Origin of the sequence: Sphingobium sp. CECT 9361, from assembly GCF_918741285.1 — a bacterium.
In the GTDB taxonomy this organism is placed as follows: domain Bacteria; phylum Pseudomonadota; class Alphaproteobacteria; order Sphingomonadales; family Sphingomonadaceae; genus Sphingobium.
Genome location: NZ_CAKKNC010000001.1, coordinates 57,672 through 519,044, shown reverse-complemented (window position 1 = coordinate 519,044; position 461,373 = coordinate 57,672). Strand labels below are relative to the sequence as shown.

Below are 461,373 nucleotides of genomic sequence, written 5' to 3'. Positions count from 1 at the left end.
GGTTTCATCAAGCAGTCGCAAGGCCATGTGAAGATTTACTCCGAGCCCGGCGACGGGACGTCGATCAAACTCTATCTGCCGCGCCACTATGGCGAGAGCGAAGGCGTTGGATCGGGTCGCAGCGTCCCGACAACCACAGACTTACCCCGCGCACGCGATGGTGAGATCATTCTGGTGGTCGAGGACGAGGATCGTGTCCGGCACGTGTCCGTCGATAGCCTTCGCGAGCTTGGCTATACGGTTGTGCAGGCGTCGGATGCCAGCCAGGCGCTGGCCGTACTGGCTATTCAGCCGCGTATCGACCTGCTGTTCACCGATGTGGTGATGCCCGACATGAACGGGCGCAAGCTAGTGGACAAGGTGCTGATCGACCGTCCCACGCTCAAGATACTCTACACTACCGGCTACACGCGCAACGCCATCGTTCACAACGGAATGCTGGACGCCGGGGTCGCGCTGCTGTCCAAGCCGTTCACCATGAGCCAGTTGGCACATAAGATACGGCAGGTTCTGGATAGCGACCCGACCGACTGAACGGCTGGTCCTCCAGCGGCGGCAGGTCATCGAAAGAGCTGTATCGAAAGCCGTTCCGCGACGTTGTGTCGCCATGTCCGAAATCTCCCTAGCCGCGCGCCGTCATCGCCGCGACCGCCGCCACGTCAGCAGAGACCTGGCACGCGAAACGCGGCAAGAGCGGGAAGATGCGTGGGCTTCGCTCGTCGCTCTGCTCCACGATAGCCGAACCTGATACATCTTCTGCGGGCATGAAAAAGGGGCCGCTCGGTACTGCCGAACGACCCCCTTTTCAACGATTGCGGCGCAGGGCCGCAGCCGATCAGTCTTGCGTCAGAAAGTCAGGCAGACCGCCAGCGTCGCTGTCCTTCGACGCTTCGCTGCTTTCGCTGCGCGGACGGTCGCCACGACCGCCACGATCGCGACGATTGCGATCGCCACCGCCGCCATCGCGACGCGGACCACGGTCACCGCGATCCCCACGGTCGCCCCTGTCACCGCGCGGTTCGCGCGCTTCACGGGGCGGACGGGTGTCTTCCAGTTCGGCGCCGGTTTCCTGATCGACAACGCGCATCGACAGGCGAACCTTGCCACGCGGATCGATTTCGAGAACCTTGACCTTTACTTCCTGGCCTTCCTTCAGGACGTCAGCCACCTTCTCGACCCGCTCATTGCGGATTTCCGAAACGTGGACCAAGCCGTCCTTGCCGCCCATGAAGTTCACGAACGCGCCGAAATCGACCATGTTGACGACCTTGCCGTCATAGACCTTGCCGACTTCCGCTTCCTGCGTGATGCCCAGGATCCACTTACGTGCTGCTTCGATCTGGTTGATGTCGGAAGAGCTGATCTTGATCAGGCCTTCGTCGTCGATGTCGACCTTCGCGCCGGTTTCCGCGACGATTTCACGAATAACCTTGCCGCCGGTGCCGATGACTTCGCGGATCTTCGACTTGTCGATCTGCAGCGTTTCGATACGCGGAGCATGTGCGGACAGTTCGGTGCGGGTGCTGTCCAGCGCCTTGGCCATTTCGCCCAGAATGTGCGCACGGCCTTCCTTGGCCTGCTCCAGCGCCTTGCGCATGATCTCTTCGGTGATGCCGGCGATCTTGATGTCCATCTGCATCGTGGTGATGCCGTCGGATGTGCCTGCAACCTTGAAATCCATGTCGCCCAGATGATCTTCGTCACCCAGAATGTCAGAAAGAACGGCGAAGTCCTTGCCTTCCAGGATCAGACCCATCGCGATGCCCGATACCGGCCGCTTGAGCGGAACGCCCGCGTCCATCATCGAAAGCGAACCGCCGCATACCGTTGCCATCGACGAGGAGCCGTTGGACTCGGTAATGTCGGACAGAACGCGGATCGTGTAAGGGAACTCGTCCTTGCTGGGCAGTACGGGGTGCAGCGCACGCCATGCCAGCTTGCCATGGCCCACTTCACGACGACCCGGCGCACCGAAGCGACCGACTTCACCGACCGAATAGGGCGGGAAGTTATAGTGCAGCATGAAGTTTTCGTACGAAAGCCCGGTTAGGCCGTCGATCATCTGCTCGCTGTCCTTGGTGCCCAGCGTGGTGGTGCAGATCGACTGCGTTTCGCCGCGCGTGAACAGCGCCGAACCATGGGTGCGAGGCAGGAAGCCAACGATGGCTTCGATCGGACGGATCTGCGTGGTCGAACGACCGTCGATGCGGGTGCCATCCTTCAGGATTGCGCCGCGAACGATTTCCGCTTCCAGCTTCTTCATCAGCTTGGAGGCTGCCATCTGATCCTGCGGGGTTGCATCGGCAAAGGCTGCCTTGGCGGCTGCGCGGGCTTCGTTGAGCGCGCCCGAACGTGCCGACTTGTCGGTCAGCTTGTAAGCGGCGGCAATGTCCTTGCCGATCAGCTTCTTCAGCTTGTCCTTGGCAGCCGACAGGTCAGCCTGGGCGGCCATTTCCCACGGGTCCTTGGCAGCCTTCTCAGCCAGCTTGATGATTGCGCCGACGATCTTCTTGCAGGCGTCATGAGCAAAGCCAACGGCGCCGAGCATGACTTCTTCGGACAGCTCCTTCGCTTCCGATTCGACCATCATCACTGCGTCATGCGTGGCGGCGACGACCAGATCGAGTTCACCGGCCTTCACATCGTCCATCGACGGGTTGAGGCTGTATTCGCCATCCTTGTAACCGACGCGCGCCGCGCCGATCGGACCCATGAAAGGTACGCCCGAAATGGTGAGCGCAGCCGATGCTGCGATCATCGCAACGATATCGGGTTCGCTTTCGCCATCGAACGAGAGCACCTGGCAAATTACGTTGATTTCGTTGTAGAAACCTTCGGGGAACAGCGGACGGACCGGACGGTCGATCAGGCGGCTGGTCAGCGTTTCCTTTTCGGTTGCGCCGCGCTCACGCTTGAAGAAGCCGCCGGGAATGCGGCCTGCTGCGGAGAATTTTTCCTGATAGTGAACGGTGAGCGGGAAGAAGTCCTGCCCTTCCTTCACGGATTTGGCGGCGGTCACGGCGCACAGCACCACGGTTTCGCCATAGGTGGCCAGAACAGCGCCGTCAGCCTGACGCGCAATACGACCCGTTTCGAGCGTGAGGGTCTTGCCGCCCAGCTCGATTTCTACTTTTTTAACGTCGAACATGTTTCATTTCCTTCGCCCGCGATGCCCTATTGCATGGCGGGGCCTTTGGTGGGTCCAGTGACCCATGGGTGGAGAGCGTTGGGCTCTCCCTTGCCGTTCATATATCGAACGGGGCGGGGGACGTCCCCCGGATCATGCCGTCGCGCCGAATTGCCCGGCGACATGTGTCAGAATCGGAAACGGCCCCGATTGGGGCCGTCCCTTCGTTTCGGCTTACTTACGCAGGCCGAGCTTTCCGATCAGGTCGGTATACCGCGCCTGATCCTTCTTCTTCAGATAATCCAGCAGGCTGCGACGCTTATTAACCAGCATCAGCAGGCCACGACGGCTGTGATTGTCCTTGTGGTGCGACTTGAAATGCTCGGTCAGGTTCGTGATCCGCTCGGTCAGGATCGAAACCTGGACTTCGGGAGAACCCGTATCGCCTTCAGCGCGGGCATATTCCTTGATGAGCACTTCCTTGCGCTCTGCCGTGATCGTCATGTATTCTCTTCCTTCGACATCAGGTTAAAACCGCGAACCACCTTGATCTCCAGTCCTGTTTCCAAGGCCAGCGCCTCAACCAATGCGACCGGGATTTCTCCCAGTATCGCCAGATGGAGGCCGGTGGTTGCAGCTACCCCGGTCAGCGTTCGGCCCACTTGAAGGGCAGCGGCCTGATCGGGACTGACAGCCAGAGCCGGGATGTCGTCCAGCCCCGCTGTCAACGGCAGCATAAGCTGCGCGATGGTGCGCGCATTAGCAGCATCGGACAATTTGTCCAGCGAAATCGCGGTGTCGCGGGTGAACGGGCCTGCCTTCGTTCGCCGCAGCATGGTAACATGGCCGACCGTGCCCAGTGCCAGCGCAATGTCCCGCGCGAGGGAGCGGATGTAGGTGCCTTTGGAGACATGCGCAGTGAGAGTGATGTCATGCACCGCGCTTTCCTCGGTGTGTTTGCGCGGAGGCGCGGAGACGCGGAGAGAATGTACGGTGACGTGACGGGTCGCCAGAATGACTTCGGCCCCCGCTCTGGCGAGATCATAAGCGCGTTCGCCATCGACTTTCAGCGCGGAGTAGGCGGGCGGCACTTGATCTATCGGGCCGGTGAACTGGGGTAGCACGGCTTCGATCTGCGCCAACGTCGGATGCACGTCGCTTTGCGCAACCGATACGCCTTCCATATCCAGCGTGTCGGTCTGCACACCGAAACCGATGGTGAAGACATAGATCTTGTCGCTGTCGAGCATCCGCCCGGCCAGCTTGGTCGCTTCGCCAATGGCTATAGGCAGCACACCTTCGGCCAGAGGATCCAGCGTCCCGCCGTGTCCGACCTTCGTCTTGGGTTCTCCGGCTGTTCGCAGTGCGCGTTTGACGGCGGACACTGCCTGGGTCGATCCCATGCCGCGCGGCTTGTCGAGAATGATCCACCCGTGCAGCATCAGCGCGGCCATTCGTCATGAAGTATGGAAAACACCACCGTATCGCGGACGAAGCCCGTCCACGTTACCCGCTGCCGCCGCAACACCCCTTCGCGCACGGCGCCCAGCTTTTCCACGGCACGAAGCGAGCGCGCATTTCGTGCGTCGACGCGAAACTCTATCCGCTGAAAGCCGCTGTCGAAGGCGCGGGCGATCAGCAGGGGTTTCAGTCGCCCATTCAATCCGGAGCCACGGACAGCGGGCATCATATAGGTGCCGCCGATCTCCAGGACGCGGCTTACCAGATCGATATTGAGAAAGCCCGATATGCCGACGAGTGTGCCATCCTCATGGATGGCGAAGGGCCGTCGATCGGGATTACCGACGATCCCATCGAACGTGGTATCGAATTGCTCGCCCGAAAGCCGGACCGGATAGATTTCCCATACCGGATCGTCTGGCGGACAGATCGCCCGCAGCGCTTCGCGATGCTCCGCACCAAGCTGCACCAGATGCAGGTTTTCGTAGTCGATAGGTGCGATCAGGCGGTCGAGGCTGGCGGAACATGTCATAGCAACGGCCTTAGCGGCGCGATGCGTCGCTGTCAGCCTTCGCGGAGCCGCGCCATGAAATGCCGTCGACATAGCGCGATGTAGCTGTCGTTGCCGCCAATCTGCGTTTGCGCGCCGTCACGCACCGCGCGGCCAGCGCTATCGACGCGCAGATTCATCGTGGCCTTGCGTCCGCAATCGCACACGGCCTTGATCTCCGAAAGCGAGTCCGCGAGCCCAAGCAGATGCGCGCTGCCTTCGAACAAGGCACCGCGAAAATCGGTGCGCAGGCCGTAACAGAGCACAGGAATGTCGCTTTCATCGCATATCCGGGCAAGTTGCAGCACCTGGGCGGCGGTCAGGAATTGCGCTTCGTCGATCAGCACGCAAGCTATCGGCGCATTTCCATGTTGCGCGAGGATGGCGGTGCGCAGATCGGTATCCGGATCGAACACATGCGCCTTCGCCTCCAGCCCGATACGCGAGGTGATATGTCCGGCGTCATAGCGGTCGTCTATCGCGGCGGTCCACAGCATCGTCGCCATGCCCCGCTCGCGATAATTAAAGCTCGATTGGAGCAGGGTCGTCGATTTCCCTGCGTTCATCGAGGAATAATAGAAATAGAGTTTGGCCATCGACGGAGAGTGTCAGTCTTCTTCGTCGTCGCTCGCCAGATCCTGCGCGACTTTCGGCGCACGGAGCAGTTTGTCGATGTGGCTGCCTTCGTCGAAGCTGTCGTCGGCGAGGAATTTGAGCTTCGCGGCGTATTTGAGGCCCATGCGGCTGGCGACTTCGCGTTGCAGATAGGCAGTGTTGGTGCGCAGCGCCTTCAGCACAGCCTCCTCATCCTTGCCCAGCAAGGGTTTGATGAACGCCGTGGCATGGCGCAGGTCAGGCGACATGCGCACTTCAGTGACACTGACGACATGCTTCGCCAGCACTGCATCATGCACGTCGCCGCGCATTAGCACTTCGGAGAGAATGTGGCGCACCTGTTCCCCCACGCGCAATACGCGGACGGACGGGCCTTCGGATGGAGTCACAGCCATAAGCAATCCTCGTCACCCCAGCGACGGCTGGGGTCTGCGGCGACAGGCACGATCAAGCGGCACGAAACCCCAGCTTTCGCTGGGGTGACGCACCACTTGTTTTACTACAGCGTCCGTGCGCGTTCCTCGACTTCGAAGGTTTCGAGGTAATCGCCTGCCTTGATGTCGGTGAAGTTCTGCGTGAACGTCACACCGCATTCCAGACCGGCACGCACTTCCGAAACATCATCCTTGAAGCGACGCAGCGATGCGATTTCGCCCTGATAGGTGATGACATCGTCGCGCGTGATACGCGCCTTGAGCGCCTTGCGGATGACACCGTCGACCACGAGCAGACCGGCTGCCTTGCCGTGCTTGCCTGCGGAGAAGACGTCGCGGATTTCCGCACGACCGACGACCGTTTCGATGCGTTCCGGCGCAAGCTGCCCGGCCATTTCGTTCTTCACTTCCTCGATGAGGTCGTAAATCACGTCATAGTAGCGCAGCGACACCTTGTCCCGCACGGCCAGCGCGCGCGCCTTCGCATTGGGACGCACGTTGAAGCCGATAAGTGGCGCACCCGATGCGGCGGCAAGCGTGACATCGCTTTCGGTGATCGCACCCACACCGCTTTGCAGCACGCGGACCTTGATCTCCTCGGTCGAGGCACGGTTGAGCGCGCTGACGATCGCTTCGACGGAACCCTGCACGTCGCCCTTCACCACCACCGGATATTCGATGACGGTTGTGTTGAGCGCAGAGAACATATGTTCAAAGCTGGTCGGTGCCGACGTCGTCCGCTTGCGCGTCTTCTGTTCGGCGCGATAGGCCGCGACTTCGCGAGCACGGGCTTCGTTTTCGACGACCGAAAGCTGATCGCCAGCCATCGGCACACCGGAAAGGCCCAGCACTTCGACAGGTGTCGAAGGACCGGCTTCCTTCACATTCTGGCCCTTGTCGTTGACCATGGCGCGCACCTTGCCGCTCTCCGCACCGACGACGAAAGTGTCGCCGACCCTGAGCGTACCCTTGCGCACCAGCACGGTTGCGACCGGACCGCGACCCTTGTCGAGCTTGGCTTCGATCACATTGCCTTCTGCGGCACGATCCGGGTTTGCGCCCAGTTCGAGGATTTCGGCCTGCAACAGGATCTTTTCGACCAGTTCGTCGAGGCCAGTCTTCTTGAGCGCAGAGACGAGTACGTCCTGCACATCGCCGCCCATATCTTCGACGACAATGTCCTCGCTCAGCAGGCGCTCACGGACCTTCTGCGGATTGGCTTCGGGCTTGTCGACCTTGTTGATCGCAACGATCATCGGCACGCCAGCGGCCTTGGTATGATTGATCGCTTCGACCGTCTGCGGCATCAGGCCGTCGTCGGCGGCCACCACCAGGATGACGATGTCCGTGACGTTGGCACCGCGAGCACGCATTTCGCTGAACGCTTCATGGCCCGGCGTATCGAGGAAGGTGATGATATCGCCGCCCTTGGTCTTCACCTGATAGGCGCCGATATGCTGCGTGATCCCGCCGCTTTCGCCAGCGACCACGTCGGTCCCGCGCAACGCGTCGAGCAGCGAGGTCTTGCCGTGATCGACATGGCCCATGATGGTGACGACCGGCGCGCGGACTTTCAACGTTTCGGGCGCATCCTGATCGCCTTCGATACCGATTTCGACGTCCGATTCCGACACGCGCTGAATGCGATGGCCGAATTCTTCCACCAGCAGTTCGGCGGTATCCTGATCGATCACTTCATTGATCGTGACGGGCGTGCCCATCTTGAACAATGCCTTCACCAGATCCGCGCCCTTTTCGGCCATGCGGTTGGCGAGTTCCTGAATCGTGATGCTTTCCGGCACGACCACATCGCGCGTCTGCTTCTCGCGTGGCTGCTGACGGCCACCGCCATGCGTACGGCGTTCCTTTTCACGGGCGCGCTTCAGCGCGGCAAGGCTGCGCGCACGGGCGCTGTCGTCATCGGCCAGTGCCTTGGTTACGGTCAGCTTGCCCGATTGGCGACGATCGTCGACGCCACGCTTCGCCTTGTCGGGCTTGACGGGTTCGGGGCGCTTGATCGGCGAAACCGGCGTGAAACGACGCGGCGGCGGCACGACAGCGGCGGTTTCTGCAGGCGTCGCAGCTTCAGCAGCAGGCTTTGCAGGGGCCGCTTCGCTTGGCGCAGCAGGTGCAGGAGCCGCAGCTTCAGGAGCCGCAGGCACTTCAGCAGGCGGAGAAACAGCGGGTGCTTCTTCCTTGACTTCAGGCGGATTGGCGAGCTGTTCGGCCCGACGTTTTTCTTCTTCGATCGCAGCCTGACGCGCAGCCTCTTCACGACGACGCGCATCTTCCTGCGCCTGCATGCGGGCTTCTTCGGCTTCACGCAGCAGCTTGGCCTGCAATTCCTGACGCGACATCAGGCTATTGCCGGGGTTCTGACGCGGCGGCGGGGGCGGCGCAACCGGAGCGGGCGCAGGCCGGGGTGCCTGCGCAACCGGTGCAGGTGCGACTTCGGGTTCCGGCGCGGCTACAGGCGCTTCACCGGGTTTGCCAATAAGGCGGCGCCGCTTCACTTCGACCACGACCGTATTCTTGCGGCCGTGGCTGAAGCTCTGCTGCACCTGGCCGGACTCGACCGTGCGCTTGATACCAAGCGGCTTGCGGCCCAAAGTCGGCTTGTCTTCCTTGCTGTCACTCATTGACTAAACTTAACCCTTCACTTGCGTCATCTGGGCGCGCGAACCATCCGGTTCGCAGGCCAATTCCTCATTCTGATCGGCCGGAACGCCCAAAGCGGCGGCGACTCCATCCTCTTTGGACGGTGCCACGCGCGAAGGCGCCGCATTAGCGCATCCGAGATAGCTTTGCCAGCGGCCAAGGGCGGTGCCCAAACGGGCAGCGGCTTTCTTGTCGGTTACGGCGATATGGACGACGTTCTCACGCCCCATTGCTTTAGATAAGGCGTCGCGGCCCACAGGCAAGACAAGGCCTGCCATTTCAGTACCTTCCGCATCCTGCCCGACGCGCAGCGCCTGATCCAGTTTGCGGCTACCATCGGGGCGCGCATCGGCAGCGTGGAACAGTTGCACGACATTGCCACGCCGGCAGGCATCTTCGATCTTTGCCGATCCGGTGAGCAGCATGGACGCTTTCGCCTCGAGCCCCAACCGGTCGAGCAGCGCATCGCGCAGTGCAGCGTCGATCCGTTCGGCCAAGTCTTCGGGAATGGCGATATCGCTGGTCTTGAAGGCGCGGATCAGCGCACCTTTCAGCTTGCTGTTCGCCAGCGCCTTTTCCAGCACCGGACGGGGCACACCGATCCATGCGCCGCGACCGGGCGCCTTGGCGCGCGGATCGACGGCGACCTGACCGTCCGGCCCAAGCGCAAGGCGCACGAAACCATCGGGATCGGCACGTTCGCCCGACAGGATGCAACGGCGTTCGGTCATAAAACCCCTCCCATGTGGGAGGGGAAGCTATGCTCTAGCGTGTCATTGGGGAGTTTCCGCAACAGCGTCCTCCCCAGAATCGGCGGCTTCGTCTTCGAACCAGTGGGCGCGGGCGGCCATGATGATTTCATTGCCCTGCTCTTCGTTCAGACCAAATTCGGCCAGAACGCCACCCTTGTCCTCGACGCTTTCCTTGCCGCGACGGCGCGTGTCGACGCGCTTCTTGGCAATGAGTTCGTCAGTGGCGAGGTCGGCCAGATCGTCGAGCGTCTTGATCCCTGCCTTACCCAGCGTGACGAGCATCGCTTCGGTCAGATGCGGGATTTCGGCCAGCGCGTCCTCGACGCCCATGCCACGACGTTCTTCGCGTGCACCCGCTTCGCGACGCTCCAGCGCTTCAGCGGCACGGCTTTGCAGTTCCGCGGCCAGATCGTCGTCGAAGCCTTCGATGCTCGCCAGTTCGTCGATGGAAATATACGCAACTTCTTCCAGTTCGCCGAAGCCTTCGGCCACCAGAAGCTGCGAGAGCGTTTCATCGACGTCCAGTTCGCTCTGGAACAGTTCGGAGCGCTGGACGAATTCCTTCTGGCGCTTCTCGCTGGCGTCCGCTTCGGTCATGATGTCGATGGCCGAACCGGTAAGCTGGCTGGCGAGACGGACATTCTGGCCGCGACGACCGATGGCCAGCGACAACTGATCGTCGGGAACGACGACTTCGATGCGGCTTTCATCTTCGTCGATGACCACGCGGCTGACGGTAGCAGGCTGCAATGCGTTGACGACGAAGGTGGCCGTGTCTTCCGACCAGGGAATGATGTCGATCTTTTCGCCCTGCATTTCCTGCACGACGGCCTGCACGCGGCTGCCCTTCATACCGACGCACGCACCGACCGGATCGATGCCCGAATCGCGGCTGATAACGCCGATCTTTGCACGGCTGCCCGGATCGCGCGCTGCTGCCTTGATCTCGATAATGCCGTCGTAAATTTCGGGAACTTCCTGCGCGAACAGCTTCTTCATGAAGTCGGGGTGCGCGCGGCTCAGGAAAATCTGCGGTCCGCGATTTTCGCGACGGACGTTGAGGATGATCGAACGGATGCGGTCGCCGGTGCGAACCACTTCACGCGGGATCTGCTGATCGCGGCGGATGACGCCTTCGGCGCGACCCAGGTTCACGACGACATGGCCGAACTCGACCGACTTCACGACGCCAGTGATGATTTCGCCGACGCGATCCTTGAACTCTTCATGCTGGCGCTCGCGCTCTGCGTCGCGGACCTTCTGGAAGATGACCTGCTTGGCGGACTGCGCATCGATGCGGCCCAGATCGATCGGAGGCAGCGGATCGACGATGAAGTCGCCCACAGCGGCATCGGCCTTCAGCTTTTGCCCAGCCTTCAGATCGACTTGCTTGAAATAATCCTCGACCACTTCGACCACTTCGACCACGCGCCACAAACGCAGATCGCCGGTATCGGGGTCCAGCTTTGCGCGGATGTCGTTTTCAGCGCCATAACGTGCGCGGGCGGCACGCTGAATCGCGTCCTCCATCGCTTCGATCACGATCGCCTTGTCGATCATCTTTTCCGATGCCACAGAATTGGCAATGGCGATCAACTCGGCCCTGTTGGCGGAAATGGCGTTGGCCATGTCGGGACTTATCCTTCCGTTTCGATTTCGTCCGCTCCGTCCGAGGACAGCGGCATTGTAGCAGAAATGAGTGCGTCGGTCAGCACCAGCTTTGCGCTGGTGATATTGGCAAAGGAAACCTCGACCCGACCGACCTTTGCGTCGATCAGATGGATCGTTTCACCCTCATGCCCTTTAAGAATACCCTTGAGCGTCTTGCGACCCTCAACGGGTTCCTCGACAGTGATGCGGGTTTCGTGTCCCTTCCAGTCGTCGAAGTCATGCAGGCGCGTGAGCGGACGGTCGATACCTGGCGAGCTGACTTCCAGACGATAGGCGTCCTCGATAGGATCAGTCTCGTCGAGCAGATCGGACAAGCGGCGGGAGATGGCGGCGCAATCCTCGATCACCAACTGGCGCGTTTCGCGCCGCTCGGCCATGATCTGCAAGGTGCGCTCATCGCCTGCGCCGAACAGCTTTACGCGCACGAGGTCGAAGCCCAGGGCTTTTACCTCCGGCTCGATCAACTGGGTAAGGGCAGCGATATCCGCCATTAAAACTCCACATGAAACACATAAGCGCTTGTCGCCGCCGACCCCGTGGGAGCCGACCCTTGCATGTCTGACGATGTAAGGAAGCAACGGCGATATAGGCAGAACACCAGCGCAAGGCAACCTTATTTGCATGCAGGCATTTGCGTAGTATCCAATGTGTCCGAACACGCCCCCAGGAGAGGATCTTTTCATGCGCCATTCGCCGCTCGCCATCGCCCTGCCTCTTGCGCTGCTGGCCTGCACCGGCGGAGAGCCTGCCAATGGTCAGGCAGCCGTCAGCACCGAAAAGCCCTTCGACGTTGCCACTATTGCCGATTTCGATGCGCCCTGGGCGATGACGTTCCTGCCCGATGGCAGGATGCTGATTACCGAAAAAACCGGCAGCCTGCTGCTGTTCGATCCCAAGAACGGAACGAAGATTCCGGTGTCGGGGATTCCCTCCGTCGACAGCGCCGATCAGGGCGGATTGATGGACGTCGTACTGCACCCGCAATTTGCAACCAATAAGCAGGTCTATGTCAGCTTTTCGGAAAAAGGCGCTGGCGGCAAAGGCGTTGCGCTGATCACCGGGACTTTCGCGCAAGCCAGCGATGGCGCGGCCACGCTATCCAATGTGAAGACCATTTTCCGCGCGACTCCCTATGTCGATGGCGGCGGACATTATTCTGGCCGCATCGCATTTTCGCCGGATGGCAAATATCTGTTCTTCACCAATGGCGAGCGGCAGAAATTCGATCCGGCACAGGATCCCAAGGCGACATTGGGCAAGGTGCTACGCCTCAATCTCGACGGCACACCGGCCGCAGACAATCCGCTCGCAGCTAAGGGCTTCAATCCCGCCATATGGTCCTATGGCCACCGTAACCTGCTGGGCATCGCCTTCGACGATAAGGGGCAGCTTTGGGAACAGGAAATGGGTCCGATGGGCGGCGACGAGATCAACCTGATCAAACCGGGCCTCAATTATGGATGGCCCAAGGCGTCGAACGGCACCCATTATGATGGCCGCGACATTCCCGACCACAAGGCGGGCGACGGCTTCGAAGCGCCCGCCGCAAGCTGGAACCCGTCCATTTCTCCCGCGGGGCTCATCTTTTACACCGGCAATCTCTTCCCCGCGTGGAAAGGCTCGCTGTTCGTCGGCGGCCTGTCCAGCCAGGCGCTGATACGTCTCAAGGTGGATGGCTCGAAAGCGACCAAAGCCGATCAGTGGGACATGGGCGCGCGCATTCGCGAGGTCGAACAGGGGCCGGACGGTGCGTTGTGGGTGCTGGAAGACGGCGCTGATGGGTCGCAGGGACGTTTGCTGAAACTGACGCCCAAGAAATAAGGAAGCCGTCAGCGGCAGGCGCGCCAGCCCATTGCTCCCCGCTCCGCTTGATCGAGGTGGAGATGGTCGGCATGGGCAGCGTTATAGTCGGGTGACAGCACCGTCGAAAACAGGTCGCATGCTCCGTCACGGACATCGCGCAGGAATTGCGCGTCTTTGCCTTCGCCCGACCAATCCTTGAGTATCCGGATCTGCCGACCGTCGCTCAGGACGAAACCGGCGATATCGATGGCATCGGCTGTCGCATGCTCGCTGAAATCGCCGCTGGATCGCCCATACATGCGCCGGCAACTGAAACTGCCGAGGTGATTGATGCGCACGACCTTCAAGCCGAATGCTTTCTGGGCGGCGGGTTGTACCACATGCCATTCCCACAGTTTGAGCGCGGCGACGACCGGACAGGATGGCGCAACGGACGCGGGTGCAAGGCTGGCGGCACCTTTGCGGGCTTGCAAGCGCACGCCGTCGCTATGCACGCACTGCCCGCTGCCCTTCGCGCCCACTGCAACAACACCGATCCCCGCGCGATCCAGCAGATCCCGGCATTGCTGCGGGTCCTGCGTCAAACCGGCGAGCTTTCTCCCGGTGAACGCGCCAATCGGCTGGGCCAGGTCGAGCGGCGTCCACGGCATGTCCTGCGGGCGTCCCTTCAAGACCGCAAAAGCGACAAGCGCCAGCCCGGCGGCAATCAGCAGCCAGATCAGCCTGCGCGTCCAGCGATAGACCGTTCGCGCCGTCATCCCCGCGAAGCGGTGTCGACCCGCTCTTCGCATACCGGATAGCCCAGATGATTCGGGATGCAGAGGAACCGACCCTGAGGTCGATCCTCGATCCACGGCACGACCTTTTCTACCGGAGTGGCCTGTGCATGGCTTTCGAGATCGGTAATCGAATCGAATTGGGCAAGGCGTTCGAGATTACGGCGTGTCGGAAAGATGATACGGCCACCCCCCGCTTCGCACCGGGCCAATGTGTCTCTCGCGGATGCCCAGAACAGATCGACATGTTCGGTATTGTCCACGGTGGGTTCCGGGCCATCCCAATCATATCTGGCGAGAAAAAATCGCGTGTCGAATACGTGCCGAAGCTTTTCAGCCGGATTGGGATGCCAGCGGGAAAAGGGCGTCAACATGCCGATTTTCAACAACAGGTCATGGGACCGGATCAGTTCGGAGAACAGCATGCCCGACGCCAACGCGGTGCGCATTTCCGCCAGAAGGCCGGGATCGCGGACATTCAGGCCCGGCGCAATGCCGCTTTCCTCCAAAGTCTCGCGGATCGCCCCGATCCGTGCCGCTGCCTCGTCAACCGGCAATCCATCGGCGAATGTCTCGGCCAGTCGGTAGTCGTCTTCATCCAGAGCGCCGCCCGGAAAGACAAGCGCGCCAGCAGCGAAAGCCATCGTCGCTGCGCGCTGTACCATCAGTATCTCGGGCGCCATGGCCGGACCGTCGCGAAGCACGATCAATGTGGCGGCGGGCCTTGAAGTCGCAGATGCGGCGGGCTCAATCATGCAGCGGACTTAAAGGAGACCCGGCGGAATTGCCATGCCGGTGTTGGGCTGCGCAAGGTGTTCAGGCTTACCGCTCCCGCGTGGCGCTGAATTTCACGTCGGGATGGCGCTCCTGCTGGTAACCGACGTCCCACGCGCTTTTGGCCATGAAAACATTGTTGCCGTCACGGTCGGTGGCGAGGTTGGAGCGGTTGAATTCGACGAAGCCTTTCACCGCAGCGTCGCTGCCGGAAATCCAGCGCGCGGTATCGAAGGGCGAAGGTTCGAGGACGGCCTCGACCTTATACTCTGCTTCCAGCCGCGAGATGAGCACTTCAAGCTGAAGCTGGCCGACGACGCCGACGATCCACTGGCTGCCAAATTCAGGATAGAACACCTGAATCACGCCTTCTTCGGACAAGTCGTCCAGCGCCTTGCGCAATTGCTTGGTCTTCGTCGGGTCTTTAAGCTGCACGCGGCGCAGGATTTCCGGCGCGAAGTTGGGCAGGCCGGTAAAGCGTACATCGGCCTTCTCGCTCAGCGTATCGCCGACGCGCAACGTACCGTGATTGGGGATGCCGATGATGTCGCCGGGATAAGCTTCATCAGCCAGCTCGCGGTCCTGCGCGAAAAACAAGATCGGCGAATGGACCGCAATCGGTTTGCCGCTGCCCGAAGGCGTCAGCTTCATACCGCGGCGGAATTTGCCGGAACAGAGCCGCATGAAGGCGATGCGGTCGCGATGTTGCGGGTCCATATTGGCCTGCACCTTGAAGATAAAACCCGTCACGTCCGGTCGCTCCGGCTCCACCGCTTCCGGTTCGGCGGGCTGCGGGCGCGGCGGCGGGGCATAGGCGCTCAGCGCATCGATCAATTCGGTTACGCCGAATTTCTTGAGCGCCGACCCGAAATAGACCGGGGTGAGATCGCCATGCCGGTACGCCGCCAGATCGAAGGCGCTGTAGCCGCCCTGCGCCAGTTCCGCTTCCTCGCGCAGCCGTGCCAAAGCGCGAGGCGAGAGGAAATCGGCGAGCCGGGGATCGTCCAGTCCGGTGAACTGATGCCGCTCGCCTTCGAACTCCTTGCTGGGACCGGTCGGCTGCATAAGTCGATGCGTGGCAAAGTCGTAAACGCCCTCGAACTCGCCGCCCATGCCTGCGGGCCAGCTCATAGGCACGACGTCGAGCGCCAGTGCGTCGGCCACTTCGTCGATAATCTCGAAGGTGTCGCGCCCTTCGCGGTCCACCTTGTTGACGAAGGTGATGATGGGGACGTTCCGCATCCGGCACACTTCGAACAGTTTACGGGTCTGCGGCTCAATACCCTTGGCGGCGTCGATGACCATGACGGCGGAGTCCACGGCGGTCAGCGTGCGATAGGTGTCTTCGGAGAAATCCTCATGCCCCGGCGTGTCGAGCAGGTTGAAGGTGATCGTCTCGCCATCGCGCGTCCGCTCGAACGTCATGACCGAGGAGGTGACGGAAATGCCGCGCTGCTGCTCGATCTTCATCCAGTCCGACCGCGCGCGCCGGTTCGCCCCGCGCGCTTTGACTTCGCCCGCCAGATGGATGGCGCCGCCTTCCAGCAGCAGCTTTTCCGTGAGTGTGGTTTTGCCGGCGTCAGGGTGGGAAATGATCGCGAAGGTGCGGCGGGAAGGGATGGTCATCGGTTTTTTCTCTTCGTCATCCCTGTATTCGCAGGGATCCCGCTATTCTGGCGGGGTGCAAGGTCAAGCGGGACCCCTGCCTTCGCAGGGGTGACGAGGCAAGGCTAATTCTCGACGAGCGTCACGTCCATCCGAAACGCACGCGTATCGCCGGGAGCCAAGCGGATCATCCCCGGCTTGTCCCACACATCACCGGTGAAGCCGACCGGATCGGCCATTCCCGCCCAGGGTTCGACACACAGATAATGCGCGCCGGGAACTTGCCACAGGCCGAGCCAGGGTGTGTCGGGAAAATCGATCTTGAGATGCGGTGTGCCGGGAGCACCCCAGGTCAGGCTGCGGCTTTCCAGATGGTCCCAGATCAAAGCGTCGCCCCGAAACATGTCGTGCGTCGGGACCAGCACCTTGCCGTCGACCGGGGAGGCTACGCTTTCCAGCGCAATCAGACCCTTTTCGTGGCCAACCTTGCGGACAGGCGCGGGTTCGGGCTTTTCGAAAATAACCCGATGCGCGTTTACGTCTGCTCCGTAAGGCAGCGGCCAAGCGAAAGCAGGATGATAGCCGAAGCTGAACGGCATGTCGGTGTCGCCACAATTGCCAACGGTCGCGGTCATCGCCAGCGTCGCGCCGGTGAGTGCGAAGGCCATGTCGAGGCGGAAGTCGAAGGGGTAATTTTCGCGCGTGGCGTCGTCCGCTTCCAGTCGGAAGAGCGCGGATGTACCGTCGCTTTCGACCGGTGCAAAGTCGCGTTTGCGGGCGAAGCCATGCTGCGGCAGCGTGTATTCCGCGCCGTTCACGCGGTAGCGATCTTCCCGCAGCCGCCCAACGAAAGGGAAAAGCAAAGGCGCGTGGCCGGTCCAGAAGGCCGGATCGGCATCGGTCATCAGTTCGCGACCGTCCGCGTCGCGGAGCGACCAGAGTTCTGCGCCCAACGAGTTAACGGTAGCGGAGAGGGTGTCGGAATGCAGTTCGATCATAAGCCTAATCCCGTCACCCCAGCGATAGCCGGGGTCGCGTGCCTCTTGGTCGTGCGCCATTGCCTGAGACCCCAGCTTTCGCTGGGGTGACGGAACAGCGTATCACCCACGCAATGCCCCGCCCAGCTTTTCCGCAGCCTTAACCACTGCCGCGCTGATCGCGCCCAGTTCTTCATCGGTGAAGCTCTTCTCGCCCGGTTGAAGGGTAATCTCCACCGCCAGCGATGTGAAACCTTCATCGACGCCCGGGCCGACGAACACGTCGAACAGGCGCACATCGACGATGCTCTTCTTGTCCGCGCCTTTCACTGCGCGGACGAGGGCATCGGCTTCTACCGCTTCCGGCACAAGGAACGCAAAGTCGCGCTTCACGGCCTGCAAGGCGGGGGGCGTGAAGGGTGCGCGCATGAAGCCGCTCTTGCGCTTGAGCGGCACGGCATCGAGGAAGATTTCCGCAACGACTACGCTGCCCGACAAGCCGAACTGCTTGGCAAGGTTGGGGTGCAGCACGCCATATTCGGCAAGCACCGTCTTCGGCCCCAATCGCAACGTGCCGGACTGGCCGGGATGATAGGCGCCGCTGGCATCCCCGAAATTCTGGAGGTTGGCAACCGGCGCACCGGCTTCCGCCAGCAACGCCAGCACTTCGGCCTTTGCGTCATGGGCAGCGAAGGCCTGCGCCTTGCCCGTCTGCCAGCCACGCGCGGTCTTCTCACCCGCCAGCACGAAGCCGACGGTAGCGCGCTCGCCATCAGCAAAGTAGCGTCGCCCGACTTCGAACAAACGCACCGATGACGCACCGCGATCCACATTCCGTCGCGTCGCCGACAGCAAGCCGGGGAGCAGCGAGGGCCGCATGACCTTCATGTCCTCCGAAATCGGGTTGGCCAGCGTCCAGTCGCCACCGCCAACGGCGGCAGCTTCCTTCTCCGACAGGAAGGACCAGGTGATCGCTTCGTTCAGCCCGCGCGCGGCCGCGGCGCGACGCACCCGGCGCTCCAGCTTCTGCTCGGGCGTGGCAGTCGGCGTCGCGACGCCGGGGGTGCGGGGCAGCGGCACCGACGGGACATTGTCGATGCCCGCGATGCGGATCACTTCCTCGACGATGTCGGCGGGTCCGTCGATATCGCGGCGCCAACTGGGTGCGGTGACGCGGAACGCCTCGAAACCTTCGTCCATCTCCACCGGATCGCCATTGCCGTCCAGCGGCTGAACGGTGAAGCCCAGGCTCTTGAGGATATCGACTTGCTGCTCTTGAGGTACGGCAAGGCCGCCCAGCGTTTCGGCGAGCGCCGGATCGTAGCCGACAACCGGGCCGACCTTCGGCGGCGTACCGCTGCGAGTCACTTCGCTGGGCGTACCCCCGCACAGCGCCAGCACCAGCCTTGTGGCGATCGCCAGCCCCTCGTCGAGGAACTCGGGATCGACGCCGCGCTCAAAGCGGGTCCGCGCATCGCTGGTCAGCAGCAGCTTCTGGCCGGTGCGGGCAATATGCTCGGGATCGAAATAGGCGCATTCGATCAGCACGTCGGTGGTGTCGTCCGAACATCCCGAATGCTCGCCACCCATGATGCCGCCGATGTCGTGCACCGCCGCATCGTCGGCGATCACGGTCATGCCGTCGGTGAGCGTATAGGTCTTGCCGTTGAGCGCCACGACGCTTTCGCTGTCCTTCGCCTTGCGCGCGACCAGCCCGCCCGAAAGCTTCGTCATGTCATAGACGTGAAGCGGGCGTCCCAGCCCGAACATTACGAAGTTGGTGATGTCGACCAGCGCGGAGATCGGCTTTTGCCCCACGGCCTTCAGCCGATGCTGGAGCCACTCCGGCGAGGGGCCGTTCTTCACGCCGCGCACGGCCTGACCGTAAAAGGCCGGGCAGCCCGCTGCATCGTCGGTCCGCACATCCGGGCCTGCGCCCTGCGGCATGATCGGGGGAAGACCCGCAACGACTTCGTCGAGCGGCTTGAGCGTGCCCAGACCCGCCGCTGCCAGATCGCGCGCGATGCCGCGCACGCCCATGCAATCCTGCCGGTTGGGCGTGATGCTGACGTCGATCACCGGATCGTCGAGCTGTGCCCATTGCGCATAGACCTGACCCACCGGCGCGTCTTCGGCCAGTTCGATGATCCCGTCATGATCCTCACCCAGTTCCAGTTCGCGGAAGCTGCACATCATGCCGTTGGATTCGACGCCGCGAATGGCCGCGACTTTCAGGACCATGCCGTTGGACGGCACCGTCGCGCCGGGCGATCCGAACACGCCGACGAGGCCCGCCCGCGCATTGGGCGCGCCGCAGACCACCTGCAATGGGCCATTGCCTGCATCGACGCTCAGCACCTGCAGCTTGTCGGCCTGCGGATGCGGGGCGGCGCTCAGCACCTTGGCGATGCGGAACGCGCCCAGCTTGTCCGCGGGGTTCTCGACGCCTTCGACTTCGAGCCCGACATTGGTCAGCGCTTCGAGGATCGCCGTCAGGTTGGCGTCGGTGTCCAGATGCTCCTTGAGCCAGCTCAGGGTGAACTTCATGCGCCGACTCCTCCGCTCAAAGTGGGTACGTCGAGCGCCGAGAAGCCGTAATGCTTGAGCCAGCGCAGATCGCCATCGAAGAAGGCGCGCAAGTCGGTCATGCCATATTTCAGCATGGCAAGTCGGTCGACGCCGGTGCCGAAGGCAAAGCCCTGCCACTCTTCGGGGTCCAGTCCGCAGGCTTCGATGACCTTGCGATGGACCATGCCGCTGCCGAGCACCTCAAGCCAGCCGTCGCTGCCGCCGATAACGCGCTGGCCATTGACCATGGTGTAGCCGACATCGACTTCGACCGAAGGCTCAGTGAACGGGAAATAGCTGGGGCGCAGGCGCAGGACGATGTCGTCGCGCTCGAAAAAAGCCTTGAGGAAGGTTTCGAGCGTCCATTTGAGATGGCCAAGCGTGATGCCGCGATCGATCACCAGCCCCTCGATCTGATGGAACATCGGCGTGTGCGTCGCGTCACTGTCCGACCGATAGACACGGCCCGGCGCGATGATGCGGATCGGCGGCTTCTGGTTCATCATCGTGCGGATCTGCACCGGAGAGGTGTGGGTGCGTAGCAACATCCGCTGCGCAGCGCCGTCCACATCGGGGAAGTAGAAGGTGTCGTGCATCGCGCGCGCAGGATGCGTTTCGGGGATGTTGAGCGCGGTGAAATTGTGCCAGTCGTCCTCGATCTCCGGCCCGGTCGCGACCGAAAAACCCAGATCGGCGAAGATTTCGGCCAGTTCGTCCATCACCTGACTGACGGGATGCACGCTGCCGACCGGGCCGATGTCCGCAGGGAGCGTCATGTCCAGCTTTTCGGACGCGAGGCGCGCGTCGAGCGCGGCCTGCTCCAGCGTGGCTTTGCGCTCTGCGATTGCGGCGGTCACCGATTCGCGCAGATCCTGAATGGCCGGGCCTTTTTCCAGCCGCTCGTCCGCGGACATACCGCCCAGCGTCTTGAGCAGCGCGGTAATCACACCCTGCTTGCCCAGAGCGCCTACGCGCAGTTCCTCGACTGCGGCCAGATTATTGGCCGCCGCGATATCGGCCAGCAGGCCGGATTTCAGTGCTGTTGTTTCGGTCATGCCGCGTCCGCTATCCTAATTGCGGGCAAAGAAAAAGGGTGCCGGAAGCATCTGCCCCGGCACCCTTTGGATTCGTTTCTCGCCTTGGCTTACGCCGCTGCGGGAAGCGCTGCCTTCGCCTGGGCGATGATGGCGCTAAACGCTGCGCCTTCGTGCATCGCGATGTCGGCCAGGACCTTCCGGTCCAGATCGACGCCTGCGAGCTTCAGGCCGTGCATGAACTGGCCATAGGTCAGGCCTTCCATACGCACGGCGGCGTTGATGCGCTGAATCCACAGGGCGCGGAAGCTGCGCTTCTTTACCTTGCGATCGCGGTAAGCGTACTGGCCTGCCTTTTCGACGGCCTGACGGGCGATACGGATCGTATTCTTGCGACGGCCATAATAGCCCTTCGCCTGTTCCAGAATCCGCTTATGCTTTGCGCGGGTGGTTACACCCCGTTTTACGCGTGCCATAGTCCTCTACTCCTTACTTCAGGCCGTAGGGTGCCCAGAGGCGGACGTGCGCGACGTCGGCCTCGGACAGCACGGAAGTGCCACGGTTCTGGCGGATATATTTCGCGTTATGCGAGATCAAACGGTGGCGCTTGCCGGCAAAGCCGTGCTTGACCTTACCGGTGGCGGTGAACTTGAAGCGCTTCTTCACACCGCTCTTCGTCTTGAGCTTGGGCATTTTCGTCTCCTTGATTTGACGATTATGGACTGACGCGGCAGCCCTACTGGCCGGTCCGTCCCATCAATTCCCGCAGGCACGAGGCCCGTGGGAACGCGCGCCTATATGCGGGAAGCCGCGCAAACGCAAGGCTGGACCGAATCCCTTGCCTATGCGTTATGACCGCCATGCCCGATTCCGCACCCCCTGCCCAGCCCATGACGGGAAGCCGCAATATGGGTTACCACGCCCGTGCCACGCGGGAACGCTGGCGGCGGCTGCCTCTGGCGGCGCGGATCGTCCTGTGGATCGTGTTCGCGCTGTTCGCGGTCTGGCTCATTCTGTTCATCACCAAGGGGCGGTTCCTGAAAAGCCCGTTCCAGAGCATCCTGTCCTCCTCGCTGCAGCGGGACGTAAAGGTCGGGGGCGATTTCCAGCTTTATTTCGCGCCGATTCGCATCAAGTTTCTGGCCGACGATTTCAGCATTTCCAATCCGGCCTGGGCGAGCAAGCCGCATCTGTTCCGCGCCGACCGGATCGACGCGCGGATACAGCCACTCAGCCTGATCTTCGGGGACAAGCGCCGGGTCGTGTCGCTCCTTCTGCAAAAGGGTGACGCGGATTTCGAATGGGACCGCGCGCACAAGACCAACACATGGACGATGGGCGATCCTGACAAGCCGGGTAAGCCCCTGGAACTGCCGGTCATCGAGCGGGCTATGATCGCAGGGACGGCGTTGCGCTATCGCGATCCGCAGATGTTCTTTTCCGCCGATCTGGCCTTCGATACGGTGCAGGCGCGCGACACGCGCTTTGCGCAGGACGTGCGCTTTACTGGCGACGGCACGATGCGCGGTAAGCCTTTCACCATGCGCGGCGGGATGCTGTCCCCCAATGAAACCGTGGTCGGCGGGCGCAATCAATTGGTGATCGATGCGGCGGCAGGCGACACCAGGCTGAACGTCGTCGGCACTTTGCCGGGGCTGACCGAGCTGGAGGGGTCCGATCTCAAGTTACTGACCACCGGACCCAATGCTGCGATCCTGTTCGAATTTCTGGGCGCCACGCTGCCCGATACGCGGCGCTTCCGCTTTACGTCCGACCTTACCAAGGCAGGCGAGGAATGGCGCTTCACGCGAATCAAGGGACGCTTTGGCGATAGCGATCTGGCAGGGCGGATGACGGTCTCGCTGCCCAAAGGACGACTATATATAAAGGCCAATATAGCGACTGACGTTCTCCACATGATCGATGTGGCCCCGTTCATGGGCTACGATCCGGCAAAGCTGGAGGCGAAGGGCGCCGACGGGATGGTCGAAACCGTGGCGGGTCGGCCGCGTCTCCTGCCCGATGCGTCGCTGAAGATCGAATCCATCCGCGCGTTCGACGCTGACGTGGTGTATAAGATCCGCAGGGTCCGGGGCGACAATTTGCCGCTGCGGAACATCGACCTGACGGTCAAGCTCGACAAGAGCTTGCTGGCGCTATCCCCGCTGAACTTCGATATGGCGGGCGGCTTCGTGTCGTCCGACATCACCATCAATGCGCGCGGTACGCCGGTTAAGACGACTTACGATATTCGCCTGTCGCCGACGCCTATGGGGAAACTGCTGGGCGGCTGGGGCGTGGAGGAATCGGGGACCACCGGCACGATCAAAGGCCGCTTGCTGCTGACCGGCGCAGGCGATTCGGTGCACGAGTCGCTGGCCAATGCCGATGGACGCATCGCAGTCATTCTGCCCGCCGGTGCGATGTGGGCGCGCAACATCCAATTGTCGGAACTCGATATCGGCACGTTCGCGCAGAAGATGTTCGAGGATAAGCTGAAGGAACCCGTGCAGATCAATTGCGGGCTGATCGCTTTTACCGTCAGGAAAGGCGTTGCCGCAGCCGATCCCATACTGATCGACACGCGCAAGAATGTGATGACCGGGCGCGGCGGTTTCAGTTTCCGGAACGAGAATATCGATCTCGCCTTCCGCGCGGACAGCAAGAAATTCAGCCTGTTTGCGGGCCAGTCGCCTGTGGGCATTGGCGGCTATTTCGCCAAGCCGTCCTACGCCGCGATCAGTCCCGAATTGCTGAGCCGCGCAGGTGTAGGATTGGGGCTTAGCCTGATCGGCACGCCCGTCGCCGGGCTGCTGGCATTTGTCGATGTGGGAGACGCCAAAAGCACCGCTTGTGGCCCGGTCCTTGCTGGTGCCAATGCCCTGTCGCAGCGCACGACCAAGGGCGAACAGCGCGATGATGTGGGGCGTGGCACCACGGCCAAATCGGAAGACGGCACGTCGAATCGCGGCGAGCGCAAGGATCAGAAGAAGAAGTTTCTAGGTATCTTCTGAGCGTCAGTGGTCGGCGTGTCCGTGCGCCAGCGCTTCCAGCACATCGTCCACTCGTGCCGCATCGCCGACTGCGATGACACGTCCGTCGCCATCCGAATCGATGGGCTCGCCTGCCCAGTCGCACATGCGCCCGCCAGCGCCCTCGACCACCGGAACAAGCGCGGCAATGTCATGCAGCTTTAACCCGGCCTCAACGACGATATCGACATGGCCGGAGGCGACCAGTCCGTAGTTATAGCAGTCGCCGCCCCACACGGTGTCCCGACATTGCCCCGCCAGCACGGCGAAATGCTCCCCTGTGCAGCCGGAGAAATATTGCGGACCCGTTGTCGCAAGGATCGCTTCGTCCAGACTGCGGCAGGTCCGTGTGGTCACGGGCTTCCCGTTGAAGGTCGTCGGCTGACCGATCATGCCCGCCCAGCGTTCCTTGGCGATGGGCTGGTCGATGATGCCGATGGTGGGCCATCCCGCTTGCGTCAGTGCGATCAGCGTTCCGAAGATCGGGCGCCCGGCGATGAAGCTCTTCGTCCCGTCGATGGGATCGAGAATCCAGATGCGCTCGGCATTTTCGCGCGTTGCGCCATATTCCTCACCGATGATGCCATCGTTCGGGCGCTCTTTTTCCAGGATCGACCGGATCGCGGCTTCGGCGGCGCGGTCGGCCTCCGTAACGGGCGACTTGTCCGCCTTGAACTCCGTGTCGTAGCGCGCCCGGAAAAAGGGCCGGATCGCTTCGCCAGCCGCATCGGCCAGACGGTGAGCGAGGGTAAGATCGTCGCGTGTGGTCATCCCTGCTCCTTCGCGCGCCGGGCCAAGGATAGCAAGACAGTTGCGCGATCCCTAAGCTTGTGACGCGCCATACCGTTCTTACGCGTTGGAAGGGACGGGCATATGGCACTCATCGGATGGATCATCAGTGCAGCGGCGCTGCTGGGCGGGTTGGCCTTGCGGCAGGACATGCCCTTTAGTCATGCTTATGAAATCGCGAATGGCTTGCTGTTCGCAGCGTTTCTGACTTGCCCCGCCTTCTGGGCCGATGCGCCTTTCGGCATTACGGCCAAGCCGCGCATCATGGCCTGCCTTGCGATGGTTCTGGCGCTGCCGCTGGTCCTGCTCAGACCGTAAACAAGCGACTGACGGCTGACGCTTAGTCGAACAGGCTGGAAACGGAGCTTTCGTCCGCGATACGCTTGATCGCTTCGCCCAAGAGCGGCGCAATCGGCAACTGGCGGATGCGGCCCGATGTCTGGACGCCTTCGGTGCCCATGATCGAATCGGTAATCACCAGTTCCTTGAGGCTCGACGCATTGACGCGGGCAACGGCGCCGCCGGACAACACGCCGTGGGTAACATAAGCCACCACGTCTTCCGCCCCTGCTTCGAGCAGCGCCGCAGCAGCGTTGCAGAGCGTGCCGCCCGAATCGACGATGTCGTCGACGAGGACGCAGAAGCGGCCCTTCACATCGCCGATGATGTTCATCACTTCGGATTCGCCTGCACGCTCACGGCGCTTGTCGACGATGGCGAGGGGTGCGTTGTCCAATCGCTTGGCCAGCGCACGTGCGCGGACCACGCCGCCCACGTCCGGGGACACGACCATGATGTTGCGGTCGCCGAACCGCGCCTGAATATCGGCCGACATGACCGGCGCGCCGAACAGATTGTCCGTCGGAATATCGAAAAAGCCCTGAATCTGGCCTGCGTGCAAGTCGACCGAGAGGACGCGATTGGCGCCTGCCACGGTGATGAGGTTCGCAACCAGCTTGGCCGAGATCGGCGTGCGCGGACCGGGTTTGCGGTCCTGGCGGGCATATCCGAAATAGGGAAGGACCGCTGTGATTCGCTTGGCCGATGCGCGTTTCAGCGCGTCGATGCAGATCAGCAGCTCCATCAGATTGTCGTTCGCCGGATAGCTGGTCGACTGAATCACGAACACGTCTTCGCCGCGAACATTCTCATGGATTTCCACGAAAACTTCTTCATCGGCAAAGCGACGGACGCTTGCGTTGGTCAGCGGGATTTCAACATAGTCTGCAATGGCGCGCGCCAAAGGCAGATTGGAATTACCCGTCATCAATTTCATGGCCGTAGGAACCCCGTGACGTTTCTGTGACGCGCTTGCTCGGCGCCCCTTTAGCGAGGAGGGGTCCGGTAGGAAAGGCGCTTTTGCGCGTTACGCCAAAATGCTCTACGGGCGCGCCATGACGAACACGCTTACGATTGCCCTCGCCCAGCTTACCCAGTCCGTCGGCGACCTCGTCGCCAATGCCGACGCCATGCTGGAATGGCGCGACCGCGCGAAGGGTGCGGACCTTATCGTGTATCCTGAACTGCAACTGATCGGCTATCCGCCCGAAGATCTGGTGCTGAAGCCTGCGCTGGTGGAGCGCGCGGGGATCGAGTTGCAGCGGTTGGCCAAGGCGACGGCGGATGGCGGGCCTGCAATGCTGGTCGGCACAGTGGTGGCAGCGCATGGCGTATTGTTCAATGTCGTCGCGATGCTGGATGGCGGCGAGATCACCGCCATTCGGCAAAAGCGCGAGCTGCCCAATTACGGCACGTTCGACGAGAAGCGCCTGTTCGCCCCCGGCCCCCTGCCCGAGCCTGTCGAGTTTCGCGGCGTAAAGCTGGGCCTGCCGATCTGCGAAGATGTGTGGTTCCCGTTCGTGACCGCGCATCTGAAGGCGCAGGGCGCGGAAATTCTGATTACCCCCAATGGCAGCCCCTATGAAATCGGCAAGGACGACCGCCGCCTGCATCAGGTGTGCGCGGCGCGGGTGCAGGAAACCGGATTACCCATAGCCTATCTCAATCGCGTCGGCGGGCAGGACGAACTGGTGTTCGACGGAGCCTCCTTCGTCATGGGCGCGGACCTGACGACGCTGCACCAGATGCCCGATTGGGAAGAAGCGTTGCTGATCACCCATTGGGAAAAGCGCGATGGCACATGGCATTGCGCGCCGGGGGATATCCATGCGCTCGATCCGCATCCTGAGGACACGTATAACGCGATGGTGCTGGGCCTGCGCGATTATGTGAACCGCAACCGCTTTCCCGGCGTCGTGCTGGGCCTGTCGGGCGGGATCGACAGCGCACTGTCGGCGGCGGTCGCTGTCGATGCACTGGGCGCAGACCGGGTGTGGTGCGTGATGATGCCGTCGCGCTTCACCAGTCAGGACAGTCTGGACGATGCCGCCGAATGCGCGCGGTTGCTAGGTGTGCGGCTCGATTCGATACCCATCGAGCCGGCGGTCGCCGCGTTCGACACGATGCTGGCGGGCGTGTTCGAAGGACGCGACCGCGATCTGGCGGAGGAGAACATCCAGTCGCGCATTCGCGGCGTCACGCTGATGGGGATCAGCAACAAATTCGGCCCCATGCTGCTGACGACCGGCAACAAGAGCGAGATGTCGGTCGGCTATGCAACCATCTATGGCGATATGGCCGGTGGTTATTCGGTGTTGAAGGACGCCTACAAGACGACGGTATTCGATCTTTCGCGCTGGCGGAACGACGCTGTGCCGTCGCTGGGCCTTGGCCCCTCCGGCCCCGTCATGCCGGAGCGAGTGATTACCAAGCCGCCAACCGCCGAGCTGCGCGACAATCAGCGCGATGACGACAGCCTGCCGCCTTATGAAGTGCTCGACCCGATCCTGCACGGACTGGTCGAGGAGGAATTGTCCGTCGATCAACTGACGGCGCGCGGTTTCGAGCGGGATACGGTCGCGCGGATCGAACGGCTGCTCTATGTCGCGGAATATAAAAGGCGTCAGGCACCCCCCGGCGTGAAGCTGGGCACCCGCAATTTCGGGCGCGACCGGCGCTATCCCATTACGAATGCGTTCCGAACATTATGACCATCACCACCCGTTTCGCGCCGTCGCCCACCGGCCACCTCCATGTCGGCAATATCCGCGCGGCGCTGCACAACTGGATGTGGGCGCGGAAGAATGGCGGGCGCTTCCTGCTGCGCCTCGACGATACCGATGCGGAACGCTCACGGGCGGAATATGTCGAGTCGATCCATGCCGATCTGGCGTGGCTCGGGCTGCACCCCGATGCCGTGGAGCGCCAGTCGGACAGGTTTGCGTTGTACGAAACGCGGCTCGCAGAGTTACGCGCATCGGGCCGGGTCTATCCCTGCTACGAAACGTCCGAGGAACTCGACCTGCGGCGCAAGGTGCTGCTGGGGCGCGGCTTGCCGCCCGTCTATGAGCGCACCGCGCTGGCGCTGACGCCGGAGCAGATTGCCGCGCTGGAAGCGGAAGGCCGCCGCCCGCACTGGCGGTTCAAGCTGGATCATGACGTACCGATTGCGTGGACCGACCTTATTCGCGGCGACCAGCATTTCGATCCCAGGCTGCTGTCGGACCCGGTGATCCGGCGGGCAGACGGGTCGTGGCTGTATATGTTGCCCTCGGTGATCGACGATATCGACATGGGCATCACCCATGTCGTGCGCGGCGAGGACCATGTGTCGAACACCGCGACGCAGCTTCAGATGTTTTCGGCACTGGGCGCGACGCCGCCCGCATTTGCGCATGAAGCGTTGCTGACGGGCGCAGAGGGCAAGCTGTCCAAGCGGTTGGGATCGCTGGGCGTATCGGCGTTTCGCGAGTCGGGGATCGAGCCGGTTACGCTGGTCGCCCTGCTGGCGCGCCTTGGCACGAGCGATCCGGTTGAGCCAGTGGCCGATCCCGCGCCGCTGATCGCGACATTCGATTTTGCGCGTTTCGGGCGTGCACCGGCGCGCTTCGACGAAGGCGAACTGGCGACGCTGAACCAGAAGGTGCTGCATCTGCTGGATTTTGCCGATGTCGCGGCGCGTCTGCCCACGGGTATGACCGAAGCGGGATGGCTGGCGATTCGTCCCAATCTGGAAACGCTGTCGCAAGCTGCCGATTGGTGGGCGGTCGTGACGGGGCCGTTCGCGCCGCCAGCGGCAGAGGCAGATGACCGGGCGTTTCTGGCGGAAGCGGCAGACAGCCTGGCGGGACTGCCCGATGACGATGCGCTGTGGCGCGGGCTGACCAATGCCCTCAAAAGCAGCACCGGTCGCAAGGGTAAGGCGTTGTTCCTGCCGCTTCGACGGGCACTGACGGGGCAGGATCATGGGCCGGACATGGGCGCTTTGCTGCCGCTGATCGGCCGTGCGCAAGCCATCGAACGGCTGCGTCAGGCCGTTTGAGCCGATACTAGAGCCAATAAGTCGACACGTAAAATTAGTTCTGTACGCGCAAATCTGTACGTACAGCCTCCTATCGGCACGCATCTCACCGCCAAAATAAAACCGCTTGCCGCTTAAATGACATGTTGTAACATTGCATTGCGGTTCAGGCCGAAAGCGGTCGGATCGATAATCCACAGGATGGAGGATGAGAGGATGCTGCTTTCCCGTAAAAGCGCCTATGCCGCGCAAGGTTACACCGGTTCCGCCCCTTCGCGGGTCGGCATTGCCGGTACGATTGCCGTTCATGCGATATTGGTCGGTGGATATTTCCTGATCCCTGCGCAGATGATCAAAACAATTCTGCCAACGCCTATTTTCATCAAGAATATCCCTTTGCCTCAGGACCCGCCCGAAGTCGTGGTGGAGCAAAAGGCAGCCACCAAGCCCCAGCCGGCGCAAGCGGATAACCGCCCGTTCGTTCCCGACCCGACATTCGATTTCAAACCCGCGATCGACAATCCCGGCACGCCAATCAAGTTCGACTCCGTCGACATCAAACCGTTCGATCCCGGCATTATCGACTCGCCGCGCAATCCGGTGCTCACCGCCGTTTCCCCCGATCCGCGGTACATGCGCGATTTTCAGCCGGACTATCCCCCCGCCATGCAGCGCGCGCAGGAGGAAGGGAAAGTCACCGTGCGCGTCACTATCGGCGCCGATGGCCGGGTGACCGATATCGAGAAAATCTTCGCCACCACCGATGCCTTCTGGGAAGCCACCCGCGCTCAGGCGATGCGCAAATGGCGGTTCCGCGCCGCGACTCGCGATGGCGTTTCGGTCGCTTCGGAAAAGGTGATGACGGTGCATTTCCAGCTAAGCTGAAAGGCGGCTCCCATAAAAAGACCCGGCGGCTTTTGACAGCCGCCGGGTCAGGTAAGACGCGCCTAGAAGGCGCCTCTCGGGTCGCAAGGCCCTTCTACGCAGGTTGCGCCGCATTACCGTGACGCGGGTCACAGATCGGACGATTTTTATGTCAGCAGACCGCATCGACACCTGCGCTTTGCATCCGGCCCGGCGATCCCTTATATTGAACAGCATGTCGATCTTTCCCAAACCTGTTTCCCCCAAGAGCGCACTGGGCGACTTCTGGTCGTATTTCGCGCAACCGCGCGCGCATAAATGGCCGCTGCTGGGGGTGGCCGCTGCAGTGACATGGGTCATCATGTGGGCGTTCGTGCTGGATGCGAAGACCAATACCGGGCCCAAACGGTACAAGATCACTTATGTGCAGAGCTGGGACGCGAACCGGTCCGACGCCGTGATTATCGCCAAGCAGAAGGCCGATCTGGCGAAGGGCGAACTGATGCTGGCGAAAAAGCAGAAGGAAATGCAGGCGCTGGCCGACATGACCGGCATCGAATGGCGCGAGGAAGCGGCACGCAACGCCGTAAAGCGGGACAAGGCGCTGAAAGAGATCAACGCGCTGCTCGATGCCCGACTCGCCAAGGCCAAGGCGCTGGAAGCTACAATGGCACCCAAAACCGTCGCGCAAAAATCGGACGCCGGGAAATCAGGCGTACAGAAATCGGGCCAGCCATAAGCCCGTTGCATATGCCCACCCCTGCCGAAGATCGCCGGTTCATGGCGGCCGCGATTGCCCTGTCGCTGCGTGGCCGAGGCCTGTCCACCCCCAACCCCAATGTCGGCTGCCTGATCGTGCGCCATGGGCATGCCGTCGGGCGCGGCTGGACACAGTCCGGCGGGCGTCCCCATGCCGAAGCGCAGGCCTTGCAGCAAGCATCCGACCGGGCGCACGGCGCGACCGCCTATGTCACGCTGGAACCCTGTTTCCACCTGTCGCCGCGCGGCCCGCGTTGCGTTGACCTGTTGATCCGATCCGGCGTGGCGCGCGTAGTGGTGGCGGCGCGCGACCCCGATCCCCGCACCGACGGGCAAAGCATCGCCCTGTTGCAGGCGCGCGATATAACCGTCGAAACCGGCGTGATGGCGACCGAAGCGCGTGATGCCATGGCGGGATTTTTCCTGCGCCAGACGACGGCGCGCCCGCATGTCACCCTCAAACTGGCGCTGTCGCTGGATGGGCGCATTGCCTTGCCCGACGGCAGCAGCCGCTGGATCACCGGACCCGCTGCCCGCGCGCATACCCATATGGAACGCGCACGCCATGACGCCATATTGGTCGGCGCTGGCACGGTTCGTGCCGACACGCCCAGGCTGGACGTGCGCCTGCCCGGTCTTGAAGCGCGCTCCCCCCGCCCGATCATGCTGGGCAGCGGCGCACCGCCCGACGGGTGGACCGCGATTCGCGATCCGCAGGATATCGCCGACCTGCCCAATGTCGATCATCTGATGGTCGAAGGGGGAGCGGCAACGGCGGCGGCATTTCTACGTGCGGATCTGGTCGATCGCCTCCTGCTCTATCGTGCGCCAATCCTGATCGGCGAAGGCCGCGCGGCAATTGGCGACATCGGGCTGGAGCGGCTGGACGCGGCGCATGGCCGCTGGCGCCTGACCGACAGCCGGATGCTGGGGCCGGATCGGCTGGAGGTTTACGCGCGCCTCCGCAACGCTTAGGGGAAAGCCATGTTTACCGGCATCATCACCGACATCGGCCACATCCGTTCCATCGAGAATCGTGGCGACATGCACCTCACCATCGGCTGCGGCTATGAGATGGAAGGCGTGGCCATCGGCGCGTCGATTGCCTGTTCGGGCGTGTGCCTGACGGTTGTCGAGAAAGGCGCGGACTGGTTCGCAGTCGATGTATCTGCGGAAACCCTCTCGCGCACCGCACCGGGACAATGGGTCGAGGGGCAACGCCTCAACCTTGAGCGGGCGCTGAAGGTTGGCGATGAACTGGGCGGTCATATCGTGACCGGGCATGTCGATGGCATCGGCACGCTGGTATCGGCGCTTCGCGAAGGCGATTCCACACGGTTGACCATTGCCGCACCGGCGGCGCTGGCGGCCAGTCTGGCAGCGAAAGGGTCGATCACGGTCGATGGCATTTCCCTGACCGTCAACACGATAGAGGATCAGCCGGACGGCAGCGTGCATTTCGGCCTGAACATCATTCCGCACACGGCGCAGCAGACCACGTTGAACGACCTGCCCGACGGTCGTAGCTTCAATCTGGAGATCGATGTGCTTGCGCGCTATCTCGACCGGATGCTGGCCGTTCGCGCAATGTGATGATGGGGGGCTTGCAATCACATTATAATGTGATTACCTGACCTGAGCGCTCTGGTCGCGCCAGCAAAGGGTCTGTTCATGAATACGAATTTGGTCGATACGCTTCGTCATCTTGTGTCCGACGGCGGCGTATCGCGCTCCGGTCTTGCCCGTGCCGCTGGCCTGCACGCGAACAGCCTGCGCCGTTTGGGTGAAAGCGACTGGAACCCGACCGCCGACACGCTGGGCAAGCTGGAAGCCTATCTGTTGCAGCGCGAAGGCGGCACTGCGCTGGCCACCCCCGAAGAAATCATCAACGAAGCGCGCAACGGCCGCATGTTCATTCTGGTCGACGATGAAGACCGGGAGAATGAAGGCGATCTGGTCATCCCCGCACAGATGGCGACGCCCGACGCAATCAATTTCATGGCAACCCACGGTCGCGGCCTGATCTGCCTCGCGCTCACCAAGACGCGCGTCGATCAACTGGGCCTCGACCTGATGAGCCGCCACAACGGCACGCGGCATGAAACGGCGTTTACCGTCTCGATCGAAGCGCGCGAAGGCGTGACCACCGGGATCAGCGCCGCCGACCGCGCGCGCACCATCGCGGTGGCCATCGACGCGGGCAAAACCTCGGCAGACATCGTGACCCCCGGCCATGTCTTCCCGCTGGTGGCGCGTCCCGGCGGCGTGCTCGTCCGCACCGGCCATACCGAAGCGGCGGTGGACGTGTCGCGTCTTGCCGGGCTTAACCCCTCGGGCGTGATCTGTGAGATCATGAAGGACGATGGCACCATGGCCCGTCTCGACGATCTCATCCCCTTTGCGCAGAAGCATCGGTTGAAGATCGGCACCATTCGTGACCTGATCGCCTATCGCCGCCGCAACGATCACCTGGTCGAAAAGCTAACTGAAGTGAATTTTACCAGTCAGTGGGGCGGCGAATGGAAGGCGATGACCTTCTTTAACAAGGCGACCGAAACCGAACAGGTCGTGCTTCAGAAAGGCAGGGTCGATCCCGACCAGCCGACATTGGTGCGCATGCACCAGCTATCGCCATTTGTGGATGCCTTTGGCGAGAACAGCCCGCGTAGCGGCTTGCTCGCCCGGTCCATGAAGATAATTGGTGACGCCGGGTCAGGGATCGTCGTCGTTCTCAATCGCAATGCGCCCGATGCATTTACGCGCATGTTCCAGATGAAAGCGGCCAATCAGGCGACATCGGCCGACATGGACGAACTGCGCGATTATGGCGTAGGCGCGCAGATCCTGGCGGAGTTGGGGGTGCACGACATGATCCTGCTGACCAACAGCCGCCACAGCCTTATCGCTCTTGACGGTTATGACCTGGCCGTCGTCGGCGAACGTCCCATCGATTAAGGAATAGCGACATGGCCAAGTTTCTTATCGTGGAAGCCCGCTTCTACGACCATCTGAACGACATGCTGATCGAAGGGGCCGTCGCCGCCCTGAAGGAAGCGGGACACAAGCATGAAGTGCTGACCGTTCCCGGCGCGCTGGAAATTCCCGGCGCGATTGGCATGGCGGCGGAAAGCGGACGCTATGACGGTTTCATTGCCATCGGCGTCGTCATTCGCGGCGAAACATACCACTTCGAAGTCGTATCGAACGAAAGCGCGCGCGGCCTGATGGCCTTGTCGATGGACGGGATCGCCATCGGCAACGGCATCATCACGGTCGAGAACGAAGCGCAGGCTCTCGCGCGTGCGCGCATGACCGAGAAGGACAAGGGCGGCGAAGCGGCCAAGGCAGCGATGGCCATGCTCGCCATCCGCGAGCGCTTCGCCTGAAGAAAAAGGATCGGGACGCCGCGAGAGGCCTCCCGATCCGTTACTGACTTATGCGTCGGTTTTCGCCAGCGCAGGATAGTCGATATAGCCTTCCGGACCCTGGCTGTACCAGGTCGCCATCGGCGACTCGGCCAGCGGAGCGTCCAGAGACAGACGCTCCGGCAGATCCGGGTTCGCGATGAACGGGCGACCGAAGGCGATGGCATCGGCCAACCCGCTGTCCAGATCCGCCTGCGCGCGCGCCTTGTCATAATCGCTGTTGAGCACCAGCGGTCCCTTGAAATGCTGACGGATCAGCGGTGACTGGCGCGGCTGATCGGTGGCGCCGAATGTCCCGTCCGGCCCCGGTTCGCGCAGTTCGAGGAACGCGATGCCGAGGGCGTCGAGGGCCTGCGCAGCGACGCCAAAGACACTTGCCGGGTTGGAATCGATCACGCCCTGCGTTTCGCCATTGGGCGACAAGCGGACTGCGGTGCGATCCGCGCCTGCTTCACCGACCACCACCTGCGTGACTTCACGCAACAGGCGCACGCGGTTTTCCGGGCTGCCGCCATATTCGTCGGTACGCAGATTGCTGCTGTCGCGCAGAAACTCGTCGATCAGATAGCCGTTGGCGGCATGAATTTGCACACCGTCGAAACCGACACGCATCGCGTTGCGCGTCGCATGGGCATAATCTTCGAGCAGGCGGGGGATTTCCGACACTTCGAGCGGGCGCGCTTCGGCATAAGGCTTCTTGCCTTCATAGGTGTGCGCCATGTCGGGCGCCGTCGTCGCGCTGGCCGAGACCGGCGGCGCGCCATTGAGGAAATCGGGATGGACGATCCGCCCCATATGCCACAACTGGATCATGATCCGGCCGCCCTTGCCGTGAACGGCATCGGTTACGGGCTTCCACGCTTCGACCATCTCGTCGGTCCAGATGCCGGGCGCGAAGGGCCAGCCGAGACCTTCCTGACTGATCCCCGTCGCTTCGGTGATGATCAGGCCGGCACTGGCGCGCTGAGCATAATAATCGATCATCATCGGCGTAGGCACATGCTGCTGCGTACCTCGACCGCGAGTCAGCGGCGCCATCAGGATGCGGTTGGGCGCGTGGATCGCTCCCAATCGGATAGGATCGAACAGGCTAGGTGACGACATACAGCTAAACTCCAACTTGGTTGCAAATTGCAACGGGACTTCCGGTTGTCTGCCAGCTAGGGACTGCGGATGACCGTTTCAATAGCCACCCCCACCGATTCCATTGCGCCCGCAACGCCGCGATTTGCATTTCTGGCACTGCTGGCCGGCAATGTCGCGCTGGCCTTCGGGCCGCTGCTTGTGCGTTTTGCAGATACCGGGCCAGTAGCTGCGGGGTTCTGGCGGCTGTTCCTGGCCATCCCCGTACTGATCGTCCTGGCGCAATGGAAAGGCAAAGGGCTGACGCGGGTCGGGCGGCAATATTGGCTTATCATCGCGCTGGGCGGCCTGTTCTTCGCTGCGGATCTGGCGAGTTGGCATGCCGGAATTGTGCAGACGAAAGTGGCCAACGCCACGCTGTTCGGCAATGTCACCAGCCTGCTGCTGCCGATCTGGGGCATTATCGTCCTGCGGCAGCGCCCTGCCCTGGTGCAGGCCATTGCCATCGTGCTGGCGATTGCAGGCACCGCCCTGCTGATGGGCAACAGCTACGAACTGTCGCCGCGTTATCTGAGGGGCGACATGCTCTGCATTGCTGCGGGCATTCTCTACACCGGCTATATCCTTTCCATCCAAAGTGCGCGGCAGGCGCTGGATAGCTGGTCGCTGCTGGCGGCATCCACGATAGCCGGGGCCGTGCCGATCCTGATTTTCGCGCTGATGCTGGGGGAAACGATCCTGCCGACCGACTGGACCCCGATCATCGCGCTGGCGATGCTGAGCCAGGTCATCGGTCAGGGGCTGATCGTCTATGCGCTGGCATGGTTTCCGCCGCTGATCATCGGGCTGACGTTGCTGGTGCAGCCGATGATCGGCGCGCTTGCCGGGTGGATCGTCTTCAACGAGACGCTGACCGTCACCGACGCCATCGGCGCCATAGCGATCGCCATTGCCTTGGTCCTTGTCCGGCTCCCCCTGCGCGCCTAGATTGGCGCAATGATCGACATACCCAACGACCCGACTCTGGATGAACTGCGCAGTGCGCTCGCACCGCTGGTCGCGCGCAACGCCGCCTTTGACGGCTGGCGCGCCGCTGCGGTCGCCAACGCGGCGGCGCAGGCGCAGGTCGATCCGGCCATAGCGCAACTGGCTTTCGGCGATGGGCCGGTCGCAATGATCGACGCATGGTTCGCCTCCGTCGACGCGGAAATGACCGCACGTTTGCCCGCCGAGACGCTGGCAGCCATGAGAATCCGCGAACGCATCGCCGCGCTGGTCGAAGCGCGTCTGGACATCCTCGCGCCGGATCGCGAATCGCTGCGCCGTGCCCTCAATATTCTGGCGATGCCGCAGAATCTGCCGCGTTCGGTAAAGCTCGGCTGGCGCGCGGCGGATGCGATGTGGCGGCTCGCAGGCGATGTGGCGACCGATTACAATCATTACAGCAAGCGCACGATCCTGGGCGGCGTCTATGCCGCCACGCTGCTGGCGTTCATCGACGACGAAAGCGAAGGCCAGATGGAGACCCGCGCGTTCCTCGCCCGACGGATCGACGGCATCATGCGCTTTGAAAAGGCAAAGGCCGGGCTGATCCCCGACAAGGATCGTCGGCTTAGCCTGTCGCGATTCATCGGACGTTTGCGCTACCCGGCTGTTTAGGCCCATCTGACAAAGCCACTGGCGCAAGCGGTCAGTTATTGATAATCAGTCGCAACCAACCGATCCTTTAAGGTCCAATCCTTGCGACTTCACCTGTTCCCCCTGCGCCAGCCCGGCTATATCGACAGTGTCGACTGGAGCGTACTGTCCGCATCAGAAGGTCAGCGTCTACGCGAATTCGGCGTGTGCGAAGGCGCCAGCATCGAAGCGTTGCATCGCGGTGGCCTGATGGGTCGCGGTCCGCTGGCGTGCAAGGTCGGGCGCATGACGATTGCGATGCGGCGCAATCATGCCGAAGCGATAGACGTACGCAGCGGGCCGGAAACACCCGCGCAATGACCGCCATCCCGCTCGTTGCGCTGGTCGGCAATCCCAATGCCGGCAAGAGCGCCCTGTTCAACGCGCTGACCGGCGCGCGGCAAAAGCTGGGCAATTATCCCGGCGTGACGGTCGAGCGGAAATCGGGGCGTATATCGCTCGACGATGGCCGCCCGGTGGAGCTGGTCGATCTGCCCGGCACCTACAGCCTCGATCCCACAAGCCCGGACGAACAGGTGACGCGCGACGTGATCCTGGGGCGGCAGGAAGGCGAACGCCTGCCCGATGCGCTGGTGATCGTGGTCGATGCGTCCAATCTGGACAACCATTTGCGTTTTGCGCTGGAACTGATCGCGCTGGGCCTGCCGACCATCGTGGCGCTGAACATGGTCGATCTGGCGACGCGCGACGGTCTTGAACTGGATGCCAATACGCTTTCTGCCGATCTGGGCGTGCCGGTGATCGCGACCGTGGCAGTGCGCAAGCGCGGCCTCGATCATTTGCGCGGCGCACTGGAGGGAATGCTGGATGGCGGACCGCGCCAGTTGCGGCCCTCCGTGCCCGATATTGGATTCGACGCACGGCGCGCAGAAGCGCGACGCATCGCGCGGGCGGCCATCGTCACCGAAACGCCATCGCGGCGGTTGACGGCGGCGGTCGACCGGGTTGCATTGCATCCGGTGATGGGCCTCGTCGTTCTGCTTTCCCTTTTGTTCGTGATGTTTCAGGCTGTCTATGCCTGGTCGCAGCCACCGATTACGATGATCGAAGGCTGGGCCGCCGCCGCCGCCGATGCAGCTTCCGCTGCGTTGCCCGATGGCTTGCTCCGCTCCTTCCTTGTCGATGGGGTGATCAACGGCGTCGGATCGGTGATCGTCTTCCTGCCGCAGATCCTGATTCTCTTCTTCTTCATCCTGATGCTGGAAGCGACGGGATATATGACGCGCGCGGCTTTCATGATGGACGGGTTGATGGCGCGTGTCGGCTTGTCGGGCCGTGCATTCATTCCCCTGCTGTCCTCCTTCGCCTGCGCCGTGCCGGGCATCATGGCGACGCGCACGATCAGCGACCCCAAGGACCGGCTGACGACGATCCTGATCGCCCCGCTGATGACATGCTCCGCGCGGTTGCCGGTCTATGCCGTCATCATCGGCGCGTTCATTCCGGCGCAGACGGTCGGACCCGGCATCGGCCTGCAGGGGCTGGTACTATTCATACTCTACGTCGCCGGGATCATCGGCGCGCTGATCGTGGCGCTGATCCTGCGCGTGACAGTGACGAAGGGGAAAAGCAGCGGTTTCCTGATGGAAATGCCGAAATATCAATTCCCCCGGATACAGGACATCCTCATCGGCCTGTGGCAGCGCGCCGTCATCTTCCTCAAGCGCGCCGGCACGATCATCTTTGCGTCCACCGTGATCCTGTGGCTGCTGCTCAGCTTCCCCAAGCCGCCGGTCGGCAGCAATGTGTCGCCAGTCGATTACAGCATCGCCGGACGGATTGCGGGCGGTCTCAACGTCGTCATGGAGCCTATCGGGTTCAATCGCGACATTTCGCTGGCGCTGATCCCCGCAATGGCCGCGCGCGAAGTGGCGGTGTCGGCGCTGGCCACTGTCTATTCGCTCGAAGCCAATGACGATGAAGCGGCATTGGAACGCTCGCTGGGCGACCGGCTCAAGGGGCGCTGGTCGCTGCCGACTGCGCTGGCCTTCCTCGCCTGGTTCGTTTTCGCGCCGCAGTGCATATCGACGATTGCCGTCACGCGCCGCGAAACCAATGGCTGGCGCTGGCCTGCGTTCATGGTCGGCTATCTTTTTGCCCTCGCATATTGCGCGGCGGGCATTACCTTCTGGATTGCTACGGCTGCGGGGTTATAAGGCCCGCTTTACGCTTTCGGAGGCATCATGGCAGGCTCGGTTAACAAGGTCATTCTCGTCGGCAATCTGGGCGCCGATCCGGAAGTCAAATCCTTCCAGAACGGCGGCAAGGTGTGCAATCTGCGCATCGCGACCTCCGAAAGCTGGAAGGATCGCAACACCGGCGAGAAGAAGGAAAAGACCGAATGGCACACGGTCGCCATTTTTTCAGAAGGTCTTGTCGGCGTCGCCGAACGCTTCCTGCGCAAAGGCAGCAAGGTCTATATCGAAGGACAGCTTCGCACCCGCAAGTGGCAGGATCAGTCGGGCAATGACCGCTATTCCACCGAAGTCGTGCTGCAGGGTCTTGGCTCGGTCCTGACCATGCTGGACGGCGCACCCGGTGGCGGCGGCGGTCAGGGCGGCGGCGGTGGCGGACGCTCCAGCGGCAACGATAGCTGGGGCGGCGGCGCAAGCAGCGGCGGCTATGACGATGACTTCGGCGGTGGCGGCGGTCGCAGCAGCAGCAGCGGCGCGCGTGGCGGCAGCAGCGCACCCAGCTTCGGCAACGATCTGGACGACGAAGTCCCGTTCTGATCAAACGGGCTGCTTACCGGTCAGTTGGTGATCGCGTAAGCCTCCTTTAACGCGCGCTTGTCCACCTTCTCGGTGCCAAGCCGCGGCAGGGGGTCGGGCACGATCCATATACGGGCGGGCCGTTTGAACGCGGCCAGTCTGGTTATCAGAAAGTCGCCCAGCTCCTGCGCGGTCGCATGCGTGCCTTGGCGCAGATGGACCACGGCGACTGGCACTTCACCCAGCCGCGCATCGCTCTGCCCGAACACCGCGCACTCCTGCACGGAGGGATGCGCGTACAGCGCCGATTCGACTTCGGGACTGGCGATATTCTCGCCCCCACGAATGATGATGTCCTTGATCCGGTCGACGATGAAGACATAGCCATCGTCGTCCATATATCCCACGTCGCCGGTCCGCACGAAGCCGTCCGGCGTGAACAACGCCGCAGTGTCTTCCGGGCGGTTCCAGTATCCCTTTATATTCGCGACGCTGCGGATGGCGATTTCACCCGTCTGGCCAATGGGCAGATGGCCGCCCGCCGGATCGACGATGGCGACTTCGGTCAGCGGCTTGGTCGCGCGCCCCGTGCTGGCGGGCTTGGCGAGATAGGCGTCGCGGAAATTGCCGCATCCCACGGCATTGGTTTCGGTCAGGCCATATCCGATGACGGGATAGGCGCCCGTCAATTCTTCCGCGATCCGTCGCACCTGCTCGGGCGGACGGGGGGCGCCGCCTGAGGCTACGTCTTTCAGCGTAGAAAGATCGTAGCTCCCGCGTTTGGGATGGGTGGCGAGTTCATAGCTCATCAGCGGGACACCGATGAAATAGGTGATCTGCTCCCGCGCGATCAGTCGCATCGCGTCTTCGGCGTCCCATTTCGCCATCATCACCAGCTTTCGCCCGATAAAGAAGCTCTGCAGCAGGACCGAAATTTCCGCCGTTACGTGGAACAGCGGGACGCAGACCAATGTCGCGGGCAGATGGGTGGGCGGGGCACCGCGCCGGGTGAAGGTGTCGAGCACGCTCACCGTCGCGCTCACGAAATTGAGCGTGCCTTGCACCACCGCGCAATGATCCGACAGCGCGCCTTTGCTGCGCCCCGTCGAACCGGAAGTGAACAAGATCGTGGCATCGTCCTGCGGCGTCACATCGGGCAAAGGCGTCGTTTCATCGCCACCGAATTCGGTGAGTTCGGCAAGGCCTTCGGACGTCGCCACGGTCTGCCGGATGCGGATCATTCGCGCGCCATGGGCGACCCCGCATTCGGCCAGCGCTGCATGGCGGCGACCGTCGGCGATAACGATGCTGCACCCCGTTTCGACCACCGCTTCGGCGAGTTCGTTGCCGCCCCACCAGCCGTTGAGCAACGTCGCGATACCGCCCGCCATGCAGATCGCCATATAGGCGATGACCCAGCCCGCACCGTTGCGCGCGGCAAGGCCAATGCGATCCCCCTTCTGCACGCCATAGCCCGCAACCAGCCCCCCGGCAGCCCGACGCGCCGCTGCGTAAGCCTGCACAAAGGTCAGCCGTTCATCGCCATCGACCAGAAATTCGCGGTCCCCATAATGCGCGCAATAGGTCGCGAACAATGCAGGCAAGGTCTGCGGCGCGGACACCACATAAGGGAGCATCACGCCGCGCTGCTCGATCGTACCGAGTTGCAACAGACCGTCGGGCGCGGCCGTCATCCGGGCAATCGCATCGTCCATTTCGCGGTCGAGCCGGGCAGAAATATCCTGCCTTTCGCTAATGTCCGCCATCCTGCTCTCTCCACTTGGTCTTGTGCTTATTCTCCTTTATGCAGGCGAAAATTTCCGGGGAAAAGCCTTGATCCACCTGATCGCCGCTAACGCTACGGCATACGTACAATTTGAAAATCTGGGGCTGGACCCCGTGGCGCTCAACCTGGGTTTCTTCACGCTCAAATGGTACAGCCTGGCCTATCTGGCCGGGATTCTGGTCGGTTACTGGTATCTGCTGAAGCTGATCGCACAGCCCGGTTCGCCGATGGCCCGCCGCCATGCCGACGACATGATTTTCTACGCAACGCTGGGCATCATCATCGGCGGGCGGTTGGCCTATGTCATCTTCTATCAGCCGGCGATCTTCGCGCATCCGCTCGATATCCTGAAATTATGGAATGGCGGCATGTCCTTCCATGGCGGGGTGCTGGGCGTGACCTGCGGGATCATCTACCTCTCGCGCAAGGAGGGGCTGAGCTGGCTGCGCGTCCATGATTTCGTGGCGTGCTGCGTTCCCTTCGGCCTGTTCTTCGGGCGGCTGGCGAATTTCGTGAACGGGGAATTGTGGGGCAAGGCAACCGATGTGCCCTGGGCAATCATCTTCCCCACCGGCGGATCCGATCCGCGCCATCCCAGCCAGTTGTACGAAGCGGTGCTGGAAGGGCCGGTGCTGTTCGCGGTCCTCGCCTATATGTTCTGGAAAACCGCTGCCCGCTATCAGCCGGGCAAGCTGGTCGGCACGTTCCTGCTGGGATACGGCCTCGCGCGTTTCTTCGTCGAATATTTCCGCGAAGCCGATGTGCAGCTTAGAGAATTTGCGCAGGAGACCGGGCTGCATATGGGCCAGTGGTTGACCTTGCCGATGATCGTCGGTGGCCTGTACCTGATCCTCACTGCCAAGGGCCGTCGCCAGCGGATCGAAGCGACGGCCGGAAGTGCCAGTGTCGCATGAGATCGCTTTCCCTGACCTGCCGCTTGCCCAAAGGCTAAAGGCGCAGATCGAGGCAGGCGGACCGATTTCGGTCGCGCACTATATGGCCGAAGCGAACGCGCATTATTATGGCACGCGCGACCCGCTGGGCGCGGCAGGCGACTTCATCACCGCGCCGGAAATCAGCCAGATGTTCGGCGAACTGGTCGGGCTGTGCCTCGCCGATGTGTGGCAGCGGTCGGGCCGGCGCGCAGCACCGCTCTATGTCGAACTGGGGCCGGGACGCGGGACGCTGGCGGTCGATGCCTTGCGCGCAATGGAAGCCGCCGCCCTCGCGCCCAAGCCGCATTTCGTCGAGACCAGTCCGGTGCTGCGCGACCGCCAGCGCGCGGTATTGCCGACGGTGGTGCATCATGACGATATCGAGACGTTGCCCGACACGGGGCCGTTGCTGATCGTCGCCAATGAATTTTTCGATGCGCTGCCGACGCGCCAGATCGTGCGGACGGACAAGGGCTGGCGGGAGCGCGTCGTTATTGCGGAGGATGGCGAGCAGTTCAGCGCGATAGCAGGCTATCGGGCAATGGATGGCGCGATATTGCCTGCGCTGGCCGACAGCCCTGTGGGTTCGATTGTCGAGATATCGCCCGCCGCCGCGACGGTTGCCTTGGCGCTCGCCAACCGCATCGCACGGCAAGGCGGAATCGCGCTGATTGTCGATTATGGCTATGTCGGACCGGCGGCGGGCGACACGCTGCAGGCGGTGCGCGACCATGAAAAGGTCGATCCCTTTGCCGACGTCGGCGAAAGCGACCTTACAACCCATGTCGATTTTAACATCATCGGCAATATGGCGCGGCAGGCAGGGTTGCAGGTATTCGGTCCGGTCGGGCAAGGCGATTTCCTGAAGGCGCTGGGCATCGATGCGCGCGCCGCACAACTGGCGCGGCAATCGCCGGAGCGCGCGGACGATGTCACCGCCGCCCGCATGCGTCTCGTCGCGCCGGAGCAGATGGGCGCTTTGTTCAAGGTGATGGCGTTCGTCCATCCTGACTGGGCCGTGCCGGAAGGATTTTTGCAATGACCGTGGACCGTTTGACTGCCGCCGCGCTGGATGGCGTGCCGCACGGGTTTCTGGGACGGCGCGGCGGCGTTTCGACCGGGCTGTATGCGGGGCTGAATGTCGGGCTGGGATCGGATGACGACCGCGCCGCGATCCTGCGCAATCGTGACATTGCCCGCGACGCAGTGCTACCGGACGCGGCGCTGGTGACGGTGCGGCAAGTCCATTCGCCCGACGTCGTCACCGTGACGCACGCCATTGCCGAAGAGGAGCGCCCGGAAGCGGACGCACTCGTCACCGATCGACCGGGCTTGCTGCTTGGAATACTGACCGCCGATTGCGTCCCCGTGCTGTTCGCAGACCGGGAGGCCGGTGTCGTCGGCGCAGCCCATGCCGGTTGGAAAGGCGCGCTTTATGGCGTGACCGACCGCACGATTGCAGCGATGGAGGCACTGGGCTCGGATCGCTCCCGCATCGCCTGCGCCATCGGACCGTGCATCGCCCGCCGCTCCTATGAAGTGGGCGACGATTTCGCGATCCGCTTCGAGGAAGCCGATGCCGCCAATGAGCGCTTTTTCGGCATGGGCAAGCCGGGGCATCGCATGTTCGACATCGAAGCCTATGTCGCCGCGCGGCTGGCGTCGGCAGGCGTCGGGCGAGTCGAAGCACTGGGTGAGGACACATGCAGCCAGCCGGATCGCTTCTTCAGCTACCGCCGCTCCTGCCTTCAGGGGGAAGGCGGCTATGGGCGGCAGATTTCGCTGATCGGCCTATCCGCCACAGCCTGATCGCGCCACGGCGCATCGCCCGGGGGATTGACTACAGGAAATAAGGTTTCAAGATAGGGTCATTAAATTACAGCGCGACAATCGCGCCGAGAGGATCGACATGACCGACGAAACCCCCAAAGCACCCACCACCGAAGCTGAAATGACCGGCGTCACCCAGCGCCGACGCCCCAAGGCCGACATCATGGAAATCGGCGGCCGCAAGCTGAAGCCTGCTACGCTGATGATGGGCCATGGCTATGACCCGGCGCTGTCCGAAGGTTCGCTCAAGCCGCCGATCTTCCTCACCTCCACCTTCGCTTTCGAAAGCGCGGCGGCGGGCAAGCGCCATTTCGAAGGCGTGACCGGCATCCGCCCCGGCGGGTCGGAAGGGCTGGTCTATTCCCGCTTCAACGGTCCCAATCAGGAAATCGCCGAAGATCGTCTGGCTGTCTGGGAAGATGCCGACGATGCGCTGCTGTTTTCCAGCGGCATGTCGGCCATCGCGACGACGATGCTGGCCCTCGTCCAGCCGGGTGACGTGATCGTCCATAGCGCGCCGCTATACGCCGCGACCGAAGGACTGATCGGGCGTATTCTCGGCAAATTCGGCGTCCATTGGCTCGATTTCCCGGCAGCAGCGACCGAGGAAGAAATCGGCGCAGTTATCGAAGCGGCCAAGGCGAAGGGCCGGGTCGCGATGATCTATCTGGAAAGCCCCGCTAACCCGACCAACGTGCTGGTCGATGTCGAAGCGGTCGTTGCACGCCGCAACGCCCTGTTCGCGGGCGACGATCATCAGCCGCCCATCGTCATCGACAACACGTTCCTGGGCCCGCTGTGGCACAAGCCGCTGGCGCATGGCGCGGATCTGGTCGTCTACAGCCTCACCAAATATGCAGGCGGGCATAGCGATCTGGTCGCGGGCGGCGCGCTGGGCAATCAGAAGCTGATCGACGCGATCCGCATGATGCGCAACACCATCGGCACCATCCTCGACCCGCACAGCGCATGGATGCTATTGCGCAGCCTCGAAACGCTCGAACTGCGTATGAGCCGCGCGGGCGAGAATGCGGCGAAGGTGTGCGCCTGGCTGCGCGATCAGCCGCAGGTGGAAAAGATCGTCTATCTCGGCTTCCCGTCCGACGCGCGGCAGCAGGATATTTACGACCGGCACTGCACCGGCGCGGGATCGACCTTCTCGCTGTATCTCAAAGGCGGCGAAGCGGAGAGCTTTGCGTTTCTCGACGCCCTCAAGATCGCCAAGCTGGCCGTCAGTCTGGGCGGCACCGAAACGCTCGCCAGCCATCCTGCAGCGATGACGCATCTGTCGGTCCCTGCCGAGCGCAAGAAGGCGCTGGATATCGGTGACAACATGGTCCGCATTTCCATCGGCTGCGAAGACGCCGACGATTTGATCGCCGACTTCAATCAGGCATTGGAAGCAATCGGTTAAACCCAGTCGACTCGCGGCCAACCCTTTTGCGCTGCCAGCACGGCCAGCGCCTTATGGGGGTTGGCCGCATGGGGTTCGTCGGCAAAGGCCAGCATCGGCGCATCGGACACATGATCGGAATAAGCGCGGATGTGCGTCTGGCTGCGCGCGATGCCCTGTGCGGCCATCCACGCTTCGATCATCCGCAGCTTGCCTTCGTCATAGCAATTCTCACCTGAAATCCGCGCCCGGACATAGTCGAGATCCTGGCTCAAATGGTCGGTCGCGATAACCGTGTCGAAGCCGAGCCGCTTGGCGATAGCCTCCACATAGAGCCGGTACGATGCCGTAGCGAGGACGAGGTGATAGCCATCCGCCCTGTCCTGCGCGACTTGCGCCAGCGCACCCCTGCGCATGTTGTGCGCCATCACCTTGTCGGCATAGCTTTCGATATGCGGCGTCAGTTTTTCCCGCCGGACCTTGTGGCCGATCATCAGCGTCTGGTTCCATTCCTTCAACCGCGAACGGTCGATCAGGCGCAGAACATAGGCCAGCATCACAAGGGGGATGAGCGGCAAAAAGATCAGCCGCCACGGCGAAATCGCCCACACAATATGCATCAGGAACCCGCTATAGGTGCCCGAAACCGTAACCGTGCGGTCCATGTCGTAAATGGCGATTTTGGAAATTGAGTGCATCGAAGATGAAACGCTGCATGTTTGCTGTGTTGCCATGTCGCTTCCGAAACTTTCATGGCTTGCCTTCGTTCTGTCTCAAAGATGGGCCATTTCGGCTTGCCGTGCAACCGATAATGGACCAGTAAACCAGCCACATGATGCAATCAGCCGACTTTCAGGAGGAAAGACGTGACGATGTCGCGATCGTCCGCCTGTCCGGTAATTTCGCAGTGGCGCATCTCGACACCTTGCCGGACCGGCTCGACGCGGTAAGCGGCCCTGTCGGACGGGTCGATATGGCCGGGGTGACGCATATCGACACTATCGGCGCGTGGATCATCCATCGGTTTGCCGCGCGCCACGGCGCACAATTGGAAGGCGCGAGCGACGACGCCGCCCGCCTGATCGCCGAAGTGGGCAAGGACGAGGATCCGGTATCGATCCGCCCCGATGCCAGTCCGCCGCTCCTGCGAGTACTGGGCGAAATCGGCGCCGCGACGCGGATTGCCGGTGAGACCATGTACGGGCTGCTGGGCTTTTTCGGCGCGACGCTGATTACCGCATGGTCGATGATCCGGCACCCCAGCCGGGTGCGGGTCCATGCGGTTGTCCAGCGGCTCGAAGTGGTGGGCGTGTCCGCGCTTGCCATCATCGGCCTGATGAGTTTCCTGATCGGTATCGTCATCGCACAGCAGGGATCGGTGCAGTTGCGCCAGTTCGGGCTGGAAGTGATGACGATCAACCTTGTCGGTCGCCTGACCTTCCGTGAGCTCGGCGTGCTGATGACCGCAATCATGGTTGCGGGACGCTCGGGTTCGGCCTTCGCGGCGCAGCTTGGCACGATGAAGCTGACCGAGGAAATCGACGCAATGCGCACAATTGGCGTCTCGCCGATGGAAGCATTGGTGATGCCGCGCGTCATTGCGGCGGTGGTGATGATGCCGCTGCTCGGCTTCTATGCCTCCATCGTGGCGATCATCGGCGGCGGCTTCCTGTGCGCCGTGGCGCTCGACATTCCGCCGGTCACCTTCGTTCAGCGTATCCGTGAAGTGGTGCCGATCACCGACGTGTATGTCGGCATGATCAAGGCACCCGTCTTCGGCCTGATCATCGCTATCACCGGCTGCTTCCAGGGATTGCAGGTCAAGGCCAACGCCGAGGAAGTGGGCAACCGCACCACCGCTGCTGTGGTGCAGGCGATCTTTATCGTCATCGTGCTCGACGCCTTTTTCGCAGTGTTCTTCACATGGGTAGGCTGGATATGACCAGCGAAGAAGAAGCGGCGCTGGAAACCGAAAAGCGGCTGGAAGAGGCCGTCAATTCGTCCGATATCGCGATCTCCGTGCGCGGGCTGCGCAACAGCTTCGGCGATCAGGTCGTGCACGAAGGGCTCGACCTCGACGTACGCAAGGGCGAGATCCTTGGCGTCGTTGGCGGATCGGGCACCGGCAAGTCGGTGCTGATGCGCTCCATCATCGGGCTGCAGATCCCTGACGAAGGCGAAGTACATGTGTTCGGCGAACCGATGATCGGTCGGCTGGACGATGAAGAAGCGCTGGCCATTCGCAAGCGCTGGGGCGTGCTGTTTCAGGGCGGCGCGCTGTTCTCGACGCTGACTGTGGCCGAAAATGTCGAAGTGCCCTTGCGCGAATATTATCCCAATATCGGCCCGCAATTGCGCGACGAAATCGCTGCGTTCAAGATCCGCATGACGGGATTGCCGTGCGAGGCGGGTCCGAAATATCCCTCCGAACTGTCGGGCGGGATGCGCAAGCGCGCCGGTCTGGCACGCGCCCTGGCGCTCGATCCCGACCTGCTGTTCCTTGACGAGCCGACAGCGGGGCTGGACCCCATCGGCGCGGCGGCGTTCGACGAACAGACGCGGCAGTTGCAGAAGACGCTGGGGCTGACGGTGTTCCTTATCACCCACGACCTCGACACGCTGTTTTCCATCTGCGACCGGGTCGCGGTGATCGCGGACAGGAAAATCATCGCGGTGGGTACGATTGACGAGTTGCTCGCGACCGATCACCCGTGGATTCAGGAATATTTCAACGGACCGCGTGGACGCGCAGCGGTCTCTGCCCAGCAGCGGCATTCAATATCGTCGGGCGGCGACGCACCGGCGGAAAGGCAGTAGGGATCATGGAAACACGTTCGAACAATGTGCTTGTCGGATCGGTGGTGCTGATATTGCTCGCCGCGATCATGATCGCTGCCTTCTGGTTCTCCCGCGTGTCGGGCGGCAACGATGTCGAATATGACATCTACTTCAAGCAATCCGTCAATGGGCTGGCCAAGGGATCGGCAGTTACCTTTGCTGGTGTGCCATCCGGCCAGATCAAGAATATCGAACTGTGGAAGCGCGATCCCGGCTTTGTGAAGGTGCGGATCACCGTGAAGGAAGGCACCCCCATCCTGCAGGGCACGACCGCGACCATTCAGGGCAGCTTTACCGGCCTCTCCGAAATCGTGCTGGACGGCGCGGTCAAGGGCGCACCGCCAATTGTCTGTCCTGAGACCAACGCGGCGTCGGCCTGCCCCGATGGCGTGCCGGTCATCCCGACCAAGCCCGGCGCATTCGGCGAATTGCTGAACAGCGCACCGCAATTGCTTCAGCGCCTGTCGACTCTCACCGAGCGTCTGACCGAAACGCTGAGCGACAAGAATCAGGAAAGCATCACCGGCATCCTGCGCAATGTCGATCGCCTGTCGGGCAACCTTGCGGACCGCGGGCCGGAGATCGCCGCAACATTGGCCGAGACCCGGTTGATGGTGCAGAAGGCAGGGCTTGCCGCCGATGAGATCGCCAAGCTGACGGCTTCGACCAACGCTCTGCTGAACGAGGAAGGGCGCCCCCTCACCGCCGACCTGCGCAAGACCGTACAATCGGCGACGAAGAGCCTTGATACGCTCGACAAGACACTAGCCGAAGCACAGCCGGGCGTCCGTGCCTTCTCGCAACAGACGATGCCCGAAGTCGGCGCGCTGGTGCACGACCTGCGCGAAATGACACGATCTTTTCGCGCGATTTCCGAAAAACTGGACCAGCAGGGGGCCGGATCGCTGATCGGATCGCCCAAGCTGCCGGACTATAAGCCATGAAGAGGATTCACCCCATGATCCGCAACGCGAAGATACTTGTTCCGGCCATTGCGGCGCTGTCGCTATCGGCCTGCGTGTCCTTCGGTGGCAATGCGCCTGCGCAGTTACTGACGCTCACGTCCGACGCGCGCGTGGCGACCGGGACAGTGCGCACCGGCGCTCCGGGGACGAGCATTACCGTGATGGACCCCGACACACCCAAGAAGCTGGATACGGTTCGTGTCCCGGTTCAGGTCGATGCCGTCTCCGTCGCCTACATCAAGGATGCGCAATGGGTGGATAGCCCGCGGCACCTCTTCCAGAAAATGCTGTCCGAGACCATCGCGGCAAGCGGCACCGCCATCGTGCTGGATTCGGGCCAGTACAGCGCCGATCCGGGCAAGCGCCTGCTGGGTGAGCTGATCGACTTTGGCGTGGATGCCCGCACCAGCATGGCGGTGGTCACTTATGATGCGACACTGGCGCCGGGCGGCGGCGCACCGGTCCTGCGCAAGCGCTTTTCGGCGAGCGTGCCGGTTAGCGCCATCCATGCAGCCAGCGTTGGAGCCCCGATCAATCAGGCCGCCAACAAGGTCGCAGCGGAAGTCGCGGCCTGGGTCAACGGCGTCTGACGGTTTAATCCAGGCTCTTCGTCACCTGCTCGGTCACGTCTTTCGACAGGCCGGGCGTACCCACGATACGCTTGAGTTGCGCGCGCATCTGTTGGCCGCGCACGCTGTCGAACCGCCGCCAGCGTCCCAGCGGCGGCACCAGCCGCGCTGCGGTTTGCGGGTTGAGCGGGTCGAGCGCGATGATTAGATCCGCGACCATTCGATAGCCTGCGCCATTGCCCTGATGGAAACCCCACTGGTTCGCCGCGAACGCACCATATAGCGACCGGACGCGGTTGGGATTGGACAAGGTGAAATCCTTGTGCCGCCCCAGTTCCTGCACGATGGCCAGCGTATCGGGATGGAACGCCAGAGCCTGCGTCTGGAACCATTTGTCCAGCACCAGCGCATCGGCGGCATAGCGATTGTAGAAGATATCGAGCGCCGCTTCGCGTTCGTCGCTGGTGCCGCTGGCAAGGACGGACAGTGCGCCTTGCCGTTCGGTCATGTTGTCCGCGCGGTCGAACTGGGAAAAGGCGATGGCGGACGCATCCGCTGCACCCGAAGCGGAAAGATAGAGCAAGGCCGTGTTGCGCAGCTTGCGCGCACCCATCGCCGCAGACGACAGCGAAAAACCGTTCGCTTCGGTGCGGGCATGAAGATCGCGCCAGACCGGTTCGAGCATCTTGCCGACCTTCGCTTGCAGCCGTTCGCGCGCGGTGTGGATCGCGTCGGGATCGACAACGGTCATCTGATCGCCGATGTAGCTTTCGCTGGGCAAGCGAATGGCCTCGGCGATGAACGCGGCGTCGAGCGCGGTATCCGTGGCCGTGTTACGGATTGCGGCAATCACCGGCGCGTCGTCCACCGCCTGACCCGACACCGTGCCAACCAGCACGTTCACCATCAACTGCTGCATTGCTTCATAGCGGGCGAAGGAATCGTCGTCATGCGCGGACAGGAACGCCAGTTCGCTTTGCGTGCGGTCGCTTTCGATGACGACCGGCGCGGAGAAACCCCGGTTGATCGACAGCACTGGCGGCGTGGCAAAGCCTTCGAACCGAAAACTCTGTTCGCTTTGCGTCAGCATCAGGACTTCGTCGCCGCGGTGCATATTGGTCGCGCGGTCGAACAGGGCAATGCGCAGCGGCATCGCCATGGGGGACTTCGTCGGCTGACCGGGAGTCGACGGCACCGTCTGCGTCAGCGTCAGTGTCGCCGTGCCAGATGCCGCATCATGCGCCAGCAGCGCGCGGATGCGGGGCGTTCCGGCCTGCTCATACCACAGGCGAAACTGGGTGAGGTCGATCTGCCCACCCTCTTCCATCGCCTTGACGAAATCCTCGCAAGTGGCGGCCTGCCCATCGTGCCGGTCGAAATAGAGGTCGCTGCCCGCGCGGAAACGATCCGCGCCCAGCATCGTGTGCATCATGCGAATGACTTCCGCGCCCTTGTTATAAATGGTCGCGGTGTAGAAATTGGCGATTTCCATATAGGATTCCGGGCGAACAGGATGCGCGAGCGGCCCGGAATCCTCCTGAAACTGTGCGGCGCGCAGGATGCGGACATCGTCGATCCGCTTGACGGCGGGCGATCCCATATCGGCGGAAAACGCCTGATCGCGGAAAACGGTGAAGCCTTCCTTCAGCGACAACTGGAACCAGTCGCGGCAGGTGACGCGATTGCCCGACCAGTTGTGGAAATATTCATGCGCGACGACCCCTTCGACGGCGTCGAAATCCATGTCGGTCGCCGTTTCCGGATCGGCCAGGATGTAGCGGGAGTTGAAGATGTTCAGCCCCTTATTCTCCATCGCGCCGAAATTGAAATCGGCGACGGCCACGATGTTGAACACGGCCAGATCATATTCGCGGCCATAGACACGCTCGTCCCACGCCATCGAGTCCTTGAGCGCCTTCATTGCGTGTGCGGTGCGCGGCAGGTCGGCTTCCTTTACCCAGATGCCGAGCGACACCTGCCGCCCCGACATCGTCGTGAAGCTGTCCGCATTGCAGGCCAGATCGCCCGCCACCAGCGCGAACAGATAGCAGGGCTTGAGAAACGGATCGTTCCACTGCGCCCAATACCTGCCCCCGTCCAGATCGCCCGAAGCAATCGGATCGCCATTGGCCAGCAGGATGGGATACAGCGCCTTGTCCGCTTCCATCCGCACGCTGTAGCGGGACAGCACATCGGGACGGTCGGGGAAGAAGGTGATCCGGCGGAACCCTTCCGCCTCGCACTGCGTGCAGAGCAGGCCGCCCGAAGCATAAAGTCCCATAAGCTGGGTATTGGCGGCCGGTGCGATCTCGACCACCGTTTCAACCTTATGCGCATTGCCCGAAAGCGGAATGACGAGCACGTCGCCCTCCATCGACCAACTGTCGGTTCCAGTCGCAACGCCGTCGATCGAGACGGACAAGGGCACAAGCCCGTCACCGTCGAGGCGCAGCGGCGTTTCGTGTTGCCCGTTGCGAACGACCGACAATGTCGCGCGCACCCGCGTAGCGGCTGCGTCGAGCGTGAAATCCAGAGCGACGTCCGGCACCAGCCACGCGGGCGGGCGGTAATCGGAACGGTGGATGATTGCGGGCGCCGCTGCGCCAGTCGTTTGAATGTCGGCCATTCCCCCTCCTATGCGGCTGCAGGGCATGGGGCAATGATCCGGCGTGACGAATGGACGTTTTTGCTCCAGCGTGTAGAAGGATGCCGATGCCACATATTCTAATTTTCGGGCTGGGTTACACGACCGCCCGCCTTGCGGCGCGCTTGCGGAACGACGGCTGGCGCGTAACGGCAACCCGCCGCAGCGCAACGGACGAAGCCATCGCATTTACCGATACGGACGCCGTCCGCGCCACCATCGCCACGGCCAGCCATATCCTGTCCTCGGTCCCGCCGGGGGACGATGGTGCCGATCCTGTCCTGGCGGCCTATGGCGCGGATATCGTAACCAGCCCGGCGCGCTGGATCGGCTATCTGTCCGCGACGGGCGTATATGGCGATACAGGCGGCGCGTGGGTGGATGAGACGGCCCCCATCGGTCATGGTCGCCGTGGCGCGCGCGCCGACGCGGACATGGCGTGGAGCAACCTGCGCGACGATGTGCGGATATTCCGGCTGCCCGGCATATACGGGCCGGGGCGCTCGGCGATCGACCGGCTGATCGACGGACGCGCGCGGCGCATCGACTTGCCCGGACAGGTGTTCAGCCGGGTGCATGTCGACGATATCGTCAGCGGCGTAATTGCCGGGTTCGATGGGCCTGCCGGTGCCTACAACCTGTCCGACGATCTGCCCTGCAGCCAGAACCGCGTGGTCGAAGCGGCCAGCGCCTTGAGTGGGCTTCCCCTGCCCCCCTTGCAATCGCTGGAAGAGGCCCAGCTCAGCCCGATGGGCCGCGCCTTTTACAGCGAGAACCGCCGGATCGCCAATGGCAAGGCCAAGCGCGTCCTGAAATGGACACCGCAGTTTCCGACTTATCGCGAGGGTTTGGCGCGCATCGCGATGACCATGCCCGCAACCGACAGCAACGCGCCGACCACCGCCAGCGTGGACCAGCGATAACCTTCGAACAGAGTCGACAGCAGCATGGCGATGACCGGCGTCAGCACCCCGGTATAGGCGGCACGTCCCGCGCCAATCTGTTGGATCAGTCGGAAATAGAGCGGGAAGGTCACGACCGATCCCGCCACCGCGAGATAGGCGATCCCCGCGATGTAACCGAGGCGCGTGTCGAACACCGGCGGCCCCGCAACGATCCACGCCAACGCCGAGTCCATCAGCCCGCCCAACAACATCGCCCAGGCGAGTACGCTGATGATCGGCAGGCGGCGCGCGATGGGCGTCCCCTGCATCACATTCGACACCGATGCCGCCATGAGGCCGCAAAAACACAGGGCGATCCCTTCCAGCACCGCGCCGGGCGCAACGTCGGCATAGCGATATTCGCGCAGGAACAGCAAAACGACGCCCGTCACTGCAATGACCGAACCGATGATGAAATTGCGGCTGACCGGCTGGCGGAAGGTCAACCACGCGAGCAAGCTGTTGGGGATCAGCAGCAGCGCATAGAACACCGCCACGACGCCCGACGTCAGCACCATTTCGGCGCGATAGACGAAGTTGAAGTTGAGCATGAACTGGCTCGCACCCAGGCAGGCGGCAAAGGCGATGCCCCGTCCCCCGATCCACAGCGACAGTCCTCGCGCTCGCGCCAGAATCGCCATCGCGACGCTGGCCAGCAGAAACCGATAGGCCACCGACCAGCTTGCCGGAACAGCGCTCACCTGATCGCGGATCACCAGCCAGGTCGATCCCCAGATCACCGTCACGATGATGAAGGGGACCAGCACCCCCGGCGTCAGCAGCGAAGGGCCATGATCCCGCGAGGTGGCCTGTGCTTCGGTCATAAGGCGGCGATGGCGTCGGCCAAAGGCTGAACGTCATCCGCTGTATGATGCCAGCTCGTGACAAGCCGCGCCGCGCCAGCACCCCAATCGTAAAAGTCGAACCCCTGCCCACGCAGGATCGCCGCTTCCTCCGCCGTTACGCGAATGAAAACTTCATTGGCTTCGACCGGATGCAGGCAGCGCCCGCCCGCCGCATTGCCGATGATCGTCGCGGCGGCATTGGCGGCGCGCGCGTTGGACAGCCACAGATCGCCTTCCAGCATCGCCAGCAACTGCGCAGCGAGATAGCGCCCCTTCGACAGCAGATGCCCCGCCCGCTTGCGACGGCGCAGCGTATCGGCGGCCAGCGTGGGATCGAAGAAGACCAGCGCCTCCGCCATCATCCCGCCATTCTTGACGAAGCCGAAGGACAAGGCATCGACACCGGCCCGCCAGGTCAGATCGGCGGGATGGCATCCCAGCGAGGCCACCGCATTGGCAAAGCGCGCGCCGTCCATGTGGAAGCCTAATTTATGCTCGCGGCACAAGGTGCCCAATGCCGCGACTTCGTCGGGCGTATAGACCCGGCCATATTCCGTCGCATTGGTGATCGTCAGCGCATGCGGCTGCACCTGATGCACATCGTTGCGAATGGTGGCGAGATGCGCGCGGAGCGCGTCCGGCGCAATCTTCGCCCCGTCGCCGGGCAACGTCATCAGCTTCGCGCCATGTGTATAGAATTCCGGCGCGCCGCCTTCATCGGTTTCGACATGCGCGTCTTGATGACACAGCACCCCGCCAAAGGGCGGGCATAAGGCCGCCAGCGCAAGGCAGTTGGCTGCCGTACCGGTCGTCACCCACAGGACCGAGACCGGCGTTTCGAACAGATCGGCAAACGCGCCGTCCAGCCGCGCACTCCACCTGTCGCCATCATAAGCGGCATCGACATGGTCGGCCTGCGCCAGTGCCGCAAGCAATTGCGGAGACACAGGGGCGGCATTGTCAGAGAAAAATCGCATGCCCGCATCCATGCGTTGTGCCGCAATCGCGGTCAACCGATTGGCGCGTCTCAGCCGCCTGCGCCGCGTCGGTCGTGGACCGATTTTTTGCCCGTTCGACCGCATCGCCGCCAAATCGTCATGAACATCGCATTAATGATGCAGCACAGCGAACACTTCACAGATTGGAGCTAATTATGGGGCATCCCCTGATTTTGGAATCCAAGCATTATGTATTATGCCGCCAATAATACCGAGTTGAAAATCAGTAATGGTGCAACCAACTGGATGCCGACTCATAAACCGGGAACAATTCTCGGCACCAAATATGCCGATGTGTTCTATGCACTGGCTGGCGACAAGATGTCAGGCGGTCTGGGCGATGACCATTATTACGTGTGGAACAGCTCCTATTCTATCACGGAATATGCAGGTCAGGGCATAGATACTGTCTACAGCTATGCCTACACCCCCATCACGTTGTCGGCGAATGTCGAAAATCTGGTGCTGGCGGGGCCAGGTTCCACCATGGGTTTCGGCAACAGCCTAAACAACATAATAACCGCGGGAACCGTCGGCGCCTATATCAATGGCGGCATCGGCAGCGATGTTCTGGTCGGCGGCAAGGGGCTCGACACCTTCGTCATCAACGCTGGCGAAGGCTCCGACGCCATCTATAGCTTCACGTCGGGCCAAGATCTAATCCGCCTGGACGGGTTCAAGATCGGCGGCTTTACCCAGCTGCTGTCCCACGCGACGCAAGAGGGCAATGCCGTCAAGTTCTCGCTGGGCAATGGCGAAACGCTCATTGTGAACGACGCCACCATCGCGTCATTCAAGGCGACGGACTTCTCTTTCCTCAACGATAGCGCGGTCGTCATCGATGCACCGAACGCCGCGCCATTGGCCGGGCAAAAGACGCTGTCGGGCACCCATGCGGGGCAAACCAACAACGGCTGGTACGCCATCAACAATGTGTGGAATGCCGACCATCTGAAATATGGCACCGATTACACCAACAGCGTTTCTTACACGAAGAACGACCTGTCGACCGGCACGACCTTCAACTGGTCGTTCCCGACGCTGGACCTGAAGCCCGGAACGGCTGGCAGCATATTGGCCTATCCCGACCTGCTCTTCGGCGCGTCGCCTTTCTCCGGCGGCACCAATCCCGGCGACACGGCGCAGGTCTTCCCGGTCCAGCTCAGCCAGTTGAACGGGCTGAAGGCGAATTTCGACGTGGGCTATGGCGGTGACACGGCAGGCTTCAACGTGGCCTTCGATATCTGGCTGACCAGCAAGCCGGGCGGCGACGCATCGACGGTCACCAACGAAATCATGGTCTGGCTGCATCAGGGCGATTTCGAAGCATTCGGCGAGCGGATCGGCACCTATGTGGATGGCAATTTCGCGGGCACCATCTACCGCGCCCCCGGAACGCACTATACCGCTATCGTCGCCAACAGCGACACGCCGGTCGGTACGCTCGATTTCGTCAAGCTGTTCGCTACGCTGACCGACCTGGGTATCGTCAATCAGAACGAATATCTCGCCATGTCTCAACTGGGTGCAGAGGTCGTGTCCGGCACGGGTTCGCTGACGATCAACCAACTGACCTATGATGTGCAGACCAAGAACGCCGACGGCACTATCGAAGTCCAGCATGTCACGGGCGCAGGCACCACGACGCAGATCATCGATCCGGTTGCGACGGTCGATGGCACCAACGGCGACGACACGCTCTATGCAACGGCGACAAAATCGGTGCTGCATGGACTGGACGGCAATGACACGCTGATCGCGATATCGGGCGACAACACACTACACGGCGGCAAGGGCCATGACAGCTATGTCCTCCATTCCGCGCAGGACAAGGTCGTCGAGCTGGCCGGTGAAGGCATGGACACCGTGAAGGCCGGGTTCAGCTACACCCTGACCGATCATGTCGAAAACCTCATGCTGACCGGCACGGCCGCCATCAACGGTATCGGCAATGCGCTCGACAACGCGATCACCGGCAACGGTGCGGCGAACGTTCTCAATGGCGGCGAGGGCGACGACCGGCTGACCGGTGGCGCAGGCGCGGACACGCTGATCGGCGGCGACGGGTTCGACTTCGCCGCTTATGGCACCGCCACGCAGGGCGTGAAGGTCGACATGATCGCCACCAGCCTGAACACTGGCGACGCCCGGGGTGACAGCTATAGCTCTGTCGAAGGCCTCATCGGTTCCGAGTTCGGCGACTGGATTGCGGCGGACCACAATGCCAACACGCTGATCGGCGGCGCGGGCGACGACTATTTGTCGGCACGCAGTGGCAACGACGTGCTGAACGGTGGCACGGGCAATGACAAGCTGAACGGCGGCTGGGGCCAGGACATCTTCCAGTTCGAGGTTGGCGGCGGTCGCGACGTGATCGAGGATTTCAACTGGGCCGGACAGCACGATACGATCAGCCTCGACAAGGCGCTGGGCGTATCCAGCTATGCCGATGTCATGGCGCACGCCAAGCAAGTCGCGCACAACACCGTCATCACCTTCGATACCGGGGATTCGCTGCTGCTCTACAACACGCAGTTGAAGACCCTTGCAGTGGACGATTTCGCCTTCTTCACCTGACCGACAGTCGTCGATGCGGCGGTAAAACGGGCTGATGCGTTGTTTTGCCGTCGCGTTGACAAGAAATATTTAGCGATTACCCTGCTATTAAGGATATTCGGTAGGCATGGGAGGACGGCCCAGCCTCATTGCGGATATACCGTTCCAGGGCACATCGTACATGTTTCAAGGACTGACAGTTGGGGCCAGTCTCGCCTCTGACCGGTTTTCGAACCTGCCTGCACTGACGGGTCTACACCCATGACGGCGCTGACGACAGCGTCGCCACCCACCGTCGAAGGCACCGGGTCGGACCTGATGACAGCCGTGCGGCGATACCGCGCCGCGTGGATCACCGTCGGTTTCTTAAGCGCCGTGCTAAGCGTCCTGCAACTGAGCGGCGCGCTCTACATGATGCTGGTCTATGACTCGGTCCTGCCCAGCCGCAGCATCCCCACCCTGATCGGCCTGCTGATCCTGTTGGTCGGCATGTATGCATTTCAGGGCGTGTTCGACACGATGCGCACCCGCATATTGGGCGACATCGCGTCGGCGATGGACCGCGAATGGTCGCCGCGCGTGCAACGGGCGATTTCCGACGCGGCGCTGCGTGGCCACGCTATGCCCGGCGACGGTCTGACGCCGATGCGCGACCTTGAAAACATCCGCACCTTCATGTCCGGTTCCGGCCCCGGCACGATCATGGACCTGCCGTGGATCCTGTTCTTCCTCGGAATCCTGTTCCTGCTGCACGTCTGGATCGGCGTCACGGCGCTGATCGGCGCGATCTTGCTGCTGGGCCTCACGGTCCTGACCGACCGCGCGATCAAGGCGCCCGCTGCCAAGCTCAGCCAGGTCGCGGCCTATCGCAATGGCATGGCCGAAACCAATCTGCGCCATGTCGAACTGCTGACAGCTCTTGGCATGCGCAGCCGGATGGAAGAACGGTGGCAGAATATCAACCGCATGTTCCTGTCCGCACAGAGCAGCCTTGCACGCTCGACCGGGGTGTTGGGCGGTCTCAGCCGTCTGGGTCGCCTGTTCCTGCAATCGGCGATCCTGACCGTTGGCGCGCTGCTGGTCATCGACGGCAAGGCCAGCGGCGGCGTGATTTTCGCGTCCTCCATCCTGTCCGCGCGCGCACTGGCGCCGATCGATCAGGCGATTGCCAACTGGCGCGCATTCGCTGCGGCAAAGATCGGCTGGCGACGGCTGTCCAGATTGCTGCACGACATCCCCGTCGAGCCGGAACGCCAGACATTGCTGCCCGCACCGACCATGCGGCTGGACGTGCAGAGCCTGTTCGTTGCCCCGCCGGGTACGCAGAAGCTGACGGTGCAGGGCGTCGATTTCACGCTGGAAGCCGGCCAGGCGCTGGCCGTCATCGGGCCAAGCGCGGCGGGAAAATCCTCGCTGGCACGCGCCCTCGTCGGCGCGTGGCGTCCTGCGCGCGGTGCCGTGCGGCTGGACGGCGCGACTCTCGATCAGTGGCCGTCCGACATATTGGGCCGGTCGATCGGCTATATGCCGCAGATGGTCGAGCTGTTCGAAGGCAGTATCGCCGACAACATCTCCCGCTTCATGCCCGGCCAGAATTCCGATGCCATCATCTCTGCGGCAAAAGCAGCGGGCGTGCATGACATGATCGTCGCCATGCCGCTGGGCTATCAGACGCCGGTGGGGCATGACGGCGCCAGCCTCTCCGCCGGACAGCGGCAACGCATTGGCCTTGCCCGTGCGCTGTACGGCGATCCGTTCCTCGTGCTGCTCGACGAACCCAATTCCAATCTGGATGGCGCAGGTGAGCGGGCGCTGAGCGCTGCCATCCTTTCCGTCCGCGCGCGGGGCGGCATCGCCATCGTCGTGGCGCATCGCCCCTCGGCGCTTGCCGCCGTCAATCTGGTGCTGGTGATGCGCGACGGTCGTGCCGACGGCTTCGGACCGCGCGACGAGATATTGGAGAAATTCGTGAAGCTGCCTTCGCCGCCCTCCCCGACCTCGCCCGATTCCTCCGCTCAGCAGCAGGCTGCCTGACATGACCGAACACGCCCTTGCCCTGTTGCCGCAGAGCGCGGCAGCCCCCTTCGAACCCGAAGCGCGCCTCAATGGCACGCTGAAAACCGCGGTCGGCCTGATGGCGGTGCTCGTCTTCGGGATCGGCGGCGCAGCGGCGCTCATTCCCATCGGCGGCGCCATTGTCGCCAGCGGGCAATTGGGCGTCGAATCGCACGTGAAGCAGATTACGCATCCGACCGGCGGCACCGTCGCGCAAATTCTGGTGCAAAATGGCCAGCATGTCCGCAAGGGCCAGTTGCTGATGCGCCTGGACGACAAGGTGCTGGGCACCGATGCGCAGCTTTCTGCGCTCTCCGTCGATCAGTTGACGGCGCAGCGCGCGCGGCTGGAGGCCGAACGGCTGGGCGATAGCGCCATTCGCTTTCCCGAAGCGCTGGCGAAACGCACCGACTTCAGCGCGAAGAGCGCCATGGCCGACGAGCAGAAGCTGTTCGCCATTCGCCGGTCGGAAGGCTCCGGCCTCTCCGCGCAACTGCAATCGCGCATCGGCCAATATGGTCAGGAAATCGCCGGATACCGCGCGCAAATCGCCGCGCTGCAAAAGCAGGCCGTGCTGATCAAGCCCGAGCTGGAGGGCGTCCGCGAACTCTATGGCAAGAAGCTGGTGACGCTCAATCGCGTCAATCAACTGGAGCGTACCTCGGTCGACCTGAGCGGCAGCGTCGGCGCGCTCAATGCGCAGATCGCCCAGACGATGGCGAAAATCGCCGAAACGCGGCAGCAGATCATCCAGATCTCAGAGACGCGCCGTTCCGACGCGGGCGTGCAGCTTGCCGAGATCAACTCCGCCCTCAATCAGCAGCAGTCGCGCAGCGTGTCGGCGATGGACGCACAAAGCCGCACGATGATCCGCGCGCCGTATTCGGGCGTAGTGGACAAGCTGTCCGCCGCCACCATCGGCGGCGTGATCCGCCCCGCCGACGTGATCATGGAAATCGTGCCCGATCAGGATCGCCTGCTGGTCGAAGGCGCCGTCAATCCTGCCGATATAGACCGCGTCCATGCCGGTCAGGTCGCGCGCATCCGCCTGACCTCGGCCAACGCCACGGCAACGCCCGAACTGCAGGGCAAGGTGGTGTTCGTCGCCGCCGAGCGGACCGTCGATCCGTCAGGACAGCGAAGCTATTTCCCGGTTCGCGTGGAAATCGACGCGCGTGAAGCCGCAAAGAACAATGGCGTGAAGATGAAGGCCGGGATGCCCGCCGAAATCTTCATGGAAAGCGGCAGCCGCACGATGCTGTCCTATCTGACCAAGCCGCTACGCGACCAGATCCAGCGCGCTTTCCGCGATAATTAATATACGGATTTAGACGTTCGCGGGATTGAAACGGCGGCCATGCTGAACGTGTTTGGCGCGTATAGCCTGTGAACCGTTCCCCCGCGAAAGCGGGGGTCCAGGGCACCAAGACGCTGCATGCCCCACACTGGACCCCTGCTTTCGCAGGGGAACGGTGGGGGGGGCATAGCTAATGGGCATAAGAGCGAAAGCCTTACTTCCCCTTCTTCATCGCCTGCACGGCGGCCAGCGTGTTCTTCACATGCGCGGCATAGCTCATTTCGCTGTGCACATAGGCAATGCGGCCCGTAGGGGCGATCACATAGGATGTCCGGTTGGACAACGTCGTGCGCTGCGGCAGGACGACGTCATAGCCTGAGATCACAGCCGGACCGGCAGACGCCACGGTGAACTTGTTACGGCATTCCTCGACCGAGAATTTGGCGAGCTTGTCGACCGGGTCCGCCGACATGCCGATCACCGTCGCCCCGGCTTTCTTGAACGCATCGGTCGCATCGGCAAATTCACGTGCTTCGGCAGTGCAGCCCGGCGTGAAGGCAGCAGGGAAGAAATAGAGTACGACCGGCCCCTTCTTCAGCTCGTCCGCCAGATGGATCTGCCGCACTTTCCCCGCCAGCGCACCGCGCGTCGTGAAGTCAGGCGCCTTGGCACCCACGGCCAGCGCGGCATTGGCGGCGGCAGGCGCGAAGGCCAGAGCAGTCGCAGCGATCAGGGATAGGCGTAGTTTCATCGGTACACTCCTACAGGGCGCGGGTCGGGGGTTCCCACAGTTCGATGGCATTGTCTTCAGGGTCATGAATACGGGCAAAACGCCCGACATCGGGATGATCCCAATCGGCATTGGTGATGATCGCAATTCCCGCCTCACGCAAGCGCGCGAGCATCCCGTCGAGGTCGGCAACACGGAAATTGATCATGAACGCCTTGTCCGCCGCGAAATAATCGGTGTCGGCCTTGAACGGCGCGAATATCATCGGTCCACCCTGAGTGATCCATGCCCATTCGTCGGCCGTCTGATCGGGATCGGTAACGCAGCCTGCACCGATGCCCAGATGCGCCTTGTACCAGGCCGACAGCGCATCGGGATCTTTCGCCCGAAAGAACAGCCCACCCATTCCCAGAACCGGCATCGTCCTTCTCCTATGGATGGCCGTAGGCGAGTCGCGCCGCCACAGCGCATGACAATCCAACCTTATCATACCCCACAAAGCCCGCTAGAGCACAGCGATGCTCAGCCGCCTCACCGTCAGCGACTTTCGCAACCATGAGGATGCCCTGATCGTCCCGGCGCATCCGTTCGTGGTGCTCACGGGGGAAAATGGCGCAGGCAAGACCAACATATTGGAGGCTATCTCGCTGCTCGCGCCGGGACGCGGCCTGCGCGGCGCGGCGTTGCGCGACATGGCGCGGCAAGGGGGCAGCGGCGGCTTCGGCATCGCGGCGCAGGTCGACGATGTCACCATCGGCACCGGAACCCTGCCCGACGCGCCCGACCGGCGCACCGTGCGGATCGGCGGCAGCCCCAGCGCTGCGACTGCGCTGGCCGAGCGTCTCTCCGTCCTATGGCTCACCCCCGCCATGGATCGCCTGTTCGCCGAAAGCCCCGGCGGACGGCGGCGGTTTCTCGACCGGCTGACGCTGGCCCTCCATCCCGGCCATGCGACGCACAGCACCCGCTACGAAGCGGCGATGCGCAGCCGCAACAGCCTGCTCGCCGACGCCCGCGCCCCCGATCCGGCATGGCTGTCCGCGCTGGAAAGCCAGATGGAGGTCCATGGCACTGCGTTGACCGAGGCCCGAAGCGACACCGTCGCGGCATTGGCGCAGACGCTGCTGACCCAGCCCGATGGCCCGTTCGCGCGGCCCCTACTCACGTTGGAAGGCTGGAGCGGAAACGACGTGCCGCTTTCCGACCAACTGCGCGAAGGACGCAGGCGCGACGCTGCCGCCGGACGCACCCTCACCGGCCCGCATCGCACCGACCTGCTCGTCATCCACGCGGCTAAGGATCAGCCCGCCGCGCTCTGCTCCACCGGCGAGCAAAAGGCGTTGCTTCTCTCGATCATATTGGCCCATGCCGCCCTGGTATCGGACCGCGCGGGTCATCCGCCGATCCTGCTGCTGGACGAAGTCGCCGCCCATCTCGACCCTTCACGCCGCCTTGCCCTGTTCGATCGGCTGGCCGCCACGGGCGGGCAAGTGTGGATGACCGGCACGGAATCCGCGCTGTTCGAAGGGCTGCCGGACGCCACCCGGCTGCATGTCGAAGCGGGCCACATAGCCCGCGTCTGAAATGTTCCCCTCAATTGAACGCAGGATGAACGGTGCACCCTGCCCTCGCAACGTTTTGCCGCAGTGCGGTAGCGGACGAACCGAGGATCGCCTTTAACCCCCTCAAGCCAAAGCGAGGGGTCGCAAAAGATAATGCAAGCTATAGTTCGGGCGCTCTTTGCGCTGGTCGTGTCGCTCGGCCTTATTTCAGCGAACACATCGGCCATGGCAGGCACCTTGCAGTGCGCACCCTATGCCCGTCAGATTTCCGGCATTCAGCTTTTCGGTCGCGCAGCAGACTGGTGGCAACAGGCAGAAGGTCAATATGATCGCGGCCAGCAGCCCCGCGTAGGCGCAGTCCTGTCCTTCTCGTCCAGCCGTTCGATGCCCGCCGGTCATGTCGCCATGGTCAGCCGCGTCGTATCCGGCCGCGAAGTCCTGCTCACCCACGCCAACTGGTCCTATCGCGGTGGCATCGAACATGATGTCCGCGCCGTCGACGTGTCGCCCAACAATGACTGGAGCGACGTGAAGGTCTGGTACGGCCCGATCGGCAACCTCGGCAAGCGGTCCAATGCCGCACGCGGTTTCATCTACCCGTCGAAATCGACGCTTTCCGAGAAGCCGGTGCAGATCGCCGCTCTCGACATCGCGCGCTCGCGCTAAGCCGCCAAACGTCCTTAACCCGTTGCTAGGCATTCGCTGCCTATACTCGTTCCCGTTCAAAGCGTTACGGATCGGGATCACAGGCATGGGACGATTTCAGGGCAAGATCGCGGCATGGCTGCTCGCTTCCGGCCTCGCCCTTTCCATAACGATGCCGCTACGCGCCGCCGACATTCTGCAATGCGTTCCCTATGCGCGTGTCGTTTCCGGCGTGTCGCTTTATGGCGACGCATGGACATGGTGGGATCAGGCCCCCGGACGCTATGATCGCGGCCACCGTCCGCGCAAGGGGGCGGTGCTGGCATTCCAGCCCTTCGGCCCGATGCAACTAGGCCATGTCGCCGTCGTCAGTGCGATCCTGTCATCCCGCGAAATTCTGATCCGCCACGCCAACTGGTCGTCCCCCGGCGCGATCGAGGAAGACGTCCGCGCCATCGACGTGTCCGAAGACGGCGACTGGAGCGAAGTCCGCGTATGGCACAGCCCGACCGGCCAGATGGGCGCGCGCATCAATCCCACCTTCGGATTCATTTATGGCGAAGGCGCGCGGCTGCATCCGTTCAACGGCATGAGCGGCACGCGTCTCACGCAAAACGTCGCTTACGATAAAGCCGATGGCGACGACATCGAAGAGGCCGCTCCCGCGCGCAAAAAGCCCCCGCGCCTCGCTTATGCCGATGTCACCCGCAGCGACGATGTCCGCACGCTGGCCGACATCATCCGCGACGTGAAACGCACCGCGAAAATCAGATAACGCTACAATCAGATAGGCGTTACTCGGCGGCGGCGTCCGCATTCTCTGCGGGATTTTCGTACCAAGCCTCGACGGGGCCGGACAGCTTGATGGTCAGCGGCTGGCCGTGGCGATCCTTGGTCTTGCCGGCGGCAACGCGAATCCAGCCTTCCGAAATGCTGTATTCTTCCACGTCATTGCGCACGCGGTCCTTGAAGCGGATGCCGATGCCGCGCTGAAGCACGTCCATGTCGAAATGCGGGCTGCGCGGATTGGTCGACAAGCGGTCGGGCGGCGTATCGCCAATCGGCGCGTCCGTTTCAGGAACTGGGGTTTCTGGCGTATCGGTCATTGTCATATCCTGCTGGAAAGCCGTGCGCCTAACCCCGGACGGGCCACGGCGTCAACCGTCACGCCCGCACTTCGCCCACCACACCGGCGCTGTTGTGCCGCAAAGCGGTCAGCACCGTATGCACGATGCCGTCCGCATCCAGCCCCGCGTCGGCATATTGCTTTTCCGGCTTGTCCTGATCCTGAAAGAGATCCGGCAGACGCAGCGTGCGGATTTTGAGGCCCGCATCGGTGAGACCCAGATCGCTCGCCAGCGTCAGCACATGCGCGCCGAGACCGCCGACCGAGCCCTCTTCCACCGTCACCGCCACATCATGCGTGGACAGCAGCTTGCGGATCATCTCCTGATCCAGCGGCTTGGCAAAGCGCAGATCGGCAACCGTGGTGGACAAGCCCTTGGCCTCCAGCGCATCCGCTGCCTTCAGCGCTTCCTCCAGCCGCGTACCGAGCGACAATATCGCAACCTTATGCCCCTGCCGCACGATCCGGCCCTTGCCGATTTCCAGCAGTTCGGGCGTTTGGGGCAGCGCAACGCCGGTGCCATTGCCGCGCGGATACCGCACTGCAATCGGCCCGCTGTCATGCTGCGCACAAGTGTGCACCATGTGCACCAGTTCGGCTTCGTCCGCCGCCGCCATCACCACGAAATTGGGGAGCGTCGCCAGATAGGTCACGTCGAAGCTGCCCGCATGGGTGCTACCGTCCGCGCCCACCAGACCGGCGCGGTCGATGGCGAAGCGCACCGGCAGATTCTGAATCGCCACATCATGCACGACCTGATCATAGGCGCGCTGCAGGAACGTCGAGTAAATCGCGCAGAAAGGCCGCATCCCCTGCGCCGCAAGACCCGCAGCAAATGTCACCGCATGTTGCTCGGCAATACCCACGTCGAATGTACGGTCGGGGAACAGTTCCTGAAACTTGTCCAGCCCCGTCCCAGCCGGCATCGCCGCCGTAATCGCGCACACCCGGCTGTCCTTCTGCGCTTCGGCAATCAGCGCCTTGGCAAATACGCCGGTATAGCTGGGCGGTCCCGGCGGGGCTTTCGCCTGCGCGCCGGTGACGACATCGAATTTCTGGACGCCGTGATATTTGTCGCTCGCCGCTTCGGCAGGGCCATAGCCTTTGCCCTTCTTGGTCACGACATGGACCAGAATCGGGCCCTCCTCGGCATCGCGGACATTTTCGAGGACGGGGATCAACTGGTCCAGATTATGCCCGTCGATGGGACCGACATAATAGAAACCCAATTCCTCGAACAGCGTACCGCCCATCGCCATGCCGCGCGCAAATTCGTCGGTCTTCTTCGCGGCTTTCTGCAGCGGCAGGGGCAATCTGCGCGCGACGCGCTTCAACGCATCGCGCACCGACAGGAATTCACGGCTCGACACGATGCGTGCCAGATAGGCCGACAGACCGCCCACCGGCGGCGCAATCGACATGTCGTTGTCGTTAAGGATCACGACCAGCCGGTTGCCTGCTTCGCGCGCGTTATTCATCGCTTCATAGGCCATGCCCGCCGACATCGCGCCGTCGCCGATCACGGCAATGCCCTTGCCCGGTGTGCCTTTCAGCTTGTTGGCAATGGCGAAGCCCAAAGCCGCGCTGATCGAAGTCGAACTGTGCGCCGCACCGAACGGATCATATTCGCTCTCTGCCCGCTTGGTGAAGCCCGACAGACCGCCGCCCGCACGCAATGTACGGATGCGATCGCGACGCCCCGTCAGCACCTTGTGCGGATAGCATTGATGCCCCACGTCCCACACCAGCCGGTCGTTGGGCGTGTCGAATACATAATGGATCGCCGTGGTCAGCTCGACCACGCCCAGTCCGGACCCCAGATGGCCACCGGTCACACCGACAGCCGAAATCACTTCCTGCCGCAACTCGTCGGCCAGTTGGGAAAGCTGTTCGGGTTCCAGTTTGCGCAGGTCGGCAGGCAGATTAACCTGATCGAGCAACGGGGTAGAGGGGCGTTCTGACATAATGAAGCGTATCTCCTGGCCCCAGCTTAGCCGGTTCCGCTTTTCCTGTCGAATGTCGTAATATTTCAGAAATACAGTTGGTCAGGCCGCACATTTGGCGCAGGTGCCCAGCACCTCGATCACCGGACGTTCGGCGATGAACCCTTCATTGGCCGCGCGTTTGCGCACATTGCCGGTCAGCGTGTCGTCATCGACATGCGTCGCTTCGCCACAGGTGCGGCACACCAGAAAGATGCAATCGTGCAGGCAGCCGGGATGCGCGTTGGCGATATAGGCATTCGCGCTTTCCACTCGCATGGCGAGGTTGGACGACACAAACAGGTCGAGAATGCGATACACGCTGTTCGGCGCCACGCGCTTGCCGCGCGCCTTCGATACGGTGTCGGCAATGTCATAGGCCGACGCCGGTTTTTCTTCCCCCGCCAGCGCCTCGAAAATGGCCGCGCGCATGGGCGTCCACTGTTCGCCGTTACGCTCCAGCGTCGCCTGCGCCTCGCTGGCCAGCGACATGCCGGTGGGTTCGTGGTGATGATGTTGCTGCGCCATCGCTCTTATCTAAGGCGGCGGCGGCATCGCGGCAATAGCCGAAGGCCGCACCCGTCAAGGATGCGGCCTTCGTCATTGTCTCGTCGATCAGGCCGAGGCGTCCGCCATCGCCTGATCGGTGGGTGCGGAGATCGAAGGATTGCGGTCCTTGATCGTGGCCCGCGCCTTGCGCACGCCCGCGCCGTAATCGGGATGCACCTGATCGAACAGCTTGCACTGACGTTCCTCGATGAAGTCCGGAATATCGCCCATCGCCGCGGCAATGTTGGCGAACAGCCGCTGCTTCTCCCCATCGTCGAACAGCTCGAACAAGGCGCGCGGCTGACCGAAATCGTCATTGCCGTCGCGATGATTGTACCGTGCCGCATCGCCCGAAATCTTGAGCGGCGGTTCGAGGAACTTGTTGTCCTCGACCGGACCGCCAAAGCTGTTCGGTTCGTAATAGGCGGCCGGATTGGGATTGTTCGGCGTGAACCGCATCGCCCCATCCTTATGGTAATGGTTCACCGGGCATTTTGGCGCATTGATCGGCAGGGCCTCATAATGCGTGCCGATGCGATGGCGATGCGCGTCGGCATAGCTGAAGATACGCGCCTGCAGCATCTTGTCGGGCGAAAAGCCGATGCCCGGCACGATGTTCGACGGGCTGAACGCTGCCTGCTCGATCTCCGAGAAATAATTGTCGGCGTTCCGGTTCAGCTCGAACTCACCGATGTCGATCGGCGGGTAATCGGCGTGCGGCCACACTTTGGTCAAGTCGAATGGGTTGTACGGCGTCTTGTCGGCATCCAGCTCGGGCATGATCTGGACCTGCATCTTCCACTTGGGGAAGTCGCCCTGCTCGATCGCTTCGAACAGATCTTCCTGAGTCGACTCGCGGGTCCGCCCGACGACGCCGGCAGCTTCCTCGTTCGTCCAGTGCTTGTGGCCCTGCATCGTCTTGAAGTGGAACTTGACCCAGAACCGCTCGCCCGCGTCGTTAAGCAGGCTGAACGTATGGCTGCCATAGCCATTGACGTTGCGGACACCCACCGGCAGGCCGCGGTCGGACATCAGGATCGTCACCTGATGCAGCGACTCCGGGGAGAGCGACCAGAAATCCCACATCGCCGTCGGCGAACGCAGATTGGTGCGCGGATGGCGCTTTTGCGTGTGGATGAAGTCGGGGAACTTCACCGGATCGCGCACGAAGAAGACCGGCGTATTGTTGCCGACCAGATCCCAGTTTCCTTCGGGCGTGTAGAATTTCAGCGAAAAGCCGCGCACGTCGCGTTCCGCGTCCGCTGCGCCCGCTTCGCCAGCCACTGTCGAAAAGCGCGCGATCATCGGCGTTTCCGCGCCGGGCTGCAGCACCTTCGCCTTGGTGTATTTGCTGATGTCGCCGGTAATCCGCAGCGTGCCATGCGCGCCCCAGCCCTTCGCATGGACGACACGCTCAGGGATACGCTCGCGGTTCTGATGCGCCAGCTTTTCGAGGAGCTGATAATCCTGCAGCAGCAGCGGACCGCGCGGACCGGCACTCAGAGAATTCTGGTTGTCGGCAATCGGCGCCCCGGCGCTCGTCGTCATCTGCGGCCCGCCGGATTTGGCTTGATCTGTCATCGCTCGTCTCCTTCAATATCTGAATCTGACCACCGGGATATACCAGCGCCATTCCATCAAAAAATTGATTAATGTGCCCATACTGATCGTTTTAGACGATATGCCTTCGCGGCTTGCACTTTTCACGTATCGGCTTATTACCCCAAACGTCATCTGGGGAGTAGCCAGCCACGGACATTCCGTGGGCCGCGCGTCAACATATTTGGTGGAGACATCATGGTGCGCGGGACAGGATCGATACGGTTCTGTCTGTCGAGACCAATGGCATCGGCTTTCCGTCCCGGTCGGGCGGGAGGGCCGGTGGCATTGCGTTTTCTTCTGCCCGACCCTGGATATTGACCCCATGGAAGCTTTTCTCACGTCCACCGCCGTGGTCGCGCTCGCCGAAATAGGCGACAAGACGCAATTGCTGGCGATCCTGCTCGCCACGCGCTTTCGCAAGCCGGTGCCCATCATCGCCGGTATATTGGCGGCCACCCTTGCCAACCACTTCCTCGCCGCACTGGTCGGCCACAGCATAGCGGGCCTGCTCGACAGCCCCGCCTTCCGCTATGCCATTGCCGCCGGGTTCATCGCCATGGCGCTGTGGACGCTCGTGCCGGACAAGATCGACGACGACATGAAGACGCCGACGCGCGCGGGCGTGTTCGTGACCACGCTGGTTGCTTTCTTCCTCGTCGAGATGGGGGACAAGACACAGATCGCGACCATCGGCCTTGGCGCGCAATTCGGCACGCATATGATCGACGTGCTCGCCGTTACGGCGGGCACCACCTTTGGCATGATGATCGCCAATGTCCCTGCGGTCTATCTGGGCGAAGCGCTCATCAAGCGTGTTCCGTTGGGCACCGTTCGCATCATCGCCGCATCGCTGTTCTTCGCGCTCGGCCTCTGGCTGCTCGCCTCGTTACAAGGATGGGTGTGACGCGCAGTTGCGATTCGCGCCCGCCCCTGTTACCGGCCCGCCAAACGTCCGCGCCTTTTCACGAAAGCCCGCATCATGTCCGATCAGATCAACCGTGTCGTCCTTGCCTTTTCCGGTGGCCTCGACACCAGCGTCATCCTGAAATGGCTGCAACAGACCTATAATTGCGAAGTCGTAACCTTCACGGCGGATCTGGGGCAAGGCGAGGAGCTGGAACCGGCACGCAAGAAGGCCGAGTTGATGGGCGTAAAGCCCGAGCATATCTTCATCGACGACCTGCGCGAAGAATTCGTGAAGGATTATGTTTTCCCGATGATGCGCGCCAATGCGCTGTATGAAGGGCTGTACCTGCTCGGCACTTCCATCGCGCGGCCGCTGATCGCCAAGCGCCAGATCGAAATCGCCAAGATGGTCAATGCCGACGCGGTCAGCCATGGCGCAACTGGTAAGGGCAACGATCAGGTCCGCTTCGAACTGGGCTATTACGCGCTCCAGCCGGACATCAAGGTCATCGCCCCGTGGCGCGAATGGGATCTGACCAGCCGTACCCGCCTGATCGCCTTTGCCGAAGAGCATCAGATTCCCATTGCGAAGGACAAGCGCGGCGAAAGCCCGTTCTCGACCGATGCGAACATGCTGCACACTTCGTCTGAAGGCAAAGTGCTGGAAGACCCGTGGGACGAAGTGCCCGACTATGTCTATTCGCGCACCGTCAATCCCGAAGACGCACCCGACCAGCCTGAAACCATCACCATCGACTTTGAACGCGGCGATGGCGTGGCGATCAACGGCGTCGGCATGTCACCCGCGACCTTGCTCGAAACGCTGAACGAATATGGCCGCAAGCATGGCATCGGTCGCCTCGATCTGGTGGAAAACCGCTTCGTCGGGATGAAGTCGCGCGGCATGTACGAAACGCCCGGCGGCACCATCTATCACCTCGCCCATCGCGGGATCGAGCAACTGACGCTGGATCGCGGCGCCGCGCATCTGAAGGACGAGCTGGCCCCGCGTTATGCCGAATTGCTTTACAACGGCTTCTGGTTCTCGCCGGAGCGCGAAATGCTTCAGGCTGCCATCGACCACAGCCAGGAAAAGGTCACCGGCACCGTCCGCCTGAAACTCTACAAGGGCAATGTCTCGGTCACCGGGCGCAAGTCGCCTTTCAGCCTCTACAGCGAAAAGGTCGTGACGTTCGAAGACGACGCCGGCGCCTACGACCAACGCGATGCTGCGGGCTTTATCAAGCTCAATGCCCTGCGTCTGCGCCTGCTGGGTCGCCGGGATATCTAATCTGGATCAGGGCGTTTCTAAACGCGCCTTTAAGGATGTTTTCAGGGTTGCGCGCATAGGCCCGTCTCATTGAGATGGAGAGACTTATGCACGGGATTCAGCCAAACATCGGCGCAGTTTGGCATGCGGTGAAGCGCAGTGCGACAGTCGCCACCTTCGACATGAAGGGGCATGTCACGGGCGCCAACGACAATTTTCTGGATCTCTTCGGCTATCGGTTCGACCAGATCGCCGGCAAGCATCATCGCATGTTCTGCACACCCGATTATGCGCAATCGGACGACTATGCCCAATTCTGGCGCAAGCTGGCCAGCGGCCGTTTCGACAGCCGCGAATATGCCCGGCTGGACAGCAAAGGTCGCGAAATCTGGATTCACGGCAGCTATAATCCCTTGCTGGACGATGACGGCCATCAGATCGGCATCGTCAAATTCGCGAACGACATCAGCAAGGAAAAGCGCGCCATCGCTGCGCAGGATGCGCTGCAACGCGACATACGCGATGCCATTGCGACGCGCGGCACCGAAGTGGAGCATGTCTTGCGTGAGGTCGCGCAGATCGTCGAATCCATCGATTCGATCGCGCGCCAGACCAATCTGCTGGCGCTGAACGCTTCGATCGAAGCGGCCCGCGCAGGCGACGCCGGTAGAGGCTTTTCCGTCGTCGCGACCGAAGTCAAGAAACTCGCTTACGATACGCAGGACGCGACGATGAAGGCGAAGCTGCTCATCGCACGCTGATCCGTCGCCCTCTTGCCTATTGACGGGAAATGCGTCTTAGCTCCGGCATGCGCAACGCTCCCTCAGCCTTCCGCCGACCGCCGATATTCCCGTGGCGGTACAGCATGTTTCTGGCGCTGCTGGTCATCGCCGGTCCGCTCCTGACGGTGATCCCCTGGCATGAGGCACTCATGGCCGCATTCGACATCGCGGCGGCGGCGTTCCTCGTCTCGGTCTACCCGCTGCTGAAGTCCGACGCAGACACCATGCGCCGCAACGCTGCGAACAACGATGCCAATCGCGAACTGATGCTGTTGCTGACCTTCATCGTCACGCTCGTCATCCTGATTGCCGTTGGCGTGGCGGTGACTGCGCACAATGCCCCCGCAGGCGGTGCCATCGTTCTGCTGCTCGTCACGCTGACGCTTGCCTGGATATTCTCCAACACCGTCTATGCCCTGCATTATGCGCATATCTGCTACATCGCGGACGGACAGGAACCGGAAAAGGGCGGCATAGACTTCCCCAATAGCGATCAGCCCAATTACTGGGATTTCATCTATTTCGCCTTCACGCTGGGCATGACCTTCCAGACGTCCGACGTCAGCATCACCAACACGGCGGTCCGCAAGACAGCGATATTCCATTGCCTCGCCGCATTCATATTCAATCTGGGCGTGATTGCGTTCACCATCAACATTCTTGGCGGCGGCTGACGGCATCATCTGCGCGAAGACAAGACGCCGCCGGGCATGTTATGATGGAACCATCGGAGGCGCTGCATGGGACTTGGGCCGACAGCCATTTGGGCGATAGACTTTGAGGACGGCATTCCCGTCCCTTGCGGGGACAGCGATCTGACGGTCATGCCGCAGGCCGGAACATTCCGCTGGTTGCACCTCAGTCTCGCCGATCAGATCAACCGCGAATGGATTCGTACCGCCGACAGCCTTCCTGCCGGGTTGCGGACCATGCTGCTCGGTGCCGAGGAGCATCAGCGCGCATTGGTGGAAGAGGGATATCTGGGATGCGTCCTGCATGACGTCGAGCGGGACTTCGATCGGCTGGATGCCGAACGCACCGGGGTGCTGCGCATGGCGCTCGGTCCGTCGCTTATGGTTACGGCACGCCACCATCCGCTGCGCTCGGCCGACATAGTCCGCCGCCATGTCGAACGGGACCGGATTCCGGTGCAATCCGCCGCCGATGCGCTGGATCTCGCGGTTTCGGCCATCGTCGAGAATATCGGCGGCGTCGCATCGGCGCAGGCGCGGCAGATCGAAGAATTCGAAGACGAACTGCTCGACCATGCCGAGCGCTTCGATCACCGCCGGTTGATAGGCATTCGGCGGCGCGTCGTGCAATTTCACCGGCTGCTTTCGGGGATGCGCAACGTGTTCAAACGCATGGAACAGGATGCGGACTTGCCTGCATTGCTTCTCCCGACCGTGGAAAAGCTGGCGCAGCAGTTGAGCGCCATCGACGATGAAATGCTTTCGATTCACAGCCAGCTTCGCCTCTTGCGCGAGGAAGCGGATTTGCAGGCTGCACAACGCACCAATCAAAATCTCTATGTGCTGTCCATCCTCTCTGCCTTGCTGCTGCCTGCCACGCTCGTCACCGGGTTTTTCGGCATGAATACAGGCGGCCTGCCCTTTGCCCACAGCGGCTACGGCACGGCATTGGCCGCATTGCTGGGCGTTGCCTCCTCGGGCGGCGTATATGCGATGCTGCGGGCGATGGGCCTGCACCGATCCTGATCGGCTCTGCTGCTCTTCACGCCTTGATTACCATTCTGCATTAGACGGGTCGGCATGCGCACGCAGTCCGATCCCTGCCCCCCTTCGGCGGTAAGCCATGGCGTCGGCATTGCCGGTCTGGTCGGCCTGATCGGCTGGACGCTGGTGGCATGGCATTACGGTATGGATGGCCCCTATGCGGGGATGGCGGCGGTGATCGCCTGCGGCATCCCGATGGTGCTCTGGTCGCTGCTCGTCGACCGCGTCCACCGCAATGCGTCCACCGGCATAGACTGGGACAACGCGCCCCGGCCTTTGCGCGACACGCTCGACATCAGCATCGTCAAGATCACTGGCCTCTGGGCGACATGGGGCGGCATTGCTGTCCTCTATTGCCTTGGACGCTGGTATTGGGACGGCGGCTATCGCTTCGCCATGGAGATATTCGGCACGGCGGCCCCGTTTCTGCTGGCGGCCTCCATCCCCTATGTCCTCTGGCTCGACCGTCGCCTGATCGAGCCGCGCGATGCGTCCTATGCCTTCGGCCAATGGGTGATCGGCGGCGCGGCAGGCAAGGCCGACCGCGCGCAAGTCGCGCATCACCTCCGCGCTTGGGCAGTGAAGGGCTTCTTCCTTGCCTTCATGCTCTCGGTCGTGCCGTCCAACTTCGCCAATCTGGTGCAGTGGAACCCGGCGGACGTGCTGGCCAACCCCATCGGTCTCGCCAATTTCCTGATCGTGCTGCTGTTCCTGATCGACGTAGCGTTCGCGACCGTGGGCTATATGCTCACCATGAAGCCGCTCGACGCGCATATCCGCACGGCCAATCCGTTATTCGCGGGATGGATCGCCGCGCTGATCTGCTATCCGCCATTCGTGCTGATGGGCAATGGCGGCCCACTCGACTATCATCACAACACCGCCGACTGGAGCCACTGGTTCGCCGGAGACACACCGATGGTCGTCGCGGTCCAGTGGCTCTACGGCAGCATCCTCGTGATCCTCACAGGCATCTACGCCTGGGCGACGGTCGCATTCGGCCTGCGCTTCTCGAACCTCACGCATCGCGGGATCGTCACGCACGGCCCCTATCGCTGGACGCGCCACCCCGCCTATCTATCGAAGAACCTGTTCTGGTGGCTGTCCAGCCTGCCCTTCCTCGTCACCACGCACAGTCTGGTCGACATGGTCCGCAACACAGCGACGATGGCGATTGTCAGCGCCATCTATTTCTGGCGCGCAAAGACCGAGGAAGCGCATCTGGGCACCGACCCCGCTTATGCGACCTATAGCGCCTGGATGCGCCGCAACGGCTGGATCGACCGGCTGGTAGCAAGGATCAAAGCGCCTCGGCCTGCACCCGCCGTTCAGCCTGCCGAGTAAGCCTTAAAAGCTTTCCTCGGCATATACGCGGCTGACATCGCCCTGCCATTCGCCATGATAGCGGTCGAGCAAACGCTCCGCCGGTGTCTTGCCGCTGGCCACGACATCCTGCAACGCGGCCAGATAGCCGGTTTCATTGTCGCCCACGCTGTTCAGACGCCCGCGCGCCGCCAGCCCGCTGCGCGAAATCTCCAGCACTTCGCCCGCGATATGCCGCAATGTCTTGCCGCCACCGATAGGCGCGTCGAGGCCGAGCCGCGGCACCGAGTCGCGCAGAGCCTGACGCTCGTCCATCGACCAGTCCTTCACCACGTCCCACGCCGCGTTCAGCGCCGTCTCGTCATACAGCAAGCCGACCCACAGCGCGGGCAGCGCACAGATCCGCCCCCACGGCCCGCCATCGGCACCGCGCATTTCAAGGAAGCTTTTCAGGCGCACTTCGGGGAAGGCGGTGGAAAGATGATCTTCCCAATCCTTTTCCGTGGGCTTTTCACCCGGCAGCACCGACAGCTTTCCTTCAAGGAAATCACGGAACGACAGGCCCGAAGCGTCGATATACTTCCCATCGCGGAACACGAAGTACATCGGCACATCGAGCGCATAGTCGGCATAGCGTTCATATCCGAAGCCATCCTCGAACACGAAGGGCAACATGCCCGTGCGGTGCGGATCGGTATCCGACCAGATATGGCTGCGATAGGACAGGAAACCGTTGGGCTTGCCTTCGGTAAAGGGCGAGTTGGCGAACAGCGCCGTCGCCAGCGGCTGCAAAGCCAGCGACGTGCGGAACATCTTCGCCATGCCTGCTTCGCTCTGATAATCCAGGTTCACCTGCACGGTGCAGGTGCGCAGCATCATGTCGAGGCCCATCGATCCCACGCGCGGCATATGGCGCAGCATGATCTCATAGCGGCCCTTGGGCATGATCGGCAGTTCGGCGCGTGTCTTGTCCGGCCACATGCCAAGGCCCAGAAAACCGACGCCCAGCATGTCGCCGACATATTTGACCTGTTCCAGATGCCGCCCGGTTTCCGCGCAGGTCTGATGCAGATTTTCCAGCGGCGCGCCGGACAGTTCAAGCTGTCCTGCCGGTTCCAGGCTGATCGTGCCATCGTCACCCGCCAGCGCGATGATGTTTTCGCCTTCGAACACCGGCTTCCAGCCATAGCGGGTCAGGCCGATGAGCAGCGTATGGATACCGCCCTTTTCCTCATAGGAGGGGGCGTGATGATCCTTCATCGAATAGACGAATTTCTCATGCTCGGTGCCGATGCGCCAGCGTTCGGGGGGCTTTTCCCCCTTGGCAAAAAGCGCAATGAGCTGATCGCGGCTTTCAATGACCGGATCGTTGCCGCCTGAATCTGTCCTTGTGCTCATGCGCCGCCCTTAGCTGTTACCCCGCACACGTCAAATAGAGCGGACGGATCGCAGATAAGCCCGACCTATCGGCGACGCAATCCCATTGCGGATCGAAACTGTTTTATTCTTTAGCCCAGTCGCCATTCAGCGTCATCCACGCTGCCGTAGCGGCAATGGCCGCTGTCTCCGCGCGCAGGATACGCGGCCCCAGCGATACTGGCACTGCAGCGGGGTGCGCCCGGATCGCCTCGCGTTCTGCCGGATCGAATCCCCCTTCCGGCCCGACCAGAAACGCCGCGGCCCCTTTATGCGCGCCCAAAGCCTCCGCAATCGGCGCGCCGCCCGTCTCATCGGCAAAGAACAGATGCCGTCCGTCGGGCCAGTCGCGCAGCAGCGCATCCAGCTTCATCATCTCGGAAAGCTCCGGCAACGCCGTTCGCCCACACTGTTCGGCAGCCTCCACCAGATGCGCACGCAACCGATCCAGATTGAGCTTGTCCACCACTGCGCGCCGGGTCAGCACCGGCTGCAACCGCGCGACGCCCAGTTCGCACGCCTTTTCCGCGATCAGGTCGATGCGTCCCTTCTTGATCGGCGCGGCGCACAGCCAGAAATCTGGCGTCGTTTCCAGCGGGCGGGTCTGTGCGACGCACTCCAGCACCAGATCGCGCTTGCGGATATCGCGCGCCTTCGCGGCCCACTCCCCCGACGCGCCATCGAACAGCAGCACGATCTCATCCGCCTTCACCCGCATCACACTGATCAGGTAATGCGCTGCATTGCCGTCCACCGCGACTGACACGCCCTCCCCCAATGCCGTTTCGACATACAAACGCGGTGCGCTTTGCGGCGGCCATGCAGGGGTTGCAGTCATCGAGAAATCCATCCATCCGTTCGGCCGAACATATCGACCCGCTTTCTTCTAAAGACCAAGAACCGCATTTCGACAAGCACAGGCGAACGGAACACAGGTGACCCAGAATATCGTCCCCGACAGCGAAGCCCGTGGCCTGATGGCGCGCCTCCCCGCCACATGGCGCAGCCTTGCCCTGCTCGCGCGCTTCGACCGGCCGATCGGATGGTGGCTGCTGTTCTGGCCCGGTGCCTGGGCGATAGCGTTGGCGGGCGGCGCAATTGCGCGGTGGGACATGATCGCATGGTTCCTGCTGGGCAGCATCGCGATGCGTGGCGCAGGCTGCGTCTATAACGACATCGTCGACCGCGATCTGGACCGGCAAGTCGCCCGCACGGCGGCACGGCCCTTGGCCAGCGGTGCCCTTTCGCTCAAAGTCGCGTGGATATGGCTGGTTGCGCTCAGCTTCTTCGGTCTCATCGTCCTGCTTCAGTTGCGCCTCTATGCGCAGGTCGTGGCCCTCGCCAGCCTTGCACTGGTCGCGGCCTACCCGTTCATGAAGCGCATCACCTGGTGGCCGCAGGCGTGGCTGGGGCTGGTCTTCAGTTGGGCCGCGCTGGTCGGGTGGAGCGAAATTGCCGGATCGCTGACCGCGCCGGGGCTGACGCTCTACGCCGGGAGCATCCTCTGGGTCATCGGTTACGACACCATCTACGCGCTGCAGGATCGGGAGGACGACTCGCTGATCGGCGTCCGGTCCAGCGCCTTGCGCATGGGAAAGCGCGTCCGTCCCGGTGTGGCGTTGTTCTACGCCGGAGCGCTGGCCTGCTGGGCCGCTGCCATCTGGCAGGTTCGCCCTGAACCGCTGGCCCTGCTGGCATTGCTCCCAATGGCCCTGCATCTTGGCTGGCAGGTCGCGACGCTGAAGGAAGACGGCGCGGACCCGCTGACCAAGTTCCGTTCCAACCGCTTCGCCGGGCTGCTGATGTTCCTCGCCTGCCTCGTGGTCGGCAGCGCGTAATCGCCCTGCCATCAAAAAGCCGTATGAAGCGGACATAAAGGATGTCGTCCTGCGTTCACGCACGACAACAGGAGCCAATCCCCGTGAAGAATGCATTTGGAATATGGGCGGATATGCTCTCGTCATGGAGCGCCGTGGCCCAATCGACTCAGCGCATGGGGACGATGGCGACCGATTCGGCTTATGTCGTCGATCACCGCACGAAGCTGATGGCCGATGCCCTGCGCAACCCGATGACCGGCGATTATGCCGAACTCTCGATGATGGTGCCGGAAAAAGTAACAGCCTTCTCGCAAGCTGGCATCGCCGGATGGAGCGCAATGGCCGCCATGCAATCCGACAGCTTCGCGATCTGGCAGCGGATGATGACGATGGCGCTGTCGGGAAAGCCGATGACCGCAGCGCAGGGCCGGGCGCTGGCCGTCCAGTCCAGCCGCGCCATCAAGCGTGCGAGCACCGCGTCCGACCGGATCATGGCCCCCGTGCAATCGGGCGCCAACGCCAATGCCAAACGCCTGAGAAGCAAGAAAGCCTGATCTATTCGGCGGCGAGCAACCGCTCAGCGCCGCCCAGATCGACCGAGACGAGGCGGCTGACGCCTTGCTCCACCATCGTCACGCCGAAAAGCCGATGCATCCGCGCCATCGTCACGGCGTTGTGGGTAACGATCAGATAGCGCGTCTTGGTATCCGCCACCATCCGGTCGAGCAGGTCGCAGAACCGCTCGACATTCGCGTCGTCCAGCGGCGCATCGACTTCATCGAGGACGCAGATCGGCGCGGGATTGGTCAGGAACAGGCCGAAGATCAGCGCCACCGCCGTCAACGCTTGCTCCCCGCCTGATAGCAATGTCAGCGCCGCCAGCTTCTTGCCCGGCGGCTGCGCCATGATTTCCAGCCCCGCCTCCAGCGGATCGTCGCTGTCGATCAGTTGCAGATGCGCTTGCCCACCATTGAACAAGGTCGTGAACAGCCGCCGGAAATGCCCGTCCACCGCCTCGAACGCTGCCAGCAACCGTTGCCGCCCCTCGCGATTGAGACTGCCGATGGAGCCGCGCAGCCGATGGATCGCCTGCGTCAGTTCCTCGCTCTCGGCACGGCTGCGCGCCTGATCGGCTTCCAGCTCGGCCAGTTCCTGCGCCGCTACCAGATTGACCGGCCCGATCCGCTCGCGCTCCGCCATCAGCCGGTCCTGCTCGGCCTGTTCGGTCTGCGCGATCCGGATCGTCGCGCTGTCGAAGCCCAGCTTTTCGGGCAGCACCGGCGGCGGACATTCGAACCGCTCGCCCGACAGCCGCCCCATTTCCCGACGCTTTTCCTGCGCCGATTCCGCCCGCGCGACCGCCCCCGCACGCGCTTCCCGCGCCTGACTGACCCCTTCGCCCATCGCCTGCGTATGCGCTTCGGCAGCGCGCAAGGTGGCTTCGGCATCGCGCTCCGCCTGTTGCGCCTGCGCCGCCGCACCGTTCAGCGCCGCCGTGTTCTGCGACAATGTCGCGATCTCGGCATCCAGCGCTTCGGGTTTCCCGATCAGCACTGCCCGATCCGCCGCAATCGCTTCTGCCCGTCCCGCCATCCCGGCAATCCGCTTGGCCGCTTCGCCTGCGCGCGAACGCCAGCTACGCGCTTCGGCGTCCGCTGCGGCCATGCGGTCTCGATCCGCTGCGATAGCACGCTCGGCCATCGCCCGATCCGCCTGCATCTGGCTGACCGACAGCCGTGCCCGGTCGCTTGCCTGCGAAAGCGCGGCCACCAGTTCGCGCATTTCCGATCCATCCGGAATATCTGCGCGCGCCGCCTGCGCCGCTTCGTGCTCAGCCTGTGCGGCGGCATAATCCCGGCCCATATCGGCAAACCGCGTTTCCAGCTCCGCCCGCCGCGCCGCCAGCCGTTCCAGCGTGCCGTTGGTCTCGTCGATGGTCCGCAGCGTAGCGCGCAACCGCTGATCCGCATCGGACAGCGCGGCCCGTCCCTGCGTCAGTGCCGCAGCAGCCCCCCGCGCCGCCTCTTCCGCCGAACCAAGCGCCCCCTGCGCCTCCCCGACAGCCTCCACCAGAGCCGGTCGTGCCGCCGCGATAGCATCCAGCCGATTGAGCCGGATCAACCGCTGCGCTGCTTCCGCCCCGCCTTCGCTCGCTACGAACCCGTCCCAACGCCGCATCTGCCCGTCCAGCGTCACCAGCCGCTGCCCAACGGCCAGCACCTGCCCGCTGTCGCCCTCCGCTACTGCAACCTGCGCGAGCCTGCGCGCCAGTTCGGGCGGGGCCGTCACATGTTCGGCCAGCGCCGCACAGCCAGCAGGCACAGCCGGATCGTCCGCCAGCGCAGCACCCCCCGCCCAGCGGCGCTTGCCGTCACCGCCAATACCCGCTTCCAGATCGTCGCCCAGCGCCGCCGCCAGCGCATGTTCATATCCCGGCGCAGCCTTCACCCGATCCAGCGCCCGCCCACTACCAGACCCCCGCTCGACTGCCTTGGTCAGCGCCGCCGCTTCGCTATCCAGCGCCGCCAGCGCCGCGCGGGCAGACGACAGCGCCGATTCCGCCGCACTGCGCGATACGCTGGCGCTCTCCCGCGCAGCCTCTGCCTCGACGATGTTCGCTTCCGCCGCCTGCCGATCCGCTTGCGCCACTGCCTGCGCCTCGGTCGCGTCCTGCCGCTTCTGCTCCAGCGGCGCAGCGTCCGGCAAGGTCCGCACTTCGCCCTCCAGCTTCCGCAGATCGCGCTCCGCCCGCTCCAACCGGCCCCGTGCCGCCACCAAAGCCGCCTCGGCCACGCGCAACTCGGCCTGCTCGCCCGCTTGCTTGGCCATCGCCCGCGCCAGTTCGACTTCAGCGTCACGCGCCGCCGTTTCCGCCTGCGCCACGCGCGCCGCCCGCTCCGGCTCCGCCGCCTGAGTCTCGGCGATCCGCACCTTCAGCGTCGCGATCTCGCCCGCCAGCCGCTCCAAGGCTTCGGCGGCATCATGCGCCAACGCCCCTTCGCGCCCGCGATCTTCCTCCAGCCGCTCGGCTTGCGCGGACAAGTCCGCCAGTCGCTGTGCCGCCGCGCTGCGTTCCGCCGTCAGCGCGGTCAGCCGATGTCCCGCTTCGTTCGCTGCATCGCGCGCCTGTTGCGCCACCGCGCGCGCCTCCGCCAGCGCATCCACTCCCGCCCGACCATGCGCCGCCGCGGCCATCTGCGCTTCCTGCGCCGCCGTCACAGCGGCTTCGGCAGCCTGCGCCTCTGCCTTCGCCGCGTCCGCCGATGCCGCCGCCTCCCGCCAGCGCGCAAAAATCGCCCGTGCCTCAGCGGTCCTTATCTGCACCGACAACAGCGTATAACGCTCCGCCGCGCGCGCCTGCCGCCGCAACGCATTGGCGCGATTGTCCATGTCGCCAAGAATATCGTCCAGCCGCGCCAGATTGGTCTCCGCCGCGCGCAGTTTCTGCTCCGCATCGCGCCGCCGCACATGCAGGCCCGCAATCCCTGCCGCTTCCTCCAGCATGGCGCGCCGTTCCTGCGGGCGCGCGGCGATCACGGCGGCGATCTTGCCCTGACTGACCAAAGCGGGACTATGCGCCCCCGTCGCCGCATCGGCGAAGATCAGCGACACGTCCTTGGCCCGCACGTCCCGGCCATTGGCGCGATAGGCGCTGCCCGCGCCGCGTTCGATCCGGCGAATGACTTCCAGCTCGCCGTCCGCGCCGACATCGACCGAGGGGAAAAGCTCGCCCTGCTCTTGAATGGTCATCAGCGAGACTTCGGCAAAGTCGCGCTGCGGGCGAGTGGCGGTGCCTGCGAAGATCACATCTTCCATGCCACCGCCGCGCATGGATTTGGCGCTCGATTCGCCCATCACCCACCGGATCGCTTCCAGCAGGTTGGACTTGCCGCAGCCATTGGGGCCAACGATGCCCGTCAGCCCCGGCTCGATCCGCAATTCGGCAGCATCGACGAAGCTTTTGAAACCGCTAAGTTTCAATCGCCTTATCTGCACGACACGCCCCAGTTACAGCAAAGGGCGCTTGTGCAGATACTCTTAAGGAAAGACCGCCCCCCGCGCGCCAATCAGACGCCTGCTTCCTTGAGCTTTTCGCGCAGCACTTCCCATGTCGTCGCATTTTCGACGACGGTGCCGTTCATGATGAAGGTCGGCGTGCCGGTAATGTTATACTTCGCCGTCGCGTCCTGCACGCCCTTGGCCAGCTTTTCCGCTTCGGCGGTGTTGGCCAGGCATTGCTTGCCCTGATCTTCGGCAATGCCGCGCTGCATCGCGAATTCCAGCAGGCCGGTGTCGTTCGCCAGCATGATGAAACGCTGCTGCGGCGGCGCGGCCATCGCGGTCTGATAGGGGCCATCGCCCATCTTCTGCACCTTTTCGAACATCGGCGCCTGATTGGCGAAAAACTGTTCGGACAGCGGGAAATAGGGGCCGGTGCCACCGCAGCGCGCCAGCAGCGCCATCGTCATGTCCAGCGGATCGCGCACATAATTGCGCGATTCAAAGCTCATCTTGCCGGTGTTCACTAGATTGCGGATTTCCTCCGACGACTTCTCGGAGAACTCCGCGCAATGGCTGCAGGTGTAGGATGCGAATTCGATGACCTTCACCTTCGCATTGGGATTGCCCATCACGAATCCGCCTTCGGGCGTGGTCGCAACCGTATCGGCCCATGTCGTTCCGGCAGGCGCAGCGACCGTGGCAACCGGCGCACCGGACGGTGCGGAAGCATTGCCCGCGTCCTTTTCGCTACAGGCGGCGAGGGAGAGGGCCAGGGCGGCAGTTGCGAGACCGGTCAGAAATTTCATGCGAAGCGTTTCCGTCATTTGGGGGCAATATCGGCGCGGGTTTAATTCACTTGGTCCCGGCGGGCAATGCAGCGCGCAGCGTGTCCCAGGTCGATGTGCTGGTGAGCAGCTTGCCGTTCACCGAAAAGCTGGGCGTGCCAGTGATCTTCAACGTTTTCCACGCTTCCTCGGTCATGCCCGTAACCTGCTTGAGCGCGGCCGGACTGGCGACGCAGGCGTCGAGCTGCTGCGGCGTAAAGCCGCGCTTGCCCATCAGCGTATACAGCCCTGTCTTCTTGCCGATCTCCTGCAGCACGGCGGCAGGCGACTGCTTCGCCGGCGGCTCCGTTTTGGCAGCGTCAAAGGCTTCCACTTCGGCTATCCACGCCCCCTGATTGGCAAACAGCGCTTCATGATTGCCATAGAAGCGCGCCGGTCCCCCGCACCGCGCCAGCAACGCCGCCGTCAGATCATAGCGGTCGCGCACCGCATTGCGCACTTCGACGCTCGCTTTGCCGGTCTTCACCCAACCGGCCTTCAGCGGCGCGGAAGCCTCCGCCACGAAATGCGCGCAATGGCTGCACGTATAGCTGATATATTCCACGATCTTGGTCGGCGCGGCGGGGTTGCCCATCATATAGCCCCCTGCCGGAGACAGCGTAACGCGCGTCGTCCAGTCCACGGCCTTCGCGGCAAAGGCGGTGGCGGGAATAAGGGCGAGCAGGCCAAGCACCGATGCGCGTTTTTTCATGAATCAATCTCGATAGGGAAGGATCAACTGATCTTGGGCAATCCGCTGGAATTGGCAAGCCCCTGCGCCAGCGATTCGAGCACTGCGCGCAATTCGGGATCGCCGATATCGCGCAGCGAGTCGCCCAGTTCGACCGGTATGGGCCGCAGATTTTTGGGCGGCGGCGTGCGCAGCGGCGTCTTCGGTTCGACATGCCCTTGCCGCATCGTCACCTTGGCAATCGCCGCGTAACCAAAGAAGCGGTTCACTCGCTCGATGATGTCGGGCAGCACATGCTGCAGCATCGTCGCATGGCCGCTGGAGACAGTCAGCGACAAGGTGCCGCCCGCTTTTTTCCCCACCGGAAACTTGATCGAGTCGGGCGCGCTGATGTCGGCATAATGCGCGCCGACGATATCGCCCCAGCGCGTCACGATGCTCGATTGCACAAAGCCGAACTTGCGGAACGCGGCGCGACCGATGTCCGGCATCAGGTCCGCAATCGCACGCGACCCGTTGATCCGCGGGCGTTCGTCCGCAGGTTTGGGTGCCGCTTTGGGGGCCGACTTCTTCGGCGCAGCTTTTTGTTTGGCCGCAGGAGGATCAGAGCGTTCCGTCATCGCGCGCTTAATGGCATAGCCCGCCCATGCCCGTCGAGAGTTCATCGGTCGCCAGCCGCCTGCTTGCCCATTATGACCGCCACGCCCGACGGTTGCCGTGGCGCGCCCCGCCCGGTGCGAACGCCGCCGATCCCTACCGCGTCTGGCTGTCCGAAGTGATGCTGCAGCAGACGACCGTCGCCGCCGTCATCCCCTATTTCGAAAAATTCACCGCGCGCTGGCCCACCGTGGCCGATCTGGCCGCTGCGCCCGATGCCGACCTGATGAGTGCATGGGCGGGCCTTGGCTATTATGCCCGCGCCCGCAACCTCCTCGCCTGCGCCCGCGCAGTGGTCAGCGATTGGGGCGGCGCTTTCCCGACAACCGAAGCCGATCTGCTGAAGCTCCCCGGCGTGGGCGCCTACACTGCCGCAGCCGTCGCCGCGATTGCCTTCGGCCAGCGCGCCGTGGTCGTGGACGCCAATGTCGAACGAGTCGTCGCGCGCCTGTTCGCGCTCGAAACCCCGCTCCCCGCCGCGCGCCCCGAAATCCGCGCCAAGGCCGACACACTCACCCCCACCACCCGCGCCGGAGACTTTGCGCAGGCGATGATGGACCTGGGTGCGACCGTCTGCACCTCCCGCAACCCCGCCTGTGGCATCTGCCCGCTGCGCGAGGATTGCGCGGCCTTTCGCACCGCCGATCCCGCCGCCTATCCCCGCAAAGCCGCGAAGAAGGCGAAACCGCAACGCAGCGGCCATGTCTGGTGGATCGTCCGCGACGATCATGTCTGGCTGGAACGGCGACCGGACAAAGGCTTGCTCGGCGGGATGCGTGGCCTGCCGACGTCGGACTGGTCCGCTGCCCCCGATCCCGCGCCGCCCGCCGACGCATGTTGGACGGCGTTGCCCGCGCCCGTCGCCCATGTCTTCACGCATTTCGCCCTGTCGCTCACCGTTCACATCGGCGCGATAGATAGCGATTGCATGGACCACCAAGACGGGGAATGGTGGCCCATAGCACGCATGGCCGATGCGGGCCTGCCGACGCTGTTCGCAAAGGTCGCCGACGCCGTATCGAAGAAAGAGGATGCCTTATGACCATGACGATTCTGGACCGCCGCAGCCTCCTGCGCGGCGCGGCCCTGCTGGGTGCGGGTGCGGCCTTCCCCTTTCCCGCCTGGGCGCGGACGCCGCAGTGGGAAGGGCTTCAGGTCCTGATCGACGGGTATATCGCGGAAAAGAAATTCCCCGGCAGCGTCATCGCCGTGGGCAAAGGCACCGCCGCCCCGGATTTCCTGACCGGCGGCACCATCGCCAGCGATTCGGCCACGCCTGCCGATGCCGATACGCTCTGGCGCATCTATTCCATGACCAAGCCGATCACCGGCATGGCCGCGATGATCCTGATCGGCGAAGGCAAGCTGAAACTGGATCAGCCGATATCCGATTTCATCCCCGGCTTCGCGTCGATGCAGGTATTGACCAGCCCTGACACCAGCCTCGACGCCGTTCCCGCAAAGACCGCGATCACCGTGCGCCATCTGATGACGCACACCGCAGGCCTTGGCTATTCGATCATCACCAAGGGGCCGTTGCTCGCCGAATATCAGCGCCTTGGCCTCTACGCCTTCATCGCGTCGCGCGCGCCGTTGCCCGGCCAGCCGCCGATGGTCCACGCGCCGTCGCTCAAGGATTTTGCCGACCGCCTCGCCACCTTGCCGCTGATCGCGGAGCCGGGCACCAAATGGAGCTATTCGGTCGGTCTCGACGTACTGGGCCGCGTGATCGAAGTTGCATCGGGCCAGCCCTTCGACCACTTTCTGCAGGACCGCCTTTTCACTCCGCTCAAAATGAACAGCACCGGATTTCAGGTCGCCCCGGAAAATGCCGGACGCCTCGCCACCAATTATTATCACGCCGGGCCGCTCACCCTGCCCGTGGACACCGGCGCGGCATCGGTATTCCTCGATCCTTCCCCCTTCCCCTTCGGCGGCGCGGGCCTGATTTCCAGCGCGCGCGATTATGACCGCTTCCTCGCCATGCTGGTGGGCGGCGGCACGCTGGACGGCGCACGGATCATGCCGCCGCAGATGGTGCAACTGGGCATGTCCAACCTCTTGCCCCCCGCCGTACCGACCAATGTACCGCTGCTGGACGGGCGCGGCTTTGGCGCGGGCGGGCGCGTGACGCTCACCGGCGTCGGTGCCGGCAGCTATGGCTGGGCAGGTGCGGCAGGCACGGTAGGCTTTGCCGATCCGGTGCGCAAAATTCGCGCAGGGGGCTTTGCCAATTACATGCCTGCCGAAACGATCCCGTGGCAGACCGGCGTTGCCGCCGCTGTATACAAGGCGATCCTGTGACGCTGCCCGGTTTCGTCGGCGGCACGCTGGACCGTGCCGACCGCGTCAGGAACGACCCGGCCTTGATCGCGGAAGCCTTCGCTGAACCCAGCGCGCGGGTGGTGGCGCTCGACGGACTCGATCCGCTGGTGGACGGTGCCAGCCTTGCGACCGGGCCGGTGCCGCCACACGCCGATGTCGAAGATTTCCTGCTGCTCGGCGTAGGTGACAATGGTCCGATGTTCGTCGCGCTCGACGCGGCGCAAGGCAATGGCGCAGCCTTCGCGCCAAAGGTCTGGAGCCTTGCCTCGCTCCTGACGCCCGACCAGTTGGCGCTCTATGGCACTGCGCGCAGCCTGATCGACTGGCACGCGCGCCACGGCTTCTGCGCCCGCTGCGGCACCCCTACTGCGCCGATCAAGGCAGGCTGGGCGCGCCGTTGCGGCGGGGCGGTCAGCGGCAGCGAAAGCGAACCGCGCGGCTGCGGCGCGGAACATTTCCCCCGCGTCGATCCGGTGACGATCATGCTCGCCGAACATGACGGCCGCGTGCTGGTGGGCCGCCAGCCCCGCTTCCCCGCCGGTCGCTACTCCGCGCTCGCCGGCTTCGTCGAACCGGGCGAAACCATCGAGGAAGCCGTCGCCCGCGAACTGTGGGAAGAAGCCGGGATCGTCGTGGACAATGTCCGCTACATCATGAGCCAGCCCTGGCCCTTCCCCTCCTCCCTCATGATCGCCTGCATCGCAGAGGCGCGGGACGACACGCTCACCATCGACGAAACCGAAATCGAACACGCCATGTGGGTGACCAAAGAAGAGGTCCGGGCAACGTTAGCCGGAGAAGCAGGCGCCCCCTTCGTCGCGCCGCCGGAAATGGCGGTGGCGCATCATCTGTTTCGGGCTTGGTTGGGGGAGTCTTGAAATGATACTAGTGTTCACCATTGCTAGTGGGATTGCATTAGCTACGCCTGCTACTCGCAGCGCGGATTGGATCAAAGACAGCGATTATCCTGTCACAGAGGTAATCCGAGACGTTCAAGGCAGCACCCGTACCATGCTAACTGTTGGACTCGACGGAACTATAAAAAATTGCTCCATAGCGATTACGAGCGGTTCGAAAATCCTTGATGATAAGGCCTGTTTAATCCTCAAAAAACGCGGACACTTTGTGCCCGCGAAAGATGAGGAGGGCAAACCGATATTTGGCAGCTTCAACTCATCGGTGAATTGGTTCATGGCTAAAGGAAGAAGCGCATATCGAAGCAATGACACAGACCTAATCTTGGTCGTGAAAAAACTACCGAAAGACGTAAAGATGCCGTCGCGCGTAATAGTCATGGCGCTTGTTGATGCAGACGGCAGGTTGGAGCGTTGCGAACCGATGGCCGAGCATCCGAATGCAAAGGTCCTTGGTCCCACAGCCTGCAGTCAGGTTCACGAACGTATTAAATTCCTTCCCCTTCTCGATAATGCAAAACCGGTTAAATCGGTTCAGGCTGTAACGGTCGGCATTAACGAAGAATTGTCCAGTCGATCTGATAAGTAAGATCACCCCCGCCCCAAAACACTCCGCTTCCGCCCATACGCAAAATACAGCGCCAGCCCGATCGCGTTCCAGATCGCACACGCCACCAGCGTCTTGGTCGGCAGGCTGGTGAATAGATACAGGCACCCCAATATCGCCCCCGGCCCGACCAGCCACGCCAGCGGCACCCGGAACGGGCGGCGTTGATCGGGCGCGCGGCGGCGCATCACCAGCATACAGGTGCCGACGGCAGCGAACGCAATCAGCGTCCCGGCATTGGCCAGCGCCGCGATCTCGTCGATGGGCAGCAACCCGGCCAGCACCGCCACCAACACGGCGGTCAATATCGTGATCCGCACCGGCGTCCCGCGCTTCGATATCCGTGCGAGACTGACGGGCAGAAACCCGTCCCGCGCCATCACCAGAAAGATGCGCGACTGCCCATAGAGAAACCCCAGCAACACCGTCGGCAACGCAATGACGGCAGCAATCGCCACGATCCGCGCCACCTGCCCCTGCCCCAGTTCGCGCAGGATCAGCGCCAGCGGCTCCGGGCTGTCGGCAAAGCGCGTGAACGGCAACGCCCCCACCGCCGCCGCCGCAACGAAGATATAGATCAGCGTACAGGCAATCATCGACCCGACGATCCCGATGGCCAGATCGCGCTCCGGCTTCTTCGTCTCCTCCGCTGCCGTCGAAATCGCGTCGAAGCCATAAAAGGCGAAGAAGATGATCGCCGCGGCCGCCATCACCCCGCGCTCGACGCCATCCGGCCCCATATGCTTGGCAAAGCCATAGGGCATGAACGGATGCAGATTGGCGGCATCGAACACCGGCAGCGTGTAGAACACGAACAGGCTAAGCGTCGCGATCTTGATGACCACCAATATCGTGTTCAGCCGCGCGCTCTCATGCGTGCCGATGCTCAGCAACAGCGCGACGACGCCAATGATGAAGATCGCAGGCAAGTTGATAATCCCGCCCAGCGCCGGACTGGCCGTCAGCGCCGCGGGGAAGCCCACCGATGTCAGCAACGGCGTCGCATAGCCTGACCAGCCCACCGCCACGGTCGACACCACCAGCGAATATTCCAGGATCAGGCACCACCCCACGATCCACGCCACCAGCTCGCCCAGCACCGCATAGCTATAGGTATAGGCGCTGCCCGCCGCGGGCATCATCGTCGCCATTTCGGCATAGGCCAGCGCCGCACAGGCACAGATCGCCCCGGCAATGGCGAAGGACAACAGCACCGATGGCCCCGCGCGATCCACGCCCACGCCGATCAGCGTCAATATCCCCGTGCCGACAATCGCGCCGATCCCCAGCGCCAACAGATGCGGCCAGGACAATGTCGGCACCAGCCGATGCCCATCTTCCTTGGCGACGAGCGTATCCAGCGGCTTGCGCCTGTTCCATGCGGCCATCGTTCACCCTTTGCGTAACGTCTTCTTTATGCCCGGCACGATAGCGCGCGATAACGGATTGGGCGAGAGCCAAGCCCAACAGTTTTCCCCCTCGCCCTATCCCGTCACCCCTGCGAAAGCAGGGGTCCCGCTTCCCCTTCTGCGCCATAGCTAACAGAAGCGGGGTGCCTGCTTTCGCACGCATGACGCAAGAGAGCGGCGCGGGGACCAGGCCATCAGCCCTTCACATCCACCCCCACCGCCACCACATTGCACCTGTCAGCCCATGTCGCTAAGGCGCAGGGCTTCCCCGAACCCCCGTGAGTCCTCCCTCGTTTATGCTCAGTCTTGAAGAAGCCCAGAAGCGCGCGGAAAATCTGGTCGATGCCGCCCGCAAGGCCGGCGCCGATGCCGCCGACGCGATCTATGTCTGCAACGCCAGCACCAATGTCTCGGTGCGGCTGGGTGCGCTGGAGGATGTCGAGCGGTCCGAAGGGGAAGAGATCGGCCTGCGCGTGTTCCTGGGTCAGCGCTCCGCGACCGTATCCGCGTCGGACATGAACCCCGCCAGCCTCGATACGCTGGTCGAACGCTGCATCGCGATGGCGGGGCAAGCGCCGGAAGACGCCTATGCCGGACTCGCCCCCGAAGACCGCCTGCTCCGCAAAAAGCCCACTGCGCTCGATTTGTGCGACAAGGGCGAGCCGGATCCCGCCACCCTCAAACTCCGCGCGATGGAAGCGGAAGATTCCGCCCGTGCCGTCCCCGGCATCACCAACAGCGAAGGCGGCGGCGCATCGTCGGGCCGCAGCCAGATCGCGCTCGCGACCAGCCACGGCTTTTCGGGCAGCTATGGCGCGACCAGCCATTCCACCTACGCCAGCGTCCTCGCGGGCGAAGGCGCAGGGATGCAGCGCGACTATGCCAGCCACACCGTCCGCCATCTCGATGACCTCGACGATGCCGAGGCCATCGGCAACAAGGCCGGGCAACGCGCCGTCGCTCGCCTCAATCCGATCAAGGTCGAAAGCGGGCAGATGCCCGTCATCTTCGATCCGCGCGTCGGCTCCAGCCTGATCGGCCATCTCGTCGGCGCCATCGTCGGCCCCTCGATTGCCCGCCGCTCCAGTTTCCTGCTCGAACGTCTGGGCGAAGCGATCTTCGATTCCAGCGTTACCATCGTCGACGATCCGCTGCGCCCACGCGGCCTGCGCTCCCGCCCCTTCGATGGCGAAGGCTTGCCGACGCAGCGCCGCGCGCTGATCGACGCAGGCGTGCTGACCGGCTGGCTGCTCGACAGCGCCTCGGCCCGCCAACTCGGCCTCGACCCCACTGGCCACGCCAGTCGCGGCACTGGCGGCGCGCCGGGCGCAGGACCGAGCAATCTCCACATGGAACCGGGCAATGCTACCCCCGGTGAGCTGATGGCGGACGTGAAGCGCGGCCTCTATATCACCGAACTGATCGGCATGGGCGTCAACGGCGTGACCGGCGATTACAGTCGCGGCGCATCGGGCTTCCTCATCGAAAACGGCGCAGTGGTTCAGGCAGTTGCGGAAATCACGATTGCCGGTAACCTGATCGACATGTTCCGCACGCTTGTCCCCGCCAACGACTTGCATTTCCGCTATGCCACCAATGTGCCTACGATCCGCGTCGACGGGATGATGGTGGCGGGCGGCTGAGCACGGGATGCACGACAGGCTCTTTCGACAGACGATAGACGCGGTCACGGAGGCCGCCGATCACGCGCTGACCCTGTGGGCAGGCGGCAAGACATTGGTGCAGCGCTGGGAAAAGACCCCCGGCGAAATCGTGTGCGATGCGGACATGGATGTGAACGCGATGCTGAAAAGCGCGCTGTTCGACCTTGCCCCCGATGCCGGCTGGCTATCGGAAGAAACTGCCGACAGCGCCCATCGCCTCGGTACCGACCGGGTCTGGGTGGTCGATCCCATCGACGGCACCCGCGATTATCTGCGCGGACGTCCCGGCTGGGCCGTATCGGTCGCGCTGATCGAAGCGGGCCTCCCCCGCTTCGGCATATTGGCCGCGCCCGCACGCAACGAACTATGGATCGCGCAGGCCGGGAAAGGCGCCACCCGCAATGGCAAAATGCTGATGGCCAGCACCCGCGACACGCTCCCCGGCGCCCGCGTCCCCGCCGATACCTTGCCCAAGGCAGATCGCGACCTGACCACCGTGGTCAAACCCAACAGCATCGCGCTGCGCATGGCGATGGTCGCGGCGGACGAAGCCGACCTCCTCGCCACCATACGCTGGGGCAATGAATGGGACATCGCCGCCGCCGCCCTGATCGCACAGGAAGCCGGCGCAGCCGTCAGCGACGCACTCGGCCGCCCCCTGGGCTTCAACCGCGCCAACCCCACCGCCTTCGGCATATTATGCTGCGCCCCGGGGATACATGGGGCGGCAGTGGAAAGGCTGGAACCGAGAGCAAGAGAGATATTGGGGCGGGAGTAAAAAACTCCCTCTCCCCTTCTGGGGTCGATGGGAGGCACGTGACTCCCATCGAGGCCGGGGAGCCACCACAACCCGTTCCCCTGCGAAGGCAGGGGTCCAGAGTCGCTTGGGATGCACCTAGAAGCCTGGACTCCTGCTTCCGCAGGAGAACATCACTTCCCCGCACTTTCCACAATAAATGCTGCAATCTCACCGATAGAAACGTCGCGGGAAATAATCGTCCCCTCCTGACCCCGTATTCTTTGAACAAGCATCGGCGGAAACCGATCCTCAGTATGAAGTAATTTGGCCAGATCGACCCTATACCGCTTTTCAATGTCCGGTAGGAAATCAAAGCACCAATCGTCATCATCGAGGCCCAAGCCTTTGACGATCGGTGCGGCATAATCCAACGGTTTACGCAGGCCATATTCAGCTAGCAGCGCTTCTATTTCGCGCGCAATCCTGTCCTGCTCTGTCAACTCCAGCGAGTACCGCTCCCTAGTCCACAACCCTTCCCTAGCCACATCCCCCGGCCACTTCCGCGCCCGCCCGCGCGCCTGCAGCGCCGCCTTCGCCACCCAGCCGACCTTCGCCGCCTTGGTCGTAAACACCCGCTCGCTCAGCGCACGCTCCCCGCGCAGCGCCACTTCCCGCGCGATGTCGCCATAGATCCCCGCTGCCGACAGCACCGCCCAGGCACTGCGATAGTCCAAAGCCCCGGTGCCATGCCGCGCGCTCGCCTCATAGGCGGCGGCCTTCACCGCCAGCCGATGCTGCAACGTCGCCAGCTTCGCGCGATCCGCCATCAAGGCACTCGGCGCGATGCCCGCTTCCGCCAGCCACTGCTGCGGCAGATAACAGCGCCCTGCCCCCGCATCCTCCGCCACATCGCGCGCGATATTGGCAAGCTGGAACGCCAGCCCCAGATCGCACGCCCGGTCCAGCGTCGCGTCATCCGCCGGATCGACACCCATCACCACCGCCATCATCAGGCCCACCGCACCCGCGACATGATAGCAATATTGCAGCAGATCGTTCTCGGTCTGCGGTCGCCAGTCCGCGGCGTCCAGCGCGAAGCCGTCGATCAGGTCATAGGCAAAGCGATGCGGGATGCGACATTCCGCCACCACCACGCCCAGCCCGTCGAACGCCGGATCGCCCGTCGGTTCGCCACGCAACGCTGCATCGGTCAGCGTGCGGATCGTCGCCAGCCGCGTCTGCGCATCCTCGACCGACGACATCGTCCCGCCATGATCCTGCCCGTCGGCAAGGTCATCGCACTTGCGGCACCACGCATAGAGCAGCCACGCTCGCTCCCGTGTCTCCGGCGCGAACAGCTTGGACGCCAGCGCAAAGGATTTCGACCCGCGCGCGATGCTCTGCGCAGCATGGGCGACGAGCATTCCCCTCCCGCTTGCGGGAGGGGTCAGGGGAGGGACTGTAAGGGCCATAGCGAGCACATGCCCTCCCCCAGCCCCTCCCGCAAGCGGGAGGGGAGATTAGAGTTGCGCTGCCTTCATCCGAAAGATCGTCTCATGCGGCTGATACGCCGCCATCGCGTCCAGCAATTCCGCGATCGTTTCGCCATGCACGATGATCCCGGCATGGGCAGGCCGGATGAAGCCCACGTCGATCATATGCCGGTTGAACGCGATCAGATGGTCGTAAAATCCCGCCGCGTTGAGCAACCCCACCGGCTTTTCATGATAGCCAAGCTGCGCCCAGCTTACCGCTTCCCACAATTCGTCCATCGTGCCGACGCCGCCGGGGATCGTCACGAACCCGTCCGACAGGTCGGTGAACAGTGCCTTGCGCTCATGCATGTTGGCGACGACGCGCAGATCGGTGCAGCCCAGATGCGCGACTTCCGCGCCAACCAGCGCCTCCGGGATCACGCCGATCACTTCGCCGCCTGCTTCCAGCGCCGCGTCGGCAACAGCGCCCATCAGGCCGAGCCGCCCGCCGCCATAGACGACACCAATGCCGCGCTCCGCCAATGCCCGCCCGACATGGCGCGCCGTTTCGATATAGACGGGGTCCGAAGGGGTGGCAGAACCGCAATAGACGGCAAGGCGTTTCATGATGATATCGTCCCAATATCCGGTTTGGTGGTGATACGCCCCCTAACCGTTCGTCCCGAGCGAAGTCGAGGGACATATTGCGATGCCGTCCGCAGGAGCACGCGCGCCTAAAGCAAATCCTCGATCATCAACGCCGCCGTCGCCTTCGCGCTCCCGACGACTCCCGGAATCCCCGCACCCGGATGCGTCCCTGCACCCACCAGATACAGGTTGGGGATCACATCGTCGCGATTATGCGCGCGGAACCATGCGCTTTGCGTCAACAACGGTTCCAGACTGAACGCACTCCCCAGATGCGCGTTCAAATCGCGCCCGAAATCGTTCGGCGCATAATGGAACTGCGTCACGATCCGCGAACGAATATCCGGGATCAGCCGCTTCTCGATCTCGCCCAATATGCGGTCGGCGTAGATCGGCCCCATCTTGTCCCAATCGATGGGCAGCTTACCCATGTGCGGCACCGGCGACAGCGCATAGAAGCTGGAGCAGCCTTCGGGTGCCATCGAGGGATCGGTGACGGTCGGATGATGCAGATAGAGCGAGAAATCCTGCGCCAGCACGCCATGCTGATAAATGTCGGTGAGCAGCCCCTCATAGCGCGGCCCGAACAGGATCATGTGGTGCGGAATGCCCGGCCACGTCCCCTTGATCCCGAAATGCACGACGAACAGCCCCGGCGACCATTTCTTGCGCTCCAGCTTTTCGCCTTGCTTCTTGCCGCGCGGATGATTGCTCAGCAGATCGCGATAGCTGTGCATCAGGTCCGCATTGCTCGCCACCGCATCGGCTTCGCCGCGCCAACCGCTCGCTGTGCGCACCGCCGTCGCCTTGTCGCCCACCGTTTCGATCTCGACCACCGGATCGCCGACCCGCATCGTTCCGCCGATCCGCTCGAAATGCGTCGCCATGCCCGCGACCAGCCGGTTGGTCCCGCCCTTGGCGAACCAGACGCCGCCGTCCTTCTCCAGCTTGTGGATCAGCGCATAGATCGCGCTGGTGTTCATCGGATTGCCGCCGACCAGCAGCGTGTGGAACGACAGCGCCTCACGCAGCTTCTCGTTCTTCACAAAGCTCGACACCATCGAATAGACCGACCGCCACGCCTGATATTTCGCCAGCGCCGGCGCCGCCTTTATCATCGACGCGAAGTCGAGGAACGCCACCGACCCCAGCTTCTCATAGCCTTCGTGAAACACGCCAGCGGCATAGTCCAGAAAGCGTTCGTACCCGGCCACATCCTCCGGGTTCAGCTTCCCGATTTCCTTGCGCAGCGACACTTCGTCATTGGAATAATCGAAATTGGTGCCGTCGGGCCAGTTGAGCCGATAGAAAGGCATCACCGGCATCAGCGTCACGTCCGCCGCCATGTCATGCCCCGACAGCCGCCACAGTTCCGCCAGGCAGTTGGGGTCGGTAATCACGGTCGGCCCCGCGTCGAAGGTGAAGCCGTCCTTCTCCCAATAATAAGCGCGCCCGCCCGGACGGTCGCGGCCTTCGATCAGCACGGTCTGAATACCCGCCGATTGCAAGCGAATGGCCAGAGCCAGCCCGCCAAAACCGGCGCCGATCACGATAGCTTTTCTGTCCATTACGATCCCCGGTTCAATAGCGTCTTTATGGCACTGCTTATGGGGACCGGCGGACGCCCGCACAAGATGCGGCCCTTGTCGTAAAGGGTCGACCGCCCCGCATAAAAGCGCTGGATCAGCGCAGGCGACAGGCCATAGAAACGCTGGAAAACCTTGTACTGCAAACCGGGTTTGGCGGCGAAGAACAGAAGACTGCCCAGCATCCGGTAATAGCCTGCCCCCGCCCAATGCGCCTTTGCCCAGCGGCGGCTTTCTGCCGCAAGGCTCGTGCCGTCCAAGGGCCAGCGATCCGCAACATGCAGCGCGAACGCTACGGCATCGGGCAGCGAATATCCGGTCAGCGGATGGAAAATCCCGCCGCGCACCCCCGCGCGCGCCACCGGGTCGCGCTCCGGCCACAGCGCGTCGAAGTCGCCTTCATGCACCACCGGCAGCACGCCGGTCTCCTCATGCGTCACCGCTTCGACTGTCCAGCCCTGCGCTGTGGCATAGTCCGCGATGCGCGCGCGGATCGCCTCGGCGGGCAAATCCGGCCCGTCGCTATAATATGTGTCTTCGACAAATATTTCCGTTTCGCCGGTCGGCAGCAGGTAGACGAAGCGATATCCGTCGATCTGTTCGACCGTGGTGTCCATGACGACGGGCCGTGTCAGCCCATGCGGCGCGGACAGGCGCAGCGACTGGCCGACGAATTTCTGCCACCCGCATTTCAGCACCGACAGGTCGCCGCCGCCGCGCGCGTCGATCACGCTCGCGGTCGCGATGTCCCGCCCGTCCTCCAGCGTCACCGAGTCGGGCGACAGGTGCGCGGCGGCCCCCTGCACGATCCGGTCGCCCAGCACGGCGCGCAGATGCGCGTCGAACTTGCCCGACGTTATGCTGTTATAGGGGGTAGAGAGCGTCCGCCGGTATTTGGGGAAGCGCACATCATACCCCCCGTCCCATCGATGCGCGATCATCGGATCGATCAGCCAGCGGTCGGCATCCGGCACGTCTCCGTCGAAAAACGACCAGACATGATTGCCGCCCACGGTCCGATCCCGCTCCAACAGCAGGATGCGCGCATCGGGATGCTTGTTCAGCACCGCCAGTGCAATCAGCCCTCCGGCCAGACCGCCGCCAACGATCGCCAGATCGCAGGACAAGCTGTTGGAGGGCGGCTGCGAGGACATGACACAGCCCTAGCGGGAGACGCAGGGCGGGGGAAGGGCCGGGGGAAAGCAGCAGTGAAAATGCCGCCTTTTGCAAAGCGCCAATATAGTATAGGGGGGTATCCTATGGGACATCATGTAGTCGATCGCGATAAGCTACTGGGGCGCATTCGCCGCATTGCCGGACAAATTGCCGCCGTTGAGAGACAATTGCTGGACGACGCCGATTGCTCGGCGACTCTGCAACTGGTCGCATCGGTGCGCGGAGCCGTTGGCGGGTTGATGGAGGAACTCATCGAAAGCCACGTTAGAGAGCATGTCGCGCAACCGGGCCTGTCCGATACAGCCCGTGCCGCTGCGGCTGAAGAACTGCTTGCCATCATCCGCCGCTACGGGAAGTGACATGACCGCCCATTCGCATAGCCATCCCGAAAAGCCCGGTCGCCTTCACGACGAAGACGAACATTATTTCGACCATATCTATCTGGCGGCGGGGCATGACAAAAACGCCCAGCGCACCCTCTGGGTCGTCTGGCTGACTGCCGTCACGATGGTGGTGGAGATTGCCGCGGGCTGGTTCACCGGATCGATGGCCTTGCTTGCCGATGGCTTCCACATGGCCACCCATGCCGGTGCGCTCGGCGTCGCGGCGCTCGCCTATCGCTACGCAAAGACCCACGCCCGTAACCCGCGCTTCACCTTCGGCACGGGCAAGGTCGGCGATCTCGCGGGATTTGCCTCCGCACTGTTCCTTGGCCTCGTCTCGCTCGGCATCGCGGTCGAATCGGCGATGCGCCTGTTTCAGCCGATCCATGTGGACTTCGGGCAGGCAACATTGGTCGCTTGCTTCGGCCTACTCATCAACATCGTCAGCGCTTTCATGCTGGCGGAGGATCACAGCCATCACGGGCACAGCCACGGGCATAGCCATGGACATACGCATGACGACCATGGCCACGACGATCACGATCACGACCATCCGGTCGAAACCCGCAAGCATCGCGACAACAATCTGCGCGCTGCCTATGTCCACGTCCTTGCCGACGCGCTGACATCGGTGCTGGCCATCGTCGCGCTGCTCGCGGGGCGCTATCTGGGCTGGCTGTGGCTCGATCCCGTGATCGGCATCATGGGCGCCATCGTCATCGCGAAATGGGCATGGGGCCTGATGGGCGACACCGCCTCGATCCTGCTCGACACCGCCGAACCGCAGCTCATGGATCGCATCCGCACGCTGGTCGAGACACAAGGCGCGACGCTGGGCGACCTCCACGTCTGGCGCATCGGCCCCCACGCCCACGCCGCGATCATCAGCCTCACCACCCCCACCGACACCACCGCCCTCCGCGCCAAGGCTTTGGCGCTACCGGGCATGGAGCATGTCACGGTGGAGTGTTTGGGTAACTAGTTTCTCCCTTTCCCCTTCAGGGGTCGATGGGAGGCACGTGACTCCCATCGAGGCTGGGGAGAGGGAGCTGTCCGGGGCATCCATACTCCAAGCCGGGTACGTTGCACTCCCCTCTCCCTAACCCTCTCCCCTGAAGGGGAGAGGGAATCCCGTTACCCCCAGAGTTTCCCCGCGTGACGCATCGCCCGCAACGCGCTATATCGCACTGCAATATGAGCGTCGCCGTCCCCATAGTCCTCTCCGCATTGGCGATGAGTGCCATCGTCGCGGTCCGCTATATGCTGGCCAGCGCAGGCTTCGCGTTCGCCACCCGGTTGAAACATCGCGATCTGTACGCTGGCCTGGATCCGCAGATACGCCTCGAAATCGGCTGGTCGCTGGTCTCGGCGCTGATCTACGGCATACCGGCAGGCGTCGTCGCCTGGGGCTGGCAGGAACGCGGCTGGACACAGATTTACACCGATGTTCACGCGTATCCGCTCTGGTATGTCCCGGTCTCGATCCTCGCCTATCTCTTCGCGCACGACACATGGTTCTACTGGTCGCACCGCTGGATGCATTGGCCGCGCATATTCCGCGCCGCGCACGCCGTCCATCACGCCAGCCGCCCGCCAACCGCATGGGCGGCGATGAGCTTCCACCCCTGGGAAGCACTGACCGGCGCCATCGTCATCCCCGCGCTCGTTTTCCTCATTCCCATTCATGTCGGGGCATTGGCAACGGTGCTAAGCATCATGACGATCATGGGTGTCAGCAATCATATGGGGTGGGAGATGTTTCCGCGCTGGATGGTGCGCGGCGGCGTGGGCCACTGGCTCATCACCGCGACGCATCATCAGCGGCACCACGATCAGTATAACTGTAATTACGGCCTCTACTTCCGGTTCTGGGACCGGCTCTGCGGTACGGATAAAGGCCTAGGCGACTTCAACAAAAACGCTCACTTCAATAAAAATGCGGCGGTGTAAAACCCTATGACTTCCTTGCAGAAAATCGGACAACTGGCGGCGCTGACTGCACTGTGGACGATGTCGGGCGCAGCCGCCTCGATCGCGACGCCGCAGAATCTCTCGGTCGATGTGGAGGCGCTGCGGTCGGCCAAGGGCTCGATCATCGTCTGCCTCACCCGCCTGCCCGATCATTTCCCCGATTGCACCGGCGATCCGGACCGGCGGCACTATATCGTCCCCGTGGCGCAGGCACGCGCGGGCGGCATCGCCATTCCCGATCTACCGCCCGGTGGCTATGCGCTCGCGCTGATCCACGATGAAAACAACAATCGCAAGCTGGATACCTTCGCCGGCATCCCGCGCGAAGGCGTGGCGTTCAGCCGCAATCCGCCGATCCGCTTCGGCGCCCCCAGCTTCAATTCCGCGCGCTTCACCATCGCGGGCGCGCCGGTGGAGCAGGACGTGAAGATGAAATATTTCCTCTGATCGGCCACTGGTCGGGCACTGTCACTTTTGGGCAACGCATTGATACAATAGACTTGCGGCGCATCTGAAACGGGAACTGTTGGCTGGCGCGATACATTCTCGCGCCAACACACCTTTTCAGGGATTTCCCGTTTCATGCCCGTTTCGCGCCTTTCGGCCTTCGTTGCCGCTGCCTTTCTGTCGACCGTCGCCACCCCGGTCATCGCGCAGCAGGCGGAGGAAAATCACAGCACACTCACCATCGGCGGCGGCGCAGCCATGATCCCCAGCTATGAAGGGTCGGACGATTATATCGTCACCCCCGTCGTGCAGGTGGTCGGCAAGGTACATGATTTCGCCTTCTGGTCGCGCGCGACGACGCTGTATCTCGATGCCATTCCGAACACCGATCCCAATGGTCTGGACTTCGAACTTGGCCCGGTCGTCAATTTCAACCGCAACCGCGTCAGCCGGATCAAGGACGATCAGGTCCGCGCGCTGGGCAAGCTCGACACCGCCATCGAACTGGGCGGCTTCGTCGGCATTGCCAAGACCGGCATCATCACCAGCGATTACGACAGCCTCACCTTCAACGTCGCCTATATGACCGACGTGAACAAGGCGCATGGCAGCTATGTCATCACCCCGCGCCTCGAATATTTCACGCCGCTGTCGGTCAAATCCTTCGTCGGCCTGTCCGCCTCGGCGGATTATGTCGGCAAAGGCTATGGCCGCTATTATTATGACGTGACGCCCACCGGCAGCATCGCCAGCGGCTTGCCCGCTTATGCCGGGGCCAGCGACGATTCAGGGTTCAAGAGCGCTACGTTCAACCTCACCGGCGGATACTCGCTGTCCGGCGATCTGCGGCGCGGCTGGGCGATCTTCGCGCTCGGTGCCTATTCCAAGCTGCTGGGCGACTACAAACGGTCGCCCATCGTCGCCTTAGCGGGCAGCAGCAACCAATGGACCGCCGCAATCGGCATCGGTTACACCTTCTGACCCGCTCCTAGCCGTGCCCGCCTCCATCGCCCGCGCAACACCCGCGCGGCGATCAGGAACGGGATCGACAACGCGACCGGCACCAGCCCCAGCACGCGCGGCGACCATCCGCCCACGTCATGCACCCCCGCCAGCGGCAACAGCATCGTGCCAATCCCGAAAGCGAGCAGGATCATGCCCGCGCGCCGGGGCCGCACCGCCACCATCCGCATGTCGTGTCGCCATGCCTTGCGGCCTGCCTTCGTCGTAAGATCGGGTGTTTCCATCGCGATACGCTTATTGCCGCTGGACCTTCGCGGCAATGCCCCTTATCCTCCTGCCATTCCCCGGGGAGCCATGAGGCTGAGAGGTGCGGTGCAAGTCCGTACGACCCGCTGAACCTGATCCAGTTGACACTGGCGTAGGGAGGGCATGGCGTTTCCATCGATCGGAACCCGCACTCTCCCCCGCCAACAGGAGAGCATGACGATGGCCGATGTCCCAACGAAGACCGAAATAGGCGTCACCACCGGGCCGATCCGGGGCAGCAAGAAGATCCACGTCGTCGCGCCCAGCGTGCAGGCCGGGGAAATCCGCGTCGCCATGCGCGAAATCCACCTCGAACCCTCCTGCGGCGAACCGCCCTTGCGCGTCTACGACACCTCCGGCGCCTATACCGATCCCAAAGCGCTGATCGACATCCGCGCAGGCCTCGCCCAGCTCCGTCGCGACTGGATCGTCGGGCGCGGCGATGTCGAGGAATATGACGGTCGCGGCCTCAAGCCTGAAGACAATGGCCAGCTCGGCCCGGATCGCAGCGGCGGCGTCGCCCCCTTCCCCCATGTCGTCCAGCGCCCGCTCCGCGCAAAGGCAGGCATGAACGTCAGCCAGATGCACTATGCCCGCCGCGGCATCATCACGCCGGAAATGGAATATGTCGCCGTCCGCGAAAATCTGGGCCGCGCGGAAATGAAGGAAAAGGCAAAGCGCGACGGGCAGGATTGGGGCGCATCCATCCCCGATTACGTCACGCCGGAGTTCGTCCGCGATGAAGTCGCCCGTGGCCGCGCGATCATCCCCAACAACATCAACCACCCCGAATCCGAACCGATGGCCATCGGCCGCAATTTCCTGGTGAAGATCAACGCCAATATCGGCAACAGCGCCGTCGCCTCCGACGTCGCCAACGAAGTCGACAAGATGGTGTGGTCGATCCGCTGGGGCGCGGACACCGTCATGGACCTGTCCACCGGCCGCAACATTCACGACACCCGCGAATGGATCATCCGCAATTCGCCCGTCCCCATCGGCACCGTCCCCATTTATCAGGCGCTGGAAAAGGTCGGCGGCATCGCCGAAGACCTGACATGGGAAATCTTCCGCGATACCCTGATCGAGCAAGCCGAGCAGGGCGTCGATTACTTCACCATCCACGCGGGCGTGCGCCTTGCCTACATCCCGATGACGGCCAAGCGCGTCACCGGCATTGTCTCGCGCGGCGGGTCGATCATGGCGAAATGGTGCCTCAGCCACCACAAGGAAAGCTTCCTCTACGAGCATTTCGACGAGATCACCGAGATCTGCAAAGCCTATGACATCGCCTATTCGCTGGGCGACGGCCTGCGCCCGGGCTCCATCGCCGACGCCAATGACGAAGCGCAGTTCAGCGAACTCTACACGCTGGGCGAACTCACCAAGCGCGCCTGGGCACAGGATGTGCAGGTGATGATCGAAGGCCCCGGCCATGTGCCGATGCACAAGATCAAGGAGAATATGGACAAGCAATTGCAGGCCTGTGGCGAAGCCCCCTTCTACACGCTCGGGCCGCTAACCACCGATATCGCGCCGGGATATGACCATATCACCAGCGGCATCGGCGCAGCGATGATCGGCTGGTACGGCACGGCGATGCTCTGCTACGTCACGCCCAAGGAGCATCTGGGCCTGCCCGACCGCGATGACGTGAAAGTCGGCGTGGTGACCTACAAACTCGCCGCCCACGCCGCCGATCTGGCCAAGGGCCACCCCGCGTCCAAGATGCGCGACGACGCCCTGTCCCGCGCCCGCTTCGAATTCCGCTGGCGCGACCAGTTCAACCTGAGCCTAGACCCCGACACCGCGGAGCAATATCACGACCAGACGTTGCCTGCTGAGGGCGCGAAAACCGCCCACTTCTGCAGCATGTGCGGCCCCAAATTCTGCTCGATGAAAATCACGCAGGAAGTGCGGGACTTCGCCGCCAAGCAGAACCAGGAAGCCGACGCCTTCATCGCCGCCACCGGCGACAAGGCCGACGCCGAAGCCGGCATGGCCGAAATGAGCGAAGTGTTTAAGGAAAAGGGCGGGGAGATTTATCTGCCGGCGGAGTGACGCCGAGGCCAACAGAAAACTGTTGGCCTCGGAATCTTGGACCGAATTTCAGCTATGGGCACTCGGGGAGGCTAAGGAGATTGTTGGGTTGATCTCCGTCGTTCTCGGTCTTTAGGTACTTATTACCCAAAGCCGACACCCCGACGATCACCCAAACCGACTTCCCGTTAACCGATACATAAAATCGCCACAGCCCAGCTTCGATGGATTGGATGGCCTCTTGCTGAGTCAACTTCCATCGAGAAGGAGAACTACCTCCCACATGTGAGATACGTTCATGCGCACTGAAGCGATTTGTTTTGTTTATACATTGAATTTGAGCATTTTGCGCCATGTCGGCCTCCATTAAAGTACGGTTTGCCCGATGTGCGAGTACATGCATCGGTTGACGTATTAGCGGAGGGCCACTAGATTCTCGTACGCTTGCTAAAGCACGAGGTGACATACTCGCCTCCGGTTAGGGTCGCTGGTGCAAACAGCGACCCTAATTTTGTATGGTCTGCTATTTCGAGCGATAGACCCCTTTTTTCCTTGGAACGCTAACGATCTGTCCGGCTTGCCCCATGCGGTATAGCTTATTGGCTAATTGCTGCCGTTGATGGATTTCGCCAGTCGCACGATACAGGCCGACCAGAACCTCATCCACATTTGCCACACCATCATATTCGTCACGGATCAGATCAACAATCCGCTGTTCGAACTCGCCGATTTTCCCGATTTGAAGTTGGGCGCGCAACTCTTCCGGCAACTCATCTAAGTTGCCTACTCGCTTGCCAAGATTTTCAGGTAGAGAATCGCTCATTACGGATGGTTAGCAAAGAATCTAAATCTTGGCAACAACCCGCGCACCACTCCACGGATTTATCCACAGTAAAACTATCTTGTTCTTGTTATGTTCTATTTGAACCTCAATCCGCGTTAAAACACAAGGAGAACAAATCGCCGTGTTTCAGAAGTTAGGCTCTTTGCAACGCGGGAGTTTTCTACAATGGCAAAGCAAGTTGTAGATTAGACACTTCGGCACTGGTCGGACATTCAAAAATGCCGCGCCGGGTCCATCGCCTTGTGCAGCACGCGCGCGATAAGAACGCAGTCGTCATCGATCCGGTAATAGATCGCATGTTCGCCTACCGTAATCAGGCGCAATCCAACCTTAAGGTCCGACCTCGCGACACCTAGTGCCGGGAATGTTTCGAGGCGCGCGAATGTCGCCTGTATCGTGCGAAGATAGCCTTCCGCTATTTCACGGCTGTGATGGGCAAGGCTGTAATCGAGTATGCTATCGAGGTCGCTATCTGCCGCCCGACTGACCTTCACCCGCATCAGGCAACGCCATCCCGCTTCCTGCGGTCGGCAATAATATCCTCAATAGTACGGTCACTGATTCCAGACGCCAGCCCTTCCTCGATCATCACCCGCAACCGCTGCACCTTCTCCTCCGCCTCCTGATCGCGCCGCACCAGATCGCGCACATAATCGCTGGTGCTGCTATAGCGACCTTCGGCCACGCGCGTTTCGGCCCAGGTCTTGAGGGCTTCTGGGAGGGAGACGTTCATCTGTGCCATGCGCAAATATATACAATTCTGCGCTAAGTTTGACAATGATTGAAATAACGCAAAAAGAAAGGGGCGGACACACGCGCGCCCGCCCCCGCCAAATATTCAGCCTTGCGTCCCGGCTCAATCGAGGCCGAGCGCCGCCTTATATGTTTCCAGCAGCGCTTCGGCTTCCTGCCGCACATGGTTTTCCATCTTGCGCAGGCGGACGATCGCGCGGATCGTCTTTACGTCGTAACCGGTCGACTTGGCTTCGCCGTACACATCCTTGATGTCGTCGGCGATGCCCTTCTTCTCTTCTTCCAGCCGCTCGATACGTTCGATCAGCAGGCGCAACTGGTCTGCTGCGACATTGGGTTCGCTCATGCTCTATTCTCCCTGGCATACCCCGCTGGCCGTGCCTCCCGACGGTATCGGAACGCTGGCGCAAGGGGGGTGATATGAATCGGTGACGAGCGCCTTAATGCCTGTCCGCGTTCTTCGCCACGCTTTCCTTCATGCGGGCGAGTTGTTCGGGCGTCGCTTCGCCCTGATGCTTGTCCTTCCACTCCGCAAAGGGCATCCCGTGGATGATTTCGCGGGCCTGATCGCGGGTCATGTCCCCGTCGGCCTCCGCGATCCAGTCGGCCAGGCAATTGCGGCAGAAGCCTGCCAGACCCATCAGGTCGATGTTCTGCACATCGGTGCGGTGCTGCAAATGTGCGACCAGACGGCGGAAGGCGGTTGCAGCCACGGCGTCATCCATTATGGTGCTCAAGATAAATCTCCATCAAGCAATATCCTTGTCGTGCAGCTGGGATAGCGGAAAACGGCACCGGATCAAACCGGCGCCACCCACAGCAACAAGCCACGATTCCTCCAGGAGTGCATGTGAAGAAAATCCCTCCCCGTCTCCGTAACGTCCGTATCCTTGCGACTCTGGGCCCGGCCAGCAGCACGCCGGACATGATCCGCAAACTCTATCTGGCGGGCGCAGACGCTTTCCGCATCAACATGAGCCATGGCACGCATGAGGATCACGCCGTCAACATTGCGTCGATCCGCGCGCTGGAAAAGGAATTCGGGCGCCCCACTACGATCCTCGCCGACCTTCAGGGACCGAAGCTGCGCGTGGGCACCTTCGCCAATGGCGTGGCCGTGCTGAAAGTCGGGGAGCCGTTCGTGCTGGACCGCGATCCCGCCCCCGGCGACATCGGCCGCGTCAACTTGCCGCACCCGGAAATCTATGCTGCGCTACTGCCCGGCACCCGCCTGCTGCTCGACGATGGCAAGCTTGTCCTGCGCGTGCAGAAGGTGTCGGAGGAGCGCATCGAAACGCTGGTGGAGGTCGGCGGTGCCCTCTCCAACCGCAAGGGCGTGAACGTCCCCGACGTCGTCGTGCCGATGGCCGCGATGACGGACAAGGATCGCCGCGACCTCTCCTTCGCGATGAAGGAAGGCGCGGACTGGATCGCCCTGAGCTTCGTGCAACGGCCCGAGGATCTGGCGGAGGCACGCAAGCTGATGGGCGGCTCCGGCGCGCTGATGGCGAAGATCGAGAAGCCTGCCGCCGTTCAGCGGCTCGACGAACTGCTCGAACTGTCCGACGCGGTGATGGTCGCGCGTGGCGATCTGGGCGTCGAATTGCCGCCTTACGCGGTTCCGCCGCTGCAGAAGCAGATCGTGGAAGCCGCCCGGCGAATGGGCAAGCCGGTGGTCGTCGCCACGCAGATGCTCGAATCGATGATCACCGCGCCGACGCCGACCCGCGCCGAAGTGTCCGACGTCGCCACAGCCGTCTATGACGGCGCCGACGCGATCATGCTGTCGGCCGAAACCGCAGCGGGCGCCTGGCCGGAAGAGGCCGTCGCGATGATGGACAACATCGCGCAGAGCGTGGAAAGCGACACCCGCTATCTCGACCGGCTGCACTTCACCGAGACGAAGCCCGATCTCACTACCGCCGACGCGCTTGCCGAAGCCTGCTCCAACATCGTGCCGACCGTGGGCGCCAGCGCCATCGTCTGCTTCACGCTGAGCGGCAGCACCGTCCGCCGCGTCTCCCGCGAACGTCCCGCCGTACGCATATTGGCGCTCACCCCGCGTCAGGACACCGCGCGCAAGATGGGGCTGCTCTGGGGCGTCCACGCCGTGCGGACAAAGGACATCGGCAGCTTCGAGGAAATGATCGGCAAGGCCCGCCGCATGGCCCTGCGCCACAGCCTCGCCGAAGCAGGGCGCAAGATCATCGTGCTGGCCGGCGTCCCCTTCGGCACGCCGGGATCGACCAACGTGATCCACGTGTCGAACGTGCGCGGCGACGAGCTGAAGGGCCGGGAGTAACGCCCCTTCCCCCCTGCGTCATTTTCGCGAAAGCGGGAACCCAACTCGCGTCAGGACGGCTTGCCCGCGGATAGCGAGACGGGTTCCCACTTTCGCGGGAATAGCGCCCGCCTTAAAGTACGCCTACGTCCATTAACGCTGCCCGCAATGTCACTGCATCCCGAAAATGATGCCCGATCATCCCGACGCCCCGCGCGCCTTCGATATTGTCGATTCGGTCGTCGATGAAGAACGCTTCCTCCGCCCGCACCCCGAATCGGTCGAGCGCGAGGCGATAGATGGCGGGGTCGGGCTTCGACAGCTTCTCGACGCCCGACACCACGATATCGCGAAAATGCCCGAAGATCGCGGGATGCGCGTCCAGAAAAGGCGGCCAGAATTCATGACTGAAGTTCGTGATCGCAAACAACGGAACGCCCCGCGCCGACAGGTCGTTCAGCAACGACTCCATCCCGGCAATCGGCGCACCCACGCTTTCGGCGAAGCGCGGCTTCCACAGCCGAATCAGGGCTTCATGCTGGGGATATTGCGCGATCAGTTCCGCGCTGGTGTCGGCAAAATCGCGCCCGGCATCATGCTGGAAATGCCATTGTTCGGACACGACATCGCGCACGAACACATCAAGCGCCTGATCGTCGGGGATCAGGCGCTTATAGAGAATACGCGGATGCCAGGGAAAGAGCACATTGCCGATGTCGAAAATGACAGCGGCGATGCTCCCCATCGGCAGGTTTTCAGCCCTGGCGGGCTTTGAACCGGCGATTCGTCTTGTTGATGACGTACGTGCGGCCGCGACGACGGATCACGCGGTTATCGCGGTGACGGTCCTTGAGCGACTTCAGCGAGTTGCGGATCTTCATGGGAACGCAGCTTTCAATTGATTCTGTTGTGTCGAAAAACGAAGCGTCGCCACTATTGGGCGGGGGCAGTAAAGTCAAGGCGCGGTCACCCTGTTTTTCTGCCATTCCATTGCACTTCGGCCATATCCCGTTCAGGCAGGATGCAGCAAAAGCCGCTATCGCGCGTTCCGCACCCCGGAGACAAGTCATGATGAAGTCGATTCTCGCCACCAGCCTGCTGGCACTTTCCCTGTCCGCCTGCGCGACGGCGGTGCCGCCGGTCGAGGTTACGCGCTTCCACACTGCCAACCCGCCGGTCAGCGGCACGGTGGCCATTGAGGAAATGATCGGCAACCCGGACATCAGCCTCGAATTCCGCACTTATGCCGCTGCCGTCGGCAATGAACTGCAGCGCGTGGGCTTCACGGAAATTCGCGAAGGCCGCAGCGACTATCAGGTGCTCGTCGGCCTGCAGCGCAGCTATCGGCCCTCCGGTCCCGATCGGTCGGGCAACCCCGTCAGCGTCGGCGTCGGCGGATCGACCGGCAGTTACGGCAGCGGGCTGGGCGTCGGTATCGGCATCAACCTCTCGGGCAAGCCCAAGGATTATATCACCACCGAGATGCGGGTGCAGATTCGCCGCCGTGGCGATTCGCAAGCCGTGTGGGAAGGCCGCGCGATCACCAGCGCCAAGGAAGGCACCCCCGCCGCGCAGCCTAACATGGCCGCAGCCAAACTCGCCGCCGCGCTGATCGGGGGCTATCCGGGCGAGTCCGGGCGCACTATAACGGTGAAATGACCTTATCCAACACCCTCCTCTCGATCACTGGCGCCTTCGATGGCGGCAACATCCGCGTCCTTTCCACCACAGACCTGACGGCCGATCTGGAGATCGTCACCGATCATCAGAGCGACTTTTATCAGTGGTTCCATTTCCGGGTGGCCGGGGGCGCGGGTGAAGACATCACCCTGCGGATCGTCAATTGCGCAGGGTCCGCCTATCCCGATGGCTGGGCAGGCTATCAGGCACGGTTTAGCGAAGATCGTGAGAACTGGCTGCAGGCGGATACCGACTATGCCGACGGCGTGCTGACCATCCACCTCTCGCCAGACAGCAACAGCGTCTGGGTCGCCTATTTTGCGCCCTATTCGATGGAGCGGCATCACGACCTGATAAGCTGGGCAGCGAACCAGCCCGGCGTCGAGACGCGCGAACTGGGCACCACGCTGGACGGGCAACCGCTCGACCTGCTGACGCTAGGCGAGGGACCGAAGCACGTCTGGCTCTATGCCCGCCAGCATCCCGGCGAAACGATGGCGGAGTGGTGGATGGAAGGCGCGCTGGAGCGTCTGTGCGACATGGAGGACAGCGTCGCGCGCCTGCTGCGGCAGCATGCGACGTTCCACATCGTCCCCAATATGAACCCGGACGGCAGCCGTCGGGGCCATCTGCGCACCAATGCGGCGGGGGTGAACCTCAACCGCGAATGGGCCGAGCCGAGCATGGAGCGCAGCCCCGAAGTGTTCCTCGTCCGTGCCGAGATGGACCGCACCGGCGTCGACTTCGCGATGGACGTGCATGGCGACGAAGCGATTCCCGCAGTGTTCGTCGCCGGGTTCGAAGGCATCCCGTCGCTGCAACAGGACCGGCTCGACCTCTACAACCGCTTCCGCGACACGCTGGCGATTCGGACGCCCGATTTCCAGACGAAGCTCGGCTATCCCCTTGGCGCGCCGGGTCGCGCGAATCTCACCATGTCGACGGCGCAACTGGCCGAGCGTTATGGCGCGGTCAGCATGACGCTCGAAATGCCGTTCAAGGACAATGACGACTTGCCCGATCCCGATTTCGGCTGGTCCCCGGCGCGGTCCGCGCAACTGGGCAAGGATTGTATGGCCGTGCTGGCGGAGATTATCGCCGACCTCTGAGTCGGCGCGCAATCGGGCGGCGCAATCAGAAGGCGTCGCCAATCGCCGTGATCTGCGCGTTTGACACAGCGTCTGCGTCGTTCGCGACATCGCCTCCCGCGGGCGGATCGCTGGCAAAGGACCAGGCAGAGAATAGCACCGCTGCCGCCCACAACAGCGCCGCCCAGCGACTTTTGAACAAACGGGAATAGCCGATGCCGAACATGGCACCGGCTATAGCCCAACAACCTTAATCATTAGTGCGTGTGATTATTCCGCTGCGTTGGCCGCTGGCGCTGCCGCATTGGCAGCGTTGTCGGCAGGCGCAGCAGCATTGTCACCCTCTGCAGCCGCAGGCGCCGCATCGGCAGCCGGCAGCGGCAGGTTGGAACCCTGCGCATTGAGATACGCGATCACATTGGCGCGATCGACGCCGTTACCCAGACCGGCAAAGGTCATCTTGGTGCCCTCGGCGAAAGCACGCGGGCTTTTCAGCCACGCATCCATGCTTTCGAAGGTCCAGTTGCCGCCCTTGCCCTTCAGCGCTTCGGAGAACGCAAAACCGCCCTTGCCCTGGCCGATAGGTTCGCCAAGCGTGGCGTACAGGTTGGGACCGATGCCGTTCGCCCCGCCTTGCGTGACGGTGTGACACGCGGCGCACTTGCCGAATACCTTCTCACCCGCCGCGACATCCGCCGTGGCCAGCAAAGTGGCGATGCTCGGGCCTTCCGCCGCGCCTGCGCCGCCTTCGGCTTCTACGCCTTCGATGGCATAGCCCATCTTCTCGGGACGTTCGTCATGGAACATCTTGCCGCTGACGATCGATCCGCCGAGTGCAACGATGCCTGCGAACAGCGCCCAGCCAGCAATAGTATTGAAACGATCGTCCATGCGTCCGATTTCCTCCGAATGATCCGCCCTGGCGCGATCTTCTATAGATTCCCGCGCTCCCTTATGCGGGCTGCCATAATGACGCAAGCGCGAACGCGCAAGCGCGGCTTGCGTCGGTCTGCACAACACCTTAAGCGCCGTCACGCCTATGGACGCTTATCCCCTTCCTGCGCAGCACCTCGTCGCCGAAATGGCGGAAAAGGCAGCCCGCGATCCCGCCAGAGCCATTGCGTATCAAGGTGCGCCGGGGGCCAACTCGCATCTCGCTGCGCTGAGCTATGCGCCCGATTGCATCCCCCTGCCCTGCTTCGCGTTCGAGGACGCGATCGACGCGGTGCGCGAAGGCAGGGCGGATCGCGCGATCATCCCCATCGAAAATTCGCTCTACGGGCGCGTCGCCGACATGCATTTCCTGCTGCCCGAATCGGGTCTGCACATCGTCGACGAATATTTCCTGCGCATCCGCCACTGCCTGATGGCTGCCACCGACGCGCCGGTGACCAGCGCAATCAGCCATCCGCAGGCCATCGGCCAGTGCCGCCATTATCTGCGCGCGCAGAATATCCAGCCGATCAACTATGCCGACACCGCCGGCGCCGCCGCTCTGGTCGCTGAAACGCAAGAGCCCGGCGCGGCCGCCATCGCGCCCTATCTGGCAGCGGAAATCTACGGCCTGCGCCTGATCGCGGAGAATATCGAGGATAGCGACGACAACATGACGCGCTTCGTGGTCCTGTCGCGTGACCCGCTCCTGCCCCATGGCAGCGGCCCGGTGATGACCACGATCCTCTTCGAAGTCCGGAACGTCGCAGCCTCGCTCTACAAGGCGCTGGGCGGCTTTGCGACCAACGGCGTGAACATGACCAAGCTGGAAAGCTATCAACGCGGCGCCAGCTTTGCGATGACCGAATTTTTCGCCGACATCGAAGGAATGCCCGGCACCCCCACCGTCGACCGCGCGCTGGAGGAACTGAAGTTCCACACCAAATGGGTGCGGGTGCTAGGAAGCTACCGACAGGCACGCCCGCGGAGCTGACCTGTTCTCAGGAATGTGGCGTAGCGGAAATCGGCTTGGAATAGATATCCGCACAGGTAGCGGTCAGCCGCTCCAGCGCCTCGAATAGATCGAGCTCGATCTTTTTGAAGTTGAAACAGCTTTTCCCCTGCATCCGCTTTTGCAGGTCCACTGGCACACTATCGAGCAACGCCGGGAGAGCGTAGAGCGGCATGAGATGATAGGAGACGTAGTTCTTCTTGATCTGCACGGCACCGAACCACGCTGGCTCTTTTTTTCCCGGTTCTGACCAGCACGCTTTCAGCACCACATTACCCGGTTCGTCCGTTGCAACGTCCATTACGCTTGCCGACCGCAGAATCGTTTCGCGCAGAACGGAAAACACCTGTTCGAGAGATTCTGCCACGGCTTACCCCTTCATCTAATGCGCCGCGCCCCAACTCGGCCCCGTCCCGATCTCCACGCCCAGCGGCACACTCAGCGTGACCATCGGTTCCGCCGCGCCTGCCATCACGTCGCGGATCACCGCGCTCGCCGCCTCGACATCGCCCTCTGGCAGTTCGAACACCAGTTCGTCGTGCACCTGCAGCAGCATCTTCACATCCGTCAGCCCCGCCGCCACCAGCGCTGGGCCCATGCGCACCATCGCCCGCTTGATGATGTCCGCACTCGTCCCCTGAATCGGCGCATTGATCGCGGCGCGCTCCGCGCCCTGCCGTTCGTGCTGGATCGACGCCTTGATCCGGGGGAACCATGTCTTCCGCCCGAACAATGTCTCGGTGTATCCCCGCGCGCGCACCTTCTCCAAAGTCTCGTTGATGTAGACGCTGATCCCGGGAAAGCGCTCGTAATAGCGGCTGATCATGTCCTGCGCTTCGTCCGCGCCGATTTCCAGCCGCGCGGCCAGCCCCCAGCGACTGATGCCGTAGAGGATCGCAAAGTTGATCGTCTTCGCCCGCCCGCGGGTGTCGCGGTTTACTTCGCCGAACAGTTCCTGCGCCGTGCGGTTGTGAATATCCTCGCCCGCTGCAAAGGCTTCCTTCAACGCGGGCACATCGGCCATATGCGCCGCCAGCCGCAATTCGATCTGGCTATAGTCGGCGGCCAGAATGACATTGCCTGCCTCCGCGACGAAGGCATGGCGGATCTGCCGCCCGGTCTCGGTACGGATCGGAATATTCTGTAAATTCGGATCGGTCGACGACAGCCGCCCGGTCTGCGCACCGGTCAGGCTATAGCTGGTATGGACCCGCCCCGTCTGCGGATTGATCTGCGCCTGCAGCGCGTCGGTATAGGTGGATTTGAGCTTCGAAAGCTGCCGCCAGTCCAGCACCTTGCCCGAAATTTCCGACCCTTCGGCTTTCAGCTTTTCAAGAATGGTGACATCGGTGGAATAGGCCCCCGACTTGCCTTTCTTACCCCCCTTCAGGCCCAGCTTGTCGAACAGGATCGCGCCAAGCTGCTGCGTGCTCCCAATGGCGAAGGGTTGCCCCGCAAGCGCGTGAATTTCCGTTTCCAGCGTCGCGATGCCCTCGGCAAACTCGCCCGACAAGCGCGAGAGATGCTCGCGATCCACCTTGATCCCGGTCCGCTCCATCCCCGCGATCACCGGCACCAGCGGACGGTCGACCAGTTCGTAGACGCGCGTCGCGCCTTCTTCATGCAAACGCGGCTTGAACACGTTCCACAGGCGCAGCGTCACATCGGCATCTTCGCCCGCATAGGCCGTCGCGCGATCCAGCGGTGCCTCGGCAAAGCTGATCTGCGCCTTCCCGCTGCCCACCACATCCTTGAAGCTGATGCACGTGTGGCCCAGATGCGTCCGCGCCGCTTCGTCCATGCCATGCCCGGACAGACTCTGCCCGGCATCCAGATCGAAGCTCATGACGATGGTATCGTCGAACGGTGCAATGGCGATTCCATGCCGCGCCAGTACCGTCATGTCGTATTTCAGGTTCTGCCCGACCTTCAGCACGCTGTCGTCGGCCAGCAGGGGCGCCAGCTTGCCAATCACCACGTCGAGCGGCAATTGCTCGGGCTTCTCCGCGAACATGTCGGTCCCGCCATGCCCGACCGGGATATAACACGCCTTGTTGGGACCGGTGGCGAGGCTCACCCCCACCAGCTTGGCGCTCACGCTGTTGAGGCTGTCAGTCTCAGTATCGATGGCGATGACCCCTTCGGCATGGGCCGCCGCGATCCAGCGGTCCAGCGCCTCTGCCGTCACCACCGTTTCATAGGCCGAGCAATCCACCGGCGGCGCATCTTCGCGGATCGGCGCAGGCGGCACGTCGCCCACGCTGGCGGCCACCGCAGCAACCGCCACCGCTGCTGCGCCGCCGCCCAGCCGATTGAGCAGCGCCTTGAACCCATGATGCTCCAGAAACACGCGCAGCGGTTCTTCCGGTATGCCCTTGAGCGACAAATCCTCCAGCGGCTCGGGCAGGGTCATCGCGCTGTGCAATTCCACCAGCCGCCGCGACAATCGCGCCATTTCCTGATGCTCGATCAGATTGTCGCGCATCTTCGACGGTTTCATCGAAGGCGCAGCGCTGAGAACGCTTTCCAGATCGCCATATTCGGTAATCAGCTTCGACGCAGTCTTTGGCCCGATCCCCGGCACTCCCGGCACATTGTCGACGCTGTCCCCCATCAGCGCCAGCACATCGCCCAGTTGCTCCGGCTTCACGCCGAACTTGCCCATCACATATTCCGGCCCGCGCCGCTCATTCTTCATCGTGTCGTACATGTCGACGCCGGGCTGAATGAGCTGCATCAGATCCTTGTCGGACGACACGATGGTGACGTGCCACCCCGCCGCAATCGCCTGCTTGGTGTAGGTCGCGATGATGTCGTCCGCCTCGAACCCCGCTTCCTCGATACACGGCAGCGAAAAGGCGCGCGTCGCGTCGCGGATCATCGGGAATTGCGGGATCAGGTCTTCGGGCGCAGGCGGACGGTTCGCCTTGTACTTGTCGTACATGTCATTGCGGAAGGTGTGCGATCCCTTGTCCAGAATCACCGCCATATGCGTCGGCCCTTCGGCTGCGCCCAACTCCGCCGCCAGCTTCCACAGCATCGACGTATACCCATAGACCGCCCCAACGGGCTGCCCATGCTTGTTGGTCAGCGGCGGAAGCTGATGATAGGCGCGAAAAATATAGCCGCTGCCATCGACGAGATAGAGGTGATTCTGCGTGGGTTGTTCGGTCATGACGGGGAGATAGCGGAAGCGGGGCGGGCGTGCCAGATCTTGTGGGGTTGGGGTATGAGGCAATATTGGCGAGCGAGAGTATTATAGGTGGGTAGCTGCCACAGTGTAGCTTCAGGGCAGAGGCGGCATCATCGGCCCGACAGATTGAAAGCTGCTGGGACGGGGGCTGCGCAGATAGCTGTCAATAATACCATCATACGATGGCATCCCTCGGCCATAGCTAACTATGGGTTGAACAAGTACCCAACCATGCTCGTCGCGATATAATAGAACTCGTACTCTCTGCCCATCTTCCGGCAAGTAGACGCCGCAACCATCGCCCTTAACAGCATATGCTTTCTGACGCTGACCCTTCCAAATCTTTATCGGCTTCAAAAACGGGTTGCCGCGAGTATCACGAAATACAATGGCATCGATAATCGCGTCGCTGTGCTCGAACTGCGCTTTCGTGGCTCGCAAAACCTCATCTTTGGAAAGCGACTCACCGGAGCGTGGAGCGGCGCATGCTAGTGCAATATCTGATGGTCCAATCATCAGCAAAGCAGCCAAGATCGCTCGTAGTAGCATCAATACGCTATATCAGAAGAATGAGAGGTCTGCCATTGCCGTTCGTCATTCCTGCGAAGGCAGGAATCCTGCTTCTTTATCGAAGAAGGTAGCGGGATCCCGGATCAAGTCCGGGATGACGGTGGTGGTGGTTGCAGCCTCACATCACCGCTTGTCGTGGTTCGCCGCGACTGCTTTCGCCACCGATTGCATCAGTTCCCAGCGCGTCGGGATCGGCACCGTCGTGCTGCCGATGAACACCGCCACAGCATAGCTCGTGCCGTCGGGTGCCGTCATGATGCCGATGTCGTTATACCCGGTCGAGCGCGGCGCGAGTTCCTGCCCTGTGCCGGTCTTGTGCACATAGCTCCACCCAGCAGGGACGCCGCCCTTGATCCGCTGCGGCCCGGTCTTCGCTTGCCCCATCGTCGTCAGCAGCAGCCGCGTCGACGCAGGTGAGAGCATTTCCCCGCGCTTCAGCTTCGCCAGCGCCATCACCACCGAAGAGGGTGCCGCCCCATCCATCGGATCGGCGAGATAGGCGTCGAGCGCTTTCTCCCGCACGCTCTTGGGCAAATTCGCCCGCGCGGTGTAGAAATTGCGCCCCTGCGAATAGCTGGGGTTCCAGCTCAAGCCTGCCGTCGTACTTTGCAGCAGCCGTTCGCCCGGCCCGAACCGGACATTGCTCACGAACCGCCGCGCCAGAAAGCCGCGCACCGCTTCCGGCCCGCCCGCGCGCCGCAGCAGCATGTCGTTGGCGGTATTGTCGCTTTGCGTCATTGCGCGCGTCATCAGGTCCGACAGCGTCGTTTTATACCCGCTTGCGCCGATCAGGCTGGCAAGCGGCTGATGAAACAGCGTCATGTCCTCCCGCCGGACGATGGCTGCTTCGCTCAGCGAAACCTTGCCCCGGTCCACGGCATCCAGCAATGTCATCGCGACCCACAGCTTCGACACACTTTGCTGCGGAAACAATTGCGTCCCGTTCCAGGCGACCGTCCAGTCCGCATCGACGCGGCGCACCGCGATCCCGACATGCCCCTTGAAATTGCGCCCCAGCGACTGAATGATGGTAACCAGTGCAGGCGACGGCGTACTGCGCGGATTATATTCCGGAATCGCCACAGGCGGATTGGCGACGGGGCGATGCGGTTGCGCGACGGTACGCGGCGTCACCGCTGCCACACGCGCAGGCGGCGGCGTCGCTCCCCCCACGCACGAACATAATGCGCCGAGCACAACGCCCAGCGACGCATAGCGCCGAAAGCGCGCCTTGCCGTCCCCCGGACCGCGTCGCTTGATCGTCATGTTCACCCCGATTGCTCTTTTGCCCGCATATTCAATAGCCTGACTTTCCCGCTCTGCCTGCCCCAAACGCAAGGATGATGCGGCGAATGATTCCATAGCTGCGATGTAAGGAGCATGAACGCCGCAACGCAAAGCGTCATTGTGCGTTCAGCCACCCTGTTTCAAAGGAGAGGACATGCCCGGAAAAATCCTCTTCGACCGCCGTACCGCCGTGATAACCGGCCTTGCCACATTGGCGTTCGGCGGTTCTCCTGCCGCCGCCGCGCCCTTCGCCTCGCGCCGCATCAGCGTCACCGTGCGCGGCAACGGACCCGACGTTCTGCTGATCCCCGGCCTTGCCAGCGGCCCCGGCATCTGGGGCGGCACCATCGCGGCCATTCCCGGCTATCGCTATCATCTGGTGCAGGTGCGCGGGTTTGCAGGCCTAGCGCCAGACGCGAACAAGAGCGGACCCTTGCTGACGCCGCTGGTCAACGATCTGGCCAGCTATATCACGCAGGCCAGGCTGATCCGTCCCGCCGTGGTCGGTCATTCGATGGGCGGCACGCTGGCCATGCTGCTGGCGATGCGCCCCTCCCCGGCGCTCAGCCGGGTGATGGTGGTCGATATGCTGCCGGATGGCGCAGGCATGGTCGGCGGCACATCCAGCGGCATGGGCTATCTCGCGCAGCAGCTTGGCGACTATTTCACCGGAACGAAGGCAGGCCGCCAGCTTTTCTCGCAAATGCTGCAGAATCAACCCGGCGCCAAGGGCAGCGACCCGGACGTCATCGCCAATGCCCTGCGCGAACTCGCCCAGACCGATCTGGGCCCCCGCCTCAAGACCCTGCGCGCGCCTTTGCAGGTCGTCTACGCCATCGGCGGCGACGCGCAACAGCGCCAGTCGCAGACGCAGCGCTACCGCACCGCCTACGCCCCCGCCAAAGCGCCGTTGCTGACCCCGATCGGGCCCAGCGGCCATGTCGTCATGGCAGACCAGCCCGCGAAATTCGCGACCATCCTGCAGGGCTTTTTGAAACGCTGAGCGCTGTTTGATTTCAATCAATGTGCCCCGCGCACTGGCGACCTAATTCTTCTTCATAGCCTGAAGGAGTAGCGATATGACCGCTCATATTTCCGCAGACAGCCATTCCCACGGAACGCCGTCGGCCAATGTCGTGATGTGCGAAAGCGGCCCGCTGGATCGCCGCGCTGCTGCCGTTCAAATGTACATATTGCCGGTCCTGATCCTGATCTGGACTATCGCCGTGATGGTCATCGTTGCGATGATCTGAGGAGCCCACCCCCTTTCTCCTCCCCCTTGGGCGTGTCCGGGCTTACCCGGCACGTCCTTTTTTTTGGGGGAGACGGCGTTTTGCGATCGCCCTACGGCACCAACACCGTATCCACTGCCTCGGGCAGCGTTTCGGGATAATCCAGAATATAGTGCAGCCCCCGGCTTTCCTTGCGATGCAAGGCGGATCGCACGATCAGCCGCGCCACTTCCAGCAGGTTGCGCAATTCGATCAGATCGGGCGTCACCCGGAAATTGCCATAATAGTCATCCACTTCCTGCGCGAGCAGGTCGATGCGATGCTTGGCGCGTTCCAGCCGCTTGGTGGTCCGCACGATGCCGACATAGTCCCACATGAACCGGCGGATTTCGCGCCAGTTATGCTGGACGATCACTTCCTCGTCCGAATCGGTCACGCGGCTTTCGTCCCACGCCCGGATCGGCGGTGGGCAGGGCAGGCTGTCCCAGTTCGCGCGGATGTGCTGCGCCGCCGCCTCGCCGAAGACGAAACATTCCAGCAGCGAATTGGACGCCAGCCGGTTGGCGCCATGCAACCCGCTCTCGGTCACTTCGCCTGCCGCATATAATCCCGGCAAGTCGGTGCGCCCGTCCAGATCGATCACTACCCCGCCGCAGGTATAATGCTGCGCTGGCACCACCGGGATCGGCTCCTTGGTGATGTCGATGTCGAGATCGAGCAGCCGCGCATAGATCGTCGGGAAATGCTCCTTAATGAACTCGGGCGGCTTGTGACTGATATCGAGGTGGACGTAATCGAGGCCCAGCCGCTTGATCTCATGGTCGATGGCCCGCGCCACCACGTCGCGCGGGGCCAGTTCGCCGCGCGAATCGTGCCGGTCCATAAACCGCTTTCCGCCACCCGGCACGCCCGGCGGCAGCTTCAGCTTCCCGCCTTCGCCGCGCATCGCTTCGGTAATCAGGAAATTCTTGACCTCCAGATTGTAGAGGCAGGTCGGATGGAACTGGTTCATTTCCATGTTGGACACCCGGCACCCCGCGCGCCACGCCATGGCGATCCCGTCGCCCGTCGCGCCGCGCGGCGCCGTGGAGAACAGGTACGTCCGCCCTGCCCCGCCCGTCGCCAATATCGTCGCCTTGCCCAGCAGCGCATCGATATGCTTGGTCGTCTTGTTGAAGGCATAGACTCCCCACACATGCCCATCGCCCGAATACCGTACGCCATGACGCGACGTGATAAGGTCGATGGCGACCATGTCGCTCATCAGCGTGATGTTGGGATTGGCCTGCGCTGCCTTCACCAGCGCCCGCTGCACCGCAGCGCCCGTCGCGTCGTCGACATGCACGATCCGGCGATGGCTGTGCCCGCCTTCGCGCGTCAGGTGCCAGCGCTCGCCAAAGCCCTCGCCTGCGTTGAACGGCACGCCCAGTTCGGCCAGCCGCTCGATGGCCGCCGGGGCGTTCTCGACGACGAACTCGACTGTCTCGCGATTGTTGAGGCCCGCGCCTGCCACCATCGTGTCCTCGACATGCTCGGCAAAGCTGTCGCCGCCATCCAGCACCGCCGCGATCCCGCCCTGCGCCCAGTTGGTCGACCCGCCGTCCAGTGCACCCTTGGCCAGCACTAGCACGCGCCTGTCCTGCGCCAGATTGATAGCCGCCGTAAGCCCCGCCGCGCCGGAACCGATGATGATGACGTCGTAATTTTGGGTGGGCATTATTCTCTCTTACACCGTTCGTCCCGAGCGAAGTCGAGGGACATTGTTCTTAAGGTTTGCGCGAGCGTGTCTCGACTTCGCTCGACACGAACGGAAATCAGGCGAGGGTTACGCAGCCGCCGCCGTCAGATTAAGGAACACATCCTCCAGATCCGGGTCGCGCGTCACCACGTCCACGATCTGCAGCCCCATGCCCTGCACCGCGCTCAGCACTTCGCCGGCATTGGCCTTGTCCTTGGCATAAGTGATCGTGAGCACCCGACCCGCCGTCAGTTCGACTTTCTCGAATCGTGCATGGGTGGGCGCGGCGTCCAGATCGCGGTCCACCGTCACCTGAACGACCTTTTCGGTCGCCATGCCGACCAGTTCGCGTGTCGGCTTATTCGCAATCAGCCGACCGTGGTTGATGATCGCGATCCGGTCGCACAACTGCTCGGCTTCCTCGAGATAATGCGTCGTCAGCACGATTGTCACGCCTTGCTCATTGAGCTGCTTCACATAGGCCCATAATTGCTGGCGCAGCAAAATATCCACGCCTGCGGTCGGCTCGTCCAGCACCAGGATCGGCGGCGAATGCACCATCGCCTTGGCCACCAGCAGCCGCCGCTTCATGCCGCCCGACAGCGTCCGCGCATAAGCGTTCGCCTTGTCCTCCAGATGCACCGCGCGCAGCAGCTCCATGGACTTCCGCGCACCCTTGGCCACGCCATAGAAGCCTGCCTGATTCTCCAGCGTCTCGAACGGCGTGAAGAACGGATCGAACACGATCTCCTGCGGCACGATGCCGATGGAGTTCTTCGCATTGCGCGGATTCTCGTCAATATCGAAGCCCCAGATGCGCGCCGACCCGCTTGTCTTGTTCACCATCCCCGACAGGATGTTGATCAGCGTCGACTTGCCTGCGCCGTTCGGCCCCAGCAGCCCGAATATCTGCCCGCGCGGCACTTCGAACGACACATGGTCGAGCGCTTGCTTCCCGCCCTTGTAGACCTTGGACAGATTATCGATGACGATGGCGGCTTGCGATGCGGTGCTCATGGGACATGCTCTTAGCGCGCACGAACCGGAAGGTCGAGTAACCGCGATATTGCGGCGCGGCATATTGCGGGGCATGGGCGGCGATGATACAGGCGTGGGCCATGATCCAGCCCCCCGAAATCCTCCGCACCGCCAAGACCCGCGTATCCTGCGACGGATCGGGCGACATCCCCGCAGCGCTCGGCCATCCGCGCGTCTATCTGGAGATCGACGAAAAGGGCTATGTCGATTGCGGCTATTGCGACCGACGCTTCATACTGGTGGGCGGCCCCGCCGACGGCGCGGACCAAAGCACACTCCCCGACATCGCTTCGGGCGCAAGCGTACAGTAGGCGCTGCCGCACTCCTGCTAAAGCAGGAGTCCAGACTGATCTCCTGCCGAATTAGAAGTTTGGCCTGCCCCAATCGGGACAGGCCAAGATAGATGCAGATCGCGGCGTCATTGCTATGCAGACGTCGCTTCCGGATTTGTCACCCTTCGTTTTCGTCAGGCGCATTCTGGCGCACGAGCACCATTGTTTGATTGAGCAATTGGTAAGCGATCTCACCGAAGGTGACAGGCCCCGCAATGCCTCCGATGGCCTTGCCCTCAAGCGACCCGTGGAGGAAGTTCAGAATACAATTGCAGGACCAGACAGCCCCTTCGAGCGAGTGGTTGGCGAGTTTTTCGCGGAAGGTCCCGGCGTAGTCGACAAGCGGAGCGGCGAAACGATAGTCCACGCCGGGAAACACCGGCGCGTAGAGCGTTGCCACCTGCGTGTCGCGATCGACCGATTTGATCGAGACATTGATGGGGGCACCCGCGAAATCGCCGATCAGCGGCAACATGCCACCCTCCATGCCGTGCTCGACAAGATAGGCGGCGAAGTTGGTAGGCTGACCGTTGACGATGCAATGCGTGGGCGCGAAATCCGTATTTTCGAAACGTAAGACGTCGCCATCGCCCGGTTTGAACGGATTGACGATTTCGATCGACGCAAGCACGTCCTCGGGTTGGGCGATATGGGCAACCACCGCACGGTCGGCATGCTTGGTTGGCCCGGTTCCGTCATAGACCTTGGCCGAGGCCGTGGGATCGGCAAGATCGACACCCGCGATCCAGCCCACGGTGGGGCTTAGAAACGCTTGGGGATAGTCAGCCGCTTCATTGGCGAATCGCTCGTGGCAGACCGAACCTGCTGGAATTATCGCAAGGGAGAAGCCGTGTTCGGGGCCGTTGCCCGAGATGTCGGCCAGGTGATCGGCATCATAGACTGCGACACTGACGCTTCCCATCCGGGAGAGGTCCGTTACGAAGACCTGACCTTCGGTAATCACCCGACCGCCTTCGACGGTCATGAAATAGGGGGTGGTGCCGCCGATCCAGTTGCCCGCAGGGAGCATGTCCATCGCCGATTCCGGACCCGCGATTGATAGCGGCAGTCCTGCCTCGATCAGCGCAACCGCCTCCGCGATTGCGAGCAGGCCGTTGGTCGGCTGAGATTTAGCCACGGTTGAATTGAACGATTTCATCAGCAAGGCTCCGCTCCCATTTCGCATAATATTCGTGAATTTCCGCCGCCTTCTGCGCGGCTGGAGCGGTGCTGCGCTCCATGCGCTTGATGAGCATCTGGGTCGCGACATTGTTGGTCCGCAGTGCCGCCAGTCCTCCGTTCGCCAGCTTTTGCCAGCAAGGGGATGTAGGTAACGGTATGGCCATCTATTGCTCCTCTGTTGCTGGTATCATAGTTGATTGACCGCAGTTGGTTGGAGCATTGCAGAATTAAATCTGGACTTCCTGGAGCGCGCGACCGTTTTAAGAGCGGCTGGGCAGTACTCACCTTGCAAAGCACGCTGCCCGGCATCGCTTCGGGCGCGAGCCTGTAATAACCAGCCTAACCGCAAGAACTACCCCACCCCCGTTCGGTTCGCGCTTGTCGAGAACGGGTCTTGGCGCCCCTCGCATACCCGACGGACGCTTCTCGACTGCGCTCCAAGCTGCTCGAACCGAACGGTGAGTAGCGTTGCGGCAAGGGTTATAACTGTCTGATGGGGGTTGGTGCAGGGAATACATACCCCTATATCCCCCCTATGACCGACATCACTTCGCACTTCACCGACGCCCGCGGCTTCCTCTATCGCGACGGCCTGCTCGATCCCGATGGCGCCCGCCGCCTCACTGCGCAGGCGCTGGGCAAGTGCGATGACGGCGAACTCTACCTCCAATATCGCGCGTCGGAGAGTTTCGGTTTCGACGACGGGCGCCTGAAAACCGCCGATTACTCCACCGACGCCGGCTTCGGCCTGCGCGGCGTGTCGGGCGAAATGACTGGTTTCGCCCACGCCAACGACATCAGCGAAGCTGCGATCCGCCGCGCCGCTGAGACGCTGACCCTGCTCGATCCCGCGACCGCACCTGCCGCCGCCCCGCCCCAGCACACCAACCGCCACCTCTACACCGATGCCAACCCGATGGAGATCGTCCCCTTCGCTGAGAAGGTGGCGCTCTGCGCAGAGATCGACGCCGCCGCCCGCGCCCGCGATCCGCGCGTCGCGCAGGTGTCGGTCAATCTCGCCGGAAGCTGGTCGGTCGTCGAAGTCGTCCGCGCCGACGGTTTCACCGCCAGCGACATCCGCCCGCTCGTCCGCCTCAACGTCTCGGTCATCCTCGAAGAAAACGGCCGCCGCGAAACCGGGGTGTTCGGCATCGGCGGACGCTATCTCTACGATCAGGTGATGTCGCCCGCCATCTGGAACCGCGCCATCGACGAAGCGCTGGCACAGGCGCGCGTCAACCTCTCTTCCGTCGCTGCGCCAGTGGGGGAGATGACCGTTCTCCTCGGCCCCGGCTGGCCGGGCATCGTCCTGCACGAAGCCATCGGCCACGGCCTCGAAGGCGATTTCAACCGCAAGGGCACATCGGCTTTCTCCGGTCGCGTGGGCCAGCGCGTCGCTGCGCCGGGCGTCACCGTGGTCGACGATGGCAGCATCGCCAACCGCCGCGGGTCGCTCAGCATCGACGACGAAGGCACGCCGACACAGGAAAACGTGCTAATCGAGGATGGCATTCTGCGCGGCTATATGCAGGATCGCCTGAACGCGCGCCTGATGGGCGTTCCCGCCACCGGCAACGGTCGCCGCGAAAGCTATGCGTACGCCCCCATGCCCCGCATGACCAACACCTTCATGCGCGGCGGCAATGACGATCCCGCCGAACTGCTCAGCCGCGTCAAAAACGGCATCTTCGCCAAGAGCTTCGGCGGCGGACAGGTCGACATCGTGTCGGGCAAGTTCGTCTTCTCCTGCACCGAAGCCTATCGCATCGTGGACGGGAAGATCGGCGACCCGATCAAGGGCGCGACCCTGATCGGCGACGGTCCCACTGCGCTTACCAAGGTCACGGGCATCGGCAACGACATGGCGCTCGACGAAGGCATCGGCATGTGCGGCAAGGGCGGGCAGAGCGTTCCTGCGGGCGTCGGCCAGCCGACCTTGCTGATGGAAGGCCTGACGGTCGGCGGCACCGCCGCCTGATCGTCCTTGGGCCCTAACAGTGCCCAAAATTTAAGCAGTTCTGCCGCGCTGCACAATTTTTTAGCGTCGCGACTCGGATCGTCTCGCCCTAACGCCGTGTTAACGCACGTTTAAGAAACTGGCACGGTCCTTGCTGACCTTTCTATCGCACACCAGAATAAGGGGGCGATATGAAACTTGTCATGGCTATCATAAAGCCGTTCAAGCTTGACGATGTACGAGAGGCACTTTCCACTCTTGGCATTGCGGGCATGACGGTCAGCGAAGTTAAAGGCTTCGGTCGCCAGAAGGGCCAGACCGAAATTTACCGCGGCGCCGAATATTCGACGAACATGGTTCCGAAGATCAAGATCGAAGTCGTTTGCGACGACGATCTGGCACCGCGTGTTGTCGAAGCGACGCAGCAGGCCGCCAACAGCGGCGCAATCGGCGATGGCAAGATTTTCGTTCTCGATGTGAGTCAGGCCGTGCGCATCCGCACGGGCGAGACCGGCGAAACCGCGCTGTAAGGAAGGGGGAATAATGACTGTTTCCAAGAAACTTTGCGGTGCGATGGGGGCGATTGCCGCTTCCCTGTTCGCCGCCGCGCCGGCCTTTGCCGGTCCGATCAAGGCTCCGACCGTCGAACAGATGGCCACCATGGTCAACAAGGGCGATGTCGCCTGGATGCTGGTATCCTCGGTCCTCGTGCTGATGATGTCCGTCCCTGCGCTTGCGCTGTTCTACGGTGGCCTCGTCCGTACCAAGAACATGCTCAGCGTCCTGATGCAGGTGTTCATGATCGTCTCGGTCGCGGCGCTGGTCTGGTGCTGCTGGGGCTATTCGATGGCCTTCACCAGCAACAACGTCTTCGTCGGCGGCTTCTCCAAGGCGTTCCTGATGGGCGTATCGGGCACCACTTATGCCGCGACGTTCAGCAACAACGTCTATCTGCCTGAATTCGTGTTCGTCATTTTCCAGATGACCTTCGCGTGCATCACGCCAGCCCTCATCGTCGGCGCCTTTGCCGAACGTGTGAAGTTCTCGGCGCTGATGGTGTTCGTGGTGGCATGGCTCACGGTCATCTACTTCCCGATCGCGCACATGGTCTGGTACTGGGCGGGTCCCGACTTCCTGCCTGATGCACCGACCGACTATGGCTTCCTGTGGGGCATGGGCGCGCTCGACTTCGCTGGCGGCACCGTTGTGCACATCAACGCCGGTATCGCGGGCCTCGTCGGCTGCATCATGATCGGCAAGCGCATCGGCTATCCCAAGGAACCGATGGCACCGCACTCGCTGACCATGACCATGATCGGCGCGAGCCTGCTGTGGGTCGGCTGGTTCGGTTTCAACGCCGGGTCCAACCTCGAAGCCAATGGCGTCACCGCTGTTGCCTTCATCAACACCTTCGTCGCTACTGCTGCGGCAGCCGTCTCCTGGGCGCTGATCGAACAGTTCCATCATGGCAAGCCTTCGCTGCTCGGTGCAGTGACCGGCGCCGTGGCCGGCCTGGTCGCCATCACCCCGGCTTCGGGTTACGCCGCGCCGATGACGTCCATCGTGCTTGGCTTCATCGTCTCGCCGATCTGCTACCTCTTCGTCGCTTCGGTGAAGCAGAAGTTCGGCTATGACGACAGCCTCGACGTTTTCGGCGTCCACTGCGTCGGCGGCATCGTCGGCGCAATCGGCACCGGCATCGTCGCTGACCCGGCCTTGGGCGGTCAGGGCTTCTTCGACTACACCGTCTTCCCGGCGGGCGTGGGCGTCTATGACATGGGCGCGCAGATCATCACCCAGATCAAGGCCGTTGTCCTGACGCTGGTCTGGTCGGGTGTCGGCAGCGCGATCCTGTTCTTCATCATCGACAAGACCATCGGTCTTCGTCCGACCGCAGACGCCGAACAGGAAGGCCTCGACCTCTCCAGCCACGGCGAACGCGCCTATAATTACTAAAAGAGTTCGGCAGGGCGGGCCACCATAACGGCCCGCCCGCCACCCGATGTTCCTCCTGCGAACAACCCTGGGCCGGTGCGCAAGCATCGGCCTTTTTTTGCGCGTCCCCCGTTGGAAAAAGGCTCAGACCAGGCGTTTGCCCGGATAGGCCGGACGCATTGTTGCAAAATTGTGACAGCAATGCTGCGATTGCTCAGTCCGACGCAGTTTGCGCATGCATCTGCACGCCCAGACCCCTAGGGGCAGCGCGTCACACCATAACGTGACCGAAACAAAGGAAAATGATTACAATGAAGCGCATTTTAGCCGTTGTTGCCGTGGCCACTGCTGTTGTCGCCACGCCGGCCCTCGCTCAGGAATTTCAGGGTGCCCGCGTTGGCGTGGAAATCGGTGCCGTTGACGATGATTTCGCAGGCACGGACAAGGCCAGCTACGGCATCAATGCTGGTTACGATTTCGATCTGGGCACCACCGTTGTTGGCGTAACCGGTTCGTACACCGGCCTGTTCGATGACGACAACACCGACCTTCGCGATCTGACCATTGCCGGTCGCTTCGGCTTCAAAGCTACGCCCCGCACGTTGGTTTACGGCACCGCTGGTTACTCCAACCTGGACGCAGACAACTTCCCCGGCTCGCTGGACGGCGTAAAGGTCGGCCTTGGCGTCGAACAGAAGTTCGGCAACCTCTTTGCCAATGTGGAAACACGGTACGGCAACTATGAATTCGGTGTGGAACTGTACCAGACCGTCATCGGTGTAGGCTACCGCTTCTAATTCAGCTTATTCCATGGGAAAGGCGGCGCCAGCGCGCCGCCTTTTTTTGTGCGCGATACGGTTACCTCAGCGACTGGTGTGACGGCACATTTTTCTTGACATTACGAACCATATAGGTTATATGCCACAGCACTTCCTATCTGTCTGGCCAGATATACGGGAAAGAAAGGTCCTGTTCGGCACAAGCGGCAACGCAACTGTCGGGCAGGAGCGGTCGGCGCGGAACCATCCGGATTTACAGGATATCCGCAACCGGCTTCGGTTCAGCAACACAGTCTGTAGGGGCGTTGCTGGGGCGTGCTACATATAGGGACAGGAGAACGGGGGACGGCCCTGTTTCGTCTGATCGTTCCGCGTAGCGCATACTCAGCGGCCAACCATAATTGCCTCCCCCCGAAAGGGAACAGCAGACTCAGCCGAAGCCACCCCTATAAAGCCTCGATGCTTTATAGATACTATCGTTACAAAGTCGTCGAGCACCGGGTGACCGAGGCAAGGACGCGTCGACCGTCAACTTTCTGCATGTGCACCGCACAAAGCGCCCCCGCGCGCCCGTTGGAGAAAATCCAACACAACCCCCTCACCATCGTCACCCCGGACTTGATCCGGGGTCCCGCTTCCCTTGAGGCGCGGACGAAGAAAGCGGGATTCCGGGTCAAGCCCGGGATGACGAAAGAGCGAATCGTCGGCACCTAAACCCAACCAGTGCCGATGCATATTGCCTGACCACGGCAATGTCCTCTACGCCTCGGAAATGGATGATCCCAATGATGCCGACCCAGCCACCCTGACACGCTGGGTGCGTGAACGCTTCGCGGTGCTGATGGGGGTCGTCGCCCTGTTCGCTTGGCTCGCCTTGCTGTGGTTCATGTTCGGCGACGTGCTGTAAGCGTTACCCGCCCCGCACAGCATCCATAATCTGCCGGATCGGCGACAGGTCATATCCCGCCGCCGCCGCTTGTCCCGCCAGCGCATCGGCGTCATCCCCCGCCCGCGCACGGGTCAGCGCCCACAGCAAAGTGCTCCGCGTACCGGATCGGCAGAAGGCGAGCACCTTGCCGTCTCCTGCCTGTTCCAGCGCTTCGGCCATCCCGTCCAGTTGCCACGGCGCAAAACCCGCGTGGGTGACCGGCACCGCAGCATAGCTCAGGCCCGCTGCCGTCGCCGCTGCTTCGATCTCCGCGCCGGTCGGCTGGCCGGGTTCCTCGCCTTCGGGGCGGTTGTTGACCACCATCGTCACGCCCAGCGCCTTCGCTTGCTTGATGTCCCCCACGCCGATCTGCGGCGCGACATAGAGCGTATCGGTGACCTGACGGAACATAAGCGGCGTGTCCTTCTGCAATGCTCCCCGCGCCATGCCCAATATGCCGCCCGCTTTCAAGGGATCAGCCGAAGCGGCGCAGCACCGTCAGGAACGCATCGCCATAGGCTTCCAGCTTGCGCGTCCCCACACCACTGACGGTGCCCAGCGCCGAAAGGCTGTCGGGCCGATACTGCGCCATTTCGCGCAGCGTCGAATCGTGGAAGATCACATAAGGCGGCACCCCGGCCTCCAGTGCCAGCTCGCGGCGGCAGGCGCGCAGCGCATCGAACAGTGGATCGTCGCTGGGGTTCGCGGCGCTGCCATCGCGGGCATTGCGCCGCCGCGCACGCTTGGGCGGCAGCACCAGCGGCACCGTCTCCTCGCCCCGCAGGATAGGCCGCGCATTCGGCCCCAGTATCAGCCCGCCATGCTCGTTCGTCTCCAGCGCATCGCGGATCAGCAGCGCGCGGGACACCGGGCGCAACAGCGCAACCTCATCCCCCGATACGATACCAGACACCGACAGCTTGTCATGCCCCCGCTGCCGCACCTTGTCATTCGCCGCGCCCGTCAGCACCGCTTCGATATGCTGCACGCCAAAGCTCTGCCCGGTGCGATAGACGGCGGAGAGGAACTTGCGCGCCGTCTCGGTCGCGTCGATGCTGGCGGGCGGCGTGATGCAATTGTCGCAATTGCCGCAGGTTGCAGGCGGATCTTCGCCAAAGTGCCGCAGCAGCACCGCACGGCGGCACCCCCCCGTTTCAACCAAGGCGCCCAGCGCCGATATCCGCACCCGCTCGCCTTGCTGGCGCGCCGCTTCCACTTCCATCACCCGCTGTCGAGCGCGCGCAAAATCCTCCGCGCCCCAGAACAGATGCGCTTCCGCCGGTTCGCCATCGCGCCCAGCACGGCCCGATTCCTGATAATAGCCTTCAATCGATTTCGGCAGCCCCGCATGGGCCACAAAGCGCACGTCCGGCTTGTCGATCCCCATGCCGAACGCAACCGTCGCCACCATCACCATATCCTCGCTGGCGATGAAGGCGGCTTGATTGGCGCTACGCACCTTGGGGTCCAGTCCGGCATGATAAGCGCGCACCTGCCGCCCGCCGACCGACAGGCTGGCCGCCATCTTCTCGGTCGCGGCGCGGGTCTGCGCATAGATAATCCCCGGCCCCGGCTGCACCGCCAGCAAGTCGGCGATCTGTTTGCTCAGGCCATCGCGCGGATGCACCGCATAGCGGATATTGGGCCGGTCGAAGCCCGATATGATCATCCCCTCAGCCGGGATACCAAGCTGCTTGAGGATATCCGCCCGCGTATGCGCATCCGCCGTCGCCGTCAGCGCAAGGCGCGGGACATCGGGAAACTCGTCCAGCAGCGGCCGCAGCAGGCGATAGTCCGGGCGGAAATCATGCCCCCATTCAGACACGCAATGCGCTTCGTCGATGGCGAACAGCGCGATGTTCGCAGAGCGCAGCAGCGACCGGAAACCCTCCCCGCTCGCCCGCTCCGGCGCGACATACAGCAGATCGAGATCGCCATTGCGCAACCGATCCTGCGTCTCCCGCCAGTCCGCGTCGACACTGGTGAGGCTGGCCGCCCGGATGCCCACTGCCTGCGCCGCCCGCAACTGATCGTGCATCAGCGCGATCAGCGGCGAGACCACCACGCAGCACCCATCGAACGCGACGGCGGGAAGCTGATAGCAAAGCGACTTGCCTGCCCCGGTCGGCATGATCGCCAGCGTCCGCTGCCCCGCCATGACCCGCGCAACGACATCCGCCTGCACCCCGCGAAAGGCAGGAAAGCCGAAAATGTCGTGCAGAAGCTGGCGGGGATCGCGGGGCATTAGGACAGGATGACTTTACTGTGAGGCATTAACTTGCCGCCGTTCGTGTCGAGCGTAGTCGAGACACCTTGCGCACCGCGCGCCACCTGCCCCTCGACTGCGCTCGGGACGAACGGATCGGTTAGTGGTGCCGCTTTAGATAGGGCAGGACGTAGGCGCAACCGTGGTCAAGCCTCCACCACCTCACCCGTCTCGCGCTCCTGCGCCTGCCGCGCCCACATCGACGCATACAGATCCCCCGCCCGTAGCAATTGCGCATGTGTCCCGCGTTCCCGCACGCTGCCGGCATCCAGCACGATAATCTCGTCCGCCTCGACCACCGTCGACAGCCGATGCGCGACAATGATCGTCGTGCGCCGCCTCGAAATCTCGCCCAGCACGCCCTGAATCGCTTCCTCGGTCCGGCTATCGAGCGCACTGGTCGCTTCGTCCAGCACCAGAATCGGCGGGTTCTTCACAAGCGTCCGGGCAATCGCCACACGCTGCTTCTCGCCGCCGGACAGCTTGAGCCCACGCTCACCGACCCGCGTGTCATATCCTTCCGGCAGCGACAGCACGAATTCATGGATCGACGCGCCCTTCGCCGCCGCCTCGATCTCCTCGCGGCTCGCCCCGGCACGCCCGTAGCCGATGTTGTATCCGACCGTGTCGTTGAACAGCACCATGTCCTGCGGCACGATACCGATGGCGGCACGCAGGCTGTCCTGCTGCACCTTGGCGATATCCTGCCCGTCGATCAGGATGCGGCCCGACTGAATGTCGTAAAAGCGGAACAGCAACCGCGCGATGGTCGATTTGCCCGCGCCCGACGGCCCCACAATGGCCAGCGTCTTGCCCGCCGGAATCGTAAAGCTGATACCGTGCAGGATCTCGCGTTCCTTGTCGTATCCGAACACCACATTGTCGAACCGCACTTCACCTTGCGCCACATTCAGCGGCGGGGCGGTGGGCACGTCGACAATCTCCTGCGGCGTATCGACCAACGCGAACATCGCTTCCATGTCGATCAGCCCCTGCCGGATCGTGCGATACACCATGCCCAGCAAATCGAGCGGCCGGAAAAGCTGCGTGAGCAGGCCATTGACCAGCACCACGTCGCCGGTGCTGAAAGTCCCCCGGCTCCACCCCCACACGGTATAGCCCATCGCGCCCGCCATCATCAGGTTGGTAATCAGCGACTGGCCAATGTTGAGCCACGCCAGGCTGTTCTCCGACTTGACTGCAGCCGCCGCATAGAGCCGCATGGCATTGCCATAGCGATCCGCCTCACGCCGCTCCGCTCCGAAATACTTCACCGTTTCAAAATTGAGCAAGCTATCGACGGCATGGGCCACGGCGCCGGTATCCAGGTCCACCATGTCGCGCCGCAACTGATTGCGCCATTCGGTCACGGTCCGCGTGAACCAGATATAGAGGCCGACCATCGCCAACGTAGCGGCGACCATGCCAAAGCCGAACTTGATCTGGAAATAGATGCACACCGCCGCCAGCTCCAGCACCGTGGGCGCGATATTGAACAGCAGGAAATACAGCATCGTGTCGATGCTCTTGGTCCCGCGCTCCACGATCTTGGTCACTGCGCCGGTCTTGCGGTCCAGATGGAAGCGCAGCGACAAGCGATGCAGATGGCCGAACACATGCTCGGCCAGCCGCCGGGTCGCTTCCTGCCCCACCCGCTCGAACACGACATTGCGGACATTGTCGAACACCACCGATACGAAGCGCGCAAACGCATAGGCACCGACCAGCGCAATGGCGAGGCCTGCTACCGGCTCCAGCCCCGGCGTCATCCGGTCGATAACGGCCTTGTACAGGAACGGCATTGCAAATGCGGTTGCCTTGGCCGCGACCACCAGCAGCATGGCCAACACGACCCGCACCCTCAGCGCACGCGAATCCTTTGGCCAGAGGTAGATGAAGAACCGGCGGAGCGTCGTCCAGGCGGGAGGCGCGTCGGCGCGGGGCACCAATGTGGCTGCATAATCGGGAGGCATGGCGTCCCTGTAGGCGAGATCGGGTCTGAAACCAACTGCGCCGCATAGAAACCTGCGGTGCGGGGCTCATCCATAAAAACAGCCCGGATCGAATATGGGGAGGGTGGGGATCCTCCATATTCGATCCGGGCGGCAGGTGCGTCGCCACCGGTTTTCCTCGCGGTCCACCGCTAACGGCATGCATCAACGATGTCGGTTTGCCGAGCTTGCCGAGGTGTGGGGACACAGCAAGACGATCAAAGCCGCGCATCGCCGCTGTACGTTGAAACGTACATCGCTGAACATGCAGACTTCGCTGTATCGCGCGCCCTTTGCTGAACAAGTCACATCAAATGATGTAACGGTAACATGTCCTAATCCGGATCAGCCTCAATCTTCTGGAAACACATGGTAATGTGGTGCTATGACAAGGGCATCCAGCCGAAATCGAAATTACCATATTGGGAAGAGCGTGGCACAGGTCGACGAGCCAACCAACGCGGATGCTGCCATTACATCGAGTGACGTAGTATACCATGCCGAAGTCGAACGCATCTGTGCGAGCGCGGCATTTCAGCGTGCGCCGGTCATGCGCCGGCTTTTGCGCTTTCTGGTAGCGGAAACTTTCGCAGGACGCGGCGACAATCTCAAGGCCTATGGCGTAGCTGTCGATGGGCTGGGAAAGGACAGCGGTTTCGATCCGCAGTCGGACAGCTATCCTCGTGTCCAGGTAGGACGCCTGCGTCGCATGATCGCGGAATTTTATGAGCATGCTGGCGATGGCCCCGATGGGATCCGCGTCGCCATCCCCAATGGCAGTTACAAGGTACATTGGCTGATCGGCACGCTCACTTCTCCCTGCCCAGACACGATATCGCCGGAGCTGCCCTCTCCCGTCCCGATACCCCTGTATCGCAGGCCGGCCGTCGCTTTCGCCACGGCGGCAGTCGCCATCCTCCTGCTCGTGACCGCCTGGGCGATCGTCGACAGATCGAAAGGCACGCCAGGTCGTCCGCCTGCCGTTGCCGTACAAACTGCTTCGCTTGCCCCTTCGCCTGTAATGGATATCGCGCCTGTCGATGCGGTCGATGGCGCCGACCCACTCCTCGCGGAGCGTATCGATCGTGTGTTGGGCGATGCCCTGCATCGCTCCTGGTCGCTTTCGGTACGACCGCTTGCGACGCGCGGGAAAGGAAGCACTCGACCCGCGAGCGATTATCGGCTGACAGGAACGCTGGTCGGTGCCGAGCGGAAACTGCTGTATCTCACCTTGTCGAACAGCCGCGACGGGACGCAATTTTGGTCCCAGCGCTTGGAAATGGCCGATGTCGGGTCGTTGCGCGAAGCACTCAGCCCCACCATTGCAACGATCATGTCGCCATTCGGCGTCATCGGCGCGCGTGAGCGGAACATCCTTTCAGGGGACTTCTCACCCGGTTTTCCGTGCATGATGCGCTACACCGAATACTACACTGCCAATGCCGTGGAACTGCAGGCACCGGTGCACCGGTGCCTGCAGGAGACATTGACGCGCGACCCTGGCTACAGCCCTGCCTTGTCCGCTGAAATCGTGATGCGGTTCAGGGATGCGACTCAGCAGCCGGAAAATAGCGAAACGATCCGGCGTGAGGCGTTGCCGCTGGCACGGCAGGCTATCGATGCCAACCCGCATTCCGCCGAGGCTGCGATGGCCATGGCCCTTGCGGCCTATGCCAACGGCATGTGCGAACTGGGCCGGGCAAATGCCCTCCGTGCACTGGAGCGCAACCCCTTCGACAGTCTCGCCTACGCCCAGACCGGGCTGTTCATGTATCAGTGCGGGGACAAGGATTATGAGGAGACGTTGAAGCGGGCATGGTTGCTCGACCCGTCCTTACCTGCGTTCATGGCCATGCCGATCCTGGTCAGCATGGGCAATCGAGGCGAAGGCGAAGCGGCGTTGCGCTTTGCGCTCAGCCTGCCGATGGGCCAGGAATATCGCAAGCCTGCCTATGATGTAACTCTGGCGGTCGCCTATGCCGCCGCAGGCGACCGCGCAATGGCACGAACGAAATGGCAGTCCGCAGCGCGCGCCGTCAACGCCGCCCCGGACGCCGCGCCCGACGCGGTACTGCAAAAGATCGTACTCACCCCGCAACTGGCCGACCGGATGGTGCGGTATTTGCGCGACCGCGGCGTGTTTGGCTGACTCGGACGGCCGTTAGTCGCGCAGCAGTTCGTTGATCGCCGTCTTCGACCGCGTCTGTGCGTCCACCCGCTTGACGATGACGCAGCAGGCCAGGTTCGGGCCGGGCGTCCCATCGGGCAGGGGCTTGCCGGGCAGCGAACCGGGAACGACCACGGAATAAGGCGGTACCTCGCCGATGAACACTTCGCCTGTGCTGCGGTCCACGATCTTGGTCGTCTTGGTAATGAACACACCCATAGACAGCACCGATCCCTTGCCGATCCGCACGCCCTCAACCACTTCGGACCGCGCACCGATGAAGCAATCGTCCTCGATGATGACCGGATCGGCCTGCAAAGGCTCCAGCACGCCGCCGATACCCACGCCGCCCGACAGATGCACGTTCTTGCCAATCTGCGCGCAGCTACCCACCGTTACCCAGGTGTCGACCATCGTACCCTCGTCCACAAACGCGCCGATGTTGACGAAGCTGGGCATCAGCACGACATTCTTGGCTACATAGGCCCCCGCCCGAACGATGGAGCCGGGAACGGCGCGGAAGCCCGCAGCGCGGAACCGCGCTTCGTCCCAGCCGTCGAACTTGCTCGGCACCTTGTCCCACCAGAAGCTGCCGCCCGGCCCGCCGGGGATCAGCGCATTGTCGTTCAGCCGGAACGAGAGCAACACGGCTTTCTTCAACCACTGATTGACCTGCCAGCCGCCTTCGACCGGTTCCGCCACCCGTGCTTCGCCTGCATCGACCATCCGCAGCGCGGTGGTGACAGCGTCGCGCACTTCGCCGGTGGTGGTCACACCGATGTCGGTGCGTGCCTCCCAGGCGGCATCAATCGTGGCAATCAGTGCGTCGTGCATGTCAGTCCCCATGGATATCCGCCAGAAACGGCGTCAAATGTTCGATTTCATAGTCGATATAATCGGTATGGGCATCGACATTGCCCGCTTCCGATCCGTTGTTCACCCACACCGTTGTCATCCCCAGCGCCTTGGCGGGAATCAGGTTGCGGGCCATATCCTCAAAGAAGATACTGCGTGCCGGATCGATTTGATGCACATCGCACAGCATGGCATAACCCGAAGGATCGGGCTTTGGCACATAGGCGCAAGCATGGATGTCATGGATCAGCTCGAATGCGTCGGTCAGGCCCAGCTTCGCCAGCACGCGTCCCGCATAGGCCGCGTCGCCATTGGTGAAGATCAGCCGCCGCCCCGGCAGCATCGCGATATGGTCGATCAGGTCATGGTCCGCGACGATTCGGTCCAGCGATATGTCGTGCACATAGTCCAGAAACTCATGCGGATCGGTGCCGTGGTCGCGCATCAACCCGGCCAGCGTCGTGCCATGCGCCATGAAGTAGCCCTTCTGCACCCGCCGCGCCTCTACCGGGTCGCATCCCAGCAGCGTCTGGATAAACTCGCCCATCTTTATGTCGATCAGGCCGAACAGGTCCGCCTTCGCCGGATACAGCGTGTTGTCCAGATCGAAGATCCAGCTGTCGATATGGGCGAAGTCCGCGCGCATGGCGGCTGATTAGGCGGGCAAAGCAATCCGGGCAAGCCGCGTTTAAATTAATGTTCATCGCTTGCGGTGCAGAGTAAAGATCGAGGCAGCAGGGGAACATGGAAATGACATTACTGCGTCAGCGTGCCGCGCTCTTCGCGTTGCTCCTTGCCGGAAGCGCCCTTTCGGCCTGCGGAGGCGGCGGTGGCGGGGGCGGAGGGATTGCATCCACTCCTGCACCTCCAGCCACACCGACGCCGACACCCGCGCCGGCTCCGGCTCCCGCCCCCACGCCCACGCCCACCAATTACGATACGACTGAATATCGCGGCTCGGATGGTCCGGCGCAGCATGGCGCGATAGTGGCGTACCAAGCAGGCGCCAGCGGCAAGGACGTGACCGTCGGCGTGATCGACAGCGGCATTGCCACCGCCAACGCTGAATTTTCCGGCCGGATCAGCCGCGCCTCGCGCGACTTTGCCGGCAATGGCTCCATCGAGGATACCGGCGGGCATGGCACAGCCGTCACCACCGTGCTGGCGGCGGCACGCAACAACAGCAAGACGCTGGGCATGGCATGGGACGCAACGATCCTTGCCTTGCGCACCGATACCCCCGGAAGCTGCGCGACCGAAAGCCCCAGCGACCCGAAAAGCGGATGCCAGCACAGTACCACCGCCATCACGCAAGCGCTCGATCATGCGCGCGTCAGCGGTGCGCGCGTGGTCAACATCTCGCTTGGCGGGGGCGCCGTGCCCTCCAACCTTGCCGCAGCGGTCGATCGCGCCACCGCCGCCGGGGTCATCATCGTCGTGGCATCGGGCAATGACGGCGTGGCCGCACCGGATTCCTTCGCGACCTCCATCGTCGATGCAGGAGGGGGACGCGGTCTCGTCATCATCGCCGGTTCGGTCGATGCGAGCGGCACGCACAGCAGCTTCTCGGACGGCGCCCTGGGCTATGAGCAATCGACACTGAACGCCTTGGGGGAGCGCGTACTGTCGCAGGACAATAAGGGTGTGCAGTATCTCTACACTGGGACGTCCTTTTCCGCGCCCCAGATTGCGGGCGCAGCGGCATTGCTGGCGCAGGCTTTCCCCAATCTTACGAGCCAGCAGATCGTCTCGCTCCTTCTCAGCAGCGCCAACGACGCAGGCGCTCCGGGCGCGGACGCGGTCTACGGACGCGGCGTGCTGAACATCGCGCGTGCCTTTGCGCCATCGGGATCGACCAACCTTGCGGGCAGCGCTCTTTCAGTTTCGCTCACCAGCAACGGCACATTGTCCCCCGCCATGGGTGACGCCACCGGCACTGGCACATCCCAGACGATAGCCCTCGACAGTCTGGGTCGCGCCTATAGTATCGACATCGCCCCGACCGTCGCCGCCGCAACGCCCAGCCTCAGCCTCGCCCCCGCGCTGCAAGGCCGCACCCGCAGCTTCGCCAGTTCCACCGGCCCGGTCAGCATCGCCTTGTCGATCGCACCTGGCCGGGATGGCGCCATCACCAGCCAGCGGCTCATGCTCTCGCAGCAGGACGCCGACCGCGCGCATGTGCTGTCCAGCGCGATCCTGACGCGCATCGGGCCGGACACGACGCTGGCGCTCGGCTTCGCACAAAGCGCCGCCAGCCTCACCGCACGGATGGGCGACATAGCGCAGCCGCCTTTCCTCATCGCCAACGGCGCGAACACCAGCACCGGCTTCGAGGGAGCGACCGGGACAAGCATGGCCCTGCAGCATCGCATCGGCGCACGCCTGACCCTGACCGCCTCCGCAGAAAACGGGCGCGTATGGCAGCAGTTCGACGATACGCTGGCTTTCGAGCGCCTGCGCAACGACCGTCAGCGTTATGCCAGTTTCAGCGTCGCCGCGACGCGCGACGCCGGACCTGTGCAACTTTCCACTGGTTTCACCCACCTGCGCGAGAACGGCACATTGCTGGGCGCGCGTTTTGCTCCCGTAATTGGCGCACTAGCCGGACGCAGCCTGTTCGTAGATGCTTCCGCACGCTTCGATGCTGGCGAAGGCTGGAATGTCGGCGCCTCATACCGGCAGGGCTGGACCCAAGCCGGGTCGCAAGCTCACCTCACCACCAACGCCTGGGCGCTGGATGCCGAACGGCGCAGCCTGTTTCGTCACGCCGATCGCTTCGCCCTGCGCCTTTCACAACCATTGCGCGTGGAAACGGGCGGCCTGAGGCTGTTGCTACCCACGGCTTATGACTATGCAACGCAGTCCGCGACGATGGGGCGTGTCGATCTCAATCTCGCGCCGACGGGGCGACAGATCGATCAGGAAATGGTCTATGCGCTACCGTTAGGTAGCGGCTGGCTGACATCGAACCTGTATCGTCGCCAGCAACGCGGCAACCTTGTCTGGTTCCCTGACGAGATCGGCGGCGCGATGCGGTTCAATATGGAATTTTAAATCGTAAAGCTCTCGCCGCAGCCGCAGCTTCCCTTGGCATTGGGGTTGGCGAACACGAACCCTGCCGTGAAATCGTCCTCCACCCAATCCATCGTCGATCCGATCAGGTACAGCACCGACCCACCGTCGATGTAGAAGGTGCCGCCCGGCGTTTCGATCTTCTCGTCGAATTTGGCTTCATCACTGACATAATCAACCGAGTAAGCCAGCCCCGAACAACCGCGCCGCGGCGTTGAAAGCTTGACGCCAATGGTGCCTTCCGGTGCCTTGGCCATCAGGTCAGCAATCCGCTTCTCCGCGCTTTGCGTCAGGATTACGGCAGCAGGGCGTACCCGTGTTTTAACTTCGGTGGACATTACAGCATCCCCAGTTCGAGCTTCGCTTCGTCGCTCATCTTGCCCGGATCCCATGGCGGGTCCCAGACCAGATTGACTTCGACATCGCCTACGCCGGGCACCGCACCGACGCGCAGTTCCACTTCGGCAGGCATCGTCTCGGCGACCGGGCAGTGCGGGGTCGTCAGCGTCATCGATACGACCGCATGGCCGTCGTCGGTCACTTCGACGCCGTAGATGAGGCCAAGATCGTAGATATTCACCGGAATTTCGGGATCGAATATGTCCTTCAACGCCTCGATGATCCCATCATACAGCGAGCTACCGGGTTCGCCGATTGCGGCCTCAGTCGGTTTCGCGTTCAGGAATCCGTCCAGATAATCGCGTTTCCGCTCCAGCTTCTCGCCCGGAGACTCGATATCCTCCACCCGCGCCTTGGGCGGTGCATCGACTGCCGAAACTTCCTCGACGGCTATTTTCGTTTCTTCGTTCATCCGAAGATTTTCCTCACTCGTTCGATCCCGCGCACCAGCGCCGCGACATCGCTTTCATCGTTGTAAATGCCAAAGCTGGCCCGCGCAGTCGCTTCGACGCCCAGATGACGCATCAGCGGTTGCGCGCAATGATGCCCGGCGCGGATCGCCACGCCTTCCTCGTCCAATATGGTGCCGACGTCGTGCGGATGCACCCCCTCGACTTCGAAACTAAGGATGCCTGCGCTGTTATCCGGCCCGAATACACGCACGGAATTCAACCCCTGCAACGCTTCCCGCGCCTGCGCGACTAACCCGCATTCATGCGCGTGGATCACATCCAGCCCGATGCCATGTACATAATCGATGGCCGCCGCCAGACCGACAACGCCGACGATATGCGGCGTCCCCGCTTCGAACCGGGTCGGTGCGGGGGCATAAGTGGTCTTTTCGAACGTCACCTTGTCGATCATCGACCCGCCGCCCTGCCACGGCGGCATCGCATCGAGGATATCCTGCCGCGCCCACAACGCCCCGATCCCGGTCGGGCCGTACAACTTGTGCGCAGACATCACATAGAAGTCACAATCGAGCGCGTGCACGTCCACCGCAAGCCGCGGCACGGCCTGACACCCGTCGAGCAACAGCTTCGCACCGACGCTATGCGCAATGTCGGCGGCGCGGCGCGCATCCAGCACCGATCCCAGCACATTCGACACATGCGCCAGCGCCACAATCTTGTGCGCGGGGGTGATCATCGCCGCCATCGCGTCCAGATCGATCTGTCCGTCATGGGTGAGCGAAACGACATCGATATGCGCGCCGACTTTCTCGGCAATCAACTGCCACGGCACGATATTGCTGTGATGTTCCAGCATCGACAGCAGAATGCGATCACCAGACTGAAGGCTCGCCCCGCCCCAGCTTTGCGCGACCAGATTGATCCCCTCGGTCGCGCCCCGCACGAACACGATCTCGCTGTCCGAAGCCGCGCCAAGGAACGCCGCAACCTTCCGCCGCGCTGCTTCATAGGCCAGCGTCATATTGGCGGATCGCGCATAAACACCGCGATGGACAGTGGCGTAATCCTCGCCATAGGCCCGCGCGATAGCATCGATCACAGCTTGCGGCTTCTGCGCAGTGGCAGCGGTATCAAGATAGTGCCAGTCGAGTACACCGGGGAAGTCGTGGCGATATCCTCCGTTCGTCCCGAGCGGGAGGGTTGTACCGATATTCAAGACAACGCCTCCAGCTTCGCCAACGCCGCCGTTTCCAGCATCGCCCGCACATCCTCGTCCGCCACGCTGTCGAACACACCCGCAATGAACGACTGCAACAACAATGTCCGCGCCGTCACCGGGTCCATGCCGCGCGAAGCCATGTAAAACAACGCCGCCTTGTCCAACTCACCCACCGTCGCGCCATGCGCGCACTTCACGTCGTCAGCATAGATTTCCAGCTCCGGCTTGGCGTTCGCGGTCGCTGTCCGGTCGAGCAACATGGCCTTTACCGACTGCGCCGCGTCGGTCTTTTGCGCGCCGCGCGCCACCGCGATCTTGCCCAGATAGCTGCCTGTCGAATGCCCCGCCAGAATCGACCGGATCGTCTGCTGGCTGGTCGCATTCGGCAGAGCGTGGTTCAGCGTCGTGACGATCTCCAGCGTCTGATGCCCGCCACCGATGATCGCCCCGCCCAGCTCAAAATGCGCGCCTTCACCCAGCGTCACGTCCAGCGTCACGCGGCCCAGCGCGCCACCGATGTTGAGCACATGGAAATGGCACGCGGCACCATCGGCAATGTCGATCACATAATCATGGATCGCCGTCGCGCCGTCGGCAGCATCCTGCACCAAATGCCGATGCGTCGTCTCACCCGAAGCAACGGTGACACGTGTCGGCGCTGCAACCGGCCAGACACGCGCCAGCGCATCGAAATCACTATACCGCCACGCTTCATCACGCCACGTAGGAAGGGCAAGCGCAATCATCGAAGCAACCCCTTCTCCGCGTCTCCGCGTCTCCGCGCGATAATATTGTGTTCGCGCGGAGACGCGGAGACGCGGAGGAAGAAGGTGCCTGCGGCGCTCATGCAGCCAACTCTGTGCCGACCACATCGGCATAGCCTTCGCGTTCCAGTTCCAGCGCCAGTTCCGGCCCGCCGGATTTCACGATCCGTCCACCGGCCAGCACATGCACGAAATCAGGCTGCACATAGTCGAGCAACCGCTGATAATGCGTAATCAGCAGTACCGCCTTGTCAGGCTTCCGCATGATCGCATTGATCCCCGCGCCCACGATCTTGAGCGCATCGATATCGAGGCCGCTGTCCGTCTCATCGAGGATAGCGACCTTGGGATCGAGGATGCCCATCTGCACCATCTCGTTGCGCTTCTTCTCGCCACCCGAAAAGCCGACATTCACCGGACGCTTCAACATTTCCATGTCGAGGCCCAGCAGCGCAGCCTTTTCCTTGGCCAGCTTGATGAACTCGCCGCCGGTCAGGTCTTTCTCCCCGCGTGCGCGCCGCTGACTGTTCAGGCTCTCGCGCAGGAATTGCAGGTTGGAAACACCGGGGATTTCGACCGGATACTGGAAGCCGAGGAACAGCCCTGCAGCGGCCCGCTCATGGGGGTCCATCGCGAACAGATTCGCCCCGTCGAAGGTCGCGGAGCCGCCCGTAACCTCATAACCGGGGCGCCCGCCCAGCGTATAGGCCAAGGTAGACTTCCCCGCCCCGTTCGGCCCCATGATCGCATGGATCTCGCCTGCGTTGAGGGTGAGCGACAGGCCCTTGAGGATAGCCTTGCCGTCGATGGCGTTAGTTAAGTTGTTTATCTGGAGCATTGTCATTCCGTTATCTCGGCCAAGAAGGCCCATCTCTGTTCGTCGCCCCGGACTTGATCCGGGGTCCCGCTGCCTTCACGCGCTAACGACGAAGAAGCGGGATGCCGGATCAGGTCCGGCATGACGGGGTGGGAGTGCGCCGAAATCACCCGACCGACCCCTCAAGGCTGATCCCCAGCAACTTCTGCGCCTCAACCGCGAACTCCATCGGCAGTTGCTGCAGCACTTCCTTCGCAAAGCCGTTGACGATCAGCGACACCGCGCTCTCGGTGTCCAGCCCGCGCTGCATCGCGTAAAACAACTGATCGTCCGAAATCTTCGACGTCGTCGCCTCATGCTCAATCTGCGCGCTCGGGTTCTTCACCTCAATATAGGGCACGGTATGCGCGCCGCACTGGTCGCCCAGCAGCAGGCTGTCGCACTGCGTGAAGTTGCGCACGCCCTCCGCGGTCGCCGCCACGCGCACCAACCCGCGATAGGTGTTGTTAGACCGCCCCGCGCTGATCCCCTTCGACACGATGGTCGATCGCGACCCTTTGCCCAGATGGATCATCTTGGTCCCGGTATCGGCCTGCTGCATATTGTTGGTCAGCGCGACGGAGTAGAATTCCCCGACGCTGTTCTCGCCCGCCAGCACGCAGCTTGGATATTTCCATGTGATCGCAGAGCCGGTTTCCACCTGCGTCCAGCTAATCTTGCTGTTCTTGCCCTGACACAGCCCGCGCTTGGTCACGAAATTGTAGATACCGCCCTTGCCGTCCGCATCGCCCGGATACCAGTTCTGCACCGTCGAATATTTAATCTCCGCGTCGTCCATCGCGACCAGTTCGACCACAGCGGCGTGCAACTGGTTCTCGTCACGCATCGGCGCGGTGCAGCCTTCGAGGTAGGAGACATAGCTGCCCTTCTCCGCGACGATCAGCGTCCGCTCGAACTGACCGGTATTCTCCGCGTTGATACGGAAATAGGTGGACAGCTCCATCGGGCAACGCACGCCCTCAGGAATGTAAACGAACGTACCGTCCGAAAAGACCGCGCAATTCAATGTCGCGAAGTAATTGTCATGCATCGGCACGATCTTGCCGAGCCACTTGCGCACCAGATCGGGATATTCTTTCACCGCTTCGCTGATCGAGCGGAAGATGACGCCTGCTTCCTCCAGCTCCTTGCGGAAGGTGGTGGCGACGCTCACGCTGTCGAAAACGGCGTCCACGGCGATCTTCCGACTGCCCTTCACCCCAGCGAGCATTTCCTGCTCAGCAATGGGAATACCCAGCTTTTCATAGGTGCGCAGGATTTCCGGATCGACCTCGTCCAGCGAGTCGATCTCCGCGCGCGGCTTGGGCGCGGCATAGTAATAAGCGTCCTGATAATCGATGGGCGGAACGTTCAGCTTCGCCCAGTCCGGCGCTTCCATCTTCTGCCACATGGCAAAGGCCTTGAGCCGCCAGTCGAGCATCCACTGCGGCTCATTCTTTTTGGCGCTGATGAAGCGGACAGTGTCTTCGCTCAGCCCCTTGGGCGCAAAGTCCTGCTCAATGTCGCTCGCCCAGCCAAATTCATAGGTGGAGGCGCGGTCGACCGCTTCCTGCGCTTCGGCATTGCGAACAGTGGTTTCAGTGTCGGTCATACGGCTTCTCTCGAAAGGCTGGTCAGCGACACACCGGCAAGCGCACCGCGAATGGCACCGTTGACGGCACTCCAATGCGGACGGACGCGGCATGTGGTTTCCAGCGCGCAATCATGGCGATCCGCACCTTCCTCGACACAGGCGGTCATGGCGATAGGGCCTTCGACCGCTTCGACGATATCCGCTAGGCTGATGGTTTCGGCTGTGCGAGCCAATGCAAATCCCCCGCCCGTGCCGCGTGCGGATTCGAGCAGTCCCGCCGCGGCGAGCCGCCCCAGTAATTTCTGGGCCGTCGGCAACGGCACCCCGGTTTGCACCGCAATGTCGGTTGCCGACAGGCGCACGTCGCCATCCGCACGCGCGGCGGCGGACATTACGACAATGGCATAGTCGGCAAGGCTGGACAGTCGCATGGCGAATCCCAATCGGAGTAAATCGTTCCGATTGGCATGTGGTCCCAAAAGGGCGCGAAATCAACCCTTGCGGGTCAACTGATCCGATTGATCTCCGCCATGGCCATGCCCATGTCGCGCCGCTGCAGGGTCAGGCGCGCGACTTCGGTAGGGTCGGTCATCAACTGATGCGGGGTCAGACCAACGAAATGTTTGATCTCACGAATGAAATGCGACTGATCGTAGAATGTCGAGGAATCGCACAGTTCCTGCCAAGGCGTATGATCGACCGCGATCCTCACGGCGCACCTTAACGCGCGATATTTACGGGCCAGCAGCTTTGGCGGACCGCCATACAGCCGGTTGGTGATCCGCGCGACCTGTCGATCGGAAAGCCCGGTCGCTGTGACCAGATCGGCGACGCGCGGCGAATGTTCGTCACTCAGCCACGCATCGACGCTTTCGATGACTCCCTGCATGGTCGAAGAGACTGGCTGCAACCGCGATCCCAAAAAGGCCCAGATGCGGGCAGCACTTTCGACATTATCCGTTCTGATATCGCGCAACTGCTCGAGCAATGTCGCATAGTCGGGACCATGCTCCACCGTCATGTCGGCCAAACCATCCACCATGCGGCTAACATCGCCGCCATCCAGCGCGAACCACCCAAGAGGCAATAGCGAAACGCCCCATACGTCCGAGGGGCTGTCCAGACAGAAACTCGTTGCCCCCATTGTCGGGCCCAGCAAGCACACCTCCGGCGTCGGCACATCGCGTCCGTCGTGAAAGGTGTAGTGGCCGTCACCCGACATCATGAAGCGCAACTGCCCGGCATCCGCCCGCGTAACATCGCGATAGGACGGCAAAGTTACGGTGAAACGGTACAAGGATCCGAAATAGCTGCGCAGCGCCACAGGAGGCGCAAAATAGTGGAGGTCGACAGGCGCAAGGTCCGGGGCAGGTACCGGGTTAGGATGCGTAGCCATGGGCTTCAAAGCCGAACAGGGGACAGGAGGAAAACGCAGGGCAGCAAAATTGGTCCTTCACGGACTGCTGCAATTGCCATGCTCCCACCCATGCGCATCTCTACCCCCCCATTTATGCAATACGCTCCGTTGCATCCTAAGCAATGTCTTTGTGATTGTCGGCAACATTCGAGCATCGATACTCGTTCCGTAGCCCCCCAGATAAATCCAGAAAACATACTAAAAAAGGCCCGGACGGTTTTCCGTCCGGGCCTAGGAAAAGGTCTCTTTGTCAATGACTAGAGTCCTTCGGGTCGCAGGAGCCCTGTAGGTTATTGTGGCTGCAATTTTATTGTATAGATTCGACATTGTAACGATCAAAACAAACCCGACACACCTCTTTACCTGTTCTGATGTTGCGCACTTGTCACAGTAACATGGCCATAGCGGCGCTTTGACGTGCAACCGGTCGGCTGGCATAGGGCAAGGATGATTTACCCCCTCCTTCGCCCATTTCTTTTTCGTATCGATTCAGAAACAGCGCATGGTCTGACCCTCAAGTTGTTGCATATGCTGCCCCTCGGGGCGCGCCAGAAGCCGGAACCGATGTTAATCAGCCAAGTCGCCGGCCTCACCTTTCCCGGCCCGGTGGGTCTGGCCGCTGGCTTCGACAAGGACGGCTTGGTCGCGCACAAGATGCACGGGCTAGGCTTCGGCTTCGCGGAACTTGGGACACTGACGCCTCTGCCCCAGGGTGGCAACCCTGCCCCGCGGCTTTTCCGACTGGTCGAGGATCGGGCAGTCATCAATCGCATGGGCTTCAACAATGGTGGGCAGGCCGCAGCGGCAGCGCGCATTTCCAGGCGCCCCAAGGGGCCAGGCATCGTCGGCATCAATATCGGCGCGAACAAGGACGCGACCGATCGCATCGCCGATTATGCGACGGGCGTGCGGGCAATGGCTCCGCTTGCCGATTATCTGACCGTCAACATATCCTCCCCCAATACACCGGGCCTGCGCGCCTTGCAGGATAAGGCTGCTCTGGACACCTTGCTGGCTGCGGTCATGGATGCCCGTGGCGCCGACAGAACGCCGATCTTCCTGAAGGTCGCGCCAGATCTCGAACCTGCCGACATCGCCGATATAGCGGATGCATGTATCACCCACCGGATCGACGCGCTCATTATATCCAACACAACGATATCGCGCCCATCTTTGACCTCTGCGCATGCTGCCGAGAGCGGCGGCTTGTCAGGCGCCCCGCTTCACGACCTGTCGCTGCAACGGCTGCGCGATTTTCGCCAGGTCGTCGGCACGACCCTTCCGCTGATCGGGGTCGGTGGCATATCGACCGCCGAGCAAGCCTATGCGCGCATCCGGGCAGGCGCGTCGCTTGTCCAGATATACAGTGCGATGGTGTATGAAGGGCCAATGCTGGCGCGTAGCATCCATAAAGGTCTCAAAAGCCTGATGGCACGCGATGGCTTCACCAACATCGCACAAGCGGTCGGGATCGACGCCTGATTGGCAAGTGCCACAAAAGACTTGCCGGACCACCGCCAGCCGATAGTCTGGCGCGCATGATCCAACGCCTCTTCGTTTCGCTCGCCCTTCTCATCCTCCCGGTGCCCGCCCTTGCCCAAGGGGTTGTTACATCTGCCGATCCGCGCGCCAGCGACGCGGGCATGGAAATTCTGCACAAAGGCGGCAGCGCCACCGACGCCGCTATGGCGATGATGCTCGCGCTTACCGTTGTGGAACCGCAATCCAGCGGCATCGGCGGCGGCGGGTTCCTCGTCCATCATCAGGCGTCCACTGGCCTGATCGACACTATTGACGGACGTGAGACGGCACCCGCCGCTGCGACGCCGACACGCTTTGTCGGCGCGGACGGCGCACCACTCTCTTTCATCGACGCCTGGCCGGGCGGTTATTCGGTCGGCGTACCGGGCAATGTCGCACTAATGGCGAAGGCCCATGCCAAATGGGGGAAGCTGCCCTGGGCGGACCTCTTCGGTCCCGCTATCAAGCTGGCGGAAGACGGATATGACGTAACGCCCCGACTGTTCAACTCGCTGACCTCCGTCCAGAAAATCCATGCCGATTTCCCCGAGGTGCAAAAGTTATACTGGAAGGACGGCGCGCCAGTTCCGGTCGGCACGCACATCCGCAATCCGGCGCTGGCCGCGATCCTGAAGGATGTTGCCGCGAAGGGGCCGGAGGCGTTCTACAGCGGCGCGAACGCAGAAGCGATCAGCGCAGCGGTTTCCGGCGCGCCAAAAAACCCCGTCCCGCTGACTGTTGCCGATCTTGCAGGCTATCAGGCGAAGGAGCGCGCCGCCGTATGCGGCCATTATCGCGTCTATACCATTTGCGGCATGGGTCCGCCGTCTTCCGGCGCTACCACTGTGCTGCAGATTCTGGGTATGGTCGAACGGTTCGACATGAAGGCACTCGGCAAGGACAATCCTGTCGCCTGGCACCTTATCGCCGAGGCCATGCAACTGGCCTATGCCGACCGTGAGACCTATCTGGCCGACCGCGACTTCGTGGACGTGCCGGTCGCGGGGCTGATCGATCCAGCCTATCTGACGTCCCGGTCGCGGCTGCTGTCCGAAAAGAAGAGCCTTACCGCTTATGAAGCCGGCACGCCTCCCGGCGCCAAACCCCGGACGGCTGCGATTTCTTCCGAAGTCCACGGAACGACTCATTTCATCGCCATCGACCGCGCAGGCGACATCGCCACCATGACCTCCACCGTCGAAAGCCCCTTCGGCAGCCAGTTGGTAGCCAACGGCTATATGCTGAACAACGAACTGACCGACTTTACCTTCGCCCCGGAAAAGAACGGCGCGCCAGTCGCCAATCGTGTCGAGGCCGGCAAACGTCCGCTTTCTTCGATGTCCCCTACAATCGTCTACGACGAAACGGGCAAGCCGATATTCACCGTAGGCGCGGCGGGCGGCAAGACGATCATCATGCAAGTCGCCAAGGCGCTTATCGCGCGGCTCGACTGGGGGTTGTCGGCAATGGATTCGATTGGGCTTGGCCTCGTCTACTTCAATAAGAACGGCATCATTCTGGAGCAAGGCACCACGCTGGAGCCGATGAAAACCGCGATGGAAGCGCTGGGCCACAAGGTGACGGTCGCGAAACTGGGCCTTAAGGCCAACTCCGCCGCCTTTGAAAACGGTCACTGGGTAGGTGCCGCCGATCCACGCGGTCCGGGCGAATCGCGAACCGAATAACAACCAAGCACAACTGGCTCTTACGACACGCCGACATTATACATCACCGGATCGGCAACCCTTCCGGCAGGATGGGCGTATAAGCCGCAGGAGATCAGATGCGCACGATTGAACGCTTTCCCAGCCTGACCGCCATGTTCTTTGCCCGCGCACAAGCAGGCGGCGACGCGCCGTTCCTATCGCGCAAACGTGATGGAATGTGGCAGTCGCTAAGCTGGCGGGATGTCGCGCAACAGGTCGCTTCCCTGGCGGCAGCGTTAAAAGCGGAAGGTTTGCGGCCCGGCGACCGTGTGATGCTGGTCAGCGAAAACCGACCGGAATTCTGCATCGCAGATCTGGCGATCATGGCGGCGGGCTGCGTCACCGTGCCGACCTACACCACAAACACCATACGCGATCATGCGCATATTCTGACCGACAGCGGCGCGACAGCCGTCATCGTGTCCACCGCCAAGCTCGCCAAGACCTTGCTCCCCGCTGTCCTGCGGTCGCAGGCGCGGCTGGTCATTGGCATGGAACCGATCCGGGGCATGCAGGGCGACAGCGTCCGTTGCGCACTGTGGGAAACGCTGATCGCGGCGCATCCCATCGATATCGCTGAATGCGCCGCCGCGCAGACGGCAACGCGCGACGACCTCGCCTGCATCATCTACACCAGCGGCACGGGCGGCGCCCCGCGCGGGGTGATGCAGCATCACGGGTCCATTCTGTGCAATGTCGAAGGCGCGCTCAAGCTGCTGATCGAGGATTTCGGCGGTTGGGAAGACGAGATTTTCTTATCGTTCCTCCCCTTAAGCCATGCTTATGAGCATAGCGGTGGTCAGTTCCTTCCGATCATTTCCGGCGCACAAATCTATTATGCCGAAAGCCTGGAGAAACTGGCCGGGAATATCGAGGAAGTTCGTCCGACCCTCATGGTTGTCGTCCCCCGCCTGTTCGAAGTGCTGCGCGCCCGCGTACTCAAGGGCATAGAGAAGCAGGGCAAGGTGCCGATGATGCTCCTCAACCAGGCGCTGCGCGTTGGTGAGAAGCGCCTGACCGGGCGATCCAGTCTGCTCGACTTACCCATGCGTCTTTTGGTCGATCGCACCATCCGGCCAAAGGTGCAGCAGCGCTTCGGCGGTCGAATCAAGGCGATGGTGTCAGGCGGCGCGCCGCTCAATCCCGATGTCGGCATATTCTTCCATTCGCTCGGTATCACCATGCTGCAAGGCTATGGCCAGACGGAGGCAGGTCCGGTCATCAGTTGCAACCGACCTAAAGTCGGCATCGCTATGGACACAGTCGGGCCACCACTCGACGGCGTAGAAGTCAGGATCGCCGAAGATGGCGAATTGCTGGTGCGCGGCGAACTGGTCATGCACGGATACTGGCGCAACCCAGCGGAAAGTGAGCGCGTACTGATCGACGGATGGCTTCATACCGGCGACATCGGCGAGATCGACGCCAAAGGTCGCATCAAGATCACAGACCGCAAGAAAGATCTGATCGTCAACGACAAGGGCGACAATGTCGCACCTCAGAAAATCGAAGGTATGCTGACGCTGCAACCGGAAATCGGGCAGGTGATGGTGTCGGGCGACAAGCGGCCCTACATCGTCGGCCTTATCGTGCCGGATGCCGAGTGGGTCCGCGACTGGGCCAAGGCAAAAGGCGTGGCAAGCGATCTGCCCTGCCTGAGCCAGAACACAGACTTCATCGCAGCCATACGCGAAGCCGTGGACAAGGTGAATGCCGACCTGTCCGTCACCGAGCGCGTGAGGCGCTTCGTTTTGGCCGACGAGCCGTTCAGCGTCGACAATGAAGAAATGACGCCGTCGATGAAAATCCGCCGCCACGTGATCCGCACGCGCTATCAGCAGCGAATGGACGCCTTGTATAAAGCGTAACGCTAGGAAGCGTCCTTCGCGGCGCGCAATTGCCCCAGATGCTCGGCATCCTTCGCGCGCAGAAACACGTTGGTCGCGCGTTCCAGGCCGATGGTGGTGGGCACCGTGGCCTCTCCTTGCGCACGGGCGGCATCGACATGCTCCATTCGCGTACGGATCGCCTCATTGTCAGGCTCAGCGACCAGCGCAAATCGCCCGTTCGACTGCGTATACTCATGCGCGCAATAAACCGTCGTCTCATCGGACAGCGTGGCGAGCCATTGCATGTTGGCAAACATCTGCGCCGCCGTCCCTTCGAACAGACGCCCGCAACCCATCGCAAACAAGGTATCGCCGATGAACAGGATGTCGTCGCCTTCCATGTGATAGGCAATATGACCCGTCGTATGCGCCGGCACCGCTTTCACCATCGCGCTATGCGCACCGATCCGAACGACATCGCCTTCGGTTACGGTGCGGTCCAGCGTCGCGATCTTGTCTGCCTCCGCCGCCGGCCCGGTTATGCGACAGCCCGTGGCATCCCTTATCGCCGCATTGCCGCCAACATGATCGCCGTGCCAATGGGTGTTCCAAATCTGGGTGATGGTCCAGCCGCGCTCCGCCGCTACGTTCAGGACCGGATCGGCGACAGCGGGGTCGACCACCACCGTCTCCCCGCTCACATCATCGTGCATCAGCCAGACATAGTTGTCCGACAGTACCGGTATCCGAACGACTTCCAGCGCCATGGTGCTCACCATATCCCGGTGTTGGGCATGGACGCCCAAGGTTCGGCAGGCTCCAGATGCCCGTCCTGCAGCAATTCTATCGAGATATTGTCCGGCGTGCGCACGAACGCCATATGTCCGTCGCGCGGCGGACGGTTGATCGTCACTCCTGCATCCATCAGCCGCTGGCACGTGTCGTAGATATTCTCGACTCGGTACGCCAAATGCCCGAAATTGCGCCCCCCATCATATTCCTGGGGATCCCAGTTATACGTCAACTCGACCTGCGCATCCTCGTCACCGGGCGCTGCAAGAAAGACGAGCGTAAAGCGCCCTTGTGCATTGTCGAAACGCTTTTGCTCATCCAAGCCAAGCAATTTGAAGAAACGCACGGTAGCTTCGATGTCCGTCACGCGGATCATGGTGTGCAGGTATTTGGGCATTAGAACTCCATTCGCCGTCATCAAGCAACGGTTCATCTCTCTGATGGCAGTAGCTGCCAAGGCTTACCGAGGACATAGGGTTCTCATGGCCCATGATGAAGAGCGGGAGAGAGATAAATGACCGGCGTACTGGAAAAGCGCAACCTGATGCTGCTGGCGAGCGCTGCAGTGCTTAGCGCAGGTGTTGTCGTAGGCGGATACTTGTTGGGTGACGGCCTGACCCGCGCCAAGGCGGCCGACCGCTCTGTCACCGTGCGCGGCCTCGCCGAAAAGGATGTGACCGCCGATCTTGCCACCTGGACCATCGCTTACTCTGCGACCGGGTTCGATCTGCCCACGGTCCGCGCGGAGATCGATGCGAACAGCAAGGCGCTGCAGGACTATTTCCGTGGCCTCGGATTCAAAGTCGAAGAGCTTCGCCCCAGTGGCGTCAACGTCAACCAGTTCTACAATAACGGCGTGAACACCATCACGATCAACCAGCGTATGCAACTGCGCACCAATGACATTGCCCGCGCGCAAAAGGCTGTTGCCGGACAGTTCGATCTCGTCCGTCGCGGCGTCGTGCTGCAGGAAGGATCGGGCATGGTATACAGCTTCACCAAGCTAAACGACGTCAAGCCAACCATGGTCGCCGAAGCCACCCGCGATGCCCGCAAGGCCGCCGAACAATTCGCCAAGGACAGCGGCACAGGCGTCGGCGGCATCAAGAGCGCCACGCAAGGCTATTTCTCCATCGACGCACGCGACGGCGAACAATCGGGCAGCGGCAGCGACACACCCTACAAAAAGGTACGCGTTGTCACGACCGTCGACTTCTATCTGGACTGAGGGGTCGTTTTCACCGGCGCGGCGGGGGCTGGCTTCGCATCAAGCCGCGTAAGGCTGTCTGCCGCCGCTTTGCCCGCAATGCTCTGCGGCGCTAGGCGGACGGCACGCTGCCATGCCGACCGGGCGACATCGGCATGATCGCTAAGCACAGCGATATTGCCTTCCTCCAGCGCGACGGAGGCATCGTCCGGCGACATTTGCACGGCGCGCGCAATATGCTGCTGCGCCAGACCTATCTGCCCTGCCCGGCGCGCCAGCGTTGCGGATAGCAGCCAGGCGAGCGGATCCTTGGGCGCCTGATCCAGCGCCACGTCCAGATCGGCCCGTGCCGGCCCCAGTTCGCCCAGCGCCACAAGCGTCCGCGCCCGATCGAGATAGGCTTCCCCCTTTTCCATGCCATCGGGCAGACCGCGTGCCAGCGCCGCATCGAAATAGGTGCGCGCCTTGGCGGCGTCGCCGCTGGCCAGCGCGGCATTGCCTGCCTGCGCCCACAACCGTGCACCACTGGGAATGTCGCCCGCGCGCTCGGCCTCGTCCGCCGACTGTTCGAACGCGACCATCGCAGGCGCCCATCGCTCCGCATTGGCATAGGCAAAACCCAGACATTGCCGCGCATGGAAGGTGCCGCCATCCAGACGCCACGCATTGGCAAAACGAATGCCTGCCTCAGGGTCGCCGGTGGCCGTATCGACGCAGGCTTGAAACTTCGCCGCCATTTCTGGCGTCATGGGCAATTTAGGCTGCGGCGCGACTGGCGCAGAATTGGAAGTGCGGGCGGCAGCCGCTTCGCGTTTTGATCGATCCATGACGGCATTGGTTTCAGGACTGAAGCCCTGGAGCAAAAGGAGAGTAGCGAGGATCATGAAGTCTCCGGCAGGCTGGCAACGGCGCGAATGAGGAGCGCAATATCGCTCTCACGCGACAGGCGATGGTCGCCGTCCTTAATCAGCAGCGTCTGCACATCCGATGAACGCAGTGCAGAGGCAATATCCAATGCTGTCGACCACGGCACATCGGGATCGACTTGCCCTTGCAACAGGCGCACCGGGCAATCGATCGCAATCGGCGCGCGCAGCAACAGGTTCGCCTGCCCCGATTCCCAAAAGGCGCGCGTAGTCACATAAGGCTGATCGCCATAAGGCGTTGGTTCGACGATCTGCCCTTCATCGCGCAACTGCGCCTTCTGTGCGTCGGTAAAACCCCAGTCGGTGAAGTCCGGCGCGGCGGCGATGCCGACTAGGCCGACCACGCGGTCGGGAATCGTCAGAGCGACCAGCAGTGCCAGCCATCCTCCCATGGACGATCCCACCAACACCACCGGCCCCTCGATCAGCCGATCGATCAACAACAGCACGTCGTCCCGCCAGATTGCCAGCGTACCATCGGTAAAGGCACCATCGCTCGCGCCATTGCCCGAATAATCGAGCCGCAGCATCGCCCGTCCGCACGCACCGGCCCACGCATCGAGCGCGATCGCCTTTCCGCCTTCCATGTCGGACATATAGCCAGGCAGGAACACGATCGTCGGTCCGGAACCTTGCCGATGACGATAGGCAAGACGCAAGCCATCGGGCCGGGCGAGAAAATGGAATGGCGCAAGATCGGTCATAGGGTCGCTATGCACCCACACGGATGTTTTTTCGACCCCCCCGATGCACTTAACCCATTGGCAAGGAAGCCGAACTAAGCCGGACATAGGGAGGATCACGATGTATAGCATTACTGTAGATACAACGAACAAACTTCTGCGCGTAAAGCTATCGGGCTTTTTGATGGCTGACGAGGTCAAAGCCTTCGGTAACGAAGTCCAGGTCATGGTGGCAAATCTTGGCTATCGCTCCGGCGAGCACAGCATGCTGGTCGACACCAGCGAATGCACATTGCAGGCGCAGGAGGTGGTTGCCTGCTTTCAGCATGTTATCGCAAGCGCCCCGATCAAGTCCCGCCGAATTGCCGTCGTCACCGGCAGCTCGCTCTCGCGCATGCAGACGCGGCGCATATTGGTCCGCGATCAGGCGATGATGTTCGACAGCGCTATCGACGCCGAACATTGGGTACTGACGGGCAACGCCGGAGAAATAGCCGCCTAACGCTGCCAGCCCCAACCCGATTTCACGGTCGGGTCGCTTTTACACATCGTCCTCAATGCCTGCCATTCGCTTGGCGAAAGCGCGGGCGCATATCGATGCCCTTTGACCGCGCTGCCCGCGAACAGCGCGCGCCGTTTGGTCGACAGGGGATGCGAAGAGAGCCAGGTCATCGCTTGCGCCATGCGCCCAGCTTCCGGTTCGCCTTTACTCATGCGCGCGAAAAATTGCGCGGTATCGGCGGGCGATATGTTCGCAGCCTTCATCGTCGCAATCGACGCCACATCGGCGCGCGCCTCGGCGTCGCGACCGTAGCTGAGCGACAGTAACCCGTTCACATATCCTCCGACATCGCCAGAAAACCCGCCCAGCACGACACTGAGCCCCAGTTGGCGCATCAATCCCGCCATCGTATCGCGATGCCGGACATGGCCCAGCTCATGGCCCAGTACGCCTGCGACTTCATCGCCCGATGCCGCCGCCTGGATCAGCCCGTCGAACAGGATGATGCGGCCACCAGGCAGCGCCACCGCGTTCACCATCGGCACATTGGCGATCTCGATTGCACGCGCGTCGGCATCGGGGTCCATCTTCGCGATCAGCGTATCCAGCGCCTTGACCCCCTGCGGCGTGCGGCAGAAGCGTCCGCCGAAATCGCCGACCATCGCTTCACCCAGCTTTTCTTCCCAACTGCGCGGCACCAGCGGGGCGATCCAGCCGGGTGCCTCCACGCCGATGTAGATCACCGCCGCCGCCACGACCGCGAATGCCGCTACAGCGCGTGTCAGGCCAACGCCATCGATCCACCCGCCATAACGGGCGGGCTTGGGCAAATGCGCAGCGAAGTCCGACGGCGGCGGCCCGTCGAAACCCAGCCGCCAGCCGCTTTCGTCCTTCAGACCGTAAATCGAACGTCCGCCCGTACCATCCAGCGCGATCAGATCGGCCCACAGATAGGGACCGCTCTCCCAATCCTCACCGATCAGTCGAAAGCTGTCGTCAGCGATTGCAATGCGCGGATGCCACCGGCACGCATTGCGCCCGTCATAATGCCAAGGCCGTATGTCGGGCGTGCCCTCTTCCATATCAGATCGCGCCGACATCGAATGCGTCGAGCAGCCCTTCGCCTTGACCCGGTGTGCGAGTGGTCGATTGCGTAAGGCGGTTCAAGTCGATTTCGCCGGTCGCTTCCATATGCCGGATAAAGAACGCCCAGTGGCGATAGGAAAGGAAGATGGCGCCGATGCCAAGGGTGCCGACCACTAACGCAATGTCACCGAAGATCAGTTTTAGCCATTCATCGGTGCCAGCCTCAAAAGTAAACGAAAGATCTTCTAGCGTCAGCTTGCTTATAGCTTCCCGAATGAACGCGGAATAATAGGCCAGTGCGATCATGCCCAGCAGCACATATACGCCTAGCACAATGACGAAAAAGACGACGATCTGTAGCACCGGCGGCAAGCTGGATTGTACGAAAACGCCGCCCATTGCGGCACCTGTCACGCTTGCAACTGCGATGCCCATTAGCAAAAACAATATCGGCGCAAGATAGAAAAGCAGGAATCGCTTGAATGTGACACGGGCACTACCGTCCGCCGCAAACGCGAAAGGGCCAAAGCTCATTGCGCGCCAGCGTTGATTCCACAGCGACATCATGGACCATGGAATGAGAAGGCCCAATGTCAGATAACTTACAAAAGTTTTCCACATATAGGACAGGCCAAAACCCCATCCCTGGTTATCGCTCCCGCCGCGAATACCGTGCCAGAAAGTACGGCTAAGGCGATAGCGCAACGCCCGGTATCGCGCGATTCCCGTTAGGTAAAAAATTGCGAGGAAAGCCACAAACCCCAGCGCCGCGGCAACGCCCGGATAACCCTGAAACACCAACGCCTGCGCGCCGAATTGCAAGAAGATGAACGGAATACCGAACAACAACAGCACCAGCAAAAAGCCGACGAACAGTTCCTTGCCTGTCCCCGTCCATTCCAGCCTATCGTCGATAAAGCGCGTCTGCGCCCACAGGTAACGCCGCGTCCGTGTCGTCGCCCAGAACCGGTAGATGCCCAGCGTCACGATGGTAAGCAGCAGATTGGTGAACGCAATCGGCGCATATTCCCGCCAGCTTCCGTGAAACGCAAAGGCGCTATGCTGTTCGTCCTGCAAAACTGTTCCCCCTGATCCGACCCCGCAGCTAGGAAGCCGGGACGCGCCATAGTGTCAAGCGAGAGTTGGCCTCGCCCTTGACTTCGTGGCCACTGCTGGACACATGCAACGCTCATAAAACCCCGCGAATAAAGGCAATGCCCTCCTCATGTCCCAGTTGCTCAAGATCAGCCTGCCCGATGGTTCCGTGCGCGAAGTCGCGCCCGGCACTACCCCGGCGGAGATTGCAGCGGCCATCGGGCCGGGGCTTGCCAAGGCAGCGCTGGCGGCCAAGGTCGACGGCGAGCTGCGCGACATCATGCGCCCGTTGGACGCCGATGCGCAGCTTTCGCTCGTCACCGCGCGCGACGAAGCCGACGCACTCGAACTGGTACGCCACGATTACGCGCATATCCTGGCCGAAGCGGTGCAGGCGGTGTTTCCGGGTACGCAGATCACCTTCGGCCCGTCCACCGACGACGGCTTCTATTACGACTTCGCGCCGAAGGATCGTCCGTTCACCGACGAAGATCTGCCCGCCATCGAAGAGGCGATGCGCAAGATCATCGCCGCCGACAAGCCCTTGCGCCGCGAAGTATGGTCACGCGAAGACCTTATCGCGCGCTGGACGGCCGAAGGCGAAAGCTTCAAGGCCGAGTGGGCAGCCGGTCTGCCCGATGGCGAGGAACTGACGGTCTACTGGTCCGGCAACGAATGGCTCGACATGTGCCGCGGGCCGCATCTGGCTTCCACCGGCAAAGTTGATCCGCAGGCATTCAAGCTGACGCGCGTATCGGGCGCCTATTGGCGTGGCGATCAGAACAACGCGATGCTCAGCCGCATCTACGGCACCGGCTGGCTGAGCAAGAAGCAGCTAGACGCGCATCTGATACGCCTCGAAGAAGCCGCCAAGCGCGACCATCGCAAGATCGCGCAGGAAATGGACCTGTTCCATTTGCAGAGCGAAGCGCAAGGCTCGGTCTTCTGGCATCCCAAGGGCTACATCGTCTGGCGTCAGCTAGAAGCGTATATGCGCCGCAAGCTCGACGACGCAGGCTATCGCGAAGTCAAAACCCCGCAATTGATGGACGCGCGCCAATGGGAGCAGTCCGGCCACTGGGGCAAATATCGCGAGAACATGTTCGTTGTGCCGGACGAAGTGCCGAACACGGAAGATGAAGGCCCGGTGCTGTCCGGCAAGTCCGACCTGATGGCGCTGAAGCCCATGAACTGCCCCGCGCACGTCCTGATCTTCCGTCAGGGTATCAAGAGCTACCGCGACTTGCCGCTGCGCCTCGCTGAATTCGGCTGCTGCCACCGCAATGAGCCGCATGGCGCGCTCCACGGCATCATGCGCGTGCGCCAGTTTACGCAGGACGACGCGCATATCTTCTGCCGCGAGGATCAGATCGTCGAGGAAGTGCGGCTGTTCTGCAACCTGCTCGACACGATCTACAAAGATCTGGGCTTCGAAAGCTATGCGATCAAGCTGGCGTTGCGCCCCGAAAAGCGCTTCGGCTCCGAGGAAATGTGGGACAAGGCTGAACAGAGCCTGCGCGACGCGGTAGCGCAGGCCGGTCGCGCCGGTCCCGAATATGGCTGGGAAGAGCTGCCCGGCGAAGGCGCGTTCTATTCGCCCAAGCTGGAATTCCACCTGACCGACGCGATCGGGCGGACGTGGCAGTGCGGCACGATCCAGCTCGACTACGTCCTGCCCGAACGACTCGACGCCAGCTATGTCGGCGAAGACGGCGAACGGCATCGTCCCGTCATGCTCCATCGCGCCATCCTTGGCACGTTCGAGCGGTTCATCGGCATATTGATCGAGCATCATGCCGGTCGTTTCCCCGTCTGGCTCGCGCCCGTACAGGCAGTCGTCGCGACCATCGTGTCCGACGCCGATGACTATGCCCGCGACGTAGTGGAGAAGCTGCGCGCCTCAGGCATCCGAGCCGAACTCGACCTGCGCAACGAGAAAATCAACTACAAGGTGCGCGAGCACAGCCTTGCAAAAGTCCCCAAACTGCTGGTCGTGGGCAAGCGGGAAGCAGACGAAGGCACGGTCGCGATGCGGACACTGGGCGAGCAGGCTCAGGCCGTGCTGTCGCTGGAAGACGCCATCGAAAGCCTTGCAAAATTGGCCACACCACCCGATATGCAGTGAGGCGCTGATGTCACAGGCCGCTGCTCTTCGAGTCTCGCAGAGCACGCGGCCCTTTTCGACATTCCTTAAACGCGCTATATGTCCTTTGTTTCAACGACCACAGGAGAGTCTGCTATACGTCCCCCGATGATGCGCCGCCCATTGGCGCCGATGCCGAAATCCGGCCCCCGCTACAATGAATTCATCAGCGTTCCCAAGGTGCGCGTGATCGATGAAGAGGGCGAAAATCTGGGCGTGATGTTTACGCAGGAAGCGATCGAGCAGGCCGCCGAAGTGGGCCTGGACCTGGTCGAAGTCTCCCCGAACGCCGATCCGCCAGTGTGCAAATTCCTGGACGTCGGCAAATTCAAATACGAAGCCCAGAAAAAGGCGAATATCGCCCGCAAGACTCAGAAGACGCAGGAGATCAAGGAGATCAAAATGCGTCCGAACATTGACGATCATGATTATGATACGAAGATGAAGAAGGTCCATGCGTTCATCGAGGAAGGCGACAAGGTAAAGATTACCCTGCGTTTCCGCGGTCGTGAGCTTTCGCATCAGCAACTCGGCATGGCCCTGTTGCAGCGTGTGGCGGAAAATGTAGTCGAAATCGCCAAGATCGAAGCCTATCCGCGCATGGAAGGCCGTCAGATGCTGATGGTGCTCTCGCCGAAATAAGCGATCACTGGCGGATGGCAGGGTTGCCGTCCGCCTTTATCGCGGCCCCATTCGTGGCGATGACGGAACGATTGGGTGGACTTGACGTTTCATTTCTAAGTCTCGGCAAGTGCCGACGGCAGGAAAGGAAACGCACATGATCTGGACGATCGCAATCATCTTGCTGATATTGTGGGCTTTGGGCTTTTTCGCCTTCCACATTGCAGGCGGACTCATCCACATTCTGCTGGTGCTGGCGCTAATCGTTGGCATTTATCAGCTCTTTACCGGGCGTCGCGGCGTTTAGGCTGAGATACAAGAAACCCTTCCCTGACAAAGGGAAGGGTTTCTCGCTATCGGCTAACTCAGCTTACCCAGTTCGGGCTGTAAATCTGCGGAAAAATCTGTTTGAACGCCGCCACTTTCGGCGCATCCCACCGCAGGATGTAGGGGTGGCGCGGATTGTTCTTCATGAAATCCTGATGATAGGCATCGGCTAGCTGAAAGCCGTTAAGCCGCTCCACCTTCGTCACGATCTTGCCTTTCCACACACGCCCCTGGCCAAGCTGCGCCAGATAGGCGCTGGCCGCTTTCGCTTGAGCGGGATTGGTGGGGAAAAGCGCACTGCGATATTGCGTCCCATGGTCGGGGCCTTGGTAATTCAGCGTCGTAGGGTCCGCGACGACCGAGAAGAACACGCGCATCAACGTGCCATAGCTCACTTGGCGAGGATCGTAGGTCACACGCACGGCCTCGGCAAAGCCGGTGTCGCCGTTGCTGACAATGTCATAGTTCACTTTGCGATTCGCGGGGCCGCCCGCAAATCCCGGCTCGACTCGGCGTACGCCTTTGACATGGCTGAAAACGCCTTCGACGCCCCAGTAGCACCCCCCGGCAAATACCGCCGTTTCCATCTTGCCCGATGGCGGTGCGTCTACACGCGGAACTGGAGCAGTAACGACCTTTTCGGCGGCCATTGCCGATGGGATCGCTCCCGGTGCATAGTGCCACACGGCACCCATCATGCCGCCACCGACGGCTATTGCGAGAACAAGGCTTTTATAGGTCTGCATAACTCCGCTCCTGAACGTGGGCAGCAGGTCGGTCATCCTGATGCGATTGTGCTCCGGCAGGATTAAGGGTCAAAAACCCCACCGTGCCAAGAACAAAACCGCCCATGAATTTCATGAACAGGTCCGATTTCAAGAATGCGACCATGTCGCGTACCTTTCTTGTCTGCTTCACTTCCAGTTACGGTGACTGGTTAGGAAAAGTTGCATTGCCCCTGCGTGAATGCGGTGATCGACATCACAACCGAGCGACAAAGCCGCCGGAAAAATCGATGAACTGCATTCCAACAAGGTTGCTGTTGGAAACGTATATAACGCTGCACCCGCACCAAACAAGGTGCGGGAATGAAACTGATCGTTTCGAATCGCCCTTATTTCAGGGCGGCGCAGGCTTCCTGAATGCGCGTGCAGGCCATTTTCAGGATTTCTTCGGACGTCGCATAGGAAATCCGGAACGCCGGGCTAAGGCCGAAGGCCCCGCCGTGGACTGCTGCGACCTTGGCTTCGTCGAGGAAATAAGCAATTAATTCCTCGTCTGTCGTGATCTTCACGCCCTTCGGCGTCGTCTTGCCAATCACGCCCGATGCATCGGGATAGACATAGAACGCGCCTTCGGGCGTCGGGCAATTGAGACCCGGCGCATCGTTCAACATGGCGACAACCATGTCGCGGCGACGCTTGAACGCTGCATTACGTTCTTCGAGGAAATCCTGCTCACCGGTCAGCGCTGCGACCGCTGCAGCCTGTGAGATCGAGCAGGGGTTGGACGTCGACTGCGACTGCAGCTTGCTCATCGCCTTTATGATCCACGCGGGTCCACCGGCAAAGCCGATGCGCCATCCGGTCATCGAGAACGCCTTCGAACAGCCATTCACCGTCAGGGTGCGATCGTACAATTCCGGGCAAACCTGCGCGATGGTCGCAAAGGGGGTCGGCGCGTACCAGACATGCTCGTACATATCGTCGGTCATCACCAGCACATGCGGGTGCCGCAGCAGCACTTCGCCCAGCGCCTTCAATTCGTCCGCCGAATAGGCGGCACCCGAAGGGTTGGACGGCGAGTTCAGCATGACCCAGCGCGTCTTTGGCGTGATCGCGCGCTCAAGCTGCTCGGCGGTGATCTTGTATCCCTGTGCCGCCGGGCCTTCGATGAACACCGGCGTCCCGCCCGCATAGTTCACGATGTCGGGATAGCTGACCCAGTAGGGCGCGGGAATGATGACTTCATCGCCCACGTCCACGGTCGCCACCAGCGCGTTGAACAAGGTGTGCTTGCCACCCGAATTGACGCTGATCTGGCTACGCTCGTAAGTCAGGCCATTGTCGCGCTTGAACTTCAGCGCAACGGCATCCTTCAACGCAGGCGTACCGTCGACATCGGTATATTTGGTCTGGCCGCCACGGATCGCGGCAATCGCGGCTTCCTTGATGAAATCGGGTGTATCGAAATCCGGCTCGCCTGCTGACAACCCAATCACATCCACGCCAGCGGCTTTCAGCGCATTGACCCGCGCACTCATGGCGAGGGTGGCGCTGGGCTGGATGCGGCCAAGGGCGGCGCTGGTGCGGGTCATCGGACAAGATTCTTTCGTAAAAAGGGTGTGCGGTCGCAGGTAAAGCGAACGCCCGGTCCCTTAATGCGCAATCTAGTGAGGGGCAACCGGCTTTGGTGGCGAATTATCCGCCCACGGGCACCTTTTGCGCCGCAACCATCCCGCGCGACGCATTGCCGATGTAGAAGCCGTTTTCCAGATCGTATGGCCGCAAGTCGCCTTCGATCGCATGGCCCTGATCGATCAGGCTCTGCCGCAAAATACCGGGCAAGAGGCCACGGCGTAGCGGCGGGGTAACCAGCTTGTCGCCCCGCTCCACGAAAATAGAGGAGAAACAGCCTTCGGTCAGATAGCCCGACGCATCGGTCATCAATACTTCGTAGGTGCGTCCCGCTTTAAGCGCTTGCCTGTAGATGGACCGATCCGTCGTTTTGTGCGCCAATCGGAAATCATCTGCAGATGCCGGGCAGCGCACCACAGCGACTCGCATGATCGCTTCGGGCCAGGTCCGATGCTCGCGCACTTCGATCGCCACCGATCCTCGCCGCGACACCAGCATCCGCACCCGGCTGCGTTCGCGCAGGCGAAAGGTCGCCGCCTGCAATTCATTGCGCGCATTGTGCCGGTCGAACGTGAAACCCAGCGCTTCGGCGCTGCCTTTCAGCCGATCCATATGCAGGTCGAGCAGGCGAACTCCTTCCAGCGGATCGAACGCCATTGTCTCCATCAGATCGTATCGGGCTTCGACTTCGTCCGCGCCGGGTCGTGCATCTGCCGTGATCGTCGTCGTTCCACTCATTCCATATTCGCCTGCAAGGGATCGAGGAACCGTCCTTTGTCGAGGCATTCGCGCCATTCCGCATCGCGCGCGGAATCCACGATAACCCCCGACCCAAGCCCAATCCGTCCGGTTTTCGATCCTGTTTTGACGGAAATGGTACGGATGGCAACATTGAAGGCGGCATTGCCGTCGACATCGATTCGCCCGATGGCCCCGGTATAGGGTCCGCGCATGTGCGGCTCGACTGCGCCGATCACTTCCATCGCCCGCACTTTTGGGGCGCCGGTAATCGATCCGCAGGGGAAGATCGTGCGCAGGACATCGATTGCCGACAATCCGGGCAATATCCGGGCACGGACGGTCGATGTCATCTGATGCACCGTCGGATAGGTTTCGACATGGAACAGCTCCGGCACCGTAACGCTCCCCGCCCGCGAAACCCGCGACAGGTCGTTCCGCAGCAGATCGACGATCATCAGATTTTCGGCACGCTGCTTGGGATCTTCGCGCAGGTGCGTCATCGCCGCCTCGTCTGTGGCAGCATCGGCACCCCGTAACGCCGTTCCCTTCATGGGTCGCGCCGTCAGTTGTCCCCGCACCAGCGTAAAAAACAGTTCGGGCGAGAAAGAGAGCAGCCAGTCGTCACCCGTAAACAGGATACCGCCGTAACCTGCCCGTGCATGCGGACGTATCGCCGCATAAATTTCCCGCGGATCGCCATGCAGCGGCACATCGCAAGGGAACGCCAGATTCACCTGATAGATGTCGCCGGACCGGATCGCTTCCTGCACATCGGCAAAGGCCTGCGCATAAGCTGCTTCGTCGATCAGCGGCACCGGCGATCCGGCATGGGCGTCGGCCACCGGAGGCAGCATCGCAGGCACATCTTCCGGTGCCACAAAGCGGAAGCCATCGAACAGACCGAACCAGATCAATGGCATATCCTGCGCGCCAGGGGCGCGCTGCAACGACGCGAGGCGACTTTCCAGCGCGAAGGCGGCATCATAGCCGATGTACCCGGCAGCATGCAGGCCGCGGTCAGCCGCTTCGCCAATACGGTCGAGTGCAGGCTGCACCTCAGCATAGGTGCGCGCAACGATCGTCTCCACCGGATCGCGATACAACCGCGCAGGCGCGGCATTATGCGTACGGGCGTCGTCGAACAGGATGAAGGGATCGGGCGGATCGGGCAAATGCATGGGTTGCGTGTTGTGGCAAGGATCGCAGGGAATGGCTAGGGCAACGTTGCGACTTTCCGCGTTCGCCCCTATCTAGGTAACATGCCTCAGAACAACCTGCCTGCCGATCCGGCCCGCCCCTTCGGCCCGGCGCTGCTCCGCGCCCTCCGCAATCGGTGCCCTGCATGTGGCGAAGGCAAGATGTTCGGACGGTTCCTGAAGCCCGTTACGGCTTGCAGCCATTGCGGGACAGCGTGGGACCAGCATCAGGCGGATGACTTCCCATCCTATATCGTCATCATTCTGCTCGGCCACATTCTCGTGCCCATCATGATCGAGACTGTGCATCTGGGCGTGCCGATGGGCGTGCAGATTTTCCTGTGGCCGATATTGGCGCTTGTGCTGGCGGCGGCCCTCATCCAACCGGCGAAGGCCGCCGTGATTGCGTTCCAGTGGAGCCGCCGCATGCACGGTTTCGCCCGTTAAGCCTTAGCCCCGCGCCGCATCAGCTTTTCGCCGATCAACGCCACCACCATCGTCGCCCCGGTCAGCGGGAACAGCGCACCGATTGCCAGCATAGCCATCGCAACGCCCTTCATCCCATGCTCGGGAACGGCGCGTGGCGGGGCCGACAGACGACCATCGCGACGGCGTTTCCACCACAGCATCAGCGACGATGCCGCCAGCAACCATATGCCGACGCATCCGGCCAGCATGATCAGACGATTGATCTCACCATATTGCTGGCCCTGATGGGTGTAGATGCCCCATTCGATACCCTGCGCACCCGCGCCGAAATCGGCAAAGCGCGCGTCCTGCAATATGCGCCCGTCGGCGGGATCGACGAACAGCACATGGCTGTCCTGCACCCGCGTTACCGGAACGGTCGCGACCCATGGTGCACCCGGCGCTTTGGGGAATGACAGGCTCAATGCACCGTCCATCCCCCGTCCCGCCGCGATTGCCGCAACCCGATCGGGTCCGATAGAATGAGCATGATGCGCCATCGGCATGGCCCCATCGCGCATCGACCAGGGCAACGTCTGCGTCGTTTCATGATCGGCATGTTCGCTCGCTGAAGGGACCGGCGCGGCAGGACGGCCCAAGCCTGCCGCATTCACGCCATCGCGCAACCATCCACCCCACACGCCCGACCACGGCATACCCGTCAGCGCGAGGAACAGCAGCACGCCGCCGACCAGCGCGCCTATGGACGCATGCAAATCCCGCCAGAACCGGCGGTGTCTGGGCGAACCGCGCAGAGCCAGCGCGCGATTGGTCCCGCGTGGCCACCACAGGATAAAGCCCGTGATGCAAAGCAGGATCGCCCACCCCGCCACGATCTCCACCAACCTATTGCCGACCGGGCCGGTGATCGCGAGGCTGTGCAGTTCCTTCACGGTCTCCATCAACCCGCCACCGTTCATGGAACCGAGCACCAGACCCATTGCCGGATCGACAAAGGCCGTGCGCTTTGCACCGTCCGGCATCGCCACGCCGACGCGCCAGCTTTCGCCCGGATCGGCTGGCCGCTCGATCCGAGTCACCTTGCCATGTGTCTGGATTTCGACATTGCGGGCAATCTGCGCGAGGCTGACCGGCGGACCGGCCAAGTGTTGCTGCGTCCATCCGCCATAATAAGCGCGCTCGATCTCCGGCTTGTAGAGATAGAGCGCGCCGGTCGTGGCGAGCCACAGCAGCACGGGCATAACGATCAGCCCGGCATAGAAATGCCAGCGCCACACGGTCCGATAAAAGGATGTGCTGTCCATGACTCGCCCTTCCTTTAAAACGCTGCCCGGACGCCGAGCGAGAATGCCCGACGCTCGACAGGGTAATAAAGCGCCTGCGCCGGACCCGTGACCCGCACGACCGCCCCAATATCGCCCACTGCTTTCTTGCCGGTCAGGTTACGCGCATCGGCAAAGAGCGTGACGCCCTTCATGACCTGCGCATGGGCGGTGAGGCCCAGCAGCGTATAGCCATCGGGTCGGGTCGTATTGGCATAATCGGCATAGGCCGCACGCGGCACCCATTCGAAATTGGGCGCAACTGTGAATGCCTCCGTCCCCAGCCGCAATTCCGCACGATAAAGATGCGTCGCGATCACGGGCAGGCGGTTGTTGCCGAACTGCACATCGTTGCGGAAGGTAAAGTCGGACAGGGTATAGACCTGACGCAAGGTTGCCCAAGGCATCAATGCGAGGTCCAATCCCGCCTCGATCCCCTGATGCCGCGTCTTGCCTGCATTGAACGTGGAGACGGGAATCACGCCCGGCACCACGGAATATTGCAGCAGCTCTTTCTTCAGGTCAGCGCGGTAAAAGCTGACATCCCAGGACGCAATGCCCACCTTACCGCGCGTCCCGAACTCAGCGGTCCATGCCGTCTGTGGCTTCAACGCTACGAACCCCGGATTGGGCTGCGCTGCGGCCAGTTCGCTGAAACCGGGCAACTCGGCCGACCGGCTGTAATTGGCATAAAGCTGAATGGCGGCGGAAGGTTGATACAGCACGCCGAACTTGGGCGTGAATTCGGAGAAGCTCTCGCCATCGCTAGCCAGCGGATTAAGGCGATTTTCGACAGTCCGGCGCCCGTCGATATACACGCCGCCCGCGATCAGCCACAGGTCCGCAATGGGCGCAACACGCACTTCGCCATACACATCGGTCGTCCGCGCGGTCTGCAGCGCACTTGCCTTCGGCGCGCCAACTGCGTGACCATTGACGTTGGCATATTGGAGCGCGTTGACCCGGCCCCAGCGGCTCGTCGCCCCGGCGGTCAGCGCCACCCGATCCCAGCTTTGCTCATAGCGGCCATAAACGCCGTAATCGGTGGAATCCTGATCGATCACGTCAAAGATCGGATGGAAAAGCGATTTCTGGTTCAGGAACACACCCACGTCCAGCGTCCCTGTGTCGCCAATAGAAAAGCGCGTGCGATTCTGCAGACGCAGCGAATCGATATCGCGCTTCTGATTGCCGACGAAATTGCCGGTCTTCGGCTCGCTCAGCACCTTAGCTAGGTTGAGCGCACCGGCCAGTTCCTGCCGGATCGTCTGTGCACTGGCATAAAAGCGCGTTTCGATTCGGTCGGTCAGGCGCAGGCCGACATTACCGTTGAACCGGAACGCATGTCGGTCGCCGTGCTGGCGGTCGCTGCTGGAGGTATCGCCTGCGACGGCAACCCATACATCTGCGCGGTCATCGGCATAACCCACGGTGGCAAGCCCGCGAAATGTCTCGAAACTCCCACCGTCGACGCGCAGCGTAACGCCCGGCGCCGTCCGTCCTGTCGGCGTCACGCCATTGATTGCGCCGCCCAAAGTCGCGCTGCCGAAACGCAGAGCATTGGCACCGCGATACACTTCCAGATGCTGAAAGATGGTGGGGTCGAGTTCCTGAAAGTCGCCATTATTGTCGGCAAGGTTGATCGGAATGCCGTCCTGCAACAGCGTCAGCCCACGCATATGGAATCCGCGCGACAGACCCGAACCGCGGATCGACAGGCGCACTTCCTGCCCGAAACGCGGCTGCGTATAAACGCCCGGCGAAAAGCCCAGCGCATCGCGCAGGCTGACGGCGGCCTTGTCCTTATAGTCTTCCGCCGCCACGATATCGGTTCCGCCCGGCGTGCGCGCGGCTTGCGCCTGCGCTTCAGCCAGAATGCGCTCGGCAGTAACAATGATGGGGCCATCTGCACTCGTCTCATCGGCAAATGCGGGCGTGGAAACGAGAACGGCAAGCAACGACGCGCCGGTAAGGGCGCGAGCAAAATTCTTCATGGAAATATCCTCTGGAAACAAAAAGCGCCCCGCGTCACGCAGGGCCAAATGTGTCAGAGGATGGCGGGCGGTCCGGTGGGCGGTGGCGGCGGTGCGGCAAGACCGCGCCCGATCGCCACGCTGACGATGGGCAACACGCCCTGCGGCAAAACGAAGACGACGAAGCGTACGGCCTGCCCGACCGGATCGGCCAGCGCGACGACATTGAGGAACCCGGCAAAGGCGCAGGGCTGATCGGTACGGTCGCTGGTCGCAGGCTTGTTCTTGCGAACCGTGCCATCGGCATCGACCCAGGCCGCCATCGCGCCAGAGCCGGTACACAATGTAATCGTGTAACCCCGGCCGACATCGGTGGACGGCATCCAGCCCGCAGGCACCAGCAAGCGCGCAAACATCGCAAGCAGCAACACCGCCAGTATCCACTGGTGTCGCGCTTGTGCGCCGATGGCCCCCCGCCGGTTCATGCGCAGCCCCTTAACGCCTTGATCGCTTGTTGGCTACCCGGACATATGGTCCTACCGTGGCAACATATGGCAAAGCATCGAACCAGGGGACAGAGCGTGGCAGAGGATATCATCGGCAGGCTGGATGCCAGCCCGCATTATCATTCGCTGGTGCGGCGCCGGTCCCGACTTGGCTGGTTGCTGGCGGCAATCATGCTGGGGGCGTTCACCGTGTTTACCCTGCTGATGGCGTTTGAAAAGCAATGGATGGCATCGCCCATCGGCACGGGAGTCACGTCCATCGGCGTACCCATCGGCATGGGCCTCATCCTGTTCGCCATAGCACTGACGGGGCTGCATGTTTGGCGGTGCAATACCGTGTACGATCGCGAACTGGCGTTGATCGTGGCGGAAGTGAGCGCATGAAGCGGCGTTTCATCGCTGCCGCCCTGCTCGTTGCCCCTGCCCCGGCGCTTGCCGATGCATTGACCGGCGATATGCAGCAGCAACCCATCAACTGGGTCGCCATCGCCATGTTCGGCGCGTTCGTCCTCCTGACGCTCTGGATCACGAAGGTTGCTGCTGCCCGGACGCAAACCGCCAGCGATTTCTATACCGCAGGCGGCGGCATCACCGGCTTTCAGAACGGCCTTGCCATGGCAGGCGACTATATGTCCGCGGCGTCCTTCCTCGGCATTTCCGCCCAGATCTTCGTCGATGGCTATGACGGGCTGATCTACTCCACGGGCTTCCTCGTCGGATGGCCGATCCTGCTGTTCCTGATGGCCGAACGGCTGCGTAACCTCGGCAAATATACCTTTGCCGACGTCGCATCCTATCGCTTCGCCCAACCGCCCGTACGCAGCTTCGCGGCAGGCAGCACCTTGCTGGTCGTCTCCTTTTACCTCATCGCGCAGATGGTCGGCGCGGGGCAGCTCATCAAATTGCTGTTCGGATTGCCGTACAGTTACGCTGTCGTGATCGTCGGCGTACTGATGATGCTCTACGTCCTGTTCGGCGGTATGCGCGCGACGACATGGGTGCAGATCATCAAGGCAGTGATGCTGCTGTCCGGCGCGACCTTCATGGCAGTGTCCGTCCTCGCGCAATTCGGCTTTTCGCCCGAAGCACTCTTCGCCCGCGCCGTGCAGGTCAAGACCCAGCTTGCCGCCGCAGGAGGCGCCGACGCTACCGACGCGGCCGCCAAAGGTCTGTCCATCATGGGGCCGGGTGGCTTCATCAAGGATCCTATTTCCGGCATGTCGCTGGGCCTCGCGCTCATCTTCGGCACCGCGGGCCTGCCGCATATCCTGATGCGCTTCTTCACCGTTCCGGATGCGAAGGAAGCGCGCAAGTCGGTGCTGTGGGCAACGACATGGATCGGCTATTTCTATATTCTGATCTTCATCATCGGCTTTGGCGCAATCGTGCTGGTGGCGACCAATCCTTCCTATCTGGATGCGGACGGCGCGTTGCGCGGCGGTGGCAACATGGCTGCGATGCATCTGGCGCACGCCATTGGCGGCAACCTGTTCCTTGGCTTCATCTCCGCTGTCGCTTTTGCGACCATCCTTGCGGTCGTGGCGGGCCTCACCCTTTCAGGCGCATCGGCGGTCAGCCATGATCTTTATGCCACTGTGATTCGCAAAGGCGCGGTGACATCGGCGGAGGAACTGAAGGTTTCGCGCATCACGACGCTGGCGCTCGGCATCGTTGCCGTGGCGCTGGGGATCGCATTCGAAAAGCAGAATGTGGCGTTCATGGTCAGCCTAGCCTTCGCGCTTGCTGCTTCGGGCAACTTCCCGGTGCTGATCCTGTCGCTGCTGTGGAAAGGCTGCACCACGCGCGGCGCGGCATGGGGCGGTGCCATCGGCTTGCTGACGGCGTTCGTCCTGACCGTGCTGTCCCCTGCAATCTGGGAAAAGGTGCTGGGGCTGGCAAACGCGCCTTTCCCTTATTCATCGCCCGCGATCTTCTCCGTGCCTGCCGGTTTCATCGCGATCTGGCTCATCTCGCGGCTCGACACCGGCCCGCGCGCTGCAATCGACAAGGCGGGATATGATGCTCAGCGCATTCGTTCCGAAACCGGGATAGGAGCGCACGCCGCATCGGATCACTGATCGCGCGCCGGAACATGTCAAAAAGTTCATTCAGCCGTCAGCGTGCCGACTGGCGGGATGCTTCATAAGGGCTGTGCGATCCACGATGGGCCGCCTGTTTTGATGGAGAGTTTATTATGAACAACCGCATGATCCTGTCCGGCCTCGTTGCCGTTGCCGCCCTGGCCACCCCGATGATCGCTTCGGCTGCGACTGCCGCCCCCAAGACCACGGCCGTCAAGCAGCACACCGCGGCCAAGCACCATAAAGCGAAGCCGGTGAAGGCAGCCAAGGTCACGAAAAAGACCGTAACGACAACCACGGCCACCCCCGCGGCTAACTAACCGCATGGGGTTCAGGCGATCGCGGCACGGCCCCCAAGGCGTGCTCCGAAGCGTGCCGCGATCGTTTGAACATCTTGACTTCCCCGGCTCAGGCCGGAAGGCACATTTCCACGGCAAAGGTGCCGTTGCCCCGCACCAGCCGCATCGTTCCTCCATGCAATTGCGCGACAGCGGCTACCAGCGACAGGCCAAGGCCTGCGCCGCTTTCGCTGCGCGCCGCATCCAGCCTCCCGAACCTGCGGGTCGCTTCACGTTCCCGCTCTGGCGGAATCCCCGGCCCTTCGTCGCTCAGGGCGATCACGACCCCTTCGGCGTCCTGGCTTAGAGAGAGCGTCAACCGCCCCGCCCCATATTTCAGCGCATTGTCGATCAGGTTGGACACGGCCTGACCCAGCAATTCGCGATGCGCTTGCACGACAGGACGCGCAGTGATCGCCAGCACCAACTGCCGCCCGCCATCCTCGACCAGAGGCTCGTACAGCTCAGCCAGATCGGTCAGTGCTTCGGCAAGATCCACACCCGAAAAGCGATCCCGCCCGATACCCGCTTCGGCCCTGCTGATTTCCAGCGCCGTCGTCAGCATCGCCAGCAATTGATCCGCCTCGCGCCCGATCCCCTCGATCGCACCGCGCAACGCTTCAGGATCGTCGCTGAGCATCGCCCTGTCGATCCGCGCGCGCAGCCGGGTCAGCGGTGAACGCAGATCATGCGCCATGCTATCCGTCAGCAATCGCAATTCGGATAGCAGCCCGCCGATCCGGTCCAGCATCCCGTTGATCGCGCCGCCCAGTTGATCGAAACTGTCGCCCGATCCATCCAGTGGCACCCGGCGGGCAATGTCGCCTGCACGCACTTGCCCCGCCGTCAGCACGATCCGCTCAATTCGCCGATCTATGATGTGCACCGCGAACCACGCACCAGCCAATGCCAACGGAAGGGCCATCCAGAGCGCGGTCGTTAGCGCGCTTTCGACCCTTTGCCGGAACTGGGCGCTTTCGTCGACGCGGTGCCCCGCCAACAGCCGCACGCCACCGGGCAGGCGCGCGGCCAATATGCCGAACTGGCCCGGCTGATCGTCACCCGTGCGATACAGGTCCACCGTTGTCCAGCGGGTAGCCGGCGGAACGACAGGCGGCCATGTGCTGAGATTACCGGCAATCCGCCTGCCATCGGGGCGACTCAGCAGAATCACTTCATCGCTGTCGTCGGCAACGCGCGCGGCAATCATTCGCGCGAGCGCTTCGATCCCCTGTTCCCGCGCCACAGCCGCCAGATCGCTATGCAACTGCCCTGCCAGATCGCTGTCCGCTGCGTCCAGTTCGGCGCGAATCAACTGAGTCACCGATAGCATCACCGCCGCCCCGAACAGCAATTCAAGCAGCAGGATGAGACCCAGAAACCGCACATGAGAGGAGCGCAGCCATCGTGTCACACGATCCCAAAGCGCCATTACAGCAGCGCTCACCCGCCCAGCCTGTATCCCGCGCCGCGCACGGTATGGATCAGCGTAAGATCACCCTCGCCATCCACCTTGCGGCGCAGACGACTAATATGGACGTCGATGACATTCGTTCCGGGATCGAAGTGATAATCCCACACGCCTTCCAGCAACATGGTGCGCGTCACTACCTGCCCCTCATGCCGCATGAGATATTCGAGCAAGCGGAACTCGCGCGGTTGCAGGTCGAGCGGTCGGTCGCCGCGTTTCACGTGGCGCTTCAACAGGTCCATGGCCAGCGTTCCAGAGGTGAGAACCGTTTCGACCGGCGTGCCGCTACCCCGTCGCCGCATAAGCAGTTCGAGCCGCGCCAGCAGCTCGGCAAAAGCGAACGGCTTGACCAGATAATCGTCCGACCCTGCGGTCAGCCCTGCAACCCTGTCGTCCGTCGATCCCAGCGCGGACAGGAAGATCACGGGCGTTTCGATCCCCGCCGCGCGCAGCGCCTGCAACACACCCATGCCATCCATGCCGGGCAACATCCGGTCCAGCACAATCGCGTCATAGCCGCCATCGGTGGCAAGGAAGAGGCCATCGCGGCCTGTCGCTGCATGATCGCCGACATGGCCATGCTCGGCCAGGCCTTTCAAAATGAATTCAGCCGTGGTGCGATCGTCCTCGACCACCAATATTTTCCGCCCCATCGCGTCGCGTTCCTCTTACCCGGTCGTTCGCCCGCAGCGACCCACTGTTGCCACAAGCGGACGACCGCCGCGACGCAAATCTATCGCGACATTGCAGTGTTGGGCATGGCGCAAATCGTGCCGCACGGACGCTGCCCCGCGCACGCGATGGCCATCCACCGCCTGCACCTCATCGCCCACCGCCAGGCCGCCGCGCTCGGCAGGGCCGTCGCTGCGCAGGCTGGTGACGATGGCGCTGTCCCGCCGCCCGTCGGCCAGGGTCAGGCCGACGGGTTCGGGCGCAGCGGCGGATACGGCGTGCAAACGACCGACGCGCCCTGCCAATGCCAGCGGGCTGGCAGAGAGCACCAATGCAGCGAGCCAACGGCCCATATCCGGCGTGCGATTCATGTCGATGATCTACGCGCAGGCCGGTCACGCAGGACTGACGGCCACATGAAAAAACTTTCATCTTGGCGTCACCGCACAGACCAAGCCGGGTGGTAAAGCCGCATCAGTCGAACGGAAGGACGTGCCCCATGAAAAGCCAAAGCATCCGCCGTGTCGGCATCGCGATAGTCAGCTTGCTCGTCGCTGCGCTCATCGGCTTTTTCTATCTCGGTTACCTCAGTAGCGATCCGTTCACCACCATCCGCCCCACCGCGCCTGCGCGACGCGATGTCGCTGCCATCATCCTTTCTGGCGATATGGGCTTTCGCGTGGGAATGGGGCCGCAGATCGCCAAGCGATTGACAGCGGACGGCATTCCCGTCGTCGGTGTCAACTCGCTGAGTTATTTCCGCACGACGCGCACCCCGGCGGAGGCGACGGCTTTGTTGACGACCGCCATTGGCAAGGCAGACGCTGCGTTTCATCCCCGTAGACTGATCCTGATCGGACAATCCTTCGGCGCAGACATGTTGCACGTCGCCCTCGCCGGACTGGCACCCGACCTTCGCCGCAACATCGCTATGGTCGCTTTGATCGTGCCGGGCGCGACGGTCGAGTTTCGCGCATCGCCCAGTGAAATCTTCACCTTCGCCATGAACGAAGAACCCGCATGGCCCACGGCCAAACGGATCGACTGGGTGCCCCTGCTGTGCGTGTACGGCAGGGAAGAAAGCGCCAGCCTCTGCCCGCTTCTGCATCAGGCCAATGCCCACGTCGTTGGACTGCCCGGCGGCCACCCCCTCCATTACAATTCGACAGCCGTCTATCGCCAGCTCACGGACGCTATGCGGCGCTCGGGTGTTGAGACGACGACGCATTCCTAGAGGCTCCCATGCACATGAACCCCAAACGCGCATTCGCGATGGCCACCAGTTTTGCTGCCGCCCTGCTCGGGCTGTCACCCGCCATAGCCCAGCCCGCTGACGCAATGGCGCTGGCATCCGGCACATGGATGAACCCCCATGGCACCGTCGCGGTAAAGGCCGGGCCATGTCAGGAACGTCTGTGCGGATGGGTCAGTTGGGCCAGCCCGACAGCGACGGCCGATGCCAGGGACGCGGGGGTCAGCACGCTGATCGGCACCGAACTGCTGCAGGAATATAAGCTGACGGGCAATGGGAAGTGGACCGGACGGGTCTATGTGCCCGATCGCGGCGAAACCTATTATTCGACGATTCAGCAGCTCGACCCCAATCGTCTGAAGATTTCAGGCTGTATCTTGCATGGCTGGCTGTGCAAGAGCCAGGTTTGGCGCCGGGTGGGGGCGTGAACGGGGATAGTGCGATGAAGCTCTGGATACAGCGTTATCGAACGCAACTGGCGGTCGCTGGCGTGCTTGCTCTTGCAGCGCTTGGTTTTCTCGCGCTCGACCATTTGCTCGATGAAGTCCATTTGCGTGATGTGCGTGCGGCCTGGCATGCACTCAGCCCCCGGCAACTGCTATTGTCGATCCTGCTTGCAGGGGTCAGCTACCTCGCGCTGACGCTTTACGATGTCCTGGCGTTGATTGCGATAGGACGCCCCCTGCCTTACCGGACGGCGGCTTTCGCTTCCTTCACCAGCTACACGCTCAGCCACAATCTTGGCCTCTCGCTGCTCACCGGCGGATCGGCGCGCTATCGCGTCTACAGCGCTGCGGGCCTTGGAGTCGGCGATGTCGCACGGGTTGTCACCATCGCCAGCGGCACTTTCTGGGGTGGGGTTATCACTCTTGCCGCCCTCATGCTGGCAATGGCACCGAAAAGCATTTCGCTCTTCGGCATGTCGCCAGCAGGCGTGCAAATCATAGCCGTGGCGATACTCGTCCTGATCGTGGGCTTCATCGTCTGGCTCGGCAGGGCCGGACGGCATGTCCGGTTTAAAAAGCTATCGCTGCCCTTACCGCGCGCGCCTATTGCCATTGCCCAGATCGGGGTTGCAGCCGTCGATCTGGCGGCGGCGAGCGCGGCGCTGTTCGTGTTGGTTCCGGGCGCCGATGCCAGCATATGGCCCCTGTTCTTCATGGGCTACACCTTGGCAATCGTCGCGGTGCTCGTGACCCATGTGCCCGGCGGCATCGGCATTTTCGAAGCTGTCATGCTGGCTGCATTGCCATCGACCAACCGACCGGAACTGGTCGCCGCGTTGCTCGCCTACCGCCTGATCTACTATATCGCGCCGCTTGTCGTCGCCATCGCGCTCGTTGCATTTCAGGAAGGGCGACGGTGGCATAAGCCGATCGCGCGGACCGTGCGCGGCGTGCATATCGTCGCGTCGGGCCTGTCCCCCACGATGATCGCCGCACTGGTGTTCCTTGGCGGATTGGTCCTGCTCGTGTCGGGATCGCTCCCCGCCGTGCCCGGGCGCATGCTCACACTCTATCGCGTCTTGCCGCTTCCCTTCGTGGAAGCCTCGCACATGGCCGCGAGTCTTGTCGGGGCGGCGCTGCTGCTGCTCTCTGCGGGTTTGTATCGCCGTCTCGATGGCGCCTTCTGGTTGACCCGTACGCTGCTACTGGCGGGCGCAGGCTTTTCGCTGCTCAAGGGGCTGGATTTCGAGGAGGCGAGCGTGATGCTGGCGATCACAGCGCTGCTGCAATGGACTCGCCCCGCTTTCTATCGCCGAACCCACCTGACGAGCGAAGCGTTGACGCCCGGCTGGTTGGCGACGGTCGCGGTCGCTCTGGGCGTGTCGATCTGGATCGGCTTTTTCGCATACAAGCATGTAGATTATCAGACGGATCTGTGGTGGCGCTTTGCCCAGCGGGGCGATGCGTCCCGCTTCCTGCGCGCCAGCTTCGCCGTTGCCGTTATGACAGCCGCCGTCGCTTACTGGCAGCTTTTCCGCCCCGTGGCTCCCGAACCTGAACCGGTCGATGCATCGAACCAGCCGACATCCCAGGCCATTGCTCTTGCCCAGCATACGAACGCGCAACTCGCCTTTACCGGCGACAAGCGTTTCCTGGTCTCGTCCACGGGGCAATGCTTCGTCATGTATCAGATCCGCGGCCATAGCTGGATCGTGATGGGCGATCCTGTCGGTGCGCGCGCCGAATGGAGCGACCTTTTGTGGCGTTTGCGAGAACGGGCGGATGCCGCGCAGGGACGTCTCCTGCTCTATCAGATCAGCGCCGAGACATTGCCGCTCGCGGTCGAGCTCGGGCTCCAGATCGTCAAATATGGAGAGGAAGCGCGCGTCGATCTTGCCACCTTCACCCTCAACGGCCCCGCTGCCAAGCCGCTGCGCTATGCCGAACGCCGCGCTTTACGCGATGGCGCGACGTTCGAAGTTGTCGCAGCGGCAGACCTCCCAGCCATATTGGGCACCCTGTCGGACATTTCGACACACTGGCTGCAGGCCAAAGGACATCGCGAAAAGGGATTCAGCGTCGGTCGTTTCGACAATGCCTACATGTCCCGCTTCGACTGCGCGGTGGTGCGGCAGGGGGAGCGTATCGTCGCGTTCGCCAATATCTGGGCAGCCGAAGACAAGAGCGAACTGTCAGTCGATCTGATGCGGCATGAAGAAGACATGCCCTATGGCACGATGGATTTTCTGTTCGTGCGCCTGATGCAATGGGGGCAGGCCAACGGCTATCGCTGCTTCAATCTGGGCGTCGCGCCGCTTTCCGGGCTGGAAGCGCGGCGGCTTGCCCCGCTCTGGTCGAAGCTCGGCTCCCTGCTCTACCGCCACGGCGAATCGCTTTACGGCTTCGAGGGGCTGCGGGCGTACAAGGACAAATTCTCTCCCGAATGGGTACCTTGCTTCGTCGCCGGGCCGCAGGGGATATCCTTTGGTCGAGCGCTTATCGATTTGCAGGCGCTGATCTCTGCCAAGGTTCCGGCCTGACCAAGGCAAGATGACATTTATGTCATGCTGCGGACAAACGACCGTACAGGCGCCCGCGCTAAAAGGATGGCCTAACAGGGACATTCTGCCATGGGCCTCTACCGTCACATTCGTATCGCCGCCGCCATGCTGCTCAGCCTGTCCTGCGCAGGCGGAGCAGCATGGCAATCGGCTGTTGCCGCTCCCCCCGCCGTGCGCGAAAGTCGCTATCGCATGGCACCGTTCGGAACGGTGCATGTCTATAGCCCGGCACATGGGCCGCGCGGCGTCGTTCTGTTCCTGTCGGGCGATGGCGGATGGGACCGCCCTGCGACGGTCCTTGCCCATGCCCTTGCCGATCAGGGGCTGCTGGTAGCCGGGGTATCGACGCCTTCGCTGATGCAGACCCTTGAACAGAACAAGGCGAAGTGCATCGATCCGAACTACCCGCTCGTCGATCTGGCTCGCGATGTTCAGCATCGCATGGCCGTTCGCGCCTATATGAAGCCGATTGTCGTGGGCTATTCGGCTGGCGCGACCGTGGCTTATGCCAGCCTCGCGCAGTGGCCCAATGGCGGTTATCGCGGTGTGCTGTCCATCGGGTTCAGCGCCGACCTGCCCGGCCACAAGCACTGGTGCGCCGCGCCCGGCTTCGTCGCACACCCGATCACGCGGCCCACCAAGGGCTGGATGTTCGCACCCAGCAAGCGGATCAAGGTGCCCTGGACGGTATTGCAGGGGCAGGCCGACGCCGTCGTCAGCCCGTCCGCCGCGCGCCGGTTCGTGTCGGCCATCCCCCACGCCCGTTATGTCGAGCTGCCCAAGGTTGGCCACGGCTTTGCCGTCACCGCCCACTGGCTGCCCCAGTTGCGCAGCGAAATCGACCGCATGTTGCCTGCACCCATCGCCGCAGGCCCCCTTGCCCTGCCCGACATGCCGCTCACCATCGTGCCATCAACCGTGCCAGCCAGACCGGGCGGCAATGCCGACACGATGGCCGTCATCTATTCGGGCGACGGCGGCTGGGTCGGGATCGACCGCGACGTGGCCCAGCATCTTGCCAGTGCGGGCATCCCCGTCGTGGGCGTCGACAGCCTTTCCTATTTCTGGAGCCAGCGCACCCCATCAGGCGCCGCAGCGGACCTTGATCGCGTCATCGCCAGCTTTACCCAACGCTGGCATCGGCCCAAAGTGCTGCTGATCGGCTACAGCTTCGGCGCGGATACCCTGCCGCACATCGTCGGCGCGCTGAACCCGCAAACCCGCAGCCGCATTGCCAGCATTTCGCTCCTCGGCCTCAGCCCGACTGCCGATTTTCAGTTCCATCTGACTAGCTGGCTCAATGTCTCCTCCGCGCAGGCCTTGCCGACCGTGCCTGCCGTCGCGGCGCTTCACGGCATGACGATCCGCTGCATACGCGGCGTGGCCGAAAGCGACAGCGCATGCCCCGCAATTCCCCGCGGCGTAGCGCAGAACTACGTGGTGCCGGGCGGCCATCATTTCGACCGCAACAGCGCCTTGCTGGCCAGCATCATATTGGGTCAACGTCCGGCAGGCATCGTCCAGAGCTGAGCGCCTCTCCCACCGATGCTGTAACGCTGCCTTTACGCGCGCCTAACGGCATGCTTTATCATGACGATGATCAAAACCCTCCGCACGGCACCGCGCCGCTTCGCCTCTCTTCTCCTCCTGTCCAGCGCCCTTCTGCCCGCAACGGCATCGGCGCAAAAGGAAACATTCAGCGTCATTTTCGGCGCGAAGAATGTCGGCCATGTGAAGACCGATACGACAAAGGCGCCAAACGGCAGCGCCACTACCGCGATAGATTTCGATTACAAGAACAACGGTCGCGGGCCGACCATGGCCGAAACCCTGACGACGGACGCGAACGGCCTCCCCACCGACTGGACGATCAAAGGCGCGACGACCTTCGGCAGCAAGGTCGATGAACGCTTCACTCTGAAGGGCAAGTCCGCGCAATGGGTCGATTCGACCGGTCCCGGCAAAGCAACCGTCAAGGAACCCAGCCTTTATGTCGGCCAAAGCGCCAGTCCCTGGGCGCTCGGCGTCTATGCCCGCGCGCTTCTCAAGGACGCAGACGGCAAGCTGCCCGCGCTACCCGGCGGCACGCTTACGCTCACAAAGGGCGCTGGCCTGACGGTCGATGGCAAGGGCGGCCCCGTGCAGGTCACTACCTACACGCTGTCGGGCATCGATCTGACGCCAACTTATATGCTGCTGGACGGCGACAATGCGCTGTTCGCGTTCATGACCCCCGAATTCGTCATTCTGCGTGCCGGTTACGAGAAGGAAGAGGCGCGGCTGCGTGACATCGCAGAAAAGCTGTCGACCGAACGCTATGTCGACATCCAGAAAACCACTGCGCATGATTATGGCGCCCCCGTCCGCATCCGCAACGTCCGCCTGTTCGATCCCAAGACCGGTACGCTGACCGAAGCCAAGTCAGTGCTCATATCGGGCAACCGCATCGCCGCTGTCGAGCCGCTCGACAGTCCTGCGACGCCTGGCGAAGTCGCCATCGACGGCGCGGGCGGCACTTTGGTCCCCGGCATGTACGAAATGCACGGTCACATCGGGCAGGACGACGCGCTGCTCAATCTGGCGGCAGGCATCACTACGGTCCGCGACATGGGCAATGACGATGCCGTGCTCGACACGCTGATCAAGCGGATCGACAGCGGCACCATCGGCGGCCCCCGCATCGTGCGCAGCGGTTTCATCGAAGGCAAAAGCCCCTACAGCGCCAACAATGGCAAGGTCGTTGCGAGCGAGGCCGAAGCCATCGACGCCGTCCGCTGGTACGCCGCGCGCGGTTTCTGGCAGATCAAGATCTACAACAGCATGAACCCAGCATGGGTGCCGGCAATGGTCGCCGAAGCCCATCGCCTCGGCTTGCGCGTGTCAGGCCATGTCCCGGCTTTCTCGACCGCCGACGCGATGATGGCCGCGGGCTATGACGAGATGACGCACATCAACCAGTTCATGCTGGGCTGGGTGCTGAAGGATGGCGAAGATACCCGCCAGCTTCTGCGTCTGACAGCGCTCAAGCGGCTCCCCGCACTCGATCTAAACAGCGGGCCGGTCCAGAAAACGATCAACACGCTGATCGACAAGAAGATTGCCATCGATCCCACCGTCGGCATCCACGAAGCCCTGACCCAGAACCGCGACGGCCAGATTCCGCCCGGTGCCGCCGATTACATCTCCAATATGCCCGTGGGTACGCAACGCGGTATGAAGCAAGCCTGGATCGACACCTCTGCCCCCGGCGATGACAAAGCCTATCGCGCGGCCTTCGATCAAATCATCGCAACGCTCAAGATCCTGAACGATCGCGGGGCGTTCATTGTACCCGGCACCGACACCGGCGGCGCGCTCACTTATCATCGCGAGCTGGAACTCTATCAGAAATTCGGGATGACCCCGGCGCAGATCCTGTCGCGCGCCACGCTCGATATGGCGCGCTACATGGGTCAGGATCAGTCGCTCGGCTCCATCGAACGCGGCAAGCTGGCGGACTTCTTCATGATCGCGGGCGATCCGGTAAAGGACATCAAGGCCATCAAGAGCATCCGCATGGTCGTGAAGAACGGCACCGTCTTCTACCCCAGCGAAATCTACGACTATTTCGGGATCAAGCCTTTCGCCGATGCACCCAAAGTGAAGCTGCCGAAATAATCCTGCGCCGCTGGTGGCGGCGCGATAGCATCCCCATATTGGCGACATGGCGACGCTGACAGTCTGGTTCGATGGGCAATGCCCGCTGTGTCGCCGCGAAATCGCGCTGATGCAGCGGCTGGACAAGCGCGGGTCGATAGACTTCGTAGATGTTGCGGCAGAAGCGACGGATTGCCCTATCGACCGCGACGCGCTGCTGGCCCGCTTTCACGCGCAGGAGGATGGCGTGATGCTATCGGGCGCTGCGGCGTTCGCAGCCATGTGGCGCGCCATTCCCGTACTTCGCCCGCTCGGACTCCTCGCCCGCAACCGCTTCACCCTCGCCGCGCTGGAACGCCTCTACCGCCAGTTCCTGAAGATACGCCCGAAATTGCAACGTCTCGCGCGCCGCGCCGCCTAGCTGATCTTGCGCGCCAGTTCCTTGTTGATACCCAGCGCCACCAGCGTGGCCAGCGCACCCGACAACAGGTAACCGCCCGCCGCCAGCAACCCATAGCTGCTCGCCAGCCACAACGCCGCCAAAGGCGCAAAGCCTGCACCGAACAGCCACGCCAGATCGGATGTCAGCGCCGCGCCGGTATAGCGATGGCTCGTCGGGAAATTGGAATTCACCGCGCCCGAAGACTGACCGAACGACAGACCAAGCAAGATAAACCCGCCGACCATGAAGACAACTTCACCGGCAGAACCGCCATCCAGCAATTGTGGCGCGAAACCGCTGAACACGGCAATCGCAGCAGCCGTCACGCCCAACAGATAGCGCCGCCCGACACGGTCCGCGATCAGGCCCGACGCAATCACCGCCAGAATGCCGAACACCGCACCGATGATCTCGATCACCATGAAGCGCGCGGGGCTTTCCTTGGTATACAGGAACACCCAGGACAGCGGGAACACAGTGACCATATGGAACAGGGCAAAGCTGGCCAGCGGCGCGAACGCCCCGATGACGATGTTGCGCCCTTCGCTGCGTACCGTTTCGATGACTGGCGCAGGCTGCAACTCGCGGCTTTCGAACAGTTCGGCATAATCGGGCGTCGATACGATGCGCAGCCGCGCAAACAGCGCCACGACGTTGATCGCGAACGCCACGAAAAACGGATAGCGCCATCCCCAGTCGAGAAAATCTTCCGCCGACAGCGCACTGACCAGAAACGCGAACAGCGCGCTCGCGACGATCAGGCCCAGCGGCGCCCCAAGCTGGGGGATCATGGCGTACCAGCCGCGCTTGCCCTCCGGTACGTTCAGCGCCAGCAACGAAGCCAGCCCATCCCATGCACCGCCCAGCGCCACACCCTGCCCCAGCCGGAACAGCGCCAGCAACAAGGCGGACCCCACGCCGAACACTGCATAGCTTGGCAGGAACGCCACCGCCGCTGTCGATCCGCCCAGCAGGAACAGCGCAATGGTAAGCTTCACCCCGCGCCCATATTCGCGGTCCACCCACATGAAGATCAACGTACCGACGGGCCGCGCGATGAACGCCAGCGCAAAGATCGCAAAGGAATAGAATGTCCCCGTCAGCCTGTCGACATAGGGAAACACCAGCGCCGGAAACACCAGCACCGAAGCGATGGCATAGACGAAGAAGTCGAAAAATTCCGATGTGCGCCCGATCACCACGCCAATGGCGATTTCGCCCGGGGCTATCGTACCGTCGTTGATGGCGCGCGCATCGCGCTCGATCTCACGCGAACCGAGGTTCGGGCTGCGGGTAGAGGACGTAGGGGCACTTCCGGCTGTCATCGAAGGCAATGCTCGCTGATCTGTCACCCCCATATGATCTAGGCGGGCAACAAGGAGGATATTATTGAGGTTGCACCCACTTTAGCATGTTTGCACCTGCGAAGGGATGGGACAAAATGTCCAATGTCATGCGGGAAGGCAGAGGCCTAGGAGGCTGCAATGCGCACATCGCTCTCATTTGCCGGCCCTTTCTCCCGCCCGCATCGTGTTTTTCTGGCCCTGCCGTTACTGGCGCTGCTTGGCGCATGTGACGCGGTTGTCCTCAGCCCCTCCGGCGATGTTGCGATGCAGCAACGCGATCTGGTGCTGATTTCGACTGGACTGATGCTGCTCATCATCCTGCCCGTCATGGCACTGACCGTTCTTTTCGCATGGCGGTATCGCGCCGCGAACAAGGAAGCGCGGTATGAGCCGGACTGGGATCACTCGACGCAGCTCGAACTCATCATCTGGGCCGCGCCGCTGCTGATCATCATCTGCCTCGGCGCGCTGACTTGGGTGGGGACGCATATCCTCGACCCATATCGCCCCCTTGGTCGCCTCGATGCGAGTCGCCCCACCCAAGTCCTCGGCAAACCGCTGGAGGTGCAGGTCGTCGCGCTCGACTGGAAATGGCTGTTCTTCTATCCCGAATATGGCATCGCGACGGTCAATGAACTGGCCGCACCGGTGGATCGCCCGATCATGTTCCGTATCACCTCGTCATCGGTCATGAACTCCTTCTACATCCCTGCGCTCGCTGGACAGATTTACGCGATGCCGGGCATGGAAACGAAACTCCACGCCGTCATCAACAAGCCGGGCGATTATGCAGGCTTCTCCGCCAATTACAGCGGCGCGGGCTTCTCCGGTATGCGCTTCCGCTTCCACGGCCTTTCGAACGCCGATTTCGGCAAGTGGGTGTCGGGCGTAAAGTCCGGTAAATCCGCACTGGACCGCGCCGCCTATCTCAAGCTGGAACAACCCAGCGAGAATGTCCCCGTTCAGCGCTTCGCCAGTGTCGAAGCAGGGCTGTATGATGCGGCACTCAATATGTGCGTCGAACCGGGCAAGATGTGCATGAACGAAATGATGCATATCGATGCCAAGGGCGGGCTGGGCATGGCCGCCGTCCACAATGTTCGCCCACTCGCTTATGACAAATATGCGCGCCGTGGCTCGGTACTCGGCACCAATGCGGGTTACGTCGCCGCGCTCTGTACGCCGGGCGACGCAAAGGCGATGCTGGCGGCGAAACATGACCGCCCCGTTCCGCTCCCCGATCCCGGGGGCCTGATTGGCGCAGGCCTTTCGCGTCCTGCGCTTCTCTCCTCCGCGTCCACCGACGCTGCAAAGAACCTCTAAATGGTCACCCCGATGGAAACCCCGAATCCCGCCGACTTCGTGGCCGTCAGCCCGATTTTCGGACGCTTCACGATCGAAGCGCTGCCGCTGCACGAACCCATCGTCGTCGCGACCTTCGTCGTGGTCGCGCTGGGCGGCGGCGCGCTGCTGGCGGCACTCACTTATTTCAAGGTCTGGGGCTATCTCTGGAAGGAGTGGTTCACCAGCGTCGACCACAAGAAAATCGGGCTCATGTACATGATCCTGGGCCTCGTCATGCTGCTGCGCGGCTTTGCCGATGCGATCATGATGCGCTTGCAGCAGGCAATGGCCTTCAACGGCTCCGAAGGCTATCTGAACGCCCATCATTACGACCAGATTTTTACAGCGCACGGCGTCATCATGATCTTCTTCGTGGCAATGCCGCTGGTGACGGGCCTAATGAACTACATCGTCCCGCTGCAGATCGGCGCGCGCGACGTATCCTTCCCGTTCCTCAATAATTTCAGCTTCTGGATGACGACCGCAGGTGCCATCATCGTCATGATGTCGCTGTTCGTCGGCGAATTTGCGACGACCGGCTGGCTCGCTTATCCGCCGCTGTCGGGCATCGGTTACAGCCCCGGCGTCGGCGTGGATTATTACATCTGGGGGCTGCAGGTGGCGGGCGTCGGCACAACGCTGTCGGGCATCAACCTGATCGCGACCATCGTAAAGATGCGCGCGCCGGGCATGGGCATGATGAAGATGCCGGTGTTCACCTGGACCTCGCTCTGCACCAACATCCTGATCGTCGCGTCCTTCCCCGTGCTGACTGCCGTCCTCGCACTGCTGACGCTCGATCGCTATGTCGGCACCAACTTCTTCACCAACGACTTCGGCGGCAACCCGATGATGTATGTGAACCTCATCTGGATCTGGGGTCACCCGGAAGTTTACATCCTCATCCTGCCGCTGTTCGGCGTGTTTTCCGAAGTCACTTCGACTTTCTCCGGCAAGCGCCTCTTCGGCTACACCTCGATGGTCTATGCGTCGGTGGTCATCACCATCCTGGCTTATGTCGTGTGGCTCCACCACTTCTTCACGATGGGATCGGGCGCCAGCGTCAACAGCTTCTTCGGCATCACGACGATGGTCATTTCCATCCCGACAGGCGCGAAGATCTTCAACTGGCTCTTCACCATGTACCGCGGACGCATCCGCTTCGAATTGCCGATGATGTGGACGATTGCCTTCATGCTGACCTTCGTGATCGGCGGGATGACCGGCGTGCTGCTCGCAGTGCCGCCTGCCGATTTCGTGCTGCACAACTCGCTGTTCCTCATTGCGCATTTCCACAACGTCATCATCGGCGGCGTGTTGTTCGGCCTGTTCGCCGGTATCAACTACTGGGCGCCCAAGGCGCTGGGCTTCCGGCTAGATCCCGTCTGGGGCAAGCGGTCCTTCTGGCTGTGGGTCATCGGCTTCTGGGTCGCGTTCATGCCGCTCTATATCCTCGGCCTGATGGGCGTAACCCGCCGCCTGCGCGTGTTCGACGATCCCTCGCTTCAGATCTGGTTCCAGATTGCAGCATTGGGCGCGTTCATGATCGCCGGTGGCATCGCCTGCATGCTCATACAGTTCTACGTCAGCTTCCGCAATCGCGAGGCGCTGCGCGACACCAGCGGCGATCCGTGGGAAGGCCGGACCCTCGAATGGTCCACCTCCTCACCGCCGCCGGAATACAACTTCGCATTTACGCCGGTCGTGCATGACAATGACGCATGGTCGGACATGAAGGCGCGCGGCTACGCCCGTCCGCTCGACGGCTATCGCCCGATCCACATGCCCAGCAACACCGGCACCGGCGTTGTCATCTCTGCTTTGAGCGTCGTCTTCGGCGCGGCGATGGTCTGGTATGTCTGGTGGCTGGCGGGGCTCAGCTTCATTGCGATCCTCGCCACCGCGATCGGCCACACGTTCATTTACAAGCGCGACTATCACATCCCGGTCCCAGACGTGGAACGCACCGAAGCCGCGCGGACCCAACTGCTCACGGCGGAGGCACGCTAATGTCCAGCCGCACCCTCGCCGTCGATCCGAACGAACCGGTCGAATTCTACCTCCGCGAAGAGCATGACCATCCCGAAGGGTCCAGCACCATGCTGGGCTTCTGGATCTACCTGATGAGCGATTGCCTCATCTTCGCGATCCTCTTCGCCTGCTACGGCGTGCTCGGTTCCAACTACGCCGCCGGCCCCGCCCCGCGCGACCTGTTCGACTTGCCGCTGGTCGCACTCAACACCGCAATGCTGCTGTTCTCATCCATCACCTATGGCTTCGCCATGCTGGCGATGGAGGACAAGAAAGTCGGACAGACGCAGATGTGGCTGGCGATCACCGGCCTTTTCGGCCTCGCCTTCCTCAGCATCGAACTCTACGAATTCAGCCACATGATCCACGAAGGCGCCACGCCGCAGCGCAGCGCGTTCCTGTCGTCCTTCTTCACGCTGGTCGGCACCCACGGCATCCACGTCACCTTCGGTCTGATCTGGCTGGTGACGCTGATGGTACAGGTGGCGAAACGCGGTCTGATCGCTGCCAACACGCGTCGACTTATGTGCCTGTCGATGTTCTGGCATTTCCTCGACGTCATCTGGATCGGCGTCTTCACCTTTGTCTATCTGATGGGAATGCTGCGATGAGCACCGACACCCATGTCGACCATGACGATATCGTCGAGGCCCACGGCACCCGCAAAGGCTATCTGATCGGCTTCGCGCTGTCGGTCGTCCTGACCGCGATTCCCTTCGCGCTGGTGATGACCGGCACCCTGCCGCAGCAAGTGACGGCTTATGCCATCATGATCTTCGCCGCGGTGCAGATCGTGGTCCACATGATCTACTTCCTCCACATGACCGGCAAGTCGGAGGGCGGCTGGACGATCATGGCGCTGATCTTCACCGTCGTAATGATCGGTATCGCGTTCAGCGGGACGCTGTGGGTCATGTATCACCTCAGCACCAACATGATGCCGATGTCACCGTCCGACATGCGCCAGATCCCGTGACGCGCCCGCGCCGACCGGCCTGGGCGCTCGGCGCGCTGGCCGTGCTGGCGCTGGCGCTGTTCGTCGGACTGGTGGCGCTCGGTACATGGCAGGTGCAGCGCCGCGCCTGGAAACATACCCTGATCGCGCAAGTCGATGCGCGGGTACATGCTCAGCCGACTGCCGCGCCCGGACCGGCAGCATGGCCAACCGTCACCGCAGAAAAAGACGCCTACCGCCGGGTGACGGTGCGCGGCACCTACCTCAATACACGCGAGACCTATGTGCAGGCCACCACGGCACTGGGTGGTGGATATTGGGTACTGACCCCGCTGCGCACCGACCACGGCCACACCATCCTCATCAACCGCGGCTTCGTCCCCCCCGAAAAGCGCACTCGCCACAGCCGGATCGAAGGCGTCACCGCCGTAACCGGCCTCCTGCGCATCACCGAACCCGGCGGCGGCTTCCTGCGCCGCAACGATCCGGCGGCGGACCGCTGGTACTCCCGCGACACAGCCGCCATCGCCGCGACCCAAGGCCTACCGAACGTCGCCCCCTATTTCATCGACGCCGATGCAACGAAAGCGCCCGACGCCCCAGTCGGCGGCCTCACCGTCATCGCTTTCCCCGATAACCACCTCGTCTATGCGCTCACATGGTATGGCCTCGCCTTGATGGTGCTGGGCGGCGCCTATATTGTCGGGCGGGAGGAATGGCGTATCCGCGCCAAGGGGTCTAAACCAGCCGAATGACCGGCACCCAGCCCAACCCTATTGCCAAACGCCTAAGTCGCTTGTCCGGCGTCGCCTCGCGCGCATCGCCCGATGCGGCGGGGCATCGCAACATGGTGCAGCTTGTCCAGCTCCGCTGGCTGGCCGTGGCGGGACAACTCGCGACGATCCTCGCCGTGCATTTCGGCATGGGCGTGCGCCTTCCGCTGGTGCCGATGCTCGCGCTGCTGCTCGCCCTCGCCGCGCTCAACATCGTCAGCATGGGCGTCCTGCGCAAAAGGCGCGGGATCGCCAATGCGGAACTGTTCGCTGCGCTGCTCCTCGATGTGGCGGCGCTTACGGTGCAACTCTTCCTGAGTGGCGGCGCAACCAACCCCTTCGTCTCCCTCTTTCTGCTACAGGTCGTGCTGGGATCGGTGCTGCTGGATCGCTGGTCGAGCTGGGTGATCGTCGGCGCGACCAGTCTCTGCTTTGCATTGCTGATGATCGTCTATCGCCCGCTTGAAGTGCCGCGTTTCTACACAGAAAATCTCTTCGGCTTGCATGTGCAGGGGATGTGGGTGTGCTTTGCGCTGATGGCCGTGCTGCTGGTGCTGTTCGTCACCCGAATCAGCGGCAACCTGCGCGCGCGCGACGCCTATCTGGCCGACATGCGACAGCAGGCAGTCGAGCAGGATCATATTGTGCGTATCGGCTTATTGGCCACCGGCGCCGCGCACGAACTCGGCACCCCCCTCTCGTCGCTCTCGGTAGCCCTCAACGATTGGCAGCATATGCCGCAAATCGCGAACACCCCCGACATGGTGCAGGAAATTGCCGAAATGCAGGCGGAGGTGCAAAGGTGCAAAGCCATCGTCACCGGCATCCTCCTGTCCGCCGGCGCCGCACGGGGCGAATCGTCGGTGGCGACGGGCCTTCACGCCTATTTCGATACGCTGGTCGCCGAATGGCTCGTCACACGGCCTTATGCCGATCTGCATTATGACAACCGCTTCGGCGACGATGTGGAGATCGTGTCCGACACCACGCTTAAGCAAGTCATCTGCAACTTGCTCGACAATGCCTCCGAAGCCTCGACCGGCTGCATCGCCCTCACGGTGGAACGGCAGGATGACACGCTGCGCCTCTCGGTCCGCGATACCGGCCCCGGTTTCCCGCAGGATATTCTCAGCAATATCGGCAAACCCTATTATTCGACCAAGAGCCGCCCCGGCGCAGGCCTCGGACTATTCCTCGTCGTCAACGTGATGCGCAAGCTGGGCGGCGACGTCACTGCGAAAAACCGGGGTCAGGGCGGCGCGGAAGTGATCGTTACACTCCCCCTCTCGGCACTGGCGCTTGCAGACGTGAAGGATGCTCATAATGCCGGATGATCGCCTTCTCGTCATTGTCGAGGATGACGAAGCCTTTGCGCGCACCCTGCGCCGGTCGTTCGAACGACGCGACTACACGGTGCTGACCGCCGCCGATCCTGACGCACTCACGACGCTGCTCGCGGACCATGATCCGGGCTACGCGGTGGTCGACCTGAAACTGGGGCAAGCGTCCGGCCTGCTGTGCGTGCGGGCGCTCCACGCCCATGACCCTGCGATGCTGATCGTCGTTCTCACCGGCTACGCCAGCATCGCTACGGCGGTCGAAGCGATCAAGCTGGGCGCCTGCCACTATCTCGCCAAGCCGTCGAACACCGACGACATAGAAGAGGCCTTCCGCAAGGCCACTGGCGAAAAGGCGGACGGCGATGTCGACGCGCCTCTCGATACGCGCCCGACGTCCATCAAGACGCTGGAATGGGAACGCATCCACCAGACGCTGGCGGAAGCCGGCTTCAACATTTCGGAAACCGCCCGTCGCTTGGGCATGCACCGCCGCACGCTGGCACGAAAACTGGAAAAGCGTCAGGTAAACTGACGGGCGGCGCGCCCCTTCAGTTCGCCACATTCCCCACCGCTGCGGCAGGCTCAGGCGCTTCAACCGCATTGTCGGCATTGCCCGCCGCACCGGCGGAACCAGTCTTGGGTTTCGCCCCTGCCTTCAGCGTATCCGGCCCGGTTTGCGGCCACGTCATCCGGCACTCACGCACCCACACATCGTAAATCGGATGCTGGACGACATTGCGTTCCGGCCGGTTCTTGAACAGCCAGCCGGAAAACTGCCGAAACCATTTCCCATTGCCGGGGCTGCGCACGTCCAGTTGTACGAACGCCCCCACTTCCGGGGTATTTTCCCACGGCGCGGTCTGTTCGCAGGCCCGCACCCGCACGACTGCGTCGCCCACACGCAATGCCATGCCCGGTTTCATCACCAGATCGCGTGTCTGGCCGTTGCGTTTGTTGAGCAAGCCGATCACGGCCACGCGCTCCGCCATCGGCGTACCGGGCAACGTGTCGCTCGCTTCGCGGCCCCGCGCGATCGCCGCGTTCTGCGCCGCGAGGCCCGCCGCCTTATCCTTGGGCGTATCGCGGCCGTCGCACGCCGCCAGCGCCAGCAGCATCGCCGCTCCGCATACCGCCTTGATAGAAACGCCTGTCATGCCATCGGGCCCTTTCGTGTCGGGCGATATAGGCGGGGAGCGCGCACACTGGCAAGCGACGCCACCCTCACGCCAGCACTTCCTCCAGAAAATCGGCCATCGCCTTGAAGCTGCGCCGATCCGCATCGGGCTGATAAGCCATGCCCCGCTCGGGCATCTTTGCATCGTGATCGGTAAAGGCGTGACCTGTTCGCCCATAAGCATGAATCTGCCAGTCGCAGCCTGCCTGCGTCAGCTCCTGCCCCAGCCCAACCATCGCTTCGGGCGGTGCAATCGGGTCGTCCCAGCCATGGCAGATCAGCAGCTTTGCCGTGATCGCGGCATTGGGAAAGGGTGGCGCGTCATAGACGCCATGAAAACTCACCCCACCCCGAATATCCGCGCCGCACCGCGCCAGATCGAGAACGCATTTCCCGCCGAAGCAATAACCGATTGCCGCAACCCGCGCGCCATCGACATCCGGCAATTCGCGCAACACCTCCAGCGACCGCAGCAACCGTGCCTTCAGCAAGGCGCGGTCGGCGTTCAATTCCGTCATATAGCGGCCCATATCGGGATCGGCACGACTCGTCCGCTTGCCCTGACCGTACACATCGGCGACCAGCACGACATAGCCCAGCGCCGCGACTTTCTCCGCCATCGCGAAATCGGCTTCCTTGGTGCCCAGCACATTGGGGATCAGCAGAATGCCCGGCTGCGCGCCCACAACATCGGCATCGCCTACCGCCATCGCTTCGAACAAGCCCCCCGGTCCTTCGTGGATTATGGTGGTGCGGGTGATCGCCATGACTGTCTCCTTCCTGTCGCAGTGCATTGCATGGCGGGATTTTGCCGCTAAGGAAAGCGCGTCCGCTGACCCTTTGGGAGATTTCAATGCCCACGCTCGTCCTCATCCGTCATGGCCAGTCGTCATGGAATCTGGAAAACCGCTTCACCGGCTGGTGGGATGTCGATGTGACCGAAAAAGGCGCAGGCGAAGCGCGCGCCGCCGGACAACTGATGAAAGCCAAGGGGCTCGATTTCGACACCTGCTTTACCTCGCTGCAAACCCGCGCGATCAAGACGCTCAACCTCGCGCTCGAAGAAATGGGTCGCCTGTGGTTGCCGGTGGAAAAGGACTGGCACCTCAATGAGCGCCATTATGGTGGCCTTACCGGTCTCGACAAGGCGGAGACAGCCGCCAAGCATGGCGCGGATCAGGTCCACATCTGGCGCCGCAGCTTCGACATTCCCCCGCCGCCGCTCGAAGCCGGCAGCGAATTCGACTTGTCGAAGGACCGCCGCTACGCCGGGATCGCCATCCCTTCGACCGAGAGCCTGAAAGACACCATCGCTCGCGTGCTCCCTTATTGGGAAAGCCGCATCGCGCCGGAGCTGAAGGCCGACAAGCGCGTCCTCATCTCCGCCCACGGCAATTCGCTCCGCGCGCTGGTCAAGCACCTGTCCGGCATTTCGGACGACGAGATCACCAGCCTGGAAATCCCCACCGGCCAGCCCATCGTCTACGAACTGGACAATGATCTGAACGCGCTGGATCGCTATTATCTGTCGGAGCGGTAAGCGCGTTCCCCGGCGAACGCCGGGGTCCAGAGCACCATGCGCTTCCCTGCGAACCCTGGCCTCCTGCTTTCGCAGGAGAACAGCGTATGTAGGTTGTCGACAATGCGCGAGCACCCGGTTAAGGCCCTCTCCTTCCGGGGCGCGTGCCTCGCATACAGGAAGCGATCATGGTGGATCAGGTTCAGGTCGGTATCATCATGGGCAGCCGGTCCGATTGGGACACGATGCGCCACGCCGCCGACACGCTGACCGCGCTCGGCATCGCCCATGAGTGCAAGGTCGTCTCGGCCCATCGCACCCCCGACCGCCTCTACGACTACGCCAAATCCGCTGCGGGCCGTGGGCTGAAAGCCATTATCGCGGGCGCAGGCGGCGCGGCGCATCTCCCAGGCATGGCCGCTGCAATGACGCGCCTGCCGGTACTGGGCGTGCCAGTCGAATCCAAGGCGCTGTCGGGCATGGACAGCCTGCTCTCCATCGTTCAGATGCCCGCCGGCATCCCCGTCGGCACGCTCGCCATCGGCAAGGCGGGCGCAACCAACGCCGCACTGCTTGCCGCCGCGATGCTCGCCACCACCGACGACGCGCTGGCCGCCCGCCTCGACGCCTGGCGCGAAAAGCAGACGGCATCGGTCGCCGAAACGCCGGTGGACGAAGCATGACGGCGATCCCGCCGGGGTCCATCATCGGCATATTGGGCGGCGGGCAACTGGGCCGGATGATCGCCATGGCCGCCGCGCAGCTTGGCTATCGCACCCATATCTACGCGCCTGAAACCAGCGGCCCCGCTGCCGACGTCTCGCCGCGCTGGACGCAGGCCAGCTATACCGATGCCGAGGCGCTCGCGCGTTTTGCCGACAGCGTCGATGTCGTCACTTATGAGTTCGAGAATATCGACACGGCTGCCGTCGATGTGCTGAGCGCCCACGGCCTTGTTCGCCCCGGCGTGGCAGCACTGCGTGTCGCGCAGGACCGCCTCGCCGAGAAGCGTTTCGTGAACAATCTGGGCGGCGTCACCGCGCCCTTTCTGGCGGTCGACAGCCTTGACGATCTCGACAGCGCCATCGACCGTATCGGCTGCCCCGCCATCCTCAAGACCAACCGCATGGGCTATGATGGCAAGGGGCAGGCGCGGATCCTGGTCCCCGGCGACAGCATCGGCGCATGGAACGCGATCCAGCGCGCATCGGCTATTCTGGAAGGCTTCGTAACCTTCGATCAGGAATTTTCCGTGCTGGCCGTGCGCGGCGCGACCGGCGAAATCCGGTTCTGGGACAGCCCCGCTAACGTCCATGTCGATGGCATCCTCGCCACCTCGACCGTCCCGGCAGGCGCGCTGATCGAAAGCCAGACCGAGGAAGCCCGCGCCCTCACCCGCCAGTTGCTCGAAGAACTCGATTATGTCGGCGTCCTCGCCGTCGAATTTTTCGCCTCGCCCGAGGGGCCGGTGTTCAACGAAATGGCTCCGCGCGTCCACAATAGCGGCCACTGGACCATCGAAGGCGCGCTCACCAGCCAGTTCGAAAATCACGTCCGTGCCATTTGCGGCCTGCCGCTGGGCGACACCGCGCTCGCCGCGAGCCGCGTGGACATGCGCAACCTGATCGCCGACCAGGCGGACGATTGGCCACAAATTCTTGCCGACCCTTCCAATCACCTCCATCTTTATGGCAAGGGCGAAGCACGAGCGGGCCGCAAGATGGGGCATGTGACCCGCCTGACCATTTGATCCCATAGAATTGTAGGGAAAGGGAGCGACCGACATGCCGACGACCCATCCCGAAATCGTCCTGATTCTCGCCCGCGCCGACAATGGCATCATCGGCCGCGACGGCGCGCTCCCCTGGCACCTCCCTGCCGATCTGCGCCATTTCAAGACACTGACGCAGGGTCGCCCGATGATCATGGGCCGCAAGACCTTCGACAGCCTGCCTGGCCTGCTGGAAGGGCGCCGCCACATCGTCCTCACCCGCGATCCCGACTGGTACGAGGATGGCGCGGAAGTCGTGCGCGATGTCGACGCTGCCATCCGGCTGGCCAATGCCCCGATCATTTCGGTCATCGGCGGTGCGGAGATATATCGCCTGTTCATGCCCGTCGCGGATCGCATCGAACTGACGCAGGTGCATGTCGATGCGGAAGGCGACACCCGCATGGCTGCGTTCGACTCCGCGATCTGGCGCGAGGTAGCGCGGGAAGACCACGCCGCGGAAAACGGACGCCCCGGATACAGTTTCGTGACATTGAGGCGCGTCTAATTCCCTCTCTCACCGGAAGAGAGCACACCCCCTCTCCAACTGCGGTAAGCCTTCTACAACTCCCAATTGCCCTTCGCGCCCCATCCCCCTATAGCCCGCCCCATGCAGCGGCTGGGTAGCGGCGAGGCAGTGCCGGCGGAACTTCGCGGGGCTATTGTCGCGCTGGGGAATTTTGACGGGTTTCATCTGGGTCATCAGGCCGTGATCGGTCGTGCCGTCGACTGGGCGCGCAGCGAGGGCCGCCCGGTCATCGTCGCCACTTTCGATCCGCACCCGATGCGCCTCTTCCACCCCGATGCGCCGCCTTTCCGGCTCACCAGCCTCGATCAGCGTGAACGGCTGTTCGCGCAGGCTGGCGCAGACGCGATGTTCGTCTTCCATTTTGATAAAGCTCTCGCTGCGCTGACACCTGAAGAATTCGTCCGCAACATGCTCCACGACCTTCTCCGCCCGGCGGGCGTCGTGACGGGCGAGGATTTCACCTTCGCCAAGGACAAGGCCGGGACAATCGCTCGCCTGGCCGAGATTGGCGCGCCGCTGGGCATCGCGGCACAAGCCGTCGGCGCGGTTTCCACGCCCGATGGCCAGCCCGTCTCGTCCAGCCGCATCCGCGCCGCGCTGCAATCGGGCGATTGCGCCACGGCCACCCGGCTTCTCACCCGCCCCTTCGCTATCGAAGGGATCGTCCAGCATGGCGACAAGGTCGGCCGCACCATCGGCTACCCCACGGCCAATCTCGACATGGGCAACTATCTGCGTCCCGCCTATGGCATCTATGCGGTGCGCGGTGTGCTGCCGGATGGCCGCGTGCTGGACGGTGCCGCCAATCTCGGCATCCGCCCCACCTTCGATCCGCCCAAGGAATTGCTCGAACCCTTCTTCCTCGATTTCTCCGAAAGCCTGTACGACCAATGCATCGAAGTGCAGTTGATCGAACGCCTCCGCGCGGAAGCCAAGTTCGACAGCCTCGACGCCCTCGTGGCGCAGATGGACAAGGATATCGCCCGCGCGCGGCAAATCCTTGCGGCTAGCCCCCGCGTCGCCTAAGCACCGCGCTAATCTGCTCCCATCAGTATAAGCGCACCCATGACCGATCAGCCCACCGCCCCAGACTACAAATCCACTGTCTTCTTGCCGCAGACCGACTTCCCGATGAAGGCCGGCCTTGCGCAGAAGGAACCCGCCATCGCCGCGCGCTGGGCGGAAATGGACCTGTACGGCAAACTGCGCGAAAAGCGCGCCGGGCGCGAACGCTTCATCCTCCACGACGGCCCGCCCTACGCCAATGGCGACATCCATATGGGCCACGCGATGAACAAGGTGCTGAAGGACATCATCGTCCGCAGCCAGACTCTGCTGGGCAAGGACGCGCCTTACGTCCCCGGCTGGGACTGCCACGGCCTGCCGATCGAATGGAAGATCGAGGAGGAATATCGCAAGAAGAAGCTGAACAAGGACGAAGTTCCCCCGCAGGAATTCCGCGCCGAATGCCGCGCCTATGCCGACAAATGGGTGGGCGTGCAGAAGGAACAGTTCAAGCGTCTGGGCGTGATGGGCGACTGGGACGATCCGTACCTCACCATGAAGTTCGAAGCCGAAGCCACCATCGTCGGCGAAATCCTGAAATTCGCGGAGTCGGGCCAGCTCTATCGTGGCGCAAAGCCAGTGATGTGGTCACCCGTGGAGAAGACCGCGCTGGCGGAAGCCGAGGTCGAATATGAGGATGTTGTTTCGACCCAGATCGACGTGGGTTTCGAGATTGTGGATGCGCCGAACGCGCCGGAACTGGTCGGCGCCTATGCGGTCATCTGGACGACGACGCCGTGGACGATCCCTGTCAATCAGGCCATCGCTTATGGGGAAGACATTGAATACCAACTCTATGAAATTGTTGCAGGCGGTTCCCCAGACAAGCTGGAAGAACTAGCAAGAGTCTATCCGCTCCATGGTCTTCGGGTACTAATTGCTGAAAATCTCCGCGTTGATTTTCAAAGCCGACTTCAGAGTGCCGCCAGAGCTGGCGAATGGGTCAAGTTTGGCGGTCGTGTCATAAACTTAACGGACGCCGAGTTGTCCGTGACGCCCCTTTTAACACGCGAGATCGGCTACGGAACTGAGGGAATAAAGATCAAAGGCTCGCAACTCGCCGGAGCCACTGCCCGCCACCCAATGGCCAACGCCCTCCGTCATCCCGGCGAAAGCCGGGATCCCGCTTCTTCTTCCGCCGCCCACGAAGGCAGCGGGACCCCGGATCAAGTCCGGGGTGACGAGAAGGCGAAACTCAGCTTTTTCGATCGCCCCCGCCCCTTCCTCCCCGCCGATCATGTCACCACCGACGCAGGCACCGGCCTCGTCCACATGGCGCCCGATCATGGCGAAGAGGATTTCCTCGTCTGCAAGGCGCATGGCATCGATCCTGTCTTCGCGGTGACCGGCGAAGGCAAATATCGCGACGACTGGCTGTGGCTGGGCGGGCAAGGCTCCGTCATCAACATGAAGTTCGTCAGCAAGGACGGCCCGATCTGCTCCGACCTGCGCGAAGCCGGTGCCCTCCTCGCCGCGTCGGACGACTTCAAGCACAGCTATCCGCATAGCTGGCGCAGCAAGGCACGCATCATCTACCGCTGCACCCCGCAATGGTTCATCCCGATGGATAAGGCGACGAGCGACGCGAATCTCCCCTCCCGCTTGCGGGAGGGGTCGGGGGAGGGCCTGTCCGCGAACGACAGTGCCGCGCTTACATCCCCTCCCCTAACCCCTCCCGCAAGCGGGAGGGGGACCAATGGCGCGACATTGAGAGACATCGCCCTCAACGCCATCGCCCAGACCCGCTGGGTGCCGGAACGCTCCACTAACCGCATCCGCACGATGGTCGAAGGCCGCCCGGACTGGGTCATCTCCCGCCAGCGCGCCTGGGGCGTACCGATTGCGCTCTACGTCCATCGCCAGAGCGGCGACTATCTGAACGACCCCGCCGTCAACGCCCGCATCATCGAAGCGTTCAAGGGCGCAGGTGCGGACGCATGGTTCGGCGCGGATCATCAGGCCTTGCTCGGCCCGGATTACGATCTGGCCGACTATGAGGTCGTGAACGACATTCTCGACGTGTGGTTCGACAGCGGTTCCACCCACAGCTTCGTGGTCGAGGCCCGCTACGGCAAGGGCGTGCGCGCAGACCTCTATCTCGAAGGGTCGGACCAGCATCGCGGCTGGTTCCAGTCCTCGCTCCTCGAATCGAGCGGCACGCGCGGCTGTGCGCCGTACAAGGCGGTGCTGACCCACGGCTTCGCGCTGGACGGACAGGGACGGAAGATGTCCAAGTCGCTCGGCAATGTCGTCGATCCGCTGAAAATCATGGGCGAGAGCGGCGCGGACATCCTGCGCGTCTGGGTGGCCTCGACCGATTATTTCGATGACGTGAAGATCGGCAAGGAAGTCCTCGCCGGGGCAAGCGACGCCTATCGCAAATTACGTAATACTTTCAGATACTTGCTTGGCGCTCTCTCCGACTTCACCGACGCCGAGCGGGTGCCGGTGAGCGCCATGCCGGAGCTGGAACGCTACATGCTCCACCGCCTCGCCATGTTGGATTCCGAACTTCACGGGGTCGTCGCTCTGGGCGATGATAGAGAAGTTTGGCCAAATGAACCCTGGCTGGAATTTAGCCGCTACACCCGCGCGCTGATGGACTTCGCGAACATCGATTTGTCCGCCTTCTTCTTCGACATCCGCAAGGACTGCCTCTACTGCGACGCGCCCACGGACATGAAGCGCCGCGCCTACCGCACTGTCCTCGACACCCTCTTCCACGCCCTCGCCCGCTACGCCGCGCCGATCATCCCCTTCACAGCGGAAGAAGTGTGGCAGAGCCGCTATCCCGATCCGGATGCCAGCGTGCACTTCCTTGAATGGCCGGAAGTCGAGAAAAGCTGGCGGGACGAAGCCCTCGGCAGCAAATGGGACGTCATCCGTTCATCCCGCGATCAGGTGAACGAAGCCATTGAACCGTTGCGCCGCGAAAAGGTTGTCCGCTCCAGTCTGGAAGCAACCGTTTCGATGGGCGTCGTGCCGGAAGCAGCGGGGATCGACTTTGCAGAGATCTGCATCGTGGCAAAGGTTGATATGGATGCAGGACAGGACGCCATCGCCGTGCAACCCTCCGACTGGCACAAATGCGGTCGTTGCTGGCGCCTGCTTCCCGAAGTCACAGAAGACGGCGCGCTATGCGACCGCTGCGACACGGTGCTGAACACATGACAAGCGCTCCCGTCCCCAACTACCGTCCGCTCGGCCTTGCCGTCGCTGCGCTGATCGTCCTCTTCGATCAGCTCATAAAATATATCGTCACCGTGCCGCTCGCACTCAAATCGCGCGCCGATATCGGGATCGAATTGCTCCCCATCTTCCGCCTGCGCTGGTTGGAGAACCGAGGCGTCTCGATGGGCTTCTTCCACGCGGACAATGAAACCGCGCGCTGGGCGCTGGTGGGCATGACCGCGCTGATCGCGTTGTTCGTCGCGATCTGGATGTGGCGCGAAAAGGCGCGCGACGATGTGCTCGCCCTCGGCCTCGTGCTGGGCGGTGCCATCGGCAACATCATCGACCGCAGCCGCTTTGGCTATGTCGTCGACTATGCCGACCTGCACTTCGGCGAGTGGCGGCCCTTCCTCATATTCAACCTAGCCGACGCCGCGATCACCATCGGCGTGCTGATCCTGCTTGCGCGAGCGCTGCTGCTGCGCGAGAAGGGCGCAAATACGGAGTCATGATGAAAATGCGTAAAATTGTTCTCGCCTGTGGCCTGATCGCCGGGATGTCGGCGCTGTCGGCATGCGGCTCGACTGGCCTGTTCAACCGCGAACGCCCCGATGAATTCGCGGTTTCGCGTCAGGCACCGCTGGTGATTCCGCCCGACTTCGCGCTCGTGCCTCCTGCGCCGGGCGCCGCTCCGGTGGCCACTGCGGATTCGACCCGTCAGGCGATGAACGCCATGTTCGGTGGCGCCGCCGCCCGCAGCAGCACGGAAACGTCGGCTCTCACCAGCGCCGGTCGCGGCAGCGCCGATCCCGGCATCCGCTCCTCGGTCGCCGATCCCGACACCAATGTCGTCGACAAGGGCGCAACCACCCGCGACATCATCGCCGCTCCCGAAGGTGACGGCCAGAACGCACGGGCTGCTACACCCAACTGATTGTGAGACGCGGCGTCAGCGCGCCGCGTCTTCACCATGCGCTGCGGCCAGCATATCCTCGACCGTCGTGAACTTTTCACGCGGCGCACCGTCCCGCGCCCGATCGCGTTCCGCCGCGTCGATCCGCTGCCAGTCGCTGAAATATACCGGCGCGACACCCCGTTCGTTCAGCAACGCATCCAGACCGCTATCGCCCGATCGGTCGGTAACCCCGGAGGCAAGGTCGGACGCAATACGCTCGACGATGTCATATCCATCAGGCCTGTTCGTGCCGATGGTCCCGGTGGGGCCGCGCCGCGCCCATCCAACGCAATACAGACCCGGCTCGATCCTGCCGTCCTGATTGGCGAAACGGCCATGATCGACATCGTAGGGGACGCCTTCGATAGGTGGGGTGCGGTATCCGATGCAGGATATGATCATATCGGCCTCGATTGCATACTGCTCTCCCGTACCCGCTAAATGGCCGTCCTCGTCGACCTGCGTCTGCTCGACAATCAGCCGCTCTACCTTCCCTTCGCCTTCCACCGCGACTGGCATCGCAAAGAAATCGAACGTTACGCGCATCGGCTTATTCACGGTGTCCCGACCGGCGAACGTTCGCAGCAACCCCACTGATTTGCGCAAGCCCGGTTCCAGTGCGGCGTCCTCCGCAACCGGGGGGAAATCGCTCGCCGAAACCTGCATGTCCGCGCGTTCCAGACGCTCCAGCTCCTCAAGCTCCTTGGGCGTCATTGCGATTTGATGCGGTCCCCGGCGTCCGATGATCGTAATGTGCGTTAAGGACGATTGCGCCAGCACATCCAGGGCATGCCGCGCAATGTCGCTTCCGGCAAACTCTTCAGGCGTTTTGGCAAGTATCCGGGCAACGTCCAGCGCCACATTGCCATTACCAAGTATCACGGCATGATCGCCATTCAGGGGCGGGCTGAGCGTTGCATGGTCCGGGTGGCCATTATACCAGCCGACAAATGCCGCACTGCCGATGACGCCAGGCAGATCGTCGCCCGGAACGTCCAGAGTGCGATCATTCGGCGCGCCTGTCGCGAGCACTACGGCATCGTATAGCGACAGCAATTCGGCAATCGACACGTCCTGCCCAATCGAGACATTGCCGATGAAGCGCACATTGTCGCCCAGCGATACCGCGTCATATCTCTGGGAAACGGCTTTGATCGATTGATGGTCGGGCGCAACGCCCGTTCGGATCAACCCGAACGGCACCGGCATGCGGTCGATGATATCGACCCGTGCATTCTCACCGAAGGTCTTGGTGCAAGCCTCGGCGGTGTAGTAGCCCGCTGGCCCCGATCCGACGATCGCGATGTGGCGCATACAGGTCTCCTCTCATGGTTTTGCCTATCCTAGCGCCGGATGGCCTCCGTGCAAAGCGCAAGGGCGTTCGTTACGTAACCAGATATCAATTAGTCACAGGCAATTAGCGTCTATGTCTTTATCCCGCGCGTTCCTGCACCGCCGACCCGAATCGCGTTCTGCATCGCTGATGATGTCGCTGGGGCTTGCCGATGGCGGACATGATGCGCCGCCCCTGTGGATCATTGCGGCACTTCGGTCACTGGCCAGACTTTGGCCCGTTATGATCGCAGCGCGCCTGCTTGTGGCGGCAGCGATCGTGGCGACAGTCCCCGGCATCAAATCGGCATTTCTAACGCCCGCTGCTGTTGCGATAGTTGGCACGATCCTTGTGCTCGATGCGGTTATTTGTCTTGCCCCCCGCGTATCGACAATCAATCGAAAGCGCCCGCATGTGCAAATGTGGATCATGCTCCAAGCCATGATGCTTTCCGGGGCTACGTACAGCATTGGCTTATGGACGATCGTACCGGCAGTGCACCTGTCTCTTTATGCGCTGCTAACGCTTGTGGTCGGATTGCTGGCCATGGGCATCTGCGGCGGCCAGCGTATCCTTGGCCTGGCCTATGTTTCCGGGGCTGGCACGGTCATGGCCATTGCGAGCGGGAGTTTGCTGTTAGGGATGGCAGTGCTGGCGCTCGTCCTGTCCATGGCACTTGTGACTGTGTGTCAGGCGTTCGTCGATCAACAGCGGTTGCAGGCACGCCATGCGAACGAGCACAGGGGGCGGCGGGCCGAACGGCTGCTGTCTGACTTCGAACGATCGGGGCGCGGCTGGTTCTGGGAAACGGATCGTACGGGTGCGCTCACTTATATTTCCGAAACCTTGGCGCAAAGTCTGGGAAAGCCGGGCGAGGCGCTGATAGGTCAGCGATTGATCGATCTCGTTACGCAGGGATATTCGCAAAAAGACGACGGGGAGCGATCCCTCGGTTTCCACTTTTCCGCTCGTACAGCTTTCTCGGAAATCTCCGTTCAGGTGGCCAGCGTAGCAGAGGATCGGTTCTGGGCGGTATCGGGACAGCCCATTGTGGATGATTTCGGCCAGTTCAAAGGGTTTCGCGGGAGCGGCAGCGATCTGACGGAAATCCGTCGCAGCCAAGCGGAAGTCACGCGGCTGGCGCAATATGATTCGCTGACCGGTTTGGCGAACCGGGTTCAAATGATGCGGACATTGGAACAAGCTGTATCGGGTGCACAGGGCAAACCGGGCGAATGCGCACTGCTCATGCTGGATCTCGACAGGTTCAAAATCGTCAACGATACGCTTGGGCATCCTGCAGGCGACCAATTGCTGCGCAATGTCAGCCAGCGCCTTCAGCGGATAATCGATGAAAAGGGTCGTGTCGGTCGGCTTGGGGGCGACGAGTTCAAGGTGGTGCTGCCAGCCTGCATCGACCATCGGGAATTGGCGTCCTTGGCCACGGCGATCATTGCCTCATTATCGCAACCTTATTCCATTGACGGCAATCAGGTGGTCATCGGTGCCTCGATTGGCATAGCGCTGTGTCCTGCCGACGGCGTGACATCGGACGCATTGATCCGCAACGCCGACCTGGCGCTGTATGCCGCAAAGGGCGAGGGTCGCGGCATATTCCGATTTTACTCAGCCGAGATGCATGCGGACGCGGAAGATCGGCGACAGTTGGAAGAGGACTTACGCAAGGCACTGGCCTCCGAAGGCCTGCATTTGGTCTATCAGCCGGTTGTCAGCGCAATAACCGAGCGGATTTCGGGTTATGAAGCGCTGCTGCGTTGGGAACACCCCACGCGCGGTGCCATTTCGCCAGCGCTGTTCATTCCCATTGCGGAAGAAACCGGCCTGATCGCGCAAATTGGCGAATGGGTGTTGCGGACCGCTTGTGCAGACGCTGTCGGTTGGCCGGAACATATTCGGGTGGCTGTCAACGTCTCTCCCATTCAGTTCACCAATCCAGCTTTTCCGGGCATTGTTGTCAGCGCGCTGGCCAGCACAGGCTTGGCACCCCCACGGCTGGAACTGGAAATCACTGAAGGCGTATTCCTGAACGACGATGCGGACACCGACCTCATGTTTGCCCGGCTTAAGAAAATCGGTGTTCGCCTCGCTCTGGACGACTTTGGCACCGGCTATTCCTCGTTGGGGTATCTGAAGAAAGCGCCATTCGACAAGATCAAGATCGACCAGAGTTTCGTGCGTGGTGCCGCGATAGCGGGAAGCCGCAATAGCGCGATCATCAAATCCATCGTCAGCTTGGCCGAAGCGCTGTCGATGGATACGACGGCGGAAGGCGTTGAAACGCATGACGAACTGGAGCTGATCCGGTCATTAGGCGTGAGCCATGTGCAAGGCTATATTTATGGCAAGCCGAAGGAAGCGGACGCTACGAAAGAAGCCCTGAAAGACGTCCACGCCGTCGTGCCGCGCGATGGCTTCCAATCCAGCCGACCCGTACGCAAGGCGATGCTACGGTCCGTGGCCGTCACCCATGATGGACATCGTTACAATGGGCGCATCCGTAACATATCGTCGACCGGTGCGCTGGTGGAAGGATTGTGGAACGTGCCAACCGGAACGACATTCCAGATCGAGCTGGCGGAAGGCTATGTCCTGCCGGCACAATGCCGATGGTCCGTAGAAGATCGCATGGGCATTGAATTTCTCGTGCAGGCCGATCTCAATCGCATGAAGACAGTGGGGCTCCGCGCCTTGGCCTCCTAATGGCCTGTGACACCAGTCACTGCGAACTGGAACCGTTCAGCGTAACCATCTATACGATGGTAGTTGAAGGTTGGGGAAGTATTCATGCGTAGTGGTTCTGTAATTTGTCCTATAGGCATGATGCTTGCGGTTGCAGCGGTAATTCCATCGCCTGCGTTCGCGCAATTTGGTATCTTGAACGATTTTGCCCGTGGCGCACGCGATAGCGGCGACAGCAGCGATACCAAATGTAAAAGCGATAGGAGCAAAAAGGGAAAGGCCATGCTGGGTAGCGTCTCGGGCGGTATCGCCGGACGCACCGCAAGCCGTGCCGGCGTCAGCAGCTTCGTGCCGGTGTCGCAGTTCAGCGACACCTTATCCGAAGCCATTGCCTGCCGCCTCGATCCGCAGGAACAGGAACAAGCAGCCACGGCCACCACGCAAGCGGTGGAAGAAGCCGAGCGTTCGGGCGGCGCGGGCAGTGCAATCTCCTGGGAAAGCGGCACCCGCGCCAACGTGTCCGGGTCATCGACAGTCGATTCGTCGACCAAACTTGCGGACGGCAGCAAGTGTATGATGGTAACCGACGTCGTCATCGTGGAAGGCGAAGAGACGCGCGTGCAGAAACGCATGTGCCGCGGCCCAGGTCAGCCGCGCTACGTCCTGCAGGCATAGCGGGTGCGCAGTGTCTTAGCGGCTGTTTGCGGCGTGATGCTCACTGCCGCCGCCGGCCCAACCGCGGATCCCAAAAACCCGACCTGCCCGATGCAGCCCGATTGGTCGACCAACAAAACCATGCAACTGACGGTGAAGAGCCAGAGCGGCATGAAGGTGCTGATGGCGGAAGGCGCCATCGACAAGGGCTTGATGCCGCGCCTCTTCCAAACGCTGCAGGCCAATCCGGATATCAGCGAGATCTGGCTCCGCTCCCCCGGCGGCGTGGCATCGGTCGGTAACGAGGCGGGGCGACTGATCCGGAAGAATTATCCCAATGTGGTGACACGCATCCCGAAGGGCTGGGCGTGTTTCTCCGCATGCAACTTCATGTTCATGGGCGGCACGGTGCGGATCGTCGAGCCGGGCGGCCTGTATATGGTCCACATGTTCACGCATCTGGGCGATCGCGCTGCGATCAAGGAAGAGATACAGGAAGACGCCGATAGCGCCGTCGATATGATCGGCGACATCGAACAAAGCTCTGCGCTGCTGGCGAGCGACGACAATGATTTTTTGATCCGCATGGGTGTATCGCGCAAACTGCTGACCGATGTGATGTACCGTCAGAAGGCCATCGAAGGATCGGGGGACGACAAGTCCACCCGCCGCTGCCTGACGCAGGCGGAGTTGTTCCAGTATAACGTCGCCAACGCATCGGACTGACAGGTTGTCGATACTCGAAGGGATCGCCGTGGCCCTGGGCCTGGCCAATATCGTGCTGCTGGTACGACGGAGCGTATGGAATTACCCGTTCGGTATCGCGATGGTGTCGCTGTATGCCCTGATCTTCTTCGAAGCGCGATTGTATAGCGATGTGCTGTTGCAAGGCTTCTTCCTGATCCTAAACATCTATGGCTGGTGGCACTGGCATGGGACTGGCCAGGGGCAGGAAGTCCCCGTACGCTGGCTTTCCAGGCAAGGGCGCGTGGTTGCTGTTTCAATGGCCATAGCAGCCAGTGCGGGATGGGGCAGCATGATGGCCCGCTATACCGATGCAGCGGCGCCGCACTGGGATGCGACGGTCGCGATGCTAAGCGTGCTGTCGCAGTTTCTGCTGGCAAAGCGCTTCATCGAGAACTGGATCGGCTGGGTCGTCGTCGATGTGCTTGCGGTTGGCTTGTACTGGAGCCGGGGGCTGCATCTGACGGCGGGGTTGTATGGCGTGTTCCTGATCCTGTCGATCGTCGGGCTGAGGCAATGGATGCGCGCGCGCCGTGCGTAACATTGTGCTGCATGGGCCGGAGAGTACGGGCAAGTCGACTTTGGCAGCGCGGCTTGCCGCGCACTTCGGCACCGTCTGGGTGCCGGAATATGGCCGCACCTATTGTGAGACACATGGCACCGACCTGACGCCCGGCGATCTGGTGGCGATCATGGAAGGCCATATCGCGCAATGCGCCGAGATGGCGCACAAAGCCAGGGACATGCTGTTCCAGGATACCGATCCGCTGATGACGGCTGCGTGGAGCATGATGCTGTTCGGTGAGCGGAACCCGACGCTCGATGCCTTTCGCGATACCGGCGATCTGTATTTGTTGATGAACGTCGACCTGCCGTGGGTGGGGGACGAGGTGCGCATGTTTCCTGACCGCGCCGATCAGATTCGCTTCTTCGATCTGTGCCGCGCGGAGCTGGAGCGACGAGGCGTGCGGTGGGTACAGATCGGCGGCGATGGGGATCAGCGGTTCGATGCTGCAATCGCTGCAATTGCGGGCGCCTGCTGACAGGGCGATTGCTTGCTGCTATCGGCGCTGCATGACCGAACTCAGCCGCATCCGTAACTTCTCTATCATCGCCCATATCGACCATGGCAAGTCCACGCTCGCCGACCGGCTGATCCAACGCTGCGGTGGCCTGACCGACCGCGAAATGTCGGCGCAAGTCCTTGATAACATGGACATTGAGAAAGAACGCGGCATCACGATCAAGGCGCAGACGGTGCGCCTTGACTACACCGCGTCCGACGGGTTGCTCTATGAGCTTAACCTGATGGACACGCCGGGGCATGTCGATTTCGCCTATGAAGTGTCGCGCAGCCTTGCCGCGTGCGAAGGCGCTTTGCTGGTGGTCGATGCCGCGCAAGGCGTCGAAGCGCAGACGCTGGCGAACGTGTATCAGTCGATCGAGCATGACCATGAGATCGTGCCCGTCATCAACAAGATCGATTTGCCCGCCGCCGAGCCGGAAAAGGTGCGCAAGGAAATCGAGGACGTCATCGGTCTGGATGCGTCCGAAGCGGTGCTGGCGTCGGCCAAATCGGGGATCGGCATTGACGATATTCTGGAAGCCATCGTCAAGAAAATCCCCGCGCCCAAGGGCGACCGCGACGCGCCGCTGGAAGCGATGCTGGTCGATAGCTGGTACGACCCCTATCTGGGCGTCGTCATTCTGGTCCGCGTCGTCAATGGCGTGATCAAGAAGGGCCAGAACATCAAGTTCATGATCGGCGGGACCGAACATCTGATCGACCGCGTCGGCTGTATGCGTCCCAAGATCGAGACGCTGCCGGAAATCGCAGCCGGCGAAATCGGATTTATCACGGCGCAGATCAAGGACATCAGCCAGACGCGCGTCGGCGACACCATCACCACGGTCAAGAATCCCGCTGCCAAGCCGCTGCCGGGGTTCAAGGAAGTGCAGCCGGTGGTGTTCTGCGGGCTCTTTCCCGTCGACGCCGCGGACTTCGACAAACTGCGCGACAGCATTTCCAAGCTGCGGTTGAACGACGCCTCTTTCAGTTTCGAGATGGAAAGCAGCGCGGCGCTGGGCTTTGGCTTCCGCTGCGGGTTTTTGGGCCTGCTGCATCTGGAAATCATTCAGGAGCGGCTGACGCGCGAATATGACCTGGACCTGATTACCACCGCGCCGTCGGTGGTCTACAAGATCCAGTTGACGCACAATAATGGCGAGATCGAACTGCATAATCCCGCCGACATGCCCGATCCCACGAAGATCGGCAGCATCGAGGAACCGTGGATCGAGGCGATCATCTACTGCCCCGACGAATATCTCGGCTCCATCCTGAAGCTGTGTCAGGACCGGCGCGGTATCCAGAAGAACCTGACCTATGTCGGCGGGCGTGCGCAGGTGACATACGAACTGCCGCTCAACGAAGTGGTGTTCGATTTCTACGACCGTCTGAAGAGCATCAGCCGCGGCTATGCCAGCTTCGACTATCACCAGATCGGCTATCGCGAAGGCGATCTGGTCAAGATGAGCATCATGGTCAATGCCGAGCCAGTCGATGCGCTGAGCATGATCGTGCATCGCGGCACGGCAGAAACGCGCGGACGCGGCATGTGCGAACGGCTGAAAGACCTGATCCCCCGCCACCTGTTCAAGATCCCGATTCAGGCAGCCATCGGCGGCAAGGTGATCGCGCGCGAGACGATTGCGGCGATGCGCAAGGACGTGACCGCCAAATGCTATGGTGGTGACATCAGCCGCAAGAAAAAGCTGCTCGACAAGCAGAAGGAAGGCAAGAAGCGGATGCGCGAATATGGCAGCGTGCAGATCCCGCAGGAAGCCTTCATCGCCGCATTGCGGATGGGCGAAGAGTAAACGCGTCGCAACGCTTCGCTGGGACGGAACCCGCGAGCCTGAAAAGCTCCGGTCGCACTTAAGTAGCGCTGCGATTGCTCCAGCGAATCTGGGGCAGAATAATATCCAGGCTGTTGCATTGTGAGGGCGACGCCATGCGCGTAGTCTCACGCGATGTTGGCGAATCCCTGTCGTTATAATGTGGTGCGAACGCGCGCGGGCGCGCTGCTCTCGCTTGGCCTGCTATGCGTATCGACGAGCATCGGCGCAGCCCCACCCGCGCGAAAATTCGATCCGGCAGCGTTTTTCGCCGGACGAACGGTGGGCGATGCACGATTGAAGGTCATGATGTCCCGCGCCAAGGCCATTCATGTCGACAGCACGGGCCGCGTCGAAGCCGATGGCGCCCTTGCCGTATCGCAAGTCGTCGCCGAGGAAGGCAAGCCGGTCAAGAACCGATCCTGGCGTATTCGCATGGTTGCGCCGGGCCGCTATGAAGGAACGCTCAGCGATGCGTCCGGGCCGGTAAAGGGCGTGATGACCGACAATGTCCTGAACCTGCGCTTCGCCATGAAGGGCGGATTGCAGGCCGAACAGAAACTGACGCTGCGGCCCGACGGCCTGTCGGTCCACAATGCGATGACCATCCGGAAATTCGGAATGACCGTCGCCACGCTGGAAGAGACAATCCGCAAGCTGGATTAATGACCGCTTTCGCCGGATGTGCGGCGGTTGTGCGCCCGCACAGGCCATCCCAAAGACAGAAAAGGCCGGGATCGCTCCCGGCCTTTCCGTTCGTCGTATGAAACGCCCGATCAGTTGCCGACCGGCTGCGCGTCCGTGCGGCTCACCACGATGGTGGAAGAGCGCGGCAGCTGCCCCGCCACCGGCCAGTTACCCGTGGGGTGCTGGATGTTGATGAAGAAGTTCTTGAGGTCCGGCGTATAGGCAATGCCGGTGATCTCGCAGCCGACCGGGCCCACCAGGAACCGCTTGGACAGCTTTGACGTCTGGTCGACATGATACATGCTGTTGTTGCCGAACGCGCTTTCCTGCGTCTGCGCCACACCGCCGATAGTCCCTACAGAGCCAGTCAGATTGTGATCGGTCTGCACCCACAGGCGGCCCTGCGGGTCGATACGCAGGCCGTCGGGGCTGGAGAAGATATCGCCGTTGATGTTGCCCTTCAGATTATCCTCGGCAAGCGCGGGGTTACCGGCGAGCAGGAACACTTCCCAGGTGAAGCCCGTGGCGAGCGGCGAATCGTCGGTCTCCCGGAACTTCAGGATATGGCCGCACAGGTTGGCCGTCCGCGGGTTCGGCGCGTCGACGTTGCGACGGCCGCTATTGTTGGTCAGCGTGACGTAGATCGCCTGCTTGTTCGGGGCTACCGTGATCCACTCCGGACGGTCCATCTGCGTACCGCCAGCGACGCGGGCGGCCGAGGCGGTGTTGACGAGCACATCGGCCTGATTGTTGAAGTTGACAGTCGCCGGGGTCGGCGCCGTGGCACTGTTGGGAACGTTGAGCGGATCGGAGGCACCGGGGACGAGGCCGTTCTGGCCCTGTACCAGAGCGCGCCACTCGCCTGTGCCGTTTGCGTTGAAACGCGCGACGTACAGAGTGCCATTGTCCAGCAGATCGGTATTCGCGGCGCGGTTCTGCGGGTTATAGGCCCGGTCGGGGACGAACTTGTAGATGCAGCCAGGCGTAGAGTCGTCGCCCATGTAGAAAGCGACGCGGTTGGCGTTATCGGTCAGGAACGCCACGTTTTCGTGACTGAACCGGCCCATCGCGGTGCGCTTGGTGGCCGGTGCCAGTTCCAGCAGCGGATCGATCTCGCATACCCAGCCATAGCTCGTCGCGGGCTGTGCGGGGTCGATGTAGTTGTTCGTCGTTTCCTCGCAGGTGAGGTAGGTATCCCAGGGCGTGCGGCCCGACGCGCAGTTGTTCAACGTGCCCTTGATCGTGCCGGGCAGGACACCGGCGGCGGGGCCCGAAACGCGGAAGTTGGTGTTGCCGCTGTACCGTTTGTTGTAGCGCGAACCGGCCTTGACCGCGAACTTGCCGTCCGTACCCTTCGCGACTTCGACCACGGCGACACCGACTGCGGACAGGACGATGGCCTTCTCATCCGCTGTGCCACTGCCGACCGTGAAGGCACCGGGGAACAGGATGTTGAGGTCGGGATATTCGAAGTTGATCGCCAGCAGACCGCCGGTGTTCGGATCGACGCCCGACAGCGGGAAATATTCCATGCCGTCATGGTTGCCGCCAGCCCAGGCGTTGGTCTGGGTCGCGCTGGACGGGAAGCTGCCCGGCGCATAGGCCGTGCCCGCTTCAACCAGATCGCCAGCTTTCAGCATAACGTCCACGGTGTAGCCGGTAGGCACGCTGACCATGTCGTTGCGGTTGAGGGCGACCGAGCCAAAGCCAATCGCATAGCTGGGTGCGGGCGGCGGCGGCGGGGGCGGCGGCGTGGGGGTTGGCGTAGGAGTGACGTCATCGTCGTCGTCGCACGCTGCGAGCGCACCCAGCGCCGGCAGCATGGTGAGGCCGAAGAGGCTGTTCTTCAAAATCGAACGGCGCGACGGATTGGCAGCAACGATCGCTTCCAGGCTATTGTCGCCCGCTTCGATCGCAAGATGGGTGTCACGGAACGGCGCACGCGCCGCGTCGGTCAGATGAGACATTGGTTTTTCCCCATGTTTGTCCGTCTTGCGAAGACGGGGCGGCGAGACGCCGCGATTGCGCGGGGAGACCTATTGCAGCAATCCATGACGTGCAGATGGCTGCACCGTGAAAAGGGGATGACGCTTATGTTGCGTTCATGTGTCGCGTGGTTTTTGGGCAGCTAATGGGGGCATTCAGCCATGCATCGCCCTATCGCAGATGCGGATACAGCCCATATAAAACGCCCATTTTCTTGTGTCATTTCCAGCAGTTCGCATAATGACGAAGAGCGGAAGAGCGTAAAAGGGCTTCAGAACATGTCATTGGAGCAGGTCGACCGATGCTATCGGATACCGACCTGCTCCAGACTTTTTACGATTAGCGCATATCGCCTTCGGTTACCGGGACGATCTTGATTTCGACGCGGCGGTTGGCGGCTTTGCCTTCCTCGGTTGCGTTGGACGCGATGGGCTGGGTTTCGCCATAGCCGCGCGTCGCGATGCGCGCAGACTGCACGCCCTTGCTGTTCAGATAATTCGCCACCGAAGTCGCGCGGCGCTCTGACAGGGTCTGGTTATACGCATCCGATCCATCGCTGTCCGTATGACCATATACGTCGATATAGGTCTTGGGATATTGCGCCAGCACTGCTGCGACATCGTTCAGCGTCGGCTGGAACTGCGGCTGCACTGCCGCGTCGTTATAGGCGAAGGTGATGCCAGAGGGCATACGCAGCAACAGGTTGTCGCCATCGCGGATCACGTCCACGCCCGACCCTGCGGTTTGTTCGCGCAGCTTGCGTTCCTGTGCGTCCATGTAGGCGCCGATACCCGCGCCCGCGAGTCCGCCAATGCCTGCGCCCACGATCTTTTCCGTGCGGTCGCGGCGTCCGCCGACCAGATCGCCCAGCAGATAGCCGCCCAACGCGCCGCCGATGCCACCGATGGCTGCCTTCGAAATGGTGCGCTGGCCCGTGTTCGGATCGGTCGTGCACGCCGCCGTGAGCATCATCGCGCCCAGACCGGCGGTGCCAAGAATTTTCTGTGCAATTTTCATAGTAAAATGTCCCTCTCTAAGCGTGTCCAACGCGCCTTGGTGCGGCGATAAACAGCCTGTACCGGCCTTTGTTCCACAAGCGAACTGAACGGGGGATGAGGTAGCTGTTGTGAAACCGACAGAATAGCGGCATTAGGGTAATCGACCACCATGGCCGATCTCCCAACCACGCTCCCACCGCTGACGCCCTTTCCCTGGGCAGACGTCGTCATCATCCTGGCGCTCATCGCGCTGAATGGCGTATTCGCCATGTCGGAACTGGCCATCGTGTCGGCGCGCAAGGCACGGTTGCAGGGGCTTGAGAAGAGCGGAAGCAAAGGCGCGACCGTTGCCCTGATGCTATCGGCGGACCCCGGCAAATTTCTTTCGACGGTTCAGATCGGCATTACCCTGATCGGCATTTTGGCGGGTGCCTATTCGGGTGCGAGTCTGGGCGGCCCGGTCGGTTCGCGGATTGCGCGGCTGGGGCTGGGCATCGATCCGGACACGGCGCAGTCGGTCGGGTTCGCCCTCGTGATCGGCATCACCACTTATGCGTCGCTGATCGTCGGCGAACTGGTGCCCAAGCAATTCGCGTTGCGCGCGCCCGAACCCATTGCCGTCATCATGGCGCGCCCGATGCTGTGGCTGTCGAAAGTCACTGCGCCGGTCGTCTGGCTGCTGGATGGCAGCAGCGCGCTGATCTTCAGGATATTGGGCATGAAGCGCGAATCCGAAAGCCATGTGACGGCGGAGGAACTGCACCTCATCGTCGCCGAAGCCAGCAAGTCGGGCGTGATCGAGGAAAGCGAGCGTGCGATCATTTCGGGCGTCGTGCGTCTGGCCGACCGCCCGGTACGCGAAGTCATGACGCAGCGGATGGAGGTCGACTGGATCGATGTAAATGCGGACGGCGATGCGATTCGCGCGCGGTTGCTGGAAACGCCGCGCACTCGCCTGCCCGTGGGGCAAGGATCGGTCGAGGACATCGTCGGCATCGTCCAGGCGCGCGACATCATGTCCGCGCTGTTCCGCGGCGAAACGCTCGATCTGCGCGCGCTGATGCGCCGCGCCGAAGTGGTGCCGGATCAGGTGGATGCGATGGACGCGCTGGAAGTGCTGCGCCGCGCCGATGTGCCGATGGTCATGGTGCATGACGAATATGGGCATTTCGAAGGGATCCTCACCCCCGCCGATCTGCTGTCCGCGATTGCCGGAGAGTTTGCGTCCGACCGCGATCTGTATGACGAACCCGATGTCGTCGAGCGGGAGGATGGCAGCTTGCTGGTCTCGGGGCAGATGCCCGTGGACCTGCTGGCCGACCGGATCGGCATCGAACTGTCGGAGGATCGCGATTACGCCACCGTCGCGGGCCATGCGCTGTGGGTGCTCAAGCATCTGCCCGAAGTGGGCGAGCATTTCGACGATCAGGGATGGCGGTTCGAGATCGTCGACATGGACGGGCGCAAGATCGACAAGCTGCTGGTCGCGCGGCGGTAAATACAGCGCTTCCTATTAGTCCGACTGGTTAGTCCCCTTGCCTCCGTTCGCCCTGAGCTTGTCGAAGGGCTGCACTTCTTAAGAAAGAGCAGGCTTCGACAGGCTCAGCCCGAACGGTATAAGCCATCCGTTAAATCGTCGGAACAGGTTCCGCACCCGAATAATCATAGAAGCCCCGGCCCGTCTTGCGGCCATACCAGCCCGCTTCGACATATTTGACGAGGATCGGTGCGGGACGATATTTGGGATCGCCAAAGTCGTTCTGCAGGACGCGCAGCACTTCGAGCAGCGTGTCCAGCCCGATCATGTCCGCAAGGGTGAGCGGACCCATGGGATGACCCGCGCCCAGTTTCAGGCCCATGTCGATATCCTTCACCGATCCGACACCTTCGCCAAGCGCGAAGAAGGCTTCGTTGAGCATCGGCACGAGGATGCGGTTGACGACGAAACAGGGGCTGTCCTTCACGATCACCGACTGCTTGCCGACTTTCGTGGCGAAGTCGCTTGCAACCTTGACCGTCTGCTCGCTGGTGGCCAGCCCGTGAATGACTTCGACCAACCCCATCAGCGGGACAGGGTTGAAGAAATGGATGCCGACGAAACGGCTGGGATCGGAGGATGCCTGCGCCAGCCGCGTGATCGAAATGGAGGACGTGTTCGTCGCCAGCACCGCGTCGGGGGCGAGCACTTCGGCGGCCTTGGCGAAAATGACGCGCTTGATCTCTTCACGCTCGGTCGCCGCTTCGATGATGAGACCGGCAGCACGCATGCTGGAATAGTCGCCGACGGGCATGATCCGCGCGATTGCGGCGTCCGCCGCATCGGCCGTCAGCTTTTCCTTTTCGACCAGTCGCTTGAGCTGCTTGACGATACCATCCTTGCCCGCCTGAGCACGCGCGACGTCCACATCGGCCAGAAACACGTCATAGCCTGCCTGCGCTGAAACCTGCGCAATGCCTGCGCCCATTTGCCCCGCGCCGATGATACCCACAGCCTGCATTGTCATTCCCTCTCGATATTATGCCGTTCCGCCATCTACCCGGACAGGCAGGCCGAGGCTATGGCAAAAATCAGAGGGGACGCGCAACGCGCGGCACAATAGGGTCGCGCATTACGCTACCGTCGCAAGCATCAGCGCAAACTGATCGCCCGCGTCGGTCCATTCATGAGTCGGCAGCCAGCCGCCGGCACGCAGCAGCAGCCGCGCATCGCGGGGGCCATATTTGTGGCTGTTCTCGGTGTGGATGCTTTCGCCTTCCTCCAGCGCGAACACGACGCCATCGACCGTGAACGCTGTGCTGCGCGTCGCGACCAGATGCATTTCGATCCGGGCCGCTGCGTCGTTCCAGATCGCCTTGTGCGCGAAGGCATCCATGGGAATGGTGCCATGCAGTTCGCGGTTGATTCGGGTCAGCAGATTGAGGTTGAAGGCCGCCGTAACGCCCTGCGCATCGTCATAGGCGCGAACCAGCACGGCTTCGTCCTTCACCCGGTCCATGCCGATCAGCAGCATCGCGCCGTCGCCCAGCGACGCCCGCATGGCGCGGAGCAGATCGACCGCTTCATAAGGCGTCATGTTGCCGATGGTCGATCCGGGGAAAAAGCCGAGTTTCGGCATGCCCCGCACCGCATCGGGCAGCGTTACCGCATCGGTAAAGTCCGCCTCGACCGGCAGCACCGGAAGATCGGGGAATTGCCCGGCCAGCACGATGCTGCTTTCGCGCAGAAAATCGCCGCTGATATCCACTGGCACATAAGCGCCTGGCGCTATGGCGGACAGCAGATGCGGCGTCTTGATGGCGCTGCCTGCGCCAAATTCGATGACTGCCCGTCCCGCGCCGGTCAGCGTGCCCACTTCCCGGCAATGCGCTGCCAGCAACGCCGTTTCGGTGCGGGTGGGATAATATTCGGGCAGATCGGTGATGGCTTCGAACAATTCCGACCCGCGATGGTCGTAGAACCAGCGTGCGGAGGTGCGTTTGGGGCTTTGGCGCAGGCCGTCGATAATATCCCGGCGAAAGGCGGGGTCGACAGCGGTGGTCGGGACGTCCCGGTCGAGCGTCAGCAGCATCGTTCTAAATATCCTTTGCGAGACGCAGACCGGTGAACTGCCAGCGCTGATGCGGGTAAAAGAAATTGCGGTAGGATGGGCGCATATGGCCGCGGGGCGTGGCGCAACTGCCGCCCTTCAGGATGAACTGGCCCGACATGAACTTGCCATTATACTCGCCCACGGCCCCTTCCGCTGCGCGGAAACCGGGATAGGGGCGATAGGCACTGCCGGTCCATTCCCACACATCGCCGAACATCTGCGCCAGCCCATCGGCCTGCTCGCAGGCACGGGGACGGGGGCAGCGGGCGTCGTCGAGCTGATTGCCACCATCGGGATCGAAACCTTGCGCCGCACTTTCCCATTCCGCTTCGGTCGGCAAACGCGCGCCTGCCCAACTGGCATAGGCGTCGGCTTCGTACAGGCTGATATGCGCGACCGGCGCAGCAGGATTGACCGGGCGGCGACCGTCATGGCCAAAGCGCGTCCAGCCCTGTGCGTCCTTGCGCCAATAGAGCGGCGCCACGATGCCTTCACGCTGTACCCATGCCCATCCGTCGGACAGCCAGTGGCGCGCATCGGCATATCCGCCATCGGCAATGAATTCCATCCACTCGCCATTGGTGACGGTACGATGGGCCAGCGCGTGCGGGGTTAGCAGCGTATCGTGCGCCGGCCCTTCGCAATCGAAGGCAAAACTATCGTCCGCATGGCCGGTCGTCACGACCCCCTGCCGCCCTTCGATCCACTGGATCGGCTGGGGCATCGGCGCCGGCAGAGCGCTCGGCGCATCCCACATGGCAGGTTCGATAGGGTTCTGGGCAAACAGATGAAGGATATCGGTAAGGAGCAATTCCTGATGCTGCTGCTCATGATGCAGGCCGAGCGTGACCAGCGCCTGTATGTCAGGCGATAGCTTGGGCAATGCCTGGACAAGCGCAGCGTCGACGTGCCGACGATAGCTGAATATCTCCGCCAGCGAAGGGCGCGTCAGCAATCCGCGATGGGGCCGCGCGTGCCGCGCACCTTCCGCTTCATAATAGCTGTTGAACAGATAGGAGAATTTCGGATCGTACGCGACATAGCCCGGCACATGATCGCGCAGCACGAACGTCTCGAAGAACCAGGTGATATGCGCCAGGTGCCATTTTGCCGGAGAGGCATCGTCCATCGACTGCCCGGTGGCGTCGGCATCGGAAAGAGGGTGGACCAGCGCTTCGCTCAGCGCACGGACCGAGGCAAAATGGCTGGCCGGATCGGACCGATGCTGTTTCTGAAATTCGATGGTCACTGCCAACTCTCCCGACGCGGTTGACCGCTCTTCCGGTTATGAAGCGCACGAAATCGAAATTATGTCCCGCCTTTGACGATATTTATCAGCGCGAAGCGCCGGGCACCCACTTCACATCGGCGGCACCATTATCATTTACCCGCCGCGCGAGCACGAATAAATAGTCGGAAAGCCGATTGATATACGCAAGCGCCTGCGGGTTAATCGACACGCTCTGCGCCGCCAGCGTAGCACTGCGTTCCGCACGGCGCACGATGGCGCGCGCCAGATGCACGGCGGCTGCGGCATTCGATCCGCCCGGCAGGATGAAGCTGTTGAGCGGCGACAGACTCTCGTTCATCGCGTCGATTTCCGCTTCCAACCGGGCGACCTGCGTCGCAATGATGCGCAGGGCCATGGGGCTGGGTGTAAAATCTTCGCCGGGCGTCGCCAGATCGGCGCCCAGATCGAACAGATCGTTCTGGATCACGCGCAGCGCAGTGGCTTCCGCCGTGTCACCCAATGCTACGACGGCCACGCCAATGGCGCTGTTCGCTTCGTCGACATCGCCAATCGCCGCCATGCGCGGATCATGCTTGGCAACGCGCGATCCATCGACAAGGCCGGTGGTCCCCGCATCGCCGGTGCGGGTGTAGATGCGATTGAGTTTTACCACGCGCTATTGCTTGCCGTTCAGCAACATCAACAATGCCACCAGCAGCACTGCCACTGCTTGAAAACCGATACGCGCGAACATCGCCTTGTTCTGTTTCAGGCTCGACGCGCTGGGACCGACCTGATCCGATTTCAATTCCGCCTCCGTCGTCTTCAGGAAGGCGACGACGCCGCGCACCAGCATGAAAACCGTCATGAAGGCTGCAGCGATGATGAGGATGACGAGAAATGTGTTCATGGGTCTAATCTAGGTATTCTGCAGCGAAATTCCAGCCGGAAACACCCCGGCGCGCAAATCGTCGCGCAAGCGGGCAGGATCGACTCCACTTGCACGCAATTCCGCCAGTTGGATGCCGCCGGTGCGCTTGGCCAGACGCTTGCCGTCCGGGCCCACCAGCAGGCCATGATGGCGATAGACCGGCGTCGGCAGATCGAGCAGCGCCTGCAACAGCCGGTGGATGTCCGTCGCCGCCAGCAAGTCGCGCCCGCGCAGGACCAGCGTGACGCCCATCGCCGCATCGTCCAGCGTGGCGGCCAGATGGTAGCTGGTCGGCGCATCCTTGCGCGCCAGCACGACGTCGCCCGCCGCCAGCGGATCGGCGAGGATCGGGCCGCGATCGTCATCCTCCCATGTCAGCGGCCCGGCCATCGCCACCGCGCGCGCCATGTCGATCCGCCAGGCATGGGGTTCGCGTGCGATCCGGTCGGCCCGCACATCGTCGGGGACATGGCGACAGGTGCCGGGATAGATTGCCCCTTCCGGTCCGTGCGGCGCCGACGCACTCGCGGCGATATCCGCGCGCGTGCAGAAACAGGGATAGGCAAGGCCCATCGCTTTCAGCCGGTCCAGCGCTGCCGCATACGCTGCCAGTCGCTGGGACTGGAACACGGCCGGCCCGTCCCAGCCAAGGCCCAACCATGCAAGATCCTCCATGATCCCTGCCACATGCTCGGGCCGACTGCGCGCGCCGTCGATATCCTCGATCCGCAAGTGGAACCTGCCCCCGGACCCTCCCGCCAGATCATGCGCCATCAGCGCCGACCAGCCATGCCCCACATGCAACCGCCCGGTGGGGCTCGGCGCAAAGCGCGTAACGATATGCTGTGGCAAGTGCGGCGGCATCATACAGACTCTTGACGGGCGATGGTGGTAATGCTGTCATGCGCATGTCACGTTTATCGGCGATCAGCGCGACAGATAGGGGGTAGAGGCTTTTCTATGTACCATCCCGACCTGATACGGCATCCGGAAAATTGCCCGGCGCTGGTTCTTAATGCGGACTACACCCCGCTCAGCTATTATCCTTTGAGCCTGTGGCCTTGGCAGACCGCAATCAAGGCGGTGTTTCTGGACCGGGTGGACATCGTCGCGACATACGAACGCGAAGTGCATTCCCCCAGTTTCCAGATGAAGATTCCTTCGGTCATCGCGCTCAAACAATATGTGCGACCGTCCGAACATCCCGCGTTCACCCGGTTCAACCTGTTCCTGCGCGACAAGTTTGCCTGCCAATATTGCGGATCGCTGCACGACCTGACGTTCGACCATGTCATTCCGCGCCGCGCAGGCGGGCGGACGACGTGGGAGAATGTCGCGACGGCCTGCTCGCCGTGCAACTTGCGCAAGGGCGGGCGCACCCCGCGCGAGGCCGGGATGCGCCTGCATATTCAGCCGATCCGGCCGACGACCTGGCAATTGCAGGAACATGGCCGCGCCTTCCCGCCCGGCTATCTGCACGAAAGCTGGCACGACTGGCTCTATTGGGACATCGAACTGCTGGCCTAAGCGTCAGGCAGACGGCAGCCAGTCGAGATTGAGGTCGCTGTAGCGGTCGGTATAATGGCCGATCTCGGTCAGTTTCTTCTCGTCCAATATGGTATACAGCCCATCCGATCGAGCGATCAGACCTTCGGCCTCCATTTGCCGGACCATGCGGTTTACATGAACCGAGGTCAGGCCCACCGCGTCCCCGATTTCTTCCTGCGTCAGTTTGAGGTCGAACGTGTCCGTAACGTCGTCATTCATCACCCGCAGGCGATGGACGATATCCAGCAGGAACGCAGCAACCCGTGCCTTGGCCGACGTGCGCCCCAGCGACGCAAGGCGGTCGGTCAGTGCCACTCGCTCCGTCTGCGACAGCACGAACATCAATGCAGCGACGCGCGGATATTCCTCAAGCAAAACCCGAAGGCCCGCCTTGTCGAAGGGACACAGAACGGAATCGGCCAGTGCGACCAGCGACTCCGGTGCCTTGCTGTAAATCGTGCTGGCCGATCCGATGAAATCGCCGGGAAAATACACGCGCAATATCTGGCGGCTGCCGTCGGGCAGGATGATATAGCTCATCACACGACCGTGGCGCAGCACGAACAGCTCGTTCACCGGCTCATTCGTGCGCTGGATTATGACGCCGCGCTTAACCTTGCGCTGCGATTCCTCAAGGCGCGCAAGGGCGCGCCGCTCCGCTTCGTTCAGCGGAATGTGCTTTTCCAATCTTTCTGCGAAACAACTGCCTGTCACGCGCTCACCTTTTTACCAATTGTTACGACGTCAGAACGCCCGGATTGGCTTTTGGCTGCATTTCCTGGCGCTGCATCAACATGAATTAATCGGCGTTTCGCAATTCATGATTTATCGTCAAATAGTTGCGCGCCGCGCGGCATTCGAATTTTTTTGCGAGGGGTGGATGCCTTGCATGGCCCGCAATAGGGCTTATGAAGCGGGATAATGGACCAAATTCACATTCGCGGCGGTGCCCGTCTTAACGGCCGTCTTCCCATCTCCGGCGCCAAGAATGCAGCGCTGACTTTGCTGCCTTGCGCGCTGCTTACCGATGAACCGGTGACGCTGCGCAATCTGCCGCGCCTCGCCGATGTCGACAGCTTCGGCCATCTGCTTAACCAGCTTGGCGTCTCGACCATGATCGAAGGCGCACGGCCCGAAGATTTCGGCCGTGTGATGACGCTGCGCGCGGGTCGGGTCACGTCGACTGAAGCGCCTTACGATATCGTGCGCAAGATGCGCGCGTCGATACTCGTGCTGGGGCCTTTGCTGGCACGTGCGGGCGAAGCGACCGTGTCGCTGCCCGGCGGCTGCGCCATCGGCAACCGGCCCATCGACTTGCACCTGAAAGCGCTGGAGGCCTTTGGCGCGATCATCGAAATCGCGGCAGGCTATGTGCGTGCCAGCGCGCCGGACGGTGGACTTCCCGGCGGCACGTTCAGCTTCCCCGTAGTCTCGGTGGGCGCAACAGAGAACGCGCTGATGGCGGCGGTGCTGGCGAACGGCACTTGCATCCTGGAAAATGCCGCGCGGGAACCGGAAATCGTCGATCTGTGCCGCCTGCTCGTCGCCATGGGTGCGGAGATCGAAGGAATCGGCGGCGGTACGCTGACCGTGCACGGTAAAAAGCGCCTGCATGGCGCGACCTACAGTGTCATGCCCGACCGTATCGAGGCTGGCAGCTATGCGTGCGCGGCCGCGATCACGGGCGGCAGCCTCGACCTGATCGGCGCGAATCCGGGGGATATGCACGCTATTCTGGCAGCGATGCGCGAAGCGGGCGTACATATCGAGGAACTCAAGGACGGTATCCGCGTTGTGTCGGATGGAAAATTGAGGCCTCTGACGATTTCTACCGCTCCCTTCCCCGCCTTTCCGACGGATATGCAAGCGCAGTTCATGGCCATGCTCACGCTGGCCAATGGCGCAAGCGTGCTGACCGAAACGATCTTCGAAAATCGGTATATGCATGTGCCGGAGCTGGCACGCATGGGCGCGGATATCAGCGTCAACGGTCGCACCGCAATTGTCCGCGGCGTCAGCCAACTGACCGGCGCACCCGTGATGGCGACCGATCTGCGCGCGTCGATGAGCCTTATTCTGGCGGGTCTCGCTGCAGAGGGCGAAACCCTTGTCAGCCGCGTCTATCATCTGGACCGCGGCTATGAGCGTCTGGAAGAGAAACTATCGGCTGTGGGAGCAGACATCGAACGCATAAGCGATGGCTGAGACGCCCGCGCTGATACCTTCAGGCAAGATGACCGAGACCGATCGTCTGGCGCTGTTACGCCAGTACGACCTCGATGCCGAGGGGTTCGATGAACTGGATGAAATAACCGCTTTCGCCAGCGCGCTGTGCCATACGCCGACGGCTGTCGTCAGCATCGTCGAAGATACGCGCCAGCGTTTCATTGCGCGCACCGGCATGGATGCGAGCGAAACGCCCCGCGAACTGTCTTTCTGCATGCACGCAATGCGTGGAGAGGGGCTGTTCACGGTGCCCGACGCGACGCTGGACCCGCGTTTTTCGGACAATCTGCTGGTTACGCAATCCCCATATATCCGCTTCTACACCGGCGCCCCCTTGCTGTCGGCGGAGGGTGTGCCTCTGGGAGCATTGTGCGTCATAGATTACACGCCCCGCGAAGGTCTCACTCCATTGCAGGCGCAAGGCCTTGCGCTGCTGGCCCGTCAAGTCGCGGCATTCCTTGAGGCCCGTCGCAAGGACGGTGCTTTTCGGAAAGAAGCGGCCGATCGCGCCCGCGCGCTGGAGGACAGTCAGGGCCGGTTTCGCACGCTGGCCGATGCGATGCCGCAAATGGTGTGGTCCACCCTGCCCGACGGCTATCACGATTATTACAATGCCCGTTGGTATGAATTTACCGGCATGCCGGAGGGATCGACTGACGGAGAGGAGTGGAACGGCATGTTCCATCCTGACGATCGGGAAAAAGCCTGGCAGCTATGGAGCCATTCCCTGGCCACCGGGGCGCCATATGAGATCGAATATCGCCTGCGCCATCATAGCGGTCAGTATCGCTGGACGCTCGGTCGCGCTTTACCGATCCGGGATGTCAACGGGACGATAACCAGATGGTTTGGGACGTGCACGGACATTCATGAGCGCAAAATGGAGATGGAAGAGCGCGAAGTCATCACGCACGAGTTGTCCCATCGCATCAAGAACATCTTTTCCGTGATCGCGGGGCTGATCAATCTTTCCGCCCGCGAGCATCCGGAAATGGCGGATATCGCAGGCGAGCTGCGCGATCGCGTAATAGCGCTGGGCCGCGCGCATGATTTCGTCCGTCCGCACAGTTCTGCATCGGCATCGGAAATGGGCCAGACCAGCCTGTTTGGCGTGATATTGCAGCTTTTGGCGCCCTATCAGTCGGATCGGCAATCGCGCGTCACGCTGTCCGGTGAGGATCAGGTGGTCGATGACCGTTCGGCCACGCCTCTTGCGCTTCTGTTTCACGAACTGGCAACCAACGCCGCCAAATATGGCGCCTTGTCCACTGCCGAGGGCCATATCGATCTTCATGTTTCACGGGACGGCGCCGATTGCGTTCTTCTTTGGCGCGAACATGGCGGGCCAGTCGTCCGGGCACCGGAAAAAGCTGGCTTTGGCACGCGCCTGATATCCTTGAGCGTCGAGCGACAGCTTGGCGGAAAGATCGTGTGGGAATGGTTACCAGATGGTCTGGCTGTTACTCTGCATATTCCGAGCCGCGCAATGAGCCGGGTCGGGGCAGAAACGGCGTAAATCCGGCAATCGACTGATATTCGAACTGCTCGTCGTCATTAGCGGCTCTGGCAAAGGCCAATACCGCTTTTACCGTCTCACTACGAAATGGCTTGGTAATGACACCCAGGGCCGCGTCGGCGGCATCGCCGATCTGCGCAGGATTCGCAGTGACGTAGATGACACGGATGCCGAACTCTTTGGCCAATATTCTGCCGATTTCGGGGCCGGTGGGGCCATCGCGCAAGTTGAGATCTACAAGCGCTATATCGCAAAGTGCGGCGGATTCGATCGCTGCGGCCCTGTCAGCCGCGATGGCACCCACGGATAGCCCGGCTTCGGCCACTATCTCTTCGATTTCCAGAGCAACGAATATTTCGTCCTCAACGATCAGAACACGCATTGTCATTTCATATTGCCAGTTTGAGCAACGAAAATGCCCAATTGCACCAACAGTTCCATACAGGGCGTAATTTTTAGCATGGGCTGTACATCATTATAGCAATGTATCCACCGCATGGAGTGCAAGGCCCACCAATCCGCCGACCAGAGTGCCGTTGATACGGATATATTGAAGGTCGCGTCCCACGGCGTTTTCGAGGCGACTGGTAACGGTAATGGCATCCCATCCCCGCACCGTTTCGCTCACCAGCTTGACGATATTGTCGCCATAGGCCGCTGTCGCGCCGACCGCCGTGCGGCGTGCAAAGCGATTGAGCACGGCGCGCAATTGCCCATCGTCCTGCAACGTGCCGCCCAGTTGACGCAGCGCTTCCCCGAAACGCCCGGCCATCGCGCCGGAAGGATCGCGTGCCGCGCGGAGCAAACCTGCGCGGCCCTGTTCCCACAATCCACCGATCCACCGTTGCATTGCCGGGTTCTCGACGATCTCGTCCCGAATCTTGGCCACGCGCGCTTGCATGTCGGGATCGAACTGCAGATCGAAGGCCAGCTTCTGCAATCCCTCCTCCGCCTTCGCCCGTAGGGGATGTCCGGGGTCTTCGGCCATGTCGTCGAGCAGCTTCTGCAAACCGCTGATGATCGCATTGGCGACATTCTCGTCCAAACCCGTCCAGCGCAAAACCTTGCCCGCCCGCGCATGCACCATTTCGCGGATGAGATGGTCGTTCGCTTCGAGCGTACGTCCCGCCCAGCGCACGATGCCGTCCAGCACCGGCGCGTGACGGCCGTCCCGCATGGCGGCTTCCAGCGCTTGCCCCACCAGCGGCCCGATATTGAGCGCGCGCAGGCGCTGGGCGATGGCCCCCTTGACCATCCCGCCCAGACGTTCCTCATCCAGCGCTTCCAGCAGGTTGGCGGCGAGGCGGGACGCGCCCTGACGCAATCGTCCGTCGCCGGCGGCAGGCTGACTGAGAAAGCGGCCCGCTGCCGACGCTACGTCGACGCGCCGCATCCGGCGCGCCACGACAGCGGAGGTCAGGAAGTTATCGCGCAGAAAGGCGGCAAGCGTATCGCCGATGCGGTCCTTGTTACGCGGGATGATCGCAGTGTGCGGTATCGGCAGGCCGAGCGGATGGCGGAACAGCGCGGTGACAGCGAACCAGTCGGCCAATCCGCCCACCATCGCCGCTTCGGCAAAGGCCTGCACATAGCCGATGGCGGGGTGCACATGAGCAAAGCTGCGCGAGATGGCGAAGGTCAGCGCCATGACGATGAGGACGCCGGTGGCGATGGCCCGCATACGCCGTGCGCCATTGACGGGAACCGGCGCGGGATCGAAGCGAAACAGTTTCATGTTCCGCTCAACGATCCGCGCGCCGTTTCGTTCAGGCAACAACAGCCCGAAATATCCGGTTCATTCGGCAGGCTGCGCCGCTTCGCCATGTGGATGCGCGCCATCCTGTTCGACATCGTCGCCTTTGCGATAGGTCAGCAGGCCGCGCGTCAGGCGGGGGCCGAGCCAGCTTTCGACACCGATGGCCAGGCTGAAGGTCGCAGGGACGATCACCAAAGTCAGCACGGTCGAAAGGATCAGCCCGCCGATAACGGTAATGCCCATCGGCTGACGCCATGCGCCGTCCCCGGTTAGCGACAGGGCAGTCGGCACCATGCCGGCAACCATCGCCACGGTCGTCATCACGATGGGCTGCGCGCGCTTGTGCCCCGCATCGATGATCGCCTCATGCTTCGGCACGCCCTTGTAGATTTCCTCCAGCGCGAAATCGACGACAAGGATCGAGTTCTTCGCCACGATGCCCAGCAGCATCAGCAATCCGATGAACACCGGCATCGAAACTGGCTGGCCGGCGATGTGCAGCGCGATCAGGCCGCCCAATGGCGCCAGCAATAACGACCCCATGTTCACGAACGGCGGCATGATCCGCTTGTAGAGCAGCACCAGCACCGCGAAGACCAGCAAGACACCGGACAGCACGGCAATAACGAAATTCTGGATCATTTCGGCCTGCCACTTGGCATCGCCGACGTTCAGCTTCTGAACGCCCTGCGGCAGGTTCTTCATCGTGGGCAGGGCATTGATCAATTTCGAGGCATCGCTGGTCACGACGCCGGGCGCATAATCGGCACCCACGACGATACGGCGAATCTGGTTATAGCGACGGATTTGCGTCGGCCCGGCCCCGAATTCGATATCGGCGACGACCTTGAGCGGAACCGATCCGCCGTTCGCCGTCGGCACGGGCAGATTCTCGATCGTCGACAGATCCTTGCGCGATCCTTCCTGCAGCGACACCCGGATCGGCACCTGCCGGTCGCTCAGCGAGAATTTGGCACTATTCTGATCGATATCGCCCAGTGTGGCGATGCGGATCGTCTGGCTGAGGGCAGCCGTCGTGACGCCCATGCTGGCGGCCAGGTCCATGCGGGGTTTGATGATGATTTCAGGCCGCTGCATGTCGCCTTGCACCCGCGGATCGCGCAGTTGCTTCAGCCCGGCCATTTCCTTGACCAGTTGATTGGCGGTCTTTTCGAGCAACTCAGGGTTGTCGCTGCCGAACATCATGATCTGATCGCGACCGAAGCCGCCGCCCGATTGCGACTGGAAATTGACACGGGCGTCCGCGACCTCACGGAACTTGGGTGCCACCGACCGCTCCCAGTCGACCGAGGACATGGGCCGATCTTTACGCAAGGTCAGGAAAATGTCGGCAGAGGTCGGCTCGATATCGGCAAAGGCCGCATCGACGACCCGGCCATCCCCCGTTACCATTTCAGACACCTTTTGCGCGACCCTGCGGGTCTGTTCCAGCGTGCTTCCCGGCACCATTTCGATCTTGACCTGACTGAAGTCATTATTGGTCGTGGGCTGAAAGGCCATCGGCAACGTGGCGAACGCAACGATCGTCAGAACGAACGCCAGCACACCCAGGGCGCCTGTCCAAACCCGGTGATCGACGAGCATCGAGCGGACGCGGCGACGCAGCCTGATCCAGGCGCGCGAAAAGCCATTGCGGGCATTGTCGAGCTTATGCTGCCACTTGTCCCAGCCACGTACCCGGTCGGCCGCGCGCTGATCGAGGGACCAGCGCAGAACGCTCATATAGCGATCCATCATCCAGCCTTCGCCATGGGTGGCCTCGCCATGCGCCTTGAGGAAATAGGCGGCGACCATGGGCGTGATGAGGCGCGCGACGGCCAGGCTGAGCAGCACGGAAACCACCACGGTCATACCGAACTGAATGAAGAACTGACCCGAAATGCCCGGCATCAGCGCGACGGGAAGGAACACGGCAACGATGGCCATCGTCGTCGCCAGCACCGCAAGGCCGATTTCGTCGGCGGCGTCGATCGATGCCTGATAGGCGGATTTGCCCATGCGCATATGGCGTACGATGTTTTCGATTTCCACGATGGCGTCATCGACCAGCACACCGGCCACCAGGCTGAGCGCGAGAAGAGAGATGCTGTTGAGCGTGAACCCCATCATGTCCATGAACCAGAAAGCCGGTATCGCAGACAGCGGAATGGCCAGCGCGGAAATCATCGTCGCACGCCAGTCCCGCAGGAACAGGAAGACGATGACGACGGCCAGCAACGCGCCCTCGACCATAGCGGCCATAGCCGATTCATATTGGCCCTTGGTGTAATCGACGCTCGTAAATAGCTGTTTGAACGTGATTTTCGGATTTTCTTTCGAGAGCTTATCCAGCTCCTTCATCGCTTCGTCGTACACCACGACGTCGGACGAGCCCTTCGCTTTTTCCAGGCTGAAGCTGGTAACCTGACGCCCGTTCATCAGCCCCAGCGAGCGCTGTTCGGCAAACATGTCGCGAACGTTGGCAATGTCCGCCAGCTTGACGGTTTGTCCGCCATTGATCGCGATCTGCGTCTGCCCGAGGGCGTAAGCGTCCTGCGCATTGCCGAGCACGCGCACGGACTGTTCCGCTCCGGCGATTTCGGCGCGGCCTCCTGCGGCGTTCAAATTCACTTGCCGCAATTGCTGGTTCACTTGCGACGCGGTTATCCCATGCGCCTGCATCCGGGCAGGGTCCAGAATCACCCGGATTTCGCGACTGACGCCGCCACTGCGCTTGACCGCAGCCATGCCCTGAATGCCCAGCAACCGCTTGGCAACGGTGTTATCGACATACCAGCTCAGCTCTTCGAGCGTCATGTCGGTCGCTTCGGCGCTGAAATAGGCGATTGGGCCGCCGTCGATATCGACGCGGGTGACCTGCGGTTCCAAAATGCCATCGGGCAAATCGCTGCGGACCTGATCGACGGCATTCTTCACGTCCGCCACGGCGCGATCGACCGGCGTTCCGATGGCGAACTGCACAAATGTGCTGGAACTGCCTTCGCTGGCGACCGACGTGATTTCGTCGACCCCACTGATGGCGCGAACAGCCGCCTCGATCCGCTGGGTCACTTGCGTTTCCAGCTCCGACGGCGCAGCGCCCGGTTGCGTTACGGTGACGTTGACGGCGGGAAAGCTGATGTCCGGATTATTGTTGACGTCCATCCGCATGAAGCTGACGACACCCGCCAGCAGCAGCGCCACGAACAGCACGATGGGCGTGACCGGATTGCGGATGGCCCAAGCCGATATGTTGCGAAAGCTCATTTCTTTGCCTCTGTTCGCGCGGTGCGCGGCTTAACCGGCTGTCTTCTGTGAATCGGTCTTCTGCAGTTCCGGCTTCACCTTTTGACCCGGATTGAGGAACGCGCCTGCCGAAGCGACGATGCGTTCCTTTCCGTTCAACCCACTGGTGACGGCAACTCCGGCGCTCGATACCTGACCGACCGTAACGGCGCGACGCTCGACCTGATTCTTGGCATTGACGATGTAGACGTAATTGCCAGCAGGATCGCTTTGCACCGCCGATTCCGGCAGGAGCGGCGCGTCGCCGGTGCTGGTGACGATGCTGACGGCCGCGAAACCGCCCGGACGGATCGCAGGGGTATACGGCACGGCGACACGGGCAATGCCCTGACGGCTCACCGGATCGATCACGGGGGAAACCTGCCACACATGGCCTGCCACGCTTTGCGTTCCGCCGACGGGCGTAACGCTGGCAGGAACGCCAGACCGGACACGCGCCAGATCGGCTTCGCTCAGCATCGCGCGCAATTCCATTTCCCCATTCTTGGCGACACGGAACAGGACACCGCTGCCGGTGCCGACCACCTGGCCCGGCTCGACGGCGCGCGTCAGCACGAGGCCCGATGCCGGCGCCCGTATATCGAGACGTCCGTTGCGCGCGCGCTGTTCGGCAAGCTGCGCCTGTGCGACACCCACCCTCGCGTTAGAGGCAGCAAGCGTCGCCTCCCGCTGGTCGATATCGGCTTGCGAGATAAATCCGCGGCCCACCAGTTGCCGCGCACGGTCCAGTTGCGCCTTGGCAAGCTTGGCATCGGCCTGCGCTACAGCAATCTGTGCCGCGAGAGACTTGGCCTGTTCGGATTGCACCGAGCGTTCGATGACGGCGAGCGTCTGACCCGCGCGCACCCAGTCGCCCGGTTGCACCAGCACACGCACCACCTGCCCGCCTTCGCCAACGACACCCACAGGCATGTCGATACGGGCGTTGAGCGAACCGGTAGCCGTCACAGTACGCTGCACCGAGCTTTGGCCTGGGCTGAGCACGGTCACGACCGGCGCGCTGACAGCGGCACCGCCCGCCGAATCGGCGGCACCGTCGCTCTTTTTTCCAAAAGCCAGGGCAGCGGCGATCAATACGACCGCAGCAATCACGATGGCGATAATGATCCGCCGCCGCTTGCGCGCGCGATCTTCGTCGATGCCCATCGGTTCCATGTTCACATCGCTCGCGAACTGTGTCTCGTAATTCATGCCCGTCCACTTTTATGCGCGGTGGCCAAATCCCCAGATCTGGCCCCGACTGCCCGCAGCTGTATTATCTGAATATAGCACCGTTCTCAAGCGAGAAAAGTGCCCCGTCGTTTACGATAGATTATGCAGCGAACCCAGCGCTGAATGCGCTGGTTTTGCGGCGTTTGCAAGCCCTCTGGCCGCTCCGCCACATGCCACCTGGGTGCTGTGGTAACGCAAACACAGTTCGATCCGAAACGATGGGTAATCATCCTGTCGTTTCGCTTTCGCACAAATTGATTCTTTGCAAAGCGCAGATACCGAAAAAGGCCCGCCCCACAGGGGGCGAGCCTTTCATAAATCAGACCTGTCGGAAATTTAGCGGACGCGACCGCGACGCACCAGATTCACGATTGCCAGCAGAACGACCGCGCCGACGAACGATGCCAGCAGCGACGACAGGCTAAAATCGCTGTTGTTGATGGTGCCGCCCGACAGGAACAGACCGGCCAGGAACGCACCGACGATACCGACGATAATGTTCAGGAAGATGCCCTGCTGCGCATCCGTGCGCATGACGATGCTCGCGAGCCAGCCGATGACGCCGCCGATGATGAGCCAGATGATAAGATTCATGATATTCTCCTCCGCCGAGCCCCTCTGCCCGGATAATACGAGGAGCTAAACGGCGAAAACCGCGGCGCGTTCCACGCTTTGCAGAAAAGATATTTCGGTTGGCGATCTATTCCCGGCGGGTCTTTCGCTGGCTTGCGCACGAAAAAAGCCGCCTGCAATGGGGGCGCAGGCGGCTTCCTCAGCATCCTCTCACGGACGTTGGCTCCTGGGGGAGATCAGTATTTCTGCTGGCGCTCGTACAGCGATTTATAATGCTGGATGCGCGTGACGCGCAGCCCCGGCATCCCCGAACGATCGACGGCGCGCTGCCATCCGGCGAATTCTTCCAGCGTCAGCGAATAGCGGGCGCACGCTTCATCGACGGTCAGCAGACCCCCGTTGACGGCAGCCACAACCTCTGCCTTGCGGCGGACGACCCAGCGGGTCGTTCCTGCGGGCGGCAGGCTGTCGAGGGTCAGCGGCTCCCCTAGCGGCCCAACCACTTGGGCGGGGCGGATTTTTTGGTTCTCGATCATTCTCACCTCAATAACGGCACCGGCATTCCAAACCCTTTGGCTTTCGCTGTTCGGATCATGTGGCCATTGTGGACCACAGCATTGAACAACGACTAAAGCGCCACGGTAAACGCCAAATTCATCACTCTTGCCCCACCGTTAACTCCTTCGCGACCCGCGGGTTGAAACTGCCCGCCAGGCAATTGGCGTCGATCACGCCCAGTGTGCGTGCCCCGAAAATCCGGGCCAGCACATGAACTCTGTCGTCTTCCCGATCCTGCCCCCGCAGGAAGGATATCATGCACTGTCCCGTCGGGCTGGCCGCCTGCTGCGCGGCCGATGCCGCCAGCAGGACGGAAAGCTCCACCGGGCGAACGGCATCCGCTGGCAACGCAGCGGAGCCTTTCGGGGCAGCTATCCTGGAAAAACTCAAATCCATGAGTCTGTCGTAGAGGGGAAAGGATAAGGTGCGGTAAAAACAGCGGTCATAACCTGTTAGGCGATCTGAAGACGGCGTTAAGCAGGGTGGAAAAGTCCCGTATTCCGGGCTATGGGCAGGCGATCATGCAGGGTGATTTTCAACTGGAAGCGCCGATTTCGGCGCGCCGCATCGTCGTCGCCATGTCTGGCGGGGTGGATTCGAGCGTCGTTGCGGCGCTCGCGGCGCGTACCGGCGCGGAGACGATCGGCGTCACCTTACAGCTTTACGATCATGGCGCAGCGACCGGACGGACCGGCAGTTGCTGCGCGGGGCAGGACATTCGCGATGCGCGCGCGGTCGCCGACCGACTCGGTATCGCGCATTATGTCTTCGATTATGAAAGCCGTTTTCGCGATTCGGTAATCGCCGATTTTGCCGACGAATATATGGCCGGGCGCACGCCCATCCCCTGCGTCAAATGCAATATGGGGGTGAAGTTCACCGATCTGTTCGCGCTGGCCCGCGATCTGGGTGCCGATTGCCTCGCCACCGGCCATTATGTTCGCCGCGTGATGGGGCCGCACGGCGCGCAGTTGCATCGCGCCGTCGATCCGGCGCGCGACCAGAGCTATTTCCTCTTCGCCACCACCGCCGCGCAGCTCGATTACCTTCGCTTCCCCCTGGGCGGCATGCCCAAGCCGCAGGTACGCGCGATTGCCGAGGAACTGGGCCTGTCGGTGGCGCTCAAGCCGGACAGTCAGGACATCTGCTTCGTCCCCGATGGCGATTATGCCAAGATCGTGCGCAGCGTCCGCCCCGATGCGGACGACGGTGGCCCCATCGTCCATATCGACGGGCGCGTTCTGGGCGAGCATCGCGGGTTGATCCACTACACCGTCGGGCAGCGCAAGGGGCTGGAAATCGGCGGACAGGCGGCACCGCTCTACGTCATCCGCATCGATCCCGCGCAGCGCGCCGTGATCGTGGGGCCAAAGGCGGCGCTGGCCGTGGCTTCCGCCACGCTCACCGATATCAACTGGCTGGGCGACGATTTTACCGGCCCGCTGACGGCCAAGGTTCGCTCGATGGCGCGCCCGGTGCCCGCGCGGCTGGAGGATGGACGCCTCATCTTCGACACACCGGAGCTAGGCGTCGCGCCGGGTCAGGCGGCCGTGCTGTACGATGGCGAGCGCGTTCTGGGCGGCGGCTGGATCGCGGAAACGCAGGCGGCGGTGCTGGAAATCGCCTAGCGATCCTCCAGCAAACAGCCGAACCCCTTGCGCCAGCGCGCCGTGCGCTTCGCCATCAATGGCACACGCCCCGTCACTGCTTTCTCCTCCGGCACATCGCGGATCGACACGATTTCCATCCCCGGCTCGGTATCGCCCTTGCAGCTTTCCATGCTGCGCCCTTCGACATAGCGGCAGGAACAGGTCATGCGTGCGCCATAGGCTGCCCCCACCTGCGCCTGCGCGGTCCAGCCGCGCCAATGCCACGCGATGAACGCCAGCAGCGCCACACTCAGGATCGACGCGCCGATGCGCCATTTGCGACTGTTCGACATGTCTCCCCTTTCCGCCCCTTTCCGCAATGCCACGCCATGCTATGAGCGGCGCCATGAAGACGAAATCTCTGCTGCGCGCAAGCCTGTGCTTGGCGCCCCTCGCCTTGTTGGCCTCCGCCGTGCCGGGCCAGAGCGAACCGGCGGGCCAATACACCGTGACCGCCGATAGCGACGTATCGGAAACCGCACTGCGCGGTGCCATCGACGCGATTTTCGATGCGGACGATATGGGCGACACGCGCGCGCTGCTGGTGCTGCACGATGGAGAGATCGTCGCGGAACGCTATGCCCCCGGCTTCGGCCCGGAAACGAAGCAGTTGTCCTGGTCGATGGCAAAGAGCGTGACGGCGGTGCTGATCGGCCTGATGGTGTCGGACGGTCGCCTTGCACTCGATTCGCCTGCGCCCGTCCCGGCGTGGAATCAGGCAGGCGACCCACGTGGCGCGATCACGCTGCGCCAATTGCTCACCATGTCATCGGGCCTCGCCCATGCCGAGGATGCGAGCGACGCAGGCGGCGCCATCGCCAGGACCGACACGGCGCGCATGCTCTTTACCGATGGCGCGGGCGACATGGCCGGCTATGCCGAAGCCAAGCCGATGGCGCAGCAACCCGGCGCGCATTTCAACTACAGCAGCGCGACCAGCGTGATCCTGAGCGACATTCTCACCCGGATGCTGACCGACAGCCCGGACCCGGAAACCCGCCGCGCCGCAATGATGCAATTCGTCGAAGGGCGGCTGAAACAGCCTGTCGGCCTGCCCAGCCTGACGCCCGAGTTCGACGCGCGCGGCACGATGATCGGCGGCAGCATCATGCACATGACCGCGCGTGACTACGCAAAGTTCGGCGAGTTCCTGCGCAATCGCGGCCGCGCCAACGGACGACAGATCCTCTCCGCTCGCTGGGTCCAGTTCATGACCGCGCCCAGCGCCCGCGAACCGGCCTATGGCGGCCACATCTGGCTCAACCGCGAGAGCGACAACGCTACCCTCTTCCCCGGCACCGGCCCGCGCAGCCTGTTCGGCTGCGTCGGGCACAACGGTCAATATATCCTGATCTCCCCCCGCCAACGCCTGACCGTCGTGCGCTTGGGCGTGTCGGACAGCGAAGAGCGCAAACCGCTGCGCAAGGCGTTGGGGCGATTGGTGGAGTTGTTTCCGGGGTAGATCCCGCAAAGAAATAGCGACGCTTACACGCTCAAACGCTAGTCATACTTTCGATAAGGTCGGCCGCGACCAATTTCACGGGCAGTTCGATGCGGAAGCCTTGTCTCAAACCGTTTAAGTTGTTTGAGGCAGTCGGGATCATACTTCGCCGCGCGCCGCAGCCAACGGCGATAAGATGCTAAGTCACCTCTATTGAATGCACTCATTGCTAGATGCTGGGCAGCATATTCGTAACCGCCCTGATCGGCCCGGTAGAGGAGACCTGCTTGACTGAATTGGTCGCACATCCGTCCCGCATAATCGAAGGTACCGGCCAAGGTCGCCATTGCACCAAAATCTTTGCCCAACGCGAGGTGCCAAAGGATTGGCGTAAATAGGCCACATCCATGATCATCCTTGATCGACCAATATCTCTTCCAGAGTACGTCGCGCTTGGCAGGATCACTACGGGCTTTCATACCAGCAAACTAAGCAGGCTATTGCTCACATGAAAGCCCCATTAGTATCCCTAAACCCGAAACGTCCCCTCGATCACCGTAACGCACTGTCCGCCCAGGACTGCGCGGTCGCCGTCCAGTCGACATGTCAACCGACCGCCGCGCTTGCTTGCCTGAAACGCAGTGAAGCTGTCGCGACCCAATCGCTTTGCCCAATAGGCCGTGAGCAATGCGTGCGCCGATCCCGTGACCGGGTCTTCGTCGATCCCCGCGCCGGGCGCAAAGACGCGGCTCAGGATATCCGTATCGGTGCCGGGTGCGGTGGCGATGTAGAGGATATCGCCCGGATCGATGGCGCGCAGCCGATGAAAGTCCGGCGTCAGCGCCAGTATCTCCTCCGCACTGGCATAGACGAGCAGGCTGTAGCCACCGTCGCGCCAATGCGTTTCAACCGGCGCACCGCCCACCCCTGCAACGATCTCCGGCAATTCCCGCGGCACCATATCCCATGCGGGCAAGTCCAGCGCATAGCCCGCGCCATCGCGCCGCACTTCCAATATACCCGCCTTGCGCGTGCGGAAGCGGATGCTGTCGCCCTGCATCAGGGCATGACCGCTCGCCAGCGTCGCATGACCGCACAGCGCGACCTCAACTGCTGGCGTAAACCAGCGCAGTTCATACTCCGCTGCCCCGGTCGTGTCGGGCACGGTGAAGGCGGTTTCAGCGAGGTTATTCTCCGCCGCCATCGCCTGCAGCAGGTCATCGGGCAGCCATGCGTCGAGCGGCATGACCGCTGCGGGATTGCCGCTGAACGGCGCGTCGGCAAAGGCATCGACCTGAAAGAAGGGGATTGTCAGCATGATCGGGTCCAGATGTTGGCAGGCATAGGAAAGAAGCGGACGAAACGTCGCACAACCATAGTCGCCCACCAAGAGCCAGTCAGGTCGAAATGGCTACCGGGGGAGCAGACGGATCGACATGCCCTTCGGGATCGGGATGGATCAGGATTTCGACACCCGGGAAATCCCGCTCCAGCCGCGCTTCCACTTCATCCATCACCCTATGCGCTTCGAACACCGACATCGCCGGATCGACCCAGACGTGAAACTGCACGAACCGCTGCGTCCCGCTGGACCGGGTGCGCAGATCGTGAATGCCTTTCAGTTCGGGATGCTGCGCGGCAATCGCCAGAAAGCGGTCGCGCTCCTCCAATGGCCACTCCCGGTCCATCAGATGGTCGATGGCGGTATTGGCGGATGTCCACGCCCCCCATGCCAGCCACAGGGCAATCGCAACCCCGAACAGCGGATCGGCACCGCGAATTCCGGCATATTGCTCCAGCGCCAATGCTGCAATGACGGACAGGTTCAGCACCAGATCGGACTGATAATGCAGGCTGTCGGTCCCGATGGCGAGCGACCCCGTCCGCACGATCACATGCCGCTGATAGGCGATCAGGCCGATACTGAAGACAATCGCGATCACCGACACGCCGATGCCGTAATCCGCCGATGCGACGACATGCTGCCCGGTGAAATGATGTGCCGAGCGCCAGCCGATGGCCACCGCCGCCACCGCGATCAGCGCAACCTGAAACAACGCCGCCAGCGCCTCTGCCTTGCCATGGCCGAAACGGTGATTGTGATCCGCCGGTGTCGCCGCCACCCGCACACCCAGCAAGGTGACTAGGCTGGCGACCAGATCAAGGCCCGTATCCGCCAGCGATCCCAGCATCGCCGCCGACCCCGTGCGCGATACTGCGAACAGCTTCAGCACCAGCAGCAGCGACGCGACCAGCACGCTGGCCATCGCTGCCCGCTGCGCAAGATTACCCGTCACGGGTAGAGCAGGCATTCGGTCCAGCCGTCCTCGGTCCGCATGAACAGCCGCCGCTCATGCAGGCGATGCTCGCGATCCTGCCAGAACTCGATACGCTCCGGCACCACGCGAAAACCCGACCAGTGCGGCGGGCGCGGCACGCTGCCGCCGTCGAACCGCGCCTGCATCTCTTCAAAACGCGCCATGAAGGCTTCGCGCGCATCCAATGGCCGCGACTGATCCGAAGCCCAGGCACCCAGTTGCGAATCGCGCGAGCGCGTTGCGAAATAGGCGTCGGCGGTGGCGTCATCGACTCGCTCGACCGGGCCTTCGATCCGGATCTGCCGTCGCAGCGATTTCCAGTGGAACAGCAGCCCGACATGCGGATTGGCGATGATCTGCGCGGCCTTGCGCCCTTCCAGATTGGTGTAGAACACGAACCCGTCCGGCCCATGACCTTTCAGCAGCACCATCCGCACGGAGGGAAAGCCCGTGCCATCCGCCGTGGCCAGCGCCATGGCATTGCTGTCATTGATCTCGCTCTTCCGCGCCGCTGCATACCAGCGGTCGAACAGAAGGAAGGGATCGTGGATATCGGCGTCATTGTCGGTCATGCAGGCTATGTAGGCACGGTGCATCGCACTGTCGAGCGACGGTTGGGGCACGGATTTCTTGTTTTGCAGCGCGCTTGAAGCGCGACAGGCGGCTTTCCACATGATAGCCCCCCGTCACCCTTCAAAACGAGACATGTAAAAAGGCGAAAATGGCTGATCCCTACAGCACACTGGGCGTAGCGCGCGGCGCGAGCGAGGCGGAGATAAAAAAAGCCTATCGCACGCTGGCCAAGACGCACCATCCCGACCGGAACAAGGACAATCCCAAAGCGGCGGAACGCTTTTCGGAGATTACGCAGGCCTATGACCTGCTGACCGACAAGGACAAGCGCGCGCAGTTCGACCGGGGCGAGATCGACGGCAACGGCAATCCGACCAGTCCTTTCGGCTTTGGCGGCCATCCCGGCGGCGGACGCCCCGGCGGGAGCGGCGATTTCGAATTCAGTCAGAGCGGTGGCGACTTTGGCGATATATTCGAAGGCCTGTTCGGTGGCGCGCGTGGCGCATCGCCCGGCGGCGGCTTTGGCGGTTTCGGGCGCGGCGGTCGCGCGGCCCCTCCCCCCAAAGGCGCGAACATCGCTTATCGTCTTGCCGTCGGCTTCATCGACGCAGCCACCCGCGCGCCGCAACGAATCACGTTGCAGGATGGCAAGACCATCGACGTCAAGCTGCCCGCGGGCGTCGAAACCGGCACGCAAATGCGGCTGGCGGGCAAGGGCCAGCCGGGACCGGGCGGCGCGGGCGATGCGATCATCACCATCGACGTCGGCACCCACCCTTTCTTCACCCGCGACGGCGACAATGTGCGCCTCAACCTGCGCATCACGCTGGACGAAGCGGTGCGCGGCGGGAAGGTGAAAGTGCCGACTGTCGAAGGGCCGGTGATGCTCGGCATTCCTGCCGGATCGGCATCGGGCAAGACGCTGCGCCTCAAGGAACGCGGCTTTACCGCCAAGGATGGCAAGCGCGGCGATCAGTTCGTCACGCTGATGATCGACGTGCCTGCCGACGACGCAAAGCTCAACGATTTCCTGTCCAACTGGCAGGACAAGCGCACCGTGCGGGCACATTTGGGCGTGTAAGCGCGTTGCACACCCGATGAGAGACGTTTCCCCCGAATCACCCGAAGCGCGCCGCGAACGGCTGATCGTCGAGCCGGAGGTAGCACGCCGGTCGCGCCTGTCGCGCCTGCGCCCCGGCGCAAACGCGATTCAGGTGATGAAGCGCGTTGCCGTGGGCGTCTATACCGACGGCTTCATCCATGCTGGCAATCTGGCCTATATGTCGTTGCTGACGCTGTTTCCCTTCTTCATTGTGGCGGCGGCGATCACCAGCGCGTTCGGGCGCACCAGCGACGGCCTCGCCACCGTCAATGCGTTTCTGCTGACTGTGCCGCCGGGCGTCGGCGACGTGCTGCGCGGTCCGATCAATCAGGTTATCAACGCGCGCCTGTCCGGCGGCGTGCTATGGCTGGGCGCGCTGGTGGGCCTCTGGTCGGTGGGCAGCCTGATCGAGACGATCCGCGACATCCTGCGCCGCGCCTACGGCACAAAGAGCGGCCATGCCTTCTGGCAATACCGCCTCGGATCGATCGGCATCATCTTCGTCAGCGTCTTTGCCGCCATGTTCGCGCTATCCATGCAACTGGCGCTGGCGGGTGCGGAGGAGTTTCTGGTCCGCGTCCTGCCCTTTGCCGACGATGCCATCCGCATCGTCACCGCCAGCAAGCTGGTGCCGATGGCGATCCTCACTCTCGCGCTCTATTCGCTGTTCGTGTCGCTTACCCCCAGCAAATATCGCGGATCGCAGTTCCCCAAATGGCCCGGCGCGATATTGACGGCGGGCTGGTGGTACGGCACGCTGATCCTGCTGCCCATCGCGCTTTCCAACCTTTCGAGCTACGACTTGACCTATGGCAGTCTTGCCGGTGTCATGATCACGCTCATTTTTTTCTTCCTCGTCGGGCTTGGCGTGGTAATTGGCGCCGAACTCAATGCGGCGCTGGCGGATTTCCCCGATGGGGAAACACCCCCGGCGGCGCAAACACCAAAGGATTGAACGGCAATGACGGACGGGAACACGGGCACCCTCATGCAGGGCAAACGCGGTCTCATCATGGGCCTTGCAAACGACAAGTCGCTGGCCTGGGGCATTGCCAAGGCACTGCATGCCCAGGGCGCGGAACTCGCCTTTTCCTATCAGGGGGAGGCGCTGGAAAAGCGCGTACGTCCGCTCGCGGAACAGGTCGGTTCGGATTTCCTGATCCCGTGCGACGTCTCCGACATGGCGCTGCTCGACGCGACCTTCGCAACGCTCAAGGAACGCTGGGGCACGATCGACTTCATCGTCCACGCCATCGGCTTTTCCGACAAGAATGAGCTGCGCGGCAAGTTCTACGACACCAGCCTCGACAATTTCCTGATGACGATGAACATCTCGGCCTACAGCTTCGTCGCGGTCGCCAAGCGCGCGCGCGAGCTGATGCCCGATGGCGGATCGCTGCTGACGCTGAGCTATTATGGCGCGGAAAAGGTGATCCCCCATTACAACGTCATGGGCGTGGCCAAGGCCGCGCTGGAAACCAGCGTCAAATATCTGGCGATGGACATGGGCCCGGAAAATATCCGCGTGAACGCCATTTCCGCCGGGCCGATCAAGACGCTGGCCGCCAGCGGCATTGGCGATTTCCGCTACATCCTGAAATGGAACGAATATAACTCGCCCATGCGCCGCAACGTTACCATCGACGATGTCGGCGGCGCGGGGCTGTACTTGCTCAGCGACCTCGCCAGCGGCGTGACCGGCGAAATCCACCATGTCGATGCAGGCTACAACGTCATCGGCATGAAAGCCGAAGACGCACCGGACATCGCACTGGACAAGTAACCCATGCCCACGGTTTGGCGCGATGGGAATTTGCGCGTCGTTATCTACACGGACGGCCATCCCCCGCCCCATGTTCATGTGTTCGGGGATGGCGAGACAAGGATCGCCCTCACAGGCCGCAACGGCCAGCCGGAGGTGGTTCGCATCGTGGGCGCAAATCTGCGCGAGAGTCGACGGGCGTTGGGAATTGTGCAAGAAAAGCACGACTATCTGATCGAGAGATGGAACAGCATTCATGGGTAAATTGACCCAATCCCAGTTCGAAGCCGCGGTGCAACGCGGCGACCGCGATCTTGCGACCAAGCCGCGCGCGCGCGCGGTGCGTTATGATCGCAGCACCGGACAAATCGTGATCGATCTGGTCAGCGGTGCGGTTTTTGCTTTGCCTGCCACGCTTTTACAGGGATTGGAGCACGCCAGCGCGGAGCAACTGGAGCAGGTCGAAATTGCCGGTGCTGGCTTTGCCCTCCATTGGGAAGAACTGGATGCAGACCTGACGGTGGAAGGACTGCTCGCCGGTCGTTTCGGAAGCGCGCGCTATATGGCGGAACGCTTCGGCGCGGGTTGGGATAGCGAAGCCGCCGAATGAGCTTCAACACATTCGGTCGCGTATTCCGCTTCACCACCTGGGGTGAGAGCCATGGCCCTGCCATCGGCGCAGTCGTGGACGGTTGCCCTCCCGGTCTCCTGATCGACGCCGAAGTCGACCTTCAGCCGTTCCTCGACAAGCGCCGCCCCGGCACCTCCAAATTCACCACCCAGCGGCAGGAGCCCGACCGGGTCCGCATCCTGTCGGGCGTGTTCGAAGGGCGCACCACCGGCACACCCATCAGCCTGATGATCGAGAATGTCGATCAACGGTCGAAGGATTATTCCGACGTCGCCAAGGCTTACCGCCCCGGCCATGCCGACTATGCCTATGACGCCAAATATGGCTTTCGCGATTATCGCGGCGGCGGGCGTTCCAGCGCGCGCGAGACTGCCTCCCGCGTGGCGGCGGGCGCCGTGGCGCGGCTCGTCATCCCCGATGTCGATATCTTCGCTTATGTCAGCGAGATCGGCGGCGACGCCATCGATCCGGCCCGCTTCGACGCGGCACAAATAGACGAGAACCCCTTCTTCTGCCCCGATCCGGTCGCAGCCAAACGCTGGGAAACGCTGGTCGATGGTGCCCGCAAGGACGGATCGTCGCTTGGCGCAGTCGTCGAGTGCATCGCAATGGGCGTTCCCGCAGGCTGGGGCGCGCCGCTCTATGCCAAGCTCGACAGCGAACTCGCCGCCGCGATGATGAGTATCAACGCGGTCAAGGGCGTCGAGATCGGTGACGGTTTCGCCGCCGCGCGCCTACGCGGCGAGGACAATGCCGACCCGATGCGCCCCGGCGCGGACGGCAAGCCTGCCTTCATGGCCAATCACGCCGGCGGCATCGCGGGCGGCATCGCCACGGGTCAGCCGATCAAGCTGCGCGTGGCGTTCAAGCCCACCAGCTCGATCCTGATCCCCGTCGACACTGTCACGCGCGAAGGCGAAGCCGCCGACATCATCACCAAGGGTCGCCACGATCCCTGTGTCGGCATTCGTGGCGTACCGGTAGTGGAAGCGATGATGGCGCTGGTGCTGGCGGATCAGCGATTGCTCCACCGGGCGCAGTGCGGGGAAGCCGGGGACTGAGGCTTTTGCGCGACGGGAGCGGAAGCAAGCGCCCGACCCCTCTATCGAGGGGTATGACCTAGCGCCCTCCGCCCCGACATCGCGCCTCTCAAAAGCTGTACCGCGCACGCGCGATCAACCGATTGCCATCGTGCCGGTTGTCATATCCCCCCGCCGGAACATCATCGCGCTCAATGCCCGTGCCGACATAGTCGACCGCAATCGACAAGGGGCCGCGCACATGCTCGACCCCCAGCCTCCAGTTTACATAAGTGCCGCCGGGGCGCAGCCGGTTGGCGCGCCCGGTGCCGTCGCTGTCCCCCGAAGAGCGCCCGATCCCCGCCACGACAGTCAGCGGCGTCGCGGGTATGCCGGCAGACATATCGGCAAACAGGTGCAGGTTGCTGCCGCCGATGGCGTCTTGATGCGGAGCGTAGTTGGCACCCGCCTGCAGCCGCACCGGCCCATAGCTGTAACTGGCCGACCCACCCAACTCGCCATAGTTCAGCGGCTCCTCTTTCCCTGCGGTCGACCCTCCCGAGACTTGTCCTCCCACGAACAGATGCCCGGTCGCCTGCGCCCTCAGCGTGAACCCCGCCACGGTCCAGCCCGACGCCAAACCGAGATCGACCACCGCATCGCTTTGCCCATGGCGCACCGCATTGCGCAGGGCCGCCACACGGGCCGTCGCTTCGACGCGACCGATTTGCGCGAACAGATCGGCGGACGCCGAAGCGCGGCCTTCGCTCCAGCTCAGGCCGCGTCGGTTCTCCTCCGTCGTCGCTTCGACACTCACTACAGGCATGGCCTGCGCGGCGGCGTCACCGGCGGCCATGCTCATGACCACGGGCATCGCAGCCAGGCCGGTGCGGATCGAACGGCGCAGCACCTTCATCCGGCCGGAACCGCAGCGCCCAGACGCTCGACTTCGGCCGTCAATACGGCATGGTCTTTCTCCGCTGCGGCCAGAAGGTGTCGCTGAATGTCGTCCGTGCGCAACGCGACATCCTGCGCAATGGCTGCCGTGTTGGTGCTGCACCAGCCAGGGCGGCTGCCCTTGACGACAGTGTCGCTTTCAAAAGCGCGCGTCATCACCGCGCCGGACGCATGACGCGCTTCGCGGTTCACCGATATTTTTGCCGTCCATGCGCAGCGCAGGCTGGACGCGCGCCCACCGGGGGCCGCGGACCCGATCTGCTTATGCGACACATCGACGTTCCCGCGATAATGCGCATCGACTGCGCCGCTGCGATGATCGATCTGGACGCGATGCTCCGCCGCGGCACTCGAAGCGGCAGCCAGAAGCCCCAGCGACAGGCCCGCTACAATTACACTGGTCATTATCAATCTCCTGACGATGCCTCGGCCTATTGTTGGCCAATGACGAAACCGACATGTGTCGGCACTTCACCAATGCACGGTCTGCGCGGTCGTTCCAGTTACCTTTTGTTTCCGGCACTCGGATCGGCGCCTTGTTTGGCATATTGGTATCAGCAGGTTTTTCTTGACATTACGAACCATATAGGTTATCCGCCTTAACACTTCCTATCTGTCTGGCCAGATATACGGGAAAGAAAGGTCCTGTTCGGCACAAGCGGCAACGCAACTGTCGGGCAGGAGCGGTCGGCGCGGAACCATCCGGATTTACAGGATATCCGCAACCGGCTTCGGTTCAGCAACACAGTCTGTAGGGGCGTTGCTGGGGCGTGCTACATATAGGGACAGGAGAACGGGGGACGACCCTGTTCGTCTGATCGTTCCGCGTAGCGTACCGCAGTGGCCAACCATAATTGCCTCCCCCCGAAAGGGAACAGCAGACTCAGCCGAAGCCACCCCTATAAAGCCTCGATGCTTTATAGACACTACCGTTACCAAGTCGTCGAGCACCGGGTGACCGAGGCAAGGACGCGCCGACCGTCAACTTTCTGCATGTGCACCGCACAAAGCGCCCCCGCGCGCCCGTTGGAGAAAATCCAACACGCGCAGAGACATCCGCCCCACCCACAACCACCCTCATCCCAGCGCAGGCTGGGATCTCAAGCGGCCTTTAGATAAGGCCAAAAACGTCGCGCCATAACCCACTGCCCCGCGCCTCGCCTGAGATGTCGTAGAGAGTCACGTGCCTCTCTACGACCTACGCTGGCAAGACGACAGGAGGTAGTGCGCTCTTTCTAGCACCCCGCAAAAGCAAACGGACCGCTTCCGACCAATTATGGTCGATCCGCATCTCCGAAACGCCCCCTCAATGCGGACATTGCCCAACCAGTAGGCGCAAGCTAACCTAGCTAATCATCAAAAATTTGGACTTGATTATGGAACTCGACGTAGCGCGCCGGTTAATGACTGAACTCAAAAAAAGTGATGCTCATCTCAATGCTATTTCACACATAGTGGAAGAAATTGAGAACGAAGATGAGCGCAGAATTATGCGAAAAAGGATCGCAACCGCTATTGCAGAAATATATACTGCGATATGGCGTCCTTTAGAAAGGGAGCACCCGTCTTTAGAAGAAAAATGAAAAGTCCGGTATTCAAGACGGTAGTGGGTTCACTTTGAATGGCTGATATTCAAGCAGATAGGCCGAAAGCCGCCGTTCCCCTATCCACCCACCCATCCGTCACCCCAGCGAAAGCTGGGGTCTCATGCGGCGTCGGTATGCCGATTGCCCAAAAAGCTATTGCGGGGAGCAGCCAACCTGTGTGTGCCCTGTCCACCCCAACCCACCGCACCACATTCCCACCTTGCGTTGCGGCAGCGCGTCTGACTTGATAGGCAGGACGCAACAGCATCGGGGTCGATCCCGCGAACATCACTCTGCCGGGGGACCGCATGGCCAAGCGCCTTACTTCCATCATCCTGATCGCCATGATCCTTGGCGTGCTCGTCGGTTATGTCGCGAATCAATGGTTTGGCGCGAACGCGGATCAGGCGAAAGACGTTGCCAGCTATTTCCATCTGCTCGCCGACATATTCCTGCACCTGATCAAGATGATCATCGCCCCGCTGGTGTTCGCGACCCTGGTCTCCGGCATCGCGCATATGGGCGACAGCGCCGCGCTGGGGCGGATCGGCGGGCGGGCCTTGCTGTGGTTCGTCACCGCCAGCCTGATTTCGCTTAGCCTAGGCCTCGTCTTCGTCAACTTCTTCGAACCGGGCGTCGGCCTCAACCTTGTCCAGAGCGGCGTGGATTCCGGTGTCGATACCAAGGCGCTGAACTTCCGCGACTTCGTACTGCACATCTTCCCGACGTCGATGGTGGAGGCGATGGCCAGCAACGCCATCCTTCAGATCGTCGTCTTCTCGCTCTTCTTCGGCGTTGGCCTCACCGCCATTGGCGAAAGGGGCAAGCCCATTGTCGTCGCGGTGGAGGCGCTGGTCGAGCTGATGCTGCAGATCACCAGCTACGTCATGAAAATGGCGCCGCTCGCGGTGTTCGGTGCCATCGCCTCTGTGGTGACGGTGCAGGGGCTGGGCGTGCTCGTTACCTTCGGCCAGTTGATCGGTGAGTTCTACCTTGCGCTGGCGACCCTGTGGCTGATCCTCGGCTTTGCGGGCTTCCTCGTCCTGGGCAAGCGCATCTTCCGCCTCGCCCGCTATATCCGCGAACCGCTGCTGATCGCTTATTCTACCGCCTCATCTGAGGCCGCCTATCCCAAGCTGCTGGAACAGCTCGACCGTTTCGGCGTGCCGCGTCGCATCTCCAGCTTCGTGCTGCCTTTGGGCTACAGCTTCAATCTCGACGGGTCGATGATGTACGCGGCTTTCGCCACCATCTTCATCGCGCAGGCTTATGGCATCGACTTGCCGATGAGCACGCAGATCACGATCCTGCTGGTGCTGATGATTACCAGCAAAGGCATCGCCGCCGTCCCCCGCGCTTCGCTGGTGGTGGTCGCCGCCACGCTGGCGCAGTTCAACCTCCCGGTCGAAGGCGTTGCGTTCATCCTCGCCATCGACCAGTTCCTCGACATGGGCCGCACCGCCACCAACGTCGTCGGCAACGCCATTGCGACATCGGTGGTTACCAAATGGGAAGGCATGCTGGAAGTCGAAGAGCCGGACTATGTCGAACCGCCCCACGCCCCGGCGCACACGGCGGCAGGCGGCATGGCCGGACTGGACCTCGCGCCGGACATGGTCGAGGATAAGCGGAAGGGGTGAGGGCTACCCGGGCACTATGGGCCGCGCAGCCCCGTCAGGCAGGTGGACCTTCGGGATATTGCGGCCTGCCATCGTCGATCACAAGCCATGCTTGCTTGCACGATATCCAGATATGTTCGGACGGCGCAAAGCGGTCGGGATCGTCCAGACTACCCATGGTCAACCCGACGGTATTGGCACTCTGCCTTTCGGAAAATAGGCTCGTGCCGCATCCGGTGCAGAAACCGCGCCTTACCCCTGTATCGGCATCGAACCAGCCAATCGGCCCGGACATAGCAACCGAGTCGAGCGGCACCATCACTCTGGCGTAAAAGGGCGCGCCAGTGGCTTTCTGGCATCGCCGACAGTGGCAGGCCCTTATGTTGATAGGCTCGGCATCGGAACTGTAGCGGCAGGCACCACACAAACACCCGCCTTCGATGCTGATGCCCATGGTCGTGCCTACACCCGCATCGGCATCAGCACATACAGCGCCGCGCTTTTGTCATTCTCCCGGATCAGCGTCGGCGCTGCGGCATCGGCGAGGTGCAGTTCCACGATGTCCCCGTCGATCTGCCCCAAAATATCGAGCAGATAGCGCGCGTTGAACCCGATCTCGAAATTGTCGCCCGCATAATCGCCCGACACTTCTTCCGCCGCCGTGCCGTTTTCAGGGCTGGTGACCGACAGCGTGATCTTGTCCTTGTCGAGCGCCATCTTGACTGCACGGGTCTTTTCCGTGGCGATGGTCGCGACGCGGTCCACGCCCTGCTCGAAACTGCGCGGGTCGATCCGCAGCAGCTTGTCGTTCCCCGTCGGGATGACGCGGCTGTAATCCGGGAAAGTGCCGTCGATCAGCTTGCTGGTCAGGATCGCGCTGCCGATGCCGAAGCGGATCTTGCCCGCCGACAGCGACACCGACACGCTGCCGTCCACTTCATCGAGCAGCTTGCGCAGTTCCGCGATGCACTTGCGCGGCACGATGATGTCCGGCATCCCTTCGGCGCCGTCGGGCCGCGCCACGGTAACACGCGCCAACCGATGGCCATCGGTCGCCGCCGCCTTCAGCACCGGCGTCGGATCGTCCGACACGTGCAGGAAGATGCCGTTGAGATAATAGCGCGTTTCCTCGGTCGAAATGGCAAAGCGCGTCTTGTCGATGATCTGCTTGAGCACTTCGGCGGGCAGTTCGAAACTGACCGGCAGGTCGCCTTCCGCGATGATCGGAAAGTCGTCGCGCGGCAGGGTCGACAGGTTGAACCGGGCGCGGCCCGCCTGGATCAGCATCTTGCCTTCGGCCGCCTGCAGCGACACCTGACTGCCCTCGGGCAGCTTGCGGGCAATGTCGAACAGCGTATGCGCCGAAATCGTCGTCGCACCGGCGGTTTCGACCTGCGCCTGCACGCTTTCGACCACCTGCAGGTCAAGATCGGTCGCCATCAGCTTGATCGCGCCATCCGCCGTCGCTTCGATCAGCACGTTGGACAGGATAGGGATAGTATTACGCCGCTCGACCACGGACTGGACATGGCCCAGACTCTTGAGGAGCGTCGCGCGTTCGATGGTGGCCTTCATTCCCTGGTCCCGCTTCTATTCTGCTTGCCTGCGTGGGCGCCGCCCGATTCCGGGTGGACGGGCAAGATGCCAGTCCTTCATTACCAACAATGCAACGAGGGGCAAGCGGTCCCGCTTGCAAAAAAGTGCCGCTTAGGCTTTGCGAGGGTGTGATGAACCGCGTGCGCCGTCTTTATGCTCTCCTGATCGTGCTTGCGCTCGCAGCGCCAGGCGCAGCAGCGGCGCGGGATTCGCTCGGCATCTTCGAAAGCTGGGGCGCATTTCGCGATCCGGCCCGAAATGTAATGGCGCTGCGCTGCTACGCCATCGCTCAACCGGCGCGCCGCAGTGGCGGCGGCGCGAAGTGGCAACCCTTCGCCTCCATCGCGACATGGCCGCGCCAGAATGTTCGCGGCCAACTGCACATCCGCCTCAGTCAATCGCGCAAGTCCGGCAGCAGCGTATCGCTTAGCATCGGCGACCGCCGCTTCGCGCTGGTGGCCGGAAACGCCGACGCCTGGGCGCCCGATAAACAGACGGACGCCGCCATCGTCGCCGCCATGCGATCGGGCACGAGCATGAGCGTGCAGACCGTCGCCAGCACCGGTCGCGCCTTCGCCGACACCTACGCCTTGCCCGGCGCGGCAACGGCGATGGACGCCGCCGCATTGGGCTGCTCCCGCCGCTAAGCCGGAAAACTGGTAATGTAGGGAATTTCCCCTTATACGCGCCCTCATGCAAATTCCCGGACATATCGATCCGGTGCCGGTTCCGCGCACCGTGACGCCCCGTGCCGATGGGCGCGTGGATCTGCTTGGCCTCAACAAAGCGCAGATTCAAAGCGCGCTGAGCGAAGCGGGGCTGGACCTCAAGCAAGCCAAGCTGCGCGCCAAGCAACTGTTCCACTGGCTCTATCATCGCGGCGAAACCGATTTCGCGGCGATGACCGATCTTGCCAAGCCCATGCGGCTGTGGATGGCGGAACGCTTCATCGTCGGCCGCCCCGAAGTGGTCGAGGCGCAGGTATCGAATGACGGTACGCGCAAATGGCTGCTGCGATCCGACGATGGGCAGGATTACGAAATGGTGTTCATCCCCGATGCGGATCGGGGCACGCTCTGCGTGTCAAGTCAGGTCGGCTGCACCCTCAACTGCCGCTTCTGCTACACCGGCACGATGCGGCTTGTCCGCAACCTCACGCCCGGTGAAATCGTGGGACAGGTCATGCTGGCGCGCGATGCGCTGGGCGAATGGCCCAAGGGCAACATGGCCGCCGCGGTAGACGACGAAGACGAGGATGAGGACGCTCCGCTCTACACCACCGATGGACGCATGCTGACCAACATCGTGATGATGGGCATGGGCGAGCCACTCTATAATTTCGAAAATGTGCGCGACGCGCTCAAGGTCGTGATGGATGGCGACGGCCTTGCGCTGTCCAAACGCCGTATCACGCTGTCGACCAGCGGCGTCGTCCCTTTGATGGCGCGGGCTGCCGAAGAGATCGGCGTGAACCTTGCCGTATCGCTCCATGCCGTAACCAAGGAAGTGCGCGACGAGATCGTGCCGATCAACCGCAAATATGGGATAGAAGAACTGCTGCAGGCGTGTGCCGACTATCCCAAGGCGAACAATGCGCGCCGCATCACCTTCGAATATGTGATGCTGAAGGACAAGAACGACAGCGATGACGACGCGCGCGAACTCATCCGCCTGATCAAGCATTACAAGCTGCCTGCAAAGGTGAACCTGATCCCGTTCAACCCATGGCCCGGCGCATTTTACGAATGTTCCTCGCCCGAACGGATCAAGGCGTTCAGCAACCTGGTTTTTGCGGCCGGCATATCCGCACCGATCCGCACCCCGCGCGGGCGCGACATCATGGCGGCCTGCGGTCAGCTCAAATCGGCATCGGAAAAAAAGAGCCGCGCCGAACTCGACCGGATGGCGGAGGAAAAGCAGGCGGCGCTTGGCTGACGCGCCGCCGATCTATCCGGATGACGCGGCAGTCGTAGCGGTCGGCGAGCGCTTCGCTGACCTGACGCTGCCGAAGCAGGAGTGGACCCACGCGGCGCACTTTGCTGCCTGCCTGTGGATGCTCGCCCATAGACCGGACCTGGATGCGGAACGCGATATGCCCGATATGATCCGCCGCTATAATGCAGCGACAGGAGGCGTGAACAGCGCGCACGCCGGTTATCATGAGACGATTACGCTGGCATCGATTCGGGCCGCCCGAGCGCATCTGGGGGAACCGTCCCCCGAAACGCCCCTGAATCGCGTCCATGCTACGCTGATGGCGGGGCCATCTGGCGCCGCCAACTGGCTTTTTCACTATTGGTCGCCGGAAATTCTAATGCATCCATCCGCCCGATCGACATGGGTAGCACCAAATTTGCGACCGCTACCATTCTGAAAAATGGCGGAAAAGCTGGCGATTGCAATCTTTGCATCTGCAATATCGCCGTTCGCACTTGCAGCAAATGTCCTCCGCTGTCACAAGGATCGTGCCTTTCAGGCATCCTCTCCTAAAACTTTTCGGGCTGATCTTCGGATCGGCCCTTTTTTTTGGCGTCCGATTATTCTATGACGACCTCGCTGCTGTCGCGCCGAATAACATAATTTGGAGCGGTGCCGCCGGTAAGACCGGCATGGCGAGGCTGTGGCATGGGGGATTGAGTACACGTAAGGGTGGCTCTCCCCCATCCTTGCGGGAAAAATCCTGCCCCCATGTAACCGCGCGCACATTCCTTTCGTATCTGTGTTACGATAGCGTCGAAGGCCGATGCCGATACCGCGCTGGGGAGGCGATGTTCATGAGCCATGAAGACAGGATCGCGGCGGGATCGCTGGTCAAGCGACACCGACTTTCGACACGGATATGGCACTGGGTGAACGCCATTGCCATCGCGACGCTGTTCATGAGCGGTCTTGGCATCTTCAACGCCCATCCGCGCCTCTACTGGGGCAATTACGGCGCCAATTTCGATACGCCCTGGCTCGAACTCGATCGCTTCCCCGGCTGGATTACCCTGCCCGGAAGCTACAGCCTGTCGATGTCGCGCCAGTGGCATCTGGCCTACGCCCTGATCTTCGCCTTCGCCTTGCTGGTGTATATGATCTGGAGCCTCATCAACCGCCACATCAGCCGCGATCTTGCTTTCCGGCGCGAAGAACTCGAGCCGCGCCATATATGGCAAGATATCAAGGACCACGCCCGCCTGCGTTTCCCCACCGGTGCAGCGGCGCTCCGCTACAATGTACTGCAAAAGGCCAGCTACATCGGCGTCATTTTTATCCTGATCCCCGGCATCATCTTTACCGGGCTCGCCATGTCGCCAGGCATGGATGCAGCGTGGCCTTGGCTCACGCAGATATTCGGCGGTCGACAGTCGGCACGGTCGATCCACTTCATTTTCGCCTTTGCGCTCATCGGCTTTTTTCTGGTGCACATACTGATGGTGCTATTGGCCGGGCCGATCAACGAAGTGCGCTCGATGATAACCGGCTGGTATCGTGTGCCGCCGGAACGCCGCACCGGGGAGCATGGCCAATGACATTTATGTCCCGCCGCTCCCTGCTGACCGGCCTTGCAGCGACGGCAGGCGGATTGCTCACCGGCTGCGACAAGCTCGCGCAGAGCGAGGATTTCCGCAAAGCCCTGTTCAGCGCGGAGAACGTCCACCGCTGGACCCAGCGCGCCTTGACCGATCGCCAAGCCTTGGCACAGGAATTTACGCCCGACCAGATGTCCCCCTATTTCCGCCCCAATGGCACCCGCAATCCGGGAACGGCGGAATATACCGCGATCTCCGCCAATAACTTTGCCGACTGGCGACTAAAGGTCACCGGCCTCGTCAACCGTCCTCTGTCGCTATCGCTACCGCAGATCAAGGCGCTGCCGCACCGGGAGCAGATCACCCGCCACGACTGTGTCGAAGGCTGGAGCGCCATCGGAAAGTGGCGCGGCGTGCCGTTGCGTACGATCCTTGACGGTGCGCAGCTCAAGACCAGCGCCAAATATCTCGTCTTCCATTGCGCCGATACCAATGGCGGGGCGCGGCCTTATTATGAAAGCATCGACATGGTTGACGCTTTCCATCCCCAGACAATCCTTGCCTTTGCCCTCAACGACAAACCGCTGTTCGTTGCCAACGGCGCCCCCTTGCGCCTGCGGGTCGAGCGCCATCTGGGTTATAAACATGCCAAATATCTGATCGGCATCGAAGCAGTCGACAATCTTGCCGGCATCCACGGCGGCAAGGGCGGCTATTGGGAAGATGTCGCTGGCTATCAATGGTATGCAGGCATTTGACGAACGCCAATTGGCTTCCTAGGTTTCCGCTATGTGGTTGCTTGATCGCCTTCTTCCAAAGTTAATCCGCAAAGGCCGCCTGACCGTCATCGACCCTGTCGGTACGGCCAAAAGCTATGGCGACGGCGATCCAGACTGGCCCGCTCTCACCATGCGACTGCACGATGCCAAGGTGGCGCGCGACATAATCCGCGATCCGCGGCTGGGTGCTGGCGAAGCCTATATGGACGGCCGCTATTCGATAGAAGGCGGCGACATACTGGACTTCGTGACCTTCGTTCGCGCCAACCGCCCTTGGGAAAGCGGCGATTATGGCCTGAAACGCCCCGGAGCGGTGCGCAGCCTCACCACCAGCATTGTCGGTCGCGTCAATCGCCTGAACCAGCGCCGCAGTTCGCGCGCCAATGTGGCGCATCATTACGACCTGTCAGACCGATTGTACGACCTGTTCCTGGATCGCGACCGACAATATAGCTGCGCCTACTGGACCGATCCGGCCAACAGTCTGGAACAAGCGCAGGCCGACAAGCTGGCGCATATCGCGGCAAAGCTGCATCTATCGGCAGGGCAGAAGGTTCTCGACATCGGCTGTGGCTGGGGCGGGATGGCGCTTTACCTAAACCGCACCTGCGACGTCGACGTGTTGGGCATCACTCTCTCGGAAGAACAGTTGAAGGTCGCGCGGGAACGGGCCGCGGCAGCGGGCGTGTCCGAGCGGGTGCGCTTCGAGCTGTGCGACTATCGCGATGTTACCGGGCAATTCGACCGGATCGTCTCGGTGGGCATGTTCGAACATGTCGGGCCGCCCAACTACCGCGAATTTTTCCGCACCTGCCACAATCGCCTGACGTCGCAGGGCGTGATGCTGCTCCACACCATCGGGCGCATCAACAAGCCCGGCACCACCGACGCATGGACGCGCAAATATATCTTCCCTGGCGGCTACAGCCCATCGCTCAGCGAAATCATGAAGGCGAGCGAGCGCAACAAGCTGATGATCACCGATGTGGAAGTGCTGCGCCTCCACTACGCCTACACGCTGCGCGAATGGTACAAGCGCGTGCAGGACAAGCAGGCGGAAATCGAAGCGCTCTACGACGCGCGCTTCTTCCGGATGTGGAGCTTTTACCTGGCCGGGGCCACCGCTGCGTTCGAAAGCGGCGGCATGGTCAATTTCCAGCTACAGTATAGCCGCGACAGGCATACGCTGCCGATCACGCGGGACTATATGCATGAGGCCGAGCAGGCATTGCGCGCGAAGGGGTAGAGCCGAGACGTCAGATGTCCTCGTCATCCCGGACTTGATCCGGGATCCCGCTACCTTGAACCGTCGCAAGCAGAACCAACTGGACCCCGGATCAAGTCCGGGGTGACGGCGTATAATTGTACCGAGCGTGATCCCACAAAAAAGACCCGATGATCACTCACCGGGCCTTTTGTAATCTTATGCTGCAGCTTTCGAACGCGCCTGCTTCTTGCGCTCGTTCGGGTCGAGCCAGCGCTTGCGCAGGCGGATCGACTTGGGCGTCACTTCGACCATTTCATCGTCATCGATGTAAGCGATGGCCTGTTCCAGCGTCAGCTTCTTCGGCGGGGTCAGGCGAACCGCGTCATCCTTGCCACTGGCGCGGAAGTTGGTGAGCGCCTTGCTCTTCATCGGGTTGACTTCAAGATCGTCGGGCTTCGCGTTCTCGCCGATGATCATGCCTTCGTAGAGCGCTTCGCCCACGCCAACCATCAGGATACCGCGTTCTTCCAGCGGACCCAGCGCATAGGCATTGGCTTCGCCCGCACCGTTGGAGATCAACACGCCGTTCTTGCGGCCTTCGATCTTGCCCTTATGCGGCCCGTACTTCTCGAACAGGCGGTTCATGATGCCCGTGCCGCGCGTATCGGACAGGAATTCGCCATGATAGCCGATCAGGCCGCGTGACGGTGCGGAGAAGGTGATGCGCGTCTTGCCACCGCCCGAAGGACGCATGTCGGTCAGTTCTGCCTTACGCACAGCCATCTTGTCGACGACGGTGCCCGAATATTCTTCGTCCACGTCGATTACGACGGTTTCATACGGCTCTTCCAGACCGGTTTCGCCATCGCGGAACAGCACGCGTGGGCGGCTGATGCCCAGTTCGAAGCCTTCGCGACGCATGGTTTCGATCAACACGCCCAACTGCAATTCGCCGCGGCCAGCGACTTCGAAGCTGTCCTTGTCGGCGCTTTCGGTCACCTTGATCGCAACGTTCGATTCCGCTTCGCGCGCCAGACGGTCGCGGATCATACGGCTCGTCACCTTGGTGCCTTCGCGGCCCGCCATCGGCGAATCGTTCACGGCAAAACGCATCGAGAGCGTGGGCGGATCGATGGGCTGTGCGTGCAGCGGCTCGGTCACCTGCGGATCGCAGATCGTGTTCGACACGGTCGCGACGGTCAGGCCAGCCAGCGAGATGATGTCGCCTGCCTTGGCTTCGTCAACAGGAACGCGCTCCAGACCGCGGAACGACATAATCTTCGACGCGCGGCCGGTTTCGATGATCTTGCCATCGTTATCTAGCGCGTGGATCGCCTGGTTGGTCTTGACCGAACCGGAGAAGACCAGACCGGTCAGGACGCGACCAAGGAAGTTGTCACGGTCGAGCAGCGTCACGAGGAACTTGAACGGACCGTCGGGATCGGCGGACGGCGGCGGAACGTGATCGACGATCTTCTGGAACATCGGCGTCAGTGTGCCTGAACGCGCCTGCGGATCTTCGCTGGCGTAGCCGTTACGGCCCGATGCGTAGAGGACGGGGAAATCGAGCTGCTCGTCGGACGCTTCCAGGCTGACGAACAGGTCGAACACTTCATCGAGCACTTCCTGAATGCGCTCGTCAGGACGGTCGACCTTGTTGACGACCACGATCGGACGCAGGCCCAGCGCCAGCGCCTTGCCAGTCACGAACTTGGTCTGCGGCATCGCGCCTTCCGAAGAGTCGACCAGCAGGATCACGCCGTCGACCATCGAGAGGATGCGCTCCACTTCGCCACCGAAGTCGGCGTGGCCCGGCGTATCCACGATGTTGATGCGCGTGCCTTCCCACTCGATGGAGGTCGGCTTGGCAAGGATGGTGATCCCGCGTTCTTTTTCCAGGTCGTTGCTGTCCATTGCGCGCTCTTCGACGCGCTGATTGTCGCGGAACGTGCCGGACTGACGGAAGAGCTGATCAACGAGGGTGGTCTTGCCATGATCGACGTGCGCGATGATGGCGATATTACGCAGGGACATGAGATGCCTTTGGGATATAGGGTTCCGATCGACATAAAGCCGTATCGGGTGTCGCGGCCCCATAACGGAAACTTGCCAATCCCGCAACCTTGACGATCCTGCATGCAGGTGCACGCCTGCCGCATCGCGCATTGGCTATTGCCGTGGCCCGCCCTATAACACGCACAAGACCCCTATTGCAGAGCAGGTGTTCTATTCTAATATAGCACCTTGAGGAGATATCATGGCATCCACTGCAACGACCACCGCTGAACCCACGATCACGCTGACCGCGCCGGAACCGGTGGCTGCGCTTGCGCCGGAAAAGGCTGTGGGCCTCGTCCCCATCGACGACGCAAAAAAGTCGAAGCTGGAAGAAAAGGTCGATGCCTTTGTCGACGATCTGGTCGCGCAGGATGCGAACAGCCCGGAATTCGGGATGCGCGTCGATCAGCTTACCAATATGGGCCGCAAGGAAATTTCCGAAGCCGCTGGCCACAGCAACCGCTTCCTTGACCGCCCGGTCCGCGCGATGGATTCGGACAATCAGGTAGGCGCCGACCTCGCGCAGCTTCGCCGCACGGTCGAGGATCTCGACCCCGGCAAGCGCGGCAACCTGACCGCACCGCGCAAGCTGTTCGGGATCATCCCCTTCGGCAACAAGATGCGCAATTATTTCGACAGTTACAAAAGTGCGCAGAGCCACATCAACGGCATTCTGGGCAGCCTCGCCAGCGGCAAGGACACGCTGATCAAGGATAATGCCGCCATCGACGTAGAGCGCCAGAATATGTGGGCGACGATGGGCAAGCTGGAACAGATGATCCACATCAGCAAGACGATGGACGCCCGCCTCGAAACCCGCGCGCTGGAACTGGACGCGACGGACCCTGCCAAGGCAAAGGCGATCCGTGATACTGCGCTGTTTTATGTGCGGCAGCGGACGCAGGACTTGCTCACGCAGATGGCGGTGACGGTGCAGGGCTACCTCGCGCTCGATCTGGTGAAGAAGAACAATGTCGAGCTGGTCAAGGGCGTCGACCGCGCCAGCACCACAACCGTTGCAGCTCTACGTACGGCAGTGACCGTGGCGCAGGCGCTGGTCGGACAGCGGCTCGTCCTGGAACAGATCACCGCGCTTAACACGACGACCGCCAACATGATCGATTCGACGGGCAATCTCCTGAAGAATCAGACCGCCGCGATCCACGAACAGGCCGCGTCCAGCACTATCCCCATCGAAACGCTGCAACGCGCGTTCCAGAATATCTACGACACAATGGACAGCATCGACACGTTCAAGGCCAAGGCACTGGAATCGATGAAGACGACCGTCACCACCCTGTCGAGCGAAGTCGAAAAGTCCAAAGGCTATATCGCCCGCGCCGAAGGGCAGGCGCAGGCACAAGCGAGCGGCGGTTCCGCGTCCAATCCCCTGCTGAGCGCGATTGAGGCGTAAGTGACGACCGTGTCGATAGCGTGCCCCCTTCGCCGTTCTGAGGACGGATTATAATGACTCGGTCGAACCAAGTCCTTGCCGATGCGGAAGCCGTCCTCAACCGCACGTCGGACCGCTATCGCAGCTTATCATCCCGCGCCCGCCAGCGGCGCAATGCCGCAGCGATCCGGAAATTCAAACGCATCGTGGCGGCCGTCCTGACCGTAGTCATTGGCGCAGCGGTCGTCGGCTGGTTCATTCCCCTTGGCACCAGCGGCATCATGATCGTCCTCGCGCTGATCCTGGCGGCCATCCTGCTATTCGGCATGGTCCCCGGCGAACCGCAGGTAAAGACCGAGAAGCTGGCGGAGACCGACCTCAAAGCCCTCCCGCTCCAGACCGAAATCTGGCTCGACAACCAGCGCAAAGCACTGCCTGCACCCGCTGTCCAGTTGATCGATAGCATCGGCGTGCGCCTTGAAACGCTGGCACCGCAACTCGCCACCCTCAACCCTCAGGAACCCGCCGCACTCGAAGTGCGGCGCCTGCTGTCCGATCATCTACCCGAACTTGTCACCGGCTACCGCAACGTTCCCGAACCGATGCGGCGGCAGGAACGCAATGGCCGCATCCCCGAAAAGCAATTGATCGAAGGGCTGGGCGTCATCGACAGCGAGATAGACCGGATGACCGAGCAACTGGCTGCGGGCAATCTTGACAGCCTGTCGACGCATACGCGCTTTCTGGAGCTTAAATATCAGGAAGCCAAGCAACTGGGCACGCCGGAGTCCGGCCAGTAGCGTATAGCGTTCCTCCGCCGTTCGTCAGGCGCCCTCTATGATTCACCTGACGATGATATTGGTCGATTTGCTGACGGGTTTGATCGAAGCGGGCGGTTGGGCGCTGCTGATCGTCGGCACGATTATTGCGGGCGCATTGGCGCTGATATGGGGTGCGATGGGGCTGTTGCGAAAGATGCGCTAAGTACGGTGCCATTGCTTATCAGATGGAGGCACCCAGCACCGCGATCATTGCGAAGGCGAACTTTGGCGAGAGACGTGGCGCTGCTGCCCCGTATGTGGCTTCACCAAAGATACTGCTAAAGCGACCACTCCGCCGTCAGCCAGGATTTTTGCGTGTCGGTGGCAAAGCTATCCGCATGATAACGCGCCCAGCGCGCGGAAAGCGTGGTTTGGCCGAAACTGGCTGATACGAGAAGGTTAAGCTCATCACCGTAATGCCGAACGCGCCGATCGCTTTCAAAACGGTGCCAGCTCGCAAGCATGTTTAAGCCGCTGACCCTGCCATTCTTCTTCCGTCCGGCACCGACAGTGACGTAGAGATCGCGCACACCATCAGGCGGCGTTGTCGTGAAACGATCGGTCCACCCCTGGAACTTGAACAGCGACGCATAGGGCGTCTGAAAACTCGTAAGGGCAACGCCGTCATCCGCGCTGAGCACTTCATAACCCACGGTCGCGGTGACTATGGAACCACTAAGCGACCCTTCGGCAAGGTAGTAATGTGCCGTGTAGGCATTCGGATTCCGATGGTAAGCGCTCTGCCGCGCCCAACTGGCAACATAACCCAGCTTGAGGCCTGGTTTAACGGTGACAGCACCGGCAAAGCGGGCACCATAGGTCTGGCTCGACAGCCGAAAGGACTGTGTTGCCGCTTCATCGGCATCGACGACATAGGCGAAGCCGGTGAGCGTTCCAACCGGCGTGGCATAGCCAAGCAGCGCGAACAGGTTGTTGCCCGATATGGCCTGCTGCTTAGCGCCGCGACCGTTGATACCATTGACCGTCCGCACGCTCCAGACATAGCTTATATCGGCGGTTAGTTTGGGCAGGCCTGACCATGTCACATGCACGGCGTCATAGGTCTGCTCATTCTGACGGAATGCAGCCGACCCGACAAAACGCTGGTCAGCGAGTTCGAGAAGCTGGCGGCCGACCGTGACCGAACCCTGGCCGGGAAGCACATAGCTGAGCTGCGCGCGATTGATCTCGATATTCTGGGGATCGCCAACCGTCGGGTACGCCGAATTGCCATGCACACCGTCAAAATACCGCCTGCCAATGGCCAGTGTCGCCTCACTCTCGATAAGCGCCGAAAGCCGCTCGCGCGTGACGCTTACACCGGTGCGGATACGGGCGGTGATGGCGTCAGCATCAGCGGGATTAGGGGCTTGATCAACCGATTCGTAGCGCAGTCGCGCGTCGGCTAGCGGCTTCAGCACTACCGTCTGTGCGTTTACCTTGGGGCTGCATAACAAAGCGGCGCCAAGCACCAGAATCGATAATAAGCGTGATATCATAGGTCCCCCGGATGCCGCCGTCGCAATTAAAGCGAAGCCCGTCGGCACCGCATGGTGCCGACGGGCCGCTCAACTTCGCCTAGAACGAGGTCCAGTCGCCATCGGCGTCCGCCATTTCAGGATCAGCCGCAGCAGGAAGCGGCTTGACGGGCGCAACATAAGCCTTCGCAGCGGGCTTGGGGCTCTTGGCTACCGGCACTTTCTTAACAGGGGCGGCAGACTTACCGACGTTGAACTTGGTGGCCTGTTCAGTCAGTCCGTTGACCTCGCTTGCCAGGTTGCGGGCAGCAGCGGAGGTCTCCTCTACCATCGCGGCATTCTGCTGCGTGGAACTGTCCATAGTAACGATCGCCGCAGAAATCTCAGCGATAGCGACTGACTGCGCTTGATTGTCAGCAGCCATTGTTTCGAGCAATTCGTGCACTTGGCCAACATCGCTCGTAATTGTGGTCAGTGCACCATCGACCTTTACCACCGCCTGAACAGCAACAACGATGTCCGTCTGGGTTACCGTCAACTGATCGCGCGCCCGCTTTGCCTCTTCTTCAGCGCGCATAGCCAGCGCACTTACCAAATCTGCCACCACCGCGAAGCCACGGCCTGCATCGCCGGCACGCCCCGCCTCAACGGCGGCATTCATGGCGAGCACCCGGGTCTGGAACGCAATCTTGTCGAGCCCTTCAATGACGCTATCAATGCCTTTGGCGCTGTCCGATACCCGCTCCATTGCCTGAACCGCCTCGTCAGCAACCGCGCGGCCATCGCCTACGGTGACGATTGCCTGATCTGCACGTTCCACGGTCTGCGATGCGGCGGTGGCGCTGGCTTTCAGGCGGCTATCGATCTGGGTAATAGCGGCCGCTGTCTCTTCGAGAGAGGCTGCATTGCTTTCTGTGCGTCGTGCCAAATCTTCCGAGGCCTGGGCAATTTCGCTTGAACCGGTCTGGATCGCTGCTGCGCTGTCCCCAACGTTGCTGATCAATTCGCGCAGATTGTCCAGCGCCTCATTGAAATTGCTTTTCAGGACGGCGTAGTCGCCCGAAAACTCTGCCTTTATGGCCGTCGTCAGGTCGCCGCCCGACAGTTCCGAAAGGTGATGCGAGATGGTATCTACGACCATCTTCTGCTCAGCATCGGCCTGTGCCTTGATTTTGTCGGCGGCGTCTTTCGCAATGCCATTTTCGCGGAACACGAGGACCGCCTGGGCCATAGCACCGACTTCGTCACCGCGCTCGACTCCGGCAACGTCTTTGCGATAGTCCCCGGCTGCGATTTCGCCCATCAATGACTGAAGGCGCGAGAGCGGGCCGGTGATGCCGATCCGGGCCACAACGATTCCCAATCCTATACCGCCCAGGACGCCGACCAGGCCAAGTGCGAGCATCCGGAATGACGTCGCATCGGCGTTGGCGGATAGCTTAACCGATGTGGCGTTTGCAAGATCGGTGCGTGCGCTGTTGAATGCAGCCAAGCCCTTGTAATAGGTAATCATCTCCGCGTCGGCGCGCGCGAGCAATGTCTTGGCTTCGTCATTTCGGTTGGCCATGCCGTACTCCATGGCCTTCGCGACGAGATCGTGAATCCCCTCTAACTGCTGGGCAAATGGTGTCAGGCTTGCGGATGTGCCAGGCTCTGCGGCGATGACTTCCGCGAGAATCTTCTTGGCGGCTTCGAAAGAAGCCTCCCCTTGCTTCGCTGCATCACGCGCTGTCTTGCTGTTGCCATCGTAAGACAGCGTGCGGTAAGCTGCGTAAAGCATGTCGGCGGTGTTGCGGTTGGCCCGTACCAACTTCGTTGTTGCTTGCTGCGAAGCAACAAGGTCCGAATATGTCCTGTCTATCGCAGACATTTGACGTGATCCGTCCCACGCGATCGAGAGCGTGATGGCACCCAACAGGGTCAATAGTGATATGATCTTTGTGGATATCTTCGCATTCTGCAAAATCTTCATTTATCAATCCTGACAGCGTAGCAATTCCCGGGACCCGACGTCCGGAAGTAGGTAATCCCCATTATAGGTCGGCTTGGCTGACGGTGGTGCTTGACTTATCAATTTTCCCGGCCGCTCGAACAGAAACGCTGCGTCGGATTGCGCGGATTAGGTGGGTTTTGTCGCGATCGGGGATGGGTTCGTTCTGGGTGGTCTCGAAGCTGTCTTCGATGGGCCAGGGGTGGCCTTTAACGGCGACCAGTGCGGGGGTGCCGGGAGAGAGGGCGGGCACCATTTGTGAACAAGGCGAGCTTACCGGCGCCGATATTGCGACGGATCAGGAAGCGCGATCGAGAAACGCATGACCACCAGCCGATCTGGTATATCGGCGTACGACGCCACAAAATAGCCTATTGCCGCCAAGGTCCCGGACCCGCTGTGCATGCCCGATGCAACTGTCGGATAATGGTCGACATTGCCAATGTCGGTGTCCCAAATAAAAAGGGGCGGGCCAATGGCCCACCCCTTTCGGCACGACGAAGTGCTTCGCACTTAGAAGTGGAAGATCACGCCAGCCATCGGACGGATGCTGTCGAAATCATAGGTTTCCGCCTGCAGACGCAGACGAATGCCGGAATTGCCGGTCACGCCGCCAAGACCGATGTCCTTGGGGCCTACTTCGACGCCAAGACCGTAGATCCAGTCCTTCTGGTCGCTATAAGCGCGACGGCCGTTGACCCACTGGTAACCGGCCGATGCGAAGATCATGCCGCTTTCGCCAGCGCGTGCACCGACGCGGCCACGAACGCCATATTCCCAATCGATGTCGTTGAAGCCCTTGGTGGCATTACCTTCTGCACCGACGAAAACCGGGCCAAGGGGAATGTTCACACCGGCAACGCCGCTGACGAGGCCACCGTTCATTTTGCCACCGCGGGGCGAACCGAATTCGCTGTCGCGATCGAACGAGTGATAGCCGCCAAGCACACCGACATAAGGCTCAAGGCCGAATGCGTCCGTGCCATCGGGGGCGGTTTCCTGCGCCATTGCAGCGGAGGGGAGCAGCGCGATCGCTGCGGCGGCCAATAGAAACTTTTTCATACAAAACTCCAAGCGAACTTCCCGCTTTTTCTTGAGCGGTCGCACGACTAAACTGCCTTCACGCCGGGTTGTTGCATCGCAACAGAGATAAACAAGGAACTGTCGCAAAAATGCAACAGACGCCTGTCGGTTGCCCAACCGCTTAGAACATATCTGTTTTTTGGAGATGGCAAGCTGTGTCGGCTGGATGCCCCGCGAGGATTCGAACCTCGATTGGCGGAGTCAGAATCCGCTGTCTTACCATTAGACGACGGGGCATCATGCCCAAGGCGCCCCCCATGGCGGGTCGGCGACCGGAGTGCGGCAAATAAGCAGGTGCCCCCGGCCTGTCAATGACGGGATTTGGGAACCGGCCGTCGCAGCACCTTCCTGGATTGGAACAATGATGGGCGCGTGATGCAAATGCACAAACTTGCGCTTTGCCGCGTCCGCCCTTACTCTTGTTCCCAAGTACCGGTGCCTGTCGCGGCGCACGGAAAACATAACAGTGAGTTTATGGCCATGGTGCAGCGTAGCCGCCCATCGCCGCAGCCAGCGCCAAACCCCGCACACAGGGGCATGGGCGTCCCTGTGGCATCGTCCACCGCCGTCCCGACGGTGCCCTCGTCGATCAGCGCGAGCGATATGTCGCGAGCGGTCACGGGAAGCCGCTGGCCAAGCCGAAAATCCTATGCGGCGATCGATCTGGGCACCAACAACTGCCGCCTGCTGATCGCCAAGCCTTCCGCCGACGGATTCATCGTCGTCGATGCATTTTCCCGTATCGTACGTCTGGGCGAAGGTTTGGCGGCAAGCGGCCGCATCAGTGATGTCGCCATAGAACGCGCTATCGCTGCCTTGTCGATCTGTGCGGAAAAGCTGCGCCGTCGCCATGTGACCCTCGCGCGCTCGGTCGCTACCGAAGCATGCCGCCGTGCCGTCAACGGCCCTGCATTTATTGAACGGGTCTATCGTGAAACCGGCATCGCGCTCGATATCATCACCGCAGAGGAAGAAGCACGGCTGGCTGTATTGGGCTGCCATGCACTGTTGGAACCGGGCGAAGGCCCGGCGCTCATCTTCGACATCGGTGGCGGGTCCACCGAATTGGTGCTGGTCGATACCGAAGGCCCGGCACCACGGATTCTCGATTGGCAGAGCGCGCCGTGGGGCGTCGTATCGCTGACCGAGTCGGAACAATTCGATCCGGACGATCTGGACGCGCGGCTGGCCGCTTATGCAGGGATGCGGCAGAGGGTGGCTGACGCTTTTGCCACATTCGCTGCGCGTCTACCTAAACAGCGCGGCTCCGTCCGCCTGCTCGGTACGTCCGGCACAGTCACCACATTGGCCAGTCTCCACCTCGAACTCCCGCGCTACGATCGTGCCGCCATCGACGGGTTGATCGTCCCATCGGCGTCCATGCGTGACATATCCGGGCGGCTGGCCGCGATGGCGATTACCGACCGGCGACTGCTGCCTTGCATAGGGTCGGAACGCGCCGATCTGGTAGTCGCAGGCTGTGCTATACTGGAAAGTATCCTCGACATCTGGCCCGCAGAGCGGCTCGGCGTTGCGGATCGCGGCATTCGCGAAGGCATATTGCGCGGCCTGATGGACCGCGACGTTATCCCCAGCCAAAGGGCAGGATCATGACAAGAGGCACCGGCGTAGGCCATATCCGCGTCAAGACAGCCAAGAAGCGGACCGCGCAATCGACGCGCTGGCTCGAGCGCCAGTTGAACGACCCCTATGTCCATGCCGCACGCGCGCAGGGGTGGCGCAGCCGCGCCGCCTTCAAACTGATCGAACTGGACGAAAAATTCCATTTCGTGAAGCAGGCACGCCACGTCATCGACCTTGGCGTCGCGCCGGGCGGTTGGGCGCAAGTGGTGCGCAAACTCTCACCCAAAGCGCGCGTCGTCGGCATCGACTTGCTCCCTACGGATGAGATCGAAGGCGTGACCCTGCTCGAAATGGACTTCATGGACGACAAGGCGTCGGGCGTACTGTGCGCGGAACTTGGCGATGCGCCCGATCTTGTGCTTTCGGACATGGCGGCCAACACCGTGGGCCATACCCAAACCGACCATTTGCGCACGATGGGTCTGGTAGAGGCAGCGGCCTATTTCGCCATCGAAACGCTGAAACCCGGCGGCGTTTTCGTGGCTAAGGTGTTCGCAGGTGGCACCGACCGCGAATTGCTGGCCGTGCTCAAAAAGCACTTCACCACGGTCAAGCATGCCAAGCCCCCCGCCAGCCGCAAGGGGTCGAGCGAATGGTATGTCGTCGCGCAGGGGTTCAAGGGGAACAATGAACCGGCAAGCTAGTCAGAATCGCCGCGCTACTCCGAAATACAGTCGTGCATCCGGGCTGCTGTGATTGAGACCTAAGGCACTACCGACGTCAAGTTGCCACGCATCCACGGGTTGCCATGCCAGCGCAGCAGCCGCGAGCAATTCGGTGCTGTGGCCCGACGGATCGTCGTCACGAAACGCCGACAGTTCAAGCGCGGCATTCACAGCTTCTGACAGATCGACGCCGATCCCCGCCACGCTGCCATAAGCCAAATGGCGTCCGCTGCGATCCTCATCGACGGCAGCATCGATTTCCGGAGAGAGTTGGAGCGATACGCCCTCGGCAATATCGGTGCTGATCGGCACGATTACACCAGCGCCCCAGTCGCCTGCGCCAATCGCTGCTCCACCTGCAGGCAACGTTACGAACGGCTGCACCGCCGCCGACAAACCGGATCCATCCGGGTTCGCAACGCTTCTTTTATACGCCAGCAACACGTCCCCCGTGCCGCTGGACCGATTCACCGACGTCCCTGCCCGGTCCCGCTGATGCCCATAGGCTGTCCAGCCAATTTCGATTTCGCTCTGCGTATCGATACCATAGCGCAGCAGCATGTCGCCGACGATCACTCTATCGGATTGCATGTCGCCATCACGGTCGCGGGTCCAGTCACCAACCCCAACTTCGGCGAGAGTGTGGCCCTTGTCGACGATACAGGGTGGTGTCCCCAGCCCAGGTCGCGTCGGGCAAAGCGGACGCAAGTCCTGCGCAATTGCCGGTATTGCAAATGCCACCCCGAGCACAAGAAGAACGGCACGCTTCACGCTATTTCCCTCGCGCAGTCGCCACCGCGGCCTTCAGCGTATCGAAGCCCACAGCACCGTTCAGTACCTGATTGCCGATCACGAAAGTAGGCGTGCCGCTTGCCTGCAACGTCTGCGCGAGACGGATATTGGACTCCACCTCGGCATTGTACTTCGTCGATACCATCGCTGCCTCGGCAGCCTTACGGTCGATCCCCACCTGCGCCGCCGCCGCGAAGATCGAATCGCGTGTTACCTTGCCCGCACCGTAAAGCGCGCGGTGGAATGGCATGTACTGCCCCTTCTCGGCGGCGAGCAGCGATACCTTTGCCGCATCCGCGCTCTGCTCCGACAGGATCGGCAGTTCGCGGTACACGACCTTCAGATTGCTGTCCTGCGCCACCAGCTTGGCAATTTCAGGCAAGGTCGCGCGACAATATCCACAGGCATAATCGAAAAACTCGACTAGCACGACATCGCCCTTAGTCGCGCCTTCCCACGCTCCGGCATAGGGCGTCTCGATCACCGAACGATTCTGGTCGATCACCGCGCCCATTCGCTTGGAGGCCAGCTTTTCCATCGCCTGAGGCAGTATTTCGGGATGCTCCAAGATGTAGTCGCGTACGATTGCTTCTATGGCCGCCCGATCCTTGGTATCCACCGCAGCAGCCGGGGCCGCGCTTTGCAAAAAGAAAGCCGCGACCGCTGCCGCCGCGACAAAGGACGTTCCACCCAGCATCATCTGTATCTTTCCATTCTTAATTGCGGCTCCAAAGCTCGCCGGGGTGTCGCTCATCGTTTTTTCCTGCCTTGCGATTCGACCGCAGCGCGCGATGCCATGGAGATGTCCTGCGCGCGCAACCAGTCCGCGGTGCCTTCCTTCAATCCCTGCATCGCTGCGTCGGCGCTACGCAGGGCAAGGCCGTCCTGACCCTGCATCGAATAGCGTTCCGCCGTCGCCAGCGCCGCGCGAGGAATATCCCCCCGCCGCTCATACACCACGCCAAGCTGATACCAGGCGAAGGGGTTTTCGCGGTCGCGCGCCACAGCGGTGCGCAACACCTTCTCTGCCTCGTCGAAATTCTTCTCATCCTCGGTCGCGATCAGCGCATGGCCCAGCAGCACCGCAATCAGCGGCTGGTTACCCGACCCGGCGACCGCTTCGCGCAACGGTGCAATCGCTTCGGCTGGGCGCCCGCTTTCCAGCAGCACCTGTCCCTTCAGCTCCAGAAAATAGGGATCGTGCGGCTGCGCGGCCAGCAACGCGGCCACTTCCGACAAGGCTTTTTCCGGATAAGCGCTTTTATGCCAAGCATAGGCGCGCGCATAATGGCCGGGGATCGACTGATCGGTTTCGGGATAAGTTCGCAACGTCTGCGACGGGTCGGACACGAAGCCGACGAGCTTTGCCTTCACCCGCTCGAACTTCCGTTCGAGCACAGGGTCGACCGGCTTCTTCCACGCCGGGTCTTTTTCATAGACGTTGGTGAGCACCGCAATTCGCTCGCCGGACAGTGGATGGGTCCGTCCGTAACTGTCGTCCTGCGGTATTGCCAGGCGATACTCCTGATTCTGCAGCTTCTTGAAGAACTCCAGGCTGCCCTGCCCGCTTATGCCCGCCGCGCCCAGATAACGTGCACCGGCCAGATCGGCGGAGCTTTCCTGGGTGCGGGAAAAAGCGAGATATTTGCCCATCGCCGCCTGCTGACCGGCGCCCATGATGCCCATACCCGCTTCGCCTGCGCCCGCCGCGATAGCTGCTGCGCCGAGTACCAGGCTGAGCAGCGTGATATTGGTCGCCGCCTTAGCGCCATCGGCCCCGGTGATAACATGCCCACCTTCGATGTGGCCAAGCTCATGTGCGACGACGCCCTGCACCTGATTGACGTTGTCTGCGGCGGCAATCAGCCCGCTATGTATCCATACATATTGCCCGCCAGCGACGAAGGCGTTGATTTCCTTGTCGTTAATCAACAGGACCTGGACATTGCGCGGTTCCATGCTCGCAGCCTTCACCAGAGGGCCGGAGATGTCATTGAGCAACGCTTCGGTCTCCGCATCGCGCAATATCTGCTGTGCAACCGCCGGACGGACCAGCAAGGCGCAGGACAACAGCAACGCAACACACAGGCGCATCATTGCGCGAACGGCAGGGGCAGGAGCCATGGCGATGCTATGGGCGAAGTTGCGCTCAGGTTCAATGGCGAGAGGATAAGGCTCGTGCCTAGCAAGCGGGCCCATCTTCATTGCGGGCGCTTTCAGCATGACGACCGAATACAGCTTTTATCAGCGCACTAGTCCGGCGGCACGAAGCGCGTCTTCGATGACTTTCTGCACGCCCCCTTTGGTCCTGGAGCTCATCGGGCGGTCCAACGGTGCATCGACTGAGCGCAGACTGGCAATGGGGGAAGCCGTGGTAGACGCACGCTCTTCAAGTAAGCTCCATGATGCTGCGATGTGCCGCGTCGAGGAAATCCCCACATCCAACATATACGGCATGGCTACGCCGCATGCGTCAGCGCCGGTCGTGGCCAAGGGGGTGCCGTGGCCCATATTGCCGATCCTGAAATCCTCCACGACCGCGCGACCGTCCGAATTCTTCCAGACGCGATGGGAATGTCCGGCAATCACATTCGTGGTGGCAGGTGTGGCGTCAACGCCATGGACCGAAATCCATTGCGCGAGGATCGCGTCCGCATTGGCGCTATTGACGGTGGCGTCGGCGGTTCCGTGCCAGACGGCAATGCGTGGCCAAGGACCGGAGTGACCCGATGCCTTGCGCACCTGATCGCCCAGATCCTTGCCATCCGTTGTCTTTGGCGAACGCATAGCTTCAAGAGCCTGCGGCACATTGGCAGCGGCGCCATGTGGAAGACCCGCAATAATCGCTCCTCCTGCGAAAACCTCGGGATAGGTCGCCAGCATGATGGATGCCATCGCGCCGCCCGCCGACAGCCCGGTAACGAAAATGCTAGCCGAATCGATGCCGTGGGTTTTGACCATTGCCTCGATCATTTGGCGAATCGAGAGCGCTTCGCCATGATCGCGCCTGTTGTCCGCCGGTGAGAACCAGTTGAAACAGAGATTAGGATTGTTCGATCGTTTCTGCTCTGGAAAGAGCAAGGCAAACCCATGTTTGTCGGCCAGTTGCGACCATCCGGATCCGTGATCATATCCATCGGCGGACTGTGTGCAGCCATGCAGGACGACAACCAATGCCGGCCTCTTGGCCAGACTCACGGGAACATGCATCTTCGCGCCCAAAGCTCCAGGATTTGTGCCAAAACCCTCAAGCGTCTGCAGTTTTTTGGTTACTTTATCGCCGCTGAGCGGCGCGACGGCGGCTCGCAGAGCGGCGAGTTGGGCAATGGTGCTGGATAGCTTCTTCATGCGATTATCTCCGGTCCTGAAGAACCGCCGGCTAGGCGCTCCGTCCAGTGCTGCTTTCTTTGCTGCACTGCACAATATGGCTCTCCGAAGCTAACCGACAAGTCCTAACTGGAAATTTCGCTGATTTTACAAAGCCCCATACATCCGACGTTTTCAGCTCACTTGCGATAGTCGTCGATCTCGATGCCGTGGCGGTTGAGCTTATCGTAAAAGGTCTTTCGAGGTAGCTCCAGTTCCGCCATTGCCGATCGGGCGTCTCCCTGTACGCGCTCCAGAACCCGACGTATCACTGCCGCTTCAAACTGTTCCACTTGCTGGGCGAGCGCCATTTGGCTTTCGGCGGATGCCACGTCCGCGTGCATCCCAAGCACCGCGCGCTTTGCAAAATTGGCCAGTTCACGAACATTGCCCGGCCAATCGTGATCGGCAAGATACGCACGTATGTCCGGTCCGATCCGTGGCACCTCCCGCTTCATCTGATCCGCGGCCTGATGCAGCAGATATCCGAACAACAACGGGATATCTGCGCGACGTTCCCGCAAGGGCGGGATGCGCAATCTCACCATATCGAGCCGATAGAGAAGATCGGCGCGAAAGCGCCCTTCGGCGACGCTGGCATCGATCCCCGGTTTAGTCGCGGCGACAACACGCAGATCCACGGCGAGCGGTTGCTCGGCCCCCACCGGCATGACTTCGCGCTCTTCCAGGACACGCAGCAATGCACCTTGCAGCCAAGCCGGACTGCTTTCGATCTCATCGAGAAACAGCGATCCCTTGTTGGCCCGCGTGATCCTGCCGGATTGTAATGTGCGGCCGCTTTCCTGACCGAACAAGTCTACCTCAGCGATCTTGTCGGGCAGCGCGGCACAATTGATGGCAATGAAGGGTCGGCCGCGCCTGCGACTCCAACGATGCAGCAAGGTTGCAACCAGTTCCTTGCCTGTGCCGGTTTCGCCTTCGATCAGGATGTCGACCTCGGCATCGGCGACTTGCCGCATATTGTCGCGCAAGCGGATCATGGCGGGCGTTTCGCCGATCAGCAGTTCCCCGTTGGCGCTCTCGTCCGCTGCGGCACGGAGATGACGATTGTCGAGCACCAGCCGCCGCATCTCCAACGCACGTCGGGCCGACGCGATCAGATGATCGGTGGCAAAAGGCTTTGCGATAAAATCGAACACGCCTGACTTAAGGGCCGAAACCGCCATGGGCACATCAGCATGGCCCGTCATGAGAATTACAGGGATTTCAGGGTCGATGGCAGCGACCTGCCGAAACAATTCCAGCCCGTCCATCCGCGGCATCCGGATGTCCGACACGACCGCGCCGTCGAACCCTGCCGATAAGCGTGAGAGAGCGCCCGCACCGTCGGCAAAAGCCTCAACGGCCAGATCCGCCAACTGAAAGGATTGAACGAGCGCATTGCGCAAGGCATCATCGTCATCGACGAGCAGGATCGGTACGTCGCTCATACAGCTTCCAATGTCATTCGAAACAGCGTGTTATCGTCGCTCGCGACATGCTCAAGCGTCCCGCCAAATTCGATCATGATGTCCCGTGCGATGTGGAGGCCCAGCCCCAAGCCACCTGTTTTCGTGGTAGCAAAGGGCATAAAAAGCTGGTCGGCAATAGCGGGATCGATCCCTTCGCCGCTATCGCGAATATCGAGAACGATCTGGCCGCGATTCTGCATCAGAGTAACGCGGACCCATGGATCGGATTGGGTACGAACAGCTTCCAGCGCGTTGGTCAGAAGGTTGACCAGCACCTGCTCCAACCGGACCCGGCCGGCATATACCTTCAACCCCGGACCGGGCGTCGGGAGGTCGAGCCGCACCTGCGCACTGCGAAACTGGTCGCTAACCAAAAGGCGAACCCCGTCAAACACTTGGTCAATGGACAGCGGGCCGATGGTGCCGACCCCGCGGCGAGCATAGCGACGAAGTTGCGCGGTAATGCTGCCGATCCGATCGGTCATCGCGACGATTTCGCGCAGATTGGTGGCCGCCTGTTCGGGCTGGGCTCGATCCAGAAAAGCCGTCGCGTTCTCGGCGAAAGTGCGGATTGTTGCAACCGGCTGGTTGATTTCATGCGCCACACCCGCAGAAATGGTTCCCAATGTCCCCAGGCGATTGGCATGGGCGAGTTCCTCACGCGCCTGACGATAGCGCTGATCGGCACTGACCCGCGCCTCGATCTCACGGGCAAGATCGTGGGTGCGGGCGGCAACTTCCTTCTCTAACAAAGCCCGCGCCTCTCCCGCAAGTCGACGACGCACTATCGCCCAGCCCAGTACTGCCAGTAGCAGCGACAGCACGATAGCGAACAAGATAGCGGCGATATTCGCGCGCTGCCGTGCAGACTTCAGCGCTAATTCAAGCGGTTCGAAGTGATAGAGGCGCCAACCGGATACCGGAACCGGCAAAATGGCCGCCATCGCCTGTGATCCATCGCGCATGGTGGTCAGGCCCGTGGGCGCGATTGTGATCTCCAAAGGCGTCAGCCGTGCATTGCCGAATTGCAACGCAGCCTTGATCTTGGCCTTGCGTGCAGGGTCGATTGCCCCCAGCGCACGAAAACGAAGCGAAGGATCGCTGCTGAGCAGCAGCACGCCATTGCCATCGACGACGAAGCTCAGCGCCCTACGGTCTCGCCATGCCTGTTCGATGCCATCGAATTCTATTTTGACGACGATAACGCCAATCGGGCCGTTGGCATCCTCTATGCGGCGGGAGAGGTACAATCCGGGGCGTCGACTGACCGTGCCCAGAGCAAAATATTCGCCGCCCCCCTTCGTCCAGCCAAGGCGATAATAGGGACGAAAACTATAATCCTGCCCAACGAAGCTGTCTGGCAACCGCGCATTGGAAGCAGCGATGGCCTTGCCCTGCCGATCCAGCGCAAAGATCGCCCCCGCACCGGTCTTGTCTTTCAGCACAGCCAACTTGTCGTTAAGCCTTGGATCGACCCGACTGGATCGTAACGCCGCACGCAAATCGGGATATTCGCTAAGGACCGCTGGAAGCAGACGGAATTTCTGCAGTTCGGATTCCAGCAGGCGCAAAACGGCGCGAGTTTGTTTGGTCGTTTCATCGCGTTCAACACTAATCGCCTGTTCGCGCAGAAAGCGATGATACCGATCTGCGAACAAAATGCTCGCTGCGAGGATTACAGCGATGGCTACCAACAAGGGTGCAACACGACGGCACCAGTCAATAAAGGAAGCGTGGCGGCTCATAAGTGTGTGGATTATCACACAACCCTATCCCGAGCGATGTCATAATCCGCATAACCTGTCCTAATGTCGCAAGGGCAATTCGGAATAAAATCCATGTATTATAGATAGTTGGATATAGTTTCGCGCTTATATTGTTGCTTTCCGGTTTTCGCTGCACCATCGACCTGCCGCAAATATTGAGCCAGCGGCGGCTATGGAGATGGAACGCCCGCTATGATCAGTCAGAATTTCACAACAGCGCCGCCGCCACCCCGCCGCAAGGGCATTGCCTCGCAGCTCTATGTGCAGGTTCTGGTCGCCATCATTCTGGGCGCGCTGCTCGGACATTTCTGGCCCGCTTATGGCGAAGCGCTCAAGCCGCTGGGCGATGCGTTCATCAAACTGGTGAAAATGATCATCGCCCCGGTCATCTTCCTGACCATCGTCACCGGCATTGCAGGCATGAAAGAGCTTGGCTCGGTCGGTCGGGTGGCGGCCAAGGCTTTTGCATACTTCCTAACCTTTTCGACATTGGCCCTGGTCGTGGGCCTCATTGTCGCCAACGTCGTTCAGCCGGGCGCAGGCATGAACATCGACCCCGCCACTCTGGATGGCGGCGCTGTCGCGGACTACGCAGCAAAAGCGCATGAGACGACGCTGACCGGCTTTTTGCTGAATGTCATTCCCGATACGCTGGTGGGCGCATTTACCGACGGCAACATCCTGCAAATCCTGCTTGTCGCGATCCTGTTCGGCATTGCGATCAGCCTCGTGGGCGAACCGGCTGCACCCGTGATCCGCTTCCTGGAGCGACTGAGCCTCGTCGTGTTCAAGCTGGTGTCGATCCTTATGCGTGCTGCGCCCATCGGCGCATTCGGCGCGATTGCCTTCACCATCGGCAAATATGGTGTCGGCAGCCTCGTCAACCTCGGCGCGCTGGTTGCGACTTTCTACCTGACATCATTGCTGTTCGTTATCGTAGTGCTTGGCACAGTTGCCAGATTGACCGGCTTCTCCATCTTCAAACTGCTGCGCTATCTCAAGGCCGAACTTCTGCTGGTGCTGGGAACGTCCTCATCCGAAGCAGCCCTTCCCAATCTCATTGAAAAGATGGAGCGGGCAGGTTGCGAGAAGTCTATCGTCGGGCTGGTTGTGCCGACCGGTTACAGCTTCAATCTGGACGGCACCAATATCTACATGACACTGGCCGCGCTCTTCATTGCACAAGCAACCGGGGTCGAGCTCACGCTGGGCCAGGAACTGCTTTTGTTAGGTGTAGCGATGCTCTCGTCCAAAGGTGCAGCGGGTGTGACGGGCGCGGGCTTCATCACGCTGGCCGCAACGCTGTCCATAGTGCCGACCGTGCCGCTGGCAGGCATGGCCCTTATCCTGGGCGTCGACCGCTTCATGAGTGAATGCCGCAGTCTGACTAATTTCATCGGCAACGCCGTCGCCACAATCGTGGTCGCGCGATGGGAAGGCGGACTGGACCGCGAGATGCTCAATGCAGCGCTCGACGGGAAGACAGTGGAACCGGCTGTCACCGCAGCGACGACACCTACGCTGACCGCCGCCTGATTTCATCCTTTCGGAAGCTGCGCGCTGTGCATCAGCGTCCCTTCTGCAACTGATCGGTCCAAACTCATGTTCAAGACACGCCTCCTGTGCGGTGCGGTAACGCTCGTCTGCGCCACGCCAGCCAATGCCCAAACCGCCGACCCAGCGACTTATCCAGCGGCCGCGCAAGGCGATGGCGCCACCGCCAAAGGCTACAATCTATCGCGTTGGGCCGAAGACTGGCGCGCGTATCGCGATCCCACGAAGCGCGACGATGTTCTCGATCGTCTGAAATATCTGCCGCTCGATGACGATGGCGATATTTATCTAACGCTGAGCGGCGAAGCCCGGTTGCGTATGAACCTGACCAGCAATCCCCAACTCGTCGAAAGCCCAGAGCAGCGGCAGGACATCCTCCGCCTTGTAGGCGGCGCGGATCTGCATATCGGTGAGCATCTGCGTTTCTACGGGGAAATTGCCCACGGTCGGCTTTCGGGCAAGAATGTCGGCACGCCGTCCGGATCGTTGCGCAACAGTTTCGTGCGCCAGCAATATTTCGCGGAAGCCAAGGGAAGTGTTGGCGCGGTCGATCTTGGCGTGCGCTACGGTCGGCAGGAATTTACCGATGGTCCCAATCTTTTGATCTCCCAGCGCGACAACAATACCATTCGCTTTGTCCTGAATGGCACCCGTGCCTGGGCGCGGACATCCACAATGCGCGCGACGCTATTCGACTTTGAAACCACCGATCTGGGCAATTGGGGGACTGGGCGACGACGTGCCGGACAAGAACCGGCGCTTCAGCGGCATATCTGCCGGGTTCGTGCTGCCAAACCGATGGCTGGGCGGATCGAAGCTCTATTTCGATCCCTTCCTCTGGCGACGGCGCAATCGGGTTGGAACCTGGGGCGGCGTTGTGGCGCCCGCGGTTCGTCATTATGCAGGTGCGCGACTGTGGGGAGATGTGGGGCCGGTCGCGCTCGATTGGACCGTGGCCCATCAATATGGGAACTTTGGCGACCGGCCGATCCGTGCGTGGCAGGTTTTCGCCGCCCAGACGCTGCGCCTTGGGACGGACAAGAGCGCGCCGCGTATCGGTATACATGCCGATTATGGGAGCGGAGGCGGGGGCTATAACAGGGGAACGCTGCGCAACGCCTACGCCCCGTTCGGTAACAACATCTATTTCAGCTACGGCCTGTTCCTGACCGCCACCAACATCAAGGTGGTTGCGCCCAACGTCTCGTTTACGCCTATCGACGGTGTACGTGCCAGCCTAGAGTACCAGTTCACATGGCGTGACGATGCGCAGGATGCGGTCTATCGCGCCAACTATACGCCCTATGTCGGAACGGAACGGGTGGCGGGGAAAGCTGTTGCCCAGTTGGCCCGCGCGCAGATCGTGTATTCAATTAGCCCACGGCTAACCCTGACCACACGGGCTGAATATCTCAAAGCGCAAGAGGTACTAAAGCGCGCGGGTTACCGTAACTCCGCCTTCCTCGCGACATGGATCAGCTTTCGATTCTGATCCATCCGGGCAGGTTGTGTGTCGATTAGCCGTAGACGATCGATACACAAGCCGCCGCTTGCGAAGCGACGTCGCGCGCATCCTCCACGGTCTGCCCGGAAGCAAGGGCGACAGCCATCCGTCGATTCACACGCGTGGCGGGCTTACCGAAAATACGTATGTCGACGTCATGGTCCCCCGCACCAAGAGCAAGGGCATCTGCGACACCCTCGATCCTGAACGTGTCGGCTGCTTGATCCGCCAATATGACTGCAGACGCCGTCGGCCCGTTCAAACGAATATCCGTAATTGGCAGGCCCAGAATTGCGCGAATGTGAAGATCGAATTCCGTCAGGTTCTGCGACATCAGCGTTACCATGCCGGTATCGTGCGGACGTGGCGAAAGTTCGGAAAAGATGACCTCGCTACCCGTCACGAAGAATTCGATGCCGAAAATGCCGTAGCCGCCCAGATTGTCGACGACGGCGCTCGCCATAGTCTGCGCATCGGCCAGAAAGGCGTCCGTCATCGGCGTAGGTTGCCAGCTTTCCTGATAGTCGCCGCGTTCCTGCCGATGACCGATGGGCGGGCAAAACAGCACGCCTTGACGGGTTCGTACCGTAAGCAAGGTAATTTCATAATCGAAATCGATGAATTCCTCGACGATGACCTTGCGCCGATCCCCCCGCATATTCGCGACCGCATACTCCCAAGCGGCCTCCAATCCTGCGGCATCCTTAACGGTACTCTGACCCTTGCCGGACGAGGACATTACGGGTTTCACGACGCATGGAAACCCGGTGTAGGCAGCGCCTTCCCGCATCTGCTCCCATGTATCGGCATAGCGATAGCGCGCTGTGCGTAGCCCCAACTCAACGGCAGCCAGATCGCGAATACGGTCGCGATTCATGGTCATGTAAGCGGCACGCGCCGACGGCACCACGGTAAACCCTTCGGCTTCGACATCCTGCAACACTTCGGTCCGGATCGCTTCCACTTCAGGCACGATATAGTCGGGTTTATGCCGCATGATCGTGGCCCGAAGCGCTTCGGCGTCCAACATGGAGAAAATCTCGCGCTCGTCGGCCACCTGCATGGCAGGCGCATTGTCATAGGAATCGCAGGCAATGACGTGACAGCCAAGCCGCTTGGCAGAAATCGTAAATTCCTTGCCCAGTTCACCTGAGCCAAGCAGCAGAAGTTTTGCAGTGGGGGTCATATCAATGCTCCGGGCGCGATGGTGCAGATCGCATTACAAGGGTGGCAATGCCCAGTCTATCGGCGGTGCGCCATGCGATTCCAGAAAGGCGTTGGCCTTTGAAAACGGACGGCTTCCCAGAAAGCCGTTGTGCGCGGACAAAGGGGAAGGGTGCGCGGATTTGATCACCAGATGCCGTCCGCCCTTGTCGATGCTGTCGACGAACGCCGCTTTCTTCTGGGCGTAGGCGCCCCACAGCATGAAGACGACGGGATCGGGTTTAGCGTTAACCAGCCGGATCACGGCATCGGTAAACCGTTCCCAACCTTTGCCCTGATGCGAGGCGGCTTGCGCCCTTTCCACCGTCAGGACGCTGTTGAGAAGGAGCACGCCCTGTTGTGCCCAATGCTCTAGAAAGCCGTGACGCGGCGGCGCGATACCGAGATCGCTTTGCAATTCCTTGTAGATGTTCACCAATGACGGTGGCGTGCGAACCCCCGGTTGTACACTGAAGGCAAGGCCATGCGCCTGTCCCGGTCCATGATAGGGATCCTGTCCAATAATCACCACCCGCACCTGATCCAGCGTGGTCAGGTCGAGGGCGCGAAAATACTCGCTGCCCTTTGGAAATATCTGCTTCCCCGCCCCTTTTTCCGCCAACAGAAATTGGCGCAATGCCAACATATACGGCTCGTCAAACTCATTCGCGAGTGGGACTTTCCAACTGTCATGCAGCTTCACGGTATCGCTCATATATTTCTCCTGCCCTTGTTGCTTTGGCTGGGCGAGAAAGCACATGTCAATGCGCGGCCATCCACTCATCGGCTTATTGCATGTGGTTGGTCGAAACAGGCTTATCACCCGCTTCTTTAAGGCATAGCTTCGAAGCAGGAGACGATGTCACGAAATGAAGCATTACCGAACTTTTCGGGATTTCTGGCCTTTTTACCTTCAGGAGCACGCGCGTCCCATGACGCGAGGGCTGCACTATGTCGGCACCAGCCTTTCCATTGGATTGGGATTGTTTGCAGTAGCAGAAAGCCGCTTTTGGCCTTTGGTCGCTTTGCCAGTCGCTGGCTATGGTTTCGCCTGGATCTCCCACCTGATAATCGAACATAATCGGCCAGCGACCTTTCATTATCCCTTATGGTCGCTCGCAGCAGATTTTAAGATGTGGTTCCGGTTTGTAACGGGTCGCCTGAGCACGGATCTGACCCGCGCCGGTATCCGCGCAGATGGAACAATCGACCCCCGTTTTCGTCTTTGACTGCTATTTCCTTGACCCCTTCGGCTGCCATGTGAAAAGGGCGGGATGACCCTTACGGCTACCTTCGCGCCTTTGCCGAACCTCGATGATCTGGGCGAAATATGGCAGGCGCTCGAAGCGCGTTCAGCACCAGACGAGCGTAGCAGCTTTTTCCTAGGCTGGACATGGATGCGCAGTTGGCTTTCCACCACCGGCGCAACGCCCGAGCTATTGAGCGTGCAGGCAGATGGAGCAGATGTCGCGCTGGCCTTGGTCGGTCGGGCGATGGCGCCGCGTTTGCTGGGGCCCGTCGCAACATTGGCCCTCAATCAGGCGGGGGTCGCTGCGCAGGATCGCGGCTTTATAGAATATAACGGGCTTTTGAAGGCCGCGGATGCACCCGAAGGCGTTGAGGCAGTTGCAATGACAGCCCTGCAAGCGCACAACGACTGGCGGGCGTTGCAGATTGCCGGTGTCGAAACAAATTCGCTTTTACTGGCATCTGGTCAATTTCGTCGCCGATCGCGGTTCGATGTTTCGCCTGCCTACTTCATCGACCTGGCCTCTGTACGCGATGCGCAGGGGGACTATCTGTCGTTGCTCAGCGCCAATACGCGCAGTCAGATCAAACGTTCAGCCAAGGATTATGGCAATGTGCAGCTCACCCTTGAAGTGGCACCTGACGAGACGACGGCAACCTCTTGGCTGGCCGAAATGCAGTCGCTCAACGCGGGGCGGCATGCCGATAATGCATGGGATGACCTCGGTTTCCGCGCATTTGCCGAGGCACTGGTGGCGCGCGGTCTGGCGACAGGAGAAGTCGAATTGCTGCGGATTAGTTCCGGTGATGCCCTGCTCGGCTATCTCCTGAACTTCGTCTATCGCGGGCGCGCCATGAACTACCAGTCGGCTTTTGCCCCGCCGATTACCAGCAAGGCAAAACCAGGCCTGATGTGCCACGCCGCCGCGGTGACCCGTTATGTCGATGCAGGACTGCACCTATATTCGCTGCTGGCGGGCAAGGATCGCTACAAGCAGAGCCTGGCGACCGGACACGAGACGCTGGAATGGTGGCTGCTCGAACGCTTCGCGCCGCGGCTGGAGGCTGAGGCCCTGCTCCGCAGGATGCTTAAACGCCCAGCTTCCGAATGATGCGGTAAAGCAGGCGGTGAAAGCCCTGAGCTTCGGGTTTTGAAGCGACCGTAATCGTCGGCAAGCCACGACGGCGTAAAATTGCATTCAAACTATGCAACTCCCCTTCGGCGATGCTGCGGAGGGACCGCCAGGTAATGGAAAAGCTGACCGATACCGTCGAACCATTGTTTACGAAATGCGGGGCTTTCACCGGTACGTGGATCGCGTCGCCAGCGAGCAGCTTCACCGCATGTCCCTTTGCTACAAACGCCGCATCCCATGCCAGATTTCGATGCCCGCCAGCGTGAAAGCCTTCGCTTTGCTGAGCAGGCACCAAAGCAGGGTCTCCAGCGGGAAAGACAGTCATCGTCTTTTCCCCTTCGATCTGGAGGAGGATATTATGTTCAGGATCGATGTGGAAAGGCGTCACGCTATCGGGGGAAGACAGGAAGATGAAAGCTTCACGGTGCAGCATCGGCCCTGTTCGGCGTTCTACGATAGGCAGGAGTTCAGCGAGCGCCGCATCCAGCATGGCCGCATATTCCGGGTCGCATTCGACATTCTTCAAGACGACCCAACTGCCATTGGTGTCGATGGTGCGGACAGTCTCGGACAAAGTCAGACCGTTGGCGGGCGTATCCTCGGGTCGTACGCCGAGCGGCAAATTGCCCAGATTATATTCGACCTGGCGTTCGGGCATCCGCTCCGCAAGCAACGCCAACGCCTCGCGGGAAAATAGCGGATGCCCCGCAAGCTGGTGCGTCAATTTGGTGGATTGATCGGGATAGGCGGCAGCAAAAGCGACGCGCGCCGACTCGCCGAATGCAATCGGTGTTGTGGCAGTTGAACGGTCGATACGATTCTGGACGGACATGGGTGCTGCCTATCTTCCTTTGATGAAGGCGGTGAACCGCTCAAGGGCGTTGGCCATTGTGAAAGCGGCGGCGCGATGGGCGCGTTGCACGCCCGAACCGCGCAGAGCGACACGATACTGCGCGATGCTGCGTCGCTCGCCCCATAAGCTATCTATCATCGCGTGGTCCGGCGCGGCGCAACTGTCCATCCACGAGATGGCCGAACTTGTCTGCACAGCGCGCAGATTATCTATTTCGATCAATACCCCCGGGGAAAAGCGCCCCAATTCCTCATCGATAGCAATCTTGAACGAAAAGGCGCCATCGAGATGACGAAAATTCACCAACATGGCGATGGCGCGATCATCAAGGTCTATACGCAGAAATTCAAGATTGCCGTTCGCCATGGCCGCCGCGGTGGCCGCACGAAAGAATGCGGCGTCATGGGAAGCACAAGACAAAGCCGTCTTTTGGCGCCCCTTCCATCCTGACGATTCCAGCGCAAGAAACTCCGAGCACCAGTGCGACAGGTCTACAGCGTCTGTCAGCATCCGGCTTTCCACAGCACCCAGATCGGCCAGACGCTTTTGCAGGCGGCGAATTTCCTTGCGCTTTTTTGGCCGAACATTTGCGTCCCAATAGGCTTCCGCCGACAGGTCGGATCGCAAGAGCGCACGGTCGTAGCGGCCGATTTCGCGGAACGGGCGGCCTTGCGTCACACAGACTGCTTCGAGGGCGGCGGCATTGGCTCCCGCAGCGTCGAGCCCGCGTAGATGGAGAAAATGTGGTGCCCAATCCGCACAGTCCAGTTGTCGCAGGAACCCCGCCCATGCGTCTTGCTCCCGCCCCGAACGGATCATTGGCGTGCCGAGAAAACAATGCGCATGCATCCAGTTGGCGACGGTAGCCATGGGTAATCGTCCATGGCGCGTGGTGACCATCACAGGCAATAAGCCGATGAGTAAAATGCCGTCGAAAACCTCGATCAGCCGAACCGACTTACTTTCATCGAGATGATCGAGCGCAGCGCGGAACATGTCCGGCGCATAAAAGGCATTGGGTTCGGCCGCTGCATCGGCCAGCGCAGCCCAGCGCGCATCCTGCGTCTGGCCCGACAGGATCGGCAAGAGGTTGCCCTTTGCGGGCTTCAGGGCGGGGTCGGGCGCCATATCCATAACGCCTGCCTGTATCGGTCAAAGATTAGGGAATGGCTAAAAGCCGACACGTCCCATCATTCTCGTAACGCACAGGCAACGATATTCGCGGGTTTGGGTCGCGCCGCTATTTTGCGGAAACGGGCGAGATAGCCCCCTGCACTGGGGCGCGCGATGACCTGCTCCAGCCGATAGCCGACTGCGGCAAACTCGCAGGCCAGCAGACGGGGCGGCGTGCCATGTTGCTGTGTCGGACGATTGGCGTCAACGACGATGACCTCACCATCTTTCTTGAGTGCCGGATGCAGGTTCCACAGGAAGGCATAGGGTTCCGCGATCTCATGATACATATGCACCATCAGCACGCGGTCGAAGCTATTGGCCGGCAGCTTGGGATCGTCCGATGTCCCTAGCTTGACGCTGACGTTGTTCCAGTCTTCACGGGTCACGCGACGCCCCAGCGCGTCGATGACTTCGGCCAGTATGTCCTGGGCCAGCACGCGCCCGTTCGGCCCGACCCGTTTGGCCAGGCGCACGGTATAATAGCCTTCGCCCGCACCGATATCGGCGACCGTCATGCCTGGGCGGATGCCCGTCAGATCCATGATGTCTTCCGCTTCGTTGACACGGTCGCGCGCTTCCTCAGTCGACCACCGCGTCGACACGATCGGTGCAACGGGGCGGTCCGCCTTGGGGAAGGCATTCGCAGACGTAGGGCGGTTGGCGTCGCCGGACGCGCTGCAACTGGCCAGCAGCACCATCGAGGCGAGCAGACCAATGCGCATCGTTAATCCACATCCTCAACGACGACCGTTTCGCCGCTCACCTTCTGCGACAGGGCAGCAGCCATATAGGGATCGAGTGCACCGTCGAGCACATCGTCCGGCGCCGTCGAAACGACGCCGGTGCGCAGATCCTTCACCATCTGATAGGGTTGCAACACATAGGAGCGGATCTGATGCCCCCAACCGATATCGGATTTGGACGCATGTTCCGCGCTGGCGGCGGCTTCGCGACGCTGAAGTTCAGCCTCATACATCCGCGCTTTCAGCATGTTCATGGCTTCCGCCTTGTTCTTGTGCTGGCTGCGCTGGTTCTGGCAGGCGACGATGATACCCGTCGGGATATGCGTGATACGAACGGCGGAATCGGTGGTGTTAATGTGCTGCCCGCCTGCGCCGGACGCGCGATAGGTATCGATCTTGAGATCGCCTTCGTTGACTTCAATATCGATATTGTCATCGATCACCGGATAGACCCAGACGGACGAGAAGCTGGTGTGCCGACGCGCAGAGCTGTCATAAGGGCTGATGCGGACAAGCCGATGCACGCCGCTTTCGGTCTTGGCATAGCCATAGGCATTCTCACCTTTGATCAGCAGCGTCGCCGATTTGATGCCTGCCTGCTCACCGCCATGATAGTCGACGATCTCGACTTTATATCCACGCCGTTCGGCCCAGCGGACATACATACGCTGGAGCATTTCGGCCCAATCCTGGCTTTCGGTGCCCCCTGCGCCCGCATGGATTTCCAGATAGGTGTCGTTGCCGTCAGCTTCCCCGGCGAGCAGCGCCTTCACCTTGTCCTGATCGGCGCGGTCGGCGAGATCCTTTAGCGACTGGATCGCTTCGGATATCATGGCCTCGTCGCCTTCGGCTTCGGCCATTTCGATGAGTTCGGCGGTGTCGGCCTTTTCGCTGTCGATGGCGCGCGTTGCGTTGATCGCGCTGTCCAGCCGGGTGCGCTCACGCATCACTTCCTGCGCTTTTTTGGGATCGTCCCACAGGCTGGAATCCTCAACGCGCGCGTTCAGCTCGTCCAGACGCCGCAGCGCCCGGTCCCAGTCGAGAAAACGTCGCAGAAGGTCGAGAGCGGCGTCGATACGGTCGATATGTTGCTGCGCTTCGGCGCGCATGTCTGGTCTCCAAAATCAAATTCATTCGTCCGAAGTCATCAAACCCGGATCGGGTAATACTGATGTGCCTTCAATCATCCTAGGACACTAATATATGCCGCCTTGCTGCTGGATAAAGTCGCCATCGTTTCTCGGACGTCCTGCCGCGCTCGCAGCGCGCGCCGCGGCTACCTTTTCCTGCGCATCGACTTCGTCCTTGCGGATCGTCCGGCGAGGTTCGGATTCGGGTTTGAACGCTTCCCAGATAACCGCTGCCTTTGGATCGTCGGTCGGCCATGCGCCGTAGACGCGCTTGCCCGAGCGGCGGTCGATGCGGACCATGCGGATACCGTTGGGTGCGATAAAGGGTGTCTTGGGCATCTTGGCCAAAATCGGCGCCATCGCCTGTTTCCAGATAGGCGCGGCAATCCGACCGCCCTGTGCGTATCCGCCAAGGCTGCGCGGCGTATCATATCCCAGATAGACGCCTGCGACGAGATCGGGCGATCCGCCGACGAACCACACGTTGGTCGGACCGTTGGTGGTGCCGGTCTTGCCGAACAAAGGCCGGTCGAGATCGCGCAGCACGGTAGCCGTGCCACGCTGAACGACGCCTTCGGTGATGTGGACGACCTGATAAGCGGTCATGGGGTTCATCAACTGCCGACCTTCGGGCGTGAAGCGCGGCATCGATTTGCCGTCCCAGTTCGGCATGTTGCAATTGTCGCAGGGACGCCAACGATCCGGCCAGATCACCTTACCCCGGCGGTCCTGCACATAGTCCATGACCTTGGGGCTGAGCGCGCGGCCGTGATTGACCAGCATGGCATAAGCGTTGGTCAGTTTTTCGACCGTTGTTTCGCCAGCACCCAGAGCGAAGGACAGATAGGGTTGATAATCGCCGATGCCCATCGTCTTAATGGTCTTGACGACGCGCTCCATGCCCGTTTGCGACGCCGCGCGGACCGTCATCAGGTTGCGCGATTGCTCGACGCCCCAGCGCATCGTTTGCGGACCGGCGGAAGCGCCGGAGAAATTCTTAAAGCATTTTTGGCCAAGGCGACCACCCTGATAGACGCAGAACGGGCCATCGACGATGATCGAGGCGGGCGTCATGCCGCTGTCGAGGGCAGCGGCATAGACGAACGGCTTGATCGTGGAGCCGGGTTGCCGCTGCGCTTGTGTCGCGCGGTTATACGCCGACAAGCGCGCGTCGAAGCCGCCCTGAATGGCGTGGATACGACCGCTGCGCGTCTCCTCCACGACCATTGCGCCCGACACTTCGGGCACGTTGCGTAGCATCCAGTTGCCGCCGTTGCGCGCCACTGCGATCAGATCGCCGGGTTTCAGGCCATTGAACGCCGGGCCACCGATGCGCCGATAGGGGGTCTGGGCAGCTTCGCGAGGCAAGATGCCGGTTTCGCCACCGGAAAAGCCGACACGTGCAGCATTACTATCCCTCGATAAAACCGCGGCAATCCGCCAGTTTTCATAGTCGATCCCGATAGAGCTGGCGGCCATTTCGCGCTGCCAGCCATTGTCGATGTTGATCTTCCCAACGGGGCCGGACCAGCCCTTGCCTGCATCGTAACGCTGCAATCCGGCGCGCAGGGCCGTTGTCGTCAGCTTCTGCATCTCCGGGTCCATCGGCGTCCGCACCCAGAGGCCTCCCGCGTACACGCTGTTCGGGCCATCTTCCGGCTTTTCCCCAAACCGCTGAATCAGGCGCCGCCGTACTTCCTCGATATAATAGCCTCCTGCCGTGCCATAGGGCGAGCCATGAGGCGCGACCGTACCAAGATCGGTGGCCTTTGCAGCATCATGCTGTTGCTGAGTAATGAAACCGTTGCTCAGCATTTCGCCCAACGCCCAGTTGCGCCGTTCCAATGCACGGGCAAGGCCGGTGGGGCTTTCAGGGCGATAGTTTGCTGGCCCCTTAGGCAGAATGGCAAGATACGCCATTTCCGGCAACGTCAGTTCGCCCACGTCCTTGTCGAAATAGGCTTGGGCAGCAGCCTGAACGCCATAGGCATTGCGACCCAGAAAAATCTGATTGAGATAGAGTTCGAGGATCTGTTGCTTGGTCAGCGCATTTTCGATGCGCCACGCCAGGATCATTTCCTTCACTTTGCGGGTGGGCGAATATTCGTCACCGATCAGCAGGTTCTTGGCAACCTGTTGCGTGATCGTTGAGCCACCGCGCGCGCGCTGACCAGAGCCGAGCTTGCTGACATAGTCGACCACCGCGCCTGCAAATCCGGGGAAATCGACACCATGGTGCGAGAAGAACGTCTTGTCCTCTGCCGCCAGATAGGCCTTGACCAGCATCGGAGGGTAGTCGGCATATTGCAGTTGCACCCGCCGTTCGCGAGCGTAGCTGTGGATCGGCTGGCCATTGATATCACGCACGATGGTGGGCAACGGCGGCTCATATTGCAGCAAGGTAGCAGCGTCGGGCAGTCCGCGCGCGAAGATCAGCCAGAAGAGCGCAATCGCCAAAAACACGCCGCACAGGGCATAGCTGGCCAGCCGGAACCAGCGATTGTCCCAGCGCTCGCTCAGCCGTTCCTTCAGACGCGCAAACGCACCGCCCGCATCCCGGCGGACGCGATAGCGGAAGTCCTGATCATCCGGGGGGGTCGGGGCAGCCTCATCCATCGGGAAGAGGCTTTAGGGCGCTAACCCAAAGAGGACAAGGGTGGCCGCATCGGGTTGGCATCAGGGCGCAGTGGCTTTGCGTGCGAAATAGACTTCAATTGCCCGCGCCACGCCGTTGGCGATCCGCTGCCTGCCTGCAGGCGATTCGAGGAAAGCCGCGTCCTGAGTGTTGCTGATATAGCCTGTCTCGAACAATACCGATGGCGTGTCCGGCGCCTTGAGTACGATCAGCGAGGCAAAGCGATGCGATGCGCTACGGAACGGGACGAACGGTGCAGCCTCGCGCTGCAAAAGACGCGCGAAGTTTGCCGACAGCGTCATGGTTTCCCTTTGGGTCAGATCGATGAGAATCGAAGAGACATCGGATTGCTGATCGCCCAGATTGATGCCGTTGATGATGTCGGCCTTGTTCTCGCGTGCAGCAAGGCGCGCCGCTTCCCGGTCGGACGCCGTTTCGGAAAGGGTGTACACGGTCGCACCATGGGCTTCGAGATTCTCGGCGGCGTCGGCATGAATGGAAATAAAGAGGTCGGCACTCAGGCGGCGCGCAATGCCGGAGCGTTCCTGCAATACCAGAAAGCGGTCGTCGTCGCGGGTAAGCGCCACTCTTATGCGACCGGTGGCCAACAGCTTGGCGCGAATGGCCCGGGCGATGGCCAGCGTCACGTCCTTTTCCCGTACGCCATTTTGGGCATTGCTCGCGCCCGGATCATGCCCGCCATGCCCCGCATCGACAACCACCAACGGTCGTGAGGAATCGCGCGGCCCTTCGACCGTGGGCAGCGCCACCGCACTGGAAGCAGGTGGGATTGGCACAGTAATGCTGTGCGTCTTGCGCGGGGGCCGCGCATTATGGGCAATTTGCGCCAGCGCGCGGCTCTGTGCCGGTGGCGTTCCGGTCGACAGGACGAAACCCAAGGCAAGAGCAGTCAGCATCGAATGATCCTGCCCGGTATCGGGTAGGCCCGTCCAGCCCAAATTCCTTTAACCTTTTGTTTACCATAAAGCGCGCATTGTGCTGACTGGACGTCGGAAAGACGATTGTAACAAAAAATTCAGGGCCGCCGTTGCCCCATCGTCCTGTGACTGCTACCCCTTCAACGTCCCGGAAAGTCCGCATATCTGCGGGAGACGCCCGAGACGCTTACGAATCGCCGCCAATCGTGAGGGCGATCCAACAGGTTGACGCTGCATGAGGCATTTTTCCACGTTCCCGATCAGGCCCGAAACGGGCCTTGGGGCGTGGACGGCACTTGCCCGGCCCGGAATCGATACCGGCCCTGCCCCTGCAGCAGACGCACATAATATCCATCAAACCCGGACGATGCTCCAGCACGCGTCGCTTTGGCTTTTGCCATTGTCGACGCGCAGGCCCCGGCCGTCCCCCACCTTTCGCGTGCCCGCCCGACGCCTTGCCGTCGGCCGCCACGCCCGGAGTATATTGAATGACACTGCGTATGATGATCGATGCGCGCCACCGGGAAGAAACCCGTGTCGCCATCGTCAAGGGAAACCGAATCGAGGAATTTGATTTCGAGTCCACCGAGCACAAACAGCTCAAGGGCAATATCTATCTCGCCAAGGTAACGCGAGTCGAACCATCGCTGCAGGCGGCGTTTGTCGACTACGGCGGCAACCGTCACGGCTTCCTTGCTTTCTCGGAAATCCACCCGGATTATTACCAGATTCCCAAGGAGGACCGCGAAGCCCTTCTCGCAGAAGAGCGGGAACATGCCGCTGAAGAGGCCGCTTTGCGCGCCGAGGAAGACGACGACGCAGCCATGAGTGGCGACGTCGAGGAAATGGATGCGCCCGTCTATGATGACGAGCATCACGACGACGAAGAAAGCGAAGCGGGCGAAGGCGGCGAAGAGGGCACGGAAAAGCCGCGTGGCGGCACCCGCCGCAAGGGTGGCGACGAAGCTGCCGACGAATTGCGTCGCAAGCGCATGTCGCTGCGCCGCCGTTACAAGATTCAGGACGTTATCCGCCGCCGTCAGGTGCTGCTGGTACAGGTCGTCAAGGAAGAACGCGGCAACAAGGGCGCGGCGCTCACGACCTATTTGTCGCTGGCCGGTCGCTATTGCGTGCTCATGCCCAACACGTCGCATGGCGGTGGCATCAGCCGGAAGATCAGCAATGCTGCCGACCGCAAGCGATTGAAGTCGATCATTGCCGAAATGCAGTTGCCCTCAACCATGGGCTGCATCGTGCGCACCGCCGGTCTGGCGCGCACCAAGCCGGAAATTCGCCGCGACTTCGACTATCTCGCGCGTTTGTGGGACGAAATTCGCGAAAAGACCCTGAAGGCTTCCGCGCCTGAGCTGATCCACAACGACAGCGACCTCATCAAGCGGGCTATCCGCGATATCTATAACAAGGATATCGAGGAAGTGATCGTCGAAGGCGAAGAAGGCTATCGCGCAGCGAAGGACTTCATGAAGCTGCTGATGCCCAGCCATGCGCGGCGGGTGAAATATTATGCTGACACCGTGTCGCTGTTCCAGCGCTTTGGCGTCGAGGACCAACTCGCCGCGATGTATAATCCGGTCGTGCAGTTGAAGTCGGGCGGCTATCTGGTCATCAACCCGACCGAAGCGCTCGTATCGATCGACATCAACTCTGGCCGGTCGACGCGCGAGCATGGCATCGAACAGACGGCGGTCGCCACCAATCTGGAAGCGGCGCGCGAAATTGCCCGGCAATTGCGTCTGCGCGACATGGCGGGCCTTGTCGTCATCGACTTCATCGACATGGAAGTGAACAGCAATGTTCGCAAGGTCGAGAAGGCGATGAAGGAAGCGTTGAAAGACGACCGTGCGCGCATTCAGGTTGGCCGCATTTCGGGCTTCGGGCTGATGGAAATGAGCCGCCAGCGTCTGCGCACCGGGGTATTGGAAGCGTCCACCCGCGAATGTCCGCATTGCGAAGGCACCGGCCTAGTCCGCACCGCATCGTCGGCGGGCCTGTCCGCCCTGCGCATGCTGGAAGAAGAAGCGGCGCGCGGTCGCGGTACGCTCATCGTGCTGCGCGCAAGCCAGGAAGCGGCGTTTTACGTCCTCAACAACAAGCGTCATGAGATCGACGAGATCGAAACGCGCTACGGCGTGACCATCACGATCCTGCCTGACGGCGAAGTCGAAGGCGCACGCATGTCCGTCGAGGCCAGTGGGCCGAAGCCGACGCATGTCGTGACCTTTTCTCCCATCATCGAAGAGGATGATGACGATCTGCCCGAGGAAGAGGATGAGATCGAGGAAGAGATCGAAGCCGAAGAGGCCGAGGAACGCGCACCTCGCGAAGGCCGTGGCGAACGCAGCCAACCGGCAGGCGAGGAAGGCGAAGGCGGTCGCCGCCGCCGGCGCCGTCGTCGTCGTCGCGGTGGACGTCGCGACGAAGAGGGCAACGAAATCCCTGGCTCCGAAGCGAGCGAAGGCGGTTCGGACGATGCTGCGGCAGCAGACGATCAGGCTGAGAATGGCGAGTTGGACGCAAGCGATGGCGAAGCGGGCGAGGATGCGTCCGGCCCGGTGAGCGAAGAGCAAGCCGAAGCCCGTCGTCGTGGACGTCGCGGTCGTCGCGGTGGCCGTCGTCGTCGCGGTGAGCCGAGCGAAGGCGAATCGCTGGTTGCCAACGATGCGATCGCGAGCAACGCGGACGTGGTTGTCGATGGCGCCGCACCGGTATCGGAGGAAGCGCCTGTCGCGGATGCCGCTCCGGAGCCCGAAGCCGAAGCGCCGAAGACACGTCGTCGTCCCCGTGCGCGCAAGGCAGCGGAAGCAACACCCGAAGCTGCACCGGTGGAAGAGGCACCAGTGGAACAAGCGCCAGTGGAAGAAGCTGTCGCACCGAGCGAACCTGCTGCTGCCGAGGAAGCACCCAAGCCCAAGCGGACGCGCAAGAAGAAAGCCGATGCTGCGGTGGAAGCCGAACCTGTTGCTGAAGTGCCTGTCGCCGAAGCACCTGCGCCTGAGAAGCCCAAGCGCACGCGGCGCAAGGCCGCTGCGGCAACGGCGGAACCGGCAGTCGAATCGGCTGCGGTTGAAGGCGAGCCGGACATGCCTACTGCTCTGGCACCAGCGCCCGAACCCGCTGCGCCCGAACCTGTTGCGGCGGAAGCCCCGGCGGAGACTGGCGAAAGCGAAGATAGCGATGGCAATCCCCGTCGCGGCTGGTGGCAGCGCACCTTTGGGGCGTAATCGGCCTTGCTGAATATCTGATATAGAAATGGCCCCTTCCCACCCGGAAGGGGCCATTTTCTTTTGCGCGAACAATATGTTCCTAAGACATCATATCGGCTGATCGTCGTCGATCAGAATGCGCAGTGCAGCGCCCTCCCCGTCTTCGAACTGACCATTGCCCAACGCCCAGAAAAAGCTCCAGAGCCCTGTCAGCCCAAGCAATAAAGCGATGGGAATGAGGATGAGAAGCCCGGTCATCGCGCCGCCCTGTTCAGCCGCAGGGCATTGGCGACCACGATCAGCGAAGAACTGGACATGGCAAGCGCGGCGATCAGCGGGGTTACATAGCCAGCTATTGCCAGCGGTACGGCTAGGGCATTGTAGCCGACAGCGATCACGAAATTCTGCCGCACAACGCGCATAGTGCGGCGTGCCGCGCGAATGGCGACGACGACCGGCATCAAGCTGTCACCCAGAAAGACAGCATCCGCCGTCAACTGGCTGGCGTCACTCGCGGACGCAGGCGCAAGACTGGCATGGCCAGCGGCCAGTGCCGGTCCGTCGTTCAGTCCGTCACCGACCATCAGTACCTTTTCGCCAGCGCTGGCCAGCCGTTCGATCAGCGCCATTTTCTCTCCCGGCAACATGTTCGCCGTTGCGGTCAATCCAAGCTCTCGTGCAATCGGATCAAGCGCGGCAAGGCGGTCGCCGCTCGCGATCATCACCTGCAGATCGTCGGCCTTCAATGCCCCGATGGCGTCGGCGGCTTGCGGGCGCAACTGGTCCGAGAACAGGATCGGCAAGATCTGACCGTCGGGTCCGCGATAGGCCGTTGCAAGACCTGCCCAGTCGAGCGTCGATGCCGGACGACCCAAGGCGACGGTTTGTCCTTCATATTTAGCTTCTATTCCCGTCCCTGCGGTTTCCCGGACATCGGTCAGATGGATCGCTGGAAGCGGCGTCTTTTCCAGCGCCAGACGCAACGCATTGCTGAGCGGATGACGGCTCGATTGCGCCAGTGCCCGAATAATGGCGCGGTCACTCGCGGATAGGGTCTCCAGCCCAACCGGCTCCGGTCGGCCCAGCGTCAATGTCCCGGTCTTGTCGAACAGGACGAAGGTGGTTTCGGCCAGCCGCTCCAGTGCCGACCCATCCTTGATCAGCACGCCTTTGCGCATCAGCGCGCCGCAAGCGACGATCTGCGCAGCAGGCACCGCGAGGCCCAACGCGCAGGGGCAGGTAATGAGCAGCACGGCGGCGGCGATCAACAGCGACTGGTGCACACCCGCCCCGGATATCATCCAGCCTGCGAAGGAGAGCGCGGCAAGCGTATGGACGGCAGGCGCATAGATCCGCGCTGCACGGTCGGCGATGCGAACGTAGCGCGATTTGCCTTGTGTCGCCTGCTCCATCATGCGGGCGATATCGGCGATGCTAGTGTCACGCCCTGCCGCGGATACGGTTACCGAGAGCGGTCCATCGAGATTGAGCGCGCCCGCATAGACAGTATCGCCCGGCGCCACCTGCCGCGCTGCACTTTCGCCGGTCAGGAAGGCCATGTCGATGCTGCCAGTTCCGCTCAAGATCTGGCCATCGGCAGCAAACCTGTCCCCTGCAGCAACCTCCATCACCATTTCTGGACGCAAAGCCTCGGCAGTCGTCCAGACGAGGCTGTCGTCGCCGCCACGAACGAAAGCGCCCGGAGCGCTTTGTCGCAACAGCGCGGCCACCCCATCGCGTGCACGACGGCGCATGGCGTTGTCCATCCACCGCCCGGCGAGCAGGAAGAACATCAGCATCACCGCACCGTCGAACCACGCATGTGCGCCGCCGATGATTGTCTCGTACAGGCTCATGCCCGTGGTCAGCAGCACGCCAATGGAGATCGGTACGTCCATATTGGTGCGGCCATGACGCAACGCGACCCACGCCGACCGGAAAAATACCTGGCCCGCATAAGCGACGGTGGGCAATGCTATCATGGCAGACAGCCAGTGGAACAGCGTGCGCGTGGCACCGTCAGCGCCAGACCAGACGGATACCGACAGCAGCATGATGTTCATGGCCGCAAAGCCCGACACCGCCAATGCACGCAGCAGGCGGCGGCTTTCGGCCGCCTCCTGATCCAATCCTTCGACTACCAGAGGCTCAGCTTCGAACCCGATTGCCGCAATTGCCGCCTTGATACCGGGCGGATCGCACGCGGCATCATGGTCGATGGTGACGCGCTTGGCCGCGAAGTTGACACGGGCATTATGGATGCCGGGGACGGCGGCCAATCCATTTTCGAGCTTTGCAATGCACCCGGCACAACGCAACCCCGGGACAGCGAAGTCGATGTGCAGCAATGTAAGATCGGGTGCAGTGGCCATCAGCGGACTTCCTGCGCGATCCGCATCACGCCGCGATCGTGGCGCACCGTCAGCGCGACCTGCCAGCGACCGTTGGGCAGCGCACCCGCCGACGTGTAAACGCCCGGTGTCGTCTCTCTGAAGGCAAGCGTACGATCGGGTAGCCGCCCCAAGGGGTGCTCGGCTATGCCCGTCACCTGTGCACCGCTTAGTAGAATACCAGCCGCATCGTTCAGCGTAACGCGAACATGGCGCGACGGATCGAGCGCCACCTGCGCGGTCCATCCCAGCCTTGCCTGCACGCGCGCGGCCTCAAGCCAGCCATTATATGCCTGACTGGCCACATAGCTGTTGTCGACGACCGTGCCGCCAAAGCCTTTAATCGCCAGAGTAGCCATCGTAAAATTGACGGCAATCACTACCGCGAAAAATGAGACGAGGATCAGTGTCATGTGACGTCCCGTGAACCGGCGCACCTTTTCCGGCAAAGCCTGTGGGCCCGGCTGCGTCATGGCTGTGGCCCTTCGAAATGGACGGATTCGTGAGCCGTACCGCCCTCCTTATCGAGCGCGCGGACAGTGAAGCTGAAATCCTGTCGGTGGGCGGCAGGCGCTGTGGATGCAACGAACAGACGCGCCCGCAATACGCTATCGGCTGGGACGGTGAAACTGACCGACGTGCTGCCCGCAGCGCGCGTCAAATCTTCGCTCCACATCTTAGCACCCGGCAAGCCTGACAGAGCCACTTCCATCCGGCGCGGGCGACTTTGCATATTACGCAGCTTCACCGTGAAGGCATTACGCACGGCGCCATCGGAAAGCTGGACATAGAGCGGATTACGGTCCTGCTGCACATCGATGCCGATGCGATCGCGCGCACCAAGCGCGAACAGCATGGCAGCCCCGATTGCACACCAAAGCGTAAAATAGACGACGGTGCGAACATGCAGCAGCGACCGCAACACCGATTTGGGCTGTCCGCCTGCTTTTTCGGCTGTCGCATCGTCTTCGGTCAGATAGTCGATCAGGCCGCGCGGCTTGCCGGTCTTCGCCATGACCCGGTCGCACGCATCGATGCAGAGGCCGCAAGTGATGCAGCCGATCTGCGGCCCCTGGCGGATGTCGACGCCGGTTGGGCAGACAGCTACGCATTGGTTGCAGTCGATGCAGTCGCCAAAGCCGGTCGGCGTGGTGGCAGCCGCCTTCAGGCTACCGCGCGGTTCGCCGCGCCAGTGGCGATAGGTAACGACCAGCGACTTCTCGTCCAGCATGGCGCTTTGGATACGGGGCCAGGGGCACATGTAGATGCACACTTGCTCCCGCATGAAGCCGCCGAGGACGAACGTCGTGGCAGTGAGTACGGCAACCGTTGCGTAAGCTACGTAAGCGGCCTGACCCGTCCAGAAATCATGGCTGAGCGTAGGCGCGTCGGCGAAATAGAATATCCACGCGCCACCCGTTGCAAAGGCAATGGCAAGCCAGATGCTCCATTTGACCATTCGCTTGGCAAGTTTCGCCATGCCCCACGGTGCCTTGTTCAGGCGCATCTGCGCATTGCGGTCGCCATCGATGAAGCGTTCGACATGCTGATAGAGGTCGGTCCAGACCGTCTGGGGGCAGGCATAGCCGCACCATGCGCGACCTACGGCCGACGTCACCAGAAATAAGCCGATACCTGCCATGATGAGCAGGCCGGCCACATAATAGAATTCCTGCGGCCAGATTTCGATCGCGAACATGTAAAAGCGACGATGCGCCAGATCGATAAGCACGGCCTGATCGGGCGCGTAAGGGCCGCGATCCCAACGGAGCCACGGCGTCACCCAATAGATCGCGAGGGTGACGGCCATGATCGCCCATTTTAAACGGCGGAACGTCCCGTCTATCGCCTTGGGATAGACGGGTTGCCGTTTGGCATAACGCCCCACAGTCAGGAGATCAGGGCCGGACATTGGCCTCTTCCTTCGTTGCTGCGATGACCGGCGCCAATGCCGGGCTGGCTTCGCCGCCGCCCAGGCTGTGGACGTAGACAGCCAGCATGCGGATCGTCGCAGGCGACAGCTTGTCACCCCAGCGTGGCATGACACCCCGACGGCTGTTCCAGACAGTCTGATGGATCGCGTCCGTATCGCCACCGTACAGCCAGATGCCATCGGTCAGATTGGGTGCGCCGAGATCACGGTTACCCTTGCCTTGCGCGCCATGACACACCGCACAATTATCGGCGAAGACAGTGGCCCCCCGCCGTGACGCCGCATCGGCTGGCTGCTGGCGGCTGATCGTGCGGACATAGGCAACGACATCATCGACAGCCGGAGCGGCCAGCAACTGATCCTTCCCGAAGGCAGGCATCAGCGACATGCGAGTGGCATCATGATCGGGGTTGCGAATGCCATCGGTCAGCGTCTTTTCAATGGTCTTGAGATCGCCGCCCCACAGCCAGTCGTCGTCATTCAGATTGGGATAGCCCTTTGCGCCCGCAGCGCCCGAACCGTGGCACTGTACGCAATTGACGCGGAATGCGGCCCGTCCCCCTTCGATGGCAGCGCGCATCAGCTTGGGCTGGCCCGCCAGTTTTTCGATATCGGCACTGGCGATCGCCTGAACGACGGGTGCCATCCGCGCCTGTTCGCGGCCCATTTCAGCGGTCAGGTCACCGCGGCTCGACCAGCCCAGCAGACCCTTCGACGCGCTATTGAGCATCGGGATAGCCGGATAGGCGATGACATACCCTATCGCAAAGGCGATACAGGCATAGAAGGTCCACAGCCACCAGCGCGGCAGGGGCGTGTCCAGTTCCACGATCCCGTCCCACTCGTGCCCCTTTGTCGGGGTGCCGGTGACCTCATCGATGTGCGGTTTTGTGCTATCGTTGCCGGGCTCAGCCATGATCGGCCTCCGTGCTGTGTGAGTCTTCGTGGAAAATCGTCATCATCGCGTCGCGAGAGCGTGCCTTACCGCCGGGGCGGAAATGCCAGCCGACGAGCAGCAAATAGAGCAGGCCCATCCCGACCAGTCCCCAGCTATCGGCAAAATGGCGGAGCGCGTCGTAGCTCATTTCGCCTTCTCCTGTGCCTTGGCAGCTTCGAAATCGACCTGCGTGCCCAAAAGCTGGAGATAGGCGACAAGCGCATCCATCTCCGTCAGCTTGGCCGGATCGCCATCGAAATCCCGGACCTTTGCATTGGGATATCGGGCGACCAGACCCTTGCTGTCTGCGTCGGCATCCGCTTGGCTCGTCAGGTCGTCATTGGCGGCAGCGATGGCTTCCTTCGAATAAGGCACGCCAACGCGGCTCAGAGCGGTCAGGTGATCGCGCATGTCGCCCGGCTTCAGCTCGCGTTCGCTCAGAAAGGGATATGTCGGCATGATCGATTCCGGCACGACCGAACGCGGATCCTTCAGATGCTGGACATGCCATTCGTCGGAATATTTGCCGCCGACCCGCGCCAGATCGGGGCCGGTGCGCTCCGATCCCCACTGGAACGGATGATCGTACATGCTTTCCGCCGCCAGACTGTAATGGCCGTAGCGTTCCACTTCGTCACGGAAGGGCCGGATCATCTGGCTATGACAGTTGTAGCAGCCTTCGCGAATGTAGATGTTGCGTCCGGCCAGTTCGAGCGGAGTGTAAGGCCGCACCCCCTCGACCTTCTCGACCGTGCTGTCGATCCAGAAGAGCGGTGCGATCTCCACGATGCCGCCGATCGCCACTGTTATAAGGGCCGCAATGCCGAGCAGCGAGATGTTCCGCTCCAGCTTGCCATGGTCGAAAAATTTGGATGCCATGTTCCCTGATCCTTATGCGGGGGTGGCGATGAAGGGACGATCAGCCGCAGCGTCGTAGGCTGCATCGCGCATCGGCTTTTCGGTGCGCAGGCTGCCCGCAATCGTCAGGCCGATATTGACCGCCATGATGATGGCACCGGACAGATAGAGCAGCCCACCTGCGGCCCGGATTACATACATCGGGAACATGGCGCTCACGACTTCGGCGAAGGAGTAGACGAGATACCCGTCCGCTCCATATTCCCGCCACATCAGCCCTTGCATGATGCCCGCGACCCACATGGCCGACGCATAGAGGACGATACCGATGGTCGCGCACCAGAAGTGCCAGTTGACCATCCGCAGCGAATAGAGCCGCTCACGCCCCCATAGACGCGGTGTCATGTAATAGAGGCAGGCGAAGGTGATCATGCCGTTCCAGCCCAGCGCGCCGGAGTGGACATGGCCCACCGTCCAGTTCGTGTAGTGCGACAGGCTGTTGACCGATTTGATCGACATCATCGGCCCTTCGAACGTGCTCATGCCGTAGAAAGCGAGCGCCATGACCATCATGCGGATAATAGGATCGGTACGGATCTTGTCCCATGCGCCGTTCAGCGTCATCAGGCCGTTGATCATGCCGCCCCAGCTTGGCATCCACAGCATGATCGAAAAGACCATGCCCAGCGTCTGTGCCCAGTCGGGCAGCGCGGTGTAGTGAAGATGGTGCGGACCGGCCCAGATATACAGGAAGATCAGCGACCAGAAGTGAATGATCGACAGGCGATAGCTGTACACAGGCCGTTCGGCTTGCTTCGGCACGAAATAATACATCATCGCCAGGAAGCCTGCAGTCAGGAAAAACCCGACTGCGTTATGACCATACCACCACTGCGTCAGCGCATCCTGCACGCCTGCAAAAGCGCTGTAGCTTTTCGATCCCAACAGGCTGACCGGCATGGACAGGTTGTTGACGATGTGGAGCATCGCAATGGTGATGATGAAGGCGAGGTAGAACCAGTTGGCGACATAGATATGCGGCTCCTTGCGCCGCATGATCGTGCCGCCGAAGACCAGCAGGTAGCAGACCCAGACGATCGTCAGCCACAGGTCGACATACCATTCCGGCTCGGCATATTCCTTCCCCTCGGTAATGCCCATCATATAGCCGGTAGCCGCCAGCACGATGAACATCTGGTATCCCCAGAACACGAAACGCGCCATCGCCGGGAAGGCCAGCCGGGCGCGGCAGGTGCGCTGCACGACGTAGAAGCTGGTTGCGATCAGCGCATTGCCGCCAAATGCGAATATGACGGCCGACGTGTGCAACGGCCGCAACCGACCGAAACTGGTATATTCGATCCCAAGGTTGAGCGCGGGAAACGCAAGCTGAAGTGCAATGAACAGCCCGACTAGAAAGCCGGCAAGGCCCCAGAAGACTGTGGCGATAACGCCCCAGCGTATCGGATCGTCGTCATAATGGCCAAGATCGACCGGCATCTTCAAGGCGCCGCGCGCAATGGCGCCATAATCGCCGCCCCGCATCGTCAACACGGAAAGTAGCAGCGCTACTCCGCCGACAATGCTCATGTGGACAGCATATCCCTGATCCACGGCAAAGGCCGCCGCGAGCAATGCGGCGATGCCCAGCGCGAACCAGCCGCCGGCCTTACTGAGTAGTTGTTCCATCTGGTCCCCCGCACAAAGCGATCGATTTACCCGCCCGCCCTGCACGGCGCGGTCCGTCTATACATTGACCCTAGTCAATTGCGTGGAAGCCAGTCTGTACGGGAAAGCCCCTACGCCACGACCTGGTTCAAGCGGCGTGTGCCATGTCTTCCAGTTGGTCCGGATTGAGGATGGCTACGCCGCGACGCCCGATCAGATCGATCACGCCAGCGCGCTTCATCGCGGTGAGCTGACGGCATACCGTCTCGATCGTGAGGCCCAGTATGTCGGCTATCTGCTGGCGGGATAGAGGCAGATCAAACCGGGTGAGCGGTGCGTCTCCTTCGGCAGCAAGACGTCCTGCGACGTCCCGAATGAATGTTGCGACCTTTTCACGGGCGCTCGCACGCCCCAGCAGAAGCATCCAGCCTCGGGCACGGTCCAGTTCGTCCAGCGTCCGCCGCAGCAACCGATGCTCAAGATCCGGATGCGAGCGCGCGAACATGTCAAATGCGCCTCGCGGGAAAACGCATAGCCGCGCGTCCGACAAGGCAGTGACGCTGTGGGGGCTGGTCTTGCCGAACGGGCGGCCAATGAAATCGGACGGATACACCACACCGACGATCTGCTCACGCCCATCCTGGACCGAGGTCGACAGTTTGAGCGCACCCGAGACCACATTGGCCACGACCATCGAGTCGGCACCTTCCCACATCAACGTCTGCCCTGTGGGCACCGCCATCTGCCGACCCAGTCGCGCGAATTCTTCGCGTTCCCGATCACTGAGAATCGAGCACATTGCCTGCGTACGAACCACGCAGCTGTTGCAGGCACTCATGCGGCATGCCCGTTCGGGAATGCTGACTGCCGGAATTTCGATGTCCGTTGCGTTAGATCAATGATGTTGCTCATATCCGGCAACATACAAAGGATGGGGCAGTGCCCAATCCGTAATTGTCCGTATCCGGTTAGCTGACCCCTGCCTGAAAAGCGATGCGCAAGACCTCTGACAAGCTTCGCACATTCAGCTTCAGCATCAGGTTGGATCGATGGATTTCGACCGTACGCGGACTTATGCCCAGGTCATAGGCAATAGTCTTGTTAGGCAGGCCCGCAACAAGTCCCCTGAGCACGTCGCGCTCACGATCCGTCAATATGTTGAGCCGTGACAAGGCATGTTCACGCTGAGTGATAACCGTCAGGCTGGTCTGCGCCTGCGCCTTTGCGCGATCCAGACTGGCGATCAGTGTCGCCTTGCCGAAGGGCTTTTCGATAAAGTCTATTGCACCTGCGCGCATTGCCGTGACGGCCATGTCGATATCGCCATGACCCGTCATGATGATGACCGGCAGCATGATGCCTTCTTCGTGCAGTCTGCGCTGGACGGCCAGTCCGTCGATGTCCGGCATACGCACATCCAGCAGTACGCATCCGGTATCGAGCGATGCCGCTACCTTGAGAAACTCCAGGCCCCCGCTGAACGTCTGGACGGAATAACCGCTGGTCTTGAGCAGAAAAGAGACCGACCGGCGGATCCCTTCGTCATCGTCCACGATAAAGATAGGCAGAGCATCGCTGGTCATGGGTTCACTCCGCCGGATCGATGGTGAAATGGAAGTTGGAGCCGCCCCAGCGCGATGGCGTGGCCCATATGCGCCCACCATGCGCTTCGACGATGGTCTGGCAAATCGACAGGCCGACCCCCAATCCTGCTGGTTTGGTACTGTGGAACGGTGTAAAAATCTGTCGCTCCACTTCCGGCGACAATCCCGTTCCACTGTCCGACACGCTTACTTCGACGCGCCCGGTCGCGTCGAGACCCGCCGTGATTCGCAGAAGGCGGACTGTTTTGCCCGCCATGGCTTCGACGGCATTGCGGACCAGATTGATCACGACCTGTTGAATCTGAACACGGTTGATAAGTACCATATCGACGCCGGCATCGGTTGCGATATCCATGTCGATGCCCCGGCTATCGACACCGATAAAGGCCAGTGCCGTCCCTTCCGCCAGGACCGCACGCAGTTGTTCGGGCTGACGATGGGAGTCGCCACGCTTGATGAATTCGCGCAGCGATCGGATGATATCCCCGGCGCGCAAAGCCTGCGCCGCCGACTCGTCCAGCGCCTCGGCCAGCAGTGCGCGGTCCGGTTCTGGCTCGGCCAGCAGATCGCGTGCTGCTTCCATATAGTTCGCAATGGCTGTCAGCGGCTGGTTAAGCTCATGCGCCAGCGCCGATGCCAACGTCCCCATCGCTGTCACACGCGCCGTATGCGCCAGCTCGGCCTGCAAGTCCTGCAATCGCCGCTCGGTCTGCTGCCGCTCGGTCAGATCGCGGATGAACCCGGTAAAGAACCGATCGCTGCCATCATGGAGTTCCCCGACCTGCAGCTCTATCGGAAAGGTCGATCCGTCGCGCCGCAGCGCGGTCGTAAGCCGACCAATTCCGATGATCTTTCGCACGCCAGTCTGAAGATAGTTGGTCATATAACTGTCGTGCCGTTCCCGATCGGGGGACGGCATCAGCATCATGATATTCTCGCCAAGCACATCGGCTTCCGAATAGTCGAACATCCGTTGCGCTGCCGCACTGAAGGAAACGATATGCGCACGCGCATCTATGACGATCAGTGCATCGGGAATTGTCGACAAAATGGAGCTTAGCAGCGCCTGTTCCAAGGTCGCTGTATCATCCAGTTTCGTATTTGCTGGCAGTTGGTCGATCGGCATTTGTCCGACTATGGCCCGGTTTCAATGGGCGAGCAACAGTGGCACCGGGCTTTCCGCCAGAAGATAGCGCGTAACGCCGCCGAAGATGGTTTCGCGCAGGCGGCTGTGGCCGAACGCGCCCATCACCATCCAGTCCGCTTTCAATTCCCCAATTGCGTGGATCAGCGCTTCCTCGACCGTTCGGTCCTTGCGCGGCCACTCATGCAGTTCAGAATATATCCCATGCCGGGAAAGATAAATACTGGCGTCTGTTGGCGGGAAAACAGGCTTGTCCCGTTCCTCGATCATGACGACGTGAACCTCGCTCGCTCGCTTGAGCAAGGGCGTGGCTCGCAAAAGTGCAACGGCCGCTTCATGGGATCCGTCCCAAGCCACCAGGGCTCGGCCGGCTATGTCGATGGTGCCTACAGCGGGCGGCAGAGCGAGAACGCTGCTGCGGCAATGCGTTACCAGATCGCCCACGATAGGGAGCAGTGCACCGGGATAGTATCGGTCGCCACGCGGGAGCGTTACGACGACGACATCGGCCAAGCGAGATGCGCGCAGCAAGCAAGTTGCGGCATCCCCTTCGCCATGCTGCCAATCCCAGTTGACGTCCTCATGGTGCAGTTGTGCTTCCAGTGTCTGCTGGCTGGCCACTTCCGCTTCACGCATCTGCGCCATATCGACTGCAAGCGCATAGGCGCCGCCCAATGGGTCAAGCGTCACCATTTCGTTATACGGCGTAATCTGCAGGCAAGTGAGATGGCCTCCGCTTGCCCGCGTGAGATCCAGTGCGGCTTGCAGTCGTGCCTTCTGACCGGAGTCGTCATGGATATGCACGAGAATCGATTTCATGAACTTAACTCCGGCGGGATATTTACGGAGACGCTACTGGCCGGAGCCATTTATTGCCCATCCGTAAATATCCTTAGTCACTAGAGTCGCATGCCGATGCCCACTCCGACGACGATCGGATCGAGGTCGATCTTCACCCGCTGCACCCCGGCTGCGGTCGTGTTAAGCCGCGCGTTGGTGTCGATGCCGATATATTTGATGTCGAAGTTCAGGAACATCTTCTCGCTAAGATCGATATCGACGCCGGCTTGCGCGGCCAGCCCGAAACTGCTGCTCATATGCACTTTGGTGGGACCGACAGCGGCGACCAAAGCCGCCGACGGCTTTTCGGAATAGAAGAGAGTGTAGTTCACTCCGGCGCCAATATAGGGCCGAACATGACCGTCCACGATGGGGTGATACTGCATAGTCAGTGTCGGGGGCAGCACCCAGGTGGAGGCCAGCTTGCCGAGCGATCCCGTCGTTCCGCTTATACCGCTGGCCGAATGCTTCGTGGTCGCGGCGATCAGTTCAAAGCCGATATGATCGGTCGCCATATAGGTGACGTCGACTTCGGGCATCACGCTGTTGTTCACCTTGACTTGTTCGCCGGGGAAGGCGGGCAGGATGGCGCTGCTTTTCTCATTGGGTGCGACCATGATCGCCCGGGCCCGCAACAGAACGTCGCCCTGCTTCGCCCATGCCTGCGGTGCAACCATGCAGGCCACCATGGCCAGTGCTGCGGCGGCAGTGAACCGGGGGTTTGTCATCATCAGTCTCCATTCCATGCTCGAAAAGTCTCCCGCATCTCCTGAGCCGGGCAGCCGCAACCCGCATTGACGGTGCGCAACAAAAACTTTGACCGGGATCAATGCGGTATCGACGCCGACGGCGCAGACATGCCGCATGTGGACATACTACCCTGAGCTGCTCGAACGCGCGGTACCGCGCTATACGAGCTATCCTACTGCGGTGGATTTCAGCTCTGCGGTGGGCATGGTGGAAATGGCAAGTGCGCTCGCGAAGGTGCAGCCGGAGGAAGATATCTCGCTATATCTTCACGTCCCCTATTGCCATGAGATATGCTGGTATTGCGGTTGCAACACAGGCGCCGCAGGCAAGGCCCATCGACTGGCTGCTTATGTCGAGGCATTGGAAAGCGAAATCGCCTTGGTTGCCCAGCATCTGGGCGGACGGGGAAAGATCCGGCGAATCGCATGGGGCGGCGGCAGCCCCAACGCATTGCCACCCGTCGATTTCGTGCGACTATTGGATCAGATCGCACGCTGTTTCGGCGAAACCGATGCCGAAATCGCCGTAGAAGTCGATCCGCGTAGCTTGGACCAGCGGTGGATCGACACGCTTAAAGCGACCGGCGTCACGCGCGTCAGCATGGGCGTACAGACCTTTGCGCCCCATGTTCAGGCAAAGATCGGCCGCATTCAGCCTTTCGAGCGCATATCGGACAGCATGGCCGCACTTCGTCGTGCGGGCATGGCCACTGTGAGCTTCGACCTGATGTATGGCCTGCCGGGGCAAAGTGCTGACGATCTGGCCGAGACGTTGGCGCTGGCCATGCAACTGGGACCAGACCGGATTGCGCTGTTTGGCTATGCGCACGTGCCAAGGCTGCTCCCGCGTCAGCGCAGGATCGACGATAGCAATCTGCCTGACGCCGCCGCACGGTTCGCGATGGCCGCTTTGGGCCATGAACAGCTTACCCATGGCGGATATCGCGCAGTGGGTTTCGATCACTTTGCAAAGCCGCACGATGCCCTTGCCGTGGCAGCCGCCGAAAAACGCCTCGGTCGCAATTTTCAGGGCTTTACCGACGACGCCTCATCCGTGCTGATCGGTCTGGGCGCATCGGCGATCAGCCAGTTTCCCGGCCTGATCGTTCAGAATGAGAAGAATGTCGGGCGATATCGCATGCGTCTTTCGGCTGGTCAGCTTCCTTCGGAGCGCGGCGTTCATGCCAGCATGCAGGATAGTCTGCAGCGACAGATCATCTTCGATCTGCTGTGTCATGGCGAAGCACGTCTGCCCGCGGCGCGTCTCACTCCACACGAAACGGCGTTGCTGGACGATTTTGCGCGCCGAGACCTTCTGACCTACGATGCCGATCGTATACTATTGGCGGCGGACGCAACGCCGTATCGAAGAACGATCGCTGCGATTTTCGACGGCCGCCTGGAGCCCAGCCAAGCGCGATTCAGTAATGCCATATAGGCGCTTCGCTCTATGCCTGTCGGTTGCCGCCCTGACTGGACTGGCGTTTCCGAGCGCCGTCTTCGCGCGTTCCGACATCATGTTCGTTGCCATGTGCGGCGGCGGCTTCGCACCTGTGCCTCAGCCCCGCAACAAGGGGCCGCATAACGACCCGTGCGCCATGGCGTGCCATGCAATCGGCACCCGGAAAAAGACGAGTCGGCTGAACCAGTAGAGTCGCGCTCAAAAAAATCGCATAGTTAGCGGTGCAGGAAAGCAAATAGCGGCCATGGCACTGACGGTCCTGCCCTTCTGAAGGGTGCGACCACACATCATGCGGTCATTTCCGGACGCTTTTTGTCAGCCGATTCGGGGTTTTCAGAACGGCGGAATTATATTATCGAAACAGGTAATATAATTACGGCGCGTTTGACAGCGCCTGAAGGAGTGAGCGATGATCGTCGGCACCGTCAAGGAAATCAAAAATCATGAATATCGCGTCGGCCTGACGCCTGAGAGCGTGCATGAATTGACTGCGCATGGCCATAGCGTGCTGGTCGAAGCCAATGCAGGTAATGGCATCGGGGCCAATGATGCTGCCTATATAAAGGCCGGTGCGGAAATCATTGCAACGGCTGCCGAAGTGTTCGCGCGCGCCGAGATGATCGTGAAGGTCAAGGAACCGCAGCCGGTGGAGCGCGCCATGCTGCGTCCGGGCCAGATCCTGTATACATATCTGCACCTTGCCCCTGATCCGGATCAGACCTGCGATCTGGTTAAAAGCGGTGCGGTGTGCATCGCCTATGAAACTGTGACCGACGAGAGCGGTGGGCTTCCCCTGCTCAAGCCGATGAGTCAGGTCGCCGGTCGCATGGCGATTCAGGCCGGAGCAACCGCGCTGGAAAAGGCGCATGGTGGGCGTGGCGTATTGCTGGGCGGTGTGCCGGGCGTACTGCCTGCGAAGGTCGCGGTGATCGGCGGCGGCGTGGTGGGCTTTAATGCCGCACAGATGGCCGCAGGCCTGGGTGCGGATGTGACGATACTCGACCGTAGCCCGGAAGTGCTTGAAAAGCTCGGTATGTATTTCGAAGCACGTGCCAAGACGCGCTTTTCCAACCGTGCCAATCTGGCGGAATGTGTCGCGGACGCCGATCTGGTCGTCGGTGCGGTACTGATCCCCGGGGCCGCTGCGCCCAAGCTCGTGACAGCCGAAATGCTCAAGACAATGAAGCCGGGCGCAGTGCTGGTCGATGTTGCGATCGATCAGGGTGGCTGTTTCGAAACGAGTCATGCGACCACCCACGCCGATCCGACCTATATCGTCGATGGCATCGTGCATTATTGTGTCGCCAATATGCCCGGCGCAGTGGCGCGCACCAGCACCTATGCGCTCAACAACGTGACACTGCCTCATGCGCTCCGCATTGCCGATCTGGGATGGAAGGCAGCGTTGAAACGCGACCCGCATCTTCTTGCCGGGCTGAACGTGTGGGATGGCAAAGTGACGTACGAAGCCGTCGCGCAGGATCTCGGCCTGCCCTACACCCCGGCGGCAGAAGCCGTCGCCTGAGATGCCGGAGGACGCTCTGTCGTCACGCGACGTGCCGATCGATGAGACGGGGCGGCTGATCCGCGATGCAGGCGGTTTCCTGCTCGATCGCGACGTGGGTGGCACGTGGCGATTGCTGCTACACCGAGTGCCCGTGGATCTCGTCGAAAAACGTGTAAGAGTTCAAGGGGTTCTGATCGGCGGAGATGTGGTCGAAGCAGAGGGCGTAGCAGCGGCCTGATCGATATGGTGCACCCTCTTACGGCGGGCACCGTCTTCTATGACGCCCTGTACGCTCTCCAGACTTAGCGGCGACAAAAAACGTAGTCCAAAACGGCGGCCATTGATCCAGATGACACGGGCCGCCCACCTCGTGGAATACCAACAGATATCGACTATGGAGTCAAACTGAGGCTGCGTTTCGCTGAAGCACAAAGCACCCCCTGTCCCGATGTCAAGAAGATGCGCGCGAACCTCACCATGCGGCATCGTCAATATCAAGGGTACGAAGATTTTCGACCGCCGTATTTTGCGGCGATCTTCAAGGCGGCTGGGCGCAGACAGTTTGCGCGGCGCAAGCGGCTGTTCCGCTGACAAGGTCATCCCATTCCTCCGTTCCGCTCCGCACAATACAGGCAACTCGTTTCATCTTCGTTATCACTATTGCAACAACGGCGTGAAAGGTATGAAATCGCGCTAGACTTTAGCCGCTGCCAATGCTTGGGTCATGATCGAAGAACCCATGACATCGGTCGCAGCATCTCTCCCCCCTCCCTTGCGCTTCCTCGATGGCGGCGGCGATGCCACGACGCTTATTCTTGCGCGAGACTGGTCGACCCATCCGCTCGGTTTGCCACAGACCTGGCCTGAGGCACTCAAGCTTGCCTTGAGTTTCATTCTCCACGCGCCGGAGGCGACGATCCTGATATGGGGCCGCGACGATCCGGCGCTTTTCTTCAACGCGGCATGTTGTCCGCTGTTAGCTACCCCAGCTTCAGGCGCGATGGGTGCCAGCGTCGATGACGTTTGGGGCGTCGCGATGGAACAAATCCGTCCTATCATCGATGACATTTTCGCTGAGCGGGGGACGCAGGGCATTCATCTGCCCGGACAATCTGAAAGGGACAGCAAGAGCAGTGGAGAGATAACGCCTCTGCGTGATCCCGATGGTGTCATCACCGGTTTCATAAATGTCCTGCGCGATGACACCAGCCAACGGATTGCCGAGGACACTCTACGCGACATGCAGGCGCAATTGCGGCGGGCACAGGAAGCAGGCGGCATTGGGGTTTTCTCGGTCGATTCTCACGGGATCATCGAAGGGTCGCCGACATTCTATCGGCTCTACGGCTTTGCCGAAGGCGCAACCCGGGATGCGACAGCTTTTGAGCGGCTTATCATTGCTGAAGACTCTTCTTTGGTTTCCACCCGTGCGAAGCGGATCGCGGGCGATGTAACGACGGATGTAGAATATCGCATCCGACGCGCGGATACCGGCGAGATCCGATGGATCGCGCGAAAGGGAGAGACGGAACATGACCCGGACGGTCGCTTCGTGCGTTTTGTCGGTGTGGCGCGCGATATCACCGATCAGGTCTTAACACAGCGGGCCCTCGCGACGGAACGCGAGCAATTGGCGCAGATGTTCGAACAGTCGCCGACGTTCATGGCGATGCTTCGCGGTCCTTCTCATATTCTGGAGCGCGTCAATCCCGGCTTCACGCGGTTGATCGGCGAACGGCAGGTTCTGGGAAAGTCCATAAGCGACGCATTGCCCGATCTGGTCGAACAGGGTTTCCTGACATTGCTGGACAGGGTTTATCGGACTGGCGAACCCCGCGTGGGCGAAAATACGCGCTACGTTACGCAGAGTTCCTCCGATCAACCGGCGTGTGAGCATTTCGTCAATTTCGTTTTTCAGCCCATCCGGGATGCCGACGGCACGATCGCGGGCATCTTTATTCAAGGCGCAGATGTAACAGAGCAAGTCATCGCCCGCGATGCCGTCGCAGCGAGCGAGTTACAATTCCACACCTTCGCGCAGACGATGCCAAACCATGTCTGGACTGCGCAGGCCGACGGTGTGCTAGACTGGTTCAACGACCGAACGCTGGCCTATCTTGGCCCAGATATGGCTACAGGTCAGGAGCATAGCTGGCTCGACATGCTGCACCCCGACGACCGCCCTGCTGCTACAGAACGTTGGATGACGTCAGTAGCGACGGGCGAAATCTATGAGACCGAATTTCGGATCCGTCGCTTCGATGACGAGTATCGTTGGCATATTGTCCGTGCGTTGCCGATACGCAGTCCAGATGGCAGAATTCTTCGCTGGATCGGTACCAACACCGATATTCAGGACCAGAAAGCCGCCGAGGCAGAGACTGCGCGTGATCGCGATCGCCTTTGGACATTGTCCCAAGATTTGATGCTTATCTGCAATCGCGAAGGGGTGATTACTGCCGTCAATCCAACTGGAAAGCGGCTATTGGGTTGGGCCGAAACCGAAATGATCGGGCAATCGCTTTCGGCTTTTCTGCACCCTGAAGACATCCCGACCACTACCGCAAATGTAGCCAGACTGGCTGAAGGCACCGCTACACTCTATTTCGAAAATCGCTACCGGACCAAAGATGGCAATTATCGGTTGCTCGATTGGAACGCCGTCTCGGACTCGGGCTATATTCATGCTGTCGGCCGCGATGTTACCGACGAGCGCGCCCTTGCGCGAGATCGTGAACGCATCTGGACGCTTTCGCCAGTTCTTAAAGTCGTCGCTACGACGGGAGGGGAGATTCAGACCGTCAATCCGTCCTGGACGAAGGTATTGGGCTGGACGCCGCAACAGACCGTCGGCCGCAACGTCATGGATTTCGTTGCCGAAGACGATCGGGAAACCGGCGCTGCGGGTATGGCCCAATTGGCGGGCGGCATTCCGGTCATTGAATTTGAAAATGTCTTTTTGACGGCCAGCGGCGAGCGGCGGACCATTTCGTGGACGACGGTTCCCGAAAACGAAACGCTTTATGGATTTGGCCGCGACATCACCGCAGAGCGGGAAGCCGCGGCAACGCTGATGGCGACTGAGGAAGCCTTGCGCCAATCGCAAAAGATGGAAGCCGTGGGACAACTCACGGGCGGCATCGCGCACGACTTCAACAACCTGTTGCAGGGCATCACCGGAAGCCTGGAAATTATCCAGCGGCGCATGGCGCAGGGACGCACGACCGATCTTGATCGGTTCATCACCGGTGCGACGACAGCCGCCAATCGGGCAGCCGCACTGACGCATCGGCTGCTGGCTTTCTCTCGCCGACAACCCCTCGATCCGCAACCGGTCCGCGCCAATCCCCTCATGGCATCGATGGATGATCTGCTGCGCCGCACCATGGGCGAGCGCATTACGCTCCATATGAACCTTGCGGACGATCTCTGGCTCACCCTGTGCGATCCCAACCAGCTTGAAAATGCGATCCTGAACCTCGCCATCAATGCGCGCGATGCAATGCCAGACGGCGGGACATTGACCATCGAAACGCATAATGCCCGCTTCGAAGAGACGGATATGGCTATGCATCGCGAACTGAAGGCCGGCGAATATATCGCGATCAATGTTACCGACACGGGATCGGGAATGGACCCGGACACGATTGCCCGAGCTTTCGAACCTTTCTTCACCACCAAGCCTCAGGGACAGGGAACCGGGCTAGGCCTGTCGATGATCTACGGCTTTGCGCGCCAGTCGGAAGGCTATGCGCAGATTTCGAGCGAACGAGGCAAGGGCACCACCTTCACACTGTCTCTTCCCCGCCATCATGGCGAGGCAAGGACGGAAGATGCCACATCGCAAATTGCCGAAGACCTCCGCGCCGATGAAGGCGAAGTGGTGCTGGTGGTAGAGGATGAGCCGGTCGTGCGCGGCCTTATCGTCGAAACGCTCGACGACTTGGGCTATCGCGTCATGGAAGCCGCTGACGGCCTGGAAGGCATCGCGGTGCTTCAATCCGATAGCAGAATCGACCTGTTGATCACTGACATCGGCCTGCCCGGTATGGACGGCAGGCAAGTGGCCGACGCTGCGCGCACAGCGCGTCCTGGCCTCAAGATACTCTTCATGACCGGCTATGCCGAGACGGCCGCCTTGGCATCGGGCTTTCTGGAACCCGGTATGGCGATGGTCACGAAGCCGTTCACGATCGAAGCTCTCTCCACGCGGGTCCGTGCGATCATCGAAGGCTAGGCTGCTTGGGCCTTGGCCTGTTCGCGCGCGTTGCGGCGAAGAAAAGCCAGGACCGCCCGCTCCCCTGCATCCAGATCGTCGTCAGCGTCGGTGTTCGATGACGAAACGGAAAGCCGCAGCGTGCCTTCGGTATAGTGGTCCATGACGGCCGGGTGGATATAGCAGGCACGGCACACACTGCGCGTATTGCCAAGGCGCGACGCGACGCGGTCGATTGCCGCCACCAACTGCCGTTTAGTCGCGGCATTGCTCGTAGATGGGGGGCAGGCAGCGAGTTCCAGCGCAGCGATCACCGTGCCATGCCATGTCCGGAAATCCTTGGCCGTAATGTCTGCGCCGCTGATCTCTTTCAGATAAGCATTGACGTCGGCGGACGTCACTTCGCACGCTTCGCCATCTTCATCGAGATATTGGAACAGATGCTGGCCCGGCAGTTCCTGGATCGATTTCATCAGACGGGCGACGCGGCGGTCGCGGATGGTGATGTCCCACGGCTTCCCGCTCTTGCCCTTGAACCGGAATCGCAAGCGGGATGGTTCGACGGCGACATGGCGATTGCGCAACGTGGTCAGACCGAAGCTGCCATTGTCGCGCGCATAGTCGGCATTGCCCACACGGATCATGGAAATATCGAGCAGGTGGATGACCGTCGCCAAAACCTTCTCACGCGGAAGACCGCGCTTCGCCATATGGCTGCGGACAGTCGCACGTACTTCGGGCAGCGCCTTTGCAAAGGCGATCAGCCGCTTGTACTTGTCCTGATCCCGTTCTGCCCGGAATGCCGCATGATAGCGATATTGCTTGCGACCCCGCGCATCGCGCCCCGTCGCCTGAAGATGACCGTCGGGGTCCGGGCATATCCACACATCCCCATAGGCCGGGGGTATGGCCAGCGCGCGGATGCGGGCCAGCGTCGCCTTGTCCTTGATCGCCGATCCATCCGGGCAACGATAGGAAAAGCCAGTGCCGGATCGGCGGCGCGTAATGCCGGGGATATCGTCACTGACGAAGTTAAGTGCCGATTGTGCGTCGGACGATGCGGGCGTTGTCACGCTTGTAAATGCCTTCTTTTCAATGAAGACGATACGCTTGCATGGCTGACAATGTTCCGCCGGGGACCGAGATGCCCCGGCGGAACCTACGCTTACCCCGCCGGGAGCAACGCCCGCGCAGCGTCGAGTCGCACAGCATAAGCTGTCAGCGCCTCTCCCGTCAGTTTAGCATAGAGATTCGCGTCATCGAACCGGCGCTCTTCAATGGCTTCGCGCACGCCCGGTAAAGTCTTGGCACCATAGCCGGTGAAGCGCCCCGGCGCGTAGATCAGGTTCTTGTACCACGGCCGCATCGGCAACCCGCGCTCCGACAAGAGCAACTGGTCGATATTCTGCAGCATGGCATTGAGCTTTGTGCGCGCGGCTGGCGTCAATTTTGCGCCTTGCGCAGCATAGGCTGCGTCGAAAGCTGCCGCGCTTTTCTTGAGCGTTTCCACGCCATTGGCGAGCGGCGCGAGTTCGACGAAGGGCGTTGTCGGATCGGCGCGCGGCGGGGTGACCGGCTTGCGCGGATCGGACGACAGCTTGAACGCGCCTGCCGTCAGCAGCTTGGCGCGGGTATCGTCCTCTGCCTTGCGGTCGTCGGCCAGCTTACGCACCTCGTCGAGATAGCGCGCCACGGTCGTTGCCAGGTCGCCAAAGCGCTGCGGCGGCGTGTCGGCATCGGCAATGCGCAGCACCATGCGCCCAATGGTTTTTGACAGTGTCGCGCCATAGGCAAGGCCGGGATCGTCGAAACGTGTGAAGTGATCGTAACTGTCGTAAATCGAATGATAGACGCCTCCCGACTCCTCTTCTCCGCCATAGCCGATATTGAGCGCCGGAATCCCCAAATGCTGCAGGAAGGTCGAGAAGTCGGACCCCGACCCCAGCGCCCCGATGGGCAGATCATCCCCGGTTTCAGCGGCTTTCAAGGCGGTTGCATCGGTTTTGCCGATCTTGTCATAGGCGTCGGTGCGGATCTTCGCGCGCAGGCGTTCGCCGACGCTGGCGCCAGTTTGCGGATCGGTAACATCGGCGGCCACCTGATTGACCATATGCTGCCAGTCATGGCTGCCTTCCGCACCCAGCACGCCACGGCCATTGCCGTCGGTGTTGATGTAGATGATCGCCTTTTGCTGCAATTCCTTGCCATGTGCTTCGGCCCATTCGGTCGAGCCAAGCAACATCGGTTCTTCCGCGTCCCAGCTTGCATAGACGATGGTGCGCTTGGGTCGCCAGCCGGACTTGACCAGCGCGCCCAGCGCCTTGGCTTCGGACAGCATCGCGACATTGCCGCTCAGCGGATCGGACGCGCCGAATACCCAGGCATCGTGATGATTGCCGCGCACCACCCACTGATCGGGAAGCTCGCTGCCCTTCAACTTCGCGATGACGTTGTACACAGTCTTCAACGACCAATCGGACTTGACCGCGAGATGCAGCTTCACCGCGTCGCTGCCGCCCAGATGATAGGTGATCGGCAGACCGCCCCGGAAGCTGTCCGGTGCAATCGGGCCATCCATCGCCGCCAGCAACTTGCGCGCATCCCCATAGGACATGGGCAGCACGGGGATCTTCAGGATCGTTGCCGCCTGGTCCCGCGTCAGCCGCTTGGCATTCTTGGTCGCGCCGATGCCGGGGGTCAGCGGATCGCCGGGATAGGTGGTCATGTCCGCCACCGATCCGCGTTGCACCCCAAAGTCAGGCCGCGCGCCGCCCTTGGGATAGACATCGCCCTCGCCATAGCCATCGTCAGCGGGGTCGGAATAGATAATGCAGCCGACCGCGCCATGTTCCTGCGCCAGCTTGGGCTTCAAGCCACGCCAGCCGCCGCCATAGCGCGCCACCGCAATCTTGCCCTTCACGCTGACCCCGCGCCGCTCCAGCGCGTCATAATCGGCGGGCAGGCCATAATTCACATACACGATCCCGGCGGTGACATCACCGTCGCCCTGAAAAGCGACATAGGGGGGCAGCGCTGTTGCAGTGTTGCCGGATGTCGCATCTTCGGGGATCGCCGGTTCCTGACCGCCCAGCACGATCTTTTCGGGCGTCACCATCTCGACAGTCGTGCTGATCGGCGTGGGATAGAGCACGTCGAACGTCTCGATCTCCGCATCCCATCCCCATTCGCGGAATTTGGCGAGGATCATTTCGGCATTGGCGCGATCATGCGGCGCGCCGACATGGTTGGGGGCAGAGGCCATGTCCTTCATCCAGGCCACCTGGTCCGCCGAACTGATCGACGCATCCAACGCCGCCTCATGCGCCGGATTGAGCGCCCCTCCAGCCTGCGCCGCGCCGCTCGCCAGCGCGAGGCTGGCGGCGGCGAACATCAGCATGGTCCGGACGGAAATACGGCGTGGTGATCGATGCATGATGGTCCCCTGTTCAGATTCGATTATGAAACGAAGGATCGGCCCACAATCCGCCCCCCGCAAGCGATATTACGCGGCCGTGCGAGCCGCGATATGCGCGTCGATATTGCGGCCCAGCACCGTCAGCGGCACATTACCTCCCAGCACGACCGCATCGTCGAACAGGCGCAGGTCGAACCGGTCGCCCAGCGCCGCCTTGGCCTTGTCGCGCAATCGCAAGATTTCGCTATGTCCGACCTTGTATCCGCACGCTTGCCCCGGCCATGCGCAATAGCGGTCGACTTCGCTTTGCACTTCCTCGACCGTGGAGCCGTTGGTCGTTGCGAACCAGTTGATAGCGTATTCGCGTGTCCAGCGCTTCGCATGGATACCGGTATCGACGACGAGACGACAGGCCCGGAACGCTATCGACTGGAGATAGCCCAGCCGCCCAACCGGATCGCCTTCATACACGCCCAGTTCGCTCGCCAGTTGTTCGGCATAGAGCGCCCACCCTTCGGAATAAGCATTGAAGGCCAGCAACGAACGCACCAGCGGCAGTTTGAACGTATATTCCCCCTGCCAGATGTGCCCCGGAATCCCTTCATGGTAGCTCAGCGTCGGCAGCGCGTGGCGCGGCCAGATGCTCGTGTCGCGCAGGTTGATGTAATAATTGCCCGGCACCGATCCATCGATGGTCCCCGGTCCGGCATAGCCCCCCGGCGCACCTGCCTCGATCTCCACCGGCACGCGCTTCACCAGCAATCGCCCCGGCACCATCGTCGCAAAGGCACGTGGCAGGCGCGTACGCACATCGGCTAGGCGACCGTTGATGTAATCGAGGATTTGCTGCCGCCCCGCGTCGGTATTGGGGAAGAGATATTGCGGATCCTTGCCCAGCGCCGTCATCCGTTCGCCGACCGTACCCTTGCTATAGCCCAAGCCGTTCAGCAGGCCGTCCATTTCCGATTGCAGCGCCTTCAACTGCTCCAGCCCCATGGCATGCACTTCGTCCGGCGTCATTTTCGTGGTGGTGCTGGCGCGCAAAGCCCATGCGTAATAGGCGTCGCCTTGCGGCAGTTTCCAGACGCCCGCGTCCATCGTCGCCCTGTCCCGATGCGCGGCGAGTTCGGCGATCTGCCGGTCCATTGCGGGTGCGACCTTCTCGGCCACCAGCCTGAGCGCGTGGGCGGCATGATCGCCCGGTATATCCTTTGTTCGCTTGGCAATCGAGGTGGTCAGCACCCATTGGTCGATAGGCTGCGCTCGCGCGCCGCGCTGCTGCTTCAATGTCTTGTCCAGCAGGAACGCTGGCGCGATCACGCCAAGCGCGCGATCATGCTTCAGCCTTTCCGTTTCGCCGTCCAACGCAGCCGCATAGGCTTCGACTCGGGCTAGATAGGCGTCCGCATCCGCCCCGTTGGCGATGATGTGCTGGCTGTCGAGGAAATCGGGGACTTCGACAAATGCACCCGTGTTCTGCGCGACGACATAAGGCGCATTGCGATAGGAGAAGTTGAGGTTCAGCACCGCCATGTCCCCGAAGGGAAAAGCCGATCCCTCCGCCGCCACTTCATGCGATGTACGCACCACGTCCACGTCGGTCCGCGTACCGGGGCTAAGCGCCTTCATATCGATGGCCTGCAACGTCTTGAGACGGTCGGCGGCGCGCCGTGCCTTCAGCATTTGTCCCGGCCCGGAACGGTCGGTAAGCTGCGATTTGAACGCCGCGCGCTTATCCTTGTCCAGCCCCAGCCCGGTGGCGCTTTCGGGATAATCGGCCAGCATCTGCTCGGCCATATCCGCCAGCGCAGCCTCCGCATTACCATCCGCGCCTGTCGCTGCGCGCGCTGATATGCCTGTCATCGACGTTATGGCGGCAGTGCCAATCAGGAAGTCGCGGCGGGTGGTCATGACATATTCTCCGGCTATGGTCGGACGAGTGTGAAACAACAGCGACATTTCGACAAGGGCAAGGAAATCATGCTAAGCCCCGGAAATGTCGAGAATAGGCCAGCGCGCGGAAACCGCATTGAATGTCACCATCATGCGCGGCGGGAAGCAAATCCGTGCGCAGGTACAAAATCTGTCTATCACCGGCGCGAATGCATCTGCACCGTTTCCGCCCGGTCTGAACGAAGATGTGCAGATGATCTGCAAGGGCAAGATACTCGACTGCAAAGTCGTCTGGGCCAAAGGCCGCACATTCGGACTGGCGTTCAAAAGTCCGCTCAGCGAAGCAGCGCTGCAGGATCTGGTCGGAGAGGGCAAACCGGCGGCATCGGCCTGACCGGGTTTCCGGTTTAACACTCTACCCGGAGCACCGGCCTGTGCTAGATACGATACCATGACACCGATCGAACGCGCCGCGCGCGCCATGTATGATGCCGTCTCGCCTGAATGGAGCTGGGACGATCCCGATGCCGAGTTGCTGCGCAAAATGTATCGCGCCAATGCCCGCGCGGCTTTGCTGTCGCTGCGCGATCCGACCGATGCGATGTGCGAGGCAGGGGGCGATCATGTGACGCAGGGCGAACGGATCACCGTAGACGCGTTGTGGACCGTCATGATGGACGCAGCGCTGGACGAAGACCTATGAACGACGATGACATCATCGAGACGCCGGAAGGCCCGATGACATGGGCAGCGTGGAAGAAACGCAACCCGGTTCAGGTGCCATCGCGCCGGACCAAAGGCAAGAAGCTGCCCAACAAGGTGCCCCAGCGCACCGGCGAATGAGCGCCGCGCATCATTCAGCGCGATAGACGGTCCCGCCCTTCATCACGAAGCGCATCTTCTCTAGCGCTCTCACGTCAGTCAGCGGATCGCCGGAGACGGCGACGATGTCGGCAGGCATGCCGACGGTGATCTTCCCCGCCTGATCGCCGATCCGCAGATGTTCAGCCGCAGCGACCGTCGCCGCCTGAATGGCCTCCAGCGGGCTAAGTCCCGCTTTCACCAGCAGTGCGAACTCCTGTGCATTATCGCCATGCGCCGACACGCCGGTATCGGTTCCGAAGGCGATGCGGACACCGCCATCATGCGCCCGCCGCGCCATGTCGAGCATCTTGGGTCCGATTTCCAACGCCTTGGCAGTTTGCGCGGGGGTGAAGAAATTGCCGGGGCTGGCCGCGATCCGCGCAACGAAATCGCCCGCGAGCAAGGTTGGGACCAGATAGGTGCCCGGACGCTTGAACAGGCGAATGGATTCTGCGTCCAGATAGGTGCCATGTTCGACGGAGTCGCCGCCCGCTTTGAGGAAAGCGTTGATGCCATCCACCCCATGCGCATGCGCCGTCACCTGCCGCCCCATGCGATGCGCCGCGCCGATGATGGCGGCCAATTCGTCATCGCTGAATTGCTGGGCAAGACCCGCCGCCGTGTTCGACAGGACACCGCCGGTCGCCGTGATCTTGATAATGTCCGCGCCGCTGCGCACCTGCAGCCGGACGGCGCGCATGCAATCGTCCGCACCGGAACACACGCTTTCCGGCGAGAGAAGGTGGAGAATATCGGCACGAAAGCCATTGGCATCGCCATGACCGCCGTGCACTGCCACTGCCGATCCCGCTGCAATGATGCGCGGGCCAACAACGTCACCGCGCTTCACCGCTTCGCGCAACGCAAAGATCGCGCTGTTCTCCGCGCCCAGATCGGCAACGGTGGTGAAACCGGCCATCAGCGTCTTGCGCGCAAATCCTGCGCCGACCATTGCCTGATCCGCGGGGGATTGCGTCACTTCCTCCAGCCGAGAGTTAGGGTTTTGCTCGCCCGTCAGGTGGACATGGCTGTCGATCAGCCCCGGCAAGACGAACGCATTGCGCAGATCGACGACCGCGCCTTCACCTTCGCCAACGAAACCGTCGCGGATTTCGGCGACGCGACCGTCGCGGATCACCAGCGTCTTGTTCTGTTCGACACGTCCGGTAGCGGGATCGGCCAACAAGCGACCGGCCTGAACGAACCGCGCAGCTTCCACGGAGGCAGGTGCAGCAGCAGGCGATTGCGCCACGGCGCCCGATGCCGCGCAAAGGCCCATCAGTCCGGCAATCCAATGCAGTGATTTCACAGCCACGCTCCCCAGGTTTTTCATATGATAAGTCGATGACATAACGGCAGAATTACGGACTGCAAACTGTGACGATGGGTAGCTTGATCAGGTTTCACGCTTTGCGCCATCGACGGCCTGCGTCAGCCGATGGCCGGCATCGTCCGTCGCGCGTTTCTCCGCCTTGGTCCGACCGGAACGTGCGCGGTTTTCGGCTGCGACCTGTTCGGCATCGGCACGCTTTCGCGCTTTGCGGGCAAGCCGGAGATTGACGATCTCAGCCATGTTCCGGATCTTCCATTGCAGCGGCAGCGATATCCATGAAGTTACGCGCCGCCTCCCGGTCCGCCGGATCGGCAAACGCCACGTCCAGACCGGGCGCGACACCCAGCATGTGCATCAACGTCCACAGCGCGAATCGGCGGCTGCGGTCCGTCTCCATCCCGAAATCCACACGCAACCGCTCCGCGCCGTCCGTCAATGCGGCGGGATTGACGGCTTCCAGATCGGGTGTCCCGAAATAGCGCATCATGAGCATCGGAAAGTCCATGCTACCGCCCTTGTCTTACGCGCAAATGCGCGCCCGCGCCGCCCGATATTCGGCGGCCAGCCGATCGATGAGGGTCGCCGCCGGCACGACATCATGCACCGCGCCGATCCCCTGCCCGCAACCCCATATGTCGCGCCACGCCTTCGTGCCTTCCATCGCTGCGCCGAAATCCATCTTCGATGGATCGGACACAGGCAAATTATCGGGGTCCAGCCCCGCCCGCACGATGCTGGGCCGCAGATAGTTGCCATGCACGCCCGTAAACAGGTTGGTATAGAGGATGTCGCTGCCCGAGGAATCCACGATCATCTGTTTGTAATCGGCGGCGGCATTGGCTTCCTGCGTCGCGATGAACGCCGATCCGATATATCCGAAATCCGCCCCCATCGCCCGCGCCGCCAATATCGCGTCCCCCGTTGCGATTGACCCGGACAGCGCCAGCGGCCCATCGAACCACGTCCGTATTTCCTGCACAAGTGCGAAGGGCGACAGCGTCCCCGCATGGCCGCCTGCTCCGGCAGCTACCGCGATCAATCCGTCGGCACCCTTCTCGACGGCCTTACGCGCGAAACGGTCGTCGATGACATCATGGAAGACCAGCCCGCCATAGCTGTGGATCGCGTCGTTCACATCCTGCCGCGCGCCCAGCGACGTAATGATCAACGGCACCTGATATTTGACGCACAGCGCCAAATCTTCCTCCAGCCGGGGATTGGAACGATGGACGATCAGGTTGACGGCGAACGGCGCATCCTGATCAGTCAGTTCGGAGCGAAGGCGCTGCAACCACTCCTCGAACACGCCCGATGGTCGTGCATTGAGCGAAGGGAACGACCCGACCACCCCTGCACGGCACTGCGCAATGACCAGTTCGGGCTGCGAGATGATGAACATCGGCGATGCGATTGCAGGAATCTTCAACCGGTTTTCGAACAGGGCGGGCATCGCCATACGCAGGTCATTCCTCTTGTCGGCCACATCGATGTGCGGTGGTTTGGAATGCGTTATGTCCTGTTCGGACCCAGAGGAAAACGCAAAAGTGCTTTAACCAGCGTGCCGTAGCGGCAGAGGCTATCCGCGTCTGCACAATGCGGATCGGAGAGCCCCCAGCGGGACGAATCCCAGATAACGGTGAATGGCCATCATCGCCCCGATCCCAATGGCCGCCGCCGTGCTCACAGTCGCCAACGCCGCGCCATTTGCGCCCAGCCACGGGGTCAGCGCCGCCAGCGACAGCCCCAGACACAACGCCGCCGCAAGATTTATCCGCCGCAAAACGCTGCCATGCCCGGTCATCCCCAATAGTTCAGGCGCTCCGGTCGACAGCATCGCAATGCATTGCCCCAGCAGCAATATGCGCAGCGTCGTCGCGCCATCGCCATAGCCACTGCCAAACAGTTCCAGTATCGGTCGCGCACCAAATGTGAGGATCAGCAGCGGCACAATCCCCAGCGCGAACACGATGCCGAGTGCCTGAACCGATATGGCCTGCAACTCCTCATGATTGCCCTGCGCATGCGCGCGCGCGAACCGAGGCGACACCATAGAGGCGACCGCGCTGCTCACGAGGTTGAGGATGAGCGCGACCCGCCACGCCAGCGCGAAATAGCCGACTTCGCGCGCGCTGGTGACGATACCCAGCGCCAATGCCGGGGCGGACGACAACAGCAACTGCACGATCTCGCTGGTAAACAACGACCAGCCGAGACCGAACAACGGCACCTTTTGCCCCACCGGGGCTGCGGCGTCCCGCTTGGGCAATATCCAGAACAGCAGCAATAAGCCGATGAGCGCATTAATGCTCGTCGCTGCAAGCAACAACCACAGGGCGCTGGTTACAGTCAGCGGGACAACCAAGGCACATAGGCAATAGATTGCGGGCCAGAGCCAGGAATAGATCGCCTGACTATATCCCACCCGCATAAGCCCCAGAAGCGCACCCCCGGCCACAACGCTGATGCACAAGGGCGGGATCGACAGTGCGCCGATCATCAAGGGGCGCGCCAGCGCAGGATTGCCGATCAGATGGTGGGCCACCGGGTCGGCAATCATTAGCATCAGGATCGTCGCGCCGATGCACAGCAGCAACACGGTCCTGACGCCATCGGCGATGATCGCGCGCGCGTCGTTGGGCGCATCCTGCGCCATGGCGCGCGCAACTTCCCGCGTCAGTGCGCGGTCGATGCCCAATCGACCTCCGCCCGCGGCCAACGTCAACACGCTGAAGACGATGTAGAACAGCCCGGCGTCCAGCACGCCCAGCCGGAACGCCACGATCAGATGAAAGCCATAGCGGCTCGGCAGATCGAGAAAACGCGATCCCAAAGTCACGAACGCGGCCTTCAGAAAATCCTCCCGCGCGCGCAATGATGCGACGATCCCCATCAGCGCGCATCCTCCAACACCAGCATCGTCACGCTTTGCGGCGGCAATCTGGTGGCGATCCGGCGTCCGGCAAATGCCTGCGCTGGCAAAGCCGCCAGCTTTCGATTGGCCAACCGCATCGTCCGCAGCCGCTTATAAGCTACGGCTCCGGTGAGATCGACCGCCACTTGCGCCGCACGGTCCACTTGCTTGTTCACGATCAGCAGCGTCAGCGCACCGTCGGCGCTGCGCCGCGCGGAATAAGTCGACACGCGATCGCTGTCCGGCACGGTCGTTGGAAGGCTCCGATCGCCGAATGCGCCGCCCTGCCCATCATAGTTGCGGATCATCCGCATCGCGAGATAGGTCGGCGTGTCGGACGCAGGCGCTGGCCAGCGGTTCGCGATGTCCAATCGCTCCCGCCCCAATATGCCCCATATGTCGGCCTGTGCCACTGCACCGCTCATACTGTCTTCGCCGCCCCAATTATATTCGGTAATCGCAATCGGCGTTCCCGCGCGATAAAATCGGTCCACCCATTGCCGCAACAACGGGATGAGCGCCACCGGCTGCGCGATCCAGCTTTCCTCGCGATACGCCCTGTCCCACAACAGGCGCGTAGAGCGGTTGCGCAGACGCTGAATCTCCAGCGCCCCGGCTCCTTGATCCCCGCCATACTCGCCGCCTTGGGGGTAGAAATGAACGCTGACCACATCGACCGGCCAACCAGCCTGCTTCCAGCGTGTCAGCAGCCAGGGCAGATAGTCCATGCCCCCCGTCTGCATTCGCCGGTCAGATTGTGTCATCGCACCGCCTGCTGCCTTTAGCTGCTGATCGAAGCCGCTGTCATGATAGCCGCCCCAACCCCATTCTTCCGGCGCAACGATCCGCGCAGTGGGATCGACAGCCTTCACCATGGCGGAGGCAGCAATAACGCTGTCGGCGATTTCGCGGGCATGTGCGCCGACCGGGCGAACCGCACGATGCGTCAGATGCCAAAGACTTGGCTCATTATCCAACAGATAATACGCCACGCCACCTTGCGCGGCGGTGCCCCATTCGTCCACCAGCGCGCGGACCCATGCCTGTTGCTCGGCTATAGTCGTTGGTGTGGCGGCATCGCGCGGATCGTTTTCGCGTATCGACTTATTTTCTTTGTTGATGCCATCGCCCGCGTCCGGCATCCAGCGGTCGGTTGCCCTCTGCGGACCATATTTGGCGACAGAAAAGCCAGCCAGCGGCGTCCGCCCCGGCCCGAGTTTTGCCGTCCAGCCGATAAGCGGCACCGTCAGCATCGCCTGCGCCCCGCCCGCCCGGCTCAGTGCCACGAAGCCTCGCCCGAACTGATCGCGCACCGGATCGCGGACAGGCAGGCTTTCGAAGAAATAGTCCGCGCCTGCATTCCGCGCATCGATCCGCCAGTTATAGAGGGACGCGCTGTTCCCGCCCGCCCGGTTCAGCGGGACATTCAAATCGCGCAGCACCTGCGCCGATCCGAAACTGACGCCGTAGATCAGCGGGCTGATGGGGTAGCCCGGCGCGCTTGCATCCACATGGATATGGACGACCGATTCGGGCGAACGAGCCGCGGCCACAAGCATCCCCGCCAACAGGATAGCAGCGACGGGAGTAAGCCGCCTCATGCGAACCGTCTACGCTGCGCGGCAAAATCCTTCGCGGCAAAACGGCAATAGACGGCAACGGAAAGCAGAATAGCCACTTCACCGGGTTGCAGGGTCAAAGTGGGGTACAGTCCGGAGATCAGAATGACGTATATCAGATAATCCTGCATGGCCGCCAACAGCGGATGATCGATCCTTCTGCGCAACTTCTTGAAATACCAGATACCCTGCACCGGCAACGCAAGCAGAAGCGCGGCACCAAAAAGCCCGAATTCAAAGACGATACCCAGCCAGGTAATGTCCGCCAGAAAGAAATAATGGCTGAAGAAATCGGCCATGCCCTTAGGGTTGATCGAACTGATCGATCCTACGCCAAACAGCCAGTTGATCCACTCATTACCCAGGAAATATGTCGCCTTTTGCGCGGTGATGACCCTTACCTGCAGGCCTGAGTTCTGATCCGTATCGAATACACTGGCTACATAGGGAATCTGGAACATCGCAATGAGCAGGACGGGCACCAGAAGCATCACGATCAGCCTGCGTCGCGGCGTGGTCGCCACGAGCATGGCCAATGCCAATGTTGCCGCGCCACCCAGCACCATCGCGCGCGTCCGCACGAGCCCCATCATGCAACTCAACACGATGGCTACCGGGACAAACCAGCGCCACTTCTGGGTCTGGTTCGCCAGACGATACCAATAGAACATCCCCAGCATCGCGAAGAACATGGGCATGCGAATGCGATTGCCCCGCGCATCGGCGGACAACAACGGTGCGTCGCCCACGTCGATCGTGCCGACATACCAGCTTTGCGGCGCGATAAGCCAAAGCGTTAACAAAACCAGCAATGTGGCCACAGCGCAAATGACGAAGGCTGCGGTCAGCTCTCGCAGCGTCGGCTTCTGCCAGTATAGAAAACCCAGGAACGAGAAAAAGGAAAGCAGCGGCAAGAGCTTGATCTGACCGGTCAACCCGATCAGGAAACTTTGGCCAAATGCCGGGATAGCCGCGACACTGGATATGCCCACAAGCCATAAGAACGTGAAAATCATCTGGCGCGAAAAAGCAGAATAAGGGCGATACAGCAGCACCGGCGCAAAGGGCAGAGCGATCAGGGGCCATATTTTGGACAAGGCCCAGAGTGGCGGCACGTCCTTGATATAGTGAAAGCTCTGTCCGAACAGGGGCAGCAGCAAGACCAGCAGAACGACCTTGCTCCAGAGTAGCCTTGATTTAGCAGGTGCGGGGGGCTTCATCCAAGCGAAACGCGCAGGGTCGAACGCCATCGTTTCTTCGGTACGTGCCCGTGCTCCAACGGTGATATTAGCGGCCTGTATCGGAGCAGCATCTTCGCCTCGCAATCGTACCGCCGCTCTCGATGGCGCAGGTGCGGCTCCTGCTTGCCCCTTCGTGCGCCTGGGACGGGCCCGATCGAAGCCAGTGGGTGGATATGACGATCCTGATATCATTCCGCTGCGACGCTGGATCGCCTCATATCCATACTTTGGTCGATGAACGCTCTTACGCGGGCGTCGAAAACCTTGGTATCGAAACGGGTCGAACGCGCCCAGATATGCTGTCGATCGAACCTGTGTTCGAATGCTTCAAATTCATGGATTGCCTGAACAACGGCGCTATAATCCTGCCTCGGAAATAATACGCCCGTCGGTTGCAGGCTTTTTGGCGCGGTATCCACGATTTCCAAGGTTCCGCCACTGCCTAACGCAATTACCGGCAAGCCATAGGATTGTGCTTCCACAGTAGCGATGCCGAAATCCTCATCTCCTGCGAATAGAAACGCGCGGGCGCTGCGAAAATGTTGCTCCAGCGTAGCATCGTCGACCCGGCCGGCAAATCGGATGGACGGCCCTGCCAGCGCCTTCAACTTTGCTTCTTCGGGGCCTGAACCCACAATGAGAAGCGGGCGCTGAAGACGGTTGCAGGCTTCGATGATCAGATCGACGCGCTTGTGCGCCACCAGTCGGCCGACCGATAGATAATAGTTTCCGACTGGCGCAGGAACATAGTTTTGCTGGGTGTCTACCGGTGGATAGATCGTCGTACTGTCGCGTGCGTAAAAACACCGAATACGTTCACCCACATAATTGGAATTGGCGATGAAAGCGTCCACCCGCTGGGCCGCTTCATAATCCCATTTGCGAAGATAGGCACAGCTCGCGCGATAGAACGGTCGCGCAATGAACGGCAGACGCGCCTCCCACGTGGTGAACTGATCCCACAGAAACCGCACCGGCGAGTGACAATAGTGCACATGCACGGCGTGAGGGGCGATCTTGACGTTTTTCGCGGCCGGTCCGCCTGAACTGATGATCAGATCATAACCCGTGACATCCAGCCTCTGTGCCGCTGCCGGATAGAGGGGCGAGAGATGTTTGTAATATTCATGGGACCGCGGCACATAATCCAGAAATGTCGAATGGATCGTGCGTCCCTGCAAAGCGGGCGGTATTTGTGCTGGAGCCACCATCAGGCCGAAGAAATCTGCTTGCGGGTAAAGGCGCGCAAAAGCCTCTATGACCTTTTCCCCGCCGCCATTGGTAATGAACCATGGATGGACGATTGCGACCTTCATCCGATGGGGGAACCCGGACGAACAAAATCGCGCCGCGATGCACCAATATTGAGATATTCCAATAGCATGATTGCACCACCGTCCAAGCTTCGGTGCCGCAATCTTTAGCGTTGGAGGGTTAATTTTCGATGCACCGTTTCGGATGCATTAGCAGCCAAAATGGAGGTGCCGGATAGGATGGTTTCGACATTGTTACGTCGAAAAGCAAATGGCTTAGCCTACATTGCGCCATTCGGCAGTGTCAGGGGAGATTTCGAAACTGCCATCGGCCATTTGCGGGATGGTTTCCCACCAGGCCCCACGTTCCGGTAACGCCAGTGCACGAACTTTGCTGTTACGCCGCATCGCCACCCAGCGACCCGCGCGCCAAAGATATTTCCATTGCGGATTGCAGTTGATCGGGCACTGCACGAACCGTTGCCCATCGCGCTTCAACATGCCCATGACATTCCGGATCGTCCCATCGGGAAATACCACTGCTACCGTCATGCCGTCTCTCCTGCGCATCTCGTCGGATGCCGGAAATCACAACGCAGCAGCAGCACTCCGGTTCAATGTCGCAGCGCGTTCAGGACGAAAAATTGTAATATCCCCAAAAGCTTAACCTGCATCATGCAAACGGGGCCGTTCCGAAGAACGGTCCCGTCTGTAGTCTTTCGTTATCAGGCTGCGAACTGGTTCATCGTGTTGTGCGCGCCGCCTGCTTTGAGGGCCGCTTCACCGGCGAAATATTCCTTGTGATCGTCCCCAATGTCGCTGCCCGACATGTTCTGATGCTTCACACAGGCGATGCCCTGGCGGATTTCCTGCCGCTGCACGCCCAGAACATAGCCAAGCATACCTGCGTCGCCGAAATATTCCCTCGCCAGATTGTCGGTGGACAAAGCGGCCGTGTGATAGGTCGGCAAGGTGATCAGGTGATGGAATATGCCCGCCCGCGCTGCGGCATCCCGCTGGAACGTGCGGATACGCTCATCGGCTTCTGCGGCCAGCGCCGTCATGTCATAGTCGACACTCATCAGGCGCGCACGGTCGTAAGTCGACACGTCCTTACCCTGTGCAGCCCACGCATCGTATACCTGCTGGCGGAAATTCAGCGTCCAGTTGAACGACGGCGAGTTGTTGTAAACGAGCTTTGCGTTCGGGATCACTTCGCGGATGCGGTCGACCATGCCGGCAATCTGTTCGATGTGCGGCTTTTCCGTTTCGATCCACAGCAAGTCGGCGCCGTGCTGAAGCGACGTGATGCAATCCAGCACGCAGCGATCTTCGCCGGTTCCGGGGCGGAACTGGTAAAGGTTGCTCGGCAGGCGCTTGGGCTTCATCAGCTTGCCGTCCCGGTTGATTATGACGTCGCCATTGGCTTGCGCAATATCGTCGATCTCTTCGCAATCGAGGAAAGCATTATACTGGTCGCCCAGATCGCCGGGCTCCTTGCTGAATGCGATCTGCTTGGTGAGGCCTGCGCCAAGCGAGTCGGTGCGCGTGACAATGATGCCTTCTTCGACGCCAAGTTCCAGAAAAGCATAGCGGCAGGCACGGACTTTCGCGAGGAAGTCTTCATGCGGCACGGTAACCTTGCCGTCCTGATGGCCGCATTGCTTTTCGTCCGACACCTGATTTTCGATCTGAAGTGCACAGGCACCGGCTTCGATCATCTTCTTGGCGAGCAGATAGGTGGCTTCGGCGTTACCGAACCCGGCGTCGATGTCCGCAATGATCGGAACGACATGGGTCTCGTAGTTGTCGATGGCCTTTTGAAGCTGCTTTTCCTTTGCGATGTCCCCGGCGTCGCGGGCGGCATCAAGATCGCGGAACATCATGCCCAGTTCGCGCGCATCGGCCTGGCGCAGGAAGGTATAGAGTTCCTCGATCAGTTTCGGCACGCTGGTCTTCTCGTGCATCGACTGATCTGGCAACGGACCGAACTCGCTGCGCAACGCAGCAATCATCCAGCCCGAAAGATAAAGGTAGCGCCCCTTGGTGGTGCCGAAATGCTTCTTCACTGCGATCATCTTCTGCTGACCGATGAAGCCGTGCCAGCAGCCGAGCGACTGCGTATAGTTGCTCGGGTCCGCGTCATAGGCAGCCATGTCGGCGCGCATGATCTTCGCGGTATAACGGGCGATGTCGAGGCCAGTCTGGAACCGGTTTTGCGTGCGCATGCGCGCCACGGATTCAGCGTCAATGCCGTCCCAGGTGCCTTTGTAACTGCCAATCAACTGGCGTGTCTTTTGGATGTTGTCCTGATAGGTCATGCGGCACTCCTCGCTCAAATCATGAAAGATCAGTAGAAGGATTTACTGATTCGCATGGCGAGAATCCGTCAAAATTCGTGAAACTCTGTGCGTATGGCGCACTGCAGCACTGTAACGTTGTAAATATTATTACAAGCCCTCCCTATTCTTTGCATTGCTCTGGCGCCGACCCAGTGCGGTCGTGGCTGCCACATCCATCGTCACATTGCCCACCGTTCGGACCAGATCGGGAATCATTTCCACCGCCACCAGCAAGCCGAGCGGCGCCAGTGGCACACCCATTGCCAATGCTATGGGTGTAACCGACGTGAGAAAACTGACTTGGCCCGGCAGACTGATCGACCCCAGCGTGGTGATGGCGGCAACAACGGCACCGGCGGCAATCGCACTGGCCGACAAGTCCATTCCCATCCAGTGCGCAACATACAGCGCAACGGCCAGATTCATGGCGGGGCTTGTCACCCGGAAGATCGCAACGGCAATCGGCAAAGGCACGCCCGCCACCTCCACTGGCACGCCCAGTTGCTGACATCCACGCAGCATTGCGGGCAGCGACGCGAGCGAGCTTTGGGTGCTGAGCGCCACAGCTTGCGCCGGGGCAACAGCCCGCAGGAAATCGCGCAGCCGCACCCCGCCACCTAATACCGCCAAGGGATAGGCCAGCGCCCACGCGACAAACCCCGCAGAAGAAACGATGATGATGTAATGCGCCAAAGCGCCGATGGCCGCCGTCCCCGCCTTCATCCCCACGACGAACGCCAGGGCGAAGACGCCCAGCGGCGCGATCCACAACACCCAGTTGACGATTTCCAACATCGCGCGTTCGATGGCGCTGAACAGGCCGGTGATCCTGTCGCGCGCATCGGAATCCAGCCGGGTGGTGGCAATGGCGAACAAGGTCGCAAACAGGATCAGGGGCAACATCGCATCGTTGGCCGCTGCCGCAATCGGGTTGGTCGGCACCACCGATTTCAGAAAATCGGCAAGGCCCGGTGCCGCGCCCACCTCTGGTCGGGATTGGCCCAATGCGGCGTTAAGTGCCGCTGCGGCTTGCTGCGGCATCGGCCAGAGCTTGAGCAAAGCTGGCACTAGAAATGCCGCAATCGCCGTGACCAGCCACAATAAACCGACGAACAGAAGCACCGAATGCAACGCGAGCTTGCCGCCACGGGCGCTGTCGGCGGTGCGCGCGATCCCGGTAATAAGCAGCGACACGACCAGCGGCACCACGGTCATCCGCAAGGCATCAAGCCACAGATTGCCGATCGGCTCGGCGATGGTCGCCGCCGTAGTCCAACCCAAATTTGCGCCCAATATACCGATTGCGATACCCGCGAGCAGGGCGAAGAGGATACGGGTGGTTTGCGACATCGACCAGCAACGTATCAGGATGCGAAAAGGTACGGAAGATTTCTATGCCATTATTTCGGGCATGGGCCTGACTGCGGGTTACGATTGACCCATAGCCGCGGTCATGCGTTATCGTGACGGTTCGCTCTGGAGTACTGCATGTCCGCACCTGACTTGTCGCTTTTAACCAAACGGCGCTTTGCCCCGCTTTTCGTCGTTCAGTTCCTGGGTGCCTTCAACGACAATCTGCTGAAGTTCGCGCTACTCTTCCTCGCCAATTTCGGCCTGTATCGGGCTGAACCAGACAAGGCCGAGGTGCTTGCGACCATCGCGACGGGCCTCTTCATCCTCCCCTATTTCCTGTTTTCCGCATTGGCCGGACAATTGGCCGATGCGCTGGACAAGGCGAAATTGGTGCGGATCGTCAAAGGTGCCGAAGTCGGCATCATGAGCCTGGCACTGACCGGATTCTGGTTTCAGTCGATCCCGATGCTGCTGGCGTCGCTGTTCATGATGGGCCTACATTCCACGATCTTCGGGCCGGTGAAGTTCTCGATCCTGCCGCAGCATCTTCATAAGAACGAGATCATGGGCGGCACCGGCCTGATCGAAGCGGGGACGTTTCTGGCCATATTGGGCGGGCAATTGCTCGCTGGGGTAATCCCGACGATGACCGCAGGCTTCGTTGCCATCGGCATTGCGGCCATCGGCTTTTCCGCAAGCCTGTTCGTGCCGTCGGCACCCCCAGTCGTGCCCGGCCTTAAAATTCAGCGCAATATATTCAAATCGACCTGGGCCATCCTGCGTTCAGCACAAAAAGGCCGCGGCGTGTGGCTGTCGATCTTGGGCATAAGCTGGTTCTTCGCGGTCGGCGCGATCCTGCTGTCGGAATTTGCGCCTCTGGTCAGCGGCGTGCTGGGCGCGAAACAATCCGTAGCGACACTGTTCCTGCTTATATTCTCGCTCAGCGTGGCGTTCGGTTCCCTGCTAGTCAACAGACTGCTGCGTGGACAGGTGTCGGCGAAATATGTCCCCATCGCCGCACTTGGGCTGGCGGGCGGCATGATCGACCTGTGGCTGTCCACCAGTGTGTACCAAATTCAGACTCCCGAGGCTGGTATCGCCGCGTTCGTCGCCACGCAGGGAAGCTGGCGGATCATGGCGGATCTGTTCGTCATCGCATTCTCCGGCGGAATGTTCATCGTGCCGCTCTACGCCATTCTACAGACGTTCAGCCCCCCTGCCGAACGGTCGCGGACCATCGCCGCCAATAACATCGTCAATTCGCTCATCACCGTCACCGTCGTCGCTGTGGTCACATTCATGCTGGCGCGCGGCGAAAGTGTGCCGGGCGTGATCGGGGCAATGGGATTTGCCACGCTGGCGGTGGCGCTGATTTCCTGCTGGCTGCTGCCTGAAACACTCATCAAGGCGATGGTACGGGGGCTGTTGCGCTTGTGCTATCGCGTCGAGGTCAATGGCGCTGAGAACATACCCGCCGAAGGCTCTCCCGCTGTCGTGGTCGTCAATCATGTGTCCTTCCTTGACGGCCTGCTGCTTGCAGCGTTCCTGCCAGGCAAGCCGACCTTCGCCGTCCACACGCACATTGCCAATGCCTGGTGGATCAAGCCGTTCCTCGGCCTGTTCGATGCTTTCCCGGTCGATCCCACTAACCCGATGGCTGCCAAGGCGATGGTGAAGGCCGTGCGCGAAGGCCGCACATTGGTGATCTTCCCCGAAGGCCGCATCACCGTAACCGGCGCGCTGATGAAAATCTTCGACGGTCCCGGCATGGTGGCAGACAAGTCCAACGCGCCGATCATCGCCGTCCGCATCGATGGCGCGCAATATACGCCCTTCTCCCGCCTGCGCGGCAAATTACGGCTGCGGATGTTCCCGAAAATCCGGCTGACGGTCTTGCCCCCGCGCAGCTTCAGGATCGAAGGTGAAATGAGTGGTCGTGCGCGCCGCGCTATCGCCGGACGCCAGCTCTACGACCAGATGAGCGACATGATTTTCGCAACGTCGCATATCGACGAGACGTTGTTCGAGGCGCTGCTGGAGGCGAAACACATCCACGGCGGCAAAACCCCGGTAGTCGAAGATGTGAAGCGTCAGCCGATGACCTACGGCAAGCTGATCGTCGGCAGCATCGCTCTTGGCCGTGCGCTGACGCCCGGTACGAAGCAAGGCGAAGCCGTGGGCATCATGCTCCCCAATGTGTCCGCCGTGGTCGCGACCTTCTTCGCTTTGCAGGCGAAGGGCCGGATTACTGCGATGCTGAATTACACGGCCGGTCTCACTAATTTGAAAGCCGCCTGCACTGCCGCCGAAATACGCACGGTCGTTACTGCACGCGCTTTCGTGGAGCAGGCCAAGCTAAGTGAGGTCGTTGCGGGACTTGAAGCAGAAGGCGTTCGCATCCTTTGGCTGGAGGATATTGGCGCAGGCATTGGCGCATCCGCAAAACTGCGCGCGGTGCTAGCTTCGGCTTTCCTCGCGCGCAGCCACAAACGCTTACGCATCACGCCTGACACCGCAGCCGTTATCCTCTTTACCAGCGGATCGGAAGGGCTGCCAAAGGGTGTGGTGCTGACCCATCGCAACCTATTGGCAAACTGTCGCCAGTTGGCCGCGCGGATCGACTTCAATTCGTCGGACATCGTGCTGAACGCGCTGCCCGTGTTCCACAGCTTCGGTCTGACCGGCGGTACGCTGCTGCCCATTCTGCATGGGGTGAAGACGGTGCTGTATCCTAGCCCGCTGCATTATCGGCTGGTCCCGGCACTGGCTTATGACGCCAATGCGACGATCCTGTTCGGCACCGACACCTTCCTATCAGGCTATGCCCGTATGGCGCATAACTATGACTTCTATTCGCTGCGCTACATCTTCGCTGGAGCCGAGCGGGTGCGCGATGAGACGCGCAAAGCCTATTCGGACAAATTCGGCCTGCGCATTTTGGAAGGCTATGGCGCGACCGAAGCCGGACCCGTCATCGCGGTCAACACGCCAATGCACTTCCGCGCAGGGTCGGTTGGGCGCCTGCTGCCAGGGATAGAGGCGAAGCTGGACCCGGTGCCGGGGATCGAGGAAGGCGGACGACTGTCCATCCGTGGCCCCAATATCATGGCGGGGTATCTGAAAGCCGACGCACCCGGCGTCCTCCAACCGCCGGAAAACGGCTGGCATGACAGCGGCGACATCGTCACCATCGACGAGGAAGGCTTCGTCGTTATCCGGGGTCGCGCCAAACGCTTTGCCAAGATCGGCGGAGAGATGATCTCGCTGCCCGCCGTCGAAGGCTATGCCGCCGCCGCCTGGCCGGATGCTGAACATGCCGTGGTCACGCGACCGGACGCGCGCAAGGGTGAACAGATGGTGCTGTTCACCACGCGACAAGGCACGAAATCCGCAGAACTGCAGGCATGGGGCAAAGCCAATGGCATTTCCGAACTGGCCATCCCGCGCGATATTCGTGTCGTCGAAAAGCTGCCGGCGCTGGGTACGGGCAAGATCGACTATGTAACGATGGGGGACATGGCGAAGGCAACACCGTAAGTCGTTGTTAACCATGTCCCGCTAGGTCGGAGCCTTCGGATAGAAGGACAGGGCATGGCCGACAAAAAGGATGGATTCGCAAGTGTTTGCTACCGGATGCAGGCGCTGATGCGCGAGCAACCCAGAGGCTCCGCATGTCGCGAACCTGCGCGTCTCGATGATATGATCCATCGGCTCGGCGCAATTGCGGCAGGACAGCGCGCAGCTTAAGTCGATACGTCAAACGCTGCTCTTGTGGCACGGCCCGTTGCCCGGCAAGGCTGTGCGCCATGAACAGCAATCTCACGACCGACCGCACTACCTTCGTCACCCATCTTGAATGTTCCATCAGTGGCGAACGCTATGAAGCGGACGTCATACAGGGGCTCTCACAGGCAGGGCGACCCTTGCTGGTCCGCTATGACCTCGACGCCATACGAGCGCATGTCACCCGGGACGATATCGCAGCGCGGCCCACCGACCTGTGGCGCTGGCGCGAGTTGCTGCCTGTGCGCCACACCCACGACATCGTCAGCTTGGGTGAGATCGAAACGCCGCTCGTGCCCATCCCCGCCACTGGCGGCCCCAACGTGCTGGTGAAGGACGAAGGGCGCCTGCCCACCGGATCGTTCAAGGCGCGCGGACTGGTGATGGCGGTCGCCATGGCAAAGGCGCTGGGCATTACCCGGATCGCCATGCCCACAAACGGTAATGCTGGCGCAGCGCTGGCGGCTTATGCAACACGCTGTGGGATCGAGACTATCGTCCTTTGCCCGGACGATACGCCGGAAATCAACGTCCGCGAAATCGCCATGCAGGGCGCACGGGTATGGCGCGTTAACGGCCTGATCGACGATTGCGGCGCTATCATTGCCGAGGGTGCGAAGCAGGGCCGCTGGTTCGACTTTTCCACGCTCAAGGAGCCCTATCGGATAGAAGGCAAAAAGACGATGGGCCTGGAACTGGCCGCACAATTCGGCTGGTCGCTGCCCGATGCGATCTTTTATCCGACGGGCGGCGGCACCGGACTGATCGGCATGTGGAAGGCGTTCGACGAACTGGAAGCGCTCGGCTGGATCGGATCGCAGCGCCCGAAGATGTTCGCAGTGCAGGCCGGCGGCTGCGCCCCGATTGTGAAGGCGTTCGACGATGGCGTCGAACATGCCGAACGCTGGCAGGACGCACATACCGTGGCGGCGGGCATCCGGGTACCCCGCGCAGTGGGCGACTTCCTGATCCTGCGGGCAGTGCGCGAAAGCGGCGGGCGGGCCATCGCAGTGGAGGACGATGCGATCCTTGCTGCCGTCGACGACACTGCCCGCAAGGACGGCCTGCTGCTCTGCCCGGAAGGCGGGGCGACGCTGGCGGCCTGTCGCCATGCCATCGCGCAGGGCTGGATCGAGGCGGACGCCCGCATTGTGCTCTTCAACTGCGCGACAGGCCTCAAATACCCGATGCCTGACGCATCGCGGACATTGGATCGGCATCAGCCCATCGACTTCGACGCGCTTTAGGGGACGATTATTAACGGCTCGGCGCAGGTCACTTTTAGGCTTAATTCGATGTTAACCATATTGCCTCATTTCCCTTCCCAAAGATCGTAACGGTTCCGCCTTGATCAAAGGCGTGCTTGGGAATGAGAAGGTCCACAGGGCATGACACAATCGAAAGCAAACAGCTTGCGCAGCGTTGCGATGGGGGCGCTGTGCGTTTCCCTGCTGGTGCAAGGGGCACCGTCTTCGGCGGCGGATGTGGCGGGGCCATTGCCTGACGGAACCCCCGTTGCCGCTCTGAACACCCCCAAACTTGCACAAGCCGCAATGCCTGAGCCATCTGCGGCCGTTCCTGTGACGGTCGTAGCGCCGCCCGCGCTTCATGATCCTTATGCCGCCGGTCCCGATGGCACTTTACCACCAATGCCCGCCGATCCGGCGGAAACGGCGCAGGCCGAGCGCGAGAATATGGAACCGCCCCCTGGCGCGGTTGAATCCCTGCGCGATGCCATCGTTGAATCCCTGAAGGGCAATCCGGAAATTCAGATTGCCCTCGCACGGCAGGACGATGCCCGATTTGGCGTCGACGAAGCGCGCTCAGGCTATCTGCCCCATCTCGACGCGACCGTAGCGCTGGGTGGCGAACTCAATCAGCCGCAGGTCGGCGCGAACACCACCTTGCGACGCAGCGAAGGGGTCGTAACCCTGAATCAGAATGTCTGGGATTTCGGCACCACCATCAATGATATCAAGCGCGCACGTGCCTCCTATCGCAGCGCGCAGTGGGCAACCCGCGAGCGGATCGAAGCCATCTCCTACGATATCGCGACAGCGTATCTGAGCCTGCTCCAGCAGCAAAAACTCGTGGATCTTTCCAATCAGGAAATTACGGCTAACGAGAAGATCGTGAAGATCGTCACCATCCAGAACGATCTGGGGCTGACCACGCCTGCCGACATCAGTCGCGCAAAAGCGCGGCTCGAAAACGTCAAGGCCACCTTGCTCGACCGTACCAGCGCGTTGCAGCAGGCACGGGAGTCTTATCGTCGCCTGACCAATCATTTGCCCGGTCTCGCCATCGATCTGCCGTCGCCTGCCGCCGCGCTGCCGACGTCATCCGACGCGGCCGTGGGCCTGATCGACGATCGTAGCCCTCGCATGGCACAAGCGGTGGAGGACCGGCGCTCGCTGGATCGCCAGCGCGCCAGCCAGACCGGCACGTTCTTTCCCCGTGTCGCCCTTCAGGCGCAGGGCAACTGGAAAGAGGATGTTCAAGGCCGTACCGGCAGGAATCAGGATGCGCGCGCGATGCTGACCGTCACGTACAACTTCTTCAACGGTGGCGCGGATATCGCCGTACGCAATCGCATCTCCGCGCGGCTGCGCGAAGCCGATTATGAACTGGATCGGCGTCGTCGCGAAGTCGAGCAGGACATACGCATCGACTTCAACGCATTGGAAGCCGCGCGCGGCAAGATCGTCACTATCGAGTCCGAAATTGCTTCGGCGGAAAAGGTCGTCGATCTTTATGCTCAGCAATTCCGTGAAGGTCGTCGCACTGTGTTCGACCTGCTGGATAGCCAGCAAATCCTGTTCAACGCACGTGCCAACCAGATTGCGAACATGACCGCAAAGACTGCCACCGAGTTTCGCGTGCTGCAGAAGCTGGGTGGATTGTTCGACCTGGTGAGTGGCGGCGAGCCCCTGCCCCCGCTCGTCGTTCCCGCACCCGGCGCAAAACGCTGAGCAAAAACGCCGGGATATCAAAGCGCCGCCCTGTCGCGGCAACACGGTAAATGCGTCGTTTACCATTTTTAAACGCGCCGCCGGATAGGCTGTATCTGAACAAATAGGAACTTCGCGCGATGGCCAGGATTAAAGGCAGTACGGGACGGGGCGGCAAGGGTGCCGTTATCAAAGAGCCTGTCGCGCATGCCGCCGAAGTGCCCGCAGATATCGACGTGAACGTCGCAAAGGGCATGACCAATTATGGCGATGCCAAGATTATCAATCTGGGCGACGATGGTCGTGCCGTGTTGGAACGCTTCTTCGGCGCGTTCAAAGCAGAAATTATCGATGTCGATGTCGTCCTGCTGTTTGAAGACGGCACGAAGATCATTATCCCCGGCATGGCACTTGCTGTGTTTTCCGGTAGCAATCCTCAATTGGTGTTCAAGGACAAGACCATGGCGGCCGAAGCGGCCGTGGACGGCGTCGGCGAAATCAAGGAACAGTCTTCGCCCATAAAATTCGGACTGTCGTCTGCCAGCGCCGACGAGGAAACGACGAAGCAGGCGGTAGGCGAAAAGGACAAGAACGCCGGAGGCATTCAGCCCACCGATTCCGCCCAGTCGCAGGCCAACGCGGCGGCCAAGGAAGACAACCAGCACAAGTCCGATGAAGACGCGAGCCGTCTGACGCAGAAGATCAGCAACACGCCCTCCAGTGCCGGTGCCCCCGCCAGCCCGCCATCGGCGCGCTCCGTCGAGCCTACGCCGGATGATGCGATTGGCGAGGCCGGCATTGGCAAGTTGGTGCCTCAGCTTAAATTCACCCTGTTCAACCAGGAAGGCGTGAAAACCGGCGCCGAAGCCGGGGAAACCGTCGTGCGCGGTTCCACAGGTGGCACCGGATCGGCAAAGGACGCCAGCTATGGCGCGCAATCAACCAAGGAACAGGTCAGCGGAACGGCAGGTGACGACACCATCTATGCCGACAATCCAGCGATAACGCCGTCCGGCACGTCCCTGCGCGTTCTGCATGTCGAAGCGATGGTTCCTGCCAAGGATCTGTCGCTGCTGTCGATTCTGATCCCGTCCCTGCCTGCGGGCTATTCCATCGCCAACGCCACGCAGACCGACAAGGGATGGCTGGTCGCGGTTGACGCAGGCAACATTACCAAGCTGACCACCACTGTCGATGCCACGGGAAAAACCGTGCCGTTGCCGACAAACCAGTCGCATTTCGCCTTCGATGTCAGTCTTGTTTACAATATCCCTGCAGAGGGCAAGGCTGCGGCGTCCAGCGGCTTTCAGGATGAATTCTTCCTGCCGGTTCAGCTTGGCCTGTCGACCGACGGGAAGAACAGTTCCAACAGCGTCGAAGTCTCCACCCATTTCGGTATCAAAGTCGTCAACAGCGCTTCGGATATGGTCGTTACCGATCCGGTCAGCGGCAATCCGGTCTATGTTCTTTTCTCCAACCCGCCGGGCACCGTCGTCACCGCAGGCGATGGCAATGATCGCATTGTCGCAGGTGCTGGCGAAGACCAGATCGACGGCGGTACGGGTGTCGACATCGTCAGCTACGCGCAGTCCAATGTGGGCGTGCAAGCCAATCTTGCCACCGGAACGGGATCGGGCGGATATGCACGCGGCGATACCTACGCCAATGTCGAAGGGCTGACGGGCTCAGCTTATGACGACAATCTGACGGGTAACGCTGGCGATAACCGCTTCGATGGCGGCGCCGGTGCCGACCGTATCGACGGTGGCGCAGGCTCTGACACGGTCGATTATTCGAAGATCGTGGTCGGAAAGGATGGCAAAGGCGTCGAAATCCATCTCGATGGAACCGCTTCGCACGGCGGCGAAGCCGAAGGCGATCAGCTGATCAGCATCGAGCATGTCATCGGCACAGGGGGTGCGGATATTCTTGTCGGCAGTGCTGCCGATGAGCAACTGGACGGTGGCGCAGGCAACGATGTTCTGAAGGGCGGCGGCGGTGCCGATCGACTGGACGGCGGCGCAGGTTTTGACGTCGCGGATTATTCCGGCGCTGGTGCTGGCGTCCAAGTGGCGCTGAGTGGCACGCCCGGCATCGGCGGCGATGCACAAGGCGACGTACTGAGCAACATCGAAGCGCTCACCGGCTCCAGCTTCGACGACACGCTCATCGGCGACGCGGGCGACAATATTCTTAAGGGCGGCGCAGGCGCGGATACGATCGATGGCGGCGCGGGCACAGACTCGGTCGATTTCAGCGACAGCACCGTAGGCGTCACCGTCTTCCTGTATGGGCGTGCCGGATCGGGCGGCGACGCAGAAGGCGACCGTTACAGCAATATCGAAAATCTGACGGGTTCGGATTTCAGCGACCGTCTGGTTGGTGGCATAGGGGCGCAGACGCTCAAGGGCGGCCTTGGCGACGATGTGATCGAAGGCGGCGCGGGTGCCGACATTCTGGATGGCGGCGACGGTTTCGACATCGCCAGCTACGACGGCTCTGCAAGCGGCGTGCGCGTGGCGCTGGACGGCTCCACACTGGAAGGCGGCGATCCGGTCGGCGATGTGTTCGTCAGCATCGAAGGGCTGGAAGGATCGCGGTTCGACGATACGCTGATCGGCACCGCAGGAAGCGACATATTGCTCGGCAGCGATGGCGACGACACCCTGCTCGGTCTGGGCGGCGCAGACACGCTGGACGGCGGCGCGGGTAACGATACCGTCGATTACAGCCTGTCACGCTTTGCCGTGACGGTACGTCTCGACGGGGGACTTTCCGAAGGCGGCGATGCGGACGGCGACATGCTGCGCAGCATCGAGCGCGTGGTTGGCTCGTCTCTCGATGACCGTCTCATTGGCGGTGCTGGCGACGATCGGCTGGAGGGGCGCAGCGGCGACGACGTTCTCACGGGAGGCGCAGGCGCTGACATTCTGCAAGGCGGCGAAGGCTCCGACACCGCCGATTATGGTGGCTCGGCAGCGGGCGTCACCGTTGCTCTGGATGGCTCGACCGGCATCGGTGGAGACGCGCAAGGCGACGTGCTGTCCGGCATCGAACGCTTGGTCGGTTCCGACCATGCCGACCGGCTGACCGGCGACGATCAGAACAACATTCTTAAGGGCGGGCTTGGCGACGATACGCTCATTGGCGGCGCGGGCGCCGATCAGTTGCAGGGCGAAGACGGCTTCGACACAGTCGATTATTCCTCGGCACAGGGTGCCGTTACTGTTCGACTGGATGGGAATGTCTCTTCAGGCGACCAAGCCGAAGGCGATCAGATTTCGGGCGTAGAGCGGGTGCTGGGCAGCGCTTATGCCGATACCCTCATCGGCAACAGTGGCGATAACACGCTGGAAGGCCGGGACGGCGATGACCTGTTGCGCGGCGGTCAGGGTGCCGACACCCTTATCGGTGGCGCAGGCAGCGATACGGCGGACTACAGCGATTCGAGGGCGGCGGTATCGGTCAACCTAGCCACAGGTACGGCAACCGGCGGGGCGGCGCAGGGCGACAGCTTTGCCAGCATAGAGAATCTGTCCGGCTCCAACTACAACGACAGCCTGACCGGCAATGCCGGAGTCAACCGCCTGTCGGGCGGCGAAGGGAACGATATCCTCTCGGGCGGCGCGGGCGCCGACATTCTGGATGGCGGCGTCGGCTTTGACATTGCCGATTACGGGACCTCAGCCAGCGGCGTGCGAATTTCTCTGGACGGATCGCTCGGCACGGGCGGTGACGCCGTAGGCGACAGCCTGACGGAAATCGAGGGTGTCACCGGATCGGCATTCAATGATGAACTGATCGGCAATGACGGCGCGAACCGCCTATCGGGCGGCGCAGGTGACGATGTGCTGCGTGGCGGCCTTGGCAGTGACGAACTGATCGGCGGCGCAGGCTTCGACACGGCGGACTATTCGCAGTCGACATCGAACGTGATCATTTCCAATGACGGATCCATCGGCCTGGGCGGCGACGCGCAGGGCGACAGCCTGTCGCAGGTCGAACGCATTGTCGGTTCCGCCTTCGACGACCGTATCACCGGCAGTGTCGCCAGCGACACGCTGGAAGGCGGACAGGGCGATGACGCGCTGCAGGGCGGCGGCGGCGCTGACGCGCTGGACGGCGGCGCGGGCATCGACATCGCAGACTATAGCCTGTCCAACGCAGCGATTGTTGCAGGCCTCGACGGTCGTGCCAACACTGGCGGCGACGCGGCGGGTGACAGCTTCGCAAACATCGAGGGGATTTCCGGATCGGCCTTTGCCGACACGCTTTACGGTTCGGCCGAAGATGACATCCTGCGCGGCCAGGGCGGCAACGATCGCCTGACCGGCTTTGCCGGTGCCGACACGCTGGAAGGCGGTGCCGGTTTCGACACTGCCGACTATAGTGCCTCCGATGCAGGCGTATCGGTCAATCTGGGCACGGGCAACGCTTCGGGCGGCCATGCCGCAGGTGATACGCTGGTCAGCATCGAAGCCGTTGTCGGATCCAGCTTCGACGATGCACTCATCGGCGGCGACAATGCCGACAACCTTTCGGGCGGCGCTGGCAATGACAGCCTGGCCGGACGTGCAGGCGCGGACATTCTGGACGGCGGTGCAGGCTTCGACGTCGCGGACTATTCCGCCAGCACCAGCGGCATCACCCTTATCCTCGACGGCAGCGTCGGCCAGGGCGGCGATGCGGCGGGCGACACCGTCCGTAATGTCGAACGTATTCTCGGCTCCGAATATTCCGATACCATCACCGGCGTCGGTGCCGACGAAGTACTGGAAGGCGGCGGCGGATCGGATACGCTGACCGGCAATGCCGGTAACGACACGTTGATCGGCGGCAATGGCGACGACCGCCTGTCGGGCGGCGCAGGCATCGACTCGCTGCAAGGCGGCGAAGGCAGCGACGTTCTTAACGGCGGCGCGGGCGCCGACATGATCGACGGCGGATTGGGCATCGATGCCGCCGACTATTCCGACTCCAGCGCGGGCGTGACTGTCACACTGGATGGATCCACCGGAACCGGCGGCGATGCACAGGGCGACGTGCTGTCCAGCATCGAAACCATCATCGGTTCGGCCTTTGACGATACCCTGACAGGCGGCAACAATGCCGATCAGTTGGAAGGTGGCGCTGGCAACGACACGTTGCGCGGTGGCGCCAACAACGACACCCTGATCGGTGGCGATGGCAATGACTTTATCGAAGGCGGCGCAGGCGCTGACGTAATCGACGGCGGCGCAGGTCGGGACACAGCCGACTACAGTGCATCCGGCGGCGGCGTCACCGTGATGCTCGACGGATCGACCGGTCTTGGCGGTCAGGCGACCGGCGACATATTGCTGTCCATCGAACGGGTGGTCGGTACGGCTTTTGCCGATGCGATTACGGGTGGAGCGGCGGACGAAGATTTGATCGGCGGCGGCGGCGACGATCGCCTGGAAGGTCGCGCAGGCGCGGATCTGCTGGACGGTGGTGCTGGCATCGATACGGCCGATTACAGCAGTTCGGCCCTGGGCGTGACAGTCGATCTGGCGACCGGCACCGGCGTTGGCGGCGACGCACAAGGCGATGCGCTGGTTTCGATCGAAAAGCTGGTGGGTTCGTCCGGCGCAGACATATTGAGCGGCGCGGCAAGCGACGATGAAATTTCCGGCGGTGCGGGCGACGACCTTCTGGTCGGTCGCGACGGTATCGACACGCTTCAGGGCGGCGCAGGCAACGATATACTGGAAGGCGGCACGGGCGGCGACATTCTGGACGGCGGCGCAGGTTTCGACACAGTCGATTACTCTTCCTCGCTGGTGGCGATTTCCGCTGGGCTGGACGGTAGCACGGGTTCTGGCGGAGACGCACAGGACGACGTGATGACCGGCATCGAGCGCCTGATCGGTTCCGACTTCAACGACACATTGACTGGCGGCCTGCAGAACGACACGCTGGAAGGCGGCGCAGGCAATGACAGTATCAGCGGCGCAGCTGGCAATGACACGCTGCGCGGTGGCGCAGGTGACGACATTCTGAGCGGCGGCAGCGGCGCGGACGTGCTGGATGGCGGAGCGGGTAGCGACACCGTGGACTATTCAACGTCCTCCGTCGCCGTCACCATCAACCTTGACGGGTCCGCCAGCAGCGGTGGCGATGCGACAGGCGATCAGCTTATCGGCATCGAAAATGTGACTGGTTCCAGCTTCGACGATATCCTGAACGGCAGCACGGCGAATGAAGTGCTGACCGGTGGCGCGGGCGATGACATCATCACCGGCGGCGCTGGCGACGACAGCCTTCGCGGCGGCAGCGGCAACGATATTCTGAACGGCGGCGCAGGCGCTGACGACATTCAGGGCGGCAATGGCATCGACACGGCAAGCTATGCCGGTGCGACGGCTGGCGTTTCGGTATCGCTGGACGGTACGCTGGGCACGGGCGGCGATGCCTTGGGCGACAGCCTGACCGACATCGAAATTCTCGAAGGGTCGGGATTCGGCGACGTTCTCGGCGGCGGCGGCTCTGCCGATACCGTTCGCGGCGGCGCAGGCGACGACCGCATTCTGGGCAGCGCGGGCGCCGACATCGTGGACGGCGGCACAGGTTTCGACACGGTCGATTACAGCGCGTCGGCGGGCGCCGTACAGATCGTTCTAGACGGATCGCAGGGCGTCGGGGGCGACGCAGCCAACGATCAGCTTATCAGCATCGAAGGCGTCATCGGTTCCACACTGGACGACAGCATCACCGGCAGCAATCAGGCCGATGTTCTGGACGGCGGTGCGGGCAATGATGTCATCGTCGGCGGCGGCGGCGACGACGATCTGCGCGGTGGCGCGGGCAACGACCTGATCGATGGCGGCGCAGGCGCGGATCGCATCGATGGCGGCGCGGGCGTCGATACCGTGGATTATTCCACTTCCACTTCGGGCGTAAACGTCTCGGTCGATGGCACCACCTCGACGGGCGGTGCAGCCGAAGGCGACCAGCTCAGCAACGTCGAAAACCTCATCGGCTCGGATTTCGACGACGTACTGCTGGGCACTGGCGCAGCCGATACGCTGACGGGCAGCGCAGGCGACGATCGCCTGGGCGGTCGCGGCGGTGCAGATCGCCTTATGGGCGGCGCGGGCTTAGATACGGCAGACTATTCCGACGCGACCGCTGGCATCGCAGTGTCGCTTGCAAACGGAACAGGTACGCAGGGCGACGCCGCAGGCGATATTCTCGACAGCATCGAACATGTGGTCGGTTCCGGCTTTGACGACACGATCGCGGGCTCCTCATCGGCCGACATGATCGAGGGCGGCGCGGGTAACGACAGCATTTCCGGTGCAGGCGGCGACGATACTCTGCGTGGCGGCGCAGGCAACGACGTCATCGACGGCGGCACGGGCGCGGACGCCATCGACGGCGGCACCGGCACCGATACGATCGACTACAGCGCATCGGGCACCGGGGTTCAGGTCAACCTGAACGGCACCGTCAGCTTTGGCGGCCTGGCCGAAGGCGATCAGCTCACCAGCATCGAAATCGTGTCCGGCTCGGCCTTTGCCGACATCGTTACCGGCTCGGCGGCCAATGAACAGCTTCACGGCAACGCAGGCGACGATATCCTGCGCGGCGGCATGGGTGCCGACGTTCTGGATGGCGGCGCAGGCACCGATACGGCGGACTATTCGCTCGCCAGCGCGGGCGTTACGCTCAACCTAGCGACGGGCGGCACCGGCGGCGAAGCGGCGGGCGACAGCTTCGTCAGCATCGAAATCGTCGATGGCACCGGCTTTGCCGATACCATTGCCGGATCGACCGGCGACGACGATCTGCGCGGTAATGCAGGCAACGACATATTGTCGGGCGGTACTGGCGTCGATACCCTCGACGGCGGCACGGGCGACGATATCCTGAACGGCGGCGCAGGCGGCGACACCCTTTCGGGCGGCGCGGGCACCGATACGGCAGACTATTCGACTTCCAGCGCAGCGATCAGCGTCAATCTCGATGGTTCGCTTTCGGCGGGCGGCGATGCGCAGGGCGATACCCTTTCCTCCATCGAAAATGTCGTGGGTTCGGCGTTCGACGATACGCTGACCGGCACAAGTCAGAATGAAATACTGGATGGCGGCGCGGGCAACGATACGTTGCGGGGCAATGCCGGGTCCGACACATTGCTGGGCGGTGCAGGCGACGATCTGCTGATTGGCGGCGCAGGCGCAGACGTCCTGACCGGCGGCGCAGGCTTCGACACGACCAGCTATGCCGGTTCCAGCGTCGGCGTGAACGTACGCCTCGACGGCGGCCCCAGCACCGGCGGCGATGCCGAAGGCGACGTGCTTTCGGGCATCGAAGGCGTCATCGGTTCAGGCCAGAGCGACGTCATCGTCGGCGGTAACGCCGATGACGTGCTGGACGGCGCAGCCGGCGACGACATCATCACCGGCGGGGCGGGCGATGACATACTGACCGGCGGTAGCGGCGACGACGTATTGAGCGGCGGCCTTGGCGCGGATGCCATCGATGGCAATGGCGGCACCGATACGGCCAGCTATGCGGCGGCCACGGCTGGCGTAGCGGTCGACCTTTCAGGTGCAGCCGGCACGGCTGGCGAAGCGCTTGGCGATACGCTGAATAACATCAACATCCTGATCGGGTCGGGCTTTGCCGATACACTGGGCGGCGGTGCCGACAGTGAAACCATCCAGAGCGGCGCGGGCGACGATACTCTGCTGGGCAGCGCGGGCGCGGATACGCTGGACGGCGATGCGGGCAACGATACTGTCAGCTACGCGGCATCCGGCTCGGCAGTTACGGCTTATCTCGATGGCCGCGCGGGCAGCGGCGGCGATGCGGGCGGCGATGTGCTGCTCAACATCGAACGCCTGGTTGGCTCCGCCAATGGCGATACGCTGATCGGTGCGGCGCTTGCCGAAACCATCGCTGGCGGCGCGGGCGATGACCGCATTGAAGGCGGCGGTGGCGACGACACGCTTTCGGGCGACGCGGGCAACGACGTCATCTTGGGTGGCGACGGTGCGGATGCAATCTCCGGCGGCGCAGGCAACGACACGGCCAGCTATGCAGACTCCGCTTCGGCCGTCACCATCGGCCTCGACGGTAGCGTCGGCGCTGGCGGCACGGCACAGGGCGACACGCTGAACGGCGTCGAAATCCTGGTCGGTTCGGACTATGACGATACGCTGCTGGGCAGCATAGGGGCAGATACCCTACGCGGCGGGACCGGCGACGATCTGTTGCGCGGTGGCGTTGGCGCAGACGTGCTGGACGGCGGCGTCGGCACCGACACGGCCGATTATTCGACGTCCAGCGCTGGCGTGACCGTCGGTCTCGACGGCAGCACGGGCATCGGCGGCGATGCGGCGGGCGATACCCTATCGGGCATCGAACGCATCGTCGGTTCGGGTCATGCAGATCGCCTGATCGGCGGCATGGACAGCGAAACGCTGGATGGCGGCGCAGGCGACGACGTACTCGTCGGCAGCCTCGGCAACGATACGCTGATCGGTGGCGCTGGCACCGACACGGCGGACTACTCCACGTCTGCTGCCGGGGTCACCATCGGTCTGGACGGCAGCTTCGGTTCGAGCGGCGACGCATCGGGCGACCGCCTGGTCCAGATCGAGCGCATCATCGGATCGACGCAGGGCGATACCCTTTCCGGATCGACAGGCAACGACATCCTCGACGGTGGCGCGGGTAACGACACGCTGAGCGGCGGCGCAGGCAATGACAGCCTGTTGGGCGGCGCAGGCGACGACGTCATGGACGGCGGCGCAGGCGCAGATGCGTTCGATGGCGGTAGCGGCATCGACACTGTGAGCTTCGCCAATGCGGGCAGCGGCGTCACGGTCAATCTGGCAACGGGCACCGGCACGGGCGGCGACGCACAGGGTGACAGTTTCGCGAGCGTGGAAAACATCATTGGTTCCGATTTCGACGACAATGTAATCGGCTCCGCCAGCGACGAAGTCATCGTCGGCGGTGCGGGCATCGACACGCTGAGCGGTGGCGCGGGCGCAGACAGCATCGACGGCGGCACGGGTGACGACATCATCGCGGGCGGCGCAGGTGCGGACAGCATCGATGGCGGCGCAGGCTTCGACACGGCGGATTACTCAGCTTCGTCGGCAGGTGTGCAAATCATCCTCGACGGTTCCAGCGCATCCGGCGGTGATGCCGCAGGCGATACGTTGGTGCGTATCGAGCGCGTCATCGGATCGGCGTTCGACGACATCATCACCGGCGGTTCTGCAGGCGAAACGCTGGAAGGCGCGGACGGCAATGACACCCTGACCGGCAATGGCGGCGGCGATACCTTGCGTGGCGGTGCTGGCAACGACGTGCTGGCGGGCGGATCGGGCGCTGACGTGCTCGAAGGTGGCGCAGGCACAGATACTGCCGATTACAGCACGTCGACTACGGGAGTCACCGTTACGCTTGACGGATCGACCGGCATCGGCGGCGATGCGCAGGGCGACAGCTATGTCAGCATCGAACGGGTGGTCGGCTCAGGCGACGCGGATGTCCTGACGGGCAGCACTGGCGACGATATCCTGCTGGGTCAGGCAGGCGACGACAGCATTAACGGCGCCGCGGGCAACGATACCCTGTCCGGCGGATCGGGCGACGATATACTGACCGGCGGCGCAGGTGCGGACAGCATCGACGGCGGCAATGGCATCGATACGGTCAGCTATGCCGGATCGGCTTCGGGCGTAACGGCCTCGCTGGCTGGAACTGCCGGTGTCGGTGGCGATGCGGCGGGCGATATCATCACCAACGCCGAAATCCTCGAAGGTTCGGCCTTTGCCGATTCGCTCTCAGGTCGCGCGGGCGTCGATACGCTGCGTGGCGGCGGCGGCAACGATGTGTTGATGGGCAGTGCGGGCGCAGACATTTTCGATGGTGGCGCAGGCACCGATACGGCGGACTATTCTGCTTCTGCTGCCGCGGTCACCGTCAATCTCGACGGCTCGGTATCGCTGGGCGGCGACGCCGCAGGCGATGCCCTCACCAATGTCGAACGGGTTATCGGCTCGCTCAATGCCGATACGCTGAACGGCACCGATGGCGCAGACATTCTGGAAGGCAATGATGGCGCGGATACGCTGAACGGCGGCGCGGGCAATGACAGCCTGCTCGGCGGCGCGGGCGACGACATGCTGCTGGGCGGCGCAGGCGCAGACGCCATCGACGGCGGCGCAGGCTTCGACACCGCCAGCTATGCCAGTTCCGCCAGCGCGGTGAACGTTGGCCTCGACGGCGGCACACAGACCGGCGGCGACGCGGCAGGCGATACCCTTAGCAACGTCGAGCGGCTCGTTGGTTCGGCCTTTGCCGATACCTTGCGCGGCGGTTCCGTGGGCGAAAACATCTCGGGTGGTGACGGCGACGATACGATCCTCGGTTCGGCAGGCGCTGATCAGCTTGATGGCAATGCCGGTTTCGATACCGTCGATTATTCCGGCTCGGCATCGGGCGTAACAATCGGCCTGGGCGGCGCGGCAGGCATCGGCGGCGATGCGGCAGGCGACCAGTTGACCTCCATCGAACGCATCGTAGGTTCCGGCTTGGCCGACGTGCTGACGGGCGCGACCGCAGACGACACGCTGATCGGCGGCGCAGGCAATGACAGCATTTCGGGCGGCTTCGGCAGCGACACGCTGCAGGGCGGCACCGGGGACGACACACTGATCGGCGGCGCAGGCGCAGACAGCCTGGATGGCGGCGCAGACATCGATACGGCGGATTATTCCGCGTCGGTCGGCGCAGTCACCGTGCATCTGGATGGACTGGCGAGCAGCGGCAGCGACGCCGATGGCGACATGCTCACCAGCATCGAGCGGGTTCTGGGCTCAGCGCAGGCAGACAGCATCCACGGCGGTGCAGCCGACGAAAGCCTCTATGGCAATGCTGGCGACGATACCCTTGTCGGTGGCGCAGGCGCGGACGCGCTCTATGGCGGCGCAGGCACCGACACGGCGGATTACAGCGGCGCGACCGGCGCGGTCACCGTCTCGCTTGACGGCACGGCAGGCTCCGGCTCGGAAGCGGCAGGTGACACACTGTTCACCATCGAACGCCTAGTCGGTTCGTCGTTCGACGATACGCTGAACGGCACGACGACCGACGATACGCTGCTGGGCGGCGCAGGCGCAGATACGCTTTCGGGCGGCGCAGGCGACGATATCCTCTCCGGCGGCGCAGGCGACGACATCTTGACCGGCGGCGCTGGTGCGGATCAGTTCGACGGTGGCACTGGCTTCGATACGGCAAGCTATTCTGGCGCGTTGAGCGCTGTCACCGTCTATCTGGACGGCACTTCGGGCAGCCGGAGCGATGCGGCAGGCGATATTCTCGTCAACATCGAACAGCTCGTCGGCTCGGCCTTCGACGATCGCCTCTTCGGCGGTAATGGCGCAGAAACGCTGCTAGGCGGCGCAGGTGCGGACGTTATCCAGGGCGCAGGCGGCGACGATATCCTGCGCGGGCAGGATGGCGACGATATTCTTATCGGCGGTCTTGGCGCGGACGTCATCGACGGTGGCCTCGGCACCGACACCGCGACCTATGCAACCTCGCTTTCGGGCGTAACGCTGTACATGGATGGCACGGTCTCGGTCGGCGGCGACGCCGAGGGCGACGTGCTGACCTCCATCGAATCAGTCATAGGCTCCAGCCTGTCCGACAGCATTTATGGCTCGACCGGCAACGATCAGGTCGATGCGGGCGGCGGCGACGATATTCTTTACAGCAGTGCGGGCGCGGATATCCTGACCGGCGGCACCGGCTTCGACATCGTCGATTATTCCAACAACGCCGTTGCGGTCACCGTCTATATGGATGGCACGGCATCGACTGGCGGCTTTGCTGCGGGCGATGTGCTGAACGGAATCGAACAGGTCATCGGCACGAGCCAGAATGACAGCGTCATCGGCTCGGCCAACGCCGACACCATCCTTGGTGGCGCGGGCGACGATCTTCTCGACGGCGGCGCAGCTAACGACAGCCTGTCGGGCGGCAGCGGCGACGATACCCTTGTTGGGGGCACGGGCGGCGACATCCTCGACGGCGGTGCCGGTTTCGATACGGCAAGCTACGCCGCGGCAAGCGCGGGCGTTGTGGTGCGTATGGACGGCGTGGCCAGTTCCGGCGGCGATGCGCTGGGCGACACGCTCAGTTCGATCGAACGCGTCATCGGTTCCGCTTTCGGCGACACTGTCGACGGCAGCGCGGGCAATGACCGCATCGAAGGCGGTGCGGGCGACGACTTGCTGCGGGGTCTGGACGGCACCGATCAGCTTTTCGGCGATGGCGGCAACGATACGCTTTCGGGCGGTCTGGGCGCAGATGCGCTGGACGGCGGCGCGGGCACCGACACCGCAGATTACTCGGCATCGACGACGGGCGTCACCGTCTATCTCGACGGCACCGCAGGCGTTGGCGGCGAAGCGGAAGGCGACACGCTGGCCAATATCGAAGTGCTGCGCGGCTCGGCCAATGCCGACACGCTGTACGGCGGCACCGGCAACGACAGCCTGATCGGCCAGTCGGGCGACGATACGCTCATCGGCGGCGCAGGTGCAGACGCACTTTCGGGTGGCGATGGCATCGACACGGCCAGCTATGCTGCGTCGGCAGCGGCCGTCACCGTCAATCTGGCAACCGGCACAGGCACGGGCGGCGACGCACAGGGCGACACCCTGACCGGCATCGAACGTGTCATCGGTTCGGATAACGCCGACACGCTGATCGGTTCGGCCAATAACGATACGCTGATCGGCGGCGCAGGCAATGACAACATCGACGGCGGCGCAGGCAGCGACGCTCTTGATGGCGGCGCGGGCGACGATACGCTCGTCGGCGGTCAGGGCAGCGACACGCTGGACGGCGGCAACGACTTCGACACGGCGGATTATTCGGCATCGACCGCAGCGGTCACGGTATATAACAATGGCATCGATGAAGGCGCAGGCGGCTCGGCTTCCGGCGACGTCCTTCTCAACATCGAACGCATCCTCGGTTCGGCCTTCGGCGATACACTGATCGGCGGCGCGAACGCCGATACACTGGTCGGTCAGGACGGCAATGACGTTATCGAAGGCGGTTTGGGCGCGGACATCATCGATGGCGGCGTCGGTATGGACACCGCATCCTATGAACATGCCACCAGCGGTATCACGGCAAGCCTTATCAGCAACACGGGGACGGCAGGCGAAGCCAATGGCGACAGCTTCGTATCTATCGAGCGTCTGCTGGGTTCCGACTTCAACGACACGCTGACCGGCAGCACCACCACTGATACTTTGGATGGCGGCGCAGGCGACGATATGCTGATCGGCACCGCTGGTGCAGATACGCTGACCGGCGGCACTGGCTTCGACACCGTCAGCTACGCATCGGCTGCCGCAGGCGTTACCGTCAATCTCGACGGTTCATCGAGCAGCGGCGACATCGCTGCAGGCGACCGACTGACCACCGTAGAATCCGTTATCGGCTCGGCCTATGCCGACACCATAACCGGCACATTCTCCGACGATACCCTGCTGGGCGGCCTGGGCGACGACGTCTTGGCGGGCGGCACTGGCAGCGACATTCTGCAGGGTCAGGATGGCAACGATACGCTGCGTGGCGATGGCGGCGCGGATCAGATCGATGGTGGCGACGGTATCGATACCGTCAGCTACACGACCTCTGGCGCAGCCGTCGTCATCGACCTGACACAGGGTACGGCTTCGGGCGGCGACGCGGCGGGAGACACCTTCGCGAACGTCGAACAGTTCGTCGGTTCGCGTCTGGGCGACACCCTGATCGGCGGTGCGGGTAACGACACGTTCGACGCGTTCGACGGCGACGACTTGCTGCGCGGCGAAGCGGGCGACGACGTCCTCACTGGCGGTATCGGCGACGATACGCTGATCGGCGGCGCGGGCGCAGACGTTTTGACCGGTGGCAGCGGCATCGACACAGTCGACTATTCCGCGTCGGGCGCGGCTGTTACCATCCGCACTTCGGGCGCATCGAGCGGCGGCGATGCGGAGGGCGATACGCTGTCCGGCATCGAAAAGATCATCGGTTCGGCCTTCGCCGACCGCTTCGAAGGCAGCAGCGCAGCCGAAGACTTTACCGGCGCAGCAGGCGACGACCTCTTCATCAGCAGCGCTGGCGCCGATATCTATCGCGGTGGCGATGGCAGCGACACGGTGGATTATTCTGCGTCGTCTGCCAGCGGCATGAAAATCTTTCTCGACGGCAGCTTCGGCACCGGTGGCGACGCCGCAGGCGACCAGATTTTCGATGTGGAAATCGTCATCGGTTCGGCCCAGAATGACGAAATCACGGCCAGCGCATCGGGATCGACGATCCTGGCAGGCGACGGCAACGACTTCCTGTTCGGTGCAGGCGGCGCCGACATATTGAACGGTGGCGACGGCGACGACACGATCCAGAGCGGCCTTGGCGCGGATCAGTTGATCGGCGGCAATGGCACCGACACCGCAGATTACCGCAACAGCGGCGCCGCCGTCACCATTTCCAGCGACGGCACGGCAGGATCGGGCGGCTGGGCGGCGGGCGATACGCTGACAGGCATCGAGCGGATCGAAGGATCGCTTGCTTATGGCGATACGCTGCGCGGCAACACTACGACGGCAACCGTCCTGTGGGGCTGGGGTGGCAACGACACCTTCGTCAGCTTCAGCCAGGCGGATAGCATCGACGGCGGCAGCGGCACGGACATCGTCGACTATAGCGGCTCCAGTGCCGGCGTTACCATACGTCTGGACGGCACACTATCATCGGGTGGCGATGCCGCGGGCGACAGCATCCTGGCGGTCGAGCGGGTCATCGGGTCAGCCTATGCAGATACGATCTACGGCACTGGCGTCAACGAAACGCTGGAAGGCGGATCGGGCGACGACACGCTCGTTGGCGGATCGGGCGCAGATACACTCGACGGCGGCGCAGGCTTCGACACGGCGGATTACTCGTCTTCCGGCGGCATTTCCGTCCGCATGGATGGGACAGCCGGCACGGCGGGCGACGCCAATGGCGATATCCTCATCGGCATCGAACGTGTGATCGGGTCTTCACTGGCCGATATCATCACCGGCTCATCCAATGCCGACACCATCGTCGGCGGCGACGGGGACGACATCATCCGCCCCGGCCTCGGCGCAGATACCCTGGACGGCGGCAACGGCTTCGACACTGTCGATTACAGCAGCTCGTCGACAGGCCTCACCGTAAACGTGACCAACGCGGCCCTTTCAACCGGGCTGGCGCAGGGAGATACCTATGTCAGCATCGAAAACTACACGCTGACCGGCCTTGCCGATACATTCGTTGGCGCTGCCAATGCGGAAACCGTTTCGGGCGGAGCAGGCGACGACTCACTCAATGGTGGTGACGGGGACGACACGCTGAATGGCGGCGATGGCAATGACACGCTGATCGGCGGCGCTGGTGCCGATACGCTGTCAGGCGGCAACAACATAGATACGATCGACTACAGCGCCAGCGACGCAGGCGTCTCGATCTTCCTGAACACCGGTACCGGAAACGCCGGGGGCCATGCACAGGGCGACATCTTCGTCGGCGGCACCATTGAGAACGTTATCGGATCGGCTTTTGGCGACTACATCGTCGGTTCGTCGGTCGTGAACAACATTCAGGGCGGCGCAGGCAACGATACGATCATAGGCGGCGTGGGTGCCGACGTCCTGAATGGCGGCGCGGACATCGATACTGTCAGCTATGCCAGTGGGGGGGCCGTAACTGTATCTCTGGCAACCAACACCGGCACGGTCGGGGAAGCCAATGGCGACGTGTTGAGCAATTTTGAGAATCTGATCGGTTCGGCCAGTGCCGACACCTTGAGCGGCGACAACAACGCCAACACGATCTGGGGCGGCAACGGCGGGGATACGATCAACGGTCTCGGCGGCGCGGACACGCTGTACGGCGAAGACGGCAACGACGTGATCAATGGCGGCGCGGGTGACGATTTCGTCTACGGCCAGATTGGCAACGACACCATCGATGGCGGCGCGGGTGCCGACTATCTGGATGGCGGCGCTGACATCAACACTGTCACCTATATCTCCGCGCTGGCGGCTGTTTCGGCCTCACTGCTGAGCGGCACAGGTACGCTGGGCGATGCCAATGGCGATACGCTGGTCAACTTCAGCCACCTTACCGGGTCGAACTATAACGACACGCTGACAGGCGATGCCAACCAGAACACCATCACCGGCAATAACGGCGACGATATCATCGATGGCGGTGCAGGCGTCGACACGCTCCGCGGTGGCAGTGGCAACGACATCATCCTGGGCGGCGCGCAATCGGACGTGAACGACGGCGGCGCTGACACGGACACCGTCGACTATTCGCTGAGCGGGTCGGCCGTCTCCGTCGATCTTGCCAATAATTCGGGCGTCGGAGGCGACGCACTGGGCGATACGTTCATCTCGATCGAAAACCTCACCGGTTCGGCCTATTCCGATACGCTGATTGGCGAGAGCAACGCCAACGTTCTGAAGGGCGGTTCGGGTGATGACCGCCTATCCGGCCTGGCGGGTAACGACACGCTGCTCGGCGGCGATGGGAACGACACTATCAGCGGCGGGGCCGGCGCGGACATCATCGATGGCGGCGCGGGCATCAATACGCTGTATTTTGGCACGAATCCCAACGATCCGTCCGCCGTGGGTGCGATGGCCGGGGTGACGATCAACCTCAATGGCACGACACAGGGCATCGGTGGCGAAGCCGCAGGCGACACCTACACCAACATCCAGATCGTTTATCTCACCAATTCAAACGATACGGCCTATGGCACGGGCGCGGACGAATGGTTCCGCGGCCTGGGCGGCGCCGACACCATCGACGGCGGTGCAGGCACCGACACAGTCTCCTATCTGGGTGGCACAAGCGGGGTGACCATCGGCCTCAACGGCGCGGCAGGAACCGGCGGCGAAGCGGCAGACGATGTCTTGACCAACATCGAAATCCTGCGCGGCACCCAATATGACGACGTTTTGTCGGGCGATGGCAATGCAAACCAGCTATTCGGCAATGACGGCGCAGACATATTGCGCGGTGACGCAGGCGGGGACATGCTTGACGGCGGTGCGGGACGCGACACGGTCGATTATTCCGCATCGTCTGCTGCTGTTACGGTCCGTCTCGACACCGGTGCAGGCACGGGCGGCGATGCGGCTGGCGATACCTATGTCAGCATCGAAAATGCGACAGGTAGCGGGAATGGCGACACACTTTACGGCACCAGCGGCGACAACGTCCTGACCGGCAACGGCGGCAACGATGTCATGCACGGCGGCGCCGGTGCAGATACGCTGAACGGCGGCACGGGTATCGACACGGCGGACTATTCCGACTCCGGCGCAGCCGTGACCCTCAACCTCGACGGCACCACCTCTGCCGGTGGCGATGCAGAGGGCGATGTGCTGCTGTCCATCGAAACCGCGATAGGCTCGGCCAATAACGATACCATCATCGGCTCCAACGCGAACGAAACGCTGAGCGGCGGCGCAGGCGACGATACGATCAGCGGCAATGTCGGCGACGACGTGCTAAACGGTGAAGATGGAGACGACACGCTTTCAGGCGGATCGGGCGCCGACATCATCGACGGTGGCGCTGGTACCGATACGGTCACCTATGCCGGCTCGACGGCAGGTGTTACAGTCTATCTGGATGGCGCAACGCTGGGCAGCGGTGGCGAGTCCACCGGCGACCGCGTGTCCAACGTCGAACGTGTCATCGGCTCCGACTTTGACGATATTCTCTACGGCACCACGGGCAGCCAGACGCTCATCGGTGGCAACGGCAACGACATCCTCGTCGGCGGCGCGGATGCGGACACGCTGGACGGCGGCGCAGGCACCGACAGCGTTTCCTATGTCACTGCCACCTCGGGCATCACCGCCAGCTTCGCCAGCGGATCGCTGGTCGTCAGCGGCAGCGATGCAAACAGCGACGTCTATATCTCGATCGAAGGTCTGGTCGGCACCACTTATGCCGACTCGCTCACCGGCGGATCGGGCAGCGAGCGGCTGGACGGCGATGCAGGCGACGACGTAATCTACGGCAGCGCAGGCGCCGACACGCTGATCGGCGGCAGCGGCAACGACACCATCAATTACAATGCATCCGGCTCGGCCGTGACCGTCTATCTTGACGGTACAGTCGGGACCGGCGGCGATGCGGCTGGCGACACCATCAGCGGCTTTGAAATCGCTATCGGCAGCAGCTACGCTGACTCTCTGTTCGGCACCACTGGCTCCGACACGCTCTATGGCAACGATGGGAACGACACGATCCAGGCCGGGGCTGGCGCCGACACGATTTACGGCGAAGCAGGCGACGATCTGCTCATCGGTGGCGCAGGGGCTGACAGCATCGACGGCGGCAGCGGCACCGATACCGCCAGCTATGCTTCCTCCGCTTCGGGCGTAAACGCTTATCTGAACGGCCTGTCCGGTTCGGGCGGCGATGCGCAGGGCGATGCCCTGACCGCCATCGAAAACCTCATCGGCTCGGCCTTTGCCGACCTGCTGACGGGTGACGGCAATGCCAACACGCTGGACGGCGGCAATGGCGACGATACGCTGGTCGGCGGCGCAGGCGCAGACACGCTGAACGGCGGCGCGGGTTCTGACACGGCAAGCTATGCGGGCGCAGGCAGCGGCATCACCGCCAGCCTGGCGAACAGCGGATCGAACACCGGCGACGCGTCGGGCGATATCTATTCCAGCATCGAAAACCTGACCGGCACGTCCTCCGCTGACACGTTGACGGGTGATGGCAACGCGAACCGCCTCGACGGCGGATCGGGCGACGATACGCTGATCGGCGGCGCGGGAGGCGACACCCTGACCGGCGGCGCAGGCACGGACACGGCAGACTACAGCGGCGCAGGCGCAGGCGTCACCGTCTATATGGACGGCACCCTGGGCAGCGGCTCCGATGCAGCCGGCGATAGCCTCTCCAGCATCGAAGTCATCATCGGTTCGGCCTTTACCGATACGCTGATCGGCGATGCGGGCGCCAATACGCTGATCGGTGGCGATGGCGACGACACTCTGGTGGGTGGCGTCGGAGCCGATACGCTGAACGGCGGATCGGGTACGGATACCGCCAGCTATGCCAATGCAAGCGGCGGCATCACGGCCAACCTCGCCAACAGCCTCGCCAACACCGGCGAAGCGTCCAGTGACAGCTATGCCAGCATCGAAAGCCTGGTCGGCTCGGCCTTTGCGGACATGCTCTCCGGCGACAGCAACGCAAACCGCCTTTCCGGCGGCGCGGGCGACGACATCCTGACCGGCGGCGCCAGCGGCGACGTTCTGGAAGGCGGAGCAGGGTCCGACACGGCAAACTATTCGACAGCCGCAGCGGGCGTGGTCGCCAACCTTGCCAACAGCGGATCGAACACCGGCGATGCCGCAGGCGACAGCTATACCAGCATCGAGCATCTGACTGGCTCCACGTATGACGACATGCTTGTCGGCGATGGCGGTGCCAACATACTCGACGGCGGACAAGGCAACGACACGCTGGTCGGCGGTGCTGGCGCGGATACGCTCATCGGCGGCAATGGCACTGACACGGCCGATTATTCCGACGGCTCTTCGGCCATCGCGCTCGACCTGTCCACGACGACGGGCACCGGATCGCTGGGCGACGCCAGCGGCGATAGCCTGAGCGGTATCAAACAGGTGATCGGCACCAGCTTCGACGACGGCTTCACGCTGAACCTGTCTGCGAACTGGTCGGTCAATGGCGGCGCAGGCTATGACACCGTGACGATGGCGAACAACAGCGGGTCGATCAGTGCCAGCAATCTGCTCGGCGTATTGAGCAATGTCGACGACATCGACTTCCGCGGCAGCGACGTGCAGGCGAACCTGACCATCGACGCGAACTTCATCCAGTCTCTGGTCGGCAACGGCAATAGTTCACACCTTACCGTCAACTTCGATGGCGACGATAGCCTTACCATCGATCCGAGTGCCCATTACGCCCAGAACGGCAACGAATACACGCTCTACAGCGACGCAAGCCTGACCACCGAAGTGGCGCGCCTGTCGGTAACGGGGTGACCAAGAAAGCGCCGCCCTGCGAATGTGGGGCGGCGGCTTTCTCATCCTATCTGCCGAACGGCGTTCGGCAGATAGGAGGCAACGATCCTAGTCTTTTTGTCGGTGAAGCTCATCCCACAATTTCGTGGTGCCGGCTTCCTGCGCTTTGTTCGTATACTGAGCCGCTATCAACCACCCCTTGATCGGACGCAGGGGAAGGATCGTCGTCAGTATCAAAACGGGCACACCCGTCAGAAAATGCACCCACCATGGCGGTTGGGCCATAATTTGCAGCATTATGATAAAAATTACACCGGGAATGCAGGCGAACAACTGCACGAAAACGGCCGGGCCGTCCGCTGGATCGGCAAAAGCATAATTCAGCCCGCAGACTTCACACGCGTCCCTGACGGCCAGAAAGCCATCGAATATATGCCCTTTACCGCACCGAGGGCACAAACCGCGAATGCCTGTGTAGACGGGCGAGAGTGGTGCCCAATGCTGTGCTACAGTCCCATCGATACGTTCAAAACCATCCATCCAATGCCTCCAGACAGGCAGATGGCCCTTCGGTCCCCGTCACGCAACTGGACGTATTGTCCAACCTGCCCCTTCAAGTGGCGGTGTTCGGTAAAGTTCCGAGTCAATGACTTGGCTTCACCTGACCTTCTGCAGCCTCACGATGTCCAGCCTTCACACATCGCGTCTCTGCTAATCACGATACACCGGCGGTCGCTTTTCCATACCCGCGGTTAGCGCCTCGCGGTGATTGTCCGATGCCATCAGCGCAGTCTGCTCGCGCGATTCGGCCATCAGAATCGTCGCTGCATCGGTTTCCCACGGCAGATCGAGCAGACGCTTGGCCGCGCGGATCGCATCCGGGCTGGACGACGCGATGCTCCGCGCCATTTCCATCGCCACCGCCAGCGGATCGTCGGCGACATGGCTGACAAGCCCCAGCGCCGCCGCTTCGGCTGCCTTCATCCGCTTGCCGGTAAACACGATCTCCCGCGCGACATCGCTGCGTACCAACCCGCGCAGCAACGCGATGCCGCCCATGTCGGGCGCGATGCCCCAGCGGATTTCCATCATCGCGCATTCCATGTCGGGCGCCGCGACCCGGATATCCGCGCCCAACATCACCTGAAAGCCCGCACCGAAGGCAAAGCCATGCACCGCAGCGATGACCGGAACCGGCAATGTCCGCAGCCCCCAACCGCATTGCTGGAACAGGTTCGCGTCTCCATGCGTGCGCGGCATCAAGTCGCGCAGATCCGAAGACTCTGCCAGCGCCGCCAGATCGACCCCCACGCTGAACGCGCGGCCCTCGCCCGAAATCACGACGCAGCGAATGTCGCGCCGCCCTGCTATCTCGTCGATCCGCCCGGCCAGCGCCTTGAACTGCACATCGTCAAACGCATTCATCTTGTCCGGTCGGTTGAGCCGAACATGCGCAACGCCATCGGCGACGTTCAGCAGGACGCGACCCTGCAAATCTGCTTGCGATACCATGTCGGTCTATTCCTCGATCAGATCCAGATAAGCGACCACGTCGTTGCTGGTTTGCAGAAACAAACCCATCTGCACGTCCTCGCTCTGCGTTGCGGCCAGGGCGAGCGCCTCGGCAAGCGTACCATACAGCAGCGTCGCCGCCGCGCCGCCGTCGGCATCGTCAAGATGATAGAGCCTAACGGCCACATCGCTGGAAATCGTACGCATCCCGGCATAATGCGGATGATGTCGCCAACAGGCAAGCGGCACGCGGGGAAACGGGCATGACGAGCTGGCTGGGAACGATCGTTGCCGAGATCGCACGGGAAATGGCCGATGCGTCGGATCGCGGGACTGTGGCCGATTATATCCCGCCGCTTGCCAAGGTTCCGTCCAGCCGATTCGGTATCGCTGTGGTGGAGGCGGACGGCACCTGCCACGCTGCGGGCGACGCGGACATGCCCTTTTCGATACAGAGCGTATCGAAGGTTTTCGGCCTGACCCTCGCACTCGGCATGGTCGGCGATGCGCTGTGGAAGCGCGTCGGACGCGAGCCGTCGGGCAGCGCCTTCAACTCCATCGTTCAGTTGGAGACCGAATTGGGCATCCCGCGCAACCCTTTCATCAACGCCGGGGCCATCGTCGTGTCCGATATTCTGCTGGGGCGTAACGAACCGCGCGAAACAATCGGCGAGATTTTGCGCTTCGTGCGCGGGCTAGCCGGGGACGAGAGCATCGGCATCGATGAGGAAGTCGCCCGCGCCGAACAGGATACCGGCTTTCGCAACATGGCGCTGGCGCAATATATGCGCGCATTCGACAACATCCATCATCCGGTCGAACGAACGCTGGGAATCTATTTTCATCAGTGCGCGCTGGCGATGAGCTGTCGGCAACTGGCTCTGGCGGGCCGTTATCTGATGTGCGGCGGCACCAATCCGGAGACTGGGCGCACGATTGTCTCACGGCAACGGGCGCGACGCATCAATGCGCTGATGATGACCTGCGGCCATTACGATGGATCGGGGGAGTTCGCCTTCCGCGTCGGTCTGCCGGGCAAATCCGGGGTCGGCGGCGAAATATTGGCGATTGCGCCCGGTATCGCTTCCGTTGCGGTATGGTCGCCCGGCCTCAATGCGCGCGGCAATTCGCAACTGGGTACGCTGGCGCTGGAACGCCTAGTGCAGCGTACGGGATGGTCAGTGTTCGATCCCGCGCCGCCGGTAGACGACTAGGCCAGCGCAGGCTCTTCCGCGGTCATGCCCACAACTCGGGCCAGATCGGCGTCATCGATTGGCTCGTCGAATCGCAAGCCAAAGCCTTTGGGACTGGTGCTGACAATGCGGCCGAAGACTTCCAGATTCCCAATCGTCAAGCAGATCGGCACATCGCGCCGGTCCATCAGATAGGCTAGGCGCGGGCGGAACATGGCCCCGCCGCTGGAAATATCCGTAACTCGCCCTTCGAATGTGACCATACGATCGATAACGATCAGGGAGCCGTCAAGTGTGCACTCATAGCGTGCAGCGGCGCGGCTGAAGGTTTTCTTGGGACCGAAGAGGCGACGCAGTGAAATAGTCATGATGCGATGCTTTCCTGTTCAACCGGCTTTGCTGTCGGGCGTGCGATAGGCGACGTCGTCGGTTTGCGATATATCCTCGCCAACCGATTGCTGTTCCTGCGCGATGTTCATGCGACGCCGCAGCATTTCCATTTCCAGCCGTGCCCCTTGCAGACCACTGGACAGATCGGGACCTTCGCCCGCCAAGCCTTCGCCTTCCAGCACGTTCAGCCGGTCGAGCAATGCCGTCAGACGTGCCTGATTGCGGTCATTCTGCGCGATCATGTCGGCGAGGATCCCGTGATCGCTCCGGCGCCCCGCCTCGATCTTCCCGATGGACTGACCCAGAGTTTTCTCGATCGAGCGCGCAAAGCTGCGCTGGCTCAACATCACGTCGCGCACTTCGGCGCGCAGTTTCTTCCGCTCGCGCCGTGCGGACAGCATCGGATTTCCAGCGAACAACGAACTGAACCAGCGCCTCGGCGCAGCGCTCGCGACAGGCATGGGCGCCGCGGACAACGGCGCATCGGTACTGTAATCGAGCAATTCGGATTGCAGCGCCACCATCCGGTCGAGCTGAGCGTGAAGCTGCGGCCCGTCCAGCGCACCTTGTCGGTCGATACCGGCATTCATGCCATCCAGCATCTGCCTAATCGTTGCGCGGTCGCGCTCGGCCATGTCGAACAGACCCTGAAACTGGCCGACCATCATAGTTTGATTACGCGCCAATTCGGCCACGACATCGGCAATGGGTTGGAGCAGCGGCGTCGGATCGGACACCTTCTGCACCGACTGAGACAGCGTCGTAACGGCGTTCGCCATATGCGCAATCGACTGCTGCGCATCGGCATTGATGTTCGCACCACCGGCGACTGCCTCCCGCAAGTCGCGCAATTGTTTGCTGCCCACTTCAAGAGCGCGCACGACGCCGCTCATGTCGGCGCCAGCGCCCGAGTGGCTCTCACCTTGCGCGTTTTCAAGCGCTGCAAGGTTTGACAACCAATGTTCGAATTCGTTGCGCAGCGTCTTCATCGCGCTGGTCATGAAGCGTTCCAGCGCACCCAGAACCATCGACGTCATAAGGCCGAAGAGCGAAGAGGAGAAGCCGACGGACATACCGTTCAGCGGCGCCTTCATACCTTCGATCAGCTTGCCGAAGCTGTCGCCACCGGCATTGCCGGACACGTCCATCCCGCCGATCAGGTCGCCCACCGAATGCACGGTCTTCATCAGCCCCATGAACGCGCCAAGCAGCCCCAGGAACACCATCAGGCCGGAGAAGTATATGAGCGTCGACTTGCGATCGTTGATGCGCTGGTCGACATCGTGCAACAGTACCTGGACGGTGGCATTGGAAATCTGGAACCCGTCCTTCTTGCCCAGCTCTTCGGTAATCAGCCGATAGCCTTGCCCGAGCAATTCGGGTTCCTGAAACACGATCGCAGGATGGCGATAGGGATCAAGCGGGCGGCGTGATCGGTCGCCATAGTCGACTTTCAGCGCCTTGAGCGCCTGCACTTCGTTCTGCAGGTTCAGCACATGGCGGAACGCAATGCCCGCCGCGAGGCCGAACACTGCGAAGATCGACAGGTTCAGCGCGACTTTGGCCTTGATGCCGGCAATCACGAATTCGTGCGCGTACACGCCAAGGCCAAGCAGAACCAGCATGACCATGGTCATTTTCAGCAGTTCGGATCGGATTTTCTGTTCCATCGTCACATATACTTTCGCTGATAGTGCCCCGTCAGGGTTTCAGAACGACACGGACGTTGTGGCCATCCTTGGAGGCCGGGTCCGATACGCGGATCTGGGTATAGATATCGGCAGGCTTGATCCCCGCGCGAACCAGCAGGTTGCGCGTCATCGCGGCCCGGTAATAGGCAAGGCGCTGCGCTTCGGTGATCGAGGAGTTCTGCGGCGCAAAGGACCAGATTTCATATTTCATGCCCGGGGCCTGACGGGTCTGGAGGAAGTCGAGCACCTGCTTGGACGTTTCGTCATTGTAACGCACTGCCATCGGCTCGAACGATACCTTCAACAGAACATCGGCAGTCTTGACTTCGACGCCCTTGGAATCGTCGGGTTGCTCCATGGCCTTGACCTGGATCTTCAGCGTGTCGGCGGTTTCCCGCGTCCGGATGGTCAAGGCTTCGCTACCGTTGATAGGCTTGTCAGTGCGCAATATGTCGCCCAGCTCGGCATTGGAGCTTCCGGCTTCTGCCGTAACCTGCTGCGTGGCTGTCTGGCTTTTTGCGCCTTTGCCATTGGCTCCGGCGGCATCGTCCTGCGCGCTTTTCTGCTTCGCTTCGATCTGCGCCTTGAAATTCTGAAGGGTACGCTGGGACAGAACCATCACCGCTGCGCTCATGATGACGAGCAGGAACGTGACGACCATGATAACGGTCGTCAGGACGTCGACAAACGCCGGCCAGTGATTGACTTCGCCTTCTGCTGAAGCACCCGCCACGAATATTCCCCACATATTGGCCGCATGGCTGCACGCGGACCGGTTTCAAGAGCGATTGGTAGACAATTAACCTTAATAAACCCTCACCAGCATTCGCCGGCTATGCGGCCCGGCTGGCGGCTTGCTGATTGCGCATCATCATGAGGATTTCCGCGCGCGGGCGGTCGGCAAAGATCTTGCCGTCCTCCAGCCAGATCACGCGGTCCACCAGATCGAGCAACGCCATGCGATGCGTGGCGATCACTAGCGTCCGGTCCTTCGCGACGTCGCGCAATCCTTCCATCACTGCTTGTTCGCTGTTGATGTCCATCGCGGCCGTAGGCTCATCGAGCAGCAAGATCGGCGGATCGCGCAGCAAGGCGCGGGCCAAAATCACCGATTGGCGCTGTCCACCCGACAGCTTGACGCCATTGGGACCGACATTGCGGCCATAGCCTTCCACGCTACGGCTGACGAACCGGTCGAGACCCGATGCGGCAATAGCACGTTCGACGATATCGGCTTCCGGCTCGGGCAAGCCCAGCAGGATATTGCCCCAGATCGACGTGTTGAACAGCGTCGCGTCCTGCGCCGAATAGGAAATGCTCTGCCGCAGATGGCTAACGGCATATTGATCGATAGCGTTGCCGTCGATGGTGATCGCGCCGCCCTGCGGCTGATGCAGACCGGCCAGCAACTGCAGCAGCGACGACTTGCCCGACCCGGAGCGTCCGATCAGCGCGATCTTCTCCCCCGGCTTGATCGTCAGGGTGATGTCCTTCAGGCTCGGCGTGGCCGCTTCGCTATAGGAAAAGACGATGTTCTGCAGGCGGATGTCACCCTTGATCGCGCGCGTCTTGACGGCGGGATCGGATGTCTCACGCTCCGGCTCGGCACCCAGAATCTTGGAAAGCGCAGCGAACTGCGACAGGCTCTGATAGCCTTTCGATACGATGGAGATGGCAGCGGACACCGGGACCATTGCCCGGCCCGTAAGCATCGTGATCGCGACGAGCGCACCGGTCGTCATGATCCCGGCCTTGATCTGAAACACGCCGATGATGACGACCATCACGGTCACGACCTGCACAAGCAGCCCTGCCATAGATGTCGGCAAGTCGTTCCACTTGCGCGCGACTTTCGAACTGATGCCGATATGGTCGGACACGATGTCCCATTGGCGCAGAAAATGCCGTTCGGCCTGATTCGCCTTGATCGTCGTCAACCCTTCGGTCACGTCGACGACAAGGTTGCTGCGCGCGTGCATCAGCTTGGACGAACGGCGGCTCGACAGTTTGAGAGCATAGGCTGCCGTAATCCCGACGAGTACCATGGCCCCAGCGCCGACAATCGGCCCCGCAACCGCCCAGCCACCGATTAAGCCGATGAGCGCAACATAGCCGAAGAAGAACGGCACATCGACGCAGAAGGTCACGATTGCCTGCGGAACTAGGAGCGAAAGCCCCTCGACATCGCGCAGCGCCGTCATCAATCCGCCCACGCTGTTGTCGGCATGACCGATACGCGCATGGAGATAGGACGCCATCGCCCGGTTCTGGATCGCCTGCCCCACGCGTACGCCGACGGCATCGATGTACCCGCCGCGCACATGCTTGAAGACAAATTCGAACACCAGAACGAGTGCAACACCCGCCGACAGCGCCCAAAGCGATTCGATCGCCAGATTGGGCACGACGCGATCATACACAGCGCGCATATATAGCGGGATCGCCAGTGCGCACAGGTTGAGCAACACCGCTGCAAGGAGCAACTGTCCCAGCCGCTTGCGTTCGCTGAGGAACGTACCGACCAGCCACAGCCGCGGGTTGCGCCGTACGAAGGTCCGCTCGTCGTCCAGGTCAAGCCCATTGGCCGGATCGACATGACCGCACACCAACACATCCTCGCTCGCCACTTCTTCAAGGACCGGCATCGGCACCAGCTTCTCCCCGGTAGCATCGATGATCGTACCATGCGGATCGTCACTTAAGCCGATGAGCAAAACTGAGCCACCGTCGCGCAATTGAAGCACGATGGGCAGATCCTGGGGCGTCAGACTGCGCAGCGGACGGATGTCCCACCGCGCATCCAGTCCGGCGCGCGCCATCGCGATGGGGGCGAGTCGCGGGTCCATGAAACCATTGGGGAGGGGGAGCGCAGCGATCAGCATGTCGCGCGGTGTCGGCTTCCCGCACAGTGCGCTCAGCCGCTCCAGGCAAGTCACCAGCGAAGCAGGTTCGATCGATCCGTTCCAGTTGCGCGCCGCTATAGAAGCGTGTCGCGCCCGCTCGGAACGCGAATCGGGCGACGCGCCCAATCCTATGGCCGCCATCAATCGCCCCACGAGGCTAACGCCGCTTTGATCGTTTGAAGCATGCATTTTAGTACGGTCCCCACGTCTGTCGTGGGATCATTAAACATTCTTAAGGATAATGAGTGGTAAACGCCGCTGAGATTTTTCGGGGACCACGACATGAACTTCAGTGCGATAAGGGATCGAATCATCCGGTCGATGGGTGGCGCCAGCCTTTACGAAGGTGTGAGCAGCCGCGAACTTGCCGCCGCTTTCGCAGGCGATGTAAAGGTAGCCAACGCACCGATCGACGGCATTGCACCGTGGAGCGCGCGCATCCGCACCGACCGCCAGACGCGCGTGCTAAAGGTGCTGACCGTCCTCGTCGTCGCGTTCCTTGCCTGGGCGATCTTCTTTCAGGTGGACAAGGTTACCCGCGGCGCGGGCCGGGTGCTCCCCTCCGTCCAGAATCAGGTCGTGCAACATCTGGAAGGCGGCATCGTCACCGATCTGCTGGTCAGCGAAGGTCAGCGCGTCCGCAAGGGCCAGATACTGATGCGCGTCAGCAATCAGTTCACCACCGCCGATTTCGAAAATGCGCGCACAGACGTCGTCGCCAAGCGAATTGCCCTCGCGCGCATGGACGCCGAAGTCAGCGGCGCATCCAACTTCACCGTTCCGGCCGATCTGGCGAAAGCCGCGCCGGATATCGCCGCATCGGAAGAAGCGCTGTTCTATTCCAGTCGCAATCAGAGGGGGCAAGAAACCGGCATCATTGCCGAACAATCGCGCGCCCGCCGGGCGGAGATCGCCGGTCTGCAGTCACGGCTCAAGAACCTGCGCAGCGAACAGACGTTGATGATGACCCAGCTCGGCAAGCTGGAACGGGCCTATGAAGCGGAAGCCATTTCGGAGCGCGAAGTCCTGGAAAAGCGCTCGCTCCTTCTCGCACTCCAGACACGGATCGCCGACGTTGAAAGCCAGATTCCGCAGGCGATGGCGCAACTGAGCGAAACCTCTGCCCGTCGCGGTGAAGTGTGGACCAAATCGGTGCAGGAAACCAAAGTCGAAGCGGCCAAGCTTCGCATGGAACTGGCCAAGGCCGATGAGACGCTGGGCGCCTATACCGACAAGGAATCGCGCGAAGAGATCCGCGCACCGATGGCGGGTATCGTCAACAAACTCTATGTGCAGACCGTCGGCGGCGTCATTCGCGGCGGCGAACCCATTGTGGAAATCGTCCCGGTCGACAAGGTCGTGATGGTCGAAGCTCGCATCGCGCCCAAGGATCGTGGCCAGGTATGGTCCGGCCTGCCCGCCAACATCAAGATTTCGGCCTATGATTCGGCCATCTACGGCGGTCTGGAAGGCAAGGTCGTGGATGTATCGCCCGACGTCATTCAGGATACGAAGGGTGAAGTCTTCTATCGCGTCCGCCTGCGCGCCGACACGACGCAATTTGGCGCAGGGAAACCCGTCATCCCCGGCATGACCGCCGAAGTGAACATCAAATCGGGTCGCCAGAGCATCATGGACTATATTCTGGGCCCGCTCATTCGCATCCGCGACAGCGCGCTGCGGGAGTAGTTACACAGCGGTACGGCGCGCGAATTCGACATAGAGTTCGCGCAGCCGCGCGGCGACCGGGCCCGGTGCGCCATTGCCCACCGTCTGCCCGTCCATCTGGACCACCGGCATGACGAAGGTCGAGGCGCTCGTGTGAAAGGCTTCCTGCGCCATGTGAATCTCGGCGACGGTAAAGCTGCGCCGCTCTAGCGCTATGCCTGTTTCCTGCGCCAGCGCAGCCACCGCTGCGCCGGTGCACCCCGGTAGAACAGCGTGCGAATTGGGCCGAGTCACTAGCACATCGTCCTGCGTCAGAATGAAGGCGGTGGCCGATGCGCCTTCGGTCACGGCACCGCTATCGTCGACCATCCACGCATCATCGCACCCTGCCGCCTGCGCCTCCCGCTTCGCCAGCACCTGCGCCAGCAGCGCCACGCTCTTGATATCCCGACGCGCCCAGCGCAGGTCAGGAACGGTCTTTACCGCGATTCCCCGGCGTGCGGCTGGAGATTCGACGATGGTTTTCGGTGTCGCGAACATCACCAAGGTCGGCGTGAGATCAGGCGGCGAGAGAAAATCGCGGCCTGCATCGGTTCCGCGCGTAATCTGAAGATAGACGAGTCCCTCGGTCATGCCATTGCGCGTCACAAGTTCCCGCTGCGCGTCTTCAACAGCGTCGAGCGACAATGGCAACGTCAGGTCGATTTCCCCGCAAGAGCGCGCAAGCCGCGCCAGATGCGCCGCGCTGTCCACCAGCCTGCCGTCCAGCACCGCCGCCACTTCATAAATGCCATCCGCAAACAGAAAGCCGCGATCCAGTATAGACACTTTGGCGTCGGCAAGCGGCAGGAAGCCGCCATTGAGATAAGCGATGGCAGTCACGATAGTCTTTCATGCTTGGGAAGCGACACAGATAAGCCGACACATAGCAATCCATGCGGCAGGCGGAAGAGGAAACGCCCTTCCCCTGCCCGCCTCACTTGCTAAGGTGCCGCACATGTTGAAAATTATCCCCGCCATCGCCGCACTGATCCTCGCCACGCCCGCACTTGCGCAAACCGCGCCGTCGCCCATCGATCCCAAACAGATCGAAAGCAGCGTCCGCACGCTTGCTTCGGACCTGTTGGAAGGGCGCGCGCCGGGTTCGGCGGGCGAAGATCGCACCATCGGCTATCTGATCGCGCGCTTTCAGGCGCTGGGGCTGGAACCCGGCGGACCCGATGGCCAATGGACGCAGCCGGTGCCGCTGCTCCACACGAAACTGGGCGCAGCGAAGGCGCTTGGCGTTTCGGTGAAGGGCAAGGCGACGCCCTGGAACGTGGGCAAGGACGTCTATCTCTCCACCCTGCAACCCGCCGACACCGTTGCCGTGGCAAACGCGCCTATGGTGTTCGTAGGCTATGGCGTAAAAGCGCCAGAGCGCGACTGGGACGATTTCAAGGGCGCGGACCTGAAGGGCAAAGTCGCCGTCTTCCTCGTCAACGATCCCGATTTCGAAGCCATCAAGGGCGACGACGCCTTCGACAAGTTCGGCGGGCGGACCATGACCTATTATGGCCGCTGGACCTACAAGTTCGAGGAAGCGGCGCGACAGGGGGCCATTGGCGCGCTTATCGTCCACGACACACCGGGGGCCGGCTATGGATGGAACGTAGTCGTCAGCCCGCAAGGCGAAAATTACGATCTGGTGCGCGATGCGGACAAGGTGACCAGCCTGCAGGTGCAAGGCTGGATCGAAGGCAGCGCCGCGACGAAGCTGTTCGCCGATGCAGGGCTGGACCTGTCGGCTTTGCGCAAGGCGGCGCGGAGCAAGACGTTCAAACCCGTGCCATTGCCGGGTGCGACGTTCGCCGCGACCTTCCCGGTTACGCGCGAAGTGGTGCAGAGCAAGAATGTGCTGGCGAAGATTCCCGGTGCCAAACGTCCCGATGAAATCGTGATGTTCGGCGCGCATTGGGACGCTTACGGCAAGGGACCAGCCGACGCGGAAGGCCGCATCTATCGCGCCGGGGCCAATGACGACGCGCTCGGCATCGCGGGACTGTTTGAGATTGCGCGTGCCATCAAGTCAGGGCCGCCCCCTGCCCGTTCCGTCGTGTTTGCGGCATGGACAGCGGAGGAGCGCGGGCTTCTCGGATCAGAAAGCTATGCCACGCATCCGGTCTACCCGCCGGAGAAAACCGTCGCGAACCTTGCGCTGGATATCCTGCAGACGGCGGGATCGGCAAAGGACGTGATCCTCGTCGGCGTCGGCCAAGGCACGCTGGAAGACGATCTCGCCACCTTCGCAAAGGCGCAGGGGCGGACGGTGACGCCCGAAAATCTTCCGGAACGTGGCCTGTTCTATCGCGCCGATCACTTTTCGATGGCGAAGCGTGGTGTGCCGGTGCTGCTGATGATGGGTATCGCCGGTGCCGCTGACCTGGCGCAGGGCGGACGCGCCGCTGGGCAGGCGTGGATCGATAGCTATACCGGAAAATGCTATCATCAGGCCTGCGATGCGTGGGACGCGACATGGAATCTGGACGGTGCGGTGCAGGATATCGACCTGATGCTGCGGATCGGCAGCGATCTGGCCAATGGAACGCGCTGGCCGGAGTGGAAACCGGGCAGCGAGTTCAAGGCCATTCGAGACAAGAGCGCGTCAACCCGGAAATAAACGATCAGGCGTTCATTTCCTCCAGCCACTCCACCATGATCGCCCCATCACCGCTTCTGATTAGGAGCGGAATCGGCATCGAACGTCTTGAATCCGCTAGAGCTTCCGCGATCTTCTCACGCATCATCGCGTCCAGCGCGGCCTCCTCCGATCCATGGCCGTAAGCCTGCGCGTATGACTTCGCTGATCGATGCATGGCGACCGATCGACAAGTGCCTCCACCCGTTCGGCCAACGGACCTCAGATGACGGTACTGGCCTGGATGCCCGACTGGGCATGACTAATCTGCGCGATATGACAATGTCATATAGTTGCGCGGCGCAACTCATGCAGCGGAAAAGGCCTCCGTCCGGGGGGGACGAAGGCCTTTTGCAAACCGTCTGACCGGTGCCTTATGCTGCCAGCTTGCGCAGCACGTAGGGCAGGATGCCACCGTTCAGGAAGTAATCCAGTTCGTTCACGGTATCGATGCGGCACAGCGCTTCGAAGGTGAAGGTCGAACCGTCGGCGCGGGTGACCTGCACCGGCACCATCTGGCGTGGCTTGAGGCCCGAGACGCCGGTGATGGTGAAAGTCTCATCGCCGGTGAGGCCCAGCGTTTCGCGGCTCTGCCCTTCGGCGAACTGCAACGGCAACACGCCCATGCCGACCAGGTTCGAACGGTGAATACGCTCAAAGCTTTCGGTGATGACGACGCGCACGCCCAGCAGATTGGTGCCCTTCGCGGCCCAGTCGCGCGACGATCCGGTGCCATATTCCTTCCCTGCGATCACGACCAGCGGCGTGCCGTCGGCCTTGTGGCGCATCGCTGCGTCATAGATCGGCATGGTTTCGCCATTGTAGCGAGTCATGCCGCCTTCGACGCCGTCCAGCATCTGGTTCTTGATGCGGATGTTGGCGAAGGTGCCGCGCATCATCACTTCATGATGGCCACGGCGTGCGCCATAGCTGTTGAAGTCTGCCTGTGCGACCTGATGTTCCTGCAACCAGACACCGGCAGGCGAAGATGCCTTGATGTTGCCGGCGGGCGAGATGTGATCGGTGGTGATCGAATCGCCGAAGATCGCCAGCGGCTTGGCCTCGATGATGTCCGCAACCGGCGCAGGGGTCATGCCCATGCCTTCGAAATAGGGCGGGTTGGCGACATAGGTGGAACCTGCGCGCCATGTGTAGGTGTCCGAACCCGTCACGTCGATCGCCTGCCAGCGCGCATCGCCCGTAAAGACCGTGGAGTAGCGGCTGACGAACATTTCACGGGTCAGTGCGCCGTCCATTACCGAACGGATTTCGTCGTTGCTGGGCCAGATGTCCTTCAGATAGACGTCCTGCCCATCCTTGCCCTGACCGATCGGCGTTGCAACGAAGTCGGTCGTGACCGATCCTTTGAGCGCATAAGCGACGACCAGCGGCGGCGACGCGAGGAAGTTGGCGCGCACATCGGCGGACACGCGGCCTTCGAAGTTGCGGTTGCCCGACAGGACCGAGGCAGCGACGATGTCGTTGTTGTTGATCGCGGCGCTGATCGCAGGCGCCAGCGGACCGGAGTTACCGATGCAGGTGGTGCAGCCATAACCGACAAGGTTGAAGCCGACCGCATCGAGATATTCGGTCAGACCTGCCTTGTTCAGATAATCGGTAACAACCTGCGAACCGGGGGCCAGCGATGTCTTCACCCAGGGCTTGGGCGTCAGGCCGAATTCGACGGCCTTCTTCGCGACCAGACCGGCAGCGACAAGAACGGAGGGGTTCGATGTGTTAGTGCAGGAGGTGATGGCGGCGATCACCACGTCACCATCGCCAATGCCATGATCCTTTCCGTCCACATCGACACGCACGGGTGCGCTCTTCTTGTAGACCTTTTCCAGATCGGCGTTGAACACATCGTCGACCTGCGACAGGATGACCTTGTCCTGCGGGCGCTTGGGACCGGCGAGCGACGGCTGGACGGTGCCCATGTCGAGTTCCAGCGTATCGGTGAATACCGGATCGGCGTCCTCGACGTTCAGCCAGAAGCCCTGTGCCTTGGCATAGGCTTCGACCAGTGCGATGTTCTCTTCGGTACGACCGGTGAGGCGCATGTAATCCAGCGTCTTGCCGTCGATCGGGAAGAAGCCGCATGTCGCACCATATTCCGGTGCCATGTTGGCGATGGTTGCGCGGTCAGCAAGCGACAAAGCCGACACGCCCGGACCGTAAAATTCGACGAAGCGACCGACGACGCCCTTGGCGCGCAGCATCTGTGTCACGGTCAACACCAGATCGGTGGCGGTGATGCCTTCGGCCAGCGTACCCGTCAGCTTGAAGCCGACGACTTCGGGGATGAGCATCGAGACCGGCTGACCGAGCATCGCCGCTTCCGCTTCGATGCCGCCGACGCCCCAGCCGAGCACGCCCAGGCCGTTGATCATCGTTGTGTGGCTGTCGGTGCCTACGCAGGTGTCGGGATACGCAACCGTCGCGCCCGAAGAATCGACCGAGGACCACACCGCCTGGGCGATGTTCTCAAGGTTCACCTGATGGCAGATGCCGGTGCCAGGAGGCACGACCTTGAAGTTGTCCAGGCTCTTGCTGCCCCATTTCAGGAAGTCATAGCGTTCGGCGTTGCGCTGATATTCCAGTTCGACGTTGTCTTCGAACGCCTTTGGCGTGCCGAATTCATCGACCATGACCGAGTGATCGATGACGAGATGCACGGGGACCAGCGGATTGATCTTGGTCGCGTCGGCACCCAGCGCGTTCATCGCGTCGCGCATGGCGGCCAGATCGACGACGCAGGGAACGCCGGTGAAATCCTGCATCAGCACGCGCGCGGGGCGATATTGGATTTCGCGCTGCGACTTGCCCTTGTCGGCTTGCCAATCGATGATCGCCTGAATGTCCTCGACCGTGACCGTCACGCCATCCTCGAAGCGGAGCAGGTTTTCCAGCAGCACCTTCATGCTGAACGGCAGGCGGGATACGTCGCCCAGCTTGGCAGCCGCTTTCTTCAGGCTGTAAAAGGCAATGTCCTTGCCGCCGACGCTGAGCGTGTCGCGGGTGCTGAGGGTGTCCTGTCCGATGGCTGTCATAGGTCGCGCGTCTCCGTCACAAAGGCTGCTGACCACACGGATGGGGGAGGATGCGACAAGATGCGACCGGGCCGATAGGACGTCAGACGAAGGGCGCCCAGAAACCCTGTCGCACCATACATCAACCGGCGGTCAAAGCGGGTAAATCCCGGTGCGCCTGCGCCATAGCGCATGGCGACACGGAGTCAACGGGCGCAGGGCCAAACACACGAGAAAGCGCAGTCTCGCACGGTCGAAAACGCCCCCGCAGTTTAATATTCGATCGATTTCGTCGTAAGAGGGAAACAACTCGCCGCCCAGGTGTTGGTGTGGATTATGTGTGAAGGGAGGCCCGTCGTGAACATGTTGAGCGCTTCTTCTCCAGAGCGAATGGGTGCCCAGCAAGTGGCGCGACCTATGCCCTTGTATCGCCCTAACATAGCAAATCCCTGCCCCGGATGCGGGAAAAGCCATTGGCTCGTGGGGCGCGTGATGGCTCAATGCGCCTTTTGCGAGACAGCAATGCCGCTGGCGCATGGCTGGCGATTGGAAAGCCTCGCGCCAGACTAAGCCCGAGTACCATTCGATGCGACTGCGTAACGTTCAGCTTTCAGACAGCTATCGCGTCGCAATAGTCATGGCCCATGAGCCTTTCCGCCCTTTTTAGTGTAATCGTTGCCGCACTGCTGGCCAGCCTTTTGCCAGGATCTGGGCAAAAGAACACGGTACAGGACTGCGCCAAAGCATCACCTTCCAAAGATAGGGATCATGGCACGAAGGCTGGTTTGGATGAAGGCGAACGCCATTTCATCCTGATGTAGGTGCCTCAGCCTACAGTTTCGTCCAGCAGCGCCTTGGCTTCCTTGCTCTGCCAATCCATCGCACCGATCACCCGTGCTACTTCCTTCCCCTCGGCATTATAGAGCACACTGGTCGGCAGCAAGCCGGTGGCATAGTGGAACCCGAACTGATTTTCCGGGTCCAGCCACCCCTTGAGATGCGTAAATTTGCGCTTGGCGAAGAAGGGATCGACCTGCGCCGCGCCCTGGCTGTCCTGCGATATCGTCAGCACTTGCAGCCCCTTGGCCGCATAATTGCCAGCGACTGCATCCAGCGTCGGCATTTCGGCAACACATGGCGTGCACCATGTCGCCCACAGATTGACCAGCAAGGGTTTGCCCGCAAAATCCTGCAGCGTTGCATCGCCGCCATCCGGCGCAGCAAAGGTGAACTTTGGCGCGGGCGTGCCCGCTTTGCTGCGATCCAGCGTGAATTTGAACGCGGCACTATCCTCCGCCTCGCCTGTGCTGGGCACTTCATCGGGCGTCGCAGTGGCCGTCACACTAGCGGACGACGCATTGATCGCAGCGTCTTGCCCGGAAGGCGGGGATTGCCTATCGCATGCGCCAAGCACGCCGGTCATCAGGAGCAAGGCCATTACGGATCGCAAGGAAGTCTCCAATAGCATGTGGGGCGGGCGTTTTGCCGCCGGCCCGGCTTCAGTCATGCGCGAGATAAACGCCTCTATCCCCTTCGACAAGCGATTGTCGCAACAGGATATCGCCGGATCGAAGGCGCATGTCGCCATGCTGGGGCAACAAGGCATCGTTTCGGCCGAGGATGCGGCAACGATCAGCGCCGGTCTGGATCGGGTCGCCGCCGAATATGCGGCGAACGGCGTACCCGTCGATCTCGACCTTGAAGATATTCACATGGTCACCGAATCGCGGCTGGCCGAATTGATCGGGCCGGTTGCCGGACGACTCCACACCGCGCGCTCCCGCAACGATCAGGTCGCGACCGATTTGCGCCTCTGGGTGCGCGACGCCATCGATCAGGTCGAAGCGGGCCTCGCCGCCTTGCAATCCGCGTTGCTGACGCGCGCCGAAGACCATGCCGATGCGGTGATGCCCGGCTTCACCCATTTGCAGTCGGCACAGCCCGTGACGCTGGGGCACCATCTAATGGCCTATCACGCGATGATCGGCCGGGACCGGTCGCGCTTTGCAGATGCGCGTGTGCGGATGAACGAATGTCCGCTGGGCGCGGCGGCCTTGGCTGGCACGGGCTTTCCAATCGACCGCCATGCAACGGCGGTGGCGCTGGGCTTCGACCGGCCCACCGGCAACAGCCTGGACAGCGTATCGGATCGCGACTTTGCGCTCGATTACCTGATGGCCGCAACACAGTGCAGCCTTCACCTTTCCCGCCTGGCCGAAGAATTCGTCATCTGGGCGAGCCAGCCCTTCGGCTTCGTAAAGCTGCCCGACGCCTATTCCACCGGCAGTTCGATCATGCCGCAAAAGCGCAATCCCGACGCGGCGGAACTGGTGCGCGGCCATGCCGGACGGATCGCAGGCTGCATGACGGCACTCGTCATCACAATGAAGGGCCTGCCGCTAGCTTATTCCAAGGATATGCAGGACGACAAACCGCCGGTGTTCGAGGCGCACGACCTGCTGGGCCTGTCGATTGCCGCAATGACCGGCATGATCGAGACGGTCACGTTCCGTACCGACCGGATGCGCGCGCTGGCCGAGAGCGGCTATGCAACCGCCACCGATCTGGCCGACTGGCTGGTGCGCGAAGCCAATGTGCCGTTCCGCGAAGCCCATCATATCACCGGTCGCGCCGTCAAACTGGCCGAGGATCGCGGGCTACAGCTTGCCGATCTGCCACTCGCGGACCTCCAGGACATCGACGCGCGAATCACCGACGGCCTCTATGCCGTGCTGACGGTTGACGCATCGGTCGCCAGCCGCCGCAGCCATGGCGGCACCGCCCCCGATCAGGTGCGCGCCCGCATTGCCGAAGCCCGCGCCAAGGAGCATGCCGCATGACCCGTAAACTGGCGATCAGCCTCGCTCTGTTGGCAACACTTGCGGCCTGTGGCGGACGCCAGGCGCTCAAGCCCGCAGAGGGCGCGCGGCCAATCCCCACAGCGCTCGGCGCCACTGCCCCGCAAACGGCACAGGAACTGATGACGCCCTCCACGCAGTCCCGCCCCGAACGCAATGCGGAATTATTGACACAATCGAAGGAACGCACTGACGATCCATTCGACTTGCCGCCCAGCGCCCACTAAGCGACGCTCATGGATCATTTCGAATATCGCGACGGCGCCATGCACGTCGAACAGGTGCCGATGGCGGCCATCGCCGATGCCGTCGGCACGCCCGTCTACGTCTATTCCACTGCAACGCTGACGCGCCATGTCGGCGTGTTTCGCGAAGCGCTTGGCGCGCTCGACAATCCGCTCATCGCCTTTGCGGTGAAGGCCAATCCCAATGCAGCGGTGCTGGCCACGCTCGCCAAGCTGGGGCTTGGCGCCGATGTCGTGTCGGGGGGCGAGTTGCTGCGCGCCTTGGCGGCAGGCATCCCGGCGGACCGCGTCGTGTTTTCCGGCGTCGGCAAGACCGAAGAGGAAATGCGACTCGCACTCGAAAAGGGCATTTTCCAGTTCAATCTGGAAAGCGAACCGGAAGCCGAAATGCTCAATGCCGTCGCGGTGGCAATGGGCAAGGTCGCGCGCGTCGCCTATCGCATCAATCCCGATGTAGATGCTGGCACCCATGCCAAGATTTCGACGGGCAAGTCGGAAAACAAGTTCGGCATCCCTTATGATCGCGCCATCGCCGCCTATGATCGCGCTGCGCAGTTGCCGGGCCTGGATGTCCAGGGCGTTGCCGTCCATATCGGCAGCCAGTTGACCGACCTTGCGCCTTTGGAAGCGGCGTTCGTGAAAGTCGGCGCACTGATCGAAGCCTTGGGTGACGAAGGCCACGATATCCGCACCGCCGATCTGGGCGGTGGCCTTGGCGTGCCTTACGATCCCGCTTTGCCCGTCCCCCCCAGCCCCGCCGCCTATGGTGCGATGGTGACGCGTGTGACGCAGGATTGGGGCGTGCGGCTGATGTTCGAGCCGGGGCGCGTCATCGTCGGCAACGCCGGTGCCCTTATTTCGCGCGTGGTGCGGGTGAAGCAAGGCGCGACACAGCCTTTCGTGATCGTCGACGCGGCCATGAACGACCTCCTCCGCCCCAGCCTCTACGACGCATGGCATGATATTCGCGCCGTGAAACCCAGCGGAAAGTCGACCACCGCCAATGTCGTCGGCCCGGTGTGCGAAAGCGGCGATACTTTCGCGACGAACCGCGCGATGGATCATGTGCAGGCCGGCGATCTCGTCGCCTTCATGACGGCAGGCGCTTATGGCGCGACGATGGCCAACACCTATAACAGCCGCGCGCTCACGCCCGAAGTGCTGGTATCGGGCGACAAATGGGCCATCGTGCGCCCCCGCCCGCCGATCCAGACGCTGATCGACGGCGACATCATCCCCGACTGGGCCAAGTAGGGCCAATGCATAGCCTGCCGCTGTTCGTTCGACTGGCGGATCGGCCTGTAATCCTGCTGGGTGAAGGCGAAGCGGCAGACGCCAAGCGCCGGTTGCTGGAACGGGCAGGCGCGCGGATCGTCGACGAAGACGCGCAAGCGGCGCTCGCCATTGTCGCCATTGACGACGATGCCGATGCGGAAGCCGCCATCGCAAGACTGAAGGCGCGCGGCATATTGGTGAACGCCGTCGATCGGCCCACCCTGTGCGATTTCACTTTGCCCGCCATCGTCGATCGCGATCCGGTGTTGATCGCCGTGGGAACCGGCGGCGCGTCGGCGGGATTGGCCAAAGTGGTAAGGCAGCGGATCGAAGCGTTGCTCCCCGCAACGCTCGGCGCACTGGCGCTAGCACTGGAAGCCGCGCGGCCCATGATGAAAGAACGCTGGCCGCTTCCTGCGCAAAGGCGACGGGCGCTGGATGCAGCCCTCGCCAGCGGTGGGATGCTGGACCCGCTCGCCGTGCAGGATGCCGAAGCAACCGCGCGCTGGCTGGCGTCTGCGGGGGAACCTGTGGCGGATCGGATGATCGCTATCCTGCTGACATCGGGCGATCCCGACGACCTGACGCTTGGCACGGCCAGATTGATGGGTGAAGCGGATCGCATCTACCATGCTGCCAATGTACCGGCGGCGATCCTCACGCGTGCGCGTGCCGATGCACAGCGCATAATGACCGAAACAGCCCCAACCGAGCCGGGTCCCGGCCTGTCGCTCTGGCTGGAAATTGCGGCGGGTTAGGCCTGCGCGCGCGCCGCGTTGAGTTGCGCGAGTTGTTCGGTCAACATCTGGATGGATTGCGCAATCCGTGTCCGGTCGGCCGTCAGTTCCTCCAACTGGTTGCGCGCCTCGCCCAGTTCGACGGCGCGGCGGGCGATCCGGGCATCCAGCGTTTCGTTGTGGCGCTTGAGATCCGCGATCCGCTGAGCGCGCGAAACGATGTGACGGATGCGCGCATCCAGCACCTCGAAATCGAAGGGTTTGACGATCTGGTCGTCCGCCCCGGCCTCCAGCGCTTCGACAATGGCGGACGGATCGCTTCGCCCCGTGATCATCAGCGTGCTGGCGCCTACCATCATGCCGGACGCCTGCATCTTGCGCAGCGTGTCCACTCCGGACAACGCCGTCATGCCCATGTCCAGAATGATAAGATCGAACCGCTGGGCATTCAGGAAGGACAATCCGGCAAAGCCATTCTGGGCCAGCACCACGTCATGTCCCATGTGCGAAAGCCGACGCCCGATGACGGACAGCGCCGTGGGATTTTCATCGACCACTAGCAACCGCAGGCGGCGCGACGGGGCCGACGCGGTATCTCGAACATCTGGCGTGATATTCTGGCTGCGGGGAAATCGGAACATGGCGACAATTCCAGGCTTTTGGAACCTGACGTTTAGTCACCCGACTGCAAAGAAATAGTTAACGCCGCATCAACCTTCGCGAAACCGGTTGGCTTCCATTGCGGTACGCAAGGCCCCGTCCACAACCCGCCTGCCGCCTGGACCATGCGTCACCACCACGCAATCGCAAGTCGCAACGCACTCACCGTTCTGGAACGCGGCTGCATAAATCGTCCAGCTCGTATTGCCGATCTTTGCAATGGAGCAGCCCACGGTCACTTCGTCAGGGAAGTGTGCTTCCTGCAGATATTCGACATGCACCGATGCGATGAGCCAGCGGACACCCTGATCCTGCGGATGGCGACCCAGATGCCGATGAAAGTGGACGCGTGCCGTCTCGAAAATTCCGGCCATGGCGACATTGTTGACGTGCCCCATGATGTCGAGATCACGAAACCGTGTGGCCATGGTTTTGACGAAGGGATAGCGATCGATTTCGAGGCGCCAGGGGGCGGGCTTTGCCATATCCAGCCTTTCGCGGTCGGGACAAAAATAGTGTCGCTTGTGCTTAGCCCCCCTCTCGCAATATGCAATCGGGCTAAGCCGTGGAAGTGCCACAAATTCCGGAATTGCAGCCTTTATGACACAATCTAAGACATTTTTGCCCAAGGTCGCCTTCGATGCGTGTGCTTTGCTGGGCGAAGGGCCGCGCTGGCATGGGGCCGAGCACCGGCTGTACTGGGTGGATATCGCCGCCAACACACTTCATCGGTTCGATCCGACGACGGGTATGAACGAAACACGCCTCTTTCACGCGCCAGTCGGATGCTTTGCCTTTGACGCAAAAGGGGGCCTGTTGCTGGCAATGAAGGATGGCTTTGCGACGCTGGCCGATTGGGACGCCGATCCCGTGCCGTTCGGCGATCAGATCTTCGCCGATCGCCCCGACATTCGCTTCAACGACGGGCGCACCGATCCGCAGGGCCGCTTTTGGGCCGGCAGCGTCAACATGACCAAGTCCGCGCAGGATGCCGCCCTTTATCGGCTGGATGGCGATGGCACGATCAAGGAGATCGAAAGCGGTATGCTGACCTGCAACGGCGCAGCGTTCAGCGCCGACGGACGACGATTCTACCACAGTGACACGCCCACCCATGCGGCCCGCGCCTATGACTATGATCCCGACACCGGCACGCTGTCCGGTCGCCGCATCCTGCATCAGTTTCCCTTGGGTAAAGGACGCCCCGATGGCGGATCGGTCGATGAAGAAGGCTGTTACTGGACGGCGCTGTTTGACGGCGGTCGTGTTGTCCGATTGGCGCCGGACGGCGCGATTCTGATGGAGGTCGCATTGCCCGTCACTCGTCCGACGATGATCGCGTTCGGCGAAGACGATCGCCGCACCGCCTTTGTCACCACGGCCCGCACCGGGCTGACCGAAGCGCAACTGACCACCCAGCCATTGGCAGGCGCAATTTTCTCGTTCCGCGTTGATGTGCCGGGCCTACCCGAATGGCCATTTGCGCGGCCATAGAAATTCTTGGTCGAAGGGAAGGCTCTGGGCGCTGTACAGGCGCAGCATATTACTAAAGGCAATATCCATGTCCCTAACGCATCTCCAACGTCTGGAAGCCGAAAGCATCCACATCCTGCGGGAAGTGGTGGCCGAGGCAGAGCGCCCGGTAATGCTCTATTCCGTGGGCAAGGACAGCGCCGTCATGCTGCATCTGGCCAAGAAGGCCTTCTACCCTTCGCCGCCGCCCTTCCCGCTTCTTCATGTCGATACGACGTGGAAGTTCCGGGCGATGTACGAATTGCGCGAAAAGGCCGCGCGTGACGCGGGCATGGAATTGCTGGTCTATCAAAACCCGGAAGCGATTGAGAAAGGGATCAACCCGTTCGATCACGGCCCCCTGCACACCGACATGTGGAAGACCGAAGGGCTGAAGCAAGCACTCGACCTCCATGGCTTCGACGCGGCCTTCGGTGGCGCGCGGCGCGACGAGGAAAAGAGCCGCGCCAAGGAGCGCGTGTTCAGCTTCCGCTCGGCCAATCATCGCTGGGATCCCAAGCAGCAGCGCCCCGAACTGTGGCGTCTCTACAATGCGCGCAAGGCGAAGGGCGAATCGATGCGCGTCTTCCCGATCAGCAACTGGACCGAGCTCGACATCTGGCAATATATCCATCTGGAAAATATCGAGATCGTCCCGCTTTATTTCTCCGCCCCCCGCCCCACGGTCGAACGTGACGGCATGTTGCTGATGGTCGATGACGACCGTTTCCCGCTGGCCCCCGGCGAAGTGCCGGTCGAACGCTCCATCCGCTTCCGCACCTTGGGCTGCTATCCGCTCACCGGCGCAGTCGAGAGCGAAGCGACCACCTTGCCGCAGGTCATTCAGGAAATGCTGCTGACGACCACATCGGAACGCCAGGGCCGCGCCATCGACAAGGATTCGGGCGGCGCAGGCATGGAGAAGAAGAAGCAGGAAGGTTACTTCTGATGACGGACGTAATCTACAAGACCGATGCGCTGATCGCTTCCGACATCGACGCCTATCTCGAAACGCATCAGCACAAGACGATGCTACGGTTCATCACCTGCGGGTCGGTGGACGATGGCAAGTCGACGCTGATCGGGCGGCTGCTTTACGACAGCAAACAGATTTTCGAGGATCAGCTTGCCAGCCTTGAAGCCGACAGCAAGAAAATGGGCACGCAGGGGCAGGAGATCGACTTCGCCCTGCTGGTGGACGGTCTCGCTGCGGAGCGCGAACAGGGCATCACTATCGACGTTGCCTATCGTTTCTTCGCTACCGAAAAGCGCAAATTCATCGTCGCCGATACGCCGGGGCATGAACAATATACCCGCAACATGGTCACGGGCGCATCCACCGCTGATCTGGCCGTCATCCTGATCGATGCGCGCAAGGGCATTCTCACCCAAACCCGGCGGCACAGCTATTTGGCGCACCTCATCGGCATCCGGCATATCGTGCTGGCGGTGAACAAGATGGACCTCGTGGGGTACGATCAGGCGACGTACGACGCTATCGTCGCCGATTACGCGACCTTCGCAAAGAGCATCGGCATAGAGAGCTTCACGCCTATGCCGATCAGCGGGTTCAAGGGCGACAACATCACCGGCGCCAGCGACAACACGCCCTGGTACACTGGCCCGACGCTCATGCAGCATCTCGAAAGCGTCGTAGTCGATACCGATGCGCAGGCGGATCAGTCGTTCCGCATGGCGGTGCAGTGGGTCAACCGTCCAAACCTCGACTTCCGCGGCTTTTCCGGCATGATCGCCAGCGGTACGATTGCACCGGGCGACAGCATCCGCGTGCTGCCTAGCGGCAAGACCAGCACCGTCGCGCGCATCGTGACGCTGGACGGCGATCTGCCGCAGGCCGTCGCGGGGCAATCGGTCACCCTCACCCTTGCCGACGAAGTCGATTGCAGCCGTGGGGATATGATCGCCGCCGCCGCCGACCCCGTCGCCACCGCCGACCAGTTCGAAGCAACCATCGTCTGGATGGACGAAGCCGAAATGCTCCCCGGCCGCCCCTATTGGATGAAGATCGGCACGCAAACGGTCTCCGCAACCATCCAGCAGCCCAAATATCAGGTCAACGTCAACACCCTGGAGCAACTCGCCGCAAAGACGCTGGAACTGAACGCCATCGGCGTGGCCAATCTTTCCACCGACCGGGCCATTCCCTTCGCGCCTTATGCGGAGAATCACGATCTGGGCGGCTTCATCCTCATCGACCGGATGACCAACCGCACGGTCGGCGCAGGCATGATCCATTTCGCGCTGCGCCGTGCTGAGAATATCCACTGGCAGGCCGTCGATGTCAGCCGCGAGGCCCATGCCGCGCAAAAGAGCCAGTCGCCCAAGCTGCTCTGGTTCACGGGCCTCAGCGGATCGGGCAAATCGACCATCGCCAACATCGTCGAGAAAAAGCTGTATGCACTGGGCAAGCACAGCTTCCTGCTGGACGGCGACAATGTCCGTCATGGCCTCAACCGCGATCTGGGCTTTACCGATGCCGACCGTGTGGAAAACATCCGCCGCGTGGGCGAAGTCGCCAAGCTGATGACCGACGCAGGCCTGATCGTCATCACCGCCTTCATTTCCCCCTTCCGGGCCGAACGCGACATGGTGCGCGCCTTGCTCCCGGCGGATACGTTCGTCGAAGTCCACATCGACACGCCGCTGGCGGACGCAGAAGCACGCGACGTAAAGGGCCTGTATGCCAAGGCCCGCAGCGGTGCGCTCAAGAACTTCACTGGCATCGACTCCCCTTATGAGGCACCTGTGAACCCTGAAATCCGCATCGACACCACCCGGCTGACGGCAGAGCAGGCAGCGGATATCATCGTGGAAAATGTCATAGGCATCTGGAGTCACGATCTGTGAGCGACCCCGTATACGATCTTGCTGCCGACGCCGCGCTGGCCGCCGAACTGGCAGAGGAAGCCGGGCGTATCCTGCTCGATGTGCGCGTAAGCGGCCGGTTCGAGGGCAAGGCGATGGGCGCGGAGGGGGACCATGTCGCCAACGCCTATCTGGTCGAAGCTTTGATGGCACAGCGGCCCGACGACGGCCTGCTGTCCGAAGAGCGCAAGTGCGACGGATCGCGCCTCGACAAATCGCGTGTATGGATCGTCGATCCGCTCGACGGCACACGCGAATATGGCGAAGGCCGCGACGATTGGGCCGTGCATGTCGCCTTAGCGGTCAAGGGCGTGGCGACGGTCGGCGCGGTTGCCCTCCCCGGGCTCGGCCTGACCCTGCGATCGGACCGGCCGCAGCCCTTGCCCCCGCTCAACGCCCCCCTGCGGATGCTCGTATCCCGCAGCCGCCCCGCTGCCGAAGCCGTAGCCGTTGCCCAGACGCTTGGCGCGGACCTCGTCCCCATGGGGTCGGCAGGCGCGAAAGCGATGGCCGTCGTCCGCGGCGAAGCGGACATCTATCTCCACAGCGGCGGCCAATATGAATGGGACAATTGCGCCCCGGCTGCCGTCGCTCTGGCGTACGGCCTCCATTGCGTCAGGCTCGATGGGCAGCCTTTGGTCTATAACCGGGACGACCCCTATCTGCCCGACTTGCTGATCTGTCGTGCAGAGGTCGCCGACGCCGTGACGCAGGCTATGGCTTCCCTCTAGCTCAGAGCCTCATCGAGCAACCGCGCCAGACGCAAGCCGCCGCGCTCGATCTGCAACCGCACCGCCGGAATCTGCGCTTCGATCTGTGCCTCGCTCATTGTGCCACGCACATCGCCATGCGGCGCACACACATCGGCACCGCGAATGGCGGCATAGGCGACGTCGCGGCTGATCTGCCAGCTTTCCCGGCTCCAGTCCTCGGTTGTGCCAGTCGCCATCTGAGCGCGCTCTTCGGCGTTATAGGCGCGCACCAGCGGCGGCGGCTGCGATATGCCGCGTTCCGCCAGATAGCCGTCCCAGATGCTGTGCAGGTTCAGGCGCGGATTGGCGACGATGCCATAATCCGCCTTCGCCCGGTTGCCGCCCAGATCGCCATCGTCCCCTGCGTGCAACGGCTGATGCAGATCGCCGACGAAATGGACAAGGAACGCCAGCGCCATCAGCCTTTCGCGCGCCGGAACGCTGCGATCCTTCAGCAATCGCGCATTGCGGTCGATCTGCGCCGACACGCAGTTGCCGTCCGGACACACGGATTTCACATCGAACGGCTTGCAGATGCCGACATTCTGATAATGCCAGTTATAGGCGTAGCTGAACCGGTCCCCCAGCGTCTTGATGCAATCGGGCCAGACGCTCGCCTGCTCGATGGTCTTGAGCGGACACGTGGGCGTCGCCAGTTCCGGCGCATGGCGCAGCAGCGCGGCAATTTCACGCCGCGCCGTGGTACTGACATTCGCCTGTGCAATACTGGCGACGGTTTCATGACCATATTCCCACCACGCAAAGGCAGGCGTCGGTAAAAGGGCCAGCATGGCAGCCAGCAGCGTGAATATCCGCGCGCGCATCAGCCTTCATCGCCGTAAATGGCGACATGGCGCGCGCCGTCGGCGCTGGCCGACCCGCGATACATGGCGGTCGTGTTGAACAGCCACGCGCACTGCCCGTCCGGCGCGGCCATGATGACCCCGCCGACACCGCCCATCTCGCCCAGCTCCGCAAACACGGCCTGCGCTGCCTGATCCAGCGTCTCTCCGGTAAACCGCACGCGCGCCGCAATTTCATGCGCGATCCCGATGCGGATGAAAAACTCGCCCGCGCCGGTCGCGGACACCGCGCAAGCCCGGTCGTCGGCATATGTCCCCGCCCCGATCAGCGGCGTGTCCCCTACCCTACCCCAGCGCTTGCCGGTCAGCCCGCCGGTCGACGTAGCCGCCGCGACATGGCCGTGCACATCGCTCGCCACTGCGCCAACGGTGCCATATTTCATGTCGATATCGAACGCGCTGCCCGACCGGCTTTTCACTTCCTCAAGCTGCCGCAGCCGCTCTGGCGTTGCGAACCATTCCGGCCCCGCCTGCTCCAGCCCCTGCTCCACGGAAAACATGTCCGCGCCCTCGCTCCCCAGCAATACATGCGGGCTGTGCGCCATCACAGCGCGGGCCAGGCTGACGGGATTACGCGTCGCCGTCGTACGCGCCACGGCCCCGGCATTGCGATCCCTCCCGTCCATAATCGCCGCGTCCATTTCGTTGCGGCCTTCAAAGGTGAACACCGATCCGCGCCCCGCATTGAAATGCGGATCGTCCTCCAGCACACGGACCGCCGCCTCTACCGCATCGAGCGCACTGCCGCCCGCCCGCAGAATCGCTTCGCCCACATCCAGCCCCGCCGACAGCCCTGCCCGCGCGCCGGCATCTTCTTCTGCCGTCAGCAAGTCGCGCGTCATGCTACCCGCCCCGCCATGTATGGCAAGCGTCCAGCGGGAATGTGCAGTGTCGGGCATGATGTAGGGACTCATATTCGCGGGGGATGCGCCCTCTTTAACGTCACACGCATAATCGACAACCTCGCGCCCTTCTAACCGTCATGCAAAGCGTCTATAGAGGCTTCAACAACTGGAGCTTTTCATGTCCGACCATAATCCCGGCCTGCGTCCCTGGCGCGACATCGCGCGGCGGCAAAGCCGTCAGATCATGGTCGGCAAGGTGCCTGTCGGCGGTGGCGCGCCCGTCACTGTGCAGACGATGACCAACACGCTGACGCATGACGTGCGCGGAACCGTCGATCAGATTCGCCGGTGCGAAGAGGCTGGCGTGGACATCATCCGCGTCTCCTGCCCCGACAAGGAATCGACCACGGCCCTGAAACAGATCGTGCGCGCGTCGAAAGTGCCGATCGTCGCCGACATCCACTTCCACTACAAGCACGCGCTGGAAGCCGCCGACGCAGGCGCAGCCTGCCTGCGCATCAATCCGGGCAATATCGGATCATCGGCGCGCGTGAAGGAAGTCGTCGACGCTGCGAAAGCCAATGGCTGCGCGATCCGCATCGGCGTCAACGCAGGGTCGCTGGAACGCGATCTCCTCGAAAAATATGGCGAGCCTTGCCCCGAAGCACTGGTCGAAAGCGCGCTCGACCATATCAAGCTGCTACAGGATCAGGATTTCCACGAATATAAGGTCGCGGTGAAGGCCAGCGACGTGTTCCTTGCCGTCGCGGCCTATATGCAACTGGCCGACGCCGTCGATTGCCCGCTGCATCTGGGCATTACCGAAGCAGGCGGCCTGATCGGCGGCACGGTGAAGAGCGCCATCGGCATCGGCAATCTGCTGTGGGCGGGCGTGGGTGACACCATCCGCGTTTCGCTTTCCGCCGAACCCGAAGAAGAAGTGCGCGTCGGCTACGAAATCCTTAAGTCCCTGGGCATCCGCACCCGCGGCGTCCGCGTCGTTTCCTGCCCCAGTTGCGCGCGCCAAGGCTTCGACGTGATCCGTACCGTGCAGGCTCTGGAAGAGCGCCTGCAACATATTCAGACACCCCTGTCGCTCTCCGTCCTCGGCTGCGTCGTCAACGGCCCCGGCGAAGCCCGCGAAACCGACATCGGCATCACCGGCGGCGGCAACGGCAAGCACATGGTCTACCTCTCCGGCGTCACAGACCACCATGTCCAGGACGCAGGCATGATCGACCACATCGTAAAGCTGGTCGAAGCGAAGGCTGCCGAGATCGAAGCGGAAACGACGGACGCGGGCGCAGCGGAGAGCGTAGCGGCAGAGTAAAGCTGCGCCGCAACGCCCTAGCCACCACCAAATGACCGCCCGCCCCGTTCCTTTCGCACTGGCCTTTGCCGTGTGCTGCGCTGGCGTGGCGTTCTTCTCCGTCATGGATGCGGTGATGAAGGGGCTCAGCCTCGCCATCGGCGTCTACAACGCACTGCTATGGCGCGCGCTTGCCGGCACGATCATTGGGATCGTCGGCATGGCCGTGCTGCGCAATCCCTGGCCTATCGGGTCCGTCCTGCGCATTCACCTGCTGCGTGGCGCTGTCGTGGCGATGATGGCGCTCTTCTTCTTTTATGCGCTGACCAAACTCCCCTTGGCCGAAGCCATTGCGCTGTCCTTCATCGCCCCGCTGATCGCACTTTATCTCGCCGCGTTGCTTCTGAAGGAACGGATCGGCCGCAATACGATATGGGCATCGGTGCTGGGATTGATCGGCGTGGGCATTATTGTGTCCGGACGTCTGCGCGGCGCATACGACCCAGAGGCGCTTCTGGGCGCCGCCGCCGTGCTATTCTCCGCGATATTGTTCGCGTGGAATCTCATCATTCAAAAACAGCAGGCCGACGTCGCCTCGCCTGTCGAGGTGGCCTTTTTCCAGCACCTCGTGATGCTGGGCATATTTGCAGTCTTCGCGCCCTTTTTGGCGGTGGTCCCCGCCCTTGCCCATGTGCCGATGATCGTCGGCGCAGCCGCCATCGCCTTTACTTCGCTCATGTGCCTCAGTTGGGCCTATGCCCGTGCCGAGGCGCAAAGCCTTATCCCCGTGGAATATAGCGCCTTCATCTGGGCCGCGATCATGGGATGGCTGTTTTTCTCAGAGCGGCTGACCGTCACCACCATTGCGGGAACCGTGCTGATCGTGGCCGGATGCCTCATCGCCGCGCGCCGCAATCCGCAGCTTGTTCATGTCGAAGGAAGCGTCACTTGACCGTCACCATCCGCAATGCCGAACCGCACGACATCGACCTGATCCACGGCTTCATCCTTGCTCTGGCCGAATATGAAAAGCTCGCCCACGAAGTGCGCGCCGACCGCGAAGTCCTCGCCCGGCACCTCTTCGGACCGCGGCCGATGGCCGAAGTGCTGATCGCGCAGCAGAACGACAAACCCGTCGGCTTCGCGCTGTTCTTCCACAATTTTTCCACGTTCGAAGGGCGTCCGGGCATTTATCTGGAAGACCTGTTCGTCGATCCTCAGGCGCGCGGCTGTGGCGCAGGCAAAGCCTTGCTCGCCGCTCTCGCCCGTCTGACGATAGAGCGCGATTGCGCGCGGCTCGAATGGTCGGTGCTGGACTGGAACACCCCCGCCATCGATTTCTACCGCGCCATCGGCGCGCGCCCCATGGACGGCTGGACGATTCAGCGCATGGACGGCGATGCGCTTGTCGCACTTGCCAGTGCCGGACTCTTGACGGGGACTCGTGGTTAAGAGACAAAGGGGCATCCAGAACATTTGAAGCACGAAACGGGGATCATAGTGGCCAGCCGGGCATCGAAGCGCACGCCGGAATGGCGGCAAATGCTGAAGCGCAGCCTGATTCGCAGCGGCGCGCTGATCGGGGCGAGCGCGCTGTATGTGCTCAGCTTGTTCCTGCTACTGGCCCTTCTCAGCTATCATCCCAGCGATCCGTCGCTCAACACCGTCGCGGGCGGCTTTGCGCAGAACGTCATGCAGACGCCCGGCGCGTACACCTCCGATTTCCTCCTGTGGCTGCTCGGCGTACCCGCTGCGCTTCTCCTTCCGCTGATTCTGGTCTGCGCACGACGCCTGTGGGGCGATCAGGACATGAGCGGCTGGCAGGGGCAGGTCGGCAAGTGCCTGACCGGCATCGTCCTTGTCGGCATCGGCCTGTCCTTATTCCAGACGCAACCGCTCGTGGCACTCCCCGCCGGATGGGGTGGCATCGTCGGCATGTTGAACGCCAATGGTATGATGAGCCTGACCGCCATGGCCCCCGAAGCAGGCCAGCCGTGGATCATCGGCCTGCTGGTCATCCTCACACTCGTGACCGGCGGCTGGCTCTGGTATCGCAGCCTCGCTCTGGAAAAGCCGCTCATTCACTTAAAGCGCCCCAGCCTGCCACGCTTCAACCTGACAAAGCGCCTGCCCGCGCCTGCTGGTGAAGCAGCGCCAGCGATGGAAGAGCGCGAAGTCGCGCCGCGCCGCGCCGTGTCCAACGAACCCAAGCCGCCGATCAACATCCAGACGCCCAAGCCTGCCGCCGCGCCGCGCCCCTTCGCGCCTGTCTCGCGGCAGGATGATCTGTTCGGCCACAGCTCGCTGCCCTCCACCGAATTGCTGACCGAAGCGCCGCCAAGCCAGGTCGTGAAGATCGACAAAGCCGCGCTGGAACGCAACGCCCGCCTCCTCGAAAGCGTGCTCGACGATTTCCATGTGAAGGGCCACATCACCGAAGTGAAGCCCGGCCCGGTCGTCACCATGTACGAACTGGAACCGGCGGCGGGCATCAAGGCCAGCCGCGTCATCGCGCTGGCGGATGACATCGCCCGCAACATGTCGGCACTGTCGGCGCGCGTTGCGACCATCCCCGGCCGCACCGTGATCGGTATCGAACTGCCCAATATCAAGCGCGAGTCAGTCGTCCTGCGCGAACTGATCGAAAGCGAGCAATTCGCCGATCAACAGGCGTCGCTGCCTATCGTCTTGGGCAAGAACATCTCCGGCGACGCGGTGATCGCAGACCTCGCCCCCATGCCGCATCTGCTGATTGCAGGCACCACCGGATCGGGTAAATCGGTCGGCCTGAACTGCATGATCCTGTCGCTGCTGTATCGGATGACCCCCGATTCGCTGCGGCTCATCATGATCGATCCCAAGATGCTGGAACTGTCGACCTATGACGACATCCCGCATCTGCTCTCGCCGGTCGTTACCGAACCGCAAAAGGCGATCCGCGCGCTCAAATGGGCAGTCGAACAGATGGAGGATCGCTATCGCATGATGGCGTCGATCTCCGTCCGCAACCTCGCCAATTACAATGAAAAGGTCCGCGCCGCGAAGGCCAAGGGCAAGCCTTTGGGTCGCCGCGTCCAGACCGGCTACAATCCCGAAACCGGCCAGCCGATCTACGAGGAAGAACAGCTCGATTTCCAGCCGCTGCCGCAGATCGTAATCGTGGTCGACGAGCTGGCCGACCTGATGATGACCGCAGGCAAGGAAGTCGAATTCCTGATCCAGCGCCTCGCGCAAAAGGCGCGCGCGGCGGGCATCCACCTGATCCTCGCAACCCAGCGCCCCTCGGTCGATGTCATCACCGGCGTTATCAAGGCGAACCTGCCGACCCGCATCAGCTTCTTCGTCACGTCGAAGATCGACAGCCGCACCATCCTGGGCGAGCAGGGGGCCGAGCAATTGCTGGGCAAGGGCGACATGCTCTACATGGCGGGCGGCAAGCAATTGACGCGCGTCCACGGCCCGTTCGTCAGCGACGATGAAGTCCGCGCCGTCGCCGATCACTGGCGTTCGCAGGGCAAACCCGATTACATCTCCGCCGTCACCGAAGAACCCGAAGAAGGCAGCTTCGCGCTGGATGGCGTCGATCTTGGCGACGACAGCCCGGACGCGAACCTGTATCGCAAGGCCTGCCAACTGGTGTTCGAGAACCAGAAAGCCTCGACAAGCTGGCTGCAACGCCAGCTTCGCGTCGGTTACAACAGCGCCGCGCGCCTCATCGAACGCATGGAAAACGAAGGCCTCGTCGGCGCGCCCAACCATGTCGGCCGCCGCGAAGTGTTGAGAGACGAAGCGGGCAACCCGCTTTAGGGAACGAATCCCCTCCTCATGCCGTTCACAAAAGAGCGGGATTGAGGAGACGGATGATGACACAAAGCAGGACGGGTAAAGCCCGGCTTACGGTATCGATGAGCCTGGCACTCGCTGCGGCAACGCTGGTCGGCGGATGTTCCGGGTCGATGTATGGCGACGGGCCGCAATCGGCATCGTACAGGCAATATGATTATAACCGGCCTGACCCGGCCTATGGCGGCTATTATGCCGACCGCTACTATCGCGACGATGCGCGCTATCGGGAGCGCCATCTTAGCCGGAACGATCGCGTCTATCGCGGCCAGAATGGGCAATATTACTGCCGTCGTCCCGATGGTACGACCGGCCTGATCGCAGGCGGTATTGCCGGTGGCGTTCTGGGCAACCTGATTGCGCCGGGTGACTCCAAAACGCTGGGCACATTGCTGGGCGCAGCGGGCGGTGCCGTGGCTGGATCGGCCATCAGCAAGAGCGGCGCGCGCTGCCGCTGATCCTGTTTCAGAAAAACCAATGCTCCCGGTGCCTGCGCGCCGGGGGCATTTCTATTTCCGATGCTGGCAAGCAAGGCTCTGTCCTACAGCACCAAACGCCGTCATACTCGTTTCGGGTCTTTCCATGTCGGTCGTCTTGCGGCGTCCGGAGGTAGCCCATATGCGCGATGTTAGAGAAGTTAGGGAACATTGGAGGTTCACTGCAGGTTCAAAGCCGTCCCTTTATGCCGACTGTTTAACAAACCGGAGATACCTTCATGAAGCGCATCGCGCTTGCCCTCGCGGCGACACCTTTGGCGCTGGCGGCGGTCCTGCCGACCGCCCCTGCCATCGCGCAACAGGATCAATCCGACCTGCAAAAGGTCAACGCATACATCCGCGCCGTCACCTCCATGACGGCTGACTTTGCACAGACTGACAAGAACGGTCAGGTCGTGACCGGCAAGATCACGCTCAAGCAACCCGGCAAGATCCGCTTCCAGTATCAAAAGGGCATTCCCCTCCTGATCGTCGGCGATGGCAAGGCGCTCACAATGATCGACTATGAAGTGCGACAGGTGCAGCGTTGGCCGATCGGCAGTTCGCCTCTGGGCGCGCTGCTCGATCCCAACAAGGATCTCTCCAAATTCGGCAAAGTCATCCAGACGGGCGATCCCACGGTTCTGAGTGTCGAAGCACGCGATCCAAAGCGCCCCGAATTCGGTACGATCACGATGGTCTTCAAACGCAAACCGGCTTCGCCCGCGGGACTGGAACTGTACGGCTGGGTCGCACTCGATTCGCAGAATAACCGCACGACGATTCGCCTGACCAACCACCGTTACGGCGTTCCCATTGCCGATTCTGCCTTCCGCTGGACCGATCCCAGGCCGCGTGGACGGTCAGGCGGCTGACGAAACGAAACGCCCACGCGATAAAAATCGACCCTCCGCGATTCTTTCCAAGCCTGTTAATCTGGCGCTCATATGCCAGCCGCTAGATAGGAGTCACGGCACGAGCAGCCCCTGGGATTTCCCCCCTGTTACCCCGGCTGCTGCTCGTGTCGCGAAGCGCACAAAGGCGCAATCGAGACCCCCGTTCCACGCCCCCGGAGCGGGGGTCTTTCTTTGCCGCCGCCATTTGATGCGCGCGGCTTGCGATGTTGGGCTTTGAACCCTAGTGGGTATCGCCATGGCCGAAACAGTCACTATTGCATCGTGGAACATCAATTCCGTCCGCGCCCGTCTGGAAATCGTCGAGCGCTTCCTGGCAGAAGAAGGGCCGGACATCCTGTGCCTGCAGGAAACCAAGGTCGTCAATGACACCTTCCCGGCCGGACTGTTCCGGCAATATGGTTACAACCACCAAAAGCTGAACGGGCAGCCGATGCACCACGGTGTTGCCATCGTCAGTAAGATACCGATCCGCGAAGACGACCGGCTCGACTGGCAGGCGAACGGCGAAGCGCGGCACATTGGCGTGCGGCTGGACAATGGCGTGCGCGTGGAAAATGTCTACGTGCCCGCTGGCGGCGAAGAGCCGGACCGGACGATCAATCCCAAATTCGGCCAGAAACTCGACTTCATCGAACGCATGATCGAATGGTCGTCGAGCCTTTCGGACAAACCCACGATCCTGACGGGCGATTTCAACATCGCGCCGCTGGAATCGGATGTGTGGAGCCACAAGCAACTCATCAATGTGGTGAGCCATACACAGATCGAAATCGATCTCCTTGCCCGGTTGCAGGCGTCGCATGATTGGGTCGATCTGGGCCGCAAATTTTTCCCCGCGCCGGAACGGCTCTATACATGGTGGAGCTATCGCGCGCGCGACTGGTCGGAGAGCGATCGGGGACGACGCCTCGATCATATGTGGGTCAGCCCAGGACTGGCAGACAAAGCTGTCAGCCATCGCGTTGTCGAACCCATCCGAGGCTGGGCGCGCCCTTCGGATCACGTGCCCATCATCACCGAGTTTTCGTTCTGATCCGCGTATGACCGATGCGAAGGCCGCAGCCCGCGCCATAGATGCGCTGCGCCGGGGATGGCCGGTAACGGTCCGTGCCGATAGTGGATCGCTGACCGTCTTGGCTGTCGAAGGTGCCGACGCCGTTACGCTTGTAACCTTCGACCCCGACGGTCAGGCCGACATGCTTATCTCAGCAGCGCGCGCCGAAACTCTCAAACTCACCAATCAACGCGCTGCCGCCGACCCCGAAATGCCGGTACAGATCGCACGGGTGCCGTGGATCGACCGCGACGTGGCGATGGCCATTGCCGATCCGGTTCGCGATCTTGCGACCCCGCTCAAAGGCCCGTTCCATGCGCGCCCGCTGACCGCACCCGATGCAGCCGCAACGGCGCTGCGTTTGGCGCGACTGGCCGGTATTCTGCCCGCGTTCTTCGTGAGAGCCGAAGCGCATGGCGAGGCGGAAGTCAGCACGCAGGATGTCGCGGCATATGATGACGCAAAACGCCTGCTGATTGCCACCCGAGCGCGCCTGCCCGTGGCGGCGAGTGAGGACGCGGAGATCATTGCGTTCCGCAGTCCGGAGGAACCGCGCGAGCATGTCGCCCTGATCGTGGGCAAGCGCGATGCTTCGCCTCCCGTGGTGCGCCTGCATAGCGAGTGCCTCACCGGCGATGTGCTGGGATCGCTCAAATGCGATTGCGGCCCGCAATTGCACGAGGCGTTGCATCAGATCGCCGATGCCCCGTGGGGCGTGCTATTGTATCTGCGCCAAGAGGGGCGGGGTATCGGGTTGGTCAACAAGCTGCGCGCCTATGCCTTGCAAGATCAGGGATTCGACACGGTCGACGCCAACGTACGGCTCGGCTTTGCCATTGACGCGCGCGATTTTTCGGTGGCTGCGCGGATGCTCGATCTGCTGGGAATAGACACGGTGCGGCTCCTGACCAACAACCCGGCCAAGGTCGCGGGGCTGGAAGCAGCGGGCGTTACAGTGTCCGAACGACTGCCGCTTTCGATTACATCCAATCCACATAACGATCGCTATCTCGCCACCAAGCGCGACAGGACCGGGCACCAGTTGTGAGCATCATCCAGGTCGATAGCGCCGCGCGACGGTTGCGGTTCGGTCATCTGGATATCGCCTGCGCCATTGGAAAGAGCGGGGTGTGCGATGCCGGCGCAAAGCGGGAAGGGGATGGGTGCACACCGCTGGGTCGTTGGCCGGTGCGCGGAGTGCTGTTGCGGCGAGCGCGCTTGGCACTGAACAGAATGCCCCAAATTGCATGGCGTTGGACTCGACAAAACGATGGGTGGTCGGACGGCGTTGGCGATCCCGCCTATAATCGCCCCGTATACTTACCCCATGGCCACTCCGCCGAAACCCTGCAACGCGAAGATGAAGCCTATGACGTGATTATCGTGCTGGGCCATAACGATACGCCGCCGATACCGAACGCGGGCAGCGCGATATTCTTCCATTGCTGGGTCGAAGCGCGGCCGACCGAAGGCTGCGTCGCCATCGCAAAGGCCGATATGCTGGCTATTTTGCCTATGCTGGAGCCCGGCACGGTCGTGGATATACGTTAGGCGACCTGGCGGCGCTCCGTCACTTCGGTAAACTGTGCGCCGGCTGCTTCCAGCAGACGACGTTCGAGAGTCTGGATGCGCGCCTTACTCTCGATTTTTCCACCCAGCAGGTCGGTAACATAAAAGGTATCGACAGCCCGCTCGCCATAAGTCGCCACATGCGCACTATGGACAGTAACCTTCGACTGGAACAGCGCGTTAGCCAAGGCGAACAGCAGGGCAGGGCGGTCCCGAGCGTTCACTTCGACAACGGTAAAGCGATTGGAGGCCTTGTTATCGATCAATACGTTGGGGACTATGTGAAATGCTTCGGCGCGGGTGCGAGGCAAGGGCCGCGCTTCCAGCTTGGTGATCAGCTTATGGCGGTTCGCCAGCGCTTCCTCAATCATGCGTTTTATCCGCGCGAGCTGGTCATCACTGTCGAACCGCCCGCCAAAGGGATCCTGCACCAGAAAATTGTCGATAGCCATGCCGTCACGCATAGTGTGAATACGCGCGTCAATAATGTTGCCGCCCGCCAGATGAATCGCACCGGCGACGCGATAAAACAGACCGGGATGGTCGGCGGCATAAACGGTGACCAAAGTCGCGCCGCGTTGCGGATAGACTTCGGCGGCAATGGATAGCGCTTCCTTACCAGCCGCCATGACATGGCGAACGTTCTGCTGCAGAATGTCGTCCGGTTCCGCGATCCAATAGGATTCAGGGAATCGCTTCTTCAACCCGGCGAACACCTTGTCGGGCAGGCTCATCGCCGCCTGCAAAGCTTCCTGCTTTGCTTCCACCTTCTCGCGACGCCCGTTCTGCTTGTGTCCAAGACGCAGCACTTCTTCGGCTGCGTCGTAAAGGTCGGTCAGCAGTTGCCGCTTCCAGCTGTTCCAGACACCCGGACCAACCGCACGAATATCGACGACGGTCAGGATCAGCAGCAAGCGCAGACGCTCGGGACTTTGCACCACATCGGTGAAGTCCATAATTGTCTTATAATCCGACAAGTCGCGCTTGAACGACGTCGCCGACATCAGCAGATGATAGCGCACCAGCCATGCGACGGTCTCCGTCTCCGCTGCCGTCAGCCCAAGACGTGGGCATAGCGACAAAGCGACTTCGGCCCCCAATATGCTGTGGTCGCCGCCACGCCCTTTGGCGATGTCATGCAACAACACCGCCACATATAGTGCACGCCTCGACAGCAGCTTGTCCAAAAGCGCGGTGCACAATGGATGGTCGCCCTGGATTTCGCCCTTTTCAATACGCGCCAGCAAACCGACGGCGCGGATCGTATGCTCATCCACAGTATAGTGATGATACATATCGAACTGCATCTGCGCGACGACTCGTCCGAAATCAGGAATGAAGCGGCCAAAAACGCTGGCTTCGTTCATCCAGCGCAACACCGTTTCCGGATCGCGCGGCGAAGTGAGCACATCGAGGAAAGCGGCGTTCGCGCGCGAGTCTTTACGAATGCGGCGGTCGATCAAATGCGCGTCGCGGCTGGCGGCGCGAATGGCGGAAGGATGGATGGCAAGCCCATGACGATCCGCAACTGCAAATATCTCGACGAGCCGTACCGGATCGGTTTGAAAGAAATCATCGGAGGGGAGGGCGATCCGCCCCCGATCGAGAATGTAACCATCAAGCTTTTTGGGTCTTCGGAAGAAGCTGGGAACGTAGCGATGTCCACGCGCTGCAAGCCGATCATCCAGATGCGCGAGGAAAACCGCCGTCAGGTCACCCACGATTTTGGCGTTCAGAAAATAATAGCGCATAAAGCGCTCGACAGCAGACCGGCCATTGCGCGCCGAAAAATGCGTGCGTTCGGCAAGCTCGACTTGCATGTCGAACGTCAGTCGATCCTCCGCCCGACCGGTAATCATATGCAGGTGACAACGGACGGCCCACAAGAAGTCTTCCGCCTTTTGAAACTGACGCAATTCCTGCCGCGTTAACAGTCCCGCTTCGACAAGTTCAGCCACGGAATGAACGCGATTGACATATTTTCCGATCCAGAACAGCGTGTGCAGATCACGAAGGCCACCTTTGCCTTCTTTCACATTGGGTTCGACCACATAGCGGCTATCGCCCATCCGCTTGTGGCGCTCATCGCGTTCCTGTAATTTGTCGGAAACGAAGGCACGGCCCGTGTCCTTCACCACGTCCTCGTCGAAGCGCCGTGAAATTTCTTCATAAAGAGCGCGGTCACCCCAGATAAAACGCGCTTCGAGCAGGGCGGTGCGAATGGTGAGATCGCTCTTCGCCATACGGACGGTTTCATCGACGGAGCGGCTGCTGTGACCGACTTTGATGCCCAGATCCCAAAGCGAATAGAGCATGGATTCGATGACCTGTTCGGTCCATCCGGTAGGCTTCCAGGGCGTGATGAAGCCGATATCGACATCGCTGTGGGGCGCCATCTCACCGCGACCGTAGCCACCCACCGCAATCAACGTGAGCCTTTCGGAAGTGCTGCGGTTTCCGGCCGGATACAGATAGAGCGTCGTCGCGTCGTACAAGATGCGCAGAATTTGATCGATGAGGAAAGCAAAAGCCGAGACCGTTTCGCGCCCCCGCGTTGGATGTGCGGCAAGGCGCCGGGCAGCTTCCTCCCGACCCAGGTCTAGCGCGGTGCGCAATTCAGCGACAACGGCGTTTCGCACCGACTGTATGTCACGCCCTTCTTCGCCAGCAATCGCAGCAATCCGGTCAGCAACCAGGCGGCGATCGATAATGGCACGACGATTGGGAAGATTATCGAACAGGGTAGGCATCCGCGCTATGTAGGGCGTGTGCAGCGGCGAGGGAACCGCTGTTTCAACTATCGTCGAGCAAGGCCTTCAGGCGATAGAGCGCATCGAGTGCTTCGCGTGGGCTAAGTGCATCGGCATCGATAGCGGTTAGCGCCTCTCGAACAGGGTCGGCTGGGGGTGCGTCCTTAGCCATCGAAGCTGCAAACAGGGGCAAGTCGTCGAGACCTGCGGCAATTCCACCGGTCTTGGCTTTGCCTGCTTCGAGCCGCCCCAACACATCCTTCGCCCGCGCGAGAACTGCTGGAGGCAAACCCGCAAGGCGCGCCACAGCCAGACCGTAGCTTCGATCAGCCGGTCCCTTGGCCAGTTCATGCAGCAAGACCAGATCGCCTTTCCACTCCCGAGCGCGAACATGATGGAGGGACAATGCATCGAGCTTTTCGGCGAGGCGCGTCAGTTCATGATAATGCGTCGCGAACAAACAGCGGCAACGATTCACTTCGTGCACCGCCTCGACAACGGCCCATGCCAGCGCAAGTCCGTCATAAGTGGACGTTCCGCGGCCGACTTCATCAAGGATCACGAAACTGCGTTCGGTCGCTTGTGAGAGGATCGCGGCGGTTTCGACCATCTCTACCATGAAGGTGGAACGGCCCCGCGCCAGATTGTCCGATGCGCCAACACGGCTGAACAGGCGGTCAACAAGACTGAGGCGTGCGGACGTAGCTGGCACGAAGCTGCCCGCCTGCGCGAGAATAACGATCAGCGCGTTCTGGCGAAGAAAGGTCGACTTGCCGCCCATATTGGGACCGGTAACGAGCCATAGCCGGTCGACTTCCGAAAGGCAGCAGTTGTTGACCACAAAGGCCTGACCATTGCGCGAAAGCGCGTCCTCGACAACCGGATGGCGCCCGCCGACGATATCGAGGCAACGGCCTTCTGCAAAATCGGGACGGCACCATCCGCCTTCCGCAGCACGTTCAGCCAGTGCAGCGGCCACGTCAAAACGGGCAAGTGCGCGAGCGGCAGCGTCGATAGCGGATTTTCGCGCGAGAACAGCCTCGATCAGCTCTTCAAGATGCGCCGCTTCGGCGGCTAGCGCATGCCCCCCCGCCTGCGCGACGCGGCTTGCCTGTTCGTGCAAATCGATGGAGTTGAAACGCACTGCCCCGGCCAAGGTTTGGCGATGGGTAAATCCGCTGTCCTCGCGCATCAACGCATCACCGTGTTTGGCGGGAACTTCAACATGATAACCCAGCACGGCGTTATGCCGAATCTTGAGACTGCCAATGCCCGTCTGTTCCCGATAGCGCGCTTCGAGCGCAGCGATCGCCCGTCGGCCATCTCCGGCCATATTGCGCAGCTCATCGAGCGCCGCATCGTAGCCATCGGCGATGTATCCGCCATTTGCGCTTTCGGTCGGCGGGCTGGCGACCAGCGCCCGGGACAGATGATCCACCAAGGCAGCATGGCCATCCAGCGCGGGGAGAAGATCGTTGAGCAGGGCAGGGCGGTCCACCGATCGCATCAGACGTTCGCGCAACTGGCGCGCTTCGCCCAGTCCATCCCGAAGTTGGCCCAGGTCACGCGGCGACCCACGACCCATTGCAACGCGCCCGAGCGCACGACCGATGTCCGGCAACGACTGCAAAGCACTGCGCAGGTGGTCCCGTGCCCCCCCATCGCGGTGCAGCCATGCCACAAACGCCAACCGCGCATCGATCTGCCCACGATCAAGCAGCGGCGCCGCAAGATCAGCAGCGAGTAACCGCGCACCAGCGCCCGTAACAGTACGATCGATTGCCGCCAGCAGACTGCCGGCCCGCTGCCCCGCCATCGTCTGAACAATTTCCAGACTTTCGCGCGTTGCCGCATCGATCGCCATGTGCGCGTCCATACTGCGGTGCACCGGTGGCGAGAGGAAAGGCAGCGTCCCCTTGCCCGCATGATCGAGGTAACCCAGCAGGCCGCCCATCGCCGCCAGTTCCGCTCTAGAAAAAGTGCCGAAGCCGTCCAGCGTAGCGACGCCGAAATGCCGCTTCATCTGGGTCTCGGCCCGGCTGCTGTCAAACGCGGCGCGGTCGAACGGATGTGCGACCACGGAAAGGTCAAGCGAAAAGCCGATAGGTATAATCAGTTCGCTGGGCCGAAGCCGAGCGATCTCGGCTGAAAGCTGCGCCGCCGAAACGGCTACAGCTTCAAAACGACCATTCGAAATGTCAGCGGCGGCTATGCCATATTCCTGGCCGACCTGCGCCACCGCAACCAGCATGTTGTCGGTTCGGGCATCCAATAACGCATCTTCGGTCAGAGTCCCTGCCGTGACGTAGCGAACGATAGCACGCGCTACGAGCGATTTCGACCCACGCGCCTTGGCCTGGGCGGGACTTTCGGTCTGCTCGGCTATCGCAACCCGGTGACCGCCACGGATCAGACGCGCCAGATACATCTCGGAACTGTGGACGGGCACGCCGCACATAGGGACGGGGGCGCCATCATGCTCTCCACGTGAAGTGAGCGCGATGTCAAGGGTCGCCGCCGCCGCTTTTGCGTCGTCGAAGAACAGTTCGAAGAAGTCGCCCATGCGGTAGAATAGCAGACAATCGGGGGCTTCCGCCTTTAGCGTCAGATACTGGGCCATCATTGGCGTGGGAGGAGAACTGCTTTGTGCCATATGATCACGCGATAGCGGGTCCGGCACCGACGTGAAAGGGACAGAAATTTGCCGCAACGCTTGTCGAAAGCCTATCAAAGCCGCTAGGGCACCAATGAACACGGCGGCGAAGGAACAAGACACATGACCGAAAAATCGAACGTGGAGTTTTCGGAACGCGAAGCGTTGTTCTTCCACTCGAGCGGACGGCCGGGCAAGATCGAAATCATCGCTTCCAAACCAATGGCGACGCAGCGCGATCTGGCGCTGGCATATTCGCCCGGTGTGGCCGTACCGGTACGCGCGATCGCAGAAGATCCGGCGACCGCTTATGATTACACGGCCAAAGGCAATCTGGTGGCCGTCATCTCGAATGGCACTGCGATCCTCGGCATGGGCAATCTGGGTGCGCTTGCGTCCAAGCCGGTGATGGAAGGCAAGGCAGTGCTGTTCAAGCGCTTTGCCGATGTCGATTCCATAGACATTGAGCTCGACAGCGAAGACCCGCAGGCCATCATCGACGCCGTCGCATTGATGGAACCCAGCTTCGGGGGCATCAATCTGGAAGATATCAAGGCGCCTGAGTGCTTCATTATCGAACAGGCCCTGAAAGAACGGATGAAAATTCCGGTCATGCACGATGATCAGCACGGCACCGCGATCATCTGCGCCGCTGGCCTCATCAACGCACTCCACCTTACCGGCCGCGACATCAAGGACGTAAAGATCGTCGTCAACGGTGCCGGCGCGGCAGCAATCGCCTGTACGGAGCTGATCAAGGCAATGGGCGTGCCGCACGATCAGGTCATCATGTGCGACCGCAGCGGTGTCATCTATCAGGGGCGCGCCGAGAGCATGGACCAGTGGAAATCGGCCCATGCTGCCAAAACCGATGCCCGCACATTGGAAGAAGCGCTAAAGGGCGCAGACGTCTTCCTGGGCCTTTCTGCGGCTGGCGCGCTCAAGGGTCATATGGTCAAGGAAATGGCCGCACAGCCCATCATTTTCGCCATGGCCAATCCCGATCCGGAAATCACGCCACCTGAAGCCAAGGCTGCGCGTCCGGACGCCATCGTGGCGACAGGCCGGTCGGATTATCCGAACCAGGTCAATAACGTCATCGGATTCCCCTTCATCTTCCGCGGTGCGCTCGACGTGCGCGCCACCGCCATCAACGAAACCATGAAAATTGCCGCTGCGCAGGCCATTGCCGCGTTGGCCCGCGAAACCGTGCCTGAAGAAGTTGCCAAAGCCTATGGCAAGCAGCACAGCTTTGGCACCGATTACATCATTCCCGCGCCATTCGATCCACGCCTGATGGAAATCGTGCCTGCGGCGGTCGCACAAGCCGCGATGGACAGCGGCGTCGCGCAAAAGCCGATTACCGATATGGCGGCCTATCGCCAGTCGCTCAAGGCACGCCTCAATCCAACCACCTCGGTCCTGACGCTTGCGTATGAAGGCGCAAAGGCCGAACCCAAGCGTGTAGTCTTTGCCGAAGGTGAAGAGGAAGTGGTGCTGCGCGCCGCGATCCAGTTCCGTGACGGCGGTTATGGCATTCCGGTCCTTGTCGGACGGCAGGATGTTTACGACCGGCTGCGCGCATTGGGCGTCAGCGATCCCCACAGCTTCGAAGTGCATAACAGCGTAAACTCGCCGCTGGTGCCCAGGATGGTGGACTTGCTCTATCAGCGTCTGCAACGTCGCGGCTATCTGTATCGCGATTGCGAGCGGATGGTGAACCGGGATCGCAACATCTTCGGCGCGCTGCTGCTAAAGCTCGGCGAAGCCGAGGCCATGATCTCCGGCGTGACCCGCACCTATTCGCAAACGATGCGCGAAGTGCGTCGGGTAATAGACCCTGCGCCGGGCCGGACGCCCTTTGGCATTCACGTTCTCGTTGGGCAGAGCCATACGGTGTTCATGGCCGACACCACAGTCAACGAACGTCCCACTGCGGCAGAACTGGCCGACATAGCGATTGATACGGCAGCTGTGGCGCGGCGCATGGGGCATGATCCGCGCGTGGCGTTCCTATCCTACTCGACCTTTGGCAATCCATCGGGCAACTGGTTGAACAACCTGCGTGAAGCCGTTGCCATTCTGGACGAGCGCAGTGTCGACTTCGAATATGAAGGCGAAATGGCGCCCGATGTGGCGCTGAACCCGGCCGTCATGAAGAATTACCCTTTCAGCCGCTTGTCCGGTCCCGCCAATGTACTGGTGATGCCCGGGCTGCAATCGGCGAACCTGTCGGCCAAGCTGCTGCGTGAGCTTGGTGGCGATTCGGTGATTGGGCCAATGCTCGTCGGTCTGGAAAAGCCAGTGCAGGTCGCTACGATGGCCTCGACGGCCAGCGAACTGGTGACGCTCGCTGTGCTGGCAGCTGGCGGGATCGCACTGTAATCTGAAAAGGCGGCGGCGGTTAGAATGATAGCCGCCGCCTTTATCCTACCCAGTCTCGGCGGAGAGATTTTGCCGCCAGAGCCATTAGCAACGCCGCAAGCAGATAGAAGCTGAGCGCCGCGAGAATGGCGTATCGCAATGCTTCCGCGCCGTAGCTTGCCGTCAGCGCGTCCGACATCGCGCCCAGGATCATCGTCCCTAAGCCGATACCTATCAGATTGTTGATGAACAGGAAGGACGCGGACGCTGTCGCACGCATCTGCGGCGGGACCAGATGCTGGATCGCGCTGAGGACAGGACCGAGCCACACATAAGAAAGCGCCTGCGGCAACAGAAAGAGCAAGAACGCTGCCGTCACCGAAGACGATAATACGCCCGCTGCAAAGAAGGGAACGGCCAGCAGATAAGCGATGGCGGGGACACGCACATAACCGGCCTTGTCCCGCGATCCCATCCAGTCACCCAGCCAGCCGCCGGCAAGCACACCCACGACCCCACCCAGCAGCAGCACTGCGCCATAGAATTGCGATGTCTGGACAAGATCGAGACCGAAGCTGCGCTGCATCAGGCTGGGCAGCCAGAAGGCGATGCCATAGCCGCACATCGAGCTGCACGATGCGCCAAAGGAAATCAGCCAGAAGCTGGGCTTTCGCGCAAGTATCCCGAACGCAGCGCTCATAGGTGCCTTTTCGACGGGAGCGGTATCGAATTGCCCCTTTGCCGGTTCACGCACGATCAGGCGAAACAGCGGGGCGATAACAACGCCTGCGATGCCCACGGCGATGAAAGCGCTGCGCCATTCGACGAGCGCGGCAACATATCCGCCCAGTAATACGCCAGCGGCCGATCCCAGCGGGATGCCGAGAGAGTATATGGACAACGCCCGTGCGCGTTCATGGCTGGGAAAATACTCGGCGATGACCGCATAGGACGGCGCTACGCCACCAGCTTCTCCCACCCCGACGCCCAAACGGAACAGGAAAAGCTGCAGAAAGCTGGTAGCCATACCGCATAACGCTGTAAATCCGCTCCATATCGTCAGCGAGATCGTAATGACCCACGTTCGACTGGTCCGATCGGCCAGCAATGCCAAGGGAATCCCAAGCGTGGAATAGAGCAGCGCAAAGGCGATACCGCCCAGCGCGCCCAGTTGCGTATCAGTGAGGTTCAACTCGGCCTTGATTGGCCCGGCGAGTATTCCCAAAATTTGCCGGTCGAGGAAATTGAAGGTGTAGACGAGCAGCAGCATCGCCAAAACCACCGCACGATAGCGACGGCTGGGGGCAATGGCCGGAGCAGTTTGCATTTCGACTGCCTTCATTCTTCAATTTCCCCGCGTAAACCAGATACGCCGGATGGGAAACATGTCCCACCTGGCGCATACATACTGGATCGCGGTATCAGAACTTGACCGAACCGGTAACGAAGACCTGACGCGGATTGCCATAATAGGCCGTCAGCACGCCTTCGCGACCCAGGGTCGGGATCAGCGCACCGGCCCCTGTCCGATTGAAGTTGCCGGTGTCGGGGTTCTGGCTGAGGAAATTATAACCCGACACGATATACTTCTTGTTCGTGAGGTTGCGGCCGTGGACGCCCAGCGAGAAGCGGTCGCCTTCCGAACTCCACACCAGGCTGGCGTCCCACAAGGCGAACTTGCCCTGATCGAGACCCGGCGTACGCAATTCGAACTGCTGACTGGCACTGCGATAGGCAAGTGTCGAACTGGCGTTCAGGTTGCCACTGCCGATCGGCGTAGAATAGGCAAGCGTGCCACTCGCCGTCCATTTGGGCGTGTTCTGGAACTTGCGGCGATCCGCAACGTCGATACCGCGTGAGTCGATGAACCGCTTATATTTGGCGTCGATGTAGCCCAATGCCCAGTTGAAGTTCAGGCGATCGCCTTCCGTTCCGAAATCGCGGGCAATGGCTAGATTGCCTTCATATTCGATGCCGCGAATACGCGCTTTGCCTGCGTTCGTGGTGACCCCGATGAATGTCTGCTGCCCATTGATGATTGCACCCACGGAACCGGGTACCTGCACATCGCTATAATCCGCATGAAAAGCCGCCAGCGCCATCGTCAGGCGACGGTCGAACAAAGACGCCTTGTAACCGACTTCATAGCTTTCGACGGTCTCCGGATCGAAGGAGAGGAAATCGAAAATTTCCTGATAGCTGCGCACACCATCACGATTGGTGTCTGGCGCAGCAGTGCTTACGCCGCGCGGGTCGAAGCCGCCGCCCTTGAAGCCCTTGGCATAGCTGGCGTAGATCGTGTGGTCAGGCGAAGGCTTGAAGCTCACCGATGCACGCGGCGTAAATTCCTTGAACGTCTTGTCGCCGGTGAAGTCGGACGTGGTGGCAAACAATGTGCCATTGCCCCCAAAGAACGGGGAACCTCCCCCCAGATAAGTACGGCGCAGAACGGTCGAGCTGCGCTTGTCCCACGTGTAGCGGCCGCCGACCGACACGCTAAACATCTGGCTGAGATCGTAGGTAAAGTCGCCGAAGATCGCGAAGGTTTCCGTGTCCACGTCGCCGAATGTCAATGCCGTCACGCCATTGGGGAGGCGCACATCGAACGCGGTGCGCGCATTGGCATCCAGGAAGTAACCCCCGATCAATCCGTTGAACGGGCCGGCGTCGATCAGCAACTGCAGTTCCTGCGAAAACTGCTTATTGTTGTAGAAAGCAGGGACGTCGACATCGACCGCCGCCAATGAATCGAAGTCGATCGGGGTTGCGCTGTCATCTTTGCGATAGGCCGTGATGCTGCGCACCGTGAACATGTCAGTGGGTTTCAGTTCAGAGAACAACGAAACGCCCCATGCTTCGATATCCTGCTTGGGATCGAGCAGCCCGCCACGTGTATCATAGACATCGTTTAGAACCGGAGCGCCGGTGAACAGGCCGGGAATAAGCCGATGCCCGCCACGTGGATTGCTCTTGTCCTTGGTATAGTCGCCGGTCAGGCGGAAGAATGCATCTTTCGCTTCGACCTGTGCCGTCAGACGACCTGCCCAGACGTCCTTGTTATAATTGTCGTCACCCGTCGTAAGGTTATCGCCGAACCCGCCACGGCTGAGGCGCGCGACTGCGCCGCCCAGTTTCAGCGTACCGTTGCCTACAGGCGTGCTCGCCGTGATGACACCATCCGCCTGATTATAACTGCCGTACGTGCCGCGTATCTTCAGCATGGGATCATCACCCAGCCGCTTCGTCACATATTTAACCGCGCCACCAATGGTGTTGCGTCCATAAAGCGTGCCCTGTGGTCCACGCAGCACTTCGATCCGTTCGACGTCGTAGATATCCAGCACCGCAGCCTGTGGACGGTTGAGATACACGTCGTCCAGATAAAGGCCCACGCCCGCTTCGAACCCGGCAACAGGATCCTGCTGACCCACGCCACGGATGAAGGCCGTCAATGTCGAATTGGTGCCGCGCGAAGTTTCGAGAGTGACATTAGGGGAAGAATTGGAAATGTCGGTGATGTCGATGGCACCGGTGCGCTCCAACGTGTCCCCGGAGATCGCGGTTACTGCAATCGGGACATTCAAAAGGCTTTCTTCGCGACGCCGTGCCGTAACAACGATGCCGCCGTCGTCATCCGAAACACCCGCTTCCTGCGCAACGACCGGGGACGTCAGGATGCCGCAACATGCCACCGACGCCAGAGCCAATGTACGAACGGCCGAAATACCAACGGAATGACGCAAAGCCATCATGTAATCCTCTCCCTGAAGGCACCCTGTTTGTAACTGCGCGTTACGGGTTGCCAGTTGCTTTCAAATCCAATACTGAAAGTTGAACCACCTTTCAACTTGAAAATGGAAAGGGGGTCGCGTGGGCAAAAAATGCGACAAATTAGCCACGCAGTGTAAACGAGCACAGGTTCCGGCTGGCGATCCTGTTCGGTTACATACGTATCGCATGGGAGAGTGAAGGCGGATGAAGGTTGAGGAACCATCGGCTGATGCGAAGGCACCGCGCACCGCGCGTGGCGAACGCACACGTCGCGCGATACTGAATGCGGCCGCCGCTGAATTTGGCGAAAAGGGCTTCCATGAAGGGTCGATCAGCGGGATCACACGTCGGGCCGGCTGTGCGCTGGGAAGCTTCTACACCTATTTCGATACGAAAGACGCTGTATTCCGCGCATTGGTCACCGACATGTCGGCACAGGTGCGCGACTATGTCGGACCCCGCATTGCCGCCGCGCCGGATCAGATCGCAGCGGAGAAAGAAGGCTTACTCAGCTTTCTGGAATTCGCCCGTGCGCACAAGGAAATTTACCGGATCATAGACGAGTCCGAGTTCGTTGATCAGGCGGCCTATCGAACGCACTACGAAACCACCGCCGAACGCATTACGAGCCGCCTGAAAACTGCTGCCGAACGAGGTGAAGTCCGCTCAGACGTCAACGAAGTCCATGCGTGGGCGATTATGGGGATGAACGTTTTTCTGGGCCTGCGCTATGGCGTGTGGGACGAAAGCGAAACTCCCGAAGACGTTGCCCGGATCGCAAACGACATGCTCGCGCGAGGTATCGGCGCTTAACGTCGCAGCAGGAACACCGCATGCTGCGCGAACAGGTTTGCATTGGTATGCGTGGTTTCCTTGACGCCATTCAGAAACCACTGACCGTCGATCGACCAGCCACGATCCTTCACCAGTGCCCGAAAATCGTCGATCGTCAGGTGGTGGATGTTGAGTGTGTCGTACCAGGTATCCGGTAGCAGCCGTGTCACCGGCATACGACCGCCAAAGGCCAGCGACAGTCGGCCGCGCCAGTGCGCGAAATTGGGGAAGCTGACAAACGCCTGACTGCCGATGCGCATCAGTTCCTCCACAACCCGGTCGGGGCGGCGCGTCGTCTGCAGCGTCTGGCTCAGGATCGCATAATCGAAACTCCCTTCGCCATAATAATGCAGGTCTGTGTCCGCGTCTCCCTGGACCACCGATAGCCCGCGCCCAACCGCCGATGCCACATTGACCGGGTCGATCTCCAACCCGCGTGCGTCGACGTTGCGCTGGTCGCGGAGCGCCGCCATCAGCGCACCATCGCCGCAGCCGACATCCAGCACCCGTGCGCCGGGCGTGACATTGCGCGCAATCAGCGCCAGATCTGGGCGTAGCACCTCTATCTCTGTTCCCCCGCTCGCAAGAAGCCGTCGACTACGCGATTGAGTTCCGGTGCCTCAAGCAGGAATGCATCGTGACCGAAAGGGCTGGCAAGTTCGACGAAACTGGCTTGCGCGCCCGACGCATTGAGCGCGTGGACGATGACACGCGATTCCGCTGTGGGATACAGCCAGTCAGTATCGAAGCTAACCACGCAAAAGCGCGCTTTCGTTTTGGCAAAGGCACGGGCGAGGCTGCCCTCGTGATCCTCGGCAATGTCGTAATAGTCCATGGCGCGAGTGATATAGAGATAGCTGTTCGCGTCGAACCGCTCGACGAAGCTCAGTCCCTGATGCCGCAAATAGCTTTCCACTTGGAAATCCGCGTCGAAGCCGAACGTCTTTTGCCCACCGGGACTATCGGGGCGCGCCTGAAGCCGACGCCCGAATTTTTCCGTCAGCCCAGCTTCGGAAAGATAGGTTATGTGCGCGGCCATGCGTGCGACCGCCAGTCCCGCGCTTGGGACATCACCATCGGCATAATAGTCGCCACCGCGCCAGCGTGGATCGGCCATGATCGCCTGCCGCCCCACTTCGTGAAACGCGATATTCTGTGCGCTGTGTCGAGCAGTCGATGCGATGACGACCGTCGATTCGACCCGCTCAGGGAATATTGTCGGCCAGGTCAGCGCCTGCATCCCGCCCATCGACCCACCGATGACGGCCCGCAGCCGATCTACGCCCAGATGATCGAGCAGCAATGCCTGCGCCCGCACCATGTCGCCAATGGTGATGACGGGAAAGCGCATCGCATAGGGTTCATCCCTCGTCGGATCGACGCTGGCGGGGCCGCTCGATCCCATACAGCTGCCCAGCACATTGGCACACACGATGAAGTGTCGGGAGGGATCCACCGGCTTGCCTTCGCCAACCATGCGCCACCACCAACCGGGCTTGCCGGTCAGCGGATGCTGTGAGGCGACATACTGATCGCCAGTAAGGGCATGGCACAGCAGAATCGCATTCGACCGGTCCACGTTAAGCGTCCCGTACGTCTCATAGGCGATATCCACGGGCGTCAAAATCGCACCGCTGTCCAGCCGTAGCGGGCCGGACAAGCGCACCTGCCGGGCAAGGCCGAAGCGGCTGTCGCTGGATGCAGGGACGGTAGCCATATCTGGCCGCTAGGGTGCGCGGAGAAAGCTGTCAATCATTGCACCACACCGATTCGGCTCCCTTTGCGTAGCGCAGGCTTTCCCGCTAAAGCGCGGGCCATGACAAAGACCGCATCACCGACATTGAATTCGCCGCAACCCAAGGACTGGATCCTGGGTATTTCCGCTTATGTACCGGGTAAGGCATCGAGCGCCGATGGCCGCCCGCTCATCAAGCTTTCCGCCAATGAAAACCCTTTGGGAACCGGCGATAGCGCCCGTGCCGCATTTGATGCGGCGAGTGTAGACCTCACCACCTATCCCGATCCCGGCGCAACCCGGTTACGCGAAGCGATAGGCGCCAAGCATGGTTTGGATCCTGCGCGTATCATCTATGGTACCGGTTCGGACGAACTGCTGCACCTCGCCGCCAGCGCCTATGCAGGACCGGGCGATGAAGTGTTATACGTGCGCTATGGCTTTTCGGTGTATGATATCGCCGCGCGGCGTGTCGGCGCAACACCGGTTGTCGCACCTGATCAGGACTATGCGACCGATGTCGACGCGCTGTTGGCGGCGGTGACCGACCGCACCCGTGTCGTCTTTCTTGCCAACCCGAATAACCCGACAGGCACCATGACGTCAGCCGCCGAAATCGCGCGCCTTCATGCCGGATTGCGATCGGACATATTGCTGGTTCTCGATCAGGCCTATGCCGAATATCTGGAGCCCGAAGAGGACGATGGCGGGCTGGCGTTGGCGCGCGTCGCAGGCAATGTCTTCGTGACACGTACTTTCTCGAAGATTCATGGGCTTGCCGCAGAGCGCATCGGCTGGGGTTATGCCGCGCAGCCGGTGATAGACGTGCTGCATCGCATCCGTGCGCCATTCAATGTAACGACGGCTGGGCAGGCCGCTGCGGCTGCGGCGATAGCGGACGATGCATGGATCGACGCAAGCCGCGCACATAACACGCGCTGGCGCGAATGGCTGGCGGCGGAAATGACGGCACTGAGCAATCATGGACTGCGCGTCGTGCCGAGCAAGGCGAATTTCCTGCTCATTCTGTTCGAAGGCACGCTGACGGCCGAAGAGGCACTGAACGGATTGATGGCCGAAGGCTATGCGACGCGCTGGCTGCCGGGGCAGGGGCTTTCCAACGGTCTGCGCATCACCATCGGCACCGAGGACCAGACACGCGACGTCGCGCGCATCGTCCGTAGCCTGGTGGAAGCGGCCTGATGTTGCCTTTTGCCCGTGTGACGATCATCGGCCTGGGCTTGATCGGATCGTCGCTCCTGCGCGCGATCCGCGCGGAGATGCCAACCGTAATACTCACCGGGCACGATGCGAGCGCGGAAGTGCGAGAGACCGCGCGGCGGATCGGCTTGGCCGACGACATCACCGATACGGCAGGCGCAGCCGTTACGGATGCCGATTTGGTGATACTGTGCGTGCCGGTGGGTGCAATGGCGGCAGTCGCCACTGACATTGCGGACGACCTGCCCGCCGATGCGATCATATCCGACGTAGGATCGTGTAAGGCGGAGATACTTGCCGCTTTGACGGCTGCGCTCCCCAATAATCCGATTATCCCGGCGCACCCCGTCGCAGGCACCGAAAACAGCGGACCGGAAGCGGGCTTTGCCAGCTTGTTCAAAGGTCGCTGGTGCATCATCACGCCACCAGCGGACGCCAATCCTGTCGCCGTCGAGCGCGTATCGGAATTGTGGAAGCGAATCGGTGCAGACGTCGAAATCATGGATGCCGCGCATCACGATCTGGTGCTCGCCGTTACCAGCCATTTACCGCATCTCATTGCCTACACCATTGTCGGCACGGCCAGCGATCTGGAAAACGTGACGCGATCCGAAGTCATCAAATATTCCGCAGGCGGCTTTCGTGACTTCACGCGCATCGCGGCTAGCGATCCGACCATGTGGCGCGACGTATTCCTGTCTAACAAGGAAGCGGTGCTGGAAATGCTTCAGCGATTTTCAGAAGATCTGTCTGCCTTGCAGCGCGCGATCCGCTGGAATGATGGTGACGCACTATTCAACCTCTTCACCCGCACGCGCGCCATTCGCCGTTCGATCATCGAAGAGGGGCAGGACGATCCCGCGCCCGATTTCGGCCGCGCGCATAGCTGAGTCCTAAAAGCCGATCTCGGCCGCATAATCGGGATCGGACAGTGCCGTCAGGCGCCGGGCTGCTCGGCGGGCAAATCGTAATGTTTCCGCCTTGCGCCGCGCTGCCGCCAGCAGCTCCGTCGGGGCAGGCCGGATGATTTCCGCATCATATTGGTCCGCGACGATCAACCCGGTGCGGGTTGGCCATAGCACTTCACTTTCGAACGGCGCCAAATCAAAGCCCGCCGGCACAGCCCAGAAATAGCGATCGCAATATTCGAAATAGTCCGCCCACTTCGCGTCACCCAGCAAGTCAGCGCGGCTGCACTTGATTTCTACGATGACGATATGCCCTGCCAGATCGATCGCCATGATGTCGGCGCGGCGCCCGTTGGGCAAAGGCACTTCGGAAATACCGAACAGATCGTGGCGCTGAAAGAGTCGAAGAACCCCGCGCGTGACGGCCAGCGCCGTTCCCGGAGGGCAATCTGTAAGAATGGAAGCCATGCTTCACATTAGAACAGGAAGTGAACAAATAAAAGGCCGATTCCGGTATCCCGGCTCGGCCTTTTTTTGCTCTCCCCGCATTCCCACGACCTCTGTCAGCAAAAGCGACGGGCCGGGGCAGCTATCTCAGCGATAGAAGATGTGATTATCGATGGAGGCCAGCCGTGCTTTGCCCCAACCGGGGGATACGCGACGCGCATGAAAGAACAGGGCGCCTTCGGCTGGGTTCTTCCAGGCATCGTTGATCGCGATTTGGGAAATGGCGACAGCTTCGTGCCAGTCGCGGGTCTGCGTGCTCGGCTGCGGTATGCTGCCGCCACGCACGAAGCTGAACTGGCTGGGCTGACGCACGACGCCGCACAAGCTGTCCGCAAAGCGGCCCGAGCGGGCGCGATTGATGATGACGCGAGCTACGGCGAGCTGCCCAGTCAGGCTCTCGCCTTTCGATTCATAATAGACGGCACTGGCCAGGCAGCGCATATCGTCATTGATGTCAGCGGGAAGCGTCTGCTCGTCGACCAGCTCAGCAAGCGAGGACGCAGTCTGGGCGTCCTGGGAAACATTTGCCGACTGGGACGTTGATGTCGTGCTGGTAGGCTGAACCACTTCCTGCGGCGCGGCGAAGGTAACGCCTGCAGCCTGAGGAGCGGTTGAATTGGGAAGCGCGCGGAGTGTAACGGGAATAGTCTCGTTAGATCCTGCCGCTTGGGAAGCGTCACTTGCCATTACAGCGGCAAGTGCAGACAAAGTAAATGCGGCCAGTGTTGCGGCCTTCAAACGGAAACTCATTCTAACCCAGAATAATGCGGTGAGTCGGCCAGGACACCGTGCCCGTATCGAGCTTATCTTGCGTCCGGTCGCCCCCCGTCTGCGTGTTTACCGTTTTCGCCCCCCATTGAACGAAATTGCGGCAACCTGCGCGTTGGCGTGGGCGCGCCTATGAATGGACCGTTCCGGGGAGTCAACGATCAACAGAGCGATTCAGCGGCCAACCGTTCCGCATCCGCGATATCAAGCTCTATTAACCATAGATCGGGATCGGACCTGCGACGACGGGCAATATATTCTGCCATCTCGTGCGGCGCTGAGCTCTCCTTTGGCCCACAGGACGCAAGTGTGTAGCCCCCAGTGTAATCCGAAATACGCTCAAACAGGCCGGTTTGTTCGCCTTTTTCCAAACATTGCAGCAGGATAATGCCACTGATCGGATCGCCGCGATGGAGGACCATGGCAAAGCCTCCCTCATTTTGCACCCGCCTGATAAGTGCACCTACCAGCATATGGGTGGCCAAACGCGCGGTCATGCTGCGGTGCGGTATCCTGGCAAGGATGACAGCGGAAATTGCGACCGCATAAAAGTGCCGGTGCCGCGCCCGACTTCCTCGCCTTCACTGTCGATCAGGCTCGCTTCGGCCACATAGACCCGGCGCTTCCCGCTGATCCAGCGCCCTTCGGCACGCAATCGCCCCGGATGAATCGGGCGCGTAAATAGTAGGTTGAAACTTGTGGTCAGAAGGAAGCGATCGCTGACCAGGCTGTTCGCAGCGTAAAAAGCCGCATCGTCCAGCATCTTGAAATACACGGTGCCATGTACGGCACCGGCAGCATGGAACAGCGTTTCATCAACGTCGAAGTCGATATGCGATACGCCCGCATTCGAGATCGTCAAATCGGAACGAAACAAGCTATTGATGGGCGCCGAACGATAGAGCTGCTCCAGCGCACGAAAATGCGCTGCTTCCCCACTGGGCGGCCTAGCGTCGTCAGGCAGCGTCACGAGCCTCATTACCCGAAAGCAAAGCGAACAGCGCTTCACGAGATCCGACACCCCGGAGTCGTGCAATCTGTGCATCGTTACGCAGGTAGCGTGACACCCGCGCCAACGTCTTCAAATGCTCAGCCCCGCTATCGAGAGGTGAAAGAAGAGCGAACACCACATCCACCGGCGCGTTATCCACCGCGTCGAATGGAATGGCAGATTCCAGCAAAATCACCAGACCGCATACCCGATCCAGCCCCGGAATCTTGGCATGGGGAATACCGACGCCACCGCCAAAACCGGTCGAACCCAGACGTTCACGCTCAGTCAATCGATCGAACACAACGTCTGCAGCCAAACCATAATTGGTGGCCGCCATGTCTCCCAATTTCTGGAAAAGTTGCTTCTTGCCGCTGACCGAAACGCTGGTAGCCAGCGCTTCAGGCGTTAATATATCGTCAAAATGGACCATGTCGTACCTAATGGGGTCAATCGCACATTCTATAACGACCGGTGTTGACCAATCCTGAACGCCATCGCTGAACCAAAGCATGGCCCGTAGACCCCGACGGCCAGAACGTCAATAAAGGTGGGCCGGAACAATGATGTCCCGGCCCCATACAAGCTATTATACGCGAGGTTCGACCCAGCCAATGGTCCCATCGTTACGCCGATACACCATGTTATAGGCAGACGTGCCCGCGTTGAGAAACAGCAACGCATTGGTGTTGCGCAGGTCGAGCATCATCACCGCGTCAGACACCGATGCCTCGGGAATATCGACCCGCGTTTCCGCGACGATCAATGGCGCGTCCGAAGGCTCCTCATTGTCCTCAGGCTGTGCAAAAACCGTGTAACCTGCGCCATCGAACGCAAGGGCATCCACACCGTTACTGCGCTTGTCTTCCGCGGCTGCGGTCTGCGTATGGCGATCCTTGAGGCGTCGCATATAGCGACGAAGCTGCTTTTCGATGCGGTCAGCCGCCTGATCGAAAGCAACATGCGCATCCTGGGCTTCGCCGGCACCCTTAAGGATGAGGCCAGTCATCACATGGGAAACGATATCGCAATGGAAAGCGCCATGCGGCGCCGTGCTGAAAGTCACTTGCGCGGAAATGGCGCGCGCGAAATATTTCTCGGCCACCGCTTCGAGCCGCGTCCAGACGTGCTGCTTGAGCGCGTCGCCCGTGTCGACCTGATGTCCGGAAACACGAATATCCATTTTGCCTTCTCCTTCTACGAGCCGGTCCGTCGGGGAAGACGGGCCGGTGAACGTTCCGGACCGACCCAGGAAGGGCAAGTCCGGATATATACGGAGCAGCCAATCAGGCCGCTGCCCCGCTTAGCCAGAGCGGCTTGTCGAGCGTTGCGATGAACGCTGCATGTCGCTCCAGTTCCTCGGCACTGGCGCAATGCGGCCGTGCCGGACGGACCGGACGAACGGTCGAAACAAGGCTGCGTTCCATCGCGTCAGCCTGTCCGGTACCTTCGTCGGCCAGTATGAGACCGATCTGTCTTCCCCCGGTCAATTCGATGTAAAGTTGCGCAAGCAGTTCCGCATCGAGCAGCGCGCCATGCTTGACACGATGGCTGCGGTCGATGCCGTAACGGGTGCAAAGGGCATCAAGGCTATGCTTGGCACCGGGGTGCAGCATCCGTGCCATCGCCACTGTGTCCACCATGCGATCCAAGGAAATCGGATCGCGAGCAATCAGTTTCAGCTCATGATTTAAGAAACCGAAATCGAACCGGGCATTATGTGCGACCAGCGGTGAATCGCCCAAAAACTCCAGCAACGCACCCGCGCCGTGCAGGAACAGGGGCTTGTCGCTCAGAAACGTATCGGACAAGCCGTGAATGGCTTCTGCACTGGCGGGCATGGAACGTTGCGGATTAAAATAAGCGTGGAACGTTTCCCCGGTCGGGACGCGATTGACGAGTTCTATACACCCGATCTCTACAAGCCGGTCGCCGCTGGCGGGGTCGAAACCCGTGGTTTCGGTATCGAATATGATTTCGCGCATAGGCCTTCCGACTCTGGAAGGATACTATCGGCCCGCTTTGGCATGAAGGCAAGCGACGAGACGACGGACCTGCGCGCGTGTGCGATCGAATGTCGTACCGGTATCGACGAGATAATCCGCGCGACGCCGCTTTTCCGCATCGGGCGTCTGCAGATGTCGGATGCGACGAAACTTGGCCGGCGTCATGCCGGATCGCGCCAAGACGCGCTTGCGCTGTTTCCAGGCCGGAGCGGTGACCACGATAACACCCTCCAGTTTCGCCTGCACATGCGTTTCAAACAACAGCGGAATATCCAGAACGACTAGTCGCCGCGCTCGGTTTCGTCGCAGAAAGGCCGCTCGGGATTGCTGAACCGCCGGATGGACAATAGCTTCCAGTGCCTTGAGTTCATGGGGGTGGCCAAACACGGCCGCGCCCAGCTTCGGGCGGTCGACACCTTGCGGACCGGTGGTGCCGGGAAAGCGCGCCTCTATCGCGGCAAGGATCGCCCCGCCCGGCCCTTGCAACCTGTGCACTTCGGCGTCGGCATCGAACACCGGCACACCCTGTTGCCGCAGCATCGCGGCAACCGCGGATTTCCCCATGCCGATCGATCCTGTCAAACCCCAGACTTGCGCCATAACGTTCTCGATCAGGCCGTCAGCAAGGCGCGCAGTTCGGCGTCATGCTCGCGCGGCGCGTCGGCGTCGAAGAATATGTCGAAGGCCAGCGCCGCCTGCCCGATCAACATTTCCAGTCCATCGACCGTAGCAAGGCCGCGCGCCTTCGCCGCCGTGAGCAAGCCTGTTTCCAGCGGTGCGTAGACGATGTCATAAACAAGGGCGCTCGTCGGTTGGGCCGATAGATCGAGATCGAGTGGTGGCTGACCGAACATACCCAACGATGTGCTGTTGATAACCAGATCGACGGGTGGAAGGATCGCGTCCATTGCGATGACTGTGCCGGTCATTCCGGCACGATCCAGCAAGGCTTGCCCTTTGGTCGCGTCACGCGCCATGATGGTGATCGTCTTGACGCCAAATGTCGAGAGCGCGAACAGGATCGCGCGCGCCGCGCCGCCCGCACCGATCAGCAGAGCATGCTCACCCTTCCACTTGCGGACGACCAGCGCCTGAAGAAAGCCGCCGGCATCGGTATTAGTGCCGATGAGCGGACCGCCGGTTTCGCTCGCAATCGTGTTCATCGCACCGATCCGGTCGCGCACGCCACCGGGATCGTCGGTATAATCCATCACTGCGATCTTATGGGGAATCGTGACATTGCAGCCCAGCCAGTCGGGATCGGCGCGACGCTGCAGGAAATAGGCCGACAGGCCTTCGGGTTTCACATGCGTCTTGCGATATTCCGCTTCGATCCCGAGCTTTTCCAGCCAGAAATTGTGGATCAGAGGCGACTTGCTGTGCTGAATCGGATCGCCGATCACTTCGGCATAGGGCATGTTCTGGGTCATGCGCGCAGAAACCCACGGACGCGCAGGAAGTCAAGCAGGGGGAGCAACGGCAGCCCCTGAATCGCGAACTGGCTCCCTTCGACGCGGGAGAAGAGTTGCGCGCCCGGTCCTTCGATCCGATAGCAGCCTACGCACCAGCGGCAATCTTCCCAATCTTCTCCCAGATAGCCATCGATGAAATCGGGTGAGAGAGGCCGTACGGTCATCTTCACACGTTCGATATGCCGCCACACCGGCGTCCCGCCCTGCGCGATGACTGCCGCGCTGTGGAGATAATGTGTGCGACCTGACAGTAGCATCAGGATACGTCGGGCATCAGCTTCGTCGATGGCCTTGTCTATCATTTCGCCATCGTCGAGGCTTAGCGTCTGGTCGCACCCAAGGACGAGATCGCCGGGCGCGCGGCGCGATACCCGCAAGGCTTTAAGTTCGGCCAAGGCATCTGCAAGCGCCCGCGCATCCAGCCCATCGGCGCGCAACGCTTCCTTGGCCGCATCTTCGTCCACACCGGGTGCCACGGCATCGAAAGGTACGCCTGCCGCTGTCAGCAATGCGCGACGGCTGCTGCTTTGCGAGGCCAGTATCAGGGAAGCACTCATGCGGTTTTCGGTTCGCCTTCCTTCAGCACACGTTCGTTGAACAGGTTAATGATCGCCGCCGCTGCTTCCTCGATCGATCGGCGCGTCATTTCGATCACTGGCCAGCCATTATCCGCGAAAATCCGCCGAGCAAAGGCGACTTCGGCTTGTACTCGGTCGAGATCGACATAAGGGGTTTCGGGCGCCTGATTCAATGAAAGCAATCGGTTACGCCGCACCTGCACCAGCCGGTCCGGGCTGATGGTGAGGCCCACCACCATGGGATGCTTGAGCCGATAGAGACTCTCAGGCGGCGGAGATTCAATCACGAGGGGAATATTGGCCGTCTTGTACCCGCGATTGGCCAGATAGATCGACGTCGGGGTTTTCGATGCGCGTGACACGCCGGCCAGCAGAATATCGGCTTCTTCCCAATTTTCATGCCCCACTCCATCGTCATGCGCGATGGTAAACTGGATCGCTTCGATCCGCGCGAAATAGGCTTCGTCGAGAATATGTTTGCGGCCAGGCCGATTGCGCGTTTCCTGTCCCAGAATGTTGGACATCGCGTCGGTTACCGTATCGAGCGCGGCTACGTGCGGAAGGCCAAGCGCGCGACACCGGTTCTCGAGCTTACGCCGCAAGTCGCTGTTCGCCAGCGTAAAGAGCACCAGCCCCGGATTGTGGGAAATTTCCTCCATGATCCGGTCGAGATGCAATTCGGATCGGACCATCGGCCAGAAATGGCGGATCGCCTCAACATTTTCGAACTGCGCGATCCCCGCCTTGGCGATGTTCTCCAGCGTTTCGCCCGTGGAGTCCGACAGAAGGTGAAGATGCAGCCGCGTCATGGTGCGACTCTGTTGGGGAACTGTGGATAAAGCAAGGGACGAAACCGTGGATGGAAAAGTCGCCCGATTTGCTCCGCACTGCCCGCAAAACAATCCACAGCCCCCCAACAGGCCGATATTTTCATCCACAGCCTGTGGATAACGGGGGTAAGTGGAACGACTCTGTCCGGAATCTTGAACTTTGCAGAGTCAAACTGTTGGCAAATGGTGGAGCAGTGGATTACCCCCGTTGCCAACTGACTATCATCATCTTCATTCCTTATTAACTTATTAGAATAGAGTATATGAGCGGACCTGATAGCGATGTGCCTCTCGCCAATGCGGCGACGAAACCTTTGTTGCGCGTAGTCGCTGGCGAGCGGCTCGATCCGCCACCAATGTGGCTTATGCGGCAAGCAGGGCGCTATCTGCCGGAATATCGTGCTTTGCGTGCAGAAAAGGGCGGGTTCCTCGAACTGGTATACGACAGCGCCGCCGCTGCTGAAGTTACGATCCAGCCGTTGCGGCGTTTTGCCTTCGATGGCGCGATCCTGTTTTCCGACATTTTGATCGTTCCCTATGCGATGGGGCAAAAGCTGTGGTTCGAGGCAGGCGAGGGGCCGCGTCTGGCCCCGACGCTCGACACGATTGAGCTTTCCAAGCTGGTGCCCGATTTCAGCCGGTTTGAGGCTATCTACGAGACCGTGCGGCAGGTGAAAGCGCAACTCGCGCCCGAAGTGACCATGCTGGGCTTTGCCGGCAGCCCCTGGACCATCGCGACCTATATGGTGGCGGGGCAGGGCAGCAAGGATCAGGGTGCGGCCAGACGCATGGCCTATGCCGATCCTGAGCGGTTCGGTGCGCTGATCAATGCGATCGTCGAAGCGACGGTCGAATATCTCTGTGGGCAGATCGACGCAGGCGTTGAAGCGATCCAGTTGTTCGATAGCTGGGCGGGCAGTCTTGCCCCGCTAGAATTCGACCGTTGGGTGATAGCTCCCAATGCCAAGATCGTTGCGGCCATCAAAGCCAGACGACCGGGCACCCCGATTATTGGATTTCCCAAAGGCGCTGGCGCCAAACTTGCCGATTATGCAAAAGGTACGGGCGTCGATGCGCTGGGGCTGGACGAAACCGTCGATCCGCACTGGGCCAACGCCGTGTTGCCTAAGGGCTTGCCGGTGCAAGGCAATCTTGACCCGCTGGCGCTGGTATCGGGCGGGGCGGGCGTCAAGGAAGCAGTGGATAACATCCGTGCCGCTTTCCCGGACCGGCCGCATATCTTCAACCTGGGCCACGGGATTTTGCAGGACACGCCGATTGACCATGTCGAGGCGCTGATTACATTGGTACGGGGATCGTGAAGATGAGTGAGCGCGCATGACAATATTGGGAGCGGCCTATCTGTGGGTGAAGGCTGCACATCTGATTTTCGTCATCTTCCTGATGGCGGGACTATTCATGTTGCCGCGCTTTTTCGTCTATCATCAGGAAGTGCCAGTCGGATCCGAGGAAGATCGCAAGTGGATCGACCGCGAAGCCAAATTGCTGAAAATCATCCTCAATCCTTCGCTGATCATCGTCTGGGTGTTGGGGTTGCTGCTGGCTTACGACATCGGCGCGTGGACGATGGGCTGGTTCCATGCGAAGCTGCTGCTGGTGGTCGCCTTGTCGGGCTATCATGGCTGGCTGGGCGGCTATGCCAAGAAACTGGCGCGTGGGCAGCGGACATTGAGCGACAAAAAGCTGCGTTTGCTGAATGAAGTGCCGGGGATAGCCGTGGCCGTCGTCGTCATCTTGGTGATCGTGAAGCCGTTCTGACAATCGCGCCATCTATCGCACATCGCCTTGACTTGATCCGTGCTGCCGCCTAACGCAGCCAAGTCTCCTTTGCCGCTCGGGCGCGAGAATTTCTTTTCCGTTATCTGTCCGAGCAGGCGCTTTCCCTATCGTCATACTCGCCGGAATCAGCCCGATGCACCTTAAAGACCTCAAGAAGAATACGCCCGCCGAACTCGTCTCTATGGCCGAGGAACTGGGTGTCGAAGGCGCCTCGACGCTGCGCAAACAGGATCTGATGTTTGCCATTTTGAAGGCGGAAGCCGAAAATGGCGAACAGATCATGGGCGAAGGCACGATCGAAGTGCTGCCCGATGGCTTTGGCTTCCTGCGTAGCCCGCAAGCCAATTATCTGGCCGGTCCGGACGATATCTATGTGTCCCCCAACCAGGTGCGCAAACATGGTCTGCGCACCGGCGATACCGTTGAAGGCGAAATTCGCGCACCCAAGGATGGCGAGCGCTATTTTGCCCTGACCAAGATCAGCTCGGTCAATTTCGACGACCCCGATGCCGTCCGTCATCGCGTTAATTTCGACAATCTGACGCCGCTCTATCCCGACGAGAAACTGAATCTCGATACGCTCGACCCTACCGTTAAGGACAAGTCGGCCCGTGTCATCGACATCATCTCGCCGCAGGGCAAGGGCCAGCGCGCGCTTATCGTCGCGCCACCGCGCGTGGGTAAAACCGTGTTGCTGCAGAACATCGCCAAGGCGATTACCGACAACCATCCCGAAGTGTTCCTGATCGTTCTGCTGATCGACGAACGCCCCGAAGAAGTTACCGACATGCAGCGCAGCGTGAAGGGCGAAGTCATCTCCTCGACGTTCGACGAACCCGCACAGCGTCACGTACAAGTTGCTGAAATGGTTATCGAAAAGGCCAAGCGCCTAGTGGAGCATAAAAAGGATGTCGTCATTCTGCTCGACTCGATCACGCGCCTTGGCCGTGCCTACAACACGGTTGTCCCATCATCGGGCAAGGTGCTGACCGGCGGTGTGGACGCCAACGCGCTGCAACGCCCCAAGCGCTTCTTCGGTGCTGCGCGTAATATTGAGGAAGGTGGCTCGCTTTCGATTATCGCCACCGCGCTGATCGATACCGGCAGCCGCATGGACGAAGTCATTTTCGAAGAGTTCAAGGGCACGGGTAACTCGGAAATCGTGCTGGATCGCAAGGTTGCCGACAAGCGCATCTTCCCGGCGCTGGATGTGGGTAAATCGGGCACCCGCAAGGAAGAATTGCTGGTCGACAAGGCGAAGCTCAGCAAGATGTGGGTGCTACGCCGCATCCTCATGCAGATGGGCACGATCGACGCGATGGAATTCCTGCTCGACAAGATGAAGGATTCCAAGACCAACGAGGATTTCTTCGATTCAATGAATCAGTAGAATGCTGACATGGAAGTGTCCTGGCCCGTAGTGGCGGGAACACTTCCATAAGCATATCGTTTGCCGCAGGAAGCCAAGCTGCGCTTCCCATGAATGATGTCGGAGATTCGCTTTGATCGATTTGCTGATGATGGCCAGCGCCGCTGCGACGTCGCTCGGTTCGCCCGCGGACATCTGGGGGCATATCGTCCACGATTTCTCAAATATCACGTCGCCAAGCCAGCTGGCGGCATTCGGTCAGGTGTTGATGATCGACATCATGCTGGCCGGCGATAACGCCATCGTAGTTGGTGCGTTGGCCGCCGGATTACCCACAGCGCAGCGCAAGAAGGTCATCCTGATCGGGATCATCGCGGCGTTGGTACTGCGGATCGGTTTTGCGCTCGTGGTCAGCCAATTGATGCAGATCGTTGGGCTTATCCTTGCCGGTGGTTTGCTGCTGTTGTGGGTATCGTGGAAAATGTACCGCGAACTGCATCCTGCAGGACAGAGCGCGGGATCCGAGGAAATTGAAGGCGATGAGCATAGCGGCGTAAAACCTGCCAAGAGCTTCGCTGCGGCCGCTTGGGCGGTTGCAGTGGCCGATGTCAGCATGAGCCTCGACAATGTGCTCGCTGTGGCCGGTGCGGCGCGCGATCATCCGGGCATTCTGATCATCGGCTTGATCCTGTCGGTCGCGCTGATGGGCGTTGCAGCTAATATCATCGCCAAATATATCGAGCGTTTCCGGTGGATCGCCTATGTCGGCCTTGCGGTCATCATCTACGTTGCGGTCAAGATGATCTACGAAGGCTTTACCGATACCAATGTCGGAATAATGACGCTGTTTTCCTGAGCTTTAGGGAATAAGCACCGTCGATCCTACTGTTTGTCTGGATTCCAGCGCGCGGTGGGCGTCGGCGGCATCGGCAAGGGCAAAGCGCTGTTGAATGTCCGACGTTATTACGCCTCGGGAAAGCTGGTCGAACAGGCGCTGACCCAGACGGCGATAGTCGGCATCCTCACGAATATAATCGAACAGGGTAGGGCGGGTCACGAACAGCGATCCGCCTTTGCTCAGCTCCAGCACGCTGAACGGGGGCACCGGGCCGGATGCATTGCCGAAGCTCACCATCAGGCCTCGTGGGCGCAACGCAGCGAGCGACGCACTCCAACTGGCCGCACCCACGCCGTCGAATACGGCATCCACTCCCTTGCCGGCAGTCAGATCGCGCACGCGCGCCGCGAGCGTATCGAAATCACCGATCAGGCTATGGGCCGCTCCAGCCGATAGCGCGCGTGCCGCCTTTTCGGGCGATCCGCTATGCGCAATAACTGTGACGCCCATGTCCGCCAGCCACGACACCAGCAAAGCGCCTGTCAGGCCCTTGAGCGTTATCGCTGCGGCCACGTCGCAAGGAATATCGTCGGGCAACGTCAGTAAGCGACTGGCAGGCAGGATGCGATGCGTGGCATAGCTTCCGGGTGCGGCGGATGCATAGGTCACACGGTCGCCCACCCTGACAGTATTTACAGCATCGCCAATAGCAATGACGGTTCCCGCCGCTTCCCCGCCCAACCCTGTGGGTAATACTGCAGGGTATAAGCCTGTCCGCACATAGATATCGATGAAGTTCAGGCCTATGGCTTCATGGGCAAGCAATACTTCATCCGGTCCCGGAGCACCTGGGTCGAAGCTTTCTCTTTCGATTGCGTTCGGCCCACCCGGAGCGCGAACGATCAGGCGCCAAGGGTCCATGCTTATAAATGGTTCGCGAAGAATTCGGCTGTTCGGCCATCGGCAAGCTGCGCTGCGGCATCATCCCGACGATTACCCATTTCCGTCGCAAAACCGTGGTCTTGGCCCGCATAATCGTACAGCGTGACATGGCGGTTGTCGGCAAGGCCAGTATGCATAGCGGCCTGCGCCGTGGCATCGACAAAATGGTCGTCAGTAGGGATATGCAGCAGCACCGGCTTGCCAATCGCATGTTGTTCGCCAAGCAGATTGTCTATTCCGACACCATAATATCCTACGAATGCATCGCCATCGGTCCGGCATGCTGCCATGAAGGCGAGACGACCGCCCAGACAATAGCCGACACAGCCTACTTTGCCGTCGCCGCCCAGTGCTGCGCGTGCTGCCTTTATCGTGGCCTCGATATCGCGAATGCCCTGATCCTGATTGAATTTCCCCATAAGTCCAAGAGCTTGCTGAAATTCCGGTTCAACGTCGGGATCAAGCTCGATATGCGGTTGCAGGCGCCAGAAAAGATCGGGAGCGAAGGCAAGATATCCGTCCTTGGCCCACGTATCGCATTTCGCGCGAATACCCGCATTCACGCCGAAGATTTCCTGAATGACGACGATTGCCGCTTTCGGCGTTCCTTCGGGGCGCGCGACATAGGCGTCGAATGTGCCGTCGCCTTCAAGCGTCGTAATAGGGGTCATGCCGTCAGCCATTGGTCGTCTCCACATCGTTATGCGCTGGTCTCATAATGGCGTATCCTCAGGGCAGTTCAAGGACAGGCGATAGCTGAGATTATGGGGAACTGGCATTTCCCGACAGGTTGCGGCATGAATGGGACCGGTCGCCATATGTATAGGTGACGGACTGCGCAAAGGGCCGGGTCATGAATGTTACCGTCAATGTCGAATGTACGCCGGAAGAAGCGCGGGCCTTCATGGGTTTGCCCGATGTGTCGTCCATTCACGAGAAATATGTGCAAACGATGCTTGAAACGATGGACGGCACCGTCAGCCTCGATCAGATGGAAAACCTGTTTCGAAGTTTTTCGCCGATGGGCGATGCCGGAATGCGTCTTTTCAAACAGATGATGGATCTGGGGCTGTCGAGTAGCGGCATGGGTACGACGAAAAAGGGATAGCCCCTGGCGTGATGGCCGATACGATTTTCGCACTGTCCAGTGGACAGCCGCCCGCAGCTATTGGAGTGATCCGTATCAGCGGACCGCAAGCGGGGGCGGTGCTTGAGCGTCTGGCAGGGCGCTTGCCCAAACCGCGCCATGCAACATTGGCCACTTTGTGCGATCCTGAGGATGGCGATCCACTCGATTCCGCGTTGCTCCTGTGGTTCCCCGGTCCGGCGACTGCGACGGGTGAAGATTTGGGCGAAATACACTGCCATGGCGGGCGCGGCGTGACGGCAGCCCTTTTGCGCGTGCTAAGCCGACAGCCGGAATGCCGGATGGCCGAACCTGGAGAGTTCACAAGGCGAGCATTTGAAAACGGACGGATCGATTTGAACGAAGCCGAGGGGCTGGCCGATCTTCTCTTAGCCGAGACTGAGGGGCAGCGCCGTGCCGCCATGGCGATGGCTCAGGGGCATTTTTCTCGACTGGTCACGTCGTGGCAGAGCGAACTACTTCGCCTATCCGCGATGGCGGAAGCCGCGCTCGATTTTTCTGACGAGGACGATGTACCGGGGGAGGGAATAGAGAAGGACATTGCTCAAGGAATCGAAGCGCTAGTCGAGGCCGTTATGGTAGAACGTCAACGTCCGACGGCCGAACGACTGCGCGACGGCATTCGCGTGGTGATCGCCGGCCCGCCCAATGCAGGTAAATCGACGCTGCTGAATGCTTTGGTGGGGCGAGATGCGGCCATCGTTTCCGATATAGCCGGGACCACCCGCGACCGTATAGATGTACCTGTGGCGCTTAACGGCGTTGCGTTTCTGCTGACCGATACGGCCGGATTGCGGGATGAGGCGGATGACGCGATTGAGGTAATCGGCATGTCTCGTGCGCAAGACGCGATTGAAGCTGCGGACATTCTTTTATGGCTTGGGAGGACCGAAGATGCTCCCACCTTCAACGCGATAAAGATCGCGGCGCAATCGGATCGACCGGATTGGAATATGCCTGAAGGGGCCGACATCGCGGTATCTGCGAAGGGTGGCGAGGGGCTAAGCGCTCTTGTCGAAATGATCGTCGGTCGAGCCGCGCGGCTGTTGCCGCGAGAGGGTGAATATGCGCTGCATGCCCGCCAGCGAAAAGCTCTCGACCTATTGGCTGTCGAATTGGATCAGGCGCATAATGTGCATGACATGCTCATTATTGCCGAGTGTTTGCGCCGCGCACGGCAGTCCATCGACGCGCTAACCGGACGATCAGGAACGGAGGATATGCTCGATGCCCTCTTTGGAAACTTCTGCATCGGAAAGTGAAGCGGCGTTTCACGTGAAACATCGCCGGTAATTTTGACCGGAAGCGCATTACGTTCTATGGGCGATGAATGCGCGAAATCGAATATGATGTGATCGTGGTAGGCGGTGGCCATGCCGGTTGCGAGGCTGCGGCCGCCGCGTCCCGAAAGGGTGCGCGCGTTGCGTTGGTGACATTCGATAAAGCCACGGTCGGTGCCATGTCCTGCAATCCAGCCATTGGCGGATTGGGCAAGGGCCATCTAGTCCGTGAAGTCGATGCATTGGATGGCCTGATTGCCCGAGCTGCTGACGCCGCCGCAATTCACTATCGCATGTTGAACGCCAGCAAGGGTGCGGCAGTTCAGGGGCCACGTATCCAAGCCGATCGCAAGCGATACCGGAGCGCCATCCAGACGGCATTGGCTTCGCATAGCACGCTGGCTATCGTTGAGGGCGAAGCCACCGCTATTGATATTATGCACGGTGAAGTGGCGGGGCTGCGGCTGGCCGATGACAGCATTATCTCGACACGCGCAATCGTTCTTGCAACCGGCACCTTCCTTGGCGGGACGATGTTTCGGGGTGAGGAGCGCAGCATAGGCGGCCGCACAGGCGAACGTGCCGCGACCGAAATGGGGCGCCAATTGCGCGATATGGGGTTGCCGATTGCGCGATTGAAAACGGGGACGCCGCCACGGATCGATGGTCGTACGATCGATTGGGCCGCATTGGAAGAACAGTCTTCCGATCCGGAGCCATGGACTATGTCACCCATGTCGACGGGCAGACCCTTGCCGCAGACATTCTGTGGGATCACGCGCACCAATTCGCGAACGCATGATATCATTCGCAGCGGGCTTGATCGCTCTCCGTTATTCAGTGGTGCGATAGCCGGGCAGGGGCCACGCTATTGCCCGTCGATCGAAGACAAGATTTTCCGTTTTGGCGACCGCGATGGACATCAGGTATTTTTGGAGCCGGAAGGGTTGGACGATGCTTTGGTCTATCCCAATGGGATCAGCACATCCCTGCCGACGGACATCCAGATTGCGATGGTGCAGTCGATGGAGGGGTTGGGGCGAGCGAAGATTGTCGTGCCGGGCTATGCGGTGGAGTATGACTATATCGATCCACGGGCATTGGATTCCCGATTGGCCGTCCGTGCATTACCTGGCTTGTTCTGCGCGGGCCAAATAAACGGTACGACCGGATATGAAGAGGCTGCAGCCCAAGGGTTGATAGCGGGTGCCAATGCCGCAGCGCTCGCGCTGAATGAAGCTCCACTGATTTTGGATCGGGCCAGCAGTTACATTGGCGTCATGGTTGACGACCTTGTGTTGCAGGGCGTGACCGAACCTTATCGCATGTTGACTGCGCGCGCGGAGTACAGGTTGCAGTTGCGTGCCGACAATGCCGTTACGCGGTTGACGGGGGTCGGCGAGGCGCATGGGCTGATTGGCATGGCCCGCCAGCATTGGTTTGCAAAGCGGAGCAAAGATCGCGTCGAGATATTGTCCGCACTGCAGCGTCCGGTTACCGCATCCGCGATGCTCGCTGCCGGTGCGCCAGTGCGTCAGGATGGGGTTCGCCGTACCCTGTTTGAGTGGGCGCGGTTTCCCGAAGTTCCTACATCGGTGCTGGATAGGTTGTTGCCGGACCTGAGCGAGTGTGATCCGCTCCTGCGGGGGGAGGTTATGGAGGATGCCCATTATGCCCCCTATCTGGAGCGCCAAACCGCAGAAGTCCGCGACCTGCGTGCCAATGAATCTATCATGATACCGTCGCACCTTGATTTCGGAGCGATCGGCGGGTTGTCCCGCGAAATGCAGGAGCGCCTCGAAGCCGCGCGACCGGAGACGTTGGCCGCTGCGGGGCGGATACGCGGAATAACGCCCGCGGCTCTTGCCGCTATACTGGTTCACGTAAGGCGCCGTGCGGCATGACCGAAGACGAAGCACGCGCTTGGCTGACTCATCTGGATGTTTCACATGAAACCTGGATTAAGCTGAATGAGTATGTGGCTATTTTGCTGGACGAGATGTCTCGGCAGAATCTGATTGCTGAGTCGACGAGAGACCATGTGTGGGCGCGGCACATCGTCGACTCCGCGCAGCTGCTACCTCTGGGCCCGACACCTAATGAACGCCAACGCCCTTGGATAGATCTGGGGTCTGGGGCGGGATTGCCGGGCATTGTGATCGCATTGCTGTCGCGGTGGGACGTCATCCTCGTGGAGTCGCGCCGCAAGCGGATCGATTTTCTGGAATCGGTCATTGACCGTCTTGGGATAGACAATGCTTCGGTGTTTGGAGGTAGAGCTGAAGTGCTGACTGTCAGCACACCGGCTGCCGTTATCAGCGCCCGCGCATTTGCGCCTTTACCTAAATTGTTCGCCTCGGCTTATCATTTGTCGGATGCCAAGAGCTTTTGGCTGTTACCGAAAGGTAAAAGCTGGCAGAGTGATATCGAAGACGCTGCGCCGTCATGGCATGGTACGTTTCACGTGGAACACAGCGTCACCGATCCCGACAGCGCCGTTGTGGTCGCACGGTCGGTACGAAAAAAGGGCCGTCGATGATGCGCATTGCGATCGCCAATCAAAAAGGTGGGGTGGGTAAAACTACCACGGCTATCAATGTCGCAACGGCTTTGGCAGCGACGGGACATCGCACCCTCCTTATCGATCTGGACCCGCAAGGTAATGCATCGACAGGTCTGGGTATTACCCAAGCCGAGCGGAAACGATCCAGCTACGACGTGCTCATCGGGGATTGTTCGGCGGAAGATGCAGTTATTCCTACGCGCGTTCCGAAACTTGAGATCATGCCGGCAACACAGGATCTATCAGGCGCTGAAATCGAATTGATCGACTATGAACAGCGGACGCATCGGCTCGATAAGGCTCTTCGTGAAGGCGAGCAGGGGCGGTGGGATATCTGCCTGATCGATTGCCCGCCGTCCTTGGGGCTGCTGACAATCAACGCTATGGTGGCAGCTCATGCATTGCTGGTGCCGCTTCAGTGCGAATTTTTCGCTCTGGAAGGATTGTCGCACTTACTGCAGACCGTCGATCGCATTCGAGGCCGGTTCAATCCGGGGCTTTCGATCATGGGCGTGGCGCTCACCATGTACGATCGCCGCAATCGGCTGACCGACCAGGTGGCAGATGATGTCCGGGCATGCTTGGGCGATGTGGTGTTCGACACGGTCATTCCTCGGAATGTCCGCCTTTCAGAAGCCCCTAGCCACGGCATGCCAGCGCTGATCTACGATTATCGTTGCGCCGGGTCGGAAGCCTATATGCAATTGGCACGCGAATTGATCGGTCGGTTGCCGCAGAGGGAAGAGATTGCAGCGTGAGTGAGGAAACCGCACAAAAGGTACCCGTTAAGACTGTGAAACGGCCCCATGGCTTGGGACGCGGGCTTTCCGCCTTGCTAGGTGACACTGCGCAGGAAGAATCGACTACCTCGGCTCCACGTGAGGGATCGTCTGTACAAAGCATTGAAATTGCGCTGATTCAGCCGCATCCAGAACAGCCGCGTCGTCATTTCGACGATGGTGCGTTACAGGAATTGGCTGACAGCATCGCCAAGCGGGGTGTCATACAGCCGATTATCGTGCGTCCGCGGGGATCGGGTTATCAGATCGTAGCGGGGGAACGTCGCTGGCGGGCCGCACAGCGAGCGCAACTCCACCGCATTCCGGCAATCGTTCGCGACTTTGATGAGGCCGAGACACTCGAAATTGCGCTGATCGAGAATATCCAGCGTGAAGACCTGAACCCTATCGAAGAAGCCGAAGCCTATCGCAAGCTGATCGCACAATTCGGCCACAGCCAGGAAGCCCTCGGCCGTCTTGTCGGAAAATCGCGTAGCCATGTTGCCAATTTGATGCGCTTGCTGGAGTTACCGCGCAGTGTGCAAACGTCGGTGATGGAACAGCGCCTGACGATGGGCCATGCGCGCGCTTTGATCGGAATGGCGGATTGCGAGACACTGGCCCGTACGATCGAACAAAAGGGGCTTTCGGTCCGCGATACCGAGAAGCTCGTTCGAAAGGCGAAGACGGGGCATACCGACGCACGTTCATCCTACAAAACGCAGTATGACCCCGCTGGCATGGATGCCGACCTGACGGCTTTGCAGCAGCATCTGGGCGACATTCTCGGCCTGAAGGTCGAGATTGCCCATAATACTGGCGGTAATGGCACACTTACCTTGCGCTACTCCACTCTGGATCAGCTCGACATGCTGTGCCAGCGTCTGTCGGGCGAGCGTATTTAGCTTTTCCTTGGGCGAGATAGGTAGAAAACCGGCATCCGGCGAAGCCAGATACCGGTTTCATCGGATCAGAAGCGATAGCCGACAGTACCCATGACATTGCGCGGTGCGCCCGCGAAACAATCGCCGCGGGCAAGGCAGGATGCGTAATATCTGTTGTTGAGGAGGTTGGTGGCATTCAGCGCGAATCGCCAGTTGCTCCATGTAATTTCAGCCAATGCATCCACGGTGGTACGCGACGGGGTAACAATTGTGTAAAGCGTCCCTGTGGGAATGGCCGAATTGAGACCATAAGGGTCTATCGGCCCGGTCGATTTGCTTTTGCCGCTGTGTACCGCTCCCGCACCCAGACGCAGTTGCGCGCCATCCGCGAGCCCGAATGTCTTGGTGGTCCAGATCGATGCCGTCTGGCGCGGCATATAGTCCAGACCGGTGTTCACTTCCGAACGCAGCTTGTTATAGCCGTAGTTGACCAGCAGCTCGAAATTGCCCGGCAAGGTGTGGCTCGCTTCGACCTCGACACCCTTGGTCGTTAACTCGCCGGATTGCGTCGTCGCACCGCTGGCCAGATACAGCACACGGTTCCGTTCCTTGATGTGGAACGCGGTGACCGTGACGAGTGTGTTGCGTTCCGGCTGCCACTTCACCCCTGCCTCAAACTGCGTACCTGTCTGGGGTTTGTAGGGATTGCCGAAGCTTCCATCGGCGTTGGTAATAGTACCGGCAACGGGGAGGAAGCTTTCCGTATAGCTGAAGAAGGGTGACAATCCGGCTCCGACTTCTCCGATTATCCCCGCGCGGAAGGTGGTGGCATTATCCTTCTGACCCGATGAACCGGTGACATGGTCGCGGCGCGCGCCCAGCACGACGGAGACGCGCTCGTAGAACCGGATCTGGTCCTGTACGTAGACGCCCAACTGTTTCTGCGACGCGTAGGTAAAGGGACCACCGGGATCATAGGTCCGCAAAGCATCGCCATTGATGTCGTACAGATCGACTGTCTCGGACCCGCCGGCGTAGCGCTTGCCTACCTTGTTCCAGCTATAATCGACGCCCACCAACAACTTGTGCTCAATATTCGCACCGGTGTTGAAGGATAGGCGCAGGTTATTGTCGGTCGAAAAGACGTTCATTCTGGCATCGCTGGCATCCGCGGTCAGGCCAATGGTCCGGCCATAAGTGCCCGCCCCCGCATAGACCAGGAAGGGGTCGGTAGGATTGGTGTAACTGTCAGCATAATGAGTGAAATATTCCAGATCGCTGTCGATATAGCGCGCCTTCAGGCTGAGCCGGATGCTGTCGGAAAAGTCGTGGGTTACCGAACCGCCGCCCTGAAGCGAGCGACCATTGTAACGATCCCACCCTGGTTTGCCGACAAAGGTATATCGGTCCAGTCGGCCCGAGGGATTGGCGGGGTTGGGACGGAAGGTGCCGATGATCGGCAAGAATTGTGAGGTCGAGCCGGTTTCATCCTTCTGATAGAGTCCGGTGAGCACGATGTCGGTATCGGGCGTCGGCTGCCAACGGATCGAGGGAGCGAACATCACGCGGTCGTCGGGGACATGGTCGACATAGGTGTCGGCATCCCGCACGCGACCGACAGCACGGATCGCCAGATTGTCCGCCAGCGCCAGATTAAGGTCGGCCAAGGCTTCCTTCCGATCGAAGCTGCCGTAGACGAGACTGACTTCGCCGCGTGTTTGGAAATCGGGCGTCTTTGATACCAGGTTGATGAGACCGCCGATCGATCCCTGACCGAACAGCACCGAGGCCGGACCGCGGACGATCTCCACGCGGTCGAAATTATACGGGTCGGACGTTATGCTCGCATAATAAGAGAAGATGTCGCGCATTCCGTCTCGAAACTGGAGGGCATTGAGGCCGCGCACATTGAACCCATCCACACGTGTGTCGCGGCCATAGGGGTCAGCAAGAACGCCTGCAGCATATTTGACGGTATCGCTGATGCTGATTGCGCCCTGCGACAGATATTGCTCGGCAGGGATGACCTTGATCGGCTGGGGCAGTTCGATGAGCGGGGTTTCCGTCTTAGTTCCGGCATTGGCTGCTGTAACGACGATCTGGTCTTCTTCCCCGCCGGGCGCAGTTTCGGCCGCGACCTCGGGCACCCGCTCTTCGGCGCGGGCTGCGGTAGCGAAAAGGCCAATCATTGCCGCGCCGCAAAGAGCGATCGAGCGAGTGACAGACATAATTGTTCCCCTGTTGCGATTTAATCTCAATAAACGGGCGAATAACGCTATTGGGAATGAATCGCAATATACGGGAGGATAATTTATTGGGATCGACGCTTGTGCCATTTTCAGCGCCACGCGACCCAAAAACCAGTGATACACCAATGACTAAAGGGCCGGGATGTTTCAGCTGCAGTTTTGTTTTTGCATTCTTTGCGCCAAGGATCAGAAGGCGAACCTATGTCCGATTGCCAAGGAAGCGCCAGTATGAAACTCCAAGATATTCTCGTCCCCACGTACGTACAAATGCTGCGGGCGCTTTCGGCGTGGCTTGAAAAAGCCGAAACAGCGATACCGGAAAATGAGATGAAGCCACTCCTGACCGCACGCCTCGCAGCAGACATGTTTCCACTGTCGACTCAAATTTGCTTCGCATGCGTTCAGGCGCAGGAGGGTATCTTTAGACTGCGGCAGGAGGCCTTTCCCGCGTCAATCGACGTGCTGCTCGATGCGGGTCGCAACGCCGACGAACGACCGGGTTCCATGGACGATGCTCGCGCAAGGATCGCCGAAACCATCCGCATAGTAGAGTCCGCAGCGGCAGACGCACCCGATTTGGCACCGATGGCAACGATTGCACATACATTGCCCCAAGGCATGACGTTCGATCTCACGGCTGAGCAATATGTGCGCGACTGGGCGCTGCCACAGTTCTATTTTCATGTGATGACGGCTTACGCGATCCTGCGTGCGCAAGGGATCGATCTCGGCAAGGCCGACTATGTGGCACATATGTTTGCGTATCTGCGTCCGAGCGCGGCGTCGTCAGAATAGCGGTGCCGCTTGGACTTGGTGGCGTTGAGCTATACTATTTGAACAAGGGGAAAATGGTGCTGCCGGGGAGGATTGAACTCCCGACCTCAGCCTTACCAAGGATGCGCTCTACCACTGAGCTACGGCAGCAAACCATTTTCTGGCGCACAGAACGGCTCTGCGTACTGCGCGGGAAGCGGGCCTATGGCCTTTGCTGGACCCTATTGTCAAGCGCTGGATTGGCGAACGGCCCCAGCATAACGACTTGCCGGGACAGGCCAAACCCCATTATTAAAGCACGCATGAGTAATGATGAAGACCGCAAGCGTCGGCTTGCGCAGGCGCTCCGCGAAAACCTGAGAAAGCGCAAAGGGCAGGCGCGTGAAAACGGTACAATGCCTGCCCCCAAAGACGAGCCGAAAGACGGCCTATAACGGCGCGCAGGCAGCATCGAGCCAAGCTGTGATATCGCCTTCTACTTGCGGGCCGACGATTTCCAGAACGCGGGCGTGATAGCTGTTCAGCCAGTCGCGCTCCTCCGGCGACAGCAACTGCGCATCGATGAGCGCCTTGTCGATCGGTGCGAACGTTAGTGTTTCGAAACCCAGCATCGCATGTTCGGCATTGGGGACGTCACGTGGTTCCACCAGCACCAGATTTTCGATGCGAATGCCATATTCGCCTGCCTTATAGTAACCCGGCTCATTCGACAGGATCATGCCCGAGCGCAATGGCTCGTCTGCACCGCCGAATGTCGCAATCCGTTGCGGCCCCTCATGCACCGATAGGAAGCTACCAACGCCATGGCCGGTGCCGTGCGCGTAATCGAAGCCGTGGGCCCAAAGATGCTGCCGCGCGAGGGCATCGAGTTGTCCGCCACTTGTACCGGTCGGGAAGACCGCGCGGGCCAGAGCAATATGCCCTTTAAGAACGAGGGTGAAGCGGGTTCGCATTTCATCGGTGGGCGTACCCACCGCAATCGTGCGCGTTACGTCCGTGGTACCGTCAAGATACTGACCGCCCGAGTCGACCAGATATAAGGAGCCCGGCTGGATCGGCAGGCTGGATGTCTCGTCGACTTTGTAGTGGGGGCTTGCACCATTGGGACCGAAGGCGGAAATGGTGTCGAAAGACAAATCCTTGAGCTTGCCAGTTTCCTCGCGAAACTCTTGAAGCCTTGCCGCTGCAGTCAGTTCGGTAAGTGCACCTTTGGGCGCTTCGACAGACAGCCAGTGCAGATAGCGGCTCAGCGCAGCGCCATCGCGCGCCTGCGCCGCACGGTGGCCGGTGATTTCAGCGTCGTTCTTGATTGCCTTCGCCAGCACTGCAGGATCGCGAAGCGCCAGTATCTTTGCGCCACCCTTGTCCAGCGCGTCGAAAATCGCTGCGACAGCGCGTTCAGGGTCGGCAACGACAGTCTTGCCCGACAGGTCCGCCAATGCATCGGCGAAGTCGGCGCGGCCATGGACGCGCACGGCATTGCCCAGATGCTGGATCACGCTCTCGCCGATCTTTTCGGGTGCGACATAGAGGTCGGCGGTCGAATCGCTATGAACGATGGCATAGGCCAGCGCGACCGGCGTCCGCTCCACGTCAGCGCCACGAATGTTGAAGGCCCAGGCGATCGAGTCGAGCGCGGAGAGCACGACCGCGTCGGCCTTCCGCGTTTCCAGCCAGTCGGCCATGTCCTGCCGCTTGTCGCGCGCGCTCTTGCCTGCATAGATATCGTCGTGCGCGACCAGATGCGCCTTGCTCGGCTCGGGACGGTCGGGCCAGATCGTGTCGACGGGATTGGTGTCCACTGGCACCAGAGTTGCGCCCTTTTCGGCCAAGGCTTCCGCCGCCTGCTTCACCCATGCGCGGGTATGCAGCCAAGGGTCATAGCCTATGCGGCCACCATCGGCGGCATGCTCGCCCAGCCACGCAGCAACGCTGGTTTTCGGGACGCTTTGATACTGCCACAGATTGCCATCGACTTGCTCGCGCACTTGCAGCGTGTAGCGGCCATCGATGAAGATCGCCGCGGCTTCGGGGAGGACCACGGCGCTACCGGCCGATCCCTGAAAACCCGTCAACCAGGACAGGCGCTGCGCATAGGCACCCACATATTCGCTCATATGCTCATCGGTCAGCGGCACGACGAAGCCGTCCAGACGATCCTTCTTCAGTTGTTCGCGCAACGCCGTCAGGCGTGCTTCATAAGTGGACATGCAGAATTTCCCGGTTGTGCGACTTGTATCGTGGGTTACCACCCTAACATAGCCACGCACAGGCAGTTGCGCCAGCGCCGCTGTCAGGACAAAAGGCCCGCATGACAGAAAACACGACGCCTCCAAAGGCACTTACCCGTCCGTACAGCTTTACGACTCATGGCATAACCATCGACGATCCGTGGTCTTGGCTACGCGATCCGGGTTATCCGAAGGTCACGGATGAGGACGTGCTGTCATATCTGAAGGCGGAAACAGCATTTTTTGAAGGTGCGATGACGCCGCACAAGGCGCTGACCGACACGCTGTTTGCCGAGATGAAGGGACGGATCAAGGAAGACGATAGCTCGGTTCCGCAAAAGGATGGCGACTATGTGTACTGGCGCGCATTCGAAAAGGGCGCGCAGTACCGCAAATGGTTTCGTCGTCCTGTGGGCGGTGGCGCGGACCAGTTGATCCTCGATGAGCCTGCGCTGGCGCAGGACCATGAGTATTTCCGGCTGGGTGCGATGTCCGTCTCCCATTGCGGACGCTATCTGGCTTACGCCATCGACACCGATGGATCGGAACGGTTCGAAGCGCGGATCAAGGATCTGTCGACAGACGAGATGCTCCCCGACGTCATTCCCGGCACGCTGTCGTCCCTGGTATGGACGAGCGACAGCAAGGGGTTGCTCTACAGCCTCGCCAATGAAAACTGGCGGACGGACAATGCGCGGCTCCACTGGCTGGGAACGCCTGTCGAAAGCGATGTCGAGTTGTTCCATGAGGATGACGAAGGCTTTCGTGTCAGCATCGGGCTGACCTCATCGGAAAAGTGGATCGTGCTGGCGACGGGCGATCATGTGACGAGCGAAGCCTGGCTGGTGCCCGCCAACGACCCGCTGGCCAAGCCGGTGCTGGTATCGGCGCGGCAGGCAGGGCGCGAATATGATGTCGATGAGCGGGAGGGGACGCTCTACATCCGCACGAACGATACGCATCCCAATTTCCGGCTGGTCAAGGCACCGCTGGCAACGCCCGACCAATGGACCGAAGTTATCGGTGCATCGGAACGCTTTTACCTGACCGATTTCACGCTCTTCAAGAATTTCTACGTCACGGAAGGCCGCGACGACGGTCTCGATCAGATCGAAATTCGCGATTACGATACGCATAGCGCGAAGCGGATCGCTTTCCCTGAAGCCAGCTACTCCGCCAGCCTGGACGACAACCCCGAATATGACGTCAAGGTGCTGCGTCTTGGCTATGAATCGATGGTCACGCCAGACACGATCTATGATTATCACATGGCGGACGACCGGCTGGAAGTCCTGAAGATTCAGGAAATTCCGTCCGGTTACGATGCCTCGCTCTACACGACCGAGCGGCTGATGATCCCGGCGCGTGACGGCACGGACATTCCGGTATCGATCGTCTACCCCAAGGATTTTGCGAAGGACGGCACGGGGCCACTGCATCTGTATGGCTATGGTGCTTATGGCATAGCTATGGAGCCGGGCTTTTCCGCCGGGCGGCTGTCGCTGCTTGACAGGGGCTTTGCCTTTGCCCTCGCGCATATCCGCGGCGGCGACGATCTGGGCCAGCAATGGTATCTGGACGGGAAGCTGGAAAAGCGAACTAACACCTTCAATGATTTCGTGGATGTCGCCAAGGGTCTGATCCAGCGCGACTATACCGCAAAGGGTCGGATCAGCATTTCAGGCGGGTCTGCGGGCGGAGAGCTGATGGGCGCGGTCATCAACAGTGATCCCGATTTATGGGGCGCGGTGGTGGCGCATGTGCCCTTCGTCGATGTGCTGAACACGATGCTGGACGAAAGCCTGCCGCTGACACCGGGCGAATGGCCGGAATGGGGCAACCCCATCGAGGACAAGGCAGCGTTCGAAACGATCCTGTCTTACTGTCCCTATAACAATGTGAAGGCACAGGCTTATCCGCCGCTGCTGGTTACGGCCGGTCTCAACGATCCGCGCGTGACCTATTGGGAGCCGGCAAAGTGGGTGGCGCGGCTGCGCGCGACCAAGACGGACGACAATATCCTATTGCTCAAGGTCAATATGGGCGCTGGGCATGGCGGCAAATCGGGACGCTTCGAAAGTCTGCATGAGTCCGCGGAGGAGTTCGCGTTCATCCTCTGGCAAATGGGCATGACGGACTGAAGCTATGCCGACGCCGTTCGTCACTACCCTGACCGCGCTCCCTGAACATATCGACGAGATGGGGCATGTGAACAACGCGGTCTGGGTGCAGTGGTTGCAGGAGGTCGCCACCCGGCACTGGCAGGCGAAGGCGGACCCTGCGCATGTAGACGCATATGCGTGGGTCGTGAACCGGCACGAGATCGACTATCGCGGCAATGTACAGATGGGCGACACGGTGACTGCGACGACATGGGTCGGCGACAGTCCTCGCGGCGCGCGCTTCGACCGCTTCGTGGAGTTCGCTGGACCCGACGGCAAGGTAAAGGTCAACGCAAAATCGACCTGGGTGATCGTGGACCGTGCCAGTGGCAGGATATTGCGCATCCCGCCGGAGGTGGCTGCGCCGTTTCTGGTGTGAGCGCCCCGTCGGGACCGTCAATCAGCCGACGATAAGTCGGGACACTGTCCGGATCGCTTTGGGATCGGCAATGAACGCCATGTGCGTGCAATCGAATTCCAGCGCCATGTCGCGCTCGCCATCCTGTCCGCGCGCTGACGCAGGGGCAACGACGCCGTCACGAGCCGACCAGCAGGCGATGGTGGTGACGCTGGGCTTTTCCGACAATATGCACTGCACGGGCGGGCGGTCCACCGGATGACCGGCGACACGTTCATACATGCGCCAAGCGTTGTTCGCGCGGGGATCGCCCGAAAAGGGGCTGCCCATGGTGATGACGCGGTTGACGCGGTCGGGCGCGCGCTTGGCATATTCGCGCGCGATCAAGCCGCCAAGACTCCAGCCAATGATGGTGACGGGGCGGTCGGCAGCAATCGTGGCAACGCGCCGGTCGATCGCTTCGAGCATATCAGCACTGACGCCCAAATTACGGCCAAGGCCCCAGCCATGTGCTGCAAATCCAGCTGCGGTCAACGACCGCCGCAACCGCGCGGTGGTATTGTCGGAAGCCATAAATCCGGGCAGCACCAGAACGGGGCGGCCTTCGCCCTGTACGGGAAGGGAGACGGCTCGACCGAACGCTGCGGCCCAACGCATATGGACAAATGCGCGCACTTCGCCCGCCAGCAACGCCTTGGAGGGCGCAGCAACGCCAATGGCGCGAGAATCGGTAAGGGCGATGGCACGGGACATACCACCGATATAGACACGTCGAAGATTTATGAAAGATTTATGACGTGAAGATTGCGTGACGATGACGCAATTAGTTTTGCGGCATGCTCATCGTGGGTCGAGCGGTTGGCGATGTGGCGCCCGGTGTCGCCATATTTTCTGCTGGAACGAGGCGCACCGGCGGACTTTCCAGAATAGCGGCAGTCTCGATCAGATCCAGCGCACGCCTTGCCTCGCGATAGCGACGGGCAATCTGTAGCCAGCGTTCGGCATTGGCCTTACCGGGCAAACGGGCGACTTCCTCCATCGCGGGCGCGACCCGTCCCGCCGACAGAAGGCGCTGAATGCGTGGAATAACGCGCTCGGGCAGGGGTGAAGGAGTCGATGCCTTGCGCACGATGACCATGCCCCGCACTTCGCGCTCCACCGACGTCCACCAACTTGTGCCGGGGGGGCTTGTGCGCAGCGATGGCGCGATATCCTCGAATCCGCCTTGCAAGTCTGTCAGCGTTACCGGTTCGCGCGCGGCATTGATGATGGTGGCGACGGCCCGCGGCTGTGCCTGACCGAAGCGAAGCCGCAATTGTCCCTCAATATACCCCAAAGGTGCGCCGCTATCGAGTGCACGGCGCGCTGCGAAGGCGACCAGCAAGCCCTCTGCGCGGGTCGCGTTGCCCGAAGCAGTTTGCGCCGCGACGGAAACGCGCGCGAGGCGATCCTCCAGTTCGGTCATGCGGGTGGCGAGCACATCCTGACGTTGGGCATCGAGGGGAACGGCAGGGCTCGCGGCGCGCGGATTTGTTCCATTCACCGACGCAACCTGAGCAGATTGCGCGGTAGTGCCCGTGCGCCATGCGACGACTCTGGGGTAGGCAATCATCGCGGCAACGATGCCGCCAATGAAGGCAATAGCGATCAACAGGATCAGCCAGCGTGTATTGCTGCGCCGCCGTTCACGAAAGGCGCGGGGGGCAGGGCCTGCAGCGCCTGCTGCAGAAGCGGTATCGCCCACCATAGTTTCGGGGGTTACATCCGCTGTGCCGAGCGGCAGGGGGCTTTGGCTGTCTTGGCTCATGCCGTTTCCTTATCGACCCAATCAGTCAGGAGCAGGATGGTCATTCGCACAATCCGGCGGCGAGAGCCAGCATTGCATGATCGTTCGGGCTGGGGGCGGCGGACGCACTGGCCCAGCCTTCGCCGCAGTTTGTCTGCGCGGCGGCGCTGATCGCCACGATATGCAGATGCGAACGGCGATCAAGGGGGACGAGATCCGCCAGCCGCCCGCCCGCGCGTGGCGAATGGACCAGCAAAATCATGCCCGGCGTCAGCAATGCAAGCAAATCCTCGGCATTGCCGCGCTCGACCGCCGCATATACGCACGCCGATACGATGCGCAGCCCTTGCGGATCGAATGTGCGAATGTCCCGACCGGAGATGTGGAGTATGTTCCTATGGCCCTGCCGCGCTAGGACCGGGACAAGCTTCTGCACGCCGTCGTCACCGCTTTCGACGGATGCGAAACCGGCGTCACGCGCCGCCTGCGCTGTTGCGCCACCCACGGCAAAGGCCGGCAGATGCGTGTAGCGGGCAAGCTGCGCGCCGCCCAGCCGCGCGCCATTGGCGCTGGTGAACATCACGGCGTCGACCAGATGCGGCTCCGGTCCGGTCCAGGGCAATGGGGCCACCAGAAACAGCGGATAGGATTGCGCGTCGAAGCCCGCTTCGCGCGCTTTGGCGACGGTGCCTTCCGCACCGGGGTCCGGGCGCAGCACCAGCAAGGGGCAAGACAGGATTATGCCGACGCCTCTGGCACGCCATCGAACAGAGCGCGGATCGCGGGCGTGGCTTGGGTCAGCAGCGCGCGGCCCAGATCGGACGCCGCTGACAGGTCGTCGCGGGGAAACAGTGCCGTGTCGGAGACACGCTCGCTGCCATTGCCCGTCAGGATTTCGGCGGTCAGGAAAATGGCGTCGCCTTCGATCCGGGCGAGCGCACCGATCGGCGAATGACAATTGCCGCCTAGCGCCAGCAGCAACGCCCTTTCCGCCAATACGCAATCGAGCGTATCGGCGTCGGAAATCGCCGCGAGCAATGCAATCACTTCTGTATTGGCTGCCAGCGTCTCGATACCCACCGCGCCTTGCGCGGGCGCGGGCATCATGACGTCGATCGGGATCGGGTTGCCAATATCATGCTGGCCCAGACGATCCAGCCCCGCTGCCGCTAGCAGTGTCGCGTCGACTTCGCCAGCCGTAACCTTGGCAAGCCGCGTGGCGACATTGCCGCGAAACAGCGTGGTCGTGATGTCGGGCCGCAACCGGCGCACCTGTGCGGCACGGCGCGGTGAGCTGGTACCCAGCACCGCGCCCTCGCGCAATTCTGCAAGGCTCTCCGCGCCCACCAACTTGTCCCGGACATCGGCGCGTGGCAGCATCGCTGCAATGACGATTTCGGCGGGGCGGACCGTTTCCACGTCCTTCATCGAGTGGACTGCGAAATGGATGTCGCCATCGATCAGCGCCCGGTCCAGTTCCTTGGTCCACAGCGCCTTGCCGCCGATATCGGCCAGTGCGCGATCCTGAATCCGGTCGCCGCTCGTCTTCACCGTGACGATCTCGACTGCCTCCGGCTCCCATCCATGGGTGGCGCACAGCGCGGAAGCGACCATATTGGCCTGTACAACGGCCAGCGGCGATCCGCGTGTGCCTAAGCGAAGAGGGGAAGGGCGTTCGACCATATGTCGCTTCCTTCTATCCAGCACAGGCACTAGAGGGAAGCCCCATGACAATCATCCTTGGCCTTGAATCCAGTTGCGACGAAACGGCGGCCGCGCTGGTCACGCATGACGGGCGGATTTTGGCGCATCGGCTGGCGACGCAGGAGGAGGCGCATCGCCCCTATGGCGGGGTCGTGCCGGAGATTGCCGCGCGCGCACATGTCGAGATGCTGACTCCGCTGGTCGAGGCCGCCTTTGCCGATGCAGGCCTGCAGCTCGCCGATGTCGATGCGATTGCGGCGACGGCGGGGCCGGGCCTGATCGGTGGCGTCATGGTGGGACTGGTGACGGGGAAGGCACTGGCACATGCGGCGGGAAAACCGCTGGTCGCGGTCAATCATCTGGAGGGCCATGCGCTGTCGCCGCGCTTGTCTGATCCGACGCTGCAATTTCCTTACATGCTGCTGCTGGTTTCCGGTGGGCATTGCCAGTTGCTGCTGGTGAAGGGTGTGGGCAATTATGCGCGTCTCGCGACCACCATCGACGATGCAGCGGGTGAAGCGTTCGACAAGACCGCGAAATTGCTGGGGCTGGGTTATCCCGGCGGTCCGGCAGTCGAGGAAGCGGCATCGCGCGGCAATCCCAAGGCCGTACCCTTGCCGCGCCCGTTGCTGGGGACAAGCGAGCCCCATTTCTCCTTTGCAGGGCTGAAAAGCGCAGTCATGCGCGCGGCTCAATCGGGACAGCATACGGTGGAGGATATCGCCGCAAGCTTCCAGCAGGCGGTGATCGACTGTCTGGTGGATCGGGCGCGGCGGCAGCTTGTTGCATACCCTGATGTGACCGCGTTCGTAGTAGCAGGCGGGGTTGCCGCGAATCAGGCGATTCGGGGGGCGCTCGAAACGCTCGCCGCATCGCAAGGATTGCGTTTCGTGGCACCGCCGCTCTGGCTATGTACGGATAACGCCGCGATGATCGCATGGGCAGGGGCGGAGCGCTTTTCGCTGGGGTTGACGGATGCGTTGGATTTCGCCGCGCGTCCACGCTGGCCGCTCGACCCGGACGCACAGGCCGCGCGCGGTGCAGGAGTGAAAGCATGAAGATCGGAGTCATCGGTGCAGGCGCATGGGGCACCGCACTGGCGCAGGTTGCTGCATCGGACGGCGAAGCGGTCCGTCTATGGGCGCTGGAGCCGGAAGTTGTTCTTGCCATCAATGAGAGTCGCGAAAACCCGCTATATCTGCCGAACATTGCGCTCGATACGGGGATACAGGCGACTGGCGACATCGACGACCTGGCTGATTGCGACGCATTGCTGCTCGTCACCCCTGCACAGCATCTGCGCAGTGTGCTGGCGTCGGCCAATGTCGGCAATCGTCCCCTGATCCTCTGCTGCAAGGGCATCGAGGCAGGGACGGGCCTGCTAATGTCGGAAGCGGCGCAAGCGGTGTGTCCCGATGCCCCGGTGGCAGTGCTGTCCGGCCCCACCTTCGCGCATGAAGTGGGGCGCGGATTGCCCACAGCCGTGACGCTGGCGTGCGAAGACAAGCCGCTGGGCGAACGGATCGCGGCGCGCATGAAGCGGCCCGCCTTTCGCCCGTATCTGTCCAACGATGTGATCGGGGCCGAGATCGGCGGAGCGGTGAAGAATGTGCTCGCTATCGGTTGCGGCGTCGCGGATGGTGCAGGGCTGGGCCTCAACGCGCGCGCGGCTCTGATCAGCCGGGGCTTTGCGGAGATGACGCGCTTCGGCCTTGCCCGTGGCGCGCGCGCCGAGACGCTGTCGGGACTGTCCGGCCTGGGGGATCTGGTGCTGACCTGCTCCTCCACCGATTCTCGCAATTTTTCACTAGGTAAAGCGCTGGGTGAAGGGCGGCCCGCCGCCGAACTGCTCGCCAATCGGCGGACGGTGGCGGAAGGTGCATTCACTGCGCCCGTGCTGCGCGAGGTGGCACGCGCTGCGGGCGTGGAAATGCCCATAGTCGAAGCTGTCTGCGCGCTACTGGAAGGCAGCCAGCCGGTGGCGGAGGTCGTGGAAGCGTTGCTTTCGCGTCCCATTCGCACAGAATCGACAGGCCGCTAACCGTTTCGGCGCATCTTATCCTTTCCCGTCTGCGTAATTATCCCATACAGACGGTCGCTGAACGAGAGGGGATTACTGAATTTTGGCCGTACAGGCATCTTCCGGCGCAATGAACGCGGGGCAGGCCAATGCCGCCGCCGATCGCGTGCGCAGCGATGAGGAAGATATTGCCGCTCTCGCCAAAGGGGGGCGGACCAACATCTTCGGCTTCCTGCTGCGTTTGGCAGCGCGCTTGCCGTTCCTGTTCATCGCCGGACGGCTCTATGGCGCGGAGGTGCTGGGCCGCTTTGCCTATGCGATACTGGTCGTCGAGTTTGCCGCACAGCTTGCTACTCTTGGGCTGAAACGTGGGCTTGCCGGCGAACTCAGCCGGACGGAACGACCCCATGGGCATGTCGTCACCGAAGCGATGTTGGTGACGGTACTGGCGTCGCTGGCCGCCGCCGGACTGCTCATCCTGTTTCCGCAGGCGATGTTCCCCAACAGTGGCATCAACGGTCTCGACCGGTTGCTGCCGCTGATCATCATCGCAGTGGCGGGATCGGATATCGCCTTGGCGGCCTGCGCCTATCGCTTCGATATTGCAGCAACCGTGCGCGCGCGATCGATCATAGAGCCTTGGGCGATCAGTATCGGCGCCTTCGGTTTCTATTTCTATTCGGTGCGGGACGGGCTGATCCTGTCTTATGTGCTGTCGATGGTGCTGGCCCTGATCGCCTCTCTGGTGCCGATGATCCGGCATTATGGCTTGCCGCGCGGCTGGCGTCCGCAATGGGACAGCATGGGGAAGTTGACGCGCCACAATCTGCCCCTTGCTGCCGCCGATGCCGTGGAATGGGGATCGCGCAGGCTCGATCTGGCGATTCTGGGTCTGTTTGCTGCGCCGTATGTCGTCGGAATCTATTATGTGGCGCAACAGGTCGCTTCTTTGCCGCAAAAGCTGAAAACCAGCTTCGATCCCATTCTGGGTCCAGTGATCACCCGCAATCTGGCGGAGAACAATTTGCCCGCCATCGCGCGGCAGGTGAGTCAGGTCGGCTTCTGGATCATCGCCGCACAAGCAGGAATTGCCTTGGCGCTCGGCATTCCCGGTGAGGCGGTGATGGGTCTGGTCGGGCCGAACTTCGTGGGTGGCACAGGCGCGCTGGCCTTCCTGCTCACGGCCGAAGTGGTGGCGGCGACTGCGGTGGTCAGCGAATCGGCGCTTGTTTACATGGCGCGCCACCGCAATCTGATGATCTCTCTGGGCATGATCGCGGTGCAGGCGGGGTTGAGCTTCATTCTCATCATCGCCGCGCGTCGGTTGCAGCTTGGTCCGATGGTGATCGCTGCCGCGCCTGCACTGGCGCTGACCATAGCGCTTGGGCTGGGTTCGCTGGTCAAGGCGAAGCTGCTCTCGCGGTTGTTGGATGCGCCGGTAAATGCATGGCGCTGGGCGTTGCTTTGGGCGGCGCTGGTGGCGGCGCTGGCGGGTGCGGCGTTCGTCGCGCTGCCACATAGTCTCGAATGGGTCGAGCTGGTGTTCGGCGTGCCGGTGGTGATGGGCGTCTATGCGCTGGTGATCTGGCAACGCGGTTTCGGGCCGGAAGACCGGGCCTTGTTCCGAAAATCTGCGACGTAATCACACCACCGTCATTCCCGCCGCTGCAGGAATGACGGTGGTGCGGAATATTATCCCAGGTTCTGCGCGCGCAGAATCTTCAGGTCCGCTTCCGGTCGTGCGCCATAATGCGAAATGACTTCCGCCGCAGCGAGTGCGCCCAGCTTCAGGCTGTCTTCCACCGAAATGCCCTCGACATAGCCGGTGAGGAATCCCGCCGCGAACAAATCGCCTGCACCCGTAGTGTCGACGATCTGCGCTACCGGCGCTGCCGCCGTTTCGGACCGCACGCCATCGACGATCGCAATCGCACCCTTTTCGCTGCGGGTGCAGACCAACACCGGCACCTTTGGCGCTATCGCAGCAACGGCGGCCTCAAAATCGGGCAATTCGGTCAACGTGCCGATCTCATCTTCGTTCGAAAACAGGATGTCGATGAGCCCTTCGTCGATCAGCGCCATGAAATCGTCGCGATGGCGGGAAATGACGAAATCCGCCGAAAGCGTGAAGGCAACCTTGCGCCCTGCTTCCTTGGCATAGCCGATGGCGGTACGCATTGCGGCGCGTGGCTCTTCAGGATCCCACAGATAGCCTTCGAGATACAGGATCTGCGCATCCTGAATGCTTGCCTTGTCCAGCGCCTGAGCGGGCAGGAACTGCGACGCGCCAAGGAATGTGTTCATCGTGCGCTGGGCGTCGGGCGTCACCATGATCAGGCAGCGCGCCGTCGGCGGTTCTTCGGTACGAACGGGCGTGTCGAACGCGATCCCCAGTGCACGGATGTCATGCGCGAACACATCGCCCAATTGATCGTCACGCACCTGCCCGATGAACGCGCAGGATTTGCCGAGCGCCGCCATGCCGGCCAGCGTATTCGCCGCCGATCCGCCGCTGATTTCCACCGCCGCGCCCATCGCATCGTACAACAATTCGGCCATGTCGGCATCGACCAACTGCATCGCGCCCTTGGTGAGGGCATGGGTGGCAAGGAAAGCGTCGTCGGCGCGCGCGATGACGTCGACGATGGCGTTGCCGATGGCGATCACATCATATTTGGCGGGGGTTTGCGTCACAGTATATCCTGATCCTGAAAGAAGCGGTTGCCCGGCGTCGTAGTGAAGTCCCGGCGCGAGCGCAACGTGCGGACGGATTGACGCTGCGATGCGCCACGCCGATAACCGGGCAATGATCGTATCCGCCGCCCTGCGGGCCTTGCCGCAAATCTTCCATCCGGCCGCGCGCATCGTGCTGGTAAAGTCGCTGGGGCTGACGCTGCTGTTGTTCGCTGTTTTCGGCGTCGGCCTTTGGTGGGCGTTGCATGCATTCTTCGCATGGATGGGATGGGGCGGCGCAGGCGGCGGAGTGGTTGAGGCTGCCGCCGCTACGCTGATCGCTTTGGCCACCGCGTGGCTGCTGTTCCGCGCCGTGGCGATTGCCGTGCTTGGCCTCTTTGGCGACGCCGTCGTCGAGGCGGTGGAAGGTGAAAGCTATCCCCTGGCTGCGGCACGGGCAAAGCCGGTGTCGACGGCACGCGGGGTGCGGCTGGCACTACGGTCCGTGGCGCGGACGATAGGATGGAACCTTGTCGCGCTGCCTTTCTACATTGCGCTGCTGGTGACGGGCGTGGGTACGGTTCTGCTCCTGCTTGCGGTCAACGCCTATCTCCTCGGGCGTGACCTTGCCGATATGGTGGAAGCGCGTCATCCCGATCTTGCACCCATTCCTAAACCCGCGCGGATGGCGATGGGCTTCGTTTCGGCGCTTCTGTTCCTGGTGCCCGTCGCGAACCTGCTTGCGCCGATCTGGAGCGCGGCTATGGCCGTCCACGTCCTGCATGGCCGCAAAGGAAAAGCCGATGGCTGAACGCATTATCGTGACCGGTCTCATGGTGCTGGCATTGTCTGCGTGCGGCGCAGTGCCTGCCTCCACACCGCCACCGCCCATGGCAAACAATGCCGGTCAAATGGCGAGCGCCTATGGCAAGGCGCGCGCGCTCATGGGGATGGATGCCAAACGGCTGATCCAGATGTTCGGCCAACCGCGCCTCGACATTCGCGATCCGAATGTGCGGAAATTGCAATTCGCAAACGGTCGCTGCGTTCTCGATGCCTATCTATATGGAAGCGCCAAGGGCAAAGAGCCCGTGGTGACCTATGCCGATAGCCGCCTGCCCAATGGCAACGACATCGATCCGACCGCCTGTGCCGGGATGCTGGGTGCAAAATAGTCGGACTTCCCCGACCGGTTGATATATTTTTAATGGAAAAACAGTATGTTTGTAGGCCTTGTAAGGGCTAAGCATGCACATGGAAACCATATCCCCCTCACCACTAATCCACAGTTGGCCACTGTTTGAACGGAATCAGCGGTTCGAACTTGGCTGCCATTTTGACTGGGACCAGGGCACAGCTATCGATTTTTCCCTGAGCAAGGACCGGCTGGCCGAACATGGGCTGGGCGTGTGGGATTGCGACCTTCGCGATGACAGTTTGAGCTGGTCGGCGGGTGTCTATGATCTCTTCGGTTTGCCCAGAGGCGCCTCCGTCGACCGGCCCACAGCGAAGGCTTTATATCGGGAACCGTCTCGTGCCGCGATGGAGCGGCTCCGGGCCTATGCGTTGAAACATCGCCGGGGCTTTACCCTGGACGTAGAGATTTCGCCCGCCAATGGCGGCCTTCGCTGGATCAGGCTCGCCGCAGCCCCGCTTTGCGTCGATCGTATGCCTATACGCCTGCGCGGCTTCAAACGGGACGTCACGCACGAATATGTCTGACGGCAGGGCGGTGTCAGCGGTGGCTTTGGTTTTGCAGCTGCCCGACCGCCCAATCGACGGCATCCACCACGACGGGATCGGCATCGTTTCGCAATTCCGCCAATAGCGGCAGCAACGTCATATCCCCGCTGTTTCCCGCCGCAATCGCCGCATTGCGCACCATCCGGTTTCGCCCGATGCGCTTGATCGGGGATCCGGAGAACACTTCCCGAAACCCCGCATCGTCGAGCGCCAGCAACTCGCGCAATTCGGGAGCCGCTAGTTCAGCGCGCCCTACAAAAGCGCGATGCGTCGCCGCCGTCTGCGCGAACTTGTTCCACGGACACACGGCAAGGCAATCGTCGCAGCCATAGATGCGGTTGCCCAACGCGCGCCGGAATTCCTCCGGAATCGGCCCTTTGTGCTCGATCGTGAGATAAGAAATGCAGCGCCGCGCATCCACACGATAGGGTGCAGGAAACGCATCCGTAGGGCATGCGGTCTGGCATGCGGTGCAGGAACCGCAATGGTCCCGTCCCGGCGCGTCAGGGGCGAGGTCCAGCGTGGTATAGATCGCGCCCAGGAACAGCCATGATCCATGCGACTGGCTGACGAGATTGCTGTGTTTCCCCTGCCAGCCCAATCCCGCCGCTTCGGCCAGTGCCTTTTCCATGACCGGTGCAGTGTCCACGAAGACCTTCAACTGGCAATCCGCGATATCGACCAGCCATCGCGCAAGGGCCTTCAGTGCCTTCTTCACGACATCGTGATAATCCTGGCCCTGCGCATATACCGAGATACGGCCCCTGTCGCCGACCCCTTCCAGCGCCAGCGGATCGCGGGCCGGGGCGTAACTCATGCCTAGCATGATGACCGACTGCACATCCGGCCATAGCCCTTGGGGGGAGCCGCGTTGCGCAGCGCGTTCCTCCATCCACAGCATGTCGCCATGGCATCCGTCTGCAATCCACTGATTGAGTCGCTCGGCGGCCATCGGCGCAGCATCGGCGCGCGCAATGGCGCAGGCGGCAAAGCCTAAAGCGGTCGCGGCGTCTTTCACCCGCTGTTCGAGAGGAAGTGGTTGTGTTGTCATGGAGCGTGGCTATCGTCGGTCGGATGAATGGTCTTTCCGATCCTGTCCCCTATGCCGTCGAGGGGCATGGACTTGTCAAGCGTTTCGGTGATTTCTGCGCCGTGGACGGTATCGACATCGCGGTGCCCGCCGGGACCATCTATGGCGTGCTCGGCCCCAATGGCGCGGGCAAGACGACGTTGCTGCGGATGTTGCTCGGCATCATCGATCCTGATGCGGGACGCCGCAGCTTGCTGGGTGCCAGCGAACCGCTCAAGCAGGCGCGGTCTATCGGCTATCTGCCGGAGGAGCGGGGGCTGTATCCGTCGATGAAGGCAGTCGATGCCATCGCCTTTATGGGAGCGCTGCGCGGCTTGTCCTTACGTGAGGGGCGACAGCGTGGGCGGGAGTTGATGGAGGGGCATGGCCTGAGCGACGCCGCCGACAAACCGGTCCGCGCCTTGTCCAAGGGGATGGCGCAGACGGTGCAATTGCTGGGTACCATCGTTCACCGGCCGCGTCTGATCGTTCTGGATGAGCCATTCTCCGGTCTGGACGCGATCAATCAGGAAAAGCTGGAGGCGCTGATCCGCGCACAGGCCGACGATGGCGTGACGATCCTGTTTTCCACGCATGTCATCGCTCATGCCGAAAGGCTGTGCGAACGCATCGCCATCGTCGCGGGTGGGCGCATCCGGTTCGAAGGATCGGTCAGCGACGCCCGCAGTCGGCTGCGTCCGCAGGTGAGACTGGAAACCCGGCGCAGCGACGGAGCATGGCGAACGGCGTTCCCTGCCGACGCGCTGAGGCAGAACAACATTTGGACCTTCGATTTGCCGGATAGCGGAGTAGAGCCTTTGCTGAAGGCGCTGATGGACGGCGACGCAGGGATCGAAAGCCTTTCGATAGAGCGCCCCGGCCTGCACGATGCCTTCGTCGCGATTGCCGGAGCGGATGCTGCCAAGGACATGGGCCCGCACACCATTGGGGAAGACGCATGAAGGAAGTCCTGCGCGCCGCCTTCGTAGTCGCGCGGCGCGACTTTACCGCGCTGATCTTTTCCAAAGCCTTCATCTTTTTCCTGATCGGGCCATTGTTCCCGGTCGTGGTGGGGGTGATGGCCGGTGGTATGGGCCAGCGCATTGCCGAGGATAGCCTGCGCCCCACCGTCGGCGTCGTTCTGGCAGCGGCAGAGACGCAGGCGTTGCAGCGCGCGCATAAATCGCTCGCCAAACAACTGGGCGATCGCGCGATTGCGCAGCTTATGCCTTATCCGGCGGGCAGCGACCCGCGCGCCTTGCTGGCGAACAAGGATCAGAAAATCATCGCCGTGTTGTCCGGATCGCTGGAACGGCCCGTGCTAACGGGCAAGCGCGGCGATGTGCGCAGCCTTAAGGGCGACCTGTCGCTGCTCATCGGGATAACACGGGCAGGAACCGCATTGCCCGACACCCGCATCGCGACCCAGATCGTTGCCGACAGCAGCGGATCGCAGCAGCAGGGACGCCTGCTTACCGGACAGGCCGCGCAAGTACTGCTGTTCATGCTTACCATGTTTCTGGCCGGGATGGTCCTGTCGAACATGGTCGAGGAAAAGACCAACAAGATCATCGAAATACTGGCCGCAGCGATCCCTGTGGATGCGATTTTTCTAGGAAAGCTGCTGGCGATGCTGGCGATGTCGTTCGTCGGGATCGCCGTCTGGTCGACCGGCGCGGTCGTGGGCTATGCCTTGCTGCGGGGTGGCGCTTTTCCGATGCCGTCGCCCGCGGTGGGCTGGCCGATGTTCCTGACCCTGGGTGTCGTCTATTTCGCGACGGCTTATACCTTGCTCGGGTCGCTCTTCATCGGCATCGGCGCGCAAGCCTCCACAGTGCGCGAGGTGCAGACCATTTCCATGCCGATCACCATGAGCCAGGTGCTGGTCTTCTTCTTCGCCAGCTACACCGTGAATCGCATGGGAGAAGCGCCGGAGCTGATCGCTGCAGCGTTCCCTTTCAGCTCACCCTTCGCGATGATTGCGCGTGCGGCGCAGTCCGATGCGTTGCTCCCGCATCTGGCGGCAATCGTATGGCAGCTTCTTTGGGTTGCGCTCATCATCCGCATCGGCGTGCGGCTGTTCCGGCGCAATGTACTGAAATCCGGCGCAGGAGAAAAACGCCGCGGACTTTTTTCGCGTCTGAATGTATCCTTCAGGCGTTCTCGTACGTAGCTGCTGTAATGTTGTTCTGGGAGTAACCCGATGTACGATACCGCTCTTCTATCGCGCCGTGCTTTGCTCGGAGGCGCAGGTGTCGCCGTGGTGGCGATTGCCGCGACCATGATGCCCGGGGCAGAGGACGGCGCGCAGGCGGCCAAATATCCCGTGAGCATGACTCCCGCGCAGTGGAAAAAGAAGCTGTCGCCCCAGCAATATGCTATCCTGCGCGAAGCATCGACGGAGCGGCCTTTCACCAGTCCGCTCAACAAGGAGCATCGCACCGGAACATTTATCTGTGCCGGATGCGACCAGAAACTGTTCTCGTCGAAGACCAAATTCGATAGCGGCACGGGTTGGCCCAGCTTTTGGCAACCGCTGCCAAAGGCGATAGGGACCAGCACCGACACGATGCTCGGCTATTCCCGCACCGAAGTGCATTGTGCTCGGTGCGGCGGGCATCTGGGTCATGTGTTCGACGATGGACCGAAGCCGACCGGCCTGCGCTATTGCATGAATGGCGCGGCGATGAAGTTCGTTGCCGCTTAACGCGCGGCGGGCGTAACCACGCGATAGACACGGATCGTTTCGCTCGGTGGCATCGGCACGCGCTGCAGCCAATCGGGTATCCGTCCGGCTTTCAGATCGGCCATGAAGCCATGCGGGGCGCGCTCGACATAATTATCGATCTCGTCCCCGACCTCACAATAGACGAGGTAACGGACCTTGTGCTGCATCACGATACGCTCCGCGAGCGAAGGCCTGCCCATAAATGTGAGCAGGACGTCGCGAATACCCACATTGTTGCGATGATGGCTCGTCGCCACCACGCTATGCGGCGTGAAGGCCAGCAGGTTCGGCCCGACATCTAGAGGCGCCATTATCGTACCGCGCGGCAAAGCGGCGAGACCGACAAGATGCGCCTTACTCGTGCAACCGAGTGCAGCTTTGCTTGAAGAAGTTGAAGATTCTGCATTCTGTGTGGTCACATCCTTATCGCTGACCAATAGAGCAAGAATGGCCGCCAACCCCAGTGGCGTTATCCCACACAGGGCGACAGTCGCCATTATTCGTCCTGGGGCCGTGCGCAGGCTCTGTGCCTTGGGGAGCAACAGTACGATCAGCGTCGCAATGCCGGGCAGCGCCATCAGATAGGACACCGAAAGCGCCCGCATCACCATCAGCGATACGGCATAGGCTCCACCGGAAAGCAGCAGCATCGTCAGCCATGCAAAGCGTTGATCGCCCTGCGTTCGCCTAATCGAAATGAGCATGCCGATCATGCCTACCAAGGGTGGCAGGATGACGATCCCTATCATCAGCGGCGTCTGTTCCCAGACAGGGCGTCCTTCCGCAACGTTGAGATACCAGTATTTATAGACGATAGGGTCCAGCGCCTCGAACGGTCCTCCGCGACATACGTCCCCGACACTCAAATAGACCGCCGCGCCAACGCAGGCAGCGATCGCAGATATGAGCGCGCGCCGGCTCAAATTTTGCGTGCCAATTATCCGGTGCAGGAGGGGCAGGGCGATGGCGGCGGCGATCATCGGCAGCAGGTACACCGGCGAAATCGCATCGCAGTACAATCTGGTCGCTTCGGGCCACCCGCGTGTTCCCAGCAGGAAGACGGCCGATGCCGCCGCAAGCGTGACAGCGTAGGTCCACAGCCTGTCCCATGTCGCTGCATCGCGCAAAAAGGCCAAGGCAAATACCCCGCCGAACACTACTGCGTAAGGTAGTCCCTCGCTGGAAACATGCATCCAGAACGCGGCAGCGAGACCCGTAACGATCCCGCTCCGGCGAAGTTGGGTGTCGAATGTTGCCCACAATGCCACGGCGGCCATCAGAATCTGCCAGCTATGATGATCGATGCGCATTGGCAGGAACTGGATCACGATCGGTATGGATAGAGCGATCAGCGCTGACGCCGCAATGGCCGTCACCGTATCGCTCAGGCGGCGCACCGCCAGCCCGACCGTGAGGCATAGCGCGCCGGTCAGCAGCAATGGAACGATGGCCATAGCCAGTCGATCCGCCATCACTGCACCGAAAAGCGGTCGGAACAGGAGAATAAGGGCCGCAATCGGCAAGTCCACCAGCCGCGACCAATGCATCGGCCCGCCTATGGGCGGATTGATCCGGTGCTGGCTGACGTCGAACCAGTTTTGTCCGTTCAGAAAATCGCGTACTTCGACATAGCGCAATGCATCGTCGGGATCGCGAAAGCCGAATGTGGCGATCGCGTGCCAGCCAAAGCCGACCATCAGGCTGCAAAGCAGCAGGGTGACGATAGCAACCGCCGGCAACAGCCGCCAATGGGAAGCTGACGGCAAGCGAACGTCCGCACGGGTCATCAGGCGAATACTATCGTCTTGCGTAGAAGGTACGTGACGTGGAAGCTGACGGCTATGGCCGCAATCTTGGCGAGGCGCGGATCCAGCCCCATTGCATGGCCCACGCCCACAATTGCAGTCGTGAGCCCAAGCCCTACCAGTGCGGACCCGACGAACAGCGCGCGTTGCCGATGCCGAGTCGTCGCATAGCCAACCGTGGTGAACACTGCGCGGCTCGATAATATCCAGTGTACCGCAATGCCGCAGACATAGCCGATGGCCGATGCTGCCGCAGGCTCCATGCCGCCCGACAGCAGGCCCATGAAAATCGCAACATCGGTTGCCAGTGCCGCTACGCTTGCGACGATATAGCGTGTGTAGGTCAGTTGCACACACATGGCGAGCCAGCGGCCAAGCATCGGGGTCATGCCGCCCGGTTGGACTTCGCATCGTCGATGCGGCTGGGGACGAGGCGTTCGCTGGCGAGTGCCGCGCGTTCGCCTTCGTCGCCCGCTTCATGATATTCTGCGTCTTCGTTCACGCCCCAGATGTCGTAGACGCGAGCGCCCGCTTCGATATTGCGGACCGTCAGCATCGCGGTCATCATCGCGTGATCCTGATTATTATAGCGGTGCATGCCGTTACGCCCGACCATGTGGAGCGTTGGATATTTCGCCTCCAGTTCGGTACGCATCGCCAATACATTGTCGGCATAAGCGTCGTCATAGACCGGATAGGCCTTTTCCTGCCGTACCACAGCGCCGCCCACGACATCCTCGGCTTTACAAAGGCCCAGTATCGCCATTTCATTTTTGGCGAGCGCGATGAGATCGCCATCGGTGGACGACCAAAGCCCGTCACCTTCAAAACAGAAATACTCCAGGCCGACACAGGCGATGCTCTCATCCGGCACCATTTCGGGCGACCAGCTACGAAAATTCTGGACGCGCCCGACCTTCACCTTGCTGTCGTGGATGTAGATCCAGTTGTCGGGGAACAGGTCTTCCGATTGAATCATCAGCGCAACGGTGAGGAAGTCGCGATATTTGAGATCGACCGCTTCGCTTATCGTGGCCGGGATCGGATGGATACGGCTGGCCAGTTCGCGCATCGGCGCGGAGCTGATCACATGCGCGGCATCGATCGTCACATTGCCGCCTTCCGCCGTCGTCGCCGCAACGCGCCAGCGGCCCGTCACCTGATCCTGCGCCAGTTGCTTGAGCGCATGGCCCATCAAAACCTGATTGCCACTGCTCACCACCTTGTCGCGTGCGGCTTCCCACATCATGCCGGGGCCAAGGCGCGGATAGCGGAATGTTTCTAGCAGAGTCTTGGTTGCCATGCCGTCGTTGGGGCGTTTGTTCAGGCCTAGACTGCGTTTCAGCCCGTCCAGCACGGCGGCACCAAGGCTCAGCCCTTTGATCCGTTGCGCCGCCCAGTCCGCCGACATTTCATCGCACGGCATGCCCCACACTTTCTCCGTGTAGGTCTTGAAGAAGATCGAGAAAAGCTTGTGACCGAACTGATTGACGGTCCAGTCCTGAAAGGAGCGGACATTGCGATTCGGGAAAAGCTGTGCCTTGACGAAACTCGCCATGCACAGCGTGGAACGGATAAGCCCAAGATTCCACAACGCTTCGAACGCACGCAGCGGATAGCTGTAGAACTTGCCTTCGTAGTAGATGCGGCTCATGCGCGGCCGCTGGATGAAATCGTCCGGCAGAATCTCGTTCCACAGGTCGACGACTTCCTTGGACTTGGAAAAGAACCGATGGCCGCCAATGTCGAAGCGAAATCCTTCATGCTCGACAGTCCGACTGATGCCGCCGACATAATGCGGGTCTTTTTCGATGACCGTAACGCTGTATCCCTTCTGGGTGAGAAGGTACGCCGCCGTCAGGCCGGCGGGGCCCGCGCCGATAATCGCGACATCCACGCTTTTGTCTGCGCGCAACATACAGGTTCATCCCCAGAATTGGTCTGGCGTCTGGAGTGAACGAAATGCTCTAAGGAATGGTTAACAGGATGTTTCGAAAGACGCCCGCCCGGTACAGCAATGCACCGGGCCGGGGTCCATGCGTCAGCTTGCGCGAACGGCCGTGACGAGTGCGTCCAGTTCGGCATGAGCGCCGCTGATCGCCGGTTCGTAACAGCGAAGGAAATCGCGCTTTTCATACAGTTTCTTGGCGCTGGCGTTGTCGCACACCTGCTCGGCTGCGTGACGGATCCGCGTCTGCGCGCGACCGACATTGGGATCCTGGCGCAGATCGAGATCGGCCATCGAAATGGTGACGGTCTGCATTGTGTCGCCATAAGTACCTGACACCACCACGCCGCGATCTGTCACATTCGCCGTCGCTATTCCGGCGGGTATCACAAGCGCAGCCGCAGCCACGGCTTTCCATGTTCTCTCCAGCATATCCTCATCCTTATAATTATGCGTTCAAACGTCCGTCGTTGCAGGCGTCGGCACATAAAATAGGCCTCTAAAGCCAAGGATTAAAGGGCAATTCGTCGCTGCGGTGCAGCGTGTCAGTGGCGGAAATGGCGCATCCCGGTAAAGACCATCGCCAGACCGGCTTCGTTCGCTGCGGCAATGACGTCGTCGTCGCGGATTGAGCCGCCCGGCTGGATCACCGCCGTTGCGCCCGCTTCGACCGCCGCCAGCAGCCCATCGGCAAACGGGAAGAATGCGTCAGATGCGACCGCCGATCCGATGGTGCGCGGCGTATTCCAGCCCGCCTTTTCCGCTGCATCCTTGGCCTTCCACGCAGCGATCCGTGCGGATTCCAGCCGGTTCATCTGTCCCGCGCCGATGCCAGCGGTGCTGCCACCCTTGGCATAGACGATAGCGTTGGATTTTACATGCTTTGCAACCGTCCAGGCGAACAGGCAGTCGGTTAGTTCCTGCTCGGTCGGCTGGCGCTCGGTCACGACTTTCAGCATTTCGCGCGTCACCCGCCCATTGTCGCGGCTCTGGAACAATATGCCGCCCGCGATGCTCTTCATCGCCAACCCAGTGCGCGCGGGATCGGGCAGATCGCCGGTCAACAGCAGGCGCAGGTTCTTCTTGCGCGCAAAAATTTCCTTGGCTGCATCGTCGGCAGACGGAGCCACCACCACTTCGGTGAAGATGCCGCTGATCGCCTCGGCGGTCGCGCCATCCAGCGGACGGTTGAGCGCGATGATGCCGCCAAAAGCCGACACGCTGTCGCAGGCCAAGGCCGCTTCATAGGCTTCGATCAGCGTCTCGCCGCTCGCCACGCCGCAGGGATTGGCATGCTTCACAATCACCACGGTCGGCGGTCCGTCGCGAAATTCGCTGACCAGTTCCAGCGCAGCGTCGGCATCGTTGTAATTATTGTACGACAGTTCCTTGCCCTGCACTTGCACGGCCTGCGCGATTCCCTTCGCGCCAGGACCGGTGGGCAAATACAGCGCCGCAGACTGATGCGGGTTCTCGCCATAGCGCAGTGTAGTCGACAGGGTGCTGGCGACCGAAAGGCTCTGCGGGAACATCGTCCCCTGATCGGCAAAGGCAAACCAGCTTGCGATCATGCTGTCATAAGCGGCGGTTGCGGCATACGCCTTGGCGGCCAGCAGACGACGGAAATCATAGCTGGTCGCGCCGCTCTTTTCCGACATTTCGGCGATCAGCCGCGCATAGTCAGTGGGATCGGTAACAATGGCGACGCTTTCGTGGTTCTTCGCGGCGGATCGCACCATCGACGGACCACCGATGTCGATATTCTCGATAATGTCCTCACGCGATGCGCCCTTGGCGACTGTCGCGGCGAAGGGGTAGAGGTTCACAACCACCAGATCGATGGCGCCGATGCCATGCGCGTCCATCGCGGCGACATGCTCTGGATTGTCGCGCACCGCCAGCAGGCCGCCATGCACGATGGGATGCAGCGTTTTCACCCGGCCATCCATCATTTCGGGAAAGCCCGTCAGGTCGCTGATGTCCATCACGGTCAGACCCGCGTCGCGCAGCGCTTTGGCCGTGCCACCCGTCGACACCAGTTCCACGCCATGCGCAGCAAGCGCCGCGCCAAGTTCCGCGAGGCCCGTCTTGTCGGATACGGACAGGAGAGCGCGCTTGATGGTGATGTCGGTCATGTGCTGGTCTGATTCCTATGGGCCGGTGCGTGTCGCAGCCCCCATAGTTTCGTTTGTCGGAAAATTACAGCCCTTAGCCGACGCGCTTCAGCAACCATCCGGTACTGGTGCCGCCCGGCTGCGCTTCGCCCGTCACGACAAGCTGTTGGCAGGCATGGGGACGCCCGTCGCCATCGATCCACAGGCTGTCCTCGACCGACAGCGTACCGCTGCCCGTGCGGAACTGCCATAAGGCGCCAAGGTCGATGCGCAACAGCGCACCTTGCGCGTCCACCGTCACCGTGGGCTCGACGCCGGGGGCCAGATGAAAGCGCAGGACAAACGGCGTGGCGACCGGCTTGCGGCGACGCTCGGCGGGGAGCAGCATGTCCTCACCGCGGATTTCGCGCCCGTCCGCACTCAACATCAGCAACCGGCGATGCACATAGCCGATGCGGCGGACATAACCGTCATGGCTCAGCTCCAGCCGACTGCCGGCTTCCAGTTCCTGCCGGTTCAGCTCGACTTCGGTGACGCCTTTGCCCAGTGTTCCGTCCGCAAGTATGGCGGTAGAGTTGCTGTCCGCCAGTACCAAGGTGCTGTGCGCCGCGGTGGTGCGCAGCCCTTGCGCCAGATCGTCGGTGATCGCTGCGCCGTTAAGCGCCGCGCCACCGCAGTTGACGATAAGCCGATGTGGCCCATCGCTCAATTCGATGGCACCCGTCGACGCGCATCCTGCGTCAGCCAGCCGCGATATCGGCGGGGGTGCCGCATCGACGAGCAGCACTGTATTTCCTGCGACGAGGCGCTGATAGCCCCAATCGCGCGCCTGCCGCAGCGGGCGCGTACGAACGCCCGTGGCTGCAACGACCGCGACGACCTGCGCCTGATCGGTCGCTCCGGACCCCTGCCAGCTTCCAAGGCCGCCATCGCCATGCGTGATCCCCAGCAGCGCCGGCACCGCACGGTTCAGGCCTTCGGTCATGAAACGCGGCATTTCTTCGCGGCGGACATCATAGACCGCGCGCACCATCGCGAGCAGCATTACGCCATCGAGTTGCGCCAGCGGGGATCGCGAAATCGTTCCGCCGTCCGGATAGAATGCCGTGTCGATGGCACGGCGCAGGCCCGCCTCGCCGAACAGCTTGCGCGGACCGCCACCCGGCAACAGCATCGACGCCGCCACGACGCCGCCCCAGGCCACCAGCCGATGCAGACCCACAGGCGCCTTTTCGGCGCCCTGATCCAGATGCCGCGCGGTGCGCGCAATGCAATTGAGCACCAGAGACCGATAAACCAGATCGCTGGACGACAGGATCAGCGGCGCTTGGCTGGTCCAGAACAGCAACCGCCAGGCCGCATTATCCGCGCGCCACGCCGGTTCGCTTGGCTTTTCGGCATGGGCTTCGAGCCATCGGCGCAGGATCGCTTCGGCAATTGGCGCGCCCTGTTCGCGCGTGGTGACGGTTGACAGGTCACGCAGCCAGCGGAAGCTGTGGATATAGTCCTGAAACGCGGGTGGCAGGTCCAGCGCAGCGAAATCGATGGTGTCGATCGGCTGCTTCAGACCGCGGAACAGGAAATAGCCCGCGCGCAATGCCTGTCCTGCACGGACGTCGCCCGGAATGCTGTCATCGGGCACCGCCAGCAGCTTGAGCGGAAACTTGCCCTTAAGCCGTACCGCATGGAGTGGTGTGCGCCATGTCAGGCGATAGAAACTGTGCGCGATCCGATCCGTAAGAGATAGCCCCCTGTCACCCGACACGCGGATGAGGCGCTTGCCTTCCTCGATCTCCGCCGCTTCGGGCAGATCTGGGAGCGCGCGCTCGGCTGCGGGTTTGGCCCGGATTCGCGTTTGGTCGTTCACCCGCCGCGTAACCTCTTTATGTTGTCAGCATAGGCGTCCGGCCCGCCGCGGAACGTCGCCGTGCCTGCCACCAGCACGTCCGCACCGGCGGCGATGGCGCGCGGCGCGGTGGTGAAGTCGATGCCCCCATCGACTTGCAGCCGGATGTCCCGCCCGCTCTTGTCGATCATCTTGCGGATCGCTTCGATCTTGCGAAGCTGGTTCTCGATGAAGCTTTGCCCACCGAAACCGGGATTGACGCTCATCACAAGGATCAGGTCGACGTCGTCGATCAGATAATCCAGCATCTTGGCCGGGGTGCCGGGGTTGAGCACTACGCCCGCCATCTTGCCCAGCGATTTGATGTGCTGAACGGTGCGGTGGATATGCGGCCCCGCTTCGGGATGAACCGTCAAAATGTCCGCGCCAGCCTCGGCAAAGGCATCGAGGAAGCTGTCGATCGGCGAAATCATCAGATGCACGTCGAGCGGTTTGGTCGTGTGCGGGCGCAGCGCCTTTACGACCATCGGGCCGATGGTGATGTTCGGCACGAAATGCCCGTCCATCACATCGACATGCACCCAGTCGCATCCCGCTGCGTCGATGGCGCGCACTTCCTCGCCCAGCCGCGCGAAATCGGCGGAAAGAATGGAGGGAGCGATGCGGATGGAGCGGGGTTCGAAAGCAGTCATTAACCGATTGCCTTAGCCGCGCGAATCAGTGGGTGCAACCGCTCTTGCGCAGTTCAGGCACGAACCATGCGCACGATGAAGAAACCATCGGTGCCGCCGGTCTCGGCGAGCGTGGCGGGGAGCGTGCGAACCCAGCCTTCGGGAGTCGCCACTATGCCACTGGGCAATTGGTCGGCCTCCGGAGGAACGATTGTAAAGTAAGGAGTTTTCCGTAGGAAGCGCGTGATTTGTTGCTCGCCTTCGGCTTGCTCCAGCGAACATGTGGCGTACACCAGCATGCCGCCCGGTTTCACCCAATCGGCTGCGCGATTGAGCAATGCCGTCTGCAATTCCGCCAGCTCGGCGATCTGGCGTGGCCCGATGCGATGCAACACATCGGGATGGCGACGATAAATGCCCGTCGCGCTGCACGGGGCATCCAGCAATACGGCGTCGGCAGGCGCTTCGGGCGTCCAGTTGCGCAGGTCCGCCGTCACAACCTTGGCCGACAGATCGACACGCGCCAGATTATCCGACAGGCGCGTCAATCGTTTGGCCGACTGGTCCAGCGCCGTCACCGCCCATCCGCCCGCAGCCAGTTGCATCGTCTTGCCCCCAGGTGCGGCGCACAGGTCCAGCACAGAGCGTCCCGCACCATTGCCCAGCAGGCGCGCGGGGATAGACGCAGCCAGATCCTGCACCCACCAGGCGCCATCGTCGAATCCGGGCAGCGCCGTGATCGCGTCGTGATCGGGCAAGCGGACATGACCGGGCGCGAGCGATACGCCGCCCAGCTTTTCCGCCCACATCGCCGTTTCGTCTGCATTGCGCAGGCTGAGGTCAACGGGCGGACGCACGACAAAGGCCTTGGCGGCTTCGTCTGGCATTGCATCGCCCCATTGCTCTGCCCAACGTGCTGCGACTTCGGGCAGTAATGTCGGGGTTTCGGGCAGCGTAGCCGTGCCGCGCATCAGCGTGCCGAACACGCCATGGACCAGCTTGCGCGGTCCGCCATCGACCAGCGGCAGTGCAGTCGCGATGGCGGCATGCGGCGGCGTGCCCAGCACCAGCGTCTGCACCAGCGCAAGGCGCAGCACCATGCGCGCTTTGGCATCGTCGGGCAGGCGATTGCGCGTGGCGCTGTCGATCAGCGCGTCGAGATCGGGCAAATGCCGCAAGGTCTCCGCCGCAATGGCGTGCACCAACGCGCGGTCGGCGCGGTCGACGATGCCCTGGCTGGCCCCATGCAACGCAATTTCCAGCGGATCGCCGCGCCGCAACACGGCATCGAGCAAGCGCAGAGCGGCGCGACGCGCGGGGAGGCCGGGCGCTTCAGGCGCGCGGGCGGGATAGCGGGAGACGGGAGGAACGGAAGCCATCGCAGCCCCCTAGCCGGATTCGTGCGGCGCGTCACCTTTGCGGTATCACCTTGCCAATCGTCCTCCAAATGCCCATCTGCAGTCAGTACGAAAAGCACGCAAGGAAAGGCTACCCATGGGAAAACGCCCCGATCATGTGAAGCCGCCTGCGCACTGGATGAAGAGCGAACCCGTGCCGACGCCCGATCCCATCGAAAAGCCGCAGTCGAACGACGAAGCGCTTAGCCCGACACGCTATGGCGACTGGGAGCATAAGGGCATTGCCGTCGATTTCTGACGGTTTCGCTCTGTATTTGCGTTTCCATTCATCCACAATTTCGCACAGTTTTCGCTGCACCGTGCCATCCGCGCGAGGAGCGCGGTGGCGTCATGATGGAGCCGCGTTAGGCTGAACCGATGCCGCCACGCAGATCACAGAGCGGTAGGGGTCGGGAGCAATTGAGTGATAATAAACGAGAAAACGGCGTTCCAGGATCAGGGTACGCTTGATGACGACTTGCTGTGCGGGGTCGGCCAGCTTGTCTGCGCCTGGGGGCTGCTGGAGCAGCGGCTGGAACAGAAAATCGGCATATTGCGCGAAGCGGCGGGCGATGTACGGACCATAGGATCGCGGACTCGCCCCGGCATGGCCAAGCTGCTGGCGGAATTACGCGCGATGGTGTCGATGCGGGACCGCCGCAATGCTACCGTTCTGGGGGAAATCGCTGCGCTGGAACGCGATATTCAACGGATCGATCGATTTCGGGGCCTGATCGTGTCGGGGTTTCAGGGGCCGGAGCCGCGGGGTTTTGCCTGCCGCGACCATCGCAATGCGCATGTTCACGTCTCGTTCGACCAGCTTGGCGCCGAAATCGCGCAACTGGGTCGCATCGGGGAACGGCTGCTGACACTTTAGTCGGCGGCGGCTGTTCCCACCGCCGCGCGCACGCCTGCGCGCCCGCGTCGCGTCAGTTCCGCCTTCAGATCTTCGGGTTTCGGCGCGACCAGAAAGCCGAAGCTCACCGTACCTTCTTTGGTCTCCACCGCGTGGTGCAGCCGATGCGCCTGCACGATCCGCTTCATATATTTGGAGCGCGGGACATAACGATGCGCCACTCGGCGATGCACGATAATATCATGAAAGCCCAGATAGATCATGCCATAGGCCGTAATTCCCGCGCCTACCGCCGTTGCCCAATTCCCCCAGCCGAATTGCACGCCCCCCAGCAACAGTACGATTGCAGGCCCCGCAAAGATCACGAAATAGGCGTCGTTCAGTTCCCAATTCCCCAAGCGGGGGCGATGATGGCTCTTGTGCAGGAACCAGCCCACGCCATGCATGACCCAGCGGTGCATGACATAGGCAAAGACTTCCATCCCCGCGACAGTCGCCAGAAACAGCAGGATCAAAGCAAGGGGTGCGCTAAACATGCGCCCCATATAGCGACCCGCCGCGAATATCTGAATAAGGAACATGCGCAGGACATAAAAAAGGGCCGCAATCCCCCCGAATTGCGACCCTCTCTTTATATCGAAGAAGCGTCTATCAGAACGCGACGCCGATCGAACCGACAACACCCGCCTTGCTGGCGTTGCGGCCCGTTGGCGTGATGAAATCGCCGTCGGTGTCGACATAGCTGACACCGAACGTCAGATGGTTCCAAGTGTAGCTCGCGCCAACGCTCCAGTCGGTATATTCCTTACCGATCGTCAGATAGCTGGGACCAAAGCTGTGACCCAGATGCGCCGACAGGCTGACCGGCGTGTTGGGAATGCCTGCTCCCAGGTCGAGCGCCGTGTACAGATTGTCTTCCTTCTTGAAGACACTGCCGGTACCGACGGGGAAGGTGAGGCCGATGGCGTTTTGCTTGGGTGCATAAGCAGCCGAAACCTTGGCGCTGAGCGGACCGAAGGTGTGCGACACGGCAACATAGGGTTCCACGAAGTCGGAATTCACGCCGCCCGAACCGGGATAGTAATAATACAGCACGCCGAGGTCGAGCTTGGTGCCGTTAAAATCCTTGGCCCAACCGGCGATCAGATCGATTTCCTGGTCGCTGCCCGCAGCAACATAATCGTCGATCGAGGAACCCCAAACCGTCGCGTAGAAGCCCGATTCATGGGCAATCGTGAAAGTACCCTGCACGGCAAAGCGCTTGTCGGTCTGCGAAATGCCGCGAAAGCGATAATCGCTGACGACCGTTGCACCGCCGGTCACGGTGACGGCAGGCGCAGGCTCATCCTGAGCAAGGGCCGGAGCGGCAATGGATGACAAAAGGACGGCCGTCAGGCCGACAATGGACTTGCGCATATTCTATCCCCTTATGGATCTTTGCGGTCGTCCCACCTGCGCTATGGCCCTTATCTCTCTATCCGGGCGGATGGCACCGGATGGGATAAGGTCGCCGTAACGCATTTCAGATGCCGATCTATGCGGCACTGCACAAGAAGATTATGTCTGTATATGTCTGTTTGTTACTAGAATGTTGCTGTCATGCAACAAGTGGCGCAACGCCTTTGCGTCACATCGTGGAGCGCCAGCGCATCAGCCCTGCTTGAAGATCGGCAATCAAATCGGCAGGATCTTCCAGTCCGATATTCAGGCGAATGGCGAGGCCATCGGCCTTCCACTGCGTTGCACTGCGATAGCGGTGGGGATCGACGGGCAAAGCGAGGCTTTCGAACCCGCCCCAGCTATAGCCGATACCGAAATGCACCAGCCCGTCGATCAATGCCGCGCGCGCCTTGTCTGCTTTGGCGTCGGCGCCGCCCGCCAATACGAAGGTGAACAGCCCGCTTGATCCGGTGAAATCACGCTTCCAAAGATCATGGCCCGGACAACCGGGGAGCGCGGGATGCAACACTTGCGCTACGTCGGGTTGTTCGGACAACCACTGCGCCACGGCCAGCGCATTCGCCTGATGCTGGGCCAGCCTTACGCCCAATGTGCGCAGCCCGCGCGATGCGAGCCACGCATCGTCAGGGCTGGTCATCTGCCCGAACAATTGCGCGCTGCTCCGCACCATTTCCCATGTCGCGGCATTGGCGGTGACCGAACCGATCATCACGTCGCTATGGCCCACGATATATTTGGTGCAGGCCAGGATCGCCATGTCGACGCCATGCTGCAGCGGCTGGAAATAGAGTGACGTTGCCCAGGTGTTGTCCATCATCGTCACGATGTCGCGCGCCTTGGCGACCGAGACGATGGCGGGTACGTCCTGCACTTCGAACGTCAGGCTGCCGGGGCTTTCCAGAAAGATCGCGCGGGTCCGCTCCGTGCACAGTTCGGCTATGCCCCCGCCGACGGTCGGATCGTAATAGATTGTCTCGACGCCGAAGGGCTTGAGCACCTTCTCGCAAAAGGCGCGCGTGGGATCATAGGCACTGTCGACCATCAGCAGTTCATCGCCCGGCCGCAGCACGCCCATGAGCGCGCAGGCAATCGCTGCAACACCCGAAGGAAACAGCGCTGTGGCATGGGCGCCCGGTTCCAGCGACGTCAGCGCATCGGCCAGCGACCAGGCGGTCGGCGTACCCTTGCGGCCGTAGAACAGCCGTTCATGCGTATTGCTCAATGCCGCGCGCAGATGCGCAACGTCATCATATAATATGGTCGACGCCCGCCACACCGGCGGATTGACGATGCCGCCGGGTTGGCCGGGCATCCCGGTCCATTCCGCCTTGCGCCCTGCCTGAACGACCTTGGTCGAAGGACGCCGCGTATCTTCGTTGTCGTCGCTCACGCCGGGCCTGTCGCCTTGGGCATGGTGGGGTCGGCACCCCACTCGCTCCAGCTTCCGTCATATAGTGAGATGTCGGTCTTCCCCAGCAGATGCGCGGCGAAGAGCACGTCCGCTGCCGTAACGCCGCTGCCGCAACTGACGATCAGCGGCTTATCCAGGTTAACGCCCGCTTCGTGGAAGAGCCCGCGCAGTTCATGCCCGCGTTTCCAGCTACCATCGGCATTGAACAACCGGCTGTAGGGCAGGCACACCGATCCGGGTATGTGGCCTGACGCCATGCCGGCACGCGGCTCCGGGTCTTCGCCGGTGAAGCGGCTCATCGACCGTGCATCGACGACCTGCGCCTTTTTGCCGGCGATGTTCGCTAGCACGTCTGCCTTGGTCACAACGGTCGTGTTGTCTTTCCACACGGTGAAGTGACGATGGCGCGTCTTGGGCTTGCCGCTTTCCAGGTCCCGCTTCTCCGCGATCCATTTCTGGATGCCGCCGTCCAGAATCGCCACCTTGTGCGCACCGAAGACATGGAACATCCACCACGCCCGCGCCGATGTGCGGAGCGGGCTGTTGTCGTAGATGACGATGCGGCTGCCGTCGCCCAGACCCAGCGCCGCCATTCGGCTCGCGAATTTTTCCGGTGGCGGCAGCATGCCGGGGCGCGGATCGTTTGGATCGGACAGTTCGGCCAGATTGAGGAAGAACGCGCCCGGGATATGCGCCGCATCATATTCCGCCTGCGGATCGCGGTCGCTACCGGGCAGGAACAGCGTCGCGTCGACGATGCGCAAATCCGACGCGCCCATTTCGTTCGCAAGCCAATCGGTCGAAACCAGCAATTCCATATGTCAAACCCTCCATCGACTGGTTCTTTAGGGGGAAGGAGCCAGACTGTCGAGAAAGGCCGACGCGCTATCGCGCAAGGCCTGTTTGTCCGCCTCGGCCATCTTTTCCCACGTACGATACGGCATGGCGAGCCGCTGATTGTTGCGCAGTTTGCCCACGTTACGGTCTAAGAAGTGCCAATAAAGCGCATTGAACGGGCAGGCGTCCGGCCCTGTGCGCTGCTTCACCGAATAACGGCACGACCCGCAATAATCGGACATGCGGTCGATATAGGCCCCGCCCGAACAATAGGGCTTGGACGCCAATATGCCGCCATCGGCGAACTGGCTCATGCCCAGCGTATTCGGCAGTTCCACCCATTCATAGGCGTCGGCATAGACTTCCAGATACCAGCGATGCACCGCCGCCGGGTCGGCGCCGATCAGCAGCGCGAAATTGCCGGTTATCATCAACCTCTGGATGTGATGGGCGTAAGCATGGTCGATGGTCTGGCCGATGGCCTGTGAGAGGCAATGCATGGCGGTCTTGCCCGTCCAGTAGAAATCTGGCAGCGGGCGATGCGCGTCCAAATGGTTGCGCGCGACGTAATCCGGTCCCTCGCGCCAGTATATGCCGCGTACATATTCACGCCAGCCGATGATTTGGCGGATGAACCCCTCGGCGCTATTGAGCGGCACCTTCCCCTCGCGGTACCGCGCTTCGACTTCGCGACACAGGTGCAACGGATCGAGCAGTCCGACATTGATATAGGGCGACAGGATCGAGTGCCACAGATACGGCTCCCCTGTCAGCATCGCATCCTGATAATCGCCGAATTGCGGCAGAGCATGGTCCAGGAACGCAGTCTGTGCCGTCAGCGCATCCTCCCGCGTCGTCGCAAAGGCGAATGTCTCAAGGCTCCCGATATTATCGGGAAAGCGTGCCGTCACCATGTCCAATACCGCGCGCGTAACTGCATCGGGCGCAAAGCGCGGAGGCTGCGGCGCGAACAGAGACCGGGCGGCAGGCTTGCGATTCTCCGCATCGTAATTCCATTTGCCGCCTTCAGGCTTGTCGCCATCCATCAGCAGGCCAGTCTTGCGCCGCATCTCGCGATAGAAAAATTCCATCCGCAACTGCTTCTTGCCCGCGGCCCAGGTGTCGAACTCCGCATGGGTCGCCAGAAAGCGCGTATCGAGC

412 protein-coding genes, 2 tRNA genes, 3 pseudogenes and 2 riboswitches (2 of these 419 running past the window's edge) are annotated in these 461,373 nt (G+C 61.7%); of the genes and pseudogenes, 196 read left to right on the top strand and 221 right to left on the bottom strand.

From position 1 onward, the window contains the following. Nucleotides 1-534, top strand: partial view of a CHASE3 domain-containing protein gene (locus tag LQ220_RS02340; RefSeq protein ID WP_230186661.1) — the 3' portion only. The gene continues 1,338 nt to the left of window position 1, outside the view; 534 of the gene's 1,872 nt are visible here — the last part of the coding sequence; its start codon lies beyond the left edge, outside the window; the stop codon is at nt 532-534. Nucleotides 535-835: 301 nt separating this feature from the next. Here LQ220_RS02340 and pnp read toward each other — a convergent pair whose 3' ends face one another. The 10 genes from pnp to rimP form a co-directional block, all read right to left on the bottom strand. Then, nucleotides 836-3,148 (bottom strand): polyribonucleotide nucleotidyltransferase, encoded by a 2,313-nt coding sequence (gene pnp, locus LQ220_RS02335; RefSeq protein WP_230186660.1) that lies wholly within the window; start codon nt 3,146-3,148, stop codon nt 836-838. 213 nt (nt 3,149-3,361) lie between these two features. Beyond that, nucleotides 3,362-3,631 carry a 30S ribosomal protein S15 gene (rpsO, locus tag LQ220_RS02330; RefSeq protein ID WP_230186659.1) on the bottom strand — a complete coding sequence of 90 codons (270 nt, stop codon included), beginning with the start codon at nt 3,629-3,631 and terminating at the stop codon, nt 3,362-3,364. Next, nucleotides 3,628-4,566, bottom strand: a complete 939-nt coding sequence (truB, locus tag LQ220_RS02325; RefSeq protein ID WP_230187237.1) for a tRNA pseudouridine(55) synthase TruB — start codon at nt 4,564-4,566, stop codon at nt 3,628-3,630. Before truB ends, rpsO begins: the two co-directional genes overlap by 4 nt. Nucleotides 4,567-4,568: 2 nt before the next feature. After that, nucleotides 4,569-5,120 (bottom strand): GNAT family protein, encoded by a 552-nt coding sequence (locus tag LQ220_RS02320; protein ID WP_230186658.1) that lies wholly within the window; start codon nt 5,118-5,120, stop codon nt 4,569-4,571. 32 nt (nt 5,121-5,152) lie between these two features. Next, entirely contained in the window at nt 5,153-5,734 is a 582-nt protein-coding gene (locus LQ220_RS02315) for a thymidine kinase (RefSeq protein WP_230186657.1), read from the bottom strand. Nucleotides 5,735-5,746: 12 nt separating this feature from the next. Next, nucleotides 5,747-6,148, bottom strand: coding sequence for a 30S ribosome-binding factor RbfA (gene rbfA / locus LQ220_RS02310; protein WP_230186656.1), 402 nt, complete (start codon nt 6,146-6,148; stop codon nt 5,747-5,749). A gap of 104 nt (nt 6,149-6,252) precedes the next feature. Next, entirely contained in the window at nt 6,253-8,826 is a 2,574-nt protein-coding gene (gene infB / locus LQ220_RS02305) for a translation initiation factor IF-2 (RefSeq protein WP_230186655.1), read from the bottom strand. A gap of 9 nt (nt 8,827-8,835) precedes the next feature. After that, nucleotides 8,836-9,576 (bottom strand): DUF448 domain-containing protein, encoded by a 741-nt coding sequence (locus LQ220_RS02300; RefSeq protein WP_230186654.1) that lies wholly within the window; start codon nt 9,574-9,576, stop codon nt 8,836-8,838. Between the two features lie 42 nt (nt 9,577-9,618). Further along, the gene (gene nusA / locus LQ220_RS02295) at nt 9,619-11,226 is read right to left on the bottom strand and encodes a transcription termination factor NusA (protein WP_230186653.1); all 1,608 of its coding nucleotides are present in this window, start codon (nt 11,224-11,226) and stop codon (nt 9,619-9,621) included. A gap of 8 nt (nt 11,227-11,234) precedes the next feature. Continuing rightward, complete coding sequence (rimP, locus tag LQ220_RS02290; protein WP_230186652.1) at nt 11,235-11,759, bottom strand: ribosome maturation protein RimP; 525 nt, start codon at nt 11,757-11,759, stop codon at nt 11,235-11,237. A gap of 190 nt (nt 11,760-11,949) precedes the next feature. Between rimP and LQ220_RS02285 the strand changes: the two genes are divergently transcribed. After that, a complete protein-coding gene (locus LQ220_RS02285) occupies nt 11,950-13,089 on the top strand; it encodes a PQQ-dependent sugar dehydrogenase (RefSeq protein WP_230186651.1) in 1,140 nt (379 codons plus the stop codon). Nucleotides 13,090-13,097: 8 nt separating this feature from the next. Here LQ220_RS02285 and LQ220_RS02280 read toward each other — a convergent pair whose 3' ends face one another. The 8 genes from LQ220_RS02280 to rpmI all read right to left on the bottom strand — a co-directional run bounded on the left by LQ220_RS02280 (nt 13,098) and on the right by rpmI (nt 21,498). After that, a complete protein-coding gene (locus LQ220_RS02280) occupies nt 13,098-13,829 on the bottom strand; it encodes an extensin family protein (protein ID WP_230186650.1) in 732 nt (243 codons plus the stop codon). Further along, nucleotides 13,826-14,602: an NUDIX domain-containing protein gene (locus LQ220_RS02275; RefSeq protein ID WP_230186649.1), complete on the bottom strand. Its 777-nt coding sequence runs from the start codon at nt 14,600-14,602 to the stop codon at nt 13,826-13,828. The genes LQ220_RS02280 and LQ220_RS02275 overlap by 4 nt, the downstream gene beginning before the upstream one ends. A 67-nt stretch (nt 14,603-14,669) precedes the next feature. Beyond that, nucleotides 14,670-16,247, bottom strand: a complete 1,578-nt coding sequence (locus LQ220_RS02270; protein ID WP_230186648.1) for a peptide chain release factor 3 — start codon at nt 16,245-16,247, stop codon at nt 14,670-14,672. Nucleotides 16,248-16,351: 104 nt separating this feature from the next. Next, nucleotides 16,352-17,224 (bottom strand): aldose 1-epimerase family protein, encoded by an 873-nt coding sequence (locus tag LQ220_RS02265; protein ID WP_230187236.1) that lies wholly within the window; start codon nt 17,222-17,224, stop codon nt 16,352-16,354. A 102-nt stretch (nt 17,225-17,326) separates the two neighbouring features. Next, nucleotides 17,327-19,750 carry a phenylalanine--tRNA ligase subunit beta gene (gene pheT, locus LQ220_RS02260; protein WP_230186647.1) on the bottom strand — a complete coding sequence of 808 codons (2,424 nt, stop codon included), beginning with the start codon at nt 19,748-19,750 and terminating at the stop codon, nt 17,327-17,329. Then, nucleotides 19,747-20,826 carry a phenylalanine--tRNA ligase subunit alpha gene (gene pheS, locus LQ220_RS02255; RefSeq protein ID WP_230186646.1) on the bottom strand — a complete coding sequence of 360 codons (1,080 nt, stop codon included), beginning with the start codon at nt 20,824-20,826 and terminating at the stop codon, nt 19,747-19,749. Before pheS ends, pheT begins: the two co-directional genes overlap by 4 nt. Nucleotides 20,827-20,915: 89 nt before the next feature. Next, nucleotides 20,916-21,281, bottom strand: a complete 366-nt coding sequence (gene rplT / locus LQ220_RS02250; protein ID WP_104951758.1) for a 50S ribosomal protein L20 — start codon at nt 21,279-21,281, stop codon at nt 20,916-20,918. Nucleotides 21,282-21,294: 13 nt separating this feature from the next. Then, on the bottom strand, nt 21,295-21,498 hold the full coding sequence (rpmI, locus tag LQ220_RS02245) for a 50S ribosomal protein L35 (protein ID WP_230186645.1): 204 nt from the start codon (nt 21,496-21,498) through the stop codon (nt 21,295-21,297). A gap of 197 nt (nt 21,499-21,695) precedes the next feature. Between rpmI and LQ220_RS02240 the strand changes: the two genes are divergently transcribed. Next, the gene (locus LQ220_RS02240; protein WP_230187235.1) at nt 21,696-23,819 is read left to right on the top strand and encodes an AsmA family protein; all 2,124 of its coding nucleotides are present in this window, start codon (nt 21,696-21,698) and stop codon (nt 23,817-23,819) included. Between the two features lie 3 nt (nt 23,820-23,822). Here LQ220_RS02240 and hisN read toward each other — a convergent pair whose 3' ends face one another. Next, a complete protein-coding gene (hisN, locus tag LQ220_RS02235; RefSeq protein ID WP_230186644.1) occupies nt 23,823-24,608 on the bottom strand; it encodes a histidinol-phosphatase in 786 nt (261 codons plus the stop codon). A 102-nt stretch (nt 24,609-24,710) separates the two neighbouring features. Here hisN and LQ220_RS02230 point away from each other — a divergent pair, with 102 nt between their 5' ends. Further along, nucleotides 24,711-24,944 carry a hypothetical protein gene (locus LQ220_RS02230; protein ID WP_230186643.1) on the top strand — a complete coding sequence of 78 codons (234 nt, stop codon included), beginning with the start codon at nt 24,711-24,713 and terminating at the stop codon, nt 24,942-24,944. Between the two features lie 22 nt (nt 24,945-24,966). Here LQ220_RS02230 and LQ220_RS02225 read toward each other — a convergent pair whose 3' ends face one another. Further along, nucleotides 24,967-25,902 carry a ribose-phosphate pyrophosphokinase gene (locus LQ220_RS02225; protein WP_230186642.1) on the bottom strand — a complete coding sequence of 312 codons (936 nt, stop codon included), beginning with the start codon at nt 25,900-25,902 and terminating at the stop codon, nt 24,967-24,969. Nucleotides 25,903-26,020: 118 nt separating this feature from the next. Between LQ220_RS02225 and LQ220_RS02220 the strand changes: the two genes are divergently transcribed. The 8 genes from LQ220_RS02220 to ribH all read left to right on the top strand — a co-directional run bounded on the left by LQ220_RS02220 (nt 26,021) and on the right by ribH (nt 33,995). Next, nucleotides 26,021-27,676 carry an NAD+ synthase gene (locus LQ220_RS02220; RefSeq protein WP_230186641.1) on the top strand — a complete coding sequence of 552 codons (1,656 nt, stop codon included), beginning with the start codon at nt 26,021-26,023 and terminating at the stop codon, nt 27,674-27,676. Further along, nucleotides 27,673-29,007, top strand: coding sequence for a glutamate--tRNA ligase (gene gltX / locus LQ220_RS02215; protein ID WP_230186640.1), 1,335 nt, complete (start codon nt 27,673-27,675; stop codon nt 29,005-29,007). Before LQ220_RS02220 ends, gltX begins: the two co-directional genes overlap by 4 nt. Nucleotides 29,008-29,202: 195 nt before the next feature. Further along, nucleotides 29,203-29,871 (top strand): energy transducer TonB, encoded by a 669-nt coding sequence (locus LQ220_RS02210; RefSeq protein ID WP_230186639.1) that lies wholly within the window; start codon nt 29,203-29,205, stop codon nt 29,869-29,871. 148 nt (nt 29,872-30,019) lie between these two features. Then, nucleotides 30,020-30,589, top strand: a complete 570-nt coding sequence (locus LQ220_RS02205) for a hypothetical protein (protein WP_230186638.1) — start codon at nt 30,020-30,022, stop codon at nt 30,587-30,589. A gap of 11 nt (nt 30,590-30,600) precedes the next feature. Continuing rightward, the gene (ribD, locus tag LQ220_RS02200) at nt 30,601-31,584 is read left to right on the top strand and encodes a bifunctional diaminohydroxyphosphoribosylaminopyrimidine deaminase/5-amino-6-(5-phosphoribosylamino)uracil reductase RibD (protein ID WP_290369004.1); all 984 of its coding nucleotides are present in this window, start codon (nt 30,601-30,603) and stop codon (nt 31,582-31,584) included. 9 nt (nt 31,585-31,593) lie between these two features. Next, the gene (locus LQ220_RS02195) at nt 31,594-32,202 is read left to right on the top strand and encodes a riboflavin synthase (RefSeq protein ID WP_230186637.1); all 609 of its coding nucleotides are present in this window, start codon (nt 31,594-31,596) and stop codon (nt 32,200-32,202) included. 78 nt (nt 32,203-32,280) lie between these two features. After that, nucleotides 32,281-33,564: a 3,4-dihydroxy-2-butanone-4-phosphate synthase gene (gene ribB, locus LQ220_RS02190; RefSeq protein WP_230186636.1), complete on the top strand. Its 1,284-nt coding sequence runs from the start codon at nt 32,281-32,283 to the stop codon at nt 33,562-33,564. 11 nt (nt 33,565-33,575) lie between these two features. Then, complete coding sequence (gene ribH, locus LQ220_RS02185; protein WP_230186635.1) at nt 33,576-33,995, top strand: 6,7-dimethyl-8-ribityllumazine synthase; 420 nt, start codon at nt 33,576-33,578, stop codon at nt 33,993-33,995. 48 nt (nt 33,996-34,043) lie between these two features. Here ribH and LQ220_RS02180 read toward each other — a convergent pair whose 3' ends face one another. After that, nucleotides 34,044-35,138 carry an alkene reductase gene (locus LQ220_RS02180; protein WP_230186634.1) on the bottom strand — a complete coding sequence of 365 codons (1,095 nt, stop codon included), beginning with the start codon at nt 35,136-35,138 and terminating at the stop codon, nt 34,044-34,046. Nucleotides 35,139-35,207: 69 nt separating this feature from the next. Here LQ220_RS02180 and LQ220_RS02175 point away from each other — a divergent pair, with 69 nt between their 5' ends. The 5 genes from LQ220_RS02175 (at nt 35,208) to ssb (ending at nt 39,547) form a co-directional block, all read left to right on the top strand. Beyond that, nucleotides 35,208-36,104, top strand: coding sequence for a DMT family transporter (locus LQ220_RS02175; protein ID WP_230186633.1), 897 nt, complete (start codon nt 35,208-35,210; stop codon nt 36,102-36,104). A gap of 9 nt (nt 36,105-36,113) precedes the next feature. Further along, a complete protein-coding gene (locus LQ220_RS02170; RefSeq protein WP_230186632.1) occupies nt 36,114-36,776 on the top strand; it encodes a COQ9 family protein in 663 nt (220 codons plus the stop codon). Between the two features lie 81 nt (nt 36,777-36,857). After that, nucleotides 36,858-37,115 (top strand): FeoA family protein, encoded by a 258-nt coding sequence (locus LQ220_RS02165; protein WP_230186631.1) that lies wholly within the window; start codon nt 36,858-36,860, stop codon nt 37,113-37,115. After that, on the top strand, nt 37,112-38,971 hold the full coding sequence (locus LQ220_RS02160; protein ID WP_230186630.1) for a ferrous iron transporter B: 1,860 nt from the start codon (nt 37,112-37,114) through the stop codon (nt 38,969-38,971). Before LQ220_RS02165 ends, LQ220_RS02160 begins: the two co-directional genes overlap by 4 nt. Nucleotides 38,972-38,998: 27 nt before the next feature. After that, entirely contained in the window at nt 38,999-39,547 is a 549-nt protein-coding gene (gene ssb, locus LQ220_RS02155; RefSeq protein WP_281821296.1) for a single-stranded DNA-binding protein, read from the top strand. A 20-nt stretch (nt 39,548-39,567) separates the two neighbouring features. Here the strand turns inward: ssb and LQ220_RS02150 are convergent, their stop codons facing one another. Further along, nucleotides 39,568-41,292, bottom strand: coding sequence for a class I adenylate-forming enzyme family protein (locus tag LQ220_RS02150; protein ID WP_230186629.1), 1,725 nt, complete (start codon nt 41,290-41,292; stop codon nt 39,568-39,570). On the opposite strand from LQ220_RS02150, the gene lgt reads away from it, so the two are divergent. From lgt to LQ220_RS02130, 4 genes are all read left to right on the top strand, one after another. Next, nucleotides 41,282-42,226, top strand: coding sequence for a prolipoprotein diacylglyceryl transferase (gene lgt / locus LQ220_RS02145; RefSeq protein WP_230186628.1), 945 nt, complete (start codon nt 41,282-41,284; stop codon nt 42,224-42,226). The genes LQ220_RS02150 and lgt overlap by 11 nt on opposite strands. Before the next feature lies 1 nt (nt 42,227). After that, nucleotides 42,228-43,289, top strand: a complete 1,062-nt coding sequence (locus LQ220_RS02140; protein ID WP_230187232.1) for an SAM-dependent methyltransferase — start codon at nt 42,228-42,230, stop codon at nt 43,287-43,289. Next, nucleotides 43,286-44,056: a peptidoglycan editing factor PgeF gene (gene pgeF, locus LQ220_RS02135; RefSeq protein ID WP_230186627.1), complete on the top strand. Its 771-nt coding sequence runs from the start codon at nt 43,286-43,288 to the stop codon at nt 44,054-44,056. Before LQ220_RS02140 ends, pgeF begins: the two co-directional genes overlap by 4 nt. Nucleotides 44,057-44,156: 100 nt before the next feature. Further along, the gene (locus LQ220_RS02130) at nt 44,157-45,491 is read left to right on the top strand and encodes a cystathionine gamma-synthase family protein (RefSeq protein WP_230186626.1); all 1,335 of its coding nucleotides are present in this window, start codon (nt 44,157-44,159) and stop codon (nt 45,489-45,491) included. On the opposite strand, the gene LQ220_RS02125 is transcribed toward LQ220_RS02130, so the two are convergent. Next, nucleotides 45,488-46,135 carry an HAD-IB family phosphatase gene (locus LQ220_RS02125; RefSeq protein ID WP_230187231.1) on the bottom strand — a complete coding sequence of 216 codons (648 nt, stop codon included), beginning with the start codon at nt 46,133-46,135 and terminating at the stop codon, nt 45,488-45,490. The two genes, LQ220_RS02130 and LQ220_RS02125, sit on opposite strands and share 4 nt — an antisense overlap. Before the next feature lie 167 nt (nt 46,136-46,302). Here LQ220_RS02125 and LQ220_RS02120 point away from each other — a divergent pair, with 167 nt between their 5' ends. Genes LQ220_RS02120 through LQ220_RS02105 form a run of 4 tightly spaced genes read left to right on the top strand, consistent with a single transcriptional unit; the run spans nt 46,303 to nt 49,863 of the window. Next, on the top strand, nt 46,303-47,412 hold the full coding sequence (locus LQ220_RS02120) for an ABC transporter permease (RefSeq protein WP_230186625.1): 1,110 nt from the start codon (nt 46,303-46,305) through the stop codon (nt 47,410-47,412). Next, the gene (locus LQ220_RS02115) at nt 47,409-48,287 is read left to right on the top strand and encodes an ABC transporter ATP-binding protein (RefSeq protein ID WP_230186624.1); all 879 of its coding nucleotides are present in this window, start codon (nt 47,409-47,411) and stop codon (nt 48,285-48,287) included. Before LQ220_RS02120 ends, LQ220_RS02115 begins: the two co-directional genes overlap by 4 nt. A gap of 5 nt (nt 48,288-48,292) precedes the next feature. After that, nucleotides 48,293-49,252, top strand: coding sequence for an MlaD family protein (locus tag LQ220_RS02110; protein WP_230186623.1), 960 nt, complete (start codon nt 48,293-48,295; stop codon nt 49,250-49,252). Nucleotides 49,253-49,266: 14 nt separating this feature from the next. Next, complete coding sequence (locus LQ220_RS02105) at nt 49,267-49,863, top strand: ABC-type transport auxiliary lipoprotein family protein (protein WP_230186622.1); 597 nt, start codon at nt 49,267-49,269, stop codon at nt 49,861-49,863. A gap of 4 nt (nt 49,864-49,867) precedes the next feature. Here the strand turns inward: LQ220_RS02105 and pepN are convergent, their stop codons facing one another. Beyond that, entirely contained in the window at nt 49,868-52,468 is a 2,601-nt protein-coding gene (gene pepN / locus LQ220_RS02100) for an aminopeptidase N (RefSeq protein WP_230186621.1), read from the bottom strand. Between the two features lie 86 nt (nt 52,469-52,554). Here pepN and LQ220_RS02095 point away from each other — a divergent pair, with 86 nt between their 5' ends. Beyond that, entirely contained in the window at nt 52,555-53,409 is an 855-nt protein-coding gene (locus LQ220_RS02095; RefSeq protein ID WP_230186620.1) for an SDR family NAD(P)-dependent oxidoreductase, read from the top strand. Here the strand turns inward: LQ220_RS02095 and LQ220_RS02090 are convergent. Both LQ220_RS02090 and LQ220_RS02085 read right to left on the bottom strand, forming a co-directional pair. Further along, nucleotides 53,322-54,254 (bottom strand): DMT family transporter, encoded by a 933-nt coding sequence (locus LQ220_RS02090; protein WP_230186619.1) that lies wholly within the window; start codon nt 54,252-54,254, stop codon nt 53,322-53,324. The genes LQ220_RS02095 and LQ220_RS02090 overlap by 88 nt on opposite strands. Beyond that, complete coding sequence (locus tag LQ220_RS02085) at nt 54,251-55,252, bottom strand: beta-eliminating lyase-related protein (protein ID WP_230186618.1); 1,002 nt, start codon at nt 55,250-55,252, stop codon at nt 54,251-54,253. Before LQ220_RS02085 ends, LQ220_RS02090 begins: the two co-directional genes overlap by 4 nt. A 210-nt stretch (nt 55,253-55,462) precedes the next feature. Between LQ220_RS02085 and LQ220_RS02080 the strand changes: the two genes are divergently transcribed. The 3 genes from LQ220_RS02080 (at nt 55,463) to LQ220_RS02070 (ending at nt 61,202) form a co-directional block, all read left to right on the top strand. Continuing rightward, nucleotides 55,463-57,850: a hypothetical protein gene (locus LQ220_RS02080; protein WP_230186617.1), complete on the top strand. Its 2,388-nt coding sequence runs from the start codon at nt 55,463-55,465 to the stop codon at nt 57,848-57,850. A 240-nt stretch (nt 57,851-58,090) separates the two neighbouring features. Beyond that, nucleotides 58,091-59,863 carry a type I secretion system permease/ATPase gene (locus LQ220_RS02075; protein ID WP_230186616.1) on the top strand — a complete coding sequence of 591 codons (1,773 nt, stop codon included), beginning with the start codon at nt 58,091-58,093 and terminating at the stop codon, nt 59,861-59,863. Between the two features lies 1 nt (nt 59,864). Continuing rightward, nucleotides 59,865-61,202 (top strand): HlyD family type I secretion periplasmic adaptor subunit, encoded by a 1,338-nt coding sequence (locus tag LQ220_RS02070; RefSeq protein ID WP_230186615.1) that lies wholly within the window; start codon nt 59,865-59,867, stop codon nt 61,200-61,202. A 193-nt stretch (nt 61,203-61,395) separates the two neighbouring features. On the opposite strand, the gene LQ220_RS02065 is transcribed toward LQ220_RS02070, so the two are convergent. Next, on the bottom strand, nt 61,396-61,932 hold the full coding sequence (locus LQ220_RS02065; protein ID WP_230186614.1) for a peroxiredoxin: 537 nt from the start codon (nt 61,930-61,932) through the stop codon (nt 61,396-61,398). Nucleotides 61,933-61,942: 10 nt separating this feature from the next. Then, a complete protein-coding gene (locus tag LQ220_RS02060; protein ID WP_230186613.1) occupies nt 61,943-62,332 on the bottom strand; it encodes a VOC family protein in 390 nt (129 codons plus the stop codon). 97 nt (nt 62,333-62,429) lie between these two features. On the opposite strand from LQ220_RS02060, the gene recF reads away from it, so the two are divergent. From recF to LQ220_RS02045, 3 genes are all read left to right on the top strand, one after another. Beyond that, nucleotides 62,430-63,494 (top strand): DNA replication/repair protein RecF, encoded by a 1,065-nt coding sequence (gene recF, locus LQ220_RS02055; RefSeq protein ID WP_230186612.1) that lies wholly within the window; start codon nt 62,430-62,432, stop codon nt 63,492-63,494. Nucleotides 63,495-63,626: 132 nt separating this feature from the next. After that, nucleotides 63,627-64,139, top strand: a complete 513-nt coding sequence (locus tag LQ220_RS02050; protein WP_230186611.1) for a CHAP domain-containing protein — start codon at nt 63,627-63,629, stop codon at nt 64,137-64,139. 85 nt (nt 64,140-64,224) lie between these two features. Next, the gene (locus LQ220_RS02045; RefSeq protein ID WP_230186610.1) at nt 64,225-64,893 is read left to right on the top strand and encodes a CHAP domain-containing protein; all 669 of its coding nucleotides are present in this window, start codon (nt 64,225-64,227) and stop codon (nt 64,891-64,893) included. Nucleotides 64,894-64,912: 19 nt separating this feature from the next. Here LQ220_RS02045 and LQ220_RS02040 read toward each other — a convergent pair whose 3' ends face one another. The 4 genes from LQ220_RS02040 to LQ220_RS02025 all read right to left on the bottom strand — a co-directional run bounded on the left by LQ220_RS02040 (nt 64,913) and on the right by LQ220_RS02025 (nt 69,356). After that, nucleotides 64,913-65,179 (bottom strand): DUF3297 family protein, encoded by a 267-nt coding sequence (locus LQ220_RS02040; RefSeq protein WP_230187230.1) that lies wholly within the window; start codon nt 65,177-65,179, stop codon nt 64,913-64,915. A gap of 103 nt (nt 65,180-65,282) precedes the next feature. Next, nucleotides 65,283-67,208 carry a 1-deoxy-D-xylulose-5-phosphate synthase gene (gene dxs, locus LQ220_RS02035; protein ID WP_230186609.1) on the bottom strand — a complete coding sequence of 642 codons (1,926 nt, stop codon included), beginning with the start codon at nt 67,206-67,208 and terminating at the stop codon, nt 65,283-65,285. Nucleotides 67,209-67,289: 81 nt separating this feature from the next. Then, nucleotides 67,290-67,754, bottom strand: a complete 465-nt coding sequence (locus LQ220_RS02030; protein ID WP_230186608.1) for a transcriptional repressor — start codon at nt 67,752-67,754, stop codon at nt 67,290-67,292. 87 nt (nt 67,755-67,841) lie between these two features. After that, a complete protein-coding gene (locus LQ220_RS02025) occupies nt 67,842-69,356 on the bottom strand; it encodes a catalase (RefSeq protein WP_230186607.1) in 1,515 nt (504 codons plus the stop codon). A gap of 142 nt (nt 69,357-69,498) precedes the next feature. Further along, a riboswitch (yybP-ykoY riboswitch) is annotated at nt 69,499-69,686 on the top strand. Nucleotides 69,687-69,699: 13 nt separating this feature from the next. Between LQ220_RS02025 and LQ220_RS02020 the strand changes: the two genes are divergently transcribed. The 6 genes from LQ220_RS02020 (at nt 69,700) to LQ220_RS01990 (ending at nt 75,415) form a co-directional block, all read left to right on the top strand. Further along, entirely contained in the window at nt 69,700-70,281 is a 582-nt protein-coding gene (locus LQ220_RS02020) for a TMEM165/GDT1 family protein (protein WP_230186606.1), read from the top strand. Nucleotides 70,282-70,356: 75 nt separating this feature from the next. After that, the gene (locus LQ220_RS02015) at nt 70,357-71,574 is read left to right on the top strand and encodes an argininosuccinate synthase (protein ID WP_230186605.1); all 1,218 of its coding nucleotides are present in this window, start codon (nt 70,357-70,359) and stop codon (nt 71,572-71,574) included. Nucleotides 71,575-71,660: 86 nt separating this feature from the next. Then, nucleotides 71,661-72,314, top strand: coding sequence for a methyl-accepting chemotaxis protein (locus LQ220_RS24855; protein WP_290369003.1), 654 nt, complete (start codon nt 71,661-71,663; stop codon nt 72,312-72,314). Between the two features lie 47 nt (nt 72,315-72,361). Beyond that, entirely contained in the window at nt 72,362-73,009 is a 648-nt protein-coding gene (locus tag LQ220_RS02000) for a DUF1345 domain-containing protein (protein ID WP_230186604.1), read from the top strand. A 66-nt stretch (nt 73,010-73,075) separates the two neighbouring features. Beyond that, nucleotides 73,076-74,053, top strand: a complete 978-nt coding sequence (locus tag LQ220_RS01995; protein WP_230186603.1) for a CorA family divalent cation transporter — start codon at nt 73,076-73,078, stop codon at nt 74,051-74,053. Between the two features lie 54 nt (nt 74,054-74,107). Next, entirely contained in the window at nt 74,108-75,415 is a 1,308-nt protein-coding gene (locus tag LQ220_RS01990; RefSeq protein ID WP_230186602.1) for an isoprenylcysteine carboxylmethyltransferase family protein, read from the top strand. A 3-nt stretch (nt 75,416-75,418) separates the two neighbouring features. Here LQ220_RS01990 and LQ220_RS01985 read toward each other — a convergent pair whose 3' ends face one another. Continuing rightward, nucleotides 75,419-76,792 (bottom strand): glutamate--cysteine ligase, encoded by a 1,374-nt coding sequence (locus LQ220_RS01985; RefSeq protein ID WP_230186601.1) that lies wholly within the window; start codon nt 76,790-76,792, stop codon nt 75,419-75,421. A 103-nt stretch (nt 76,793-76,895) separates the two neighbouring features. After that, nucleotides 76,896-77,648: a 16S rRNA (uracil(1498)-N(3))-methyltransferase gene (locus LQ220_RS01980; RefSeq protein WP_230186600.1), complete on the bottom strand. Its 753-nt coding sequence runs from the start codon at nt 77,646-77,648 to the stop codon at nt 76,896-76,898. Nucleotides 77,649-77,745: 97 nt separating this feature from the next. On the opposite strand from LQ220_RS01980, the gene ubiA reads away from it, so the two are divergent. Then, nucleotides 77,746-78,648 carry a 4-hydroxybenzoate octaprenyltransferase gene (ubiA, locus tag LQ220_RS01975; RefSeq protein WP_230186599.1) on the top strand — a complete coding sequence of 301 codons (903 nt, stop codon included), beginning with the start codon at nt 77,746-77,748 and terminating at the stop codon, nt 78,646-78,648. Between the two features lie 83 nt (nt 78,649-78,731). Continuing rightward, a complete protein-coding gene (locus tag LQ220_RS01970; protein ID WP_230186598.1) occupies nt 78,732-79,184 on the top strand; it encodes a hypothetical protein in 453 nt (150 codons plus the stop codon). 1 nt (nt 79,185) lies between these two features. Here LQ220_RS01970 and smc read toward each other — a convergent pair whose 3' ends face one another. The 4 genes from smc to LQ220_RS01950 all read right to left on the bottom strand — a co-directional run bounded on the left by smc (nt 79,186) and on the right by LQ220_RS01950 (nt 84,767). Next, the gene (smc, locus tag LQ220_RS01965; protein ID WP_230186597.1) at nt 79,186-82,626 is read right to left on the bottom strand and encodes a chromosome segregation protein SMC; all 3,441 of its coding nucleotides are present in this window, start codon (nt 82,624-82,626) and stop codon (nt 79,186-79,188) included. Nucleotides 82,627-82,697: 71 nt separating this feature from the next. After that, entirely contained in the window at nt 82,698-83,438 is a 741-nt protein-coding gene (locus tag LQ220_RS01960; protein WP_230186596.1) for a thioredoxin domain-containing protein, read from the bottom strand. A gap of 46 nt (nt 83,439-83,484) precedes the next feature. Beyond that, nucleotides 83,485-84,168 (bottom strand): thioredoxin domain-containing protein, encoded by a 684-nt coding sequence (locus LQ220_RS01955; protein WP_230186595.1) that lies wholly within the window; start codon nt 84,166-84,168, stop codon nt 83,485-83,487. Nucleotides 84,169-84,191: 23 nt separating this feature from the next. Continuing rightward, nucleotides 84,192-84,767: a DUF721 domain-containing protein gene (locus tag LQ220_RS01950; RefSeq protein ID WP_230186594.1), complete on the bottom strand. Its 576-nt coding sequence runs from the start codon at nt 84,765-84,767 to the stop codon at nt 84,192-84,194. A gap of 26 nt (nt 84,768-84,793) precedes the next feature. On the opposite strand from LQ220_RS01950, the gene mutY reads away from it, so the two are divergent. Genes mutY through LQ220_RS01930 form a run of 4 tightly spaced genes read left to right on the top strand, consistent with a single transcriptional unit; the run spans nt 84,794 to nt 88,632 of the window. After that, a complete protein-coding gene (mutY, locus tag LQ220_RS01945; RefSeq protein WP_230186593.1) occupies nt 84,794-85,846 on the top strand; it encodes an A/G-specific adenine glycosylase in 1,053 nt (350 codons plus the stop codon). After that, nucleotides 85,843-87,108, top strand: coding sequence for a serine hydrolase domain-containing protein (locus tag LQ220_RS01940; protein ID WP_230186592.1), 1,266 nt, complete (start codon nt 85,843-85,845; stop codon nt 87,106-87,108). The genes mutY and LQ220_RS01940 overlap by 4 nt, the downstream gene beginning before the upstream one ends. Next, nucleotides 87,105-88,007, top strand: coding sequence for an NAD(+) diphosphatase (gene nudC, locus LQ220_RS01935; RefSeq protein ID WP_230186591.1), 903 nt, complete (start codon nt 87,105-87,107; stop codon nt 88,005-88,007). The genes LQ220_RS01940 and nudC overlap by 4 nt, the downstream gene beginning before the upstream one ends. Nucleotide 88,008: 1 nt before the next feature. Beyond that, the gene (locus tag LQ220_RS01930; protein WP_230186590.1) at nt 88,009-88,632 is read left to right on the top strand and encodes an energy transducer TonB; all 624 of its coding nucleotides are present in this window, start codon (nt 88,009-88,011) and stop codon (nt 88,630-88,632) included. Between the two features lie 2 nt (nt 88,633-88,634). Here the strand turns inward: LQ220_RS01930 and LQ220_RS01925 are convergent, their stop codons facing one another. Next, a complete protein-coding gene (locus LQ220_RS01925; RefSeq protein WP_230186589.1) occupies nt 88,635-90,038 on the bottom strand; it encodes an amino acid permease in 1,404 nt (467 codons plus the stop codon). Nucleotides 90,039-90,355: 317 nt separating this feature from the next. Between LQ220_RS01925 and LQ220_RS01920 the strand changes: the two genes are divergently transcribed. Together LQ220_RS01920 and LQ220_RS01915 are read left to right on the top strand one after the other, a co-directional pair. Beyond that, nucleotides 90,356-91,702 carry a TldD/PmbA family protein gene (locus LQ220_RS01920; protein ID WP_230187229.1) on the top strand — a complete coding sequence of 449 codons (1,347 nt, stop codon included), beginning with the start codon at nt 90,356-90,358 and terminating at the stop codon, nt 91,700-91,702. A 7-nt stretch (nt 91,703-91,709) separates the two neighbouring features. Beyond that, nucleotides 91,710-92,501: a 3'(2'),5'-bisphosphate nucleotidase CysQ gene (locus LQ220_RS01915; protein ID WP_230186588.1), complete on the top strand. Its 792-nt coding sequence runs from the start codon at nt 91,710-91,712 to the stop codon at nt 92,499-92,501. A gap of 479 nt (nt 92,502-92,980) precedes the next feature. On the opposite strand, the pseudogene LQ220_RS01910 reads toward LQ220_RS01915, so the two are convergent. The 4 genes and pseudogenes from LQ220_RS01910 to crtY all read right to left on the bottom strand — a co-directional run. Beyond that, a pseudogene (locus LQ220_RS01910) lies at nt 92,981-93,886 on the bottom strand (phytoene/squalene synthase family protein); the annotation flags it as partial. Between the two features lie 96 nt (nt 93,887-93,982). After that, the gene (locus tag LQ220_RS01905; RefSeq protein ID WP_230186587.1) at nt 93,983-94,564 is read right to left on the bottom strand and encodes a TIGR00730 family Rossman fold protein; all 582 of its coding nucleotides are present in this window, start codon (nt 94,562-94,564) and stop codon (nt 93,983-93,985) included. Nucleotides 94,565-94,671: 107 nt separating this feature from the next. Continuing rightward, nucleotides 94,672-96,153 (bottom strand): phytoene desaturase, encoded by a 1,482-nt coding sequence (locus LQ220_RS01900; RefSeq protein ID WP_230186586.1) that lies wholly within the window; start codon nt 96,151-96,153, stop codon nt 94,672-94,674. Further along, the gene (gene crtY / locus LQ220_RS01895; protein ID WP_230186585.1) at nt 96,153-97,325 is read right to left on the bottom strand and encodes a lycopene beta-cyclase CrtY; all 1,173 of its coding nucleotides are present in this window, start codon (nt 97,323-97,325) and stop codon (nt 96,153-96,155) included. Before crtY ends, LQ220_RS01900 begins: the two co-directional genes overlap by 1 nt. A gap of 105 nt (nt 97,326-97,430) precedes the next feature. Here crtY and LQ220_RS01890 point away from each other — a divergent pair, with 105 nt between their 5' ends. From LQ220_RS01890 to LQ220_RS01870, 5 genes are all read left to right on the top strand, one after another. Continuing rightward, nucleotides 97,431-97,706, top strand: coding sequence for a metal/formaldehyde-sensitive transcriptional repressor (locus tag LQ220_RS01890; protein WP_230186584.1), 276 nt, complete (start codon nt 97,431-97,433; stop codon nt 97,704-97,706). 1 nt (nt 97,707) lies between these two features. Next, the gene (gene dmeF, locus LQ220_RS01885) at nt 97,708-98,712 is read left to right on the top strand and encodes a CDF family Co(II)/Ni(II) efflux transporter DmeF (RefSeq protein ID WP_230186583.1); all 1,005 of its coding nucleotides are present in this window, start codon (nt 97,708-97,710) and stop codon (nt 98,710-98,712) included. Nucleotides 98,713-98,924: 212 nt separating this feature from the next. Beyond that, a complete protein-coding gene (locus tag LQ220_RS01880) occupies nt 98,925-99,680 on the top strand; it encodes a sterol desaturase family protein (protein ID WP_230186582.1) in 756 nt (251 codons plus the stop codon). 60 nt (nt 99,681-99,740) lie between these two features. Next, entirely contained in the window at nt 99,741-100,148 is a 408-nt protein-coding gene (locus LQ220_RS01875) for a DUF2141 domain-containing protein (RefSeq protein WP_230187228.1), read from the top strand. A 135-nt stretch (nt 100,149-100,283) separates the two neighbouring features. Beyond that, nucleotides 100,284-101,129 (top strand): MipA/OmpV family protein, encoded by an 846-nt coding sequence (locus LQ220_RS01870; RefSeq protein ID WP_230186581.1) that lies wholly within the window; start codon nt 100,284-100,286, stop codon nt 101,127-101,129. On the opposite strand, the gene LQ220_RS01865 is transcribed toward LQ220_RS01870, so the two are convergent. Next, nucleotides 101,117-101,431, bottom strand: coding sequence for a hypothetical protein (locus tag LQ220_RS01865; RefSeq protein WP_230186580.1), 315 nt, complete (start codon nt 101,429-101,431; stop codon nt 101,117-101,119). The two genes, LQ220_RS01870 and LQ220_RS01865, sit on opposite strands and share 13 nt — an antisense overlap. A gap of 15 nt (nt 101,432-101,446) precedes the next feature. Further along, nucleotides 101,447-101,553, top strand: a riboswitch (TPP riboswitch). A gap of 44 nt (nt 101,554-101,597) precedes the next feature. Between LQ220_RS01865 and thiC the strand changes: the two genes are divergently transcribed. Further along, a complete protein-coding gene (gene thiC, locus LQ220_RS01860) occupies nt 101,598-103,478 on the top strand; it encodes a phosphomethylpyrimidine synthase ThiC (protein ID WP_230186579.1) in 1,881 nt (626 codons plus the stop codon). A gap of 52 nt (nt 103,479-103,530) precedes the next feature. On the opposite strand, the gene LQ220_RS01855 is transcribed toward thiC, so the two are convergent. The 6 genes from LQ220_RS01855 to LQ220_RS01830 form a co-directional block, all read right to left on the bottom strand. Beyond that, entirely contained in the window at nt 103,531-103,812 is a 282-nt protein-coding gene (locus tag LQ220_RS01855; protein ID WP_230186578.1) for a DUF3892 domain-containing protein, read from the bottom strand. Between the two features lie 168 nt (nt 103,813-103,980). Further along, nucleotides 103,981-104,280, bottom strand: coding sequence for a hypothetical protein (locus LQ220_RS01850; protein WP_230186577.1), 300 nt, complete (start codon nt 104,278-104,280; stop codon nt 103,981-103,983). A gap of 233 nt (nt 104,281-104,513) precedes the next feature. Continuing rightward, entirely contained in the window at nt 104,514-104,801 is a 288-nt protein-coding gene (locus tag LQ220_RS01845) for a type II toxin-antitoxin system RelE/ParE family toxin (RefSeq protein ID WP_230186576.1), read from the bottom strand. Beyond that, complete coding sequence (locus LQ220_RS01840) at nt 104,801-105,034, bottom strand: type II toxin-antitoxin system ParD family antitoxin (RefSeq protein WP_354956765.1); 234 nt, start codon at nt 105,032-105,034, stop codon at nt 104,801-104,803. The genes LQ220_RS01845 and LQ220_RS01840 overlap by 1 nt, the downstream gene beginning before the upstream one ends. A 123-nt stretch (nt 105,035-105,157) precedes the next feature. Further along, nucleotides 105,158-105,400, bottom strand: coding sequence for a DUF2312 domain-containing protein (locus tag LQ220_RS01835; RefSeq protein WP_230186574.1), 243 nt, complete (start codon nt 105,398-105,400; stop codon nt 105,158-105,160). 94 nt (nt 105,401-105,494) lie between these two features. Further along, nucleotides 105,495-105,794, bottom strand: coding sequence for a DUF1244 domain-containing protein (locus tag LQ220_RS01830; RefSeq protein WP_230187227.1), 300 nt, complete (start codon nt 105,792-105,794; stop codon nt 105,495-105,497). A gap of 110 nt (nt 105,795-105,904) precedes the next feature. Here LQ220_RS01830 and pyk point away from each other — a divergent pair, with 110 nt between their 5' ends. Beyond that, complete coding sequence (gene pyk, locus LQ220_RS01825) at nt 105,905-107,356, top strand: pyruvate kinase (RefSeq protein WP_230186573.1); 1,452 nt, start codon at nt 105,905-105,907, stop codon at nt 107,354-107,356. A 112-nt stretch (nt 107,357-107,468) separates the two neighbouring features. Here the strand turns inward: pyk and LQ220_RS01820 are convergent, their stop codons facing one another. Both LQ220_RS01820 and ykgO read right to left on the bottom strand, forming a co-directional pair. Beyond that, nucleotides 107,469-108,080, bottom strand: a complete 612-nt coding sequence (locus LQ220_RS01820; protein WP_230186572.1) for an HAD family phosphatase — start codon at nt 108,078-108,080, stop codon at nt 107,469-107,471. A 10-nt stretch (nt 108,081-108,090) separates the two neighbouring features. Then, nucleotides 108,091-108,216 (bottom strand): type B 50S ribosomal protein L36, encoded by a 126-nt coding sequence (gene ykgO / locus LQ220_RS01815; RefSeq protein WP_003046794.1) that lies wholly within the window; start codon nt 108,214-108,216, stop codon nt 108,091-108,093. Between the two features lie 187 nt (nt 108,217-108,403). Here ykgO and LQ220_RS01810 point away from each other — a divergent pair, with 187 nt between their 5' ends. Further along, nucleotides 108,404-108,994 carry a hypothetical protein gene (locus LQ220_RS01810; RefSeq protein ID WP_230186571.1) on the top strand — a complete coding sequence of 197 codons (591 nt, stop codon included), beginning with the start codon at nt 108,404-108,406 and terminating at the stop codon, nt 108,992-108,994. Then, nucleotides 108,991-110,124 (top strand): M14-type cytosolic carboxypeptidase, encoded by a 1,134-nt coding sequence (locus LQ220_RS01805; RefSeq protein WP_230186570.1) that lies wholly within the window; start codon nt 108,991-108,993, stop codon nt 110,122-110,124. Before LQ220_RS01810 ends, LQ220_RS01805 begins: the two co-directional genes overlap by 4 nt. A gap of 25 nt (nt 110,125-110,149) precedes the next feature. On the opposite strand, the gene LQ220_RS01800 is transcribed toward LQ220_RS01805, so the two are convergent. Both LQ220_RS01800 and LQ220_RS01795 read right to left on the bottom strand, forming a co-directional pair. Continuing rightward, a complete protein-coding gene (locus tag LQ220_RS01800; protein ID WP_230186569.1) occupies nt 110,150-110,329 on the bottom strand; it encodes a hypothetical protein in 180 nt (59 codons plus the stop codon). Nucleotides 110,330-110,373: 44 nt separating this feature from the next. Further along, nucleotides 110,374-110,994, bottom strand: coding sequence for a cytochrome c family protein (locus tag LQ220_RS01795; protein WP_230186568.1), 621 nt, complete (start codon nt 110,992-110,994; stop codon nt 110,374-110,376). Between the two features lie 148 nt (nt 110,995-111,142). Between LQ220_RS01795 and LQ220_RS01790 the strand changes: the two genes are divergently transcribed. Further along, complete coding sequence (locus LQ220_RS01790) at nt 111,143-112,030, top strand: prephenate dehydratase (protein WP_230186567.1); 888 nt, start codon at nt 111,143-111,145, stop codon at nt 112,028-112,030. A gap of 7 nt (nt 112,031-112,037) precedes the next feature. Here LQ220_RS01790 and LQ220_RS01785 read toward each other — a convergent pair whose 3' ends face one another. The 4 genes from LQ220_RS01785 to LQ220_RS01770 form a co-directional block, all read right to left on the bottom strand. Beyond that, complete coding sequence (locus tag LQ220_RS01785; protein ID WP_230186566.1) at nt 112,038-112,415, bottom strand: hypothetical protein; 378 nt, start codon at nt 112,413-112,415, stop codon at nt 112,038-112,040. Nucleotides 112,416-112,430: 15 nt separating this feature from the next. Next, nucleotides 112,431-115,223 (bottom strand): DNA polymerase I, encoded by a 2,793-nt coding sequence (gene polA / locus LQ220_RS01780; protein ID WP_230186565.1) that lies wholly within the window; start codon nt 115,221-115,223, stop codon nt 112,431-112,433. Nucleotides 115,224-115,334: 111 nt separating this feature from the next. After that, a complete protein-coding gene (locus LQ220_RS01775) occupies nt 115,335-115,772 on the bottom strand; it encodes a hypothetical protein (RefSeq protein WP_230186564.1) in 438 nt (145 codons plus the stop codon). Nucleotides 115,773-115,934: 162 nt separating this feature from the next. Further along, a complete protein-coding gene (locus LQ220_RS01770; RefSeq protein WP_230186563.1) occupies nt 115,935-117,077 on the bottom strand; it encodes a serine hydrolase in 1,143 nt (380 codons plus the stop codon). A 175-nt stretch (nt 117,078-117,252) separates the two neighbouring features. Here LQ220_RS01770 and LQ220_RS01765 point away from each other — a divergent pair, with 175 nt between their 5' ends. Beyond that, nucleotides 117,253-118,101: an alpha/beta hydrolase gene (locus LQ220_RS01765; RefSeq protein ID WP_230186562.1), complete on the top strand. Its 849-nt coding sequence runs from the start codon at nt 117,253-117,255 to the stop codon at nt 118,099-118,101. Between the two features lie 76 nt (nt 118,102-118,177). Beyond that, nucleotides 118,178-118,351, top strand: a complete 174-nt coding sequence (locus tag LQ220_RS01760) for a hypothetical protein (RefSeq protein ID WP_230186561.1) — start codon at nt 118,178-118,180, stop codon at nt 118,349-118,351. 91 nt (nt 118,352-118,442) lie between these two features. Here LQ220_RS01760 and nadB read toward each other — a convergent pair whose 3' ends face one another. Continuing rightward, the gene (gene nadB / locus LQ220_RS01755; RefSeq protein ID WP_230186560.1) at nt 118,443-120,047 is read right to left on the bottom strand and encodes an L-aspartate oxidase; all 1,605 of its coding nucleotides are present in this window, start codon (nt 120,045-120,047) and stop codon (nt 118,443-118,445) included. 108 nt (nt 120,048-120,155) lie between these two features. Next, nucleotides 120,156-121,085 carry an ABC transporter ATP-binding protein gene (locus LQ220_RS01750; RefSeq protein WP_230186559.1) on the bottom strand — a complete coding sequence of 310 codons (930 nt, stop codon included), beginning with the start codon at nt 121,083-121,085 and terminating at the stop codon, nt 120,156-120,158. Between the two features lie 101 nt (nt 121,086-121,186). Here LQ220_RS01750 and LQ220_RS01745 point away from each other — a divergent pair, with 101 nt between their 5' ends. Next, complete coding sequence (locus LQ220_RS01745; protein ID WP_230186558.1) at nt 121,187-121,417, top strand: zinc-finger domain-containing protein; 231 nt, start codon at nt 121,187-121,189, stop codon at nt 121,415-121,417. A gap of 139 nt (nt 121,418-121,556) precedes the next feature. On the opposite strand, the gene LQ220_RS01740 is transcribed toward LQ220_RS01745, so the two are convergent. After that, nucleotides 121,557-122,597, bottom strand: coding sequence for a hypothetical protein (locus LQ220_RS01740; RefSeq protein ID WP_230186557.1), 1,041 nt, complete (start codon nt 122,595-122,597; stop codon nt 121,557-121,559). After that, a complete protein-coding gene (locus LQ220_RS01735; protein ID WP_230186556.1) occupies nt 122,569-122,784 on the bottom strand; it encodes a hypothetical protein in 216 nt (71 codons plus the stop codon). Before LQ220_RS01735 ends, LQ220_RS01740 begins: the two co-directional genes overlap by 29 nt. A gap of 371 nt (nt 122,785-123,155) precedes the next feature. Here LQ220_RS01735 and tldD point away from each other — a divergent pair, with 371 nt between their 5' ends. From tldD to LQ220_RS01710, 5 genes are all read left to right on the top strand, one after another. Continuing rightward, the gene (tldD, locus tag LQ220_RS01730; protein ID WP_230186555.1) at nt 123,156-124,598 is read left to right on the top strand and encodes a metalloprotease TldD; all 1,443 of its coding nucleotides are present in this window, start codon (nt 123,156-123,158) and stop codon (nt 124,596-124,598) included. A 170-nt stretch (nt 124,599-124,768) separates the two neighbouring features. Next, nucleotides 124,769-125,107, top strand: a complete 339-nt coding sequence (locus tag LQ220_RS01725; RefSeq protein ID WP_230186554.1) for a P-II family nitrogen regulator — start codon at nt 124,769-124,771, stop codon at nt 125,105-125,107. 13 nt (nt 125,108-125,120) lie between these two features. Further along, nucleotides 125,121-126,533 carry an ammonium transporter gene (locus LQ220_RS01720; protein WP_230186553.1) on the top strand — a complete coding sequence of 471 codons (1,413 nt, stop codon included), beginning with the start codon at nt 125,121-125,123 and terminating at the stop codon, nt 126,531-126,533. Between the two features lie 290 nt (nt 126,534-126,823). Beyond that, nucleotides 126,824-127,309 carry an outer membrane beta-barrel protein gene (locus LQ220_RS01715; protein WP_230186552.1) on the top strand — a complete coding sequence of 162 codons (486 nt, stop codon included), beginning with the start codon at nt 126,824-126,826 and terminating at the stop codon, nt 127,307-127,309. A gap of 718 nt (nt 127,310-128,027) precedes the next feature. Continuing rightward, nucleotides 128,028-128,198, top strand: a complete 171-nt coding sequence (locus tag LQ220_RS01710) for a hypothetical protein (protein WP_230186551.1) — start codon at nt 128,028-128,030, stop codon at nt 128,196-128,198. 3 nt (nt 128,199-128,201) lie between these two features. Here LQ220_RS01710 and LQ220_RS01705 read toward each other — a convergent pair whose 3' ends face one another. From LQ220_RS01705 to LQ220_RS01695, 3 genes are all read right to left on the bottom strand, one after another. Next, entirely contained in the window at nt 128,202-128,630 is a 429-nt protein-coding gene (locus tag LQ220_RS01705; protein ID WP_230187226.1) for a TIGR01244 family sulfur transferase, read from the bottom strand. Between the two features lie 64 nt (nt 128,631-128,694). Next, nucleotides 128,695-130,464, bottom strand: coding sequence for a DNA helicase RecQ (gene recQ, locus LQ220_RS01700; protein WP_230186550.1), 1,770 nt, complete (start codon nt 130,462-130,464; stop codon nt 128,695-128,697). Between the two features lie 167 nt (nt 130,465-130,631). After that, nucleotides 130,632-132,458 (bottom strand): ABC transporter ATP-binding protein/permease, encoded by a 1,827-nt coding sequence (locus tag LQ220_RS01695; RefSeq protein WP_230186549.1) that lies wholly within the window; start codon nt 132,456-132,458, stop codon nt 130,632-130,634. 451 nt (nt 132,459-132,909) lie between these two features. On the opposite strand from LQ220_RS01695, the gene LQ220_RS01690 reads away from it, so the two are divergent. After that, nucleotides 132,910-134,625, top strand: a complete 1,716-nt coding sequence (locus LQ220_RS01690; protein ID WP_230186548.1) for a hypothetical protein — start codon at nt 132,910-132,912, stop codon at nt 134,623-134,625. Nucleotides 134,626-134,637: 12 nt separating this feature from the next. Here the strand turns inward: LQ220_RS01690 and dapD are convergent, their stop codons facing one another. Both dapD and LQ220_RS01680 read right to left on the bottom strand, forming a co-directional pair. Continuing rightward, nucleotides 134,638-135,477: a 2,3,4,5-tetrahydropyridine-2,6-dicarboxylate N-succinyltransferase gene (gene dapD / locus LQ220_RS01685; RefSeq protein ID WP_230186547.1), complete on the bottom strand. Its 840-nt coding sequence runs from the start codon at nt 135,475-135,477 to the stop codon at nt 134,638-134,640. A 1-nt stretch (nt 135,478) separates the two neighbouring features. Next, the gene (locus LQ220_RS01680; RefSeq protein ID WP_230186546.1) at nt 135,479-136,144 is read right to left on the bottom strand and encodes a pyrimidine 5'-nucleotidase; all 666 of its coding nucleotides are present in this window, start codon (nt 136,142-136,144) and stop codon (nt 135,479-135,481) included. Between the two features lie 104 nt (nt 136,145-136,248). Here LQ220_RS01680 and LQ220_RS01675 point away from each other — a divergent pair, with 104 nt between their 5' ends. Continuing rightward, on the top strand, nt 136,249-138,552 hold the full coding sequence (locus LQ220_RS01675) for a S8 family serine peptidase (RefSeq protein ID WP_230186545.1): 2,304 nt from the start codon (nt 136,249-136,251) through the stop codon (nt 138,550-138,552). Here LQ220_RS01675 and LQ220_RS01670 read toward each other — a convergent pair. The 8 genes from LQ220_RS01670 to LQ220_RS01635 form a co-directional block, all read right to left on the bottom strand. Beyond that, on the bottom strand, nt 138,549-138,908 hold the full coding sequence (locus LQ220_RS01670) for an iron-sulfur cluster assembly accessory protein (protein ID WP_230186544.1): 360 nt from the start codon (nt 138,906-138,908) through the stop codon (nt 138,549-138,551). The two genes, LQ220_RS01675 and LQ220_RS01670, sit on opposite strands and share 4 nt — an antisense overlap. Beyond that, complete coding sequence (locus tag LQ220_RS01665; protein ID WP_230186543.1) at nt 138,908-139,381, bottom strand: SUF system Fe-S cluster assembly protein; 474 nt, start codon at nt 139,379-139,381, stop codon at nt 138,908-138,910. Before LQ220_RS01665 ends, LQ220_RS01670 begins: the two co-directional genes overlap by 1 nt. Beyond that, nucleotides 139,378-140,598 (bottom strand): cysteine desulfurase, encoded by a 1,221-nt coding sequence (locus LQ220_RS01660; protein WP_230186542.1) that lies wholly within the window; start codon nt 140,596-140,598, stop codon nt 139,378-139,380. Before LQ220_RS01660 ends, LQ220_RS01665 begins: the two co-directional genes overlap by 4 nt. Then, nucleotides 140,595-141,347 (bottom strand): SufD family Fe-S cluster assembly protein, encoded by a 753-nt coding sequence (locus LQ220_RS01655; protein WP_230186541.1) that lies wholly within the window; start codon nt 141,345-141,347, stop codon nt 140,595-140,597. The genes LQ220_RS01660 and LQ220_RS01655 overlap by 4 nt, the downstream gene beginning before the upstream one ends. 97 nt (nt 141,348-141,444) lie before the next feature. Next, entirely contained in the window at nt 141,445-142,203 is a 759-nt protein-coding gene (gene sufC / locus LQ220_RS01650) for a Fe-S cluster assembly ATPase SufC (protein ID WP_230186540.1), read from the bottom strand. 145 nt (nt 142,204-142,348) lie between these two features. After that, the gene (gene sufB / locus LQ220_RS01645; protein WP_230186539.1) at nt 142,349-143,833 is read right to left on the bottom strand and encodes a Fe-S cluster assembly protein SufB; all 1,485 of its coding nucleotides are present in this window, start codon (nt 143,831-143,833) and stop codon (nt 142,349-142,351) included. Next, nucleotides 143,830-144,246, bottom strand: coding sequence for an SUF system Fe-S cluster assembly regulator (locus tag LQ220_RS01640; protein ID WP_230186538.1), 417 nt, complete (start codon nt 144,244-144,246; stop codon nt 143,830-143,832). Before LQ220_RS01640 ends, sufB begins: the two co-directional genes overlap by 4 nt. A gap of 74 nt (nt 144,247-144,320) precedes the next feature. Continuing rightward, on the bottom strand, nt 144,321-145,211 hold the full coding sequence (locus LQ220_RS01635; RefSeq protein ID WP_230186537.1) for an AraC family transcriptional regulator: 891 nt from the start codon (nt 145,209-145,211) through the stop codon (nt 144,321-144,323). 468 nt (nt 145,212-145,679) lie between these two features. Here LQ220_RS01635 and LQ220_RS01630 point away from each other — a divergent pair, with 468 nt between their 5' ends. From LQ220_RS01630 to LQ220_RS01620, 3 genes are all read left to right on the top strand, one after another. Then, the gene (locus LQ220_RS01630; RefSeq protein ID WP_230186536.1) at nt 145,680-146,714 is read left to right on the top strand and encodes a quinone-dependent dihydroorotate dehydrogenase; all 1,035 of its coding nucleotides are present in this window, start codon (nt 145,680-145,682) and stop codon (nt 146,712-146,714) included. A 56-nt stretch (nt 146,715-146,770) separates the two neighbouring features. Further along, nucleotides 146,771-148,438 carry a gamma-glutamyltransferase gene (gene ggt / locus LQ220_RS01625; RefSeq protein WP_230186535.1) on the top strand — a complete coding sequence of 556 codons (1,668 nt, stop codon included), beginning with the start codon at nt 146,771-146,773 and terminating at the stop codon, nt 148,436-148,438. 98 nt (nt 148,439-148,536) lie between these two features. Next, entirely contained in the window at nt 148,537-150,327 is a 1,791-nt protein-coding gene (locus LQ220_RS01620; protein ID WP_230186534.1) for a long-chain fatty acid--CoA ligase, read from the top strand. Between the two features lie 2 nt (nt 150,328-150,329). On the opposite strand, the gene gloB is transcribed toward LQ220_RS01620, so the two are convergent. Continuing rightward, nucleotides 150,330-151,055 carry a hydroxyacylglutathione hydrolase gene (gene gloB, locus LQ220_RS01615; protein WP_230186533.1) on the bottom strand — a complete coding sequence of 242 codons (726 nt, stop codon included), beginning with the start codon at nt 151,053-151,055 and terminating at the stop codon, nt 150,330-150,332. Between the two features lie 5 nt (nt 151,056-151,060). Further along, nucleotides 151,061-151,477 (bottom strand): VOC family protein, encoded by a 417-nt coding sequence (locus LQ220_RS01610; RefSeq protein WP_230186532.1) that lies wholly within the window; start codon nt 151,475-151,477, stop codon nt 151,061-151,063. Nucleotides 151,478-151,594: 117 nt separating this feature from the next. On the opposite strand from LQ220_RS01610, the gene LQ220_RS01605 reads away from it, so the two are divergent. Continuing rightward, a complete protein-coding gene (locus tag LQ220_RS01605; RefSeq protein ID WP_230186531.1) occupies nt 151,595-152,308 on the top strand; it encodes an SIMPL domain-containing protein in 714 nt (237 codons plus the stop codon). Here LQ220_RS01605 and LQ220_RS01600 read toward each other — a convergent pair. Continuing rightward, a complete protein-coding gene (locus LQ220_RS01600) occupies nt 152,296-153,171 on the bottom strand; it encodes a tetratricopeptide repeat protein (RefSeq protein ID WP_230186530.1) in 876 nt (291 codons plus the stop codon). The genes LQ220_RS01605 and LQ220_RS01600 overlap by 13 nt on opposite strands. Further along, nucleotides 153,168-153,917 (bottom strand): alpha/beta hydrolase, encoded by a 750-nt coding sequence (locus LQ220_RS01595; protein ID WP_230186529.1) that lies wholly within the window; start codon nt 153,915-153,917, stop codon nt 153,168-153,170. Before LQ220_RS01595 ends, LQ220_RS01600 begins: the two co-directional genes overlap by 4 nt. Nucleotides 153,918-154,017: 100 nt before the next feature. Between LQ220_RS01595 and LQ220_RS01590 the strand changes: the two genes are divergently transcribed. Further along, nucleotides 154,018-154,398, top strand: coding sequence for a hypothetical protein (locus tag LQ220_RS01590; protein WP_230186528.1), 381 nt, complete (start codon nt 154,018-154,020; stop codon nt 154,396-154,398). Here LQ220_RS01590 and LQ220_RS01585 read toward each other — a convergent pair. Both LQ220_RS01585 and LQ220_RS01580 read right to left on the bottom strand, forming a co-directional pair. Further along, entirely contained in the window at nt 154,395-155,498 is a 1,104-nt protein-coding gene (locus LQ220_RS01585) for a M48 family metallopeptidase (protein ID WP_230186527.1), read from the bottom strand. The two genes, LQ220_RS01590 and LQ220_RS01585, sit on opposite strands and share 4 nt — an antisense overlap. Then, nucleotides 155,482-156,561: a YjgN family protein gene (locus LQ220_RS01580; RefSeq protein WP_230186526.1), complete on the bottom strand. Its 1,080-nt coding sequence runs from the start codon at nt 156,559-156,561 to the stop codon at nt 155,482-155,484. The genes LQ220_RS01585 and LQ220_RS01580 overlap by 17 nt, the downstream gene beginning before the upstream one ends. A 148-nt stretch (nt 156,562-156,709) precedes the next feature. On the opposite strand from LQ220_RS01580, the gene thrS reads away from it, so the two are divergent. The 3 genes from thrS (at nt 156,710) to LQ220_RS01565 (ending at nt 159,650) form a co-directional block, all read left to right on the top strand. Next, nucleotides 156,710-158,704 (top strand): threonine--tRNA ligase, encoded by a 1,995-nt coding sequence (thrS, locus tag LQ220_RS01575; protein ID WP_230186525.1) that lies wholly within the window; start codon nt 156,710-156,712, stop codon nt 158,702-158,704. Between the two features lie 126 nt (nt 158,705-158,830). Then, nucleotides 158,831-159,364: a translation initiation factor IF-3 gene (infC, locus tag LQ220_RS01570; RefSeq protein ID WP_230186524.1), complete on the top strand. Its 534-nt coding sequence runs from the start codon at nt 158,831-158,833 to the stop codon at nt 159,362-159,364. A 136-nt stretch (nt 159,365-159,500) separates the two neighbouring features. Beyond that, the gene (locus tag LQ220_RS01565) at nt 159,501-159,650 is read left to right on the top strand and encodes a lmo0937 family membrane protein (protein WP_230186523.1); all 150 of its coding nucleotides are present in this window, start codon (nt 159,501-159,503) and stop codon (nt 159,648-159,650) included. Between the two features lie 58 nt (nt 159,651-159,708). Here LQ220_RS01565 and msrA read toward each other — a convergent pair whose 3' ends face one another. From msrA to pabB, 4 genes are all read right to left on the bottom strand, one after another. Beyond that, complete coding sequence (gene msrA / locus LQ220_RS01560; RefSeq protein WP_230187225.1) at nt 159,709-160,320, bottom strand: peptide-methionine (S)-S-oxide reductase MsrA; 612 nt, start codon at nt 160,318-160,320, stop codon at nt 159,709-159,711. A 464-nt stretch (nt 160,321-160,784) separates the two neighbouring features. Then, nucleotides 160,785-161,987 carry a pyridoxal phosphate-dependent aminotransferase gene (locus LQ220_RS01555; protein WP_230186522.1) on the bottom strand — a complete coding sequence of 401 codons (1,203 nt, stop codon included), beginning with the start codon at nt 161,985-161,987 and terminating at the stop codon, nt 160,785-160,787. A gap of 103 nt (nt 161,988-162,090) precedes the next feature. After that, on the bottom strand, nt 162,091-162,765 hold the full coding sequence (locus LQ220_RS01550) for an aminotransferase class IV (RefSeq protein WP_230186521.1): 675 nt from the start codon (nt 162,763-162,765) through the stop codon (nt 162,091-162,093). Beyond that, a complete protein-coding gene (gene pabB, locus LQ220_RS01545; protein WP_230186520.1) occupies nt 162,762-163,946 on the bottom strand; it encodes an aminodeoxychorismate synthase component I in 1,185 nt (394 codons plus the stop codon). Before pabB ends, LQ220_RS01550 begins: the two co-directional genes overlap by 4 nt. An 81-nt stretch (nt 163,947-164,027) precedes the next feature. Between pabB and LQ220_RS01540 the strand changes: the two genes are divergently transcribed. Next, complete coding sequence (locus LQ220_RS01540) at nt 164,028-164,411, top strand: DUF983 domain-containing protein (protein ID WP_230186519.1); 384 nt, start codon at nt 164,028-164,030, stop codon at nt 164,409-164,411. Here LQ220_RS01540 and LQ220_RS01535 read toward each other — a convergent pair. From LQ220_RS01535 to LQ220_RS01525, 3 genes are read right to left on the bottom strand one after another with little or no spacing between them, the layout of a single operon-like run. Next, complete coding sequence (locus tag LQ220_RS01535) at nt 164,408-165,697, bottom strand: PepSY domain-containing protein (protein WP_230186518.1); 1,290 nt, start codon at nt 165,695-165,697, stop codon at nt 164,408-164,410. The genes LQ220_RS01540 and LQ220_RS01535 overlap by 4 nt on opposite strands. 14 nt (nt 165,698-165,711) lie before the next feature. Then, nucleotides 165,712-167,709, bottom strand: coding sequence for a TonB-dependent receptor (locus tag LQ220_RS01530; protein ID WP_230186517.1), 1,998 nt, complete (start codon nt 167,707-167,709; stop codon nt 165,712-165,714). A 53-nt stretch (nt 167,710-167,762) separates the two neighbouring features. Then, entirely contained in the window at nt 167,763-168,173 is a 411-nt protein-coding gene (locus LQ220_RS01525; protein WP_230186516.1) for a DUF2946 family protein, read from the bottom strand. Nucleotides 168,174-168,269: 96 nt separating this feature from the next. Between LQ220_RS01525 and LQ220_RS01520 the strand changes: the two genes are divergently transcribed. The 3 genes from LQ220_RS01520 (at nt 168,270) to LQ220_RS01510 (ending at nt 170,595) form a co-directional block, all read left to right on the top strand. Continuing rightward, on the top strand, nt 168,270-168,578 hold the full coding sequence (locus tag LQ220_RS01520) for a DUF485 domain-containing protein (protein WP_230186515.1): 309 nt from the start codon (nt 168,270-168,272) through the stop codon (nt 168,576-168,578). After that, nucleotides 168,575-170,272, top strand: a complete 1,698-nt coding sequence (locus LQ220_RS01515) for a cation acetate symporter (protein ID WP_230186514.1) — start codon at nt 168,575-168,577, stop codon at nt 170,270-170,272. The genes LQ220_RS01520 and LQ220_RS01515 overlap by 4 nt, the downstream gene beginning before the upstream one ends. A gap of 116 nt (nt 170,273-170,388) precedes the next feature. Then, entirely contained in the window at nt 170,389-170,595 is a 207-nt protein-coding gene (locus LQ220_RS01510; RefSeq protein ID WP_230186513.1) for a hypothetical protein, read from the top strand. An 88-nt stretch (nt 170,596-170,683) separates the two neighbouring features. On the opposite strand, the gene LQ220_RS01505 is transcribed toward LQ220_RS01510, so the two are convergent. From LQ220_RS01505 to LQ220_RS01495, 3 genes are read right to left on the bottom strand one after another with little or no spacing between them, the layout of a single operon-like run. Further along, on the bottom strand, nt 170,684-172,060 hold the full coding sequence (locus LQ220_RS01505; RefSeq protein ID WP_230186512.1) for a HAMP domain-containing sensor histidine kinase: 1,377 nt from the start codon (nt 172,058-172,060) through the stop codon (nt 170,684-170,686). Further along, nucleotides 172,057-172,737: a response regulator transcription factor gene (locus LQ220_RS01500; protein WP_230186511.1), complete on the bottom strand. Its 681-nt coding sequence runs from the start codon at nt 172,735-172,737 to the stop codon at nt 172,057-172,059. Before LQ220_RS01500 ends, LQ220_RS01505 begins: the two co-directional genes overlap by 4 nt. A gap of 15 nt (nt 172,738-172,752) precedes the next feature. Continuing rightward, a complete protein-coding gene (locus LQ220_RS01495) occupies nt 172,753-173,127 on the bottom strand; it encodes a PDZ domain-containing protein (RefSeq protein WP_230186510.1) in 375 nt (124 codons plus the stop codon). Between the two features lie 128 nt (nt 173,128-173,255). Here LQ220_RS01495 and LQ220_RS01490 point away from each other — a divergent pair, with 128 nt between their 5' ends. From LQ220_RS01490 to LQ220_RS01465, 6 genes are all read left to right on the top strand, one after another. Beyond that, the gene (locus LQ220_RS01490; RefSeq protein ID WP_230186509.1) at nt 173,256-173,990 is read left to right on the top strand and encodes an AcvB/VirJ family lysyl-phosphatidylglycerol hydrolase; all 735 of its coding nucleotides are present in this window, start codon (nt 173,256-173,258) and stop codon (nt 173,988-173,990) included. A 14-nt stretch (nt 173,991-174,004) separates the two neighbouring features. Next, on the top strand, nt 174,005-174,436 hold the full coding sequence (locus tag LQ220_RS01485) for a DUF2147 domain-containing protein (RefSeq protein ID WP_230186508.1): 432 nt from the start codon (nt 174,005-174,007) through the stop codon (nt 174,434-174,436). Nucleotides 174,437-174,450: 14 nt separating this feature from the next. Beyond that, nucleotides 174,451-176,994: a bifunctional lysylphosphatidylglycerol flippase/synthetase MprF gene (gene mprF, locus LQ220_RS01480; RefSeq protein WP_230186507.1), complete on the top strand. Its 2,544-nt coding sequence runs from the start codon at nt 174,451-174,453 to the stop codon at nt 176,992-176,994. 90 nt (nt 176,995-177,084) lie between these two features. After that, nucleotides 177,085-178,545: an AcvB/VirJ family lysyl-phosphatidylglycerol hydrolase gene (locus LQ220_RS01475; protein WP_230186506.1), complete on the top strand. Its 1,461-nt coding sequence runs from the start codon at nt 177,085-177,087 to the stop codon at nt 178,543-178,545. 60 nt (nt 178,546-178,605) lie between these two features. Beyond that, on the top strand, nt 178,606-180,672 hold the full coding sequence (locus LQ220_RS01470; protein WP_230186505.1) for an amidohydrolase family protein: 2,067 nt from the start codon (nt 178,606-178,608) through the stop codon (nt 180,670-180,672). A gap of 46 nt (nt 180,673-180,718) precedes the next feature. After that, on the top strand, nt 180,719-181,072 hold the full coding sequence (locus LQ220_RS01465; protein ID WP_230186504.1) for a DUF393 domain-containing protein: 354 nt from the start codon (nt 180,719-180,721) through the stop codon (nt 181,070-181,072). Here the strand turns inward: LQ220_RS01465 and LQ220_RS01460 are convergent. Next, nucleotides 181,069-182,418 carry an MFS transporter gene (locus tag LQ220_RS01460; protein ID WP_230186503.1) on the bottom strand — a complete coding sequence of 450 codons (1,350 nt, stop codon included), beginning with the start codon at nt 182,416-182,418 and terminating at the stop codon, nt 181,069-181,071. The genes LQ220_RS01465 and LQ220_RS01460 overlap by 4 nt on opposite strands. A 159-nt stretch (nt 182,419-182,577) precedes the next feature. On the opposite strand from LQ220_RS01460, the gene cyoA reads away from it, so the two are divergent. From cyoA to LQ220_RS01425, 7 genes are all read left to right on the top strand, one after another. Beyond that, a complete protein-coding gene (gene cyoA / locus LQ220_RS01455; RefSeq protein ID WP_230186502.1) occupies nt 182,578-183,762 on the top strand; it encodes a ubiquinol oxidase subunit II in 1,185 nt (394 codons plus the stop codon). Further along, nucleotides 183,763-185,793 carry a cytochrome o ubiquinol oxidase subunit I gene (gene cyoB, locus LQ220_RS01450; protein ID WP_230186501.1) on the top strand — a complete coding sequence of 677 codons (2,031 nt, stop codon included), beginning with the start codon at nt 183,763-183,765 and terminating at the stop codon, nt 185,791-185,793. It abuts the gene before it with no gap. Beyond that, nucleotides 185,793-186,425, top strand: a complete 633-nt coding sequence (cyoC, locus tag LQ220_RS01445) for a cytochrome o ubiquinol oxidase subunit III (protein ID WP_230186500.1) — start codon at nt 185,793-185,795, stop codon at nt 186,423-186,425. The genes cyoB and cyoC overlap by 1 nt, the downstream gene beginning before the upstream one ends. Continuing rightward, nucleotides 186,422-186,790 (top strand): cytochrome o ubiquinol oxidase subunit IV, encoded by a 369-nt coding sequence (gene cyoD, locus LQ220_RS01440; protein ID WP_230186499.1) that lies wholly within the window; start codon nt 186,422-186,424, stop codon nt 186,788-186,790. Before cyoC ends, cyoD begins: the two co-directional genes overlap by 4 nt. Then, nucleotides 186,787-187,524 carry an SURF1 family protein gene (locus tag LQ220_RS01435; protein WP_230186498.1) on the top strand — a complete coding sequence of 246 codons (738 nt, stop codon included), beginning with the start codon at nt 186,787-186,789 and terminating at the stop codon, nt 187,522-187,524. Before cyoD ends, LQ220_RS01435 begins: the two co-directional genes overlap by 4 nt. Nucleotides 187,525-187,616: 92 nt before the next feature. Continuing rightward, nucleotides 187,617-188,876 carry an ATP-binding protein gene (locus LQ220_RS01430; protein WP_230187224.1) on the top strand — a complete coding sequence of 420 codons (1,260 nt, stop codon included), beginning with the start codon at nt 187,617-187,619 and terminating at the stop codon, nt 188,874-188,876. After that, nucleotides 188,866-189,414 carry a response regulator transcription factor gene (locus tag LQ220_RS01425; protein ID WP_230186497.1) on the top strand — a complete coding sequence of 183 codons (549 nt, stop codon included), beginning with the start codon at nt 188,866-188,868 and terminating at the stop codon, nt 189,412-189,414. Before LQ220_RS01430 ends, LQ220_RS01425 begins: the two co-directional genes overlap by 11 nt. 16 nt (nt 189,415-189,430) lie before the next feature. On the opposite strand, the gene LQ220_RS01420 is transcribed toward LQ220_RS01425, so the two are convergent. Then, nucleotides 189,431-189,871 carry a DUF2155 domain-containing protein gene (locus LQ220_RS01420; protein WP_230187223.1) on the bottom strand — a complete coding sequence of 147 codons (441 nt, stop codon included), beginning with the start codon at nt 189,869-189,871 and terminating at the stop codon, nt 189,431-189,433. Nucleotides 189,872-190,103: 232 nt separating this feature from the next. Beyond that, on the bottom strand, nt 190,104-190,823 hold the full coding sequence (locus LQ220_RS01415; RefSeq protein WP_230186496.1) for a dienelactone hydrolase family protein: 720 nt from the start codon (nt 190,821-190,823) through the stop codon (nt 190,104-190,106). Nucleotides 190,824-190,909: 86 nt separating this feature from the next. Here LQ220_RS01415 and gpmA point away from each other — a divergent pair, with 86 nt between their 5' ends. From gpmA to LQ220_RS01375, 8 genes are all read left to right on the top strand, one after another. After that, a complete protein-coding gene (gene gpmA / locus LQ220_RS01410) occupies nt 190,910-191,596 on the top strand; it encodes a 2,3-diphosphoglycerate-dependent phosphoglycerate mutase (protein WP_230186495.1) in 687 nt (228 codons plus the stop codon). Nucleotides 191,597-191,763: 167 nt separating this feature from the next. After that, nucleotides 191,764-192,258 (top strand): 5-(carboxyamino)imidazole ribonucleotide mutase, encoded by a 495-nt coding sequence (gene purE / locus LQ220_RS01405; RefSeq protein WP_230186494.1) that lies wholly within the window; start codon nt 191,764-191,766, stop codon nt 192,256-192,258. After that, on the top strand, nt 192,255-193,325 hold the full coding sequence (locus LQ220_RS01400; RefSeq protein WP_230186493.1) for a 5-(carboxyamino)imidazole ribonucleotide synthase: 1,071 nt from the start codon (nt 192,255-192,257) through the stop codon (nt 193,323-193,325). Before purE ends, LQ220_RS01400 begins: the two co-directional genes overlap by 4 nt. A 34-nt stretch (nt 193,326-193,359) precedes the next feature. Continuing rightward, complete coding sequence (locus LQ220_RS01395) at nt 193,360-193,854, top strand: dihydrofolate reductase (protein ID WP_230186492.1); 495 nt, start codon at nt 193,360-193,362, stop codon at nt 193,852-193,854. A 102-nt stretch (nt 193,855-193,956) separates the two neighbouring features. After that, entirely contained in the window at nt 193,957-194,901 is a 945-nt protein-coding gene (locus LQ220_RS01390; RefSeq protein ID WP_230186491.1) for a bifunctional riboflavin kinase/FAD synthetase, read from the top strand. Nucleotides 194,902-194,940: 39 nt separating this feature from the next. Beyond that, nucleotides 194,941-198,111, top strand: coding sequence for an isoleucine--tRNA ligase (locus tag LQ220_RS01385; RefSeq protein WP_230186490.1), 3,171 nt, complete (start codon nt 194,941-194,943; stop codon nt 198,109-198,111). Beyond that, on the top strand, nt 198,108-198,623 hold the full coding sequence (gene lspA / locus LQ220_RS01380; RefSeq protein ID WP_230186489.1) for a signal peptidase II: 516 nt from the start codon (nt 198,108-198,110) through the stop codon (nt 198,621-198,623). The genes LQ220_RS01385 and lspA overlap by 4 nt, the downstream gene beginning before the upstream one ends. A gap of 5 nt (nt 198,624-198,628) precedes the next feature. Next, nucleotides 198,629-199,045, top strand: a complete 417-nt coding sequence (locus LQ220_RS01375; RefSeq protein WP_230186488.1) for a DUF3035 domain-containing protein — start codon at nt 198,629-198,631, stop codon at nt 199,043-199,045. 15 nt (nt 199,046-199,060) lie between these two features. Here the strand turns inward: LQ220_RS01375 and LQ220_RS01370 are convergent, their stop codons facing one another. Continuing rightward, nucleotides 199,061-200,380 (bottom strand): FAD-dependent oxidoreductase, encoded by a 1,320-nt coding sequence (locus tag LQ220_RS01370; protein ID WP_230186487.1) that lies wholly within the window; start codon nt 200,378-200,380, stop codon nt 199,061-199,063. A 112-nt stretch (nt 200,381-200,492) separates the two neighbouring features. Here LQ220_RS01370 and LQ220_RS01365 point away from each other — a divergent pair, with 112 nt between their 5' ends. From LQ220_RS01365 to LQ220_RS01335, 7 genes are all read left to right on the top strand, one after another. Then, nucleotides 200,493-203,120, top strand: coding sequence for an EAL domain-containing protein (locus LQ220_RS01365; RefSeq protein ID WP_230186486.1), 2,628 nt, complete (start codon nt 200,493-200,495; stop codon nt 203,118-203,120). A gap of 261 nt (nt 203,121-203,381) precedes the next feature. Next, a complete protein-coding gene (locus LQ220_RS01360) occupies nt 203,382-203,774 on the top strand; it encodes a hypothetical protein (protein ID WP_230186485.1) in 393 nt (130 codons plus the stop codon). Between the two features lie 3 nt (nt 203,775-203,777). Continuing rightward, nucleotides 203,778-204,479: a hypothetical protein gene (locus LQ220_RS01355; RefSeq protein WP_230186484.1), complete on the top strand. Its 702-nt coding sequence runs from the start codon at nt 203,778-203,780 to the stop codon at nt 204,477-204,479. A 4-nt stretch (nt 204,480-204,483) separates the two neighbouring features. Then, complete coding sequence (gene pnuC, locus LQ220_RS01350; protein ID WP_230186483.1) at nt 204,484-205,038, top strand: nicotinamide riboside transporter PnuC; 555 nt, start codon at nt 204,484-204,486, stop codon at nt 205,036-205,038. Next, entirely contained in the window at nt 205,031-205,540 is a 510-nt protein-coding gene (locus LQ220_RS01345) for an ATP-binding protein (RefSeq protein ID WP_230186482.1), read from the top strand. Before pnuC ends, LQ220_RS01345 begins: the two co-directional genes overlap by 8 nt. Nucleotides 205,541-205,571: 31 nt before the next feature. Then, on the top strand, nt 205,572-207,377 hold the full coding sequence (lepA, locus tag LQ220_RS01340) for a translation elongation factor 4 (RefSeq protein WP_230186481.1): 1,806 nt from the start codon (nt 205,572-205,574) through the stop codon (nt 207,375-207,377). Between the two features lie 153 nt (nt 207,378-207,530). Then, on the top strand, nt 207,531-208,061 hold the full coding sequence (locus LQ220_RS01335) for a DUF3833 family protein (RefSeq protein ID WP_230186480.1): 531 nt from the start codon (nt 207,531-207,533) through the stop codon (nt 208,059-208,061). A 110-nt stretch (nt 208,062-208,171) separates the two neighbouring features. Here LQ220_RS01335 and LQ220_RS01330 read toward each other — a convergent pair whose 3' ends face one another. Next, a complete protein-coding gene (locus LQ220_RS01330) occupies nt 208,172-210,049 on the bottom strand; it encodes an alkaline phosphatase PhoX (RefSeq protein WP_230186479.1) in 1,878 nt (625 codons plus the stop codon). 358 nt (nt 210,050-210,407) lie between these two features. Further along, on the bottom strand, nt 210,408-211,085 hold the full coding sequence (locus LQ220_RS01325; protein WP_230186478.1) for an OmpA family protein: 678 nt from the start codon (nt 211,083-211,085) through the stop codon (nt 210,408-210,410). Nucleotides 211,086-211,235: 150 nt separating this feature from the next. On the opposite strand from LQ220_RS01325, the gene LQ220_RS01320 reads away from it, so the two are divergent. Next, complete coding sequence (locus LQ220_RS01320) at nt 211,236-212,564, top strand: hemolysin family protein (RefSeq protein ID WP_230186477.1); 1,329 nt, start codon at nt 211,236-211,238, stop codon at nt 212,562-212,564. 130 nt (nt 212,565-212,694) lie between these two features. Here LQ220_RS01320 and LQ220_RS01315 read toward each other — a convergent pair whose 3' ends face one another. The 6 genes from LQ220_RS01315 to gluQRS form a co-directional block, all read right to left on the bottom strand. Beyond that, on the bottom strand, nt 212,695-213,564 hold the full coding sequence (locus LQ220_RS01315; protein WP_230187222.1) for a 3-hydroxyacyl-CoA dehydrogenase NAD-binding domain-containing protein: 870 nt from the start codon (nt 213,562-213,564) through the stop codon (nt 212,695-212,697). Nucleotides 213,565-213,675: 111 nt separating this feature from the next. Continuing rightward, complete coding sequence (gene egtD, locus LQ220_RS01310; RefSeq protein WP_230186476.1) at nt 213,676-214,635, bottom strand: L-histidine N(alpha)-methyltransferase; 960 nt, start codon at nt 214,633-214,635, stop codon at nt 213,676-213,678. A gap of 4 nt (nt 214,636-214,639) precedes the next feature. Then, nucleotides 214,640-215,905, bottom strand: a complete 1,266-nt coding sequence (gene egtB / locus LQ220_RS01305; RefSeq protein ID WP_230186475.1) for an ergothioneine biosynthesis protein EgtB — start codon at nt 215,903-215,905, stop codon at nt 214,640-214,642. An 85-nt stretch (nt 215,906-215,990) separates the two neighbouring features. Next, nucleotides 215,991-216,560: a cob(I)yrinic acid a,c-diamide adenosyltransferase gene (locus LQ220_RS01300; RefSeq protein ID WP_230186474.1), complete on the bottom strand. Its 570-nt coding sequence runs from the start codon at nt 216,558-216,560 to the stop codon at nt 215,991-215,993. A gap of 3 nt (nt 216,561-216,563) precedes the next feature. After that, nucleotides 216,564-216,797, bottom strand: a complete 234-nt coding sequence (locus tag LQ220_RS01295) for a twin transmembrane helix small protein (RefSeq protein WP_230186473.1) — start codon at nt 216,795-216,797, stop codon at nt 216,564-216,566. A 9-nt stretch (nt 216,798-216,806) separates the two neighbouring features. Next, a complete protein-coding gene (gluQRS, locus tag LQ220_RS01290) occupies nt 216,807-217,682 on the bottom strand; it encodes a tRNA glutamyl-Q(34) synthetase GluQRS (protein ID WP_230187221.1) in 876 nt (291 codons plus the stop codon). A gap of 96 nt (nt 217,683-217,778) precedes the next feature. On the opposite strand from gluQRS, the gene LQ220_RS01285 reads away from it, so the two are divergent. Next, the gene (locus LQ220_RS01285; protein ID WP_230186472.1) at nt 217,779-218,345 is read left to right on the top strand and encodes an HNH endonuclease; all 567 of its coding nucleotides are present in this window, start codon (nt 217,779-217,781) and stop codon (nt 218,343-218,345) included. 3 nt (nt 218,346-218,348) lie between these two features. Here the strand turns inward: LQ220_RS01285 and LQ220_RS01280 are convergent, their stop codons facing one another. Further along, the gene (locus LQ220_RS01280; RefSeq protein WP_230186471.1) at nt 218,349-219,080 is read right to left on the bottom strand and encodes a Crp/Fnr family transcriptional regulator; all 732 of its coding nucleotides are present in this window, start codon (nt 219,078-219,080) and stop codon (nt 218,349-218,351) included. 207 nt (nt 219,081-219,287) lie between these two features. On the opposite strand from LQ220_RS01280, the gene murA reads away from it, so the two are divergent. Then, nucleotides 219,288-220,571: a UDP-N-acetylglucosamine 1-carboxyvinyltransferase gene (gene murA / locus LQ220_RS01275; RefSeq protein ID WP_230186470.1), complete on the top strand. Its 1,284-nt coding sequence runs from the start codon at nt 219,288-219,290 to the stop codon at nt 220,569-220,571. Continuing rightward, on the top strand, nt 220,564-222,108 hold the full coding sequence (locus tag LQ220_RS01270; RefSeq protein ID WP_230186469.1) for a PAS domain-containing protein: 1,545 nt from the start codon (nt 220,564-220,566) through the stop codon (nt 222,106-222,108). Before murA ends, LQ220_RS01270 begins: the two co-directional genes overlap by 8 nt. Here LQ220_RS01270 and LQ220_RS01265 read toward each other — a convergent pair. The 7 genes from LQ220_RS01265 to LQ220_RS01235 all read right to left on the bottom strand — a co-directional run bounded on the left by LQ220_RS01265 (nt 222,053) and on the right by LQ220_RS01235 (nt 229,909). Beyond that, on the bottom strand, nt 222,053-222,496 hold the full coding sequence (locus LQ220_RS01265; RefSeq protein WP_230186468.1) for a response regulator: 444 nt from the start codon (nt 222,494-222,496) through the stop codon (nt 222,053-222,055). The two genes, LQ220_RS01270 and LQ220_RS01265, sit on opposite strands and share 56 nt — an antisense overlap. A gap of 87 nt (nt 222,497-222,583) precedes the next feature. Then, nucleotides 222,584-223,843 (bottom strand): DUF445 domain-containing protein, encoded by a 1,260-nt coding sequence (locus LQ220_RS01260; protein ID WP_230186467.1) that lies wholly within the window; start codon nt 223,841-223,843, stop codon nt 222,584-222,586. Nucleotides 223,844-223,903: 60 nt separating this feature from the next. Next, nucleotides 223,904-227,131 (bottom strand): efflux RND transporter permease subunit, encoded by a 3,228-nt coding sequence (locus LQ220_RS01255; RefSeq protein ID WP_230186466.1) that lies wholly within the window; start codon nt 227,129-227,131, stop codon nt 223,904-223,906. Nucleotides 227,132-227,161: 30 nt separating this feature from the next. After that, a complete protein-coding gene (locus LQ220_RS01250; protein ID WP_230186465.1) occupies nt 227,162-228,361 on the bottom strand; it encodes an efflux RND transporter periplasmic adaptor subunit in 1,200 nt (399 codons plus the stop codon). A 357-nt stretch (nt 228,362-228,718) separates the two neighbouring features. Then, nucleotides 228,719-228,976, bottom strand: coding sequence for a GlsB/YeaQ/YmgE family stress response membrane protein (locus LQ220_RS01245; protein ID WP_230186464.1), 258 nt, complete (start codon nt 228,974-228,976; stop codon nt 228,719-228,721). Nucleotides 228,977-229,191: 215 nt separating this feature from the next. Next, complete coding sequence (locus tag LQ220_RS01240) at nt 229,192-229,491, bottom strand: DUF1153 domain-containing protein (RefSeq protein WP_230186463.1); 300 nt, start codon at nt 229,489-229,491, stop codon at nt 229,192-229,194. Nucleotides 229,492-229,612: 121 nt separating this feature from the next. Beyond that, nucleotides 229,613-229,909 (bottom strand): hypothetical protein, encoded by a 297-nt coding sequence (locus LQ220_RS01235; RefSeq protein WP_230186462.1) that lies wholly within the window; start codon nt 229,907-229,909, stop codon nt 229,613-229,615. A gap of 125 nt (nt 229,910-230,034) precedes the next feature. Between LQ220_RS01235 and mnmA the strand changes: the two genes are divergently transcribed. Continuing rightward, a complete protein-coding gene (mnmA, locus tag LQ220_RS01230) occupies nt 230,035-231,141 on the top strand; it encodes a tRNA 2-thiouridine(34) synthase MnmA (protein ID WP_230187220.1) in 1,107 nt (368 codons plus the stop codon). Here the strand turns inward: mnmA and LQ220_RS01225 are convergent. Continuing rightward, complete coding sequence (locus tag LQ220_RS01225) at nt 231,138-231,455, bottom strand: hypothetical protein (protein WP_230186461.1); 318 nt, start codon at nt 231,453-231,455, stop codon at nt 231,138-231,140. The genes mnmA and LQ220_RS01225 overlap by 4 nt on opposite strands. Before the next feature lie 53 nt (nt 231,456-231,508). Between LQ220_RS01225 and LQ220_RS01220 the strand changes: the two genes are divergently transcribed. Beyond that, complete coding sequence (locus tag LQ220_RS01220) at nt 231,509-232,624, top strand: serine hydrolase (protein WP_230186460.1); 1,116 nt, start codon at nt 231,509-231,511, stop codon at nt 232,622-232,624. 508 nt (nt 232,625-233,132) lie between these two features. On the opposite strand, the gene LQ220_RS01215 is transcribed toward LQ220_RS01220, so the two are convergent. The 3 genes from LQ220_RS01215 to pdxH all read right to left on the bottom strand — a co-directional run bounded on the left by LQ220_RS01215 (nt 233,133) and on the right by pdxH (nt 235,472). After that, on the bottom strand, nt 233,133-233,921 hold the full coding sequence (locus LQ220_RS01215) for a PhzF family phenazine biosynthesis protein (RefSeq protein ID WP_230186459.1): 789 nt from the start codon (nt 233,919-233,921) through the stop codon (nt 233,133-233,135). A gap of 79 nt (nt 233,922-234,000) precedes the next feature. Beyond that, the gene (locus tag LQ220_RS01210; RefSeq protein WP_230186458.1) at nt 234,001-234,915 is read right to left on the bottom strand and encodes a cation diffusion facilitator family transporter; all 915 of its coding nucleotides are present in this window, start codon (nt 234,913-234,915) and stop codon (nt 234,001-234,003) included. Beyond that, nucleotides 234,897-235,472, bottom strand: coding sequence for a pyridoxamine 5'-phosphate oxidase (pdxH, locus tag LQ220_RS01205; protein ID WP_230187219.1), 576 nt, complete (start codon nt 235,470-235,472; stop codon nt 234,897-234,899). The genes LQ220_RS01210 and pdxH overlap by 19 nt, the downstream gene beginning before the upstream one ends. A gap of 170 nt (nt 235,473-235,642) precedes the next feature. On the opposite strand from pdxH, the gene LQ220_RS01200 reads away from it, so the two are divergent. The 6 genes from LQ220_RS01200 to aroC are packed head-to-tail and all read left to right on the top strand — an operon-like array spanning nt 235,643 to nt 240,050. Next, entirely contained in the window at nt 235,643-236,575 is a 933-nt protein-coding gene (locus tag LQ220_RS01200) for a J domain-containing protein (protein ID WP_230186457.1), read from the top strand. Between the two features lie 16 nt (nt 236,576-236,591). After that, the gene (locus LQ220_RS01195) at nt 236,592-237,551 is read left to right on the top strand and encodes a YihY/virulence factor BrkB family protein (protein WP_230186456.1); all 960 of its coding nucleotides are present in this window, start codon (nt 236,592-236,594) and stop codon (nt 237,549-237,551) included. Between the two features lie 33 nt (nt 237,552-237,584). After that, entirely contained in the window at nt 237,585-238,379 is a 795-nt protein-coding gene (gene fabI / locus LQ220_RS01190; protein WP_230187218.1) for an enoyl-ACP reductase FabI, read from the top strand. A gap of 3 nt (nt 238,380-238,382) precedes the next feature. Next, nucleotides 238,383-238,622, top strand: coding sequence for a DUF4160 domain-containing protein (locus LQ220_RS01185; protein ID WP_230186455.1), 240 nt, complete (start codon nt 238,383-238,385; stop codon nt 238,620-238,622). Further along, complete coding sequence (locus LQ220_RS01180; RefSeq protein WP_230186454.1) at nt 238,615-238,968, top strand: DUF2442 domain-containing protein; 354 nt, start codon at nt 238,615-238,617, stop codon at nt 238,966-238,968. Before LQ220_RS01185 ends, LQ220_RS01180 begins: the two co-directional genes overlap by 8 nt. Beyond that, entirely contained in the window at nt 238,965-240,050 is a 1,086-nt protein-coding gene (gene aroC / locus LQ220_RS01175) for a chorismate synthase (RefSeq protein WP_230186453.1), read from the top strand. The genes LQ220_RS01180 and aroC overlap by 4 nt, the downstream gene beginning before the upstream one ends. 88 nt (nt 240,051-240,138) lie before the next feature. On the opposite strand, the gene LQ220_RS01170 is transcribed toward aroC, so the two are convergent. Continuing rightward, complete coding sequence (locus tag LQ220_RS01170; RefSeq protein ID WP_230186452.1) at nt 240,139-240,924, bottom strand: TorF family putative porin; 786 nt, start codon at nt 240,922-240,924, stop codon at nt 240,139-240,141. After that, complete coding sequence (locus tag LQ220_RS01165) at nt 240,921-241,370, bottom strand: hypothetical protein (protein ID WP_230186451.1); 450 nt, start codon at nt 241,368-241,370, stop codon at nt 240,921-240,923. The genes LQ220_RS01170 and LQ220_RS01165 overlap by 4 nt, the downstream gene beginning before the upstream one ends. 971 nt (nt 241,371-242,341) lie before the next feature. Between LQ220_RS01165 and LQ220_RS01160 the strand changes: the two genes are divergently transcribed. Together LQ220_RS01160 and LQ220_RS01155 are read left to right on the top strand one after the other, a co-directional pair. Then, nucleotides 242,342-242,548: a hypothetical protein gene (locus tag LQ220_RS01160; RefSeq protein ID WP_230186450.1), complete on the top strand. Its 207-nt coding sequence runs from the start codon at nt 242,342-242,344 to the stop codon at nt 242,546-242,548. A 311-nt stretch (nt 242,549-242,859) separates the two neighbouring features. Then, nucleotides 242,860-244,191, top strand: a complete 1,332-nt coding sequence (locus LQ220_RS01155; RefSeq protein ID WP_230186449.1) for a dicarboxylate/amino acid:cation symporter — start codon at nt 242,860-242,862, stop codon at nt 244,189-244,191. 34 nt (nt 244,192-244,225) lie between these two features. Here the strand turns inward: LQ220_RS01155 and LQ220_RS01150 are convergent, their stop codons facing one another. Together LQ220_RS01150 and dnaN are read right to left on the bottom strand one after the other, a co-directional pair. After that, nucleotides 244,226-244,624 carry a GFA family protein gene (locus LQ220_RS01150; protein ID WP_230186448.1) on the bottom strand — a complete coding sequence of 133 codons (399 nt, stop codon included), beginning with the start codon at nt 244,622-244,624 and terminating at the stop codon, nt 244,226-244,228. Nucleotides 244,625-244,632: 8 nt separating this feature from the next. Further along, nucleotides 244,633-245,745: a DNA polymerase III subunit beta gene (gene dnaN, locus LQ220_RS01145; protein WP_230186447.1), complete on the bottom strand. Its 1,113-nt coding sequence runs from the start codon at nt 245,743-245,745 to the stop codon at nt 244,633-244,635. 161 nt (nt 245,746-245,906) lie between these two features. Here dnaN and LQ220_RS01140 point away from each other — a divergent pair, with 161 nt between their 5' ends. From LQ220_RS01140 to LQ220_RS01115, 6 genes are all read left to right on the top strand, one after another. After that, complete coding sequence (locus tag LQ220_RS01140; protein ID WP_230187217.1) at nt 245,907-246,413, top strand: invasion associated locus B family protein; 507 nt, start codon at nt 245,907-245,909, stop codon at nt 246,411-246,413. A 46-nt stretch (nt 246,414-246,459) separates the two neighbouring features. Then, entirely contained in the window at nt 246,460-247,701 is a 1,242-nt protein-coding gene (gene rlmN, locus LQ220_RS01135; protein WP_230186446.1) for a 23S rRNA (adenine(2503)-C(2))-methyltransferase RlmN, read from the top strand. A gap of 10 nt (nt 247,702-247,711) precedes the next feature. Next, the gene (locus LQ220_RS01130) at nt 247,712-248,140 is read left to right on the top strand and encodes a hypothetical protein (RefSeq protein WP_230187216.1); all 429 of its coding nucleotides are present in this window, start codon (nt 247,712-247,714) and stop codon (nt 248,138-248,140) included. Nucleotides 248,141-248,540: 400 nt separating this feature from the next. Next, nucleotides 248,541-249,281, top strand: a complete 741-nt coding sequence (locus tag LQ220_RS01125; RefSeq protein WP_230186445.1) for a cytochrome b/b6 domain-containing protein — start codon at nt 248,541-248,543, stop codon at nt 249,279-249,281. After that, complete coding sequence (locus tag LQ220_RS01120) at nt 249,278-250,039, top strand: molybdopterin-binding protein (RefSeq protein WP_230186444.1); 762 nt, start codon at nt 249,278-249,280, stop codon at nt 250,037-250,039. The genes LQ220_RS01125 and LQ220_RS01120 overlap by 4 nt, the downstream gene beginning before the upstream one ends. A 31-nt stretch (nt 250,040-250,070) precedes the next feature. Continuing rightward, complete coding sequence (locus LQ220_RS01115) at nt 250,071-251,306, top strand: cyclopropane-fatty-acyl-phospholipid synthase family protein (protein WP_230186443.1); 1,236 nt, start codon at nt 250,071-250,073, stop codon at nt 251,304-251,306. Nucleotides 251,307-251,483: 177 nt separating this feature from the next. On the opposite strand, the gene typA is transcribed toward LQ220_RS01115, so the two are convergent. Then, a complete protein-coding gene (gene typA, locus LQ220_RS01110; protein WP_230186442.1) occupies nt 251,484-253,301 on the bottom strand; it encodes a translational GTPase TypA in 1,818 nt (605 codons plus the stop codon). A 223-nt stretch (nt 253,302-253,524) separates the two neighbouring features. Between typA and LQ220_RS01105 the strand changes: the two genes are divergently transcribed. Genes LQ220_RS01105 through LQ220_RS01095 form a run of 3 tightly spaced genes read left to right on the top strand, consistent with a single transcriptional unit; the run spans nt 253,525 to nt 255,702 of the window. Beyond that, nucleotides 253,525-254,739 (top strand): toxic anion resistance protein, encoded by a 1,215-nt coding sequence (locus tag LQ220_RS01105; RefSeq protein WP_230186441.1) that lies wholly within the window; start codon nt 253,525-253,527, stop codon nt 254,737-254,739. Nucleotides 254,740-254,792: 53 nt separating this feature from the next. Continuing rightward, nucleotides 254,793-255,518 carry a hypothetical protein gene (locus LQ220_RS01100; protein WP_230186440.1) on the top strand — a complete coding sequence of 242 codons (726 nt, stop codon included), beginning with the start codon at nt 254,793-254,795 and terminating at the stop codon, nt 255,516-255,518. A 37-nt stretch (nt 255,519-255,555) separates the two neighbouring features. Beyond that, on the top strand, nt 255,556-255,702 hold the full coding sequence (locus LQ220_RS01095) for a hypothetical protein (RefSeq protein WP_230186439.1): 147 nt from the start codon (nt 255,556-255,558) through the stop codon (nt 255,700-255,702). A 115-nt stretch (nt 255,703-255,817) separates the two neighbouring features. Here the strand turns inward: LQ220_RS01095 and LQ220_RS01090 are convergent, their stop codons facing one another. From LQ220_RS01090 to LQ220_RS01075, 4 genes are all read right to left on the bottom strand, one after another. Further along, entirely contained in the window at nt 255,818-257,038 is a 1,221-nt protein-coding gene (locus tag LQ220_RS01090) for a hypothetical protein (RefSeq protein WP_230186438.1), read from the bottom strand. A 79-nt stretch (nt 257,039-257,117) separates the two neighbouring features. After that, nucleotides 257,118-258,989, bottom strand: coding sequence for a methyl-accepting chemotaxis protein (locus LQ220_RS01085; protein WP_230186437.1), 1,872 nt, complete (start codon nt 258,987-258,989; stop codon nt 257,118-257,120). A gap of 531 nt (nt 258,990-259,520) precedes the next feature. Continuing rightward, entirely contained in the window at nt 259,521-260,069 is a 549-nt protein-coding gene (locus tag LQ220_RS01080) for an opacity protein (RefSeq protein WP_230186436.1), read from the bottom strand. Between the two features lie 184 nt (nt 260,070-260,253). Then, nucleotides 260,254-260,327, bottom strand: a tRNA-Gln gene (locus LQ220_RS01075). A 243-nt stretch (nt 260,328-260,570) separates the two neighbouring features. On the opposite strand from LQ220_RS01075, the gene LQ220_RS01070 reads away from it, so the two are divergent. Further along, nucleotides 260,571-261,704 (top strand): Ppx/GppA phosphatase family protein, encoded by a 1,134-nt coding sequence (locus LQ220_RS01070; protein ID WP_230186435.1) that lies wholly within the window; start codon nt 260,571-260,573, stop codon nt 261,702-261,704. Beyond that, nucleotides 261,701-262,378 (top strand): RlmE family RNA methyltransferase, encoded by a 678-nt coding sequence (locus LQ220_RS01065; RefSeq protein WP_230186434.1) that lies wholly within the window; start codon nt 261,701-261,703, stop codon nt 262,376-262,378. The genes LQ220_RS01070 and LQ220_RS01065 overlap by 4 nt, the downstream gene beginning before the upstream one ends. Here the strand turns inward: LQ220_RS01065 and LQ220_RS01060 are convergent, their stop codons facing one another. From LQ220_RS01060 to LQ220_RS01035, 6 genes are all read right to left on the bottom strand, one after another. Continuing rightward, nucleotides 262,379-263,170 (bottom strand): transporter, encoded by a 792-nt coding sequence (locus LQ220_RS01060; RefSeq protein ID WP_230186433.1) that lies wholly within the window; start codon nt 263,168-263,170, stop codon nt 262,379-262,381. 1 nt (nt 263,171) lies between these two features. Then, on the bottom strand, nt 263,172-263,945 hold the full coding sequence (locus LQ220_RS01055; RefSeq protein ID WP_230186432.1) for a DsbA family protein: 774 nt from the start codon (nt 263,943-263,945) through the stop codon (nt 263,172-263,174). Next, nucleotides 263,942-265,288 carry a M48 family metalloprotease gene (locus tag LQ220_RS01050; protein ID WP_230187215.1) on the bottom strand — a complete coding sequence of 449 codons (1,347 nt, stop codon included), beginning with the start codon at nt 265,286-265,288 and terminating at the stop codon, nt 263,942-263,944. Before LQ220_RS01050 ends, LQ220_RS01055 begins: the two co-directional genes overlap by 4 nt. 147 nt (nt 265,289-265,435) lie before the next feature. After that, a complete protein-coding gene (locus LQ220_RS01045; protein ID WP_230186431.1) occupies nt 265,436-266,539 on the bottom strand; it encodes a PHB depolymerase family esterase in 1,104 nt (367 codons plus the stop codon). Between the two features lie 158 nt (nt 266,540-266,697). Continuing rightward, nucleotides 266,698-268,008: a sigma-54 dependent transcriptional regulator gene (locus LQ220_RS01040; RefSeq protein WP_230186430.1), complete on the bottom strand. Its 1,311-nt coding sequence runs from the start codon at nt 268,006-268,008 to the stop codon at nt 266,698-266,700. Further along, nucleotides 268,005-269,687 (bottom strand): ATP-binding protein, encoded by a 1,683-nt coding sequence (locus LQ220_RS01035; RefSeq protein WP_230186429.1) that lies wholly within the window; start codon nt 269,685-269,687, stop codon nt 268,005-268,007. Before LQ220_RS01035 ends, LQ220_RS01040 begins: the two co-directional genes overlap by 4 nt. A 300-nt stretch (nt 269,688-269,987) precedes the next feature. Here LQ220_RS01035 and LQ220_RS01030 point away from each other — a divergent pair, with 300 nt between their 5' ends. Both LQ220_RS01030 and LQ220_RS01025 read left to right on the top strand, forming a co-directional pair. After that, nucleotides 269,988-271,331: a dicarboxylate/amino acid:cation symporter gene (locus LQ220_RS01030; protein ID WP_230186428.1), complete on the top strand. Its 1,344-nt coding sequence runs from the start codon at nt 269,988-269,990 to the stop codon at nt 271,329-271,331. A 66-nt stretch (nt 271,332-271,397) separates the two neighbouring features. Next, a pseudogene (locus tag LQ220_RS01025) lies at nt 271,398-272,841 on the top strand (alginate export family protein). 25 nt (nt 272,842-272,866) lie between these two features. Here LQ220_RS01025 and purT read toward each other — a convergent pair. Both purT and ung read right to left on the bottom strand, forming a co-directional pair. Then, the gene (purT, locus tag LQ220_RS01020) at nt 272,867-274,039 is read right to left on the bottom strand and encodes a formate-dependent phosphoribosylglycinamide formyltransferase (protein ID WP_230186427.1); all 1,173 of its coding nucleotides are present in this window, start codon (nt 274,037-274,039) and stop codon (nt 272,867-272,869) included. A gap of 33 nt (nt 274,040-274,072) precedes the next feature. Continuing rightward, entirely contained in the window at nt 274,073-274,771 is a 699-nt protein-coding gene (ung, locus tag LQ220_RS01015; RefSeq protein ID WP_230186426.1) for a uracil-DNA glycosylase, read from the bottom strand. 154 nt (nt 274,772-274,925) lie between these two features. On the opposite strand from ung, the gene LQ220_RS01010 reads away from it, so the two are divergent. After that, nucleotides 274,926-275,285 carry a DUF962 domain-containing protein gene (locus LQ220_RS01010; RefSeq protein ID WP_230186425.1) on the top strand — a complete coding sequence of 120 codons (360 nt, stop codon included), beginning with the start codon at nt 274,926-274,928 and terminating at the stop codon, nt 275,283-275,285. Between the two features lie 45 nt (nt 275,286-275,330). After that, nucleotides 275,331-276,416: a GNAT family N-acetyltransferase gene (locus tag LQ220_RS01005; RefSeq protein WP_230186424.1), complete on the top strand. Its 1,086-nt coding sequence runs from the start codon at nt 275,331-275,333 to the stop codon at nt 276,414-276,416. Here the strand turns inward: LQ220_RS01005 and LQ220_RS01000 are convergent. The 6 genes and pseudogenes from LQ220_RS01000 to LQ220_RS00975 form a co-directional block, all read right to left on the bottom strand. After that, the gene (locus LQ220_RS01000) at nt 276,394-277,272 is read right to left on the bottom strand and encodes a cupin-like domain-containing protein (RefSeq protein ID WP_230186423.1); all 879 of its coding nucleotides are present in this window, start codon (nt 277,270-277,272) and stop codon (nt 276,394-276,396) included. The two genes, LQ220_RS01005 and LQ220_RS01000, sit on opposite strands and share 23 nt — an antisense overlap. 9 nt (nt 277,273-277,281) lie before the next feature. After that, nucleotides 277,282-278,427: a GNAT family N-acetyltransferase gene (locus tag LQ220_RS00995; protein ID WP_230186422.1), complete on the bottom strand. Its 1,146-nt coding sequence runs from the start codon at nt 278,425-278,427 to the stop codon at nt 277,282-277,284. Between the two features lie 56 nt (nt 278,428-278,483). Continuing rightward, nucleotides 278,484-279,191 carry a methyltransferase domain-containing protein gene (locus LQ220_RS00990; RefSeq protein ID WP_230186421.1) on the bottom strand — a complete coding sequence of 236 codons (708 nt, stop codon included), beginning with the start codon at nt 279,189-279,191 and terminating at the stop codon, nt 278,484-278,486. Between the two features lie 2 nt (nt 279,192-279,193). Then, on the bottom strand, nt 279,194-280,321 hold the full coding sequence (prfB, locus tag LQ220_RS00985; RefSeq protein ID WP_230186420.1) for a peptide chain release factor 2: 1,128 nt from the start codon (nt 280,319-280,321) through the stop codon (nt 279,194-279,196). 87 nt (nt 280,322-280,408) lie between these two features. Next, the gene (locus tag LQ220_RS00980) at nt 280,409-282,958 is read right to left on the bottom strand and encodes a transglycosylase domain-containing protein (protein WP_230186419.1); all 2,550 of its coding nucleotides are present in this window, start codon (nt 282,956-282,958) and stop codon (nt 280,409-280,411) included. Nucleotides 282,959-283,018: 60 nt separating this feature from the next. After that, nucleotides 283,019-283,810 (bottom strand): annotated as a pseudogene (locus tag LQ220_RS00975) (N-acetylmuramoyl-L-alanine amidase); the annotation flags it as partial. A 593-nt stretch (nt 283,811-284,403) separates the two neighbouring features. On the opposite strand from LQ220_RS00975, the gene LQ220_RS00970 reads away from it, so the two are divergent. Then, nucleotides 284,404-287,157: a ribonuclease E/G gene (locus LQ220_RS00970; protein WP_230186418.1), complete on the top strand. Its 2,754-nt coding sequence runs from the start codon at nt 284,404-284,406 to the stop codon at nt 287,155-287,157. A 90-nt stretch (nt 287,158-287,247) separates the two neighbouring features. Here LQ220_RS00970 and ccoS read toward each other — a convergent pair whose 3' ends face one another. The 13 genes from ccoS to LQ220_RS00905 form a co-directional block, all read right to left on the bottom strand. After that, nucleotides 287,248-287,397, bottom strand: a complete 150-nt coding sequence (ccoS, locus tag LQ220_RS00965; RefSeq protein ID WP_230186417.1) for a cbb3-type cytochrome oxidase assembly protein CcoS — start codon at nt 287,395-287,397, stop codon at nt 287,248-287,250. Then, a complete protein-coding gene (locus LQ220_RS00960; protein WP_230186416.1) occupies nt 287,394-289,511 on the bottom strand; it encodes a heavy metal translocating P-type ATPase in 2,118 nt (705 codons plus the stop codon). The genes ccoS and LQ220_RS00960 overlap by 4 nt, the downstream gene beginning before the upstream one ends. Then, nucleotides 289,511-290,002 carry a FixH family protein gene (locus LQ220_RS00955; RefSeq protein ID WP_230186415.1) on the bottom strand — a complete coding sequence of 164 codons (492 nt, stop codon included), beginning with the start codon at nt 290,000-290,002 and terminating at the stop codon, nt 289,511-289,513. The genes LQ220_RS00960 and LQ220_RS00955 overlap by 1 nt, the downstream gene beginning before the upstream one ends. Continuing rightward, nucleotides 289,999-291,441 (bottom strand): cytochrome c oxidase accessory protein CcoG, encoded by a 1,443-nt coding sequence (ccoG, locus tag LQ220_RS00950; protein WP_230186414.1) that lies wholly within the window; start codon nt 291,439-291,441, stop codon nt 289,999-290,001. The genes LQ220_RS00955 and ccoG overlap by 4 nt, the downstream gene beginning before the upstream one ends. Next, a complete protein-coding gene (ccoP, locus tag LQ220_RS00945; protein WP_230186413.1) occupies nt 291,428-292,378 on the bottom strand; it encodes a cytochrome-c oxidase, cbb3-type subunit III in 951 nt (316 codons plus the stop codon). The genes ccoG and ccoP overlap by 14 nt, the downstream gene beginning before the upstream one ends. Further along, nucleotides 292,371-292,547: a cbb3-type cytochrome c oxidase subunit 3 gene (locus tag LQ220_RS00940; protein ID WP_230186412.1), complete on the bottom strand. Its 177-nt coding sequence runs from the start codon at nt 292,545-292,547 to the stop codon at nt 292,371-292,373. Before LQ220_RS00940 ends, ccoP begins: the two co-directional genes overlap by 8 nt. Next, nucleotides 292,544-293,278 (bottom strand): cytochrome-c oxidase, cbb3-type subunit II, encoded by a 735-nt coding sequence (gene ccoO, locus LQ220_RS00935; protein ID WP_230186411.1) that lies wholly within the window; start codon nt 293,276-293,278, stop codon nt 292,544-292,546. The genes LQ220_RS00940 and ccoO overlap by 4 nt, the downstream gene beginning before the upstream one ends. Before the next feature lie 12 nt (nt 293,279-293,290). Continuing rightward, entirely contained in the window at nt 293,291-294,946 is a 1,656-nt protein-coding gene (ccoN, locus tag LQ220_RS00930; protein ID WP_230186410.1) for a cytochrome-c oxidase, cbb3-type subunit I, read from the bottom strand. A gap of 127 nt (nt 294,947-295,073) precedes the next feature. Continuing rightward, nucleotides 295,074-295,763 (bottom strand): Crp/Fnr family transcriptional regulator, encoded by a 690-nt coding sequence (locus LQ220_RS00925; RefSeq protein WP_230186409.1) that lies wholly within the window; start codon nt 295,761-295,763, stop codon nt 295,074-295,076. A 130-nt stretch (nt 295,764-295,893) separates the two neighbouring features. Then, entirely contained in the window at nt 295,894-296,508 is a 615-nt protein-coding gene (locus tag LQ220_RS00920) for a response regulator (protein ID WP_230186408.1), read from the bottom strand. A gap of 4 nt (nt 296,509-296,512) precedes the next feature. Then, on the bottom strand, nt 296,513-297,655 hold the full coding sequence (locus tag LQ220_RS00915; RefSeq protein WP_230186407.1) for a PAS domain-containing sensor histidine kinase: 1,143 nt from the start codon (nt 297,653-297,655) through the stop codon (nt 296,513-296,515). Nucleotides 297,656-297,676: 21 nt separating this feature from the next. Further along, complete coding sequence (locus tag LQ220_RS00910; RefSeq protein WP_230186406.1) at nt 297,677-298,492, bottom strand: universal stress protein; 816 nt, start codon at nt 298,490-298,492, stop codon at nt 297,677-297,679. 80 nt (nt 298,493-298,572) lie between these two features. Beyond that, nucleotides 298,573-299,241, bottom strand: coding sequence for an OmpW family outer membrane protein (locus tag LQ220_RS00905; protein ID WP_230187214.1), 669 nt, complete (start codon nt 299,239-299,241; stop codon nt 298,573-298,575). A gap of 136 nt (nt 299,242-299,377) precedes the next feature. Here LQ220_RS00905 and hemN point away from each other — a divergent pair, with 136 nt between their 5' ends. From hemN to LQ220_RS00890, 3 genes are all read left to right on the top strand, one after another. Next, nucleotides 299,378-300,700: an oxygen-independent coproporphyrinogen III oxidase gene (hemN, locus tag LQ220_RS00900; protein WP_230187213.1), complete on the top strand. Its 1,323-nt coding sequence runs from the start codon at nt 299,378-299,380 to the stop codon at nt 300,698-300,700. A 433-nt stretch (nt 300,701-301,133) separates the two neighbouring features. Further along, entirely contained in the window at nt 301,134-302,249 is a 1,116-nt protein-coding gene (ald, locus tag LQ220_RS00895; protein WP_230186405.1) for an alanine dehydrogenase, read from the top strand. 1 nt (nt 302,250) lies between these two features. Then, on the top strand, nt 302,251-302,469 hold the full coding sequence (locus tag LQ220_RS00890) for a DUF5818 domain-containing protein (RefSeq protein ID WP_230186404.1): 219 nt from the start codon (nt 302,251-302,253) through the stop codon (nt 302,467-302,469). Here the strand turns inward: LQ220_RS00890 and LQ220_RS24975 are convergent. After that, nucleotides 302,412-302,831, bottom strand: coding sequence for a PilZ domain-containing protein (locus LQ220_RS24975; RefSeq protein ID WP_354956654.1), 420 nt, complete (start codon nt 302,829-302,831; stop codon nt 302,412-302,414). The two genes, LQ220_RS00890 and LQ220_RS24975, sit on opposite strands and share 58 nt — an antisense overlap. Before the next feature lie 124 nt (nt 302,832-302,955). Here LQ220_RS24975 and LQ220_RS00885 point away from each other — a divergent pair, with 124 nt between their 5' ends. Continuing rightward, on the top strand, nt 302,956-306,468 hold the full coding sequence (locus LQ220_RS00885; RefSeq protein ID WP_230186403.1) for a PAS domain S-box protein: 3,513 nt from the start codon (nt 302,956-302,958) through the stop codon (nt 306,466-306,468). On the opposite strand, the gene LQ220_RS00880 is transcribed toward LQ220_RS00885, so the two are convergent. The 3 genes from LQ220_RS00880 to LQ220_RS00870 form a co-directional block, all read right to left on the bottom strand. Next, nucleotides 306,465-307,520 (bottom strand): DNA topoisomerase IB, encoded by a 1,056-nt coding sequence (locus LQ220_RS00880; protein ID WP_230186402.1) that lies wholly within the window; start codon nt 307,518-307,520, stop codon nt 306,465-306,467. The two genes, LQ220_RS00885 and LQ220_RS00880, sit on opposite strands and share 4 nt — an antisense overlap. A gap of 92 nt (nt 307,521-307,612) precedes the next feature. Continuing rightward, nucleotides 307,613-309,880, bottom strand: a complete 2,268-nt coding sequence (locus LQ220_RS00875) for a transferrin receptor-like dimerization domain-containing protein (protein WP_230186401.1) — start codon at nt 309,878-309,880, stop codon at nt 307,613-307,615. A gap of 69 nt (nt 309,881-309,949) precedes the next feature. Continuing rightward, on the bottom strand, nt 309,950-311,773 hold the full coding sequence (locus tag LQ220_RS00870) for a DUF885 family protein (protein WP_230186400.1): 1,824 nt from the start codon (nt 311,771-311,773) through the stop codon (nt 309,950-309,952). A gap of 85 nt (nt 311,774-311,858) precedes the next feature. Between LQ220_RS00870 and LQ220_RS00865 the strand changes: the two genes are divergently transcribed. Genes LQ220_RS00865 through LQ220_RS00855 form a run of 3 tightly spaced genes read left to right on the top strand, consistent with a single transcriptional unit; the run spans nt 311,859 to nt 312,598 of the window. Further along, the gene (locus tag LQ220_RS00865) at nt 311,859-312,149 is read left to right on the top strand and encodes a PilZ domain-containing protein (protein ID WP_290369002.1); all 291 of its coding nucleotides are present in this window, start codon (nt 311,859-311,861) and stop codon (nt 312,147-312,149) included. Between the two features lie 57 nt (nt 312,150-312,206). Next, nucleotides 312,207-312,458, top strand: a complete 252-nt coding sequence (locus LQ220_RS00860) for a hypothetical protein (RefSeq protein ID WP_230186398.1) — start codon at nt 312,207-312,209, stop codon at nt 312,456-312,458. Beyond that, entirely contained in the window at nt 312,455-312,598 is a 144-nt protein-coding gene (locus tag LQ220_RS00855; RefSeq protein WP_230186397.1) for a hypothetical protein, read from the top strand. Before LQ220_RS00860 ends, LQ220_RS00855 begins: the two co-directional genes overlap by 4 nt. A gap of 10 nt (nt 312,599-312,608) precedes the next feature. On the opposite strand, the gene LQ220_RS00850 is transcribed toward LQ220_RS00855, so the two are convergent. The 11 genes from LQ220_RS00850 to LQ220_RS00800 all read right to left on the bottom strand — a co-directional run bounded on the left by LQ220_RS00850 (nt 312,609) and on the right by LQ220_RS00800 (nt 324,668). Continuing rightward, nucleotides 312,609-313,928 (bottom strand): amidohydrolase family protein, encoded by a 1,320-nt coding sequence (locus LQ220_RS00850; RefSeq protein ID WP_230186396.1) that lies wholly within the window; start codon nt 313,926-313,928, stop codon nt 312,609-312,611. 87 nt (nt 313,929-314,015) lie between these two features. Next, on the bottom strand, nt 314,016-314,192 hold the full coding sequence (locus LQ220_RS00845; RefSeq protein WP_230186395.1) for a DUF4169 family protein: 177 nt from the start codon (nt 314,190-314,192) through the stop codon (nt 314,016-314,018). After that, a complete protein-coding gene (locus LQ220_RS00840) occupies nt 314,185-314,457 on the bottom strand; it encodes a hypothetical protein (protein ID WP_230186394.1) in 273 nt (90 codons plus the stop codon). The genes LQ220_RS00845 and LQ220_RS00840 overlap by 8 nt, the downstream gene beginning before the upstream one ends. Before the next feature lie 15 nt (nt 314,458-314,472). Continuing rightward, nucleotides 314,473-315,408, bottom strand: coding sequence for a nitronate monooxygenase family protein (locus LQ220_RS00835; protein ID WP_230186393.1), 936 nt, complete (start codon nt 315,406-315,408; stop codon nt 314,473-314,475). 120 nt (nt 315,409-315,528) lie between these two features. Next, a complete protein-coding gene (locus LQ220_RS00830) occupies nt 315,529-316,842 on the bottom strand; it encodes an oligosaccharide flippase family protein (protein WP_230186392.1) in 1,314 nt (437 codons plus the stop codon). Further along, entirely contained in the window at nt 316,842-318,464 is a 1,623-nt protein-coding gene (locus tag LQ220_RS00825; RefSeq protein WP_230186391.1) for a glycoside hydrolase family 44 protein, read from the bottom strand. Before LQ220_RS00825 ends, LQ220_RS00830 begins: the two co-directional genes overlap by 1 nt. Then, nucleotides 318,461-319,732: a hypothetical protein gene (locus tag LQ220_RS00820; RefSeq protein WP_230186390.1), complete on the bottom strand. Its 1,272-nt coding sequence runs from the start codon at nt 319,730-319,732 to the stop codon at nt 318,461-318,463. Before LQ220_RS00820 ends, LQ220_RS00825 begins: the two co-directional genes overlap by 4 nt. A gap of 179 nt (nt 319,733-319,911) precedes the next feature. Further along, nucleotides 319,912-321,039, bottom strand: coding sequence for a glycosyltransferase (locus LQ220_RS00815; protein ID WP_230186389.1), 1,128 nt, complete (start codon nt 321,037-321,039; stop codon nt 319,912-319,914). Nucleotides 321,040-321,252: 213 nt separating this feature from the next. Next, complete coding sequence (locus LQ220_RS00810; RefSeq protein WP_230186388.1) at nt 321,253-321,528, bottom strand: hypothetical protein; 276 nt, start codon at nt 321,526-321,528, stop codon at nt 321,253-321,255. 173 nt (nt 321,529-321,701) lie between these two features. Then, nucleotides 321,702-323,297, bottom strand: coding sequence for an isocitrate lyase (locus LQ220_RS00805; protein WP_230186387.1), 1,596 nt, complete (start codon nt 323,295-323,297; stop codon nt 321,702-321,704). A gap of 129 nt (nt 323,298-323,426) precedes the next feature. Then, the gene (locus tag LQ220_RS00800; protein WP_230186386.1) at nt 323,427-324,668 is read right to left on the bottom strand and encodes a dicarboxylate/amino acid:cation symporter; all 1,242 of its coding nucleotides are present in this window, start codon (nt 324,666-324,668) and stop codon (nt 323,427-323,429) included. Nucleotides 324,669-324,806: 138 nt separating this feature from the next. Between LQ220_RS00800 and LQ220_RS00795 the strand changes: the two genes are divergently transcribed. From LQ220_RS00795 to LQ220_RS24850, 4 genes are all read left to right on the top strand, one after another. Then, nucleotides 324,807-328,208 (top strand): acyl-[ACP]--phospholipid O-acyltransferase, encoded by a 3,402-nt coding sequence (locus tag LQ220_RS00795; RefSeq protein WP_230186385.1) that lies wholly within the window; start codon nt 324,807-324,809, stop codon nt 328,206-328,208. Nucleotides 328,209-328,477: 269 nt separating this feature from the next. Continuing rightward, nucleotides 328,478-329,701 carry a threonine synthase gene (locus LQ220_RS00790; protein ID WP_230186384.1) on the top strand — a complete coding sequence of 408 codons (1,224 nt, stop codon included), beginning with the start codon at nt 328,478-328,480 and terminating at the stop codon, nt 329,699-329,701. 141 nt (nt 329,702-329,842) lie between these two features. Beyond that, on the top strand, nt 329,843-331,426 hold the full coding sequence (locus LQ220_RS00785) for a TolC family protein (protein WP_230186383.1): 1,584 nt from the start codon (nt 329,843-329,845) through the stop codon (nt 331,424-331,426). A gap of 119 nt (nt 331,427-331,545) precedes the next feature. Next, nucleotides 331,546-352,536, top strand: a complete 20,991-nt coding sequence (locus LQ220_RS24850; protein WP_290369001.1) for a hypothetical protein — start codon at nt 331,546-331,548, stop codon at nt 352,534-352,536. An 87-nt stretch (nt 352,537-352,623) separates the two neighbouring features. Here the strand turns inward: LQ220_RS24850 and LQ220_RS00760 are convergent, their stop codons facing one another. From LQ220_RS00760 to LQ220_RS00750, 3 genes are all read right to left on the bottom strand, one after another. Next, entirely contained in the window at nt 352,624-353,055 is a 432-nt protein-coding gene (locus tag LQ220_RS00760; protein ID WP_230186382.1) for a DUF983 domain-containing protein, read from the bottom strand. 171 nt (nt 353,056-353,226) lie between these two features. After that, nucleotides 353,227-354,027 carry a crotonase/enoyl-CoA hydratase family protein gene (locus LQ220_RS00755; protein WP_230186381.1) on the bottom strand — a complete coding sequence of 267 codons (801 nt, stop codon included), beginning with the start codon at nt 354,025-354,027 and terminating at the stop codon, nt 353,227-353,229. A 6-nt stretch (nt 354,028-354,033) separates the two neighbouring features. After that, nucleotides 354,034-354,234 carry a hypothetical protein gene (locus tag LQ220_RS00750; RefSeq protein WP_230186380.1) on the bottom strand — a complete coding sequence of 67 codons (201 nt, stop codon included), beginning with the start codon at nt 354,232-354,234 and terminating at the stop codon, nt 354,034-354,036. A 56-nt stretch (nt 354,235-354,290) separates the two neighbouring features. On the opposite strand from LQ220_RS00750, the gene LQ220_RS00745 reads away from it, so the two are divergent. Then, nucleotides 354,291-355,241 (top strand): glutaminase, encoded by a 951-nt coding sequence (locus LQ220_RS00745; RefSeq protein WP_230186379.1) that lies wholly within the window; start codon nt 354,291-354,293, stop codon nt 355,239-355,241. On the opposite strand, the gene LQ220_RS00740 is transcribed toward LQ220_RS00745, so the two are convergent. The 4 genes from LQ220_RS00740 to LQ220_RS00725 form a co-directional block, all read right to left on the bottom strand. Continuing rightward, the gene (locus LQ220_RS00740) at nt 355,238-355,588 is read right to left on the bottom strand and encodes a PilZ domain-containing protein (protein WP_230186378.1); all 351 of its coding nucleotides are present in this window, start codon (nt 355,586-355,588) and stop codon (nt 355,238-355,240) included. The two genes, LQ220_RS00745 and LQ220_RS00740, sit on opposite strands and share 4 nt — an antisense overlap. 18 nt (nt 355,589-355,606) lie before the next feature. Then, nucleotides 355,607-357,280, bottom strand: a complete 1,674-nt coding sequence (locus tag LQ220_RS00735) for a hypothetical protein (RefSeq protein ID WP_230186377.1) — start codon at nt 357,278-357,280, stop codon at nt 355,607-355,609. 31 nt (nt 357,281-357,311) lie between these two features. Further along, entirely contained in the window at nt 357,312-358,034 is a 723-nt protein-coding gene (locus tag LQ220_RS00730; protein WP_230186376.1) for a hypothetical protein, read from the bottom strand. Nucleotides 358,035-358,134: 100 nt separating this feature from the next. Then, nucleotides 358,135-360,393: an ATP-binding cassette domain-containing protein gene (locus LQ220_RS00725; RefSeq protein WP_230186375.1), complete on the bottom strand. Its 2,259-nt coding sequence runs from the start codon at nt 360,391-360,393 to the stop codon at nt 358,135-358,137. A 93-nt stretch (nt 360,394-360,486) separates the two neighbouring features. On the opposite strand from LQ220_RS00725, the gene LQ220_RS00720 reads away from it, so the two are divergent. After that, nucleotides 360,487-361,893: an HlyD family type I secretion periplasmic adaptor subunit gene (locus LQ220_RS00720; protein ID WP_230186374.1), complete on the top strand. Its 1,407-nt coding sequence runs from the start codon at nt 360,487-360,489 to the stop codon at nt 361,891-361,893. Here the strand turns inward: LQ220_RS00720 and LQ220_RS00715 are convergent, their stop codons facing one another. Beyond that, entirely contained in the window at nt 361,894-362,754 is an 861-nt protein-coding gene (locus LQ220_RS00715) for a D-amino-acid transaminase (RefSeq protein WP_230186373.1), read from the bottom strand. A 115-nt stretch (nt 362,755-362,869) separates the two neighbouring features. Here LQ220_RS00715 and LQ220_RS00710 point away from each other — a divergent pair, with 115 nt between their 5' ends. Beyond that, nucleotides 362,870-364,531 carry a M28 family metallopeptidase gene (locus tag LQ220_RS00710; protein WP_230186372.1) on the top strand — a complete coding sequence of 554 codons (1,662 nt, stop codon included), beginning with the start codon at nt 362,870-362,872 and terminating at the stop codon, nt 364,529-364,531. Between the two features lie 392 nt (nt 364,532-364,923). Here LQ220_RS00710 and acnA read toward each other — a convergent pair whose 3' ends face one another. Beyond that, the gene (gene acnA / locus LQ220_RS00705; RefSeq protein ID WP_230186371.1) at nt 364,924-367,599 is read right to left on the bottom strand and encodes an aconitate hydratase AcnA; all 2,676 of its coding nucleotides are present in this window, start codon (nt 367,597-367,599) and stop codon (nt 364,924-364,926) included. 623 nt (nt 367,600-368,222) lie between these two features. Between acnA and LQ220_RS00700 the strand changes: the two genes are divergently transcribed. Next, nucleotides 368,223-368,399 carry a hypothetical protein gene (locus LQ220_RS00700; protein WP_230186370.1) on the top strand — a complete coding sequence of 59 codons (177 nt, stop codon included), beginning with the start codon at nt 368,223-368,225 and terminating at the stop codon, nt 368,397-368,399. A gap of 5 nt (nt 368,400-368,404) precedes the next feature. Here the strand turns inward: LQ220_RS00700 and LQ220_RS00695 are convergent, their stop codons facing one another. Next, nucleotides 368,405-369,016 (bottom strand): TlpA disulfide reductase family protein, encoded by a 612-nt coding sequence (locus LQ220_RS00695; RefSeq protein WP_230187211.1) that lies wholly within the window; start codon nt 369,014-369,016, stop codon nt 368,405-368,407. A gap of 28 nt (nt 369,017-369,044) precedes the next feature. Here LQ220_RS00695 and argH point away from each other — a divergent pair, with 28 nt between their 5' ends. The 4 genes from argH to LQ220_RS00675 are packed head-to-tail and all read left to right on the top strand — an operon-like array spanning nt 369,045 to nt 372,714. Continuing rightward, on the top strand, nt 369,045-370,418 hold the full coding sequence (gene argH / locus LQ220_RS00690; protein ID WP_230186369.1) for an argininosuccinate lyase: 1,374 nt from the start codon (nt 369,045-369,047) through the stop codon (nt 370,416-370,418). Further along, nucleotides 370,415-370,663 carry a hypothetical protein gene (locus LQ220_RS00685; protein ID WP_230186368.1) on the top strand — a complete coding sequence of 83 codons (249 nt, stop codon included), beginning with the start codon at nt 370,415-370,417 and terminating at the stop codon, nt 370,661-370,663. The genes argH and LQ220_RS00685 overlap by 4 nt, the downstream gene beginning before the upstream one ends. A gap of 9 nt (nt 370,664-370,672) precedes the next feature. After that, nucleotides 370,673-371,935: a diaminopimelate decarboxylase gene (gene lysA / locus LQ220_RS00680; protein ID WP_230186367.1), complete on the top strand. Its 1,263-nt coding sequence runs from the start codon at nt 370,673-370,675 to the stop codon at nt 371,933-371,935. A 5-nt stretch (nt 371,936-371,940) separates the two neighbouring features. Then, nucleotides 371,941-372,714, top strand: coding sequence for an NAD(P)-dependent oxidoreductase (locus tag LQ220_RS00675; RefSeq protein ID WP_230186366.1), 774 nt, complete (start codon nt 371,941-371,943; stop codon nt 372,712-372,714). Here LQ220_RS00675 and LQ220_RS24845 read toward each other — a convergent pair. Further along, nucleotides 372,711-373,334, bottom strand: a complete 624-nt coding sequence (locus tag LQ220_RS24845) for a response regulator (protein WP_290369000.1) — start codon at nt 373,332-373,334, stop codon at nt 372,711-372,713. The two genes, LQ220_RS00675 and LQ220_RS24845, sit on opposite strands and share 4 nt — an antisense overlap. 69 nt (nt 373,335-373,403) lie before the next feature. After that, a complete protein-coding gene (locus tag LQ220_RS00660; protein WP_230186365.1) occupies nt 373,404-373,838 on the bottom strand; it encodes a thioesterase family protein in 435 nt (144 codons plus the stop codon). A gap of 115 nt (nt 373,839-373,953) precedes the next feature. Between LQ220_RS00660 and LQ220_RS00655 the strand changes: the two genes are divergently transcribed. The 4 genes from LQ220_RS00655 to LQ220_RS00640 all read left to right on the top strand — a co-directional run bounded on the left by LQ220_RS00655 (nt 373,954) and on the right by LQ220_RS00640 (nt 378,482). Further along, nucleotides 373,954-374,847: an SMP-30/gluconolactonase/LRE family protein gene (locus LQ220_RS00655; protein WP_230186364.1), complete on the top strand. Its 894-nt coding sequence runs from the start codon at nt 373,954-373,956 to the stop codon at nt 374,845-374,847. 67 nt (nt 374,848-374,914) lie between these two features. Continuing rightward, nucleotides 374,915-375,814, top strand: coding sequence for a sulfate adenylyltransferase subunit CysD (gene cysD, locus LQ220_RS00650; RefSeq protein WP_230186363.1), 900 nt, complete (start codon nt 374,915-374,917; stop codon nt 375,812-375,814). Next, nucleotides 375,814-377,733, top strand: coding sequence for a sulfate adenylyltransferase subunit CysN (gene cysN, locus LQ220_RS00645; protein ID WP_230186362.1), 1,920 nt, complete (start codon nt 375,814-375,816; stop codon nt 377,731-377,733). Before cysD ends, cysN begins: the two co-directional genes overlap by 1 nt. Beyond that, nucleotides 377,730-378,482 (top strand): 3'(2'),5'-bisphosphate nucleotidase CysQ, encoded by a 753-nt coding sequence (locus tag LQ220_RS00640; protein ID WP_230186361.1) that lies wholly within the window; start codon nt 377,730-377,732, stop codon nt 378,480-378,482. The genes cysN and LQ220_RS00640 overlap by 4 nt, the downstream gene beginning before the upstream one ends. On the opposite strand, the gene LQ220_RS00635 is transcribed toward LQ220_RS00640, so the two are convergent. Together LQ220_RS00635 and LQ220_RS00630 are read right to left on the bottom strand one after the other, a co-directional pair. Continuing rightward, entirely contained in the window at nt 378,479-379,327 is an 849-nt protein-coding gene (locus LQ220_RS00635) for a S1/P1 nuclease (RefSeq protein WP_230186360.1), read from the bottom strand. The genes LQ220_RS00640 and LQ220_RS00635 overlap by 4 nt on opposite strands. Then, entirely contained in the window at nt 379,327-380,265 is a 939-nt protein-coding gene (locus LQ220_RS00630; protein WP_230186359.1) for an isoaspartyl peptidase/L-asparaginase, read from the bottom strand. Before LQ220_RS00630 ends, LQ220_RS00635 begins: the two co-directional genes overlap by 1 nt. A gap of 124 nt (nt 380,266-380,389) precedes the next feature. On the opposite strand from LQ220_RS00630, the gene ispG reads away from it, so the two are divergent. From ispG to LQ220_RS00585, 9 genes are all read left to right on the top strand, one after another. Beyond that, entirely contained in the window at nt 380,390-381,541 is a 1,152-nt protein-coding gene (gene ispG, locus LQ220_RS00625) for a flavodoxin-dependent (E)-4-hydroxy-3-methylbut-2-enyl-diphosphate synthase (RefSeq protein WP_230186358.1), read from the top strand. A 31-nt stretch (nt 381,542-381,572) separates the two neighbouring features. Next, nucleotides 381,573-382,472 (top strand): DMT family transporter, encoded by a 900-nt coding sequence (locus tag LQ220_RS00620; RefSeq protein WP_230186357.1) that lies wholly within the window; start codon nt 381,573-381,575, stop codon nt 382,470-382,472. Next, entirely contained in the window at nt 382,469-382,972 is a 504-nt protein-coding gene (locus LQ220_RS00615) for a GNAT family N-acetyltransferase (protein ID WP_230186356.1), read from the top strand. The genes LQ220_RS00620 and LQ220_RS00615 overlap by 4 nt, the downstream gene beginning before the upstream one ends. Before the next feature lie 90 nt (nt 382,973-383,062). Next, nucleotides 383,063-385,327 (top strand): DNA translocase FtsK 4TM domain-containing protein, encoded by a 2,265-nt coding sequence (locus LQ220_RS00610; RefSeq protein WP_230187210.1) that lies wholly within the window; start codon nt 383,063-383,065, stop codon nt 385,325-385,327. A gap of 53 nt (nt 385,328-385,380) precedes the next feature. Then, entirely contained in the window at nt 385,381-385,821 is a 441-nt protein-coding gene (locus LQ220_RS00605) for a glycine zipper 2TM domain-containing protein (protein ID WP_230186355.1), read from the top strand. Nucleotides 385,822-386,078: 257 nt separating this feature from the next. After that, a complete protein-coding gene (locus tag LQ220_RS00600; protein ID WP_230186354.1) occupies nt 386,079-386,714 on the top strand; it encodes an outer membrane lipoprotein carrier protein LolA in 636 nt (211 codons plus the stop codon). Between the two features lie 277 nt (nt 386,715-386,991). Further along, nucleotides 386,992-387,789 carry an exodeoxyribonuclease III gene (locus tag LQ220_RS00595; protein ID WP_230186353.1) on the top strand — a complete coding sequence of 266 codons (798 nt, stop codon included), beginning with the start codon at nt 386,992-386,994 and terminating at the stop codon, nt 387,787-387,789. 7 nt (nt 387,790-387,796) lie between these two features. Then, the gene (gene ribA, locus LQ220_RS00590; protein ID WP_230186352.1) at nt 387,797-388,858 is read left to right on the top strand and encodes a GTP cyclohydrolase II; all 1,062 of its coding nucleotides are present in this window, start codon (nt 387,797-387,799) and stop codon (nt 388,856-388,858) included. After that, nucleotides 388,855-389,361: a L,D-transpeptidase family protein gene (locus tag LQ220_RS00585; protein WP_230186351.1), complete on the top strand. Its 507-nt coding sequence runs from the start codon at nt 388,855-388,857 to the stop codon at nt 389,359-389,361. Before ribA ends, LQ220_RS00585 begins: the two co-directional genes overlap by 4 nt. Here LQ220_RS00585 and LQ220_RS00580 read toward each other — a convergent pair. Continuing rightward, nucleotides 389,358-392,129, bottom strand: a complete 2,772-nt coding sequence (locus LQ220_RS00580; protein WP_230186350.1) for a [protein-PII] uridylyltransferase — start codon at nt 392,127-392,129, stop codon at nt 389,358-389,360. The two genes, LQ220_RS00585 and LQ220_RS00580, sit on opposite strands and share 4 nt — an antisense overlap. Before the next feature lie 43 nt (nt 392,130-392,172). Then, complete coding sequence (mutS, locus tag LQ220_RS00575) at nt 392,173-394,782, bottom strand: DNA mismatch repair protein MutS (protein WP_230186349.1); 2,610 nt, start codon at nt 394,780-394,782, stop codon at nt 392,173-392,175. Between the two features lie 123 nt (nt 394,783-394,905). Between mutS and LQ220_RS00570 the strand changes: the two genes are divergently transcribed. Further along, nucleotides 394,906-397,167 (top strand): NADP-dependent malic enzyme, encoded by a 2,262-nt coding sequence (locus LQ220_RS00570; protein WP_230186348.1) that lies wholly within the window; start codon nt 394,906-394,908, stop codon nt 397,165-397,167. Between the two features lie 40 nt (nt 397,168-397,207). On the opposite strand, the gene LQ220_RS00565 is transcribed toward LQ220_RS00570, so the two are convergent. Both LQ220_RS00565 and LQ220_RS00560 read right to left on the bottom strand, forming a co-directional pair. Further along, the gene (locus LQ220_RS00565; protein ID WP_230186347.1) at nt 397,208-398,488 is read right to left on the bottom strand and encodes an MFS transporter; all 1,281 of its coding nucleotides are present in this window, start codon (nt 398,486-398,488) and stop codon (nt 397,208-397,210) included. Between the two features lie 79 nt (nt 398,489-398,567). Beyond that, nucleotides 398,568-400,895, bottom strand: coding sequence for a TonB-dependent receptor (locus tag LQ220_RS00560; protein ID WP_230187209.1), 2,328 nt, complete (start codon nt 400,893-400,895; stop codon nt 398,568-398,570). Nucleotides 400,896-401,121: 226 nt separating this feature from the next. Here LQ220_RS00560 and LQ220_RS00555 point away from each other — a divergent pair, with 226 nt between their 5' ends. Further along, on the top strand, nt 401,122-401,730 hold the full coding sequence (locus LQ220_RS00555; protein ID WP_230186346.1) for a TetR/AcrR family transcriptional regulator: 609 nt from the start codon (nt 401,122-401,124) through the stop codon (nt 401,728-401,730). On the opposite strand, the gene metW is transcribed toward LQ220_RS00555, so the two are convergent. Then, nucleotides 401,727-402,317 (bottom strand): methionine biosynthesis protein MetW, encoded by a 591-nt coding sequence (gene metW, locus LQ220_RS00550; protein WP_230187208.1) that lies wholly within the window; start codon nt 402,315-402,317, stop codon nt 401,727-401,729. The genes LQ220_RS00555 and metW overlap by 4 nt on opposite strands. After that, nucleotides 402,314-403,468 (bottom strand): homoserine O-acetyltransferase, encoded by a 1,155-nt coding sequence (locus tag LQ220_RS00545; protein ID WP_230186345.1) that lies wholly within the window; start codon nt 403,466-403,468, stop codon nt 402,314-402,316. Before LQ220_RS00545 ends, metW begins: the two co-directional genes overlap by 4 nt. Before the next feature lie 99 nt (nt 403,469-403,567). Here LQ220_RS00545 and LQ220_RS00540 point away from each other — a divergent pair, with 99 nt between their 5' ends. After that, nucleotides 403,568-404,689 (top strand): histidinol-phosphate transaminase, encoded by a 1,122-nt coding sequence (locus tag LQ220_RS00540; RefSeq protein WP_230186344.1) that lies wholly within the window; start codon nt 403,568-403,570, stop codon nt 404,687-404,689. After that, nucleotides 404,689-405,597: a prephenate/arogenate dehydrogenase family protein gene (locus tag LQ220_RS00535; RefSeq protein WP_230186343.1), complete on the top strand. Its 909-nt coding sequence runs from the start codon at nt 404,689-404,691 to the stop codon at nt 405,595-405,597. Before LQ220_RS00540 ends, LQ220_RS00535 begins: the two co-directional genes overlap by 1 nt. 3 nt (nt 405,598-405,600) lie before the next feature. On the opposite strand, the gene LQ220_RS00530 is transcribed toward LQ220_RS00535, so the two are convergent. The 11 genes from LQ220_RS00530 to LQ220_RS00480 all read right to left on the bottom strand — a co-directional run bounded on the left by LQ220_RS00530 (nt 405,601) and on the right by LQ220_RS00480 (nt 412,746). Beyond that, a complete protein-coding gene (locus tag LQ220_RS00530) occupies nt 405,601-406,083 on the bottom strand; it encodes an MmcB family DNA repair protein (protein WP_230186342.1) in 483 nt (160 codons plus the stop codon). Nucleotides 406,084-406,209: 126 nt separating this feature from the next. Continuing rightward, complete coding sequence (locus LQ220_RS00525; RefSeq protein ID WP_230186341.1) at nt 406,210-406,872, bottom strand: cell wall hydrolase; 663 nt, start codon at nt 406,870-406,872, stop codon at nt 406,210-406,212. Nucleotides 406,873-407,051: 179 nt separating this feature from the next. Next, nucleotides 407,052-407,387: a DUF1491 family protein gene (locus LQ220_RS00520; protein ID WP_230186340.1), complete on the bottom strand. Its 336-nt coding sequence runs from the start codon at nt 407,385-407,387 to the stop codon at nt 407,052-407,054. Continuing rightward, nucleotides 407,384-407,869: a PaaI family thioesterase gene (locus tag LQ220_RS00515; RefSeq protein ID WP_230186339.1), complete on the bottom strand. Its 486-nt coding sequence runs from the start codon at nt 407,867-407,869 to the stop codon at nt 407,384-407,386. The genes LQ220_RS00520 and LQ220_RS00515 overlap by 4 nt, the downstream gene beginning before the upstream one ends. Next, complete coding sequence (locus LQ220_RS00510) at nt 407,847-408,314, bottom strand: PTS sugar transporter subunit IIA (RefSeq protein ID WP_230187207.1); 468 nt, start codon at nt 408,312-408,314, stop codon at nt 407,847-407,849. Before LQ220_RS00510 ends, LQ220_RS00515 begins: the two co-directional genes overlap by 23 nt. A gap of 156 nt (nt 408,315-408,470) precedes the next feature. Then, nucleotides 408,471-409,064, bottom strand: coding sequence for a ribosome-associated translation inhibitor RaiA (raiA, locus tag LQ220_RS00505; protein WP_230186338.1), 594 nt, complete (start codon nt 409,062-409,064; stop codon nt 408,471-408,473). Nucleotides 409,065-409,167: 103 nt separating this feature from the next. After that, nucleotides 409,168-409,866, bottom strand: coding sequence for a DNA polymerase III subunit epsilon (dnaQ, locus tag LQ220_RS00500; RefSeq protein WP_230186337.1), 699 nt, complete (start codon nt 409,864-409,866; stop codon nt 409,168-409,170). 24 nt (nt 409,867-409,890) lie between these two features. Next, nucleotides 409,891-410,487 carry a dephospho-CoA kinase gene (coaE, locus tag LQ220_RS00495; protein ID WP_230186336.1) on the bottom strand — a complete coding sequence of 199 codons (597 nt, stop codon included), beginning with the start codon at nt 410,485-410,487 and terminating at the stop codon, nt 409,891-409,893. An 11-nt stretch (nt 410,488-410,498) separates the two neighbouring features. Then, a complete protein-coding gene (aroE, locus tag LQ220_RS00490; protein ID WP_230186335.1) occupies nt 410,499-411,317 on the bottom strand; it encodes a shikimate dehydrogenase in 819 nt (272 codons plus the stop codon). Then, nucleotides 411,314-411,916, bottom strand: coding sequence for a Maf family protein (locus LQ220_RS00485; RefSeq protein ID WP_230186334.1), 603 nt, complete (start codon nt 411,914-411,916; stop codon nt 411,314-411,316). Before LQ220_RS00485 ends, aroE begins: the two co-directional genes overlap by 4 nt. Beyond that, nucleotides 411,913-412,746, bottom strand: coding sequence for a pyruvate, water dikinase regulatory protein (locus LQ220_RS00480; protein WP_230186333.1), 834 nt, complete (start codon nt 412,744-412,746; stop codon nt 411,913-411,915). Before LQ220_RS00480 ends, LQ220_RS00485 begins: the two co-directional genes overlap by 4 nt. Before the next feature lie 284 nt (nt 412,747-413,030). Here LQ220_RS00480 and hemE point away from each other — a divergent pair, with 284 nt between their 5' ends. The 4 genes from hemE to LQ220_RS00460 all read left to right on the top strand — a co-directional run bounded on the left by hemE (nt 413,031) and on the right by LQ220_RS00460 (nt 416,792). Then, entirely contained in the window at nt 413,031-414,089 is a 1,059-nt protein-coding gene (gene hemE / locus LQ220_RS00475; RefSeq protein WP_230186332.1) for a uroporphyrinogen decarboxylase, read from the top strand. Between the two features lie 16 nt (nt 414,090-414,105). Then, nucleotides 414,106-414,546, top strand: coding sequence for a CopD family protein (locus tag LQ220_RS00470; RefSeq protein WP_230186331.1), 441 nt, complete (start codon nt 414,106-414,108; stop codon nt 414,544-414,546). Nucleotides 414,547-414,700: 154 nt separating this feature from the next. Further along, nucleotides 414,701-415,957 (top strand): transcription termination factor Rho, encoded by a 1,257-nt coding sequence (rho, locus tag LQ220_RS00465; RefSeq protein WP_230186330.1) that lies wholly within the window; start codon nt 414,701-414,703, stop codon nt 415,955-415,957. Nucleotides 415,958-416,069: 112 nt separating this feature from the next. Continuing rightward, nucleotides 416,070-416,792 (top strand): YjbE family putative metal transport protein, encoded by a 723-nt coding sequence (locus tag LQ220_RS00460; protein WP_230186329.1) that lies wholly within the window; start codon nt 416,070-416,072, stop codon nt 416,790-416,792. A gap of 3 nt (nt 416,793-416,795) precedes the next feature. Here LQ220_RS00460 and LQ220_RS00455 read toward each other — a convergent pair whose 3' ends face one another. Next, on the bottom strand, nt 416,796-417,695 hold the full coding sequence (locus tag LQ220_RS00455; protein ID WP_230186328.1) for a quinone oxidoreductase: 900 nt from the start codon (nt 417,693-417,695) through the stop codon (nt 416,796-416,798). A gap of 2 nt (nt 417,696-417,697) precedes the next feature. Next, nucleotides 417,698-418,399: a dienelactone hydrolase family protein gene (locus LQ220_RS00450; RefSeq protein WP_230186327.1), complete on the bottom strand. Its 702-nt coding sequence runs from the start codon at nt 418,397-418,399 to the stop codon at nt 417,698-417,700. Nucleotides 418,400-418,569: 170 nt separating this feature from the next. On the opposite strand from LQ220_RS00450, the gene LQ220_RS00445 reads away from it, so the two are divergent. The 6 genes from LQ220_RS00445 (at nt 418,570) to LQ220_RS00420 (ending at nt 424,390) form a co-directional block, all read left to right on the top strand. Further along, nucleotides 418,570-418,824 (top strand): DUF6489 family protein, encoded by a 255-nt coding sequence (locus tag LQ220_RS00445; protein ID WP_230186326.1) that lies wholly within the window; start codon nt 418,570-418,572, stop codon nt 418,822-418,824. Nucleotides 418,825-418,835: 11 nt separating this feature from the next. Then, nucleotides 418,836-420,125, top strand: a complete 1,290-nt coding sequence (mnmE, locus tag LQ220_RS00440) for a tRNA uridine-5-carboxymethylaminomethyl(34) synthesis GTPase MnmE (RefSeq protein ID WP_230186325.1) — start codon at nt 418,836-418,838, stop codon at nt 420,123-420,125. A 68-nt stretch (nt 420,126-420,193) separates the two neighbouring features. Further along, entirely contained in the window at nt 420,194-422,047 is a 1,854-nt protein-coding gene (gene mnmG, locus LQ220_RS00435; protein ID WP_230186324.1) for a tRNA uridine-5-carboxymethylaminomethyl(34) synthesis enzyme MnmG, read from the top strand. Next, nucleotides 422,044-422,682: a 16S rRNA (guanine(527)-N(7))-methyltransferase RsmG gene (gene rsmG, locus LQ220_RS00430; RefSeq protein WP_230186323.1), complete on the top strand. Its 639-nt coding sequence runs from the start codon at nt 422,044-422,046 to the stop codon at nt 422,680-422,682. The genes mnmG and rsmG overlap by 4 nt, the downstream gene beginning before the upstream one ends. Beyond that, entirely contained in the window at nt 422,679-423,464 is a 786-nt protein-coding gene (locus LQ220_RS00425) for a ParA family protein (protein WP_230186322.1), read from the top strand. Before rsmG ends, LQ220_RS00425 begins: the two co-directional genes overlap by 4 nt. Next, nucleotides 423,461-424,390 (top strand): ParB/RepB/Spo0J family partition protein, encoded by a 930-nt coding sequence (locus LQ220_RS00420; protein WP_230186321.1) that lies wholly within the window; start codon nt 423,461-423,463, stop codon nt 424,388-424,390. Before LQ220_RS00425 ends, LQ220_RS00420 begins: the two co-directional genes overlap by 4 nt. Nucleotides 424,391-424,455: 65 nt before the next feature. On the opposite strand, the gene LQ220_RS00415 is transcribed toward LQ220_RS00420, so the two are convergent. Next, the gene (locus tag LQ220_RS00415) at nt 424,456-426,597 is read right to left on the bottom strand and encodes a TonB-dependent siderophore receptor (RefSeq protein WP_230186320.1); all 2,142 of its coding nucleotides are present in this window, start codon (nt 426,595-426,597) and stop codon (nt 424,456-424,458) included. Nucleotides 426,598-426,846: 249 nt separating this feature from the next. On the opposite strand from LQ220_RS00415, the gene LQ220_RS00410 reads away from it, so the two are divergent. Continuing rightward, a complete protein-coding gene (locus LQ220_RS00410; RefSeq protein WP_230187206.1) occupies nt 426,847-427,413 on the top strand; it encodes a DUF1993 domain-containing protein in 567 nt (188 codons plus the stop codon). A gap of 54 nt (nt 427,414-427,467) precedes the next feature. On the opposite strand, the gene LQ220_RS00405 is transcribed toward LQ220_RS00410, so the two are convergent. Together LQ220_RS00405 and LQ220_RS00400 are read right to left on the bottom strand one after the other, a co-directional pair. After that, nucleotides 427,468-427,542: transfer RNA gene (locus tag LQ220_RS00405), tRNA-Thr, on the bottom strand. A gap of 278 nt (nt 427,543-427,820) precedes the next feature. Beyond that, on the bottom strand, nt 427,821-429,602 hold the full coding sequence (locus LQ220_RS00400) for an aminopeptidase P family protein (protein ID WP_230186319.1): 1,782 nt from the start codon (nt 429,600-429,602) through the stop codon (nt 427,821-427,823). Between the two features lie 101 nt (nt 429,603-429,703). On the opposite strand from LQ220_RS00400, the gene LQ220_RS00395 reads away from it, so the two are divergent. Continuing rightward, nucleotides 429,704-431,764, top strand: a complete 2,061-nt coding sequence (locus LQ220_RS00395) for a S9 family peptidase (protein WP_230186318.1) — start codon at nt 429,704-429,706, stop codon at nt 431,762-431,764. A gap of 4 nt (nt 431,765-431,768) precedes the next feature. Next, nucleotides 431,769-432,164, top strand: coding sequence for an acyl-CoA thioesterase (locus LQ220_RS00390; protein WP_230186317.1), 396 nt, complete (start codon nt 431,769-431,771; stop codon nt 432,162-432,164). Nucleotides 432,165-432,185: 21 nt separating this feature from the next. On the opposite strand, the gene LQ220_RS00385 is transcribed toward LQ220_RS00390, so the two are convergent. The 4 genes from LQ220_RS00385 to hemC form a co-directional block, all read right to left on the bottom strand. After that, on the bottom strand, nt 432,186-432,896 hold the full coding sequence (locus LQ220_RS00385; protein ID WP_230186316.1) for an alpha/beta hydrolase: 711 nt from the start codon (nt 432,894-432,896) through the stop codon (nt 432,186-432,188). Nucleotides 432,897-432,966: 70 nt separating this feature from the next. Then, nucleotides 432,967-433,950, bottom strand: coding sequence for a hypothetical protein (locus tag LQ220_RS00380; RefSeq protein ID WP_230186315.1), 984 nt, complete (start codon nt 433,948-433,950; stop codon nt 432,967-432,969). Nucleotides 433,951-433,990: 40 nt separating this feature from the next. Next, a complete protein-coding gene (locus LQ220_RS00375; RefSeq protein ID WP_230187205.1) occupies nt 433,991-434,647 on the bottom strand; it encodes a uroporphyrinogen-III synthase in 657 nt (218 codons plus the stop codon). 20 nt (nt 434,648-434,667) lie between these two features. Continuing rightward, entirely contained in the window at nt 434,668-435,612 is a 945-nt protein-coding gene (gene hemC / locus LQ220_RS00370; RefSeq protein ID WP_230186314.1) for a hydroxymethylbilane synthase, read from the bottom strand. A 44-nt stretch (nt 435,613-435,656) separates the two neighbouring features. Here hemC and tsaD point away from each other — a divergent pair, with 44 nt between their 5' ends. The 3 genes from tsaD to LQ220_RS00355 all read left to right on the top strand — a co-directional run bounded on the left by tsaD (nt 435,657) and on the right by LQ220_RS00355 (nt 439,295). Beyond that, on the top strand, nt 435,657-436,691 hold the full coding sequence (gene tsaD / locus LQ220_RS00365; RefSeq protein ID WP_230186313.1) for a tRNA (adenosine(37)-N6)-threonylcarbamoyltransferase complex transferase subunit TsaD: 1,035 nt from the start codon (nt 435,657-435,659) through the stop codon (nt 436,689-436,691). Continuing rightward, nucleotides 436,688-437,674, top strand: a complete 987-nt coding sequence (locus tag LQ220_RS00360) for an NAD(P)H-dependent glycerol-3-phosphate dehydrogenase (RefSeq protein ID WP_230186312.1) — start codon at nt 436,688-436,690, stop codon at nt 437,672-437,674. The genes tsaD and LQ220_RS00360 overlap by 4 nt, the downstream gene beginning before the upstream one ends. A 109-nt stretch (nt 437,675-437,783) precedes the next feature. Continuing rightward, nucleotides 437,784-439,295: a lipopolysaccharide biosynthesis protein gene (locus tag LQ220_RS00355; protein ID WP_230187204.1), complete on the top strand. Its 1,512-nt coding sequence runs from the start codon at nt 437,784-437,786 to the stop codon at nt 439,293-439,295. 50 nt (nt 439,296-439,345) lie between these two features. On the opposite strand, the gene LQ220_RS00350 is transcribed toward LQ220_RS00355, so the two are convergent. After that, nucleotides 439,346-440,347 (bottom strand): adenosine kinase, encoded by a 1,002-nt coding sequence (locus tag LQ220_RS00350; RefSeq protein WP_230186311.1) that lies wholly within the window; start codon nt 440,345-440,347, stop codon nt 439,346-439,348. A 112-nt stretch (nt 440,348-440,459) separates the two neighbouring features. Between LQ220_RS00350 and LQ220_RS00345 the strand changes: the two genes are divergently transcribed. The 3 genes from LQ220_RS00345 to LQ220_RS00335 all read left to right on the top strand — a co-directional run bounded on the left by LQ220_RS00345 (nt 440,460) and on the right by LQ220_RS00335 (nt 442,048). Continuing rightward, nucleotides 440,460-441,137: an EI24 domain-containing protein gene (locus tag LQ220_RS00345; RefSeq protein WP_230187203.1), complete on the top strand. Its 678-nt coding sequence runs from the start codon at nt 440,460-440,462 to the stop codon at nt 441,135-441,137. Continuing rightward, on the top strand, nt 441,130-441,501 hold the full coding sequence (locus tag LQ220_RS00340) for a hypothetical protein (RefSeq protein ID WP_230186310.1): 372 nt from the start codon (nt 441,130-441,132) through the stop codon (nt 441,499-441,501). The genes LQ220_RS00345 and LQ220_RS00340 overlap by 8 nt, the downstream gene beginning before the upstream one ends. A gap of 79 nt (nt 441,502-441,580) precedes the next feature. Then, nucleotides 441,581-442,048 (top strand): hypothetical protein, encoded by a 468-nt coding sequence (locus tag LQ220_RS00335; RefSeq protein ID WP_230186309.1) that lies wholly within the window; start codon nt 441,581-441,583, stop codon nt 442,046-442,048. A gap of 13 nt (nt 442,049-442,061) precedes the next feature. On the opposite strand, the gene queG is transcribed toward LQ220_RS00335, so the two are convergent. Further along, on the bottom strand, nt 442,062-443,120 hold the full coding sequence (gene queG / locus LQ220_RS00330; protein ID WP_230186308.1) for a tRNA epoxyqueuosine(34) reductase QueG: 1,059 nt from the start codon (nt 443,118-443,120) through the stop codon (nt 442,062-442,064). Nucleotides 443,121-443,143: 23 nt separating this feature from the next. Here queG and LQ220_RS00325 point away from each other — a divergent pair, with 23 nt between their 5' ends. From LQ220_RS00325 to msrB, 3 genes are all read left to right on the top strand, one after another. Then, nucleotides 443,144-444,100, top strand: a complete 957-nt coding sequence (locus tag LQ220_RS00325; protein ID WP_230187202.1) for an ATP-binding cassette domain-containing protein — start codon at nt 443,144-443,146, stop codon at nt 444,098-444,100. Continuing rightward, nucleotides 444,097-445,311: an ABC transporter permease gene (locus tag LQ220_RS00320; protein ID WP_230186307.1), complete on the top strand. Its 1,215-nt coding sequence runs from the start codon at nt 444,097-444,099 to the stop codon at nt 445,309-445,311. The genes LQ220_RS00325 and LQ220_RS00320 overlap by 4 nt, the downstream gene beginning before the upstream one ends. Nucleotides 445,312-445,419: 108 nt before the next feature. Beyond that, the gene (msrB, locus tag LQ220_RS00315) at nt 445,420-445,845 is read left to right on the top strand and encodes a peptide-methionine (R)-S-oxide reductase MsrB (protein ID WP_230187201.1); all 426 of its coding nucleotides are present in this window, start codon (nt 445,420-445,422) and stop codon (nt 445,843-445,845) included. Here msrB and LQ220_RS00310 read toward each other — a convergent pair. The 8 genes from LQ220_RS00310 to LQ220_RS00275 all read right to left on the bottom strand — a co-directional run bounded on the left by LQ220_RS00310 (nt 445,842) and on the right by LQ220_RS00275 (nt 455,629). Continuing rightward, on the bottom strand, nt 445,842-447,653 hold the full coding sequence (locus tag LQ220_RS00310; protein ID WP_230186306.1) for a hypothetical protein: 1,812 nt from the start codon (nt 447,651-447,653) through the stop codon (nt 445,842-445,844). The genes msrB and LQ220_RS00310 overlap by 4 nt on opposite strands. Beyond that, entirely contained in the window at nt 447,653-448,060 is a 408-nt protein-coding gene (locus LQ220_RS00305; RefSeq protein ID WP_230186305.1) for a GtrA family protein, read from the bottom strand. Before LQ220_RS00305 ends, LQ220_RS00310 begins: the two co-directional genes overlap by 1 nt. After that, a complete protein-coding gene (locus LQ220_RS00300) occupies nt 448,057-449,589 on the bottom strand; it encodes an NAD(P)/FAD-dependent oxidoreductase (RefSeq protein ID WP_230186304.1) in 1,533 nt (510 codons plus the stop codon). The genes LQ220_RS00305 and LQ220_RS00300 overlap by 4 nt, the downstream gene beginning before the upstream one ends. Before the next feature lie 123 nt (nt 449,590-449,712). Beyond that, nucleotides 449,713-450,051, bottom strand: coding sequence for a UrcA family protein (locus LQ220_RS00295; RefSeq protein ID WP_230186303.1), 339 nt, complete (start codon nt 450,049-450,051; stop codon nt 449,713-449,715). A gap of 113 nt (nt 450,052-450,164) precedes the next feature. Further along, nucleotides 450,165-451,754, bottom strand: coding sequence for a bifunctional phosphoribosylaminoimidazolecarboxamide formyltransferase/IMP cyclohydrolase (gene purH / locus LQ220_RS00290; RefSeq protein ID WP_230186302.1), 1,590 nt, complete (start codon nt 451,752-451,754; stop codon nt 450,165-450,167). A 73-nt stretch (nt 451,755-451,827) separates the two neighbouring features. Further along, nucleotides 451,828-453,582: a heparinase II/III family protein gene (locus LQ220_RS00285; RefSeq protein ID WP_230187200.1), complete on the bottom strand. Its 1,755-nt coding sequence runs from the start codon at nt 453,580-453,582 to the stop codon at nt 451,828-451,830. Between the two features lie 14 nt (nt 453,583-453,596). Beyond that, nucleotides 453,597-454,271 carry a ribulose-phosphate 3-epimerase gene (gene rpe, locus LQ220_RS00280; protein WP_230186301.1) on the bottom strand — a complete coding sequence of 225 codons (675 nt, stop codon included), beginning with the start codon at nt 454,269-454,271 and terminating at the stop codon, nt 453,597-453,599. Nucleotides 454,272-454,324: 53 nt separating this feature from the next. Further along, on the bottom strand, nt 454,325-455,629 hold the full coding sequence (locus tag LQ220_RS00275) for an RsmB/NOP family class I SAM-dependent RNA methyltransferase (RefSeq protein WP_230186300.1): 1,305 nt from the start codon (nt 455,627-455,629) through the stop codon (nt 454,325-454,327). A 115-nt stretch (nt 455,630-455,744) separates the two neighbouring features. On the opposite strand from LQ220_RS00275, the gene LQ220_RS00270 reads away from it, so the two are divergent. Next, nucleotides 455,745-455,906 carry a DUF1674 domain-containing protein gene (locus tag LQ220_RS00270; protein ID WP_230186299.1) on the top strand — a complete coding sequence of 54 codons (162 nt, stop codon included), beginning with the start codon at nt 455,745-455,747 and terminating at the stop codon, nt 455,904-455,906. 165 nt (nt 455,907-456,071) lie between these two features. Then, nucleotides 456,072-456,524: a hypothetical protein gene (locus LQ220_RS00265; protein WP_230186298.1), complete on the top strand. Its 453-nt coding sequence runs from the start codon at nt 456,072-456,074 to the stop codon at nt 456,522-456,524. Here LQ220_RS00265 and LQ220_RS00260 read toward each other — a convergent pair. The 5 genes from LQ220_RS00260 to LQ220_RS00240 all read right to left on the bottom strand — a co-directional run. Further along, nucleotides 456,521-457,039 (bottom strand): sterol desaturase family protein, encoded by a 519-nt coding sequence (locus LQ220_RS00260; protein ID WP_230186297.1) that lies wholly within the window; start codon nt 457,037-457,039, stop codon nt 456,521-456,523. The genes LQ220_RS00265 and LQ220_RS00260 overlap by 4 nt on opposite strands. Nucleotides 457,040-457,154: 115 nt before the next feature. Further along, nucleotides 457,155-457,919: a TorF family putative porin gene (locus tag LQ220_RS00255; RefSeq protein ID WP_230186296.1), complete on the bottom strand. Its 765-nt coding sequence runs from the start codon at nt 457,917-457,919 to the stop codon at nt 457,155-457,157. A 211-nt stretch (nt 457,920-458,130) separates the two neighbouring features. Further along, on the bottom strand, nt 458,131-459,354 hold the full coding sequence (metC, locus tag LQ220_RS00250; RefSeq protein WP_230186295.1) for a cystathionine beta-lyase: 1,224 nt from the start codon (nt 459,352-459,354) through the stop codon (nt 458,131-458,133). Further along, nucleotides 459,351-460,193: a 3-mercaptopyruvate sulfurtransferase gene (gene sseA, locus LQ220_RS00245; protein ID WP_230186294.1), complete on the bottom strand. Its 843-nt coding sequence runs from the start codon at nt 460,191-460,193 to the stop codon at nt 459,351-459,353. The genes metC and sseA overlap by 4 nt, the downstream gene beginning before the upstream one ends. A gap of 27 nt (nt 460,194-460,220) precedes the next feature. Continuing rightward, nucleotides 460,221-461,373: the 3' portion of a cryptochrome/photolyase family protein gene (locus LQ220_RS00240; protein ID WP_230186293.1), read on the bottom strand. Its footprint extends 392 nt past the window's final position; 1,153 of the gene's 1,545 nt are visible here — the last part of the coding sequence; its start codon lies beyond the right edge, outside the window; it ends in the stop codon at nt 460,221-460,223.

Bases quoted from the DNA above. Each gene is read 5' to 3' on its own strand.
- pnp (WP_230186660.1), bottom strand. From the start codon at position 3,148: ATGTTCGACGTTAAAAAAGTAGAAATCGAGCTGGGCGGCAAGACCCTC.
- rpsO (WP_230186659.1), bottom strand. From the start codon at position 3,631: ATGACGATCACGGCAGAGCGCAAGGAAGTGCTCATCAAGGAATATGCC.
- LQ220_RS02320 (WP_230186658.1), bottom strand. From the start codon at position 5,120: ATGACATGTTCCGCCAGCCTCGACCGCCTGATCGCACCTATCGACTAC.
- LQ220_RS02315 (WP_230186657.1), bottom strand. From the start codon at position 5,734: ATGGCCAAACTCTATTTCTATTATTCCTCGATGAACGCAGGGAAATCG.
- rbfA (WP_230186656.1), bottom strand. From the start codon at position 6,148: ATGGCTGTGACTCCATCCGAAGGCCCGTCCGTCCGCGTATTGCGCGTG.
- infB (WP_230186655.1), bottom strand. From the start codon at position 8,826: ATGAGTGACAGCAAGGAAGACAAGCCGACTTTGGGCCGCAAGCCGCTT.
- LQ220_RS02300 (WP_230186654.1), bottom strand. From the start codon at position 9,576: ATGACCGAACGCCGTTGCATCCTGTCGGGCGAACGTGCCGATCCCGAT.
- nusA (WP_230186653.1), bottom strand. From the start codon at position 11,226: ATGGCCAACGCCATTTCCGCCAACAGGGCCGAGTTGATCGCCATTGCC.
- rimP (WP_230186652.1), bottom strand. From the start codon at position 11,759: ATGGCGGATATCGCTGCCCTTACCCAGTTGATCGAGCCGGAGGTAAAA.
- LQ220_RS02285 (WP_230186651.1), top strand. From the start codon at position 11,950: ATGCGCCATTCGCCGCTCGCCATCGCCCTGCCTCTTGCGCTGCTGGCC.
- LQ220_RS02280 (WP_230186650.1), bottom strand. From the start codon at position 13,829: ATGACGGCGCGAACGGTCTATCGCTGGACGCGCAGGCTGATCTGGCTG.
- LQ220_RS02275 (WP_230186649.1), bottom strand. From the start codon at position 14,602: ATGATTGAGCCCGCCGCATCTGCGACTTCAAGGCCCGCCGCCACATTG.
- LQ220_RS02270 (WP_230186648.1), bottom strand. From the start codon at position 16,247: ATGACCATCCCTTCCCGCCGCACCTTCGCGATCATTTCCCACCCTGAC.
- LQ220_RS02265 (WP_230187236.1), bottom strand. From the start codon at position 17,224: ATGATCGAACTGCATTCCGACACCCTCTCCGCTACCGTTAACTCGTTG.
- pheT (WP_230186647.1), bottom strand. From the start codon at position 19,750: ATGAAGTTCACCCTGAGCTGGCTCAAGGAGCATCTGGACACCGACGCC.
- pheS (WP_230186646.1), bottom strand. From the start codon at position 20,826: ATGACCGAAACAACAGCACTGAAATCCGGCCTGCTGGCCGATATCGCG.
- rplT (WP_104951758.1), bottom strand. From the start codon at position 21,281: ATGGCACGCGTAAAACGGGGTGTAACCACCCGCGCAAAGCATAAGCGG.
- rpmI (WP_230186645.1), bottom strand. From the start codon at position 21,498: ATGCCCAAGCTCAAGACGAAGAGCGGTGTGAAGAAGCGCTTCAAGTTC.
- LQ220_RS02240 (WP_230187235.1), top strand. From the start codon at position 21,696: ATGACGGGAAGCCGCAATATGGGTTACCACGCCCGTGCCACGCGGGAA.
- hisN (WP_230186644.1), bottom strand. From the start codon at position 24,608: ATGACCACACGCGACGATCTTACCCTCGCTCACCGTCTGGCCGATGCG.
- LQ220_RS02230 (WP_230186643.1), top strand. From the start codon at position 24,711: ATGGCACTCATCGGATGGATCATCAGTGCAGCGGCGCTGCTGGGCGGG.
- LQ220_RS02225 (WP_230186642.1), bottom strand. From the start codon at position 25,902: ATGAAATTGATGACGGGTAATTCCAATCTGCCTTTGGCGCGCGCCATT.
- LQ220_RS02220 (WP_230186641.1), top strand. From the start codon at position 26,021: ATGACGAACACGCTTACGATTGCCCTCGCCCAGCTTACCCAGTCCGTC.
- gltX (WP_230186640.1), top strand. From the start codon at position 27,673: ATGACCATCACCACCCGTTTCGCGCCGTCGCCCACCGGCCACCTCCAT.
- LQ220_RS02210 (WP_230186639.1), top strand. From the start codon at position 29,203: ATGCTGCTTTCCCGTAAAAGCGCCTATGCCGCGCAAGGTTACACCGGT.
- LQ220_RS02205 (WP_230186638.1), top strand. From the start codon at position 30,020: ATGTCAGCAGACCGCATCGACACCTGCGCTTTGCATCCGGCCCGGCGA.
- ribD (WP_290369004.1), top strand. From the start codon at position 30,601: ATGCCCACCCCTGCCGAAGATCGCCGGTTCATGGCGGCCGCGATTGCC.
- LQ220_RS02195 (WP_230186637.1), top strand. From the start codon at position 31,594: ATGTTTACCGGCATCATCACCGACATCGGCCACATCCGTTCCATCGAG.
- ribB (WP_230186636.1), top strand. From the start codon at position 32,281: ATGAATACGAATTTGGTCGATACGCTTCGTCATCTTGTGTCCGACGGC.
- ribH (WP_230186635.1), top strand. From the start codon at position 33,576: ATGGCCAAGTTTCTTATCGTGGAAGCCCGCTTCTACGACCATCTGAAC.
- LQ220_RS02180 (WP_230186634.1), bottom strand. From the start codon at position 35,138: ATGTCGTCACCTAGCCTGTTCGATCCTATCCGATTGGGAGCGATCCAC.
- LQ220_RS02175 (WP_230186633.1), top strand. From the start codon at position 35,208: ATGACCGTTTCAATAGCCACCCCCACCGATTCCATTGCGCCCGCAACG.
- LQ220_RS02170 (WP_230186632.1), top strand. From the start codon at position 36,114: ATGATCGACATACCCAACGACCCGACTCTGGATGAACTGCGCAGTGCG.
- LQ220_RS02160 (WP_230186630.1), top strand. From the start codon at position 37,112: ATGACCGCCATCCCGCTCGTTGCGCTGGTCGGCAATCCCAATGCCGGC.
- ssb (WP_281821296.1), top strand. From the start codon at position 38,999: ATGGCAGGCTCGGTTAACAAGGTCATTCTCGTCGGCAATCTGGGCGCC.
- lgt (WP_230186628.1), top strand. From the start codon at position 41,282: ATGTCCGCCATCCTGCTCTCTCCACTTGGTCTTGTGCTTATTCTCCTT.
- LQ220_RS02150 (WP_230186629.1), bottom strand. From the start codon at position 41,292: ATGGCGGACATTAGCGAAAGGCAGGATATTTCTGCCCGGCTCGACCGC.
- pgeF (WP_230186627.1), top strand. From the start codon at position 43,286: ATGACCGTGGACCGTTTGACTGCCGCCGCGCTGGATGGCGTGCCGCAC.
- LQ220_RS02130 (WP_230186626.1), top strand. From the start codon at position 44,157: ATGACCGACGAAACCCCCAAAGCACCCACCACCGAAGCTGAAATGACC.
- LQ220_RS02125 (WP_230187231.1), bottom strand. From the start codon at position 46,135: ATGGACCGCACGGTTACGGTTTCGGGCACCTATAGCGGGTTCCTGATG.
- LQ220_RS02120 (WP_230186625.1), top strand. From the start codon at position 46,303: ATGATGCAATCAGCCGACTTTCAGGAGGAAAGACGTGACGATGTCGCG.
- LQ220_RS02115 (WP_230186624.1), top strand. From the start codon at position 47,409: ATGACCAGCGAAGAAGAAGCGGCGCTGGAAACCGAAAAGCGGCTGGAA.
- LQ220_RS02110 (WP_230186623.1), top strand. From the start codon at position 48,293: ATGGAAACACGTTCGAACAATGTGCTTGTCGGATCGGTGGTGCTGATA.
- LQ220_RS02105 (WP_230186622.1), top strand. From the start codon at position 49,267: ATGATCCGCAACGCGAAGATACTTGTTCCGGCCATTGCGGCGCTGTCG.
- pepN (WP_230186621.1), bottom strand. From the start codon at position 52,468: ATGGCCGACATTCAAACGACTGGCGCAGCGGCGCCCGCAATCATCCAC.
- LQ220_RS02095 (WP_230186620.1), top strand. From the start codon at position 52,555: ATGCCACATATTCTAATTTTCGGGCTGGGTTACACGACCGCCCGCCTT.
- LQ220_RS02090 (WP_230186619.1), bottom strand. From the start codon at position 54,254: ATGACCGAAGCACAGGCCACCTCGCGGGATCATGGCCCTTCGCTGCTG.
- LQ220_RS02085 (WP_230186618.1), bottom strand. From the start codon at position 55,252: ATGCGATTTTTCTCTGACAATGCCGCCCCTGTGTCTCCGCAATTGCTT.
- LQ220_RS02080 (WP_230186617.1), top strand. From the start codon at position 55,463: ATGTATTATGCCGCCAATAATACCGAGTTGAAAATCAGTAATGGTGCA.
- LQ220_RS02075 (WP_230186616.1), top strand. From the start codon at position 58,091: ATGACGGCGCTGACGACAGCGTCGCCACCCACCGTCGAAGGCACCGGG.
- LQ220_RS02070 (WP_230186615.1), top strand. From the start codon at position 59,865: ATGACCGAACACGCCCTTGCCCTGTTGCCGCAGAGCGCGGCAGCCCCC.
- LQ220_RS02065 (WP_230186614.1), bottom strand. From the start codon at position 61,932: ATGAAACTACGCCTATCCCTGATCGCTGCGACTGCTCTGGCCTTCGCG.
- LQ220_RS02060 (WP_230186613.1), bottom strand. From the start codon at position 62,332: ATGCCGGTTCTGGGAATGGGTGGGCTGTTCTTTCGGGCGAAAGATCCC.
- recF (WP_230186612.1), top strand. From the start codon at position 62,430: ATGCTCAGCCGCCTCACCGTCAGCGACTTTCGCAACCATGAGGATGCC.
- LQ220_RS02050 (WP_230186611.1), top strand. From the start codon at position 63,627: ATGCAAGCTATAGTTCGGGCGCTCTTTGCGCTGGTCGTGTCGCTCGGC.
- LQ220_RS02045 (WP_230186610.1), top strand. From the start codon at position 64,225: ATGGGACGATTTCAGGGCAAGATCGCGGCATGGCTGCTCGCTTCCGGC.
- dxs (WP_230186609.1), bottom strand. From the start codon at position 67,208: ATGTCAGAACGCCCCTCTACCCCGTTGCTCGATCAGGTTAATCTGCCT.
- LQ220_RS02030 (WP_230186608.1), bottom strand. From the start codon at position 67,754: ATGGCGCAGCAACATCATCACCACGAACCCACCGGCATGTCGCTGGCC.
- LQ220_RS02025 (WP_230186607.1), bottom strand. From the start codon at position 69,356: ATGACAGATCAAGCCAAATCCGGCGGGCCGCAGATGACGACGAGCGCC.
- LQ220_RS02020 (WP_230186606.1), top strand. From the start codon at position 69,700: ATGGAAGCTTTTCTCACGTCCACCGCCGTGGTCGCGCTCGCCGAAATA.
- LQ220_RS02015 (WP_230186605.1), top strand. From the start codon at position 70,357: ATGTCCGATCAGATCAACCGTGTCGTCCTTGCCTTTTCCGGTGGCCTC.
- LQ220_RS24855 (WP_290369003.1), top strand. From the start codon at position 71,661: ATGCACGGGATTCAGCCAAACATCGGCGCAGTTTGGCATGCGGTGAAG.
- LQ220_RS02000 (WP_230186604.1), top strand. From the start codon at position 72,362: ATGCGCAACGCTCCCTCAGCCTTCCGCCGACCGCCGATATTCCCGTGG.
- LQ220_RS01995 (WP_230186603.1), top strand. From the start codon at position 73,076: ATGGGACTTGGGCCGACAGCCATTTGGGCGATAGACTTTGAGGACGGC.
- LQ220_RS01990 (WP_230186602.1), top strand. From the start codon at position 74,108: ATGCGCACGCAGTCCGATCCCTGCCCCCCTTCGGCGGTAAGCCATGGC.
- LQ220_RS01985 (WP_230186601.1), bottom strand. From the start codon at position 76,792: ATGAGCACAAGGACAGATTCAGGCGGCAACGATCCGGTCATTGAAAGC.
- LQ220_RS01980 (WP_230186600.1), bottom strand. From the start codon at position 77,648: ATGACTGCAACCCCTGCATGGCCGCCGCAAAGCGCACCGCGTTTGTAT.
- LQ220_RS01960 (WP_230186596.1), bottom strand. From the start codon at position 83,438: ATGAAATTTCTGACCGGTCTCGCAACTGCCGCCCTGGCCCTCTCCCTC.
- LQ220_RS01955 (WP_230186595.1), bottom strand. From the start codon at position 84,168: ATGAAAAAACGCGCATCGGTGCTTGGCCTGCTCGCCCTTATTCCCGCC.
- LQ220_RS01950 (WP_230186594.1), bottom strand. From the start codon at position 84,767: ATGACGGAACGCTCTGATCCTCCTGCGGCCAAACAAAAAGCTGCGCCG.
- mutY (WP_230186593.1), top strand. From the start codon at position 84,794: ATGCCCGTCGAGAGTTCATCGGTCGCCAGCCGCCTGCTTGCCCATTAT.
- LQ220_RS01940 (WP_230186592.1), top strand. From the start codon at position 85,843: ATGACCATGACGATTCTGGACCGCCGCAGCCTCCTGCGCGGCGCGGCC.
- LQ220_RS01930 (WP_230186590.1), top strand. From the start codon at position 88,009: ATGATACTAGTGTTCACCATTGCTAGTGGGATTGCATTAGCTACGCCT.
- LQ220_RS01925 (WP_230186589.1), bottom strand. From the start codon at position 90,038: ATGGCCGCATGGAACAGGCGCAAGCCGCTGGATACGCTCGTCGCCAAG.
- LQ220_RS01920 (WP_230187229.1), top strand. From the start codon at position 90,356: ATGCTCAGTCTTGAAGAAGCCCAGAAGCGCGCGGAAAATCTGGTCGAT.
- LQ220_RS01915 (WP_230186588.1), top strand. From the start codon at position 91,710: ATGCACGACAGGCTCTTTCGACAGACGATAGACGCGGTCACGGAGGCC.
- LQ220_RS01905 (WP_230186587.1), bottom strand. From the start codon at position 94,564: ATGAAACGCCTTGCCGTCTATTGCGGTTCTGCCACCCCTTCGGACCCC.
- LQ220_RS01900 (WP_230186586.1), bottom strand. From the start codon at position 96,153: ATGGACAGAAAAGCTATCGTGATCGGCGCCGGTTTTGGCGGGCTGGCT.
- crtY (WP_230186585.1), bottom strand. From the start codon at position 97,325: ATGTCCTCGCAGCCGCCCTCCAACAGCTTGTCCTGCGATCTGGCGATC.
- LQ220_RS01890 (WP_230186584.1), top strand. From the start codon at position 97,431: ATGGGACATCATGTAGTCGATCGCGATAAGCTACTGGGGCGCATTCGC.
- dmeF (WP_230186583.1), top strand. From the start codon at position 97,708: ATGACCGCCCATTCGCATAGCCATCCCGAAAAGCCCGGTCGCCTTCAC.
- LQ220_RS01880 (WP_230186582.1), top strand. From the start codon at position 98,925: ATGAGCGTCGCCGTCCCCATAGTCCTCTCCGCATTGGCGATGAGTGCC.
- LQ220_RS01875 (WP_230187228.1), top strand. From the start codon at position 99,741: ATGTCGGGCGCAGCCGCCTCGATCGCGACGCCGCAGAATCTCTCGGTC.
- LQ220_RS01870 (WP_230186581.1), top strand. From the start codon at position 100,284: ATGCCCGTTTCGCGCCTTTCGGCCTTCGTTGCCGCTGCCTTTCTGTCG.
- thiC (WP_230186579.1), top strand. From the start codon at position 101,598: ATGGCCGATGTCCCAACGAAGACCGAAATAGGCGTCACCACCGGGCCG.
- LQ220_RS01855 (WP_230186578.1), bottom strand. From the start codon at position 103,812: ATGGCGCAAAATGCTCAAATTCAATGTATAAACAAAACAAATCGCTTC.
- LQ220_RS01850 (WP_230186577.1), bottom strand. From the start codon at position 104,280: ATGAGCGATTCTCTACCTGAAAATCTTGGCAAGCGAGTAGGCAACTTA.
- LQ220_RS01845 (WP_230186576.1), bottom strand. From the start codon at position 104,801: ATGCGGGTGAAGGTCAGTCGGGCGGCAGATAGCGACCTCGATAGCATA.
- LQ220_RS01840 (WP_354956765.1), bottom strand. From the start codon at position 105,034: ATGAACGTCTCCCTCCCAGAAGCCCTCAAGACCTGGGCCGAAACGCGC.
- LQ220_RS01835 (WP_230186574.1), bottom strand. From the start codon at position 105,400: ATGAGCGAACCCAATGTCGCAGCAGACCAGTTGCGCCTGCTGATCGAA.
- LQ220_RS01820 (WP_230186572.1), bottom strand. From the start codon at position 108,080: ATGGGGAGCATCGCCGCTGTCATTTTCGACATCGGCAATGTGCTCTTT.
- ykgO (WP_003046794.1), bottom strand. From the start codon at position 108,216: ATGAAGATCCGCAACTCGCTGAAGTCGCTCAAGGACCGTCACCGCGAT.
- LQ220_RS01810 (WP_230186571.1), top strand. From the start codon at position 108,404: ATGATGAAGTCGATTCTCGCCACCAGCCTGCTGGCACTTTCCCTGTCC.
- LQ220_RS01805 (WP_230186570.1), top strand. From the start codon at position 108,991: ATGACCTTATCCAACACCCTCCTCTCGATCACTGGCGCCTTCGATGGC.
- LQ220_RS01800 (WP_230186569.1), bottom strand. From the start codon at position 110,329: ATGTTCGGCATCGGCTATTCCCGTTTGTTCAAAAGTCGCTGGGCGGCG.
- LQ220_RS01795 (WP_230186568.1), bottom strand. From the start codon at position 110,994: ATGGACGATCGTTTCAATACTATTGCTGGCTGGGCGCTGTTCGCAGGC.
- LQ220_RS01790 (WP_230186567.1), top strand. From the start codon at position 111,143: ATGGACGCTTATCCCCTTCCTGCGCAGCACCTCGTCGCCGAAATGGCG.
- polA (WP_230186565.1), bottom strand. From the start codon at position 115,223: ATGACCGAACAACCCACGCAGAATCACCTCTATCTCGTCGATGGCAGC.
- LQ220_RS01770 (WP_230186563.1), bottom strand. From the start codon at position 117,077: ATGACGATCAAGCGACGCGGTCCGGGGGACGGCAAGGCGCGCTTTCGG.
- LQ220_RS01765 (WP_230186562.1), top strand. From the start codon at position 117,253: ATGCCCGGAAAAATCCTCTTCGACCGCCGTACCGCCGTGATAACCGGC.
- LQ220_RS01760 (WP_230186561.1), top strand. From the start codon at position 118,178: ATGACCGCTCATATTTCCGCAGACAGCCATTCCCACGGAACGCCGTCG.
- nadB (WP_230186560.1), bottom strand. From the start codon at position 120,047: ATGCCCACCCAAAATTACGACGTCATCATCATCGGTTCCGGCGCGGCG.
- LQ220_RS01750 (WP_230186559.1), bottom strand. From the start codon at position 121,085: ATGAGCACCGCATCGCAAGCCGCCATCGTCATCGATAATCTGTCCAAG.
- LQ220_RS01745 (WP_230186558.1), top strand. From the start codon at position 121,187: ATGATCCAGCCCCCCGAAATCCTCCGCACCGCCAAGACCCGCGTATCC.
- LQ220_RS01740 (WP_230186557.1), bottom strand. From the start codon at position 122,597: ATGAAATCGTTCAATTCAACCGTGGCTAAATCTCAGCCGACCAACGGC.
- LQ220_RS01735 (WP_230186556.1), bottom strand. From the start codon at position 122,784: ATGGCCATACCGTTACCTACATCCCCTTGCTGGCAAAAGCTGGCGAAC.
- tldD (WP_230186555.1), top strand. From the start codon at position 123,156: ATGACCGACATCACTTCGCACTTCACCGACGCCCGCGGCTTCCTCTAT.
- LQ220_RS01725 (WP_230186554.1), top strand. From the start codon at position 124,769: ATGAAACTTGTCATGGCTATCATAAAGCCGTTCAAGCTTGACGATGTA.
- LQ220_RS01720 (WP_230186553.1), top strand. From the start codon at position 125,121: ATGACTGTTTCCAAGAAACTTTGCGGTGCGATGGGGGCGATTGCCGCT.
- LQ220_RS01715 (WP_230186552.1), top strand. From the start codon at position 126,824: ATGAAGCGCATTTTAGCCGTTGTTGCCGTGGCCACTGCTGTTGTCGCC.
- LQ220_RS01705 (WP_230187226.1), bottom strand. From the start codon at position 128,630: ATGTTCCGTCAGGTCACCGATACGCTCTATGTCGCGCCGCAGATCGGC.
- recQ (WP_230186550.1), bottom strand. From the start codon at position 130,464: ATGCCCCGCGATCCCCGCCAGCTTCTGCACGACATTTTCGGCTTTCCT.
- LQ220_RS01695 (WP_230186549.1), bottom strand. From the start codon at position 132,458: ATGCCTCCCGATTATGCAGCCACATTGGTGCCCCGCGCCGACGCGCCT.
- dapD (WP_230186547.1), bottom strand. From the start codon at position 135,477: ATGCACGACGCACTGATTGCCACGATTGATGCCGCCTGGGAGGCACGC.
- LQ220_RS01680 (WP_230186546.1), bottom strand. From the start codon at position 136,144: ATGCGCGCGGACTTCGCCCATATCGACAGCTGGATCTTCGATCTGGAC.
- LQ220_RS01675 (WP_230186545.1), top strand. From the start codon at position 136,249: ATGACATTACTGCGTCAGCGTGCCGCGCTCTTCGCGTTGCTCCTTGCC.
- LQ220_RS01670 (WP_230186544.1), bottom strand. From the start codon at position 138,908: ATGTCCACCGAAGTTAAAACACGGGTACGCCCTGCTGCCGTAATCCTG.
- LQ220_RS01665 (WP_230186543.1), bottom strand. From the start codon at position 139,381: ATGAACGAAGAAACGAAAATAGCCGTCGAGGAAGTTTCGGCAGTCGAT.
- LQ220_RS01655 (WP_230186541.1), bottom strand. From the start codon at position 141,347: ATGATTGCGCTTGCCCTTCCTACGTGGCGTGATGAAGCGTGGCGGTAT.
- sufC (WP_230186540.1), bottom strand. From the start codon at position 142,203: ATGCTCCAGATAAACAACTTAACTAACGCCATCGACGGCAAGGCTATC.
- sufB (WP_230186539.1), bottom strand. From the start codon at position 143,833: ATGACCGACACTGAAACCACTGTTCGCAATGCCGAAGCGCAGGAAGCG.
- LQ220_RS01640 (WP_230186538.1), bottom strand. From the start codon at position 144,246: ATGCGACTGTCCAGCCTTGCCGACTATGCCATTGTCGTAATGTCCGCC.
- LQ220_RS01635 (WP_230186537.1), bottom strand. From the start codon at position 145,211: ATGGCTACGCATCCTAACCCGGTACCTGCCCCGGACCTTGCGCCTGTC.
- LQ220_RS01630 (WP_230186536.1), top strand. From the start codon at position 145,680: ATGATTTACCCCCTCCTTCGCCCATTTCTTTTTCGTATCGATTCAGAA.
- ggt (WP_230186535.1), top strand. From the start codon at position 146,771: ATGATCCAACGCCTCTTCGTTTCGCTCGCCCTTCTCATCCTCCCGGTG.
- LQ220_RS01620 (WP_230186534.1), top strand. From the start codon at position 148,537: ATGCGCACGATTGAACGCTTTCCCAGCCTGACCGCCATGTTCTTTGCC.
- gloB (WP_230186533.1), bottom strand. From the start codon at position 151,055: ATGGCGCTGGAAGTCGTTCGGATACCGGTACTGTCGGACAACTATGTC.
- LQ220_RS01610 (WP_230186532.1), bottom strand. From the start codon at position 151,477: ATGCCCAAATACCTGCACACCATGATCCGCGTGACGGACATCGAAGCT.
- LQ220_RS01605 (WP_230186531.1), top strand. From the start codon at position 151,595: ATGACCGGCGTACTGGAAAAGCGCAACCTGATGCTGCTGGCGAGCGCT.
- LQ220_RS01600 (WP_230186530.1), bottom strand. From the start codon at position 153,171: ATGATCCTCGCTACTCTCCTTTTGCTCCAGGGCTTCAGTCCTGAAACC.
- LQ220_RS01595 (WP_230186529.1), bottom strand. From the start codon at position 153,917: ATGACCGATCTTGCGCCATTCCATTTTCTCGCCCGGCCCGATGGCTTG.
- LQ220_RS01590 (WP_230186528.1), top strand. From the start codon at position 154,018: ATGTATAGCATTACTGTAGATACAACGAACAAACTTCTGCGCGTAAAG.
- LQ220_RS01585 (WP_230186527.1), bottom strand. From the start codon at position 155,498: ATGTCGGCGCGATCTGATATGGAAGAGGGCACGCCCGACATACGGCCT.
- thrS (WP_230186525.1), top strand. From the start codon at position 156,710: ATGTCCCAGTTGCTCAAGATCAGCCTGCCCGATGGTTCCGTGCGCGAA.
- infC (WP_230186524.1), top strand. From the start codon at position 158,831: ATGATGCGCCGCCCATTGGCGCCGATGCCGAAATCCGGCCCCCGCTAC.
- LQ220_RS01565 (WP_230186523.1), top strand. From the start codon at position 159,501: ATGATCTGGACGATCGCAATCATCTTGCTGATATTGTGGGCTTTGGGC.
- msrA (WP_230187225.1), bottom strand. From the start codon at position 160,320: ATGGCCGCCGAAAAGGTCGTTACTGCTCCAGTTCCGCGTGTAGACGCA.
- LQ220_RS01555 (WP_230186522.1), bottom strand. From the start codon at position 161,987: ATGACCCGCACCAGCGCCGCCCTTGGCCGCATCCAGCCCAGCGCCACC.
- LQ220_RS01550 (WP_230186521.1), bottom strand. From the start codon at position 162,765: ATGAGTGGAACGACGACGATCACGGCAGATGCACGACCCGGCGCGGAC.
- pabB (WP_230186520.1), bottom strand. From the start codon at position 163,946: ATGCATTTGCCCGATCCGCCCGATCCCTTCATCCTGTTCGACGACGCC.
- LQ220_RS01540 (WP_230186519.1), top strand. From the start codon at position 164,028: ATGCCTCAGAACAACCTGCCTGCCGATCCGGCCCGCCCCTTCGGCCCG.
- LQ220_RS01535 (WP_230186518.1), bottom strand. From the start codon at position 165,697: ATGGACAGCACATCCTTTTATCGGACCGTGTGGCGCTGGCATTTCTAT.
- LQ220_RS01530 (WP_230186517.1), bottom strand. From the start codon at position 167,709: ATGAAGAATTTTGCTCGCGCCCTTACCGGCGCGTCGTTGCTTGCCGTT.
- LQ220_RS01525 (WP_230186516.1), bottom strand. From the start codon at position 168,173: ATGAACCGGCGGGGGGCCATCGGCGCACAAGCGCGACACCAGTGGATA.
- LQ220_RS01515 (WP_230186514.1), top strand. From the start codon at position 168,575: ATGAAGCGGCGTTTCATCGCTGCCGCCCTGCTCGTTGCCCCTGCCCCG.
- LQ220_RS01510 (WP_230186513.1), top strand. From the start codon at position 170,389: ATGAACAACCGCATGATCCTGTCCGGCCTCGTTGCCGTTGCCGCCCTG.
- LQ220_RS01500 (WP_230186511.1), bottom strand. From the start codon at position 172,737: ATGGGGCGGAAAATATTGGTGGTCGAGGACGATCGCACCACGGCTGAA.
- LQ220_RS01495 (WP_230186510.1), bottom strand. From the start codon at position 173,127: ATGAATCGCACGCCGGATATGGGCCGTTGGCTCGCTGCATTGGTGCTC.
- LQ220_RS01490 (WP_230186509.1), top strand. From the start codon at position 173,256: ATGAAAAGCCAAAGCATCCGCCGTGTCGGCATCGCGATAGTCAGCTTG.
- LQ220_RS01485 (WP_230186508.1), top strand. From the start codon at position 174,005: ATGAACCCCAAACGCGCATTCGCGATGGCCACCAGTTTTGCTGCCGCC.
- mprF (WP_230186507.1), top strand. From the start codon at position 174,451: ATGAAGCTCTGGATACAGCGTTATCGAACGCAACTGGCGGTCGCTGGC.
- LQ220_RS01475 (WP_230186506.1), top strand. From the start codon at position 177,085: ATGGGCCTCTACCGTCACATTCGTATCGCCGCCGCCATGCTGCTCAGC.
- LQ220_RS01470 (WP_230186505.1), top strand. From the start codon at position 178,606: ATGACGATGATCAAAACCCTCCGCACGGCACCGCGCCGCTTCGCCTCT.
- LQ220_RS01465 (WP_230186504.1), top strand. From the start codon at position 180,719: ATGGCGACGCTGACAGTCTGGTTCGATGGGCAATGCCCGCTGTGTCGC.
- LQ220_RS01460 (WP_230186503.1), bottom strand. From the start codon at position 182,418: ATGACAGCCGGAAGTGCCCCTACGTCCTCTACCCGCAGCCCGAACCTC.
- cyoA (WP_230186502.1), top strand. From the start codon at position 182,578: ATGCGCACATCGCTCTCATTTGCCGGCCCTTTCTCCCGCCCGCATCGT.
- cyoB (WP_230186501.1), top strand. From the start codon at position 183,763: ATGGTCACCCCGATGGAAACCCCGAATCCCGCCGACTTCGTGGCCGTC.
- cyoC (WP_230186500.1), top strand. From the start codon at position 185,793: ATGTCCAGCCGCACCCTCGCCGTCGATCCGAACGAACCGGTCGAATTC.
- cyoD (WP_230186499.1), top strand. From the start codon at position 186,422: ATGAGCACCGACACCCATGTCGACCATGACGATATCGTCGAGGCCCAC.
- LQ220_RS01430 (WP_230187224.1), top strand. From the start codon at position 187,617: ATGGTGCAGCTTGTCCAGCTCCGCTGGCTGGCCGTGGCGGGACAACTC.
- LQ220_RS01425 (WP_230186497.1), top strand. From the start codon at position 188,866: ATGCCGGATGATCGCCTTCTCGTCATTGTCGAGGATGACGAAGCCTTT.
- LQ220_RS01420 (WP_230187223.1), bottom strand. From the start codon at position 189,871: ATGGCGGAGCGCGTGGCCGTGATCGGCTTGCTCAACAAACGCAACGGC.
- LQ220_RS01415 (WP_230186496.1), bottom strand. From the start codon at position 190,823: ATGGCGATCACCCGCACCACCATAATCCACGAAGGACCGGGGGGCTTG.
- gpmA (WP_230186495.1), top strand. From the start codon at position 190,910: ATGCCCACGCTCGTCCTCATCCGTCATGGCCAGTCGTCATGGAATCTG.
- purE (WP_230186494.1), top strand. From the start codon at position 191,764: ATGGTGGATCAGGTTCAGGTCGGTATCATCATGGGCAGCCGGTCCGAT.
- LQ220_RS01400 (WP_230186493.1), top strand. From the start codon at position 192,255: ATGACGGCGATCCCGCCGGGGTCCATCATCGGCATATTGGGCGGCGGG.
- LQ220_RS01395 (WP_230186492.1), top strand. From the start codon at position 193,360: ATGCCGACGACCCATCCCGAAATCGTCCTGATTCTCGCCCGCGCCGAC.
- LQ220_RS01390 (WP_230186491.1), top strand. From the start codon at position 193,957: ATGCAGCGGCTGGGTAGCGGCGAGGCAGTGCCGGCGGAACTTCGCGGG.
- LQ220_RS01385 (WP_230186490.1), top strand. From the start codon at position 194,941: ATGACCGATCAGCCCACCGCCCCAGACTACAAATCCACTGTCTTCTTG.
- lspA (WP_230186489.1), top strand. From the start codon at position 198,108: ATGACAAGCGCTCCCGTCCCCAACTACCGTCCGCTCGGCCTTGCCGTC.
- LQ220_RS01375 (WP_230186488.1), top strand. From the start codon at position 198,629: ATGCGTAAAATTGTTCTCGCCTGTGGCCTGATCGCCGGGATGTCGGCG.
- LQ220_RS01370 (WP_230186487.1), bottom strand. From the start codon at position 200,380: ATGCGCCACATCGCGATCGTCGGATCGGGGCCAGCGGGCTACTACACC.
- LQ220_RS01365 (WP_230186486.1), top strand. From the start codon at position 200,493: ATGTCTTTATCCCGCGCGTTCCTGCACCGCCGACCCGAATCGCGTTCT.
- LQ220_RS01360 (WP_230186485.1), top strand. From the start codon at position 203,382: ATGCTGGGTAGCGTCTCGGGCGGTATCGCCGGACGCACCGCAAGCCGT.
- lepA (WP_230186481.1), top strand. From the start codon at position 205,572: ATGACCGAACTCAGCCGCATCCGTAACTTCTCTATCATCGCCCATATC.
- LQ220_RS01335 (WP_230186480.1), top strand. From the start codon at position 207,531: ATGTTGGCGAATCCCTGTCGTTATAATGTGGTGCGAACGCGCGCGGGC.
- LQ220_RS01330 (WP_230186479.1), bottom strand. From the start codon at position 210,049: ATGTCTCATCTGACCGACGCGGCGCGTGCGCCGTTCCGTGACACCCAT.
- LQ220_RS01325 (WP_230186478.1), bottom strand. From the start codon at position 211,085: ATGAAAATTGCACAGAAAATTCTTGGCACCGCCGGTCTGGGCGCGATG.
- LQ220_RS01320 (WP_230186477.1), top strand. From the start codon at position 211,236: ATGGCCGATCTCCCAACCACGCTCCCACCGCTGACGCCCTTTCCCTGG.
- LQ220_RS01315 (WP_230187222.1), bottom strand. From the start codon at position 213,564: ATGCAGGCTGTGGGTATCATCGGCGCGGGGCAAATGGGCGCAGGCATT.
- egtD (WP_230186476.1), bottom strand. From the start codon at position 214,635: ATGCTGCTGACGCTCGACCGGGACGTCCCGACCACCGCTGTCGACCCC.
- LQ220_RS01295 (WP_230186473.1), bottom strand. From the start codon at position 216,797: ATGAACACATTTCTCGTCATCCTCATCATCGCTGCAGCCTTCATGACG.
- gluQRS (WP_230187221.1), bottom strand. From the start codon at position 217,682: ATGCCGCCGCACTTGCCACAGCATATCGTTACGCGCTTTGCGCCGAGC.
- LQ220_RS01285 (WP_230186472.1), top strand. From the start codon at position 217,779: ATGTACCATCCCGACCTGATACGGCATCCGGAAAATTGCCCGGCGCTG.
- murA (WP_230186470.1), top strand. From the start codon at position 219,288: ATGGACCAAATTCACATTCGCGGCGGTGCCCGTCTTAACGGCCGTCTT.
- LQ220_RS01270 (WP_230186469.1), top strand. From the start codon at position 220,564: ATGGCTGAGACGCCCGCGCTGATACCTTCAGGCAAGATGACCGAGACC.
- LQ220_RS01265 (WP_230186468.1), bottom strand. From the start codon at position 222,496: ATGACAATGCGTGTTCTGATCGTTGAGGACGAAATATTCGTTGCTCTG.
- LQ220_RS01260 (WP_230186467.1), bottom strand. From the start codon at position 223,843: ATGAAACTGTTTCGCTTCGATCCCGCGCCGGTTCCCGTCAATGGCGCA.
- LQ220_RS01255 (WP_230186466.1), bottom strand. From the start codon at position 227,131: ATGAGCTTTCGCAACATATCGGCTTGGGCCATCCGCAATCCGGTCACG.
- LQ220_RS01250 (WP_230186465.1), bottom strand. From the start codon at position 228,361: ATGAATTACGAGACACAGTTCGCGAGCGATGTGAACATGGAACCGATG.
- LQ220_RS01245 (WP_230186464.1), bottom strand. From the start codon at position 228,976: ATGAATCTTATCATCTGGCTCATCATCGGCGGCGTCATCGGCTGGCTC.
- LQ220_RS01240 (WP_230186463.1), bottom strand. From the start codon at position 229,491: ATGATCGAGAACCAAAAAATCCGCCCCGCCCAAGTGGTTGGGCCGCTA.
- LQ220_RS01235 (WP_230186462.1), bottom strand. From the start codon at position 229,909: ATGGATTTGAGTTTTTCCAGGATAGCTGCCCCGAAAGGCTCCGCTGCG.
- mnmA (WP_230187220.1), top strand. From the start codon at position 230,035: ATGCAGGGTGATTTTCAACTGGAAGCGCCGATTTCGGCGCGCCGCATC.
- LQ220_RS01225 (WP_230186461.1), bottom strand. From the start codon at position 231,455: ATGTCGAACAGTCGCAAATGGCGCATCGGCGCGTCGATCCTGAGTGTG.
- LQ220_RS01220 (WP_230186460.1), top strand. From the start codon at position 231,509: ATGAAGACGAAATCTCTGCTGCGCGCAAGCCTGTGCTTGGCGCCCCTC.
- LQ220_RS01215 (WP_230186459.1), bottom strand. From the start codon at position 233,921: ATGCTGACAATCCCCTTCTTTCAGGTCGATGCCTTTGCCGACGCGCCG.
- LQ220_RS01210 (WP_230186458.1), bottom strand. From the start codon at position 234,915: ATGCCTGCTCTACCCGTGACGGGTAATCTTGCGCAGCGGGCAGCGATG.
- LQ220_RS01200 (WP_230186457.1), top strand. From the start codon at position 235,643: ATGGCTGATCCCTACAGCACACTGGGCGTAGCGCGCGGCGCGAGCGAG.
- LQ220_RS01195 (WP_230186456.1), top strand. From the start codon at position 236,592: ATGAGAGACGTTTCCCCCGAATCACCCGAAGCGCGCCGCGAACGGCTG.
- fabI (WP_230187218.1), top strand. From the start codon at position 237,585: ATGCAGGGCAAACGCGGTCTCATCATGGGCCTTGCAAACGACAAGTCG.
- LQ220_RS01185 (WP_230186455.1), top strand. From the start codon at position 238,383: ATGCCCACGGTTTGGCGCGATGGGAATTTGCGCGTCGTTATCTACACG.
- LQ220_RS01180 (WP_230186454.1), top strand. From the start codon at position 238,615: ATGGGTAAATTGACCCAATCCCAGTTCGAAGCCGCGGTGCAACGCGGC.
- aroC (WP_230186453.1), top strand. From the start codon at position 238,965: ATGAGCTTCAACACATTCGGTCGCGTATTCCGCTTCACCACCTGGGGT.
- LQ220_RS01170 (WP_230186452.1), bottom strand. From the start codon at position 240,924: ATGAAGGTGCTGCGCCGTTCGATCCGCACCGGCCTGGCTGCGATGCCC.
- LQ220_RS01165 (WP_230186451.1), bottom strand. From the start codon at position 241,370: ATGACCAGTGTAATTGTAGCGGGCCTGTCGCTGGGGCTTCTGGCTGCC.
- LQ220_RS01160 (WP_230186450.1), top strand. From the start codon at position 242,342: ATGGAACTCGACGTAGCGCGCCGGTTAATGACTGAACTCAAAAAAAGT.
- LQ220_RS01155 (WP_230186449.1), top strand. From the start codon at position 242,860: ATGGCCAAGCGCCTTACTTCCATCATCCTGATCGCCATGATCCTTGGC.
- LQ220_RS01150 (WP_230186448.1), bottom strand. From the start codon at position 244,624: ATGGGCATCAGCATCGAAGGCGGGTGTTTGTGTGGTGCCTGCCGCTAC.
- dnaN (WP_230186447.1), bottom strand. From the start codon at position 245,745: ATGAAGGCCACCATCGAACGCGCGACGCTCCTCAAGAGTCTGGGCCAT.
- rlmN (WP_230186446.1), top strand. From the start codon at position 246,460: ATGCAAATTCCCGGACATATCGATCCGGTGCCGGTTCCGCGCACCGTG.
- LQ220_RS01125 (WP_230186445.1), top strand. From the start codon at position 248,541: ATGAGCCATGAAGACAGGATCGCGGCGGGATCGCTGGTCAAGCGACAC.
- LQ220_RS01120 (WP_230186444.1), top strand. From the start codon at position 249,278: ATGACATTTATGTCCCGCCGCTCCCTGCTGACCGGCCTTGCAGCGACG.
- LQ220_RS01115 (WP_230186443.1), top strand. From the start codon at position 250,071: ATGTGGTTGCTTGATCGCCTTCTTCCAAAGTTAATCCGCAAAGGCCGC.
- typA (WP_230186442.1), bottom strand. From the start codon at position 253,301: ATGTCCCTGCGTAATATCGCCATCATCGCGCACGTCGATCATGGCAAG.
- LQ220_RS01105 (WP_230186441.1), top strand. From the start codon at position 253,525: ATGGCATCCACTGCAACGACCACCGCTGAACCCACGATCACGCTGACC.
- LQ220_RS01100 (WP_230186440.1), top strand. From the start codon at position 254,793: ATGACTCGGTCGAACCAAGTCCTTGCCGATGCGGAAGCCGTCCTCAAC.
- LQ220_RS01095 (WP_230186439.1), top strand. From the start codon at position 255,556: ATGATTCACCTGACGATGATATTGGTCGATTTGCTGACGGGTTTGATC.
- LQ220_RS01090 (WP_230186438.1), bottom strand. From the start codon at position 257,038: ATGATATCACGCTTATTATCGATTCTGGTGCTTGGCGCCGCTTTGTTA.
- LQ220_RS01085 (WP_230186437.1), bottom strand. From the start codon at position 258,989: ATGAAGATTTTGCAGAATGCGAAGATATCCACAAAGATCATATCACTA.
- LQ220_RS01080 (WP_230186436.1), bottom strand. From the start codon at position 260,069: ATGAAAAAGTTTCTATTGGCCGCCGCAGCGATCGCGCTGCTCCCCTCC.
- LQ220_RS01070 (WP_230186435.1), top strand. From the start codon at position 260,571: ATGGTGCAGCGTAGCCGCCCATCGCCGCAGCCAGCGCCAAACCCCGCA.
- LQ220_RS01065 (WP_230186434.1), top strand. From the start codon at position 261,701: ATGACAAGAGGCACCGGCGTAGGCCATATCCGCGTCAAGACAGCCAAG.
- LQ220_RS01055 (WP_230186432.1), bottom strand. From the start codon at position 263,945: ATGAGCGACACCCCGGCGAGCTTTGGAGCCGCAATTAAGAATGGAAAG.
- LQ220_RS01050 (WP_230187215.1), bottom strand. From the start codon at position 265,288: ATGATGCGCCTGTGTGTTGCGTTGCTGTTGTCCTGCGCCTTGCTGGTC.
- LQ220_RS01045 (WP_230186431.1), bottom strand. From the start codon at position 266,539: ATGAAGAAGCTATCCAGCACCATTGCCCAACTCGCCGCTCTGCGAGCC.
- LQ220_RS01040 (WP_230186430.1), bottom strand. From the start codon at position 268,008: ATGAGCGACGTACCGATCCTGCTCGTCGATGACGATGATGCCTTGCGC.
- LQ220_RS01030 (WP_230186428.1), top strand. From the start codon at position 269,988: ATGATCAGTCAGAATTTCACAACAGCGCCGCCGCCACCCCGCCGCAAG.
- purT (WP_230186427.1), bottom strand. From the start codon at position 274,039: ATGACCCCCACTGCAAAACTTCTGCTGCTTGGCTCAGGTGAACTGGGC.
- ung (WP_230186426.1), bottom strand. From the start codon at position 274,771: ATGAGCGATACCGTGAAGCTGCATGACAGTTGGAAAGTCCCACTCGCG.
- LQ220_RS01010 (WP_230186425.1), top strand. From the start codon at position 274,926: ATGAAGCATTACCGAACTTTTCGGGATTTCTGGCCTTTTTACCTTCAG.
- LQ220_RS01005 (WP_230186424.1), top strand. From the start codon at position 275,331: ATGACCCTTACGGCTACCTTCGCGCCTTTGCCGAACCTCGATGATCTG.
- LQ220_RS01000 (WP_230186423.1), bottom strand. From the start codon at position 277,272: ATGTCCGTCCAGAATCGTATCGACCGTTCAACTGCCACAACACCGATT.
- LQ220_RS00995 (WP_230186422.1), bottom strand. From the start codon at position 278,427: ATGGATATGGCGCCCGACCCCGCCCTGAAGCCCGCAAAGGGCAACCTC.
- LQ220_RS00990 (WP_230186421.1), bottom strand. From the start codon at position 279,191: ATGCGCATTGGTCTGCTCGCCTCGATGGTGCTGCTGGCCAGTTGCAGC.
- prfB (WP_230186420.1), bottom strand. From the start codon at position 280,321: ATGCGCGCCGAAGCGCAGCAACATATCGACCGTATCGACGCCGCTCTC.
- LQ220_RS00980 (WP_230186419.1), bottom strand. From the start codon at position 282,958: ATGGATGAGGCTGCCCCGACCCCCCCGGATGATCAGGACTTCCGCTAT.
- LQ220_RS00970 (WP_230186418.1), top strand. From the start codon at position 284,404: ATGACACTGCGTATGATGATCGATGCGCGCCACCGGGAAGAAACCCGT.
- ccoS (WP_230186417.1), bottom strand. From the start codon at position 287,397: ATGACCGGGCTTCTCATCCTCATTCCCATCGCTTTATTGCTTGGGCTG.
- LQ220_RS00960 (WP_230186416.1), bottom strand. From the start codon at position 289,511: ATGGCCACTGCACCCGATCTTACATTGCTGCACATCGACTTCGCTGTC.
- LQ220_RS00955 (WP_230186415.1), bottom strand. From the start codon at position 290,002: ATGACGCAGCCGGGCCCACAGGCTTTGCCGGAAAAGGTGCGCCGGTTC.
- ccoG (WP_230186414.1), bottom strand. From the start codon at position 291,441: ATGTCCGGCCCTGATCTCCTGACTGTGGGGCGTTATGCCAAACGGCAA.
- ccoP (WP_230186413.1), bottom strand. From the start codon at position 292,378: ATGGCTGAGCCCGGCAACGATAGCACAAAACCGCACATCGATGAGGTC.
- LQ220_RS00940 (WP_230186412.1), bottom strand. From the start codon at position 292,547: ATGAGCTACGACGCGCTCCGCCATTTTGCCGATAGCTGGGGACTGGTC.
- ccoO (WP_230186411.1), bottom strand. From the start codon at position 293,278: ATGGCATCCAAATTTTTCGACCATGGCAAGCTGGAGCGGAACATCTCG.
- ccoN (WP_230186410.1), bottom strand. From the start codon at position 294,946: ATGGAACAACTACTCAGTAAGGCCGGCGGCTGGTTCGCGCTGGGCATC.
- LQ220_RS00925 (WP_230186409.1), bottom strand. From the start codon at position 295,763: ATGAGTGCCTGCAACAGCTGCGTGGTTCGTACGCAGGCAATGTGCTCG.
- LQ220_RS00920 (WP_230186408.1), bottom strand. From the start codon at position 296,508: ATGACCAGCGATGCTCTGCCTATCTTTATCGTGGACGATGACGAAGGG.
- LQ220_RS00915 (WP_230186407.1), bottom strand. From the start codon at position 297,655: ATGCCGATCGACCAACTGCCAGCAAATACGAAACTGGATGATACAGCG.
- LQ220_RS00910 (WP_230186406.1), bottom strand. From the start codon at position 298,492: ATGAAATCGATTCTCGTGCATATCCATGACGACTCCGGTCAGAAGGCA.
- LQ220_RS00905 (WP_230187214.1), bottom strand. From the start codon at position 299,241: ATGACAAACCCCCGGTTCACTGCCGCCGCAGCACTGGCCATGGTGGCC.
- hemN (WP_230187213.1), top strand. From the start codon at position 299,378: ATGTGGACATACTACCCTGAGCTGCTCGAACGCGCGGTACCGCGCTAT.
- ald (WP_230186405.1), top strand. From the start codon at position 301,134: ATGATCGTCGGCACCGTCAAGGAAATCAAAAATCATGAATATCGCGTC.
- LQ220_RS00890 (WP_230186404.1), top strand. From the start codon at position 302,251: ATGCCGGAGGACGCTCTGTCGTCACGCGACGTGCCGATCGATGAGACG.
- LQ220_RS24975 (WP_354956654.1), bottom strand. From the start codon at position 302,831: ATGACCTTGTCAGCGGAACAGCCGCTTGCGCCGCGCAAACTGTCTGCG.
- LQ220_RS00885 (WP_230186403.1), top strand. From the start codon at position 302,956: ATGATCGAAGAACCCATGACATCGGTCGCAGCATCTCTCCCCCCTCCC.
- LQ220_RS00875 (WP_230186401.1), bottom strand. From the start codon at position 309,880: ATGCATCGATCACCACGCCGTATTTCCGTCCGGACCATGCTGATGTTC.
- LQ220_RS00870 (WP_230186400.1), bottom strand. From the start codon at position 311,773: ATGACCACCCGCCGCGACTTCCTGATTGGCACTGCCGCCATAACGTCG.
- LQ220_RS00865 (WP_290369002.1), top strand. From the start codon at position 311,859: ATGTCGAGAATAGGCCAGCGCGCGGAAACCGCATTGAATGTCACCATC.
- LQ220_RS00860 (WP_230186398.1), top strand. From the start codon at position 312,207: ATGACACCGATCGAACGCGCCGCGCGCGCCATGTATGATGCCGTCTCG.
- LQ220_RS00855 (WP_230186397.1), top strand. From the start codon at position 312,455: ATGAACGACGATGACATCATCGAGACGCCGGAAGGCCCGATGACATGG.
- LQ220_RS00845 (WP_230186395.1), bottom strand. From the start codon at position 314,192: ATGGCTGAGATCGTCAATCTCCGGCTTGCCCGCAAAGCGCGAAAGCGT.
- LQ220_RS00840 (WP_230186394.1), bottom strand. From the start codon at position 314,457: ATGGACTTTCCGATGCTCATGATGCGCTATTTCGGGACACCCGATCTG.
- LQ220_RS00835 (WP_230186393.1), bottom strand. From the start codon at position 315,408: ATGGCGATGCCCGCCCTGTTCGAAAACCGGTTGAAGATTCCTGCAATC.
- LQ220_RS00830 (WP_230186392.1), bottom strand. From the start codon at position 316,842: ATGGGGATCGTCGCATCATTGCGCGCGCGGGAGGATTTTCTGAAGGCC.
- LQ220_RS00825 (WP_230186391.1), bottom strand. From the start codon at position 318,464: ATGAGGCGGCTTACTCCCGTCGCTGCTATCCTGTTGGCGGGGATGCTT.
- LQ220_RS00820 (WP_230186390.1), bottom strand. From the start codon at position 319,732: ATGGCGTTCGACCCTGCGCGTTTCGCTTGGATGAAGCCCCCCGCACCT.
- LQ220_RS00815 (WP_230186389.1), bottom strand. From the start codon at position 321,039: ATGAAGGTCGCAATCGTCCATCCATGGTTCATTACCAATGGCGGCGGG.
- LQ220_RS00810 (WP_230186388.1), bottom strand. From the start codon at position 321,528: ATGACGGTAGCAGTGGTATTTCCCGATGGGACGATCCGGAATGTCATG.
- LQ220_RS00805 (WP_230186387.1), bottom strand. From the start codon at position 323,297: ATGACCTATCAGGACAACATCCAAAAGACACGCCAGTTGATTGGCAGT.
- LQ220_RS00800 (WP_230186386.1), bottom strand. From the start codon at position 324,668: ATGTCGCAAACCACCCGTATCCTCTTCGCCCTGCTCGCGGGTATCGCA.
- LQ220_RS00795 (WP_230186385.1), top strand. From the start codon at position 324,807: ATGTCCGCACCTGACTTGTCGCTTTTAACCAAACGGCGCTTTGCCCCG.
- LQ220_RS00790 (WP_230186384.1), top strand. From the start codon at position 328,478: ATGAACAGCAATCTCACGACCGACCGCACTACCTTCGTCACCCATCTT.
- LQ220_RS00785 (WP_230186383.1), top strand. From the start codon at position 329,843: ATGACACAATCGAAAGCAAACAGCTTGCGCAGCGTTGCGATGGGGGCG.
- LQ220_RS24850 (WP_290369001.1), top strand. From the start codon at position 331,546: ATGGCCAGGATTAAAGGCAGTACGGGACGGGGCGGCAAGGGTGCCGTT.
- LQ220_RS00760 (WP_230186382.1), bottom strand. From the start codon at position 353,055: ATGGATGGTTTTGAACGTATCGATGGGACTGTAGCACAGCATTGGGCA.
- LQ220_RS00755 (WP_230186381.1), bottom strand. From the start codon at position 354,027: ATGGTATCGCAAGCAGATTTGCAGGGTCGCGTCCTGCTGAACGTCGCC.
- LQ220_RS00750 (WP_230186380.1), bottom strand. From the start codon at position 354,234: ATGCGTACGATTTCCAGCGATGTGGCCGTTAGGCTCTATCATCTTGAC.
- LQ220_RS00745 (WP_230186379.1), top strand. From the start codon at position 354,291: ATGACGAGCTGGCTGGGAACGATCGTTGCCGAGATCGCACGGGAAATG.
- LQ220_RS00740 (WP_230186378.1), bottom strand. From the start codon at position 355,588: ATGACTATTTCACTGCGTCGCCTCTTCGGTCCCAAGAAAACCTTCAGC.
- LQ220_RS00735 (WP_230186377.1), bottom strand. From the start codon at position 357,280: ATGGAACAGAAAATCCGATCCGAACTGCTGAAAATGACCATGGTCATG.
- LQ220_RS00725 (WP_230186375.1), bottom strand. From the start codon at position 360,393: ATGCATGCTTCAAACGATCAAAGCGGCGTTAGCCTCGTGGGGCGATTG.
- LQ220_RS00720 (WP_230186374.1), top strand. From the start codon at position 360,487: ATGAACTTCAGTGCGATAAGGGATCGAATCATCCGGTCGATGGGTGGC.
- LQ220_RS00710 (WP_230186372.1), top strand. From the start codon at position 362,870: ATGTTGAAAATTATCCCCGCCATCGCCGCACTGATCCTCGCCACGCCC.
- acnA (WP_230186371.1), bottom strand. From the start codon at position 367,599: ATGACAGCCATCGGACAGGACACCCTCAGCACCCGCGACACGCTCAGC.
- LQ220_RS00700 (WP_230186370.1), top strand. From the start codon at position 368,223: ATGAGCCTTTCCGCCCTTTTTAGTGTAATCGTTGCCGCACTGCTGGCC.
- LQ220_RS00695 (WP_230187211.1), bottom strand. From the start codon at position 369,016: ATGGCCTTGCTCCTGATGACCGGCGTGCTTGGCGCATGCGATAGGCAA.
- argH (WP_230186369.1), top strand. From the start codon at position 369,045: ATGTGGGGCGGGCGTTTTGCCGCCGGCCCGGCTTCAGTCATGCGCGAG.
- LQ220_RS00685 (WP_230186368.1), top strand. From the start codon at position 370,415: ATGACCCGTAAACTGGCGATCAGCCTCGCTCTGTTGGCAACACTTGCG.
- lysA (WP_230186367.1), top strand. From the start codon at position 370,673: ATGGATCATTTCGAATATCGCGACGGCGCCATGCACGTCGAACAGGTG.
- LQ220_RS00675 (WP_230186366.1), top strand. From the start codon at position 371,941: ATGCATAGCCTGCCGCTGTTCGTTCGACTGGCGGATCGGCCTGTAATC.
- LQ220_RS24845 (WP_290369000.1), bottom strand. From the start codon at position 373,334: ATGTTCCGATTTCCCCGCAGCCAGAATATCACGCCAGATGTTCGAGAT.
- LQ220_RS00660 (WP_230186365.1), bottom strand. From the start codon at position 373,838: ATGGCAAAGCCCGCCCCCTGGCGCCTCGAAATCGATCGCTATCCCTTC.
- LQ220_RS00655 (WP_230186364.1), top strand. From the start codon at position 373,954: ATGACACAATCTAAGACATTTTTGCCCAAGGTCGCCTTCGATGCGTGT.
- cysD (WP_230186363.1), top strand. From the start codon at position 374,915: ATGTCCCTAACGCATCTCCAACGTCTGGAAGCCGAAAGCATCCACATC.
- cysN (WP_230186362.1), top strand. From the start codon at position 375,814: ATGACGGACGTAATCTACAAGACCGATGCGCTGATCGCTTCCGACATC.
- LQ220_RS00635 (WP_230186360.1), bottom strand. From the start codon at position 379,327: ATGCGCGCGCGGATATTCACGCTGCTGGCTGCCATGCTGGCCCTTTTA.
- LQ220_RS00630 (WP_230186359.1), bottom strand. From the start codon at position 380,265: ATGCCCGACACTGCACATTCCCGCTGGACGCTTGCCATACATGGCGGG.
- ispG (WP_230186358.1), top strand. From the start codon at position 380,390: ATGTCCGACCATAATCCCGGCCTGCGTCCCTGGCGCGACATCGCGCGG.
- LQ220_RS00620 (WP_230186357.1), top strand. From the start codon at position 381,573: ATGACCGCCCGCCCCGTTCCTTTCGCACTGGCCTTTGCCGTGTGCTGC.
- LQ220_RS00610 (WP_230187210.1), top strand. From the start codon at position 383,063: ATGCTGAAGCGCAGCCTGATTCGCAGCGGCGCGCTGATCGGGGCGAGC.
- LQ220_RS00605 (WP_230186355.1), top strand. From the start codon at position 385,381: ATGATGACACAAAGCAGGACGGGTAAAGCCCGGCTTACGGTATCGATG.
- LQ220_RS00600 (WP_230186354.1), top strand. From the start codon at position 386,079: ATGAAGCGCATCGCGCTTGCCCTCGCGGCGACACCTTTGGCGCTGGCG.
- LQ220_RS00595 (WP_230186353.1), top strand. From the start codon at position 386,992: ATGGCCGAAACAGTCACTATTGCATCGTGGAACATCAATTCCGTCCGC.
- ribA (WP_230186352.1), top strand. From the start codon at position 387,797: ATGACCGATGCGAAGGCCGCAGCCCGCGCCATAGATGCGCTGCGCCGG.
- LQ220_RS00580 (WP_230186350.1), bottom strand. From the start codon at position 392,129: ATGCCTACCCTGTTCGATAATCTTCCCAATCGTCGTGCCATTATCGAT.
- mutS (WP_230186349.1), bottom strand. From the start codon at position 394,782: ATGGCACAAAGCAGTTCTCCTCCCACGCCAATGATGGCCCAGTATCTG.
- LQ220_RS00570 (WP_230186348.1), top strand. From the start codon at position 394,906: ATGACCGAAAAATCGAACGTGGAGTTTTCGGAACGCGAAGCGTTGTTC.
- LQ220_RS00565 (WP_230186347.1), bottom strand. From the start codon at position 398,488: ATGAAGGCAGTCGAAATGCAAACTGCTCCGGCCATTGCCCCCAGCCGT.
- LQ220_RS00560 (WP_230187209.1), bottom strand. From the start codon at position 400,895: ATGGCTTTGCGTCATTCCGTTGGTATTTCGGCCGTTCGTACATTGGCT.
- LQ220_RS00555 (WP_230186346.1), top strand. From the start codon at position 401,122: ATGAAGGTTGAGGAACCATCGGCTGATGCGAAGGCACCGCGCACCGCG.
- LQ220_RS00545 (WP_230186345.1), bottom strand. From the start codon at position 403,468: ATGGCTACCGTCCCTGCATCCAGCGACAGCCGCTTCGGCCTTGCCCGG.
- LQ220_RS00540 (WP_230186344.1), top strand. From the start codon at position 403,568: ATGACAAAGACCGCATCACCGACATTGAATTCGCCGCAACCCAAGGAC.
- LQ220_RS00535 (WP_230186343.1), top strand. From the start codon at position 404,689: ATGTTGCCTTTTGCCCGTGTGACGATCATCGGCCTGGGCTTGATCGGA.
- LQ220_RS00530 (WP_230186342.1), bottom strand. From the start codon at position 406,083: ATGGCTTCCATTCTTACAGATTGCCCTCCGGGAACGGCGCTGGCCGTC.
- LQ220_RS00525 (WP_230186341.1), bottom strand. From the start codon at position 406,872: ATGAGTTTCCGTTTGAAGGCCGCAACACTGGCCGCATTTACTTTGTCT.
- LQ220_RS00520 (WP_230186340.1), bottom strand. From the start codon at position 407,387: ATGACCGCGCGTTTGGCCACCCATATGCTGGTAGGTGCACTTATCAGG.
- LQ220_RS00515 (WP_230186339.1), bottom strand. From the start codon at position 407,869: ATGAGGCTCGTGACGCTGCCTGACGACGCTAGGCCGCCCAGTGGGGAA.
- LQ220_RS00510 (WP_230187207.1), bottom strand. From the start codon at position 408,314: ATGGTCCATTTTGACGATATATTAACGCCTGAAGCGCTGGCTACCAGC.
- raiA (WP_230186338.1), bottom strand. From the start codon at position 409,064: ATGGATATTCGTGTTTCCGGACATCAGGTCGACACGGGCGACGCGCTC.
- dnaQ (WP_230186337.1), bottom strand. From the start codon at position 409,866: ATGCGCGAAATCATATTCGATACCGAAACCACGGGTTTCGACCCCGCC.
- coaE (WP_230186336.1), bottom strand. From the start codon at position 410,487: ATGGCGCAAGTCTGGGGTTTGACAGGATCGATCGGCATGGGGAAATCC.
- aroE (WP_230186335.1), bottom strand. From the start codon at position 411,317: ATGACCCAGAACATGCCCTATGCCGAAGTGATCGGCGATCCGATTCAG.
- LQ220_RS00485 (WP_230186334.1), bottom strand. From the start codon at position 411,916: ATGAGTGCTTCCCTGATACTGGCCTCGCAAAGCAGCAGCCGTCGCGCA.
- LQ220_RS00480 (WP_230186333.1), bottom strand. From the start codon at position 412,746: ATGACGCGGCTGCATCTTCACCTTCTGTCGGACTCCACGGGCGAAACG.
- hemE (WP_230186332.1), top strand. From the start codon at position 413,031: ATGAGCGGACCTGATAGCGATGTGCCTCTCGCCAATGCGGCGACGAAA.
- LQ220_RS00470 (WP_230186331.1), top strand. From the start codon at position 414,106: ATGACAATATTGGGAGCGGCCTATCTGTGGGTGAAGGCTGCACATCTG.
- rho (WP_230186330.1), top strand. From the start codon at position 414,701: ATGCACCTTAAAGACCTCAAGAAGAATACGCCCGCCGAACTCGTCTCT.
- LQ220_RS00455 (WP_230186328.1), bottom strand. From the start codon at position 417,695: ATGGACCCTTGGCGCCTGATCGTTCGCGCTCCGGGTGGGCCGAACGCA.
- LQ220_RS00450 (WP_230186327.1), bottom strand. From the start codon at position 418,399: ATGGCTGACGGCATGACCCCTATTACGACGCTTGAAGGCGACGGCACA.
- LQ220_RS00445 (WP_230186326.1), top strand. From the start codon at position 418,570: ATGAATGTTACCGTCAATGTCGAATGTACGCCGGAAGAAGCGCGGGCC.
- mnmE (WP_230186325.1), top strand. From the start codon at position 418,836: ATGGCCGATACGATTTTCGCACTGTCCAGTGGACAGCCGCCCGCAGCT.
- mnmG (WP_230186324.1), top strand. From the start codon at position 420,194: ATGCGCGAAATCGAATATGATGTGATCGTGGTAGGCGGTGGCCATGCC.
- rsmG (WP_230186323.1), top strand. From the start codon at position 422,044: ATGACCGAAGACGAAGCACGCGCTTGGCTGACTCATCTGGATGTTTCA.
- LQ220_RS00425 (WP_230186322.1), top strand. From the start codon at position 422,679: ATGATGCGCATTGCGATCGCCAATCAAAAAGGTGGGGTGGGTAAAACT.
- LQ220_RS00415 (WP_230186320.1), bottom strand. From the start codon at position 426,597: ATGTCTGTCACTCGCTCGATCGCTCTTTGCGGCGCGGCAATGATTGGC.
- LQ220_RS00410 (WP_230187206.1), top strand. From the start codon at position 426,847: ATGAAACTCCAAGATATTCTCGTCCCCACGTACGTACAAATGCTGCGG.
- LQ220_RS00400 (WP_230186319.1), bottom strand. From the start codon at position 429,602: ATGTCCACTTATGAAGCACGCCTGACGGCGTTGCGCGAACAACTGAAG.
- LQ220_RS00395 (WP_230186318.1), top strand. From the start codon at position 429,704: ATGACAGAAAACACGACGCCTCCAAAGGCACTTACCCGTCCGTACAGC.
- LQ220_RS00390 (WP_230186317.1), top strand. From the start codon at position 431,769: ATGCCGACGCCGTTCGTCACTACCCTGACCGCGCTCCCTGAACATATC.
- LQ220_RS00385 (WP_230186316.1), bottom strand. From the start codon at position 432,896: ATGTCCCGTGCCATCGCCCTTACCGATTCTCGCGCCATTGGCGTTGCT.
- LQ220_RS00380 (WP_230186315.1), bottom strand. From the start codon at position 433,950: ATGAGCCAAGACAGCCAAAGCCCCCTGCCGCTCGGCACAGCGGATGTA.
- hemC (WP_230186314.1), bottom strand. From the start codon at position 435,612: ATGGTCGAACGCCCTTCCCCTCTTCGCTTAGGCACACGCGGATCGCCG.
- tsaD (WP_230186313.1), top strand. From the start codon at position 435,657: ATGACAATCATCCTTGGCCTTGAATCCAGTTGCGACGAAACGGCGGCC.
- LQ220_RS00360 (WP_230186312.1), top strand. From the start codon at position 436,688: ATGAAGATCGGAGTCATCGGTGCAGGCGCATGGGGCACCGCACTGGCG.
- LQ220_RS00355 (WP_230187204.1), top strand. From the start codon at position 437,784: ATGAACGCGGGGCAGGCCAATGCCGCCGCCGATCGCGTGCGCAGCGAT.
- LQ220_RS00345 (WP_230187203.1), top strand. From the start codon at position 440,460: ATGATCGTATCCGCCGCCCTGCGGGCCTTGCCGCAAATCTTCCATCCG.
- LQ220_RS00340 (WP_230186310.1), top strand. From the start codon at position 441,130: ATGGCTGAACGCATTATCGTGACCGGTCTCATGGTGCTGGCATTGTCT.
- LQ220_RS00335 (WP_230186309.1), top strand. From the start codon at position 441,581: ATGGAAACCATATCCCCCTCACCACTAATCCACAGTTGGCCACTGTTT.
- queG (WP_230186308.1), bottom strand. From the start codon at position 443,120: ATGACAACACAACCACTTCCTCTCGAACAGCGGGTGAAAGACGCCGCG.
- LQ220_RS00325 (WP_230187202.1), top strand. From the start codon at position 443,144: ATGAATGGTCTTTCCGATCCTGTCCCCTATGCCGTCGAGGGGCATGGA.
- LQ220_RS00320 (WP_230186307.1), top strand. From the start codon at position 444,097: ATGAAGGAAGTCCTGCGCGCCGCCTTCGTAGTCGCGCGGCGCGACTTT.
- msrB (WP_230187201.1), top strand. From the start codon at position 445,420: ATGATGCCCGGGGCAGAGGACGGCGCGCAGGCGGCCAAATATCCCGTG.
- LQ220_RS00310 (WP_230186306.1), bottom strand. From the start codon at position 447,653: ATGACCCGTGCGGACGTTCGCTTGCCGTCAGCTTCCCATTGGCGGCTG.
- LQ220_RS00305 (WP_230186305.1), bottom strand. From the start codon at position 448,060: ATGACCCCGATGCTTGGCCGCTGGCTCGCCATGTGTGTGCAACTGACC.
- LQ220_RS00300 (WP_230186304.1), bottom strand. From the start codon at position 449,589: ATGTTGCGCGCAGACAAAAGCGTGGATGTCGCGATTATCGGCGCGGGC.
- LQ220_RS00295 (WP_230186303.1), bottom strand. From the start codon at position 450,051: ATGCTGGAGAGAACATGGAAAGCCGTGGCTGCGGCTGCGCTTGTGATA.
- purH (WP_230186302.1), bottom strand. From the start codon at position 451,754: ATGACCGACATCACCATCAAGCGCGCTCTCCTGTCCGTATCCGACAAG.
- rpe (WP_230186301.1), bottom strand. From the start codon at position 454,271: ATGACTGCTTTCGAACCCCGCTCCATCCGCATCGCTCCCTCCATTCTT.
- LQ220_RS00275 (WP_230186300.1), bottom strand. From the start codon at position 455,629: ATGGCTTCCGTTCCTCCCGTCTCCCGCTATCCCGCCCGCGCGCCTGAA.
- LQ220_RS00270 (WP_230186299.1), top strand. From the start codon at position 455,745: ATGGGAAAACGCCCCGATCATGTGAAGCCGCCTGCGCACTGGATGAAG.
- LQ220_RS00260 (WP_230186297.1), bottom strand. From the start codon at position 457,039: ATGTTTAGCGCACCCCTTGCTTTGATCCTGCTGTTTCTGGCGACTGTC.
- LQ220_RS00255 (WP_230186296.1), bottom strand. From the start codon at position 457,919: ATGCGCAAGTCCATTGTCGGCCTGACGGCCGTCCTTTTGTCATCCATT.
- sseA (WP_230186294.1), bottom strand. From the start codon at position 460,193: ATGGAATTGCTGGTTTCGACCGATTGGCTTGCGAACGAAATGGGCGCG.